This window comes from Salipiger sp. D13 (assembly GCF_003703915.1).
In the GTDB taxonomy this organism is placed as follows: Bacteria; Pseudomonadota; Alphaproteobacteria; order Rhodobacterales; family Rhodobacteraceae; genus Salipiger; species Salipiger profundus.
Window position 1 is genome coordinate 600,511 of record NZ_ML112590.1, and the last position, 327,478, is coordinate 927,988.

Below are 327,478 nucleotides of genomic sequence, written 5' to 3' on the forward strand. Positions count from 1 at the left end.
ATCCGATGGCACCGGGCTCGACCCGCGACAGGAAGGACTCGCCCGCCGGCGCGAAAGGCATGCGCGGCTCCTCGAAAGGATCGCGGGCCACCGGACGCGGTGTTTCGCCGGGCTCGATCTTGCGGACCGAGGACGCCTTGTCGGACATCCCGTGCGCGACCGAGAAGCCGCTTTCATGGCAGAAGAGCTGGTAGCATTCGTCGGGGTCCATCCCGAGATAGCGGGCATAGGACCGCACGTAGCCGGCGATGAAACCGGGCGTGTCGAAGGCCGAGGGGTCGCTGTTCTCGATGGCGGCGATATAACTCGCCTTGATGCGCAGTTCGCGCTGCACGTCCAGAAGAGATTTGCCCATCGTGGCGCGCTCGCCACGCATCACGTCGCCAAGGCGCAACGCGAAGTCGTCGAAGCCGCGCGGGCCTTCGTCGCTGACATCTTCCGGCTTACGAGAGGATTTCCGCCCGATCATGCGTCCAATCCAGTTACCGCTGTCCCAAGTTCCTGCCCACTCACGCATTCGCGATTCGCGTCACGTGTTTTATTGATACAACGTTAGCACAGAACAACTGCTTTTACAGGCATTCCACGGGGCATGAGCGTGGTTCTGCGCAGAACCGCGACGGGACGATTAAACTCTCGTCCAACGCCGCGCCGGACGGAAACGTTTCAAAGAAAACGCGGATTCACCCATCACGGGCGGCCTCGGCGGTGCCTTCAGAGCCGCCGCGAACCCTTCGCACTTGGTGCAGAAAGGCCCCCGGACAGGCTTTCCGGGGGGCCTTTCACGAACTCGGGAGACGCCGCGACGCGGCGCGTCAGGCGCTCAGTTCCTGGCGGTTGAGTGCGCAATGCGACCAGAGCGCATCGAGTGCGCGCACCAGCTTGTCCATCTCTTCGGGCCCGTGGACCGGCGACGGCGTGAAGCGCAGACGCTCGGTCCCGCGCGGCACCGTCGGGAAGTTGATCGGCTGCACGTAGATCCCGTAGCCGTCGAGCAGCATGTCCGACAGCTTCTTTGTATGGACCGGGTCACCGACGATGACCGGCACGATGTGGCTGCCGTGGTCGATGATCGGAAGGCCCATGCCCTTCAGCCGGGTCTTGAGGATCTTCGCCTGGGTCTGGTGCCTGTCACGCAGCTCCTGGTCCCGCTTGAGATGCGCGATCGAGGCCGCCGCACCCGCGGCGATGGCCGGTGGGATCGAGGTGGTGAAGATGAAGCCCGGCGCATAGGAACGGATCGCGTCGCACATCTTGGCGGTGGCCGCGATGTAGCCGCCGAAGACGCCGAAGGCCTTGCCCAGCGTGCCGTTGATGATGTCGATGCGATGCGCCAGCCGGTCGCGCTCGGCCACGCCGCCGCCGCGCGGGCCATACATGCCGACCGCATGCACCTCGTCGAGATAGGTCAGCGCGCCGAACTCGTCGGCAAGGTCGCAGATCTCCTCGATCGGGCCGAAGTCGCCGTCCATCGAGTAGACCGATTCAAAGGCGATGAGCTTGGGCGCACGCGGATCGTCGGCGGCCAGAAGCTCGCGCAGATGCGCGACGTCGTTGTGCCGGAAGATCCGCTTGGCGCCGCCGTTGCGCTTGATGCCCTCGATCATCGAGGCATGGTTCAACTCGTCGGAGTAGATGATGAGACCGGGGAACAGCTTCGGCAGCGTCGAGAGCGTCGCGTCGTTTGCGATGTAGGCCGACGAGAAGACCAGCGCCGATTCCTTGCCGTGAAGGTCGGCGAGCTCGGCCTCGAGGCGCTTGTGGTAGACCGTGGTGCCCGAGATGTTGCGCGTTCCGCCCGAGCCGGCGCCCGTGGCGTCGATGGCCTCGTGCATGGCCTCGAGCACCGCCGGGTTCTGCCCCATCCCGAGGTAGTCGTTGCCGCACCAGACGGTGATCGGCTGTTCCGAGCCATCGTCCTTGCGCCAGGTCGCATGCGGAAACTGGCCCTTCTTGCGCTCGATGTCGATGAAGGTCCGATAGCGGCCTTCGTCGTGCAGGCGGTTCAGGGCGTCGTCGAGCTTCGCGGTGTAATCCACCGGTATCTCCTTCCTTGGTCTGGCCGCGTCGTTGTCCGAGGCTGCGCGGTCTCTCTGCGGCTTTTCCGCATTCACGTTCGTGAATGGATACCGCTCACACATCTTTCTGTCCACGGTTTAGAACGATGCTAAGTGTCGCAGCCTTGATTTGCATCAAGACTTTCGGATGACAAGTCGGGTCGGGTTTCCCTTACTCGCCTTTTGTCGCCGATCGGCACATCGTCACCCGGCGGCCCCTGCCCGCCCATGGCACGCATTTCGCGATGGTCCGGATATTTGCATTTCGATACATCCCGGCTTCTTTTCGAGGATTTTCCATGACGTCCGCATTTGCCCTGTCCCTGCCCTCGACGTTTCTCATCCTCGGCACCGCGTTCGGCTACGCCGTCGCCACTGCGGGCATCAAGCTGGTTTCGCAAGGCCACCCTGACGTGGGTATCGTTCTGGGAACACTGGGTTTCCTGCTCGCCTTCCTGGCCGAGGCGCTGCTCATGCGCAAGGCCGACCTCTCGGTCGTCTACATCGCCATCCTCGTCGCCGAGACGGTGCTCGTGATGCTCTATGCCACGATGATCGGCGAGGGGCTGAGCCTGCGGCAGGCGCTTGGCGCGGGGCTGGTGCTGGCCGGTCTCGCGGTCGTGACGCTCTAGCTGTGTCCCGCTCTGGACAGTGCCGGGTGCGGTGCTAGGCTCGCGCCAAATTGACCGCATTCAGGAGCCCGCGATGTCACTCGACGCCGTCCTTTCCCGCATCGACACCGACCTTCCCGCCGCCACCGACCGTCTGATCGAGCTGCTGCGCATCCCCTCGATCTCGACCGACCCGGCCTACAAGGCAGAGTGCGAGCGCGCGGCGGACTGGCTGGTCGAGGATCTGAAATCCATCGGCGTCGACGCCGAGAAGCGCCCCACCCCCGGCCACCCGATGGTGGTGGGCCACGTCGACGGCCCCGGCCCGCACATCCTGTTCTACGGCCACTACGACGTGCAGCCGGTGGACCCGCTGAACCTCTGGGACCGCGAACCCTTCGACCCGGCGATCGAGGAGACCCCCAAGGGCAAGGTGATCCGCGGCCGCGGCGCGGCCGACGACAAGGGCCAGCTGATGACCTTCATCGAGGCCTGCCGGGCTTGGAAGGCCGAGCACGGATCGCTGCCCTGCAAGATCACCTTCTTCCTCGAGGGCGAGGAAGAGAGCGGCTCGCCGTCGCTCGTGCCGTTCATGAAGGAGAACGCCGAGGAGCTGACCTCGGAGCTGGCGCTGATCTGCGACACCGGCCTCTTCCAGTCGAAGACACCGGCGATCATGACCATGCTGCGCGGTCTGCTGGGCGAGGAAGTCACCATCACCGGCCCGAGCAAGGACCTGCATTCGGGCATGTATGGCGGTATCGCGATGAACCCGGCGCGGGTGCTGACGCGCATCCTCGGCAAGCTCTTCGACGACGACGGCCGCATCCAGGTGCCCGAACTCTACGAGGGCGTGCCGGAGCTCACCCCCGAGATCAAGGCTCAGTGGGAGGGCCTCGGCTTCGACGACAAGGCGTTCCTCGGCGACGTCGGACTGTCGATCCCGGCGGGCGAAAAGGACGTGACCCCGCTCGAGATGATCTGGGCGCGCCCCACCGCCGAGATCAACGGCATCTGGTCGGGCTACACCGGCGAGGGCTTCAAGACCGTGCTGCCCAGCGAGGCCCACGCCAAGATCAGCTTCCGGCTGGTTGGCACGCAGGACCCCGAGGCGATCCGCAAGAACTTCCGCGCGTGGCTCGAGGCGCAGGTGCCGGCGGACTGCAAGGTGACCTGGACCGACCACAGCTGCTCGCCCGCCTCGCAGATGGAGACCACCCATCCCGCCTTCGAGGCCGCGCGCAAGGCGCTGTCGGACGAATGGCCCGACCCGGCGGCCTATGCCGGCTGCGGCGGCTCGATCCCGATCGCGGGCTACTTCAAGAAGATCCTCGGCATGGACGCGATGCTCGTGGGCTGGGGCAAGGACGACGACCAGATCCACTCGCCCAACGAGAAGTATGACCTCGAGAGCTTCCACAAGGGCACCCGCAGCTGGGCCCGCATCCTCGCCGCGATGAGCGCCTGAGCCGGGTCTGACCGTCCGCCGTGGAAGCTCACGCGGGCTCCGCCCGTTCGGCGCTGAAACCGCTCCCCCAGAGCGGTTTCCGGGCGCGCCTCACTCCACAAGGGCACCCGCAGCTGGGCCCGTATCCTCGCCGCGATGAGCGCCTGAGCCGGGTCCGGCCTCGGACGCAGAGAATGACAGACCAGCAGACGCCGCCTCCCGGAAAAGAGGCGGCGTTTCGCTGTTCAACACCCCACGAAATGCAGGAAAATCCACGCGATCCGCCACAGTGAAACACCGCCCCCGACGCAAACTGCGCACGAATTCGCCACTTTTTGCCCCTACCCCTTAAAAGGTCGGTAACGGATCATCCCCACATGCGCAGGGCCGCGCCCGGGGCCGCCGGAACCGTGACGAGAGTATGAATACACGGCCCGGGGGCACGACCCATGAGAAAATATGCGTTCCGCAAGATGACGCATGATGACTTCACCGCGCGTCTGCATCGTCTGTCTGCGCAAAACGGCGCGACCCCGGCGAACAATCATGGCACCGCACAGGTCCAACACCCCTACCTGATGATGATGGCTGGCTTCATCTGGGCCTACTTCATGTTCTCGGTCGCCCGGAAACGCGACCATATCGAGATAAGCCTCCGCCAGGGGGACCTGCCCGAGCGCTACCACGACTACGTGATCTACGGGCTGGCCGCGCTTCTGGCGGTCTCGGCGGTCATGCTTGCGCTGCATCTCGTGCGCTTCCTGATCGCGCGGCGCAGGGCACGGCGCGGCACCCCGTCTGGCCGGCTGCTCGTCGGCGCAATCGCCGCCGCCGCGCTGTTCTACACGCCGGCCAGCGTCTACGAGACCGCGTTCGGGCTGCTCGACGGCAACGCCCAGGCCATGATCTTGAGTGCCTCGGAAAGCGTCTCGACCGTTCTGCCCGCAGAGCTGACAACGGCGTCGCTCGCGACCACACCCGGGAGCTACTGATCGCGACTGCGCCTCAGAACTGCCCGACGAAGCGCTCCGGCAAATGATACTGCGTGTCGATATTGGGCCGGTCGAACTGCCAGTAACCCGTATCCCCGCGCGGCTTCCAGCTTCGCTTCATGCGCCGGCGCACCCAGCCGAGGTCGAACCCCTCCTGCATCTCAAGCGATGCGAAGGCCTCGAAGACGGCCCTGTCTTCGCCTCGGGCCTCGGCGAACCAATGGCGACCGATCGCAGCGTCCTTCACCCCCACGCCCACGGCCTCGGTCACGGCGTTGCGCCGGTTCATCGCCTCGACATACTGGCCGAAGTCGCAGAATTTCAGATGGAACAGGTAAAGCGGATCCGGCGCGAAGAGCTTCGAGGCCTGCGTGAAATGCCCGCCTCGAGAGATCTTCGTGCCCAGCGAAATCACGCAGGGCTTCGAGTAATGCGGCGCGAGCCTCACGTGCCGTCGCGGCCCGAGGATCTGCGCCCCGATGGGCTCCGCTTCGAGGTCGACCCGGTGGATCACCTCAAGCCCGACCGGCGTGAGCACCCGTCGAAGCGGCTGGTCGGCAAGCCAGTCGAGCAACGAGCGCCCCTCGGCCGGGTCCAGCACCACCAGCTCGTCCACGTCGCCCACGATCACCTGCCGGTAGTAGCTGCGCAGCCCAGCCACCAGTCCGTTCAACAGCCGCCAGCGCTTCATGTCGAAATTCGGATGCGGATCGCCTGGAAGGCCGATGATGTTGCAACCCTCGGCGATGCGCGCCACCTCGGCGCCACGCCCGTGATTGACCACGTAGCAGTTTTCGCGTCCGAACAGGCCGCCGTAGTAGCGCACCCACGCTTCGAGGAAGAAGGCGTCGTCGCGCACCATCGTTACCGCCGCGGCCACCGACTGCATCCGCCCTGCCCTCCTTCGCACTGCTCGCGGCAAGCCTATCCACCCGCCCCGCAAAAGAGAATCGCCAATCGTGCGGCGCACGCCTATCGTGACCGCCAGACCACGTCGAGGCCCGCATGATCGCAGAGGATTTCCCCGAAACGGGCTGGCAGTTCGCCCTGACGGGTCATCCGGTCACGCGCTACCAGGTCTTCGGCGAACGCTGCTCGGGCACCAATTTCGTCAAGCGGCTGATCGGGCGCAACACGACGCTCAGCCCCACCGAGGATCTCGGATGGAAGCACGGCCTGCCCCACATGACCGCGATCCCGCCCGACATGGCGATCGTCTGCGTCCTGCGGCATGCCGGCGACTGGGCCCGCTCCATGCACCGCAAACCGTGGCATTGCCCGCCCGAGATGCAGCGCCTGCCGTTCTCCGAGTTCATCCGCGCCGACTGGGTGACGGTGGCCGACCGACCGCGCTACTTCCCGCAGGTGCAGGCGCTCGGCGGGGCGGGAGAGGCGCTGCAGCTCGACCGGCACCCCGTGACCGGCCTGACCTACCCCAACCTCTTCGCGCTGCGCCGCACGAAGCTCGAGGGGATTCTGGGGTTTCTCAACCGGAACTGTTCGGTGATCCTCTGCCGGCTCGAAGCGGTACAGGCCGACCCGCAAGCGTTTCTCGCGGAGTTCGAGGACCGGCTGTCGCTGCCCCCGCCGCCGCAGGGGTACCGCCCGGTGGTCAAGCAGCTCGGCGCCCGGTTCCTGCCCGCGGTCGAGCCCCGCCCCGAAACGCCGCGGCACCTCTCCGACGCCGACCTCGCCTTCCTGCGGCAGGAAGTCGACCCGACGCGCGAAGGCGCCCTCGGCTACCGCTACTGAGCCCCAGCTTGCTCAATGGTCGGCACCACCCTTCTCGACCGACCGGCGGATGCGCCGGATCCCGAGCCAGACCGCCAGCACCACCGGCAGCACCGCGAGCGCCGTCAGCATGCCCTTGCTGATCCCTACCGCCCCGGCCACCGGGTAAAGCAGGTAGCCCACCAGCGACACCGCGTAGTAGCTGATCGCCACGACCGACAGCCCCTCGACCGTGTGCTGCAGCCGCAACTGCAGGTCGGCGCGATGGTCCATGCTCTCCAGCAGGTCCTGGTTCTGCGCCGAGCGCTTCACCTCGACCCGAGTGCGCAAGAGCTCGCCCGCGCGCATCGCCCGCGCCGACATCGACTCGAGCCGCCGCTCGGTGCTCTTGACCGTACGCATTGCCGGATCGAAGCGCCGCGCCATGAACTCGCGAAACGTCTGCCGGCCCTGGAAGCGTTCCTCGCGCAGCACCGCGATGCGCTGCGTGACCAGCGCCTCGTAGGCTCCGGTCGCCGACAGCCGGAACGCCGTCTGCGCCGACAGTGTCTCGAGCTCGGACGAGACACGCAAGAGCGACTGAAGGGTGTCCTCCTCCGGCGCGTCTCCATGGGTCATCGCGGTCATCAGCCGGGTCAATTCCTCGTCGATCTCGGTCATCCGCGGCGCGATGGCCCGCGCCCGGGTGAAGCCCAGCATCGACAACGCCTTGTAGGTCTCGATCTCGCACAGCCGCTGAACGACCCGGCCGACGCGCCGCTCGCCCACCTCGGCGCCGGGAAAGGCCGCGAACCGCAGGTGCCCGCCCTGGTCGATGCGGAAGTCCCCGGCCACCACCATCGCGTCGTCGAGCACCCGGCTCACCGCCATGCTGTCGGCCACCAGCCAGCTGTTCACCAGCCGGTTCACCTCGGCGTCCTCGGCGGGGCGCTCGCAGACCCGGATCATCGCCGAGGTCACCCGGACCCCGGGGGCGTCCGCCAGCCAATCCTCGGGAAACACGTCGAAATCCGCCGGATCGTAGGGCCGCTCTCCCAACCCGTCGAGAAACACCGTGTAGGTGACGAACTCGGTGTGCTGCTCCCACTTGAGCATGTGCTGGCCGATCGCGGCCGAGAAATGCGTGGCGCCGGGCTGCGGATGCGCCGTGCCGTAGCGATCGAGCAGCGCGAGCAGGTGCTGCAGGTCACCCGAACGATCGCGCGAGGCGGCATCCTGCGCCTTCTTGATGGCAAGATAGACCGCCCGACAAGGCGCCTGCAGCGCCGGAAAGGGTCGCGCGTGCAACTCGTTGGCAAGCTGGTAGCGCAGTGGATGATCCTGGATCGGCGACATGCAGCGGGCCCCTGGAAACAGCGTAATTCCTCGCAACCTACCGCTCCCGGCCGCGAAGACAAAGAGATTTCCGATAAATCTCAGAATGTTACCGGAATGCAAAGGTATACCGTCCGCCTGCCGGACACCGTCACCGCCTCGCAGCCCCACGCCCCCCCGGCGGTCCTGCCCTGTGCAACGTCCTGTTCTTCTCCGGTTACCCAAATACCCTCGGGGGAGTCCGCGCGCCCTGCGCGGACGGGGGCAGAGCCCCCGCCACCCTTGCCGCCTTGCGCCACAGGCCCTATGACGCGCGCGACGCCCACCCAACCCGAGGACAGCCGATGATCCCCCGTTATGCCCGCCCAGAGATGACCGCGATCTGGGAGCCCGCCACCAAGTTCCGCATCTGGTACGAGATCGAGGCCCATGCCTGCGACGCGCAGGCGAAGCTGGGCGTCATCCCGCAGGAAAACGCGGATGCCGTGTGGAAGGCCAAGGATGTCGAGTTCGACGTCGCCCGCATCGACGAGATCGAGGCCGTCACCAAGCATGACGTCATCGCCTTCCTCACCCATCTGGCCGAGCATGTCGGCTCGGACGAGGCGCGCTTCGTGCACCAGGGCATGACCTCCTCGGACGTGCTCGACACCTGCCTCAACATCCAGCTGGTGCGCGCCGCCGACATCCTGCTGGCCGACATGGACAAGCTGCTCGCCGCGCTGAAGAAGCGCGCCTACGAGCACAAGGACACCGTCCGCGTCGGCCGCAGCCACGGCATCCATGCCGAGCCCACCACCATGGGCCTCACCTTCGCGCGTTTCTACGCCGAGATGGACCGCAACAAGAACCGCCTCGAAAAGGCCAAGTGGGAAGTCGCCACCGGCGCGATCTCGGGCGCGGTCGGCACCTTCGCCAACATCGACCCGGCCGTCGAGGAGCACGTCTGCGAGAAGCTGGGCCTGCGCCCCGAGCCGATCAGCACCCAGGTCATCCCGCGCGACCGTCACGCGATGTTCTTCGCGACCCTCGGCGTCATTGCCTCGAGCATCGAGAACGTCGCCATCGAGATCCGCCACATGCAGCGCACCGAGGTGCTCGAAGGCGCGGAATTCTTCTCGATGGGCCAGAAGGGCTCCTCGGCAATGCCGCACAAGAAGAACCCGGTGCTGACCGAGAACCTCACCGGCCTCGCGCGCCTCGTGCGGATGACCGTCGTGCCGGCGATGGAGAACGTCGCCCTCTGGCATGAGCGCGACATCTCGCACAGCTCCGTCGAGCGCGGCATCGGTCCCGATGCGACGGTCACGCTCGACTTCGCGCTGAACCGGCTTGCCGGCGTGGTCGACAAGATGATCATCTACCCCGAGAACATGCTGGAGAACATGAACAAGTTCCCCGGCCTCGTGATGTCGCAGCGGGTGCTTCTGGCGCTGACGCAGGCCGGCGTGAGCCGCGAGAACGCCTATGCCATGGTCCAGCGCAACGCGCTGAAGGTGTGGGAAGAACGCCTCGACTTCCGCGAGCTGCTGCTTGCCGACGAAGAGGTCGTGGCAGCGCTCGGCGTCGACGGCATCAACGAGAAGTTCGACATGGGCTACCACACCAAGCACGTCGACACGATCTTCAAGCGCGTCTTCGGCGAGGACTGAGAAACATCGCCGGGCGCCTGCGTCCTGCAGGCGCCCGGATCTCTTTTCACCGAGAGCGCGGCCGGCCTCCGCCCGCAAATCCACAGACACCCCCTGCGTGACGCTTGCTCAAATGCTCGAATTCCGGGCCTGAACGCCGCCCTCGCCGGCGCGGCGGTCGAAGTCTTTTTGCCGTGACGTAAACCTGTGCTACCGTGAAGTCATTCCAGCAAGAGGACGCAAGATGACGATCAAGATGCTACTGACCGCCGCCGCCCTCGTCGCGGCCCCTTTCACGGCCTCCGCCGCCTGCGACTGGCACAGCGAGGCCAAGGTCTCCTGCGCGGATGGCACGGTGTACGACTCGGCGACCGGCACCTGCAAGACCGTCTCGGGCTGACGCACGGCAGGACCGGAGCGACACCCCGAAAGGCGATCGGAAACGGTCGCCTTTTTTCGTGCGCGCGACGCCGTCGCAAGCCTTCGGAGAGGCTTCGTTAACCTCGGCACGGTAGCTGTCGGGACGCGAGAACGGAGCGTTTTCAAATGTCGAACCTTACCTCGGTGGCCGCCCTGCCCGGCCCTTCCTCCGCGCGCCCCGCGCTGACCCGGCGGGCCAAGGCCGCGATCATCGTGCAGTTCCTGATCAACGAGGGCGCCGACGTGCCGCTGTCGTCGCTTCCCGACGATCTGCAGGCCGAGCTGACGCAGCAGCTTGGCCGGATGCGCTACATCGACCGCGAGACGCTGAACAGCGTGGTCGAGGAATTCGCCAACGAGCTCGACTCCGTCGGGCTGTCGTTTCCCGGCGACATGGCCGGCGCGCTCAGTGCGCTCGACGGCCGCATCAGTCACCGCACCGCCGCACGCCTGCGCAAGGAGGCCGGGGTGCGCCAGACCGGCGACCCGTGGGAGCGGATCAACAAGCTCGACGAAGAGCGGCTGGAAAAGCTCGTGCTCGGTGAGGCGACCGAAGTCGCCGCGGTACTTATGTCGAAGATCGACACGGCAAACGCCGCGAAGGTTCTCGCGCGGCTGCCCGGGGATCGCGCCCGCCGCATCAGCTATGCCATATCCATGACTGCCGGCGTCAGCCCGGAAGCGGTGGACCGCATCGGCCTCGCGCTTGCAGCACAGCTTGACGCCGATCCGCCCAAGGCCTTCGAGAAGAAGCCCGACCAGCGTGTCGGCGCGATCCTGAACTACGCCGCCAGCGCCAAGCGCGACGAACTGCTCGAAGGCCTCGAAGAAACCGACCGCGACTTTGCCGAGGCGGTGCGCAAGGCGATTTTCACCTTCGCCAACATCCCCGACCGGCTCAAGGCGCTGGACGTGCCGAAGATCGCCCGCGACGTCCCCGCCGACGTGCTGACCACCGCCATCGCCGCGGCGAGTACCGAGGCCGACACCGCCGCAGCCGAATTCCTGCTCGAGAACATGTCGAAGCGGATGGCAGGGTCTCTGCGCGAGGATGCCGCCGGGCTGAGCGTCGGCACCAAGAAGGGCGAGACCGCGATGAACGCCGTGGTGACAGCGATCAGGGAACTGGTCTCGACCGGCGAGATCGAGCTCAGGAGCCCTGACGACGACGACGAGTAGACCGGACCAGACACCCCGCCCGCCTTGTGCAGGCCTGCCCCCGGGGCTATCTCTGCCCCGGCAGAACGGAGGGTGTTCCTTGGGCAGCAAAGAGGCGAAGACGCGCGGCGGGTGGTCCGACTGGCTGACCGACCGGGTCGCACGCGGGCTGATTGCGACGGCGCTCGCGCTGCCGCACCGGACGCGGGTGCGCCTGATGGGCTGGCTGCTGCGCCGCGTGGTGGGGCCGCTCGCGGGCTACCGGCAACGCGCGATGGAGAACCTCGCCCACGTCTGGCCCGACATGCCCGAGGCCGAGCGCCGCCGCATCGCCGAAGCCGCCTGCGACAACGCCGGGCGCACCATGATCGAGAATTACGACGTCGCGGGGCTGCTTGACCGGATGAAGGACGCCAAGGTCAGCGGTGCCGGACTGCCCGAGATCGAACGCGCCCGCGCCGAGGGCCGCCCAGTGCTTTTCGTGACCGGCCACTACGGCAACTTCGAGGCGCCGCGCGCGGCCCTGGTGGCGCGTGGCTGGCGGATCGGCGGGCTCTATCGCCCCATGGCCAACCCGTTCTTCAACGCCCATTACGCAGCCAACATGCACAGCTTGTCGGACCCGGTCTTCGAACAGGGGCGGCGCGGCACCATGGGGCTTCTGCGCCACATCCGCGAAGGCGGCATGGGCGTGCTGCTCTTCGACGTCTACAGCAGCGACGGCACGCCCATCGACTTTCTCGGCCAACCGGCCCCGACGCTGAGCTCGACCGCCGAGATCGCGGTCAAGACCGGCGCGCTTTTCGTGCCGTTCTTCGGGGTGCGTCAGCCCGACGGGGTGAGCTTCGAGGCGGTGTTCGAGGCACCCATCCCGCATGGCGACCCTGTCGAGATGATGCGCGAGGCGACGCGGCGGCTTGAAGCACGGATCGCCGAGGATCCCGGCCAGTGGTTCTGGCTGCACCGGCGCTGGAAGCCGAAGCGGCAGGCCAAGCGTCAGCGCAAGCGCGCCGCCGCCAATATCGGTCCGTAACCGTCTTCCTGGAGCATCACGACGACCGGATCGTCGCCGCTGATCGGCACCCGCATCTCGAGCGGCGCCTTGCCGTTCCAGACCCCGAGCACCTCCCAGCCGTGGGCGATATGGGAATAGGTCACGGTCTGGCCCGCGTTCTCGCCGTCGAGGATCTCGACCCGCTTCTGCGGCGTGTAGCGCACGAGATGCACGGTGGCTTCCGAGAACGGTCCGACCGGCTCCGCCTCGATGTGCAGCTCGTCGTCGGCGCGCGACAGCGACAGATGCGCGACCACGGGCTTCTTCTCGGCATGGCGGATGGCGTCGACCACCTTCATCGGGCGCGAGCCGACCACGTCGTAGCGCCCGTCGATGACCATCTGCGGCGTGTAGATCGACCGCCGCCCCGAGGCGCGGGCATAGCCCTTCTGCCGCTTGGTGAAGGCGGGATCGGCGAAGCTGTCGGGCCAGCCGATGTAGTCCCAGTAGTCGACATGCAGCGCCAGCGGGATAACGTCGTCATGGGTGCCGAGCTCGGCCAGCACGCTGTCGGCCGGCGGGCAGGAGGAACATCCCTGCGAGGTAAAGAGTTCTACAACGACCGGGTTGTCCTGGGCCTGGGCTGTCGTGCCCGCCATCGTGAGGCAGACCGCCGCGAACCAGTGGGTGAGTCGGCGCATGTGCAAGCTTATCCCTGTTTGTCCCCGTGCAATGGGGTAGCGAAGCGCATGTGAAATAACCAATCAAGGTTTTGCGAGAGCGGGTGACCGGTGCAAGGTGGTTTTTAGTATCCCATAGTATACAAAATGCACCGTTGCCTCTTGCACGCACGCGGCCCTTGGGGCAGAAACCGGCCAAGAGACCCCTTTTCTCCAGCCTCTGCAAGGGAGCCAGATAATGCCTATCACTGTTGGTCAGGACACATCGAAAACGCGCAAGACGCTCGAGGTGAACGGCAAGAGCTTTGCCTACTACTCGATCCCGGCGGCCGAAGCCGCGGGCCTTGGTGAATTCGGCAAGCTTCCCGCCGCACTGAAGGTCGTGCTGGAAAACATGCTGCGCTTCGAAGACGGCAAGACGGTGTCGGTCGACGACATCAAGGCGTTCTCGGACTGGGCCAAGAACGGCGGCAAGGGCGACCGCGAACTGGCCTACCGCCCGGCCCGCGTGCTGATGCAGGACTTCACCGGCGTGCCCGCCGTGGTCGACCTCGCGGCGATGCGCGACGGCATCAAGGCGCTTGGTGGCGACGCACAGAAGATCAACCCGCTGAACCCGGTCGACCTCGTGATCGACCACTCGGTGATGATCGACGAATTCGGCAACCCGCGCGCTTTCCAGATGAACGTTGACCGCGAGTACGAGCGCAACATCGAGCGCTACGAGTTCCTCAAGTGGGGTCAGGGCGCGTTCAACAACTTCCGCGTGGTTCCGCCGGGCACCGGCATCTGCCACCAGGTGAACCTCGAGTACCTCGCGCAGACGGTCTGGACCGACACCGACCAGAACGGTGACGAGGTCGCCTACCCCGATACGCTCGTCGGCACCGACAGCCACACCACCATGGTCAACGGCGCGGCCGTGCTCGGCTGGGGCGTGGGCGGCATCGAGGCCGAGGCCGCGATGCTCGGCCAGCCGATCTCGATGCTGATCCCCGAGGTCGTGGGCTTCGAGCTGACCGGCAAGATGGTCGAGGGCACCACCGGCACCGACCTCGTGCTCAAGGTCGTCGAGATGCTGCGCGCCAAGGGCGTGGTCGGCAAGTTCGTGGAATTCTACGGCGACGGCCTCGACAACCTGCCGCTGGCGGACCGCGCGACCATCGCCAACATGGCGCCGGAATACGGCGCGACCTGCGGCTTCTTCCCGATCGACGCCGAGACGCTGCGCTACCTCGAGATGACCGGCCGCGACAAGGACCGCATCGCGCTGGTCGAGGCCTACGCCAAGGAAAACGGCTTCTGGCGCGACGAGAACTACGACCCGGTCTACACCGACACGCTGTCGCTCGACATGGGCACCATCGTTCCGGCGATCTCGGGCCCCAAGCGTCCGCAGGACTACATCGCGCTCGACAAGGCCGCCTCGGCGTTCGGCGAGTACATCAAGGGCATCCGCGACGGCCAGGACGCCTCGGCCAACGCCGAAGTGCGCTGGGAAGGTGAAGGCGGCGCCCCCGAGCCCACCGACATCCCCGGTGACCAGGGCCACCACAAGCGTGGCTTCGTGCAGAGCGGCGACGACACCTACCAGCTGCACGACGGCTCGGTCGTGATCGCGTCGATCACCTCCTGCACCAACACGTCGAACCCCTACGTGATGATCGGTGCCGGTCTCGTGGCCCGCAAGGCGCGCGAGCTGGGTCTCAACCGCAAGCCTTGGGTCAAGACCTCGCTGGCGCCCGGCTCGCAGGTCGTGTCGGCCTACCTCGAGGCCGCCGGCCTTCAGGAAGACCTCGACGCGGTGGGCTTCAACCTCGTCGGCTACGGCTGCACCACCTGCATCGGCAACTCCGGCCCGCTCGCGGACGAGATCAGCAAGTGCATCAACGACAACGATCTGGTGGCAACCTCGGTGCTGTCGGGCAACCGCAACTTCGAAGGCCGCATCTCGCCGGACGTTCGTGCCAACTACCTCGCGTCGCCGCCGCTCGTCGTCGCCTACGCGCTGGCCGGTGACATGAACATCGACATCGCCAACGACCCGATCGCGCAGACGGCGGACGGCAAGGACGTCTACCTCAAGGACATCTGGCCGACCCAGCAGGAAATCGCGGAACTGGTCGAGAAGACCGTCACCCGCGAGAGCTTCCAGGAGAAGTACGCCGACGTCTTCAAGGGCGACGAGAAGTGGCAGGCGGTCGAAACCACCGACGCCGAGACCTACAGCTGGCCGGCGGCATCGACCTACGTTCAGAACCCGCCCTACTTCCAGGGCATGTCGAAGGACCCGGGCACCATCACCAACATCGAGAACGCCCGCGTTCTCGCGGTGCTGGGCGACATGATCACCACCGACCACATCTCGCCCGCGGGCTCCTTCAAGGAGAGCACCCCCGCCGGCCAGTACCTGCGCGAGCACCAGGTTCCCGTGCGCGAGTTCAACTCGTACGGCAGCCGTCGCGGCAACCACGAGGTCATGATGCGCGGCACCTTCGCCAACATCCGCATCAAGAACGAGATGCTGGACGGGGTCGAGGGCGGCTACACGCTGGATCCGAAGGGCGAGCAGGCCTCGATCTACGACGCGGCCATGGCCTACCAGGAAGAAGGCACCCCGCTGGTGGTCTTCGGTGGCGAGCTCTACGGCGCGGGTTCCTCGCGTGACTGGGCGGCGAAGGGCACGGCGCTGCTGGGCGTCAAGGCCGTGATCGCCGAGAGCTTCGAGCGCATCCACCGCTCGAACCTCGTCGGCATGGGCGTGATCCCCTTCGAGTTCACCGGTGACGACACCCGCGAGACGCTCAAGCTGACCGGCAAGGAAAGCGTGAGCATCACCGGCCTCGACGACGTGAAGCCGGGCCAGATGACGCCCTGCACCATCACCTACGAGGACGGCTCCACCAAGGACATCGAGCTCAAGTGCCGGATCGACACCGCGATCGAGCGCGAATACGTCGAGCACGGCGGCGTGCTGCACTACGTGCTGCGCAACCTCGCCGCGGCCTGATCGCCTGCACGGGCCGGCCGCCCCCGCGGGCGGCCCTCCCCGGGCAACGGACGATCCTGAAAAAAAGCGCCTGCCGGACCATCTCCGGCAGGCGCTTCGCGTTTCGTGCGGTGTCTGGCGAGGCTCAGGTGAACATCGCGCGCAGGTCGGCGGTCTGGCGCACCCCGAGCGACGCGCCATGTTCGGCCAGGAATCCGTCGGCCGCCGCGCGCCCGGCCTGCCGAAGCTGCGAGATGATCGACGGCAGCGGAACCAGCTTGGTCGCCACGGACAGCTCGGTCATCAGCGCGTCGTCCGAGACCATGTGCACCCGCAGCTTCTTCATCGCGCCGTCCTTGATCGAGCCGGCCTCGATCAGCCGCTGCACGAACTCGATGGCGCGCAGCTCGCGCAGAAGCGAGGAATTGAAGCTGATCTCGTTGATCCTGTTCTGGATTTCCGGCGGGGTGACCGGGACCGTCGGGCGCTCGATCGGATTGATGTTGACGATCAGCAGGTCGTCGGGCAGCGAATGCCGAAACAGTGGAAACAGCGCCGGGTTGCCGGTGTAGCCGCCATCCCAGAAGGCCTCGATCTCGCCGGTTTCCGGATCCTCGAGCTCGACCGACTGGAACAGGGTCGGCAGGCAGGCCGACGCGAGGATCGCCTGCGGGCAGAGCCGATCGCCCTCGAACACCCGCACCTTGCCGTCGCGCACCGAGGTGGCGCAGACAAAGAACTCGGGCCCCTCCTGCGCGCAGATCTCGCCGAAGTCGAGGCGCTCGATGATCCGCTCGAGCGGGTTCTGGTAGAGCGGCCCCCAGGCGTAAGGCGACAGCATCCGGCCAACCGCCTCGCCCGTGGCGAAGGGCAGCGAGTACTGCACCGTGCGGCTGACGATCCCCGGATCGGGCAGCCAGGCCCGCATCCAGTCGGGGATCGAGATGTCGCGCAGCCCGGCCACCTCGCGCCACAGCCACTCGAGCGAGGCCCGGGCCCCATCGCGCCCGCCGCGCACCATTCCGGCCTTGAGCGCGGCGCCGTTCAGCGCCCCGGCCGAGGTGCCGGAGATGCCGGCAATCTCGATGTCGTCTTCTTCGAGCAGCCGGTCGAGAACGCCCCAGGTAAAGGCGCCATGCGCACCGCCGCCCTGCAGGGCCAGGTTGATCCGTCGAGTCATGTCGTGCTCCCGTCTAGGTCCGCCTGGGGCAGAGAAAAGGCGGGCCTCTCAGCCCGCCTCCCATCTGGCCAGCAGGTCGGTAACCGCTATGCCATTGATCGTCATGCCTTCGAGATTGGCCTCGGTGACCGACAGCCCCGAAAGGTCGGCGTTGCTGATCGACGCGCCTTCGAGCGACAGGTTGCGCAGGGTCGCCCCCGCCAGGGTCGCGTTCTCGATCACGGCCCCGGCCATGTTCACGTCGTCGAGCCGCGCCCCGGACAGATCACTGTCGGTCACGGAGAGCCCCTTGAGGCTCGCACGGGCGAAGCGCGAGCCATCGAGCTGCATGTCCTCCATCTCGAGCTTGTCGCGCCCCGCCCCGCTTGCCTCGCTCAAAGCGCGGTCCAGCCACCGTCCACGCTGAGCGTGGTGCCGGTCATCTGCTCGGCCGCGTCCGAACACAGGAAGACCGCCGTGCCGCCGATCTGCTCTACCGTCACGAAGTCCTTCGAGGGCTGGCGGGCGAGGATCACCTGCTCGACCGCCTCTTCCTCGGTCATGTCGTATTCGCGCGCGGTGTCGGGGATCTGCGCCTCGACCAGCGGCGTCTTGACGTAGCCCGGGCAGATCGCGTTGCAGGTGATCGGCTCCTTGGCGGTCTCGAGCGCGACGACCTTGGTCATGCCGACGACCCCGTGCTTGGCGGTGACATAGGCCGACTTGTAGGGCGACGCGGTCAGCCCGTGCGCCGAGGCGATGTTGATGACCCGGCCCCAGCCGGCCTTGCGCATCATCGGCAGCGCGGCGGCGGTGCAGTGGAACGCCGAGTTCATGTTGATCGCGATGATCGCGTCCCATTTCTCGGCCGGGAACTCGTCGATCGCGGCGACGTGCTGGATGCCCGCGTTGTTCACGAGGATGTCGCAGGCTCCGGCCTTCTCGATCAGGGCGCGGCACTCACCGGCCTTGGACATGTCCGCCTGGATGTAGCGGACCTCGACGCCGAACTCGCGGCCGAGGTCTTCGGCCAGCTTGTGATCCTCGTCGTTGTCGGTGAAGGAATTGAGAACCACGGTGGCTCCCGACCGCGCCAGTTCGCGCGCGACGCCCAGACCGATGCCCGAGTTCGACCCGGTGACGATGGCGGTCTTGCCCTTGAGTGACATGATGAAATCTCCTCGCTTATGTGCGCGCAACATAGCATGCTGCACCTGCAATATAAGGGGAGATCTGGCGCGCGCAGTTCCTTCGGCAAGGCTCACGGTTTCGGGATTGGCAAAGCGGGGCCTTGCCCGCTAGAAGGCCCCGTCGGCGGTCGCCAAGCACCGCCCCCGATCCTGCCTCATGGCACCGTTCGAACAAAAAAAACGCCGGCACAAGGCCGGCGTTCAGTCATTGAGGCAGGTTTCATACAGGCAAGAAACCTATCGAGCAGTGCCCTCTTTATACGCGTTTCTTCGCCTGAGTCCAAGCTAAAAGTTTGAAAAGGCGTGAAACCACCGGTAGGCTCGGACCCCAAGAAAACAAGGGCAGACTCGGGTTGTTTCGCAAATGATGGCTGATAATTTCCGCCGCCGCACGCTGGGTGCGGCGATTTTCGCACTGGGGATTCTCGGGGCGGGAATCGCCTCGGCAGAGCCGCAGCACGGCATCGCCATGTATGGCGAGCCGGCCCTGCCCCCGGATTTCGACCATCTTCCCTATACCAACCCCGACGCGCCCGAGGGCGGCCGGCTGGTGATGGGCGAGACCGGCGGCTTCGACAGCCTCAACCCGCATATCCTCAAGGGCACGGTGCCGTGGCAGCTGCGCTTTCTGGCCTACGAGTCGCTCATGGGCCGCAGCTGGGACGAGCCCTTCACCCTCTACGGCCTGCTGGCGGAGGCGGTCGAGACCGGCCCGAACCGCGAATGGGTGGAATTCACCCTGCGCCCCGAGGCGAGGTTCTCGGACGGCAGCCCCGTCACCGTCGAGGACGTGATGTGGAGCTACGAGACGCTCGGCACCGAAGGGCACCCGCGCTATCGCGGCGCCTGGACGAAGATCGAGAAGATGGAGCAGACCGGACCGCGCAAGGTCCGCTTCACCTTCAACGTCGCCGACCGCGAGCTGGCGCTGATCATCGGGATGCGCCCGATCCTGAAAAAGGCCCAGTGGGAGGGCCGGGATTTCGGCTCGAGCGGGCTCGACGTGATCCCGATATCGAGCGCGCCCTATGTCATCGACGATTTCGAGGCCGGCCGCTATGTCTCGCTGAAGCGCAACCCGGACTACTGGGGCAAGGACCTGCCCTTCATGAAGGGACAGGCCAACCTTGACGAGATCCGGATGGAGTTCTTCGGCGACGGCACCGTGCAGTTCGAGGCGTTCAAGGCCGGAGCGCTCAACGCCATCCGCGAGAACAACGCCGAGAAGTGGCTCACGCAATACGATTTCCCGGCGGTCGAGGCCGGTGACGTCATCAAGTCCGAGATCCCCCATGGCCGGCCCACCGGCATGACCGGCTTCGTGATGAACACCCGGCGCGGCGTGTTCGCCGACTGGCGGGTCCGGGCGGCGATGATGCACGCGTTCAACTTCGAATACATCAACGAGACGATGACCGGCTCGAAGCAGCCACGCATCACCTCGTATTTCTCGAACTCCGAGCTGGGCATGCAGGCCGGTCCCGCCGAGGGCCGCGTGCGCGAGCTGCTCGAGCCCTTCGCCGACGAGCTGCTGCCGGGCGCGCTCGAGGGTTACGCCCTGCCCGAGGGCGACGGCAGCGCCCGCAACCGCGGCAACCTGCGCAAGGCCATGGCACTGCTGCAGGAGGCCGGGTGGTCCGTGCAGGACGGTGTCATGAAGAACGCCGACGGCCAGCCGCTGCGGTTCGAGATCGTGCTGAGCCAGAGCGCGGGCGAGGAGCAGTCGATCATCGACATCTTCGTGCAGGCGCTGCAACGCCTCGGCGTCGCGCCGCAGGTGACGGTGATCGACTCGGCGCAATACAACGAGCGCGTCAATACCTTCGACTACGACATGACCTTCTTCCGGCGCGGGCTGTCGCTGTCTCCGGGCAACGAGCAGCGGCTCTACTGGGGCAGCGAGGCGGCCGACCAGACGGGCTCGCGCAACCTGATGGGCATGAAGTCCGCCGCGGCGGACGCGATGATCGACGTGCTGCTCGACGCCGAGAGCCGCGAGGACTTCGTCGCGGCGTCCCGGGCGCTCGACCGGGTGCTGACCACGGGGCGTTACGTGATCCCGATCTACCAGTGGAACGTGGCGCGCATCGCCCACGTGAAAGAGCTTCACTACCCCGAGCAGGTGCCGGTCTACGGCGACTGGATCGACTGGATGCCGAACGCGTGGTGGTGGGAAGAGGAGTGACCCGGAAGACCGGGCGCTCTGGAAACCGATAACAAGACGACAAGACCAGAACAGAGAGCAGACACACCATGAAACAGGCAACCCTTCTCGCCGCGCTCGCGGTGCTTCTCGCGGCATGTGGCACGATCGACGGCGTCGGCCGGGACATTTCCAACGCATCGCGGACCGTCGAAAGCTGGTTCTGATCGCGCTCTCCGACCTTTTGGCACGTTACGCCGGCGCCGCGCCGGTCTATGCTGGGTCATCGAGGAGGAGGAGCAAAGAGCAGCGACCATGACCGAACATGCGCATTTCCTGTCGGAGGGCAGCCAGAACCGGGCGCTGGTGGTCGATGACCACCCACTGTTCTGTGACGCGTTGACCCTCACCCTGCAATCCATCGCGGATTTCGAGGAAATCCGCACCGCCGGGACGCTCGAGAAGGCGCTCGACATCACCGCGCAGGGCACGCCGCCCGATCTCGTGATCCTCGACCTCAACCTGCCCGACGTGAACGGGCTCGACGGGCTGGTGCGGCTGCGCAACGCGGCACCGCGTGCGGCGATTCTCATCGCCTCGTCGATGGCCGACAACCGGATGATCTCGCGCGCGCTCAAGGCCGGGGCGGACGGCTTCGTGCCGAAGCATTCGCAGCGCTCGGTGTTCCGCCGGGCGCTCGAAGCGGTGGCGCGGGGCGAACCCTTCGTGCCCGACGGCTACATCGACCCGCAGGCCCCGGGCGAGGACGGGCCAGACGACGCGCTGGCGCGGCTCGCCACGCTGACCAACCAGCAGGCGCGCATCCTGTCGCTGATCTGCGAGGGCAAGCTCAACAAGCAGATCGCCTATGACCTCTCGATCGCCGAAACCACGGTCAAGGCGCATGTGACCGCCATCATGCGCAAACTCGGCGTGCACAGCCGGACGCAGGCGGTGCTGATCGCGCAGGAGGCCTCCTTCGGACGGGTCTTGCCAACCGAGGGCGCTGCCCCCTAACCTGACGGACCATCGAACGGGAGACGATGTTTTGGACGGAGCACGCACAGGCTCCGCAGGGGAGGAGACGACACGGGCCGGTGCCCTGCGCGTCGCGCAGGTCTGCTGCGGCGCCCCGGACCCGATCAGCGATATCTCGGAGCAGCTCGGCCCCGGGCCGTTCGAGCTGGTCTGCCTGTTCGCCTCGCCGAAAGCCGATTTCGCAGCGCTGAACCACGCCGCGATCAAGGCCTTCGGCGGCGCGGATGTCTTCGGCTGCACCACCGCCGGCGAGATCGGCCGGGACGGCTACGAAGAGGGCCAGATCATCGCCGTGGCCTTTCCCTCGGAGCTGTTCACGGTCGACGCCATGGCCATCGACGGTCTGGATGCGCTCGACGACCGCAAGGTGATCGACCAGATCATCCAGCGCCGGATGACGCTGAACATCGACGCCCCCGACAAGGGGTCGGAATTCGCCTTCCTGATGATCGACGGGTTGTCGCTGCAGGAAGAGAACGTCGCCTCGGTGCTGGCCTCGGCGATGGGGCCGATGCCACTGTTCGGCGGCTCCACCGGCGACGGCACCGACTTCGGCTCGACCTGGCTCGCGCACAACGGGCGGATCCGGCACAACGCCGCCCTGCTTGCGCTGGTACGCAGCCGCTGCCCGGTCAAGGTATTCAGCCTCGACCACCTGCTGCCAACCGAGGTGCGCATGGTCGTGACCCGCGCCGATCCAGACCGCCGTATCGTGCACGAGATCAACGCTGAACCCGCCGCCGCCGAATACGCGCGGCTGCTGGGCAAGGACCCCAACCAGCTCGACACCTTCACCTTCGCCGCCCACCCGGTCGTCGTGCGGCTCGGCGACAGCCACCACGTGCGCTCGATCCAGAAGGTCGACGAGCAGGGCAACCTGCTGTTCTTCTCGGCGATCAACGAGGGCATGGTGCTGACGCTCGCCGAGCATCGCGATATGGCACAGCATCTCGACGAGGCGCTGGCGGGCATGTCCACGCAGTCGGCGCCCACGCAGATCCTCGGTTGCGACTGCCTCCTGCGCCGCATCGAGGCGGGCCAGTTCCAGCAGACCCGCGCGATCTCGGACATCCTGTCGAAGCACAACGTCGTCGGCTTCAACACCTACGGCGAGCAATACGGCGCGCTCCACGTCAACCAGACGCTCACCGGCGTCGCCTTCTACCCACCCGAGAGCGCCGAGTCCGGCGAAGGCGGCAGCTGATGTCACTGGTCAATCCCTCCGACAGCCTCGAGCGGCAGAATGAGAAGCTGTTGCGCATCGCCGAGGCACTGATGCGCAACGTCGAGCACGGCGCGCACAACTCGGGCGAGGCCTACGCCCAGTTCGAACGCGCGGCGCTTCTTGAAAAACGGGTTCGCGAGCGCACGCTCGAGCTCGAGCGGACGCTCAACCTGCTGCACGATTCCAACGCCCAGCTCGCGCAGGCCAACGAGGAAACCGAGGCCGCCCGCCGCAACCTCGCCGACGCGATCGAGACCGTCTCGGAGGGCTTCGCGCTCTTCGACGGCGACAGCACGCTTGTCATGTGCAACACCCGTTTCTGCCGCGACTTCCGCGACACCGCCCGCGATCTGCGCCCCGGACTGCCCTTCGCGGAGTACGTCGAGCGGATCAGCCGCTCGCGCTACCTGTCCCTGCCCGAGAGCGTCACCCCCGAGGCCTGGGCCGAGGACCGGATGCGCAAGCACAATGACCGCCGGGTGATGTTCAACGTCCGCCACGGGCAGGACCGCTGGCTTCAGGTCTCGGAACACCGCACCGCCAACGGTGGCACCGTGGTGCTGCAGACCGACGTGACCGACATCATCCGGCTCGAACGGCAGGAACGGCTGAAGCTCAAGGACAAGCAGACGCGGATGATCCGCGCAACGCTCGACCATCTCGATCAGGGCGTCTGCATCTTCGACGAGAACACCCGGCTCATCGCCTGGAACGAGAAGATCGGCACGCTGCTGAACCTGCCCGCGCGGCGCCTGCATCTCGGGGCCTCGTTTTCGGGGCTCCTTGAGCTGGTGGAACAGGCCTTCCGCTTCGGCGATACGGCGGCGCGCGAACGGTTTCGCGACTGGGCCGAACGCGACGGGCTGCGCGGGCCGATCAACTTCGAGCTGACGCGCGACGCCGCCATGGTGCTGCAGGTCTTCGGACGGGGGATGCCCGACGGCGGCTTCCTTTTCTCCTGCACCGACGTGACCGCCGAGCGCGAGGCAGCCCGACGGCTCGCCGAGGTCAACGAGATGCTCGAGCAGCGCGTCATGGAGCGCACGCTCGAGCTTGAGGATGCCCTGTCGGCAGCCGAACGCGCCAACGCCTCGAAGTCGCGCTTCGTGGCGGCGGCAAGCCACGACCTGCTGCAACCGCTGTCGGCGGCGAAGCTGTTCATCTCGTCGCTCGCCGACCGCAGCACCGATCCGCACGACCGCGCGGTGCTCGACAAGACCGAGTCCGCGCTGACCTCGGCCGAGCAGCTGATCGACGCGCTTCTCGACATCTCGAAGCTGGAATCCGATGGCCTGCGTTTCGACATCCGGCCCGTGGCGCTGCGCGAGATCTTCGGTCGCCTGCGTGACGAGATGGAGGTGCTTGCCGCCCGCAAGGGTCTGAAACTGCGCATCATCGACAGCGCGCTCACGGTCGAGACCGACCCGGCCTACCTGCGCCGCGTGGTGCAGAACCTCGTCGCCAACGCCATCCGCTACACCGCATCGGGGCGTGTCGTGGTCGGGGTGCGCAGGCGGGGTGCCACCGCGCGGGTCGAGGTCTGGGACACCGGCCCCGGCATCGCCGAAGAGGACCAGTCGGCGATCTTCGAGGAATTCCGGCGGCTCGACACACGCGCCTCTACCAACGACGGGCTCGGGCTCGGGCTGGCGATCGTCGAGCGCGCCTGTGCGCGGCTCGGCCATCCGCTCGGGCTCTGGTCCGAACCGGCGCGCGGGTCGTGTTTCATGGTGAGCCTGCCGGTGGTGGGCGGCGCGGCGCCGGCGCGGCCGGTGTCGAACGGGCCCGCGCGGCCCATCGGGCTCGCGCAGGCCGGGCTGATCGTGCTGCTGGTCGAGAACGACCCGCAACTGCGCCGCGCGATGACCGTGCTGATGGAAAGCTGGGGCGTGAGCGTGCTCGAGGCCGAGAACGCCGATACCGCGCTCGACCTGCTGCAGGATCTCGAGATCACGCCGGACGCGCTGCTGCTCGACTACCAGCTCGGCGCCGGCCTGACGGGGACGCAGCTCTTCGGAGAGATCACCCAGCGGATGGGCCGCCTGCCCTGCGCGATCGTCTCAGCGGACCGCTCGCCAGCGCTGGCCGAGGCCTGCGCGGCGCTCGACATCGAGCTGCTCAGCAAGCCGGTCGACCGGCACCGGCTGGGCCGCTTCTTCGACGCCGTGGCGCGGGGACTTCTGGCCGCCGAATGAGCGCGGCTCCGGCCCTCAGCGCGCCTTGAAGAGCGAGCCCAGAATGCCGCGCACGAGCCGCTTTCCGGTGGCGCCCGACAGCTCCTTGAGAACCGCCTGCCCCAGCGCCTCGCCGACGCTTTGCGGCGCGCTGTAGCGTATCGCGCGGCGGGGCTTTCCGACGGCCGGCTCGTAACGGCGCGCGCGGCTGTACTCGCGGGCAGGCGCCTCCTCCTGCTCGGCTTGCTCCGGCGCCTTCGCGGCGCTGTCCGCCCGCGCCCGAAGGATCTCGTAAGCCGAGTGCCGGTCGAGCGCGGTATCGTATTTCCCCGCAAGCGGCGAGCTTTCCATGACCGCTGCGCGCTCCGCCCCGGTGATCGGGCCCAGCTGCGACGACGGCGGCCGGATCAGCGTTCGCTGCACCACGCCCGGCACGCCCTTGCGCTCGAGCATCGAGGTCACCGCCTCGCCCGTGCCGACCTCGCGGATCGCGGTTTCGGTGTCGAAGGCCGGGTTCGACCGGTAGGTCTCGGCCGCCTGTCGCAGCGCCTTGCGGTCGCGGGCGGTGAAGGCCCGCAGTGCGTGCTGGATCCGGTTGCCGAGTTGCCCCAATACGTCCTCGGGCACGTCGTCGGGGTTCTGGGTGATGAAATACACGCCCACCCCCTTGGACCGGATAAGCCGCGCCACCTGCTCGACCTTGTCGACCAGCGCCTTCGGCGCGTCGTCGAAGAGCAGATGGGCCTCATCGAAGAAGAACACCAGCTTCGGCTTATCGGGGTCGCCGACCTCGGGCAGTTCCTCGAAGAGCTCCGACAAAAGCCAGAGCAGGAAGGTCGCGTAGAGCCGTGGCGCCGTCATCAGCCGGTCGGCGGCAAGGATGTTGACCTGCCCCCGGCCCTGCGCGTCGGTGCGCATGAGATCGGCAAGCTCCAACGCCGGCTCGCCGAAGAACGCCTCGCCGCCCTGGGTCTCGAGCACCAGCAGCCGCCGCTGGATCGCGCCGACCGAGGCGGTCGAGATGTTGCCGTATTCAAGGCTCAGGGTGCGGGCGTTCTCCCCGACCCAGACCAGCAGCGCGCGCAGATCCTTGAGATCGAGCAGCGGCAACCCCTGCTCGTCCGACAGGCGGAAGGCCACGTTGAGAACACCCTCCTGCGCCTCGGTCAGCTCCAACAGCCGGGCGAGCAGCAGGGGCCCCATCTCGGCGACGGTCGTGCGCACCGGGTGGCCCTGCGCGCCGAAGACATCCCAGAACACCGCCGGGAAGGCATCATAGGTGAAATCCTCGAACCCGATGCTGGCGTTGCGGCCCATGAAGGCATCGTGCAGCTTCGCCGTCTCCGAGCCGGGCCGCGCGAGCCCCGCGAGATCGCCCTTCACGTCGGCAAGGAAGACCGGCACGCCCGCCGCCGAGAACCCCTCTGCAAGGATCTGCAGCGTGACCGTCTTGCCGGTGCCGGTCGCACCGGCCACGAGACCGTGGCGGTTTGCATAATTCAGCAGCAGATATTGCTTTTCCCCGTAGGCCTCACCACCACCGCCCAAAAAGACGCCATTTTCCATCAATCGTCTCCAACACCGCGCGCAGCCGAGCATACATTCTTAACCATTTGATGCCAGTATCCTTTTTGCCCGGGGCAACATGTCCTCTCCTGCTTCGGGCAGACTTCCTCCCTGTCAGACTGGCCGCGCCCTCCTGGGTGCGGCCTTTTTCATCGGGCGCGACGAGGCATCACGACAAAGCCTGTTGACCGCTGCATGAGAGTTTCGTAGCGTTCGGCCAATGACAAAGTCGGCCGGTCCGGCAGGGAGCAAAATGAAAAGGGGCCATCTGGCCCCTTTTCTATTTTCGGGCCCCTGATCGCCGGTTTTCGCCATCACGGCGACGTCAGGGTTTTCGGCCTGACAGCGCTTGCATGGCGTGATAATCCGACCGCGAACCTTGATCAGATCTTAGGGGAGTTTCCATGACCAGATCGCTTTCCGCCCTTTGGGCCCTGCCGCTGATGGCGACGCTCGCCGCAGCGCCGGCGTTCGCCCAGGACACGGCCGACACCACGGCTGAGACCACGGACGAGAGCGCGCAGGCGGCCGGTTCGAGCATCGGCGGCGACCTCACGCTGGGCGAGGCGGACAACGGCACGGCGCAGCCGGGCAGCCGCCAGAACGAGACCTACGTCAAGGCGACCCACGGCGACTGGGATCTCCAGTGTCTCAAGGTGCCCGAGGGCGTCGAGGCCGAAGAGCCCTGCCAGATGTACCAGCTTCTCAAGGACGAGAACGGCGGCAGCGTCGCCGAGGTCAGCGTCTTCCGGCTTGCCAACGGCGGCCAGGTCGCGGCCGGCGGCACCTTCGTCGTGCCGCTCGAGACGCTGCTGACCCAGAAGCTCACCATCGCGGTCGACGGTGGCCAGGCGAAGCGCTATGACTTCTCCTTCTGCACGCAGGTCGGTTGCTACGCCCGCGTCGGCTTCACCGCCGACGACGTATCGCGCTTCAAGGCCGGCAGCGCCGCGAAGATCACCATCGTGCCGGCCCTGGCGCCGGACCAGAAGGTCGAACTGGACATGTCGCTGTCGGGCTTCACCGCCGCTTTCGAGGAAACCTCGCGGCTGAACCAGTAAGCAGCGGCCGGACGCACCGGAAGATCAAGGCCGCGGGAGAAAGCTCCCGCGGCCTTTTTTCGTGCCGTCCGTCGCGGGCGTGTGCCGATGCAGATTCCCACAGCCACGGCTCCCGCCAACGAAAAAGGGCCGCCCCGATGGGCGGCCCTTTCCGAATGTCGGTATCCCGAAGGATCAGCGCTTCGAGAACTGGAAGCTGCGGCGTGCCTTGCGGCGGCCGAACTTCTTACGCTCGACGACGCGGCTGTCGCGGGTCAGGAAGCCTGCGGCCTTCAGGGCGCCACGCAGCGAGGGATCGTAGAGCTGCAGCGCGCGGCTGATGCCGTGCTTGACCGCGCCGGCCTGGCCGGAGAGGCCACCGCCCTTGACGGTCGCCATGACGTCGAACTGGTCCTCGACACCTGCAACGGTGAACGGCTGGCGCAGGATCATCTGCAGCACCGGGCGTGCGAAGTAGGTGTTGAGCTCCTTGCCGTTCACGGTGACCTTGCCGGAGCCCGGCTTGATCCACACGCGGGCGGTCGCATCCTTGCGGCGACCGGTGGCGTAGGAGCGGCCCAGCTCGTCACGGACGGGCTCGCGCGGGGTTGCCTCGACTTCGGGGGCGGCGTCAACGCCGGCCGCGGTGCCGAGGTCTTCCAGAGAATTGATCTGTTCGGCCATGATTACACCCGGGTGTTCTTCTTGTTCAGCGTCTTGACGTCGAGCACGGCGGGCGACTGCGCCTCGTGCGGATGCTCGGCGCCGGCATAGATGCGCAGGTTGGTGAGCTGCTTGCGCGCCAGGCGGTTGCCCGGGAGCATGCGCTTGACGGCCTGGAAGACCACCCGCTCGGGGTGCGCACCCTCGAGGATCTGCTCCTTGGTGCGCGACTTGATGCCGCCCGGGTGACCGGTGTGCCAGTAGAAGTGCTCGTCGCGCTTCTTGCCGGTCAGCTGCACCTTGTCGGCGTTGATGACGATGACATGGTCGCCCATGTCCATGTGGGGGGTGAAGGTGGCCTTGTGCTTGCCACGCAGACGCATGGCGACGATCGAGGCGAGCCGACCGAGAACGACGCCTTCGGCGTCGATCACGACCCAGTTCTTCTCGATGTCTGCCGGAGTCGCAGAGAAGGTTTTCATCGTGGTTGCCCTTGAGCTTGTTCGTGATGGGGCCACGCGTGACCCCGAATTCCGATTGCGCGGTTATACGCGCAGAAAACGCACAGTCAAGCGCGCCGACCCCACATTAATCAAGCAATTTCAGTCGGTTGAAATTATGGTATCAAGATACCCCACAATTTCAGACCAGAATCTGCTCCGGCGGATTGTCGAGCAGCGCGCGCAGCCGCGCCAGCGCCGCCTCGAAGTCGGACATCGCGACCAGCCCGTTCATGCCGATGCGCACGGCGTGGGGCGCGAAGGCGTTGCGCGGCGCGAAGTCCTCGGCCGGGCGCACCTGGACACCCTGCGCCTCGGCGGCCATGCAGAACGAGGCCGCCCGCCAGCCCGCCGGAAGCCGCAGCCAGACGAAGGGCGAGTCCTCGTCCCACCCAAGGTCGAAGCCCCCCAGCGCGTTCACCGTCGCCCGCACGTAGGCGGCGTTCTGCGCCTGCACCGCCCGGACGACCTCGCGGGTCTCGGGACGGGTCAGCAGGTCCTCGGTCAGATCCGCCAGCGGTCGGGCCAGCCCGAAGAAGCCGTTCTCGGCCACCCGCCGCAGCGCCGTGCGCCGACGATGCGGCGCGATGGCGAACCCGATGCGCAGGGCCGGCGTCAGCGTCTTCGAGATCGACGAGACATACCACGACTGATCGGGCAGCATCTCTCGGTAGGTGCCGGAATGCGTATCGCCAAGAAAGGTGCTGTCGTCCTCGAGGATGTCGAAGCCGCCCTTCCGCGCCACCTCCGCGATCGCACGCCGGCGCTCGGGCGGGGTCACGATGGCGGTGGGATTGTGCAGTTGCGGCGAGGTGCAGAGAAGTTGCCCCTCGTGCCGCCGGGCGACCTCGGCCAGCGCCTCGGGCACGATCCCCTCCTCATCCATCGGAACCGCGACGATCTCGGCGCGCAGCAGTTCCGCCGCCCGCCGGAAGCCCGGATAGGCGAGTTCCTCGACCATGATCACCGGCCGCCGCCCCCGCAGCACCGCCTGCATCACCAGCGAGATCCCGCTCTGCGCCCCGTGCGAGAGCACCACGTCCTCGTGGTGCAGCGGCCCGAGCGGCACGCCCCCGAGCCACGAGACGACCGCCTGCCGCGCCGGCGCGAAGGCCGCGGCCGAGGGGTAGTCGAGCAGCGCACGGTCGGGCCGCGCCGCGACGCGCTGGAACCCCTCCTGGATCAGTCGCACCTGTCCGAGATCGGGTAGCCGCGCGGTGAACAGGCTGACCATCTCGCCACCGTCGGGGGCACCGTCCTTCTGCAGCGTGATGTAGAGCGGCGGCCTCGGCTCTCCCTGCCCCGCGACGAAGGTGCCCCGGCCGACCTCCGCCACCAGCAGTGCCTCGTCGGTCAGCAGCGTGTAGGCCCGCGCGACGGTGCCCGGGGTCATTTCCAGCCGCCAGGCAAGTTCGCGCACAGGCGGCAGCCGCGTCTCCGGCGGCAGCCTGCCCTCCGAGATGCCCTGTCGAAGCGCGGCCGAGAGCACCCGGTACTTCGGGCCGTCGTCCTGCTTCTGGAACAACTCGAATATTGTATCGGTCACAATGTTTTTCTCGACGCCCATATTGGCACAATGTATCAACTATTCACGGAACACAAGGAAATTGTATCAGCACAATAATGGAGACATCCCATGACACACACCGCACATGCCCCGCTTATCGCCTACCTCGACGCGCAGCGCCCGCTGCCGCCGATGTCGGCGCTCGCGCTGCGCACCGCGGTGGTGCTGGCGAAATGGTCCGAGCGCCGTCGCACCCGACTGGCGCTGGCGCAGCTCGACGATCACATGCTGCGGGATGTCGGACTTGAACGGCACGTCGCCTGGAAGGAGGCGCGCCGCGTGTTCTGGCGGGGCTGATCCCCGGACCTGCCGGAACCTCTTCCACTGGCGCGAGGCACCCCCTCGCGCCATTTTTTTTGCAAGCTCACAGCGCCGAGGGCCTCAGCCTTCGTAGCCGAAAAGCGCCCGCGCCTCCGCCGCGCTGTAACGACCCAGCCGCACGTCCTCGGCCACCAGTGCCGGATCGCGCCGTGCCGGGTCGCCGTAACCGCCGCCGCCCGGCGTGCGCACGTGCACGCGGTCTCCGGCGGTCAGTGAAATGTCCTGTGCCTTCGACAGGTGCTCCGGCACGAAGCTGTCTCCGCCCCGCGTGACCTCGACCTCGTTCACCGCCCCGTCGCCCCCGCCGAGCACGCCCTGCGGGCCAAAGCGGCCGTGATCCATGACGAAGCTCGCCCGTGCCTGCCCCTTCAGGATCTCGACCTCGTAGTCGAGCCCGAAACCGCCGCGATGCGCGCCCGCCCCGCCCGAGCCCTCGCGCAGGGCGTAGCGGTGGTAGAGCACCGGGAACTGCTGCTCCATGATCTCGACCGGCGGCGCCTTCGAGATCCCGATGGTCGAACAACCATTCGAGATTCCGTCACCGCCCGCGTAGCCGCCGTAACCGCCACCCGAGATCTGGTACATCACGTAGCTCTGCCCGGTCTCCGGCACCTCGCCGCCAAGCGCGAAATTCCCCGACGAGCCCGCCGGCGCCGCCGTCACCCTGTCCGGCAACGCCTCCACCAGCGCCGCAAACACCGCTTCGGCGATGCGCTGACTGACCTCGGCGGCGCAGCCCGACACCGGCCGGGGATACTGCGCATCCAGGAATGTCCCCTCGGGTCGCCGGATCGTCAGCGGCTCGAAGGCCCCGGCGCTGATCGGCACGTCGGGAAAGATGTGCCGCATGGCCAGGTAGACCGAGCTGTGCGTCGTCGCGAGCACCGAGTTCATCGGCCCCTGGCAGGGCGGGCTCGACCCCTCGAAATCGAAGATCAGCCGCTCGCCGTCGGCAGTGATCGCCAGCCGGATTTCGAGCGGTTCGTTCACCACGCCGTCGCTGTCGATGTAGGCCACCGAGCGGTAGGTGCCGGGCGCGATCTGCGCCACCTGCGCGCGCATCTGCTCGACGGCGCGCTGCCGCAGCTCGCCGATGGCCTCCCGCACGGTATCGTCGCCGTATCGGTCGAGCAGCCGCGTCAGACGCGCCTCGCCGACGTAGAGCGCCGCCGCCTGCGCCTTGACGTCGCCGATGCGCTGGTCGGCGACGCGGATGTTGGAACAGATGATCGCATAGATCTCCGGGTCCAGCTCGCCGCCCTTGAACAGCCGCACCGGCGGCAGCCGGAGCCCCTCCTGCTCCACCGCCGTTGCCGAGGCCGAAAAGCCCCCCGGCACCGCGCCGCCGGTGTCCGGCCAGTGCCCGGTGTTGGACAGCCAGCAGAAGATCTCGCCGTTGCGCCAGACCGGCATCGCGAAGCGCACGTCCATGAGATGCGTGCCGCCGAGATAAGGGTCGTTGACGATGTAGATGTCACCGGGCTTCGGCGCGACCACCCGGCCGTCGCGGATCATCTCGATCAGCGTCGCGGTGGAATACTGCATGACCCCCACGAAAACCGGCAGCCCCTGCGAGCCCTGCGCGATCAGGCTGCCGTCCTCGGCCGCGTAGATGCCGTCCGAGCGGTCGTTCGCCTCGGCGATCACCGGCGAAAAGGCCGCCCGCGAGAACGACAGGTCCATCTCGTCGCAGACCTGCTGCAACCCGGACTGGATGACGGTAAGGGTGATGGGATCGAGGCTCATCGCGATGCTCCGTCTGCACGACCGGCGACCGGCGCACAGCGCCCCCGCCTTCTTCTCTTTTCAAATACCCTCACGGGGGTGCGGGGGTGTGAAACCCCCGCTCCGGCGGCGCGACCGGGCGCGCCGCTCACGACGACGTCCCGACGGTCACCACCAGGTTTCCATCGCCGTCCTGCTCCGCGACGTCCCCGGGCTCGAGCACCAGCGTGCAATCCATCTGCTCGACGATGGCCGGCCCCTGCAGCGTCGCATCCGCCGGCAGATGATCGCGCCAGTAGACCGGGGTCTCGATCCAGTCGTCGAAGAACACCGCCCGCGTGCCGCTCCGCGCGTCGTCAAGCGTCGCCTTGCGCCCCGCGCCGTCGATCAGCGCCGCGAGGTCGATCTCCGGACGGCGCCCGATCACCGAGGTGTTGACGTTGACCAGCGCCGGGCGGATCTCTGGCAGCTTCACCTGGAAGCGCCTGAAATACGCCTCCTCGAACAGCGCCTGCAGTGCCTCGCGCGACGGCGCCGCCGAGGGCAGCGCCACGCGCAGGAGGTGGGTCTGGCCGATGAAGCGCATCTCGACCGAATGGGTGATCTTCTCCTCGGCGATCTCGACCCGCTCGCGTCCGATGGCGGCGCGGCCCTCCTCGATCTGGCGGGCGAAGAGCGCATGCACCTCGTCCATGTCGCAGGTGTCGAGCGGCTGGTTCACCGTCGCCACGTAGTCGTGCCGCAGGTCGGCGACGATGCAGCCGAGCGCATTGGTGATCCCTGGCCGCGCGGGCACCAGCACGCGCGGCACGCCGAGCTCCCGGGCGATGGCGCAGGCGTGCAGCGGCCCCGCGCCGCCAAAGGCGAAGAGCGCAAAGTCGCGCGGGTCCTCGCCCAGCGAGATCGACACCATCCGCACCGCGTCGGCCATCTTCGCCGTGGCGATGCGCAGCACCGCCGCCGCGGCCTCGGTCGCACTCAGGCCCAGCGGCGCGCCGAGCCTTTCGGCAAAGACCGCCTCGATGGTCTCCAGCGACACGCCGCCTGCCCCGGTATTGAGCCGATCCGGATTCATCCGCCCCAGCAACATGTTGGCATCCGAGATCGTCGGGCGCTCGCCGCCCTTGCCGTAGCAGATCGGCCCCGGCGTCGAGCCGGCGCTCTCGGGCCCCACCTGCAGCAGCCCCGCCGCATCGACCCGCGCGATCGAGCCGCCGCCCGCCCCCACCGTGCGCACATCGACCATCGGCACGTGGATCGGCATGGCGTATTCGATCTCGATCTCGTGGCTCACCGCGGGGTCGGCGCCGCGGATCATCGCCACGTCGGTCGAGGTGCCGCCCATGTCGTAGGTCAGCAGGTCGGGGATGCCCGCCCGCCGCCCGGTGTAGGCCGCCGCCATCACCCCCGAGGCCGGGCCCGACATCACCGTCTTGGCGGCTTCCTCGGCGACGATGCGGGCCGAGACCATGCCGCCGTTGCCGTTCATCACCAGCAGGTCGCGGTCGTAGCCGCGCTCCGACAGGCGGTCGGCCAGACGCTCGACGTAACGGCGCAGCAGCGGCTGCACGCTGGCGTTGACCGCCGCCGTCACGCCACGCTCGAACTCGCGGCTCTCCGAGATCAGCTGGTGGCCGAGCGTGATATTGCCGTTGGGCCAGAGCTCGCGGGCAATCTCGCCGGCGCGGAGCTCGTGCCCGGGGTTGGCGTAGGAATGCAGGAAGTGGATCACCAGCGCCTCGCAACCGGCGTCGACCAGTTGCCCAAGTGCGCCGCGCAGCGCCTCTTCATCGAGCGCCGTGTAGATGCCGCCATCGGCCAGCATGCGCTCGGGCACCTCGAGCCGGAGGTCGCGCGGGATGATCGGGCGGAACTGTCCGGTCATCCCGTAGGCATGCGGCCGCGTCCGACGGCCGAGCTCGAGCACGTCGCGGAACCCCATTGTCGTCACCAGCCCGGTGCGGCACAGCTGCCGCTCGAGCACCGCGTTGGTGGTAGTCGTGGTGCCGTGCACGATGAGATCGAGCGCGGCGGCATCCACCTCGGCGGCATCCAGCGCCGCCAGCACCCCGGTCGCCTGGTTGTCGAGCGTGGTCGGCACCTTGGCCAGTTTCACCGCCCGCGCGCGGCTGTCGTAATGGACGAGGTCGGTGAAGGTGCCGCCCACGTCGATGCCGGCGAAGGCGCCGGTCAGGGTCTTTTCGGTCATGCTCTCGCTCTTCGCGGGCTGGAGGTCGCGCATCACGCGCCTGTCGACAGGATCGCCGCACGCACCCGGTCGGGCGTCGCGGGCAGGTGGTGGATGCGCGCGCCGGTGGCATGCGCGATGGCGTTGAGGATCGCCGGCGCCGTCGGGATCAGGCAATGTTCGCCCAGCCCCTTGGCGCCGTAGGGCCCATGCGCGTCGCCGCTCTCGATGATCAGGCTCTCGATGGCGGGCACGTCGCCGATCGTGGGAATGAGATAGTCGTGCAGGTTCTCGGTACGGCCGGGCAGGAATTCCTCCATCAGCGCAAGCCCGATGCCCTGCGCGACGCCGCCCTCGATCTGGCCCTCGACCAGCAGCGGGTTGATGGCGCGGCCGACGTCATGCGCCGCGACGATCCGCAGGAGCTTCACCGTGCCGAGCGCCATGTCGACCTCGAGCTCGCACATCTGCGCCGCCGTGCCGAAGACGGCATAGGGGTCGCCCTGCCCGTTCTCGTCGAGCGGCGTGGTGGGCGGGTCGTAGCTCTCGACCGCTTCCAGCGCGTAGCCCTCGCCCGGGTCGAGCTCGACCCGCACCGTGGTGCCCGCGTCGCTGAGCGCGATACCACCCTCCTCGAAGGAGATCCGCGCCGCGTCCGAGACGTTGCCCAGCCGGAGGATCTGCGCCCTGAGCGCTTCTCCGCAGAGCCGCGCCGCGTTGCCCGTGATGTAGGTCTGGCGGCTGGCCGAGGTCTTGCCCGCGTCGGGCGTGATGTCGGTATCGGGCCCGACGAGCGTAATCTGCGACACCGGCACGCCGAGCGCCTCGGCGAAGATCTGGGCAATGACCGTGTTCGCGCCCTGCCCGATGTCCACCGCGCCCTGGTGCAGGCGCAGCTCGCCGTCGGGCGTGACGCCCGCGCGGATCGTCGAGGGGTTCGAGATCGACGTGTTGCCACAGCCATACCAGCCCGCAGCGATGCCGACACCGCGCCGGATTCCCATGCTTTCGGCATTGAAAGCGGCGCAGTCGGCCAGCGCCCGGGTCCAATGCGGCTCGAGCGCGTCGAAACAGGCGTCGATCCCCATGCCGGTCTCGAACACCTGCCCGGTCACCGTCGGCGCCCCGTTGGTGAGGCAGTTGCGGCGGCGGAACTCCAGCCGGTCGAGCCCGAGTGCCTCGGCGAGCATGTCATAGAGCTGCTCCTGCGCCACCGCCGATTGCGGCACGCCGAAGCCGCGAAAGGCCCCCGCCGGCGCGGTGTTGGTGTGAATACCGGCGCTGTTGGCCTCGTAGTTGGGCGTCAGGTAGGGACCGCTCGCGTGGATCGGCACGCGGTTCGCCACCGTCGGCCCCCAACTCGCGTAGGCCCCGGTGTTGAAGATCCCGTCGAAGCGCGCGCCGACGATGCGCCCCTCCGCGTCGGCCCCGATTTCCATGTGCACCTCGGAAGGGTGCCGCTTGGTCGAACTCGCGATCGACTCCGCCCGCGTGTAGGTGATGCGCACCGGACGGTTCAGGTGCCACGCCGCGAGCGCCACGTAGGGCTGCGCGGTAAGGTCGAGCTTCGAGCCGAAGCCGCCGCCGGTCGCCGTCGGCAGGATCCGCACCGCCTCGGGCGCCAGACCGAGGATCGTCGCCAGCCCGTCGCGGTTCATGTAGGGCGCCTGCGTGCAGCACTGCACCTCGATCCGGTCGCCGACGCGGCGGGCCGATGCCGCCTCGGGCTCGATGTAGCCGTGTTCGATGAAGCCGGTGGAGAAGTCGCCGGACACCACATGCGCCGCCTCCGCCAGCGCCTCGGCGGCGCTGCCACGCGCCACCCGGCCACGGCACATGACGTTGCCCGCGCGGTCGGGGTGCAGATCGCCCGCCTCCGCCGCGCCCTCGGGCGTCAGCGCGGCGGTGCGTTCCTCCCATGTGACCGGGAACGGATCCATGCCGTCGAGCGCCTCCGGCGTGCCGACCACGGCGGCGACGGCCTCGCCCTTGAAGCGGGCCTCATCCACGGCAAAGACCGGCTGGTCCTCGAAGCCCGGGATAACGCCGAAACGGTTCTCGCCCGGCACGTCCATCGCGGTAAGAACCAGCGCCAAGGCGTTCTCTTCCATGAAGGTTTCGAGATCGCCGAAGCGGAAGCCGGCGCGGTGATACGGCGAGCGGATGACCCGGACGACCAGCGCGTCGGCCGGCGCCACGTCGTCACCGAAGCGCTCGGTCCCCGCCACCTTGGGCCAGCCGTCGAGCCGTGCGACCGGCGCACCCACGCCGCCCTCGGCGAGCGGTGCGGTGTCGGAGGCGTCGAGCACCGCCGCGATGATCTTGCGGTAGCCGGTGCAGCGGCAGAGCACCCCACCGAGCGCATCCGCGACACTTTCCTCGGTCAGCTTCGCGCCCGAGCGCAGCAGCGCCACCGCCGAGACCATCATGCCCGGCGTGCAGATGCCGCATTGCGCCGCCTGGTGCCGCTGGAAGCTCTGCGCCAGCCGCTCGGCCAGCAGATCGTCGGCGACAAGGCCCGCCTGCGTCTCGACCGTGCGGCCCTGCACCTGGCCCGAGGCCATCATGCAGGCACAGACCGGCTCGCCGTCGAGCAGCACCGTGCAGGCCCCGCAGTCGCCCGCGTTGCAGCCGACCTTGACGTCGCGCGCCCCGGCGGTCTCGCGCAGCATCTCGGAGAGGCGCATGGCAGGATCGGCGGGCACGGTGATCTCGGCCCCGTTGAGCGTGAAGCCGATATGGCCCTGCGGCGCATCAAGCGACATGCGCGGTCTCCTTCTCGATGGCGGCGGCGATGGTGCGGGCGACCAGCGTGCGCACGGCGTCGCGGCGGTAGCCCGCGTCGGCCCGCACGTCGTCGATCGGCGCAAGCTCGTCGAACGCGTATTGCGTCACGATGTCAGATACTTGCGCGGCGGTCTTACCAGCGAGGCTTTGCTCCAGGCCCGAGAGCCGCCGCGCCACCGGCGAACAGGCGCCCACCGCGATGCGGACCCGGTCGAGCCCGCCGTCCCGCAGCGTGACGACGGCCGAGACCATCGCGATGGAAATGACAAGGTAGCGCCGCGCTCCGAGCTTCAGGAACGCTCCGCAACCGGCTGATTTCGGGATATGAACGGCGGCCAGCACCTCGCCGGGCGTAAGCTCCGTGCGGCGCGGTCCGGTGATGAACGCGGCCAACGGCATCCGGCGGGCGCCGGCGGCCGAGGCCAGTTCGACCTCGGCATCGAGCGCCAGCAGCGCCGGCACCCCGTCTGCCGCCGGCGAGGCGTTGCAGAGGTTTCCCGCCACCGTGCCCGCGTTCTGGATCTGCACCGAGCCGACCTCGCGCGCGGCTGCCTTGAGCCCGTCGAAGAGCGGCGGCAGCCCGGCGCGCAGCACCTCGGTCCAGGTCACGGCCCCGCCGATGCGCCAGCCGGTGTCATGCGCGGTGATGCCCTTCAGGTCCGCGACCCGCGTGAGGTCTACCATCTCCTTGGGCGGCGGCCCGTCGCGCAGCCCCGGGTAAAGGTCCGTCCCTCCACCCAGCGCGACCGCACCACCACGCCCCAGCAGCGCAAGAGCGTCGTCGAGCGATTCGGGGCGGTGCAGGGTCATCGGGTCTCTCCGGGCATGTCGCTGGGCGATTCCATATCATTCGCATACAAACGATACAGACTCAGCGTAGGAGCCTGTCGCGAAGTCTGTCAATCCGGCATATCATGCGCATGGACCCGTCCGTGGCAAATGCTGAATTTCTCACCACGCCCCGCGCCGACCCTCGTCCCGGACACATGCCCGCTTGACAGAACGCCGCCGCCCATGCGTTCGTATACAAACGAATTGACGCCACAGGCCAGCGACAGGAGCCCGCGACGTGACGGCTGAGACTCCCCCCGTAAAACGCAGTGCTGCCGAGAAGCCGGAGAAGATCCGCTGCGATGCCTGCCCGGTGATGTGCTACATCGCCGAAGGCCGCGCGGGCGCCTGCGACCGTTACGCCAACGAGGGCGGCGAACTGGTGCGCCTCGACCCTCTGACCATCCTCGAGAACAACGAGGACGTCACCGTGGTGCCCTTTCTCGACCGCGAGTGGGACGGCGACATCGTGACCGGAGACGAGGCCTTCATCACCGCGGTGGGCTCCGGCACCACCTATCCCGACTACAAGCCCGCACCCTTCATCGTCGCCTCGAAGGCCGCCGATGCCGACATGATCACCGTGGTGACCGAGGGCATCTTTTCCTACTGCGGCGCCAAGGTGAAGATCGACACCGACCGGCATCTCGGCTCGGAATGCGCCTGGGTGCGCAGCGACGGCGAGATCATCGGCCACGTCACCACCTCGGAATACGGCAGCCAGATGCTGTCGCTCGGCGGTGTGAACCACCTGACCGGCGGATCGAAGAAGGAGGGCCGCGCGACCTGCGCCGCCCTGCTGGCGCTGTGCAACAACGAGACCGTGCAGCTCAGCATCGACAGCGGAGCCGAGCTCGAGATCACCGCCGGTCAGGCGCCGGTGGTGAACGGCCAGCGCGAGGAACGCATGCGCGTCGGCTGCGGCTCGGCCACGGTGGGCATGTTCGCGGCGCAGTGGAAGGGGCTGGTCGACGAGGTGGTCGTGGTCGACGATCACATCACCGGCGTCATGTCCGAGCACCAGGCCGGCAAGGTCATCGGCTGGCCGGCGACCGGGATCAAGATCAAGGGCCGGCGCTCGACCCCGGGCCGCTACTTCCAGGTGGCCGAGCCCGGTACCGGCTGGGGCGGCACCGACCTGGACGACCCGCTCGAGATCCTCGGGCCCTGGAAGCCGAAGGAAGCCTGGCCCGGCCTGTCGCTGCTGATGGTCTCGACCACCGGCGAACACGCCGCCTACTACGAACTCGACGAGGCGCTCGAGCCGGTGCGGATGGAGATGCCCGAGCGGCTGCTGCCCTCGGTCCGCCGCATCGAGGAAAACTGCGAACCGTCGCTTGCCTCGGTGCTCTTCATGGCCGGTGCCGGCGGCAGCCTGCGCTCGGGGGTGACCGAGAACCCGGTGTCGCTGACACGCTCGGTGCAGTCGCGCCTTACCCGCGTCACCTGCGGCGGCGCGCCGGTGATGATGTGGCCCGGCGGCGGCATCACCTTCATGTCGGACGTGACGCAGATGCCGAAGAACGCCTTCGGCTATGTTCCCACGCCTGCCCTCGTCGCGCCGATCGAGTTCACCATGTCGCGCGCCGACTACGAGGCGCTCGGCGGCCACATGGATTATGTCATGCCGCTCGAGGATGCGCTGAAGGGCGTGACCGGCCGGCAGAGCGACCACAGGCTGTCCGGGCGGCGGGCCGAGACCCGCAAGCTCGGCGCCCCCTGGCCGGTCGGACGGGAGCCGGGCAAGTGAGCTACCACGAGCTCCCCATGGGGCGCATGGCGCGGGACGGCCGGATGCGCCTGACGCACGGCCCCATCGACCTCGTGATCACCGCCGAGGGCCCCGCCGAGGCCATGCGCGCCGCGCTGCGCCGCGCCCACGAGACTTTCGAAACCGTGCTGCCCGCGCTCTGCGAGGAACTGCCGCGCCTGCGCGCGGCCACCGGCCCTGCCCTGCGCGGCCCGGTGGCACGGCGCATGCAGCGCGCCACCGATCGCTTCGCCCCCGCCTTCGTCACGCCGATGGCGGCGGTTGCAGGCTCCGTCGCCGACCATGTCCTTGCCGCGATGCTTGCCCCTGGCCACGGGCTGGCGCGCGCGCATGTCAACAACGGCGGCGACATCGCGCTCTGGACCGGCGCGGCCCCGCTGCGGCTGGCGGTCTGCGAAGACCCGGTGACCCGCGCCCCCGGCGCACGCGCCGAGATCGGCCCGGATGACGGGATTGGCGGCATCGCCACCAGCGGCTGGCGCGGCCGGTCGCATTCGCTGGGCATCGCCGACGCGGTCACCGTGCTGGCGCCGGATGCGGCCACCGCCGACGCCGCCGCGACGCTCATCGCCAACGCGGTCGACCTGCCGGGCCATCCGGCGATCCGTCGCGCTCCGGCCAGCAAGCTCCTGCCCGACAGCGACCTCGGCGACCGCCCGGTCACCACGCATGTCGGGCCGCTCGGCGCCGCCGAGGCAGGAGAGGCACTGGCGCGCGGCCATGCGCTGGCGCAGGATTACATGAGCCGCGGGCTGATCCGCGCCGCCTGCCTCGCGCTGGCCGGCGAACGGGTGGCTCTCGGCCAGACGATAACGATAAAGGAGACGGCCCATGCCTGAGGTCCGCATTCGCAAGACGCTGGTCCAGGTCGAGACCATCTTTCACGAGGGTGGTCCCGCGCCCGAGGTGCCGCAGAAGCGCGCCGCCGCCATGGCGGTGATCGAGAACCCCTATGCCGGCGGCTATACCGACGACATCCAGCCCTTCATGAAGGATCTCGAGCCGCTGGGCGCAGAGATGGCGCAGATGTGCATCGACGCCCTCGGCGGTGACGCGGAGGCCGTCGAAGGCTACGGCAAGGGCGCCATCGTCGGCGTCAACGGCGAGATCGAGCACGGCGCGCTCTGGCATGTCCCCGGCGGCTACGCCATGCGCGACGCCATCGCCGCGAGCAAGGCCATCGTGCCCTCGACCAAGAAGGTCGGCGCCGCCGGCACAAGGCTCGACGTGCCGGTGACCCACACCAACGCGTCCTACGTGCGCACCCATTACGACGCGGTCGAGGTCGGCGTGCCCGACGCGCCGCGCCCGAACGAGATCGTGCTGGTGCTGGTGATGACCACCGCGGGCCGCGTCCACGCCCGCATCGGCGGTCTGACCAAGGACAAGGTCAAGGGCGAGGACGGGCTCCGGTGAAACTGCGCAGGATCATCACGCTGGTCGAGGAGACACGCCTCGAGATGGGCCAGGCGGTCACGCCGCCGGCCCGCCGGGCGCTCGCTGCGGCGGTGATCGCGAACCCCTACGCCGGGGTCTATGCCGAGGACCTCTCCGAGCTGATCGAGACCGGCGAGACGCTGGGCGCGCGCCTGGGCGAAGAGGCGCTGGCCGCGCTCGGAGGCGGCGCGGACAGGATCGAGGGCTACGGCAAGGCCGCGCTCGTCGGCGAGGCGGGCGAGCTCGAGCACGCCGCCGCCCTGCTTCACCCGAAGCTCGGCGCGCCGCTTCGCGCGGTGATCGGCGGCGGGCGGGCCCTGGTGCCCTCCTCCAAGGCCATCGGCCGCGCCGGCGAGATCCTCGACGTGCCGCTCGGCCACAAGGATGCCGCCTACGTGCGCAGCCATTTCGACGGGATGCGCCTGCGCCTGCCCGACGCGCCCCGCCCGAACGAGATCGTCGTCGCCGTGGCGCTGCAACAGACCGGCCGCCCGCTCCCCCGCGTCGGCGGGCTGACCCATGACCAGTTCGTCGGAGAGGACGGGCTGCGATGACACCGATGCACCGAACCCAAGGCGACCATCGCGGGGCGCCGCGTCACCCGGCCCGTCCCGGACCGGCCTTCGGTGCGAGGCCGCGGCGCCACTCAGGACCGACCTTCTCAGCCAGCCGCAAGGGAGCAAGACCATGACGACCTTCGTAAGAAACGCCTGGTATGTCGCCGCCTGGTCGACCGAGATCGACGACGCGCTGCGCCGGTTCACCATCCTCGGCGACAACGTGGTGATGTTCCGCAAGTCCGACGGCAGCGTCGCCGCGCTCGAGGACCGCTGCCCGCACCGACTGCTGCCGCTGTCCAAGGGCAAACGCATCGGCGACACGGTGCAATGCGGCTACCACGGGCTCACCTTCGACTGCTCCGGCGCCTGCGTGCGGGTGCCGGGCCAGACCAACCTGCCGAAATCCGCCTACGTCCAGGCCTTCCCCATCGTCGAGAAGCACGGCATCGTCTGGATCTGGATGGGCGACCCCGAGAAGGCCGACCCCGAGACGGTCTTCGACATGCCCGAGTTCACCGACCCGGCCTGGGCGGTCCATCACGGCGACGCGCTGCACCTCAAGTCGAACTATCTCAACGTGGCCGAGAACCTCGTCGACCCCGCACATGTGAGTTTCGTGCATCCCACCACGCTGGGCAACGCGGCATCCGAGAACGTGCCGGTGCACGTGAAGACCGACGGCGAGGCCATCGTCGCCTGGCGCTGGATCCGCGACGCCGAGCCCATCGGCTTCTTCAAGGCCTTCGGCGGTTTCACCGGCAACGTCGACCGCTGGCATTACTATTACCTCCACACCCCCTGCACCGCCGTGATCGATTTCGGCTCCATCGAGACCGAGAGGAAATGCGCCGAGGAAGACCGGAACCAGGGCGTGCGCATCTTCGCGCTGCACTTCATGACGCCGGTCACCGAGACCCACACCATCGACCGCTGGATGCACGTGCGCAATGCCGCCCTCGACGACCCCGAGGCGGCCGAACGCATGGACACGATGTTCCGCAAGGCCTTCGACGAGGACAAGGAGATCCTCGAGGCGGTGCAGGCCGAGGAACTGCGCCCGCAGAAACGCCGCCCCATCCGCATCGCCATCGACAAGGGCCCTCTTGTCTATCGCAAGCGGATCAACGAGCTTCTGGAACTGGAGCGCACCGAAGACCTCGCCGCCGATCCGTCGCCGGCCTTCGTCTACCACGATTGACCGGCGGAAGACCGGGTTCGGACCGCCGCCGCAAAGGCGGCTACATCAACAGGCCAGTCTTTCCGGCAAGAGGAAGACGGCACCATCAGGAGAGTGAAACGCGATGAACATGCTGAGACGCACCGTGCTCGCCACGGCCGCCGCCCTCGCGCTGGCCCCGGCCGCCGCGCTGGCGCAGGACGACACCATCAAGGTCGGCGAGATCAACCATTACAAGCGCATGGCGGCCTTCGCCGAGCCCTACAAGATGGGCATCGAGCTGGCACTGTCCGAGATCAACGCCGACGGCGGCGTGCTCGGCAAGGACCTCGAGTTCATCTTCCGCGACGACCAGGGCGACCCGGCCGAGGCGGTGAAGATCGCCGAGGAACTGATGACCCGCGAGGGCGCGGTGATGTTCACCGGCTCCATCCTCAGCCACGTCGGCCTGGCGCTTTCGAGCTTCGCCAACGAGAAGGGCTACCTCTACCTCGCCGCCGAGCCGCTGGCCGACAGCCTCGTCTGGCACTCCGGCAACCCCTGGACCTTCCGACTGCGCGCCTCGACCTGGGTGCAGGCCGCGATGCTGGCCGAGGAGGCCGCCAAGACCGACGCGGTGACCTACGCCACCATCGCGCCGAACTACGCCTACGGCCAGGACGCCGTGGCCGCCTTCAAGGAGAACCTCAAGCGGCTGAAGCCCGAGGTCGAATTCGTCGCCGAGCAATGGCCGGCGCTGTTCAACATCGACGCCGGGGCCGAGGTGCAGGCCATCGAGCGCGCCAAGCCCGACGCGATCTACAACGTCACCTTCGGTACCGACCTCGCCAAGTTCGTCCGGCAGGGAGGCGACCGCGGCTTGTTCGACGGCCGCGACGTCTACGGCCTGCTCACCGGCGAGCCGGAATACCTCGACCCGCTCGGCGAAGAGGCCCCCGAGGGCTGGTTCGTCACCGGCTTCCCCTGGTACGGCTTCGAGGACGGCACCCCCGGCAAGACCTTCGTCGACGCCTACATGGACGCCACCGGCGAGACCCCCAAGATCGGCAGCCTGGTGGGCTACATGACCGCCCAGTCCATCGCCGCCGCCATCGAGACCGCCGGCGCCACCGACACCGACGCGCTGCGCCAGGCCTTCGAGGGCCTCACCGTCGAGGACACCCCGATCGGCCCGCTCACCTACCGCGAGATCGACAACCAGTCGACGCTCGGCGCCTGGGTCGGCACCACCGCGCTCGAGGACGGCAAGGGCGTGATGGTCGACTGGGAATACAAGGACCCGGCGCCCTACATGCCCTCGGACGAGGAAGTCACGGCCATGCGCCCCGCCGAGTAAGCGACGGCACGGGTGCCGCCCGCGCGCGGCGCCCGGCCCTTCTTCTCTTTCCAAATACCCTCGGGGGTGAATTGGCGCGCCAGCGCCAAGAGGGGGCAGCGCCCCCTGCCTCCCCCGGCACGCCGCACAAAGGAAAGTCCCCCGGACCATGGCCTTCCTCTTCGCCCAGTTCCTGACGGGTCTCGCCAATGCGGCGGCCCTGTTCCTCGTCGCCTCCGGCCTGTCGCTGATCTTCGGCGTCACCCGCATCGTGAATTTCGCGCACGGCAGCTTCTACATGCTCGGTGCCTTCATCGGCGTCACGCTGATGGAGATCCTGCCCGGCCATGTCGGCTTCTGGGGCGCCATCCTGCTCACCGGGCTCGCCGTCGGCCTGATCGGCGCGCTGGTCGAGATGATCGTCCTCCGCCCCATCTACCGCGCCCCCGAGCTGTTCCAGCTCGTCGCCACCTTCGGCGTGATCCTCGTCATCCAGGATCTCGCGCTGATGATCTGGGGCGCCGAGGACCGCCTCGGCCCCCGCGCCCCCGGCCTGCGCGGCATCTGGCGCATCTTCGGCGAGCCGGTGCTGAAATACGACATCGTGCTCATCGCCATCACCCCGGTGATCCTCTTCGCGCTGTGGTATCTCATCACCCGGACCCGGCTCGGCATCCTCGTGCGCGCCGCGACCCAGGACCGCGAGATAGTCGGCGCCCTCGGCGTCAACCAGGCGTGGCTCTTCACCGGTGTCTTCGCGCTCGGCTCGGCGCTCGCCGGCCTCGGCGGCGCGATCCAGCTGCCCAAGGGCGGCGCCGACCTGCTGATGGATTTCAACATCATCGGCGCGGTCTTCGTGGTCGTGGTGATCGGCGGCATGGGCAGCCTTCCCGGCGCCTTCATCGCCTCGGTGCTGATCTCGGTGCTCAACGTCTTCGGCGTCACCTACCTGCCGCAATCGACGCTGGTGCTGATGTACGTGGTGATGGCGGTGGTGCTGATCGTCCGCCCCTACGGCCTTCTGGGCCGCGAGGAGGTGGCCGGCGAGCACGGTCAGGTCGGCGCCCCCGAGACCCCGATCCGCCCCTATGGCGCCACCGGCAGGATGCTGGTCGCGGCGCTGCTCGCCGTGCTGGCCGCGCTGCCGCTCTTCGCCGAGCAGTTCGTGCTGACGCTGACCGTCGACATGATCGTCTTCGCGCTCTTCGCCGCCTCGCTGCACTTCATCCTCGGCTCGGGCGGGCTGGTGAGCTTCGGCCACGCGGCCTTCTTCGGCGGCGGCGCCTATGCCGCGGCGCTGCTGGTCTACCACACCGACACGCCGATGGAGATCGCCTTCCTCTTCGCGCCGCTCGCCGCGGGCGTGCTGGCGCTGGCGATCGGCTGGTTCTGCATCCGGCTCACCGGCGTCTACTTCGCCATGCTGACGCTCGCCTTCTCGCAGCTGGTCTGGTCGCTCGCCTTCCAGTGGCGCGACGTGACCCGGGGCGACGACGGGCTCGTCAACATCTGGCCGGCAGACTGGCTGAACGCCCCCGCGCCCTTCTACTACTTCACCCTGGTGCTCGGCGTCGGCGGCATCGTCTTCCTGCGCCACGTCATCCATTCGCCCTTCGGCTACGCCCTGCGCGCCGGCCGTGACAGCCCACGCCAGGCCGAGGCCACGGGCATCAACGTCAAGCGCGTGCAATACGTGGCCTTCGCCCTCGCCGGCGTCATGGCAGGCCTCGCCGGCGGGCTCTTCGTCTTCTCCAAGGGCTCGGTCTTCCCGACCTCGCTCGAGATCGCCGAGAGCTTCGACGCGCTGATCGTGGTCTTCCTCGGCGGCGTCAAGACGCTGGCCGGCGGCGTTGTCGGCGCCTCCTTCATGACCGTGGTCGAGGACTGGCTCACCCGGCTCGAATACTGGCGGCTGATGCTCGGCCTCGTGATCATCGCCGTGGTGATCCTGATGCCCGAGGGCATCGTCGGCACCCTGCGCACGCTCTGGGCCAAGCTCCGCAACAGTGACGAGGAGTCGATCCGATGACCGAGATCCTGCGTGTCGAGGCCCTCAGGAAAAGCTACGACGGCTTTCTCGCCGTGAACGGCGTCAGCTTCAGCGTCGCCAAGGGCGAGCTGAAGGCGCTGATCGGGCCGAACGGGGCCGGCAAGTCGACCTGTTTCAACATGCTCATGGGGCAGCTCAGGCCGACTGCCGGGCAGGTGTTTCTCGACGGCGAGAACATCACCGGCCGCAAGCCGCGCGAGATCTGGCGCAAGGGGGTCGGCCGCACATTCCAGATCACCGGCACCTACCAGTCGATGACGGTGATCGAGAACGTGCAGATGGCGCTCATGAGCCATCACCGCAAGATCTTCTCGATCGCACCGCGCGCGTGGAAGCTCTACCGCGAAGAGGCCTTCGAGTTCCTGCGCACCGTCTCGATGGAGGACCAGGCCGACCGACCCTGCTCGATCCTCGCCTACGGCGACCTCAAGCGGCTGGAGCTCGCGATTGCGCTCTGCCACCGCCCGCGCCTGCTGCTGATGGACGAGCCCACGGCGGGCATGGCGCCCTCGGCCCGGATCGCGCTCATGCAGCTCACCGCCGACATCGTCCGCGACCAGGGCGTCTCGGTGCTGTTCACCGAGCACGACATGGACGTGGTCTTCGCTCACGCGCATCACATCATGGTGCTGAACCGCGGCGAGCTCATCGCCGACGGCGACGCCACGGCAGTGCGCAACAACCCGCAGGTCCAGGAAGTCTACCTGGGCGGCGGAACGCTCTTCAAGGAGGACGCGAATGCTTAGCGTCGAGGGCATCCACAGCTACTACGGCAAGGCCCACATCCTGTCGGATCTCACCTTCGAGGTGCGCCGCGGCGAGGTGGTGGCGCTGCTGGGCCGCAACGGTGCCGGCAAGTCGACCACGATGAAATCGGTTATGCAGCTGGTGCGGCCGCGGCAGGGCGCGGTCACCTTCCAGGGCCGCGACCTCGTGGGCGAGCCCGCCTTCCGCGTCGCCAAGTGCGGCATCGGCTACGTCCCCGAAGAGCGGCGCATCTTCACCGACCTGACCGTGCTCGAGAACCTCGAGGTCGGCCGCCAGCCCCGGCGCAAGGACGCCCCGCACTGGACCGTGGACCAGCTTTTCGAGATCTTCCCCAATCTCTCCGAGCGACGCACCAACCGCGGCAAGCACATGTCGGGCGGCGAGCAGCAGATGCTGACCATCGCCCGCACGCTGATGGGCAACCCGGCGCTGCTGCTGCTCGACGAGCCCTCCGAGGGCATCGCCCCGGTCATCGTCGAGCAGATGGCCGCCACCATCCTGAAGCTGAAGGCCGAGGGTCTCACGGTGATGATCTCCGAACAGAACCTCCACTTCGCCCGCGCCGTCGCCGACCGCGCGATCATCATCGAGGGTGGCGAGAAGAAGTTCGACGGCAGCTTCGCCGAGCTCGAGGCCCACCCCGAGATCCGCGATGCCTACCTCTCCGTCTGAGACCCCGGCAGGAGAGACCCCAGCGGCCCGCCGAACTCAATCTTCTCGTCCGAATTCCCAAGAGGAACGAAAGGCGGAGCCGCGCCCCACCCTGCCGCAAACACGGGCCCGCGCCCCGCACCCGGGGCCGCCCCGCCTCCAAACCCACCCCTTCTTCTCTTTCCAAATACCCTCGGGGGGAGCCGAAGGCAGGGGGCAGAGCCCCCTCCCGCGCGACGGCACCCACCGCGACGCCCGACCGTCAGACGTTGCCCTTGCAGCCATATGACGCTAGGGAAATGCGCCGAACAGGAGACCCGCCTTGGATGAGACCCGTAAAGCCCGCACCAGCGCCGAGCACGGCTACCTGCTCGACGAGCAGATCGGCTTCCTGCTGCGCAAGGCCTACCAGCGCAACTCGAACATCTTCGCCGAAACGGTGCCCGGAAAGCTGACACCGACGCAGTTTTCGGTGATGCACCGACTGGCCGAGGACGGGCCGATGTCGCAGAACCGGCTGGGCCGATCGGTGGCGATGGACGGGGCGACGACCAAGGGCGTGGTGGACCGGCTGATCGCGCGCGGCCTGCTGCGCACCGCGCCCGACCCCGACGACCGGCGGCGGCATCTGGTCTCGCTCACGCCTGCGGGGGTCGAGCTCATCGACGAGGCAGTCGAGGCCGCGATCCGGGTCAGCGCCGAGACGCTCGCGCCGCTGCGCGAGCGCGAGAAGGAGACGCTTCTCAAGCTGCTCAAGAAGATCGGCGGCGAGTAGCTCCGACGCGGACGCTACGATACGTGGATCATCGCCCGAAGGGGGCTTTGCAAGCCGCCGCCGCGCCATCGCCGGAGCGTTCCGCACACGCCTCGCTCGCGCCCATGTCGCCCACCGAGACCCTCCTGCACGAAGCAGGACAGTCCGTAGGTTGGGTTTGCAACCCACCACTTCGGGAGCACCACCAGGCGGCCCTTCCTTGATCCGCACCCACGTCCCGCTCTCCGAAACACTTCGAAAGACGTCGCGCCGCCCGTAGGGTGGGTTTCCCCCCACCGCCCGGCGCGGCTCAGGCGAGGAAGCCCTTCACCTCGGCGCTGTTCACCACGTGGCAATAGATCATGTTGATGATCCGCAGTTCCGCCTCGTGCAGCTCCTGCGTCGCCGCCGCGCAGCAGTCCTCTACCACCACCACGCCGAAGCTCTCGTCGGCGAGCGAACGCACCGAGGACGAGATGCACTGGTCGGTGAAGATCCCCGCCACGATCACGTCGGTGATGCCCATGTTGTGCAGCACCATCCGCAGGTTGGTGCCTGTCAGCGCCGAATCCGTCGTCTTGGTCACCACGATCTCGTCGCCCACCGGGCCGACCGCGTCGACGATCTGGCTGTCCTCGCGGTCCTTGGGCAGCAGCAGGTAGTTGAAGCCGGGCTTCTTCTGGCTCAGCGAGCGGTCGCGCCCGTCCTCCTTGAGACAGGCGATGCGGGCGTGGATCACCTCGATGCCGTTCATCCGTGCCCACTTCTGCAGGGCGGCGGTGTTCGGGATCACCGTCTCGTGCATCCGCTCGAAGAAGGGCGCCCAGCGCGCCGCCTCCGTCGGGTCGTCGGGCAACTCGAGATAGGTGTTCTGGATGTCGATCACCAGCAGCGCCGTCTTCGGCGCCTCCAGCACGATGTCCTCGGGCTCCTCGGCGGTCTCGTAGTAGAACGAGCGCCAGGCGGTCTTCCAGCTCATGCGGGCTCTCCCTCGTCGGCAGCCATCGCGCCGGACCTTGGCCCGGCGCGCGCCGCTTACATTTCCTCGATCGCCTCGAGACTTTCCGGCAGGATCTGTCCGCCGTCCACCACGATCTGCTGACCGGTGATGTAGCCGGCCTCGTCGCTGGCGAAGAACAGCGCCGCGTTGCCCAGATCCTCGACGTCTCCCAGCCGCTTCAGCGGGATCGAGGCGGCCATGGTCTTGAGGTAGTCCTCGCCGAGATCCTGCAGCCCCTCGGTGTAGATGTTGCCCGGCATCACCGCGTTGATCGTCACGCCGTAGCGCGCGAGCTCCATCGCGGCGGTCTTGAGAAAACCCAGCTGGCCGGACTTCGAGGCGCCGTAGTGCGACCAGCCCGGGAAGCCGGTGACCGGACCGGTGATCGACGAGGTCAGGATCACCCGGCCCTTGCCGGCGGCCTCGAAGATCGGGATGCAGGCCTTCACGCAGAGGAAGCTCGACTTGAGGTTCGTGGACATCACGGTGTCCCAGTCGTCGGGCGACATGTCGACCATCTTGACCTGCGGGAAGATCCCGGCGTTGGCGCACATGATGTCGACGCCGCCGAAGGTGCCGACGGTCGCCGCGACCAGCGCCTGCACCGAGTCCCAGTCGGAGACGTCGGTGAGGTGGTAGGCGGCGGTGCCGCCCTCGGCCTCGATCTCTGCGACGGCGAGCTTCGCCGCCTCCTCGCCGCGGGCGGCGATCATCACCTTGGCGCCCTGTCGCGCGAAGACCCGGGCGATGCCCTTGCCGATCCCCTTGGAGCCCCCGGTGACGATCACCGACTTGCCGGCAATGGATGTGAGCATGTGTCTACTCCCTGTCTCTGTCTTTTCAGTCTTGGTCTTTGTCTTATGCGTTGCGCGCCGCGCGGGCGCGCCTGAGGATCGTGGCCGCGATCAGCCCCACCGCCAGCAGCACGATCGAGGTGCATACCGTGAGGATGCCCACAGTTGGCACCAGCGGCGAGTAGCCCGAGACCATCTTGGCATAGAGCCATTCCGGCAGGGTGCTGTCTGCCCCCGTGGTGAAGAGCGAGAGCGGAAAGTTGCCCCAGCTCAGCAGGAAGGCGAAAAGTCCGGCAGAGACCACGCCAGGCATCAGCAGCGGGATGGTCACCTCGCGCAGCGTGTCCCAGGTCGAGGCGCCCATGTCGCGGGCGGCCTCTTCCAGCGCCGGGTCGAAGCTGTAGGCGCGGATCGAGATCACCAGCGTCGCGATCGGCGCGATCCACACCAGATGCGCGACCACGGCGGTCTTCCACGACGGGATGATGCCGACGGTGTTGAACCACATCAGCAGCGCCAGCCCGAGCACCGTCTGCGGGAAGAAGATCGGCAGCAGGATGAGCTTCTGGTAGGTCTTGCGGAAGCGCCACGAGTAGCGCGCGAAGGCCAGCGCCCCGAGAAACCCGATCACCATGCTCAGCACGGTGACGATGCCCGCCACCTTGAGCGAGATGAACAGCAGGTCGCGCACCGTGTCCGAGGCCAGCGCCTCGCCATACCAGTCGTAGGCGTAGCGGCGGATCGGGAAGGTCAGGTAGCGCGCCTTGGAGATCGACGCGAGCCCCACCGACACCAGCGGCAGGTAGAGGAAGGCGAGCACCGCGCAGCCGTAGCCGACCAGCACCCAGCCCATCAGACGGGATGTCTTCATCTCAGCGCCTCCCCATCATGCGGTCGAGGTCGGCCTTGCCGATGCCCCAGATCGCGATGCCGCCGACGATGACGATCAGCACCATCGCGAGCGCGGCCCCCAGCGGCCAGTTCTGCCCGTAGGTAAAGGCCGTCTCGACCTCTTCGGCGATGACGATCACCGCCTGCCCGCCCAGCAGCTTGGTCTCGGCGATGGCACCGGCGGCGAGCACGAAGGTCAGCAGGCAACCCACGAGGATGCCGGGCATGGCCAGCGGCAGCTCGATCTCGCGCAGGATCTGCCAGCGCGAGGCGCCGAGGTCGAAGGCGGCCTGCCGCGCGTCGTCGGGCACCATGGCGATGCCCTGCGCCAGCGGGAACAGCATGAACGGCAGGTAGACGTAGCACAGGCCGAAGACGATGATCGGCACGTTGTAGAGCAGCCCGTCGAACCCGGTGCCGGTCCACGAGCGGACGTAGCCCTCGATCAGACCGCCCTTCATCAGCGTCAGCACCCAGCCGAAGAGCCGGATGTTCTCGGACACGAAGAGCGTCATCACCACTCCGATGGTTAGCACCAGCGAGAAGCGCCCGAAGACCTTGGCCATGCCGTAGGCCAGCGGCCAGCATACCACGAAGAGGATCGCCGTCGCCGCCGCGGCCATGCCCAGCGACCAGGCGACCGTCTTCCAGTAGCCCTGCGTGATGACGGTGTAATAGGCGCTGAAATCCGGCATGTTGGCGAGGCTGAAGACCTTCGGCGGCATCGTCGAGAAAGCCGCGACCAGCAGGATCGGCGCGAGGAAGGCGAGGATCAGGAACAGCCCCAGCGGCATCGCGTAGAACAGGCCGAGCTGGCGGTCACGCCGCTGCATGGGGCACCTCCTCCTCGGCGATGAGATGGCAGGCCGAGGCCGCGCAGCCCATGGTCACCGGCGTGCCCGGCCCGCCCACGGCGTTCTCGCGCAGCACCTCGACGGTGACCGGCGCGGCGCCCTCGCGGGGGACGGTGTATTGCACCCGGCTGCCCAGCAGGTATTCCGCCTCGACCACGCCGTCGAAGGCGATGTCGGCACCCTCGCCGGGCTTCAGGAAGGTCACGCTCTCGGGCCGCACCATCAGCGTGCCGGTGCGCCCGATGTAGAGCCCCGCGGCCTCGGGCGAGAACCGCAGCCCCGGCACCTGTCCGTCCTGCATGTCGAACAGGTTCACCTCGCCCATGAACTCGGCCACGAACCGCGAGCGCGGCCGGGCGTAGATGTCGGTCGGCGCGGCGATCTGTTCGAAGTGACCCGCCTTCATGATGGCGATGCGGTCGGACATCACCATCGCCTCCTCGAGGCTGTGGGTGATGTAGATGAAGGTCTTGCCGGTGCGCTGGTGCAGGTCCTTCAGCTCTTTCTCGAGCGTCTTGCGCAGCCTGTAGTCGAGCGCCGAGAGCGGCTCGTCGAAGAACAGGATCTCGGGGTCGAAGGCCAGAGCCCGCGCAAGCGCCACGCGCTGCCGCTCGCCGCCCGAACATTCGTCGATGCGCTTGTCGTAGTAGTGCGGCGGCAGGCGCAGCAGTTCCAGCAGCTCGAGCGCGCGGGCCTTGCGCTTTGCCGGCGCGACCTTGCGCAGCTTCAGCGGGAACTCGATGTTCTGCCCCACGGTGCGGTGCGGAAACAGCGCCAGCGACTGGAACACCATGCAGGTGGGGCGCTTGTTCGCGGGCACCTCGTCGATGCGCCGGTCGCGCAACCAGATCGAGCCCTCGGTCGGCTCGTCCATCCCCACCAGCAGGCGGATCAGGGTGGTCTTGCCGCTGCCCGAGGGGCCGACGATGGCCAGGAACTCGCCGTCGCGGACGTTCAGGTTGATGCCATGCAGCGCAGTGAAATCGTTGAACCGCTTGGTGAGCGCGTTGATCCGCAGGATCGGGATATCGCTCATGGTGCCTCTTGTTCTTTGTTCTGGGAATGCCGGAGACCCCGCGCGCGAAGGTGACGCGCGCGGGGTTCAGGGGACGGAGCGCTTACGAGCGGCGCGCGGCGGTGTAGATTTCCATGAGCCGGTCGTAGTCGGCGACCACGTCGTACTCGACCGAGTTGGCCATTTCCTCTTCGAGGCTGTCCCACTGGATCGCGTCGAGCTCGTCCTCGTCCCACTGCGCGAAGACGTCCGGGTCGCCCATCTGCGCCACCGGGTTGTAGGTGCCCTCGGCGAAGCCCACGGCCTTGCAGATCTCGGGCTTCTGCACGAACTCGAGGAAGTCCTCGGCCAGCGGCGAGACCTGCGGGTTGTTGACGACCGAGGTGAGCTCGATCCAAACCACGCCGCCCTTGCCGTTGATCGGGCCGGACTTCGGCGTGATCGCCCGCACGTTGGTCAGACCGTCGAGACGCGCCGGCGACGCGGTATAGGTGCCACCGGTGAAATAGGCGTCGATCTCGCCGTTGATGAGCGCGGTGTTCATCGCCACGAGATCGTCGGTCATCAGCTTGGCGCCCGAGAAGATCTGCTTGGCCACCTCTTCGAACTTCGAGAACCCGGCCTCGTCGAGCTTCTCGAACGGGTTCAGGTCCCCGGTGATGCACATGTGCATGAGGTTCCAGTTGTCGTAGGTCAGCACGCCGTAACGCCCCGCCATCGCCGGATCGAGGAAGATCTTCCAGCCCTCGTCTTCCGCCATCTCGCGGCTGATCTTGTCGGTGTTCACCACGAAGGAGAACGGCCCGTAGCGCTGCGGCATGCCGATCAGCTCGTCCTCGGGCGAGAAGGCCAGCGGGTAGGCAGGGTTCGAGAACTCCGGCGCCATCTTCTCGAAATACGGCAGGAAGCGCTCCTTGTTGAGCGGCTTGATGAGACCCTCGGGCAGCAGCTGCCCCCGCGCCCACGGCTGGTTGAGGTTGATGAGATCCCAGACGTTGACCTCGCCCGCGCGCAGCTTGTTGATCATGTCGGGATCGGAGGTGCCGCTTTCGGCGCGCACGGTGGCGCCGGGGTTCAGATCGCGGAACGGGCCGAGCACGTCGTCGGTGTTGTAGCCTTCCCAGCACAGGATGTTCAGCTCGTTCTCGCGGGCGGCACGGGCGCCGCGCGGCAGAAGCGACGAGGCCCCGGCGGCCCCAAGACCGGCGGTGAAGGCACGGCGTGTCAGGTTCATGGAATATCCTCTCTGTTGGCGCGAACCGGTCTCGCCGGCCCGTCATGTCCGCCTTGCGGCGTTGTTCGGGAAATGCCGATTTTGTGGCATCTGACATCAGTGATTCCGGCCGATGTGGGTTCGAGCAAGCAAAAATGTTGCAAGACGAAGATTTCCAACCTAGCAAAAAGGGAAGTTGCAAAGAAAAAGGGCACGAGATGGCTGGATTGTATGACGAGGGCTTCGTCGAGCGCCTGCGGCAGGGAGTCGTGGGGCTTGCTGACCAATGGGGATTGAGCGCGGCGGCGCAGGTGCGCCTGCTGACGCTCTCGGAGAATGCCACCTTCATCGCCGAGGACCCGGCCCGCGACGCGCCGATCATCCTGCGGGTGCATCGCCCGGCCTATCACACCAAGGCCGAGATCGAATCCGAGCTGTCGTGGATCAACGCACTGCGCGAGAGCGGCGCGGTCGACACGCCGGAACCGCTGCTGGTGAAGGACGGCACGCATATCGCCTCGTTCGAGGACGGCGCCGAGACCCGCCACGTGGTCGGCTTCAGCTACATGTCAGGCCATGAGCCCGAGGCCAGCGAGGGGCTCGCGGCGGGCTTCGAGATCCTCGGCGCGATCTCGGCCCGGCTGCATTCCCACGTGCGCGACTGGACCCCGCCCGAGGGCTTCGTGCGCAAGACCTGGAACTTCCGCACCGCCTTTGGCCCGGAACCGCTCTGGGGCGACTGGCGCGCGGCGCTCGGGCTGACACCGGACCAGCAGGCGGTGCTGGAACGGCTCTGCGAGGTGCTCGAGGCCAAGCTGGACGCCTACGGCGACGGCCCCGACCGCTTCGGTCTGGTGCACGCCGACCTGCGGCTCGCGAACCTTCTGGAAGACGGCGACCGGCTCGGCGTGATCGACTTCGACGACTGCGGCTTCTCGTATTTCATCTACGATTTCGCCGCCGCGATCTCGTTCCTCGAGACCGAATCCTACATTCCCGCCCTGCAGCAGGCCTGGGTGAAGGGTTACCGCTCGGTGGCGCCGCTCGACGACGCGCATGTGGCGATGATCCCCACCTTCATCATGTTCCGCCGACTGCTGCTGACCGCCTGGATCGCCAGCCACGCCGAGACCGAAACCGCCGCCGAGGCCGGCCACGCCGCCTATACCGAGGGCACCGTCGCACTGGCCGAGGCCTATCTCGCGGAGCACGACGCATGAGCCAGGTCCGGCAGATCCTCGACATGAACGCCTTCGACATCTCGCAGGGCGGCGCCGACGGCGCGGTGGCGCGTCGGCTCGACAACCTCGGCGCGGCCTCGGTGCTGTTCTACCGCGAGCCGATCGAGATGGTCGCGGCGGAGGGCGCCTGGATGGTGGCCAAGGATGGCACCCGTTATCTCGATTTCTACAACAACGTGCCCTCGGTCGGTCATTCGCACCCGAAGGTGGTCGAGGCCGTCACCCGCCAGATCGGCACGCTCAACACCAACATGCGCTACCTCGTGCCGGTGGTCGACGACTACCTCGAGGCGCTCAAGGCAAAGTTGCCCGACCCGCTGTCGAACGTGGTGCTGACCTGCTCGGGCAGCGAGGCCAACGATCTTGCCATGCGGGTGGCGCGACGGGCGACCGGCGGCCAGGGCTTCATCGTCACCGAGACCGCCTATCACGGCAACACCTCGCTGGTGACCGAGGCCTCGCCCTCGGCCCTGAAGCGCGGCGGCCTGCCCGACTACGTCGTCTCGGTGCCCGCGCCCGGCCATGCGGCCTATGGCAGCGACATCGCCGGCGGCTTCAAGGCGGCGGTCGAGGCGGCGATGGCGGAGCTCGAGCACCGCGGCCTGAAGGTCGCGGCCTTCATGGCGGATTCGATCTTCTCGTCGGACGGCATCTTCGCCGACCCGCCGGGCTTCCTGCGCCCCGCCGTCGAGGCGGTGCAGGCGCGCGGCGGGCTCTACATCGCCGACGAGGTGCAGCCCGGCTTCGCGCGCAGCGGCACCGCCTTCTGGGGTTTCGAGCGTCACGGCATCGCGCCCGACATCGTCACCATGGGCAAGCCCATGGGCAACGGCTTCCCGATGGCCGGCATGGCGGCACGGCCCGCGCATCTCGCGGCCTTCTGCGAGGACGTCGGCTATTTCAACACCTTCGGCGGCAACCCGGTGGCCGCCGCCGCCGGGCTCGCGGTGCTCCGGGTCATCGAGGAAGAGGGCCTGCAGGAGCATGCGCGCATCGTCGGCGCGCACCTGAAAGCAGGGCTGGAAGAGGTTGCCGCGGGGGCGCCGCGGGTGGCCGAGATCCGCGGCTCCGGGCTGTTCGTCGGCGTCGACCTCTGCGAGACCGATGCCCCGGACCGTCCCGACGCGGGCTTCACGCTGCGGGTGATCGACGCCATGCGCGAAAGCGGCGTCCTGATCGGTGCGGCCGGCCGCTACGGCGCGACGCTCAAGGTGCGCCCGCCTCTCTGCCTCAGCATCGAGGAAGCAGACCGCTTCATCGCGGCCTTCGACAAGGCGGTCCGAATCTAGCAGGGCCCTGCGGGCTGGTCCGTCGGTGGAACACCGTGGGGCGGGTTTTCCAAACCCACCGCCCGCTCAGACCGACACCAGCCGCAGCTCGACCCCGGCCACCTGCAGGGCCCGCGCCAGCGGCCCCTGCGGGCGGGCGTCGCTCACAAGAACGTCGACATCGGTCCAGTCCGAGTAGCGCGCCGTCGCCATGCGGTCGAACTTGGAGTGATCCGCCAGCACCATGTGGCGGGCGCTCTGGCGCAGCATCGTGGCGTAGACGTCTCCGGCCTCCATCAGCGCGTCCGAGGGCCCCAGCGGCGAGATCGCGCTTGCGCCCGTCACCGACCAGTCGGCCGAGTAGTCCGACAGGAAGCGCACCGTCTGCGCCCCGTGCAGCGCGCCCTCGCCCGAGTGGTAGACGCCCGGCGCCATGACGATCTGGATCGTCGGATTGAACGCCAGCGCCGTCGCCACGCTGAACGAATGCGCGATGACGGTGATGTTGTTCATCTCGAAGGCGATGCGCTTGGCAAGCTGCGTGGTCGTCGCGCCGGATCCGAGCATCAGCACGCGGGCGTCCGACAGCAGCGGCACAGCCGCGCGCCCGATGGCCGCGCGCTCGTCGACCAGCGCCTTGTGGCGCTCCGACAGCACCGGCTCCATCGGCTGGCGCAGCATCGCGCCGCCGTAGGTCCGGCTGATGAGATCCTGCGCCGCCAGTTCCTCGAGATCGCGCCGGATCGTCTCCGTCGTCACCTCTAGCACCTCCGCCAGCCGGCTCACGCGCATCGTCGGCGTGACCGAGAGCTGGTCGAGGATCGCCTTGTGGCGCCTGTCCTTCTTGCGCGACATGAAGTCCCCTGCCCCGACGCCGCGGGATGCGGACGCTCCGCACGATCCAAGCAGAGCCTCCGCGCGCGTTCAAGTCCTGCCGCGGCGCGTCGGGAGCACTGGTGCGACCCGCGTCAGCCCAGCGCCTTGGCGAGCTTGTCGAGATGCGACGCGACCAGCGCCTGCGCGGCCTCGGCGGTCTCGGCCTCGGCGTAGCAGCGGCATTCGGGGGCGTTGCCCGACGGGCGCAGGTGCACGACGCGGCCGCCCTCGAAGCTCACCCGCAGGCCGTCGGTGGTGTCGAACCCGGTCTCGTCGCCGGTGCCGGTGAAGAAATGCGCCCGGGCGGCGCGATCCTCGGTGAGCCGCGCGATGAACGCCTTCGACGTCTCGGTCGGGATGCCCGCGACCCGGTCGGCGGCGGTGAAGCGCGGCGGCAGCCCGGCGGCGAGCTCGGCCAGCCCCTGCCCCGCGGCCTTCGCGGCGGCGAGCGGGGCGAGGATCGGCAGCAGGCAGTCGCGGGTCATCAGCGGCGCGAGCGGGCCCGCCGGCCCCTCGGCCGCGAAGCCAAGCAGGAAGCCGCCGTTCGCCTCGTAGCCCACGACGCGCGCCGCCGGGTCGTCCGCGAGCGCGGCCTCCATCGCGGCGATGACGAAGGGCGAGCCGATCCGCGTGAGCGTGACCGTGTCGAACTCGGGCATTTCCGAGATCAGGCTGTTCGAGGACACCGGGGTGCAGACCACCTTGGCCCCCAGCGAGCGCGCGGTCAGCGCGCCCAGCACGTCGCCCGGCACCACGCGGCCCGTCGCGTCGGCGACCATCGGACGGTCGGCGTCCCCATCGGTCGAGATCACCGCGTCGAGCCCGTGCTCCCGGCACCAGCCCGCGAGCATGCCCCGCGTCTCGGGGTCGAGCGCCTCGGTATCGACGGGAATGAAAGTCTCTGACCGGGCAAGCGCGACGGGATCGCCGCCAAGCGCCGTGACCACCTCCATCATCGTGTCCCGCGCCACCGAACTGTGCTGGTAGACGCCGATGCGCAGCCCCGCCAGCGCCCCGGGACCGAAGGCCCTGGCGTAGCGCGCGGCGTAACCTGCCGCCGCTTCGCCGCCGTCGGTCACGGCGCCGCGCGAGGCCTCGGCCGGCGCACGACCGAGATTGCCGGAGATGGCCTCCTCGTCGGCCTTGGCGATCTCGCCGCCCGGGACGTAGAACTTGAGACCGTTGCGGTCGGCAGGGATGTGGCTGCCGGTGACCATGATGGCAGCATGCCCCGCGCCCATCGACGACAGCGCCAGCGCCGGGGTCGGCACCACGCCGCAATCCACCACGTCGAGCCCCTCGGCGGCGACCGTGTCGATCACCACGGCGGCGATCTCGGGCGAGGACGGGCGCAGGTCGCGGCCCACGTGCACCGCGCCGCCATGCGGACAGGCCGCGAGGAAAGCACGCGTGTAATCCGCCACGAGCTCGGCGGTCAGCTCGGTGACGAGCCCCCGCAGGCCACTGGTTCCAAACTTCGGAGCCATCTCGAATTCCCTTCAAAAACGCCCTGTAGGCCAATTCCAGACGAGTTATTGCCCAGCGTTCGGACGATCACAACCCTGCCGCGAACGCTGCCGGTTGGCTGAGACCGGAACTGCCCACCGGCCGGTCATGTGGCGCGCCGGTCCCGCAAAGGTCCATCCCGAGGGCGCCGCTCATCCCGCTTCCGGCCCCTCGGACAGGATGACCATGACCCGCGCCTCCTTGCCCGGCGCGAGGGCCTGAAGCCCGGCAAGCGCCGCCGCCCCGCTCGGGGTCGAGGCCATGTCCGCGCCGTGCAGAAGCGCGACCGCCTGTGCCGCCGCGTCATCGGAGACGGTCAGGAAGGCATCGGCATCGCGGCGCAATGTCTCGAAGGCCAGCAGCGAGGCGTCCTTGCAGTCGAGCCGCCCCATGGTCGAGGCCGGCCCTTGCCCGGGGGTCAGACCACCCGCCCGCACGCTCTCCAGCATGCATGGCGCGGCCTCGGGTTCGACCACGACGATCTCGGGCTGCACCTCCCAGAAGCGCCGGACGTGTGCCGCCACCGCCGCCGCCAGCCCGCCGACCCCGGCCTGAAGCACCACGTGGGTCGGCCATGCGCCGCCGTCCGCGAAGCTCCGGCGGCATTCCTCGGCAAGCACGGTGTAGCCCTCCATGATCAGCGCGGGCGCCTCGATGTAGCCCGGCCAGGAGCCGTCGGCGAGATGGATCCAGCCGTTCTCCTCCGCGAGCCGCATTGCCTCGGCAATGCTGTCCTCGTAGGAGCCCGCGACGCGGATCACCTCGGCCCCGGCGGCGCGGATGCGGTCGGCGAAGCTCTCGGGCACCGAGGCCGCGAGCACGATCTTCGCACCGGCATGGAATACCCGCGCCCCGGCGGCGACCGACAGGCCGTGGTTGCCGGCGCTGGCAGTGATGAAGGTCATCTGCGCCGCAACCGCCCGCGCCTCGGGCGTCATCGGGTCGTGCCCGCCGGCGCGGTCGAGGATCATCTGCACGACGGCGAAGGCGCCGCCGAGTGCCTTGAAGCTGCCAAGCCCCATCCGCGTGCTCTCGTCCTTGATCCAGAGCCGCGCCACACCCAGCGTATCGGCAAGCGCCGCCGCGTCGCTCAGCGGGGTCGGTGCATAGGCCGGGCAATCGGCCAGCAGGGCAAGCGGACGCTCGGCGCTGGCGCGGAACCCGTCGTGTCGCTCGGCGCTGCGGCCCTCTGCGTTCGCATGAAACATGGTCGTCTGCCCCCTTCCCTGCGCCCGGCGGTACGCCGGGCCTTGTCGCCTCGCCACAACTCTGGCCTCATTGCCCGAGGAATGCACCCCCTGCCCGCCGCTTTCGCGGGCCGCCGGACGGAGACGCAGGATGCCGCTCGCAGGCCCCTTCCCGCTCATGGAATACCAGGACCGCTGCCGCCGCGTGCAAACGGCGATGGTCGAGAGCGGGCTCGCGGCGCTTCTGCTCACCTCCGAGCCCGACGTGCGCTATGTCTCGGGCTTCCTCACGCGGTTCTGGGAAAGCCCGACGCGGCCATGGTTCGTCATCCTGCCCGCCTCGGGCAAGCCCGTCGCGATCATCCCCGCCATCGGAGCGCCGCTCATGGCGCGCGGCTGGATCGAGGACATCCGGACGTGGGACGCCCCCGACTACCGCGACGACGGCGTGTCGCTGCTGACCGAGGCCTTGCGCGCGCTGGTCCCGCCGGGCGGGCGGATCGGCGTGCCCATCGGCCGCGAGTCGGTGATGCGGATGCCACTTGCCGACTGGGACCGGGTCCGCGCGAACCTTGGCGACCGGGGCTGCGAAGATGCGTCGGACCTGCTGCGCCGCCTGCAGGGGCGCAAGTCCGCCGCCGAGATCGCGCTGATCCGCGAGGCCTGCGCCATCGGCGGGCGCGCGTTCGACCGGGTGCCGGACATCCTGCGGCCGGGCGTGACGCTTTCGGAGGTGTTTCGCCGCTTCCAGATTCTGTTGCTCGAAGAAGGCGCCGACTGGGTGTCCTATCTTGCCGGTGGTGCCGGGCCCGGCGGCTACGGCGACGTGATTTCGCCCGCCGATGCGCGCCCGCTGCGGCAAGGCGACCTGCTGATGCTCGACACCGGCGCGGTGCGGCAGGGCTACTTCTGCGACTTCGACCGCAACTGGTCGCTCGGGCCGGCCTCTGCCGAGTTGCGGGAGGCGCACCGCGTGCTGCATGACGTGACCGAAGCAGCCTTCGATGTCGCCAGACCGGGCGCAACGGCGCGCGACCTGCACGCGGCGATGGCCCCGATCCTGACCGCGCGGGCCGGCGCGCCGGTGCCGGGGCGGCTGGGGCACGGGCTGGGCATGCGGCTGACCGAGCCGCCCTCGCTGATCCCCGACGACGACACCGAGCTGGTGCCCGGCATGGTTCTGACGCTCGAGCCGTCGCTGCCGCTCGGGCCCGGCCGGATGATGGTCCACGAGGAAAACATCGTCATCGGCGCAGGCGGCGCGGAGTGGCTCACCCCGCGCGCGCCGCGCGATCTGCCGGAACTTGGCTGGCGCGACTGAGACGCCCCGTTGCCCAGTCAGTCGCCGCCGGGCAGGCTCGGTGTCGCCTCGTCCGCCTCGAGCGCGGGGTCGGCGACCGTGTTGTCCTTCAGCATGACGCCCGAGAGCTTGCGCTCGAACGCTTCCTGCATGAGGTAGCCCGCGCGATAGGCCGCCTCGCGGAACGACAGGCCGCCCTCGCGGATGTTCGAGATGCAGTTGCGGTCGGCGTCGGTGCTGCCCGGCCCCGGTGCCCATGTCAGGTAGAGCCCGAGACTGTCGGCAGCGGAGAGGCCCGGGCGCTCGCCGATCAGCATGATGACACACCGTGCGCCAAGCTGCTCGGCCACCTCGTCGCCGATGGCCACGCGGCCCTGCAGCGCGACCACGGTCGGGGCCAGCGTGAGGCCCGCGCGTTCCACATGCGGCAGGAAGGCCTTGAGGAACGGTGGCGCCGACTGCTGCACTGCAAGCGCCGACAACCCGTCGGCGATGACGATGGCGACGTCGGGGGCCGTGCCCGGCGCGAGCGCGGCGAGGCGTTCGGCGTCTTCCGGCGCGAGCTTGCGTCCGAGATCGGGCCGCCGCAGGTATTCCGAGCGGTCCGAGACGCGGCTTTTCACGGTCACCGTCTCGAGCGACAGCGCCGCGAGATCGGCCTCGAGCGCGGCCATATCCAGCTCGGAATGAACGGCGGTGCGGGCGGCGGCATGGGCGGCCTGGAACTCGAGCTGACGCGCGACCGGCAGCGAGACACCGGAGCGGCCCAGCGCGATGCGGGCATTGGTGAAGCGGCGCAGGTCCTTCCACAGGTCGCGGTCGGGACGCTCGGGCGTTGCGGGCGTATCGGTCATGTCGCCTCCGGCAGGTGACGGGATTTCGAAAGGGTCCGGGGCGGCACCGGCGTGGGGGTGAACCGACCGTCATCGGGCAGGATGCCGGTGCGGTCGAGCCATGCCTCGAACTCGGGCGCGGGCCGCAGCCCCAGCACCCGGCGCGCGTAGAGCGCATCGTGGAACGAGGTCGTCTGGTAGTTCAGCATCACGTCATCCGAGCCGGGAATGCCCATGATATAGTTGATGCCGGCCGCGCCCAGCAGCGTCAGGAGCTGGTCCATGTCGTTCTGGTCCGCCTCCATGTGGTTGGTATAGCAGATGTCGCAGCCCATCGGCAGGCCGAGCAGCTTGGCGCAGAAATGGTCCTCGAGCCCGGCGCGGATCACCTGCCGCCCGTCGAACAGGTATTCCGGCCCGATGAAGCCCACCACCGTGTTGACCAGAAGCGGCTCGTAGGCGCGGGCGACGGCATAGGCCCGAGCCTCGAGGGTCTGCTGGTCGACGTCGTGATGCGCGTTCGCCGACAGGCAGGAGCCCTGCCCGGTCTCGAAATACATCACGTTGTCGCCCAGCGTGCCGCGCTTCAGGCCGCGCGTTGCGTCGAGCGCCTCCTGCAGCAGCGCAAGGTTGAAGCCGAACGAACGGTTGGTGGCCTCGGTCCCGGCGACCGACTGGAAGGTCAGGTCGACCGGCGCCCCGGCCTCGATGGCGGCGATCGAGGTGGTGACGTGGCTCAGCACGCAGGACTGCGTGGGAATGTCGTTCTCCGAGATCAGCTCGTCGAGCATGTGCAGCAGCGTCGTCACGGCGGCGGTGTTATCCGAGGCCGGGTTGATGCCGATCACCGCATCGCCCGAGCCGTACATCAGCCCGTCGAAGATCGAGGCCGCGACCCCCTTCACGTCATCGGTGGCGTGGTTCGGCTGCAGACGTGTCGACATCCGCCCCTCGAGCCCGATGGTATCGCGGAACTTGGTCACCACGCGGCACTTGCGGGCGACAAGGATGAGATCCTGCACCCGGCAGAGCTTCGAGACCGCCGCGACCATCTCGGGCGTGAAGCCGGGCGACGCGGCGGCGAGCGCGGCGCTGTCGGCGGCATCGGACACCAGCCAGTCGCGCAGGTCGCCCACGGTCATATGCGCGAAGGGCGCGAAAGCCGCGGCGTCATGAGTGTCGATGATGAGCCGCGTGACCTCGTCGGTCTCGTAGGGCACTAGCGCCTCGGTGAGGAACTGCTTCAGCGGCACGTCGGAGAGCGCGAGCTGCGCCGCGACCCGTTCGACATCGGTGGCCGCGGCGATACCCGCGAGCTCGTCGCCCGAGCGCAGCGGCGTCGCCCGCGCCATCAGCGTCTTGAGATCATCGAAGCGGAAGGTCTCTCCGCCGATCGAAGTGCGAAAACCGGACATGTGGCTCCTGTCCCTGTTCAATTTGTCTGCCGGGTCCCCCGGCACTTGTGCGACGCCGCGCCGGCACCCGCAGTCTTGCACGATCCAGGCGTGCGCGGGAGCCTTCGAAGGACATCGGCCTCGAACGGGCGCGGACAGGCATATGACGCATGCGCCGCTCCGCGCCCGGTCTGGCAGCCCCAGACTGGGCAGAACACGCCGGAAGACAAGAAATTTCGTGGATATGAACACGCAAAACGACCGAACGGTCATAATTTGCACGAAATATGTGCCGTTTTGATGCGTGAGTCGCGACTCGCGCCGCATCAGGAAGGAAATATGCCGGGCCTGCATCGAAACGAGCCGCAAAAAGATGCGCCAATTGCACATTATTGCGGCGAAAAGATGCACGGCCGGGTGAGCTTTTCTCAACTATCTGTGAAAATTCGACAATCTTCCTGATGCGCGGCGATCCGCCACAGCGCGCTTCGCGGGGCGCAGGTCTAGGTCGCTCGCCGCAACATCCGCGTCCCGGACTGCCCGCGCTCTCCCACTCCTCCTCCCGCGCCCGCAGCCTGTCGGACAAGAAAGAGGCATGCACTTGTTACGCTACAGAAATCTGCTGCTGGCCGCGGCGGGCGCCCTCACGCTCTCCGGCTGCCAGTACGACGTTCTCTCTCCCTCCGGCTGGGTCGGCGACCAGCAGCGCGACCTGCTGATCATCTCGACACTGCTCATGCTGATCGTGATCATCCCGGTGCTGATCATGGCGGTGTATTTCCCGCTGAAGTACCGCGCCGACCGCGCCGATACCTCGGACTATGACCCCGGCTTCGAGCATTCGAACAAGCTCGAGGCGGTGGTCTGGGGCGTTCCGATCCTGATCGTGATCGCGCTTGGCTGGTACACCTACGTCTACACCCATCGGCTCGACCCCTATCGCGCGCTCGACCATCTCGACGCCGGCGCGCCGGTCGAGGTGCAGGCGGTGTCGCTCGACTGGAAATGGCTGTTCATCTACCCCGAGCTGGGCGTCGCCTCGGTCAACGAGCTGGCGATCCCCGAGGGCCGCCCGGTCAACTTCAGCCTGACCTCGTCGACGGTGATGAACACCCTGTCGATCCCCGCGCTCGGCGGCATGGTCTACTCGATGGCCGGGATGGAGACCAAGCTCCACCTCATCGCCGACAGCGAGGGCACCTTCCCGGGCCGCTCGGCGCATTACTCGGGGCCGGGCTTCGCCGGGATGACCTTCGACGCGCTGGCGATGAATGACGCTGATTTCGACGCCTGGGTCGCCGCACGCCGCGAAGCCGAGCCGCTGGACAGCGACAGCTACCTCGAACTCGAGGAGCCGTCGATGAACGCGCCGGTGCAATACTACGGCTCGGTCGAGGACGGACTTTTCGACCGCATCGTCGGCCTCTGCGTCGAGGACGGCAAGGTCTGCATGGGCGAGATGATGATGCAGGACAAGATGGGCGGCGGTGGCCTCGAGGGCATCGGCAACGTCGGGGCCTACAGCCACGACCGCGCGCGCACCATCGACGGCTTCGGCAACGCGATCGACCTGCCGCCGCTGGAGGGCGACGGCGCCGAGCATGGCACCAATCACGAGACCGAGGGCCACGAGGCCCAGGACGCCCACGCACCCGAGACCCACGACGAGGCCTCGCTCACCGAGACCGATTTGCAGCACGCCCTCCCCGGCAAGCCGCAGATGGAGGCAATGACACATGGCAACTGAATCCGTTTCCCCGACCGAGACGTTCTCGCCGATCTTCGGCCGTCTCACGCTTGACTGGATTCCCTTCCAGGAACCGATCCTGATCGGGACCTTCGCCGGCGTGGCCCTTGGCGGGCTGGTGGTCTTCGCGCTGATGACCTACTTCCGGCTCTGGGGCACGCTCTGGAACAACTGGGTCGTCACCGTCGACCACAAGAAGATCGGCATCATGTACATGGTGCTGGCCTTCGTGATGATGGTCCGCGGCTTCGCCGACGCGCTGATGATGCGCGCCCAGCAGGCGATGGCCGCCGGCGGCGCCGAGGGCTACCTGCCACCGCACCACTATGACCAGGTCTTCACCGCGCACGGCGTGATCATGATCTTCTTCGTGGCGATGCCCTTCGTCACCGGCTTCATGAACTACGTGATGCCGCTGCAGATCGGCGCGCGCGACGTGGCCTTCCCGTTCCTGAACAACTTCTCGTTCTGGATGACGGTCGCAGGCGCGCTGCTGGTGAACATCTCGCTGTTCATCGGCGAGTTCGCCCGCGTCGGCTGGCTGGCCTTCCCGCCGCTGTCGGGGTCGAGCTTCAGCCACGGACCCGGCATGGACTACTACCTGTGGGCGCTGCAGATCGCGGGTGTCGGCACGACGCTCTCGGGCATCAACCTGATCGCCACCACGCTGAAGATGCGGGCCAAGGGCATGAAGCTCATGGACATGCCGATCTTCACCTGGACCGCGCTCATCACCAACGTGCTGATCGTCGCCGCCTTCCCGGTGCTGACCGCGACCCTCGCACTGCTCACGCTCGACCGTTACCTCGATTTCCGCTTCTTCACGAACGACTTCGGCGGCAACGCGATGATGTACATCAACCTGATCTGGATCTGGGGTCACCCCGAGGTCTACATCCTCATCATCCCCTGCTTCGGCATCATCTCCGAGGTCGTCTCGACGTTCTCGGGCAAGCCGATCTTCGGCTACCGCACGATGGTCTGGGCCACCGCCTGCATCATGGTGCTGAGCTTCGTGGTGTGGCTGCACCACTTCTTCACCATGGGATCGGGCGCCAACGTCAACACCTTCTTCGGCATCACCACGATGATCATCGCGGTGCCGACGGGCGTGAAGATCTTCAACTGGCTGTTCACGATGTACAAGGGCCGCGTCCGGCTCGAGGTGCCCATGTACTGGGCCATCGGCTTCCTCGTGACATTCACGATCGGCGGCATGTCGGGCGTGCTTCTGGCGGTGCCCCCGGTGGACTTCCAGCTGCACAACACGCTGTTCCTGATCGCGCACTTCCACAACGTGATCATCGGCGGCGTGGTCTTCGCGGTCTACGCGGGCGTCACCTACTGGTGGCCCAAGGCCTTCGGCTTCAGGCTCGACGACAAGTGGGGCAAGCGCGCCTTCTGGGGCTGGTTCATCGGCTTCTACGTCGCCTTCATGCCGCTCTACGCGCTCGGCCTGATGGGTGTGACCCGTCGGATGAACAGCTACCCCGATGCCGGCTGGCAGCCCTACTTCATCGTCGCCGCAATCGGCGCCGTGATCATCCTCTTCGGCATCCTGTCGACGTTCATGTCGTTCTACGTCTCCATCGTGAACCGCAAGGCGCTGGCCGTGGGCGACGACCCGTGGGATGCGCGGACGCTGGAATGGGCAACGCAGTCGCCGCCGGCGCCCTACAACTTCCCCGAGGAGATCGAGGTCGTCGGACGCGAGGCGTTCTGGCACATGAAGAAGACCGGCTTCCGCTGGTCGGGCCATTACCAGCCGATCCACATGCCCAAGGGCACCGCGACCGGCGTCGTGCTCTCGGCGGTCGCGCTGGTCTTCGGCTTCGCGATGGTCTGGTACATCTGGTGGCTGGCACTCGCGACCTTCCTCGCGATGCTCGCCATCGGGATCGGCCACACCTTCAACTACAATCGCGACTATTACATCCCCGCCGATGAGGTGACCGCGACCGAAACGAAAGGAGCCCTCGCATGAGCGTTTCCGAAGCCGACCTTCACGGCACTCGCGGCGCGGTCCACCACGCCCGTGAGGACCACGGGACCGAGCACGCCCACCATCCGAGCCCGACACCCATCGGGTTCTGGATCTACCTGATGAGCGACTGCATCATCTTCGGTGCACTCTTCGCGACCTACGCGGTGCTCGGCGGCAACTATGCCGGCGGGCCCGCCCCGGTCGACCTGTTCGAGCCCGGCTTCGTCGCGGTCGAGACCGCGCTGCTGCTGATCTCGTCGGTGACCTTCGGGCTGGCGATGCTGCGCGCCGACAAGCAGGACCGCGGCGGCGTGCTGCTGTGGCTCGGCATCACCGGGCTGTTCGGCGCCGGGTTCATCGGGATGGAGATCTACGAGTTCAACCACCTGATCCACCTCGGCGCGGGGCCGGACCGCTCGGCCTTCCTGTCGTCGTTCTTCGCGCTGGTCGGCACCCACGGCCTGCACGTCACCGGCGGCCTGATCTGGCTTGTCACGCTGATGGTGCAGATCCGGATGCACGGTCTGATCGGTGCCAACATGCAGCGTCTGACCACGCTGTCGATGTTCTGGCACTTCCTCGACCTGATCTGGATCGGCGTCTTTTCCTTCGTCTACCTCGTGAGGCTCGTCTGATGTCCGCAGACCACCACAACGCAGAACACGCAGGCCACGGCACCATGGGCCAGCTGATGACCGGCTTCGGCCTCGCGGCGCTGCTCACCATCATCCCCTTCGGCCTGGTCATGGCCGAGGTCGACATGAGCCGCACCACGCTGGTCGGCATCATCATGGGGCTCGGCGCCGTGCAGATCCTCGTGCACCTCGTCTTCTTCCTGCACGTCAACCGCAGCGGCGAGGAGGGCTGGACCCTCTCGGCCACGATCTTTTCGGTCATCATTTTGGTGATCGTTCTGGCCGGCTCGCTCTGGGTCATGCACAACATGAACGAGAACATGATGCCGAGCCACGAGATGGACCGGCAGATCGAACAGATGAAGAGCCTGCAATCGCAGCAGGGCTGACCGCCCGCTTCACGCACCACCTGCCGGGGCCCTGCGGGGCCCCGGTGTCGTTTCAGGGGAACCCTACCGATGTCACATCCCGTCCGCTGGCCCCGCCTCGCCATCGCCACCCTGCTCGCGGCCATCGGTCTCGCGGGGTTCCTGAGCCTCGGCATCTGGCAGGTGCAGCGCCTGCACTGGAAGCTCGACCTGATCGAGCGCGTCGATGCCCGCGTGACCGCCGACCCCGTGCCGGCCCCCGGCCCCGCCGACTGGCCCGAGATCACCCGCGAGGATGACGAATACACCCGCGTGCGCCTGAGCGGGGAATACCTCCACGACGAGGAGGTGCTCATCTACACCCCCTCGGATTTCGGCCCCGCCGACTGGGTGCTGACACCGCTGCACCGCGACGACGGCAGCATCGTGATGGTCAACCGCGGCGTCGTCCCGCAGCGGCAGGGCGAGCCCGCCGCCTTCGACCGCCCCGAAGGCAAGGTCAGCGTGACCGGCCTGCTGCGCCTGTCCGAGGACGAGGGGTGGCTCTTTTCCCGCGACAACAACCCCGCCGAGCAGAAATGGTATCGCCGCGACATCGGGTCGATCACCGAGACCAAGGGCTTCGAGCAGGCGGCCCCCTATTTCGTCGATGCGGAGATGACCGACGCCGAGGGTTGGCCACGCGGCGGGCAGACTGTCGTGAAATTCCGCAATGCCCATCTGAGCTACGCACTCACGTGGTTTGCGCTGGCAGCTCTCGTGGCCGCCGGCTACGGGCTGCTGCTGTGGCAGGAAGTCCGCCGGAAATGAACCGGAACCACGCCGAATAAGGCATTGGTATGTCTTATGTTTTCCGACCGAAGGATCACGCAGGATTGCGGCCCGCGGTCCCGGGGCCACCCCGCGCGGACCAGTGGCACGGATAAAAAACTTCTGTCACGGCAAAAAAACTTTGAATTGGACCTGACCCGGAGAAAGCGTCTCAGAATTGTGACACGCGTACCGATGCGCACTCACAGCCGAGGGATGCTCCGCCGCGATGCACAGCCACCCGCAGCCAACGCCAGAAGGCCGCCCCGCCTCAGACCGACAGCGACGACAGCAGCCGCGGCATCAGGTCGAGGTGACGGCGAATGATCGCGACGGCGCGGGCCTCGTCATGGGCCGCGAGCGCGTCGATCATCTCGCGATGTTCTTCCTCGATCACGTCGGTCTTGCCGATCCCCTGCTGAAGCGACAGCATCGCAACCCGCGACAGCGGCGCCTGCAGGCCGTCGAACACCTTGACCAGCACCGTGTTTCCCGCCGCCGCGACCAGCGCCTGGTGAAACAGGCGGTTGATCTCGACGCAGCCCAGAAGATCGCTCGCCGGGGTCGCCTCGTGCAGGTCGCACAGTTCGGTCAGTTCCGGCGGCAGCGGCCGGGCCTCGGCACAGATCTTCTGCGCCGCGTGAACCTCGACCATGAGCCGGACCTCGTGCAGGTCGCGCAATTCGTCGGCAGAGAGCGGCAGCACCATCGCACCGCGCCGCGGGTGCAGCTCGAGATACCCCTCGGCGGCCAGCCGGTTCAGCGCCTCGCGCACCGGCGTGCGCGACACGCCGGTCAGCTCGCAGGCCATGGCTTCTTCGATGAAACCGCCCGGCGTGAAAGCCCCCTTGAGAATGCTCGCCCGGATCCCGTCATAGGCCCGTTCGCGCGCCGACAGCACTTTTCTTTCGCGCTGATCGCCCGAACCAACGATTTTATGACCGATCATTCATCAAATCCTTACATTTTCGTTCAGATCGACCAGTCTGACCGTAAGCTGGGCTGGACAGAATCGAATCTCTCTTCTTGTATACATGACGTACACGCCGAAAGGACAAGGTTGGAATGATGGACGGATCGCAGGGCGTGGAGCCCGGTAACACCTGGCGCGTCGGCGTCGACTCCGGGGGCACCTTCACCGATGTCTGCATGTTCGACGAAGCCAGCGGGCGGATCGCCGTCTGGAAGGTTTCCTCCACCCCGGACGACCCGTCGCGCGGGATCGCCCAGGGTGTCGAGGAAGGAATGACCGAACGTGCAGGCGGCGGGTCCGATCCCGCGGCCGCCATCGCCTATCTCGGTCACGGCACCACCGTCGCGACCAATGCGCTCATCACCCATCGCGGCGCCCGCGTCGGCCTCATCACCACAGGCGGTTTCCGCGACCTGCTCGAGATCGGCCGCCAGAAGCGCCCAGACCTCTACGACCTCTTCGCCGAGAAGCCGCAGACGCTGGTCCCGCGCGAACTGCGCTTCGAACTGGCCGAGCGGATGCTGCGCACCGGCGAGATCGACACCCCGCTCGACGAGGACGCGGTGCGCGCCGCCGCCCGCGCCATGAAGGAGGCCGGCGTCGAAGCGGTCGCCATCTGCTTCCTCTATGCCTTCGTGAACCCCGTGCATGAGCAGGCCGCGCGCCGCATCGTCGAAGAGGAGATGCCCGGCGCCTTCATCTGTGCCAGCCACGAGATCGCGCCGGAGTTCCGCGAGTTCGAACGGCTCTCGACCGCGACGGTCAATGCCTACCTCGGGCCGATCATGCACCGCTACATCTCGCGGCTCACCCCGCGCCTGCAGGACCTCGGCCTGCCCGTCGCGCCGCACCTGACGCAGTCCAACGGCGGCGTCGTGCGCTTCGAGGTCGCGGCGGAAACGCCGGTCCGCGCGGTGCTGTCGGGCCCCTCGACCGGCGTGGTCGCGGCGCAGGCAATCGGTCAGGCCTCGGGCTATGACGACATCATCACCTTCGACATGGGCGGCACCTCCTCCGACGTGGCGCTGATGGCCGGCGGCGAGACCACCCAGACCAACGAGAGCATCGTGCACGGCTACCCGATCAAGGCGCCGATGCTCGACATCCACACCGTCGGCGCCGGCGGCGGCTCGATCGCGCAGATCGACAGCGGCGGCCTGCTCAAGGTCGGCCCCGAAAGCGCCGGCGCCGATCCCGGCCCGGTCTGCTACGGGCGCGGTGCGACCGAACCCACGGTCACCGATGCCAACATCGTGCTGCAGGTGCTGAACCCGGTCGAGATCCTCGACGGACGCATGAAGGTGCACCGCGATCTCGCCGTCGAGGCCATCGGCAAGATGGCGGAAAAGCTCGGCATGGAAACCATGGACGTGGCGCAGGGCATCATCTCGGTGGTGACCGCCAACATGGCCAAGGCGATCCGGGTGATCTCGGTCCAGCGCGGCCACGATCCGCGCAACTATGCGCTCATGGCCTTTGGCGGCGCGGGGCCCCTGCACGCGGTGCGGCTTGCGCAGGAACTGGGGATGTCCTCGGTCATCATCCCGCGCAACCCGGGCATCCTCTGCGCCATGGGGCTGCTGCTCACCGACCTGCGCGCCGATTTCTCGACCACGCAGCTCACCCCGCTCGAGGCGGGCAACCTCGACACCATCGCCGACGCCATGGCCAAGGTCGAGGCCGAGGCCGGCGCCTGGTTCGAGCACGAGGCCATCCCCGCCGACAAGCGGATGCTCACCCGCCGCGTCGACATGCGCTACGACGGACAGAACTACGAGCTGTCCATCGCCCTGCCCGACGGCCCCGTGACCGCCGAAACGCTCGACGCGCTCAAGCAGGGGTTCACGCAGGCGCACGAGCGCATGTACGGCTTCGCCGTGCCCGAGGAACGCATCCTCTGCGTCACCTTCCGCGCCGAGGCGATGGGGCTGGTGAAGAAGGCAGAGCTGACCGCGCGCCCGCTGGGCGAGGCCGATTCCTCGGCCGCGATCATCGGCAAGCGCGACGTCTGGTATCCCGAGACCGGCGCCTTCACCGAGACAACGCTTTACGCCCGCGACCGGCTGCTGCCCGGCAACGTCTTCGAAGGGCCCGCCATCGTCGAGCAGATGGACACCACGACGCTGATCCCGCCGGGCGTGACCGCCCGCGTGGACACCATCGACAACCTTATTCTGGAGCTTTCCCGATGACCGCCCGGACCACCACTCACGCGCTCGACCCGATCACGGTCGAGGTCATCGGCGCGGCGCTCTCTTCGATCGTCGAGGAAACCGGCGAGGCACTCGTGCGCGCCTCCTACTCGACCAACATCAAGGAGCGCCGCGACTGTTCGACGGCCCTGTTCGACCGGCAGGGCCGCACCCTCTGCCAGGCCGAACACATCCCGATCCACCTCGGCAGCTTCCTCGACTTCATCCCGATGCTGCTCAGGGATCACGACGAGAAGGACCTGCGCCCCGGCGATGTCTTCGTCGGCAACGACGCCTACCGCGGCGGCGGCACCCACCTGCCCGACATCGTGCTCGCCGAGCCGATCTTCGTCGCGGACGAACTGGTCGCCTGGACGGTGAACCTCGCTCACCACTCGGATTTCGTCGACCGCGCCCATGCCCACATCTACCAGGAAGGGCTGCGCATCCCGCCGATCCGGCTCTACAAGGCGGGCGAGTTGCAGAAGGACGTGCAGGAGCTGATCCTGCTGAACTGCCAGGTCCCGCGCGAGCGGCTGTCGGACCTGCGCGCGCAGATGGCGGCGAACCGCGTCGGCGTGCAGCGATTCCAGGAGCTTTGCGCCCGGCACGGGGTCGAGACGGTGCTGGCCTCGGGCGAGGCGCTGCTCGACTACGCCGAGCGCAAGATGCGCGCCGGGATCGCCGCCCTGCCCGACGGTTCCTGGCGCTTCGAGGATGTGTTCGACAACCTCGACTTCGACACGCCGATCCCCTTCGCGGTCACGGTCACGGTCAGCGGCGACGAGCTGGCACTCGACTTCGAGGCGCCCGAGCAGATCCGCGCGCCGATCAACATGACCCGCACCGCGCTGCTCGCCACGGTCTACTACATCGTCAAGTCGGTGATCGACCCGACCGTGCTGCCCAACGCCGGCCTTGCCCGGCCGCTGACGGTGCGCGCACCCGAGGGCTCGATCCTCAACTGCAAGCATCCTGCCGCGGTGAACGGGCGGGTGCAGACCTGCCAGCGGGTCGCCGACCTGATCCTCGGCGCGCTCGCCCAGGCGGTCCCGGAGCGGGTCTCGGCCTGCACCAACTCGGCCTGCTCGGTCGCGGTGTTCTCGGGCACCCGCCAGAGCGGCCCGGACGCCGGCACCTACTGGGTCTACCTCGAGACCATCGGCGGCGGCGGCGGAGCCCGTCCGAACGCCGACGGGCTCGACGGCATCCACGTCCACGCCACCAACACCTCGAACCTGCCGGTCGAGGCGCTCGAGGGGGAATACCCCCTGATCCTCGAGCGTTACGAGCTGGTCGACGGCTCGGGCGGCGCCGGCAGGCACCGGGGCGGCATGGGCCTGCGCCGGGTCTACCGCGCCACCGAGGAATGCATGGTGCACGTCGACGTGTCGCGCAACATGTCCCGGTCGTGGGGCCTGCAGGGCGGTGGCGAAGGCGGCAACGGCAGCTTCGCGACGAGCCCCGAGAGCGGCACCTTCGAACGCGGCTACGGCACCCTGCGGGCCGGTGAATGGCTCGAAGTCGTCACTCCCGGCGGCGGCGGCTACGGCGCGCCCGAAGAGCGCAGCGAAAGCGACCGGCCGACGTCGATCGCCGCCGAGTGAACATACCTGATCAAAAGGGCCGAAAAGAGCCCGCCACAACCGACAAGGAGACTGAAAAATGACCACCAAGATGAACCGCCGCGGCTTTCTCGCCACCTCCGGCGCGGCCGCGGGTGCGCTGACGTTCCTCGGAACCAAGGGTGCCTTCGCCCAGAATGGCGGCACCCTGCGTTTCGGCCTTTCGGCCTATCCGCCGAGCCTGGACGTCTGGGCCTCGAACGGCACCGCTGCCGGCACCATCAAGCTTCTGTGCCACCGCGGGCTGCTGAGCTACGACAAGGACGGCGTCATGCAGGGCGAACTGGCCGAGAGCTGGGACGTGGCCGACGACGGCACCTGGACCTTCAAGCTGCGTGACGCCATGTGGCACGACGGCACCCCGGTCACCGCCGAAGACGTCGCCTGGACAGTGACCGAGGCGCAGAAGCCCGACTCTGCCGCCTACCTGCAGGGTCAGCTCTCCACCATCACCTCGGTCGAGACGCCCGACGAGAAGACCGTCGTGATGAAGACCGACGAGCCGCAGGCGGTGCTGCCGGGCTGGTTCGCGCACTACAACATGTCGATCATGAAGACCGGCTCCGAGCGCGACAGCCTGATGGGCGCGGGTCCGTTCAAGCTCGTGTCGATGGATCGCGGCGTGTCGATCTCGGTCGAGGCCAACCCCGACTACTACAAGGAAGGCCTGCCCAAGGTCGCCGGCATCGACGCGATCGTCTACGCCGACGAGAACCTCCGCGTGGCGGCGCTGGAAGCCGGTGACGTCGACATCGTCGAATACGTGCCGTGGCAGGCGATGGCACAGGTCGGCGAGAACGACGACCTGCAGCTCGACACGACCTTCGGTCCGTTCATGTACCTGACCTTCAACGCCACAAAGCCGCCGTTCGACAACCCGCTCGTCCGCCGCGCCATCGGTCACGCCATCAAGCGCGAGGACATCGCCGCCGCCGCCTTCTACGAGCGCGGCGCGCCGCTCGAGCACCTGCCGATCGCCGATGCCTCGGCCTTCTACAACGCCGACCTTGCCAACTCGTGGAACTACGACCCCGAGAAGGCGCAGTCGCTGCTTGCCGAGGCTGGCTACCCGGACGGCTTCGACTGCACGATGCTGTCGACCGCGCAATACGGGATGCACCAGTCGACCGCCGAGGTCTGCCAGGCCTACCTGTCGATGATCGGGGTCAACGTCACGCTCGACCTGCCGGAATGGTCGACCCGCGTGAAGAAGGGCAACGAGGGCACCTTCGATCTGGCCGTGATGGGCACCGCCGCCGACAACAACGACCCCGACGGCCTGTCCAACGTGCTCGACGGCTCGCTGCCGCCCAGCTACGCGCGCAGCTACGGCATGGAGACCCCGAAGATCTCGGAGCTTTTCGCCAAGGGCCGTGCCAGCTTCGACACCGAGGAGCGCAAGGCGATCTACAAGGAACTCGAGCAGGTCGCCATCGAGGAAGCCCCGATCATGGGCCTGTGCTGGCGTGAACAGGGCTACGGCCTTGCCGGCAACGTCAGCGGTTTCTCCAACCTGCCCGGTCAGCTGACCTTCTACTCGGGCTTCACGCTCGAAGAAGCGATGCTCGGCTGAGCTAGGCGCAAGCAAGACCCATGTTGAGATATATCGCTTTCAGAAGCCTCGTCGCCCTGTTCCTTGTCTGGGTCGTCGTCTCGGTCGTGTTCCTGCTCCTGCACCTCATCCCCGGTGATCCGGCGGAGTTGTTGCTGAGCACCGGGAACGTCGCGGCCGATCCGGCGGCTGTCGCCGCACTGCGCGAACAGATGGGTCTGAACGATCCGATCTGGCAGCAGTATCTCGACCATATGGCCGGTGTCCTCACCGGCGATCTCGGCGCGTCGTTCCGCGACGGCGCGCCGGTGAGCGAACAGATCGCGCAGCGCCTGCCCCGCACGCTCGAGGTGATCCTCGCCGCCGCCATCATCGCGACCGGCATCGGCGTGCCCCTGGGCACCTATGCCGCCATCCGCGCCGACGGCAAGGCCGACGCCACGATCTCGTTCTTCGCCTCCGCCGCGCTCTCGACCCCGGTGTTCGTGGTCGGCTCGGTGGTGATCCTGATCTTCGCGCAGGAGCTGCAATGGCTGCCTGCCGGGGGCTTCGTGCCCTTCTCGGAAGATCCCGTCGAACACATCAAACTCTTGCTGATGCCCGCCTGCACCGTGGCGCTGACGCTGCTCGCGGTCATCACCCGCATGAGCCGCGCCTCGGTGCTCGAGGTCCTCCAGCGCGATTACGTGCGCACCGCCCGGGCCAAGGGGCTCAAGCGCACGCCGATCCTGCGGCGCCACGTGGTGCGCAACGCGCTGATCCCGGTGCTGACCGTGCTGGGCCTCGAGATGGGCACCCTGATCGGAGGCACCGTCCTGGTGGAATTCGTCTTCAACTGGCCCGGTCTGTCGGGCTACCTCGTCTCGGCCGTCGACGCGCGGGACTACCCCGAAGTGGTGGGCATCGTTATGACGATCTCGATCCTCTTCGTGTTCCTCAACCTCGTGGTCGACGTGGTGAACGCCATCCTCGATCCCCGCATTTCGCTGGTGCGCTGACATGAGCCGGTCGACACGCAAGCTGATCCTGCCCGGCGCCATCGTCGTGCTGATCGTCGCCGCCGTGGTGCTCGCCCCGGTCCTGCCGCTGCAGGACGTGCGCGCCATGGACATTCCCAACCGCTTCGCCGGCCCCTCGGGCGCCCACTGGCTCGGCCAGGACGAGTTCGGCCGCGATGTGCTCTCGCGGCTCATCTGGGGCGGTCGCGCTTCGCTCTTCATCGCGGTGGGCTCGGCCATCTTCGCCGCCATCGCGGGCACGACGCTCGGGCTGCTCGGCGGCTACTTCCGTGGCGTCGTCGAGCTGTTCACCGTGCGCGCTGCCGAGATCATCCTGTGCCTGCCGCCGCTTCTGCTGGCGCTACTGGTGGTGACCATCCTCGGCGCCGGCACGTGGCCGCTGATCCTCGCGCTCACCATCCTCTACACGCCGAATTACGCCCGCGTGGTCTATGCGGCGACGCAGCAGGTGCGCGGGCTCGACTTCGTCACCGCGCAGCGCGCCATGGGCACCCACCCTCTCAAGATCCTGGTGCGGACGATCCTGCCCAACGTGCTGCCGCCGCTGCTGGTACAGATGTCACTGGTCGTGGCTTCGGCCATGGTCATCGAGAGCGGGCTGTCGTTCCTCGGTCTCGGCGTCGTGCCGCCCACGCCGTCCTGGGGCCTGATGATCCGCGCCGCGCGCGGGGCCATGGAGGTCGCGCCGCTGCTGCTGGTCTGGCCGTCGCTGGCGCTGGCCGGGACGATCCTGACCTTCAACCTGCTCTGCGACCGGCTGCAGTCGGCGCTCGATCCGCGGGCGGTCACCGCCGGCGGCGCGCTCTGGCTGCGGCCCCGCTCGAAGGAGGCAAAGGCCTCCGCCCCCGCACCGCAGGCCGAGGCGGACGCCCCGCTGCTGCAGATCGACGACATGTCGATCGCGGTCAACGACCTCGAGCTGGTGCGCCGCGTTTCGCTGACCGTGCGCCAGGGCGAGACCGTGGCGCTCGTCGGGGAATCCGGTTCGGGCAAGACCCTCACCGGCCTTGCGATGACCGGCCTGCTGCCCGACATGCTGCGGGTCACCGGCGGCAGCGCCATGTTCCACCGCCGCGACGGCAGCGCCATCGACCTTGCCAAGCTCGACGAGGAAGGCATTCGGACGCTTCGCGGCGACGAGGTGTCGATGGTGTTCCAGGACGCCGCAGCGTCGCTCAACCCGGTGCTGCGCATCGGCGAACAGGTGGCCGAGGCGATCCAGGCGCATCACGCGCTCGACGGCACGGCCCTGCAGGCCCGCGTGGTCGACCTGCTCCGCCACGTCGGCATCCCCGACCCCGAGCGCCGCGCCCGCGCCTATCCGCACGAGTTGTCGGGCGGCCAGCGCCAGCGCGCGATGATCGCCGTTGCAGTGGCCAACAGTCCGCGGCTGCTGATCGCCGACGAGCCCACCACGGCACTCGACCCGACGATCCAGGCGCAGATCCTGCAGCTCTTCGCGCAGCTCAAGGAAGACCAGCCCGAGATGGGCCTGATCTTCGTGACCCACGACCTTGCCGTCGTCGCCGAGATCGCCGACCGCGTGACGGTGATGTACGCGGGCGAGGTCGTCGAGGAAGGCCCGGTCTCCGAGGTCTTCGAGCGCCCGCGCCACCCCTACACCGCCGCGCTGATCTCCTCGGTGCCCGAGGGCGGCGCCGAGCGGCTGACCGCGATCCCCGGCGCCGTGCCCTCGCCGCACCAGATGCCGACCGGCTGCCGCTTCGCGCCGCGCTGCGGCTTCGCGACCGACCAGTGCCGCGAGCGGGTCCCGCGCGCCGAGCATCCCGCCCCCGACCGGGTCACCCGCTGCCACCGCTGGGAGAACGTCACATGAGCGAACAGACAGACACCACGCAGCCGCTCGTCGTGGCCGACCATCTCGGCCGCAACTATCCGATGCGCCAGGGCCTGCTCGGCCGCCAGCACGACATATGGGCGGTGCGCGACGTGAGCCTGACCATTGCCAGGGGCGAGACCGTCGGCATCGTCGGCGAGTCCGGCTGCGGCAAGTCCACGCTGGGCCGCATGATGATGGGGCTCGAGTCTCCCACCACCGGGACCATGACCTTCGAGGGCCGCGACCTGACCGGCCTGTCGAGCGCCGAGCGCCGCAAGCTGTCGCAGCGGATGCAGATGGTCTTCCAGGACCCGTTCGGCTCGCTCGATCCGCGCCGCTCCATCGGTGCGCAGATCGCCGACGGCCTGCGCACGCACAACATCGTGCCCACCTCCGAGGTAAAGGCCGAGGTGGCCCGGCTGCTCGAACAGGTCGGCCTTCCCGCCTCGGCGGCGCAGCGCCGCCCGCACGAGTTCTCGGGTGGCCAGCGGCAGCGGATCGCGGTGGCCCGGGCGCTCTCGACGAAGCCCGACTTCATCGTCGCCGACGAACCGGTCTCGGCGCTCGACGTGTCGATCCAGGCGCAGGTGGTGAACCTGCTGATGGACCTGCGCCGCGACCTCGACCTCGCGATGCTGTTCATCAGCCACGACCTGCACGTGGTGCGCCACCTCTGCACCCGGATCGCAGTGATGTATCTTGGCCGCGTGGTCGAGGAAGGCCCGGCGGAAAAGGTCTTCGGCACGCCCGCGCACCCCTACACGCGGGCGTTGCTGGCGGCGACGCCCTCGCTGCACCCCAAGGACCCCGAGGACTCAAGCCGCGTGCTGCCCGGCGAACTTCCGAGCCCGGCGAACCCGCCCTCGGGCTGCCCGTTCCGCACCCGCTGCCCGATCGCCGAAGAGGCCTGCGCCAGCGCCGTGCCGCCGCTCGACCCGGTGGGCGACAACTGGCGCGCGGCCTGCATCAAGGCCGGCCCGCTCACCCGGGAGGCCGCCGCATGACCGAGGCGCCCGTCGCCATGATCACCGGCGCCAACCGTGGCATCGGCGCCGCCATCGCCGAGGCGCTGGCCACGCGCGGCTACCGGCTGTCGCTGGGCCTGCGGGACCCGTCGACGCTGCCCGACAGCCTTGCCACGCATGACCCGCTCGTGGTGCCCTACGACGCCGCGAAGCCCGAGGCCGCGCGCGCCTTCGTCGAGGCCACCGAGGCGCAGTTCGGCCGGATCGACGCGCTGGTGAACAACGCCGGCATCGCCGGGCCGCTCGAACTGATGCCGGAGGAGCCGCAGGCCGACGACGAGATGGAAGAGGTGCTCGACGCGCTTCTGTCGATCAACGTCAAGGCACCCTTCCGGCTGACCCGCGCCGCGCTGCCCGCGCTGTGCCGCTCGGGGACCGGCCGGGTCGTGGTGCTCGCCTCGCTTTCGGGGCAGCGGGTGCTGGGGCTCAACGCCGGCTACCAGATGACCAAGCACGCGGCCATCGCGCTGTCGCATGCCGCCCGCCGGGCCGGCTGGGACCACGGGGTGCGCGCCTGCGCCGTCTGCCCGGGGTTCGTCGCCACCGACCTGACGCTGCGCCACGACGAGCTGCCGCGTCACGAGATCACCCAGCCCGAAGACCTTGCCCGCCTCGTCGCCGAGGTGGTGACCCTGCCCAACACGGCAACGGTCTCGGAGCTGAACGTCAACTGGCGCTACGAACCGGGGCTGTGATGAGACCTTTCGTTGAAACCCTCGAAGGCGACCCCTCGCTTCCCGGCGAGGTCGACATCGTCGTCATCGGCGGCGGCATCGTCGGTTGCTCGGCCGCGCTTCGGGCCGCCGAGCTGGGGCACCGGGTGGCGCTCGTGGAAAAGGGCCGCATCGCCGGCGAGCAGTCGAGCCGCAACTGGGGCTGGGTGCGCCGGATGGGCCGCGACGTCGCCGAGTACCCGCTGGGCATAGAGAGCCTGCGGATCTGGGACACACTGGCCCAGCGGCTCGGCCACGAGACCGGCTTCCGCCGCTCCGGCATCGTCTACACCGCGCACACCGACGCCGAGATGGCATGGATCGAGAAAGTCGCCGCGGACGCCGACCGCTTCGGCATCGGCGCGCAGCGGCTGACCCGCGCGCAGCTGGCAGAGCGTTTCCCCGGCGCTTCCCTGCCGGCGCGCGCGGGACTTTTCACCGAGGACGACGGCCGCGCCGAGCCCTCGCTTGCGGCGCCCGCCATCGCCCGGGGTGCCCGCGTCAAGGGCGCGAAGATCCTCACCGGCTGCGCGGTGCGCAGCATCGAGACGTCGGCGGGCGCGGTCTCGGGGGTGGTCACCGAACGGGGCACGATCCGCTGCCGCTCGGTGATCCTCGCCGGCGGCGCTTGGTCGCGGCTCTTCCTCGGCAATCTGGGGATCGACCTGCCACAGCTGCGGGTGCGCGGCTCGGTGCTGCGCACGGCGCCGCTCAAGGGCGGCCCGGCGCATGCGCTCGGCAACGGCGACTTCGGCATCCGCCCGAGGCTCGACGGGGGCTACACGATCTCGCGCCGGGGCCGCGCCAGGGTGCAGATCACGCCCGACAGCTTCCGGCTGCTGACGAAATTCCTGCCCGCCCTTCGCAAGAACCGGGGCGAGCTGGCGCTGACCGTCGACCGCGGCATGTGGGACGGCCTGACTACCGCCCGCCGCTGGGCCGACGATGCCGTCACCCCCTTCGAACGCTGCCGGGTGCTCGACCCCGAGCCCCGCGAGGCCGAACTCGCGCGGACCATGCGCGCCGTCGAAGCCGCGTTCCCCGCCTTCAAGGACGCAAGGATCGCGCAGAAGTGGGGCGGCATCATCGATGTGACCCCGGACGCGGTGCCGGTCATCGGCCCCGCCGCGCAGATCCCCGGCCTCACCCTAGCCACCGGGTTCTCGGGCCACGGCTTCGGCATCGGACCGGCCGCCGGACAGCTTGCCGTGGAGCTTGCCACCGGCGCGGCGCCGCTCGTCGATCCGACCCCGTTCCGGGCCGACCGCTTCGGCACCATGCCCGCAACCGCGCAGGCCGCGGAATGACCGGGCGCGGCGAAAATTTTCTCTATCGGTCGGACAGCCGAATGAATTGGACGCACCCCGCGTCACTCCGGTTCACTCGGACCCGACCGCTCACGACTGACAAGGACCAGACCAGATGATCGAAAAGATCCGTATCGCCGAGCTGACCTCGGAAGAAGCCCGCCAGGAACTCACCTCCGAGGCCGTCGTGCTGCTGCCCATGGGCTCGCTCGAGGACCAGGGCATCCACGCGCCGATGGGTGACTACATGGCAGCCGACCTGATGGCGATGGAGATCGCCAAGACCGCCCGCGAGGACGGCGTGCCGACCTTCGTGGCCCCGGTCATTCCGTTCGGCGGCAAGGACTACTTCGAGTCGAGCCACGGCGGCATCTCGATCAGCCATGCCACGCTCTGCGGCATCCTCGACGACATGTTCGGCTGCCTCGAGCGTCACGGCATTCGCAAGCTGATGATCGTCAACGGCCACGGCGGCAACGTGCCCGCGATCACCGAGGTCGCGCTGCGCTGGCGCCAGAAGGCGGGGCTCTTCATCCCGTCGATGTATCTCTGGCAGGTGGCCTACGGCGAGCTTCCCGCGCTCATCGGCGCCGACAAGGCCAGGGCGAGCTCTGGCCACGGCGGCGATCCGCTGACCTCGGTCGGCCTGCATTTCTACCCCGACCTGATCCGGCAGGACCTCGTCAAGCCCGCCCCCACCGGCAGCACGATCAAGGGCATGGACATCGGCGGCTTCTCCTCGGTCGTCTACGACGGCGCGAAGATCCAGGCCCCCATCGAAGCGCTCGAGGCGACCGAGACCGGTGCCTACGGCTGCGATCCGACCCTGTGCTCGGCCGAGACCGGCGACGTGCTGGTCAAGCGCCTTGCCGCCATCGGTGCCGGGCTGGTGCGCGACCATGTCGCCAAGGGCCTGCACGACTAAGCCTACAACCAGAACCGGCATCGGCCGGCAAACCCCAACCAACACGGAGTATCCGACATGAATGTCAAAACCGTATTCGGCCTTGCCACGGGCCTCGCCATGCTGCTGGGCTCCACCGCCTACGCGGAAACCACCTGGAAGATGGCCACCAAGATGCCGGTGGACAGCCCCGAGGGACAGGTCTTCGAGAAGTTCGCCGAGCTGACCGAGGAATACACCGACGGCGAACTCAAGATCACCGTCTATCCCAACGAGCAGCTCGGCAAGGAGAACGCCGTTCTCGAGCAACTGCAGGCGAACATCGTGCAGATCTACGCCGAGGGCTACAGCTACATGAAGAAGTGGGAACCGGCGCTTGACTGGACCACGCCCGCCTTCGCCTTCGACGATTTCGACCACTGGGTCCGTTTCATGAACTCGGACCTCGTGAAAGGCTGGTTCGACAACGCCGCCGAAGCTTCGGGCGTGCGCCCGCTGGGCGATCCGACGCGCGTGCTGCGCGGCCCCTTCCGGGTAACCGTGTCGAACGTGCCGCTCGAGACCGCTGCGGACTACGATGGCCTCAAGCTGCGCATGCACGAGAGCAAGAGCGCCATCGAGACCTGGGACGCCATCGGCGCCGAGGTGATCACCCTGCCCTGGACCGAGGTCTACCAGTCGATCTCGAAGGGCATCGTGCAGGCCGTGAACTCGCCCATCGCGCTGGTCGAATCCATGCGCTTCAACGAGGTCGCTCCCTACATCACCCGCATGGACGAATACTGGCAGTCCGTGGGTTTCATGGTCAACGAGGATGCACTGAACGCGCTTGACGAGGAGACCCGTGCCGGGCTGCTCAAGGCCTATGACGAGGCCGGCGCAATGTCGCAGGATCTGATGTTCTCGGTTGCGGACGCAAGCATCGAACGCATGGTCGAGGATGGCGCCACCTACACCGTCATCGACACCGCGCCGCTGGTCGACACGATGCGCGCCTACTACGAGGAACAGGCCGCCGAGGGCAACCTGCCGGACGGTCTTCTCGAGACCATCGACGAGACCCGGGCCGCTTCGCAGTGACACCCGAAGACTACATGCCGGAGGGCCCGCTTCAGCGGGCCCTCAACCGGATCGACCGGTTGAACTGGACACTGGGCGGGGCCTTCCTCTGGATCTCCAACATCTGTCTTCTGGCGATGCTGGCCCTGACCACCGCGACGATCATCCTGCGCCCGCTGGGCCTTGCGGCCTACTGGATCTGGCCCTGGACCATGGTGTTCTTCATCTGGCTCAGCTTCTTCGGCTTCTTCGCGCTCTACGCGCGCCTCAAGGACGTGCGCGTCGACTTCGTGGCCGAGCGGCTCGGCCCGGCCGGCATGGTCGTGACCCGCGTCGTCTCGGATGCGGCGACCCTCGTCGTCACCGGCGTGCTGCTGATGGAGGTGCCGACCGTCATCGCGACGTCGACGGGCATCTACGACGGCGCCACGCTGCCCACCGGCGTCGAGCTGCCGCGTCTCGCGCTTTCGTTCCCGCTGTTCGTCTCGACGGCCCTCGTGGCGCTGACCGCCATCCTCGACATCGTGAAGCTGGCGGCGGGCATGCCCGAGAACGTCACCGACCATCACCCGGAGCTGTAACCCATGGCCTGGATCCTCTTCGGCACATTCATCGCACTGATCCTGATGCGCGTGCCCATCTCGATCGCCATCGGCACCGCCACGGTGCTGACCTTCCTCACCTCCGATTTCTCATCGGCGATGCAGATCATTCCCCAGCAGATGCTCGAGGGCGTGAACAAGGCCTCGCTGACCGCCGTGCCGTTCTTCATCATGGCCGGCAACCTGATGAACGCCACCGGCGTGACCGAGCGCATCTTCGCATTCGCCAATGCCCTCGTCGGCCACCTGAAAGCCGGTCTCGCGCAGGTGAACATCCTGTCGTCGATGATCTTCGCGGGCATCTCGGGCGCCGCCGTGGCGGACTGCGCGGGCCTTGGCGCCATCGAGATCAAGGCGATGCGCGAACGCGGCTACAAGTCCGACTTCGCCGCTGCCATCACCGTCGCCTCGTCGGTCATCGGGCCGCTCATCCCGCCGTCGATCGGGCTCGTGCTCTACGCTTTCCTTGCCCAGCAGTCGATCGAGCGGATGTTCCTTGCCGGGCTGGTGCCGGGCATCCTCGTCGGCCTGTCGCTGATGCTCTACGTCCGCTTCCGCGCCCAGTTCGAGGAATTCCCGACGCAGCCCCGCGCCACCCCGCGCGAGATCGCGGGCTCCGCCAAGCATGGCTTCCTCGCACTGGTCGCTCCGGCGATCATCCTCGGCTCGATCATGTTCGGCTTCGTCACCGCCACCGAGGCGGGTGTGCTGGCCTGCATCTACTGCATCATCATCGGCCTGTGGTACAAGGAGCTGACCTTCCGCGCCTTCGTCGCGGCGCTGTCGGACACCGCCATGATGACCGCGGTCATCATGATCATCATCGCCTTCTCCATCGCCATGGGCTGGCTGCTTGCGATCGACCAGACTCCGCAGAAGCTGGCGGATTTCACCTTTGCGCTGACCGAGGACAAGAACGTGTTCCTCGCGCTGCTGCTGGTGTTCATCATCCTCGTCGGCTGCGTGGTCGAGGGCGTGCCCGCCAAGCTGATCCTCGTGCCGACGCTGCTGCCGCTGATCGACGCCTACGGCATCGACCGGGTTCACTTCGGCATCATCATCCAGCTCGGCCTGCTGATGGGCATTGCGACGCCGCCCATGGGCATCGGCCTCTACATCGTCGCCGAGGTCGGCCGCGTCCGCTTCGAGAAGGTGACGATGGCCGTGCTGCCTATGCTGATACCGCTTCTCGCGGTGCTGCTCCTGCTCACCTACGTGCCCCAGACGGTCACGTTCCTGCCCGACCTCATCCTCGGGCCCCAAAACTAAGAGAACCAACATGTCCAACCTGACCTACAAGCTGAACCCGATGCCCGCGCCGATCCCGCAGGAGAAGCTCGACCGGCTCGCGAAACTCGAGACCGCGACCATCGGCCACTTCTACCACTACGGCTTTGCCGCCCCCGCGATCCAGCCTGTGCTGCCCGGCAAGGTCGTGGCGGCCACCGTCGCGACGCTGGCGATCCCCGGGCTCGACAGCACGCTGCTGCACCACTGCCTCAGCCAGTGCGGGCCGGGCTACTTCCTTGCCGTCGACCGTCTGGGCGATACGAAATACGCCTGCTGGGGTGGCGGCGTGACCCGCATGGCGGCAATGATCGGACTCGAGGGCGGCTGCGTCGACGGCCCGCACACCGACACCGCGGAGATCAAGGAGCAGGACTTCGCCATGTGGTCGCGCGGCCCCTCTCCCGTCACCACCCGGCTCTACAACACCGGCGGCGGCTTCAACGTGCCGGTCTCGATCGGCGGCGCGGCGGTGCTCCCGGGTTACGCGGTGCTTGCGGATGAGAGCGGCGTGCTCTTCATCGCCCCCGAGGATCTCGACGAGGTCATCGCCGAAGGCGAGCTGAAGACCGAGCGCGGCCAGGTGAACGAAGCCAAGATCACCGGCGGGCTGCACCTCGGCGAGATGTCCGGCGCGACCAAGATGGTCGAAGCCAAGACCAAGGGCTGACGCTCAGCGCGTCACGAACGAGGCATACTTCTCATGGCCTGCACACCAGTTCCGCGCCGCCTCGCGCGCGAGATCGAGCACCGCGCCCACCTGCTTGCGGCGGGCCCGGTTGACATGGGTGCAGGCCACCTCGAGCGCGGGGATCGGTTCGGTCGCGGGTATCTCGACCAGCCGGCCCTGCGCGATGTCCCTTTCGAGCGGCGTCAGCGCCAGCGCGGACGCGCCGTAGCCCTGACGCAGCATCTCGCAGATCGTGGCGAGCGAATTGCCGTAATGGCGGGCCGCCGGGCGCTCGCGCATCTCGTCGACGTATTGCGCCACCGGATTGAACAGCGGCGAGGTCTTCGGGTAGAGCACCAGCGGCAGCGTGCGCAGATCCTCGGGCGTCATCGGCAGATCGCGCCCGGCGATCACGTCTGGCCGCGCCACCCAGCCGACCGTGTAGCGCACTGCGAAGTCACTGTCGGGCGCGCGGTCACCGCTGGCGGTGAAGGCCGCGTCGAGCGTCCCCGAGGCGATGAAACCGCGCAGCTGCATGTCGGAGCCGGCGTAGATGTCGAGCAGCAGATCGGGGTCGGCCTCGGCCACCGCGTCGCGCAGCAGCGGCCCGAAGGTGAAGGCCGCCATGCCGGCAAGTCCGATCGACAGCCGCCGCTTCCGCTTGTCCTGCAGCCGGCCCATCATCGCCTCTCGCAGGTTCAGGAACTGGACCGCGAATTCGGCAACCTCGATGCCCTGGTCGGTCAGCGCGAAGCTTGCCGCCTCGCGGTCGATCAGCGTCTTCCCGAGATCCTTCTCGAGCGACTGGATCCGGGCCGAGACCGCCGGTTGCGTCAGCGACAGGAACTCTGCCGTCTGGCGGTAGTTTCGCAGCTGGCTCAGCCAGTAGAACGCCTCGAGCTGCTTGAAATTCATAAGAAATCCCCAATGACAGAAGACTCAAAGGAGCGAAAATGACCGTCGCCGTCTATCTCCCCCTCGAAGACAAGACCCAGTGGTGGGTGGACATGCTGGCCGATCTCCTGCCGGGCTGGACGGTCAAGGCGCTCGACGCCGTGACCGACCCGTCCGACGTGCACTACGCCGTCGTCTGGCGTCCGCGCACCGGTGACATCGCCAAGTTCCCCAATCTCAAGGCCGTGGTCTCCATCGGCGCGGGCATCGACCACGTTCTCGCCGACGAAGAGCTGCCCGGCGACGTGCCGATCATCCGCACCGTCGGCGACGACCTGACCCAGCGGATGCGCGAGTACGTGGCGCTGCACGTGCTGCGCCATCACCGCGACATGCCGCGCCAGCTCCAGGCGCAGGCCGAGGTCGACTGGCACGCCATCGTGGTGCCCGTCGCCCCCAACCGCACCATCGGTGTGATGGGTCTCGGCAACCTCGGCGCGGCCGCCGCGCAGACGCTTTCGGCGCTCGGCTTCCACACCCGTGGCTGGTCGAAATCGGAAAAGCAGATCGAGGGTGTCGAGACCTTCGCAGGCGCCGACACGATGGACGCCTTCCTCGACGGTTGCGAGATCCTCGTGAACCTGCTGCCGCTCACCGACCAGACACGCGGCATCCTGAACGCGGACCTCTTCGCCAAGCTCGCCCCGGGCGCCTGCCTCGTCAACTGCGCGCGCGGCCCGCATCTCGTCGACGAGGACCTTCTCGCGGCGCTCGAAAGCGGCCAGATCAAGCAGGCGACGCTCGACGTCTTCCACCAGGAGCCGCTGCCGGCGGACAACCCGTTCTGGACCCACCCGGCGATCACCGTGACGCCGCACGTCGCGTCGCAGATCGACGCGCAGACCGGCGGCCGGATCATCGCCGCGAACCTCAAGACTTTCGAGGAAACCGGCACCTGCGCTGACGTGGCCGACGCCAAGCGCGGCTACTGACCCCGCTGCGGCTGTTTCTGCCGCAGTGCCGAGAACCGAAAGCGCCGGGCCGGAGCCCGGCGCTTTTTCGTGTCGATAGGGTCGAAGACGCCGGCGCGAGGCCGGGTCAGGCATGCTGCCCGCCGTTCACGTCGATCGAGGCGCCGTTCACGTAGGACGCCTGTTCCGAACAGAGGAACAGCACGACGCGGGCCACCTCGTCGGGTTTGCCGAGCCGGCGCAGCGGGATCAGCGAGAGCATTTCCTCGGTGCCCGGCGACAGGATCTCGGTTTCGATCTCGCCCGGCGTCACCATGTTCACGCGCACACCGCGCGGCCCCAGTTCGGCCGCCGCCTCGCGGGTGAGCGCCTCGAGCGCCGCCTTCGAGCAGGCATAGGCCGTGCCGGCGAACGGGTGCACCCGCTTGCCGACGATCGAGCCCACGTTGACCACCGCGCCCTTGCCGGCCTCGAGCTCGGGCAGCAGGTCGCGCATCAGCGCCGCCGGCCCCACGAGGTTGACGCCAAGCACCTGGCTCCAGACCTCGTCCGAACTCTGGGCGACCCCGAGCCGTGCGCCGTCTTCGCCCTTGGGCGAGATGCCGGCGTTGTTGACGATGGCATGCAGACCGCTCTCGCCCAGCGTTTCGCGCACGCGCTCGACCAGGTCCTGCCGGGCCGAGGCGTCCGACAGGTCACCCTGGAAATGGTCGGTCGAACCGGCGTGCCAGGGGCAGCGCGCATCGAAGGCGGTGCGGGACACCGTCAGCACGCGCCAGCCCGCGGCCTGGAACACCTTGACCGTCGCATGGCCGATCCCGCGGCTCGCCCCGGTCAGGAGCAATGTCTTCTGAGTCATGTCGGTCTCCGTTTCGTGACCCCGGAGGGCCCCGGGTTCACCCGTATCAGATGTGGAACGAGATGCCGGAGGCTGCAAGTCCGCCGCCCATCGCCGACACCGTGCCGTCGGCCCGCCAGCAGGCCGCGCCGGTCATCGCCCCGCCCTCTTCGAAGGCGATGAGGTTCATCCCGCCACCGATGTGCGGCACCAGTTTCACCTCGTGGCCCTTGGCCTCGAGCGCAGCCTTGTGGTGCGCGTAATCGGGCTCGAGCTCGACATGCGCACCCTCGGTCCAGATCCGCGGAGCTTCCACCGCCTGCTGCGGGCTCATGCCGTGGTCGATCATGTTGACGATCGACTGCATGGCCGAGGGGAAGATCCGGACCGCGCCGGGAAGCCCCAGCGCGAAGCGCGGGCGGCCGTCCTTGAGCACGATCATCGGCGCCATCGAGGTCGGCACCCGCTTGCCCGGCATGATCGACAGCGCCTTCCCCGGATGCGGATCGAAGTTGTACATGTAGTTGTTGGGGATGATCCCGGTGCCGGGCACCATGAAACGCGCCCCGAACAGCCCGTTGATCGTATGCGTCGCCGAGACGATGCGCCCGTCCTCGTCGGCCACGGTGATATGCGTGGTGTTGTTGCTCTCGTAGCCCGGCGGCACCGGGGTCGCGCCGCCGACATCACGCAGGCGCGCGCGGCAGTCTTCGGCGTAGCCCTTCGAGATCAGCTTCTCGACGGGGATGTCGACGAAATCCGGATCGCCCGACGCCGCGCGCCGGTCTTCGAAGCCCACGCGGATGACCTCGGCCAGCAGGTGCAGCTTCTCGGGATTGTCGAAGCCCATGCCGGCAAGATCGTAGCCTTCGAGGATGTTGAGCATCTGCGCGACATGCACCCCCGAGGAGGCCGGCGGCGGCGGGCCGACGATGTCGTGGCCCCGGTAGCTGCCGAAGATCGCCTCGCGCTCGCGCGCGGTATAGGAGGTGAGATCTTCCATCGACACCGCGCCCGCGTCCTCGCCACCGGTCGCGAGCCGTTCGACCAGCGCCTGCCCAAGCGCACCGCCGTGCAGCGCCTCGGCACCTTCGCGGGCGATGAGCTTCAGGCTCTCGGCGTAATCCGCCTGCACCAGCCGGTGACCCGGCTTCGCCGGGCTGCCGTCCGGCAGGAAGATCGACGAGATCACCGGGTCCATCGCCATGTCCTCGGCGTGACGCTCGATGTTGGACGACAGGTATTCCGTCACCGGGAAGCCGCCCGCCGCGAGCCGGATGGCGGGTGCGATGACGTCGGCGAAGGGCAGCGCGCCGTGGGCCGCGTGCATCTTGCACCACCCTCGCAGGTTGCCCGGCACCGCCACCGCCGACGGCCCGACGAGGTTCCGGCGGCCCGCAGTTTCCATGTAGTCCGGAAGCCGGTCCGAGACGGGCGTGAACATGTCCGGTGTCGCGGCGGCCCCTGCCTGCGAGAGACAGTCATATACGGTGTGCGTGCCGTCCGGCAGCCGAAGGTGCGAGACACCGCCGCCCGCGATGCCGACCATCATCGGCTCCACCACGGTCAGGGTCAGCAGCGCGGCCACCGCCGCATCGACGGCATTGCCGCCGAAAGCGAGCATCTCGTGGCCCGCGGCGGAACCGAGCGGGTGGTTGGTCACCACCACCCCCTTCGAGCCCCGCGCGGGCGATTTGCGGCAGGTGAACGGCAGCGGCGTTTCGGACGTCATCGGAACCTCTCTGGTGGCGGAAGCATGGCCCCGGCCCGGGACTCTGGCGCCGAACACGCAACGCGCGGCGCCTTGGCGGGGCGGAAGACCCTGGGATGTGGTTTCGGGCAAAGTAGAGGCGCAAATTTCAAAGGTCACGCAAAATCTGCGTCGAAATGACTTGGAGCAGCCTCAGACAGGAGATATTGCCCTATCCGCCTGACATATCCGGGCAACATCCGACGTACGCCTCGGCGTAAAACGACACCGGGGGCACGAGAATAGAGCAGGCTGCAAGAATTTTCGCTCAAATTTTAGGCGAAAACGGGCAATTAGCCCGGATCCAGACGCCGCCAACATGAAAAATCCAAAATTTTATGACTGAACGGTCGCATTTTTACGATGACTCGGTCATTAATGTTTTCGCAGAACGAACAACCAGGGACGGGAATCATCCCCTCTCGCACGACCGGACCGCAACAGGAGACAGGACAACATGACCCTTTCGCACCCCCTCAAGAGCTTTGCCGTCGCAGCCTGCTTCGGCGCCGTGCTCGGCGCCCCCGCCATGGCGCGCGACATCAAGATCGGTCACTTCGGGGCCCCCGGCACGCCCTTCGACGAAGGCGTCCAGTATTTCGCGCAGCAGGTCGAGGAACTCTCGGGCGGCGACTACACCGTCACCAACTTCCCCTCCGGCCAGCTCGGTAACGAGGCCCAGCAGATCGGCGCGCTTCAGGGTGGCCTGCAGGAGATGCTGATCACCTCCTCGACCAACCTCATCAAGTACAACGAGCGCTTCCAGCTCATCGACCTGCCCTTCGCCTTCGAGGATGACGCCGCCACCGACAAGGTGCTGCTCGGCGAGGTCGGCAAGGAGATGCTCGCCGGTCTCGACGGTTCGGGCATGAAGGGCCTGACGTTCATCGACAACGGCTTCCGCGACCTGTCGAACTCGGAGCACCCGATCGAGACGCTGGCCGATTTCGAGGGCCTGAGCTTCCGCGTCATCGGCGCACCGGTGTTCATCAACACCTTCGAGGCACTCGGCACCAACCCCGTGCCGATGCCGTTCCCCGAGGTCTACACCGCGCTGGAAACCGGCACGGTCGACGGCCAGGACAACCCGCTGCTGACCGTACGCGACGTGAACTTCTACGAGGTGCAGGACTACCTGACCACGTCGAAGCACGCCTACTCGGCGCTGGTCATGCTGATCTCGCAGCCGTTCTGGAACAGCCTCTCCGACGAGGACAAGGCCATGCTGCAGGAAGCCGCCGACAAGACCGCCGTCGAGAACCGCAAGATCATGCGCGCGGCCGTTGCCGAGGCGAAGGAGTTCCTTGCCAGCGAAGAAGGCGGCATGACCATCTCCGAGTTCACCCCCGAGGCCCGTGCCGAGATCCGCGACGCGGTGGCACCGGTCACCGAGGAACTCGTCACCGACTCGATCCGTCCGCTCTATGACGAGATGCAGGCCGCGCTCGCCGAGGACTGATCGACCCCGGGGACCGGTGCCCGCTCCCTGCGCCGGTCCCCATCCTGTTTCTACCGAAGGTATCCCGAATGCCCGTTCTCCGCATGGCCGAAAAGCTGCTCGAAGCGATGGTGGCACTGCTGCTCTTCGCGCTCGTGGCGATGGTCTTCACCAATGTGATGCTCCGCTTCTTCATGAATTCCGGCATTGTCGTGACGGAGGAGGTGTCGCGCATCGTGCTCAGCATCCTGATCCTGAGCGGTGCCGTGCTGGCCCTGATCCAGCAGCGCCACATTGCCATGACGCTGGTCGTCGACCGGCTGCCCGAGACCGCGAAGAAGGTGGTCGTCGCCGTGACCGGCGCGGTGATGCTCTACGGCAACTGGCTGCTCGCCAAGGGTGCGTGGATGCAGGCCACGCTGAACTTCTCGTCGTCCTACCCGATCTCGGGCCTGCCGATGGCCACCATCTACGTCGCCGCCACGCTTGCGGGCGCCGCGCTCGCGCTGGTCGTGGCCGCGCGCATGGTGCTGATCCTCGCGGGCCGGATGCCCGCCGACCGTTTCTTCCAGGCCGCCTCGGCCGACATCGCCGAATGAGCCGCGCATGACTTTTGTCGTTTTCCTTACCGTCCTGATCCTCGGCATCGTGCTGGGCCTGCCCATCGCCTGGGCGCTCATCGCCTGCGGCATCGCGCTGATGCTGCACCTCGATTACTTCAACGCTCAGATCATCGCGCAGAACATGATCCTCGGGACAGACAACTTCATCCTTCTGGCGATCCCGTTCTTCATCCTCGCGGGCGAACTGATGAACAGGGGCGGCCTGTCGCGCCGCATCATCGAGGTCGCCATGGCCGCCTTCGGCCATGTCTCCGGCGGCCTGGGCTACGTCGCCATCTGCGCCTCGCTGATCATGGCCTCGCTCTCGGGCTCGGCCATCGCCGACAGCGCCGCGCTGGCCGCGATCCTGATCCCGATGATGAAGCTCGGCAACTACCCCGAGGGCTCCTCGGGTGGCCTGCTCGCCGCGGGTGGCGTCATTGCCCCGGTGATCCCACCGTCGATCGCGCTGGTGGTCTTCGGCGCCATCGCCAACGTCTCGATCTCGGGACTGTTCATGGCGGCCATCGTCCCGGGCACCCTCATGGCGCTGTCGCTGGTGCTGGCCTGGCGCTTCGTGTCGCGCGGCGGCGGCTTCCAGACGCTCGAACGCAAGAGCCGCGCCGAGGTCCTGCGGGCCCTCTGGGTCGCGCTGCCGGCGCTGGTGCTGCCCGTCGTCGTCATCGGCGGCCTGCGCATCGGCATATTCACCCCCACCGAGGCCGCGGTGATCGCCGCCGTCTACGCGATGCTGGTCGGCGCCTTCGTCTACGGGGAACTGACGCTTCGCAGCTTCTACGAGGGGCTGGTCGAGGCCGGCAAGACCTCGGCGGTGGTGATGTTCCTCATCGGCACCTCGATGGTCTCGGCATGGCTCATCACGATCGCCAACCTGCCGACGCAGGTGATCGCCTTCCTCGAGCCGTTCATGGACAGCCCGCAGATGCTCGTCGGCATGATCGTCGTGCTCACGCTGCTGCTTGGCATGGTGCTGGACTTCACGCCGCTGAGCCTGATCCTGATGCCCATCGTGATCCCGCTCGGCAAGGCGGCGGGCATCGACCTGGTCTACTTCGGTGTGGTCTTCACCATCGCGGGCGCGCTGGGGATGCTGACACCGCCGGTGGGCAACGTGCTCAACGTGGTCGCGGGGGTCGGCAAGGTGCGGCTCGACCGCATCATGGTTGGCGTGCTGCCGTTCCTCTTCGCCGAGATCGCGGTGCTGGCACTGCTGGTGATCTTCCCGCAGATCGTCACCCTGCCGCTGGAGCTGCTGCGCTAGGCGACCACCGACGCCGCATGGCCCGCACTCCCGGGCGGTCCATGCACCCCGGCGCGGCGTCTCTCCCCCGTCGCGTCACTGCGCCGTCCCGCCCACCGGGACGGCGCTTTTTTGTGTGCGGGCCGTCGTAGGGTGGGTTTTCAACCCACCGCCCACGCGCCGTCGCCGCCTACGCCACACACGAAAAAAGGGGCGGCACCGGTTCGGCACCGCCCCGTTCGGGCATTCTCTCGTGTGGTCGGGGTTCTACCCCAACGGCTCGCGCCACCCCCGCGCCCGCGACACCGCCTCCGCGAAGCGGGCCAGCCGCCCGGCGCGGTCGCACTCCCGGGGCATGATCTCGGCGCGCGCCGCGGGCGCCGGCAGGTCCGTGCCGAGCCCCAGCGCCGCAAGCTGTGCCGCGCCGAAGGCCGTGAGCTCCTCGGTTCCCGGCAGCACGATGGTCGCGCCGGTCACGTCGGCGAGGAACTGGCAGAGATAGGCCGAGCGCGTGAGCCCTCCGTCCATCGAGACGCGCTCCACCGGTCGACCCTGCCCCATCCGGGCAATGACCTCGGCGGCGCGCAGCGCCACGCCCTCGATCAGCGCCTGCGCCATGTCTGCGCGGGTGGTGGCTCCGGTCATGCCGATGAAGAGCCCGGCGGCCGAGCCGTCCCAATGCGGCGCGGCAAGCCCCGCCAGTGCCGGAACGAAGGCGAGACCCCGGTCGATGGCCGCCTCCGCCTCGAAGGCAGAAAGCGCCTCGGGCGCATCCAGCAGCCCGATCCGCAGCGCCCATTCCACCGCGGCGCCGGCGGCATGAACCCCGCCGTCGAGCGCATAGGTGGTGCGCGCACCGACCTGCCAGGCAACCGTGGGCAGGAGCCCGCTGTCGCCTGCGTCGGGCACGGTCTCGCCGCTGATCGCAAGGGCAAAGGCGCCGGTGCCGAAGGTGATCTTGGCGTCGCCGGGCGCCCGGCAGCCGTGCCCGTAGAGCGCCGCCTGCTGGTCGACCACCGCGGCGGTCACCGGCACCCCGCCGATGCTGCCGAAGTCCGACACCGTCGGCCGGATCTCGGGAAGGCAGTCCATCGGCACGCCGAAAAGCGCGCAAAGCTCCGGATCCCAGCGCCCGGTCTCGAGCGACATCAGCGACGTGCGCGAGGCCGTGGTGACATCGGTCAGGCAGCGGCCCGTCAGGGACTGGAGGAAGAATGCATCCGTCGTGCCGAGCCGAAGGCGGCCGGCCTCGTGCGCGGCGCCCACCTCGGGGCACTCCTCCAGCAGCCAGGCGAGCTTGGACGCCGAGAAATACGGATCGAGCGGCAACCCCGCCCGGCGGCGCACCTCGGCCTCGTGATCCGCCATGGCGGCCAGACGCGCCTCGGTGCGCCGGTCCTGCCAGACGATCACCGGCGACAGCGGTTCGCCGGTCTCGGCGTCCCAGGCGAGACAGCTTTCGCCCTGGTTCGAGAGCGCGATGGCCTCCACCGGTCCGGCGGCGGCAATCACCGCGCGCAGGTTCGCGAGCAGCTCGTGCGGGTCGTGCTCGACCCGGTCGGCCTTCGGGAAATGCTGGGCGTGGCGCACCGCGTGCACGATCTCGCACGCCCCGGTCTCGTCCGCGACGAGCCCCCGGGTCGAGGTGGTGCCCTGGTCGAGCGCGAGGATCCGCATGGTCTAGCCGTCCTGCTCCAGTTCGAGACGAAGATCGCCCGCCAGCGCGGCGGCGTCCAGTGCCGGCACCGCAAGACGGATCGGCTGTTCGGGGTAGCTGCGCACCGAGCGCACGGCGACTTCGCGCCCCCCGGCATCGCGAAGCACGATCCGGCCGTGGGCAGCGCCCTCGGCGCGGATGTTCATCACGAAGGCGCCCTGCCCCGAGGCAACCCGCTGCGGCACCGCGTAGCGCAGCCCGGCGCCCGGCAGAATGCGGACGCCCTCGGGTGTCGCGGCCTCGCACGCGAAATCCGCGACCAGCGCCTGCGCGGCCCGGCGGCCCTCGGCCCAGCATTGCCCGGCGGTCTCCACCGGGTGCAGCACGTTGCCGGCAACGAAGACATGCGGGTCCGAGCTGCGCCCGCTGGCGTCGATCTCGGGGCCCAGCGTGCGGCTGTCGAGCGCAAGCCCGCTGGAGCGCGCAAGCGTCGCCTCCGGCGTGAAGCGCCCGGAGAAGACGATGCCGTCGCAGGCAAGGCGCCGTTCCTGTCCCGCGCGGTCGCGCAGCACCAGCGCCTCGACACGGGCCTTGCCCTCGATCGAGAGCAGCTCCGCGCCGGTCAGCACCGGAACCCCCAGCAGCTTGCAGAGCATCATGTTGATGCGCCGGGTCTGCGGCCGGGTCCGTGTCTCGACCATCGTGACGGGTCGGATGCCGTGGCGCCGACAGGTCAGCAGCGCCGAGAGCGAGACCAGCTCGCTGCCGACGATGACCGGCCGCGCAAAGGGCGTCTTGCCCTCGAGGTAGACGAAGCTCTGCAACGCGGCGGTGTTCATCACGCCGACCGGGCGCATCCCGGGCGCCAGTCGCTGCGCCCGCGTGCGCTCGCGGTTGCCGGTGGCCACGAGGATGCGCCGCGCGGTCAGCGTCTCGGCCCCCTCGGTCGTTGCCAGTTCGAGCACACCGCCCGGACGGATCGCCGTTGCCGTGCACCGGGTGCGGATCTCGACCCCGGCGGCCTCGGCGGTCGCCACGAGCCGGCGGGCGTAAGCCGGGCCGCTCAGCACCCGGCGGAATTCGCGCATCCCGAACGGCGGGTGCCCGCAGTGGCGCGGAATGCCGCCCGCCTGCTCGAAGCGCTCCAGCACGACGACCCGCGCCACGCCCTGTTTCTTCAGCTCGACCGCTGCGGACAGCCCGGCGGGGCCGGCGCCCACGATGGCGACATCGTATTGCACGCTCATTCCGCATCCTCCGGCAGGATCGGCGCCCTCAGGCGTCCCTCCGACAGGCTCGCGATGCGCGCGAGACAGTTGAACCCCTGGCAGCGTCCCATGGCGCAACGGGTGCGTCGTCGCAGCCCGCCGAAATCGCCGGGCGGCAGCGGGCTGTCGAGCGCCGCGCGGATCTCGCGTTCGGTCACCATCTCGCAATGGCAGACGATGCCGTCATGTCCCGGGCGCTGCCAGTCACGCGGCAGATGCTCGGCGAGGGTCGGCATCTGCGGCTGCGGCGGGGTCTCGACCGGTACCGCGCTGGCCGCGTTCTGCTGCTGCCAGAGCCGGAAGACATGCCGCGCGATCCCCAGCGCGCCGGTGAGCCCGGTCGAGCGGATGCCGCCGGCGCAGTAGTAGCCAAGCTCGGCGCGGGCATGCACCCGGTATTCCTTGCGGTCGCTGGCGGGACGCAGCCCGGCATAGACCGCCGTCACCGGCATGCCCTCCAGCGCGGGAACGAGGTCGACCGCCTTGGCGATCAACGCCTCGAGTTCCGGGCGGGTGACGTCGGGACGGTCGCGTGCCTCCTGCTCCTCGGCGGTCGGTCCGACCAGGAGATTGCCGTAGATCGTGCGCGTCAGCACCACGCCCTTGGTGCGGTCGTTCGGCACCGGCAGCAGGATCGTCTTCAGGAACGCCGAAGCTGCCTTGTCGAAGACCACGAACTGGCCCTTGCGGGGGCGGATCTCGAAGCTTTCCTCGCCGGTGAACATCGCCTCGACCCGGTCACCGTAGAGACCGGCACAGTTGACCACGGTGCGCGCGGCAACGGGGCCCGCGGCGGTGTCGAGATGCCATGTGTCGCCGTCGTGACGTGCTGCTCGCAGGGCGGCGTTGAAATGGAACTCCGCCCCGAGCATCTGCGCCTGTGTCGCGTAGGCAAGCGGCGCCGACCACGGGTCGATCAGGTGCTCGCGCGGAACAAGCAGCGCCGCCCGGACGCGGTCCGACAGGTTCGGCTCGCGCGCGAGCACGGCCTCGCGCGGGATGATGGCGGTGTCGGTGACGCCATTCTCCTGCGCCTGTGCGAGCAGCGTCGGCAGGCGCGCCTCTTCGTCTTCGGTCCAGGCGGCGACCATCGCCCCGGTTTCAAGCACCGGCAGGTTCATCGCCTCGCGGATCTGCATGTATTCGTCGTAGGCTTCCTGCATGCAGGCCAGCTCGAGCGACCCCGGGGGCGCGTCGAATCCGGTGTGCAGGATCGCGCTGTTGGCCTTGGATGCGCCCGACAGGATATCGGGCGCTGCCTCGATCACCGCCACGCGCGCGCCTTCCAGCGCGAACCGCCTCGCCATGGCACAGCCGACGACGCCCGCCCCGATGACCGCGACATCCGCTACACTCGTATTACCACCCAAGAGGAGTCTCCGTTCTTCGTAATCCCGGTCAGGCACCAGCCCCCGGATTTATCCTGAACGTGCACCTTTTTGACCGAGTCCACAATATTAACCCGCCTTATTTCCACAATCCTGTTGCGAGCGGTCAGCGTTTGCGCGTTTTTTCGGCAAATCCTTGATGACAGGAGGGGGGCAGAGCCAGCGACAGGGCGGCAAGGAGCAAAGGACCGGGGGCCGTGCAGGAGCCCCGGAAGACACGATGAGGACACCTCCCCGCCCGGTCACGCGCCCATCGCGGGGCGGATCGTTCAGGCCTCGTCGGCGACGATGATCTCGACTCCGGCCGCGCGCAGGGAGGCGGCGAACTCTTCCGGCGGCTCGCGATCGGTGACAAGCCGGTCGATCTGCGACAGCTCCGCCACCTCGAACACGCCCGCCTGGTCCAGCTTGCTGTGATCGGCCAGCACGGTGACCTTGCCCGCACGGGCAACCATGGCGCGGGCCAGTTCCGTCTCGCGCAGGTCGAAGTCCATGATCTCGCCACGCGTCATGCCGCCGATGGTCAGCACCGCGTGCTGCGCCTTGAACTGCCGAAGCTGCTCGATGGCAAGCGCGCCGAGGGTCTCGCGGCCTTCGGCGGCGATCTCGCCGCCCAGCAGGTAGAGCCGGTGCTGCCCCTCGGGCCGCGCCAGAAGCCCCGCGATCTCGGGCGAATTGGTGATGACCGTCAGCCCGCGCCGGCGTGCGAGCGCCCGCGCAAAGGCAATGGTGGTCGATCCGGTGTCGACGAAGATCACCGCGCCCTCTTCGAAGAGCCCGGCGGCACAGCGTCCGATGGCGGCCTTCTCGGCGGTGCGCATCGCCATGCGCGCGTCGAAGGGCCCCTCGATCAGCCCCGTGTCGGCACCGTTCGAGGCCTTGCGCGCGCCACCGTGAAACTTGCGGATCAGCCCGGCGGCATCGAGCTCGTTCAGGTCGCGCCGGATGGTCTCGCGCGAGGTTTCGAATTGCTCGGAAAGCGCATCCACGTGCACCTCGCCCAGCTCGTCGACAAGCTGGACAATCGTTTCGCGGCGGGCGGCGGGTTTCATGCCACTTCCTTTCTGCAATCGGATAAGATCAATCCACAGGATTGACGGATCGGTCACTCGGCGCGCCCGTTCCGGCATCTTGAAGGAACTCCGCGGGGGCTGCAACGGAAATGCCCGCCGAAGCCCCTGTCGTTGACCCGGGATCACCCGGATCGGGCCCTTCGCTGCCCCTTCCCCGTGCAGACAGCTCCCTCATGCGCTTCCGGGCGCCCGGCTCAGAGGTCGATCAGCACGGATTTCGTGCGGCGGTTCGCAAGATAGGCCTCACGGCCGAGGTCCTTGCCGAGTCCACTCGCCTTCCATCCGCCGGTCGGCAGGATGTGGTCGCGGGTGCGGCCGTAGCGGTTGACCCAGACGGTGCCGGCCTCGAGCCGCCGCGTCAGACGCAGCGCGCGACTGACGTCGCTGGTGAAGAGCCCGGCGGCAAGCCCGTAGGTCTCGTGCGCGGCAAGCTGCATCGCCTCGTCCTCGGTCCGGAAGGTCTGGAAGGTGGCGACGGGGCCGAAGATCTCCTCGGTCACGGCGGGGCTGTCCTGCGTCACCCCCGAAATCAGCGTCGGCTGGTAGTAGCTGCCCGGCGTCTCGAAGGGCGCGCCGCCGCAGAGGATCTCGCCGCCCTGCGCCTTCGCGGCCTGCACGATCCCGTCGATCCGGCGCAGCTGCTTGTCCGAGATGATCGGCGAGAAACCGGCCTGATCGGCCAGCGTGTCGGTGGGCGCGTATGTGGAGAAACGCGCGCGCAACCGCTCGGCCAGCGCGTCGGCGATGCTTTCCTCGACAAGGATGCGCGACCCCGCCACGCAGAACTGCCCGGCGTTGGGCATGATCCCGGTCTCGAGGCTCTTTGCCGCGACATCGAGGTCGGCATCCGCGAAGACCACCATCGGGCTCTTGCCGCCAAGCTCGAGCGTCATCGGCTTGATGCCGGTGCGGGCGATGTTCTCCATGATCGCGCCGCCGGCCCGGGTGGAGCCGGTGAAAGAGACCTTGTCGATGCCCCGGTGCCCGGTGATCGCTGTGCCCGTGGTCGGCCCGTCGCCCAGCACCACGTTGACGAGCCCGGCAGGGATGCCCGCCTCGACCGCCAGTTCGGCGAGGCGCAGCGTCGTGTAGGGTGTCATCTCCGAGGGCTTGAGCACGATCGCGTTGCCCGCCGCAAGCGCCGGCCCGAGTTTCCAGGCCGCCATGGAGATCGGAAAGTTCCACGGCGTGATCGCGCCCACGACGCCATAGGGATGGTCCGAGATGAAGCCGAACTGCGCGTCAGAGGTCGGCACCAGCGTGCCCGCCTCCTTGTCGGCGAACTCGGCAAAGAAACGGATCTGCTCGGCGCTGACCAGAACGTCGCCGGTCCGGGCCAGTGCCGCCGGGCGCGACGAACAGATTGCTTCGAGCCGTGCCAGCTCCTCGGCGTTCTCCTCGATCAGCGCGGCCCATGCGTGCATCGCGCGCAGCCGGTCGCGCGGCGTGAGCCCGGCCCAGCCCGACGTCGCCAGCGCCTCGCGCGCAGAGCGCACGGCAGCATCGACCAGCTCGGCATCGGCGCAGGGAATGGCGCCGATCCGGGCACCCGTGGACGGCGAGATGACCTCGATGGCGTCGGGACCGGAGACATACCGCCCGCCGATGTAATGCCCCTTTGGCAGCTGGATTTCGTGGTCGGACATGAGGCACCTCCGGTTGAGCGTTGCACAAGGAACGGGCGGCCCCTCCGCCAGATGCCGACTGAACGGCCGTTCGCACGGGAACCGGCAGGCTCATGGCCCGATCCCGCGGCGCATACTGCCGGTTCGGGCGCCACTTGCAACCGCGCAGCCTGTCTGACCGATCTTTTCGGCCTTCCACCCGCCGACATGCCTGCGCGCGGGGCAGCCGGTCAGCAGAGGTGCCGCCCCAGCGCAAGGATCATCTCGACCGCGCCGGCCAGCTCGTCCTCGCGCAGATATTCCTCGGGCCGGTGTGCGCGACCGATGTCGCCCGGGCCGCAGACGATGGCGGGAACCCCCGCCTGCTGGAACAGCCCCGCCTCGGTGCCGAACGAGACCGCAGCCTGCGGCGCGTTGCCCGACAGTTCGGCAGCGAGCGTGGCCAGCGGATGCCCGGGATCGAGCGCCAGCGCAGGGTAGGACGAGAGCCATTCCACGGAAACATCCGATGCCGTCGCCACCGGATCGAGCAGCGCGCGTGGATCGGCTCCCGGGATGGCACGCGCCTCGATCCTGGCCTCGGCATGGTCGGGGATGATGTTGAGGGCCTGCCCGCCCTCGACGGTGCCGATCTGAAGCGTCGACCATGGCGGCGCGAACCGGTCGTCCTGCGGGCCGTGCACCAGCGCCTCGGCCTGCGCGGCGGCGGCGGTGAGCGCCGGCAGCAGCGCATGGATCGCGTTCACCCCCAGATCCGGACGCGAGCTGTGCCCCGCCTGCCCCTCGGCCACCAGCCTCAGCGCCGCCTTGCCCTTGTGGCCCAGCACCGGGACGAGCCCCGTCGGCTCGCCGACGATGCAGCCGAGCGGCGGGGCGCAAAGGTCGGGCAGCCGCGACAGGAGGTGCGGCACGCCGCGGCAGCCGAGCTCCTCGTCATAGGACAGCGCGATATGAACCGGCGCGGCGAGCGGCATGGCCGCAAGCTGCGGCGCCGCCGCCAGCACCGCCGCGTCGAAGCCCTTCATGTCGCAGGCGCCGCGACCGATCAGGCGGCCACCCTCTCGCCGCAGCACGAACGGATCGCCCTGCCAGCCGGGCTCCTGCGCCGGAACCACGTCGACATGCCCTGACAGCACGTAGCCCGGCAGGTTCGGATCGCCGATGGTGGCGAAGAGGTTGAAGCGGTCGCCCTCGGGGCCGGGCAGCAGCGTCACCTTCGCTCCCTGCGCCTCGAGGTAATCCCGCACCCACCCGATGAGGGGCGCGTTTCCGGTCCCCGCAACGGTGGGAAAGCCCACCAGCCGTTCCAGTAGTCCGATCGCCTCGGTCACGCGCCTGTCTCCCTCTGCACCGGATGCATGATTACGCATCGGTGCCGGGTTTCCCGGGGCAGCGCAAGAGAGCCGCCCCGCGCGGGCGCGAGGCAGCGACAGGACCGACCCGTCAGTGACTGGTGCCGCTGGGCCTCGCATGCTGGTCGAGCGGCGTCCGGGGAAAGCGGAAAAGCCCGCCTGGCGTTGCCTCGTGCCGCTGGAACCCGTGGCGGTTGTAGAACGCCTCGAGCGCCGCGCGGTCGAGCCCCTGGTCGCCGAAGGGATCGTGGCGCAGCTCGATACCGAGCCCGACCTCGTCGGCGGCCTCGACCAGCCGGCGCAGGATGGCGTGGGCGATGCCCCTGCCGCGGTAGGCCGGCGCGACCCAGATCCCGCTGAGCATGAAGCGGCGGTTCACCAGCCCGTGCTCGAGATAGGCAACGTCGTCCTCGGTGTTGCGGTAATAGGTCCGCTCTCCGGTCTCGCCTTGCGTGGCGTGCAGATCCGGAACGTGGCGCAACGCCTCAAGTACCCGGTCATACTTGCGCTCGGCCTGGCTGCGGGCCCGCTTGATGCCGCTGTCGATCTCCGAGGTCAGCTCGGGATGCCGCGCCTCGCAATAGGATCTCATCCCGTTCTGGAGCGCCAGCGCAACGAAGGCGCGCAGGTCGCTTTCCAGGCGTGCGTTCTCGGCCCTGAGGGCCTCGAGCTGCGACGGCAGAGGGTGCTGCGCATAAAGCTCGGTCTCGTCGGTGTGATGCATGGTCTCCTCCCCAGCGGCTTTACTATAGCGGAAGTTCGCGGTGTGCCCAGACCGCTGCGCCGATTTTCGCCGCTCCGCCCCGCGCCACCGGGTCGCGGCCAGCGCACGACGGCCGGACCGCAGCCCATAACTCCCGGTCATGGCTTGCCCAAGCATTGCTATTTGCCTTGCCGCGCCGTTCACCGCTTAATTCACCGCATTCGAAGCGCGCTGCCCGCGCCCGGGCGGCGAACCGGTGGAGCACCACTCACCGCATCCCGGCAGAGGCATGACCGGGCGCCGGAGGAACGCGCAGACCGCAGGAGACTTGATCGCATGTATCGTATCGGCTTCGACGTGGGCGGCACCTTCACCGACTTCACGGCGCTCGAGACCGGAAGCGGCGAGGCCATCCACTTCAAGACCTCCTCGACCCCGCACGACCCGTCCGAGGCCATCGAGACCGGTCTGCGCCACTACGTCGAAGAGCTGGGCATCGCCCCCGAGGCTTTCGAGTTCGTCGGCCATGGCACCACGGTTGCCACCAACATGGTGATCGAGCGCCGGGGCGTGCCCACGGGGCTCATCACCACGAGGGGCGCACGCGACGTGCTCGAGATCGGGCGCCAAACCCGCCCGCATCTCTACGACTACGCGGTGACCAAGCCCGATCCGCTGGTCGAGCGCTACATGGCCCTCGAGGTGACGGAGCGTCTCGACGCCGACGGCCGGGTTCTGCGGCCTCTCGACGAGGCCGAGGTGCGGGCCGCCGCCGAGACCCTGCGCGATGCCGGCGCGCAGGCGGTCGCGGTCTGCTTCCTCCATGCCTATCGCGACGGGCGGCACGAACGCCGCGCCGCCGAGATCGTCCGCGAGGTCCTGCCGGACGCCTACGTGTCGATCTCTTCCGAGGTGCTGCCGGAATTCCGCGAGTTCGAGCGGTTCTCGACCACCGTCATCAACGCCTATGTCGGCCCGCGCATGGACCGCTACCTCGAAAGGTTCCTGCAACGCCTCTCCGATCTCGACATCGCGAGCGCGCCGCGCACGATCCACTCGAACGGCGGGCTGATGTCTGTGGACACCGTGCGCAGCTTTCCCGTCCGCACCTGCCTCAGCGGACCCGCCGCCGGCGTCGTGGGCGCGGCCAAGGTGGCGGGCGTCTCGGGGCATCCGAACATCGTGACCTTCGACGTTGGCGGCACCTCGACCGACGTGTCGCTGGTCGAGCAAGGGCGCCCGGCCTTCACCACCTCGCGGCTGGTGGCCGACTACCCGGTGCGCTGCCCGATGCTCGACATCAACGTGATCGGGGCCGGCGGCGGGTCTATCGCCGCGCTCGACGACGCCGGCGCGCTCAAGGTCGGGCCGAGGTCCGCCGGCGCGCACCCTGGCCCCGTGGCCTACGGACAGGGCGGGACCGAACCCACCACGACCGATGCCAACCTCGTGCTCGGACGGCTCGCCTCCGACACGCTGCTGTCGGGCCGGATGCAGGTCGACAAGGACGCCGCGCGCGACGTCATCGCGGCACGCATTGCCGAGCCGCTCGGCCTGACCGTCGAGGAGGCCGCGCTCGGCATCCTGCGTATCGCGGTTGCCAACATGGGCCGGGCGATCCGTGCGGTGTCGACCGAAAAGGGCCATCGGCTGCAGGATTTCGCGCTTTTCGCCTATGGCGGCGCGGGGCCACTGCACGCCCCCGCCGTGGCCGTCGAGACCGGCATCAGGACGGTGCTGGTGCCCGCCCAGCCGGGCACCATGTGCGCGCGCGGCATCCTGCTGTCGGACGTGGGCTTCGATTTCGTCCGCACCGGCGTCTCGACCGCCCGGCCGGACCGCTGGGCCGGGATCGGCGCGGCGTTCGCCGAAATGCGGCGGGACGGCACCGCGTGGCTCGAGAACGAAGGCGTGCCCGAGGATCGCCGCGCCATGCAATACGTCATCGACGCCCGCTACGACGGGCAGAACCACGAGGTGCAGGTGCCGCTCGATGCGCCCGACGCAGGCTTCGATGCCTTCATGGACGGCTTCCGCGCCGCGCACCGGCAGGAATACGGCTACGACATCGCGGATCGCGCGGTCGAGATCGTGAACCTGCGGCTTTCGGTCAGCGGCGCCTCGGGTGCGGAGCCCGAGACGGGATACAGCCCGCAGGACGGCGACCCGGTGCTCGGCGCGCGTCAGGTCTATTTCGATGGCGGCTGGTACGAGACGGTGATCTACGACCGCGCGCGGCTTCCGGTCGGACCTTTCGTCGAAGGCCCCGCCATCATCCAGGAAATGTCCTCGACCACCATCGTGGAGCCCGGCCAGCGGCTGCGCGTCGACGGGTCGGGCACGATGATCATCGAGGTATGACGCCATGACCGAGACCGGCACACCCGCCCTCTCCGACCCGATCGCCATGGAGGTCTTCACCAACCGCCTGCTCGCGGTCGCCGACGAGATCGGCACCTCGATGATCCGCGCGTCGTTCTCCTCGAACATCAAGGAACGCAAGGACTGCTCGGTGGCGCTGTTCTCGGCCGACGGACGGCTGATCGCGCAGGCCAGCCACATCCCTTTGCACCTCGGCTCGCTCATGGGATCGGTCGGCGCGGTGCTGGAGGCCTACCCCGCCGAGCGCATGGCCGAAGGCGATGTCTTCATCTGCAACGACCCCTACGCGGCCGGCGGCACCCACACGCCCGACATTTCGGTGGTCACGCCGGTCTTCGCTGGCGGGCAGCTGCGCTACTTCACCGCCAACATCGGCCACCATTCGGACGTGGGCGGCACGGTGCCCGGCTCGATCCACGGCGGCGCCACCTCGATCTTCGAGGAAGGTCTGCGCCTGCCGGTGATGAAGCTATTCCGCGCCGGCGTGCTCGACGAGGACCTGCTGCGGATGATCTCGCTGAACTCGCGCTCCGCCGAGGAGCGCTGGCTCGACATCAAGGTCCAGGCGGCAGCGAACGAGCGCGGCGCCCGGCTGATGCGCGAGCTGGCCCAAACGCTGGGCGCCGACAAGGTCGACGCGCTGGTCGAGGACCTGTTCGCCTACACCGCGCAACGCCTGCGCAACCGCATCGCCGAGATGCAGGACGGCACCGCGAGCTTCCGGTCGAGCATCGAGAGCGACGGCGTCGGCCCGGTCGAGGTGCCGATCCAGGCCAATGTGACCGTGCGCGGCGACCGGCTGATCGTGGATTTCGAAGGCACCGGTCCGCAGGCTCGCGGTGGTCTGAACGTCGTGGCCTCAGCGCTCAATGCCTCGGTCTACTACGTGGTGAAGACGCTGCTCGATCCCTACCTGCTGCCGAACTCGGGCATGTTCGACGGGGTCGAGATTTCCGCCCCCGAGGGCAGCATCCTGAACCCGCGTCCGCCCGCCGCGACCGGGGCGCGCTCGATCACCTGCAACAAGGTGGTGCGCGCGCTGATCGGCGCCTTCTCGCAGCTGCTGCCCGAGGATCGCGGACAGGCCGCCGGGCAGGACATCGTGCCGGTCATGGTGTTCTCGGGCAAGCGGCGCGGGCGCGACGAGGGCTATGTCTACCTCGAATCCATCGGCGGCGGCGCGGGGGCCCGGGCGCTCGGCAACGGCATGGACGGGGTGCACGTGCATATCACCAACTCGTCGAACCTGCCGATCGAGCCGCTCGAGATCGAATACGACCTGCGGGTCGACGAATACGCGCTGGTCGATGACAGCTCCGGCGCCGGGCGCTATCGCGGGGGCATGGGGCTGGCGCGGCAGATCTCGGCCCCGAACGGCGGCGTCACATTCACCGCGCGCTCGGACGGCCACCGCGACGGCCCGCCCGGCACCAAGGGCGGCACCCCGGGCCGCCCGGCCAAGCTTCTTAAGAACGCCGGCACCGATCACGCCGAGGAGCTGAGCCCCATGGTCGCCAACCTCGCGCTCGGCCCCGGCGAGACCGTGCGGCTGGAAACCCCCGGCGGCGGCGGTTTCGGAGACCCGTCGCAACGCGATCCGGCGGCCCTGGCCCGCGACCTGCGCGACGGCCGGATCAGCCACGCCCGTGCGGTGGACCTCTACGGCGCCGAGATGGTGGCCCGGGCGCGGCCCGGCGACTGACCCTCCGGCGATGACGCGCCGCTCTCAGCCCGGAATGCCGTGCTGCTTGCTCGCGCCCGTGTGGGCAATGTCGATCTCGGCGCCCAGCGCCTCGAGTCCGCGCAGGATGCTCTCGAGCAGGCCGTTCTCGTCGCCCCGCATGCCCTCCTCGAGCGCGACGCCGGTCTCGCTCGCGTCATAAGCCCAGCGGCGCAGGATCTCGATCTTCTGCGCGGTCGTGAGCTGCGCATCCTCCAGCACCTCGGCGGGCGCGGCATAGACGGCTCCCGGGTCGGTCATTGCCCTTTGCAGGATTGCGTTGTCCTTCTGCATCCCATGTCTCCTCCTCGGTCCCGGCCGGCTGGCACCCACACCGTCCATGCGCCTGACCCTTGCGCCCCGTCGTCCTGACCTTTTCCTGTCCGGCCACAAATCAGAAGAAGCGGGCGGCAGGCGCGATCCGCGATGAGTTGCAGGCCACAGACGAAGCGCGCCGATGACCGCGACTTCACCAAGGGCGCCATACCGACACCTTTGGCGAAAAATTCCGTCGCACTGACCTGATAGCATGCCGGCGCCGGCGCGGCCTTGACCGCCGTCAACGGCGTGCAGCGCGCCCCCGGTCTACCACGGCAGCGGCGCACCGCCCTCGGTCGAACGGCGCGACGCCACCCCGGACGCGGGCGCATCCGTCGCCTGCCGCCGCGACAGGACATCTGCAAGCACGAGGTAGGACGAGGCGACATGGCTGCGCATCAGCCGGCGGGTGGCCTCGGCATCCTGCGCAAGGATGGCCTCCGTGATCGCCCGGTGTTCGGCCCGCGAGGTCGCCAGCCGGCCCGCGTCGGAATGGAAGTTCGCGGCGCGCCAGGCGAGCGTGCGCAGGCTCATCTCGTCGAGCGTCGCCGCGAGGATCGCGTTGCGCGCGCCGGTCTTGATCGCATCGTGAAAGCGCGCGTTGATCGCCCCGTAGGCGTCGGGGTCGTCGCAGGCGTGACCCTCGGCCAGGATGCTCTGAAGCTGGCGCCGCTCGATCTCGCTCATCCGGTGGGCGGCCAGTGCGGCAAGCGCGCTCTCGACCTCGCCCGAGGCCTCGAAGAGCTCGGACAGGTCCTCGGGGGCCATCTTGCGCACGACGAAGGCCCGCCGGGCGCCACGTTCGGCGAGATCGGCCTGCGCCAGCCGGTGCAGCGCCTCGCGCACCGGGGTCCGCGAGACCCCGAACTGTTCGGCCAGCGCCTGCTCGACGAGCGGCTCGCCCGGCACCATTCGCCCCGCGACGATACGGTCAAGAAGCGTCCGGAAGATGGTTTCTGCTGCACGATTGGTCACTGGTCGTCCGCCTTCGCGTTAGAGTGCACTTTACGCTTGCATATGTATACATGTCTCAACAAGCTGAATTCATAAATGCGCCGAACAATGGGGAGAGATCGGTGCAAAACGCCTCGTTTCCAGGCCGGGGCGGGCGAGATCGGGGCAAACCCGGCCGCCGCGAAAGCCACTGGGCAAGTTGAAGAAAAAGGGAGGAGACAATGCCAACAGGAGAGAGAACACATGACGGAGATCGACCACAAGAAGGTCCTGGCCGAGCGCCTGTCCGCGAGATTCGGACGCCGTGCCGTCCTCAAGGGGATTGGTGCAGGCATCCTGACCGCATCCGCCGCCGGCGGCGTGCCGAACATCGCGCGCGCGCAGCAGAGCGGTCACATCAAGATCGCCTCGATCAAGGTGATCGACACGCTGGACCCGCATTTCACCGGGTTCCTGTCCGCCATCCAGATCATCAACAACATTCATAACGGCCTGCTCAAGATCGCCTACGACGGCGAGAACGTGACCTTCGAGCCGGACCTTGCCGAAACCTGGGACCTCGAGGACGACAAGACCCACGTCTTCAAGCTGCGCGAAGGGGTGAAGTTCCACGACGGCACCGACTGTGACGCCGAGGCGGTCAAGTTCTCGCTTCTGCGCGTCAAGGAAGGCGAACCCAAGTCGCCGCACGCCTGGAAGCTGGCGCTGCTCGACGACATCGAGATCGTCGACCCGCTGACCCTCCGGCTCAAGTTCTCGCAGCCCTACGCCTTCCTGCCGGTGGCGCTGAACGGCTCCACGGGCCGCGCGGGCACCATCGTCAGCCCCACCGCCGCGCAGAAATACGGCACCGACTACGGCCGCAACCCGGTCGGCACCGGTCCGTTCAAGTTCGTCTCCTGGCGCGAGAACGACGCCATCGAGCTCGAGGCCAACACCGAGTATTTCGAGCCCGGCCTGCCGAAGCTCGAAAGGGTCACCTTCGTGCTGATGAACGAGGCATCGACCGCGCTCGCCGCGCTGATGGCCGGCCAGATCGACGGCATGACCGACTGCCCCATGCAGCTCGTGGACCAGGTCGAGGCCTTCCCGAACGCCACGCTCTACGGCGAGATCGAGGGCAACTACACCTTCGTCGGCATGAACTGCCGCCGGGCGCCCTTCGACGACATCAACCTGCGCCGCGCGGTGGCATGGGCGCTCGACCGCGACGCGATCGTGAAGCAGGCGTATTTCGGCCGGGCCCAGCAGGCCTACACGCCGATCTCGCCGCCGATGACCAAGTTCTTCGACCCCGACATCGCGAGCTCGGGCCGTGGCCAGTGGTTCGACCTCGAGAAGGCCAAGGAGTTCCGCGCCAAGGCCGCCAACCAGGGCGAGATCGAGGCCACCTACATGATGGCCGAGCGCGGCCCGGTCGGCACCCGCATCGCGCAGACCGTGGCACCGATGCTGGCGCAGATCGGCATCAAGGCCAATCTCGAGCTGATCGAGCCCGCCGCCTGGGTCAAGCGCCGCAACGCGGGCGACTTCGACTTCTACGACTTCAAGTGGGTCGCCGACCTCGACCCCGACGAGACGCTCTACCCCGAGTTCCGCTCGGACGGGGCGTGGAACTTCTGCGGCTGGCAGAACACCGAGTTCGACGACCTCTGCGCGCAGGCGCAGGTGGTGCTCGACACCGAGCCCCGCAAGGAGCTCTACTACAAGGCCGAGGATCTGCTCATGGATGAGGCACCGATCGCCATCATGGCGCACATGCCGATCTACAAGGTCTTCGCGAACAAGGTGAAGGGCTTCCAGTACATCCCCGCCGACCTCGTGAACCTGCACACCGTGAGCATCGCCTGATGCTCAAACAGGCACTGGGAAAGATCGCGCAGACGCTGGTCGTCCTGATCGTCGTCTCGGTGGCCACCTTCGGACTTCTGAAGCTGGCGCCGGGCGACCCGATCCAGATCATGCTGGGCTCGGAATACTCGCAGGAGGCCTACGAGTCGCTCACCGCCGAGCTCGGGCTCGACCGACCCTTCCTCGTCCAGTACGCGGACTGGGCGGTCAGCTTCGTGCAGGGCGACTGGGGCACCTCCTACGTCGCGCGCAACGACATCTTTACCTATGCCGTCAAGGAGGCGCTGCCCGTCACGCTGACGCTCGCCTCCTTCTCCCTGGCCTTCGCGATCCTCATCGGCGTGCCGCTCGGCGTGCTGTCGGCGGTCAAGAAGGACACCGCGTTCGACGCGGGTGCGGCGGTGCTGGCCCTGACCGGCACCGCCTTCCCGTCGTTCCTGCTCGGCATCCTGCTGATCTGGTTCTTCGCGGTGAAGCTGGGGCTGTTTCCGGTCATGGGATATGTCTCGCCATGGCAGGATTTCTGGACCGGCATATACCACATGATCCTGCCCGGACTGACGCTTTCGACCTACTTCATCGCGATGATCACCCGCCTGACCCGGGCGACGCTGATCGAGGTGATGGAGCAGCCCTACATTGCCGCCGCCCGCGCCCGCGGCGAGCCCGCCTGGCGCGTCATCTGGGTGCACGGCGTGCGCAACATCGCCATGCCGCTGGTCACCATCCTCGGGCTGCAGCTCGGCGTGCTGCTGCAGGGCACCGTGCTGACCGAAACGGTCTTCAACCTGCCCGGCATCGGCCAGATGCTCACCGCCGCCGTGCTCGGCCGGGAATACATGGTCGTGCAGGCAGGCGTGATGATGACCGCCACCCTCTTCATCGGAGTGAACCTTCTCGTGGATCTCTCCTATCCCTTCCTCGATCCGCGGCTGAGGACCAAGAAATGAGCGCAGAGACCACCGAGGCGCCCACCACGCTGCCGCCCTCCGAGCCGCCCGCGAAGCCGAAGACCGGACGCAAGTCGATCTTCCTGCGGCGGCCCTTCTTCACCATCGCGCTGATCGTCACGGCGGCCTATGTCATCGCCGCGATCTTCGCCCCCTTCGTGGCACCCTACGACCCGGTCGCGCAGGACATGAACGCCATGATGCAACCGCCCACCGGGGCGCATCCGATGGGCACCGACAGCTACGGGCAGGACATCCTGAGCCGGGTGATCTACGGCGCCCGCTACGCGCTGGTGATCGGCATCTTCTCGGTGCTGATCGGGGCCGTCGGCGGGCTGGTCATCGGCCTTGCCGCCGGGCTCTCGGGCGGCTGGCTGGAATGGGCGCTGATGCGGCTCATCGACAGCATCCTCGCCCTGCCCTCGCTGATCCTCGCGGTGGCCTTCATCGCCATCCTCGGACAGGGCGTGGACAAGGTGGTGATCGCCGTGGGCCTGTCGATGATCGGCCCCTTCTCGCGCACCGTGCGCGCCGATGTCATGCAGGTGCGCGTGCAACTCTTCGTCGAGGCCGCGCAGCTCATGTCGATCCCCTACTTCAAGGTGATCTGGCGCCACATCCTGCCGAACGTGATCTTCCCGCTCGCGGTGCAGGTGACGATCCGCATCTCCGAGGCGATCCTCGTCTCGTCCTCGCTGTCGTTCCTCGGCATCGGCGTGACACCGCCCACCCCCGACTGGGGCCTGATGATCGCCGAGGGCCGCGCCTTCGTGAGCTTCGCCGCGTGGATGTCGGCCATGCCCGGCTTCGCGCTCGCGCTGCTTCTCATCGCGCTGTCGATCGTCGGTGACGGCATCCGCGAGGAATTCGACCCCAAGCTGCGGAGGTCCGCATGAAGGACACCGTTTCCCCTCCAGTCCTGACCCTCTCCGATCTCACCGTGCATCGCGGGGCCGCGAAGATCCTCGACCGGGTGAGCCTGTCGCTCGCCCAGGGCGAGACACTGGCACTCGTCGGCGAGAGCGGCGCCGGCAAGTCAACCATCGCCACGGCAATCATGCGGCTGCTCGGCGACGCGAAGGTCGAGGGCACCGCCGAGCTCGAGGGCGCGGGCGACCTGCTCGCCCTGCCCGAGAAGCAGATGGTCAGGCTGCGCGGCCGCCGCCTGTCGATGATCTTCCAGGACGCGGGGTCGGCGCTCAACCCGGCCTATACCGTGGGGCGGCAGCTGGTCACCGTGCTGCGCCGCAACCTCGGGCTGTCGAAGGCCGAGGCGCGGACCCGCGCGGTCGAGCTCTTCACCTCGGTCGGCATCAACGATCCCGAGGGCCGGCTTTCGGCCTATCCGCACCAGCTGTCGGGGGGCATGCAGCAACGGGTGATGGTCGCCATCGCGCTGGCCGGCAACCCCGACCTGCTGCTCGCGGACGAGCCCACCTCGGCGCTCGACGTGACGATCCAGGCGCAGATCGTGCGGCTGATCCTGCAACAGACCCGTGCCCGGGGGGCCAGCTGCATCTTCGTGCTGCACGACCTCGCGCTTGCCAGCCAGGCCTGCGACCGGATCGTCGTGCTCTACGCCGGGCAGGTGGTCGAGGCCGGCCCCGCCCGCGACGTGCTCGAACGCCACCGCCACCCCTACACGCAGCAGCTCAAGTCCTGCGTGCTCGAGATCGGCACCGAGGAGCTGAACGCGCCCGAGGGCACCGTACCGCCGCACGACCAGATGCCGAAGGGCTGCCGCTTCGCCACCCGCTGCCCGCGCGCGCTGTCGCGCTGCGCCCACGAGGCGCCGCCGCTCACGCCAGCCGCGCCCGAGGCGACAAGCCCGCTTTCCCACCATTTTGCCTGCTGGAACCCCGAATGATCATGGGACAGAAACACCCCCGCCCCGAGACCTCCGGCCAGCCCGCGCCGCCGGTCTTCGAACTGATCGAGGTCGAACAGGTCTTCCCGGTGCCCAAGCCCGGCCGCGGCCTGTTCAGCCGCGACACCGTCGGACTGCGCGCGCTCGACGGCGTGCGCCTGCGCGTCCCGCAGGGCGCCTCGCTGGCGCTCGTCGGCGAAAGCGGCTCGGGCAAGTCGACGCTCCTGCGGGTTCTGCTCGGGCTCGACGCGCCCAGCGGCGGCCGCGCGCTCTACCGTGGCAAGCCGATCCGCGAGGCCCGCGCCCGGGGCACCGGCTTCGCCCGCGACGTGGCGATGGTCTACCAGGACGCGCGCGGCTCGCTCGATCCGCGCATGACCGTGGGCCAGCTCATCGCCGAGCCGCTGCGCCATTTCGGCATCGTGCCGCCGGCCGAGGAGCAGGCCCGCGTGGCCCAGCTCATCGACCGTGTGGGCCTGCCGACCGACGCCGCCGCGCGCTACCCCTCGGGGCTGTCCGGCGGGCAGGTCCGGCGGGTCGCAATCGCCCGCGCACTGGCCTCCGAACCCTCGGTGCTCGTGGCCGACGAGGCGGTCTCGGGGCTCGACGTTTCCACGCAGGCGCAGCTTCTGACGCTGCTGCGCGGGCTGCAGCGCGACATGGGGCTGACGCTGGTCTTCATCACCCACGACCTCGGCGTTGCGAGCTATCTCTGCGAGGAGATCGCCATCATGTATCTCGGCCGCATCGTCGAGACCGGCCCGACCGACGCGGTGCTCAACCAGCCGGCGCACCCCTACTCGGCCGCGCTGCGCGCCGCCGCGCCGCGCTTCTTCGAGGCCATTCCCGAGCCGCTGCCCGGCGAGATCCCCAGCCCGCTCGACCTGCCGCAGGGCTGCCGGTTCTCCACCCGCTGCCCCGCCGCCCGCGACGATTGCCGCCTGCGCGACCCGCAGCTCGGCACGCGCGGCGCCGACCGCGCCGTCGCCTGCCTGCACCCGCTCGACGCGCCTGACCTCGACGCTGCGTCATCGGCGGCGGAGATCGCCTGACGGAAAATCTGGAAGTCGGCCCGATGGACGTGCTGCATCTCGTGGCAGCACTGCACGCGCGCCTTGGCATCGCCATTCCCGAGGCGGAATACCAAGCAGATCGAAACGCCCGACAAGGCGACCGCCGACCTCGCACGGCGGCTTTCGGAGGGCTAACCCTTCAGACAAGAAACGGCGGGCCCCGCAGGACCCGCCGTCATTTTCATCCGGCACGTATCGCCGCGCGACGTTTACTTCGCGGCGGCCTTCGAGGCCGTCTTCGTGGCTGTGTCGGTCGCGACCGATGCCATGCCGGCGAATTTGCCACCGGAATCCTTCGCGACATCCGCGAAGGCTTCGGTCGCACGCTGCGCCAGCTGCATCTGGGCCTGCGCGAAGTCGCTGAACGCCTGACCGTAGTCGGTCGGGGTCGCGCGGGCGGTCGAGAGCTTGCGAACGTTGTCGAAGGTCTCGGTTGCCGAACCGGCCATGATCTCGGTGGTCTTCGCGGCCGCGTCAGCCGCAACCCCGGTCATCTGCTCGTTGATGTCGGCCATGCGCTTGAAGCCATCCTCGAGCGCCTTGTTATCCATCATGTTGGGCATCTGGCCAAAAATCTTGGTGAAATCGGTTTGCTTGGTCATCGTATTCTCCTTTCGGGCGCCGTTTCAGGCGGTCTCATCATCTGACACAGAACATGATTGCTGCAGCGCAGCATTTCAACCCCCCTTGTTTCCCGCGTGAGTCCGACGCAGCGGAGTGACCTCGTTCGTGGGCCGGTCCCTGGCCCGGGGCACACGGGGCTCGCCCCTGGGGTACGGGCCGCCGCGTGCCCGGATTTGAGGCATCGGCTACCCGGCTATCAGCCACGCCTCGACGCTTCGAAGCACGGAAGAGCCCAGCTGCATGATCCTACGCATTCACCGATCGAACAGCAGATCACTCGATTTATCCCGTCGCGCGCCAGATTTTCGCAGAGGTGCCCTTGCCCCGTAGACATTGTTGCGGATTTAGAACAAATGATCGCTGAACAAATCGTGCGAAAACAACGCTTTCAAATAAGACGGTTGCAACCTAGTGTGGAAGCCGAAGATCAGGATTCCACCCAGTGCTGCATATGTATGATTACCAGCTTGAACCTCTGGCCGAAACGGATGCGTCGCCGGTCAAGGTCGTCGTCGCCGACGACGACGCGCTTCAGCGAGCGTATATCTCTGCGATCCTGAAAAAACTAGGGTATGAAGCGCATGAAGCCGCGGATGGCAGAGATGCGCTCAGGATGATGCACGACCTGTCGGCAAAGGTGCTCGTGTGCGATCTCGACATGCCCGGCATGAACGGTCACGAGCTGGCGCGCAAGATACGCCAGACCGAAGATGATCATTACATTCATATCCTTATGGTCACCGGCCAGAATCAGCGGCACGAGCGGGAACGCGCGCTTGAGGCGGGCGTCGACGACTTCATGGCAAAGCCGCTCGATACCGCGAGCCTGACCGCCCGCATCCGCTCGGCCGGACGGCTGCTGCGCCACGAGCAGCTGCTGACCGAACGCAGCCGAGTGCTCGCCGAGGCGAAGGAGCGCATCGAGGACGATCTACGGACGGCGGCCGACGCCCAGCGCCGGCTGCTGCCTCCGGCGCATCAGCAGGTCAAAGGCTGCCGCTTCCATTCGGCCTTTACGCCGTCGAACATCCTGTCCGGCGACATGTACGGCTATTTCCAGGTCAGCGACAATCACACGGGCTTCTACGCCATCGACGTGGCCGGGCACGGCGTTCACGCGTCGCTCATGTCGGTGGCGGTGGGGCACCTGCTGACCGCCGAGCACTTCGGCGAACGTGCCTTCGACGATAGCGGCCGCCCCAATCCGGCGGCGTTGGCCGGCTCGCTCAACAGGCGCTTCTACCGTGACGACGGCACCGAGTATTTCACCATGTTCTGCGGGCTCATCGAGCACGATACCGACACGCTGCACTACTGCCAGGCGGGCTATCCGTCCCCCTACCTGCTGTCGCGGGACGGCACTGCTCGCAAGATCGGGAACGGCGGCTTTCCGGTCGGCCTGCTGTCGGGTGTGAGCTTCGAAAGCCATAGCACGCATTTCCCGAAAGACGCCTGCCTCGCGCTCTGCTCGGACGGGGCCATGGAAGCCGAGAACCGCGACGGGCTCCCCTTCGACGAGGAGCGCGTGGAAGCCGCCCTCACCGCTTCCGCCGCACGGCCCGAAGCAATTCCCGACCGCATCGTCGACGCGCTCGACCACTGGCGCGAGGGCCGCACGCTGGATGACGACCTGACCGTGCTTGTCTGTGAAAGGACCCCAGAACAATGATCAAGACCACCGTTCACGATGACCTCGGCATCTGCGTGGTGAACCCCGCCGTGGAACGGCTCACCGCCGCCAATGCCACGCAGTTCAAGGAAGAGGCGCTTGCCCTGATCGAGCAGAAGCACGACCGGCTGGTCATCGACCTCGGCGGCGTGAGCTTCGTGGATTCGTCCGGAATCGGCGCGCTCGTGGGGCTTCTGAAGCGCCTCGGCAACCGCGGCGAGGTCGTGGTCTGCAGCCTGCAGGGCAGCGTCAGCCAGATGTTCCGGATCACCCGGATGGACCGCGTCTTCAGCGCCTACCCCGATGTCGACGCGGCGATCAAGGCGCTCGAGGAGCGGGTCTGATGCCGATCGTCCTAGAGATGCAGCCAAGTCTTGACCGGATCGACCCGCTGGTTCTCTCCCTCAAGAAGGAATTCGAGAACCTGCTGTCCGAGGAGAAGCTCGGGTCGATGGAGATCGCGCTTGCCGAGGCTTTGGCCAACGCCGTGACGCATGGAACCTCCGCCGGGCAGAGCGAACCGATCCGTGTCACGGCCTCGGACAGCGCTGCCGGTGTCACCGTCGAGATCGTCGACGCGGGCAAGCAGGTGCCGCGCGAGCTCTACGAGAACGTCGCCGCGCTCGAGGATGTCGACCCCCTGGCGGAGAACGGGCGCGGGCTGCCGCTGATCCGGTTCCTGACCGACGATCTCGTGTTCGAGCACCGTGACGGCCAGAACAGGCTCCAGCTTCTATTCGCGCGCGACCCTTCGGCCTGATGCGGCGGGCCGGGCCTCATCCATGCGGCTATCCCGAAGATCCCGTCGGAGCGGCCGGAAAGACGCATTGCCAGCCGATGCCGCCGGGTGGACACCGCGCGCTCGGCCCCGGCCCCCTACTTGCTTCCATCGTCAACAGCTCCAAGCAGAGAACCACCGGACCCCAGGCATGACCCTGACAAGATCCCACCTTTTCGCATCCGTGCTTCCGGCCTTTCTGGTCCTGGCAGGCGCCCCGCAGCCCGCGATGTCGCAGGACGGGCCGCAATCCTCCGGCACCGGGCTCGATGCCCCCGTTTCCGAACTGCTGCCGCCGGCGGAAGGCACCGCACAGGAGCCGGACGGAGGGCATTTCGGTCGTAACGGTCCGCTCACCCCCCGCGAGATGGACATGGCCCGCACCGCATGGAGCTACTTCGTCGAGAGCTACCAGCCTGAAACCGGTCTCGTGAACGCGGTGGGCTCCTATCCCTCGACGACTCTGTGGGACACGGCGTCCTACATCAGCGGGCTGGTCGCGGCCTACGAGCTCGACATCATCGACAAGCGCGAGTTCGACACCCGCGCGACCAAGCTGATCGCCACGCTGCGCAACCTCGACCTGTTCCGTGGCGAGGCCCCGAACAAGGTCTACAACACCGAGACCGGCGCCAAGGTGAACTATGCCAACCAGCCCGGAGAGGTCGGCTTCTCGGTGCTCGACATGGGGCGGATGCTGGTCTGGCTGCGCATTCTCAAGGAGCGCTACCCCTATCTCGCCAACGGCGTCGACAACATCCCGCTGCGCTGGAACTACTGCAACATCGTCGAAGACGACGGCCGGCTGTTCGGCTCGATCGTGAACGGCGCCGGCGAGACCCGCTACGTGCAGGAGGGCCGTCTCGGCTACGAGGAATACGCCGCCAAGGGCTTCGCGCTCTGGGGGTTCGACGTCTCGGGCGCCTTCGACCCCGCGCCGCTCGACTACTACGAGATCTACGATGTGGAGGTGCCCTACGACGGCCGCGACCCGCGCATCTTCCACAACCAGAACTACGTGCTGACCGAGAGCTACCTGCTCGACGGCCTCGAGCTCGGCTGGGACCTGCCGCGCAACGACCCCGACGGTCCCGGCATCGCGACGCAGGGCTGGCGGGCGGAATTCGCGCACCGCATCTTTCTTGTCCAGCAGCGCCGCTTCGAGGCCACCGGCATCATCACCGCGCGCTCCGAGCATCAGGTCGAGGGCAAGCCCTACTTCGTCTACGATTCCATCTTTGCCGACGGCTACGCCTGGAACACGCTCGACCCGAGCGACGTCTACCAGCCCGACCGCGCGGCGGTGGCCTCGAAAGCGGCCATAGGCATGTGGGCGCTGTGGGACGTGCCCTACACCGACCTGCTGTTCGAGACCGTGGCCGACCTGTCCGAACCCGAGGGCGGCTTCTACGAGGGGCTCTACGAGAACGGCAACGGCTACATCCCGCTGCAGACCGCCAACAACAACGGCATCATCCTCGCGGCGCTGCTCTACAAGGTCGAGGGTCCGATCCTCGACTACCTGAACGAGAACACCAGCTTCTGGGACATGGCCTACGGCGAGACGGACATCCGCAAGAACCGCTGCCTGCCGCAGCCCATGGTCGTCGAGGCGAGCTGCGACTGCGAGGAGCTGCCGCAGCCCGAACCCGCGGTGCCGTGGAGCGAATTCAAGTACTGCCGGCCGCTGCAACGCGAAGAGGGGATCGCCGCGACCGAATGCCGGCCCGAGGTCCAGAGCTTCGCCAAACCCGAGCCGCGGGTCGTCCTGCCCAAGACCTGCCGGTCACCCTGGGGGCAATAAGCCATGAACGCACAGCCCGGATCGCGACTTCACTGGTTCGACGCGAACCGCGTCTGCGCCGCCATCGGCGTGGTGCTGATCCACGTCACGGTGGATTTTGCCGGTCGGCCCTTTCCCGACGCCACCGAGGGCGCGCGTGTCTTCCCGGTGCTGCTGCGCTCGATCGGCGAGTTCTCGGGCTCGGAGATGTTCTTCTTCTTCTCGCTGTTCCTGATGGCGATGCGGGTGGACCGGAAGCGCCCCGGCTACCGCGAGGCGATCTTCGTGCAGGCCGAACGCCTGCTGATCCCCTTCGCCTTCTGGACCGTGTTCTACGCGATCTTCCGGCTGTTGAAGGCCGATACCTTCGGCTACGCGCCGCAATATCTCGAGCAGCTCGGTGAGCTGCGCACGTGGATTGCCTACTTCCTGCTCGGCAAGGGGCAATACCACCTGCATTTCCTGCCGACGCTCTTCGCGATCTTCCTGTTCTTCCCGGTCATGCGGATCGCCATGCGCTACCCGATCCTCGGGGTAATGCTCTTCGCGACGCTCGGAGCGATGGACCACGTGCAGCGGTTCCTCTGGAGCATCGACATCGACCCGCTCACGCGTGACTACTACGTGCGGATCACCAAGGTCTGGGGCTACGTCGGCTACGGCTTTGCCGCCTTCGCCATCTACTCGCTGTGGCGCGACGGCATTCCGCGCGGCGAGTCCAAGCTGATCCGGCGCGGCGCATTCTACTTCGCCTCGATGGCCTACATCGCGACCGTGCCGTTCTTCGGCGGGGCGATCCTCACCGGCGACTGGGGCGTGCGCACGGGCTGGGACTACTACGGTCACTTGCTGATGCCGCTGTTCATCTTCTGCCTCTTCATGGGGGGGCAGTTCGGCAAGTGGTCTCCGGCGTGGTCGGACAAGGCGAAATACACCTTCGGTGTCTACCTGGTGCACCCCATCTTCATCGACCTCTTCGACGTCTTCATGTTCAGGACCGGCCTGTCCGGGCTGATCTCGCCCACGGTGCTGGTGCTGCTGCGCCTCGCCTTCGTGCTCCCGGCCTCCTTCGGCCTGTCGATGCTCTTAGAGCGCACGCGATCGCTTGCCTGGACCATCGGCCTCGGCCCGGCGCCCTGGACCTGGAGCCGGGTGGACCCGGCAAAGCAGGGATAAGGAGCCCCATGGACGACTACTTCCGCGCCTTCGAGGACCGCCGCCCGCCCGAGCCGCTGCCCTACTCGCCCCGACGCGAGATGCTCTGGCAGTTCCTTGCGACGATCGCCCTGGTGGTCGGTGCATGGTACATCGGCTGGCGCTGGCTGCATTCGCTCAACCCCGATGCGATGTGGTTCGCGATCCCGCTCGTGGTGTCCGAGACCGCCGCCTACATCGGGCTGCTGCTCTTCGTCTACAATCTCTGGAAGGACCAGCCGGTCACCGTGCCCGAGGCCCCGGCGGTCATCGAGGACGTGGATCCGAACACGCCCGATCCCGGTCGGCCGATCAACGTCGACATCCTCTTTGCCACCTACAACGAGGACCCCGAGCTCGTCCGGCTGGGCATCCGGGATTCCCGCGCGCTCGACTATCCGTACGAGATCAACGTGCAGATCCACGTGCTCGACGATGGCAAGCGCCCCGAGATGCGCGCCGTGGCCGAGGAAGAAGGCATCGGCTACATCACACGCGAGACCAACGAAGGCTTCAAGGCCGGCAACCTGCGCAACGCGATGGAGCGGACCTCAGGCGATTTCATCGTCATCTGCGACGCCGACACCCGGCCCTTCCCGACGCTACTGGCCCGCACGCTGGGATACTTCCGCGATCCCAAGATGGCCTGGGTGCAGACGCCGCAGTGGTTCTACGACCTGCCCGAGGGCGAGCGGCTGACCGACGTTCTGAGCCGCCGCATGGGACGGGTCGGGCACGGCATCGGCCGCGCGCTGGAAAAGGTGCTGGGCGAAACCCGCGTCGGTGCAGATCCGTACGTAAACGATCCGCAGATGTTCTACGACGTGATCCAGCGCCGCCGGAACCGGGCCAACGCGTCGTTCTGCTGCGGGGCCGGCTCGATCCACCGCCGCGAGGCGGTGATGGAGGCCGCACTGCGCAGCTTCGGCGAGGCGGTCGAGAAACGCGTGATCGCCGCCGAGGAAGAGATCACGCTGGAAAGCCGCGAGCGCCGCGTCGACCCTGAACTGCTCGAAGCCATCCGCACCGAGGCCGTCACCGCCGAGGTGCTGACGCCCTACCGCTTCCACGTCTCCGAGGACATCTACACCTCGATCGTGCTGCATTCCGACCGCGAGCGCGGCTGGAAGTCCTACCAGCACCCCTATGTCGAGTCGAAGATGCTCTCGCCGCAGGACTTCCTGACCTGGACCATCCAGCGCTTCAAGTACGCGGGTGGCAGCCTCGACATCATGGTCAACGACAACGCGATGTTCCGTTCGGGCCTCACGCTGCCGCAACGGCTGATGTATGGCGCGACCTTCTATTCCTACCTCGGCGCGCTGTGGAACGTGATCTTCCTGTTCGCGCCGGTGATCTACCTGTTCTCGGGCGTGGCGCCGGTGTCGGCCTACTCGAACGACTTCTTCGTGCACGTGGTGCCGTTTCTCGTCAGCCTCGAACTGGCGATGATGGTCGGCACCTGGGGCATCTCGGGCTACGCGGCCAAGGCCAGCTACCTGTCGTTCTTCCCGCTCGGCCTGCGGGCGATCTGGACCGTGCTGCGCGGCGAGAAGATCTCGTTCCCGGTCACGCCGAAGGTCCGCCAGTCGGGCAATTTCCTCAAGCTCGTCCGCCCGCAGCTGGCGGTCCTGGTGCTGACCGCTACCGGCGTGCTCTGGGGGCTCGGCGCGGTCATCGCGGGCAACACCCCCCACACGCTGACCGGGGTCGTCACCAACGGGCTCTGGGGCATCAACAACTGTGCGGCGATGGCCGGCATCATCTATGCCGCGCTCTGGCAGCCGCCTGAATCCACCGAATCCAAGGAGGAGACGCAGCGATGAGCTTCCGCACGAACCTCGTCCGCGCGCGCGGGCATATCGTGTTCCTCGTGGCACTCGTGATCGGGCTGCTGCTCGTGCTCTGGCTCGAGACACTGGGCGATCCGCCCGATCCGAACGCCCAATCCGAAGGACCCGACCTCATGCAGACCTTCGACGAGATTGAACCGCTGCCGCTTGCCGTCCGCGGCGAAAGCAGCGGGGACGACCTCGAGAGCGCCCGCATCGCCTGGACCTACTTCGAGAACAACACCATCGAGGAAACCGGGCTGGTGAACTCGGTCGACAAGTACCCCTCGACGACGATGTGGGAAACCGGCTCGTATATCGTGGCCGTGCTCTCGGCGGAGCGGCTCGGCCTGATCGACAGCGAGGCCGCCGAGGCCCGCCTGTCGAAGATGCTCGACAGTCTCCGGGAGCTGCGCCTGTTCCAGGACACCCTGCCGAACAAGGCCTACAACACCCGCACGCTCGAACTGGTGGACTATGCCAACCAGCCGTCCGAGCTGGGGCTGGGCTGGTCGGCGCTGGACGTGGCGCGCATCGTCGCGACGCTCGGGCTGATCGAACGCAACCACCCCGCGCTTGCGCCGCAGGTCGAGGCGCTGCTCGACACCTGGTCGCTCGACAGCATGGTGCAGGACGGCGAGCTTTACGGCACCAACGTCGTCGCGGGCGAGGTCCAGCTGAACCAGGAGGGCCGCGTCGGCTACGAGCAATACGCGGCCAAGGCGATGATGCTGTTCGGCTACGACGTGTATCGCGCCTACGAGGTCCGCAACGACCTGATGGTCCAGATGGTCGAAGGCCAGCCGATCCCCGTGGACACGCGGCTTCATCGCGGCACGACGCCGGCTTTCGTCGTGAGCGAGCCCTACCTCTTCGACGGGCTCGAGTTCGGCTTCGACGCCCGCTCGCATCGCTTCGCGACGGCGATCTACCGCGCGCAGGAAGCCCGCTACGAAGACACCGGCATCCTGACGGCAGTGACCGAAAGCCACCTGAGCGAGGCGCCCTACTTTTCCTATTCCAGCGTCTGGGGCGGCGGGTCGCCATGGGCCGTGATGACCTTCCAGGGCGAGCGGATCGACAGCCGTCGGACGATCGCGACCAAGGCCGCCTTCGGCTGGGATGCGCTTTTCGGCACCGAGTATACTCAGACCCTCGTGGATGCCCTGAAGGACACGGCCGACCCCGAGAAGGGATGGCCCGAGGGGATCTACGAGCAGAGCGGCGAGGTCAACGGCTCGACGACCGCCAACACCAACGCGGTGGTGCTGGCCGCCCTCGCCTTCAAGGCGGGCGGTCCGCTGATGCGGAAGGTCGAGGAATGAGATCCGCCGCGCTGCTGATACTGGCCACGCTTCCCCTGCCCTGCTTCGGGCAGCAGGCGCCCTGTGTCGGCAGCGGCTTCGACCTGCCCCTGCCCGGAGCAAGCGCGGTCGAGCGCCGGTCCGCCGACGTGCCCTCGGCGCGCTATGCCGGCATCTGGCAGGAAGGCCGCGTCGCCGGCTACGTCTACCAGCTCTCGAGCGACCTCTCCGCGATGCTGGCCCCAACGCGCAATGCCCCGGACTGGCAGATCACCGTGATGTGCGACGCCACCGAGGACCGGTGCGATCAGACCCGGGTCGGCGCCGTTCCCGACGCGGCCCTGCCGGTCGCGGACATGCTCGGACAATGCCTGCTCGGCCGGGACGTCTCCGCGCCGGCGGCACAAGGTGGCGCAATGCTCGGACTGCCGCCCGACGCCGGGGTGACCGACACGGACCGCATCGTCGACTCGAACGCGGCGCTTGCCACCGGAGCAGGCGCCGAAGGTGCGCGCGGCGGCGGTTCTGGCGTGTCGCCCGAGCGCGCGCAACAGTGTGCCGAGGCCGCAGCGATGGGAACCGCCGCCCCGGTGCAGGCGCTGCAGACGCTGCTGGCCGCAGGCGGTTTCGACCCGGGCCCTGCCGACGGCGTGATGGGCGCCCGCACACGCTCGGCCATGGTCGAGGCCCTGGGCCCGTCGGCCGACGACCTCTCGGCGCGGAACGCGTTCGCGGCGCTCAGCGGCCGGCTTTGCGGGGAGTAGCGGAACCATGCGATCGGAGATGCTCGGTCTCAGTCTCGGCGTCGCGAGCTGTTTTGCCGCATATGCGGTAGACGCGCAGGCGGCGGCGGATCCGTCGTTCGGAAGGTTGGACTTTCCGTCGACCGTGGCGCCGCTGAACGCGCAGAGCCCGGCCGGCGTGCCCGACTGGTGGCAGGCCGCACCGGGCCCCGACGCGGTCGACACGCTCGACCCCGCCGTCCCCGGCGCCGAGGAAGTGCTTGAAGACACGCCCAACAGCTTCGCCTGGTCGCGCTACCAGGTCGGCACCGTCGGCGGCTGGAGCTACAGGCTCTTCCCCGATGGCTCGGCCTTCATCCTGCCCGACGATCCGCGTGCGGTCGCCGACTACATCCTGAAATGCACCACCGGTGTCTCCTGCGATATCCTGACGGCGGAAACGGTGGTCGAAACCATTCCGGCAACCGGCGCGCCGAAACCCGAGCTTCCGGACGGGATCGACGGGCTCGGCCTCGCCCGCTATCTCGCACGCTGGGTGCTTGCCGGCACCGGAACACCGCCGCAGGCGGCGGCCCCGCCGCCCGAGCAAGACACGACCGGACCGGAGCCCGTGGAAACCACCGAAGCGCCGTCGGCATCGCCCGTGCCCCCAACCGTGCCAGCATCGACCACCACGAGCGCCGCACCAAGCGGAAACGCCACCTGCGTGCAGCCCGATCCGTTCTATCCCGACGCCTGCCGCGCTGCTGCCACGCCCCCGGCCGCAGCGGCACCGGCCTCCGCCCCCGCGCGACAACCCGTGCAGCCCTCCGCGCCCGAAGACGAACGCATGACCCTTGCCGAACGCTTCCGGCTGTCCTGTTCGGTGAGCAGCGGCGCGACGCTGCAATATGCCGACGACGAGGACCAGCACACCCGCTACGGCAAGCTCAAGGTCTCGCTCGGCTGCTACGCCCGCCTGTCCGAGAAGTTGTCGATGCAGGCAAGCGTCATCAGCTACCCGATCAAGGGCCAGCAGGCGCCTTGGGACCCGGATTTCACCTATTCCTTCACCTATAAGGTCACCGACAGGATCAGCCTGAACTACTCGAACTACTCCGCGCGTTTCTCGGGCGGCGACAGCAATTTCGTCTCCTCGATCCTCAAGGGCAGCCTGCGCGGATACTACAAGCTTCCCGACCTTCCCATCGGCGAGACGCGCAAGGCGGCCTGTTCGGTCGGGATCGGCCTGCCCGACCCGCGCGAGCATTCGCTGACGCTCGGCTGCTCGATGGGTGTGACGGACAAGCTCCGGGTCGGCCTGACCGGCTACGCCTACCCGAAGGGCGTGCAGGAACCGTGGAATCCCGACTACACCTATACCGCGAGCTACCAGGTCAATGACCGCATTCAGGTCAGCTACGCGAACTACAGCAACAACCGCCTGCCGTGGAACCGGGCCGACACGCCGGGGCCGGGCCCGCTCGGCGGCAGCGTGACCGTGTCCTACAAGCTGAAGTTCTGAGACGATGAAACGACACCGGATCGCAGCGCTCGTGACCGCCTCTACCCTGCTCCTGTCGCTGGCGCTGCCCGCGATGACCAACGCAGAGGTGCGCTTCGACAACGCCGTGGGCAGCGACACGCTCGGGCGCCCGGTCCGCTACGCGCTCTACCTGCCGCCCGGCTACGACGAGGACAGCCGGGACTACCCTATCGTCTACCTCCTGCACGGCGGCGGCACCGGCCAGCCGGCGGACTGGTTCACCCTTGCCGGGATCGACCAGCTTTTCGACCGGCTCATCACCGAGGGCGAGATCCGGCCCTTCATTGCCGTCGCCCCCGACGGGCGCCGGGACGAGAGCAACGCGGTCGCAACCTATTTCCTCGACGATGCCGACGCGGAAACCCGCTGGGAGACGATGTTCTTCGACGATTTCATCCCGGCGGTCGAGACCCGCTACCGGGCGCTCGGCGGTGGCGAGGCCCGGGCGGCGCTCGGCATCTCCATGGGCGCAGTCGCCGCGACGGTCTACCAGCTGCACGCGCCTTCGCGCTTCGCGGGGATCGCCGCGCTGAGCCCGGCGTTTCGCAGCGACACGCAGCTTCTCGGGCTGTCGCCCGACGCCTATCGCAGCCGCTACGGCGGGCTTCTCGGAGAAGGGCTCGAAGGCGACGCCCGGCTCAACGACGCGTGGGAGGCCCTGCGCCCGGAAACCCTTGTCGCGCAGACGGACGGCGCGCGCTTCCGGCGGGTGCCACGGTTCTACTTCGACATCGGCGCCGACGATCCGTTTTTCGAGGGCGCGGCAGACCTGCACCTGTCCCTGCGCGACGCCGGAATTCTGCACCGCTTCCGTGTCACCGAAGGCGGACACGACTGGCCGTTCTGGCGCGGCGCGCTGGAAGACGCCGTCCTGCACCTCGACGCCGTGCTCACCCGCGACTACGGCGAGTGATGCCGCCGCCTCAGGGGTGAACCGAGGTAAAGAAGTGACACTTCGCCACGCTGTGCCGATGTATTTGCAGATGCCAATAATTTGACACAATCGAATCACAATTCCTCTATATGTATCGGCCCGCAGACAAACAACCTCTCCGGGAATACATAGGTGAACACACACTCCTCCCGAGGCCACTTCCATGCCTCGCTCGTCGCACGCGCGTCCAGGTTCGATACGCTCACGGAAACACCGCTCGATATCAGCGACGACCCGGCCTCGGCCGAACTCACGACATTCTACGCGACCTCCGCTGCAATGAGCTATGCCGGCCCCTCTCAGACGATCACGATCGACGGGGCCGACTACGTTCTGACCTTCGGCGACGAATTCAACGGCTCGACGGTCTCTTTCTGGAACGGCTACGGCAACGGCGGCCTCTGGGCCACGTCCTTTTCGCCGCATCTCGACGATACCCGGTCGATCACCTCGAACAACGAGCTTCAGTACTACATCGACCCGGACATGAGCGGTCTGCCGAACCCGTTCACCGTCGATCAGGGCGTGCTCACGATCAACGCGTCCGAACTCGATGCCACGCAGCGCCAGCTTGCCGACGGCTACGACTACGGCTCGGGGATGCTGTCGACCGAGATGACCTTCGACGTGAGCTCGGGCTACATCGAGATCAGCGCCGACGTGCCCGACGAACAGGGCTTCTGGAGCGCGTTCTGGATGCTGCCCGCCGACGGCGACTGGTCCTCGGAGATCGACATCTTCGAGATCCTCGGTGGCACCGCCGACACGATCCATACCAATGTCTGGACCGATGGCACGCCCGATGCCGCCTATCTCACCGGGACCGATGCCGCCGATGGCTTCCACACCTACGGGCTGTTCTGGGACGCAGATTCGATCCAGTGGTTCTATGACGGCGAGCTGATCCGCGAGACCGCGAACACCATCACGGAAGAGATGTTCCTCATCATCAACCTCGCCGTCGGCGGCTGGGCCGGCGACCCCGACGGCACCACCGATTTCGGCGACGGGCTGAGCATCGACTACGTGCATGTCTACGAGCTTGAGACGGACCCGAACCGGAACCCCGCAATGCAGGGCGACACCTTCGTGCCTGCCGATCCCGACGTCGGCACGACGCAGACGGAGGTCATCAACGGCTCGCGCTGGGGCGACGTTATCGACGCGCAGGCCGGGGACGATACCGTCTACGGCGACGGCGGCGACGACATCCTGTCCGGCGGCACCGGCGCCGACCGGCTCTTCGGGCAGGCCGGCGACGACAGCCTGTCCGGCGGCGCGGGCAACGACCATCTCATCGGCGGTGCCGGCGAGGACCGGCTCGACGGCGGCGCGGGCACCGACCACATGTGGGGCGGCTCCTACGGCGCGGACGGCAGCCGGGACACCTTTGTCTTCTCGGCCGGCAGCGGCGCCGATTACGTGCACGATTTCGAGGTGGCCTTCGATCTCATCGACCTCACCTTCTACGGTGTCGACTGGAGCACGGTGCAATCCGCGCTCTCCGATCAGAGCTGGGCGACGCGGCTCGACCTCGCCGCGCTCGGCGGCTCGGCCGGCGACGCGGTCTACCTCGCCAACGTGGCGCTGGCGGACCTGACCAGCGACAACTTCCTGACGTCCGACCTCATCGCCTGACGACATGAATCCGCCGGGCCCCCTGAGAGGGCCCGGCACAGGCCGGCTGCCGGTCCGGGGGCCGGCACTGCCAGCCCGCTCGCCCCTTTCCCGGCCGCTATCGGCCGTGCCCTCCTGCCGCATCGGACACGCGAGCGCATGAGGTCCTTGCTGACTGTCGTCTCCGCATCTGGCGGAGCTTTATCTTCCTCGCCAGAAACACGGCACAGATCCGCGAAATCGCAGGGGTTGCCATCGGGTGACCGGCAGGCTGGAGGCGGCGGCCTCCTTTTTGCTCTGCACGAGTGCGACCGGCAGGCCGATCCGAACCAATGCCCCTTCCTGGCGGAACGGTGCGGATCGGGTCACGAGCGCCTCGCAGGATTTCTTGTCCGCGCCCGTGCCAGCGGCGGAATTTTCGCGTTACATCTGCCCCTCTTCACACGGCTGTTACCTGAAGGGTGTTTCAGGCGCTTGTCCGCGCAAGCGACCGACCCCCGATTTCCGTGCTCAGAGGATTCCCATGAAGACGACCGTTTCCGTTTCGGCCCTGGCGCTCTTCGCTGCCACCGGCGCCATCGCGCAAGATCTTCCGCAGGCCGAAAGCCAGTGGTTCACCGATGGCCAGAGCGCCGTTCAGGCCATGATCGACCGTCAGCCCAACACCAACACCGCCAAGAACATCATCGTTCTCGTGGCGGACGGCAACGGCGTCGGCACCAACTACATCACGCGCCTGTTCGATGGTCAGCAGAAAGGCATGCTGGGCGAAGAGAACGTGCTGCCCTACGAGACCCCCGACTGGTCGTCGGCGCTCATCAAGACCTACAACATCAACGCCCAGACCCCGGACTCGGCCCCGACGGCGGGCGCGATGAACACCGGCGTGAAGCAGCGTTTCAACCTCATCAACCTCGGCGGCGACGCGATCCACGACGACTGCTCGACCGTTGATGGCAACGAGCTGACCACCTTTGGCGAGATCGTCACCGGCATGGACAAGTCGGTCGGCTTCGTCTCGACCGCGCGCGTCACCCACGCAACGCCGGCCGCGGTCTACTCCAAGACCGCCAACCGCAACTGGGAAGACAGCGTCCCGGAAGAGTGCGACGGCATCCAGACCGACATCGCGACGCAGCTCATCGACCAGATGGAAGCGGGCATGATTGACTTCGCCATGGGCGGCGGTCGTCGTCACTTCGTGCCCGAAGGCGTCGAGACCGACGAGGGCGGCTCGGGCCGTCGCGCCGACGGCGTGAACCTGATCGACCGCGCCACCGGCCTTGGCGCCCAGTACGCCTGGAACACCGAGACCTTCAACGCGCTCACCAACGACTCCCCGGTGCTGGCGCTGTTCAACGACAGCCACATGGAATACGAGGCCGACCGCGCCGATGACGACGAGCCCTCGCTCGCCGACATGACGAAGAAGGCCATCGAGTTCCTGTCGCAGAACGAGAACGGCTACTACCTCGAGATCGAGGCCGGCCGCGTCGACCACGCCAACCACGCCGGCAACGCCGCCCGCGTCGTGCGCGACGGCGTCGCCTACGCCGAGGCCGTGGCCATGGCCGACGAGCTGACCGATGACGAGGACACGCTGATCATCGTCACCGCCGACCACGAGCACGCGCTGGCGCTCAACGGCTACTGCGGCCGCGGCTCGGACATCATGGGCCTGTGCTACGACGTCGCCCAGCGCGGCGACAAGCACTCGGACGATCTGGTGCTCGGCTCGGACGGCAAGCCCTTCACCATCGTCGGCTACCTGAACGGCGCGGGCTCGGTGCTCGTCGAGCAGGAAGACGGCACCTATGCCGCCCCGGAGGGCCGCCCCGAGATCACCCAGGATGACGCGACCGACCTCGACTACGTGCAGCAGGCACTGGTCCCCAAGTCGTCGGAAAGCCACTCGGGCGAGGACGTCGCAGTCTACGCCAAGGGGCCCTGGGCGCACCTCTTCGACAGCACGCTCGAGCAGAACGTGATCTTCCACGTGATGCATCACGCCGTCACCGCCAAGTGATCTCGCATGAATGATCAACGCAGGGGGCCCCGTTGGTGCGGGCCCCCTGCCCCGTTCGGGGCGGCGGCCCCGGACTGCTCCAGAAGACCCGGGAGACCGACATGCAGACCAGACGAACCTTCCTGATCGCAGGACTTGCCGCGCCGATGCTGGCGCGCCGCGGACGTGCGGCGGACGACACGCTTCGCCTGCGCGAGCTCTACGAGCGTCGCGGCACCGGACTGTCCGAGCTTGCCGCCAAGCTCGTCGGTCAGCGCATCTCCGTCGACGGCTTCATGGCGCCGCCGCTCAAGGCCGAAAGCCGCTTCTTCGTGCTGACCAAGATGCCGATGGCGGTCTGCCCCTTCTGCGAGTCCGAGGCCGAGTGGCCCAACGACATCCTCGCCGTCTACACCAAGCGGATCGTCGACGTCTCGCCGTTCAACGTGAAGATCACCACCACCGGCGTGCTCGAGACCGGCGCCTACCGCGACCCCGACACCGGGTTCGTCAGCATGGTCCGGCTGACCGACGCAAGCTACGGCTGACCGCAACCATGGGACTCTCGCTTTCCGTCCGTGCGCTGGAGGTGACCAGCGACCGCAACCGTCGCCTCCTCTCGGTTCCCGCACTGGAGGCGCCCGCCGGCGCGCTCATAGGCGTGCGCGGCGCATCCGGGGCCGGGAAATCCACGCTGCTCTACGCGCTGGCCGGGCTGCTCGAACGCGCCAGCGGCAGCGTGCGCTGGGGCGACACGGACCTCCTGTCGCTCGCTCCCGAGCGCCGGGCCGGCTTTCGCGCCGGGCAGATCGGCATGATCTTCCAGGATTTCCTGCTGTTCGAGGAACTCGACGCGCTCGCCAACGCCTCGGTCACGGCGCTCTTTCGCAAGCGCCCCGAGCGCGCGGCGTTGCGCACCCGCTCGGCCGAGCGGCTGTCCCGGCTGGGGCTGGACGCCGGGGCGCGCAGCGTCGCGAGCTTTTCCGGCGGCGAGCGCCAGCGGGTCGCCATAGCCCGTGCCATGGCCGCCGAGGCCCCGATCCTGCTGGCGGACGAACCCACCGCCAGCCTTGACCGCGCTGCCGCCGACCGGCTGATCGAGGACCTCGTCGCCATGACCCGCGAGACCGGCACGACGCTGGTGGCGGTCAGCCACGACATGCATCTGATCGCGCGCATGGACCGGGTCCTGACGGTGACCGACGGCGCGCTTTCCGCGGACGAGGTGCCGGCATGAGCGCGCTCTGGGCCGAGCTTCCCGTGCTGGCGCAGGACATCCTCCGGACCCTGCTTCTGCTCCTGCCCGCGCTGGTCGTGGGCCTCCTGACCCTGCGCGGCTATGCGCCCTGGCCGCTGGTGCGCGCGATCCTCTGGCGGTTCCGCTGGCCGGCGGCAATGTTCGTGCTGCTGATCGCCATTTCGGTCGGCATGGGCATCGGCCTGCTGGCACAGGAACGCGGGCTGCGGCGCGGCACCGCGCAGGCGGCCGACAAGTTCGATCTCGTGGTCGCCGCCCCTGGAAGCGAGCTGACCGCGATGTTCGCCGCCGTCTACCTGCAACCCTCGGACATGCCCCTGCTCTCGGGCGAGGTGTATGACGAGATCGCGGACCACGAGGATGTCTCGATCGCCGCCCCGCTTGCCTTCGGCGACAGCTACGGCACCGCTCCGTTGGTGGGCACAACCGCCGCGTTCCTGCGCTACCTCTCCGATGACCGCATCACGGGCCGGATGTGGCAGACCAGCGCGGAGGCGGTTATCGGCGCGCTCGTCCCGCTCGAAACCGGAGACCATTTCACCCCCGCCCATGGGGAAGGTGACGCCGCCGAGCACGACGCCCACGGCGATGCGGAACTCACCGTGGTCGGCCGGATGGCTCCAACCGGCACACCCTGGGACCGCGCCATTCTCGTGCCGGTCGAGACGGTCTGGGAGGTGCATGGGCTGGCCAATGGCCACGCACCGGAGCGCGCCGGGCAGATCGGTCCGCCGTTCGATCCGGCCTATTTCCCCGGCACGCCGGTGATCGTGACCCATTCCGAGGAGCTCTGGGCCAACTACGCCCTGCGGTCCGAGTTCACCCGCGATGCCGAGACGATGGCCTTCTTCCCCGGCACGGTGCTGTCGACCCTTTTCCGCGTGATGGGCGACGTCCGGCAGGCCATGTCGCTGATGGCCCTGGTGACGCAGGTCCTTGTCGCCGCGAGCGTGCTGCTCGGGCTGTTCATCCTGTCTCGCCTGTTCCGCCGGCAGATCGCGCTGCTGCGCGCGCTCGGGGCGCCGGCACGTTTCATCTTCGCCGTGGTCTGGTCCTTCGGCGCCACGCTGCTGCTGGCGGGCGCCGTGCTCGGGCTCGGCACCGGGCTCGGCGCCGCGGCGCTGCTTTCGCGCGTGGTCACCTCACGAACCGACATTCTCGTGAACGCCACGCTTGGCTGGACCGAAATCCACTTCCTCGCCGGTTTCGTCAGCACGACCCTGCTGCTATCGCTCATCCCAGCGGCGGTGGTCCTGCGGCAGCCCGTGGTGGCCGGGCTCCGAGCCTGAGAGGGGCTTCTGCCTGAGCGCTTCGCCACCACGGTTCCCTTTCCATGAAACCACGCCGCGATACCTTCGTTGGGACTGTGAACAGTTTGCGTCCCGTGGCTGATGCCTGCTCGATAGATGCGCTGACCTGAAGAACGGGCCGGAAGCAGGCTTGGGACCGCGAGCTTCGAAGGCCGGACGGGTCAGCCACCTCGGTAGCGGCTCGTTGTTCAGGCCAGGCGGGCTGCCGCCCGCGCAACCAGGAAGACGGAAGGACACGTCATGCCCGACATGGAACCCGCTTCACCTCCGATGATCGAGACCGGAGCCGAGGCCGCCGAGCCCTGGTGGCATCGCGCTACGGGCTACCAGATCTACCCGCGCAGCTTTGCCGACAGCAACGGCGACGGCATGGGCGATATCCCCGGCATCATCTCGAAGCTGGATCACCTCGCCGATCTCGGGATCGGCTTCATCTGGCTGTCGCCCGTCTACGCCTCTCCCATGGTCGACAACGGCTACGACATCTCGGACTACCGGGACATCGCCGACGAGTTCGGAACGCTTGAGGATATGGACCGGCTGATCGCCGAGGCGAAGGCGCGCGGCATCCGGATCGTCATGGATCTCGTGGTCAATCACTCCTCTGCGTTGCACGGATGGTTCCAGGCGGCACGTGCGTCGAGGGAAGTGCCGGAACACGCCTACTATATCTGGCGAGATCCGGCTGCGGACGGTGGCCCTCCCGATTCCACCGCCGCGGCCTTCGGCGGCTCCGCCTGGACCTACGTGCCGGAGGTGGGACAGTATTACTTCCACTATTTCAGCCCCGCGCAGCCTGACCTGAACTGGCAAAATCCGGCGCTTCGCGAAGAAGTATATGACATGATGCGCTGGTGGCTCGACCGGGGCATCGCCGGCTTTCGCATGGATGTCATCAGCCTGATCGGCAAGGATGTGGACGAACGTCTTTACGAAGAAGGCCCCTATCTCCACACGTTCCTGCAGGAGATGCACCGCGAGGTCCTTGCCGGACGCGACGTCCTGACCATCGGTGAAAGCTGGTCGGTGTCGATCGAGACCGGCCTGCTCTATTGCGGGCGCGACCGGCAGGAACTCGACATGGTGTTCGAGTTCAGCCACATCCGCGAAGGCTGGCACCCCGAGCTCGGCAAGTTCGCGCCCAAGCCCTTCGACCTTGTGGCGTTCAAGCACGCGCTCTTTTCATGGCAGGAGCTGACGCGGGAAGACGGATGGAACGCGCTGTTCCTGTCGAACCACGACCTGCCGCGACAGGTCTCGTTTTACGCCGATGACACCACTCACCGCCGTGCCGCCGCACGGACCTTGGCAACCGTTCTGCATCTGCTCAAGGGAACGCCGTTTGTCTACCAAGGCGAGGAAATCGGCATGACCAACGCTCAGTTCGAGCGTATCGACCAGTATCGGGACCTCGAGACCCTGAACCATTTCCAGGAGCAGATCGTTCAGGGCGTCCCGCCCGAGGTTTTCCTCGAAGGCGCAAACCGCAACAGCCGAGACCATTCCAGAACCCCGATGCAGTGGTCTTCCGCGCCCCATGGCGGCTTCACCTCGGGAACGCCCTGGATCGAGGTGAACCCGAACCACACGACCGTGAATGTGGAGAGCGACAAGGGCCACCCGCAGAGCGTGTTCTCACATTACCGGCGGCTGATCGCTCTGCGACGGGAAAGCGAACTTGTGGCATTCGGACGCACCGAGCAGGTGTTTCCCGAGGACCCGGATGTGCTTGCCTACGAGCGGCGGCTCGGAGACGAACGGCTTTTCGTGATCGCGAACTTCTCGGGATGCGAACAACTTCGCGATCTGCCTGCGGAGTTCACGGGTGCCGGCCACTGCATCGCGTGGTCGCACGAGCCGCGCGAAGACGTTCCGGCGGCGCTGACGCTGGCGCCATACGAAAGCTTTGCCTGGATCCTCAAGTGATCCCGTCACCGGCGCCTTTCTGCCGGTATCGACCCTCATCCTCGCGGGTTCCGGGGCACTTACCGCCCCTGCCGTTTCCGCGAGGAACAGGGCGGCTGCAAGGGCTCCGCGGAGCGCAATGAAACTCCTATAGGTTGTGCGCGTTGAGCCACCACAAATCCAAGGCGTCGCGCTGATCCGAAATGGACGATGAGCAACGTCCTGTGCCGTTGGGGGAATTCGCACGGACCACCCCATTCGCAGAGGCGTTCGGCCACCGTTGACAAGGCCGCCTTCAGACGCTGCGCCCCCGAAGGAGTGGTAACATCATGCAAGCGTGCCTGTGCCTCAATGTCGGCTCATCAAGCCTCAAGGCTGCGGCCTACCCTCCGGGCCGACAGAGCAGAACCCCTGCCTTCAGAGCGTCGCATGATGCGTCGGTCGAGGACTGTCTGAACGTCGATGGCATCGACGAAGCGATGCCGGTCGAAGGGGACGACTACGGACGAACGGCCCTGAGATTGCTGGAGATCGCCAAGACCCGGCTGAATGCCCCGGTGGCAGTGGTCCACCGAGTGGTGCATGGCGGCAATATCTCCGGCGCCCCCGTGGAGATCACGCCCGAGATCGTCGCGCGGCTGGAGGAGGTCACGCCCCTGGCACCCCTGCACCAGCCTGCGAACCTGGCACCGGTGACCGCGATCTCGGCCGAGCGCCCCGACGTCCGCCAGCTTGCGTGTTTCGACACCTCATTTCACGAAACCATCCCCGAGGTGGCCCGCAGGCTGCCGCTCCCCGAAAGCGCCGGAGGCGGACGGTTGCGGCGTTACGGGTTTCACGGGCTCTCGCATGCCTCGGCGGCGCGCCGCCTCGCTGCAGAAGGACTGCGCCGGATGGTCGTGCTGCACCTTGGAGGTGGATCATCGGTCACTGCCATAGACGAGGGCGAAAGCATCGATACGACAATGAGCGCGACGCCCCTTGCCGGCCCGATGATGACCACACGGTCCGGCTCGATCGACCCCGGGGCACTGATCTGGCTGCTGCGCGACGGTCACGATCTCGATCAGCTTGAACGCATGCTCTGGTCGGACTCCGGGCTCAAGGGAGTGTCGGGAATAAGCAATGACCTGCGCGACCTGATCGGCCACGGATCGCCCGACGCTGCCTTGGCAGTTGACATGTACTGTGCCGACCTGGTGCGCCACGTGGGTGCCATGGCAGCGCGGCTTGGCGGCATGGACGGTCTTGTCTTCACCGGAGGTGCGGGCGCCGGCCAGCCTCTGATCAGGGAACGGGTTGCCGAGGCTTTCCGTTGGTCAGGTGTCGTGGTGGACCCGCAAGCCAACCGGATCATCGACGAACAAAGCGTCAGCGACACGGGCAGCCGCATCTCCGCCTCGGAGAGCGCCGTGCCCATCTGGGTTCTGCCGGTAGACGAGGAAACCCAGATGGCAATCGAAACCGAGCATGCCAGAGAGGAAAGCCCATGACCGGACTTGAAACCACGGATGCATGGTGGCGCGCCGCCAACTATCTTTCCGCCGGACAGATCTACCTTATGGATAACCCCCTGCTGCGGCAGCCGCTTGCCCCCGAGCATGTCAAGCCGCGCCTGCTGGGGCACTGGGGGACCACGCCCGGTCTGAACTTCATTCACGCCCACCTGAACCGGCTCATCCGCGAGCGGGATCTGGAGATGCTGACGATCACCGGACCCGGTCACGGCGGCCCTGCTCCGGTTGCGAATGCCTGGCTCGAGGGCAGCTATACCGAGCGCTATCCGGATGTCGACTGGTCTGAGCGCGGTATGCAACGGCTCTTCCGGCAGTTCTCTTTTCCCGGGGGCATCCCAAGCCACGCGGCCCCCGAGACCCCCGGCTCGATGCACGAAGGGGGCGAGCTGGGCTATTCCCTCTCCCACGCCCACGGGGCCGCATTCGACAACCCGGAACTCACGGTGGCCTGCGTGATCGGTGACGGTGAGGCCGAGACCGGCGCGCTGGCGGCATCCTGGCAGTCGGTAAAGTTCGTAAATCCAGATCGTGACGGGGCCGTGCTGCCGATCCTTCATCTGAATGGATGGAAGATCGCGGGGCCGACCGTGTTGGGGCGGATGCACGATCAGGATCTGCAATCGTGGTTCGGCGCAATGGGCTATGCACCGCTCTTCGTCAGCGGTGACGATCCTGCCCGCATGCATGAAGCGATGGCTGCGGCGCTTGACGAGGCCGCCGACCGACTGGCCGAGATCAGGAAGAATGTTCCGCTCGAACCGCAATGGCCGCTCATCATCCTGCGCAGCCCCAAAGGCTGGACCGGGCCGCAAAGCGTGGGCGGCGAGCCTGTCGAGGGCACCTTCAGATCGCACCAGGTGCCGCTGAAGGGTGTGCGCGAAGATCCGGACCGGCTTCGCCAGCTCGAAGCATGGATGAAGAGCTACCGCCCCGACGAACTCTTCGACGAGGGGGCGCCGAATACGATGCTTCGGGCCGGCATCCCCGCAACGGACCGTCGCATGACGGCAAGCGCTGTCGCCGAAGGGCGCCGGACCCGTCCGCTCGACCTCCCGGAAACCGGCGCGCACGAGGTCGACGTGTCCTCGCCCGGCTCGAGCGTGGCCAGCGCCACGGGTCAGCTGGGTGGCTGGCTGCGCGAGGTTTTCCGCGACAATCCCGGTCGCTTCCGGCTCTTCGGGCCGGACGAGACGGAATCCAACAAGCTCGACGCTGTCTTCGACGAAACGGATCGACGGGCGACCGGAGAGGTGCACGAGGCCGACGAGAATGTCTCCGCCGACGGTCGTGTCCTCGAGGTGCTGAGTGAACACCTGTGCCAGGGCTGGATGGAGGGATACACCCTCAGCGGGCGCCACGGGCTGTTCACGAGCTACGAGGCGTTCATCCATATCGTGGACTCGATGTTCAACCAGCACGCAAAGTGGTTGCGCACGACCCGCCGCATCGACTGGCGGCCGGAAGTGCCGTCTTTCACCTATCTCCTGACCAGCCATGTATGGCGACAGGATCACAACGGCTTCTCGCATCAGGATCCCGGTTTCCTCGACGTCGTGTCGCAGAAGCCCGGTGACATGATCGGTATCTACCTGCCGCCCGATGCAAACACCCTGCTGGCCGTTGCGGCGCAGTCTCTTGGCAGTACCGATCGGATCAACGTGATCGTCGCCGGAAAGCAGCCGGAGCCGCAGTGGTTCGACGCTGAAGCCGCCAGCGCGCATCTCGCGCGTGGCGCAGGGCCGCTGCCCGGGCACGACGATGCCGATCCGGACGTGGTGCTGGCCTGTGCGGGCGACGTTCCGACGATGGAAGCGGCGGCCGCAGCGCAACTGATCCGCGCCCATTCCGATCTTCGTGTCAGGGTCGTCAACGTTCTCGACCTGATGGCACTGCAATCCCCCGATCGGCATGGCCATGGCCTGTCGGACGCGGACTTCACGGCGACCTTCGGCGTGGACTGCCCCGTGGTCTTCGCGTTCCACGGCTATCCTGGCCTGATCCACCGCCTGACCTACCGCCGGCCCAACCACGACAACTTCCATGTCCACGGCTTCCAGGAAGAGGGAACGACCACCACGCCTTTCGACATGACGGTAATGAACGGGCTGGACCGCTATCACCTTGCGCTCGCCGCAGACCGCTGGACCGGCGGTCATGCACGGTCTCTCGGGAAACTCTGCGAAGACGCCCTGCAAAGGCATGAGACCCACGTGCAGGAGACCGGCGAGGACCTGCCGGAGATACGGGACTGGAGATGGGCTGCCTGACCCGCCTGTCTGGTCAGCAACGACGCGGTGCGCCGCCGGCGGAAAACCGGTGCGGCACATCGCTCGCCGCGATGCCCCGGCACCATCGACGAAGGAGGAAGCACGATGTCCAGCGCAGCGACCATTCCGCAGGCCAGAGGTCCGGACCACACGGCCGCGTTTCTTTGCGAGGGCTATCACTACGCCCCTCGCCGCTTCGAACAAATGAACACGGATGCCTTCACGACCCGGATCATGCTGCGCCCGGTCACCTGCGTTCGAGGGCCCGAAGCCGTGGAGATGTTCTATGAAGCGGGCCGCATGACGCGCCGTGGGGCCATGCCCTCCACCGTTGTCGCGCTGCTTCAGGACAAGGGCAGCGTTCAGACGCTCGACGGGCATGCTCATCGCGTGCGCAAGGAAATGTTCCTCGACATGATGGATGCCATGAGGCTGGACGAAGCAAGGCGATTGTTCCGGGAGGAATGGCGTGCCGCGGTCAGCGGCTGGCAAGGACGCGAGATCGTTCTCGATGAAGAGCTCGACGTCATGATGACACGCCTGGCCATGCGCTGGTGCGGCATCGATCCTGCCACGCAGGATGTCGAGCGGCGCGCGACCGAACTCGCCACGATGTATCGGGCGGCCGGCAAGCTCGGGCCCGCATACCTGCGAGCCCGAGCGCTTCGCCGCCGTTCCGAGCGCTGGGCAAGGCATCTCGTTCGTGATGCTCGTGCCCAAGCCAAAGCATCGGGCGTGCTCGGCACGCTGGCCGGGCATCGCGACGCCGACGGTGCCCTCATGAGCGAAGAGGTTGCGGCGGTCGAGCTTCTGAACGTGTTGCGGCCCATCGTGGCAGTCGGGCGCTACGTCCTCTTCGCCGCGCACGCAATGCATCTTCACGGCGCCGGCGACGCAGGCGAAGAGGCCGACAGAGCGTTCGCCGAGGAAGTCCGGCGCCTCTACCCGTTCTTTCCGATGATCGGCGGTCGCGTCCTTGAGCCCTTCGACTGGCACGGCGCCCGGTTCGATCGCGGTGACTGGCTCCTGCTTGACCTGCACGGCACCAACCACGATCCATCTGCATGGAGCAAGCCGGAGGCCTTCCGCCCCGAGCGTCATCTGGGTTTCGTCTCTCAACCCGAGGCCATGGTGCCACAAGGGGGCGGAAGCTACCTTCAAAACCACCGGTGCCCGGGAGAATGGCTTTCGGTGGCAATACTCACCGAGGCCGTTTCCCAGCTAAGGCTTTCGGACCGAAGCGTTCCCGAGCAGGATCTGTCGCTTCCCGCGAGTGAGTTCCCCCCCGTGCCCCGCGAAGGGCTGAGGATGTCGGTAGCCCCACCCGCTCCGTCGGGGCCCGCTTGAGCGCGCCAGCCTCTTCGCGGGGACCCGGCATTCTTCTGCGGTGACGGGAACCTTCCTGCGAAAGCGGAAGTTGCGCAAACAAGCAGACTGCAACGGGAGAGTGTCCCATGAACCGTTTCGAAGACTGCAAGGCAATCGTGACCGGGGCCGGCTCGGGTATCGGGCTGGCAACCGCCAAGCGCTTCGCCGAGGAAGGGGCCGACGTCTGCCTCATCGACAGGGTCTGGTCGGAAGAGGCAGCGGAAGCGATGGACCCCGGGAAATGCCATCGGATCACCTGCGATGTCTCCGATCGCCACGCGGTGACGGAAGCTGTAGACGACGCAATCGGGCGGATGGGCGGACTCGATATCGTCGTCAACAGCGCGGGCTACCCCGTCACCGATCTCGACAACGAGATGTCCGACGCGACGTGGCGTGCACATTTCGAAGCCGATGTTCACGGCACGCACTACGTGTGCGAAGCGGCACGGCCCGCTCTTGAAAGCCAGGGCGGCGCCATCGTGAACGTGGCATCCGTGGCCGGGCTCGGCGGTGACAGCGCGATGGAAGCCTACGACGCGGCCAAGGGCGCGGCCGTGCGCCTGACCAACGCGCTGGCAATCGATCTCGCGCCGCTCGATGTGCGCGTCAACGCCGTCTGCCCGACCCTGACACGAACGGCGATGAGCAGATCGGTCGAGGAGCAGCCCGAGAAGCTCGAGGCGTTCCGTGCGGCAATTCCAATGGGCCGCATCGGCGAAGCGGAAGAGGTCGCCGCAGCAATCCTGTTCCTCGCTTCGCGGGAAGCGAGCTTCATCACCGGCGTGGCCCTCGCGGTCGACGGTGGCGTGACCGCTGGCAACGGGCAACCGCATCTGGCCTGAGCGGGGCTGCGCCCGGTTCACGTCTTCGGAACGCCTCGGAACAAGGTTCCTCCCCTCTGGTTGAGGAAACAGACAACCATCCATTGCCGTCTCCGCCATGACGGATGGCGACATCTGCAAAGGAGGATCCATGTCACAGGAAACGAAGCAGGCCGAGAAGACCGAAAAGACCGTCTTTTCCGAATTCGCCGAGCCAAGCCGCCCGGGCGGCTACGAAGGGGTTCGCCAACCCATCGAAGTCGGTGACCCGGCGTCTGTCCCGGCTGACGGCGCTCGACCAGCCGACGATGAACTGAAGCAAGCCGTCTCGAGGGCGCTGCAATCCGACGGGCGCCTCGAAGGCCAGAACATCGAAACACGGTCTTCCGCTGGCAACGTCGAACTCACCGGTCGGGTGGAACTGGAATTCCAGAGAACGCTCGCCGCTGCCATCGCAGCTGCGGTGCCCGGCACTCTGAGCGTCAAGAACCAGCTCAAGGTCGCGGAAATCTGACAGTCCAGGCGGAGGGCGTGGTCAAGCTGCCATGCCCTCCGCCCTCCGCCGTCTGCGGCTGGAAGGGATCTGCTATCCCTGCGCCACTTTTCGCAAGACGACACCCGACAGCGAGCCGAGCGTCAGGCTATCCCCTTCAACCTCGGAGTGGCCGCAGCTGAACGCTGCCTGCAGGTTCGGCTCCGAAAGCGGAAGAGATACCTGCTTCAGGCCGAAATTCAGGTAGACGAAAAGCGCCTCTCCGGCGTGTTCACGACATACGCCGATGACCCCATCAGGCATATCCGGAAGCACGCGTTCAGCTGCGATACGCAGCATCGGGACGCTGCGACGCCAGGCGAGTAGCTCGCGCGTGAAGTGCAGGACCGAGTCCGGATCATCTTCCTGCACGTCGACCGCGCTTTCCCGCTGGCTGTCCCGCGCCCGCTTCCAGGGCGTGTCTGCATCCGAGAAGCCGGCATTGAGCGTCTCCGACTTCCAAGGCAGCGGGCAACGCACACCGTCCCGGCCCTCGAAGTCGGGCCACAGCGCCCTCGCCCACGGGTCGGTGATTTCGCCCGCGCTCAGGTCCGGCTGCTCGAGCCCAAGTTCATCCCCCTGAAAAAGGATCATGCCTCCGGCCAGCGTCGCCTGAAGGAAGAGCAGCAGCTTCGCAGCCTCCTGCGAGCGCCCCTCGGCGCACGCGCTTGGCATCAGGTTGCTTACTGCACGCGGAGAGTCGTGATTGGTGAAGACGTTCAGGCTTGTCCCGGGAACGAGGTAACGCGACCGGATATCGATCAACTTGCGCCATTCGCGGACGGTGTCGGCCCGGTTGATCAGGTCGAAGTCGTAGACCGCGTGCAACCTGTCGTCGCCCACCGTGTATTTCGGTGCCAGCCGAGAACTGTCGACATCCGCAAGCTCCCCGATCAGGACCCTCTCGGGCTCGTATTCGTCCGCCACCCTCCGGAAATGGTGCAGCAACGGGAGCGCTCGCGGAACATCGCGGTCAAAGAGGTGCATCTGGCCGCCGAAGGGATTGTTCGGACCGCCTCCCAAGGAAGGGTTCTCACCCGCTATGGCAGCCGGGTTCGAGCGCAGGGCCGCGTCGAAGGAGAGGCACTGCACCGCGTCCACACGGAATCCGTCGACGCCGAGGTCGAGCCAGAAACGCATGACGTCGAGCATCGCCGCCAGCACTTCCTGATTGGCGAGGTTGAGCGCAGGCTGGCTGCGCAGGAACGGGCGATAGCAATATTGCGCACGTCTCGGTTCCCACCTCCAGGCCCGGCCGCCGAACGAACTGAGCCAATTGTTCGGAGGGCCACCGTCGGGTGCAGGATCCGCCCAGACATACCAGTCCGCCTTGTCGTTATCGCGCGAGCTGGCGCTCTCGATGAACCAGGGATGCTGATCCGAACTGTGCCCCATGACAAGATCAAGCAGGATTTTCAATCCGGCATCATGACACTTATCGATAAGGATCTTGAGATCATCAACGGTTCCGAAGATCGGATCTATATCCTTGAAATCGCTTATGTCGTAGCCGTTGTCATCCTGTGGCGAGGCATAGGGCGGCGCCAGCCAGATCCCGTCGACACCAAGCCCGGCGAGGTAGTCCAGCTTCTCGGTGATACCGTTGATGTCTCCGAGCCCATCCCCTGAAGCGTCATTGAACGAGCGGATATAGATTTCGTAGAAAACGGCACCGCGCCACCACTCCGGTGGATCCGGCGGCGCTTCGAGATGAGCAATCGCGTAGGCGAGTTGGGCGTCTCCCTCCTGTCCGGACATGCGAAGTCTCCAACTGAGAAGTGATTGTATATGCTGACCAAACAACCCTGAACTGCGCAGGGTTCCCCCTCGACACGCAGTCATCCGTTCATGGCCCCGGGAAAAGACCGGTCTCACGGTGGGTGGCCTTTCCAGCCCGCCGGGATCTTCGGGCAGCTCAGCGATGATGCCCCGCGTCTACACGAACAAAGCAGGTGGCCTTGTGGCCACCTGCTCGCCGTCTTGGTTTCAGGCCCGGTCAGCCCGGGCGCTGTTGGGGAAGGCCCCTCAGGCGGCGATGGCGATCGCCTTGGCATTGACGAACTCGCGCATCCCGAAACCACCGTGTTCGCGACCATAGCCGGAGTCCTTCACGCCACCGAAAGGCATCTCCGGCGTGGCAAGGTTGAAGTGGTTGATGAACACCATGCCGGTGTCGAAATGTGTCCGGGCCAGTTCGGTGGCACGGGCTTCGTCCTTCGAGAAGATGCCACCGCCCAGGCCGAAGCGGCTGTCGTTGGCGATACGCATTGCGTCCTCGTCGTCCTCCGCCCGGATCACCGAGGCCACCGGACCGAAGAGTTCCTCGTCATAGGCCGGCTGGCCCGGCTTCACGTCGGTCAGCACGGTCGCGGGATAGTAGTAACCCTGGCCGCCCGGCAGGCTGCCACCGCAGGCGATGCGAGCCCCCTTGTCGACGCTGTCGCGCACCTGCTGATGAAGGGTGTCCCGCAGATCTCCGCGCGCCATGGGACCAAGCCCGGTCTCCTCGTCGTTCGGATTGCCCGCAACGACCTTGGACATCGCATCGACGTAGCGCTCCACGAAGGCGTCGTAGACGGCATCGGTCACGATGAACCGCTTGGCGTTCACGCAGGTCTCGCCGTTGTTGTAGATGCGGCCTGCCACGCAGGTCTTCACCGCGAGGTCGAGGTCCGCGTCCTCGAGCACGAGGTAGGCATCGTTCGAACCGAGCTCGAGCACCGTCTTCTTGAGATGCTCGCCCGCGGTCTTCGCGATGATGCTGCCGCCCGAGGCGCTGCCGGTCATCGTGACGCCACGCACCAGCTCGTGCGCGATCAGCTTGTCCGACTGGTCGTGGTCGATGGTCATGACGGTGAAGAGATTTTTCGGAAGGCCGGCGGATTCGTAGATCTCGCGCAGCAGCAGCCCGCTACCGGTGCAGTTTGCCGCGTGCTTCAGCAGCACACCGTTGCCGGCCATCAGATTGGCGATCGAATAGCGGACGGCCTGATAGGCCGGGAAGTTCCACGGCTGGATCCCGTAGATGACGCCGACCGGCGAATAGGTGATGATGCCCTGGCGCCCGTCCTGAAGCGAGCGATGCTCGTCGGCAAGCACCTCCGGCCCCTGCTTCGCAGTCCATTCACAGATCGCGGCGCAAAGATCGACCTCGTCGCGGCTGTCACCGATCAGCTTGCCGACCTCATCCGTCATGAGCTGTGCCAGCTCCTCCTTGCGCGAGGAAAGCTGCTGCCCGATCCGGGCGATGATCTCGGCACGGCGCGTCGCGGGCGTCAGGCGCCACTCGTCAAATGCGTCATGGCAGGCCTTCAGTGCCTCGAACATCTGGTCGTCGTTCATACGTTCGTATCGGGCAAGTTCGGTCTCGGTCGCGGGATTCACGGTGGTGATCGTGCGGTCGGTCATGAGACGTCCTTTCTCACTTCAAGATGTCTTTCTCACGGCGAACGTCATCCGCCCCCGTTGCAGTTCCTGAAGTGGCGACACCTTCCCGTGAGGCGCCGGGAGATCATCGGTCCCATTACCAATGGATTTCTTGCCGTCGCGCAGACGCACCCCTTGCGGGACCTTGCGTGCCAGAGCCTCGGCACCCGTGGTCTTCTGGCCCGATATCTTCAAACACGAAAACACGCACGACGGTGTTCAGGGCAGTGAAAAAAGGGGGATACGAGCCAATTCCGAAACCATGGGACATCGGTTTTCCGGATTTGGCGGAGGCTCAGGGATTCGAACCCTGGGGACGCTCTCACGCCCAACGGTTTTCAAGACCGCCGCATTCGACCACTCTGCCAAGCCTCCGTCACGTTCCTCTAGCCGTGCTCACGCGATTCTGAAAGATGGCGTCGCGAGGAAAGCTGCCGATCCGGCCGAAGCAGGCTTTTCTTGCCAGTGACGAACCGCTAAGCTTTCGGCCACATGTCGCCGACCGGGCGGCAGGAGGCAGAGACGGGCGCCGATCCGGGGCGGGAAGATCCCGGCAGGCGCACGGAACGTCCGGCACCAACGAACCGGACGACGACAGGGCAAGGTCATCTCGACCCTGAGGGACAGGTAAGGGGCACATCATGGGCAGCAAGATTTCTCTGCGGTGGGGCACGACTGCGCGCGGCGCGGTTCTGCTGACGAGCGCGCTGGCGCTCACCGCCTGCGACGGAGCGCAGATGCCGGGCTTCCTTCAATCAAAGGACAAGACGGTCGTCGCAGACGACGGCACCGTGTCGCGCAGCGGCGGCACCGTCGAGCGCGACATCGAGGCACCCGAGGTCTTCCATGCGACAGAGGCCGGCCTCTGGGACGGGCGGCCCTCGCTGGGCGGTGTCTGGGTCGCGCACCCGGACGTGAAAGAGCCCGAACGCGTCATCATCCGCAACCAGCAGAACGGCCAGTTCGTCATCGGCGCATTGTTCCGCCGCGAACGCGAAACGCCCGGGCCCCGGCTGCAGGTGTCTTCGGATGCCGCGGCCGCGCTGGAAATGCTCGCCGGCGCGCCGACCAACCTCGACGTGATCGCGCTGCGGCGCGAGGAGGTCGAGGCAGACCCGACGACCGCCGCGAGCGCAGCGCCCGCTACCGAGGCGACCGCCATACCACGGGCCGAAGAAATCAGCGAAGGCACGCTCGATCCGGTCGCAGGCGCCGCGGCGGCCGCCATCGATGCAGCCCCCGCCCCTTCCGCGCAGGCCCCCGCGGCCGCGACTGCGCCCCCGCCGGCCGAGACCCGCCCTGCCCCGGCTGCGGCCCCGAAACCGGCCTCCTCGCTCGACAAGCCCTATATCCAGATCGGCATCTTCAGCGTCGAACAGAACGCGAAGAACACCGCCACCTCGATGCGGCAGGCGGGCATGGTGCCGACGATCCGCAAGCAGACCAGCTCGGGCAAGACCTTCTGGCGCGTGATCGTGGGCCCCGCCCAGAACGCCTCGGAACGCGCGGCGCTGCTGGAGAAGATCAAGGCGACGGGCTTCACCGACGCCTACGCCGTGACCAACTGAGACCCCTGCCCCGCCGGCCCCGGGGCGCCATGGACCAAGGAGCCCTCCGATGATCCGCACCCGTTCCCTGCGCCACCTGCTCGCGGCGGCCTCCGCCGTGGCGGTCATGGCGAGCCAGGCTGCCGCTTTTGACACCAGCGCGCGTGCCGCCTTCGTGCTCGACTACACCACCGGCACCGTGCTCATGGCGAAGAACGCCGACGAGGCGCTGCCGCCCGCGTCGATGTCGAAGCTGATGACGCTCTACATGGCGTTCGAGGCGATCCACGACGGCCGCCTCACGCTCGACGAGCGGCTGCCGGTGAGCGAGCACGCGATGTCCTACGGCGGCTCGACGATGTTTCTCAACACCACCGACCGGGTGAAGGTCGAGGACCTGCTGCGCGGCATCATCGTGCTGTCGGGCAACGACGCCTGCGCGGTGATCGCCGAGGCGCTTTCGCCGGACGGCACCGAGAAGGGCTTCGCGGAGCTGATGACCCGTCGTGCGCAGCAGCTCGGCATGACCAACTCGACCTTTGCCAACGCCAGCGGCTGGCCCGCCCCGGGGCACCGCATGTCGATGCGCGATCTGACGCTGCTGGCCTCGCACATCATCTCCGACTTCCCCGAGTTCTACGAGATCTTCGGCGAGCGGACCTTTGCCTTCGACGGCCGCGCGCCGTCGAACGTGAACAACCGCAACCCGCTGCTGCGGCTCGACATCGGCGCCGACGGCCTGAAGACCGGCCACACCTCCGAGGCCGGCTACGGTCTTGTGGGCTCGGCCAAGCAGGATGACCGGCGGGTGATCTTCGCGATCACCGGGCTCGACAGCGAACGCGGCCGCGCCGAGGAAGCGGAATCGATCGTCAACTGGGCCTTCCGCCAGTTCGCCGAGCGCACGCTGGTCGAACAGGACCGCGAGGTGGCCCGGGCCGATGTCTGGCTCGGCGCTCAGGACAGCGTCGGGCTGGTCTCGAAGGAAGACATCCGCCTGCTGGTGCCGGTCACTCCCGGCACGCGGCTCGATGCCGAGGTCGTCTACACCGGTCCGCTCAAGGCACCGATCACCGAGGGCCAGCAGCTCGCCGAGCTGATCATCCGCCCCGAGGGCCTGCCCGAGCATCGCGTGCCGCTGTTCGCCGCCAACGCGGTGGCCGGTGGCGGCTTCACCAAGCGGATGATGACCGTAAGCAAGGTGCTCTTCGACCGCCTGCAGGAGCAGCCCGCCGGGGAGGCGATGTGACCGACAGCAAGGGGCTGTTCATCAGCTTCGAGGGCATCGACGGCTCCGGAAAATCGACACAGGCGCGGCTGCTCGCAGAGCGGCTGCGCGCGAAGGGGCGCGAGGTCGTCCTGACGCGCGAGCCCGGCGGCTCGCCCGGCGCGGAGGAGATCCGCGCGCTCGTCCTGCAGGGCGACCCGGACCGCTGGTCCGCCGAGACCGAGCTTCTGCTCTTCACCGCGGCCCGCCGCGATCATCTCGAACGCACCATCGCCCCCGCGCTCGCGCGTGGCGCCACGGTGATCTGCGACCGCTTCGCCGATTCCACCCGCATGTATCAGGGCCTCTCGCGCGGCGATCTGCGGGCCGTGGTCGACCAGCTGCACGAGCTGATGATCGGCGTCGAGCCCGACCTCACCCTGCTCATCGACATGGAACCGCGCGCCGCGCTCACGCGGGCCAAGGCCCGTGCCACCGCCGAGGAGCGGTTCGAGGACTTCGGCCTCGACCTTCAGGTGCGGATGCGCGAGGGCTTCCTGTCGCTCGCCCGCGAATTCCCCGACAGGTTCCGCGTCATCGACGGTGACACGTCGCCGGAAGCGGTGGCGCAGGAGGTGGATGCCGCGCTACAAGCGCCGGCATGAGCGACAGCGAGATTCCCCAGCCGGACAAGGTCGAGGGTGCGCCGCACCCCCGCGAAACCGTGCGCCTCTTCGGGCAGGACAAGGCCGAGCAGGATTTCCTCGCGGCCTACAATGCCGGGCGGCTGCACCACGGCTGGCTGCTGACCGGGCCCAAGGGGCTGGGCAAGGCGACGCTCGCGTGGCGCATCGCGCGCTTCCTGCTGGCGACGCCCGAGCCCTCCGACGACGGGCTGTTCGGCGCGCCGCCACCGCCCGACACGCTCGAGATTTCGCCCGATCACCCGGTTGCGCACAGGGTGCAGGCGCTGTCCGATCCCGGCCTTTTCCTGCTGCGGCGGGCGTGGGACGACAAGGCCAAGCGTCACAAGACCCAGCTGACCGTCGACGAGGTGCGCCGACTGAAGAACTTCTTCAGCCTGTCCTCGGCCGAGGGCGGACGCCGGGTCGTGATCGTCGATTGCATGGACGAGCTGAACGTCAGCGCCGCCAACGCCATCCTCAAGCTGCTCGAGGAACCGCCCGCCCGCACCACGATGCTGCTGATCGCGCACCAGCCCTCACGGCTGCTGCCGACGATCCGGTCGCGCTGCCGCGAACTGCGGCTTGCCCCGCTGGATGCCGAGGACATGGCGCGCGCGCTCGGACAGGCCGGGGCCGAGGTCGCGACCGAGGACGCGCAGGCGCTCGCGGCGCTGTCCTCTGGGTCGGTGGGCGCGGCGATCCGGTTGCTCAACTTCGACGGGCTGGCGCTTTATGCGCAGATCGTCCGGCTGCTCGACACCCTGCCCCGGCTCGACCGGGCGGGTGCCATCGCGCTTGGCGAGAGCGTCGCCGGCAAGACCAACGAGCCGCGGCTCGAACTGCTGCTGACGCTGATGGACACGCTGCTCGGGCGCCTTGCCCGAACCGGCGTCATGGGCACCCCGCCGATGCCCGAGGCGGCCCCGGGCGAGGCCGCGATGCTGTCACGGCTCGCCCCCGATGCGGCAAGCGGGCGCGCCTGGGCGGAAATCGCGCAGCAGGCCGGTGACCGGGCCCGCCATGCCCGCGCCGTGAACGTCGACCCGGCGGCGCTGGTGCTCGACATGATCCTGCAGCTGCGAAAGGTCGCCTGAGGCCGCCGCCAGCCGGCATCGACCTCCGTCGCGACGACAGCCCCCTATATATAATGTGTGAGCGCTAGCGGTGCGTGCACTGGGCTGCCTGCCAAAAGGCGTGCACTGGGCTGCCTGCCAAAAGCAAAAAAGCGGCGCCTCGTGAGAGGTGCCGCTTTCATTGTTCAACACTGAACCATCCGTCTGTTCAGCCTTTAAACGATACCGCCCGCGATGAAGCGATCCGCGAGCTGAGCGTAAGCCTCGGCCATGGCACCGTCGCCGAGCGCGACCGGGGTTCCGGCGTCGCCCATCAGGCGGGTGTCGAGATCCACCGGCAGCTGCGCAAGAACCGGAAGGTTCAGCCGCTCGGCTTCCGCCGCGACGCCGCCATGCCCGAAAATATGCGCCTCGTGGCCGCAGCTCGGGCAGACGAAGGTCGACATGTTCTCGATCAGGCCCAGCACCGGCACCTTCAGCGTATCGAACGCATCGAGCGCCTTGCGGGCATCCAGAAGCGCCACGTCCTGCGGGGTCGAGACCACGATGGCGCCGGTCAGTTCGGATTTCTGGCCGAGCGACAGCTGCACGTCCCCGGTGCCCGGCGGCAGGTCGATGAGCAGCACGTCGAGCTCGCCCCACTCGACCTGCATCAGCATCTGCTGCAGCGCCCCCATCAGCATCGGCCCGCGCCAGACGACGGCCTTGTCCTCGGGCAGCATGAAGCCGATCGACATGAGCGTGATGCCATGCGCCTGCAGCGGGATGATGGTCTTGCCGTCGGGGCTGGCCGGACGTTTCGAGGTGCCGAACATGCGCGGCTGCGAGGGGCCGTGGATGTCGGCGTCGAGCAGGCCGACCTTCTTGCCGGCCCGGGCCAGCGCCACCGCGAGGTTCGACGACACCGTCGACTTGCCGACACCGCCCTTGCCCGAGCCGATGGCGATCATCGATTTCACGCCCGGCGGATTCATCCGGCCCTCCTGCGGCGTGGGGTGACCACCGACCTTCAACGAGGGCGCGGGCTTCGGTTTGGCCTCGGCCGTGGGCGCCGTGAGCGCCGCGCTGACCGAGCGGATGCCCGGAAGCGCCGAGACGGCGCGTTCCGCGGCCTGCCGCAGCGGCTCCATCTGGCGCGCGGTTTCCGGATTCGGCGCCTCGATCACGAAGCGCACGGCGCCGCCGTCGACGGTCAACGCTCGAATCATGTCGCGCGAAATCAGGTCGCCGCCGTCGGGCAGCGGAAGCCGCGCGAGCTGCGCCTTCACCGCCTCAATTGTACCGCTCATTCCTTTTCCTTTCCATTTGCGCAACCCGACGTAGGGTCACCTTGCACTCCGCGCAATGCTCGAACACATACTGCCCAATCTTTGTGCTTAACGCCTTGGTTTCGCTTGTCTATGGCCCAGCAGAACCATGCACCTTCCGCATAGCGGCTTTGAGGTCAGACGGGATTGTGCACTTGCAGCATTTACCCCAGATTGAGGTCAACAACGGAACGACATACCGAACAGGCTAGCAATCCAGATGGCTTACGCAACCGACCACACCGCAAACGTCCAGGCAGGCAACGCCGGCTTCTTCTCCGGCATCGTCGCATCGCTTCGCGAGCGCAATGCCCGCCGCCGCCTCTTCAAGGAAACGGTGAGCGAACTGTCCGGTCTCAGCAACCGCGAACTGAGCGACCTCGGGCTGAGCCGCTCGATGATCCGCCGGATCGCATGGCAGGCCGCCTACGAGGCCTGACACACGATTTCAACTCGACGGGCTCTCTCCTCCTCCCTGAGCCCCAGAGTTCCGGCGGCGGCCTCTCTCCTCCTCCCTGAGGTCGCCGCCAACAAGACAAGGGGCGCAATGCCCTGACCTTCGAAGCCCCCTCTCCTCCTCCCTGGGGCGTTTCGATAGAGCGGCGGTGCCTCTCCTCCTCCCTGGCACCGTCGCAACCCCACAACCGGGCGCAACGCCCAAGACCTTCGGAGCCCCCTCTCCTCCTCCCTGGGGCGTTTCGATAGCGCGACGGTGCCTCTCCTCCTCCCTGGCACCGTCGCAACCCTACAACCGGGCGCAACGCCCGAGACCTTCGGAGCCCCCTCTTCTCCTCCCTGGGGCGTTTCGATAGCGCGGCGGTCTCTCTCCTCCTCCCTGAGACCGTCGCACCCCTACAACGGCCGCGAGGCCGACAGTTTCTGAAGCCCATCTCCTCCTCCCTTGGGTCTTCGGAATATCGACGGCGGTGCCCTCTCCTCCTCCCTGGGCGCCGCCGTTTTTCTTTTGTCCGACAGGATCGATCTTGGGGCTCTGCCCCGCCCGCGCGGTGCCCGCGCGGACTCCCCGGGATATTTCCGGCCAGAAGATGCGCGCGCTCGCCCCCGGCCCGGCGCGCGGCGAGGCTTCCCCTTTGCGCCGCCTTTCGTTAGACGAGGCGGGACAGAGAATGCAGGCACGGGAAGCAGACCCATGGCGATGGAAAAGACCTTTGACGCGGCCGCCGCGGAGGCACGGATCTACGAGGCGTGGGAGCAGTCGGGCGCCTTCAAGGCGGGCGCGAACGCGTCGCGCGACGACACCTTCTGCATCATGATCCCGCCGCCCAACGTGACGGGCAGCCTGCACATGGGGCACGCGTTCAACAACACGCTGCAGGACATCCTGGTGCGCTGGCACCGGATGCGCGGCTTCGACACGCTCTGGCAGCCCGGGCAGGACCACGCCGGCATCGCCACGCAGATGGTGGTCGAGCGCAAGCTGGCGCAGGAACAGCAGCCTTCGCGCCGCGAGATGGGCCGCGAGGCGTTCCTTGCCAAGGTCTGGGAGTGGAAGCAGGAATCCGGCGGCACGATCATCAACCAGCTTAAGCGCCTTGGCGCCTCCTGCGACTGGTCGCGAAACGCCTTCACCATGTCCGGCGCCGAAGGGGCGCCCGCGGGCGAAGAGGGCAACTTCCACGATGCCGTCATCAAGGTCTTCGTCGACATGTACGAGAAGGGCCTGATCTACCGCGGCAAGCGGCTGGTGAACTGGGACCCGCACTTCGAGACGGCGATCTCGGATCTCGAGGTCGAGAACCTCGAGGTGCCGGGCCACATGTGGCACTTCAAGTACCCGCTGGCGGGCGGCGCCACCTACACCTACGTCGAGAAGGACGAGGACGGCACCGTGCTCTTCGAGGAGGAGCGCGACTACATCTCGATCGCCACCACCCGCCCCGAGACCATGCTGGGCGACGGCGCGGTCGCCGTGCACCCCTCCGACGCGCGCTACGCGCCGATCGTCGGCCAGCTCTGCGAGATCCCGGTGGGCCCGAAGGAGCACCGCCGCCTGATCCCGATCATCACCGACGAGTATCCCGATCCCGACTTCGGCTCGGGCGCGGTGAAGATTACCGGCGCGCATGACTTCAACGACTACCAGGTCGCGAAGCGCGGCGGCATCCCGATGTACCGCCTGATGGACACGCGCGGCGCCATGCGCGACGACGGCAAGCCCTACGCGGAGTGCGCCGAGATCGCCCAACAGGTCGCCCGCGGCGAGCTGAAGCTCGACGAGCACGAGGCCGACGGCCTGAACCTGGTTCCCGACCACCTGCGCGGTCTCGACCGTTTCGAGGCCCGCGAAGCGGTGGTGCGGGAGATCACCGAGGAAGGTCTGGCGGTGATGACCGAGGTGACCGACCCGCGGCTCGGCAAGGCCGCCGCGAAGGCGCCGGTCGCGCCCGAGGAAGGCGGCGAGGCCCGCGACGAGGCCGACAACTGGGTGCCACTGGTCGAGGCCAAGGCGATCATGCAGCCCTTCGGCGACCGCTCGAAGGTGGTGATCGAACCGATGCTCACCGACCAGTGGTTCGTCGACACCGCCAAGATCGTCGGGCCCGCGCTCGACGCGGTGCGCGACGGCCGGGTGCGGATCATGCCCGAGAGCGGCGAGAAGACCTATTTCCACTGGCTCGAGAACATCGAGCCCTGGTGCATCTCGCGCCAGCTCTGGTGGGGCCACCAGATCCCGGTCTGGCACACGCCCGGCTTCGGAGACGAGTGGCGCAGCTTCTGCGCGCCCACCGAGGAGGAGGCGCTGAAGAAGATGCACGCCTTCTTCGGCGACGACGCCGAGTTCCTCATGGTCGAGGATGCCGCTGCCGCCGAGGACATGATCGCCGACCTGTTGTCGCAGGGCACCGACTACACCGGCGTCGACCAGCGCCGCCGCGCGCAGGCGATCCCGGTCTTCCGCGACCCCGATGTGCTGGATACCTGGTTCTCGTCGGGCCTCTGGCCGATCGGGACGCTGGGCTGGCCCGAGGACACGCCGGAGCTGGCGAAGTACTTCCCCACCGACGTGCTCGTCACCGGGCAGGACATCCTGTTCTTCTGGGTCGCCCGGATGATGATGATGCAGCTTGCCGTGGTCGACGAGGTGCCGTTCCGCGACGTCTACCTGCACGGGCTGGTGCGTGACGCCAAGGGCAAGAAGATGTCGAAGTCGCTCGGCAACGTGGTCGACCCGCTCGAGATCATCGACGAGTATGGCGCCGACGCGCTGCGCTTCACCAACGCGGCCATGGCCTCGCTCGGCGGGGTGCTGAAGCTCGACATGCAGCGCATCGCCGGCTACCGCAACTTCGGCACCAAGCTCTGGAACGCCGCCCGTTTTGCCGAGATGAACGGCGCAGTGGGGCTCGGCGGCGATATCCCGCAGCCGCAGGCGACGGTGAACAAGTGGATCCTCGGCGAGACGGCCCGGGTGCGCGAGACCGTCGATGCGGCGCTTGCCGACTACCGCTTCAACGACGCGGCGCTTGGGCTCTACGCCTATGTCTGGGGGGTCGTCTGCGACTGGTATGTCGAGTTCTCGAAGCCGCTCCTGCAGGGCGAGGACGAGGCCGCGCAACGCGAAACGCAGGCCACGATGTCCTGGGTGATCGACCAGTGCCTCATCATGCTGCATCCGATCATGCCCTACATCACCGAAGAGCTCTGGGGCACGCTGGGCGACCGGTCGAAGATGCTGGTGCATGGCGACTGGCCGACCTACTCCACCGACGCGCTGCTCGACGAGGCCGCCGACGCCGAGATGCGCTGGGTGATCTCGCTGATCGAAGGCGTGCGTTCGGCACGGGCCCAGATGGGCGTTCCCGTGGGTCTCTACGTGCCGGTGCTGGTGACCGAGATCGACGCGGCCGGGCAGTCCGCCTGGGACAACAACGAGGCGCTGATCAAGCGGCTTGCACGTCTCGAGAGCCTGACGAAGGTCGACAGCTTCCCCAAGGGCTGCGTCACCGTGCCCGTGGGCGGCGCGACCTTCGGGCTGCCGCTCGCCGACATCATCGACGTCGCCGCCGAGAAGGCGCGGCTCGAGAAGAACATCGGCAAGCTCGCCAAGGAACTCGGCGGCCTGCGCGGACGCCTCAAGAACCCCAAGTTCGTCGAGAGCGCTCCCGACGAGGTCGTCGAGGAAACCCGCGCCAACCTCGCGGCCCGCGAGGAGGAGGAGGCGAAGCTGAAAGAGGCGCTGCGGCGGCTCGAAGAGATCGGCTGAGGCCGGTCCCTGCCCCTGTCATCGTCCGGGGTGGGTTGGAACGACCCACCCTACGGGCGACTGTGTTCGCCCCTTGGGCGCAGGCGCCCGCTCCCTTGATCCTTCGCAGGGCGGGTTTCAACCCACCGCCCCTGCCGTCATCAGGTGACATGCTTGGTCGGGCCGACCGCGCATGCCCTGCACATGAGAGCAGGGGCGCGCCTACGCGGCCCCACCAGTCCTCTCGTGAGGGGTCGGTCAGGCGCGCCAGAACCGCACGGTGAAGAGCGTGAAGACCGCCATGACCTCGAGCCGGCCGGTCAGCATGGCGAAGGCCAGCATCCACTTAGCGGTATCGTTGATCTCGGCGAAGTTGCCGGCGGGGCCGATCATGTCACCAAGCCCCGGACCCACGTTGGCCAGCGCCGTCGCCGCGCCGGAAAGCGAGGTGATGAAGTCGAGCCCGGTCATCCCCAGCCCCACCGACAGCACCCCGAGCGAGACGACGAAGAAGCCGAAGAAGCTCAGCACCGATGAGAGCGTGTCGTCGTCCACCGGGCGGCCTTCGAAACGCGGCGTGAAGACCCCGTGCGGGGCGCGGATCCGGCGCAACTGCACCCGGATCGACGCGAAGAGGATCTGGTAGCGGAAGATCTTCACCGAGCAGGCGGTCGAGCCGGCGCAGCCGCCGATGAGCCCGATGAAGAAGAACAGCGTCACCAGGAACGAGCCCCACCCCATGTAATCCACCGAGGCGTAGCCGGTGCCGGTGATGATCGACGTGATGTTGAACAGCCCCTCGCGCACCGCCTGCTCGGGGTCGTGCGGGAACTGGATCATCAGCGCGCCGGCGACGATCAGCAAGAGCACCGCGATCACGCCGAAGAAGCTCAGCACCTGCGTGTCGCGCCACAGAGCCCGGTAGTTGCCGTTCAGCATCTGCACGTACCGCACGAAGGGCAACGCCGCCGAGACCATGAAGAACGACGCCACGTATTCCGCCGGCCCCGAGAAAGTACCGAAGCTTGCGTCGTAGTTGGCGAAGCCGCCGGTCGACAGGGTCGTGAGAGCATGCACCACGGCGTCGAACAGGCTCATACCGCACATCAGGTACGCGGCGACGCAGGCGATGGTCAGGCCGACGTAGATCTTCGAGATGGCCGAGGCGATCTCGGTCGCGCGCGGCAGGATCTTTCCCATGGTCTCGAAGGCCTCTGAGCGGAAGACCTGCATGCCGCCCACCCGCAGCTCGGGGAGGAAGACCATGGCGACGACGATGATGCCGACCCCGCCGAGCCACTGCAGGATACCGCGCCAGAGCAGCAGCCCTCTCGGCAGCTCGTCAAGCCCGCTGAAAACCGTCGAGCCTGTGGTTGTCAGCCCCGACATGGCCTCGAAATAGGCATCGGTGAAACTGGCCTCGGTGGCACCGAACATGAAGGGCAACCCGCCGAAGATCGGCAGCGCCGCCCAGACGCCGACCGTCAGGAGGAAGGTCTGCTGCAAAGTCAGGCGCTCGGGGACCGCGTTGGCGCAGGACAGCGCAACAAGCCCGCCGGTCAGAAGCGTGACGATGCCGGTCTCGAGGAAGACATGCCACTCGCCCCGCCCTTCGGCGATATCCACGAGCATCGGCAGGAACATGGTGGCGCCGAGGGTGGCGACCAGCAGGCCGATCACATAGGCGACGGGTCGGACATCGAACATGGCGCAGCGTTGGCTTGCCGGCGGGCGGCTGTCAAGCGAGCCCGGCGTCAAAGGCCGCGCGATGGAAATCCCCTCGGACGCTGATGCTTTTGCGCCGCTCAGACAGCGAGGATGTCGCGGAAGACATGCGGGAGGATGTCGTCTCGGGTCAGCCCCATGCGCGCGAGCTGGTCGTCACTTTTCATCTCGAGCGAAATGATCTGCTGCATGCGGGCGCGCTGCAGGCCGTAGGGGTTCACCCCGAGGCCGAGGCCCGTGAAGAACAGGTCGATCTTCTGCCTCAGCGAGGATCGCCCCGTGGCGATCTGGACGTTGCACGTGCTCATCTGGAAATCTCCTGCGGTCGCCCGGTTCCGGTGTCCTCCCGGAAGAAGACTTAGGCGGCGGGGTAAAGCTTTCCTGAATCCGCCGATCACGAATTGCTGCAGCGCAGCGACATGCAAAAGAAATGCGCCGCCCAGGTGGGCGGCGCATCGTTTCCCGGCAGGCTGTGAGGGATCAGCCGACGTGGAAAAGGCTTGCGAAGAGCTTGGGGTCGAGGCTTTCGTTCGCGAATGTCGTGCCCTCCGTCAGCACTGACACCGCATCATGCGAATGCAGGCTTTCCTGGTGGCTGGCGAGCACGCGGTAGTCCCCGATCCGCGGATCCGCCTGAAGCTGGCCGGCGAAAAGCCGGGCCGCGTCCTCGACGAAGATCGGGTTGGCGGCGTTGAGTTCGGCAAAGGCCTGCTCATCCTCGCGCTTGACCATCACCTGCGTCTCGGTCGCGACGGCCTTGCGGCAGAGGTCGATCAGGTCCTCGAACCAGAGGCAGCCGTCCTCGGTCAGTTCTACCGAGACCCGCGCCACGGACCGCTGCGAATGCGGCGTGGCCAGCTGGCCGCGCTCGCGGCGGGCGTGCTCGGAAAGCTCCAGCGAGCACGGGCAGGTCGAGCTGTAGACGTAATCGAGGTGCAGGATCTTGCGGCGCACCCCGGCGGTCTCGACGAGTTCGAGCGCGATGTCGTAATACTGGTAGCCCGAGAGCCCCGAGCGCAGGCTCTGCATCATCATCGGGAACGACAGGCGCATCTGGATGCGCGCATCGAAGCTGCCAAGGTCGGTCTTGTAGTCGTCGAGCGCCGCCTCGATCACCTCGAAGGAAAAGGTCTTTTCCGCGTGGGCGTAGAAGCTGCGCATGATGCGCGACATGTTGATGCCCTTCTTGCCCGCGTCGAGGCTCACCGTGCCGGTGACCGAGGTCTCGAGCGTGAGGTCGCCGTTGTCGCGGCTGCGATACCGGATCGGCAGGCGGAAGTTCGAGATCCCGACGTGCTGGATCGCCCGGTCCTCGCCCTTGATGAGAGACGCAGGCCCGTTCTGCAGGTCGGGCAGCGTATCGCGATAAGCCTCGTCGACGCTGAAGCCGTGAGGGTAATCGCGGGACAGCTCGGGGTAGACCACACCGTCGCGCAGCGCGGCGATGGCAGGATCGAGCGCGTCGATTTCGCCATCCTGTGCGGTGTCGGCGAAACGGCGCAGGAGCGCCAGAGCCTCGGCGGCTTCCTCGCGGCTGGGTTTGCGGTCGATTTCCGGCGTGTGCACGTTCATTGCGGGCTTTCTCAAGAGGCTAGTCAGCGACAGGGCAGATGTAGTTTCCGCCACGTCGCATTTCCATTTTTTTCGATCCCCACGGAACTGCACGAGAGTGTGAACCGTTCCGTGACTGCGGCACGACCATTACGCCGCGTCCAGGGCCTGCAGAATGTCGGACACGAGGTCCTCGGTCGCTTCGATGCCGACGGACAGTCGCATCAGCCCGTCGGAAATGCCCAGACCCGCACGCTGCTCGGGGCTCAGCCGCTGGTGCGTCGTCGTCGCCGGATGGGTGGCGATCGATTTCGCATCACCGAGGTTGTTCGAGATCAGGATGATCTCGAGCGCGTTGCAGAAGCGGAACGCCGCCTCCTTTCCGCCCTCGATTTCGAACGCCACCATCGTGCCGCCTGCCCCGCCAAGCTGGCGCTGTGCCAGTTCGTGCTGCGGATGGCTCACAAGCCCCGGGTAACTCACCCGGGTTACCTTGTGATGGCCGGTCACCGCCTCGGCGATGGCCCGGGCCGAGGTCGACTGGGCGCGCACCCTCAGGTCCATGGTCTCGATGCCCTTGAGCATGATCCACGCGGTGAAGGGGCTCATCGAGCCGCCGGTGTGCTTCATGTAGGGCTCGACCGTCTTGCGGATGAACTCGCGGCTGCCGAGGATCACCCCGCCAAGCGCGCGGCCCTGGCCGTCGATGTGCTTCGTCGCGGAATAGACCACGACATCGGCCCCCTGCGCGATGGCATTCGAGTACACCGGGGTCGAGAACACGTTATCGACGATCACCGTCGCGCCGGCCGCATGGGCAAGGGTCGAGACCGCCTCGATGTCGACCATTTCGAGCGTCGGGTTCGACATGCTCTCGAAGAACACCGCCTTGGCGCCGGAAGCGAGCGCCTCCTTCCACTGGTCGAGGTCGGCACCGTCCACGAGAACGACCTCGATGCCGAAACGTGGCAGGATTTCCTCGACGATGTAGAGGCACGACCCGAAGAGCGCGCGGGCCGAGACCACCCGATCACCCGCCTTGAGCATGGAGAACAGCGCGCCGTTCACCGCCGCCATGCCGGAGGCCGTTGCAAAGGCATCCTCGGCGCCCTCGAACAGCGCGATGCGCTCTTCGAACATGGCCACCGTCGGGTTGCCGTAGCGCGCGTAGATGTATTCGTCCGGGCCCGCCCCGAGGAACCGCGCCTCGGCCTGCTCGGCGCTGTCGTAGGCAAACCCCTGGGTGAGAAAGATCGCTTCGCTGAGCTCGCCCCACTGGCTACGCTTGGTGCCGCCGTGAACCGCCTGCGTGCGTCGTCCCTTCGTCGTCATTCCTGTTCCCTCCGCGGCCCCCTGCGCCGCAATTGAAAAAAGCCCCAGCCGCGGTCAAGCGAAAGGGGCTTTCGTTCGACCTCTTTAGCGGCATGTTTAACGTGGCCCGCAATCCGGTAACAAAGCGCCACGAAAGGCGAATACGCCGCTCCTGCTCCTGCGTCAAGCGGCACTCTCGTATAGGTGGCGTGCAGGCGTGAATTTCACTTGAATGTCACACCCGGCAGCCCCGCCGCCATCGGCGCGTCACGATGGGCTGTTGTCATCCCCGGGCCGTCTGTCCCATCTTGGGACGGATTGCTCAGACGGATGGATCATGGACGGATTTCTTTTTCAGGCCTCGGTGTACCTTGCTGCCGCGGTGATCGCGGTACCGATCGCCGCCCGACTCGGGCTTGGCTCGGTGCTGGGCTACCTGCTGGCGGGGATTGTCATCGGGCCGGTGTTTCACCTTGTCTCGGCCACCGACGACCTGCGCCACTTCGCCGAGTTCGGCGTGGTGATGATGCTCTTCATCATCGGGCTCGAACTGGAACCGCGCGCGCTGTGGGACATGCGTCACCGGCTCGTGGGACTCGGCGGCTCGCAGATCGTGCTGACGATGCTGGCGGTGATGGCAGGCGCGATGCTTCTCGGGCTTGGCTGGGCGCCGGCGCTTGCCTGCGGCATGGTCTTCGCGCTGTCGTCCACCGCGATCGTGCTGCAGACCCTGAGCGAAAAGGGCCTCATGCAATCGACCGGCGGCCGGTCGGCGTTCTCGGTGCTGCTCACGCAGGACATCGCGGTCATTCCCATGCTGATCGTGCTGCCCCTGCTGGCGGTCCAGAGCACCGCCGAACTTGCCGCCGACGGCTCGATCCGCCGAACGGCGCAGGAAGAAGACGTGCACCACGGCCTGTCGCTGGTCGAGGGCCTGCCCGGCTGGGGCGTCGCGCTGGTCACGCTGGCGGCGGTCGCATTGATCATCGTCGCGGGCATCTACGGCGCGCGTCCGCTGTTCCGCCACATCAACTCTGCCCGCCTGCCCGAGATGTTCACGGCGGTCGCGCTGCTGATCGTCGTGGGCATCGCCTTCCTGATGGAGATGGTGGGCCTTTCGCCTGCCCTCGGCACCTTCCTTGCCGGCGTGGTGCTGGCAAACTCTGAATTCCGCCACCAGCTCGAGTCGGACATCGAGCCGTTCAAGGGGCTGCTGCTCGGGCTGTTCTTCATCACCGTCGGCGCCGGGATCGACATCTCGGCCTTCATGCGCGAACCCATGACGATCCTGGGCCTGGCGCTGGGGCTGATCCTGCTCAAGGGCGCGATCCTCTACGGGCTGTCGCGCATGTTCAAGCTGCGCACGCGGGGGCGCTGGCTGTTCACCTTGTCGCTGGCACAGGCAGGGGAATTCGGCTTCGTGCTGATCTCCTTCGCGCTGCAGCTCAACATCTTCACGCAGGCGCTCGGACAGCGCCTGCTGCTGGTGGTGGCGCTCTCGATGCTGATCACCCCGCTGCTTTTCATCCTCTTCGACTACGTCTCCAACCGGATCGTTGAATCGCGCGAGGCGCAACCCGAAGAGCAGATCGAGCCCGAGGGATCGATCATCATCGCCGGCATCGGCCGCTTCGGGCAGATCGTGAACCGCCTTGTCCAGAGCTCGGGCTACAAGACCGTGGTGATCGACCACGACATGAAGACCATCGAACTGATGCGGCGCTTCGGCTTCCGGGGGTTCTTCGGCGACCCCACCCGCCCCGAGCTGCTGCACGCGGCGGGAATCAAGGACGCCAAGGTGCTGGTCGCCGGGCTCGATGATCCAAAGGCCACGACGAAGCTCGTGCGCTTCGCCCGCCGGATGCGAGAGGACCTGTTCATCGTCGCCCGCGCACACGACCGCACCCATGTCTACGAACTCTACCAGGCGGGGGCCGACAAGATCGTGCGCGAGATGTTCGACAGCTCGCTGCGGGCCGGTCGCTACGTTCTGGAAGAGATCGGCATGTCGGACTACGAGGCCGCCATCGCGCAGGAGACCTTCTATCACCACGACCGGGAAACCGTGCGCGAGCTGGCGCAGCTTTGGGATCCGAACGTGCCCTCGGCCGAGAACGAGGCCTATGTGAAACGCGCCCGCGAGCTCGAGAAGGAACTCGAGACCGCGCTTTACACGGCGCTTTCCGAAAAGCGCAACGACGCCGCCTGAGGCCCCGCGCGGGCGGTGGCTTGCCACCCGAAGGCACCGCACGGCGGCCCTGACACAACGAAAAAGCGGACCCGAGGGCCCGCTTTTCCAAACAGTTCCGATGTCGCCGCGATCAGGCGGCGCGCAGGCCCAGCACTTCGTCGACCTGGCGTGCGGCCGACACCTCGTCGCCGCCGCTCACGGCGGCCACTTCGCGGGTCAGGCGCTCGAGCGCGGCTTCGTAGAGCTGACGCTCGGAGTAGCTCTGCTCGCGCTGGTCGTCGGCGCGGTGAAGGTCGCGCACGACCTCGGCGATGGCGATCAGGTCGCCGGAGTTGATCTTCTGCTCATACTCCTGCGCGCGGCGCGACCACATGGCGCGCTTCACCTTGGCCTTGCCCTTGAGCGTCTTCATCGCCTGGCTCACCACGTCGGGCGAGCTGAGCGAGCGCATCCCGACCTCGGTCGCCTTGTGGGTGGGCACCCGCAGGGTCATCTTGTCCTTCTCGAAGGAAATCACGAACAGTTCCAGCTTCATGCCGGCGACTTCCTGCTCCTCGATCGACATGATCTGGCCGACACCATGGGCAGGGTAGACCACGTAGTCGTTGGGGCGGAATTCGTTTTTCTTGGTCTTGGTCATACAACAGGGTCCTCAGCAGCCACACCGCTCACACACGGACAACAAAAGCGGACGGAGATGCGGCACATCCCGTTCGCTTCGACAACACGCGTCCTAGATCAATCATCCGGGTGCAGACAGGCCCGGCCATGTGTTTGCGGCATTCTCATTGAGCCAGATCATAGCACAAAAATGCGCCACTTCCCAGATTCTCGAGAAAAGGGAAATATCCCTTTCAAGTCAATCGCTTGAAAGGGATGGCAGGCGCTAACATCCGAAAAACGGATGCTGACGCGCGAATCAGGCCTCAGCCGCCCTCGCCCGGGGCTTCCGAGAAGTACTTGTCGAGCTTGCCCGGCTCGCCATCACGTTCCTCTGCCTCGGGCAGCGGATCCTTCTTGGTGATGATGACCGGCCACATCTCGGAGTATTTCCGGTTGAACTCGACCCATTTCTCCATGTCCGGTTCGGTATCCGGGCGGATGGCGTCGGCGGGGCATTCGGGCTCGCACACACCGCAGTCGATGCACTCGTCGGGATGAATCACCAGCGCGTTCTCGCCCTCGTAGAAACAGTCCACCGGGCATACCTCGACACAGTCGGTGTATTTGCAGGCAATGCAGTTGTCAGTGACCACATAAGTCATGGCAGTTCATCCGTGAGCGTCTTGCGTTTAGGGTTAGCTAGACCACGTTGCGGGATCATTCAAGCACATCCCGCTGCCGATCGAGCATGCGTCTGTCGCGCTTCGTCGGCCGTCCGCCCCTCTCGTAGCGCGGCACCGAGGGTGCCGGAGCGGCGTCGCTCTCCGGCGCTTTGGGCGGATCGAGATCCTCATAAAGCGCCTGCGCCTCCGGCGCCGGTCCGCGCCGTTCGCCAAGGGCGACGACGCGGATCACCCGCACCTGTCGCCCCTGCGCAAAGGTCAGAACGTCGCCCGGGGCAACGCCGTAGGCGGGCTTGGCCACCTTCAGCGTGTTCACCCGGACGCCGCCCGACACGATCTTGGCGGCAAGGCTCCGCGTCTTGAAGAAGCGGGCCTGCCACAACCACTTGTCGATCCGGAGCTTGGCCGCGCCGTCCGACACTTACGACTTGTTCTTCAGGCCCATGAGAGCCGCCGCGAAGGGGTTGTCGGGGTCGATCTTGTCTTCCTTGCGGGGACGCGACTCGTAGTTCTTGGCCTTGCCGCCGCCCTGGGGCTTCCCACCCTTGGCCTTGCGCGGTCCGCCCTTGCCCTGGGGCTTTCCGCCCTTGCCGCGCGGCGCGCCCTTCTGGCCGTCGCGCTCGCGACGGTTGCCGCCACCGCGATTGCGGTTGCCGACCCAGACGAAGGTATAGAAGACCTCGGTCTCGGGCCCGGCGAGCGCGGCGTCGGGCGCCTCGCCCGGCAGGATCTCTTCCTCGGGGGTCTCGGCGATGTTGTCGTCGACCTGTTCAGGCTGCGGGTCTTCGTTGACCGGAGCAAAACCCTCGTCGTCGATGCTCTCGGTGCCGGAGATCACGTCGGCGGGCGCGGGCTCGTCGGCGGGATCGGGCATCGCGGCGGGGGTCGTTTCCTCTTCGCGCGCGGCATCCATGACCGGCTCGCCCTCACCCGGCTCTGCGGTGGGCTCGGAGGTTTCGGTCACGACCTGGTCTGCGGTGCGCACCTTCTCGCGCTCACCCTTTTCGGCACGATAACCAAGACCCTGCATCAGATCGGCGAATTGCTCGAGCGTCATGCCGGTGATCGACAGCATGTCTGCGTTGGCCTCGAAGCCACCCCGGCTGTCCTGCGGGCGCAGGAGGTCCGCCAACCGCTCGAGCATGTCGATGCGGATCGCACGCTCGCCCGCCGGGCGATAGCCCGAGAGCGTGTAGTGCTGCATCGGCACGTCGCGCATGTTCGGCACGGTCACCAGCCCCGGCGGCGGCGCCTCGGGGAAGGTGTCGAGATCGTTGAACAGCGACCACAGCACCAGCCGCAGCCGGGTCGGCGCGGGCTTCAGAAGAAGCGGCATGAAGATCGTGTATTGACCGAACCGCAGGCCGTGCTTCCGCAGCGCGCCGCGCGCGTCCTGGTCGAGCTGCTTGACCTCGTCGGCAACGAGGCTGCGCGGCAGGATGCCCAGCGCCTCGACCATGCGGAAGGCGAAGCCACGGGCAAGCCCGGTCAGCGTCTCGTCGCGCTGCAGGTTCATCAGCGGCTCGAAGAGCGCTGCGATCTTGCGGTCGATGAAATGCTGCAGGCGGCGCTCGACCTTCTGCTGGACTTCCGGACCGGCGATATCGTCCACGAAGGCCACCACGCGCGGCTTCAGCGGATCGTCGCCCTTGGCGAGCTTGCCCACGGCCTGCTCACCCCACATCAGACCACCCTGCTCGGTGAAGTCGATCTCGGTATCCGGTGCATTGTAGAACCGGTCCGCCCGCAGGTGGAAGTGCGGCGCCAGCGCCTGCAGCGACGCCTGCTTCAGCGCCTTCGCTTCCTGCCCCGTCGCGCCCTGGTCCTGGCGGAACCGGAACCCTTCCAGCCGACCGACGAATTCGCCTTCGACGGTCACTTCACCCTTGTCGTTCACCTCGGCCAAAAGGGCCTCCTTCTGCTTCAACCGGCGAAGCAGCACTGATGTCCGCCGGTCAACAAATCTCTGCGTCAGGCGCGCGTGGAGCGCGTCGGACAATGCGTCTTCTACAGCGCGGGTCGCGTCGCGCCAATGGCTTTCGTCGTCGACCCAGCCCTTCCGCTGGGCCACATAGGTCCACGTGCGGATATAGGCCAGCCGTTTCGACAGGGTGTCAATGTCCCCGTCGGTCCGGTCGATCCGCTTCACCTGCCGTGCGAGGAAATCCGCCGGGATCGTGCCGCGCTCGTGCAGGTGCTTGAAGATAACCTGCAACAGGCCCGCATGTTCCGCATGACTTATGCCACGGAAGTCGGGAATGCGGCAGACGTCCCACAATAGCTGCACCGACCGCGGGTTCGAGGCCCGTGCCTGCACCTCGCCGTCGTCGCCGAGCGACTTCAGCGCCTTGAGGTCGTCGGCCTCGCGGGCCTTGGTGAGCCACTCGTCCTGCGGCGCCTGCTCGAGCGAGATGGCAAGCGCGTCGATCGAGCCGAAGCGCAGCTCGGGGTTGCGCCAGTTCAGTTTCCGGATCGGCGTGAAGCTGTGCGAGGTGATCGCCTCGACCCACTCGTCGGGGATCTGCCCGGCATCACCGGTCGTGCCGAAGGTGCCCGGGCGCATCCCCCGCCCCGCGCGCCCTGCGATCTGCGCCAGTTCATTCGGCTGCAGCGGCCGCATCCGGCGCCCATCGAACTTCGTGAGCGAGGAAAACGCCACGTGGTCGATGTCGAGGTTGAGCCCCATGCCGATGGCATCGGTGGCGACGAGGTAGTCGACCTCGCCGTTCTGGTAGAGCTCGACCTGCGCGTTGCGGGTGCGCGGGCTGAGCGCCCCCATGACCACGGCGGCACCGCCCTTGGTGCGGCGGATCAGCTCGGCGATGGCATAGACGTTGTCGACCGAGAAGCCGACGATGGCCGAGCGCGCGGGCATCCGGCTGATCTTCTTCGAGCCGAGATAGCCAAGCTGGCTCATGCGCTCGCGGCGGATGAACTCGACGCCCCGCACCAGCTGCGAGATCGGCCCGCGCATGGTGTCGGACCCCATGAAGAGCGTCTCGTGCAGGCCCCGCATCCGCAGCAGCCGGTCGGTGAAGACATGGCCGCGCTCGGGATCGGCGCAGAGCTGGATCTCGTCGATGGCCACGAAGTCGCAGCCCATCCCCTCGGGCATGGCCTCGACGGTGCACACCCAGTACTGGGCGCGCGGCGGAACGATCCGTTCCTCGCCGGTGATGAGCGCCACGACGGACGGGCCGCGCGCGGCCACGATCTTGTCGTATACCTCGCGCGCAAGCAGGCGCAGCGGCAGGCCGATCATGCCTGTCCTGTGGCCGAGCATCCGTTCGATGGCGTAGTGGGTCTTGCCTGTGTTGGTCGGGCCAAGAACGGCCGCGATCCGTGCGCGTTGGGGCATGGTGCCGCCCTGTTCCTTCCCTCAGATGCTCAGATCTCGGTGCCCTGCACCCGGCCGGACAGCCGTTCGAGCGCTTCGGTCACCTGTTCATCGAACGGTCTGAGTTCAAGTACCTGCGTATAGGCATCATACGCAAGCGCATCGTTCCCGAGCTGTTCGTGCACCGATCCGACGCCGCGCAGGGCCCCGAAATGCTGGGGATTGAGCGCCAGCGCGTGTTCGAGCGCATCCATCGACGGCCCGATCATCTCGGCCTGGTAGTAGGCCAGCGCCAGCGTGTGCCAGCCCTCGGCAAACTCGGGCGCGTGGTCGGTGAGCGCGGTGAGATGCTCGATCGCCGCGCCGGTATCGTTGATTTCGAGCGCGTCGCGACCACGTTTCAGCAGCAGGTCCATCGCCGCAGATCCGGACTTGGACCACTCCATGAACAGCGCCTTCTCGATGCGCTGCGCCTGCGCCTCGTTCTGCGCGGAGCCAAGCTCCTCGAGCAGGTCGCCGGCGCCATCCTGCGCAACCGCGGCGAGAGGTAAGGAAAACATGACTACGGCCGAAAGTGCCGCCACGATATATTTGCTCTTGTCTCGACGCATGCTCATAGCTTCCGAGTGTAACCCGATGATGCTGGATTGCCAGCACAGGTTTTCGTGAAGGAAGGACAACGAATGAGCGATATCGTGAATGCGGCGGTCGAGGCGCTGAACAAGAGGCTGGACGGGCAGGGATTCGACGGCGTGGCCAAGTTCGTGATCGAGGGCGAAGGCAATATCGTCATCGACGAGAACGGCGCGCACGCGGGCGACGAGCCGGCAGATGTGACGCTGACGGCGAACACCGACACCTTCCAGCAGATTCTCGAGGGCGATCTGAACCCGACGTCCGCCTTCATGTCGGGCCGGCTCGCCGTCGATGGCGACATGGGCGCGGCAATGCGTCTCGGAGGAGTTCTGTCCTGACATGATGATCGAGGCGCCCTTTCACGCGGAGCTTGCCGAAGGGCCGGCGGGCGCCCGTGCCTTCTGGATCAGCAGCACCGACAACCTGCGCCTGCGCGTGGCCCACTACCCCGGGCCCGCCGATGCCACGGGCACGGTGCTGATGTTCCCCGGCCGCACGGAATACGCCGAGAAATACGGGCGGGTCGCGGCCGACCTCGCCGATCTCGGGTTTCACACGCTGGCGATCGACTGGCGCGGCCAGGGGCTGGCCGACCGGATGCTCGAGGACCGGCGTGCCGGTCACGTGAACCTGTTCCGCGACTACCAGCACGACGTCGCGGCGATGCTCGCGGCGGCGGACCGGCTCGACCTGCCCCGCCCGCTCTACATGATCGCGCATTCGATGGGCGCCGGCATCGGCCTGCGCGCCCTGATCGAGGGGCTGCCGGTGGCCGCCGCCGGCTTCACCGGCCCGATGTGGGGCATCCGGCTCGCGGCGGCGCTGCGGCCCGCCGCTTGGGCGCTTGGCTGGAGCAGCGCGCGCTTCGGGCTGGGACACATGTATGCACCCTCGACCGGCCCCGCGAGCTACGTCGCAACCGCGCTTTTCGACGGCAACCTGCTGACCCGGGATCGCGACGGGTGGGCCTACATGCAACGGCAGGTGAACGAGATCCCCGAGCTGCAGCTCGGCGGTCCCTCGATGCGCTGGCTGCACGAGGCACTCGGCGAATGCCTCGCGCTGGCCCGCCTGCCCGCGCCGCAGGTGCCGGCGGTGACCTTCGTCGGCAGCAACGAGCGCATCGTCGACGTGCCGCGCATCGCGAGCCGCATGGCCGCCTGGCCCGGCGGTGCGCTCGAGACGATCCGCGACGGCGAGCACGAGGTGCTCATGGAAGACGCGGTGACCCGCGGCCGGATCCTCAGCCGCATGGCGAGCGTCTTCGAAGAGGCCCGCACCGATGCCGGGCGGCAGTCGATGATCGCCTGATCTGGCCCCGCGCCGCGCCGGCGCTAGCTTGCCCGGCATGAACGGACCGGTCCTGAGCTTCACCGACAGGGGCATCTACTGCCCGGCGGGCGATTTCCACATCGACCCCTGGCGCCCGGTCGACCGGGCGCTCATCACCCACGGCCATGCCGATCACGCCCGCCCCGGACACCGCGCCTATCTCGCCACCGAGGCAGCGGCGCCGGTGATCCGCCACCGGCTGGGCGACATCGCGCTCGACACCATCCGCTTCGGCGAGGAACGCCGCATCGGCGGCGCCACGGTCAGCTTTCACCCGGCAGGCCACATCCCCGGCTCGGCGCAGGTGCGGGTCGAGGTCGGCGGCGAGGTCTGGGTCGTCTCGGGCGACTACAAGACCACGCCGGACGGGCTGTGCGAGACCTTCGAGCCGGTGCGCTGCCACGCCTTCGTGACCGAATGCACCTTCGGCCTGCCGGTCTTCACCTGGCGGCCGCAGGCCGAGATCGCGCGCGAGATCAACGACTGGTGGGCGCGCTGCGCGGCCGAGGGGCGCCCCGCGATCCTCGGGGCCTATTCGCTGGGCAAGGCGCAGCGGCTGCTCGCGCTGCTCGACCCCGGGATAGGCCCGATCCTGACCCATGGCGCGGTCGAGAACACCAACGCGGTGCTGCGCGCGCAGGGCTACGCGCTGCCCGAGACCCACCACGTCACGCCCGAACTCGACCTCAAGGCGCATCCCGGCGCCATGGTCATCGCCCCGCCCTCGGCGCTCGGCAGCAAGTGGTCGCGGCGCTTCCGCAACGCCTCGACCGGCGTCGCCTCGGGGTGGATGCGGCTGCGCGGGGTGCGCCGGCGGCGCGGCGCCGACCGGGGCTTCGTGCTGTCGGACCACGCCGACTGGAGCGAACTGCACGCGGCCATCGAGGCCACCGGCGCGGAAAGGATCTTCGCGACGCATGGTTACACCGAGATCTTCGCCCGCTGGCTGAGCAGCCGGGGCTATGACGCCGAGGTCGTGCCGACCGAGTTCGGCGGTGACGAAGACGCCATCGACGCGGCGGAGGACGCCGCATGAGGGCCTTCGCCGAGCTGTTCATGGCCATCGACCAGACCACCAAGACCACGGTGAAGACCGAGGCCCTCGCCCGCTATTTCGAGACCGCCCCAGACGACGACCGGCTCTGGACCATCGCGCTGTTCTCGGGCCGCCGGCCGAAGCGCGCGGTGAACACCACCCAGCTGCGCGAATGGGCTGCCGAGCGCGCCGGGCTGCCGCTCTGGCTGGTCGAGGAAAGCTACCCGATCGTTGGCGATCTCGCCGAGACCATCGCGCTCATCCTGCCGCCGCCCACCGAGGTGGCCGAGCCGTCGCTCTCGAGCCTGCTCGAAGAGTTGCTCACCCTGCCCCGGCGCGACATCGAGGACCGCAAGGCGCGCATCCTCGCGCAGTGGGACAGGCTCGACGAGACCGGGCGGTTCCTATCCAACAAGCTGATCACCGGCGGCTTCCGCATCGGCGTGAGCCGCAAGCTGATGACCCGCGCGCTGGCCCTCGCCACCGGGCAGGACGAAGCGGCGCTGGCGCTGCGGCTGATGGGCGACTGGACGCCGCAGAGCACCACCTGGCACGACCTCGTGGAATCCCCCGACCCGCAGGAGGACGAAAGCCGTCCCTACCCGTTCTACCTTGCCTACCAGCTCGACGGCACGCCCGAGGACCTGGGGCCGCCCGACGACTGGCTGGCCGAGTGGAAATGGGACGGCATCCGCGGCCAGCTGATCCTGCGCGGCGGATCGCATCACGTCTGGTCGCGCGGCGAAGAGCTGACGACCGACCGCTTCCCCGAACTGGCCCGCGCCACGGATTTCCTTGCACCCGGCCATGTCTTCGACGGCGAGATCGTCGCCTGGGACGGCAGCCAGCCGATGCCCTTCAACACGCTGCAGCAGCGCATCGGGCGCAAGACCGTGCCGAAGAAGCTCCTGCGCGAGGCCCCGGTGGTGCTGCTTGCCTACGATTTGCTCGAAGCGGGGGGCGAAGACCTGCGCGACGCCCCCTTCTCCGAGCGCCGCGCCCGGCTCGATGCGCTGCTCGCCAATCTGCCCGACGATGCGCCGGTGCGTCGCTCGCCCAGCCTTGCCTTCGACAGCTGGGAAGCGCTTGCCGAGACCCGCGCCACAGCCCGCGAGCGCCGCGCCGAGGGCGTCATGCTGAAGCGCCTCGACGCGCCCTACCTCTCGGGGCGCAAGAAGGGCGACTGGTGGAAGTGGAAGCTCGACCCGCTGAGCGTCGACGCGGTGATGATCTACGCCCAGCAGGGCCACGGCCGGCGGGCCAACCTGTTCACCGACTTCACCTTTGCCGCCTGGAACGGCAACGAGCTCGTGCCCTTCACCAAGGCCTACTCCGGCCTGACCGACGCCGAGTTCGACCGCATCACCAACTGGGTGCGGCGCAACACGCTGCAGCGCTTCGGCCCGGTGCGGCAGGTGCGCCCCGAGCTGGTCTTCGAGATCGCCTTCGAGGGCATCCAGCCCAGCCCGCGCCACAAGTCGGGGCTGTCGCTGCGGTTTCCGCGCATGGCGCGCTGGCGCCACGACAAGCCCGCGCAGGAGGCCAATACGCTCGACGACCTGCGCGCGCTGCTCGAGGCCTACGGCTGAGGCTCAGCCGCAGGAGCCCTCAAGGCCGACCATGCCGTTGCCGACCCCGGTGACGGTCACGGTGCAGGCGGCGTCGCCCGCGGTGACGTCGATGCTCTCGCCCGTGCCGACCATCTGCGTCCGCACCCCGTTTACCGCGATGCGCGCGCCCGAGCCGTCCGAGGCAAGCCCCGAGACGAAGACCCGCAGCTGGCCATCGGCAAGCCTTGCGACCTCGCCGGCGCGGACACCGTCCTCGGGTGCCTCGGATGACGCGGCACTGTCGCCCTCGCCCTGCATCTCTTCGCTTTCCGTGCCAGCGCTGCCGCAGTCGGAACCGAGCGTCACACGTCCGTCCTCGAGCCCCATCACCGCCACGGTGCAGGTTCCGCCGCCCATGCTCACCCGCGTCGAGCCCCCGGCCCCGAGCGCCGCCATCTGCCGGTTCACCATCAGCCGCACTGCGCCGCCCTGCGGATCAAGCCGCGAGACGAACGCCCGCACGTCGCCATCGGCGAACAGCGCCGTCTCGCCGACGCCCAGCGGGTCGGTGATCGTCATGCCCTCGGCGCTGGCCCCCGCGCCGCCGCCGTTCTTCGAGGCAACCGCTGCCGCCGCGAGCTGCGCCGCCTCCTGCATCCCGCCGGAAAGATCGGCCAGAGCGCTCTGCATGGCGCGCGCCTGCGCCTCGGCCCCCGCGGCCACCTCGTCGAGCCTCGCCTGCATGTCCGAATGCATCGACTCGAGCTGGTCCTTGAGCGCCGCCGCCATCTCTGCGCCGCTGCCGGAACTTTCCGACATCGCGGACTCGAGCGCCGCGATCCGGTCGGACAGCCCGGCCAGCGCCTCCTGCTGCGCGGTGGCAGCGCTGGCCACGCTTTCCTGCGCCGGCGCCATTGCCTGCGACACCGCATCGCCGATCTTGCTGCCGTTGGTGGCGCTGCCGATGGCGATGCCGCCAAGGAACCCGAGCACGATCCCAGCGGCCCCGAACAGAATTGGTTTTTGCGACATATCCCTTCCTCCCTTGAAATCACTTTCACACGGTCGCCCCTCCCCAGAGCGCGCCACCTACAGCTTATCCGGCCCGGCCCGCAGGGCGAGCGCTTTTTGCGGAAAGCGCCCCGGCCCGATCCCAAAGTCTGCATTGCCGGGCCCGGCTCACGCGCAATTTCCACGCCCCGCCATTGCCATTTCCGCGCCGCGCCCCCTATGTCATGGGACAGATTGAAGATGAGGAGCCCATGCTGACCGCCATTTCCCTTCCCCGCCCCGTACTCGATGCAAACGCGACCGCCGGAGGCCGCGACCTGGGCGACCTGCCGGAGTGGGATCTCAGCGACCTCTACCCGTCGCAGGACGCCCCCGAACTGAAGCGCGACCTCGACTGGCTCGAAGACGCCTGCTCGCGCTTCGCACAGGACTACGAGGGCAAGCTCGACACGCTCGACGCCGCGGCGTTCCTCGAAATGGTCCAGCGCCACGAGAAGATCGAGACCGTCGGCGGGCGGCTGATGTCCTTTGCCGGGCTGCGCTACTACCAGAACACCACCGACGCGGAACGCGCCAAGTTCCTGTCGGACCTGCAGGAGAAGGTGACCAACTACACCACCCCGCTGGTCTTCTTCTCGCTCGAGCTCAACCGGATGGCCGACGACCGCTACGAGTCGCTCTTTGCCGCCAACGACGAGCTCGCGCGCTACAAGCCCGCCTTCGACCGGGTCCGCGCGATGAAGCCCTACCAGCTTTCGGATGAGCTCGAGCACTTCCTGCACGACCTCGGCGTGGTGGGCGACGCCTGGATGAAGCTCTTCGACGAGACCATCGCCGGCCTCGTGTTCACCATCGACGGCGAAGAGATGTCGATCGAATCCGCGCTCAACCAGCTGACCGAGCAGGACCGCGCCAAGCGCGAGGCCGCCGCCCGCGAGCTGGCCCGCGTGTTCACCGGCAACGTCCGCACCTTCGCCCGCGTCCACAACACGCAGGCCAAGGAAAAGGAAATCCTCGACCGCTGGCGGGGCATGCCCTCGGCGCAGATGGCGCGGCACCTGAGCAACGACGTCGAACCCGAGGTGGTGCAGGCGCTGCGCGACGCGGTGGTCGACGCCTACCCGCGCCTTTCGCACCGCTACTACGAGCTCAAGCGCAAGTGGCTCGGTCTCGACACCATGCAGGTCTGGGACCGCAACGCGCCCCTGCCGATGGAGACCGACCGGATCGTCGACTGGGACGAGGCCCGCGAGACGGTGATGAACGCCTACTCCGGCTTCGATCCGCGCATGTCCGAGATCGCCGAGCCCTTCTTCACCAAGGGCTGGATCGACGCGGGCGTGAAGCCGGGCAAGGCACCGGGCGCCTTCGCCCACCCGACCGTGACCGAGGTCCACCCCTACGTGATGCTCAACTACCTCGGCAAGCCGCGCGACGTGATGACGCTCGCCCATGAACTGGGCCACGGCGTGCACCAGGTGCTGGCCGCCGGCCAGGGCGAGATGCTGGCCTCGACGCCGCTGACACTGGCCGAGACCGCCTCGGTCTTCGGCGAGATGCTGACCTTCCGCCGCCTGCTCGACCACGCCAAGGACAAGCAGGAACGCAAGGTGCTGCTCGCCGGCAAGGTCGAGGACATGATCAACACGGTGGTGCGCCAGATCGCCTTCTACGACTTCGAGTGCAAGCTGCACGAGGCACGTCGGGGCGGAGAGCTCACGCCGGACGACATCAACGCGCTGTGGATGTCGGTGCAGGCCGAGAGCCTCGGGCCGGCATTCGAGTTCATGGAGGGCTACGAGACCTTCTGGGCCTACGTGCCGCACTTCGTGCATTCGCCCTTCTACGTCTACGCCTATGCCTTCGGCGACGGGCTGGTGAACGCGCTCTACGCGGTCTACGAGGAAAACCCCGACGGCTTCCAGGACAAGTATTTCGACATGCTCAAGGCGGGCGGCTCGAAACACCACAAGGCGCTGCTCGCCCCCTTCGGCCTCGACGCCACCGACCCGACCTTCTGGCAGAAGGGCCTGTCGATGATCGAAGGCTTCATCGACGAACTCGAGGCCATGGAGGAGTGACCTCCGGGCGTCTCACCGAGGCGGTCAGGTCCATCCTGGCCGCCCCGGCATGGACCAGCATCGCCCCTCACCCCATCCGCCTCGTGCACTGGCGGGAGGGGCCTGACCACCGCTTCGTGCCAGAGGGCTGGATCGCAGCCGTGCTGTCGGACCCGGGCCGAGTGAACCACCCGGCACACCACGCCACATCTGCCGAACTGCGGGCTCTCGAAGAGCTGCTCCTAAACAGCGGGCACGTCGCGCTGGGTTACGACTCGCCGCAGTTCGAACCGGTCTTCCGCATCTACGGCGACGCCATAGCCCGGCTGAAGGAAGAGCCGCGCGACGCGGTCGAGGCACGTCTCCGCGAATATCTCGAAACCAAGGGGGCCTCCTGGCGCTTCTGGGTTCACCCGGCAGACCTGCCGCCAGCCCCGGTCTGAGCGTGCGGATCGGCGGATCATGTCCCAGGGCGGCCACACGGCCTTGATCCAGGCACGCGCGGCCCCGACATCTGTCCGGCAGATCACCCGAGGACGAAAAGACCACGCATGCCCCCTTCTCTCCCTCCCCGGCAGGACCGGATGCGGCGCTTTCGCCACCGCATCAAGCGCATGCTCGTGCACGTCCGCCGCCGGGTGCCACCCGGGTTGCGGCTGCTGCTGGGCATCCTGCTGATCTGCGGCGGCATCCTCGGCTTCCTGCCGATCCTCGGCTTCTGGATGATCCCGCTCGGACTGGGCGTCGCGGCGCTCGACGTGGTGCCGATGTGGCGCGCCCTGCGGCGCAAGATCAGCCGGTCGGACCCGGGGGGCGACAAGAACCGCTGAGTCTCCGGCGGGTCAGGGATGGCCGCAAGGCCACCGCGCGGACGCGCGGCGCCGAAGGCGTCCTTGACGCGGCGGAGACTCGCCCCACCCTCGAACAGGCGCGCCGAGGGCAGACCTGCCCCTCGGACGCCTCTCGGCAAATCGGGCCAGCCACACAAACGGCATAGGGCTGGGGCAGGAAGGACCGCCCCGACCACCGGGCGCCAACCCGAGGCAAGGCCCCAGGCCGCCGCCGAGAGACCTGCGCGGGCGCTCCGCGCCCGCACCGCCAGATCACTTCAGCTGGGAATCCTTCGAGCCGCGCCGGTTGATGCCCCCGCGCGCCTTCTGCACGCCGTCGCGTTCCTGCTGGCAGTCGATGCAGAGCTTCACGCCCGGGATCGCCTGCCGGCGCTTCTCCGGAATGGGCTCATCGCATTCGGCGCAATGGGTCAGGCTCTCGCCCGTCGGGCCCTTGCGCGCCCGCATCCGCTGCAACTCGTCGGAAATCGACGCCTCGATCTGTTCACTCACCGCGCCGTCGCGGCTCCAGCCTCCGGCCATGGCACACCTCCTGATCGGGGAAACATAGGCACTGCGCGATCCCCTGACCAGTATATTGACTTCCGCAAAGTCATGCTACTTCACGCCATCAGGAGGACTCGTGATGATCCGCATTGTGCTTGCCCTGCTCGCCTTCGCCCTCGCCCTGCCCGTCATGGCGGCGCAGGCGTTCCGCTTCGACAGCATCGACGGCGGCAGTCTGTCGCTCGACCAGTGGCACGGGCAGCCGGTGCTGGTGGTCAACACCGCCTCGCGCTGCGGCTTCACCCCGCAGTTCGACGGTCTGCAGGCGCTCTACGATCGCTACCGCGACCGCGGACTGGTAGTGCTCACCGTCCCGTCGAACGACTTCCGGCAGGAGCTCGCCGACGAGGCCGCGGTCAAGGACTTCTGCGAGCTGAACTTCGACCTCGACATGCCGATGACGACGATCACCCGCGTCACCGGCACCGAGGCCCACCCGCTCTACCGCTGGCTCGACGCGCAGGGCTTCGCGCCAAGCTGGAACTTCAACAAGGCGCTCATCGGCCCCGATGGCAGCTTCATCGAGGGCTGGGGCGCGACCACGCGGCCGCTCTCTCAACCCATCGTCAGCCGCATCGAGGCGCTGCTCGACTGACCCGCGCAGTCACGCAGCGAGGTCAGGCCGTCTCGCGCGTCAGCGCTACGTAGATCTCGTCCTTCAGCAGGGCGCGCCGCTTGCGCATCTCGGTCAGAGCGAAATCATCCGTCGGCGCAACGTCGGTCTCCGCCCGGTGCACCTCGCGGTTGATGTCGTGATACTGCGCGGCGAGATGCGCGAAGTGCCGGTCGCGCGCCTTCAGTGCCGCGATGGTGTCGGCGTGATCCGGAAACTCCTGAAGCAGTTCGTGCGGGACGTGGGACATGCGGCCATTCCTTCGTGTTCATTGACTTTTCCGGAGTGAGAACCTCGCGGCGCCCCGCCCGGAAGAGCAATCTTGCACGGGCCGCAAGCGCCCACATTGACCGGGATCAAACCGATGCGCCAGGATCGCTCGAAGGTCAGCGCAGTGCCCGGCGCCAGCCTGCCGCCCGGGCCTCGGCTTCCGAGCAGAACCACCGCTCACCCTTGCCTTCGCTGATCCGCGTGGCTCCGTAGTTCTGTTGTCCCGGCATGTGGTAGATGCGCTCGCCGTCGCGGGCGATGTTGCCCTTGATCGTGCAGCCTGCGGGGGCATCCGCCCTGTTGACGGCCGCCCGCCCTGCCCGTGCGTCGGCGCGAAACGCCGCCGGCGACTGGACGCCTTCGCCATGCAGGCCCCGGCCCTCGACCGCCGCGCCCTTCTCGTCCAGATCGTAATCCCACGAGTAGGCGCGGTAGGCAAAGGCCATGCCCTCGCGCACCAGTGTCCGGCCGATGTCCTTGCCCGAGACGGTGCAGCGCGCCACGGACCGTCCGTAGCGGTCGGTGTCGAGCGTCTCGCAGCTGGCCTCGCGCCCCTCGTAGCGGCTGCGCACCTCGCGCGTCACCCATGCGCCGCAGCCCCACATCGGCACACCGTCGCCGCCGCACATCTGCGCGCTCTCCGGCGCGTCGATGCCGTGCAGGCGCACCCGCACACCGCCCACGTCGAGCGTGTCTCCATCGACCACGCGGACGCGACCCGACGGGTCCGCCATCGCGGTCGTGGCAGCGATCATTGCGATTGCAACAAGGGGGATGGCGGCGAGGCGACGTCTGAACATGCATCGCATGTCGCGCCGCCGCATCAGGGCCGCAAGCCCGTTCGTTAAGAAAAGTTAATTATTTCTGAATACTGCCGAAGAGCGCGCGGGATTGCCGCTCGAGAGGCGCTCGCACCCGGTGCCGGCTCAGATCTCGAGCGTGCCCAACACCCGGTTCTGCGGCAGCCGCGCCACCTCGAGGCCACCCTCGGTGCGGCGCAGGTTGTAGCCGTAGCCGCGCATGCGGAAACGCCACTCTGCCTCCGACAGCACCTTGCGGCGCTCGCTCAGCAGGAAATCACGCACGTCGTTCAGATCGTCGGTCAGCTTGGTCTCGGCAAACATCTTTCTACTCTCCATTAAGCTATGAACTGCAGACAGGCTGCGGGCGAAATGGGGCAGAACTGCGCTGCGACCGAGGATTTTTCGGGATCTGGAAACGCTGCGTTTCCCCGCTCAGGACTGGGCTTCCGGCCCACGCGGCGCGACCTTCCGCTTAAGCATCGCCTCGCGCCAGGTGATGAAGAGCACGGCCCCCATGATGACCGTGCCGCCCGCAACGACCCAGAGGTCGACGCCTTCGCCGAAAAAGAGCGCGCCCACCAGCACCGACCAGACGAGCTGCAGGAAGGTCACCGGCTGCGTAACCGTCACCGGTGCCGCCGCGAAGGCCAGCGTCATCGCGTAATGGCCGCCGGTGGCGAAGCCCGCCACCGCGACGAGGATCGCGAGATCGCCCCAGGACGGCGTCACCCAGACCGCCATCGCGAAGGGAAACAGCCCCAGCGCCACCGAGATCGACAGCAGCACGACCACCGCCGCCGCGCTCATCTCGCCCGAGATGATCTTGGCGATGAGATAGGAGACCGAGAACAGCAGCGCCGTGCCGAGCATCGCGAAATGCCCCGGATCGAGTTCGCGGAAGCCGGGCCGCAGGATCAGCAGCGCCCCCGCGAGCGCCGCGCCGATGGCCATGATCCTCCGGATCGCCAGCCGTTCTCCAAGCACGAGGGCCGCGAGGATCGTGACGTAGACGGGGGTGAGGTAGTTCATCGCCGTGACCTCGGCGATCGGGATGCGGGTCATCGCGAAGAACCAGCAAAGCACCCCGCCGGTCTGGGCCACTCCGCGCAGCACGGTCAGACCGAGCTGGCGCCGCGACAACCGCAGCGCCGCCAGCTCGCGCCACGCGGGCAGCAGGATGAGCAGACCGAAGACGTAGCGCAGAAAGGCCGACTCGGCTGCCGGCACGCGCCCGGCCAGCAGTTTCACGAGCGCGGTGACAGCCACGAAGCACAGGCCCGTCACGACCATCCAAAGGGCCCCACGCAGGGGCGACGACACGTTTTCCGCAGGGGTTGCCATGGCCGGGACTGTTAGCCTGCGAACGGCCGTGCGCAAGCCGAAAAGCGGCTCGTGGCGCGCGCCGGCGTGGCTCAGCCGAATGCCAGCCGCGCCGCGATGGCCCACATGACAAGGCCGATGAGCAGGTCGAGCACGCGCCACGCCAGCGGTTTCTCGAACAGCGGCCCGAGCGCACGGGCGCCGTAGCCCAGCGAGAAGAAGAATAAGAAGGAGGCGATCATCGCACCTGCCGCAAAGGCGGCGCGCGGCTCGTATTGCGCCGACACCGCGCCGAGCAGCACTACCGTATCGAGATAGACATGCGGATTGAGCCAGGTGAAGGCGAGGCAGGTCAGGATCGCGGCCCGGCGGCTGCCGGCCGGGTCCGCCCCGCCCGCGCGGAGCGTCTCACCTCCGCGCCACGCCGCGAACAGGCTGCGCGCGCCATACCAGATCAGGAAGGCCGCCCCGAGCCAGCGCATCGCGGTCTCGAGCCCCGGGACCGCCGTGGTCAGGGCGCCGAACCCTGTGACCCCCAGCAGGATCAGCAGCGCGTCGGACAGGGCGCAGATCAGGCAGACCGTGAAGACATGCGACCGGAGCAGCCCCTGCCGCAGCACGAATGCGTTCTGCGCACCGATCGCCACGATGAGCGAAAGCCCGAGCGCGAAGCCTCCGAGTGCTGCCTGCATGTCGTTCCCCGTCCGATTGCCCGGAGACGCTGCTAGCATCGCGCGCCGGTGGTGCCCAGCCCGCGCGTCACGGTCCGACGGTCAATCGTCCGAGCGCTCGACCTCGTGCAGACCGGCGGCGACAAGGCCGCCAAGACACGCGAGGGCGGCAAAACCGGCAAGCGCCGCAACCGGGCCGATCCAGGCCAGCGCGCCGCCGAACGCCCCGGAGACAAGCAGCAACGCGCCGATCAGCGTGTTGGCAAGCGCCGCGTAGGAAGCACGGTCGGACTCGGGCGCCATGTCGACAAGATAGGTCGACCGCCCCTGCCGCACGCCGTGGTAGGCCACCATCAGCCCGAAGAGCAGCACCGGGGTGACCCAGATCGCCCCGCCGGCCCAGCCCGTGAGCCCCGCGAGGGCGGCAAGCGCCAGCGCGGCGGCTCCAGAGAAGCCGGACAGCATCAGCACGCGGCGCGACGAGCGGTCCGCAAGCCGGCCCCAGACGTAGGAGCTTGCGAAGGAGGCCGCAGCCGAGGCCAGCACCAGCGCGCCGAGTTTCTGCAACGCCCCCTCGCCGGTGTCGAGCAGCACGATGTAGGGCGGCGCGAGCGCGGTCGCGGTCAGCGCGCCGCGGGCATAGACGAAGCGGCGGAACTGCGGGTCATCGCGGAACGGGCGCAGGTCGATCGCCGGAGCGCTGCCGTCTTCTTCGGAGGGCGCTTCCTCGAGCCTCGAGAACAGCGCGCCGGCCGCGACCCAGAGCAGCGCCGCAAGCGCGACGGCGGCGGTCAGGGCCGAGGTGTTCTCGATCAGCCCGCTCATCAGCAGCAGCGCGAACAGGATGACCCCCGCCGAGGCGACCGAGGCTGCCGTGCCGGTCACGGCGCCCCGCCGGGTCTTCTGCACGGTCTTCCCGAGAACGTCCTTGTAGCTGACCGAGGAGGCCGCCCGCGACAGCGCCAGCATGGCGAGCAGCGCGCACATCGCGATGCCGGCCGCCCAGTCCTGCAAGGTCAGCGCCACGGCGACCATGCCGGCCGCGGCCACCCCCTGCCCCAGCGAGCCGATCACCCAGGCCCACTTGCGGTGGCGCATGGCTCGCACGCGCCCCGCCAGCAGCATCTGCGGCAACAGCGCCCCGGCCTCGCGGATGGGCACCAGCAGCCCGACGAGCAGCGCCGGCGCGCCGAGCGCCTGCGCAAGCCACGCGAGCACGAGCTTGGGATTGATCAAACCATCGGCAAGCTTGGTCATCGAGAGGGACAGGACGTGGCGCAGACCGTTGCGCGCCTCTTCGGGGGGCAGATCGCCTTCTGCCTCGCTCAGCGCCGCGAAGATGCGGCCCGCGCGCGTTCCGTCCATTGCCTGTTGCCTCGCATTCCGCTGGGTCGGCGCACAAACGCAGAAGGGCGCGGATTGGTTCCACGCCCCTGCGAAAAATTTGAAATTTCAGAACAACCGTTTCCGATTGCCCTGTCCGGCGTCACTCGCTCTCGGTGGGGGCCGCGTCCGCGCCCTCGGGAACGACGTTCACTTCCTCCGCGTCCTGCTGGACGGTCGCACCTTCGTCGACCTGCTCCACCTGTCCGGTGGAACCATCGACCTGCTCGGTTGCCTCGGTGGGTTCCTGACCCTCGGCGAAGACCCAGAACAGCCACACCACGAACAGGACCGCGACGAAACCGAGCCCGGCCCACATGCCCCAGAGCGGGCCGCGGTGTTGCTTTTCCTGTTTCTTGACGTTGGTATCGGGTGCCGACATCGTTCAACCTCCTAAAACGTGACAGGGGCGCGCTTGCTGCGCGGCGTCTGGGATTCTAACACGCACGCAACGGGCGTCGTTCCGGCGCCCTGCCAGACCGAAGGACGAGAGACATGGAAGACGCAAGCCCCCAGACGATTTATCTCAAGGATTACAAACCTTTCGGCTGGCAGGTCGCGGATGTTCACCTCACCGTGACGCTGGCGCCGAACGCCACCCGCGTAAAGACCCGCATCCATTTCGAACCAAACCCGAACGCCCCCGCGCAGGACTTCTTCCTGCACGGTGAAGAGCTGACACTGATCCGCGCCGCCATCGACGGGACCGAGGTCACACCCGAGGTCACGCCGCAGGGCCTGACCTGCACGGTGCCCGACGGGCCGTTCCTGTGGGAAAGCGACGTCGAGATCGCACCGGCCGAGAACACCGCTCTCGAGGGGCTCTACATGTCGAACGGCATGTATTGCACACAGTGCGAGGCCGAGGGCTTCCGCAAGATCACCTATTATCCCGACCGGCCCGACGTCATGGCCACCTTCACCGTCCGCATCGAGGGCGACGAGAAGGTGAAGCTTTCGAACGGCAACCCGACCGACAGCGGCGAAGGCTGGGCGGAATGGCACGACCCGTGGCCGAAGCCGGCCTACCTGTTCGCGCTGGTCGCGGGGGATCTCGTGAACCACCCCGGTGAGTTCACCACGATGTCCGGCAAGGACGTCGAGCTGAACATCTGGGTGCGCCCGGGCGACGAGGGCAAATGCGCCTTCGGGATGGAGGCGCTCAAGGCCTCGATGAAATGGGACGAAGAGATCTACGGCCGGGAATACGACCTCGACATCTTCAACATCGTCGCGGTCGATGATTTCAACATGGGCGCGATGGAGAACAAGGGGCTCAACATCTTCAACAGCTCCTGCGTGCTCGCCTCTCCCGAGACCTCGACCGACGCCAACTTCGAGCGCATCGAGGCGATCATCGCGCATGAGTATTTCCACAACTGGACCGGCAACCGCATCACCTGCCGCGACTGGTTCCAGCTGTGCCTGAAAGAAGGGCTGACGGTGTTCCGCGACAGCGAGTTCACCTCCGACATGCGCTCGGCCGAGGTCAAGCGGATCTCGGACGTGATCGACCTGCGCGCCCGCCAGTTCCCTGAGGACCAGGGCCCTCTGTCGCACCCGGTGCGGCCCGAGAGCTTCCAGGAAATCAACAACTTCTACACCGCCACCGTCTACGAGAAGGGCGCCGAGGTCATCGGTATGCTCAAGCGGCTGGTGGGCGAGGACGACTACGCCAAGGCGTTGGATCTCTACTTCGACCGCCACGACGGCGATGCCGCCACCATCGAGGACTGGCTGCGCGTCTTCGAGGAGGCAACGGGCCGCGACCTGTCGCAGTTCAAGCGCTGGTATTCGCAGTCGGGCACGCCGCACCTGAGCGTCACCGAGGACTATGCCGACGGAACCTACACGCTGACCTTCGCGCAGCACACGCCGCCGACGCCCGGGCAGGCCGAGAAGGCGCCGCAGGTGCTGCCGATCGCCGTTGGCCTGCTGAATCCCAACGGTGACGAGGTGGTCGGGACCACCGTGCTCGAGATGACCGAGGCCGAGCAGAGCTTCACCTTCGAGGGCCTGTCGTCGAAGCCGGTGCCCTCGATCCTGCGCGGTTTCTCTGCGCCGGTGGTGCTCGAGCGCGATAGCGCCCCGGACGAGAAGCGCTTCCTGCTGGCGCATGACAGCGACGCCTTCAACCGCTGGGAATCGAGCCGCGACCTGGCGCGTGCCTGTCTCTACGCGATGATCACCGAGGGCGACGGCCCCGACATGGCGTGGATCGACGCGCTGGAGCAGGTCATTCGCGACGACGCACTCGACCCGGCCTTCCGGGCGCTGATGCTGGCGCTGCCGACGCAGGCGGAACTGGCGCAGATGCTGCATGCCAAGGGCGTCACGCCAGACCCCGATGCGATCTACGCCGCGACGGAAACCCTGCGCAACGCCATGGCCGAGCGCTGGTCGGCGCTGCTGCCGGAGCTGTCCGGGCAAATGCGCGTCGATGACGACTACGCCCCCGATGCCGAGCAGTCCGGCAAGCGCGCGCTCGGCAACGTGGTTCTGTCCCTGCGCACCCGGCTCGACGGCGGGGCGGCGGCACAGGCGCAGTTCGACGCCGCCGACAACATGACGCTGCAACTGGGCGCGCTCAGCTGCCTGATCTCGGCCGGCGCCGAGGACAAGGCGCTCGCGGCGTTCGAGGCGCAATGGAAGAACGACCGGCTGGTGATGGACAAGTGGTTCGCGCTGCAGGTCGCAGCGACGGCACCGGAAAACGCCGCAGCCCGCGCCGAGGCGCTGACGAAGCGGCCCGACTTCGACTGGAAGAACCCCAACCGCTTCCGCGCGGTGATGGGCTCGCTGGCGATGAACCACGCGGGTTTCCACGCGAAGGACGGGCGCGGCTACCGGCTGCTGGCGGACTGGCTCATCAAGCTGGACGAGAAGAACCCGCAGACCACGGCACGGATGTGCTCGGTCTTCCAGACCTGGAAACGTTATGACACGGACCGGCAGGCAATGATGAAGGCCGAGCTTCAGCGCATCGCGGACCGGCCGGGCCTGTCGCGCGACGTGACCGAGATGGTCACGCGCCTGCTGTCGTGAAAGACCGTCCCGGCGCGGCACGGGCCACGCCGGGACGAACGCCTGCCGGCGCTCAGCCCGGCGTGCGCCCTACCCCGCGCATCGCTTCGATCTCGAGGAAGATGCGCTTGATCTCGGACCGGACCTCGGTGATCCGGTCCTGCACCCGTTCGACCGTCTCGAACAGCTCGGCAGAGGTGACGTCGGGGCGGAACTGCACCTCCATGTTCAGCAGCACCTGGCTCGGACCGACGTGCATCGTGAGCACATGCGACACGACGGTGATGGCCTCTTCGCCAAGGGCGATCTCGCGCACCTCCTCGATCACCTCCGGGACGGCGCTTCCACCCATCACGAGCGCGCGGGTCTCGTAGACCAGAAGCGCCGCCACGATGATGCCCAGCAGCGCGGCGGTATCCTCGGCCGCGACCACGAATACCGCCGGGTCCTTGCTGCGGCGGAAGGTGCGGAAGCCCCCCTCGCCCGGCTTGCGGGATTTCCAGAGCGGCTGCTCGATGGGCTCGGGGTTCATCATGTGCATGACGCCCTCGCAGACCGACAGACCGCCGCCGATGGTGAAGAGCAGCATCGCGACCACCAGCGACCAGAAGTAGAGTTCCTTGCCGTAGCCGAAGGGATGCGTGGCATTCGCGGGCTTGCGGCTGCGCTTCATGCCGAGCAGCAAAAGCCCCTCGTTGCCGGTGTCCACCACCGAGTGAAACGCTTCGGACAGCATCGAGGCGCCGCCGGTGAAGATCGCTGCGGTGAATTTCGCCACGGCGATCACGAAATTCGCGGCAAGTGCACCGTGGACGGTGACGGCGTTGCCGCCCGCATCATGCGCCATGATCTCGATCCTGCCGCTGTTGTCGGAGGGCGGCTGGCAGTCGGCGAGCCCATCGGAACAGGACCGTCGCGCGCAGGTCGCGCACCCGGGCCGACGTTACTGCCGAAATGGCGGTTCCCCGACGACCGCAGTTGCGCCGTCGCAGCCGCGCGGACATGAAAAAAGGGGGCGCCCGCCCCCTTTTTCCCTTCCAGATGTCTGCTCGCTGGTTCTTGTCTGACTGGATGTGCGTGCCGCAGCTCAGTCGATCATCCTGTCTGCCTGCGCGGCGGTCATGCCCGAGGTCGCGATGACCGGGTTGGCCATCGCCAGCTTCGGAACGATGGCGCCGTCGATGCTGTAAGCGATGACCCCGTCCGTCGTCGGCAGCACGGGGCGCGTCGTCCCGAGATCGGCCATCAGGCTCGGCTCGTTCCACGCATCGGGACGGGCCACCGGCTTGAGCGACCGCGGCAGGCCGGCGCAATAGGGCTGCTCGCGCGTCCAGGCGATCATGTCCTCGCGCTTCTTGCGGGAATGGAACGGGCCCCAGTCGGCGGCCACACCGCGCATGTTCTGGCTGACCACCCGGTCACGGGCCACGGTCCGCGCCATGATGCGCAGGCCGCACGACAGGTTCAGACGCGGATCCTTGAGCGCCGCGCCGCTGCCCGCCTGGCAGCCGTAGAGCCGCGCGGTCGAGGGCAGGATCTGCAGCAGGCCGTACCAGAGCCCGCCGCCACCGACGGCGGTCGGGCGGTAGGTGCTCTCGTGCTTGGCGAGCGTCGACACGAGGCCGAGCCAGAACGCCTCGCGGTCCTCGCGCCCGGCACTCGGGTAGGCGGGACACCAGGTCGAGATATCCTCGGGGACGATCTCGGGAAGCCGGTTGGCGGGCCCCCGCAGCGCGGAAAGCGCCGCGAGCGACCATTTGGACCGCCCCCCGGAGGTGCCCCAGCGGGCTTCGGGGATCACGGTGCGGCGCGCCTGCGGTCGCACCGACGCGGAGACCGCCTGTGCCGAGACCGCATCCGTCGAGAGACGGGGCGGCATCGGGGCCGGATCGGACCAGGCGGCACCTGCGACCAACATGGCCGCGCAGAGGGAAAAGAGACGTGGCAGCATGTCTGCAGATTTGCCATAGCGCCCTTGCACGGACAAGCGCAGGCATCCGCGCGGCCGGCAGCGGCGGGAACTTCGCGCGTCGCGCGGCGTTAACCCATTGGGATTCAATGCGGCAGACCGGCCCCATGGGTAAGCGGATTGCCGCCGCTTCTTCTTGAGCCTGCCCATATGGTGCCCGATTTGCCCCGCAGCGTCGGGCCATGACCGTTGCCTCGAAGATCCCCGGAATGATCCCTCTCGCCCGCGCCCTGTCCGTGCGGCTCGGGCCCCTGCCCGTCAGCTTTCCCGCCTATCTGCGACGCAAGCCCCGCGACCCGGCCCCTCGTGCCGACTGTCCTCGCAGGCTTCCCGCGCCGCGCGTCGACATCCCGGTGCGCGACACCTCTCCCGATGCGGCCGAACGCGGGAAACTGCGCACCCAAGGGCGCTACCTTGCCCGGCAGGACCGCTGGGAGACACTGGCGCGCGGCCTGCGCGAAGCCGATCTGGACCGCGCGGCCACCCCGGGAGGCAGCCCCGTGGCGCGCCTGCTGGCGCAGGGCGCCTGCTCCGACGCGCTCGACAGCGCGATGGCGGCGGTGGCGCGCAACGACGCGACCACGGCCCGCGCCATCCTGTTCACGCTGCACGACGCGATCGACGGTATCGAGACCGACCCCTGGCTGGCCTGCGCGCTTGCCTATGCGCATGTCGCGGTCGCCGACGCCTGGGCCGGCCAACCGGGCGTGCCCGATCCCACCCCGATGCGCCGGGACGCGCGGGCGCAGCACCTCGAAGCGGCGCAGCGCCTCGTCGCCCGTTTCGATCCGCTCGAACTCGACTCGCCCGCGCTTGCCGCGCTGCGCTGCGATCTGCTCGAGTTGCATGCGCGCCCCGCCGGCCGGGTGGCCGACGACTACGAGGATCTCATCGACCTCGACCCCGGCTGCCCCGACCACTTGCGCGCGCTCGGCCGTGACCTGCGCCCGAGGCGCTACGGCGACTGGGCCCGTCTCGACCACGAGGCCCGCCGCACCGCCGGGCGGACCTCGGACATCTGGGGCTTCGGCGGCTACAGCTGGGTGTGGCTCGACGCGCTCGCGGGCGGCGCGGCCGGCGCCTTTGCCCGCGTCGATGCCGACCTGTTCACCGAAGGGCTGCACGACATCCTCGCGGCGCGGCCCGACCAGCACACGGCCAACCTGCTCGCGGCCTACTGCGGGCTGACCCTTTCGGGCGCAGCAGATCCACGCTCGCCCCGGGCCCGCATCGCGGGCAACTTCGGCTGGATCGTGGAGGACCACCTGCGCGAGATTCACCCCGACCTCTGGGCCTGCGCGCGCCCCATCCCCGGCCGGGTCGACCGGGCCGAGATGCTGCGCCGCGGCAGGAGCCGAGCCATCTCGGCGCTGGCCGAGCATTTTGCTCCCCAGCTCGAGCTTGGGCGCAGCCTGCGCTTCACCGAAGACGGGATCGACCTCAGCCCCTCTCCCTGTGCCTCCTGCACCCTTGCCCCCTGTGGCGCTCTGGCGTATCCCCATCGCGAAACGCGAGACGAGGATACGCCATGCTTGACCTGAGCTACGAGGCCCCCAAACCCAAGGTCATCGCCGGGGCGAAATACGACTGGGAACTGGTGATCGGGATGGAGGTCCATGCCCAGGTCGCCTCCGAGGCCAAGCTGTTCTCGGGCGCCTCCACGAAGTTCGGCGCAGAGCCCAACTCCAACGTGTCCTTCGTGGACGCGGCGATGCCCGGCATGCTGCCGGTCATCAACGAGTATTGCGTCGAACAGGCGGTGCGCACCGGGCTCGGCCTGAAGGCCGAGATCAACCTGAAGTCGGCCTTCGACCGGAAGAACTACTTCTACCCCGACCTGCCGCAGGGCTACCAGATCAGCCAGCTCTACCATCCCATCGTGGGCGAAGGCGAGGTCATCGTCGACATGGAGCCGGGCATCGCCCGCCTCGTCCGGATCGAGCGCATCCACATCGAGCAGGACGCCGGCAAGTCGATCCACGACATGGACCCGAACATGTCCTTCGTCGACCTGAACCGCACCGGTGTCGCGCTGATGGAGATCGTGTCGCGCCCCGACATCCGCGGCCCCGAGGAGGCTGCCGCCTATGTCGCGAAGCTGCGCCAGATCCTGCGCTACCTCGGCACCTGCGACGGCAACATGCAGAACGGCAACCTGCGCGCCGACGTGAACGTGTCGGTCTGCCGCCCGGGCGACTACGAGAAATACCAGGAAACGCAGGATTTCGGCCATCTCGGCACGCGCTGCGAGATCAAGAACATGAACTCGATGCGCTTCATCCAGATGGCCATCGACTACGAGGCAAAGCGCCAGATCGCCATCCTCGAAGCCGGCGGCACGGTCGATCAGGAGACCCGGCTGTACGATCCGGACAAGAACGAGACGCGCTCCATGCGGTCCAAGGAAGAGGCGCACGACTACCGCTACTTCCCCGACCCCGACCTGCTGCCGCTCGAGATCGAACAGGCCTGGGTGGACGACATCGCCGCGAACCTGCCCGAGCTGCCCGACCAGAAGAAGGCCCGCTTCGTCAAGGACTTCGGCCTGTCGGAATACGATGCGAACGTGCTGACCGCCGATCTCGCCAACGCCGCCTACTTCGAGCAGGTGGTCACCGAGGCCGGGGACGGCAAGCTTGCCGCCAACTGGGTGATCAACGAGCTCTTCGGCCGGCTGAAGAAGGAAGGCCACGAGATCACCGAGAGCCCGGTCACGCCCTCGCAGCTCGCGGGCATCGTGCGGCTGATCAAGTCCGATGCCATCTCCGGCAAGATCGCCAAGGACCTCTTCGAGATCGTCTACACCGAAGGCGGCGAGCCCGAGCAGATCGTCGAAGAGCGCGGCATGAAGCAGGTGACCGACACCGGCGCCATCGAGACGGCCGTCGACGAGATCATCGCAGCGAACCCGGCGCAGGTCGAGAAGGCGAAGCAGAACCCCAAGCTCGCGGGCTGGTTCGTGGGCCAGGTGATGAAGGCCACCGGCGGCAAGGCCAACCCGAAGGCCGTGAACGAGATCGTGTCGAAGAAGCTCGCCCAGTAACGCCCCGGCAACGACACGGGCTTCGAGAATGAGAAACGCCCGGACGCAGACCGCGTCCGGGCGTTTCTTTTGTTCTGGCAAGGAAGAGCCGGCGGGGGGCCTACCCAAGATTTTTCGTCGAAAAATCTTGGGCGCAAAAATCTTCGCAGGAAGATTTTTCGGATCCGACCGCCGGGACGGGTCAGGCCGCCCGGCGCCGCGGACGCCGGCCGCGACCGCCGCCACCGGGCTTGGCCGAGGCGTTGCCCTTGAAGCCGCCCTTGCCCGGGCCACCACGACCGCGACCACCGCCGCCACCACCGCCACGGCGACGACGGGCACCGCCGGTCTCGAAGAGCTCTGCCGGGGCCTCGCCGCTGGCGACCGGAATGTCGATCTTCATCAGCTTCTGGATCTGGCGCAGCAGGTCAGCCTCGTCCGACGCACAGAAGGCAATCGCTTCGCCCTCGCGTCCCGCCCGCGCGGTGCGGCCGATGCGGTGGACGTAGTTGTCCGCCACCTCGGGCAGATCATAGTTCACCACGTAGGCGACGCCGGGGATGTCGATGCCGCGCGCTGCCACGTCGGTGGCCACGAGCACGTTGATGTCACCGTCACGGAACGCCTTGATGGCACGGTCGCGCTGGCCCTGGCTCTTGTTGCCGTGGATCGAGGCGGCGTTGAAGCCGTCGGCCACGAGCCCCTTCATCAGCCGCTCGGCACCGTGCTTGGTGCGCGAGAAGACCAGTGTGAGCGCGTCCATGTCGCGGCGCAGCACCTCGCGCAGCTTCGACGGCTTGTCGCCCTTCTCGACGAAATGCACCGACTGGGTGATCTTGTCGGCGGCCTTGCCCGGAGGCGACACCTGTACCCGGCGCGGGTTGCTGAGGTACGCGGCGCTCAGCTCTTCCATCTGCTTGGGCATGGTGGCCGAGAACAGCATGGTCTGGCGCGGCGTGCCGAGCTTGGGGGCGATCCGACGCAGCGCGTGGATGAAGCCCATGTCGAGCATCTGGTCGGCCTCGTCCAGCACCAGCTGGCGCACGGTCGACAGGTCCACCGCGCCCCGGTCCATCAGGTCGATGAGCCGGCCCGGCGTGGCGACAAGGATGTCGACGCCGCGCGACATGAAGTTGATCTGGCGGTTGATGGACTGCCCGCCGACCACGGTGCCGACGCGGAGCTTGGTGCCGTCGGTCAGCGCCTTGAGGCTCTCGGCGATCTGGTTGACCAGTTCGCGGGTCGGCGCGAGCACCAGCGCCTTGGCGGTCTTCGGCGCCGGCTTGCCGGGCTGCGCGAGCAGCGCGTCGATCAGCGGCAGGCCGAACGCCAGCGTCTTGCCGGTGCCGGTCTGCGCGAGGCCAAGCACGTCATGGCCTTCGAGCGCCAGCGGAATCGCCTGGTTCTGGATCGGGGTGGGTTCGGAGAAGCCGGCGCGCGACAGCGCCTCGTTGAGTGCCGGCGAAAGGCCGAGCATGTCGAAATCGAACAAGAGGTATCCTTTGTGAGACCGCGCCCCGTCGGGGTGCGCGGCAAGCGTGCCAGTCGCCCATGCGGCAGCCTGGCCAGGGTGCGGCGCGGCCTCGGGCTGCACGGGCGTCTCCCGCGGCAGCTGGCCGTCGCGTCTAGAACCCTGCGTGATGGGGAACCGGAAGTGGCAACGCTGATGTGCCGGAATGGATCGGGCCCCGGTCGGGCCTGTCCTCTGACACGGCTAGCTCACGCGGCAGCGCAGCGTTACCGTGTCAGATGAGGCATCCGCCGCCGAAAGTCAAGTCTCAGCCAACGAGGCCGGGGAAACCGAAGCCGCGTTCGAGCAGCTCGCCGGCCTCGAGGCAGATATCTTCGCGCCAGGGCGCGGCGACGAGCTGCACGCCCGAGGGCATGCCGTCCACCACGCCGGACGACACCGAGATCGCCGGTAGGCCGAGCAGCGGAATGGCGATCTGCGGCAGCTGGACCTCCCACAGGTGGGCGATCATGTCGTCACCCTCGAGATCCTGGTCCTGCCGGAACGGCAGTTCCGCACAGACCGGCATCAGCACCACCGGGTAGTCGGCGAGGAAGCCGCGCCAGGCCCGGATCAGCGCCGAGCGGCGCATGAAGACCTCGCCGAAGCGTTTCACGTCGATCGAGGCGGCGCGGTCGGCGTAGTGGCGCAGCAGCGCGATGGCGCCGGCGTCGCCTTCCTCTTCCGCCGCCTTCAGCTTGTCGGCGTGGCCGTCCGAGAGCCAGAGGTCGACCTGCAGTTCGACCGCCTCGCGCAGCTCTGGCACCTCGGCGGGTTCGTCGACCTCCCAGCCGGCGGCGCGGAACATCTCCGCCGCGCGGTCGAGGTCCGCCTCGATGCGCGGGTCGGTGGCGATGCCGCCGGGGCGTTTCACCAGCGCCACGCGGCGCCGGTAGCGCGGCCCCTCGAGCGGCACCGGCGCGCTCCAGGCGTCGTCATGCGCGTAACCCGCCATGCCCTCGAGCCCCAGGCGCAGGTCGTCGACGCGGCGCGCGAGCGGCCCCGAGACCGCCATGATCTGCGGCCCGATGCCCCGGTCAGGCGACGAGTGGTTGAACATCGGCACCCGCCCGAGCGTCGGGCGCAGCCCCTGCACGCCGCAGGCATAGGCCGGGTAGCGGATCGAGCCGGCGATATCCGTGCCATGGGCGACATGGCCCATGCCGGTGGCGATGGCGGCCCCTGCCCCGCCCGACGATCCGCCCGCCGTCAGCGCCGGGTTGTGCGGATTCTTCGTCTCGCCGTAGAAGCCGTTGGTGGTGAACCAGCGGTAGGAAAACGCCGGCGTGTTGGTGCGGCCGATGACGATTGCATCCTTCTCGCGCATGTGGCGCAGGAAGGGGCTGTCCTCGGTGGCCACCACGTCCTCGTAGATCCGGCAGGAATTGGTCGAGGCATAGCCCTTCTGGTCCGAGAGCACCTTGATCGTCACCGGCACGCCTGCAAGCGCGCCCACCGGCTTGCCCGAGGCGATGCGCGCGTCGAGCGCCTCGGCCTCGGCCAGCGCGTCGGCGCTGCAGTCCTGCACGATGGCGTTGACCTGCGGGTTCACCCGGGCGACGCGCTCGAGCGTCTGTCCGATCACCTCCACGGCGCTGACCTCTCCATGGCGGATGCGTGCGGCGAGTTCACGTGCGGAGACGCTGTTGGGATCGAAGGACATGGGACAGGACTTTCGGAAGAACGGAAGGGTGGATCAGTCGGAATAGGTGGCGAGCACCCGGTCGCGGATGCCGCGCACCACGTTGGCCGGCACCGGGATCGAGGCGATATGCGGGGTGACGAAGACCTTTGGATGGGTCCAGAGCGGATGCCCCTCGGGCAACGGCTCGGTCTCGAAGACGTCGACCGAGGCACCGGACAGGTGCCCGCTGTCGATCGCCGCGACAAGCGCGTCCTCGTCGACCTGGCCACCGCGCCCGATGTGGATGAGCGCGGCGCCTTGGGGCAGTTTCGCCAGCGTCTCGGCGCCGATCATGCCCTGCGTCTGCGGCGTGAGCGGCAGCACGTTGATGAGGATGTCGCTCTGGCCGAGGAAGGCGTCGAGTCCCTCCTCGGTGTAGTGGGTGACCCCCGGCTCGGGCTCGGGAGCACGGCGCGAATAGCTCGCCACCGGGTAGCCGAGGCCGGCAAGCCCCCGCGCGATAGCCCGCCCCATGAGGCCGAAGCCCATGACGCCGATGCGCTTGTCCAGCGGCGAGAGGCCGTAGAGCTTGCGCTCCCACGCCTGCCGCCCGCGCGCCTCCATCCAGGCCGCCATCTCGCGATGGTGCCAGAGCACGTGGAAGGCGCAGAACCCGGCCATCTGCTGCGCCTGGTCGGGATCCTCGACCCGGTGGATCGGCAGATCCGCCGGGCGCGAGGGACAGGCCTGGATCGCGTCGATGCCCGCCCCGATGGAGAAGACCGCGCGCATCTCGGGATAGGGCGAAAAGGCATCATCCGCCGGCAGGAAGGTGACCATGAAGCGCACGTCTTCGGGCCGGTCGATGTCTTCGGGCGCGCGCAGTTCCAGCTCCGGCGCGAGGTCCTCGAACAGGGGGATGTATCGGTCTGCAAGCTGCAGCCGGGTGTCATGGACGACGCCGAGAATGCGGGTCATGCGGTGGCGGCCCTCTGGCTGTCCCAATCGGCCCCCGGCACGGCGGCCAGCAGCTTGCGCGTATACTCCTGCTGCGGATCGAGGAAGATGTCGTGCACCGTCCCGATCTCGACGAGCTTTCCCTTCTGCATCACCGCGATGCGGTCGCAGAGCTGGGCCGCGACGCGCAGGTCGTGGGTGATGAACAGGATCGACAGCTCCATCTTCTGCCGCAGCTCGCGCAGCAGGTCGAGCACCTGCGCCTGGATCGACACGTCGAGCGCCGAGACCGCCTCGTCGGCGATGATCAGCTCCGGGTCCATGGCGAGCGCGCGGGCGATGCCGATGCGCTGGCGCTGACCGCCCGAGAACTCGTGCGGGAAGCGGGTCGCGGCGTCGGCCCCGAGGCCGACGATCTCGAGCAGCTCGCGAGCCCGGGCCTCGGCCTCCTTGCGCGGCACGCCGCGGGTGATCGGGCCGTCGGTGATCGCGCCAATGATACGCTGGCGGGGGTTGAGCGAGGCATAGGGGTCCTGGAAGATCATCTGGACCTTGTGGCGCTGCTTGCGCAGCTCCTCGTCCGAAAGCGCGGCAAGATCGGTGCCGCCGACCAGCACCTGGCCGCCGTCGGGCGTGACGAGGCGAACCGCCGTGCGACCGAGCGTCGACTTGCCCGAGCCGCTTTCGCCCACGAGCCCGAGGACCTCGCCCCGCGCCACGGTGAGCGAGACGTCGTCCACGGCCCGCACCTCGCGCGCTTCGCGGAAGAAGCCGCCGCCGGTGCGGTAGATCTTGCGCAGGCCCTTGATCTCGAGCGCCGGCGTCTCCGACAGCACCCGCCGCTCGGGCAGCGTGCCGGTCGGGATCGCGTCGAGCAGCCGCTTGGTGTAATCGTGCTGCGGCGCCTTCAGCACCGCCTCGGCGCTGCCGCGCTCGACGACGCGCCCCTCGCGCATGACGATCACCTGGTCGGCGATCTCGGCCACGACGCCGAAGTCGTGGGTGATGAACATCACCGCCATGCCGCGCTTTTCACGCAGGTCGAGGATCAGCTTGAGGATCTGCGCCTGCGTCGTCACGTCGAGCGCCGTCGTCGGCTCGTCGGCGATCAGAAGCTTCGGCTCGAGCGCCAGCGCCATGGCGATCATCGCCCGCTGCCGCTGCCCGCCCGACAGCTGGAACGGATAGGCGCGGATGATCTTCTCGGGATCGGGAAGCTGCACCTCGCGGATGAGGTCGAGTGCCTTCTCCCGGCGTTCCGCCTGGGTGAAGCGGTCATGCGCGGCAAAGACCTCGGCGATCTGGTCGCCGATCCGCATCAGCGGGTTGAGCGCGGTCATGGGTTCCTGGAAGATCATCGCGATCTCGGCGCCGCGCAGGGCCATCTTCTCGGTCTCGGGCAGCCGCAGGACGTCGCGTGCCTCGAACATGGCGCGGCCCGCCTTGACCGTCACGCCGGGGGGCAGAAGCCCCATCAGCGCGTTGGCGGTCATCGACTTGCCGGAGCCGCTTTCGCCCACGACGCAGAGGATCTCGCCCTTCTCGATGGCCATGCTGACGTCCTCGACCGCAAAGGGCCGGTCGGCGCCTTCGGGCAGGCCGATGGTCAGGTGCTCGATGGAAAGTGTCGTGCTCATGCCTTCCCCTTTCGCGACAGGTGCGGGTTCAGCGCGTCGTTCAGGCCCTCGCCGATGAGGTTGAGCGCCAGCACGGTGATGACGATGGCGATGCCCGGGAAGAAGCTCAGCCACCAGGCCGAGCGGATCACGGTGCGCGCCGCGCCGATCATGTAGCCCCAGCTCATGGTGTTCGGGTCGCCGAGACCGAGAAAGCTCAGCGAGCTTTCCAGCAGGATCGCCGTCGCCACCATCAGCGAGGCCATGACGATGATCGGCGACACGGTGTTGGGCAGCACCTGCCGCACGAGGATGTGCGGCTTCGACAGCCCGGCCAGCGTGGCGGCATCGACGAACTCGCGCTTGCGCACCGACATGACCTCGGCCCGCACGAGACGCGCCACCGGCGGCCACGAGACGATGGCGATGGCCAGCGTGATCGAGGCCAGCGTCGGCTCGAAGATCGCCACCAGCACGATGGCCAGCGCGAAATTGGGGATGGTCTGGAAGAATTCGGTGAAGCGCATCGCGCCCTCGTCGACATAGCCGCCGTAGAAGCCCGCCAGCGCCCCGAGCGGCACGCCGATCAGCAGCGCGACCAGCGTCGAGACCAGCCCCACCAGCAGCGACACCCGCGCGCCGTAGGCAAGCTGGGCGGCCACGTCACGGCCGAGCGTGTCGGTGCCGAGCGGCAGCCCATCGGTCGAGAACGGCGCGAGGAAGGGGCGCTGCACCATCTGCCACGGATCGTGGCTGAACAGCAGCGGCGCGAAGATGGCGATCAGGATCACCGCGAGCAGCAGCACCACGCCCACCATGGCGCCAAGGTTGGATCTGAAACGTTTCCACATGTCAGGCACGCGCTCCGATACGGGGATCGACGATCCGGTAGACGATGTCGGTCACGATATTGAAGAGGATGACCATGGCCGCCGAGACGAGGAACACGCCGAGAATGGTGTTGTAGTCGCGCGCGGCGAGGCTTTCGAACATGAGCCGGCCGATGCCGGGCCAGGCGAAGACGGTCTCGGTCAGCACCGCGCCGCCGACGAGCTGGCCCGCCTGCAGACCCGCGAGCGTGACCACCGGCAGGATGGCGTTCCGCAGGATGTGGCGCCGGCGGATGACCGGCCCCGACAGGCCCTTGGCCTTGGCGGTCTTGACGAAATCGGCGGTCGAGACCTCGAGCATCGAGGCCCGGGTCATCCGCATGTAGACCGCCATGAAGAACAGCCCGAGCGTCAGCGCCGGCAGGATGAGGTGCGCGAGGATGTCGAGCACCCGCTCGAAGCCGGTGTAGTTGGCGCCCACGGTCTCGTAGCCGAAGCCGGGCAGCCAGCCGAGCCAGACCGAGAACACCAGCACCGCCATCAGCGCGGCCCAGTAGAGCGGCGTCGCGTAGAACAGCAGCGCCAGCGTCGTGAGGGCGGAATCCGACGGCTTGCCGACCCGCGCCGCGGCCGCGACCCCCAGCGCGATGCCGCAGACCAGCGAGATGCCGAAGGCGGTGAGCGTGAGGATGAGCGTCGCAGGCAGCCGTTCGGCGATCAGGTCGATCACCGGGGCGCCCTGGCGGAAGGAATAGCCGAGGTCCAGCTGCACGATGCCGCCGACATACTTGGCAAGCTGCACGTAGAGCGGCTGGTCGAGCCCGAAGCGCTCGCGCAGCTGTTCGATCATCTGCTCGTCGGCGGCACCGGCCTCTCCCGCCAGCACCACCGCCGGATCACCCGGCGCCGCGTGCAGCAGGCAGAAGTTCAGGACCGCGATGGCAAGCAGCGTCATCACGGCCTTCACCAGCCGCGACAGGATTGTCGTGAATATGGTCATGGGTCCTCGTCGGATCAGGGTTCGCAAGGCGCCGCCCACGGGGACCGGCGGCACCTTGCATCGGGCCGGCCCACGCGGGAACCGGCCCGATCAGCGGATCACTTCTCGATCCAGGCGTTGCGCGGGCCATCGTTGACGCCGATGCCGGTCGTCACGAGGTCATGCACGTTGCAGCGGTAGATGGTCGGGAAGTCGAGCTCGAGCATCCACGCCACCGGCACGTCGTCGACGATTTCCTTCTGGATCTCGTCGTAGAGCGCCTGCCGCTCGTCGGTGTCGACCAGCGTCGCCGCCTTGAACCACTTCTCGTCGAGTTCGGGATTGTCGTAGCCCTCGACGTTGTTCCAGGGGCTGCCCTTCTTGATCCGGTCGGCGGTGTAGTTCCGCGACACGCCCAGCGCCGGGTCGCCATACTGGTAGAGGTAGGTGAAGGCGATGTCGTAGTCCCACTGCGACGTCTTCTCGTTCCAGCCGGCCACGTCGGCGCTGTCGATCTCGACCTCGATGCCGACCTCGCTGAGGTTCTGGCGCACGGCCTCGGCCCAGCGCTGCCAGGTCTCGCCGTAGGGCAGCGGCAGGATGGTGACGGGCTCGCCGTCATAGCCCATTTCCTCGAGAAGCGCCTTGGCCTTCTCGGGGTCGTGATCGTACATCGTCACGTCGTCCGAGTAGAAGTTGGTCTTGGACGACACCGGGCCCGTGGCGACGGTGCCGAAGCCGTTCCAGACGACATCCTTCATGAACTCGCGGTCCATGGCGTACATGATCGCCTGGCGGAAGCGCACGTCAGAGGTCGGACCTTCGCGGTTGTTCAGCCACATCCAGGCGTGCGGGGCGAAGAATTCCCAGCCCTCGCTGGTCGAGCAAACGCCCTCCATCTCGGTCAGGCGCGGGATGTCCCAGTTCTCGACCGAGCCGCCGGGCAGCACGTCGACTTCGCCGGTCTCGAAGGCCACCGCGCGCGACGCGGCATCCGGAATCACCCGGTAATAGACCTCGTCGAGATAGGGCAGACCATCGACGTAGTAGTCCTCGTTCTTGACGAGGTGGATGTAGCTGCCCTTGACCCATTCCTCGAACTTGAACGGACCGGTGCCGATCGGCGTCGCGTTCATCTCGTTGGTGGCGTAGTCGGTGCCCTCGTAGATGTGCTGCGGGATCATCGGCATGGTCGCCGCCTCGAACACCGAGATGAACGGGCCGAAGGGTTCCTTGAGCTTGAACTCGACGGTCAGGTCGTCGAGCGCGGTGACGCTCTCGACGTAGGCGAGCGAGGCACGCAGGCGGGCGTGGGTCTCGGGCAGGAAGGTGCCGGCCGAGAACACCACGTCATCGGCGGTGAAATCCTCGCCGTCGTGCCATTTCACGCCCTCGTGCAGCTTGAAGGTATAGGTCAGCCCGTCGTCCGAGATTTCCCAGCTCTCGGCAAGTCCGGGCATCGGCTCGAGGTCGGTGTTGTAGCGCAGCAGGCCCTCGTAGATGTCGCCCGCGACAAGCTGGGTCGGGCCGTTCTGCACCATGCCGAGCATCAGCCCCGGCGGCTCGGGCTGCACGACGATGTCGAGACGCCCGCCGGCTTCCTGGGCTGCGAGCGGCGCCGCGAGCGCGGCGGCGATCAGGAACGTGGTCGCTTTGAGATGTTTCATGGTTTTCCCTGTTTTACGTTGGTCCGGAACGGATCCGGTTGCGTTTGGCCCGTCTTGATGCGGGCTTGGGTTCGGTTGCCCCTTTGCGGAGCAGGACGGCGGTCAGCCCCTGTAGTCGGGGGCCACGACGTCGAGACGGCGCAGGAAAGCGTCCCATTCCGGGTCCGGCTTGCCGGCGACTTCCTGCGAATCGTAGGCCTTGTCGTACTGCCGCGCGGTATGTTCGGCGACCTCGTCCGAAAGCACCACCGGCGTGAGCCCCATGCCCAGCGCGGCGACCTGCGCCTTGCAGGAGCGCTCGAGGTTCAGTGCCAGCTTCACCGCCTCGGCCACCGAGCGGCCAAGCAGCAGCGTGCCGTGGTTGCGCAGCAGCATGACACGCTTGTCGCCAAGGTCCGCCACGATGCGCTCGCGCTCCTCGAGGTTCAGCGCGATGCCCTCGTAGTCGTGGAACGCGATGCGGCCGTGGAACTGTGCCGACCACTGGTTGAGCGGCAGCAGCCCCTCCTTGATCGAGGACACGGCGACGCCCGCCACGGTGTGCGTGTGCAGCACGCAGACGGCGTCGTGCCGGGCCATGTGCACGGCCGAATGGATGGTGAAGCCCGCCGCGTTGACGCCGGCGCCATAGGGATCGTCGACCACCGCCCCGGTCTCGTCGACCGTGACGAGGTTCTCTGCGGTCACCTCGTCAAAGCGCAGTCCGAAGGGGTTCAGCAGGAAACGCTTCTCGCCGCCGGGCCCGTCGGGCATCCGCGCCGAGATGTGGGTGTAGATGCTGTCATCCATCCCGTTGAGCGCAATCAGCCGGTAGGCCGCTGCCAGGTCGCGCCGCAGGTTGGCGATCGTGTCGGGTGTGGCACCGTCGGGCATCGGGAATCCCTCTTTCCTCGTCGTTGTGCCCAAAGAAAGGACAATCCTGCATCTTTGGTCAAGGAAATTGTCGACAATCGTCAAAACGACAATTAGCGTGACCAAAGATTGGACGAACAGACACCCCTGATGAGACACACCCAGGACACTGACGGATTCGAACCGCTCGACCGCGAGGGGCTGGTTCAGCGCGTGGTGCGCCGGCTGAGCAAGGCCATCGTTTCCGGCCAGCTTTCGCCCGGCGAACGCCTGTCCGAATCCGTGGTCGCCCGGCAGCTCGGCGTCAGCCGCGCCCCAGTGCGCGAAGCGGCCCGGCTGCTCGAGAATTCCGGCCTTGTCACCTACCAGCCGAACCGCGGCTTCTTCGTGCGGCGCTTCACCGCGCGCGAGCTCGACGACCTCTACGAGTTCCGGCTGGTGATCGAGACCGCGGCGCTGCGGCGGCTGATGCGGCAGGGGCTCGACGGGACCGACGCCGCGCTCGAACGCCAGATCGCCGAGATGCGGCGCGTGGCCGCCGACGGCTCGGACATGCTCACGCAGGTCGAGGCCGACATGGAGTTCCACCGGCTGCTCTGCCACGGCTCCGAGAACCCGCGCTTCCTGACGGTCTTCGAACAGATCGCCACCGAAACCGAGCTGTCGATCATGCTGATCGGGCGGCTCTACGACGATGCGCACCGGCTCGCGGAAACGCATGTCCCGATCCTCGAGGCGCTGCGCGGCGGCGACGAGGCCGAGGCGGTCGAAGCCCTGCGCTTTCATATCGACGTCGCGCGCGTGCTGGTCACGCAGCAGTTCCGCGACCTGGAAGATGGACCCTCCGAATGAAATGCTACTACGCCCCCGAGACCGACCTGCATGATCCGGTCTTCCGCCTGACCCACGGCAAGATCCTCCGCAACGCTGAGCAGGCCGAGCGCGCCAAGCTGCTGAAGGCCGGGCTCGACGAGCTGGGCCTTGCCACCGAGGAGCCGGCCGAAGCGCCGCGCGAGGCGCTCGAGGCAGTGCACACCCCCGCCTTCCTCGATTTCCTCGAAACCGCGTGGGACGAATGGCAGAAACTGCCCAACTGCGGCCCCGAGGTGGTGCCGAACGTCTTCCCGCAGCGCAGCTTCGCCACCTACCCCGACAGCGTCGTGGGCCGCGCGGGCTGGCACATGGGCGACACCTCGGCGCCGATCGGTCCGAAGACATGGATCGCCGCGCGCCGTGCCGCCGATTGCGCCATTGCCGCCGCCGACGCGGTGCTGGCCGGCGACCGCGCCGCCTATGCGCTCTGCCGGCCCGCCGGGCACCATACCTCGGCCGACATGGCCGCGGGCCACTGCATGATGAACAACTCCGCCATCGCCGCCGCGCGGCTGCGCCGGCAGCACGACCGGGTGGCGACGCTCGACATCGACGTGCACCACGGCAACGGCACGCAGGCGATCTTCTACGACCGCGACGACGTGCTGACCGTTTCGATCCACGCCGACCCGAGCAGCTACTACCCGTTCTTCGTGGGCTACGCGCATGAGACCGGCGAGGGCGCGGGCGAAGGTCACAACCTCAACATCCCCCTGCCCCGCACCACCACCGACGATGCCTGGCTCGCCGCCGTGGCGCAGGGGCTCGAACGGATCGCCGCCTTCGAGCCGGGGGCGCTGCTGCTGAGCCTCGGGCTCGACGCGCACGAGAAGGACCCGCTCATGGGGATGCAGGTCAGCTGGGACGGCTTCCGCCGCGCCGGCCGGATGATCGCCGAGGCGGGCTATCCGACGGTGCTGGTGCAGGAAGGCGGCTACCTTTCCGAGGACCTGACCACCTCGCTCGTCTCCTTCATGGAAGGCTTCCGGGAGGGCACGGCATGAGCCTCTCGCCCGAGCTGACGCAGCAGATCCTCGACGCGGTCGAGGCCGGCTTCGAGGACCAGGTCGCCTTTACCGAGATCCTCGGCCGCTACCCCAGCACCCGTGGGCAGGAACACACCGCGCAGGATTTCCTGCACGATGCGCTGAAGGCGCGCGGCTACGCCATGGACCGCTGGGCCATCGAGGTCGACGAGATCGCCCACCACCCGGGCTTCTCACCGGTCGAGGTCGACTATTCCAACGCCATCAACGTTGTCGGCACCCTGCGCCCGCGCGAGGAAAAGGGCCGCAGCCTCGTGCTGAACGGTCATGTCGACGTGGTGCCCACGGGCCCGCTCGACATGTGGACCACGCCACCCTTCGAGCCTCGGCGCGACGGCGACTGGCTCTACGGTCGCGGCATCGCCGACATGAAGGCCGGCATCGCCGCCAACATCTTCGCGATCGACGCGCTGGCCCGGCTTGGCTACCGGCCCGCCGCCACCGTCTACCAGCAGTCGGTGGTCGAGGAGGAATGCACCGGCAACGGCGCGCTCGCGGCGCTTCTGCGGGGCTACAACGCCGATGCCGCGATCATCCCCGAACCCGAGGACGACATGCTCGTGCGCGCCAACACCGGCGTCATCTGGTTCCGCGTCCGGGTGCAGGGCGCCCCGGTGCACGTCCGCGAGGCCGGATCGGGCGCCAACGCCATCGAGGCCGCCTACGATCTCATCAAGGGTCTGCGCGAGCTCGAGACCGCGTGGAACGAGCGCAAGGGCGACCACCGCTATTTCGAGGACCTCGAGCACCCGATCAATTTCAACGTCGGAAAGATCGCCGGCGGCGACTGGGCCTCGTCGGTCCCGGCGTGGTGCGAGTTCGACTGCCGCATCGCGCTCTATCCCGGCATCAAGGCAGCGGACGCCGCGCGCGAGATCGAGGACCACCTGCGCCGGGTGTCGGAACGGATCCCGTTCCTTGCCAACAACCCGCCCGAGGTGATCTTCAACGGCTTCTTCGCCGAGGGCTACGTGCTCGAAGAAGGGTCCGACGCCGAGGAGACGCTCGCCCGGGCGCACATGTCGAGCTACACCAAGCCGCTCGAAAGCTTCGTGACGCCGGGCTACCTCGACGGCCGGGTCTTCGTGATCTACGGCGAAACGCCTTGCCTGGTCTACGGCCCCTACTCCGAGGCGATTCACGGCTTCGACGAGCGCGTCAGCCTGTCGTCGGTGAAGCGCGTGACCGGCACGATTGCCCTCTTTATCGCCGAATGGTGCGGTCTAGAGGAGATTTGATCAAATTTACCCCGTGACCTTGCCCCCGGCTTGATCCTACACTCACCGCCAAGACGGACTCACGAGTCCGCCCGGCACATTCCCTTACGTCACCCACGTCTTCCCGCAAGGGGACACAGCTACCGATACGGAGACAGAGATGAACCAGCGTCCGAATTCGCTTCATGCAGCGGACATCGCCTACACGATGCACCCCTACACCAACATGCGCGCGCACGAGGAAAAGGGCCCGATGATCATGGCCAAGGGCAACGGTGCCCGCGTCTATGACGTCGACGGCAAGGAATACATCGAGGCGCTGGCGGGCCTGTGGTCGGTCGCCGTGGGTTTCTCGGAAACCCGTCTGGCCGATGCCGCCTACGAGCAGCTCAAGCAGCTGCCCTACTACCACACCTTCGCGCACAAATCGCACGAGCCGTCGATCCGTCTGGCCGAGAAGCTCGTCGAGATGACCCCCGAAGGGCTGAACAAGGTGTTCTTCACCAACTCGGGCTCGGAAGCCAACGACACCGTCGTCAAGATGGTCTGGTTCCTCAACAACGGCCTCGGCCGCCCCGAGAAGAAGAAGTTCCTGTCGCGCAACAAGGCCTACCACGGCATCACCATCGCGTCGGGCTCGCTCACCGGTCTGCCGGCGAACCAGAAGGACTTCGACCTTCCGGCGATCCCGGTCACCCACCTGACCACGCCGCATTACTGGAAGTTCGCCGAAGAGGGCGAGACCGAAGAGCAGTTCACCGCACGCCTGCTGAAGGAACTTGAGGACACGATCATCGCCGAGGGCCCCGAGACCATCGGCGCCTTCATCGGCGAGCCCGTCATGGGCGCCGGCGGCGTGATGGTGCCGCCCGAGGGCTACTGGCCGGGCGTTGCCGAGATCTGCAAGAAGTATGACATCCTGCTGGTGGCCGACGAGGTCATCAACGGCTTCGGACGCACCGGCAAGCCCTTCGGCTGCGAGCGCTTCGGCTTCACCCCCGACATCCTCGTGACCTCGAAGCAGCTCACCTCGTCCTACATGCCGCTCGCGGCGATCGTGGTGAATGACAAGGTCTACGATGCCATCGCGGACAACACCGCCAAGCTCGGCACCTTCGGCCACGGCTTCACCGGCTCGGGCCACCCGGTCGCCTGCGCCGTCGGCCTCGAGAACCTGAAGATCATCGAAGAGAAGGATCTGATGGGCAACGCCGAGCGCCTCGAGCCGATGTTCCAGGAAGGTCTGCGCAAGTTCGCCGATCACCCGCTGGTGGGCGAAGTGCGCGGCGTCGGCCTCATTGCCGGCGTCGAGCTGGCGAAGAACCGCGAAACCCGCGAGGCATTCGAGCCTGCCGGCTCCATGGCGGCCAAGGTCACCGCGCTCTGCGCCGAAGAGGGCCTCATCGTCCGCAACGTCTACGAGACCGTGGCCTTCTGCCCGCCGCTGATCGTGACCGAGGAAGACATCGAGGCGATCCTCGCCCGCTTCGGCCGCGCCCTCGACCGCGCGCTCGACTGGGCCCGCGAGGAAGGCATGGTCTGAGCCACGCTCTCCTGACCTGATCGGACCGGCCCGGGTGAAAACGCCCGGGCCGGTTTTCATTTGTCCGGGCTTCGGGGCTGGCGTCCTGCGATCAGCAACTACGGCCCGCCACGCCTGAGCGTCGCGGCGGCCCTCGAGACCGCGCCGGGCCCCCGAGCCGCGTAGGGGTTAGCCCCCGCCGCGCATTACCTCACACGCCGGGCAGCGCCGCGATCCACGCTGAAATCGCCTCGCAGGCGGCGTCGAGATGATCGGCCTGCGTCCGGCCGGTCACTCTCTTGCGCGGCTTCAGGTCATGGTCGCCATCCTCGAGCCAGCACAGCGAGATCGCCTCCGACAGTGCGTAGTCCGCGACCTCGGCCTTTGTTCCGAAGGGGTCGCGCGTGCCCTGGCAAATCAGCGTTGGGCAGCGCAGTTCGTGCAGGTGCTCGGTGCGGAGCGTCTCGGGCTTTCCGGTGGGATGGAACGGGTAGCCGAGGCACAGAAGCCCCGCGACATCCCCGGACGCGAAGAGATCGTCGGCGATATGGCTCGCGACGCGCCCGCCCATGGACTTGCCGCCGATGACCAGCGGTCCCTGCCGCGACAGCGCCGCGATGGCGTCGCGGAACTCGTCCTCGAGCAACGTCACCTTCGGCGGCGGACGCTTCGGACCGCCTGCCCGCCGTGCCGCCATGTAGGCGAACTCGAAGCGGGCCACCCGCAGCCCGCGCGCCGCGAGCCCCTCGGCCATGGCGGACATGAAGGGCGTGTCCATCGCGGCCCCGGCGCCATGTGCCAGCAGCACCGTCACCCGTCCGGGTGCGTCGCCGTTCATCAAGATGTCGATCATTCGCCTCTCCCTGACGCTGACGGGTGCGGCGGACCGATGCGCCGAACCCTTTTCCGCTGACGGCGACCGGATCTTCTGCCGCCTCCGCAAAACACGAAGGGCGCCCGACGGGCGCCCTCTGGTCCGGTTGCGACTGTCCCGGGCAGGTTGCCCGTTTCGCGGCTCAGTGGGTCCAGGCGCCGCGACGGTCGACGGCGAAGTTCTCTGCGTAGCCACGGGCGCGGACGTTGGGCTTGCGCTTGTGCGGCGAGGCCACGATGGCGTCGATGCCGTGTTCCTTGGCATACTCAAGCGCCGCTTCCTTGCTCTCGAAGGTCATCCGCACCTGGCTCTGCGTGTCGGCGGAGGAGGTCCATCCCATCAGCGGGTCGATCTCGCGCGGCGCTTCGGGCGCAAACTCGAGAACCCAGTTTTTCGTTTTCGCCTGCCCCGAGGACATCGCCGTCTTGGCCGGCTGGTAAATCCGTGCGCGCATGGAATCCCTCCTGAAGATCAACCGCGTTATCCGGGATTTAGGGCGACAGGGCAAGAGATCAGCCGGCATTCGAGCGGATTTTGCCCGCCCGTCCGGAGCGGTTGGTGCAGGCAGGGCCGGTCGAGTCGCGGGTGCGGGGAGCGAGGGGTGGTCGATGCATCCGCGGCGCGGCGGGGCCAGCTGCCTGCCCCGTGAAGCTAACTCCCACATGCACCATTTCGCAATCGTCTTCTGGCCCCTGAGGCCGGCGCATGGAGCAGCGCACCGCCCCGCGGGCCACCACTGCCCGTTTCTCAGGCGCTCCCGGCCCTTTGCCGGGAGCTGATGGGGAAGCGCAGGTGTCAGGTGACCTCTTGAATCTCGGCGTCGTGACAACAACTGTTGCAGGCGCCTGCCCGAGGAATCTGCCCCATGCCATACGCCCATTCCGACAAGTCCCAGCCCGTGCTGCACGCCCCCGCGCCCGACGTGCGCGAGCGCGAGAAGCTCGAGGGCGGCAAGCGCTTCGTGATGCACACCGAGTTCAACGCGGCCGGTGACCAGCCCGCCGCCATCGCCGAGCTGTCCTCGGGGATCACCGGCGGCGAGCGCAACCAGGTGCTGCTGGGGGCGACGGGCACCGGCAAGACCTTCACCATGGCAAAGGTGATCGAGGAAACCCAGCGCCCGGCGATCATCCTCGCTCCGAACAAGACGCTGGCGGCGCAGCTCTACGGGGAGTTCAAGCACTTCTTCCCCGACAACTCGGTCGAGTATTTCGTCTCCTACTACGACTACTACCAGCCCGAGGCCTACGTGCCGCGCAGCGACACCTTCATCGAGAAGGAAAGCCAGATCAACGAGCAGATCGACCGGATGCGCCACTCGGCCACCCGCGCGCTGCTCGAACGCGACGACGTGATCATCGTGGCCTCGGTGTCCTGCATCTACGGCATCGGCTCGGTCGAAACCTACGGCGCCATGACCCAGGATCTGCACGCCGGCAAGGAATACGAGATGCGCAAGGTCATGGCCGACCTCGTGGCACAGCAGTATCGCCGCAACGACGCGGGCTTCCAGCGCGGCAGCTTCCGGGTGCGCGGCGACAGCCTCGAGATCTGGCCCGCGCACCTCGAGGACCGGGCGTGGCGGCTTTCGTTCTTCGGCGAAGAGCTCGAGAGTATCGACGAGTTCGATCCGCTCACCGGGCAGAAGACCGGCAGTTTCGACCGCATCCGCGTCTACGCGAACTCGCACTACGTGACACCGAAGCCGACGATGAATCAGGCGGTGATCAACATCAAGAAGGAGCTGCGCCAGCGGCTTGACCAGCTGGTGAGCGAGGGCAAGCTGCTCGAGGCACAGCGGCTCGAACAGCGCACCAACTTCGACATCGAGATGCTCGAGGCCACCGGCGTCTGCAACGGCATCGAGAACTACTCGCGCTACCTGACGGGCCGCGCGCCGGGCGAGCCGCCCCCCACGCTGTTCGAGTTCATTCCCGACAACGCCATCGTCTTCGCCGACGAGAGCCACGTCAGCGTGCCGCAGATCGGCGGCATGTACCGGGGCGACTACCGGCGCAAGTTCACGCTGGCCGAGCACGGCTTCCGCCTGCCCTCCTGCATGGACAACCGCCCCCTCAAGTTCGAGGAATGGGACGCGATGCGCCCGCAGTCGATCTTCGTCTCGGCGACGCCCGCCAACTGGGAACTCGAGGAGGCCGGCGGCGTCTTCACCGAACAGGTCATCCGGCCCACCGGGCTGCTCGACCCACAGGTCGAGATCCGGCCCGTGGAGATGCAGGTCGACGACCTGCTCGACGAGATCCGCAAGGTCTCGGCCGATGGCTATCGCACGCTCTGCACGGTGCTGACCAAGCGCATGGCCGAGGATCTGACCGAGTACCTGCACGAGCAGGGCATCAAGGTCCGCTACATGCACTCCGACATCGACACCATCGAGCGGATCGAGATCCTGCGCGACCTGCGGCTCGGGGCCTTCGACGTGCTGATCGGCATCAACCTGCTGCGCGAGGGTCTCGACATCCCCGAGTGCGGGCTGGTGGCCATTCTAGACGCCGACAAGGAGGGCTTCCTGCGCTCCGAGACCTCGCTGATCCAGACCATCGGGCGTGCTGCGCGGAACGCCGGGGGCCGGGTCATCATGTATGCGGACCGCATCACCGGCTCGATGGAACGCGCCATGGCCGAGACCGAGCGGCGCCGCGAGAAGCAGATCGCCTACAACGAGGCACACGGCATCACGCCCTCGACGATCAAGAAGAACGTCGAGGACATCCTCGCCGGGCTCTACCAGGGCGACGTGGACATGAACCGCGTCACCGCCACCATCGACGAGCAGCACCAGGGTTCGAACATGCAGGCGGTGCTCGAGGGGCTGCGGACCGACATGCGCAAGGCGGCTGAGAACCTCGAGTTCGAGGAAGCCGCCCGCCTGCGCGACGAGGTCAAGCGGCTCGAGGCGGTGGACCTCGCGGTGGCCGACGACCCGCTGGCACGCCAGCAGGCGGTCGAGAAGGCGTCGGAAGCGGCGGTCAAGGCCTCGGGCCGCTCCACCGCCGGCCGCCCGGGCCAGCGCGGCGGCAACGTGAAGCGACGGAAGAAGTAGGCTGCGCTGGACACGAAACCCTAGGCATCACTTGGCTTGAAGCGCAGCTTGGCAAATCGCCCTGGAAAATGCGCTTCGGCCTTGTTTCTCCAGTGGAACTCGACCAAAGCCTCCTGCCGAAGAAACCGTGCTGCATTGGCTACAACCTTTGCAGCATGTTGAGCTGAGACTCCTTGGTAAGAGATCCCTAGCTCCGGAACAAATTTGTAACCGTCATCGACCTTTTCACCTTCAACCATGTTTAGATCAAGAAGCGGCTTGGCTGCAGAAACTCCGTCAACTCGCGCAAGGACGAGTTCTACCGCAAGCCTCACCATACCGTCCCAAGTCTTAGTAATTGGCTCAGTCGACCCAATTCGTCCTGATATGAGCTTCACATGGACCAAGGGCGGAGCGTCATAAAAATCATATTCCTCTACACCACTCACGATCTCATGCGCTTCCACTATGGCCTCAGCATCAGATGCAGCCATGAAAGCATCCAATACCCTAGTGAGAACCGAGGCAGGCGTGTCAACAAAAGGCTCCGCCATTTTCTGAAGCCGCTCATAGTCGTTTTGCTCAATTTCAATGTGGGGCATCATCTTCTCCTACAAACTACCCATAAATTCATAAAAATGATATCTTCATAAATCAATAGATTATTGACGCCCCGCCAAACAAGAACCCCCTCCGCTGTTGCGAAGGGGGCCTGCGTGCCTTGCTCCGTGAGGGAAACGGATCAGCTGTCGTCTTCGGGCGGGTTCACGTCGATGGTCGGAACCTCCACTTCGGCTTCCTGCGTATCCACGTCGACATCGACGTCCGGGACCTCCACGGTCTCGGTCTCGGTGCCGGTCTCGATCGAGCCGACCTCGGCGTCGACCTCGGGCAGTTCGCCCTCTTCCACCGACACGTCCACGTCGGGAAGGCGGGTTTCGCCGCTCATGTCGAAGTCGACCATGTATGCACCGAAGCCGATGACGGCGATGGCGACAACACCAAGGGCAATTGCGGGTCCGGTTTTCATATCTCTAATCCTTTTCAACTGTTCAGCGATGTTTCTTCGATCGCTCACGATCTCGTAATCAGCCACTCAACACCGGATGATGCCCAAAAGTTCCGCACCCCATGCCGCAGCGCAGAAATTTCTCGGCGCACCAGCGTCGCACCTCCGCCCATCCCCTCGCACCGACAAGATTTTTCCGCACCGGCGGATTCCCCCACCCTGCAACCTGGCACTCCCCCTCCACGCGACGTCGGCACATTTTGCGCATGATCGAGCTTTCGCCGACCGTCTCTCATGGCTTCCCCCGGAGCGCGCGCGGCCGTCTCGCGGCAGGAGGGATCGCGGACGGCCCGGTCGTCGTGCCTTCACCGACGGCCGCGGGGAGACCGGGCAGAGCAATGGCACTGAGCTTGATCTCGAGGCCTACGACACCACAGCCTGAACCGCGATCCCCGCCCGACGCTGGCAGATCGCCGGCGTAATCAAGGGGCTGCGGATCACGGCGCGGCTGCTGCCCTGAAAGGGATCGACAGCGCCGCGTGCGGGTCTACACTTCAACCATGATCCGGCTTTCGATGATTCCCCTCTGCGCCCTCGTGCTTCTCGCGGCCTGCGCGACCCCGCAGGAGCGCTGCCTGCGCGACGCCGCCGCCCCGTGGCGCGAGGCGCTCGAGGAGCGCGCGCGCATCGCCCGGGACCTCGCACGTGGTTACACCTTCGAGACCGAGTTCGAGCGGGTCACCCGCTACCGGATCTGCCGTGCCAACAAGGACACGGTCTACCCCTGCTGGGAAACCGACATGCAGCCGGTGACGAAACGGGTTCCGGTCGATGCCGAAGCCCTGCAGGCCCGCGACGCGGAGCTGGCGCGCGCCCTGCCCGGGCTGCGCGCCACCGCCGAGCGAGACACGGCCCAGTGCCGCATCCTCTATCCCGAGACAGAAACCGCCCCCGAAGACGCGTGAGGCCGGCCTCTCGGCGGGCGTAGATCCGAAACGGCCAAGGCTCCGGCTCGGCCCAAAGCGCGGAGCGCATGCAAACACGCAGTCGAGATCCGATTTCCGGACCGCCGCCGCCCTCCTGACGCGCGCGACCCGACGCGCGGACGAGATGAGGCGGGCCAAGCGGGGCAAACGATCGGCCAGAAGCCGGAAAACGCCTGTCATATGTGCTTTACATCGGTGCGCTACCCCATGGGCGACCACTCTATCTTGCGGGGCTTGCCAGGTTAAGAACGCGAGATATAGTGATTTCAAGCTGGGGCGGGTCGTCCCGCTCTGGTGCTTGCGAACGAGCAGACAGAGCAGGGAACGAGTCATACAGATGGACGGCGACTTCAGAACACATTTCGTCAGGGAACCATCGGCGCTGAGACATCATCCGGCGCTGGTGCTGAACGCGGACTACCGGCCGCTTTCCTACTACCCGCTATCGCTGTGGCCCTGGCAGGAGGCGGTGAAAGCGGCCTTCCTCGACCGGGTCGACATAATTGCCGAATACGAGGAGGAGGTCAGGAGCCCCTCGATGACGCTGAAGATCCCCAGCGTCGTGGTGCTGAAAGATTACGTCAAACCGAGGAAGCGCGTGGCATTCACGCGCTTCAATCTTTTTCTGAGGGATGAATTCCGCTGCCAGTACTGCGGATCGAAGGGCGAGCTGACCTTCGATCACGTGGTCCCCCGCGCCGCGGGCGGCATCACCAGCTGGGAGAACGTCGTCGCCGCCTGCGCGCCGTGCAACCTGCGCAAGGGGTCGAAATCGTTGCGGCAGGCGAGCATGTCGCTGCGCAAGACGCCGCGCCAGCCCGGTGCCTCGGAGCTGATGAACACCGGCCGCAAGTTCCCGCCGAACCACCTGCACGACAGCTGGCTCGACTTCCTCTACTGGGACGCCGAGCTCGAGGCCTGACCCGGCGCGAGCCTTGCCTCGCAAGGCCCCCCGGCCTAAGCCCCGGAGCGGGCGCAGCGTCGCGCCCGGGAAAGGTGCCATGCTGCTCTACCACCTGCTCGTCTCGCTCTTCGCCGCGCTGGTGCTCGCGCGGCTCGCGCTCCGGCGCGACCGGTCCGGCCTGCGGCAGCGGCTTGCGCGCGGTCCCGCGACCGACACACCCCATATCTGGCTGCACGCGGCCTCGAACGGCGAACTGGCCTCGGCGCGGCCGGTGATCCGCGCCCTGCAGGTGGCGCGCCCGGATCTGCCCCTGATCGTCACCTGCAACTCCGAGACCGGCGTCGCGCTGGCGGAAAGCTGGGGGCTCGAGGCCCGGCTGGCGCCGCTCGACCTGCGGCGCGTGGCGCGGCGGATGCACCGGCGCTGGAACGTGCAGGCGCATATCGCGATGGAATCCGAGCTCTGGCCGCACCGGGTGCTGACCTGCCCCGGCCCGGTCTTCGTGCTGGGCGGTCGGCTGACCGAGAGCACCGCGCGCGGCTGGGGGCTCTTCGGCGGTCTGCAGGCGCGGCTGCTGCGCCGCGTGGCGCTGCTGTCGGCGCAGGACGCGGGCTCGCTCGAGCGCTACCGCGCCGCCGGGCTGCCGCCCGGGGCCGCCGGCCCCGTGGTCGATCTGAAAGCGCTCTACAGCCCTGAGACACGCCACGAGGCGGCGCTCGATGCGGCCTTCCCGCGTGAGACGACATGGCTCGCGGCCTCGACCCACGAGGGCGAGGAGGAGGTCGTGCTCGCCGCCCATCGCAGGGCGCTGGAACAGACGCCCGAGCTGCGCCTCATTCTCGCGCCGCGCCACCCGCGACGGGGCGACGAGATCGCGACGCTGATCCGCGACCATGGCCTGACCTGCGCCCGACGCAGCGCGGGCGAGGCCCCCGGCGGCGCGCAGGTCTACCTCGCCGACACGCTTGGCGAGATGGCGCTGCTCTACCCGCTGGCGGGCCGGGTGTTCATCGGCGGCACGCTGACAGATCGCGGCGGGCACACCCCCTATGAGCCGGCAGCCTATGGTGCGGCGCTTCTGCACGGCCCCGACGTCGCCAATTTCCACGCCCCCTTTGCGCGTCTCGACGACGCCGGCGCGGCGCTTCGGGTCGAGGATGCAGGGTCTCTCGCCGCCGGTTTGCTGCGGCTTGCGACCGAGACCGCACAACGCGAGACCGGCGCGGCGGCGCAGGCGCTTCTGCGCCCCGAGGCCGATGCCGCGACCCTTGTCGCCGCCATGTTGAAGCATCTCCAGCCGCGCTCTCAGAGCCATCGCAGCCCTGCGCAGGAGGGGGACGAAGCTTGATATTCCCCGGCAATTGACTAGGTAAAAGCCCAGACAGCCGGGCAAATCCGCATGATTCAATATTCTCTCAAATGTTCGAATGATCACCGCTTTGACAGCTGGTTCCAGTCCGCGAGCGCCTTCGACAAGCTGCAGTCTGCCGGCATGGTCAGCTGCGCCGTCTGCGGGGTGAGCGAGGTCGAAAAGGACCTCATGGCGCCCCGCGTAAGCGCCGGAAAGACCGAAGCGCCGAGCGCACCCGCCAAGCCCGATACCCCGCTTTCGGGCCCGGCTTCGCCGGCCGAGCAGGCGCTCAGGGAGTTGCGCGAGGCGGTCGAGAAAAACTCCGATTACGTCGGCCGCGACTTCGCCCGGGAGGCGCGCGCCATGCACAGCGGAGACGCGCCCAAGCGCTCGATCTGGGGCGAGGCGCGCGGCGAGGAGGCCCGCAAGCTTCTCGAGGACGGCGTGCCCGTCGCGCCCCTGCCCTTCCGTCCGACCCGAAAGAACAACTGATGCGCGTCCTGATCACCGGCGCAAACCGCGGCATCGGCGCGGCGCTGAGCCAGACGCTCGACGCGCGCGGCAACGAGGTCATCGGCACCGCCCGCGCGGCACAGGGCTGTGTTCCGCTCGACGTGACCCAGCCCAACCAGATCACTGCGCTGGCGCGGCAGCTGTCGGATGCGCCGCTCGACGCGCTGATCTGCAATTCCGGCGTCTTCCACGACAAGCACGAACGCCTCGACGACGGCTACCCGCCCGAGATGTGGGCGCAGGAGTTCGCGGTCAACGTGACCGGCGTCTTCCTTATGGTGCAGGCCTTCCTGCCGCACCTGCGCAAGGCACCGGCGCCCAAGGTGATGATCATCTCGTCGCAGCTCGGCAGCATGGCCCGCGCGACCGGCGGGAAATACATCTACCGTGCCTCGAAAGCGGCGGCGCTCAACCTTGGCCGCAACCTGTCGGTCGACCTCGCGCCGCAGGGCATCGCGGTAGGCATCTACCATCCCGGATGGGTGCGCACCGACATGGGCGGCAGCGATGGCGACCTCACCGCCGAAGAGGCCGCCTCGGGCCTCGCCGACCGGCTCGCGGCGCTGTCGCTCGACACCTCCGGCTGTTTCGAGACCTGGGATGGCCGCACCCATCCCGACTGAGCCCGGCGACTTCCCGGCAGCCTTCGCCCGGGCATGGGCCAGTCGCGAGGGCGCCGAGATCGCGGCGCTCTTCACCGAGGATGCGGATTTCGTCAACGTCACCGGCCTGTGGTGGACCGGGCGCGAGGCCATCGCCGCGCCGCATGACTACGCGCTCAAGAGTTTCTTCGCCGACACCGAGCTTCGCCCCGGCCGCACCGAGGTCCGGTCCATGGGCGAAGATGCGGCCGTGGTGCGCTGTCGCTTCACGCTCACGGGCCAGCGCCTGCCCCAGGGCGGAACCGCTGGGCCGCGCCAGACCATCCTGGTCTTCGTCCTGCGCCGCGACCCCGACGGCTGGCGCGCCGTGACCGCGCAGAACACCGACGTTGTTCCCGGCAAGGAAACCCACGTCAACGACGGCACGCTGCGGCCCGCCGACTATCGCGGCGGCTGAGAGCGCCGGCCACACCCGTCCGGCCTCGGCCCGCATGGCTCTTGCGCGACCCCCGCCCCCGGCGTAAACCGCGCCTGATTCAGACCACCCGCGGGGAGTCCCCATGCCCGTTCTCGTTATGAAATTCGGCGGCACCTCGGTTGCCACGACGGACCGCATCCGCCGTGCGGCCAAACGCGTGGGCGTCGAGGTGGCCAAGGGCTACGACGTGATCGTCATCGTCTCGGCCATGGCCGGCAAGACCAACGAGCTCGTGGGCTACGTCGAGGAAACCTCGCCGCTCTTCGACGCGCGTGAATACGATGCCGTCGTCAGCTCGGGCGAGAACATCACCGCCGGGCTCATGGCGCTGACGCTTCAGGAAATGGACGTGCCGGCGCGCAGCTGGCAGGGCTGGCAGGTGCCGCTGATGACCACCAGCCAGCACAGCTCGGCGCGCATCGTCGACATCCCGACCGACAACATCACCCGCAAGTTCGGCGAAGGCATGCGCGTGGCCGTGGTCGCGGGCTTCCAGGGTATCTCGCCCGAGGGCCGCATCACCACGCTCGGCCGCGGCGGCAGCGACACCACGGCCGTGGCCTTTGCCGCCGCCTTCGACGCGGAACGCTGCGACATCTACACCGACGTCGACGGCGTCTACACCACCGACCCGCGCATCTGCGACAAGGCCCGCAAGCTCGACCGCATCGCCTTCGAGGAAATGCTCGAGCTCGCCTCGCTCGGTGCCAAGGTGCTGCAGACCCGGTCGGTCGAACTCGCCATGCGCTACAACGTGAAGCTCCGGGTGCTCTCGAGCTTCGAGGAACAGTCCGACGAAGCCGGAACGCTCGTCTGCGACGAGGAGGAAATCATGGAACTGAACGTCGTTTCCGGGGTCGCCCATTCGCGCGACGAGGCCAAGATGACCCTGATCTCGGTCGCCGACCGTCCGGGCATCGCCGCCGCCATCTTCACGCCGCTCTCGGAGGCGGGCGTCAATGTCGACATGATCGTGCAGAACATCTCGGAAGAGGGCCGCACCGACATGACCTTCTCCTGCCCCACCAACCAGGTGGGCCGGGCCGAACAGGCGCTGAAGAAGGCGAAGGACTCGGGCGACATCAACTTCCACGATCTCGTGGCCGACACCGATGTCTGCAAGGTCTCGGTGGTGGGCATCGGGATGCGGTCGCACACCGGCGTCGCGGCAAAGATGTTCAAGGTGCTGTCGGACGAGGGCATCAACATCAAGGTCATCACCACCTCCGAGATCAAGATCTCGGTGCTGATCGACCGCAAGTACATGGAGCTGGCCGTGCAGGCGCTCCACGATGCCTTCGACCTCGAAAAGGCCTGACACCTCGGGGTGGGCAATCTGCCCACCCTCCCCTTCCCCGTGCCGTATTTTCGACGACGGAGAGGCCCGTGCGGGCCGGTGCGACATTCCTGAACATGCGGAATGCACACATCATTCACCCAGAGGTTGAGTTTTCTTAGCTCTTTCCCTATGGCCTTCATCTCGCCTATAGCTGGCGTGACCTCAGAGGGACTTGGCCGCTCCATGATCGACCGCTCCGAAAGTGAAAGCCGCAAGCTGCTGGTTCGGCTGCGAGATACCATGGCGGAAGAAGCCGCCGGGCAAGAGCGGCTCGACAAGATCACCCATCTGACCGCCGATTCCATGGGCACCGAGGTCTGTTCGATCTATCTCTTCCGCGACGAGGAAACGCTCGAGCTCTGCGCCACCGAGGGCCTCAAGCAGGAGGCCGTGCATCACACCCGCATGAAGCTCGGCGAGGGTCTCGTCGGCCGTGTCGCGCGGACCGGCAAGATGGTGAACACTGCCGACGCCCCGTCCGAGCGCGGCTTCCGCTACATGCCCGAGACCGGCGAAGAGGTGTTCTCGAGCTTCCTCGGCCTGCCGATCCAGCGCCTTGGCGAGAAGCTCGGCGTGCTGGTCGTGCAAACCAAGGACAAGCGCGAGTTCACGCCCGACGAGATCTACGCGCTCGAGGTGGTCGCCATGGTGCTGGCCGAGATGGCCGAGCTCGGCGCCTTCGTCGGCGAAGGCGCGGCGCTGAAGGCCCGGCACACGCAGGCGACGCTGATCCGCGGCATCACCGGTCAGGAAGGCACCGCCGAGGGCCACGTCTGGCTGCACGAGCCGCGCGTTGTCGTGACCAATCTCGTGACCGACGATCCCGAGCGCGAGCGCGACCGGCTGGAAGCCGCGGTCGAGCAGCTTCGGGTGAGCGTCGACGAGATGCTCGAAGGCGCCAGCGGCGAGCAGCTCGAGGTGCTCGAAGCCTACCGGATGTTCGCCAACTCCAAGGGCTGGCGCACCCGCATGGAAGAGGACATCGACCGGGGCCTTTCCGCCGAGGCCGCCGTCGAAAAGGAGCAATCCGTCGCCCGCGCCCGCATGGCGCAGGTCGCGGACCCCTACCTGCGCGAGCGGCTGCACGATCTCGACGACCTGTCGAACCGGCTGCTGCGCATCCTCACCGGTCAGGGCCGGGAAACCGGTGCCGAGATGCCTGCCGACCCGATCCTGATCGCCCGCAACATCGGTCCGGGCGAGCTTCTGGACTACGGACGCCGCCTCAAGGGGATCGTTCTCGAGGAAGGCTCGGTGGGCAGCCATGCCGCCGTGGTCGCCCGCGCACTGGCGATACCGCTGGTGATCCACGCCCGCCGGATCACCAACGAAGCGCTCAACGGAGATCACATCATGGTCGACGGCGACCAGGGCCTCGTGCACCTGCGGCCCGATGACAGCGTCGTCGGCGCCTTCCGCGACAAGATCGCGATGCAGGCGCAGGCCCAGGAACGCTACGCCTCGATCCGGGGCAAGCCCGCGGTGTCGCTCTGCGGCAAGCGCATCAACCTGCTGATGAACGCGGGCCTTCTGGCCGACCTGCCGTCGCTGCCCAGCTCCGGCGCCGAAGGCGTCGGTCTCTTCCGCACCGAGCTGCAGTTCCTGATCCGCAACCAGATGCCGCGCCGCACCGAGCTCGTCGAGGTCTACAAGCGGGTGATGGAGGCCGCCGGCGACAAGCCGGTGGTGTTCCGCACGCTCGACATCGGGTCGGACAAGGTGCTGCCCTACATGAAGCCCACCGACGAGCCGAACCCGGCGCTTGGCTGGCGCGCCATCCGCGTCGGCCTCGACAAGCCCGGCGTCATGCGGATGCAGCTGCAGGCGCTGCTGCGCGCCGCCGACGGGCGACCGCTCTCGGTGATGTTCCCCTTCGTCGCGCAATACGAGGAATTCAGCGCGGCGCGCGCCGAGGTGCTCAAGACCATCGCGATAGAGCGCAAGCTCGGCCACACGGTGCCCGACAAGGTGACCATCGGCACCATGCTCGAGACGCCGAGCCTCGCCTATGCCTCGAAGAAGTTCTTCGAGGACGTCGAGTTCATCTCGATCGGGGGCAACGACCTCAAGCAGTTCTTCTTCGCCGCCGATCGCGAGAACGAACGCGTGCGCCGCCGCTACGACACGCTCAACGTCAGTTTCCTGAGCTTTCTCGAGAACATCGTGCAGCGCTGCTCGGAATCGGGCACCCCGCTGAGCTTCTGCGGCGAAGACGCCGGACGGCCGATCGAGGCCGTCTGCCTTGCCGCCATCGGCCTGCACACGCTATCGATGCGGCCCGCTTCCATCGGGCCGGTGAAGAGCCTGATCATGCGCACCGATCTCGACGCGCTCTACGACGTGATCTGCGACGCCCGCGAGCGTGGCGAGCAATCGGTGCGCGCGTCGGTGATGGACTACCTGCGCTGGAACGGCTGACAGCCCGTCGCCTCCAGAGCATGCTTTCGGCAGGCGCGCGGGTGCCGCACGCGGTGGAGCAACGGCACTGGTTGTTCGGGTCCGAGGATGCTCTATTCTGCATGCCGTAGTATGCGGAAAGGACTCTCTCATGCTTCTCACCCTCCACCATGTCCAGCTTGCCATGCCCGAGGGGAAGGAAGACGACGCCATCGCATTCTACCATGGCATTCTCGGGCTGCCCGTCGTCGAAAAGCCCGATGCTTTGCGCCATCGCGGTGGCGTCTGGTTCGAGCGCGCCGGGCTGCGCGTACATCTGGGCGTGGAGAAACCGTTCTCACCGGCCCGCAAGGCGCACCCGGCTTTTCAGGTCGCAAGCCTGACCACCATGATCGCCGCGCTTGAGGCGGCCTCCTGGCCATGGCGTGAGGACATCGACCTGCCCGGCTTGCGCCGCCTCTATGTCGACGACCCGTTCAGCAAGCGGATCGAACTTCTCGAGCTCTCGCGGTCTGGGTGAACCCCGCGCAGCCCCTCCACAGGACACCCGACCTGCCGTGCAAAGGTCGCCCGACCGGGTGGAGAGAGGGCCCCGGCCGGGCGTCGTCTTGCTGCATGCGCGTCGCGCGCCCTTCTGGCAACGGACACATCCCGCACGTTTTGCGCGGGCATAGGCCTCATTCGAAACGGCGTTCGGTCCATGGCTGCCGACGGAGGCAAGCGTGGAGCCGGACGGGGCCAGGCGGCGGGCATTCCCCCGACCGCCTGTTGGTCATAGACGACCATTGGCAAAGAACAGGTTAACGCGGGGTCTGCATTTCTGCGCGAAGTGCCGCGACCAGCGTTTCGCGATCCTGCCCGGTGTCACGCGCAAGGCGCATCAGCCCGAAATGCACATGGGCCATCTGCTGGTAATAGCTGGTGTAGGCGTAGTTCGTCGCCGCCCCCGCCGCGGCGCCCAGCACCGGCACCGTCTGGGCCGCGAGCTTCTGGCCCAGCACCGTCGCGAGCTTCGGCGCAATCTTGCGAATGAGCCCGTGCACCGTGGCCCCGGTCAGCGTCAGCCGCGCCGACAGAAAGCCCATGTCCGCCCCGTCGTCGCGTTCGAGCGGCCCGGCAGCGGCGAAGACAGACAGGCATTCCTGCCGGATCTCGGTGCTGTCGGGATCGAAGCCGTGCTCGGCCGCGATCCCCTGGATGGCGCGCAGCAGCACCGTGGTCGTTACCGGGAGTTCCGCCAGCGCCGAGGGCAGACCGCCGACGCCGCCCGCCGCGCCCATCGCGGTGGCCAGCGCCGTGTTGAGCCAGCCCTTCTGGTCGGGCACCACGCCGCGCGACCCTGCCGCCGCGGCGAGCGCCGTCTCGAGCGCCCTCTGCGTCGCGATCTCGAGCCGGTCCTTCACCGGGTCCGGCAACCGTTCGAGCAGGTTCTCGGCGTGCCCGCCGACGATGTTGAGCACCTGCAGCCCGGCCCCGCCCGCGGCGCGGTAACGGCGCGCCAGTGCGGCGATCTCGGTCTGGGTGTCGATGGGGGCCAGCTCTGTTCCGGTCATCTCTCTTCCTCTCGGGTCCATGCAGGAAGAGATCGTCGTGCCGCGCGCGAAATCAAGCGCTGCGGGTGACCTCGCCCGTAACCTCGCCCCAGGCACCGGCCCTCAGCTCGAGCCCCAGAACCCGCTCCGGGTTGGTCGGAGGCGGCATCTCGACGCCCTCGAGCCGGTGGAACCCGAAGCGCTTGTAGTAGGGCTCGTCCCCCACCAGCAGCACCCGTGCCCATTCCAGCGCGCGGGCGCGTTCCAGCGTGTCGCGGATCAGCGCTGCGCCCAGCCCCTCGCCCTGCGCAGTGGGGTGCACGGCAACCGGCCCCAGCAGCAGCGCCTGCCATTGGCCGATACGCACCGGCCAGTAGCGGATCGCGCCGCCCAGGATGCCGGTCTCGTCGCGTGCGACACGGCACAGTTCGGCCACCGGCGCGATGTCCTCGCGCAGGCGGTAGGACGACAGCGCGGTGCGCCCCGGCGCGAAGCTGAGGTCGTAGAGTGCCTCGATCTCCCACCAGTCCCCCGGCTTTTCCTGTGACAGCGTGAACAGCGCCGCTTCTCCCGTGCAATCCGTGACCTCCGGGCTTATCACTTGTGGTGATACGCGCAAACACCTGAAGGGACAGCCATGTTCTATCGCCCCGAAGAGGGTCACGGCCTGCCGCACAACCCGTTCAATGCCATCGTCACGCCGCGCCCCATCGGCTGGATCTCGACGCGCGGCACCCTCGGCGACAACCTCGCGCCCTACAGCTTCTTCAACGCCGTCTCCTACGTGCCGCCACAGGTGATGTTCGCCTCGACCTCGGTCAAGGAAGACCGCGGCGACACCAAGGACACCGTGGCGCAGCTGCGCGAACACGGCGTGTTCTGCGTCAACATCGTCGAGGCGGCGATGCGCGACGCCATGAACCAGACCGGCGGGATGTGGGACGCCGGCACCGACGAGTTCGCGCTGGCCGGCATCGAAAAGGCCGAATGCGAAACCATCGATTGTCCCCGCGTCGCCGGCGCCCCTGCCGCGCTCGAGTGCAAGGTGGTCCAGATCGTGCGCCTGCCGGGCGCGGCGAATTTCGTTACCTTCGGCGAGGTCACCGGCGTGCACATGCGCGACGACTGCCTGCGTGGCGGGCGCTTCGACGTCACCACGTTCCAGCCGCTCGCCCGCATGGGCTACCGCGATTACGCGGTGGTCCGCGACGTCTTCGAGCTGAAGCGGCCCGGAGAGTGACAGGCCAGGCCGGGCGGGCTATGCTGGCCCGGCTTTCGATGGAGGAAACGATGGACCAGCCCCTTTGACGCCCTGACCTGTTCTCAGCGTATCCAAGGAGGCCCCATGCCCTTTTCACGGCCATTCGCCCTGCCCGACCCGGCCAGCATCCACCCCATCACCCTGCCCGACGGCACGCCCCACACCGGGACCGTGCATCTCGCGTCCGTGCTCGATCATCCATGCATCGAGGCCGGCGCCTGGAGCTATGCCTCGGACTTCGATCCGCCCCCGCCCGACGGCTGGACCGCGCGGCTGGCGCCTTACCTCTTTCCGTTCTCCCAGGAGGGGCTGCGCATCGGCCGGTTCTGCCAGATCGCCCACGGCGTGCGCTTCATCACCGCCTCGGCCAACCACGCCACGGCGGGGATCAGCAGCTTTCCCTTCATGGTCCACGATCCCGCGACCATGACCGATGCCCAGCCCGATCGGCGCGACACGGTGATCGGCCATGACGTCTGGCTCGGCTACGGCGCGCTGGTGTTGCCCGGCGCACGGATCGGCAACGGCGCGATCATCGGCGCAGGCGCCGTGGTACGCGGCACGGTGCCGGATTACGCCGTGGTCACGGGCAACCCGGCCACGGTCGTCCGGATGCGCTTCGACGCCGCGCAGGTCGCGCGGCTCAACGCGCTGGCGTGGTGGGACTGGCCGGCCGACCTCATCGCCCGCGCCCGCCCGGCGCTCGAGGCGGACGACCTCGACGCGCTTGCGGCCCTCGCCCCCTGAGTGACGGAACGGCCCGACCGGCGCCCCGCCCTCTGGTCTCACCAGCGGTGCCGATGGGCACCCCGACGCCAACCACCGCCAAGACGCGAAAAGGGCGCGCACCGCAAGGTGCGCGCCCCCGGGCGTCGCGGGCGAAGCCCGCGGCGCAATTCCTCGCTCCCGGCGCTCAGTGGCCGCCGAGAATGCCTGTCCGCACGTGGTAGTCCACGGCCAGCGCGTAATCCGGATCGTCGTCGGAATCGACCATCAGGTGCCCCGCCTTGGTCAGCAGCCGGTGGCAATCGCGCGACAGGTGACGCAGCTGCAGGCGCTTGCCCGCCGCCTCGTATTTCGCCGCCACGGCCTCGATCGCCTGCAGCGCCGACTGGTCGACCACCCGACTGTCGGCAAAGTCCACGATCACCGACTGCGGGTCGTTCGCCACGTCGAAGAGTTCCACGAAGCCCTCGGAGGAGCCGAAGAACAGCGGTCCCTGAATCTGGTAGACCTTCGCCCCCTCGGGGGTGACGTAGCTCTTGGCGTGGATTCGCCGCGCGTTGTTCCACGCATAGGCCAGCGCCGAGACGATCACGCCCACGACCACGGCGACCGCGAGATCCTCGTAGACCGTCACGACGGTCACCAGGATGATGACGAAGGCGTCGATCAGCGGCACCTTCCACAGGATGCGCAGCGAGTTCCACGCGAAGGTACCGATCACCACCATGAACATCACGCCCACCAGCGCCGCCAGCGGGATGAGCTCGATCAGCGGCGAGGCGAAGAGGATGAAGCTCAGCAGGAACAGCGCCGCGACGATGCCGGCGATGCGGGTGCGACCGCCGGACTTCACGTTGATCATCGACTGGCCGATCATCGCGCAGCCGCCCATGCCGCCGAAGAAGCCGGTGACGAAGTTCGCGAAGCCCTGCGCGATGCACTCCTGGCTCGCGCCACCGCGCTGGCCGGTCATCTCGCCCACGAGGTTCAGGGTCAGCAGGCTCTCGATCAGGCCGATGGCGGCGAGGATCACCGCGTAGGGCAGGATGATCCACAGCGTCTCGAGGTTCAGCGGCACCATCGGGATGTGGAACGGCGGGAAGCCGCCCTGGATCGAGGCCATGTCGCCGACCCGCGGCGTGTCGAGCCCGAGGACGATCACCAGGATGGCGGTTACACCGATGCCCGCGAGCGGCGCGGGGATGACCTTGGTGACCTTCGGCAGCAGCCAGATCACCGCCATGGTCAGCGCCACGAGCCCAAGCATGATGTAGAGCGGCATCCCCGTCAGCCATTCGCCCCCGGTGGTGCCATGGCCGGTGATCTCGGCGGTGCCGGGCTGCTTGAACTGGGTCAGCTGCGCCATGAAGATCACGATCGCGAGCCCGTTCACGAAACCCAGCATCACGGGATGCGGCACCAGCCGGATGAACTTGCCCCAGTGCATCGCGCCGGCGAACATCTGCAGGATCCCCATGAGCACGACGGTCGCGAACAGGTATTCGACCCCGTGCTGTGCGACGAGCGCGACCATGACCACCGCGAGCGCGCCCGTCGCCCCCGAGATCATTCCGGGCCGGCCGCCGAAGATTGAGGTGATGAGGCCCACGAGAAAGGCCGCATAGAGACCCACCAGCGGGTGCACACCCGCGACCAGGGCAAAGGCCACCGCCTCCGGCACCAGCGCGAGCGCCACGGTCAGGCCGGAAAGGACGTCGGTCTTGATCTGTCCCGGGGACAGCGCCGTCGTCGGCGCCACCCGAAGATCGGGCATGGTTATGCTGTCGGCGAATCTCGCCAGAAGGGCCTTGGCCATCGGTCATCCTGTTCTTTTGCGTCTGGGCAAGGCGCAAATACTTCAGGCAGGCCTGAAACGCCACCCGTTAGCGTTCACCCCGGGCAACGGCATGATGTTGCAGCCCGAAGGGCCTGCCGCTTGGGCAGACGCGATGCACGCGTGACCAGACGCCGATTCGCGCCGGTGTCGGTGATCGCGAAGCGCGGACCGCCCGCCGGTGCGGCGGCAGCACCGGTGCCGGCGTCGGGACGACGTCTTTTCATCCGCACGCGGGCGGTGCAAGCTCGCCCGTGACGCCGACAACGGCGACAACGGCGGCTATGACGGGACAGGAGCAGCGCACGATGGCAGGCACGATGATCGGGGTGATCGGCGGATCGGGCGTCTACGACCTCGACGCTCTCGAGGACAGGTGCTGGACGGCGGTCGACAGCCCCTGGGGTACGCCATCGGACGAGATCCTGACCGGCCGGCTCGACGGCGTGCCGATGGCCTTCCTGCCGCGCCACGGACGCGGCCACGTGCACGCGCCCTCCTCGGTGCCCTACCGCGCCAACATCGACGCGCTGAAGCGGCTCGGCGTGACGGATGTTCTCTCGGTCTCAGCCTGCGGCTCGTTCCGCGAAGAGATGGCGCCGGGCGATTTCGTCCTCGTCGACCAGTTCATCGACCGCACCTTCGCCCGCGACAAGAGCTTCTTCGGCACCGGCTGCGTCGCGCATGTCTCGGTCGCTCACCCCACCTGCCCCCGGCTCGGCGCCGCCTGCAGCGCCGCCGCACGCGACGCCGGCCTCACCCTGCACGAAGGCGGAACCTATCTCGCCATGGAAGGGCCGCAGTTCTCGACGCTCGCGGAATCGCGGATGTATCGCGATGTCTGGGGGGCCGACGTGATCGGCATGACCAACATGCCAGAGGCCAAGCTCGCCCGCGAGGCCGAGCTCTGCTACGCCTCGATCGCGATGGTGACCGACTACGACAGCTGGCACCCCGAGCACGGCGCGGTCGAGATCACCGACATCGTGCGCACCCTCACCGGCAACGCCGAGAAGGCCCGCGCGCTGGTCGGTCGCCTGCCCGCGCGACTGGGCGCCGACCGCGCCCCCTGCCCGCACGGATGCGATCGCGCCCTCGACCATGCCATCCTCACCGCGCCGGGGCAGCGCGACCCGGCGCTGCTCGCGAAGCTCGACGCCGTCGCCGGACGGGTGCTGGCATGAGCCTCGATCTCTGGCTCGCCTTCGTCGCGGCCTCGACCGCGCTGCTGCTGATCCCCGGCCCGACGGTGCTGCTGATCCTGTCCTACGCGCTGTCGCGCGGACGCCCTGTGGCGCTTGCCACGGCGGGCGGCGTCGCGCTGGGGGATTTCACCGCGATGACCCTGTCGCTCGCCGGGCTCGGCGCGCTGGTCATGACCTCGGCCGCGCTCTTTACCGCGCTCAAGTGGATCGGTGCTGCCTACCTCGTCTGGCTCGGCATCCGGCTCCTGCGCAGCGCCCCGAGCGATGGCCTCTCCCTGCCGAAAGCCGACACCTCGCCGCGCGGGGTCTTCGCCCATGCTGCCACGGTGACCGCGCTCAACCCCAAGAGCATCGCCTTCTTCATCGCCTTCGTGCCGCAGTTCGTCGCCCCCGACCGGCCACTGCTGCCGCAGTTCGCGCTGCTTGTCGGCACCTTCGTCACCCTTGCGGCGCTCAACGCGCTGGCCTATGCCCTCGCCGCCGACCGCCTGCGCCGCGCCATCGCCCGGCCCGCGGTCATCGCCTGGCTCACCCGGCTGGGCGGCCTCGCGCTGATCGCGATGGGGTTCTTCACCGCCACCCTGAGACGCACCGCCTGAGAGACAGACATGATCCAGCAGAAACAGGTCCGGGACTACATCCGTGCCATCGTCGACTTCCCGCACGAAGGCATCGTCTTCCGCGACGTGACCACGCTCTTCGCCGACCCGCGCGGCTTCCGCATGGCCATCGACCAGTTGCTGCACCCCTACGCGGGCCTGCGCTTCGACAAGGTCGTGGGGCTCGAGGCGCGCGGTTTCATCCTCGGCGGCGCGGTCGCGCACCAGCTCTCGGCGGGCTTCGTGCCGATCCGCAAGAAGGGCAAGCTGCCCGCCGCCACCATCGCCGAGAGCTACACGCTGGAATACGGCGAGGCGGTGGTCGAGATCCACGACGACGCCATCTCCCCCGGCGAGCGCATCCTGCTGGTTGACGACCTGCTGGCCACCGGCGGCACGGCAGAGGCGGGCATCAAGCTGGTGGAACGGCTGGGCGGCGAGATCATCGGCTGCGCCTTCATCGTCGACCTGCCCGAGCTCGGCGGCCGCAAGCGGCTTGAGGACATGGGCATGGACGTGCACGCGCTCTGTGCCTACGACGGGCACTGACGACAGAAACCGCCGCCCGCCCCCAAGGGCCCGAGGCACCGGCCCCGCTCCCAGCCCGGACCACCGCACGGGCCCTCGCCCGCAGGCACGCCCGCACCACGCGCCCGCTCACGACACAAGGGCCGGAACGCCCTCACGCCCGGCCCTTCTTCTCTTTGAAAATACCCTCGGGGAGCGCGAGGGGCTGGCCCCTCGCCGGCCCTGCCGGCGCCACGCGCCCGAAACGCAGGGCCAGCACAGCCCCGCGTCACGCCGTGCCTCAGGCCGCCTCGGTCGCCGCCTTGCGCGGCGTGCTGGCGTTGGCGTCGATGAACTCCAGCACCAGCGGGCGGATGTTGTTGCGCCAGCTCCGGCCCGCGAAGATGCCGTAGTGGCCCGCGCCCGGCTCGAGGTGGCTCGCCTTCTTCGACGCCGGCAGCCCGGTGCAGAGATCCAGCGCCGCAACGCACTGGCCCGGGGCCGAGATGTCGTCGTTCGCACCTTCGACGGTCTTCACGGCCACGTCGGTGATCTTGCCGATGTCGACCTTGTGGCCGTCGACCACGAAGTCGTTCGCCGCGATCTCGCCGTTCTTGAAGATCCGCTCCACCGTGGAAAGGTAGAACTCCGCCGGCATGTCCATCACCGCGAGATACTCGTCGTAGAAGCGGTTATGGGCGTCGTGGTCCTTGGCCTCACCACGCGTCACCCGCAGGATCTGCTCGTTGAAGGCCTTCGAGTGCCGCTCGGCGTTCATCGACATGAAGGACGTGAGCTGCAGAAGTCCCGGGTAGACCAGCCGGCCGACGCCGGGATACTTGAAGCCCACGCGCTGGATCATCGCCTCTTCCAACTGGCCCATGGTCACGCGGTTGCCGAAGTCGGTCACGTCCGTAGGCGTCGCGTCGGGGTCGATCGGCCCTCCGATCAGCGTCAGCGTGCGCGGCTGCGCCTCGGGCTCGAGCTCGGCGAGATAGGCGGTCGCCGCCAGCGTCAGCGGCGCCGGCTGGCAGACCGCGATGACGTTGGTCTCGGGCCCCATCTCGCGCATGAAGTCCATGAGGTAGAGCGTGTAGTCCTCGATATCGAACTTGCCGCAGCTGACCGGGATGTCGCGCGCGTTCTTCCAGTCGGTGACGTAGACCTCGGCATCGGGGATGAGCGAGATCACCGTCGAGCGCAGCAGCGTCGCGTAGTGGCCCGACATCGGCGCCACCAGCAGGATCTTGCGCGGCTTCTCCTCGCGTCCGACCACGTTGAAGTGGATGAGGTTGCCGAAGGACTTCTCGACCACCGTGTCGATCTGGACGAGGTGGTCCTTGCCGTCGTTGCAGGTGATGGTGCGGATGCCCCAGCTCGGCTTGACGACCATGCGCTCGAAGCTGCGCTCGGTGACTTCGCCCCAGGCGGTCATCCAGGTGATCATCGGGTTGGGGATCGCGGCGAGGGCCGGATAGGACCCCATCGCCTTTGCCGTCGCACCCAGCCACTGGTTGGTGTTGCGAAGGGTTTCCATCAGGTCGTAGGTCGCCATGTAGCGCATGAGCGAGTCTCCTGTGTCGTGGCCGGCTCGGGCAGTCTGACCCGGCGCCCCCTTCCACTGCGACCGGGACCTTACCTTTGTCAAACCAATTCGCCGCTTTACCGCAAGGCAAGCGCCTCGTTAATGTCGGTCAGGAGGAAGATAGGGGGGATTCGTGCTCATGACAACAAATGCTGGCGTCATCAGCCCGGACCGCGAGGCACTTGAGGCCAATATGGCCAAGATCGAGCAATTGTCGCAGCGCCTGCTCGACGCCCTTGCACGGCGCAAGCCAATCAACCATTCGCTGCACGGCCCCGAGCCCGGCCTCTACGCCGAGGCGATGCAGGCCTACTGGCAAGAGTGGATGAAGAACCCCACCAAGGTCTTCGAGCAGCAGGTCGGCTACTGGGGCAAGTCGCTGTCGCACTTCATGGAAGCGCAGCAGGCGCTGGCCGAGGGCAAGCTCGCCCCGCCCGAGGACACCGGCCCCAAGGATCGGCGCTTCAAGAACCCGCTGTGGGACAGCCACCCCTACTTCAACTTCATCAAGCAGCAGTATCTCATCAACGCCGAGGCGATCCGCAACGCCGTCGACGAGATCGAGGAGCTCGACCCCACCGAAAAGCGCCGCCTTCGCTACTTCGCGCAGCAGATCACCGACATGATGGCGCCGACGAATTTCTTCGCCACCAATCCCGACGCGCTGCAGAAGGCGGTCGAGACCGAGGGCGCGAGCCTCGTGAAGGGGCTCGAGAACCTCGTTGCGGATCTCGAAGCCAACAACGGCGAGCTCGTCGTGCGGCTGGCCGACGAAGAGGCCTTCACCATCGGTGAGAACATCGCAACCGCCAAGGGCGAGGTCGTCTGGCGCAACCGGATGATGGAGCTCATCCAGTATTCGCCGACCACCGAGAAGGTGCACGAGACGCCGATCGTGCTGTTTCCGCCGTGGATCAACAAGTTCTACATCCTCGACCTGAAGCAGCAGAACAGCCTCATCCGCTGGATCGTCGACCAGGGCTACACGCTCTTCGTGGTCAGCTGGGTGAACCCCGACGAGAGCTACCGCGACGTCGGGCTCGAGGACTACATCGAGGACGGCTACCTCACAGCCATGCGCCTCGTGCGCGAAATTTGCGGCGTCGAGAAGATCAACGCGGTGGGCTACTGCATCGCCGGCACCACGCTGGCGCTTACGCTCTCGCTGCTGAAGAAGCGCGGCGACAAGCAGATCAAGTCCGCGACCTTCTTCACGACGCTCACCGACTTCAGCGATCAGGGCGAGTTCACGCCCTTCCTGCAGAACGACTTCATCGACGGGATCGAGCAGGAGGTGGCCCGCAGCGGCATCCTCAAGAGCTTCATCATGTCGCGCACCTTCTCGTTCCTGCGCTCCACCGATCTCATCTACACGCCGGCGATCCGCTCCTACATGATGGGCGAGACGCCCCCGGCCTTCGACCTGCTCTACTGGAACGGCGACGGGGCCAACCTGCCCGGCCGCATGGCGATGCAGTATCTGCGCGGGCTCTGCCAGCGCAACGAGTTCTCCGAGGGCCGCTTCGAGCTGATGGGCGAGACGCTCGACCTCGCCGATGTCGATGTGCCGCTGATCTCGATCACTGCCGAGACCGATCACATCGCCGCCTGGAAGGACTGCTACCGCGGCGTGCAGAAGATGGGTGCGCGCTCGAAGACCTTCGTGCTGTCGCAGTCCGGCCATATCGCCGGCATCGTGAACCCGCCCAGCAAGAAGAAATACGGTCACTACCTGAACCCCGACCTGAAGCTCTCGGCGGACGACTGGCAGGCGCAGGCAGACTTCCACGAGGGCTCGTGGTGGCCGGCCTGGGAGGCATGGCTCAAGAAGCGGTCAGGCAAGCTGGTTCCGGCTCGCACGCCCGGCGATTCGGAGCATCCGCCGCTTTGCCCGGCGCCCGGAACTTACGTCAGCGTAAAGGCCAATCAATAAATTCAGCGAGTTGCACATTAGTGCTGCGTTGCAGAAATTTTCCTTGAAATGCTGCACTGCAGCATTCATATTGAAGTCAGCCGATGAATGCGGGGGGTGGGCCCCCGGGGCAGACAGACAGGAACTTTTGCAATGGCAACCGCGAAGACCCAAGACTTCACCACCGTCATGAAAGACATGATGGGTGCGTTCCCCGTCGACACCAAGGCGATGGACGAAGCGTTCAAGACCACCGCGACCCTGAACGAGAAGCTCTCGGCCGTGGCGCTCGAGGCCGCCGAGAAGTCGACCGAGATTTCCGCGAAGTGGACCAAGGACACGCTCGCCAAGCTCAACGACATGTCGAAGGTCAAGAAAGAGCCGGCAGACTACGCCAAGGCAATGACCGATTTCGCCTCCGCGCAGGCCGAAGTCGCCGCCGAGAACATGGCCGCCTACGCCGAGATCGCGAAGAAGGTCCAGATGGACACCGTCGAACTGATGATGGCGGCTGGCAAGGACTTCAGCGAGGACGCGACCGCGGCCATGAAGAAGGCCACCGACGACATGACCTCGGCGGCCAAGAAGGCCACCGCGAAGTAAGTCGGTAACGGCGCCCGTCCTTTCAGGGCGCTGCGATCGGAATTGCGCCCCTCTCCTCCCAACCCGGCGCAATTGGATGGGGCGGTCTCGCATTCTCGAGCCCGCCCCTTTTCATCTTCCGGCGATCGTCGGGTCCCGGCCCGGCATTTGTGCAGCCCGGCGGGAGGTGCGTGAAAGTTTTCTGAAACGGCGCACGCAGGGGTTGAATCGCTGCACTGCAGAAATGACATATTCGACCGACGCCACTGGCGTTCAACCGCCGCGAATCCCCGAAGGAGGAGATAGACGATGGCAAATTCCCAGGATTTCACCGCGACCCTCAAGGAAATGATGGGCGCCTTCCCGATGGACACCGCCGCGTTCGAGGACGCGTGGAAGACCTCCGCGGGCTACAGCGAAAAGGCGACCTCGATCGCGCTCGACGCCGCCGGCAAGACCACCGACATCTCGATGGGCTGGACGATGGAAACGCTCGGCCGCATGGGTGAGCTGGCCAAGGCGAAGCCCGCGCCGACCGACTACGCGCAGGCCATGGCCGATTTCGCCAGCGCCCAGATGACCAGCGTCAGCGACCACATGACCGCGCTGACCGACGTCGCGCGCAGCATGCAGGCCGAGACGCTCGAGCTGATGATGTCGGCTGGCAAGGAGGTCGCGGACGACGCCACCGCCAACGCCACCACCGCGGCCAAGGCAACGGAAACCGCGACCAACAAGAGCGCGTCGGCCGCGCGCAGCACCACGCGCAAGACCACGGCTGCTGCCAAGAAGACGACCGAGGCCGCCGCCAGCGCCGCCGAGGCGCCGAAGACCGACGCCAACTGAGCGCGACGAACCGTCTGACAAAAAAACGCGGCCCCGACGGGGCCGCGTTTTTCGTTTCCAGAGCTTGCGCCCCGTGCTGCGCGTCAGGGTGGGCGTCCCGCCCACCCCGCCGGGCCGCGATCAGTTGACGATGGTCGCCTCGGTGGCGGCGCGGATGTCGTCCTCGGTCACGTCGGGCGCCGTCTCGACGATCTTCAGACCGCCCTCGACAACGTCGAGCACACCGAGGTTGGTGATGATCCGGTCGACCACCCCCGTCCCGGTGAGCGGCAGCGTGCATTCCTTCAGCAGCTTGCTCTCGCCGTGCTTGTTCTGGTGATCCATCACCACGACGACCTTCTTCACGCCGGCCACGAGGTCCATCGCACCGCCCATGCCCTTCACGAGCTTGCCGGGGATCATCCAGTTGGCAAGGTCACCGTTCTCGGCCACTTCCATGGCGCCGAGGATCGCAGCGGCGATCTTGCCGCCCCGGATCATGCCGAAGGACATGGCGCTGTCGAAATAGGCCGTCTTGGGCAGCTCTGTGATGGTCTGCTTGCCGGCGTTGATCAGGTCTGGGTCCTCTTCGCCCTCGTAGGGGAACGGGCCCATGCCAAGCATGCCGTTCTCGGACTGCAGCGTGATCTCCTTGTCGCCGACGTAGTTGGCGACAAGCGTCGGGATGCCGATCCCGAGGTTCACGTACATGCCGTCTTCGAGTTCCTCCGCCGCGCGCGCGGCCATCTGATTGCGATCCCAGGGCATCAGGCTTCCTCCCGCTTGCGCGTCGTGACTTTCTCGATCCGCTTCTCGTGCTCGCCCTGAATGATGCGATGCACATAGATCCCCGGCAGGTGGATGTGATCGGGGTCGAGCTCGCCCGGTTCGACGATCTCTTCCACTTCCATCACGCAGATCTTGCCGCACATGGCGGCCGGCGGGTTGAAGTTGCGCGCGGTCTTGCGGAACACGCAGTTGCCGCTGGTGTCGGCCTTCCACGCCTTCACGATCGAGAGGTCCGCGAAGATGCCTTCCTCGAGGATGTAGTGCTCGCCGTTGAAGACCTTCACTTCCTTGCCTTCGCCGATCTGCGTGCCGTAGCCGGTCTTGGTGTAGAAGCCCGGGATGCCGCTGCCGCCGGCGCGCATGCGCTCGGCCAGCGTGCCCTGCGGGTTGAACTCGAGCTCGAGCTCGCCCGACAGGTACTGCCGCATGAACTCGGCGTTCTCGCCGACGTAGGACGACATCATCTTCTTGATCTGCTTGGTGTCGAGCAGCTTGCCGAGCCCGAACCCGTCGACGCCGCAGTTGTTCGAGGCGATGGTCAGGTCCTTCACGCCGCTGTCGACGATGGCGTCGATCAGAAGCTCTGGAATGCCGCACAGGCCGAAGCCGCCGGCGGCGATGAGCATCTCATCACGCAGCAGCCCGTCAAGCGCCTCGGCGGCGGAGCCGTAGACTTTCTTCATGGAATTCTCCCCTCCTGAAGCTATTGCCAGAGGTTGTGCCGCGCCGCAGCAGCAGAGTCAACGCGAGCGGCACCTCAGCCCGATGCCGGACCAAGGCTGCTCCGCGCGCGGCTCAGATCACGCGGACCTGCGTGCCGATGGGGCAGATCTGGAAGAGCTCGGCGATCTTCTCGTTGTAGAGACCGATGCACCCGTCGGAACTGCGACGCCCGATCTTGCGGGTGTCGTGCGTGCCATGGATGATATAGGCGGGCCAGCCCAGGTACATCGCGTGGGTGCCAAGCGGGTTGTCCGGGCCCGGCGGGATCGGTTCCCAGTCGGGAAAACGCTCGAGCTGCGACGGCGTCGGCGTCCACGACGGCCCGACCTTCTTGCGCACGATCTCGGTATATCCGCGCTTGGTCAGCTCGTCGGTCTTCGGCACCGAGGTCGGGTAGACCCGGTAATCGGTCCCGGTGGCATCCCAGTAGTGCAACGCGCGCGAGGTCGTGTCGCAGACGATGCACGCCTTGCCCAGCGTATCGAAGTGATCACGCCAGTCCTGCATGCGGAAACTGGAGATGTTGTTTCGGTGGATTGTCTGGGCCCGCGCCACGGCGGGCACGAGCGGCATCAGGAGCGTGGCACCGAGCGCGCCGAGAAGGGCGCGACGGGTAAGCTGCGACTCGGGCATGACATGACCTTTCGCTGTCAAAGGTGATGTCGCGCTACTTATCGCCGGCCCCCGCAAAGGCCAGTCACGTATCGGTGCGCACGCCCGCCCGGGCGGAAAATCGCCGCCCGCGGCGCACGCGCCACCGTCACGCGCAGGGCGTCACTCGTCGTCGGACGCCTTGGTGGTCTTCGCGGCCGGCTTCTTTGCCGCAGCCTTGCGCGTGGTGGTCTTCTTCGCGGCGGTCTTCTTCGCCGGCGCCTTCTTGGCCGTCGTCTTCTTCGCTGGCGTCTTCTTGGCAGCGGTCTTCTTGCCACCCTTCTTCGCCTGCTTCTCGGCGATCAACTCGAGCGCCTGCTCGAGCGTCACGTCCTCGGGCTCGCTGTCCTTGGGCAGGGTCGCGTTGACCTTCTCCCACTTCACGTAAGGACCATAGCGCCCCTCGTAGACCGCGATCTTGCCACCATCGGGATGGTCACCCAGCTGCTTGAGCGCCTTGGCCGCGGCGCCACGCCCCCGGCCCGGATTCGCGCGCTTCTCGGCCAGCAGTTCAACCGCGTGGTTCATGCCGATCTCGAAAACCTCCTGGAATTCCTTGAGGTTGACGTAGACCGGTTTCTCCTCGTCGGGGGCCTGGTGCATGATGTAGGGGCCGAAACGCCCGAGGTTCGACTTGATCTCGCCACCATCGGGATGCATCCCGACCACTCGCGGCAGGGTCAGCAGCGTCAGCGCCTTCTCGAGCGTCATGTCGTCGGGCGACCAACCGGGCATGTATTGCCCGCGCGCCTTGGGCAGCGACGCGCGCGGCGGCTTCTTGTTCTCGGGCGTCGGCTCGCCGCGCTGGACGTAGGGGCCGAAGCGGCCCGCCTTCAGCCAGATCTCGTCGCCGTCGTCATGGCCAAGCAGCCGCTCTTCGCCGTCGGCACCCTCGCCCGCGATGGGCCGGGTGTAGGTGCACTCGGGGTAGTTGCCGCAACCGACGAACCCGCCGGTGCGCGAGGTCTTGAGGTGCAGCCGCCCCTGCCCGCACTTCGGACAGATGCGCGGGTCGGACCCGTCCTCGCGCGGCGGGTAGAGCTGCGGCGCCAGCGCGTCGTCGAGCACGTCGAGCACCTCGGCGATGCGCAGCTCGGAAGTCTCGGCGATCGCCGCCGAGAAATCGCGCCAGAACTTGCCCAGCAGCGCCTTGTAGTCCATCTCGCCGGCCGAGACCTCGTCGAGCTCGTTCTCGAGCTCGGCGGTAAACTCGTAGCCGACATACTTGCGGAAGAAGTTCAGCAGGAAGATCGTGACGATCCGGCCCTTGTCCTCGGGGATCAGGCGGTTCTGCTCCTTGCGGACGTATTCGCGGTCCTGGATCGTGCCGATGACGCTGGCGTAGGTCGAGGGCCGGCCGATGCCGAGCTCTTCCATCTTCTTGACCAGCGTCGCCTCGGTGTAGCGCGGCGGCGGCTGGGTGTGGCTCTGGGTGGCGAGGACGGCGCCGTTTTCGGCCAGCACTGCGGCCGAAGAGGCCTGCATGCCGGCGCTGCCGCTGTCGACCACGTCGTCGCCCTTATCGCTCGCCTTGTCGAACTGCGCCTGCAGGGTCGACATGGCAAAGGCGGCGGGCTCGCCCTCCATGATCTGCGGCAGGCGCTTGTCGTCGTCGTCGGAGACGTCGTCGCGGCCCTCTTCGTAGACCTTGAGGAAGCCGTCGAAGGTGATGACCTGCCCGGTCGCCCGCAGGCCGACCTGCTGATCTTCCGAGGCGATCTCGACCGTGGTCCGCTCGAGCCTCGCGGCCTCCATCTGGCAGGCCAGCGTGCGCTTCCAGATCAGGTCGTAGAGCTTGCGCTGGTCGTCCTCGCGCAGCTTGAGGCTCGCCGCGTCCTTCGTCATGTCGGTTGGGCGGATGCACTCGTGCGCTTCCTGCGCGTTCTTCGCCTTGTTCTTGTAGATGCGCGGGCTGCCCGGCACGTATTCCTTGCCGTAGCGGTCGGCGATGGCGTCACGGCAGGCGCCGACCGCCTCGGGGGCCATGTCGATGCCGTCGGTCCGCATGTAGGTGATGTGCCCGGCCTCGTAGAGCCGCTGTGCCGCGTTCATGCAGACCCGCGCGCCCATGCCGAACTTGCGGCTCGCCTCCTGCTGGAGGGTCGAGGTCATGAAGGGCGCCGACGGATTGCGAGTCGAGGGCTTGGCTTCGACGCTGGCGATCTTGAGCTTGCGCGAGGCCACGGCCTGCACCGCGAGCTCGGCCTGCGTCGCGTTCTCGAGGTCGAACCGGTCGAGCTTCTTGCCGCCCAGCACGGTGAGCCGTGCCTCGTACTCCTGGCCGCGCGGGGTGCTGAGCAGCGCCTTGACCTGCCAGTATTCGCGGGGATCGAAGGCCTCGATCTCCATCTCGCGCTCGACGATGAGCCGCAGGCAGACCGACTGCACGCGGCCGGCCGAGCGCGCGCCGGGCAGCTTGCGCCAGAGCACCGGGCTGAGGTTGAAGCCGACAAGATAGTCGAGCGCGCGACGGGCAAGATAGGCCTCGACCAGCGGCGCGTCGATCTCGCGCGGGTTCTGCATCGCCTCGGTCACCGCGGTCTTGGTGATCGCGTTGAAGGTCACGCGGCTGACGTCGGTGTCCTTCTTGATCGAGCGGCGCTTTGTCAGCGCCTCGCGCAGGTGCCACGAAATCGCCTCTCCCTCGCGATCGGGGTCAGTGGCGAGGATCAGGGCGTTGTCGGTTTTCAGCGCCTCGGCGATGGCGGCGACATGCTTGCGCGAGTCGTTCGCGATCTCCCATTTCATGTCGAAATCATGGTCGGGATCGACCGATCCGTCCTTGGGAGGCAGGTCGCGGACGTGCCCGTAGGACGCCAGGACGGTGTAGTCGGACCCCAGATACTTGTTGATTGTCTTGGCTTTGGCCGGGGATTCGACAACGACGACAGGCATGAAGTGACCACCTTTCCTGGGAGACGTCCACGGACTTTTGCGCGGGCCGCGTATGGCGGCGCAAGATGTGGGGTGCAAGGGGGAAATGTCAATCCGACCTCCGTGTCGCAGGCGGCACGCCCCCTTTGGCACAGGGCGTTCGGGGGGGCTTTCGGGGCGCTCAGACCCGCGACAGCAACCCGCCCGGGCGCCGCTCGATGCGGCCCTCGATCTCGAGATCGGTGAGCGCGGGAGAGACGCGATCCGACGGCGCGCCGAGGTCGCGGATGAGCTGGTCCTCGGCCAGCGGCGAGGGCCCGAGCCGCGACAGGATCTCGCGGTGAAGTGCCGCCGTGTCGCGCAGGCTGCGGGTCTCGGGCGGTGCGGGCGGGATGACCGGCTGGGCGGGTGTCTCTGCGGAAGGGGGCGGCTCGAATGGAAGGGCCGGCTGCACCGCGTCGCGTGGCGCTTTTCCGTGGCCCGACAACAGCGGCCCGACGGCCTCGATCACGTCGGCGGCGTTGCGCACCAGCCGGGCGCCGTCGCGGATGAGGATGTTGCAGCCCCCTGCCCGCGCGTCGAGCGGATGGCCCGGCACCGCGAGCACCTCGCGGCCCTCGTCGAGCGCGCAGCGGGCGGTGATGAGGGAGCCCGACTTCGCCGCTGCCTCGACCACGACGGTGGCCGCCGCCATGCCCGAGACAATGCGGTTGCGAGCGGGGAAATGCCGCGCCTGCGGTTGCATTCCGAACGGCTGCTCCGAAACGATGGCGCCGCCCTCGGCGCGGATCTGCTCGGCAAGGCGGCTGTTCTCGGCCGGGTAGAGCACGTCGGCGCCGCCGGCGAGCACGGCGACGGTGCCGGTCTCGACCGCGGCGGCATGGGCGGCGGCATCGACGCCACGGGCCAGCCCCGAGGCCACGACGATGCCTTCCTCACCCAGTCCCCGTGCGAGCGCACGCGCCATCCGTGTGCCCAGCGACGAGGCGTTGCGCGCGCCCACGAGCGCCACCGTCGGGCGCATGAGCGTCGCGGGCGCCCCGGCGACCCAGAGGAACGGTGGCGGGTCTGAGATGTCGGACAAAAGCGGCGGATAGCCGGGCGCGCCCCGGAACACGAGATGTGCGCCGTGCAGCCTGGCAGCCTTCATCTCGGAGAGCGCCACGCCCTCGGGGCAGATGGCGTAATTCTCGACCCCGGCGGCGGCGGCCACGGCAGGCAGCGCGTCAAGCGCCGCCTGCGCGCTGCCATGCTCTGCCAGGAGTCGCCAGAAGGTCATCACGCCGACACGGCGCGAGCGCAAGAGACGGAGCCAGGCGAACCGATCCTCTTCCGTGGTGGGTGGGAGTGGGGGGTGAGTGGAAGATAAGCTGCTGCTGTCCTCGGTCATCCCTGTGCCCCGTCTGCTTGCAGGGAGAGTCGTAGACCACGCATTCTTAATTGCAGGTAAACCAAGCAGCGGCTCCAACGAAAAAGGCCGACCGGGCCGCCCTGAGAGGCGCAGCCAGACCGGCCCTTGCCGCGTTACGGCTCAAATCAGGTCTGGGCGCCGCCCACGGTCAGCCCGCCGATCATCACCGTCGGCTGGCCGACGCCCACCGGAACCCACTGGCCCTGCTTGCCGCAGTTGCCCATGCCGGGATCGAGCGCCATGTCGTTGCCGATCGCCCGGATGTGCTGCAGCGCCGTGGCGCCGTCACCGATCAGCGTGGCGCCCTTGACCGGCGCGCCGACCTTTCCGTTCTTCACGCGGTAGGCCTCGGTGCAGGAGAAGACGAACTTGCCGTTGGTGATGTCGACCTGTCCGCCGCCGAAGCCTGTCGCCCAGATCCCGTCCTTGAGGTCGGCCACGATGTCGCCCGGCGCCACGTCTCCGCCCAGCATGTAGGTGTTGGTCATGCGCGGCATCGGCGCATGGGCGTAGCTCTCGCGCCGCCCGTTGCCGGTGGGTTCGACACCCATCAGCCGCGCGTTCTGCCGGTCCTGCATGTAGCCCACGAGGATGCCGTCCTCGATCAGCACGTTCTTGCCCGAAGGCGTGCCCTCGTCGTCCACGGTAATCGAGCCGCGCCGGTCGGGGATGGTGCCGTCGTCGAGCACGGTCACGCCGGGCGCCGCGACGCGCCGCCCCATGAGCCCCGCGAAAGCCGACGAGCCCTTGCGGTTGAAGTCGCCCTCGAGCCCGTGGCCCACCGCCTCGTGCAGCAGGATGCCCGGCCAGCCGGGGCCCAGCACGATGTCCATGACACCCGCCGGGGCCGGCTCCGCCGAGAGGTTGACCAGCGCGATCCGGAGCGCCTCGCGCGCCTTGGCCTGCCAGTCCGCGGGCGCGATCAGCCCGTCGAGCGCGAAGCGGCCGCCACCCGAAGCGCTGCCCTGCTCGCGGATGCCGTTTTCCTCGACGATCACGCTGACGGTGACGCGCGTCATCGGGCGGATATCCGTCACCAGCGTGCCCTCGGGGCGCAGGATGGCGACCTCCTGGCAGCTCGCGGCAATGGTGGCGGTGACCTGCACCACGCGGCGGTCGAGCTCGCGGGCATAGGCGTCGATCTCGCGCAGGGTGTCGATCTTTACCGGGAAGGCCTGCCCAGCGATCGGGTCGGCATCGCTGTAGAGCTTGCGGTTGGTGCCCGCCGGCGGCGGGGCCAGCACGCCCCCGCCATCGCCCACCGCCAGCCGCGCGGTCTCGGACGCGCGCTGGATGGCCGTTTCGGAAAGCTCGGTGGCATGGGCGTAACCGGTGACCTCGCCTTTCACGGCGCGCAGGCCGAATCCCTCGGAGGCGTCGTAGCTGGCCGTCCTGATTCGGCCATCGTCCAGCACCAGCGCCTCCGCCCGTCGCCGTTCGAGAAAGAGTTCGCCGTCCTCGGCACCGTCGAGGGAAGCGCGCAGCTGTGCCAGCGCGCGATCCATGTCAAGCGCGGTTTCAAAGGGGCGAAAAGGGGCGTCGGGCATCATTTCCTCGTCTTATTTGATCCAGATCAAAAAAAGCGCGTTTTTGCCGCAAGCGACCGGCTTTATTTGGTACACGATCTGTGCTTTTTAAAGAGCGGAACAGAGGGAGGAGGACCCTCCCGGGTGCACCGCCCCGGGGCTGATCCTCCTGCGAATGAAGAAGAACGACAACCGGATCAGGTGACATATGCGTAAGATTTCGATGCTGACGGGACTGATGTCCAGTCTACTGGCCGCACCCGCCATCGCCCAGGACCTGGAAGTGGTGGGCCGGCCGCATCAGGGGGGAATCGGCTTCCAGCCCGCCGCGACAGAGCTCGCGCGCGATCTGCAGTGGCTCGACGGGATGCTGCTCATCATCATCACGGCGATCTGCGTGCTCGTCGTCGGGCTGCTGATCTACGCGTTCATCCGCTACAACCGCCGCAGCAATCCCAACCCGTCCGCCTTCACCCACAACACTCCGGTCGAGGTCGCCTGGACCGTGGGTCCGATCCTGATCCTCGTGGTGATCGGTGCGTTCTCGCTGCCGATCCTGTTCAAGCAGCAGGAAATTCCCGAGGGCGACGTCATCGTGAAGGTCACCGGCTACCAGTGGTACTGGGGGTATGAATACGTCGGCGAAGACCTCGCATACGACAGCTACATGATCGGCGCCCCGGCCACCGGCGGCGACAACCGCCTGACCCCGGCGGTCGAGGAGCAGCTGGTCGAGGCCGGCTACACCCGCGACGAATGGCTGCTCGCGACCGACACCTCCGTGGTCGTGCCCGTGGGCGCCACCGTGGTCATGCAGGTCACCGGCGCGGACGTGATCCACTCGTGGACGATCCCCGCCTTCGGCGTGAAGCAGGACGCGGTCCCGGGCCGTATCGCGGAACTGTGGTTTGAGGCGGAGCGCGAAGGCGTGTATTTCGGCCAGTGCTCGGAACTCTGCGGCATCAGCCACGCCTACATGCCGATCACCGTCAAGGTCGTCAGCCAGGAAGCCTACGACGCATGGCTTGCCGCGTCCAAGGAAGAAGGCTGGTACACCGACGTGCGCCAGTACCTGGCCAGCTCCTGATCCGGGCTCAAGGCGCGCCCCTCGACCTCGGGGCGCGCGCTCTCCCCTGCCCAAGACCTGAAAGACCGTAAGACCCGATGACCGATCTCAGCACCAACAGCACCCTCGGCAGCAGCCAGCCCGGCGAGGCACAGCTAGGCGACTATTTCGCCCTGCTGAAGCCCCGGGTGATGACGCTGGTCGTGTTCACCGCCTTCGTCGGCCTGCTGGCCGCGCCGGTGCCGGTACACCCGTTCATCGGCTTTTGCGCCATCCTGTTCATCGCCGTCGGCGGCGGGGCCTCGGGGGCGCTCAACATGTGGTGGGACGCGGACATCGACGGCGTGATGAAGCGCACCGCGAAGCGGCCCATCCCCGCCGGCCGCGTCGAGCCGGGCGAAGCGCTGGGGCTCGGGCTCGCGCTTTCGGCCTTTTCCTGCGTGTTCCTCGGCCTCGCGACCAACTGGCTTGCCGGTGGCCTGCTCGCCTTCACCATCTTTTTCTACGTGGTCATCTACACAATGTGGCTGAAGCGCTCGACGCCGCAGAACATCGTGATCGGCGGCGCCGCCGGGGCCTTCCCCCCGATGATCGGCTGGGCCGCCGCGACCGGCTCGGTGAGCGTCGAGGCCATCCTGATGTTCTCGCTCACCTTCATGTGGACACCGCCGCACTTCTGGGCGCTGGCGCTGTTCATGCGCTCGGACTACGACGACGCGGGCGTGCCGATGCTGACCGTCACGCACGGGCGCCGTTCGACCCGCGTGCACATTCTCGTCTACACCCTGCTGCTGGCCGCGCTGGCCGTGGGCACCGCCTTCACATCGGTCGGCGGCCCGGTCTACCTTGCAGTGGCGCTGGTGCTGAACGCGCTCTTCATCAAGGGCGCATGGGACATCTTCCGCCGCGACGAGGCGGCGTCGGAAACGGACAACTACAAGACCGAGAAGCGCTTCTTCAAGCTGTCGCTGCTCTACCTCTTCGCGCATTTCGGCGCGATCCTGGTCGAGGCCGGCCTGTCGCGCTTCGGTCTGGGAGGCTGGTGATGAGCATTTCCAAGCAACACGAGCTGCACAAGCGGCGGCTGGGCCGGAACGTGGGCGTGGGCCTGCTGCTGGCGGCCTTCATCGCCATCGTCTTCGGCATGACCGTGGTGAAGGTCACCAACGGCAATTTCTCCGCCGCGCTGCAGCGTGACGCGCAGGTGCAGAATGGCAATTGAGAAGCAGAACAAGACGCTCCTGATGCTCGTCGGGGTCGTGCTCTTCATGGGCGCGATGGCCTGGGCCTCGGTCCCGTTCTACAACTGGTTCTGCCGGGTGACCGGCTTCGCGGGCACCACCAACGTCGCCGAGGGCCCGGCGGGCGAGATCCTCGACCGCACCATCAAGGTCCGCTTCGACGGCTCGGTGAACCGCGACTTCCCGTGGGAATTCAAGCCCGCGCAGACCGAGATGACCCTGCGCATCGGCGAAGATGGGCTGGCCTTCTACGAGGCCTACAACCCCACCGACCGGCCGATCGCCGGCCAAGCCTCCTACAACGTCTACCCCTACGAGGCAGGAGGTTTCTTCAACAAGGTGGAGTGCTTCTGCTTCACAGAGCAGGTGCTGATGCCCGGCGAACGGGTGCAGATGCCGGTGAGCTTCTTCGTCGACCCCGAGATCGTCGACGACCGCGACGCGAAATACACCAAGCACATCACGCTCAGCTATACCTTCTACGAGATCGACCTGCCCGAGGACGTGCAGGCCGCGCTCGATGACAAGACCGCGGACGACGAAACGTCCGTCAACTGATCGCCGCACCAACGAGGGACACGAAGGACAACAAGATGGCGCACGCTAAGAACCACGACTACCATATTCTGAACCCCTCCATCTGGCCGTTCATGGCCGCGGTGGCCTCGTTCGTCATGCTCTTTGGACTGGTCCTCTGGATGCACGACAGCGGCCCCTGGATCTTCCTCGCCGGCTTCGTCGGCGTGCTCTACGTCATGTTCGGCTGGTGGTCCGACGTGATCTCCGAGAGCCGCGTCGGCGACCACACGCCTGTCGTGCAGATCGGCCTGAAGTACGGCTTCATCCTCTTCATCATGTCCGAGGCGATGTTCTTCTTCGCGTGGTTCTGGAGCTTCTTCAAGCACGCCATGTACCCGATGGGCCCGAACTCGCCCGCACAGGACGGCGTCTGGCCGCCCGCCGGGATCGAGACCTTCGACCCGTGGCACCTGCCGCTGATCAACACCATGATCCTGCTGCTCTCGGGCTGTGCCGCGACATGGGCACACCACGCGCTCGTTCATGAGAACAACCGCCAGGACATGAAGTGGGGCCTGACCATCGCCATCGTGCTCGGCGTGATCTTCTCGATCTTCCAGGCCTACGAGTACAGCCACGCGGCCTTCGGCTTTTCGGGCAACATCTACGGCGCCAACTTCTTCATGGCGACCGGCTTCCACGGCGCGCACGTGATCATCGGCACGATCTTCCTCTTCGTCTGCCTGCTGCGGCTGATGAAGGGCGATTTCACGCCCACCAAGCACGTCGGCTTCGAGGCCGCGGCCTGGTACTGGCACTTCGTCGACGTGGTCTGGCTGTTCCTCTTCGCCGCCGTCTACGTCTGGGGCGGTTGAGCCCGGCACCATTCGGGTGGGCGGATCGCCCACCCTACGCGACCAACAGAGCGGGCCCCGGGGTCCGCTCTTTTCATTTGGGCCCTGCCCCGCGGGCCGCGCCGTCATGCCGTCACCGCACGCAAAAAGGGGCAGGCCCGAAAGCCCGCCCCCTTCACTGACACCGCGCCTGTTTGCGACCTCCGACCGAAACGGCGCGACCCGGCGCAGGGTGGGTTTGCACCCCTCCCCGGCCAAGCTCTCAGACCTGGTCGACCCGCATGAGCCGCTGCGCCAGGACCTGCACCTCGTCGAGGAAGCGGCCCACCAGCTTCGGATCCGACGGCGCCGCCGAGACACCCGCCGGGATCTCGCGGGCTAGCACCGCCTCGATCGCCAGCGACACCGGAACCGAAACCAGCCGCCCCATGGCGTTGCCGCGTGCGTCGCCCCAGGCGTCCATCACCCAGGTCTTGTGCCAGACCGGCACACCGTCCTTCGCCGCCTCCAGCGAGACGCAGAGAACCACCCGGTCGGGCTCTCCCTCCTCGTAGGCGTTCTCGGCCAGAAGCTCCGCCGCAAGCTCTTCGAGCGCCGCGTCGTCCGCCGTCTCGACTGTCGCGAAGACATCCTTCCATGCCTCCGCCCAACCGTTCAGGCGCAGCGTGCCGCGCACGAAGTCCTTCACCTTCCAGCCGGGCTCGAAGCCGTATTCCGCCATGAACGGCAGGGAATCGCGGTTGGGGTAAACCTCGAAGGTCTCGGGCGGATCGAGCGGCGCATCGTAGCGCCCCAGCGCGTCCCACGGCCGCGACACCTCCAGCTCCGAGAACTGGCGGATCGACCGCGACGGCGACCGCAGCGCCTTGAGCACGCCGACCGGCGCCCAGGAGAACTTGTAGCGGAAGGCGTTGGCGTGCTTCGGCAGGCCGCCGCAGTAGCTGTGGAAGCTCAGCACGTTCTCGGGATCGAAGGCATCGGACTCGCGGTAGGCCCGCATCAGGTCATGCGCCATCAGGTGGTCGATGCCCGGGTCCAGCCCGACTTCGTTGACCAGCGAGACCCCGGCGGCCTTCGCCGCGCTGTCGAGGTCGCGCATCTCCGGCGCGATGTAGCTCGACGAGACGAAATGCGCGCCCTGCTCCACCGCCATCTCGGCCAGCGGCACGTGCCAGGTCGCCGGCAGCATGGAGACCACAACGTCGCCGGCCTCCACGACTTCCTTGAGCATCGTCGGATCGAAGACGCGGATGTTGTCCGTGAGGTCTCCGACGGCGTCGCGGGCCTTTTCCTCGGTGCGGTTCCACACCGTCACATCGTGGCCGGCCTCGATGAGCCGTCGCAGCCCCGGCACCGCCGAAAGCCCCGTTCCGCACCAGTGAATCATGTCGTCGTCTCCGGTTTGTGGTCGAGAAAGGTTTGATGTGCCCGGCCCCAGACACCCGCATCCAGCGCGTCGAGCCGCGCCAGCCACGGCAGCAGCTGCCCGGCGAAATCGCGGCTGCTCTCCAGCGGCAGCAGCGAGGGCAGGTTGTCGATCGCCATGACGTCGAGCGGCGGCGTCTCGTGAACGCGCAGCACCGGCGCCTCCCAGCTGGTGGCCCGGTCGTAGACCTTCACGGGCGAGAAGTCGCTGTCGGGATCGCAGGCGATGTCACCGATCACCCGCAGCGCGCGCGGGCCGGTGGGGGCCGAAGCCGGCACGAAGACCGGCGTGCCCGGGCGGGCGAGGATGCAGTTGAGGAAGAGCTCGTGCGCCAGCACCTCCGGGAAAGGCCCGCCGTGTGCGGTCTCGGCCATGTCCCACTGTGTCACGCGCACGTCCATCTTCTCGCAAAGATCGCTCGCGCCGGTGCCGACGCGCCCCAGCGCCCCGATGACCATGGCGCGCGGTCTGTCGGCGCCCGCCGCGCCTTCCAGCGCCGAGGCGAGGTCGCCCTCCATCTCGGCGGAATTGGGCCAGGTCGAGACCGGCGCGCAGATGCCGCCCGCCTGCTGCGCGGCCCAGGCGAAGAGCGACACCGCAGCCCCCGCGTAGCCGGCCCAGTAGCCGAAGGCGGCAACCCGGCGGCCGTCGTCGTCGACGAGGTATTCCAGATCGTAGAGCGCCCCGCCGCCCTCCGCGAAGCGCTTCAGCAGCCGTTGCCCGGCAGCCTGCCCCTTGTAGGCGTGGCCGAACATGATGTGACGGTGCACCAGCGGCGTGCCGTCCTCGGGCAATTCCTTGAGGCCGAAGATCAGCGCGTCGCGCGGCGCCTCGGGCCAGCTGGCCTCGACGGCGATCTCGGCGCCGGCCGCGCGGTAGGCGTCGATGCCGATAATGCGCGTGCGGCTGTCCTCGACCGTCACGCGCATGCCCTGCGCGATCAGCGCCGCCACGCCCTCGGGCGTGATACCGACGCGGTCCTCGTTCGGGCGCTGTTCGGCGCGCACCCAGAGATGTGTCATCGTCTCTCTCCGTCTGTTCGGCGCCACGCTAGCGCAGCCGCCCGGGCGGTGAAAGCCGAAGCCTCTAGAGATGCGTCCGGGCGTGGGCGCGGTCGGCGCTCTCGAGATGCGGCACCGCGTTGAACTGGGTCAGCGCCAGCCCGGTGGCGAGCGGCTGGAAGCGGTGCATCGAGGTGTTCTCGATCGCGATGCAGGCGTGGGCGAAGGCGCTCATCCCGAGCCCCATGGTCACCCGCATCGCCATGCCGATGAGGCCGCCCGAGGTCACCACGACGGCGCGCCCGCTGCCTTCCGAGATCTCGCGCACCACGTCGCCGACGCGGGCCTCGAAATCGGCGAAGCTCTCCGGCGCGCCCTCGAGCGCCCCCTCGTGCCACATGGTGAAGAGACGCGGCATGTGGAGGATGAACTCCTCGCGGTCACCGGGCAGCGGCACGCCGTGCTGCTCGGCGAAGAGCTGCGCCATGGTGAAATATTCAAGCTCGTTGAGCCGCGCGTCCTCGACCACCTCGAGGTCGAGCGCCATCTCCTCGGCGGTCTGACGGTGCCGGGTGAGCGTGCCGCAATAGGCTCGGGCGAAGCGGTCGCCGGTGCCGCGCAGATGCCCACCGAGCCAGCGCGCCTGCTGTCGCCCAAGGTCGCTCAGCCGGTCATAGGAGAGCTCGTCGCGCGCTGCGGAATTGGCCTGGCCGTGGCGCACAAGCGTGACATGGGACATGAAGCACCTTCCTTTCGCCAGCCTCTTACGAGGCCGCGCGCGAAATGGAAAGACGCCCCGGCCAGCCGTGTAATACCACCCTTGCAAGGCCGGGATCCGGCCACACCCGCCTGCCACGGGCGCCCGCCGCCGCGGGTCGCCAAGAGGCGGCCCGGGGCTGATCGCGTGCCGCGTCAGCGGCGCCGCAAGGTCAGGCCGCGCCGCCCTTGTCGCGGTCGATCCAGGCGCGCAGTTCCTCGGCCTCGCGGCGGGCTTCGCGCAGCCCATCCATGGCGGCAGAGAGCTCGGCCTCGGTCTGGGCGAGCTGGTTGGTGAGTTCCGCCTCGCGCTGCTGCAGGTAGGTAATCGCCTGGTCGCGGGTCTCTTCCGCTTCGTGCAGCTCCTGGCTCATGCGTTCGAGCTGGTCCACGTCGGCCTGGCTGACCCGCTTGATGCGATGCACCAGCCAGTTCGCGAACCAGCCCATGCAGAAGGCCACGAAGAGAATGATCGCCGTGGCGATCACGAATTCGGTCCTGTTCATTCTCCTGCCCCTTCTGCCCCGTTTTCGGTGCCTTGCGCGTCTTCTGCGGTGTCTGCCTGCGCGCCTTCTTCTTCGGTATCGCCTGCCTCGGCGGCTTCTTCAAGCTGTTCCAGCGTGGTCAGCTCTTCTTCGACCGGCTCGGGGCGGACCAGCTTGAACTCGATCCGGCGGTTCGCCTCGCGCCCTTCCTCGGTGTCGTTGTCGGCGATGGGCTGTTCCTCGCCGTAGCCCGTCACCCGGTAGGAGGCGGTCAGGACCATCCGGTTGCGCAGCGCGTTGAGGACCGACTGCGCCCGCTCCTGGCTGAGTTGCTGGTTCATCGACTCGCGGCCCTGGCTGTCGGTGTGGCCCTGGATCTCGAGCGGGATGTCGCCGCAGAGCTTCAGAAGCTCCGCGATGTCGTCCATCACGTCCTTGGCCGAGGCGTCGAGGTTGGCCGAGCCCGGCTCGAAGGTGATCTTGCGGTCGCCGATGATGTCGACGATCTGCGCCTCGCATTCCTCCGGCGTCGGGATACCCAGCGTCGGGTCGAGCTTCTCCTGATAGGTGACCTCGATCTCGAAATCGGCGGTCTCGCCCAGCTTGTCGGCCAGCAGCCCCGAGATCACCGCGTTGGCGTCCGAGTTGCCGGTATTGCCCGCGACACTCACGAGGTCGGGCGTCACCCGCACCACGCCGTTCGACAGCTCGCCCAGCGCCTCGAGCCCGGCGAGCACGCGCGCGGGCCAGCCCGACGGCAGCGTGTCGTCGACCCGGGCCGCGGTGTAAACGGCTTCGGATCCGAAGCGCGCCTTGGCGAAGCTGTCGGCGGTCTGGCGGCTGATTTCCGAGTTGATGCGTCCGCGCAGCTGCACCGAGCCCTCGGGCGAGAGAGTCGCGGTGAACTCGGGCGGGCCCTGCTCTTCTTCCTCGGGCGGCTCGGGCAGCACGGCCTTGAGCGCGAAGACCTCCGGAAGGCCGTTCTCGAGCTCGCCCACCACCCGGTCGAACACGGCCTGGTCGGTGCCCTCGAGTGCCAGCAGCGCCACGTCGGCGTTCGAGAAGGTGACCGAGCCGCCGCCCAGGTTCGCGACGGCCTCGATGCCCATCACCGCCGCGTCGGCCCACTCGCGCGTGGGCACGCCAAGGCCCAGACGGCAGGTCGCATCCTCGCCGACGCCGGCGTCCTGGGCCGCCGCGAGGATCCGGTCGCGCGCCGCCTTGGTGTCGGCCGAGCAGGCGTCGAACCGTGCACCGTCGTCGTCGATCAGGAAGCGCAGGGTGAACGGCGTGATGACCGGGCGCGGCGCCGACAGCTCCAGCGCCAGCTCCATCCCCTCGGGTGCGCGACGCTCGAGATCGGCGCGCAGGTCGCGGCGCTCGCGGTCGCTGTCGGTCATCGCCTTGATCTGCACGCGCCCGGCCTCGACCGAGACCTTCGAGCGCGGCAGGTCGTGCATCGAACGCTCCGCGAAGGTCAGCGCGTCGTCCCAGCCCTCGGGCTCGGGGAAATCGGACACCTCGAGCAGGTCCGAGACCTCGCCGTCCTCGCCGACGAGCCCGCGGAACCGTTCGATCAGCGCTTCGCGATCGGTGTCGGCGGGCACCAGCCCGATGACCGAGATGCCCTCGTCGTTGCGCAGGATCTCGACCGAGAAGCGGGGCGCCCGGATATCGTCGGGCTCTGCCACCAGCATCTGGTCGATCACGCGGGCCGAATCGACGACCGTGCCCGCGACGGTGACCGCCTCGAAGCGCGCGGCCTCGTCCGGGGCCTCGCCGATGAGAAAGACCTGAAGCCCGTTCACGTCGACCTCGGCCCAGTCCAGTTCCGCCATGTCCAGCGCTGTGCCGACCTCGGTGCGTGACGTGTTCTCGACCAGGCGCGATGCGAAGAACGCGGCAAGCAGGCAGAGGATCGCGGCGGCAAGAAGGGTCGCGGCGGGGATGGCGAATCTCGAAAGACGCATGAGCCCGGGAGTCCTTTATCGTTTTGGGGTCTGATACGCGGCGGGGCACCGCCACGCAATCAGGCGAGCAGCGCGGCGGCGAAAAACAGCACGGGCAGCAGCCCGGCGTCGCGGTTGGACCGGAACAGCATCAGCAGGCGGTCATGGTCGTTCACGTCGAGCCGGCGCATCTGCCAGAGCATGTGCCAGCCCATCGCCCAGGGGCCGCCGATGAGGATCACCAGTTGCAGGATCTCTCCGCGCGGGACGGCCGTCACGATGGCGAGCCCGATGAGCGACACGCAGGCCACGAGGAAGCCCGCGAGCCATTTCGGCGTCGCGCTGTCGCCGAAGAGCCGGGCGGTGGATTTCACCCCGATGAGCGCGTCGTCCTCCTTGTCCTGATGGGCGTAGATCGTGTCGTAGAACAGCGTCCACGCCATCCCCGCGAGGTAGAGTAGCACCGCCGGCCAGCCGAGCGTGCCGGAATGCGCCGTCCACGCAAGCAACGCGCCCCAGTTGAAGGCGATGCCGAGGAAGATCTGCGGCCACCAGGTGAAGCGCTTGGCAAACGGGTAGATCGCCACCGGCGCCAGCGCCAGCACGCCCAGCGCGATGGCCATCGGCGGGAAGGTCACGAGGATCAGGAAGGCTGTCAGCGACTGGATCACCGCCCAGCCCAGCGCCTGCTTCGCGCTCACCTGCCCCGAGGGAATCGGCCGCGAGGCGGTGCGCGCCACCGAGCCGTCGATGTGGCGGTCGGTGATGTCGTTCCAGGTGCAGCCCGCACCGCGCATCAGGAACGCGCCGATGCCGCAGCCGGCGAAGATCCAGAGGTCGAACCAGCCCGCGCGGCCATCGTGGACCATCGACAGCAGCAGCCCCCACCAGCACGGCAGCAGCAGCAGCCATGTCCCGATCGGTCGATCGGCACGGCTGAGCCGCAGGTAGGGCCGCGTCCAAGCGGGCGCATAATGATCGACCCAGTTGCCGCGGACCGCGTCCGACACCCGTCCGGCGGTTTCAGTCGTCTCTGCCTCTGGCGTTGTTCCGGGCTGGCTCATATGGTGCGCCTCATGACTGCGAAGGTTCGCCTGTTTGTAGAGCACCCGCTTGGGGCGGGACAACCGGTCCCTCTGACACGGGATCAGGCCCACTATCTCTTTTCCGTGATGCGGATGTCTGCCGGAGGCCGCGTTCTCCTGTTCAACGGGTCCGACGGCGAATGGCTGGCCGAGATCACCGAGGCGGGAAAGAAGGCCGGCACGGCCACATGCGAGGCGCAGACGCGCCCGCAGGCGATGCCGCCCGACCTCTGGCTGCTGTTCGCGCCGATCAAGAAGGCGCGCACCGACTTCATCGTCGAGAAGGCCGTCGAGCTCGGGGTGCGGCGCATCGTTCCGGTCCAGACCCGGTTCACCAATTCCGAGCGGATCCGGCAGGACCGGCTTCAGGCCCATGCGCTCGAGGCTGCGGAGCAATGCGGCGCGCTCTTCGTGCCCGAGGTCACCGAGCTTCACCGGCTCGACAGGCTGATCGACGACTGGCCCGGCGACCGGGGCCTGCTGTTCTGCGACGAGGCCGAGGCCGGCAGCCGCGCCGCGACGCTTGCCGGCCCCCCTGCCCCGGCAGCCGTGCTGGTGGGCCCCGAGGGCGGCTTTTCCGATGCCGAGCGCGCCCGGCTGGGCGACATGGCGCAGACCCGCGTCATCGCGCTCGGCCCCCGCATCCTGCGCGCCGACACGGCGGCGGTCGCGGCGCTGACGCTCTGGCAGGCCGAGAACGGAGACTGGGCATGATCCGGCCCGGGGCGCGGGCCGCGCTATCACAATGGCGAGAGGCGCTGATCGGCCTCGCGGTGCTCGCGCTGGGGGTCTACTGGGGTTTCTTCACCGGCGGCGGGCTGCTGCACTGGATCGGCTACGGGGTCATCGCCGTGGGCCTGCTGCTGGTCATCGCCGGCATCCAGCGCGGCCGGTTCCGCATCGGCGCGGGCGGGCCCGGCGTGGTTCAGATCGTCGAGGGGCGGATCACCTACTTCGGCCCGCTGACCGGCGGGGCCGCCGACCTCGAGGCCCTGTCGGCCCTCGTTCTCGACCCCTCCGCGAAACCGCCGCACTGGCTGCTGCGCCAGCCCGGCCAGCCGCCGCTTGCCATCCCGCTCACCGCCGAGGGTGCAGATGCGCTCTTCGATGCCTTCGCCACACTGCCCGGTCTGCACACCGAGCGGATGCTCTCTGAGATGCGCCGCGACGGCACCCGCCCGGTGACCATCTGGGAGGCGCCTTCGTGCAAATCCACACACCTCCGTCTGCATTGACAAGGATGCGCATTCCGCCCATCCCTGACCTTCAACGCGATACGGCCAAGACAATCGGAGCGCCCTCATGTCCATTCCTCAATCCGGCGGCGGGCCGATCGAGAGCCAAGCGCAACTCGCGGAATACCTCGAAGCCGGATGCAAGGCCAAGGACGACTGGCGCATCGGCACCGAGCACGAGAAATTCGGCTACCTGACCGACACCCATGAACCGCTTCCCTACGATGGCCCGCGCTCGATCCGCGCGGTACTCGAAGGGCTGCGTGACCGCTACGGCTGGGCCCCGGTGTCCGAGGGCGGCCACATCATCGGTCTGGAAAAGGACGGCGCCAACGTCTCGCTCGAACCGGGCGGCGCGCTGGAGCTGTCGGGCGCCCCGCTCGAGACCATCCACCAGACCTGCGACGAGGTGAACGAACACCTGCGCGAGGTGAAGGACATCGCCGACGAGATCGGCGTCGGTTTCATCGGGCTCGGCGCGGCACCGGAATGGATGCACGACGAGATGCCGCTGATGCCCAAGGGCCGTTACAAGCTCATGGACGCCTACATGGGGCGCGTCGGCACCACCGGCACCACCATGATGCGTCGCACCTGCACGGTTCAGGTGAACCTCGACTTCGGCTCAGAGGCCGACATGGTCAAGAAGATGCGCGTCGCGCTGGCCCTGCAGCCGGTCGCCACCGCCCTGTTTGCCAACTCGCCGTTCTTCGAGGGCCAGCCGAACGGCATGAAGAGCTACCGTTCCTACGTCTGGCGGCACCTCGACTCGGATCGCACGGGGATGCTGCCCTTCGTCTTCGAGGACGGCTTCGGCTTCGAGCGCTACGTCGACTACGCGCTCGATGTGCCGATGTATTTCGTCTACCGCGACGGCACCTACGTCGATGCGCTCGGACAATCCTTCCGCGATTTCCTCAAGGGCGAGCTTCCGGCACTGCCCGGCGAGGTTCCGACGCTGTCGGACTGGGCCGACCACCTGACCACCATCTTCCCCGAGGCACGGCTCAAGAAGTTCATCGAGATGCGCGGCGCCGACGGCGGCCCGTGGCGCCGGCTCTGCGCCCTGCCCGCCTTCTGGGTCGGGCTGACCTACGACCAGGGCGCGCTCGACGCGGCCTGGGATCTGGTAAAGGACTGGGACGCCCCCACCCGCGAGGCGCTGCGCGTCGCTGCCGCCGATCAGGCGCTCGACGCCCGTGTCGAGGGGATCCACATGCACGAGCTTGCCAGGCAGACCCTCGATATCGCCGAGGCCGGTCTCAAGGCGCGCGGCTGCACCGGCGCAGGCGGGCTGCTGCCGGACGAGACGCATTTCCTCAACGCGCTCAAGGAGAGCGTGGAGAGCGGCAAGGTTCTGGCCGACGAGCTGCTGGACCATTACCGGGGCGACTGGAACGGCGACCTGAGCCGCATCTATTCCGAATACAGCTACTGACGAGCAATCGACCGGGCCGGGCACCGCGCCCGGACCTCGCTGGCTCAGGTGGTCGCGCGACGCGAGACGTTGCGCATGAAGTACTCGTGCACCTCCTGCCTGCGCCGCGCGATTTCCTCCGGTGATGGCTCCGCGGCAGCCTGAAGCAACACCGCGTAGGCATCCAGTGGGCGACGCGCCTGCGCCTCGGCGGCCGGCCTTGCCGAACGCGGCCGCGGGGGCGCGACGCCGGGATCGCGCGGGCTGCCCCATGCGTTCTCGTGCCGCTCAGAGGGCATGAGCAGCAGCACGAGGTAGACGAGGACCCCGAGGAAGGGCACCAGCGTCACCAGCGTCCAGCCCCCGGAGCGGCCGCTGTCGTGCAGCCGTCGGATCGCGGCGGTGAAGTTGGGCACGAAGGTCACCAGCGACAGGATGGGCGACCAGTAGGCGGTGATCCCCAGCGGCGGCAGCGCCGCGTCTTCCATCGCGCGCATCACCGTCATGGCGTCGGCGAGTCCTGCAGCGATGGTGGCCGAGCCCACGACCAGCGCCGGCCACCAGTATTCCGAGCGGGTCGCCCGCCCGTTCAGGGTGACTGCATTGGAAATATAAGATTCCATGGCTGCGACGGGACTGTACATGCCTTGCTCTCCCTGAAGTTTACACTCTGTTCAGGAATGAGCTTCGCGACGCCGCGGGGCTGGAATGGGGCACAAGCGTGGAAATTCCGGGGATTGGGCGGCCTCACGCTCCCAGTCGCATTCCGGAAGAAAACGCCGAGTGGGCGCTCGAATAATTCACTGATGCGGGGAGAGTAGACCTCGGCGCCACGCACTGGGTGGGGGCTGAAACGACGCAGCGCCGAGGGAAGCCTTTAGCAGCTACCCTCTCTGTATCGCAGCGATTTCGGGCGGAAATGTGATCCGGTCAGGGAAATGCCATGGCGCAATGGCCGCTTTCTACCGACCGGGCGGCTGCGGGCGGAGCATGGCCCGGATCTGGCGGCTTGGCGGCAGTCTCGAGATGTCAGGGGGGAAGGTAGTCCTCGACGCCACGCACTGGGTGGGGGCTGAAACGACGCGGCGCCGAGGGAAGCCATATGCAGCTACCCTGTCTTTATGTCCCGGCAATCGGGCCGGATTGGGATGGCATTGCGGCGGTTTCGGGGTGATTGCCTCAGCGAGTGTCATCCGCTGCTTGGCGGCGCGGGTCTCGTCGAACGCGAAGCGAGAGCCTGTTGGCGCCGTGATCCCTTTGATAGCACACCTGAGCGCAGAGCCGGTGAATGAGGGCCCAACCGAACCCGCCCTCGGGCAGCGCCGAACGAGCGCCGCCGATGTCAATCTTGCGGGGTGCCGGGAGCGCGCCGTGCGGCATCGGATGCCCATCGTCGCCCAGATGCATTTCCGCCAGCTTGGGGGTGACGGTCATGTGCAGCCGGATCTGGCCGTCCGCCGTCCCTCGATAAGCATGTTCGACGATGTTGTTGAGCGCCTCGGCCAGGACGATCTGGACCCTGCCCTGCGCCTCGTCGGGCCAACCGAGATCCTCGAGCGGCCGCATCGCCAGAAGAAGCGCGCGACGCACCGCCCTGGGGGAGCTCTCGAGCGAGAGCTCCAGCATCTGCTGCGCGGTCTCATCGGAGCAATCCGGCATCGGTCTGGCTCCTGTTACCGATGGGCCGATCAGTCGACGCTGGCGTTTCGCGCCGCCTCGACACTTTCGTGGATGACGAAGATCGTGTCCATCCGGGTCAGCCGGAACACCCGGTCGACCGTCGGCTGCAGCGCCGCGAGATCGAGCTGCTGCCCGTCGTCCATCGCCTTCATCGCGGCGACGACAGCGCCAAGCCCGCTCGAGTCGATGAAATCGACCTGCCCGAGGTCCAGCACGACCCGCCGCGCCCGTGGCGAGACCCGCGCGCGAACGGCGTCCTTGAACTGGATGGCGACTGCGGAATCGATCCGCGCCTCCTCCACGCGGAGAATCTGCGTGTCGCCCGCTTCCGTCACGGTGAGCTGCATCTTTCAGGCCCCGATATAACCCTGCGCCACAGAGGCTAGACGACATTCCTTACCTTTTTGTATTCATATGCAAGAGAGATGGAGGAGACAGCATGACCGATGTGGTGATCACCGGCGCCGCCCGCAGCGCCATGGGGGGCTTTCAGGGGATGTTCTCGGACCTGACCGCCGCCGACCTCGGCGGGGCGGCGATCCGCGCGGCGCGGACCGAGGCCGGTGACCCCGTGGTCGACGAGCTTCTGATGGGCTGCGTCCTGCCGGCGGGCCAGGGCCAGGCGCCGGCGCGGCAGGCGGGCTTCGCCGCCGGCCTCGGCGAGGCGGTCCCGGCAACGACCCTCAACAAGATGTGCGGCTCGGGGATGAAAGCCGCGATGATGGCGTTCGACCAGCTGGCACTCGGTCATGCCGGAACGATCATCGCCGGTGGCATGGAGAGCATGACCAATGCGCCCTACCTGCTGCCCGCGATGCGAGACGGCGCCCGGATCGGCCACAAGCAGGTGATCGACCACATGTTCCTGGACGGGCTCGAAGATGCCTACGACAAGGGGCGGCTGATGGGCACCTTCGCCGAGGATTGCGCCGAGGCCTTCCAGTTCACCCGCGACGCGCAGGATCAATACGCCATCGCCTCGCTCGACAATGCCCTCGACGCCGAGCGCTCGGGCGCCTTCGCGCGCGAGATCACGCCCGTCACGGTGCACGCCCGCACCGGCGAAGAGGTCATCACCCGCGACGAGCAGCCCGCCCGCGCACGGCCCGAGAAGATCCCCCACCTCAAGCCCGCCTTCCGCAAGGACGGGACGGTGACCGCCGCGAACTCCTCGTCGATTTCCGACGGCGCGGCGGCGCTGGTAATGACGACGCTCGATGAGGTCGAGCGCAGCGGTGCCACGCCCCGCGCCCGGGTGCTCGGCCATGCAAGCCACGCGCAGGCGCCGAACCTCTTTCCCACCGCGCCGATCCCCGCCGCGCAGAAGCTGCTCGACCGCATCGGCTGGAAGAAGTCCGACGTCGATCTCTGGGAGGTCAACGAGGCCTTCGCCGTGGTGCCCATGGCCTTCATGCGCGAGATGGGGCTGCCGCGCGACATCGTGAACGTGAACGGCGGCGCCTGCGCACTCGGCCACCCGATCGGCGCCAGCGGCGCGCGGATCATCGTCACCCTGCTGAACGCCCTCGAGACGCGCGGCCTGAAGCGCGGCGTCGCGGCGATCTGCATCGGTGGCGGCGAGGGCACGGCCATCGCCATCGAGCGCATGTAGCCCCTGCCCCGCCTCGGTGCCGGCTTGCGGAGCGGGCCGGCATTTGCCACAGGGAGCGGCATGGACACCACCTATTCCCCGCCGCAGGGCGAGATTCCCGTGCTGCACCACGACCACGAGATCCTCGTGGTCGACAAGCCCGCCGGCCTGCTGTCGGTCCCCGGCAAGGGGCCCGAGCTGGCGGATTGCCTGACCGCACGGCTGGAGAAGGCCTTTCCGACCGTGCGGCTGGTGCACCGGCTCGACCGCGACACCTCGGGGGTGATGGTCTTCGGCCTGACCGCGCACGCGCAGCGCCATCTCGGCCAGCAGTTCGAGGCCCGCAAGACCAAGAAGACCTACATCGCGCGGGTCGCCGGCCGGGTCGAGGGCAAGACCGGGACGGTCGATCTGCCGCTCATCGTCGACTGGCCCAATCGCCCATTGCAGAAGGTCTGCCACGAGACCGGCAAGCCTGCGGTCACTGACTACCGGGTGTTGAAGGCGTCGGACGAGGAGAGCCGGATGCGGCTGCATCCGCTCACCGGGCGCAGCCACCAGTTGCGGGTGCACATGCTGGCGCTCGGCCACCCGATCCTCGGAGATCCGCTTTACGCCCCCGAAACCGCCGGAAATTTCCCGCGCATGATGCTGCACGCCGAAGAGCTGCGGCTCTCGCACCCCGACGGCAACAACGGGGTGAAATTCCGCTCCAAGGCACCGTTCTAAAAGCTGGACGGGCCAGACTTCCCCAGCTTCGGAATCGTGTCTGGGTCAGCCGCTCTGTCCGAGCGACCTCGCGCTCGTTTCGATGATCCGGCTGACACGCGTCACCGGCGTGAATGGCGAAACCGCCAGCGCGGCTTCTGCGCTCTGTGAGCCTGCTGTGTCGATCCGGCGCGCCCCTTCCATACGCTCGAACCGGCACGAGATCCGGTGCCCTCGCCGGGATCGGGCAGGCAACCTGAATGCCGCCTGCCCGTCCGTTGCTTACTCGGCCGCCCAGCCGCTCACGGCCTTGACCTCGAGGAAGTCGTGGATACCGAGGATGCCCGCCTCGCGTCCGTTACCCGACTGCTTCATGCCGCCGAACGGCGCACCGGGGGCGCGGCTCTTGCCGTTCATTTCGACCATACCCGAGCGCAGCTGCCGGGCCAGCCGGTGACGGCGCTCGACGTCCTGCGACTGCACGTAGTTGGTCAGCCCGTAGGGCGTGTCATTGGCGACGGCGACGGCCTCGTCCTCGGTCTCGAACTTCATGATCGACAGCACCGGCCCGAAGATCTCTTCCCGCGCGATGGTCATGTCCGGCGTCACGTCGGCAAACACCGTGGGCCGCACGTAGAAACCCTTGTTGAATCCCTCGGGACGGCCGGGGCCCCCGGCGACAAGACGCGCGCCCTCGGAGATGCCCGTCTCGATCAGGCCCTGGATCTTGTCGTATTGCACGGCGTTCACCACCGGACCGATGTGCTTGCCGTCCTCGGAGGGCGCGCCGACCTTGACCGACTTGGCCACCTCGGCGGCCTTCTCCACGACGCTGTCGTAGACCGAGGCCTCGACCATCATGCGCGAGGGCGCGTTGCAGCTCTGACCGCTGTTCTGCATCATGTGCTGCACGCCGCGCTGCACCGCCTTGTCGTCGGCATCGGCGAAGATCAGGTTCGCGCCCTTGCCGCCAAGCTCGAGGTGCACGCGCTTGAGCGTGTCCGCCGCCGCCTTCGAGATGGCGCGGCCGGCGCGGGTCGAGCCGGTGAAGCTCACCATGTCGACGTCGGGATGGCTGGAGAGCTGCGAGCCCACGCCTGCGCCGTCACCGTTCACGAGGTTGAAGACCCCCTTCGGGAAGCCGGCGGCCTCGACCATCTCGGCGAAGAGCAGCGCCGAAAGCGGGCTTTCCTCCGAGGGCTTCAGCACCATGGTGCAGCCGGCGACGGCAGCGGCGCCCACCTTGAGGGTGATCTGGTTCATCGGCCAGTTCCACGGCGTGATAAGCGCGCAGACGCCAACCGCCTCGTGGATCATGCGGGTGTCGGGGAAGGCGTCGGAGAACGGCGCCTCGAAGTCGAAGGTCTTCGCCGCGTCGATGAAGTTCTGCAGGTGGAAGGCACCCGCCCCCACCTGGTTCGCGCGTGCCAGCGCGATCGGTGCCCCCATCTCGAGCGACATCGCCTGCGCCATCTCTTCGCTGCGCGCCTTGTAGGCCTCGAGCAGCTTCTCGACCAGCGCGATGCGCTCGGCGGCGGGCGTCGCCATCCAGCCCGGCAACGCCTTCTTCGCGGCCGCCACGGCGGCGTCGGTGTCGGCCTGACCGCCAAGCGCAATGGTGGCGCAGGGCTCTTCGGTCGCCGGGTCGATCACCGCGTGGTCGCGTCCGTCGCGGGCGTCCACCCAGGCTCCGTCAATGTAGAACTGCCGCTTCTCGATCATGCTTCGTCTCCGTCATGCATAATTTGATCAAATTCCCCGGTAGGCGACACACTGTCACTGAGCTCGCGAAGCTGCAAGCGGGGTCTTTACACTGGCAGTCTGGACCGTATCTAAAACCGCAAGGCCGGTTACCGACCGAATTGCACAGGAAAGGACAGTTCAATGGCACTTCGTATCAACGACGAGATTCCGAACCTCCACGTCGTCACCGACCTCGGCGAGTACGACCTGCACGACTGGATCGGCGACAGCTGGGCGATCCTGTTCTCGCACCCCAAGGATTTCACCCCGGTCTGCACCACCGAGTTCGGCGCCGTCGCACAGCTGGCCGACGAATGGGCCAAGCGCGGCACCAAGGTGATGGGCATCTCGGTCGACGGCGTCGACGAGCACAAGAAGTGGAAGGGTGACATCGAGAGCACCGCGGGGGCCGACGCCGGCTTCCCGATCATCGCCGACGAGGATCTCGCGGTGGCCAAGGCGCTCGACATGCTGCCCGCCGATGCCTACCTGCCCGACGGCCGCACGCCCGCCGACAGCGCGACCGTGCGCTCGGTGTTCATCATCGCGCCCAACAAGAAGGTGCAGCTGATGATGACCTACCCGATGTCGGTGGGCCGCAACTTCGCCGAGGTGCTGCGCGCGCTCGACGGCCTGCAGCGCACCTACGAGCAGCCGCTCGCCGTGCCCGCCAACTGGGAGACCGGCAAGGACGTGATCGTGGCGCTGTCGCTCGACGACGCCGCCGCCAAGGAGAAATACGGCGAGCTCGACATCAAGCTGCCCTACCTGCGTTACGCCAAGGACCCGTCCTGATCGGCTCTGCAGCCGGAACGGCAAAGCCCCGGATCGCATGATCCGGGGCTTTTTTCTGGTCAGTGCCGAAGATTTTTCGGACGAAAAATCTTCACGCCGGTGTCGGGGCCCAAGATTTTTCGGACGAAAAATCTTGGGGGCTCCGTTCAGAGCGTCGGGTAGATCGGGAAGCGCTCGAGGAAGGCGGTGACTTCGCCGCGCACCTTGGCCTCGACCTCTGCATTGCCCTCTTCACCGTTGGCGGCAAGCCCGTCGACCACCTCGATGATCCAGTCGGCGATCTGGCGGAACTCGTCCTCGCCGAAGCCGCGGGTGGTGCCGGCAGGCGAGCCGAGGCGGATGCCCGAGGTCACGGTCGGCTTTTCCGGGTCGAACGGCACGCCGTTCTTGTTGCAGGTGATGTGCGCCCGGCCCAGCGCCTTCTCGGTCGCGTTGCCCTTCACGCCCTTGGGGCGCAGGTCGACGAGCACCACGTGGGTGTCGGTGCCGTGGGTCACGGTGTCGAGCCCGCCCTTGATGAGCTGGTCCGACAGCGCCTGGGCGTTCCTGATGACCTGCTGCGCGTAGGTCTTGAACGACGGCTCCAGCGCCTCGCCGAAGGCGACGGCCTTGGCCGCGATGACATGCATCAGCGGGCCGCCCTGGATACCGGGGAAGATCGCCGAGTTCACCTTCTTCGCGATGGTCTCGTCGTTGGTCAGGATCATGCCGCCGCGCGGGCCGCGCAGGGTCTTGTGGGTGGTGGTGGTCGCCACATGCGCGTGCGGGAACGGCGAGGGATGCTCGCCCGCCGCCACGAGCCCGGCAAAATGCGCCATGTCGACATGCAGCCATGCGCCGACGCTGTCGGCGATTTCGCGCATCCTGGCGAAGTCGATCTGGCGCGGGATGGCCGAGCCGCCGGCGATGATGAGCTTCGGCTTGTGCTCGTTGGCGAGCTCCTGCACCTGGTCGTAATCCAGCATGTTGTCCTGCTGGCGCACGCCGTATTGCACGGCGTTGAACCACTTGCCCGACTGGTTGGGCTTGGCACCGTGGGTCAGGTGACCACCGGCATCGAGCGACATGCCGAGAATCGTGTCGCCGGGCTGCAGCAGCGCGGTGAACACACCCTGGTTGGCCTGGCTGCCGGAGTTCGGCTGCACGTTGGCGAACTCGCAGCCGAACAGCTGCTTGGCGCGGTCGATGGCGAGGTTCTCGGCCACGTCCACCCAGTCGCAGCCACCGTAGTAGCGGCGGCCCGGGTAGCCCTCGGCGTACTTGTTGGTCATCACCGAGCCCTGCGCCTCCATCACGGCGCGGGAGACGATGTTCTCGGAGGCGATCAGTTCGATCTCGTCGCGCTGGCGACCCAGCTCGCCGGTAATGGCTGCGAAAAGCTCGGCGTCGCGCTCGGCGAGCGACTGGGTGAAGAATCCATCATCGCGGTGCGGGGCGTTCATGAGGCGGGTCTCCCGGTGTCATGGTTTGGTCACGTGCGCCTACGTAAAGGAAACCGGCGCCGCCGCAAAGGCTGCAAAGCGGCATATCGGAATTATCCCGCGGCATGTCTGGCAGCCCGGTGGAACTTGTGCTTGTTTCGGAAATACGCGGCCCTGCCCGAGGAATTGCATGTCTCTCAAGATCGCCTTCTGCGCCTCCAACGCCCCGATCGCGCAATCTGCGCTGGCCGGGCTCTCCCGGCGCTATGGGAACCACGCCGAAAAGGGCGCCGACGTGATCGTCGCGCTTGGAGGCGACGGCTTCATGCTGCACACGCTGCACCGCACGGAGGAACTGGCGGCCCCGGTCTACGGAATGAATCGCGGCACCGTCGGCTTCCTGATGAACGAGTATTCCGAGCACGCGCTCGAAGAGCGTCTGGCCGCCGCCGAGGAGGCGGTCATCAACCCGCTGTCGATGCGCGCCCACCGGGCCGACGGCAGCGACCACCGGGCGCTGGCGATCAACGAGGTGTCGCTGCTGCGTGCCGGACCGCAGGCCGCGCGGCTGGCGATCCATGTCGACGGCAAGCTGCGGATGCCCGAGCTGGTCTGCGACGGCGCCCTGCTGGCGACACCGGCAGGCTCGACCGCCTACAACTACTCGGCGCACGGGCCGATCCTGCCAATCGGTGCCGAGGTGCTGGCGCTGACCGCCGTGGCCGCCTTCCGACCGCGCCGCTGGCGGGGCGCCTTGCTGCCCAAGGCCGCCGAGGTGACCTTCGAGGTGCTCGAGGCCGAAAAGCGCCCGGTCATGGCCGAGGCCGACAGCCAGTCTGTACGCGACGTGGTGCGTGTCGACATCCGGTCCGAACCCTCGGTTGCGCACCGCGTTCTCTTCGATCCGGGCCACGGTCTCGAGGAACGGCTGATCCGCGAACAGTTCGTCTGACCGGTGGAACCGGCGGCCTTTCTCCGGCGTTCCTAGACTGAAACCCCGCGACGAGGCGGGCGACGCCGAGAAAAGGAGGCAACCCGATGAACTGGGATGTGATTCAAGGCAAATGGAAGCAGCTCAAGGGCGACACCCAGTCGTACTGGGGCAAGCTGACAGACGACGATGTGGACCGCGCTGCGGGCGACCGCGAGAAGCTGGTCGGCATCGTTCAGGAACGTTACGGCCTTGCAAAGGATGACGCAGAAAGACAGGTGGACGAGTTCGCCGCCAAGCACTCCGCCTGACGCGCAGTGCAGGCACGTGCCAAAAGGCCCCGGGTTTCCCTCCCCGGGGTCTTTTCGTGTCAGGCTTCCGCCGACGCTTCAGGTCATAGTGCTTGCGACGCGGTGCCGGATCCGGTCCAGTGGCCCATACCCACGGATCGCCGCACCTGAGGAACAACATGATCGAAGGATTCCACCACGTTGCCGTGATCTGCAGCGACTACGCGCGGAGCCGGGCCTTCTATACCGACACGCTCGGTCTCGAGGTCATCGCGGAAACATGGCGCGCCGAGCGGCAGAGCTGGAAGCTCGACCTGGCAATACCGGGCGGCGGGCAGCTCGAGCTCTTCAGCTTCCCCGAACCGCCGAGCCGACCGACCCGGCCCGAGGCGCGGGGCCTCCGCCACCTCGCCTTTTCTGTCGGTGACGTGACCGCGGCCAAGGCCCGGCTCGAGGCGGGTGGCGTTGCGGTCGAGCCGATCCGCACCGACGCGCTTACCGGCAAGCGCTTCACCTTCTTCGCCGATCCGGACGGGCTGCCGCTCGAACTATACGAAGCCTGACGCCTTGGCTTGAGGGAACTCGTATCGGACGGCCTCGTTGGTCACGGAGAAAGGATGTCTCCATGCCCCTTGTCGAAAGCGTTCTCTCCTCCCCATGGTTCCTGATCATCTGGGCCCTTCTGATGATCCCCTGCGAGATCTGGCTGCTGCGCGATCTGGCAACGAAGAACAGTCACCTGATGAGCCTGATGAAGCTGGTCTGGGCGCTGACCGTTTTCTACTCGGGTCCGCTTGGCCTGTGGGTCTACCTCTCTTGCGGCCGCAAGGAGATCTCCGACGACGGTCTCTGGCGCCGCAGCTTCCGCTCGGTCGCGCACTGCTACTCGGGCTGCGGGCTGGGCGAGATCGTCGGTCTCACGCTGGCTGTCGGCCTGCTGCGCCTCGAAACCTTCGGCACGGTCGCGATGACCTTTCTCTTCGCCTACAGTGTCGGGTTCCTGCTGACCCTGGGTCCGCTGATTCAGGACGGTGTGCCGAAACGCAAGGCCCTGAAGGACACCTTCCTTGCAGAGACGCCCTCGATCGCGGTGATGGAGATCGTTGCCATCACGGTCGATCTGACGCTCGCGGGCGACGCCGGGTTGGGCGATATCCGGTTCTGGTCGTCGCTGATCGTGTCGCTGAGTTGCGGCCTGTTCGCCGCCTATCCGGTCAACGTTCTGCTCATCCGCTTCGGCGTGAAGGAAGGCATGATGGACCCGCGCATGACGGATCATTCCGGACATGATCACGGCGGTGGCGACGACCACGACGGGCACGAGCACGAGCACGAGCATCACGCCCACCACGCTCATTGATCTGGGAAACGGAAAACGCGCCACGGGTCTCCCTGCGGCGCGTTCACTTCATGGTCTCACGGGTCAGGTTCAGGCAGGCACCTTCTTCCCGTAACCGAGACCCTGCAGCGCCTCGCGGATCTCGTCGAGGATCGCCGGATCGTCGATGGTCGCCGGCATCTTGAAGCTCTCGCCGTCGGCGATCTTGACCATGGTCGCGCGCAGGATCTTGCCCGAGCGGGTCTTGGGAAGGCGCTCGACCACGGCGCAGAGCTTGAAGGCCGCCACGGGGCCGATCTGGTCCCGCACCATCCGCACGCATTCCTTGCAGACCTCGGCATGGTCACGCTCCACGCCCGAGCTGAGGCAGATGAAGCCAACCGGCATCTGCCCTTTCAGCTCGTCCGCCACGCCGATCACCGCGCATTCCGCGACATCCGGATGCGAGGCCAGCACTTCTTCCATCGCACCGGTCGACAGGCGGTGGCCCGCCACGTTGATGACGTCGTCGGTGCGCGACATGATGTAGAGGTAGCCGTCCTCGTCCTTCATGCCGGCGTCGCCGGTCTCGTAGTAGCCGGGGAACTGCGTGAGGTAGGACTTGCGGAACCGCTCCTCGGCATTCCACAGCGTCTGCAGCGTGCCCGGGGGCAGCGGCAGCTTGATCGCGATGGCCCCGAGCTCGCCCGCCGGCATCTCGTGGCCGCCCTCGTCGAGGATGCGCACGTCGTAGCCCGGCATCGGCACCGACGGGCTGCCCAGCTTCACGGGCAGCTCCTCGATCCCGATCGGGTTGGCGGCGATGCCCCAGCCGGTTTCCGTCTGCCACCAGTGGTCGATCACCGGAACGCCGAGGTGCTTCTGCGCCCACTCGATGGTCGAGGGATCGGCGCGCTCGCCCGCGAGGAAGAGCGCCTGCAGGTCATGCAGCTTGTAGCGCTTGATCCACTCGCCGTCAGGATCGGCGCGGCGGATCGCCCGCAGCGCGGTGGGTGCCGTGAAGAAGGACTTCACCCGGTGGTTCTGGATGATCCGCCAGAACACGCCCGCGTGCGGCGTTCCGATGGGCTTGCCCTCGAAGACGATGGTCTGCGCCCCGGCGATCAGCGGACCGTAGCAGATGTAGGAGTGCCCGACGACCCAGCCCACGTCCGAGGCGGCCCAGAAGCGGTCACCGGCCTCGATGTTGTAGATGTTCTTCATCGACCATTGCAGCGCAACCAGATGCCCGGCGGTCGAACGCACCACGCCCTTGGGCTGACCGGTCGTGCCCGAGGTATAGAGGATATAGGCCGGATGGTTGCCCTCGACCGGCACGCACTCGGCGGGCTTAACGCCGTACTGGAAGCCGTGCCACGAGAAGTCGCGCCCCTCGATCAGCTTGGCGACCTCCTGCTCGCGCTGGAAGACCACGCAGAACTCGGGCTTGTGCGATGCCTGCTCGATGGCCTCGTCCAGCAGCGGCTTGTAATGCACGACACGGCCCGGCTCGAGGCCGCAACTCGAGGCGATGATCGCCTTGGGCGTGCAGTCGTCGATCCGCACCGCCAGCTCGTGCGCGGCAAAGCCGCCGAAGACCACCGAGTGCACGGCACCGATGCGCGCACAGGCGAGCATCGCCTCGAGCGCCTCGGGGATCATCGGCATGTAGATGATGACCCGGTCGCCCTTTTCCACGCCGCGCATCTTGAGCGCGCCGGCAAGGCTCGCGACCCGGTCACGCAGCTCGGAATAGGTGATGCCCTTGCTCGAATGGGTGATCGGGCTCTCGTGCATGATGGCGATCTCGTCGCCCCGGCCGGCCTCGACGTGACGGTCCACCGCGTTCCAGCAGGTGTTGACCATGCCGTCGGCGAACCATTCGTACATGTCGCCGCCCTTGTCGAAGAGCGCCTTCGACGGGGCCTCGTGCCAGTCGATCGCCTGAGCGGCCTCCATCCAGAAGCCCTCGGGGTCGGATTTCCAGGCTTCGTAAACATCGTTGTAGCCCATGGGGGTCACCTCCTCTCACCTATGGGTAACTTGCTTAGGCAAGCGCCTATGGCTGAGCAAGTATGTTACCGCATAGCAGGACATTTCACCGCAGAATTTTGCTGGAATCGAGCCGGACGGCCTGCAAACATTTGCAAAGACCGCTGGAATTTGCCGTGTTCCTGCGAAGGTTCGCACGGTTTGCAAAGTTTGCGTGAGAGGCGTTCTGCAAATCCGCGCAAGCGAGTCACGTCGCGGATCGCCAACGGTGACGCCCTGCCCTGGCCGGTGAGAGGATCGCGGGAAAACCGCGCAGATCGGTCGGGCGCCGCCCTGCCCCGGGCGGCGCCGAAAGGTCAGCCGTAGCTGGCGACCGGGGTGCCCGCGACCGCTGCCATGTTGAGCAGGCCGCGCGAGGTGATCGATGGCGTCACGATATGCGCGCGGTTGCCGAGCCCCATCAGGATCGGCCCGACCTCGAGCGCACCGGCCTTCAGGCGCAGGATGTTCCGCACCCCGCTCGCCGCATCGGCCTGCGCGAAGATCAGCACGTTCGCGGCGCCTTCCATGCGGTTCTCGGGCATCAGCCGCTCGCGCAGCTCGGGGTCGAGCGCGCTGTCCACGTGCATCTCGCCCTCGTAGATGAAGTCGCGCGGCTGGCTGTCGAGGATCTCGAGCGCGGCGCGGATGCGCGGCCCCGAGCCATCGGCCTGGTTGCCGAATTGCGAGCGCGAGCAGAGCGCGATCTTGGGCAGCAGGCCGAAGCGACGCACGTGGCGGGCCGCGCCGATCACCGTCTCGGCGATCTGCTCGGGGCTCGGCTCGGTCCAGACCTGCGTGTCCGCAAGGAACAGCGGCCCGTCCTCGAGGATCATCAGCGACAGCGCGCCCTGCGGGCGCAGCCCCTCGTTGCCCAGCACCTGCGTGATATAGTTGAGGTGCCAGCGATACTCGCCGAAGGTGCCGCAGATCATGCTGTCGGCCTCTTCGCGGTGCACCATGATCGCCGCGATGGCGGTGGTGTTGGTGCGCAGGATCGCGCGGGCGAGGTCCGGCGTCACGCCACGGCGCGCCATGAGCCTGTGGTAGGTTTCCCAGTAGTCGCGGTAGCGCGGGTCGTCCTGCGGGTTGACCACGTGGAAGTCGCGCCCCGGCCGGATCTCGAGCCCCATGCGCTCGCAGCGGGCCTCGATCACTTCGGGACGGCCGATCAGGATCGGATGCTCGGTCGTCTCCTCGAGGATCGCCTGTGCCGAGCGCAGCACGCGCTCGTCCTCGCCCTCGGAAAAGACGATGCGGCGCGACGCGGTCCGGGCGGCCTCGAACACCGGGCGCATCAGCAGCGCCGACTTGAAGACGCTCTGGTTGAGCCGCTCCTTGTAGGCCTGGATGTCATCGAGCGGGCGTTCCGCCACCCCGGAGTCCATCGCGGCCTTCGCCACGGCCGAGGACACCACCGCCGACAGGCGCGGGTCGAAGGGCTTGGGGATCAGGTAGTCGCGGCCGAAGGTCAGCTGCTCGCCGTGGTAGGCGGCGGCGGCCTCGGCACTGGTGGTCGCACGTGCCAGCGCCGCGATACCCTCGACGCAGGCCACGGCCATGTCGTCGTTGATCTCGGTGGCCCCAACGTCGAGCGCGCCGCGGAAGATGAAGGGAAAGCACAGGACGTTGTTGACCTGGTTCGGGAAATCCGACCGCCCGGTCGCAATGATCGCGTCGGGCGCGACGCTGCGGACCGCGTCGGGCATGATCTCGGGCGTGGGGTTGGCAAGCGCGAAGACGATCGGCGCATCGCTCATGCGTGCGACCTGTTCGGGCTTCAGGACCCCCGGGCCCGACAGCCCGAGGAACAGGTCGGCCCCTTCGATCACCTCGTCGAGAGTGCGCAGCTCGCTCTTCTGGGCAAAGGCGGCCTTTTGCGGGGTCATGTCCTCTTCGCGGCCCTCGTGGACGAGGCCATGAATGTCGCAGAGCCAGACGTTCTCGCGTTTCACGCCAAGCTTCAGCAGCATGTTGAGGCAGGCAATCCCGGCGGCACCGCCCCCGGTCGAGACGACCTTGATGTCCTCGAAGCTCTTGCCGGCAACGTGCAGTGCGTTGAGAGCTGCGGCGCCGACCACGATGGCGGTGCCGTGCTGATCGTCGTGGAAGACCGGGATGTTCATCCGCTCGCGGCAGATCTTCTCGACGATGAAGCAGTCGGGGGCCTTGATGTCCTCGAGATTGATGGCGCCGAAGGTGGGCTCCATCGCGCAGACGATATCGGCGAGCTTCTCGGGGTCGGGCTCGTTCAGCTCGATGTCGAAACAGTCGATGTTGGCGAACTTCTTGAAGAGGACCGCCTTGCCCTCCATCACCGGCTTCGATGCGAGCGGGCCGATGTTGCCGAGCCCCAGCACCGCGGTGCCGTTCGAAACCACGGCCACGAGGTTGCCGCGTGCGGTGTAGCGGGCAGCAGCCTTGGGATCGGCCTGTATCTCGGTGCAGGCCTCGGCGACGCCGGGCGAATAGGCGCGACTCAGGTCGCGACCGTTCGCCAGCGGCTTCGTGGCACGGATCTCGAGTTTTCCGGGCTTCGGATTTTCGTGGTAGAACAGCGCCGCCTGGCGCAGGCTTTCCTGGGCAGTGTCCGACATGACAGGCTGCGCTCCCGATAATAGTTCAACGCTGAACAATCTAGTGGGAGCGGAATAGCAGGAAGCCCCTCATGCGTAAAGACTGGGGGCGCCGGCGCAAGCCGTCAGTAGACGACGGCCCGCAACAGCTCGATGCGCTGGTCTGCTTCCTGCTGGGTCAGGTCCGGATCGAAGGGCTCGCCCGCCCGCTCGGAGAGGGCACGCAGGTCCGCTTCCTGCTCTGCGGTCATCGGCTGGCGCGGCTCCGGCGGAACGTCCAGTGCGGGGTCGAGGCGCGCGGCATTGGCGGCTGTATTCATTTCACAATATCCTTTCGTTACCGAATACGAACGCATGGTTTTCGGGCGAGTTCCATTCGGCGGGTCCTACGTTTGCGCTCACCGCCACATGGGGCCCATTTCGGCGGGTGACAACCACCCGCCCCGCTCCTATAACCCGCGCGAAATCGAGATCAGAACCCAAGGAGTTTTTCCGCGATGTCCACCCTGGTTTTCGGCCACAAATCCCCCGACACCGACAGCACCGGCAGCCCGATCGTCTGGGCATGGTACCTCAACGAGGTGAAGGGCGAGGCCGCCAAGCCCGTGCTGCTCGGCGAGCCCAACACCGAGGCCGCCTTCATGCTCGAGCACTTCGGCCTTGAGAAGCCCGAGATCATCGGTGACGTCGCCGAGGACGCGCCCGTCGTCATCGTCGACACCAACAACCCCGCCGAGCTTCCGGCGTCGATCAACAAGGCCGACATCCGCGGCATCATCGACCACCACAAGCTGGTCGGCGGTCTCGAGACCAAGGGTCCGATCGACATCACCGTGCGCCCGCTCGCCTGCACCGCGACCCTTCTCTACGACCTGATGGGCGACGACGCGGCGAAGATGCCCGACGCGATCAAGGGCGCGGCGCTGACCTGCATCCTGTCGGACACGCTGGAGTTCCGGTCGCCCACCACGACCGGGCATGACAAGGAAGTCGCGGCCAAGCTCGCCTCCGACCTCGGCATCGAGATCGGCGATCTTTCCGAGAAGATGTTCGCCGCGAAGTCCGATGTCTCGGCCTTCTCCGACGCCGAGCTGATCCGCATGGACTCGAAGGAGTATGCGGTCGACGGCACCAAGTTCCGCGTCTCCGTGCTCGAGACCACCGCGCCCGAGATCCCGCTCGGCCGCAAGGACAGCCTGATGGAGACCTTCAAGACCGTCGCCTCCGAGGACGGCGTCGACGAGGTGCTGCTGTTCATCGTCGACATCCTCAAGGAAGAGGCGACCCTCCTCGTGCCGAACGACACCGTGAAGGGCGTGGCCGAGAAGAGCTTCAACGTTTCCGTCGATGGCGACACCGTGGTGCTGCCCGGCGTGATGAGCCGCAAGAAGCAGATCATTCCGAACCTCAAGGTCTGATCCGCCAGCGCATACAGATGCGAAAGGCGCTCCCGTCCGGGGGCGCCTTTTTCGTTCGTGGGGCGCGGGCAGGTCACCGTGTCGCGGCCGCACGGCCCGCAAGGCGCTTGCGCCGGAACGCGCGCCGGGCGTAGCGATAGGCATGACACCCAAGCTCCTGACAACCCTGCGCGACTACTCAGCCGAGAGCCTCCGCGCCGACCTCTGGGCCGGCGTGACCGTGGCGATGGTGGCGCTGCCGCTCAGCCTTGCCATCGCCATCGCCTCGGGCGCGGGGCCCGAAACCGGGCTGGTGACGGCAATCGTCGCGGGCTTCCTGATCTCGGCGCTGGGGGGAAGCCGGGTGCAGATCGGCGGCCCCACGGGAGCCTTCATCGTCGTCGTGGCCGGGGTCATCGACCAGCACGGCTTTTCCGGCCTCGTCACCGCCACCTTCATGGCCGGGCTGATCCTGCTGGCCGCCGGTGCGCTGCGGGCGGGGCGGCTCATCCGCTACGTGCCCGAGCCGGTGATCAACGGGTTCACCATCGGCATCGCCGCCATCATCGCGCTGAGCCAGCTCAAGGACCTGCTGGGCATCTCGGCCCCCATGCCCGCCGACGCGCTCGAGAAACTCGCGGCACTCTGGGACGCACGGGGCGAGGTCGCCGCATGGCCGCTCGGCATCGGCATCGCCACCATTGCGCTGATCACGCTGTTCCGCCGGCTCGCCCCGGCGTGGCCCGGGCTGATCGTCGCGGTGGCGCTGACCTCGGGGGCCGTGGCGCTCTTCGACCTGCCGGTCGAGACGCTGGGGGACCGCTTCGGCACGCTGCCGCGCGGGCTGCCCATGCCCGCCCTGCCCGACCTGTCGCCCGGCACCCTGCGCGAGCTGCTGCCCTCGGCGCTGATCATCGCCTTCCTCGCCGGGGTCGAGTCGCTGCTCTCGGCGATGGTGGCCGACCGCATGACCGGCTACCGGCACCGCTCGGGCGCCGAGTTGCTGGCGCAGGGGGCGGCCAATCTCGGCTCGTCGCTGTTCGGCGGGCTGCCCGCCACCGGCGCCATCGCGCGCACCGCGACCAACATCCGCGCCGGCGGGCGCACGCCGGTGGCCGGCCTCGTGCATGCACTCACCATCCTGCTGGCGATGCTCATCGCGGCGCCGCTCGCCTCGGCGCTGGCGATGCCGGCGCTGGCAGGGCTGCTGCTCCTGACCGCCTGGAACATGAGCGAACCGCAGCACTGGCGCGCCCATGCCACACAAGGCCATCTCAGCGACCGGGGTCTGCTGGCGATGACGCTGGTGCTGACGATCTTCACGGATCTGACAATCGCCATCGGGATGGGGGTGAGCGTCGGGCTTGCCCTGCGGCTGCGGCGGCGCGAGGTGCCGCCCGCCGACTGGACCCCGCCCGACCGCTAGCGCTGGCCTTCCCCCCGGCGCTGCGCCAAGCTGCGGCCCTGAGGCCACGCGCAGGAGACCAGGACACCGATGACCGACGACACCATCCGCATCGCAAACGATGCGCTTTCCGCAACGATCGCGCCGCTCGGCGCCGAGATGCAGACCTTGCGCACCGCCGCCGGAGACGACCTGCTGTGGCACGGCGATCCGACCTGGTGGAGCGGCCGGGCGCCGATCCTCTTTCCGATCGTCGGGCGCGCGCCTGGCAACCGCATCGCCGTGGGCGACCACGAGGCCGAGATGCGCCAGCACGGCTTTGCCCGGCGCGCGACCTTTGCGATTGACGACCACGGGCCGGACCACTGCCGGCATGTCCTTCGCGATGACGCGGAGACCCGGACGCTCTATCCCTTTGCCTTCGAGCTGTCGGTCACGCATGGCCTCGAGGGCGACACGCTCGCGGTGGGAGTCGAGATCACCAACCACGACGACCGCGAGATGCCCTTCGGCTTCGGCTTCCACCCGGCCTTTGCCTGGCCCTTGCCCGGCGCGAAGGGGCTTCCGCACGAGGTGCTTCTTGCCAACGGCGCCGAGCCCGCGCTGGCGCGGCTGAGCGACGGGCTGCTGCCCCCCGACCGCCATGCCTCGCCCTTCGACGAGGGGCGGCTGGTGCTCGACCCCACGCAGTTCGAGGCCGACGCGATGATCTTTCCCGAGGGCGCCGGCGACACGCTGCGCTACGGCGTGCCGGAGGGCCCGCAGCTGTCCTTCCGCTTCGAGAACCTGCCCAACCTCGCGCTCTGGACTATTCCCGGCGCGCCCTATCTCTGCGTCGAGCCGTGGCACGGCATGGCCGCCGAAACCGGTGCCTCGCCACAGATCTCCGAACGCCCGTTCAGCCTTGCCCTCGCGCCCGGCGACAGCGTGCGTTTCGGCTATCGGGTCACGGTCGATCTCTAAGGCGCCGCCGGGCTGGCCAAGCCCGGCCCGCCCCCGTAACAACGGCGCGACCAGTCTCTCCCCCGAGGTATCCATGACGCAGATTATCGAAGCCCTGTCCGACATCTCCCACCAGTATGACGCCATGTTCGTCGACCTCTGGGGGTGCCTGCACAACGGCGTCACCGCCTATCCCGAGGCCGTCGAGGCGCTGCGGGCCTACCGCAAGCAGGGCGGCGTCGTGGTGCTGGTCACCAACTCGCCGCGCGGCCGCGCCGAGGTCTACAAGCAGTTCGAGGGGTTCGGCATTCCGGACGACTGCTTCGACAACATCGCGAGCTCGGGCGATTCCGCCCGCGCGGCGATGTTCGAGGGCGCCGTGGGCCGCAAGGTCTACTTCATCGGAACCGAGGCCGAGCTGCCGTTCTTCGAACCGATGAAGCTGATCGAGAACCCGGTCGAGGTCGAGCGCGTGGCGCTCGAGGAGGCCGAGGGCATCGTCTGCACCGGCCTCTTCGACGCAAAGGCCGACCCCGCCGAGATGCGCCCGCAATTCCTGCTCGCCAAGCAGAAGGGGCTGAAGCTGCTCTGTGCCAATCCCGACGTTGTCGTCGACCGCGGCGATCACCGCGAATGGTGCGCGGGCGCCCTCGCGGCGCTCTACTCCGAGATGGGCGGCGAGAGCCTCTACTTCGGCAAGCCGCATCCGCCCATCTATGACCTTGCCCGCCGCCGGCTGGCCGAGGTTGCCCCCGACCTGTCGGACCCGACCATTCTCGCCATCGGGGACGGCGTGCGCACCGACATCCAGGGGGCACAGGGAGAGGACATCGATTCGCTGTTCGTGACCGGTGGGCTTGCTGCCGAAGAGACCCGCACCGACCGGCAGCCGCACGAGAAGGCTCTGCTCGACTTCCTCGAAAAGGAAGGCGTGGGCGCGACCTACTCCATTGGTTTCCTGCGCTGAACCTTTTCCCGAGCGGACCCTGATCGCCACCGGGTCCCGCCGCGAACGCGCGGCGGGACACATGCCGAGTTTTGAAACTCATTTGAAATGGGTTACGCTACGTAAACGGCGTGGCCAAACGTAGCGTAACCGTTCGAGTCCCAGTCAATTTCCCGGCCACGGCCTGCATTGCAAATGCCAACCTGTTGCCAGGAGATTTTCGACATGACCGATTGGAGTATCAAGGCGCTCGAGCTTGCCAACTGCAACTGCGCGTTCGGCTGCCCGTGCCAGTTCAGCCAGCCCCCCAGTGACGGCACCTGCGAGGCCGCCGTCGCCTTCGACATCACCGAGGGGCACTACGGTGACATCGACCTGAGCGGTCTCAAGGCCGCGACGCTCTACAAGTGGCCCGGTGCCGTGCACGAGGGCAACGGCCAGATGCAGCTCATCATCGACGAATCTGCAACGCCTGCGCAGCGCGAGGCCCTCGAGAAGATCATGACCGGTGAGGACACCGAGGAGATGGCCACCATGTGGTTCGTCTTCGGCGCGATGTCCCCGAACCGTCACCCCACGCTCACCGGCACCATCGAGATGAGCTATGACGAGGAGACCGGCATCGGCTCGATCAAGGCCGCCTCGGCGTTCTCGACCGACATCAAGCCGATCCCCAACATCGTCAGCGGCGAGCCGCATCACGTACGGGTCAACCTGCCCCACGGGTTCGAGTTCAGCAGCGCCGCCTTTGCCTGCGGCTCGACCGAAACCGGCGATGCCGCGATCGAACTGCTGAAGAATTCCGCGAGCCACGCACATATCGCGCACCTGCACCTGACCGGTGCAGGCGTCGTTCACGCCTGACGGGGGCGGGAGATGACCGGGATGTCGAACCGACCGCCCGGCGCCGGACTGGCCGAGACGCTGGCCCGGCGCGACACGCTTGTCGTCGTCTTCGCGGTGGCCGTGATCGTGCTGCTCGCGGGGCTCTACACCGTCTTCGGTGTCGGCATGAGCATGACCGCGCTGGACATGACGCGCATGGCGCCTCCGGTCGGGCAGCCCCCCATGTCGATGGGCATGGCCCCGGCCTGGAGCCCCGGCTACGCGCTTCTGATCTTCCTCATGTGGTGGATCATGATGATCGCGATGATGACCCCCAGCGCCGCGCCGATGCTCCTGCTTTTCGTCGCGGTCAAGAAGGGGGGCACGGAGCGGGATCGGGCGCACCTGCTGGGGCTGACTTTCCTCGCGGGCTACCTGCTGTGCTGGGCCCTGTTCTCGGCCGGGGCCGCCGCGGCGCAATGGCTGCTGGAAGGCGCCGGGCTTGTCGATGGCGCGATGATGACGGTGAAATCCGCGGGCTTCTCGGGCCTCGTGATGATCGCCGCCGGGATTTTCCAGTTCACGCCTCTGAAGGACGCCTGCCTCGCGCATTGCCGCAGCCCCGCGCATTTCCTTGCCGCCCACAGACGCCCGGGCATGGGCGGCGCGCTCAGGATGGGGCTCGACCACGGGAGCTACTGCCTCGGGTGCTGCTGGGCGCTGATGGCGCTGCTCTTTGTCGGTGGCATCATGAACCTGTGGTGGATCGTCGGGCTGGCGCTGTTCGTGCTGGCCGAGAAGCTGCTGCCCTGGCCCCGCGCCCTGAGCCGGGGCGCGGGCATTGCGCTCGTGCTGGCCGGTCTCTGGCTGCTCGCCCCGGCGCTCGCGGGCGGGCTCTGAGCCCCCCGCCACACTGCCGCCCCCCGGTTCTTTCGTCTCGGATCCGGAAAACACCCTTGATTTTCTGCGCCCGCGAAGTAATAAAGTTACCGAAATCGCGGCATTCGTCGCGTATTTATTACGAGGCGAAAGCCATGGAGGCTGAGATGTTGGACAACTTCCCGCGCGGCACGATCTGCATCGAGGACATCGAGATGGGGATGACCCGCCACCTGCGCAAAGAGGTGACGGATCGCGACATCGAGCTTTTCGCCGAGGTCTCGACCGACCGGAACCCGGTGCATCTCGACGACGCCTACGCCCACGACACGATCTTCGAGGGCCGCATCGCGCACGGCATGCTGACGGCCGGGCTGATCTCTGCGGTGATCGGCGAGCAGCTGCCCGGCCACGGCACGATCTACCTTGGCCAGACGCTGAAGTTCCTCGCCCCGGTGCGCCCGGGTGATGTCGTCTATGCCGAGGTGAAGGTCGTCGATATCGAACACGCCAAGCGGCGGGTCACGCTGGAATGCCACTGCTCGGTCGACGGCAAGAAGGTCGTCGTCGGAGAGGCCAAGGTGCTCGCGCCGTCGCGCAAGTTCGACTGACGCCCATGGTGGGTTGAAAACCAGCCCCTTGGGTCTGCGCCGGGTGGGCGCATCGCCCAGCCTACAGCGAATCCTCGACGCGGAAGCCCTCGGGGATGGCGTCGCGGTCCTCGAGCAGAAGCTCGGCCATGACCTGCGCCACCTTGGGCGCCATGCCGAAGCCGATCTTGAAGCCGCCGTTGGCGATGTAGTGCCCCGCCCGGTCGGGCCAGGCGCCCAGCATCGGCGCGCGGCTCTTGGCGCGCGGGCGCACCCCGGCCCAGCGTTCGACCACCTCGGCCCCGTGCAGCAGCGGCAGCGCCGCCACCGCGCGCTCGACCAGCGCATCGCATTGCGCGTCGCAGGCGGCGGGGTCGTCGAACTCCCGCTCCGAGGTCGAGCCGAGCGCCACCGTACCGTCGTGATGCGGGATGATGTGCAGCCCGCCCGCGAAGATCTGCGGCACCTCTCCGGCGTCATGGCGCAGCAGCACCGACTGCCCCTTCACACCGCCGCCGACGTTGCGTCCGAAGGTCTCGGACAGTTCCGTCAGCCCCCGCCAGCCGGTCGCCCAGAGCACGCGGCCCGCGTCGGGGGCCTCGATCACGATCTCGACGCCCATGGCCCGCAAGGCCGCTTCCAGCGACGCCACCGCGCGGCGCGGTGACATGCGCGCGCTGAGCGTGTCGCGGATCAGCCAGCCGGTCTCGGTGATCGGCGCCCAGGCGCCGGCCTGCGCGACCGGAATCACCTCCCAGACCGCCGCGTCCTTCCAGAGCGCCCGTGCCGTGCCCTCGCGCGCCCGCGCCAGCTCGAGCCCGCGCGCATCGGCCACCGGCTGAAGGCGCCCGCTCCGCGCGTAATCGGGAGACACCCCGCCCGTGGCCTCGACCTCGGCCCAGAAGTCCTGCGCCATGAGCAGGCTTTCGAGCTGGAACGCCTTTTTCTCGTTCCAGTTCTCGGGAACATGCGGCGCCAGCGCACCGACGATCCCGCCGCTCGAGCCGGCACCCGGCCCGGCAGGGTCGACGACCCGCACCGATGCACCACGGCGCACACAGGCCCAGGCGATCGACAGGCCGAAGATGCCCGCACCGCGCACTGTCACGTCCACACTTGCCATTCGCGCGCCTCCCCTTCATGGTCGCGCCCGTTCTACAGCCCCAACCCGGTGACGGGAACCGGTTTCCCGACCGGGTGCGCGGGCCCCGACCACTCGACCTTCAAACGGACTCTCCGAGCGCGCCAAGGCGGCCCGTGACGTTCCAGGACAGATGCAGATGACGATTGAGCCCGACGCTCCGGATTGGCGCGAGGGCGGGGTTCCCGTGTCGCCCCGCTTCGACGACCCCTATTACTCGCTCGAGAACGGGCTGGCCGAGACGCGCCACACCTTCCTCGCCGGCAACGGCTTGCCCGACCGCTTCCGCGACGGCTTCCACGTCGCCGAGCTGGGCTTCGGCACCGGTCTCAACCTGCTCGCCACGCTGCACCTGTGGCGACAATGCGGCCAGGCGGGGCAGCTGCGCTTCACCTCATTCGAGGCGTTCCCGATGGCGGCCGCAGACATGGTCCGCGCGCAGGGCGCCTTTCCCGAGCTGGCCGGCGTGGCGGCGGAACTCGCCCCCTTCTGGCAGTCCGGCGCACAGGAGATCGTGCTGCCCGACCTGCGGTTCCGAATGATCGAGGGCGACGCCCGCAAGACCCTGCCCGCCTGGGACGGTGCCGCGCACGCCTGGTTCCTCGACGGCTTCTCGCCGGCCAAGAACCCCGAGCTCTGGGGCGAGCGGCTCATGGCCGAGGTCGCCCGGCACACGGCCCCCGGCGGCACCGCCGCCACCTACACCGCGGCAGGCCACGTGCGCCGCGCCCTCGAAGCCGCGGGCTTCGCGGTGACGCGGGCGCCCGGGTTCGGCCGCAAGAGACACATGACGATAGCGGAGCGCAGCTGATGGCGGAACAGAACACGAGATTCGGCATCTGGCTGATGGTGCTGACCACCTTCATCTTCGCGGTGCAGGACGGCATCTCGCGCCACCTCTCGGCCGAGTACAATGTCTACATGGTGGTGATGATCCGCTACTGGTTCTTCGCGGCTTTCGTCATCGCCCTCGCGGGCCGGCAGGCCGGCGGGCTCCGGGCGGCCGCGGCGACCACCCAGCCGCTGCTGCAGGCCTTCCGTGGCGTGCTGCTGGTGGGCGAGATCTGGGTGATGATCACCGCCTTCGTGCTGCTGGGCCTGACCGAGAGCCACGCCGTCTTCACCGCCTACCCGCTGCTGGTGGCGGCGCTTTCCGGCCCGATCCTCGGCGAAAAGGTCGGCTGGCGGCGCTGGACGGCCATCGGCATCGGCTTCATCGGTGTCATCATCATCCTGCAACCCTCGGGCGGGGTGTTCTCGCCCAAGGCCGCCGTGCCGCTGGCCGCAGCGCTGATGTTCGCGCTCTATGGCCTGCTCACCCGCTACGCTGCCCGTCGCGACAGCGCCGCGACCTCGTTCTTCTGGACCGGCGTTTCGGGCGCCGTCACCGCGACGCTGGTGGGCGCGTGGTTCTGGGAGCCGATGACCGGCCCCGACTGGGTCTGGATGATCCTGCTGTGCATCACCGGCGCGGCCGGGCACTTCACGCTCATCAAGTGCTACGAGGTCGCAGAGGCCTCGGCGGTGCAGCCCTTCGCCTACCTGCAGCTCGTCTTCGCCTCGACGCTCGGGATGACCGTCTTCGGCGAGACACTGCGGCCGAACGTGGCCATCGGCGCCGCGATCATCGTGGCGGCCGGCCTCTTCACGCTATGGCGGACGCGGCAGAAGGCGTGAGCAAGGGCGTGGCGGGTTGCACCCCCACCCTGCCCCGCGCGGCACCGACGCTCGATAGCGCGGGCGGCAGAGACCGTGGCATGGGCGCGGTCCCGTTCCGGGCACGCTCCTTTCGACACCGGAACGCGCAGCGCAGGTGATGCAGGCAGGGCGTGGGTTGAAAACCCACCCTACGAGGATGTCGCGCCGTTCAGCGGGATCGCGGTCGGGGCGGGTGGAGGTCAGCGCTTTTGAGCGGCACCCGCGCAAAAGAAAACCCCGCGCCAACGGCGCGGGGTTTCCCGTAAGACAGGTCGATCGCGATTACATGCGCGACGCGACGTTTTCCCAGTTCACCAGGTTGTCGAGGAAGTTCGCCAGGTAGGCCGGGCGCTTGTTGCGGAAGTCGATGTAGTAGGAGTGCTCCCACACGTCGCAACCCAGCAGCGCGGTCTGGCCGAAGCACAGCGGGTTCACGCCGTTCTCGGTCTTGGTGATCTTGAGCGAACCGTCGCTGTCCTTGACGAGCCATGCCCAGCCCGAGCCGAACTGGCCTGCGCCGGCAGCCGAGAAGTCTTCCTTGAACTTCTCGATCGAGCCGAAGCTCTCTTTCAGTGCCGCTTCAAGCTCGGACGGCATGGCGTTGTCGCCGGCGCCCATCATTTCCCAGAACTGGGTGTGGTTCCAGTGCTGCGATGCGTTGTTGAACAGGCCCGACTGCGCCACGGCGCCGGAGTCGTAGGTGCCCTTGACGATCTCTTCGAGCGACTTGTCAGCCCACTCGGTGCCGTCGATCAGCTTGTTGAGCGTGGTGACATAGGTGTTGTGGTGAATGTCGTGGTGATACTCGAGGGTCTCCTGCGACATGCCCTTCGAAGCGAGAGCGTCGTGCGCATAGGGAAGATCGGGAAGTTCGAAAGCCATAGTGGATATCCTCTTGGTCGAGAGTGAATTTGTTCATCATTCCTAGACCCGCATGGCGCGAGGTCAAGCGATGTCATGGCTTAAACGTGTGCCGAAGCAAGATGTTCCCGGTGCGCCCCCGCTCAGATGGGGTGGAATTCGACCTCGCCGCCGCCCTCGGCCGAGACGCCGAGCACCTTGAAGGCATAGTCGCCCACCGACCGGAACACGAAGACCTGCGCGGTCCCGGCATCGCGCAGCCAGTAGCCCGCCGCGACCTGCGCAAGCCGCGAGCGGCGCACGTCTCCGGGGGCGAAGGCCTCGGGCGAGACGTCCGCTGGGCAGACCTTGGCGAGCACGTCACGAAGCGCGGGGCCCGTCACCCGGAACTGGGCGCGGGCGTCCGAGACGTCGGTCGCGGCGAAATGCTGGCCGGCAAGACGCTCTTCGACCTGCGCGAGCGCCTCTGCCACCGCCTCGTAGGGTAGCAGGAACAGCAGCTCGTCGGGCGACATCCACAGAAGCGCACGATCCCCGGCCTCGGCGGACCGGCGGATGTCGGGGAAGCCGGTGCCGGTGACGGCACAGACCGCCTCGCGGAAGGCGTCGGAGAACTCTCCGCGCAGGCTGATCTGGCCCTGCGGCGGCAGCGCCTCGACGGTGCAGAAGCCTTCGCTGCGCGCGCCGGCCATGGGTGCCATGACGTCAGACATTCTGTTTCTCTCCTTCCGGATCGTAGAAGACCGGGCTGACGATGCGCGCCTCGACGGTCGTCAGCGTCTCGCTGGTGTGGTCCTGTTCCTCGGCGGTGAAGGAAATCACCTCGCCCATGCGGTCGGGACCGTGCTTCACGAGGCCCATGGCGATGCCCTTCTTCAGCGTGGGCGACCAGTAGGTCGAGGTCACGCGGCCCTGGGTGTTGCGCTGGCCATTGGCGTTGCGCCCCGGTGCGATGGCATAGGCCCCGTCGGGAAGCACCGAACCGTCGACCGTCTCGAGCCCGACGAGCTTCCAGCGGTCGTCGCGGGCCATGTCGGGCCGCTCCTGCGCGCGCTTGCCGAGGAAGTCGTCCTTCTTCTTCGAAATCGCCCAGTCGAGCCCCAGATCCTGCGGGATCACCGTGCCGTCGGTCTCGACGCCGATCATGATGAAACCCTTCTCGGCGCGCATGACGTGCAGGGCCTCGGTGCCGTAGGGGGTGATGTTCCACTCGCGCCCGGCGTCGAGCAGCTTGCCCCAGAACGCGCGGCCGCGGTTGGCGGGCACGGCGATCTCGTAGCTGAGCTCGCCCGAGAACGAGATGCGGTAGACCCGCACCGGCGTATCTGCGAGCGTACCATCGGCCCAGGCCATGAACGGCAGCGTCTCCTTCGAGACATCCATGCCGCCGAGCTTCTCGAGCAGCTTGCGCGCGTTCGGACCGACGACGGCGATCTGCGCGTATTGCTCGGTCAGGTTCGCGGTGTAGACCTTCCAGTCCCACCACTCGCACTGCAGCCAGTCCTCCATGTGGGCATGGATGTTGTCCGCCCCGCCCGAGGTCGTGTGGCACAGGAAGCTGTCCTCGGACAGGCGCACGACGACGCCGTCATCCATCAGGAAGCCGTTCTCGTTGCACATCAGGCCATAGCGGCAGCGCCCGACCTTCAGCGTCGACATCTTGTTCGTATAGAGCATGTCGAGGAAAGCGCCCGCGTCGGGGCCCTTCACGAGGATCTTGCCCAGCGTCGAGGCGTCGAGCATCCCGAGGCTCTCGCGGGTCGCGTTGATCTCGCGGTTGACCGCCTCGTGCTTGCTCTCGCCCGGGCGCGGATAGCAGTAGGGCCGCCGCCAGTGGCCGACCGGCTCCCACGCGGCGTTGTTCGCCGCGTGCCACGCGTGCATCGGGGTCTGCCGCAGCGGCTGGAAGATCTCGCCGCGCGCCTCGCCCGCGATGGCGCCGAAGCTGATCGGGGTATAGGGCGGACGGAAGGTCGTCGTGCCCACCTGCGGGATCGGCGTGCCCAGCGCGTCGGACAGGATCGCGAGGCCGTTGATGTTCGACAGCTTCCCCTGATCGGTGGCCATCCCGAGCGTGGTGTAGCGCTTGGTGTGCTCGACGCTCTCGTAGCCCTCCTGGGCGGCGAGCTGCACGTCGGACACCTTCACGTCGTTCTGGTAGTCGAGGAACGCCTTCATCTTGAGATCGGGGCGCGCGTTGCGCGGCATGATCCAGACCGGCTCGAGCGGCGTCTCGGCGGTGACCTCGGCGGCCGGCGCGGCGGTCTCGGCGAAACCGTGTCCAAGTGCCTGCGCGGCGGCCTTCCCGGCCCCGTCGGCACAGGCCAGCGTCTCGGGCAGCTTCAGGAAGCCGTTGGCGGCCCCTGCCGCGATCACGAAGGGCTTGCCGTCAGCCCCGGTCGGCGCACGGCCGGCGTCGGGGCGGAAGAAGGCGCCATCGTTGTCCCAGGACAGCTTGCCGCCGCAATGCGACCAGAGGTGCACCACCGGCGACCAGCCGCCCGACATCGCCACCGCGTCGCAGGGGATTTCCTCGAGCATGGCGCCCGTGCCGTCCTGGTTGCAGGTGGCAACCCCGGTGACGCGGGTCCTGCCCAGCACCTTCGACACCGCGCGCCCGGGCTCGACCCGGATGCCCATGTCGCGGGCCTGCTGCATCAGCGCGCCGCCGCCCATGGGCCGCGCGTCGAGGATCGCGGGCACTTCGAGACCGGCGTCCTTGAGGATCATGGCCGTGCGGTAGGCATCGTCGTTGTTGGTGACGATCACGGTCCGTGCGCCCGGCGCCACGCCGTAGTTGACCACGTAGTCGCGCACCGCCGAGGCGAGCATCACGCCCGGCACGTCGTTTCCGGCAAAGCTCAACGGGCGCTCGATGGCGCCGGTGGCCGTGACCACCTGCTTCGTGCGGATCCGCCACAGGCGGTGACGCGGGCCCTTGGCGCCCGGCCGGTGATCGGTGACGCGCTCGTAGCCCAGCACGTAGCCGTGGTCGTAGACCCCGGCGCCCATGCAGCGCAGGCGCAGGCGGACGTTGTCCATCGCCTCGAGCGCGGCCACGGTCCTTTCGATCCAGGCCTCGGGCTCCATGCCCTCGATCGTGCCGCCGTCGACCGGCGCACGGCCACCCCAGTGAGCGGTCTGTTCGAGCAGCAGCACCTGCGCCCCGGCCTCTGCCGCGACCTTCGCCGCCTGCAGGCCGGCCACGCCGCCGCCGATGACCAGCAGGTCGACATGCGCATGGAAGTGCTCGTAGCGGTCGACGTCGCGGGTCTCGGGATGCGGTGCCTTGCCGAGACCGGCGGCCTTGCGGATCACAGGCTCGTAGAGGTGCTTCCAGAACGACCGGGGCCAGAGGAAGGTCTTGTAGTAGAAGCCCGCGGGGAGGAACCGTGCGAGCCTGGCGTTGATTTCGCCGACGTCGTGCTCGAGGCTCGGCCAGTGGTTCTGGCTGTCCGCCACGAGACCGTCGAAGAGTTCGGTCGTGGTCGCACGCTGGTCGGGCTCGAAGCGCGCGCCCTGCCCCAGCTCGACGAGCGCGTTGGGCTCTTCGGCCCCCGAGGCCACAAGCCCGCGCGGGCGGTGGAACTTGTAGCTGCGGCCGAGCAGAACCTGGTCATTGGCCAGCAGCGCCGAGGCCAGCGTGTCGCCGGCATGGCCGGTGAAGCGCTTGCCGTTGAAGGTGAAGCCGATCTGCGTGTCGCGGTCGGTGAAGCGGCCACCCTTGGCCAGTCGCGTGCTCATGCCCAACCTCTTGTCTTGGTGTTGGCGGTGACGGGGGCTGTCTGGCCCCGCGCGCGCCGAGGCGCGCTTCCCCCGAGGATATTTTCAGCCAGAAGATGCATCACGCGCCCCGTGCCGCGATGCGGTCGCGAAGGTCCTGCGGCGGCTCGAGGGTCTGGGCGGAATAGGTGCCGTAGACCTCCATCGTGACGCTGTTGCGCGCCGCCAGGAACCACTTGCCGCAGCCGTAGGCATGGCGCCAGCGCTCGAACACGACACCCTTGGGGTTGTCGCGCGTGAACAGGTAGTCCTCGAGCGCGGCGTCGGCGCTGCCGGGGCCCTCGCGTTTCAGGTGGGCCTCGCCGCCCGGGGCAAGCTCGATCTCGGCGGCATCCGCGCCGCAGCAGGGACAATGCAGGGTCAGCACGAGGCGGCTCCTTGTGGCTGGGCGACCCGCGCGTCGCGGGCCGGCGTGAGGGGGGGCGCGAAGGATGCATTTGCAGCATCCCGTTCGTCGGCTGCCGACGCCGCGCTCACGGGCGGACGCAGCTGCGCAAATTTGCGGCAAACGGCGGCGGTGCCTGCGAATTTCGCCGCGGAGTGACGGCGGTTAACGGGCGATGCGCCCGACGGCCCTACCCTCGGTGAAAGGCAACGAGAAGGATGAACGAGGCCATGAGCAGGCTCCTGACACTCACACTGACCAGCCACCGCGGCCGGGCATACCCGGTCGAGCTGTTCACCCCGGACACGCCGTTCACCGACAGCGGCGCGGTCTACCTGTTCCTGCGGATGCCCGAGGGGCGTTCGCTGCAGGCACAGGTGCTCTACGTCGGCGAGACCGACGCGCTCGGCACGCAGCTGGCCGAAGACCGGCGCCCCGGCGGCCCCTGGGAGCGTGCCGTGGCGATGGGCTGCGACACGATCGGCGGGCTGGCGCTCGCCCGCCCGGAGGACCGGGCGATGATCGCGGCAGAGTTCATCCACAGCTGGCATCCGCCCTGCAACGAGTGCCACGGCGCGCTGACCGGGCTCATCGGCCTTGCCGCACCTGCCCCCGTCCTGATGAAGCGGGCGATGGTCGGCAAGTGAACCCCGGGCAGCGGGCGCGCGACTGACCTGCGCGCGCCTCAATGCGCCACCCCCGCCGCGACGCTTTCGTCGATGAAGCGGCCTTCGCGGAAGCGGTTGAGGCCGAACTCTTCGGTGAGCGGCGAATAGCCCTTGGCCATGAGCTCGGCGAAGCCCCAGCCCGAGCCGGGGATGGCCTTGAAGCCCCCCGTCCCCCATCCGCAGTTGATGAAGCAGCCGTCGAGCGGCGTCTTCGACAGGATCGGCGAGCGGTCGCCCGTCACGTCGACGATGCCGGCCCACTGCCGCAGCATCTTGAGCCGCGAGATCATCGGGAAGGTCTCGACCAGCGCACGCACGGTTTCCTCGATGTGCTGGTAGCTGCCGCGCTGGGCATAGTTGATGTAGCCGTCGGTGCCGCCGCCGATCACCATCTCGCCCTTGTCGGACTGGCTCATGTAGCCGTGCACGGTGTTGGCCATGACGACCACGTCCATGCAGGGCTTGATCGGCTCCGACACCAGCGCCTGCAGCGACACCGATTCCAGCGGCAGGCGGAAGCCTGCCTTCTCGGCCATGACGCCCGAGTGCCCCGCCACAACGATGCCCAGCTTGTCGCAGGCGATCTCGCCCAGCGTCGTGTCGACGCCGGTGACCCGGCCGCCCTCGCGGCGCACCGCGGTGACCTCGCACTGCTGGATGATGTCCATGCCCATCTCGGAGCAGGCCCGCGCGTAGCCCCAGGCCACGGCATCGTGCCGCGCGGTGCCACCGCGCGCCTGCCAGAGCGCCCCCAGCACCGGGTAGCGCGGCCCGTCGATGTTCATGATCGGGCAGAGCCGCTTGACCTCGCGCGGCGAGATCATCTCGGTGTCGATCCCCTGAAGCCGGTTGGCGTGCACCGTGCGCTGGTAGCCGCGCAGCTCGTGCTCGGTCTGCGCCAGCATCATCACGCCGCGCGGCGAGAACATCACGTTGTAGTTGAGATCCTGGCTCAGGTCTTCGTATAGCGAGCGCGCCTTCTCGTAGAGCGCCGCCGAGGGATCCTGCAGGTAGTTCGAGCGGATGATCGTGGTGTTGCGGCCGGTGTTGCCGCCGCCCAGCCAGCCCTTCTCGATGATCGCGACATTGGTGATGCCGAAGTTCTTGCCAAGGTAATAGGCCGTGGCAAGCCCGTGACCGCCAGCGCCGACGATGACGACGTCATAGCGTGATTTCGGTTTCGGCTTCCCCCAGGCACGGCCCCAGCCGGTGTGGTAGCGGAACGCCTCGCGGGCGACGGCAAAAGCGGAATAACGTTTCATCGGGCCTCGAATCCGGGACAGGCATCTGCCTCAATCTCATGGACCTGAACACGCAACGCGCCGCGACCGCAACCGTCACAATTCGGCCCGTAAACGACATGGCCATTCGGTCGCGCCCCTTTGGTCTTTTTTCCGCGGCCCCGCGCCTATACATGGGGCCAAAAGGGACGGAGACAGCATGACCCTCTTCTGGATCATCGCGGGCGCGGCGGCGCTCGTCGTGACGACGCTTCTTGTATTGGCACTGATGCGCGGCAGGCGGGAAACCGGCCCGGCCGAGGCCTACGACCTCAAGGTCTACCGCGACCAGCTCCGCGAGATCGACCGGGACGCGACGCGCGGCACGATCCCTCCGGAAGAGGCAGACAGGCTCCGGACCGAGGTGTCGCGCCGCATTCTCGCCGCCGATGCCAAGCTGCAAGGCGACGCCGCGGCCGGCACCCAGGGCAGGACCTCGTCGGGGATCATGGCCGGGTTGATCGCCCTCGTCCTCTTCGGCGGTGCCTTCGGGCTCTACCTCACGCTCGGCGCGCCCGGCTACGGCGACCTCGGGCTGCAGGACCGTATCGCCGCCGCGCGCGACATGCGCGCCAACCGCCCTTCGCAGGCCGAGGTCGAGGCACAGGTGCCCGCACAGCCGCCGACGGACGCGCCGGACGACTACCTCAGCCTCGTCGAGCGCCTGCGCACCGCCGTCACCGAGCGCCCCGACGACCTGCAGGGGCACATCCTGCTCGCCCGTTCCGAGGCCGCGCTCGGCAACTATCCCGCCGCCTACGCGGCGCAGCGCAAGCTGATCGAGCTCAAGGGCGACGCCGCCACCGCGAAGGATTACGCAGACCTTGCCGACATGCTGGTGCTGGCCGCCGGCGGATATGTCTCGCCCGAGGCCGAACGCATCATCGACGAGGTCATGGCCCGCGATCCGTCGAACGGAGTGGCCCGCTACTACGGCGGCCTGATGATGGCGCAGACCGGCCGCCCCGACGCCGGCTTCCGGATCTGGGACACGCTGCTGCGCGAAAGCGCCCCGTCCGACCTATGGGTGGCGCCGATCCGCGACCAGATCCCCGACCTCGCCCGCGCCGCCGGCGTCAACGACTATGCCCTGCCCGAGGCGCTGACGTCGCCGTCGGCCCCGCCCCTCGCGGGCCCGGACGCCGCCGACGTCGAGGCCGCCTCCGAGATGAGCGACGCCGACCGCCAGCAGATGATCCAGGGCATGGTCGAGCGCCTCGGCAACCGGCTCGCGACCGAGGGCGGCTCGCCGCAGGAATGGGCGCAGCTTCTCGGCGCGCTCGGCGTGCTGGGCGAAACCGACCGCGCCCGAGAGATCTGGACCGAGGCACAGGGCGTCTTCGAGGGCAACGCCGAGGCGCTGGCGGTGGTCCGCGGCGGCGCCGAACGCGCGGGGGTCGCGGAATGACCCCCGGCGCGCCACGCAGGCCCCTTCTTCTCTTTGAAAAATACCGCGGGGGAGTCCGCGCGCCCCGCGCGGACGGGGGCAGAGCCCCCGCCACCACGCCGGAGGCCCCGCGATGATCCATGAAAACATCACCGACTTCGCCGCAGCGCTGTCTCCCATGGCCGCGCTGGCCGGGCTCGACCTCGGCACCAAGACCATCGGCGTCGCCCTGTCGGACCGCATGCTCACCGTGGCGACGCCCACGGAAACCATCAAGCGCAAGAAGTTCACCGCCGACGCCGAGCGCCTCGTGGCCCTCCTCAAGGACCGCGAGATCGGCGGCATCGTGCTCGGCCTGCCCCGCAACATGGACGGCTCCGAGGGCCCGCGCTGCCAATCCACCCGTGCCTTTGCCCGCAACTTCTCGCGGCTCTGGGACGGGCCGATCACCTACTGGGACGAACGGCTCTCGACCGTCGCCGCCGAGCGCGCCCTGCTCGAGGCCGACACCTCGCGCGCCAAACGCGCCGAGCTGATCGACCACGTGGCCGCATCCTACATCCTGCAGGGGGCGCTCGACCGGCTGCGCCACCTGAAAGGCGCCTGACCATGACCGACGAGATCTGGAAACGCGACGAGATCGAGAGCCCCTGCATCAAGATCTGCGTCATCCATCCCGAGGCGCGGCTCTGCACCGGCTGCCTGCGCTCGATCGACGAGATCACCCAGTGGTCGCGCATGAGTGCCGAGGAGCGCCGCGCCGTGATGGCCGAACTCCCCGAGCGCGCGCCGCAGATCCGGAAGCGCCGCGGCGGACGCCAGGGTCGGCAAGCCCGCCGCCCGGACTGACGTTGCCCTGACGCACTCAGGACCGGTCCGGTTCGCTACACTGACTGCCGATGTCTTCTGCGGGCGCCGCAGGTCGCTTTCTTCCGATTGCCATGCCGCCGAAAGCATCAGATCATATGCATCATGGCGCGGCGATCTCCTCAGAAGAACGATTTGCGCAGCATGTTCGTCGCGACCACGAGGATGAAGAGCGCGAAAGCCCGGCGCAGCGTCTTCTCGTCGACCGAATGGGCCAGCTTCGCCCCCAGCGGCGCGGTGATGAGCGTCATCGAGATGGCGATCACGAAGGCGCCGAGGTTCACCGACCCCAGCGTCATCGGCGGTCGGACCTCGAGCGGTACCGGCACGAAGAGGAACGCCACGACCGACGGCAGCGCGATCAGCAGGCCGAACCCGGCAGCGGTCGCCACGGAGCGGTGGATCGGCACCGAACTCAGCGTCATCAGCGGCACGGCGAAGCTGCCGCCCCCGATCCCCATCAGCACCGACAGGAAGCCGATCAGCGAGGACAGGACCGCGCGCAGCCAGCCGGTCGGCATCGCATCGGCCAGCCGCCACGACCGCTTGCCGAAGGCGAAGTACAGCCCGATGAAGATCGCGATACAGCCGAAGAGCGCCTGCAGGAAGTCCGAGCGCAGCTGCGCGGTCGTGAGCACGCCCACCAGCGCGCCCAGCCCGATGCCCGGCGCCCAGGCTTTCAGGATCGGCCATTCCACCGCGCCCTTGCGGTGATGCGACAGCACGGAGCGGATCGAGGTCACGATGATGGTCGCAAGCGAGGTCGCAAGGCAGATCTGCATGAGCTGCGGGCTGTCGTATCCGAGGGTCTCGAAGGTGAAGAGAAAGGCAGGCACCAGCACGATGCCGCCGCCCACCCCGAGCAGTCCCGCGATCAGCCCGGCAAAGGCGCTGGTGACGACGAGCAGCCCGACGAGGGGCAGAAGCGTGGCGAGATCGAACATGCGGCATCCTCGGCTGGGTATGGTTGCCGCTTAGACCCGGACCTACCGGGGTGCAAGGCCGAGGCCTGCGCGTGTCGGCTCAGGCCGCTTCGGTGAGCCGCTCCAGCGCCGCCTCGACGACCTCCGGCCCGGCGCCGTCGCGGGTTGCCTGTTCCGACAGCACCCGGCGCCAGCCCCGGGCACCAGGCCGCCCGGCGAAGAGCCCGAGCATGTGCCGCGTGACCTGGTGCAGCCTGCCGCCATCGGACAGGTGGCGCTCGATGTAGGGCAGCATCGCCCGCGCGATATCCTCGGGGTCGGACACCGGGGCGGCGCGCCCGTAAATCCGTTCATCCGCCCCGGCAAGGATCTCCCAGGGCCGGTGATAGGCGGCGCGGCCGATCATCACGCCGTCGAGCCCCGCCGCGAGCAGGGCCTCGGCCTCGGCAAGGGTCTCGACCCCGCCGTTGAGCGACACGTGCAGATGCGGAAACGCCGCCTTCATCTGGTGTACGAGATCGTAGTCGAGCGGCGGGATGTCGCGGTTTTCCTTGGGGCTGAGGCCCTGCAGCCAGGCCTTCCGGGCGTGGATCACCACGCGCCGGCAGCCGGTGGCCGAGACCTTTTCGAGGAAGGCCGGCAGCGTGTCGCGAGGCTCCTGCTCGTCGACCCCGAGCCGGCATTTCACCGTCACCTCGATATCGACGGCCTCGCGCATGGCGGCAACGCAGTCGGCCACGAGATCGGGACTCTTCATCAGAACCGCTCCGAACGTGCCGGATTGCACACGATCCGACGGGCAGCCGCAGTTGAGGTCGATCTGGTCATAGCCGGCCTCGGCGCCCAGCCGGGCGGCCTCGGCCAGCTCCTGCGGGTCCGAGCCGCCGAGCTGCAACGCAACCGGGTGTTCCTCGGGGTTGTAGCCGAGCAGATGCACCGCCCCGCCCCGCACCAGCGCGGGTGCCGTGACCATCTCGGTAAAGAGCAACGTCTCGCGCGAGAGCAGACGATGCAGGTATCGGCAGTGCCGGTCGGTCCAATCCATCATCGGCGCAACGGACAGGCGCGAAGCTCTTGATATGTCTTGCTTTTTATATTTTTCAGCCACTTACAGGCACCTACAGTTCGTCTCGTTTCCGCTCATCATGGACCAAACCCGTCGATTTTGACACTGGATTTGGTCCCGTGGACCAAATACAATTTCGTGGACCAAATGGGGAGACCATCATGGGCTCGATCACCACACGCAAACGCAAGGATGGAAGTCACAGCTACAGGGCACGTGTACGAGTGATGCGCGAGGGCACCGTCTATCACGAGACGAAGACTTTTGACAGACGCCCAGCTGCGGCCGCCTGGATAAAGAAACGCGAGAAAGAGCTAGCAAAACCTGGTGCGCTGGAAGAGTTGAGCGTATGCGACCCTCCGCTGTCCAAAGCGATCGAGCGCTATACTGAAGAAGCCGTGAAGGACATCGGTCGCACAAAAGCCCAGGTCCTCAGGACCATCGTCACCTACCCGATCGCCGATCTGCCCTGCTCCACCGTCAAGTCGAAGGATGTCATCGAGTTCCTTCAGTCTCTGCCCGGACAACCGCAAACCGTCGGGAACTACGCGAGCCATCTCGCCTCGATATTCGCCATAGCTCGACCGATGTGGGATTTCCGACTGGATGACCGGGAGATGAGAGACGCGATCACCGTCGCGCGCCGTATGGGGATCATCTCCCGTTCCGCGCAGCGTAACCGCAGGCCCACCCTCGATGAACTCGACCGGCTGCTGGCCCATTTCATTGATCGGCGCCAGAGAACACCTCAAGCCATGCCCATGCACAAGGTGATCGTTTTCGCTCTCTTCTCGACGCGCCGACAGGCAGAGATCACCCGGCTCACCTGGGATGACTTCCAGAACGAGCACAAGCGCATCCTGGTCCGTGACATGAAGCATCCCGGCGAAAAGCTCGGAAACGATACCTGGGTCGATTTGCCCGAGGAGGCCATTCGGATCATCGACAGCATGCGCAACAGCAAAGCTGAGATCTTCCCCTACTCTCCGGACGCAATCACGGCCAACTTTACCCGCGCTTGCAAGCTGCTCGGGATCGACGATCTGCATTTCCACGATCTACGCCATGAGGGCATCTCGCGCTTGTTTGAGATGGGTTGGAACATTCCCCACGTCGCAGCTGTCAGTGGGCACAGGTCATGGGTCAGCCTCAAACGCTATACACACATCCGCGAAACCGGCGACAAGTATGCAAGCTGGCCTGGAATTCAACTCGCCATCGGCAACGAATGATCCACCGACCAGTCCTTAGCTCTCGCCCAGAACTTCGCGATTACGGTCTATGACCTAGACTCTGATCCGAATTATCGGAACTGACGCCCAACGATCCCGACAAGCTTTCTAAGCCTTCATCACAAGCCGGATTTGAGCCGTTCAAAGACCAACTTCGTCGTGCTCGGTGAGGCATTCGGAGTGGTCACGCAACACCTCAAGGACACGGCAATCGGCGGTTCGTCCACCACTGCACTCATGAACCATTCGTTCCAGCTCGGTACGGAGCGCCTCTAGTCGGCTCAACCGTTGCTCCACTTGCTTAAGCTGCCGACGCGCAATGGCATCAGCGTCGGCGCAGGATGTCCCAGGATTGTCGCTCAAATTCAGAAGTTCACGAATAGCGTCAAGCGAGAAACCCAGTTGCCGAGCGTGTCGAACAAATGACAGCCTATCTAGTTCAGCATCTCCGTAGCGGCGTTGACCGCCTTCGGTTCTGCCTGGCTCGGGCATCAACCCTATCTGCTCGTAGTAGCGGATCGTCTGGACCTTTGTCCCGGTTTTTCTCGCCATCGCTCCAATTGTCAGCATCTTACCCGACCTCATACCTACAGCCAGTGTAGCTTTGCGCCAGATCGAAGACAAGTCTGAACCGTCATTCACAGTTCAGTGAAGCTGATCCTTTCGACGTCATCTTGGCTTGAAGCTATAGCTGCTAGAGGTCGTACACGAAGCCCGAGCAAACAATCGGAATCGGGCGAAGCAGTGTGAATCTTTCCAACTTCCAGAAAATACTGTGGGCGATGGCGGCCACGGCAGCACTTCTGTACATCGGTTTGCTACTGCGGCCTGACGCTGTCTCCGAAAACGAGCGGACTGCCAACGATAGCCCGTTTTTCGCGGAATTCGAGCTGACGGATCATCGTGGCATGGTCCAAACACAGCGTGACTTTTCCGGCCGCTGGATGCTGATTTTCTTCGGATTCACAAATTGCCCGGACATTTGTCCGACAACACTCTCCGAGGTCGCCGCCGTAATGGAGGGACTGCGCGGCGAGGCAGAAAAGGTCCAGCCCATTTTCATTACAATAGACCCCGAACGTGATAGTCCGATGGTACTCTCCCAATACGTGGAGCAATTCGAAGCAGGTATAATTGGTCTGACTGGCACGGCTAACCAGATGGCTGCGATATCTGATAGCTTCCCCATATTTTTTGAAAGGAACGAGGAGGCATCCGCTCCGGGGGGCTACACAATGAGCCATACCTCGAACTTGTTCCTATTTGACCCACAGGCGGGTTACTCAACCTCGTGGCCCTACGGCACGTCCGCTGAAGAGATCCTTGCTGATCTGCAGGAAAGGATCTGACCGACATGAAACGCATTCCCGGAGACATGGCCATCGGGCTGGCCTGGACCGTCGCCACGTCCGCCTCGTTGGCGGTTCTTTTCATCGGCGAAGTGCTCGGCCAATCGCCCTGTCTGCTCTGCTGGTTTCAACGCGCCTTCATGTTTCCGCTGGCGATCATCCTCGGGCTCGGGCTGTGGTGGAGTGACCATGGCGTCGGGCGCTACGGGATCGCGCTCGCCTTAGGCGGCGCGGCCGTGGCGGTCTGGCATTTGGGCCTCTATGCGGGCCTGGTCCCCGAGCAAATTCAGCCCTGCACCGCGACCGGCCCCTCCTGCACCGACGACAACCAGCTGGTCTTCGGAATTCCGATTCCGCTGATGGCTTTGGTCGCCTTCACCGTGATTGGAGCGCTCTCCGCCCTCTCCCTGAAGGAACCGCAAGAATGAACAGACGTGCCCTGATCCTCTCCGTGCTCACCTTTGGTCTAGCAGGGTTTGGCGCAGCATCCTGGTATGTGACCCGCCCTTCTCCGGCCCCCGTGGGAGAGGCCGTCGCGCCGGAACTGTCCGATGCGCTGATCCGGTCCTACTCGCCGATCCTCGGGTCGGAAACCGCACCTGTAACGATTGTCGAATTCTTCGACCCGGCCTGCGAGGCTTGTCGGGCCTTTTATCCGGTGGTCAAGAACATCATGTCCGAACACGGCGACACCGTGCGCGTGGTGATCCGTTACACGCCATTCCATGGTGAGGCGTCAGAAGAGGCCATCCGGGTGCTCGAGGCGGCTCGCATGCAGGACGTCTTCGAACCCGTGCTCGAAGCCGTCCTGCGCGAGCAGCCGCGTTGGGCCTCTCATGGGGCGCCAGAACCGGGTCTGATCCTCGATATCGCCGCCTCCGCCGGACTGGCCGTCGAGGAGGCGCGCGACCAGTTGCTCTTTCCAGGGACGACGGCCGTTCTCAACCAAGATCGCGCGGATGTCGAAGCCATGGGCGTAAGCCAGACACCAACCTTCTTCGTGAACGGCCGCCCGCTGAACCCGTTCGGGGAGGCCGAACTGCGACGCGTTGTTGCGGCCGAAGTGGCCGCCGCGCGGAGCTGAATACATATGACGATCGGAAAGCGCTTATGAAAAGACGAACTATCATTGCAGCATTGATTCCTATCGTGATTTTTGCAGGTTTCTCAGCGCCCAGCCAAGCAGATTCCCAAGAGATTCTGGTTGATGATGTCTGGGCACGAGCGTCAATCGGCATGAGCCGACCTGGGGCCGTCTACCTCACCATCAGAAATACGGGGGGCAAGGTCGTCACGTTGGTTGGGATCGAAACCCAGATAGCAGATAGAGCGGAAGTCCACCGCACCGCAACCGACGCAAATGGCGTGTCGTCGATGGCCTACGTCGGTGACCTTTCCATTGCGCCAGGTCGCGAGGTCGAACTGAAACCGGGTGGCTTGCACATCATGCTGATGGGATTGAAAGAGCCGATGCTGGAAGGCAGCAGAATAAAGCTCGAATTAATCTTCGACGACGGCGGTCGGATTCCGGTCGCTGTAAGTGTAAGAGGTATCGCGGCCACCGGTCCTCGAAGCTGATGCGGCGACGGGCAATCTTGAGTTATTGTACTGCGGGCGTTGGGGCACTTGTTCTCGCGCTTTTCGTAGGTTGGTGGCGAGTGGACGGGCCAGGCGCACCAGAGCCCGAGGGTCCGCTTCCCCTGCCGCTGTCCGCTATGAGCTTCCGCCTAACCGACCACGAGGGCAACGAGGTCGGGCCGGAAACCCTGATCGGGCGCCCTTCAATGGTGTTCTTCGGCTTTACTTACTGCCCGGACGTCTGCCCGACCACGCTTTCGGACATCTCGGGCTGGCTGGACGACCTGGGCGACGACGCCACGGAAATGAATGTGGTCTTTATCACCGTCGATCCTGCGCGAGACACTGTCGAAACGATGGAAGAGTATGTCAGCTATTTCCATTCAGCTATCCGCGGATGGACCGGGTCCGAAGAGCAGATCGCACAAGTCGTGCGCGGTTTCCGTGCAAGTTACGAGCGCGTACCGACCGAAAGCGGCGATTACACGATGAACCACACCGCGAGTGTCTACCTGTTCGCTCGTTCGGGCCGGTTCGTCTCCATGATCGACAATCACGAACCAAGAGAATTCGCCGTGCCGAAAATTCGGCGTGCACTTGAAGAAGAAACTTAGGGGGACAACATGAAGTTTGGAATATTCGCGGCAAGTTTCACAGGCTTAGCGGCATTGTCCGCTGGGGGACTTGCATTATCCTGGGAATGGCCGAGCGATCCGGTTCCTCCGGCGCTCGCCGCAGCTAGCGCGTGGTCTCCGCCGGCGTTGCAAGTTCCCATGGTTTTGGAAGCCGCCTTTCCGACACAGGGACAGCCAGGTATCGAAAGAATTCCTGAATTCAAACCCTTGCCGCTCCTGCAGGAGATCGCGGCCAGCGACACTGCATTGCCGGAGATTGAACCCGTTCTGACGAGATGGTCGCGCGAAATCGCGCCTGGCGAAACCCTCGATGCAATCCTGGCGGAGGCCGGCCTCGCGGCAAACACCCGGGCAGAAGTCGCCCTGGCAATCGGTGCTGAATATGACCTGCGGCGCCTTCGGCCCGGACATTCCATCACCCTCATCTCGACCGCAGATGGCGCTGCGCGCTCGGTATCGCTTACCGTCGGAGACGGTGTTCGGATTGAGGCCACCTTCGGTGAAGAGCTGTCTACATCAGTCGTTTCACCTGAACCCGAAATCGTAACCCTCGCGGGTGAGGCGGTGATCGGCAGTTCACTCTTCGCCGCCCTCGAAGAGGCCGACATGCCCGCCCGGTTTGCCGTGGACCTTGCGCAAATGCTAGGCGGAACTGTGGATTTCCGTCGTGACATGTCGGGCGGCGAAAAACTGCAACTTCTTTGGAGAGAGGCCCGGCTTGGAAACGAAAGAATCGGGCAGCCTGACCTGGCATTCGCTGCTCTGGAGATCGGCGGAGCCCTCTACGAAATCGTCTGGCCGGATAGCGGAAGCGGTCAGGCGACGATCTATGTGGATGGTGAGGTCTTGCGGGTCTTTGCACAACCGGTCGAAGGTGCGCGCCTCAGTTCTGTGTTTGGACGTCGCACACACCCGGTCTATGGCAATGTTCGAATGCACACTGGAGTCGACTTCGCGGCGGCGGGTGGAACTCCGGTCCATGCGACAGCCCCCGGTCAAATCAGCTTCATCGGCTGGCGGAATGGGTACGGCCGCGTCGTCGAACTCTCTCACGGCTCGGACACCATGACGAGATACGCACATCTCAGCTCGACCCCCGACGAGCTAACTCAAGGCCAGCGCGTGGCGGCGGGGGACATGATTGGTCGCGTCGGCGCCACGGGTACGGCAACTGGGCCCAATCTTCACTACGAGGTTCTCGTCGAAGGTCGCCCAACAGATCCTCTCACCGATGAACGTCTCGCCAGTGCAACAGAGCGCCAGACGGATGACACCGCGTTGTCGCGACTTGCTGAGGCACGCGCCCTTATGGCCGCCAGCCTGGACCGCGAGATCGCCCTGCAAACAACTGAAAGCCTATGATCCATGAAACGACTGAAACATACACTTGTTCTCGCAATCTCACTGCTTCCGGCTGCCCAGGCGATCGCGGAAGTTACACCAATCGAGGTTCGCAAGACGAACGGCTGCGGTTGCTGCCTGTCGTGGATGAACCATCTCAAAGAGAACGGTTTTGCGCCCACCGGCGAGGACGTGTTTGGCGGGCTGCTTGTTCGTTTCAAGCTCGAGATGGGTGTGCCGCAGCGCATGGTCTCCTGCCATACTGGCCTAGTGGACGGTTATGTGATCGAAGGGCATGTACCGGCCTCCGACATCCGTCGTCTTCTCGATGAACGCCCTGATGCAATCGGTCTTGCGGTGCCCGGCATGCCTTACGGTTCACCGGGCATGGGCCCCGAGGAAGACCGGGAAGCCTACGATGTCTTTCTCATCCGGCAGGACGGATCGACCGAGATCTATGCGAGTTATCCAGAAGGGTGAGCAAGCTCCGAAATGGAAACGTCTCCCCCGGTAGTGCTCAGCTTTCTCGGAAGCTTTGCCACCTGTATGCTGACAGCCCTTGGGGCGGCTCCAGTCCTGTGCGGACATATTCCTTCCAGATCGATGCGCGACTCCGTTCTCTGCGTTTCAGTAGGCGTAATGCTCGCGACCCTACTAGTATCCATGACTTTTCTGGCCCTAGACGGAGCCAAAGGATTGTTCGAATATGGCGCTGCCCCTGCCGCTATAGTCTGCTTCGCCGTCTTTCTTGGCTTGAGTGAAGTAGCCCAGATAAACCAAAGGATACCCAGCGAGCGGCTAAATCCGCACTCCAAAACATCTGATGGCGCAACGCTTTGCCGTGTCTGGATCTTTATCTTCGCGATCACAGTCCATAATTTCCCCGAAGGGTTTGCATTGGGAATTGGGATTGCGGCCGATGGGATGTCGGGCGGTATACCGCTCGGTATTGGAATTGGATTGCAGAACGCGGCTGAAGGGCTAGCGGTGGCAGCCGCACTCCTCGGAGAGGGGTATTCTAAGCATCACGCTTGGTTAATCGCTGCTTTGACCGGGCTCATCGAACCGGTTGGCGGCCTTTTTGGTGCTGCCATGATTAATTCTTCGGTAGGCTATCTTCAATGGGGCGTGGCTCTCGCGGCGGGCGCAACACTCTTTGTTAGCAGCCATGAGATCATCCCTAGTAGCCACCGAAAAGGGCGCCAAAACAGAGCAGTCCTCGGCCTGGCAATTGGCTTGGTCATAATGCTTTTTCTCGACGCTAGGCTAAGGTGAGGCGATGTCTGCCGAAATGAAAACGTTAGCAATCGGCACGCTTGCCATATTCATTTCTTTCGCCGTAGATCAGATCACAAAAGCCATCGTGGTTGCCAATGCGGAAGCCCTGCGCAATGGCTTCCCGATCGTACCTGGGTTCAATCTCACGTACTTTCGTAATGACGGCGTGACCTTCGGCCTTCTCAGCGGCACACCATGGTGGGTCCTGGCGGCGCTGGCCTTTGCCGTCTGCGTCTGGTTCACGTTCATGATGTGTCAAGCTGCCAACAGAGTCGAAGCCGTCGCATACGGCGCGATCATAGGAGGCGCTTTCGGCAACGTAACGGATCGCCTGCGTTTTCAGGGGGTCACGGATTTCCTCGATTTCTATGTGAGCACCGCCCATTGGCCCGCCTTCAACATAGCCGATGTGTTTGTGGTATGTGGCGTCGGATTGCTCCTCGTTGGGCCGAAGATCCAGCAAGCACACCGGACTGGTCCATGAGGTCGCCTTTGCCTTTTTACAGAGGCTGGGTGACTTCCTTGCCGTCTCGCGCCATTGTCGCGACCGCAGCAGGAGCGATGACCGTTCTGTCGCTTCCGCCCTTCTCGATCATTCTGCTCGTGCCCGTATCCTTTTCAGTGCTGCTTCTTCTGCTGCGCGCTGGCTCCGTCGGGGCAGCCGCACTGGTCGGGTGGGCCTTTGGTCTCGGTCAGTTCGGCTTTGGCCTCTCATGGATCTCCGAGAGCTTCTATGTGGACCCCGATAAATTTGGGGCGCTGGCGATCCCGGCCGTTGCGGCACTGGCCGCCGGTCTGGCCACCTTTCCGGCCTTGGCGGCGGCGCTGTTTTCCAGCACTAAGTCCCGCTTTGCGGTCACCGGCGTAACGACCTGCCTGCTATTCGCAACCTCCTGGACGGCGGCAGAGTGGCTGCGCGGGCACGTCTTCACGGGATTTCCCTGGAACCTCACCGCCTACGCCCTTGTTGACTACCCGACACTGAGGCAGCCGGCCGCATGGATCGGCAGCTATGGGCTGGGCTTTCTTTTAGTCCTGGCCGGAACGCTGCCGGCCGCGGCCCTGGTGACGGAGAGACGGCGGCGCTGGGTCCCCGCTAGTCTGTTCGCGGCCGTGATCGCGACGACATGGACCGTAGGCCAAGGCCGACTCGGGTTAGAGCCGAGACCTGCGCCCGGAGTCGATGTGCGCATAGTTCAAGGCAACGTGCCGCAAAGGGAGAAGTGGGCGCCCGAACAGCGAGACGAAACCTTAACGCGCTATCTGGCCCTCTCGAGCGGTCCCGGCGAGGTGGATGTGCTCCTGTGGCCGGAAACCGCCTTTCCGGGCTTTCTCGATGAGGATCTGGGGGCGCGATCTCGCATTGCCGCCATCTTGCAGGACGGCGCTTTGCTTCTGACCGGCGTCCCGGACCGCACGCGAAAGGACCAAGAAACGCTCTATTTCAACACCGTCCAAGCTTACAATCAAACCGGAGACATTCTGACCGGCTATGCAAAGCACCATCTCGTTCCATTCGGCGAGTATGTCCCCTTCCGCGGCTGGCTTAAGCTCGACCGGATCACCCAAGGCCTGGGAGACTTTACGCCCGGTGCAGGACCGCGAACGCTGACCCTGCCCGGCGCTCCCCCGCTGGCCGTGGCCATCTGCTACGAGATCATCTTTCCAGGCGACGTCATCGACGATCAGCATCGGCCCGACTGGATATTCAACGCCACGAACGATGCCTGGTTCGGCACCAGTATTGGACCCGAGCAGCACCTTGCTGCGGTCCGCATGCGTGCCGTCGAAGAAGGACTTCCGATTGTGAGGGCCGCGAACACCGGCATCTCAGCGGTAATCGACGCGAAGGGCGAGCTCATTGTGAAGCTTGGCATCGAAGAGACCGGTGTCATCGATGCCGAACTTCCCGGCGCCCTCGAACCCACGCCATATGCACGGTTCGGCGACTGGATGCTCCTGGCGTTAACAGCCGTCACTTGGATCCTGTTTCTTGGCACACGGTTGTCAGGCATGCATCGGGCAAGAAATCAAAAGGCATCAGCGGAGGCAAAGTCATGTTGACGATCGCGGGTATCCTCGCAGGAGCAATTTGGGGTGGGTATCTGGCGCGTCGCCGTAAAGGAAACCGGCTGGATATCATGCAATATGCGGTCAGCTCGGGTATCGCTTTCGGCCTTCTCGCATTCATCGTGTCGCTGTTCATAATGCGTATTACTTCATAAGAGACCTCCCCTTTCTGATGCGAACTGGAACGTCAGATAAACTTACAGCCACGGGCTTTCCCTGCCATTTTCATATTGGAATTGGCTGTTTCTGGCTTGACCCAGCAGCCGATAAGCGCGTCGAACTCCGCTGTTGGGGGCTTCAAGGCAGCAGACACAGCGCGACCATTGAATACACTGCCGCGGCGGAGAGCCACATTCAGGGGGCGGTAAGGCGATGCGTTCTTCCAACTCGGTGCCAACCTTTTTCTGTTTGGGTAGCGAGGAACTCCGGCCGATTTGGCAGGCCTAGGGTTGAGAGGGCGGGATGTGCCTACTCAGGTCGGACGCATCTGGCACCAAACCAATGACAAGGAGTGAGCAGTTGTTCAACGGTCTGATCTTTTACGATCCATTCGGCTATATGATTTCGCCGATCTCATTCGCATTCATCGGCCTTGCAACATCTTTGTATCTTCGTGGCCTCAAGACAACCGCTCGCTTTGTCGGAAAGATAACGATCTGGCGTCGTGCTCTCTTCTTTGCCGGCCTTGCCATCGTCCTCGTCGCGACAAATGCGCCTCTTGCCCATTTGGGACACAGCCAATTTTCGGCACACCAGGTCGAGCATCTTTTGTTGCGCTTAGTGGGACCACTTGTCATCGCAGTGTCCCAGCCGTGGCATATCTTGAAAGCCGGGTCGAGCAGGCAATGGCGAAAAAGTCTCAGAAAGCTTGGCGGCGGGCACATTGCAAGGTTCATGACGCGCCCTGGTATTGCCACCGCTTGTCTTGTCGGATCGCTCTTCATTTGGCAGGTGCCGCAGCTATTCGCTCTCGCGCAGAAGATTGCGCTCTTAGAGATACTGGCTCATCTGTCGATGACTCTGGCGGGACTTTGGTATTTTTCAATGATGTTCGATCACCGCGACCCGCCGGAAGGAGCCCGGCGCGGGGCGCGGCTAATCTCGGGTTTCGTGGTCATCGTTTCAAACATTTTCCTGGGTTCTTTGACAACGTTCAAGGAGGTTAGCTTATATGTTCTGCGATCTTCGCCATATCATAGTGGCAGACTTGGCTCCCTGGTGGACGAGACGGTCGGCGGATACATGATTTGGATTCCCTCCTCGATGGTCTTGATTGTGGCGATCATTCTCGTGATGAATGGCTGGAACGCAGCGGAAGAGCGGCGTTGGAACTCCCGCGGCGACTTGATGCGTAATTCGAATTCTGCGGCACTGGAGTTTCCAGAAACCGCCGCAGAGTTGCGTTTGAAAGTGAATGGGCCGAACAGAGACATGGGTCGGACTCTCGCTCTGTGCGCTTTTGCGATGTTCACGATCGTAATGGCCACAGTGGTGACGATCGTCTATGCATTCTAAGCATTGCGCACCGAGTGTCTTCACAGGTCCAGGTTTTGACGGAGAGGAACCACCTGATCGGCGCAGTTCTCGGCGAGCAGACCGATCCGAAGATGCAGACGGCTCGCTACTTGACGTCTTGAAGCTCTTTGGTGAAATGCACCGGCAAACTGACGCGGACTTCCAGCCCGCCCACATCTCGGTTGGAGAGCCGTATTTGGCCACCGTGAGACTCTACAATTCTCTTCGCTATTGCCAGTCCCAACCCCAGGCCTCCGGTCTCTCGATTGCGTGAAGCATCCAGTCGATGAAACGGAAGGAATACTCGCTCCAAGTCTTTGGCCGGGATACCGGGGCCGCTGTCGGCAATGACAATTTCGGCTGCCTGGGCATCGGACCGAACATCGACAACTGCGCAAGTGCCATAACGTATCGCGTTCTCAATCAGGTTCGTCAGAGCACGCTTCAAGGCTACGGGCCTGCAAGGCAAAATAATACCGTCCGGAATCGCCGCCGTCACATCATACTCCAACTCTGCCAAATCATCGCAAATCGCTTCAACAAGGGCACCAAGGTTCGTCATGCTAGTCGATTCGCTTTCGGTTCCCTCGCGAGCGAAGGCGAGAGTGGTCTGTAGCATCTGGTCCATTTCGGCAAGCGAACTGACGATCCGCTCCCGGACATCAGATTCGTCAATTGTCTCGGCCCTCAGCCGAGCGACCGTAAGCGGCGTTCGCAGATCATGCGAGATGGCGGCAAGCATTTGTGTGCGTTGTTCGAATTGTGAACGGATACGGAGTTGCATCTCATTGAATGCTCCTATCGCCTCACGAAGTTCGTACGGTCCGGTCAGAGGCAGGGACGGCGCCTGAACGTCTTGAGAGAATGAAGTTGCCGCGTCGGCAAAGACCCGCACCGGCAAGAGCAGCCGTCTGACTGTCCAGACGGAAAGCAGAAGGACAGCGAAAAGAAAGATTCCCGTCGTTGCGACCACTTTTGGCCATCCGGGAGCCGCCGCTAGGGGTAGCATGGTTGTGAAATCAATCCGTTCACCCGTCGGTAGCGGCACCGAAACAAGGAGCGCAGTATCCTGATCATGTCCCGTAGCCATGCGCAGCAATCGCGTTTGAAGCCATTCAACGATCGTTGCGTTGACTGACAGTTCATCCCGTGGCTTGGCCTCGCCGATTTCCACTTGGATTGGCTCATCCACGGCCGTTTGTATCCGACGCTTGAGCAGTTCGCCAAGGCGGGCAGACTGCGGGTCGTCCACCACATTAACCGAAGAAGGGGTGATAGGCACCAAGGAGACTCGAAAGCTATGACTTTCGGAGGCGCGCGCGACCAACTCGCGATCATCATCAGGTACACTTAGAATGATGTCGGAAATCGCCGCGACGAGTTGTGCGATATGTTGTTGCTCGGTCTCGTTTAGGACGACCCTGCGATGTTCCTCGAAAATTATGATTGTCAGCAAATGGGTAGCGATCAGCCCGAGTATTAACACGGCAGCTGTTTGACCGACGAGACTCTTCGGCAAGAGGCGCCTCATCCCCGGACCACCTCAGCTGAAAAGATGTATCCGCCGCCCCATACGGTCTTGATGATTTCGGGATTTTGAGGGTCTAGCTCAATCTTCCGGCGCAGGCGGCTGATTCTCGTGTCTATGCTCCGGTCAACAAAGTCGGCATCTCGACCGCGGGTCAGATCGAGCAACTGTTCCCGGGTCAGCACCGTTCCCGGTCTTTCGATAAAGACTCTCAGGAGATTGAATTCAGACGTGCTCAGGGGCACGACCACATCGGAAACGGACCTTAGCCTCCTTGCGGAAAGATCAAAGATCCAACGGTCGAAACGCCACGCTGCGACGGAAGATTTGCTTTCGCCCACGGGAAGTGCTCGTGCCCGCCTTAGAACGGCGCGGATCCGTGCGATCAGTTCCCGGCCGCCAAAGGGCTTGGCCAGGTAATCGTCCGCTCCCATTTCAAGCCCGAGCACCCGGTCGAACTCCTCTCCCCTTGCGGTAAGCATGATCACGGGCACCTCGGATTTGGCGCGAAGATCCCGGCAGAGCGTCAGCCCGTCATCGCCGGGAAGCATGAGGTCGAGAACGACAAGGTCAATCTGTTGGACTTTGAGAAGACGGCGCATCTGGACGCCGTCCGCGACGCTGCTCACACTGTATCCGGCCCGAGACAAAAGTCCGGCAACCAGCTCGCGGATCTCGTGGTGGTCATCGACGACTAGAATGTGTGCCTGATGCTCTGTCATGACCTCCTGATACCCGCGACACGACGAGGCGTCCCGAAAAAAGATGTGTCAAGGTTTTACAACTGGGCAGTTCGATAACGTTCGTCAGAAAATCCTACCCTAGCGACAAAGGAGTGAAACAACCTTCTCCTAAAGGGACTGTCAGCGCGAATGGCAACCTCACCGATGTTCAGTGCGCCATTCGTCTATCAAAGCCGGTCAAGGAAACGAGAGAGAGGTCTTCCGAACGATGGACCGCAAGGAACGCACAGTACTCATCACGGCCGTGATCAACGTTCTGCTGATCTTGTTCAAGTTCTGGCTTTCGGTCGTATCCGGAAGCATTGCTTTGCGATCCAGCGCCCTGCATTCGCTGACGGACCTGGCTATCGGCCTTTTTGTCCTTGCCGGGCTGTACCTCAGCCGCCGGATCCGCGGCTCTGATCCGGTGCGGCAGGGCGTAGGCGCCTTGGAAAACCTCATAGCCCTGATCGTTTCCGGAGCGATCTTCTATGTCGGCATCGAGATCGTTATCGACGTCCTGGCCGGGACAAGCGCGGAACTTCGGAACCTGGTCCCGATCACGCTGGCCTCGCTCGTCACCGTCGCAGTGGCCTATGTGATCGCCCGCTATAAACTTTACGTTGGCCGCCAGACGGGGTCGCCGGCCCTGATCGCGAGCGGCTACCACTCTCAGGTCGACATTTATGCCTCCATCGTTGTCGTCGTTGGACTGGCCGGCTCCGCTTTGGGGTTGTCGAAACTCGATCTAGCGGCGGCGGCGATCGTTGCCGTGATGGTCTTCCTGTCGGGGTTCCAGATCGCCGCCTCGGCCATCGCGGCTCTGCGACAGCGGCGCCTCCTGGATCTGGAGGGCGAGACCGGGGTGACCGCCCCGAAGCATGTCAATCTTCGGGCGGTCGTTCCCGCCGGTGCTTTTCTCATTGCGGGGCTGTTTCTCGTTAGCGGCTTTTACACCGTGCAGCCAGGCGAGACGGCGGTCGTCCGACGGTTCGGCGCGGTCGTCGCCCGGACCGGACCCGGCCTGCACTACCGTTGGCCAGCGCCTGTCGAGCGCGTCGATGTTGTCGCCTCCGATCAGGTGCGCCGGATCGAGACACCGCCAACCCAGATGCTGACCGGCGACGAGAACCTGATTTCGGTGCGGGCAAGCGTTCATTACACGGTACAGGATCCTGCCGCCTATCTTCTCAATGTCGCGGATCCCGAGGAGTTGGTGATGGAGACGTCGATCGCCGCTTTCCGCGGCGTCGTCGCCGGCGAATCCGTGGACGCGCTGCTGACTGTCGACAAGACCGAAATCGAGCAGAAAGCGATGGCCACCGCGCAGGCCGCGCTTGACCGGAACGAAAGCGGGCTGCGCGTCTCGGGCGTACAGCTCCTCGAGAGCGCGCCTCCGCGCGAAGTCGCCGAGGCGTTCCGCGATGTTGCAAGCGCACGCGAGGATCGCAACACTTTCGTCAACGAGGCGACCGCCTACCGAAACGAAGTGTTGCCCGTGGCCCGCGGCGATGCGGATCGAATGCGTCAGTCCGCGCAGGCCTACGCAGCCGAGAGGCTCGCGCGGGCGTCCGGGGAAGCCGCGAGTTTCGTTGCGCGTCAGACCGCTTACTCGAAGGCACCAGAGATCACGCGTCAGCGACTGTATCTGGAAGCTGTCGAGCGGTCTCTGAACGGCGTTCGCAAACTGATCGTCGATCCGGCCACCACGCCGGACACAACCGATCTCTGGCTCCCGCAGCCATCCAGCCGGCGCTTGCAGCCCTGATCAATCAGAAAACACGTGGGGTACCCCAAAAATGAAAATCCTTCGCTTTCTTGGCTTCGGGGCTTTGGCGCTTGCGTTCCTGGCCGTCAGCCTGGTCTACTTTCAGGTCGATACCACCGAGGATGCCATCGTTACCCAGTTCGGCAACCCCGTGAGGATCATTAACGAACCCGGGCTTTATGCAAAGCTGCCCGATCCGGTGCAGAGCGTCGTCAAGATCAGCAATCAGTTACAGGTCTACACACTGCCACGAACCGAGTTTCTCAGCGGCGACAAAAAGAACATCGTCGCGGAAGCCTACGCGACATGGCGCGTGACCGATGCGCTCGCCTTCGTCAAGAACGTCCGCGACTTGCGCGGCGCGGACTTGCGGCTGAATGATATCGTGCGCTCCGAACTGGGTGCGGCGCTGGGGCAGGTCGAGCTGGGTCAACTCGTTACAGTAGATACCTCCAACGTCAAACTTCCCGATACCCTGGCGGCGGTGCGCGAGCGCGCCGCGGCCCGGACGGAGCCTTACGGGTTCACCGTAACGGACGTGCAGCTCAAGGAACTGACCTTCCCGCCCGCTAACCTTTCGAGCGTATTCCAGAGGATGCGGTCCGAGCGCGAAGCCATAGCGCGGCAGTTTCGCTCCGAAGGGACCGAGGAAGCAGCCCGGATCAGGGCGGAGGCCGATACGGAGAAGGCAGCGATCCTGGCTGCGGCAAGCCAGGACGCCACCGAGACGCGCGGCCGCGCCGACGCGGATGCGGTATCCATCTACGCAGGGGCGTTCGGCAAGGACAAGGAGTTCTACCAGTTTTCCCGGACACTCGAATCATACGACAAGTTCATCGACGACGGCACGACCCTCATTCTGCCGTCCGACTCTGAACTGTTGCGCTATCTCGATCCGCGCAGCGTGCTGCAACCGCCCCCCTCCACAGGTTCGAGCAATCTTGCCGATGCCGAGGCGGATACAGGCCGGATCAATGTGCCGGGGGTCCGGCCATGAGCGACGACAACCCTCTCTCGCATGACAACTCAGCGCCCAGGCCGGCTGGCAGGTGGAAGAGCCGCGCCCGACGGGTTCGGAAAGCCGCGGCGGACGCAGCCCGCGGCCTTGCCACCGGCGCCGAGTCGCCCGTCGCAGACATGCGGGTTGCGCTTGGCCACTTCCGGCCGGTCTATTTGGTCTGGGGTCTGCTCGCATCGGGTCTGGCCGTCTATCTCGCCACGGGCGTCTACTCGGTGGCACCGGGAGAAGCCGCTGTGGTCCGGCGTTTCGGCGCCGTCGTCGCACCACGTATGCAGCCGGGGCTTCACTATCGGCTGCCCTGGCCCGTCGACCGTGTGGATGTCGTCAACGTCAGCACGGTGCGCCGCGAACAGGTCGGCATCGACGCGAAGGAGGAAGATCACAGCCACCCCGAGCCCCCGTCGAAACTTCAGGCGCTGTCGGGCGACACCAATGTCGTGGATATCGAAGTGATCGCGCAGTATCAGGTTCGGGATCCGGCGGACTATCTGCTGAACATCGGCAATGCACCCTATCTTACCGTGCGCGACGCGCTTCGCGGCGCGGTGACGCAACTCGTGACCGGACTGCCCGTGGACGCGCTTCTCACCAGCGGCCGCCAGTCGCTTCAGCAGTCGATCCGCGACGAGGCCCAGCGGCGCCTCGATGCCTACGGCAGCGGGCTGGCGATCGTGGGCATCGACCTGCAGAAGGCCTTCCCGCCACAGGACGTCGCCGATGCCTTTTCGGGTGTGAACACGGCCAGAGAAGAAAAGGCCAGGATGATAAACGAAGCGCGCGGTTACGCGAACAGCCTGATCCCCGAAGCCCGTGGCGAGGCGCAGCGACTGGCGGCCGAGGCGCAGGCCTACAGGTCCGGCGTCCTGGCGTCTGCCACCGGCGCGGCCCAGGCCTTCGAGTATCTTCTGGCCGAATATCGCAGCAACTCGGTCTCCTTTGGCGAAGACGTGACCCGGTATCGCATGTTTCTTGATACCATCGAGAAGATCCTTCCCCGGGTCCGAGTCTATGCGCTTGATACAGAACGGGGAGGACGCTTCAACCTCAAGCTCTTCGGCGAGGAGTCCTCTGGCCCGATCCTTTCGCCGACTGGGCTTCGGTAGCATGGCCGGGGGCTGGAAGCAAAACTGGCAGGACGTGATCGCCAGCCTGCGCGGCCGGGCGGATTCGGAGCCGGAGGCAGAAAGCGCCTCGGAGGAACCGGGAACCCACGGTTCCGGAATCACGCGGCCATCGCTTGACGGCAACGCCGGCGCGGATCGGGAAACGACCCGCGGCACGCCCGGCGACAGCGCCAGACCCGCGCCCGAAACCCGGCCATCGCGCGGCTCTGGGATACGCCGCTGGCGGATGGGCGGACTTGTTGGGGCCATCGGCACCGTTACCGTGATGGTCTGGTACTATGCATCCGGAGATCAGGTGGCCGACAATCCGCCGGCACCGGATGTGGTCGCGACATACGACGGGGGAAGGATCACGCTGGACGACATCGCGGAGCACATGAGGATGATGTCAAGCGAGGACGCCGATGTGTTGATGCGATCGCCGAACGCCATCGTCGGCGTGGTCGAGGACCTGATCTCGGATCGGATCGTCCTGCGATGGGCCGCCGAGCGAAAGCCGCAAGGCGACGAATCGTTCCGTCATGCCGCGAAGCACATCGACGAAGAGTTGTCGCTTGCCGCATTGTCCGACCAGATCCATGAAGAACAACTCACGGTCAGCGAGAGCGACCTTCGCGCCTATTATGATGCGAACCGGGCCGCCCTTGCCGGCCAGACCTTCGAGGAAGCGCGGGAAGGCATCAGCCGGACGCTGAAGGCCCGGCGCGAACCTGACTACGTCGCGTCCTATGTCGAGCGCCTCAGGTCCAACGCCTCTATCACGAGGAACTACGACCTTCTGCGAGTGCCGTCGCCCACGGACGACGAACTGCGACGATACTACGATGAGAACCGAGACAGCTTCAAACTGACCCGGCGCGTGATTGTCGATGAACTTGCGTTTCCGATTGGCTCGTTCGGGGACGCGGCGCGCCAGAAAGCCGCCGACGCCCTCTTGCGGATTCGCGGAGGAGCGACATTCAGCGAAGCCTCTGCCGACAAAGAGGGAACCAGGATGGCGTCGGGCCGCGAGGTCGCGGAGGGCACCGAGGCGCCTGAATGGGAGACGGCCGTATTCGCGCTGGTGCCGGGCGAACTCGCCAGCGTCTTCCAAGCGGAAGACGCGTTTTATGTCGTGCGCCTCGTCGATTCCAGGCCGGCCCGGTCACGGGAGCTCTCCGAGGTACGTGCGGAGGTCGCCGAAGCCGTCGCACGGCGAAAGGAGGAGGCCTGGTTCGCGGCGAACGGCGACAAGACGCTGTTCACGATCAAGAGCGAGCGTTACAACCTCGGGCAGTTCTACGACGAGTTCCGGGAACTGCCCCGCGGGTTAAGGCTCGAATACAGTGCCCCGGACGGTATGAAGCGTCTCGCGGACGACCTGATCGACAGAATGCTCCTGGTCAGCGACACCTACGATCAGCTTCTCGATGTGAAGACGCGCCCACAGGCCGACGAATCCAGGTTGCGACTGATGGCACAAATGATGGAGCAGGAAGAGGTTGACGACCAGGTCGTGGTGAGCGACGCGGATATCCAGGACTACTATAGCCGAAACAGCGACCTGATTGCCTACCCGCCAAAAGCCAGAGTCCGTTATGTCCGCATCGGTTTGGGCAGTACCGCGGACGAAAAAGCTCGCGCGCGCGAACGGGCGGACGAAGCCTACGCGAAGCTGGTCCCCGGCTTCCTGGGCAAAGCCGAGGAATTCGCAATCGTCGCGCGAGACTACTCCGAGGATTCCGACAGTGCGGGAACGGGCGGAGAACTGAGCAGCTGGGTCGGTGAGGGTGCTGACCCGCTGTCAGAGATGTTCGATCACCCATTCCATCAGGCGGTCATGGCACTTGATCCGGGCGAGATCGGCAAGCCTTTCGAACTCGGCGACAGTCTCTACATCGTCGAGGTTCTGGAACGCACCGAAGCCCAGCCGGTATCGCTCGAAGAAGCGCGGCCATACATTGAAGACCTTTTGCGCGAAAGGAGACATGACGAACTCGCAGCGAGCCTTCAAGCCCGCCTCCTCGATGAGGCAGCCGTTACTGTCTATCCATCTGTTCTGGATAGCTATTTAGGAATGCAACCGAGATCGGCTGACCGATGATGGCACCTGAAGGTCAGCGTCCCGAACGCACATCAGAACCGTCCCGGAGGACCGCATGAACGAAGCCGCCAACCCAGGCACGGCAAAACAACTTCGCGCACTGAAGAAACGTGAAAACCGCAATATGCTCCTCATCCTCTCCGCCGTCGGCTGCCTGTTCCTGGGCGGTGCGTTCGCAGTTGCGCTTTTTGTCGTCTATGCCCCGTTCTGAACGGCTTGCGCCCCGCCGGGACATCCTCCGCCTGGCCTTGGCCGGGGCACTGTTGCCCCTGTCGGCCTGTGACGATGGCGGCTGGTACGGCAAGGATGTCACCGGCCTGTTGCCCGAGATGGCCTTTGCGATGACCCGCGCCCGAGACGGCGCGGCCGTGACCGAAGCGGACTATCGCGGGCAGGTTGTCGCAATGTTCTTCGGGTTCACCTTCTGCCCTGACATATGCCCGATGACGCTGGCAAACCTGAGCGCCGTCCTGGACAGGCTCGGGGACGATGCGGAGGCGATCACCGTGCTTTTCGTCACGGTCGATCCCCTGCGGGACACGCTCCCCGCGATGGCGGACTATGTTTCGGCCTTCACGCCACGGGCGCAGGGGCTGCGCGGAACGGACAATCAGCTCGCGCGCCTCGCGAGGCGTCTGAAGGTGACGTACAGGGTCGACAGGCCGGGTCCGGACAAGCCCGACTATGCCGTCTCTCACGGAAAATCGGTCTACATCTTCGACGCCACCGGCGCCGCACGGGTCATGTGGCCGCAATTCGACACGACCGATGCGGATATCGACGCCGCCACGCGCGATCTGAGACGTCTCCTCAGCGGCTGAGATGCTTTGCGTCCTGTTCTCGCATCATGTTTCTGACGACGATCAGCAGAGCAATCACGCTCATCATTGCCGGCGGGATCCAGATCACGATTCCGCCTATCTGCTGATCGGCAACCGCGCCGATCGAAGGAAAGTAACGGCCGCAGAAGGCGTAATACGGAAAAAGATCCCGTTCCGCGAAGGTGATGAGCGCGCCCAGAACGATCTGCGGGAACATGACGCCGATCGCCAGTGCGGCGCGAACGCCGTAGCTGACCCGCGCGACACCTGTGGGCCTGGGGTCGACCACCAGCGTCCAGAACAGGATACCGTCGACCACCATCGACCAGTTCATCACCTGATACAGGACCGGATCCAGCATCGCGCGGAAGTGCACGGGCGGTATCAGCCAGAAATAGAACAGGCCAACGAAGAGAAGCACCGCGACGGCCGGATGCTGCACCACGGACACCGTCGAGCGCAGGTATCGGTTCCCGACGATCCGTCTCAGCCAGTCCGGCCCGCCGGCCAGGATGGCGGGGCCGGCCCATCCAAGCGCGACGAGCATCGCGCCGACGTGGTGCATGGCGACGTGCTGAAGCCGGTTGGTGAAGAACATCCTCTGCGCGAGAAATTCGAACTGGGTCTGCGTCACCGTCCAGAGCAGCGCCAGACCCGCGAAGAACGCGGCTCGGCGCCAGACCGGCGGCCGGTCATCGGCCGGCATCCTGCGCAACCCTCTGAGGAACCAGTATCCCGACACGCTGATGGCAAGGTAAATGAGCCATGAGAACTCGTATGGCAGAAAGAATGGCAGGCTGGTCGGCACGAATGTGCTGCCAGCCCACAAGGCTGCGCCAAGGACGGCGATAAGCCCCGGGGCCAGGACGTCGCCGCGGCTGACGGCCGCGGCGGTTCTTCCGTCAGAGGTTTTCATCCCTCTGCCGCGCGCCGGGAAGATCCTGCCAGAAACACTTCCGGCGGTCAGTCGAACAATTCATGCAGCCAGGACTTGCGACGGTAGCCGCGCTGCTTGTGACTGCCGTGCCCGCCGTAGTCCCTGGGCATTGTGTTGTCATATCCGGGGGCGTTGCCGACCGCGAACTCGCGCGAGCTGCGCTCGACGATCTTGTCCAGTTCGCCGCGGTCCAGCCAGACCCCACGGCATTCCATGCAAAAGTCTACCTCGACTCCCTGCCGTTCCGACATGCTCAGCGGCACGTCACAGACCGGGCACCTCATTCCGCCTCTGGCGTTCATTCCGTTCTCTTTCGCTTCCTTCTGACGCCGTTCAGGCTCCCGCCCCGGCTCTTTCAGTTCAATGACCATGTGCCAACCCTACCTTTCCGGTGCCATAGACAGCCGCACCGCCGCTGTGGGGAGACGATTCTTCCCTCATCTTCCAAAACCGCAGCGCGTTGCTAACGACCAGCAACGACGCGCCGACGCCGGACGCGATGGCACCCAACATCGTAGCCGTGCCGAACGCGGTAAAGCCGCCGGACGCGTTAGTGCCCGCGAAAAAGCGCGGCTCCTTCAGCGTCGTCGAAGCCGTGCACCAGGAAACTGTGGCCTTTGCCAGAAGGCGCCGGTGGCTTAGTCCCCGCATCGACGCTGTGGCACGCTTGATCTTAATCATTGACGGACCCGAGGTCGTGGATGTGGTATCCGATGCGCCCGCCACAGTGTTGGGCGCGGCTGTCATGCTCGTCGTTGGAATTCGGCTGGCTGGACATGGAGAATCCCTCTAGGTCTCGTCTGTCCTGCACATACTTCCTCTAGTGGCTGTAGATTCAAGGGGGTTTCTGGAGTTTTCTTTCCTGAGGACTTCAATAATGGTGCTAGTTACTCCCGGAAGACCGGACGGCGAGGGAATCAAGTATCTCACCTCTGCGGCCACCCAAGAAGCAGAGATCGGGACACCTCCAAACGCAGGAACCGTGAAGCAGGCTTTCAGGTTCCATTGGCGCTGGAGACCGTGAAGGGTGAGCTCACCGTGACGCATGTGCCGCGGAGTACCGTATGCATCCGACGATGATCCATCATCGGAAGCAGGCACTGCTCGGGACCAGCTTCTGTGTCGGAGCACCACACAAGGCGTTCCGCCGCTTCCATCCATCTGAGATCATGAACAGCGATCAGGGTAAGCAGTTTGCGTCTTACGCCGAATGGACCGGGTGAAGCGGATCGGCCCCAGGATCTAGATAGAGGGCAAACGGGGGCTGCCGCCACAACATCTTAATCGATCGCCTGACACAGCTTATAAAACACTGAGGGTATAGAATTAACTCGGATGCCTTATGTCAGTCTATGGCCAGGAGCGGTGCAGTTGGAGCTATTTGTCCATCACCTACCAAGTAACACCTTCGCCGGGCTGCGATGCCGCAGTTCGCAGACAGGGAGGCGTCGCGTCTCACAATAGTCCGGAAAACTTGATTGACCTCAGCCAGAGTTGCCGTAAAGATAGACAAAATCTATAGATACTAGAGCTATAGATTCTCACGAAACATGCATCCAATCGATGCGAGCGCAGTGAACAGCGCCTTGACCTGGCAACATACCAAGCCGCGCGCAAACGAGGCAAGAGAGGCAGCCATGCAAACAAAGTACAGAAACTGTTCCCTGGTGATTATCGCCTCCGCTCTGCTTGCCAGCTGCGGGATCACAAACACGGAAGGCCAGAACGATCGATATGAAATCGGCAATATTCCAGAGAATGTTGTTGCCATGGCTGCTCCCGATCAGGATTTGTCGACGGCTCGCCTGCAAAGCGAAGACGATTGTTACTGGTATATGCATGCCGGCCCAGTGGAAACCACTCTCGTGCCGCTTCGCGCAACTGGCGGCCGCCCGATATGCGTGGTGCAGCAGCCGGTATCTTAAGCGATTTCCGGCCTTCCACGCCTCAGGTGGAAGGCCAGAGGTCACCCCGGCCTCACGAGGCTGTCTTCTGCTGAGTAAAGATAAGCTGTCGAGCCGATCTCAACATTTTCGAACAGATCGTTGATATGAGCCATCACCATTCGAACGCAGCCTGAGCTTGCCCGCCCGCCAATGCTTTCGGGATACGGCGTGCCATGAATCCGCAGATATGTATCCCTGTCGCCGACGTACAGGTAAAGAGCTCTTGAACCGAGCGCATTGGCGGGGCCGGGCTCCACGCCATCTGCATACTGAGCATTCTGGGGATCCCGTTCGATCATGTTCTGTGTCGGCCGCCAGTGGGGCCATTCGACCTTGCGCTTGATCGTGTACGTACCTGGCTCGTAGAGATCCCCCTGGGCAATGGCTACACCATAACGCATGGCGGTACCGCCTTCCTCTATGTGGTAGAGGTACCTTGCCACGGCATCGACATGGATATCTCCGGGACGCAGTTCGTCGTTCGCCAATACCCGTTGAGGAAGGAACCTGGGATGCAGCCCCCAAGGGTTCGTGGTCGCGGGATCATAGCCAAATGGGGTGACCTCTGCGTCCCAAGCGGCTTTCTGTTGTTCGCTGGGCCAGTTATTGGCAAACGAAAGCGTCGGGACCGACGACGGGAGCAGCGCTGCAGTTGTCTGGATAAAGTGTCGTCTCGTCAGCATCTCAAGTTTCCCAAATGCACAGTGAACCGGTTCGATCGCTTGTACGCGATGGATGCGGTATAAAACCTCCAGCCCCTATAGCATCAAGGGGTGTCCCGGATTTTGTTGCGGAAAGCATCCCATCCGCCAGAAGTGAATCTCCTGCAGCTCTGGTCGCGACAGAACCCGATCAGCTAGGCGAAGACTCCCAATAGATTGCAGCCGTTCGCTGATACCGACATCGATCAGAGAACAATGTGGGCGAAGCAATCGTCGCAGCAACGAAAAGGACTTGAAGCTACAGTTACTATAGCCTGTAAGAACCGACTCGGTCAAAGATAGCCCCGGCCAGTTGCCGGGCCAGGAGCAAAGAAAATGAGTGGAGCCGAGCGCCGAGACTGGACTGTCAGCGGCATGGATTGTGCCGCCTGCACGTTAAAAGTGACGAAGGCCGTCGAGCGCCTTCCGGGTGTCAGCGGCGTAAAGGTAGCGCTGATGAGTGAGCGCCTTTCGCTGGATCTGGAGCCTGCCAGTACGGACCCTGCCGAGATCGAGGCCATCGTGAAGCGCCTCGGATACGGGATTGCGCAGCGTGGCGCGTCGTCGCCGGAGAATACGCTCGACGCCCCGAAAAAGGCTCACACTCATGGCGCTGACTGCGAAGGCTACGATCACGATCACGCCGACCACGGCCATGACCACGCCAAAGGCGGTGACAAAGGGCCGTCGTCTGCAAAGGCCGATGCCGGGCATGGCAGCCCCGGTCATGTGCATGATGACCCCGCCGATCGCGGCAAGGCGTGGTATCAGACCAACAAGGGACGGCTGGTGATCTTCACGGGGGCCTTGCTTGTCCTTGCATGGGGTTTCGAGCTTCTGACCTCGGCGGACTACGGTTACTGGGCCTTTACCTTCGCCTGCGTGATCGGCGTCGCCCCGGTGGCGAAGCGCGCCTTCGAGGCCGTTCGCCTCGGGCAGCCCTTCACCATCGAAAGCCTGATGACCATCGCCGCCATCGGCGCCCTGTTCATCGGTGCAGCCGAGGAAGCGGCGCTTGTGGTGTTCCTCTTTGCCGTGGGCGAGGTGCTTGAAGGTGTGGCCGCCGGCAAGGCGCGCGACGGCATCAGGGCGCTGGCCAATCTGGTGCCCAAGACCGCACTTCTGGAAATCGACGGCAAGACCCGCGAAGTCCCGGCCGACCAGCTCGAGGTCGGCCAGCGCGTTCTGGTGCGCCCCGGGGACCGCATCCCGGCCGATGGCGAGATTGCCGAGGGCACCAGCGGTATCGACGAAAGTCCCGTGACCGGTGAAAGCGTCCCTGTTACCCGGGGGCCGGGAGAATCGGTCTTCGCGGGATCGATCAATACCGAGGCCGCGCTTCGCGTGACGGTGACGAAAACCGCAGCGGACAACACGATTGCGCGCATCATTCAGCTGGTCGAGGAGGCCGAGAACGCCCGCGCGCCGACTGAGCGGTTCATCGACCGGTTCAGCCGCTGGTACATGCCCGCCATCGTCGTGCTGGCGGCGCTGATCATCTTGATCCCGCCGCTCGCTACCGGGGCCGACTGGAACACCTGGATCTATCGCGGCCTCGCGCTGCTGCTGATCGGCTGCCCCTGCGCCCTGGTGATCTCGGTTCCGGCCTCGATCGCCTCCACCCTCTCCTCGGGCGCCCGGAAGGGCCTTCTGATGAAGGGCGGCGCGGTCATCGAGGCCGCCGCCAAGGTTTCGGCGATCGCTTTCGACAAGACCGGCACACTGACCCACGGCAAACCGAAGGTGACCGACATCGTGCCCGCGCCCGGCGTGTCTGAAAGCGACCTGCTGGCCGTCGCGGCCGGGGTCGAGACCGGATCGTCGCACCCGCTGGCCCAGGCCATCCTGCGTCGGGCAGAGGAGGCGGGGATCGAGGCCCTGCCCGCGACCGACGCACGCGCCATCGTCGGCAAGGGCGTCGAGGCACTGGTGGGCGGCGCGAAGGCCTGGGTGTCCTCGCCTCGCCACGCCGAGGAGTCCGGGGGCATCGCCGACGACCAGTCCGAGATCGCGGCGCGGCTGGAGACCGAGGGCAAGACGGTGGTCGCGGTGTTCCGCACAGGCCAGCCCCTCGGCCTCGTCGCCCTGCGCGACGAGCCGCGCAACGACGCCGCCGAGGCCATGGCCCAGTTGCGGGCGATGGACATCGCGCCGGTGATCCTGACCGGCGATAATCCCCGCACGGCCGAAGCCATCGCCGGGCAGCTCGGCATGGAATTCCACGCCAGCATGATGCCCGAGGACAAGCTGAGGCTGATCCGCGAGATGGGCGCAGCCGGCGGCGTCATGATGATTGGCGACGGCATCAACGACGCACCGGCGCTAAAGCAGGCGAACGTAGGTGTGGCGATGGGCTCGGGCACCGACGTGGCACTGGAAACCGCCGATGCGGCGATCCTGCGCGACAGGGTGGTGGACGTACCGGCCCTGATCCGGCTTGCACGGGCCGCCATGGCCAACATCCGTCAGAACGTGGCCCTGGCGCTGGGTCTTAAAGCCGTGTTCCTAGCGACGTCCGTGCTGGGGCTGACCGGGCTCTGGATCGCCATCCTGGCCGATACCGGGGCCACGGTGCTGGTCACGCTCAATGCCCTGCGACTGTTGCGCGTCAATCCGTCTGACAATCGCTAGCATTTCCACGCAGAGCATACGCCGCCTTGAAACAAGGTTTGAAGACTTGGATTGAGGTTCGGCTCGTCAGTGTAGGCTCCACAGAAAAGGACCTGAACACGAGGTGCGAGAGGATGTCGGACAGTGGAAAGGAGAAAACGTGAAATTGAGATTCGACACCTTCGATGCTTCGTCAACGCTGCTGATCATGGCAGTTTCCGAAAGGCTGGTAGCGTTATGCGTATCCGACAGTCCTCAGTCAGCCGTTGCATCCGCGACCTTGAGGATCGACTCGGAACATCATTGTTTCACCGTCATCGAAGCGGCGTGAGCCTAAACCGCGCCGGGCACCAGTTTCTACCTCGCGCACGTCAGACAATTCGCGGGCTAGATGAGAGCCTGCACGCAATTGCATTACTTGGCAGATCAGAAAACGGTCGTATAAAGATCGGTATTTATTCATCGATTGCGTCGGGCTTTCTAGCCGAACTGCTCCGCTCCTTCGGGGATCAGCACAATGACGTACAGATCCAACTGATCGATGGAAACCCTGAAGAACACCTTGCTGCCATCCGTCAGTTGGAACTCGACGTCGCTTTCCTAACCGGAACCAGAGCGTGGCAAGATTGCGATAGCGCATTTATGTGGTCAGAAGGTGTTTTCGTTGTCCTGCCTGAACGTCATGAGCTAGCCATCCGGACAGCAGTCGACTGGCGCGAGCTTAGCGGCGAGGCTTTCATGGTCAGCGAAACAGCGCCGGGCCAAGAGATCTATGACTATCTGGTGAGGAAGCTGGCAGACCTCAGTTGGCACCCTGACATACATGTGCAATCCGTAGGTCGAGATAACCTGCTGTCATTGGTTGCCATTGGGCGAGGTTTGACCGTGGTCAGCGAAGCGATGACGGCCACGAACCATCCGGGAGTGGTCTTTCGACCGATCAAGGGCGAGCGCCTTCCATTTTCTGCAATCTGGTCACCGAATAACGACAACCCTGCGTTCAGGCGTCTTCTGAGCATGGCGACGACAAAGGCAGGATCGGAGAGAAGCCCGGCGATCAGTGAGCATCTCTGTGGATTTGAGCAGAACGCCTAGCCTTCGCAAACGCTCGATCCGTCGCCATGAAGCGCTCTAACATCGGCACGATCAGCCGGACAGGATCAGCGACAGGCTGGCCTGTCTCCCGGCCAAGGACGTCTCCATAGGCGACCAGATCGCGATGAACGGACGCGGGCAATTCCACCGTCACCTTAACCGGCTTGTCATCGGGCAAGGGCCCAAGCTTCAGTTTAGACATGATCAACCTCCTGCCGGTTCGAATACCAGATCGCGGGTGACGATGATCCTGACCGGGAACCCCGGGCGGATGGTCAGTGTCGGCGCGACCTGCAACTGACGCTGGACGATCTGCTGGCCGGCCTGGTTGATTGTGTCCACCGCTCCATCGCGGATCGCCTGGATCAGGCGGTCTTCGTCATCGGTGGCGAGGTCCGCGCCGATCGCGAGCAGCGTGGACAGACCCGCCGCGCGCATCAGATCCCACCAGTGATAGTCGACGCCATCTTCGAGGCCGGCATAGCCGCTCGCATCCGCCCCCGGCAGACGTTCGAGAACAATGGATCGACCGCCGGGAAGGATCAGGCGGTTCCAGACCAGCAGCACCCGTCGCTGGCCGAACGTCACGCCGTCATCGTATTGACCGATGATGCGGGTTCCTTGTGGGATCAACAGCAGCGATCCGGTCGGGCTGTCATAGACATTCTCGGTGACTTGCGCGGTGATTTGGCCCGGGAGATCGGAGCGAATGCCGGTGATGAGCGCGGCGGGTATCACCGCTCCCGCCTGAAGGATGTACGGCGAGGCTGGCGGCTGAATGCGATCCGATGCGACGGTTTGCCGGTCCACCGGACCGTTGAGGAAAGCCGTATGCCGGCTCCCCTGAGGTTGCTCGGAGTCCCCTAGGCCCGGAAGGTTCACGCCGACCCCGGCCGTCGTCGCCCTGCCAGATGCCGTCTGGAAGAAGACACCGCTCAGACGCGCGGTTTCCTCCTCTGCCCTGCGGCGCTCCGCTTCCGGATCGACGGTCGGGCCCACAATCGGCGGAGGGGTCACGGGCACTCCGCGCTCCTGCGCATCTAGGATCGGCCGCCCGAGGTCACCGGGCAGTGCAGGTCCCAGAACCGGCCCGGTATAGTCGGACGGCAATCCTTCCAGGCCGTCCGCGGCCGGTCGATTGTCGATGGAGTAGAGTTCTCCACCTCCCGGCCCGGCTTCGCGGGTCTGGAGCGCATAGATCAGCGCCCCGGCGATGCCGAACAGGGCGACCGCTCCGACACCGGCCAGAACCTTGCGCGACAGCCTCGTCACGCCCGGCGGATCGGGGCGCAGACGCATCGGCGCTGCAGGATCTGTGTCATTCATGACGCCCCTCCCCTTCGCGCATCCCCCGCCGTCCGCGCATCCGCCTCGCGCTCCTCCATGCGCACGATCCGGACCACCTGCTGGCGGTCTCCTGCGCCCAGCCGGAGCTCGGCGGCGCCGAAGAGGCGATCCACGATCAGCACGTTCCGGTGAATGCGGCTGTTCACGATCTCGGGCTCCCCGTCCGAACCGAGCACGAAGAGCGGCGGCATTTCGCCCTGGGCGATGCCAGCCGGGAAGACGACATAGACGCGGCGGCCATCATCGAAGACGGAAACCGGGCGCCAGGGCGGACTCTCACCCCGGATCTGCAAGCCGTAACGATGATTACGGGCCGACGGCGCCGGGATGGTCGGCGCGGTCGCCACAGCCTGTCGCCCACCACGGGGCGCAGCCGGATAAGCCCAGGCAACGGAGGGCATGTAGAGCGCCTCGCGCGCACGCAACTCGATCGTATACACCCGCCTGTCAGTGCTGATCACCAGATTGGTCGAGATGTCGTCCCGCGTCGGTTTGACGAGGATGTGGACGCGGGCGGTTGATCCGGACCCGCTCTCCGTGTCGCCGATGATCCAGCGCGTGGTATCCCCTGCGGCGATCGGCCCCGCGCCGGTCAGACGCTCGCCCGGCTCGAGTGCGATGTTGGTGATCTGACCCGGCGCGGCATAGACCTGATAGAGGGCTCCTTCCGACCAGGGATAGATCTGGATCGCATTGAAATAGCCCTCGCGGCGCGGTTCGACCCGGGCGGCGGCATTGGCGTTTTCGATACGGCCGGTCGGTGTGCCTGCCGCCGCTCCGCCATGCGCCACTGTCCAGACCGGCGGCGTGTGCAGGGGCCGAGGACGTTCCTCGGCAGCCGAGGCGGGCGGAGTGGGCAGCGGCGGCACAGACTCGTCGTAACTGAATTCCGGCACCCGGTTACTGGCACACCCCGCCAGAAAGGACGAGCACAGCAGCAAGGCCACCAAGTTGGGCTTGTTGACGCTCGAAGACCTGATTGCACGAACATGCGTTTCAGTCATTGGCTCATCTCCCGCGACCAGGAGATCGCATTGACATAGATTCCGAGGGGATTGGCGCGCAGGCGCTCGGCGCTGCGCGGGGTCTGGATCACGACGGTCAGGATCGCGGTCCAGCGCTCGGTCGTGGAAAGCTGGCCGTTCTCGTAGTGACGCTCGGTCCAAGCAACGCGGAACGATCCCGGCGAGGCCCGGATGACCGAGGACACCTCGACAGCGATCTGTTGACGACCGACGCGGGTGAACGGGTCGTTGGCGCGAGCGAAGTCGTTAAGTGCGGCCGCGCCACGGTCCGTGGTGAACTCATAGGCGCGCAGCCAGTTCTGCCGCACAATGATCGGGTCGGCAGGGATGGAACGAACCTGCTCGATGAAGCGACCAAGATGGAAAGCGATCTGCGGATCGGTTGGTTCGTAATCGGCGGAGGCCGGCGCGACAGCCTGGGCCTCGCCGAGCGCGTCGACCTGAACGACCCAGGGCACGACGGTACCACGCGCAGATTGCCAGACCAGGGCGCCAGCAAATCCCGCCGCCAGGATCAGGCTGCCAAAGGCCATGTAGCGCCAGTTGCGGGCCTGAACGCGGGCGGAGCCGATACGCTCGTCCCAGACCTGCGCGGCCCTCTGATAGGGCGTCTCTGGCTGAGGTGTCTTGCCATAATGGGTGGCGGAGCGCCTGAAGAGGTTCATGAGCGATCCCTTTCGGAGAGATTGACGGAGGAGCCCGAGCCATGGCTGTCGCCCGACCGGACGGCGTGGGCGGCAGCGCGCACGCCATGGCTCACGGCCTGGTTATGGCGCATGCGCTTCGCCCAGGCTGGCGGGCCATCGGAGGCGGACGGGCCGGAAGCAGGCTCGGGCGCCGCGCCGCCGACCGTGCCCATCGAGGTGGTTCCGCCAGTCGCCGCAACACCGCCCTTGACGCCCTCGGCGTAGCTGGACTGGATCCCGCCAGCCGCGCGAGAGGACGCCTTCTTGAGCGGTGATGCCGCGGCAGCGGCCCCGGCGCGCGCCACACCAGCCATCCCCCCGGAGAGACCACCTCCGCCCATCGAGCCAAGCGTGTAGGCGCTCGAGGCAGCGCCCGCCGCGGCCGCACCGCCGCGTGCCAGAACGGCGCCACCGGAGAGCGCAGACCCGGCCCCGCGCGCTGCGAGCATGGTTGCCCCTCCGGCCCCGATCGCAGCGCCACCAACGGCAAGGCCGGTGCCTATGGCGGCCCCCGCGCTGAGTTGGGGCCCGCCGGACACCAGACCCGAGGCGATGCCGGGGCCGAAGATACCGAGGCCCAGCAGAGACAGGGCGGCCAGAACAATCGCCATGGCGTCATCGATGGTCGGCGTCACGCCGCCGAAACCTGCGGTGAACTGACCGAAGAGCGTCGAGCCAATGCCGATGATCACGGCGAGGACGAGAACCTTGATGCCGGAGGAGATGACGTTGCCCAGCACGCGCTCGGCCATAAAGGCGGTCTTGCCGAAGAGGCCGAAGGGGATCAGCACGAAGCCCGCGAGGGTCGTGAGTTTGAACTCGATCAGGGTGACGAAGAGCTGAACCGCGAGGATGAAGAAGGCGAGGATCACCAGCGCCCAGGCGAAGAACAGGCAGAGAATCTGGACGAGGTTCTCGAAGACCGCGACCCAGCCCATCAGATCGGAGATGCTTTCGAGCAGCGGTCGTCCGGCCTCTAGCCCGGTCTGGGCCACGCGGCCAGGGCGAAGAAGGTCGGCAGCGGAAAACCCGGTGCCCGAGGCCATCAGACCGAGGCCCGCGAAGCTCTCGAAGACGATCCGGGCGAGGTTGTTCCAGTTGGAGATGATATAGGCGAAGACTCCGACAAAGAGCGTCTTCTTCACCAGACGGGCGATGATGTCATCATCGGCGCCCCAGGCCCAGAACAGCGCGGCCAGCGTCACGTCGATGACGATCAGCGTCGTGGCGATGAAGGCCACCTCCCCCCCGAGCAGCCCAAACCCGCTGTCGATATAGCTGGTGAAGATGCCCAGAAAGTTGTCGATGACGCCGGTTCCGCCCATGGCTCACTGATCTCCCGGACGCTGCGGCGCTTCGGGTGCAGGCATCCGACCGAGGAACCGGTCGCGGTTCTCGGCCCATGCGGCGAGGCAGTCGGCATCGCTGGAAGCGGCCTCGCCGAGCTGCTGGCACCAGCGCAGCGTCGCGCGGAGAGGATCGGCTGGCGGCTGCAGCGCGGGCGCGGGCGCGGTGCTGGCCGGCACGGGACCTTCCTCGCGTGTCATCTCGATCACCGTGGCGGTGATCGCGATCGCCACGAACGCGATGGCCGCGATGCGGGCCAGCACCTTCCCCTCCATCGTCGCCCCTCCCGGCCTCAGTTGAACATCTGCGCATTGCCGGGCTGGTAGCCCGAGCCCGGCATCAGGAACCGCTCGCGCTGGATGCGGCCCTGTTCGGCGGCGGTGGCACGCTCGGCCTCGGTCAGCGCATTGGCGCGGCCGTTTGCCGAGATCACCGCGATCAGATCCGAGAGCTGCTGCGATTGCAGTGCGAGGAGCTGGTTGCCCGCCTGTGTGGCCTGCAGAGCACCGACCGCGTTCTGGCTCTGCCCCACAAGCGCGGACATCTCGGCGCGGTTGGCGTCGATATTGCCGACGACACCGGCCTGCACGCGCATGGCATCCTGCAGGCCACCGACGGTGTTCTCCCAACGGGACCGGGCCTCGGCGATCAGCTGCTGGTCGGTCGCCGTCAGGGAAAGGTTGCCATAGTCCTGCTGGAACATCTGGTCGATGCTCTGCACGTCGAAGGCGATGTTCTGCGCTTGGGCCAGGAGTTGCTGTGTGCGGCTGACGTTCTGCTGGATCTGCTGGAGCGCGGAATACGGCAGGTTGGCGAGATTGCGCGCCTGGTTGATCAGCATCTGCGCTTCGTTCTGGAGCTGTGCGATCTGGTTGTTGATCTGCTCCAGAGCCCGCGCCGCGGTCAGGAGGTTTTCCGCGTGGTTGGTCGGGTCGTAGACGATGAAAGGCCCCCCGCCTATGCCGAAGAGCGCGTGTGCGGGCGGCGCTGCAATAGGCGACATGGCCATGGGCATCGCCAGCGCGAGGGCGAACAGCGACGGGCCGGCGAACCGAAACGTGATCTTGCGTGTCATGGTGTGACTTCCTCTTCTTCAAGGTCGATGTCGGCGTCCTCAACAACAGCGGAGGCCGGAGAGGCCCCCTCTGCGTCGATGGCGAGATTGGTGAGGTCGGGGATCAGCTCGGCGGCCCAATCGAGGCCATGCGCCTTTAGCCAGGCGTCGAGGAAGCCGTCGTGGCCGTGCCCGGCGCAGATCTCAGCAATCAGCGCCTGATCCGATTTGGACGCCGCCGCGCAGAGTGCGAGTCCGACATCGCTGAGACCCAGCTCGAACAGCCGGTTGCCGCGCCGCGACTGACAGTAGTAGTCGCGTTTGGGCGTGGCCCGCGCGAGGATCTCGATCTGCCGGTCATTGAGGCCGAAGCGGCGATAGATGGCCGTAATCTGCGGCTCGATGGCCCGCTCGTTCGGCAGCAGGAGCCGCGTCGGGCAGCTTTCGATGATCGCCGGTGCGATGGCACTGCGGTCAATGTCGCTGAGGCTGTGCGTCGCGAAGATCACCGAAGCATTCTTCTTCCTCAGCGTCTTCAGCCATTCGCGGAGCTGCTCCGCGAAGGCATCGTCATCGAGTGCGAGCCAGCCCTCGTCGATGATGAGCAGCGTGGGGCGTCCATCGAGCCGATCACCGATCCGGTGGAACAGGTATGAGAGGACGGCGGGCGCCGCGCCGGTTCCCACCAGCCCCTCGATCTCGAAGGCCTGCACATCCGCCGATCCCAGCTGTTCGGTCTCGGCATCGAGCAACCGGCCATAGGGTCCACCCACGCAGTATGCGCGGAGCGCCTGCTTCAGCTCGTTGGACTGCAGCAGGACCGCGAGGCCGGTCATGGTCCGCTCGCCCACAGGGGCCGAGGCCAGCGAGGTCAGTGCGGTCCAGATATGTTCCTTCACATCCGGGGTGATCTGGATGTTCTCGCGCGTCAGGATGGCGACGATCCAGTCGGCCGCCCAGGCGCGCTCCGACGTCTCGTGAATGCGGGCCAGCGGCTGTAGCGAGACGGAACTCTCGTCCGCAGCGGTCAGCTCTCCGCCGAGGTCATGCCAGTCGCCGCCCATGGAAAGCGCGGCGGCGCGGATAGAACCGCCGAAGTCGAAGGCGAAGATCTGGCTGCGCGGATACCGGCGGAACTGAAGCGCCATCAGTGCCAGCAGCACGGACTTGCCCGCCCCAGTCGGGCCGACGACGAGGGTGTGACCAACATCCCCGACATGAAGAGAAAACCGGAACGGGGTGGAGCCTTCGGTCCTGGCGTAGAGCAACGGAGCGTCGTTGAAATGTTCGTCCCGCGCCTCGCCCGCCCAGACCGCCGAGAGCGGGATCATATGGGCGAGATTCAATGTGCTGATCGGTGGCTGGCGGACATTGGCATAGGCATGCCCGGGCAGACTTCCGAGCCAGGCATCGACGGCGTTGACCGTCTCGACCATGACGCTGAAATCGCGGGACTGGACGATCTTTTCGACCAGCCGCAGCTTCTCGTCGGCGCGGCGGGCATCCTCGTCCCAGACCGTGATCGTCGCGGTGACATAGGCCATGCCGGCCACATCCGCGCCGAGTTCCTGCAAGGCCATGTCCGCGTCAGCGGCCTTGTTCGCCGCATCGGTGTCGACCAGCGCGGATTGTTCGTTGGTCATCACCTCCTTGAGGATCGCGGCGATGCTCTTGCGTTTGGCAAACCACTGACGGCGTATCCGGGTCAGCAGCTTGGTTGCATCCAGCTTGTCTATGAGGATGGCCCGGGTCGACCAGCGATAGGGGAAGGCCAGCCGGTTCAGCTCGTCTAGCAGACCCGGGGTCGTGGCGCTGGGAAAACCGGTGATCGTCAGCACCCGGAGATGCTGATTGCCCAGGCGCGGCTCCAGCCCACCGGCCAGCGGCTGGTCTGGCAAGAGTACGTCGAGATAGACCGGCACCTCGGGCACGCGCACGCGGTGCCGGTTGATCGAGATCGTCGAATGCAGGTAGGTCAGCGTATCGGCGTCATCGAGCCAGTGGCAGTCCGGCATGAAACCATCGAGCAGTGCCAGCACGCGATCGGTACCGTCGATGAAGCTGCGCACCTGTTCCCAGGGGTTCACACCCGAGGTTTCGCGTCCCTCGTAGAGCCAGGATTCTGAACGTGCCGCGTCCTCCGCCGGTGGAAGCCAGAGGAGCGTCAAAAAGTAGCCGGATACGAAATGGCTCCCCTCCTCCTCGAAATCGGCCTTGCGCTCGGCATCGACCAGCGCCGATGCCGCATCCGGGAAGGTGCTCACCGGATAGGTCGCGGCCTCAGAGCGCTGTGCTTCCACAAAGATCGCCCACCCGGAACCGAGGCGACGGAAAGCGTTGTTCAGCCGTCCGGCGACCGCGACCAGTTCGGCCGCGACGGCGCTGTCCAGATCGGGCCCCCGAAACTTCGCCGTCCTCTGAAACGAGCCATCCTTGTTGAGGACCACGCCCTCCCCGACCAGCGCCACCCAGGGCAGGTAATCGGCGAGGCGCGAGGCGGTGCGGCGGTATTCTGCGAGATTCATCATGGGGGTTCACACCGAGAGATGACCGGGAATGCGCAAATGGCGGCGCGCGACCTCGACGAAAAGCGGATCGCGCCTGGCCGCCCAGACAGCAGCGATGTGGCCGACGGCCCAGATCAGGATCCCGACCAGCCAGAGCTGAAGCCCGAGGCCGACCGCACCGGCGAGCGTGCCATTCAGGATGGCGACCGAGCGTGGTGCGCCGCCGAGGAGGATCGGATCGGTCAGCGCGCGGTGAACCGGCACGCTGAACCCCGGCACCGCGTCGAGGGCCTCGAAGCTCTGCCATTCGCTACCGCTCATGGCGTTCCTCCCTCGAAACGCTCCCCCGGAGCCTTTCGTGTCCCTGCGGGCCAACGGTCGTCACCATCAGATCAGCGCCCCGCCACCGAAGCTGAAGAAGCTGAGGAAGAACGACGAGGCCGCAAAGGCGATGGAAATCCCGAATACGATCTGGATCAGCCGCCGGAAACCGCCCCCGGTATCGCCGAAGGCCAGCGTCAGACCGGTGACGATGATGATGATCACTGCCACAATCTTGGCCACTGGCCCCTCGACGGAGTCGAGAATGGATTGCAGAGGCGCCTCCCAGGGCATGGAGGACCCGGAGGCATGGGCGGCCGGGGCCATAAAGAGACTGACATAGGTGACGGCGGCGGCCGTGGCGATGTGATGGCGGATGCGCAGGGCGTGACGGATCATGCGGGATCTCCTTGTTCGTGAGTGGTGGGATCTGAAATGGCAGGTGAAATCCGGTAGTCGCCGTCGGCCCCGAGGCCCTCGACGCAGGCGAGTTCAGCAAGACGACGTTCAGAACCTCGACCGGCCAGGACGGCTACGAGGTCGATGGTCTCCGCGATCATGGGGCGGGGCACGGTAACGACGGCTTCCTGAATGAGCTGTTCGAGACGACGCAACGCGCCGATCCCGGAACCGGCATGGATGGTGCCGATCCCGCCAGGATGGCCGGTGCCCCAGGCTTTAAGCAGGTCCAGCGCCTCGGCGCCACGTACCTCACCGATCGGAATACGATCGGGGCGCAGACGCAGCGAGGACCGCACCAGATCGGACAGGCTGGCAACACCGTCCTTGGTGCGCATCGCCACGAGGTTCGGCGCGGCGCATTGCAGTTCCCGGGTGTCCTCAATGATCACGACCCGATCGGAGGTCTTGGCCACCTCGGCGAGTAGCGCATTCGTCAGCGTGGTCTTGCCGGTCGAGGTGCCCCCCGCCACCAGGATATTGGCACGGGTCGCAACTGCTTGGCGCAGGGCTTCAGCCTGCATCGAGGTCATGATCCCGGCTGTAACGTAGTCCTCAAGTGTGAACACCGCGACGGCCGGCTTGCGAATGGCGAAAGCCGGAGCGGCGACCACGGGCGGAAGCAGCCCCTCGAAACGCTCACCGGTTTCCGGCAGTTCTGCGGAAACGCGAGGGGACAGGTTATGAACTTCGACGCCGACATGGTGCGCGACCAGTCGTACGATGCGCTCACCGTCGGCTGCGCTGAGCGTCTTGCCGCTGTCGGCCAGCCCCTCGGAAAGTCGGTCGATCCAGAGCCGCCCATCGGGGTTGAGCATCACCTCGACGGTCATGGGATCGTCCAGAAACCCGGCGATCGCCGGCCCGAGCGCGGTGCGCAGCATCCGCGCGCCTCTCCGGATCACTTCTGGTCTCTGATCGGTCTTCGCCATGCCGGCCCCGTTCCCTCACGGGCGCCTCCAACAGGCCGCCCTGGATCGGGGTCGATTAAGAAAGCCGTAGATGCCTATGGCTCAACAGGTTTCCGCNTTAAGAAAGCCGTAGATGCCTATGGCTCAACAGGTTTCCGCGGGGCGTAGTAGCGTGGCGTGTAAAGACAGGAAAACGGCGGACTGATCCACAGATCCACTCCAGGAGGAAGGTGCCGAGACGACGCAAGGCGTTTCGGGAGAGTTGCATGCGGGCAAGGGAGAGACCGAACAGCACCTCAGCCTGATGCGGCGGATCCGGAAATGGATGACGTTCTACAACCGCGAAGATGAACGATGCCGATCCACAGGCCTGGCTCGGCGATGCCCTTGCCCGGCTGCCAGGCACGACAGCTTCTCGGGTGCCGGATCTGCTGCCTTGGATTGGAAGGCGTCTGAACTTCGGCGGGCGGTCTAAACCGCAGTCCACGCCGGCTTGCAATTACCCGTAAGTTTCCGTGGTTTTTGTGATGTGCGCTCCTTCAAGCAGGTCGGCGAGGATACTCGCATCGCAACGTCCCCGCCGGACACTTGCGGGCAGCTGCAAGCTAAATCGATCGGTTGCACCAGATGTTACTACTCTCGCGAAGATGTGTGTCGATTCAACTCGACCCCAACGTGACTGGTTGCAGCGGACGGCATGGCCACGAAGCCTTCTTTCTCGGCTTTCGGCACCGCCGCCTCGACTCGGATGCGCCAACAGACGAATATGGCAAAGATCGCTTGCACCGTCGCGGAGCCAATGAACAACGCGTCGGCACCGAAGAGATCCATCAAACTACCGGCAAGGATAGGACCGAAAGTCGATCCCGCGCCGTAGCTGATCAGCAGCCCGCTCGCAGCCGCAAGTAGTTTCGTCTGAGACACCCGGTCATTCACATGGGCGATGCAGATCGAGTACATGGTAATGCTGGTCGCGCCATAGAGCACCGCACAAAGAAAAAGGATGTTGTGCGCCTCGGCCACGAAAACTCCGATGGCGCTAGTTGCTGCGACTGACGTTCCACCTGCCAAGACGATCCGTCTGTCCATTAGGTCAGATAACCAACCGATAGGCCACTGACCGATTGCCGCTCCGATCATCACGGCGGCCATGAACGCGGCAATTTCCTCAGTGGACATGTCGATCATCTGTCCGAATGTCGGCCCCATGCCCCAGAAGGCGCTGCCCCAAATGCCGATCAGGAATGTACCAATCAGACCGATGGGTGAGATGGCGAACAATTCGCGTGCTGATAATCGGTCAGCGCCGATGCCGTTGGACACGCCGGTGCGTGATAGAGTCACTGGAACCAGCGATAGCGAAACAAGAATGGAAATGACGCAAAACAGAACGAACCCGCCTGGATCGGCGAGCGACAGCATCGGTTGGCTGGCAGCCCAAGCCGCGAGTGTGATCGTGCCGTAGATCGCCAGGACCCGACCGCGCCAGCGCGACTCCGTGCCGGCGTTCAGCCAGCTTTCGACAACGAGGATCATGCCCGCGAAACAAAAACCGTTGATGATCCGTAGAATGAGCCACCAGATGACGCTGATTTCGAGCGCATAGGCCAGTGCAACCGCCGAGGTCACAGAGGCAAGCGCCGCGAAGGTGCGGATGTGACCAACGGTCTCGATCAAGTGTACCGACCAGAACGACCCAACTATAAAGCCCAGAAAATATGCGGACATAACGAGGCCAATGCTGCCCGCGCTCATCCCTTCGAGACCTCCGCGCACCCCAAGAAGTGTACCCTGCAGCCCGTGGCCAAGGAAAAGCACGGTCACCGCGACCAGCAGTGGCGCAACCTGATAGATCGTCGTTCTGAAGGCGACGGGACCCGCCGCTGCAGTAGGCTGATGGCGCATAAAACTTCCGAAACCCTATAGCCGTTCTCGAACTCAGCGTTGATATGGCATCCCGTTTTCAGCGTGCAATCCCTTGAATTCGCTCTACTGCTTTTCGAATTCTCTTTGGGAAGGGAGTCTTCGTCTCACTAGAAGAAAGGAGGTCTTCGATGCGGGCTACACAAAGAATCTGTTGCACAAATCGGCTGATGGTCAGAGCCCCCCTTTCCCCGGACAGACTTATCCCACGGCTTCAGTAATGGGTATGCCGAGCGCGGTGTAGCCGTTCATAACCGTGATGCGAATCTGAGCTTCTGCGACCTCTCGGTCGAAGTCCTGTTTTGCAACGCGGACGGGTTGCCGACCTTGGCACCTCTTTTGGCCGAAGTAACGCCTGACCCTCACGACACCAAGCTCGATCTGAGCAGCGAGGTGGCTGAGGCAGTGACCCTTGGCCGGTCATGGGAAGCTGCGCCACGGCGGGTTACGATAGGGCGGACGTAGGAAAGGGCCGTTCGAACCAATGAGAGTGAGTGCGCCTACCCCCGATTGCGGCGCCAGCACTCTACGCCCCGTCATCGCACCCTTTTCACGATCTGCCCCCATCCACATCTTCCGACACCTCCTGCCGCAGCTTCGGCCCCTGCGCCAAGCGACGACCGAGAGCCGAGACAAACGCCTCGTATCGCTCCCCTGCTTTTGCCCGTGCCGCCTTGGCTGCCGGTTCCGGCAGAGCGGGTGTTGTCGCAAGCCAGAAACGGATGAACACCGCCAGGCTTTCGACGGAGATCCCGACATCGCGTTCCAGCCGGGTAATGCGCCTGTCGATCTGATCCAGGCGCCTGGCCAGAACCGCCTCGCGGCGCTCCGCGTCATCCGGGGAGAGGAAGGATGCGATCGCGGCCTCGGCCACCATCGATTGGGATCGGTCGCGCCGGGCGGCAAACTCCGCCAGCATCTGCATGACCTCGGGATCGAGGTAGACCGAGATCTTCGTCTTCTTGCGACTGGTAGTCATGATCAAAGCTCCATGCCGTCATCGGGATTGAGGGAGACCTGCCGCGCGACACCGCGCATCTGCTGCAGGATGCGGCGATTGCGGATGGCGCCATCCTCTTCATCGTCGGGTGGGTCGAATTCAAACTCGTTCTCGAGAGGTGTCTGCCTGTCGACCGGCTGAGGCTGCGCCAGCTCCGGCTGAAGACGGCGTTCCGACGCTGTCGGGTCCTCATCCTCCGATCCCGTCTCGGAGACTGGCTCGAGCTCGTCGTTCTGCTTTGGGACTGCCAGACAGCTCCAGTCATCCTTCCCGGACGCGCCGACATCCACCAGGTCGGGTGGCGGCAAGACCCGCTCGGTGAACCGCGCATCTTCGTAATACCGTGCTTTCGTCGCCCGGATCGGCGGTGTGCCGGCCACCATCACGATCTCATCGGATGGCGGAAGCTGCATTATTTCTCCGGGCGTGAGCAAGGCCCGCGCAGTTTCCGATCGGGACACCATGAGATGGCTGAGCCAGGGCGCCAGACGGTGACCGGCATAGTTCTTCATCGCCTTCATCTCGGTAGCGGTGCCGAGAGCGTCGGACACCCGCTTGGCCGTGCGCTCATCATTGGTCGCGAAGCTCACCCGGACGTGGCAATTGTCGAGGATCGAATTATTCGGGCCGTAAGCCTTCTCGATCTGGTTCAGCGACTGGGCGATAAGGAAGCTCTTCAGCCCGTAGCCCGCCATGAAGGCCAGCGCGCTCTCGAAGAAGTCGAGCCGGCCAAGAGCTGGGAACTCATCGAGCATCAGAAGCAGCCGATGCCGGTCATCCTTGCCCTGCAGGTCTTCGGTCAGGCGTCGGCCGACCTGGTTGAGGATCAGGCGGATGAGCGGCTTGGTGCGATTGATGTCAGATGGCGGCACCACGAGATACAGCGTGACAGGTCGCGCTCCCCCGACAATGTCGCCGATCCGCCAGTCGCAGCGGCGCGTGACCTGGCCGACGACAGGGTCGCGATAGAGGCCAAGGAAAGACATCGCCGTCGACAGCACACCCGAGCGTTCATTCTCGGATTTGTTGAGCAATTCGCGGGCGGCACTGGCGACCACGGGATGCGGCCCCGCCCCGCCCAGATGTGACGTCCGCATCATCGCGCGGAGTGTGGACTCCACGGGACGCCGCGGGTCGGACAGGAAGTTAGCGACACCGGCCAGCGTCTTGTCCTTCTCGGCATAGAGGACGTGCAGGATCGCCCCGACGAGCAGGCTGTGGCTGGTCTTCTCCCAGTGATTCCGCCGCTCCAGGCTCCCCTCGGGGTCGACGAGGACGTCGGCGATGTTCTGGACATCGCGAACCTCCCACTCCCCCCGGCGCACTTCCAGCAGGGGGTTGTAGGCCGAAGAGTTCGGATTGGTCGGATCGAAGAGCAAGACCCGACCGTGCCGGGCGCGGAACCCGGCGGTCAACTGCCAGTTCTCGCCCTTGATGTCATGAACGATGGCCGAGCCGGGCCAGGTGAGAAG

Annotated in this window: 298 protein-coding genes, 1 tRNA gene, 2 pseudogenes and 1 riboswitch (1 of these 302 cut by a window edge); of the genes and pseudogenes, 170 read left to right on the forward strand and 131 right to left on the reverse strand. The window is 66.8% G+C overall.

Annotated features, from left to right (window positions below; translation table 11 throughout):
- Both D6860_RS02790 and hemA read right to left on the reverse strand, forming a co-directional pair.
- Positions 1-469, reverse strand: partial view of a helix-turn-helix domain-containing protein gene (locus D6860_RS02790; RefSeq protein WP_076624131.1) — the start only. 1,166 nt of this gene lie to the left of the window's left edge; only the first 469 of its 1,635 coding nucleotides appear in the window; its start codon is at positions 467-469; the stop codon falls past the left edge of the window.
- 346 nt (positions 470-815) lie between these two features.
- A complete protein-coding gene (gene hemA / locus D6860_RS02795) occupies positions 816-2,039 on the reverse strand; it encodes a 5-aminolevulinate synthase (protein WP_076624130.1) in 1,224 nt (407 codons plus the stop codon).
- Positions 2,040-2,356: 317 nt separating this feature from the next.
- On the opposite strand from hemA, the gene D6860_RS02800 reads away from it, so the two are divergent.
- From D6860_RS02800 to D6860_RS02810, 3 genes are all read left to right on the forward strand, one after another.
- Positions 2,357-2,689 (forward strand): 5-aminolevulinate synthase, encoded by a 333-nt coding sequence (locus tag D6860_RS02800; protein WP_076624129.1) that lies wholly within the window; start codon positions 2,357-2,359, stop codon positions 2,687-2,689.
- 73 nt (positions 2,690-2,762) lie between these two features.
- The gene (locus D6860_RS02805) at positions 2,763-4,136 is read left to right on the forward strand and encodes a M20/M25/M40 family metallo-hydrolase (RefSeq protein ID WP_017467107.1); all 1,374 of its coding nucleotides are present in this window, start codon (positions 2,763-2,765) and stop codon (positions 4,134-4,136) included.
- A gap of 428 nt (positions 4,137-4,564) precedes the next feature.
- Positions 4,565-5,107: a hypothetical protein gene (locus D6860_RS02810; RefSeq protein WP_017467108.1), complete on the forward strand. Its 543-nt coding sequence runs from the start codon at positions 4,565-4,567 to the stop codon at positions 5,105-5,107.
- Positions 5,108-5,120: 13 nt separating this feature from the next.
- Here the strand turns inward: D6860_RS02810 and D6860_RS02815 are convergent, their stop codons facing one another.
- Positions 5,121-5,996 carry a glycosyltransferase family 2 protein gene (locus D6860_RS02815; protein WP_017467109.1) on the reverse strand — a complete coding sequence of 292 codons (876 nt, stop codon included), beginning with the start codon at positions 5,994-5,996 and terminating at the stop codon, positions 5,121-5,123.
- A gap of 116 nt (positions 5,997-6,112) precedes the next feature.
- On the opposite strand from D6860_RS02815, the gene D6860_RS02820 reads away from it, so the two are divergent.
- On the forward strand, positions 6,113-6,859 hold the full coding sequence (locus D6860_RS02820) for a hypothetical protein (protein ID WP_076624128.1): 747 nt from the start codon (positions 6,113-6,115) through the stop codon (positions 6,857-6,859).
- Positions 6,860-6,871: 12 nt separating this feature from the next.
- Here the strand turns inward: D6860_RS02820 and D6860_RS02825 are convergent, their stop codons facing one another.
- On the reverse strand, positions 6,872-8,173 hold the full coding sequence (locus D6860_RS02825; RefSeq protein WP_076624127.1) for a DUF3422 family protein: 1,302 nt from the start codon (positions 8,171-8,173) through the stop codon (positions 6,872-6,874).
- A 323-nt stretch (positions 8,174-8,496) separates the two neighbouring features.
- On the opposite strand from D6860_RS02825, the gene purB reads away from it, so the two are divergent.
- The 4 genes from purB to D6860_RS02845 all read left to right on the forward strand — a co-directional run bounded on the left by purB (position 8,497) and on the right by D6860_RS02845 (position 12,394).
- Positions 8,497-9,804, forward strand: a complete 1,308-nt coding sequence (gene purB / locus D6860_RS02830) for an adenylosuccinate lyase (RefSeq protein WP_076624126.1) — start codon at positions 8,497-8,499, stop codon at positions 9,802-9,804.
- 223 nt (positions 9,805-10,027) lie between these two features.
- Positions 10,028-10,183 carry a hypothetical protein gene (locus tag D6860_RS02835; protein WP_017469174.1) on the forward strand — a complete coding sequence of 52 codons (156 nt, stop codon included), beginning with the start codon at positions 10,028-10,030 and terminating at the stop codon, positions 10,181-10,183.
- A 146-nt stretch (positions 10,184-10,329) separates the two neighbouring features.
- Positions 10,330-11,382, forward strand: coding sequence for a flagellar motor switch protein FliG (locus D6860_RS02840; RefSeq protein WP_076624125.1), 1,053 nt, complete (start codon positions 10,330-10,332; stop codon positions 11,380-11,382).
- Positions 11,383-11,461: 79 nt separating this feature from the next.
- Positions 11,462-12,394 (forward strand): lysophospholipid acyltransferase family protein, encoded by a 933-nt coding sequence (locus D6860_RS02845; protein ID WP_076624124.1) that lies wholly within the window; start codon positions 11,462-11,464, stop codon positions 12,392-12,394.
- On the opposite strand, the gene D6860_RS02850 is transcribed toward D6860_RS02845, so the two are convergent.
- On the reverse strand, positions 12,358-13,056 hold the full coding sequence (locus tag D6860_RS02850) for a DUF1223 domain-containing protein (protein ID WP_017468891.1): 699 nt from the start codon (positions 13,054-13,056) through the stop codon (positions 12,358-12,360). The genes D6860_RS02845 and D6860_RS02850 overlap by 37 nt on opposite strands.
- 217 nt (positions 13,057-13,273) lie before the next feature.
- Between D6860_RS02850 and acnA the strand changes: the two genes are divergently transcribed.
- Positions 13,274-16,045 (forward strand): aconitate hydratase AcnA, encoded by a 2,772-nt coding sequence (gene acnA / locus D6860_RS02855; RefSeq protein ID WP_076624123.1) that lies wholly within the window; start codon positions 13,274-13,276, stop codon positions 16,043-16,045.
- A gap of 124 nt (positions 16,046-16,169) precedes the next feature.
- Here the strand turns inward: acnA and D6860_RS02860 are convergent, their stop codons facing one another.
- Genes D6860_RS02860 through D6860_RS02870 form a run of 3 tightly spaced genes read right to left on the reverse strand, consistent with a single transcriptional unit; the run spans position 16,170 to position 18,352 of the window.
- Positions 16,170-17,204 carry a patatin-like phospholipase family protein gene (locus tag D6860_RS02860; RefSeq protein ID WP_076624122.1) on the reverse strand — a complete coding sequence of 345 codons (1,035 nt, stop codon included), beginning with the start codon at positions 17,202-17,204 and terminating at the stop codon, positions 16,170-16,172.
- 48 nt (positions 17,205-17,252) lie between these two features.
- Positions 17,253-17,582 (reverse strand): pentapeptide repeat-containing protein, encoded by a 330-nt coding sequence (locus D6860_RS02865; RefSeq protein ID WP_083697834.1) that lies wholly within the window; start codon positions 17,580-17,582, stop codon positions 17,253-17,255.
- Positions 17,579-18,352, reverse strand: coding sequence for a 3-hydroxybutyrate dehydrogenase (locus D6860_RS02870; RefSeq protein WP_017469111.1), 774 nt, complete (start codon positions 18,350-18,352; stop codon positions 17,579-17,581). The genes D6860_RS02865 and D6860_RS02870 overlap by 4 nt, the downstream gene beginning before the upstream one ends.
- Positions 18,353-18,737: 385 nt before the next feature.
- Here D6860_RS02870 and D6860_RS02875 point away from each other — a divergent pair, with 385 nt between their 5' ends.
- The 5 genes from D6860_RS02875 to D6860_RS02895 all read left to right on the forward strand — a co-directional run bounded on the left by D6860_RS02875 (position 18,738) and on the right by D6860_RS02895 (position 24,974).
- Positions 18,738-20,558 carry an extracellular solute-binding protein gene (locus D6860_RS02875; protein ID WP_076624121.1) on the forward strand — a complete coding sequence of 607 codons (1,821 nt, stop codon included), beginning with the start codon at positions 18,738-18,740 and terminating at the stop codon, positions 20,556-20,558.
- A 68-nt stretch (positions 20,559-20,626) separates the two neighbouring features.
- Positions 20,627-20,743 carry an entericidin EcnA/B family protein gene (locus tag D6860_RS02880; protein WP_076624120.1) on the forward strand — a complete coding sequence of 39 codons (117 nt, stop codon included), beginning with the start codon at positions 20,627-20,629 and terminating at the stop codon, positions 20,741-20,743.
- Between the two features lie 88 nt (positions 20,744-20,831).
- The gene (locus tag D6860_RS02885) at positions 20,832-21,533 is read left to right on the forward strand and encodes a response regulator (protein WP_076624119.1); all 702 of its coding nucleotides are present in this window, start codon (positions 20,832-20,834) and stop codon (positions 21,531-21,533) included.
- A 31-nt stretch (positions 21,534-21,564) separates the two neighbouring features.
- Positions 21,565-22,758 carry an FIST N-terminal domain-containing protein gene (locus tag D6860_RS02890; RefSeq protein WP_017467547.1) on the forward strand — a complete coding sequence of 398 codons (1,194 nt, stop codon included), beginning with the start codon at positions 21,565-21,567 and terminating at the stop codon, positions 22,756-22,758.
- Complete coding sequence (locus tag D6860_RS02895) at positions 22,758-24,974, forward strand: hybrid sensor histidine kinase/response regulator (protein WP_076624118.1); 2,217 nt, start codon at positions 22,758-22,760, stop codon at positions 24,972-24,974. The genes D6860_RS02890 and D6860_RS02895 overlap by 1 nt, the downstream gene beginning before the upstream one ends.
- Before the next feature lie 15 nt (positions 24,975-24,989).
- Here D6860_RS02895 and D6860_RS02900 read toward each other — a convergent pair whose 3' ends face one another.
- Entirely contained in the window at positions 24,990-26,519 is a 1,530-nt protein-coding gene (locus tag D6860_RS02900) for a helicase HerA-like domain-containing protein (protein WP_076624117.1), read from the reverse strand.
- A 404-nt stretch (positions 26,520-26,923) separates the two neighbouring features.
- On the opposite strand from D6860_RS02900, the gene D6860_RS02905 reads away from it, so the two are divergent.
- On the forward strand, positions 26,924-27,580 hold the full coding sequence (locus D6860_RS02905) for an invasion associated locus B family protein (protein ID WP_076624116.1): 657 nt from the start codon (positions 26,924-26,926) through the stop codon (positions 27,578-27,580).
- 174 nt (positions 27,581-27,754) lie between these two features.
- On the opposite strand, the gene rpsI is transcribed toward D6860_RS02905, so the two are convergent.
- From rpsI to D6860_RS02920, 3 genes are all read right to left on the reverse strand, one after another.
- Complete coding sequence (gene rpsI / locus D6860_RS02910; RefSeq protein WP_017469774.1) at positions 27,755-28,243, reverse strand: 30S ribosomal protein S9; 489 nt, start codon at positions 28,241-28,243, stop codon at positions 27,755-27,757.
- A gap of 2 nt (positions 28,244-28,245) precedes the next feature.
- On the reverse strand, positions 28,246-28,704 hold the full coding sequence (rplM, locus tag D6860_RS02915; RefSeq protein ID WP_076624115.1) for a 50S ribosomal protein L13: 459 nt from the start codon (positions 28,702-28,704) through the stop codon (positions 28,246-28,248).
- A 160-nt stretch (positions 28,705-28,864) separates the two neighbouring features.
- Positions 28,865-30,289, reverse strand: coding sequence for an aminotransferase-like domain-containing protein (locus D6860_RS02920; RefSeq protein ID WP_076624114.1), 1,425 nt, complete (start codon positions 30,287-30,289; stop codon positions 28,865-28,867).
- 69 nt (positions 30,290-30,358) lie between these two features.
- Here D6860_RS02920 and D6860_RS02925 point away from each other — a divergent pair, with 69 nt between their 5' ends.
- A complete protein-coding gene (locus D6860_RS02925; RefSeq protein WP_017469982.1) occupies positions 30,359-30,586 on the forward strand; it encodes a DUF1127 domain-containing protein in 228 nt (75 codons plus the stop codon).
- An 84-nt stretch (positions 30,587-30,670) separates the two neighbouring features.
- On the opposite strand, the gene D6860_RS02930 is transcribed toward D6860_RS02925, so the two are convergent.
- The 4 genes from D6860_RS02930 to D6860_RS02945 all read right to left on the reverse strand — a co-directional run bounded on the left by D6860_RS02930 (position 30,671) and on the right by D6860_RS02945 (position 38,120).
- Positions 30,671-32,356, reverse strand: coding sequence for a hydantoinase B/oxoprolinase family protein (locus D6860_RS02930; RefSeq protein WP_076624113.1), 1,686 nt, complete (start codon positions 32,354-32,356; stop codon positions 30,671-30,673).
- Positions 32,357-32,483: 127 nt separating this feature from the next.
- The gene (locus D6860_RS02935; RefSeq protein ID WP_076625399.1) at positions 32,484-34,544 is read right to left on the reverse strand and encodes a hydantoinase/oxoprolinase family protein; all 2,061 of its coding nucleotides are present in this window, start codon (positions 34,542-34,544) and stop codon (positions 32,484-32,486) included.
- A 32-nt stretch (positions 34,545-34,576) separates the two neighbouring features.
- Positions 34,577-37,288, reverse strand: coding sequence for a molybdopterin-dependent oxidoreductase (locus tag D6860_RS02940; RefSeq protein WP_076624112.1), 2,712 nt, complete (start codon positions 37,286-37,288; stop codon positions 34,577-34,579).
- Complete coding sequence (locus tag D6860_RS02945) at positions 37,278-38,120, reverse strand: FAD binding domain-containing protein (protein WP_076624111.1); 843 nt, start codon at positions 38,118-38,120, stop codon at positions 37,278-37,280. Before D6860_RS02945 ends, D6860_RS02940 begins: the two co-directional genes overlap by 11 nt.
- Positions 38,121-38,379: 259 nt before the next feature.
- Between D6860_RS02945 and D6860_RS02950 the strand changes: the two genes are divergently transcribed.
- The 10 genes from D6860_RS02950 (at position 38,380) to D6860_RS02995 (ending at position 48,645) form a co-directional block, all read left to right on the forward strand.
- Positions 38,380-39,891, forward strand: coding sequence for a 6-hydroxynicotinate reductase (locus tag D6860_RS02950; protein ID WP_076624110.1), 1,512 nt, complete (start codon positions 38,380-38,382; stop codon positions 39,889-39,891).
- Entirely contained in the window at positions 39,888-40,751 is an 864-nt protein-coding gene (locus D6860_RS02955) for a UPF0280 family protein (RefSeq protein ID WP_076624109.1), read from the forward strand. Before D6860_RS02950 ends, D6860_RS02955 begins: the two co-directional genes overlap by 4 nt.
- Entirely contained in the window at positions 40,744-41,328 is a 585-nt protein-coding gene (locus D6860_RS02960; protein ID WP_076624108.1) for an amino acid synthesis family protein, read from the forward strand. Before D6860_RS02955 ends, D6860_RS02960 begins: the two co-directional genes overlap by 8 nt.
- Positions 41,325-41,903 carry an amino acid synthesis family protein gene (locus tag D6860_RS02965; RefSeq protein WP_076624107.1) on the forward strand — a complete coding sequence of 193 codons (579 nt, stop codon included), beginning with the start codon at positions 41,325-41,327 and terminating at the stop codon, positions 41,901-41,903. Before D6860_RS02960 ends, D6860_RS02965 begins: the two co-directional genes overlap by 4 nt.
- Positions 41,904-42,036: 133 nt before the next feature.
- On the forward strand, positions 42,037-43,107 hold the full coding sequence (locus D6860_RS02970; RefSeq protein WP_017467653.1) for an aromatic ring-hydroxylating dioxygenase subunit alpha: 1,071 nt from the start codon (positions 42,037-42,039) through the stop codon (positions 43,105-43,107).
- Positions 43,108-43,210: 103 nt separating this feature from the next.
- Complete coding sequence (locus D6860_RS02975) at positions 43,211-44,422, forward strand: ABC transporter substrate-binding protein (RefSeq protein ID WP_179949467.1); 1,212 nt, start codon at positions 43,211-43,213, stop codon at positions 44,420-44,422.
- Positions 44,423-44,570: 148 nt separating this feature from the next.
- Positions 44,571-46,430: an ABC transporter permease gene (locus D6860_RS02980; protein WP_076624106.1), complete on the forward strand. Its 1,860-nt coding sequence runs from the start codon at positions 44,571-44,573 to the stop codon at positions 46,428-46,430.
- Positions 46,427-47,197, forward strand: coding sequence for an ABC transporter ATP-binding protein (locus tag D6860_RS02985; RefSeq protein WP_076624105.1), 771 nt, complete (start codon positions 46,427-46,429; stop codon positions 47,195-47,197). Before D6860_RS02980 ends, D6860_RS02985 begins: the two co-directional genes overlap by 4 nt.
- Complete coding sequence (locus D6860_RS02990; RefSeq protein WP_076624104.1) at positions 47,190-47,891, forward strand: ABC transporter ATP-binding protein; 702 nt, start codon at positions 47,190-47,192, stop codon at positions 47,889-47,891. The genes D6860_RS02985 and D6860_RS02990 overlap by 8 nt, the downstream gene beginning before the upstream one ends.
- Positions 47,892-48,192: 301 nt before the next feature.
- Positions 48,193-48,645, forward strand: coding sequence for a MarR family winged helix-turn-helix transcriptional regulator (locus D6860_RS02995; protein ID WP_076624103.1), 453 nt, complete (start codon positions 48,193-48,195; stop codon positions 48,643-48,645).
- 289 nt (positions 48,646-48,934) lie between these two features.
- On the opposite strand, the gene D6860_RS03000 is transcribed toward D6860_RS02995, so the two are convergent.
- From D6860_RS03000 to D6860_RS03025, 6 genes are all read right to left on the reverse strand, one after another.
- A complete protein-coding gene (locus tag D6860_RS03000) occupies positions 48,935-49,603 on the reverse strand; it encodes a cysteine hydrolase family protein (protein ID WP_076624102.1) in 669 nt (222 codons plus the stop codon).
- A gap of 56 nt (positions 49,604-49,659) precedes the next feature.
- Positions 49,660-50,439 (reverse strand): 3-oxoacyl-ACP reductase FabG, encoded by a 780-nt coding sequence (gene fabG / locus D6860_RS03005; protein ID WP_076624101.1) that lies wholly within the window; start codon positions 50,437-50,439, stop codon positions 49,660-49,662.
- 43 nt (positions 50,440-50,482) lie between these two features.
- Positions 50,483-51,289 (reverse strand): ABC transporter permease, encoded by an 807-nt coding sequence (locus D6860_RS03010; protein ID WP_076624100.1) that lies wholly within the window; start codon positions 51,287-51,289, stop codon positions 50,483-50,485.
- Position 51,290: 1 nt separating this feature from the next.
- Complete coding sequence (locus tag D6860_RS03015) at positions 51,291-52,142, reverse strand: ABC transporter permease (RefSeq protein WP_076624099.1); 852 nt, start codon at positions 52,140-52,142, stop codon at positions 51,291-51,293.
- Positions 52,129-53,199: an ABC transporter ATP-binding protein gene (locus tag D6860_RS03020; protein ID WP_076624098.1), complete on the reverse strand. Its 1,071-nt coding sequence runs from the start codon at positions 53,197-53,199 to the stop codon at positions 52,129-52,131. The genes D6860_RS03015 and D6860_RS03020 overlap by 14 nt, the downstream gene beginning before the upstream one ends.
- Positions 53,200-53,281: 82 nt before the next feature.
- The gene (locus tag D6860_RS03025; RefSeq protein WP_076624097.1) at positions 53,282-54,412 is read right to left on the reverse strand and encodes an ABC transporter substrate-binding protein; all 1,131 of its coding nucleotides are present in this window, start codon (positions 54,410-54,412) and stop codon (positions 53,282-53,284) included.
- A 197-nt stretch (positions 54,413-54,609) separates the two neighbouring features.
- On the opposite strand from D6860_RS03025, the gene D6860_RS03030 reads away from it, so the two are divergent.
- Together D6860_RS03030 and D6860_RS03035 are read left to right on the forward strand one after the other, a co-directional pair.
- Complete coding sequence (locus D6860_RS03030) at positions 54,610-55,611, forward strand: phosphotransferase enzyme family protein (RefSeq protein WP_076624096.1); 1,002 nt, start codon at positions 54,610-54,612, stop codon at positions 55,609-55,611.
- Positions 55,608-56,921: an aspartate aminotransferase family protein gene (locus D6860_RS03035; RefSeq protein ID WP_076624095.1), complete on the forward strand. Its 1,314-nt coding sequence runs from the start codon at positions 55,608-55,610 to the stop codon at positions 56,919-56,921. The genes D6860_RS03030 and D6860_RS03035 overlap by 4 nt, the downstream gene beginning before the upstream one ends.
- Before the next feature lie 66 nt (positions 56,922-56,987).
- Here the strand turns inward: D6860_RS03035 and D6860_RS03040 are convergent, their stop codons facing one another.
- The 3 genes from D6860_RS03040 to D6860_RS03050 form a co-directional block, all read right to left on the reverse strand.
- The gene (locus D6860_RS03040; RefSeq protein WP_076624094.1) at positions 56,988-57,755 is read right to left on the reverse strand and encodes a DeoR/GlpR family DNA-binding transcription regulator; all 768 of its coding nucleotides are present in this window, start codon (positions 57,753-57,755) and stop codon (positions 56,988-56,990) included.
- Positions 57,756-57,868: 113 nt separating this feature from the next.
- Positions 57,869-59,263 (reverse strand): phosphomannomutase, encoded by a 1,395-nt coding sequence (locus D6860_RS03045; protein WP_076624093.1) that lies wholly within the window; start codon positions 59,261-59,263, stop codon positions 57,869-57,871.
- Positions 59,264-59,434: 171 nt separating this feature from the next.
- Positions 59,435-60,490, reverse strand: a complete 1,056-nt coding sequence (locus D6860_RS03050) for a diaminopropionate ammonia-lyase (RefSeq protein WP_083697833.1) — start codon at positions 60,488-60,490, stop codon at positions 59,435-59,437.
- Positions 60,491-60,620: 130 nt separating this feature from the next.
- Here D6860_RS03050 and D6860_RS03055 point away from each other — a divergent pair, with 130 nt between their 5' ends.
- Positions 60,621-61,790 carry a M24 family metallopeptidase gene (locus D6860_RS03055; protein ID WP_076624092.1) on the forward strand — a complete coding sequence of 390 codons (1,170 nt, stop codon included), beginning with the start codon at positions 60,621-60,623 and terminating at the stop codon, positions 61,788-61,790.
- A 17-nt stretch (positions 61,791-61,807) separates the two neighbouring features.
- Here the strand turns inward: D6860_RS03055 and eutC are convergent, their stop codons facing one another.
- The gene (gene eutC, locus D6860_RS03060; protein ID WP_076624091.1) at positions 61,808-62,623 is read right to left on the reverse strand and encodes an ethanolamine ammonia-lyase subunit EutC; all 816 of its coding nucleotides are present in this window, start codon (positions 62,621-62,623) and stop codon (positions 61,808-61,810) included.
- The gene (locus tag D6860_RS03065) at positions 62,620-64,017 is read right to left on the reverse strand and encodes an ethanolamine ammonia-lyase subunit EutB (protein WP_076624090.1); all 1,398 of its coding nucleotides are present in this window, start codon (positions 64,015-64,017) and stop codon (positions 62,620-62,622) included. The genes eutC and D6860_RS03065 overlap by 4 nt, the downstream gene beginning before the upstream one ends.
- A gap of 574 nt (positions 64,018-64,591) precedes the next feature.
- On the opposite strand from D6860_RS03065, the gene cyoA reads away from it, so the two are divergent.
- From cyoA to D6860_RS03090, 5 genes are all read left to right on the forward strand, one after another.
- Positions 64,592-65,743, forward strand: a complete 1,152-nt coding sequence (gene cyoA, locus D6860_RS03070) for a ubiquinol oxidase subunit II (RefSeq protein ID WP_083697832.1) — start codon at positions 64,592-64,594, stop codon at positions 65,741-65,743.
- Complete coding sequence (cyoB, locus tag D6860_RS03075) at positions 65,733-67,727, forward strand: cytochrome o ubiquinol oxidase subunit I (protein WP_076624089.1); 1,995 nt, start codon at positions 65,733-65,735, stop codon at positions 67,725-67,727. The genes cyoA and cyoB overlap by 11 nt, the downstream gene beginning before the upstream one ends.
- Entirely contained in the window at positions 67,724-68,362 is a 639-nt protein-coding gene (gene cyoC, locus D6860_RS03080) for a cytochrome o ubiquinol oxidase subunit III (RefSeq protein WP_017468260.1), read from the forward strand. The genes cyoB and cyoC overlap by 4 nt, the downstream gene beginning before the upstream one ends.
- Positions 68,362-68,751 (forward strand): cytochrome o ubiquinol oxidase subunit IV, encoded by a 390-nt coding sequence (gene cyoD / locus D6860_RS03085; RefSeq protein WP_017468259.1) that lies wholly within the window; start codon positions 68,362-68,364, stop codon positions 68,749-68,751. The genes cyoC and cyoD overlap by 1 nt, the downstream gene beginning before the upstream one ends.
- A 69-nt stretch (positions 68,752-68,820) precedes the next feature.
- Positions 68,821-69,540, forward strand: a complete 720-nt coding sequence (locus D6860_RS03090) for an SURF1 family protein (protein WP_017468258.1) — start codon at positions 68,821-68,823, stop codon at positions 69,538-69,540.
- Between the two features lie 271 nt (positions 69,541-69,811).
- Here the strand turns inward: D6860_RS03090 and D6860_RS03095 are convergent, their stop codons facing one another.
- A complete protein-coding gene (locus tag D6860_RS03095) occupies positions 69,812-70,489 on the reverse strand; it encodes a GntR family transcriptional regulator (protein ID WP_076624088.1) in 678 nt (225 codons plus the stop codon).
- Positions 70,490-70,605: 116 nt separating this feature from the next.
- On the opposite strand from D6860_RS03095, the gene D6860_RS03100 reads away from it, so the two are divergent.
- The 13 genes from D6860_RS03100 (at position 70,606) to D6860_RS03160 (ending at position 86,308) form a co-directional block, all read left to right on the forward strand.
- A complete protein-coding gene (locus D6860_RS03100; RefSeq protein WP_076624087.1) occupies positions 70,606-72,705 on the forward strand; it encodes a hydantoinase/oxoprolinase family protein in 2,100 nt (699 codons plus the stop codon).
- Positions 72,702-74,312, forward strand: coding sequence for a hydantoinase B/oxoprolinase family protein (locus D6860_RS03105; RefSeq protein WP_076624086.1), 1,611 nt, complete (start codon positions 72,702-72,704; stop codon positions 74,310-74,312). Before D6860_RS03100 ends, D6860_RS03105 begins: the two co-directional genes overlap by 4 nt.
- Positions 74,313-74,370: 58 nt before the next feature.
- Positions 74,371-75,903: an ABC transporter substrate-binding protein gene (locus D6860_RS03110; protein ID WP_076624085.1), complete on the forward strand. Its 1,533-nt coding sequence runs from the start codon at positions 74,371-74,373 to the stop codon at positions 75,901-75,903.
- A gap of 20 nt (positions 75,904-75,923) precedes the next feature.
- Positions 75,924-76,880: an ABC transporter permease gene (locus tag D6860_RS03115; protein WP_076624084.1), complete on the forward strand. Its 957-nt coding sequence runs from the start codon at positions 75,924-75,926 to the stop codon at positions 76,878-76,880.
- Between the two features lies 1 nt (position 76,881).
- Complete coding sequence (locus D6860_RS03120) at positions 76,882-78,738, forward strand: dipeptide/oligopeptide/nickel ABC transporter permease/ATP-binding protein (protein WP_076624083.1); 1,857 nt, start codon at positions 76,882-76,884, stop codon at positions 78,736-78,738.
- On the forward strand, positions 78,735-79,745 hold the full coding sequence (locus D6860_RS03125) for an ABC transporter ATP-binding protein (protein WP_076624082.1): 1,011 nt from the start codon (positions 78,735-78,737) through the stop codon (positions 79,743-79,745). Before D6860_RS03120 ends, D6860_RS03125 begins: the two co-directional genes overlap by 4 nt.
- The gene (locus D6860_RS03130; RefSeq protein ID WP_076624081.1) at positions 79,742-80,461 is read left to right on the forward strand and encodes an SDR family NAD(P)-dependent oxidoreductase; all 720 of its coding nucleotides are present in this window, start codon (positions 79,742-79,744) and stop codon (positions 80,459-80,461) included. Before D6860_RS03125 ends, D6860_RS03130 begins: the two co-directional genes overlap by 4 nt.
- The gene (locus tag D6860_RS03135; protein WP_076624080.1) at positions 80,461-81,786 is read left to right on the forward strand and encodes an NAD(P)/FAD-dependent oxidoreductase; all 1,326 of its coding nucleotides are present in this window, start codon (positions 80,461-80,463) and stop codon (positions 81,784-81,786) included. The genes D6860_RS03130 and D6860_RS03135 overlap by 1 nt, the downstream gene beginning before the upstream one ends.
- A gap of 115 nt (positions 81,787-81,901) precedes the next feature.
- The gene (locus D6860_RS03140; protein WP_076624079.1) at positions 81,902-82,711 is read left to right on the forward strand and encodes a creatininase family protein; all 810 of its coding nucleotides are present in this window, start codon (positions 81,902-81,904) and stop codon (positions 82,709-82,711) included.
- 57 nt (positions 82,712-82,768) lie between these two features.
- The gene (locus D6860_RS03145) at positions 82,769-83,770 is read left to right on the forward strand and encodes a TRAP transporter substrate-binding protein (protein WP_017469358.1); all 1,002 of its coding nucleotides are present in this window, start codon (positions 82,769-82,771) and stop codon (positions 83,768-83,770) included.
- Positions 83,767-84,330, forward strand: a complete 564-nt coding sequence (locus D6860_RS03150) for a TRAP transporter small permease (RefSeq protein WP_237218886.1) — start codon at positions 83,767-83,769, stop codon at positions 84,328-84,330. Before D6860_RS03145 ends, D6860_RS03150 begins: the two co-directional genes overlap by 4 nt.
- A gap of 3 nt (positions 84,331-84,333) precedes the next feature.
- Positions 84,334-85,620, forward strand: a complete 1,287-nt coding sequence (locus tag D6860_RS03155) for a TRAP transporter large permease (protein WP_076624077.1) — start codon at positions 84,334-84,336, stop codon at positions 85,618-85,620.
- 10 nt (positions 85,621-85,630) lie between these two features.
- On the forward strand, positions 85,631-86,308 hold the full coding sequence (locus tag D6860_RS03160; protein ID WP_083697831.1) for an RraA family protein: 678 nt from the start codon (positions 85,631-85,633) through the stop codon (positions 86,306-86,308).
- Between the two features lie 3 nt (positions 86,309-86,311).
- Here D6860_RS03160 and D6860_RS03165 read toward each other — a convergent pair whose 3' ends face one another.
- Positions 86,312-87,223 carry a LysR family transcriptional regulator gene (locus D6860_RS03165; RefSeq protein WP_076624076.1) on the reverse strand — a complete coding sequence of 304 codons (912 nt, stop codon included), beginning with the start codon at positions 87,221-87,223 and terminating at the stop codon, positions 86,312-86,314.
- Positions 87,224-87,261: 38 nt separating this feature from the next.
- On the opposite strand from D6860_RS03165, the gene D6860_RS03170 reads away from it, so the two are divergent.
- Complete coding sequence (locus D6860_RS03170; RefSeq protein ID WP_076624075.1) at positions 87,262-88,194, forward strand: 2-hydroxyacid dehydrogenase; 933 nt, start codon at positions 87,262-87,264, stop codon at positions 88,192-88,194.
- Between the two features lie 106 nt (positions 88,195-88,300).
- On the opposite strand, the gene D6860_RS03175 is transcribed toward D6860_RS03170, so the two are convergent.
- Both D6860_RS03175 and ggt read right to left on the reverse strand, forming a co-directional pair.
- Entirely contained in the window at positions 88,301-89,032 is a 732-nt protein-coding gene (locus tag D6860_RS03175; RefSeq protein ID WP_076624073.1) for an SDR family NAD(P)-dependent oxidoreductase, read from the reverse strand.
- Between the two features lie 46 nt (positions 89,033-89,078).
- The gene (gene ggt / locus D6860_RS03180; RefSeq protein ID WP_076624072.1) at positions 89,079-90,743 is read right to left on the reverse strand and encodes a gamma-glutamyltransferase; all 1,665 of its coding nucleotides are present in this window, start codon (positions 90,741-90,743) and stop codon (positions 89,079-89,081) included.
- A 475-nt stretch (positions 90,744-91,218) separates the two neighbouring features.
- Between ggt and D6860_RS03185 the strand changes: the two genes are divergently transcribed.
- The 3 genes from D6860_RS03185 (at position 91,219) to D6860_RS03195 (ending at position 94,083) form a co-directional block, all read left to right on the forward strand.
- Entirely contained in the window at positions 91,219-92,220 is a 1,002-nt protein-coding gene (locus tag D6860_RS03185) for a DctP family TRAP transporter solute-binding subunit (protein ID WP_017467319.1), read from the forward strand.
- A 68-nt stretch (positions 92,221-92,288) separates the two neighbouring features.
- A complete protein-coding gene (locus tag D6860_RS03190) occupies positions 92,289-92,798 on the forward strand; it encodes a TRAP transporter small permease (protein WP_017467320.1) in 510 nt (169 codons plus the stop codon).
- Positions 92,799-92,805: 7 nt separating this feature from the next.
- A complete protein-coding gene (locus D6860_RS03195; protein WP_076624070.1) occupies positions 92,806-94,083 on the forward strand; it encodes a TRAP transporter large permease in 1,278 nt (425 codons plus the stop codon).
- Between the two features lie 246 nt (positions 94,084-94,329).
- Here D6860_RS03195 and D6860_RS03200 read toward each other — a convergent pair whose 3' ends face one another.
- From D6860_RS03200 to D6860_RS03230, 7 genes are all read right to left on the reverse strand, one after another.
- Positions 94,330-95,739, reverse strand: coding sequence for an FGGY family carbohydrate kinase (locus tag D6860_RS03200; protein ID WP_076624069.1), 1,410 nt, complete (start codon positions 95,737-95,739; stop codon positions 94,330-94,332).
- Between the two features lie 3 nt (positions 95,740-95,742).
- On the reverse strand, positions 95,743-96,966 hold the full coding sequence (locus tag D6860_RS03205; RefSeq protein ID WP_076624067.1) for an NAD(P)/FAD-dependent oxidoreductase: 1,224 nt from the start codon (positions 96,964-96,966) through the stop codon (positions 95,743-95,745).
- The gene (locus D6860_RS03210) at positions 96,963-98,357 is read right to left on the reverse strand and encodes an NAD(P)/FAD-dependent oxidoreductase (RefSeq protein ID WP_076624065.1); all 1,395 of its coding nucleotides are present in this window, start codon (positions 98,355-98,357) and stop codon (positions 96,963-96,965) included. Before D6860_RS03210 ends, D6860_RS03205 begins: the two co-directional genes overlap by 4 nt.
- Positions 98,358-98,644: 287 nt before the next feature.
- Positions 98,645-99,427: a DeoR/GlpR family DNA-binding transcription regulator gene (locus D6860_RS03215; RefSeq protein ID WP_076624064.1), complete on the reverse strand. Its 783-nt coding sequence runs from the start codon at positions 99,425-99,427 to the stop codon at positions 98,645-98,647.
- Between the two features lie 215 nt (positions 99,428-99,642).
- Positions 99,643-101,094, reverse strand: coding sequence for an aldehyde dehydrogenase family protein (locus D6860_RS03220; protein WP_076624062.1), 1,452 nt, complete (start codon positions 101,092-101,094; stop codon positions 99,643-99,645).
- Positions 101,095-101,303: 209 nt separating this feature from the next.
- Positions 101,304-102,404 (reverse strand): acetylornithine deacetylase, encoded by a 1,101-nt coding sequence (gene argE, locus D6860_RS03225; protein WP_229743208.1) that lies wholly within the window; start codon positions 102,402-102,404, stop codon positions 101,304-101,306.
- A gap of 112 nt (positions 102,405-102,516) precedes the next feature.
- Entirely contained in the window at positions 102,517-103,149 is a 633-nt protein-coding gene (locus D6860_RS03230; RefSeq protein ID WP_076624059.1) for a GNAT family N-acetyltransferase, read from the reverse strand.
- Positions 103,150-103,464: 315 nt separating this feature from the next.
- Between D6860_RS03230 and D6860_RS03235 the strand changes: the two genes are divergently transcribed.
- On the forward strand, positions 103,465-105,489 hold the full coding sequence (locus D6860_RS03235) for a hydantoinase/oxoprolinase family protein (RefSeq protein WP_076624057.1): 2,025 nt from the start codon (positions 103,465-103,467) through the stop codon (positions 105,487-105,489).
- A gap of 4 nt (positions 105,490-105,493) precedes the next feature.
- Positions 105,494-107,212 (forward strand): hydantoinase B/oxoprolinase family protein, encoded by a 1,719-nt coding sequence (locus D6860_RS03240; RefSeq protein ID WP_076624055.1) that lies wholly within the window; start codon positions 105,494-105,496, stop codon positions 107,210-107,212.
- 24 nt (positions 107,213-107,236) lie between these two features.
- On the opposite strand, the gene D6860_RS03245 is transcribed toward D6860_RS03240, so the two are convergent.
- Positions 107,237-107,524 carry a hypothetical protein gene (locus D6860_RS03245; protein WP_076624054.1) on the reverse strand — a complete coding sequence of 96 codons (288 nt, stop codon included), beginning with the start codon at positions 107,522-107,524 and terminating at the stop codon, positions 107,237-107,239.
- Between the two features lie 291 nt (positions 107,525-107,815).
- On the reverse strand, positions 107,816-108,523 hold the full coding sequence (locus D6860_RS03250) for a GntR family transcriptional regulator (protein ID WP_083697830.1): 708 nt from the start codon (positions 108,521-108,523) through the stop codon (positions 107,816-107,818).
- A gap of 222 nt (positions 108,524-108,745) precedes the next feature.
- Here D6860_RS03250 and D6860_RS03255 point away from each other — a divergent pair, with 222 nt between their 5' ends.
- Genes D6860_RS03255 through D6860_RS03275 form a run of 5 tightly spaced genes read left to right on the forward strand, consistent with a single transcriptional unit; the run spans position 108,746 to position 114,222 of the window.
- Positions 108,746-110,353, forward strand: a complete 1,608-nt coding sequence (locus D6860_RS03255) for an ABC transporter substrate-binding protein (protein ID WP_076624052.1) — start codon at positions 108,746-108,748, stop codon at positions 110,351-110,353.
- Complete coding sequence (locus D6860_RS03260) at positions 110,353-111,303, forward strand: ABC transporter permease (RefSeq protein WP_076624051.1); 951 nt, start codon at positions 110,353-110,355, stop codon at positions 111,301-111,303. Before D6860_RS03255 ends, D6860_RS03260 begins: the two co-directional genes overlap by 1 nt.
- On the forward strand, positions 111,300-112,199 hold the full coding sequence (locus tag D6860_RS03265; protein ID WP_076624049.1) for an ABC transporter permease: 900 nt from the start codon (positions 111,300-111,302) through the stop codon (positions 112,197-112,199). The genes D6860_RS03260 and D6860_RS03265 overlap by 4 nt, the downstream gene beginning before the upstream one ends.
- Complete coding sequence (locus tag D6860_RS03270; protein ID WP_076624048.1) at positions 112,196-113,170, forward strand: ABC transporter ATP-binding protein; 975 nt, start codon at positions 112,196-112,198, stop codon at positions 113,168-113,170. Before D6860_RS03265 ends, D6860_RS03270 begins: the two co-directional genes overlap by 4 nt.
- Entirely contained in the window at positions 113,167-114,222 is a 1,056-nt protein-coding gene (locus D6860_RS03275; RefSeq protein WP_076624046.1) for an oligopeptide/dipeptide ABC transporter ATP-binding protein, read from the forward strand. The genes D6860_RS03270 and D6860_RS03275 overlap by 4 nt, the downstream gene beginning before the upstream one ends.
- Before the next feature lie 230 nt (positions 114,223-114,452).
- Here D6860_RS03275 and D6860_RS03280 read toward each other — a convergent pair whose 3' ends face one another.
- The gene (locus tag D6860_RS03280) at positions 114,453-114,845 is read right to left on the reverse strand and encodes a hypothetical protein (protein WP_017468251.1); all 393 of its coding nucleotides are present in this window, start codon (positions 114,843-114,845) and stop codon (positions 114,453-114,455) included.
- 473 nt (positions 114,846-115,318) lie between these two features.
- Between D6860_RS03280 and D6860_RS03285 the strand changes: the two genes are divergently transcribed.
- The 21 genes from D6860_RS03285 (at position 115,319) to D6860_RS03385 (ending at position 141,214) form a co-directional block, all read left to right on the forward strand.
- Complete coding sequence (locus D6860_RS03285) at positions 115,319-116,536, forward strand: PP2C family protein-serine/threonine phosphatase (protein WP_076624045.1); 1,218 nt, start codon at positions 115,319-115,321, stop codon at positions 116,534-116,536.
- Positions 116,533-116,880 carry an STAS domain-containing protein gene (locus D6860_RS03290; RefSeq protein WP_076624043.1) on the forward strand — a complete coding sequence of 116 codons (348 nt, stop codon included), beginning with the start codon at positions 116,533-116,535 and terminating at the stop codon, positions 116,878-116,880. Before D6860_RS03285 ends, D6860_RS03290 begins: the two co-directional genes overlap by 4 nt.
- Positions 116,880-117,296, forward strand: coding sequence for an ATP-binding protein (locus tag D6860_RS03295; RefSeq protein ID WP_076624042.1), 417 nt, complete (start codon positions 116,880-116,882; stop codon positions 117,294-117,296). Before D6860_RS03290 ends, D6860_RS03295 begins: the two co-directional genes overlap by 1 nt.
- 169 nt (positions 117,297-117,465) lie before the next feature.
- Entirely contained in the window at positions 117,466-119,118 is a 1,653-nt protein-coding gene (locus D6860_RS03300; protein WP_076624040.1) for a DUF3131 domain-containing protein, read from the forward strand.
- Positions 119,119-119,121: 3 nt separating this feature from the next.
- Positions 119,122-120,273, forward strand: a complete 1,152-nt coding sequence (locus tag D6860_RS03305) for an acyltransferase (RefSeq protein ID WP_076624038.1) — start codon at positions 119,122-119,124, stop codon at positions 120,271-120,273.
- An 8-nt stretch (positions 120,274-120,281) separates the two neighbouring features.
- The gene (locus tag D6860_RS03310; protein ID WP_076624037.1) at positions 120,282-122,117 is read left to right on the forward strand and encodes a glycosyltransferase; all 1,836 of its coding nucleotides are present in this window, start codon (positions 120,282-120,284) and stop codon (positions 122,115-122,117) included.
- Positions 122,114-123,448: a DUF3131 domain-containing protein gene (locus tag D6860_RS03315; protein WP_076624035.1), complete on the forward strand. Its 1,335-nt coding sequence runs from the start codon at positions 122,114-122,116 to the stop codon at positions 123,446-123,448. The genes D6860_RS03310 and D6860_RS03315 overlap by 4 nt, the downstream gene beginning before the upstream one ends.
- The gene (locus tag D6860_RS03320) at positions 123,445-124,191 is read left to right on the forward strand and encodes a peptidoglycan-binding domain-containing protein (RefSeq protein ID WP_076624033.1); all 747 of its coding nucleotides are present in this window, start codon (positions 123,445-123,447) and stop codon (positions 124,189-124,191) included. The genes D6860_RS03315 and D6860_RS03320 overlap by 4 nt, the downstream gene beginning before the upstream one ends.
- 7 nt (positions 124,192-124,198) lie before the next feature.
- Positions 124,199-125,674 carry a hypothetical protein gene (locus D6860_RS03325; RefSeq protein WP_076624031.1) on the forward strand — a complete coding sequence of 492 codons (1,476 nt, stop codon included), beginning with the start codon at positions 124,199-124,201 and terminating at the stop codon, positions 125,672-125,674.
- Between the two features lie 4 nt (positions 125,675-125,678).
- Positions 125,679-126,608 (forward strand): alpha/beta hydrolase, encoded by a 930-nt coding sequence (locus D6860_RS03330; RefSeq protein ID WP_076624030.1) that lies wholly within the window; start codon positions 125,679-125,681, stop codon positions 126,606-126,608.
- A gap of 153 nt (positions 126,609-126,761) precedes the next feature.
- Positions 126,762-128,267, forward strand: coding sequence for a family 16 glycosylhydrolase (locus D6860_RS03335; RefSeq protein ID WP_076624029.1), 1,506 nt, complete (start codon positions 126,762-126,764; stop codon positions 128,265-128,267).
- Positions 128,268-128,769: 502 nt separating this feature from the next.
- On the forward strand, positions 128,770-130,272 hold the full coding sequence (locus tag D6860_RS03340) for an alkaline phosphatase (RefSeq protein ID WP_076624028.1): 1,503 nt from the start codon (positions 128,770-128,772) through the stop codon (positions 130,270-130,272).
- Between the two features lie 101 nt (positions 130,273-130,373).
- Complete coding sequence (locus tag D6860_RS03345) at positions 130,374-130,799, forward strand: hypothetical protein (protein ID WP_076624026.1); 426 nt, start codon at positions 130,374-130,376, stop codon at positions 130,797-130,799.
- An 8-nt stretch (positions 130,800-130,807) separates the two neighbouring features.
- Complete coding sequence (locus tag D6860_RS03350) at positions 130,808-131,488, forward strand: ABC transporter ATP-binding protein (protein WP_076624025.1); 681 nt, start codon at positions 130,808-130,810, stop codon at positions 131,486-131,488.
- Positions 131,485-132,798 carry an FtsX-like permease family protein gene (locus D6860_RS03355; protein WP_076624023.1) on the forward strand — a complete coding sequence of 438 codons (1,314 nt, stop codon included), beginning with the start codon at positions 131,485-131,487 and terminating at the stop codon, positions 132,796-132,798. Before D6860_RS03350 ends, D6860_RS03355 begins: the two co-directional genes overlap by 4 nt.
- A 261-nt stretch (positions 132,799-133,059) precedes the next feature.
- Entirely contained in the window at positions 133,060-134,745 is a 1,686-nt protein-coding gene (locus D6860_RS03360; RefSeq protein ID WP_083697827.1) for an alpha-glucosidase, read from the forward strand.
- Between the two features lie 308 nt (positions 134,746-135,053).
- Positions 135,054-136,217: an acetate/propionate family kinase gene (locus D6860_RS03365; protein WP_076624022.1), complete on the forward strand. Its 1,164-nt coding sequence runs from the start codon at positions 135,054-135,056 to the stop codon at positions 136,215-136,217.
- Complete coding sequence (locus D6860_RS03370) at positions 136,214-138,508, forward strand: phosphoketolase family protein (RefSeq protein ID WP_076624020.1); 2,295 nt, start codon at positions 136,214-136,216, stop codon at positions 138,506-138,508. The genes D6860_RS03365 and D6860_RS03370 overlap by 4 nt, the downstream gene beginning before the upstream one ends.
- 105 nt (positions 138,509-138,613) lie before the next feature.
- Positions 138,614-139,855, forward strand: a complete 1,242-nt coding sequence (locus D6860_RS03375; protein WP_076624019.1) for a cytochrome P450 — start codon at positions 138,614-138,616, stop codon at positions 139,853-139,855.
- Positions 139,856-139,962: 107 nt separating this feature from the next.
- A complete protein-coding gene (locus D6860_RS03380; RefSeq protein ID WP_017468794.1) occupies positions 139,963-140,721 on the forward strand; it encodes a meso-2,3-butanediol dehydrogenase in 759 nt (252 codons plus the stop codon).
- Between the two features lie 130 nt (positions 140,722-140,851).
- Positions 140,852-141,214: a BON domain-containing protein gene (locus D6860_RS03385; protein WP_076624017.1), complete on the forward strand. Its 363-nt coding sequence runs from the start codon at positions 140,852-140,854 to the stop codon at positions 141,212-141,214.
- A gap of 72 nt (positions 141,215-141,286) precedes the next feature.
- Here the strand turns inward: D6860_RS03385 and D6860_RS03390 are convergent, their stop codons facing one another.
- The 3 genes from D6860_RS03390 to D6860_RS03400 all read right to left on the reverse strand — a co-directional run bounded on the left by D6860_RS03390 (position 141,287) and on the right by D6860_RS03400 (position 145,033).
- The gene (locus D6860_RS03390) at positions 141,287-142,990 is read right to left on the reverse strand and encodes an alpha-amylase family glycosyl hydrolase (RefSeq protein WP_157895878.1); all 1,704 of its coding nucleotides are present in this window, start codon (positions 142,988-142,990) and stop codon (positions 141,287-141,289) included.
- Positions 142,991-143,257: 267 nt separating this feature from the next.
- On the reverse strand, positions 143,258-144,640 hold the full coding sequence (locus tag D6860_RS03395) for an NAD-dependent succinate-semialdehyde dehydrogenase (protein ID WP_076624016.1): 1,383 nt from the start codon (positions 144,638-144,640) through the stop codon (positions 143,258-143,260).
- A 303-nt stretch (positions 144,641-144,943) separates the two neighbouring features.
- A tRNA-Ser gene (locus D6860_RS03400) sits at positions 144,944-145,033 on the reverse strand.
- Between the two features lie 266 nt (positions 145,034-145,299).
- On the opposite strand from D6860_RS03400, the gene D6860_RS03405 reads away from it, so the two are divergent.
- From D6860_RS03405 to D6860_RS03420, 4 genes are read left to right on the forward strand one after another with little or no spacing between them, the layout of a single operon-like run.
- The gene (locus D6860_RS03405; RefSeq protein ID WP_076624014.1) at positions 145,300-146,226 is read left to right on the forward strand and encodes an SPOR domain-containing protein; all 927 of its coding nucleotides are present in this window, start codon (positions 145,300-145,302) and stop codon (positions 146,224-146,226) included.
- A gap of 49 nt (positions 146,227-146,275) precedes the next feature.
- Positions 146,276-147,454, forward strand: a complete 1,179-nt coding sequence (locus D6860_RS03410; protein WP_076624013.1) for a D-alanyl-D-alanine carboxypeptidase family protein — start codon at positions 146,276-146,278, stop codon at positions 147,452-147,454.
- A complete protein-coding gene (gene tmk / locus D6860_RS03415; RefSeq protein ID WP_076624011.1) occupies positions 147,451-148,077 on the forward strand; it encodes a dTMP kinase in 627 nt (208 codons plus the stop codon). Before D6860_RS03410 ends, tmk begins: the two co-directional genes overlap by 4 nt.
- The gene (locus D6860_RS03420; protein ID WP_076624010.1) at positions 148,074-149,192 is read left to right on the forward strand and encodes a DNA polymerase III subunit delta'; all 1,119 of its coding nucleotides are present in this window, start codon (positions 148,074-148,076) and stop codon (positions 149,190-149,192) included. The genes tmk and D6860_RS03420 overlap by 4 nt, the downstream gene beginning before the upstream one ends.
- Positions 149,193-149,386: 194 nt before the next feature.
- Here the strand turns inward: D6860_RS03420 and D6860_RS03425 are convergent, their stop codons facing one another.
- Positions 149,387-150,460 carry an Mrp/NBP35 family ATP-binding protein gene (locus tag D6860_RS03425; protein ID WP_076624009.1) on the reverse strand — a complete coding sequence of 358 codons (1,074 nt, stop codon included), beginning with the start codon at positions 150,458-150,460 and terminating at the stop codon, positions 149,387-149,389.
- Between the two features lie 238 nt (positions 150,461-150,698).
- Between D6860_RS03425 and D6860_RS03430 the strand changes: the two genes are divergently transcribed.
- Together D6860_RS03430 and D6860_RS03435 are read left to right on the forward strand one after the other, a co-directional pair.
- On the forward strand, positions 150,699-150,917 hold the full coding sequence (locus tag D6860_RS03430; RefSeq protein WP_076624007.1) for a DUF1127 domain-containing protein: 219 nt from the start codon (positions 150,699-150,701) through the stop codon (positions 150,915-150,917).
- 711 nt (positions 150,918-151,628) lie between these two features.
- The gene (locus tag D6860_RS03435) at positions 151,629-154,703 is read left to right on the forward strand and encodes a valine--tRNA ligase (RefSeq protein ID WP_076624006.1); all 3,075 of its coding nucleotides are present in this window, start codon (positions 151,629-151,631) and stop codon (positions 154,701-154,703) included.
- Positions 154,704-154,940: 237 nt separating this feature from the next.
- On the opposite strand, the gene D6860_RS03440 is transcribed toward D6860_RS03435, so the two are convergent.
- The 4 genes from D6860_RS03440 to metZ all read right to left on the reverse strand — a co-directional run bounded on the left by D6860_RS03440 (position 154,941) and on the right by metZ (position 159,290).
- Entirely contained in the window at positions 154,941-156,389 is a 1,449-nt protein-coding gene (locus D6860_RS03440; protein ID WP_076624004.1) for a TrkH family potassium uptake protein, read from the reverse strand.
- A 98-nt stretch (positions 156,390-156,487) separates the two neighbouring features.
- Positions 156,488-156,715: a hypothetical protein gene (locus D6860_RS03445; protein ID WP_017468338.1), complete on the reverse strand. Its 228-nt coding sequence runs from the start codon at positions 156,713-156,715 to the stop codon at positions 156,488-156,490.
- Positions 156,716-156,887: 172 nt separating this feature from the next.
- The gene (folE2, locus tag D6860_RS03450) at positions 156,888-157,979 is read right to left on the reverse strand and encodes a GTP cyclohydrolase FolE2 (RefSeq protein WP_076624002.1); all 1,092 of its coding nucleotides are present in this window, start codon (positions 157,977-157,979) and stop codon (positions 156,888-156,890) included.
- 129 nt (positions 157,980-158,108) lie between these two features.
- A complete protein-coding gene (gene metZ / locus D6860_RS03455; RefSeq protein WP_017468285.1) occupies positions 158,109-159,290 on the reverse strand; it encodes an O-succinylhomoserine sulfhydrylase in 1,182 nt (393 codons plus the stop codon).
- Between the two features lie 63 nt (positions 159,291-159,353).
- A riboswitch (SAM riboswitch) is annotated at positions 159,354-159,431 on the reverse strand.
- Between the two features lie 175 nt (positions 159,432-159,606).
- Between metZ and D6860_RS03460 the strand changes: the two genes are divergently transcribed.
- Complete coding sequence (locus tag D6860_RS03460; protein ID WP_076624001.1) at positions 159,607-161,478, forward strand: monovalent cation:proton antiporter-2 (CPA2) family protein; 1,872 nt, start codon at positions 159,607-159,609, stop codon at positions 161,476-161,478.
- A gap of 112 nt (positions 161,479-161,590) precedes the next feature.
- Here the strand turns inward: D6860_RS03460 and D6860_RS03465 are convergent, their stop codons facing one another.
- From D6860_RS03465 to D6860_RS03485, 5 genes are all read right to left on the reverse strand, one after another.
- Entirely contained in the window at positions 161,591-162,100 is a 510-nt protein-coding gene (locus D6860_RS03465) for a CarD family transcriptional regulator (protein ID WP_017467477.1), read from the reverse strand.
- A gap of 286 nt (positions 162,101-162,386) precedes the next feature.
- Positions 162,387-162,725 (reverse strand): ferredoxin FdxA, encoded by a 339-nt coding sequence (fdxA, locus tag D6860_RS03470; RefSeq protein WP_017467476.1) that lies wholly within the window; start codon positions 162,723-162,725, stop codon positions 162,387-162,389.
- 55 nt (positions 162,726-162,780) lie between these two features.
- A complete protein-coding gene (locus D6860_RS03475) occupies positions 162,781-163,167 on the reverse strand; it encodes an RNA-binding S4 domain-containing protein (protein WP_017467475.1) in 387 nt (128 codons plus the stop codon).
- Entirely contained in the window at positions 163,168-166,104 is a 2,937-nt protein-coding gene (locus tag D6860_RS03480) for a helicase-related protein (RefSeq protein WP_076623999.1), read from the reverse strand.
- A gap of 29 nt (positions 166,105-166,133) precedes the next feature.
- On the reverse strand, positions 166,134-166,643 hold the full coding sequence (locus D6860_RS03485; protein ID WP_017467545.1) for a tetratricopeptide repeat protein: 510 nt from the start codon (positions 166,641-166,643) through the stop codon (positions 166,134-166,136).
- A gap of 123 nt (positions 166,644-166,766) precedes the next feature.
- Here D6860_RS03485 and D6860_RS03490 point away from each other — a divergent pair, with 123 nt between their 5' ends.
- From D6860_RS03490 to D6860_RS03505, 4 genes are read left to right on the forward strand one after another with little or no spacing between them, the layout of a single operon-like run.
- On the forward strand, positions 166,767-167,057 hold the full coding sequence (locus D6860_RS03490; protein WP_076623997.1) for an SCP2 sterol-binding domain-containing protein: 291 nt from the start codon (positions 166,767-166,769) through the stop codon (positions 167,055-167,057).
- Between the two features lies 1 nt (position 167,058).
- Positions 167,059-168,030, forward strand: a complete 972-nt coding sequence (locus D6860_RS03495; RefSeq protein WP_076623996.1) for an alpha/beta fold hydrolase — start codon at positions 167,059-167,061, stop codon at positions 168,028-168,030.
- A 37-nt stretch (positions 168,031-168,067) separates the two neighbouring features.
- Positions 168,068-169,087, forward strand: coding sequence for a ligase-associated DNA damage response exonuclease (locus D6860_RS03500; RefSeq protein WP_076623994.1), 1,020 nt, complete (start codon positions 168,068-168,070; stop codon positions 169,085-169,087).
- Positions 169,084-170,676 (forward strand): ATP-dependent DNA ligase, encoded by a 1,593-nt coding sequence (locus D6860_RS03505; RefSeq protein ID WP_076623992.1) that lies wholly within the window; start codon positions 169,084-169,086, stop codon positions 170,674-170,676. The genes D6860_RS03500 and D6860_RS03505 overlap by 4 nt, the downstream gene beginning before the upstream one ends.
- A gap of 3 nt (positions 170,677-170,679) precedes the next feature.
- Here D6860_RS03505 and D6860_RS03510 read toward each other — a convergent pair whose 3' ends face one another.
- A complete protein-coding gene (locus D6860_RS03510; protein WP_076623991.1) occupies positions 170,680-171,669 on the reverse strand; it encodes a hypothetical protein in 990 nt (329 codons plus the stop codon).
- A 230-nt stretch (positions 171,670-171,899) separates the two neighbouring features.
- Here D6860_RS03510 and D6860_RS03515 point away from each other — a divergent pair, with 230 nt between their 5' ends.
- From D6860_RS03515 to D6860_RS03525, 3 genes are all read left to right on the forward strand, one after another.
- Positions 171,900-173,729 carry a M3 family oligoendopeptidase gene (locus tag D6860_RS03515; protein WP_076623990.1) on the forward strand — a complete coding sequence of 610 codons (1,830 nt, stop codon included), beginning with the start codon at positions 171,900-171,902 and terminating at the stop codon, positions 173,727-173,729.
- Positions 173,726-174,151: a hypothetical protein gene (locus D6860_RS03520; RefSeq protein ID WP_076623988.1), complete on the forward strand. Its 426-nt coding sequence runs from the start codon at positions 173,726-173,728 to the stop codon at positions 174,149-174,151. Before D6860_RS03515 ends, D6860_RS03520 begins: the two co-directional genes overlap by 4 nt.
- 108 nt (positions 174,152-174,259) lie before the next feature.
- A complete protein-coding gene (locus D6860_RS03525; RefSeq protein ID WP_229743207.1) occupies positions 174,260-174,538 on the forward strand; it encodes a hypothetical protein in 279 nt (92 codons plus the stop codon).
- Between the two features lie 273 nt (positions 174,539-174,811).
- Here the strand turns inward: D6860_RS03525 and D6860_RS03535 are convergent, their stop codons facing one another.
- Positions 174,812-175,081: a DksA/TraR family C4-type zinc finger protein gene (locus D6860_RS03535; protein WP_017469763.1), complete on the reverse strand. Its 270-nt coding sequence runs from the start codon at positions 175,079-175,081 to the stop codon at positions 174,812-174,814.
- A gap of 103 nt (positions 175,082-175,184) precedes the next feature.
- Here D6860_RS03535 and D6860_RS03540 point away from each other — a divergent pair, with 103 nt between their 5' ends.
- Complete coding sequence (locus D6860_RS03540) at positions 175,185-175,700, forward strand: glutathione peroxidase (RefSeq protein WP_076623985.1); 516 nt, start codon at positions 175,185-175,187, stop codon at positions 175,698-175,700.
- A 22-nt stretch (positions 175,701-175,722) separates the two neighbouring features.
- On the opposite strand, the gene D6860_RS03545 is transcribed toward D6860_RS03540, so the two are convergent.
- The 7 genes from D6860_RS03545 to D6860_RS03575 all read right to left on the reverse strand — a co-directional run bounded on the left by D6860_RS03545 (position 175,723) and on the right by D6860_RS03575 (position 180,547).
- Positions 175,723-175,968, reverse strand: a complete 246-nt coding sequence (locus tag D6860_RS03545; protein WP_076623983.1) for a YdcH family protein — start codon at positions 175,966-175,968, stop codon at positions 175,723-175,725.
- Between the two features lie 136 nt (positions 175,969-176,104).
- Positions 176,105-176,722 carry a thermonuclease family protein gene (locus D6860_RS03550; protein WP_083697944.1) on the reverse strand — a complete coding sequence of 206 codons (618 nt, stop codon included), beginning with the start codon at positions 176,720-176,722 and terminating at the stop codon, positions 176,105-176,107.
- A gap of 192 nt (positions 176,723-176,914) precedes the next feature.
- Positions 176,915-177,112 (reverse strand): hypothetical protein, encoded by a 198-nt coding sequence (locus D6860_RS03555; protein ID WP_017468936.1) that lies wholly within the window; start codon positions 177,110-177,112, stop codon positions 176,915-176,917.
- 111 nt (positions 177,113-177,223) lie between these two features.
- Positions 177,224-178,132, reverse strand: a complete 909-nt coding sequence (locus D6860_RS03560) for a DMT family transporter (protein ID WP_076623981.1) — start codon at positions 178,130-178,132, stop codon at positions 177,224-177,226.
- A gap of 71 nt (positions 178,133-178,203) precedes the next feature.
- Positions 178,204-178,803, reverse strand: a complete 600-nt coding sequence (locus D6860_RS03565; protein ID WP_076623980.1) for a LysE/ArgO family amino acid transporter — start codon at positions 178,801-178,803, stop codon at positions 178,204-178,206.
- Between the two features lie 81 nt (positions 178,804-178,884).
- On the reverse strand, positions 178,885-180,147 hold the full coding sequence (locus D6860_RS03570; RefSeq protein WP_076623978.1) for an MFS transporter: 1,263 nt from the start codon (positions 180,145-180,147) through the stop codon (positions 178,885-178,887).
- Positions 180,148-180,268: 121 nt separating this feature from the next.
- Entirely contained in the window at positions 180,269-180,547 is a 279-nt protein-coding gene (locus D6860_RS03575) for a hypothetical protein (RefSeq protein ID WP_076623977.1), read from the reverse strand.
- A 113-nt stretch (positions 180,548-180,660) separates the two neighbouring features.
- Between D6860_RS03575 and pepN the strand changes: the two genes are divergently transcribed.
- Positions 180,661-183,210 (forward strand): aminopeptidase N, encoded by a 2,550-nt coding sequence (pepN, locus tag D6860_RS03580; protein ID WP_076623976.1) that lies wholly within the window; start codon positions 180,661-180,663, stop codon positions 183,208-183,210.
- Between the two features lie 52 nt (positions 183,211-183,262).
- Here pepN and D6860_RS03585 read toward each other — a convergent pair whose 3' ends face one another.
- Both D6860_RS03585 and D6860_RS03590 read right to left on the reverse strand, forming a co-directional pair.
- The gene (locus D6860_RS03585; protein ID WP_017467077.1) at positions 183,263-184,036 is read right to left on the reverse strand and encodes a cation diffusion facilitator family transporter; all 774 of its coding nucleotides are present in this window, start codon (positions 184,034-184,036) and stop codon (positions 183,263-183,265) included.
- 240 nt (positions 184,037-184,276) lie between these two features.
- A complete protein-coding gene (locus D6860_RS03590) occupies positions 184,277-185,068 on the reverse strand; it encodes a transglycosylase SLT domain-containing protein (RefSeq protein WP_229743206.1) in 792 nt (263 codons plus the stop codon).
- 299 nt (positions 185,069-185,367) lie between these two features.
- On the opposite strand from D6860_RS03590, the gene D6860_RS03595 reads away from it, so the two are divergent.
- Together D6860_RS03595 and gatB are read left to right on the forward strand one after the other, a co-directional pair.
- Positions 185,368-186,699, forward strand: coding sequence for a hypothetical protein (locus D6860_RS03595; RefSeq protein ID WP_229743205.1), 1,332 nt, complete (start codon positions 185,368-185,370; stop codon positions 186,697-186,699).
- On the forward strand, positions 186,687-188,201 hold the full coding sequence (gatB, locus tag D6860_RS03600) for an Asp-tRNA(Asn)/Glu-tRNA(Gln) amidotransferase subunit GatB (RefSeq protein WP_076623971.1): 1,515 nt from the start codon (positions 186,687-186,689) through the stop codon (positions 188,199-188,201). Before D6860_RS03595 ends, gatB begins: the two co-directional genes overlap by 13 nt.
- 181 nt (positions 188,202-188,382) lie before the next feature.
- Here the strand turns inward: gatB and D6860_RS03605 are convergent, their stop codons facing one another.
- The 8 genes from D6860_RS03605 to D6860_RS03640 all read right to left on the reverse strand — a co-directional run bounded on the left by D6860_RS03605 (position 188,383) and on the right by D6860_RS03640 (position 198,236).
- On the reverse strand, positions 188,383-189,672 hold the full coding sequence (locus tag D6860_RS03605; protein ID WP_076623970.1) for a DEAD/DEAH box helicase: 1,290 nt from the start codon (positions 189,670-189,672) through the stop codon (positions 188,383-188,385).
- A gap of 286 nt (positions 189,673-189,958) precedes the next feature.
- Positions 189,959-191,353, reverse strand: coding sequence for an amidase family protein (locus D6860_RS03610; RefSeq protein ID WP_076623968.1), 1,395 nt, complete (start codon positions 191,351-191,353; stop codon positions 189,959-189,961).
- Between the two features lie 33 nt (positions 191,354-191,386).
- The gene (locus D6860_RS03615; RefSeq protein WP_017468275.1) at positions 191,387-192,292 is read right to left on the reverse strand and encodes a 2-hydroxyacid dehydrogenase; all 906 of its coding nucleotides are present in this window, start codon (positions 192,290-192,292) and stop codon (positions 191,387-191,389) included.
- Positions 192,289-193,908 carry an ABC transporter ATP-binding protein gene (locus tag D6860_RS03620; protein WP_076623966.1) on the reverse strand — a complete coding sequence of 540 codons (1,620 nt, stop codon included), beginning with the start codon at positions 193,906-193,908 and terminating at the stop codon, positions 192,289-192,291. Before D6860_RS03620 ends, D6860_RS03615 begins: the two co-directional genes overlap by 4 nt.
- Positions 193,905-194,738: an ABC transporter permease gene (locus D6860_RS03625; protein ID WP_017467002.1), complete on the reverse strand. Its 834-nt coding sequence runs from the start codon at positions 194,736-194,738 to the stop codon at positions 193,905-193,907. The genes D6860_RS03620 and D6860_RS03625 overlap by 4 nt, the downstream gene beginning before the upstream one ends.
- A gap of 1 nt (position 194,739) precedes the next feature.
- Positions 194,740-195,717: an ABC transporter permease gene (locus D6860_RS03630; protein ID WP_017467003.1), complete on the reverse strand. Its 978-nt coding sequence runs from the start codon at positions 195,715-195,717 to the stop codon at positions 194,740-194,742.
- Positions 195,718-195,815: 98 nt separating this feature from the next.
- Positions 195,816-197,363: an ABC transporter substrate-binding protein gene (locus tag D6860_RS03635; RefSeq protein WP_017467004.1), complete on the reverse strand. Its 1,548-nt coding sequence runs from the start codon at positions 197,361-197,363 to the stop codon at positions 195,816-195,818.
- A 102-nt stretch (positions 197,364-197,465) separates the two neighbouring features.
- The gene (locus tag D6860_RS03640; RefSeq protein WP_017467005.1) at positions 197,466-198,236 is read right to left on the reverse strand and encodes a class II aldolase/adducin family protein; all 771 of its coding nucleotides are present in this window, start codon (positions 198,234-198,236) and stop codon (positions 197,466-197,468) included.
- Between the two features lie 129 nt (positions 198,237-198,365).
- Here D6860_RS03640 and D6860_RS03645 point away from each other — a divergent pair, with 129 nt between their 5' ends.
- From D6860_RS03645 to D6860_RS03660, 4 genes are all read left to right on the forward strand, one after another.
- Positions 198,366-199,067 (forward strand): GntR family transcriptional regulator, encoded by a 702-nt coding sequence (locus D6860_RS03645; protein ID WP_076623965.1) that lies wholly within the window; start codon positions 198,366-198,368, stop codon positions 199,065-199,067.
- The gene (locus D6860_RS03650) at positions 199,064-200,092 is read left to right on the forward strand and encodes a histone deacetylase family protein (protein ID WP_076623963.1); all 1,029 of its coding nucleotides are present in this window, start codon (positions 199,064-199,066) and stop codon (positions 200,090-200,092) included. The genes D6860_RS03645 and D6860_RS03650 overlap by 4 nt, the downstream gene beginning before the upstream one ends.
- Positions 200,089-201,372: an ArgE/DapE family deacylase gene (locus D6860_RS03655; RefSeq protein WP_076623961.1), complete on the forward strand. Its 1,284-nt coding sequence runs from the start codon at positions 200,089-200,091 to the stop codon at positions 201,370-201,372. Before D6860_RS03650 ends, D6860_RS03655 begins: the two co-directional genes overlap by 4 nt.
- A 139-nt stretch (positions 201,373-201,511) precedes the next feature.
- On the forward strand, positions 201,512-202,894 hold the full coding sequence (locus D6860_RS03660) for an aspartate aminotransferase family protein (RefSeq protein ID WP_076623960.1): 1,383 nt from the start codon (positions 201,512-201,514) through the stop codon (positions 202,892-202,894).
- Between the two features lie 190 nt (positions 202,895-203,084).
- On the opposite strand, the gene D6860_RS03665 is transcribed toward D6860_RS03660, so the two are convergent.
- Positions 203,085-203,726: an alpha/beta family hydrolase gene (locus D6860_RS03665; RefSeq protein ID WP_093411658.1), complete on the reverse strand. Its 642-nt coding sequence runs from the start codon at positions 203,724-203,726 to the stop codon at positions 203,085-203,087.
- A 163-nt stretch (positions 203,727-203,889) separates the two neighbouring features.
- Positions 203,890-204,201, reverse strand: coding sequence for an ETC complex I subunit (locus D6860_RS03670; protein WP_076623958.1), 312 nt, complete (start codon positions 204,199-204,201; stop codon positions 203,890-203,892).
- Positions 204,202-204,612: 411 nt separating this feature from the next.
- Here D6860_RS03670 and uvrB point away from each other — a divergent pair, with 411 nt between their 5' ends.
- Positions 204,613-206,811, forward strand: coding sequence for an excinuclease ABC subunit UvrB (uvrB, locus tag D6860_RS03675; RefSeq protein ID WP_017467508.1), 2,199 nt, complete (start codon positions 204,613-204,615; stop codon positions 206,809-206,811).
- A gap of 20 nt (positions 206,812-206,831) precedes the next feature.
- On the opposite strand, the gene D6860_RS03680 is transcribed toward uvrB, so the two are convergent.
- Positions 206,832-207,392, reverse strand: coding sequence for a T4SS efffector SepA family protein (locus D6860_RS03680; protein WP_128549215.1), 561 nt, complete (start codon positions 207,390-207,392; stop codon positions 206,832-206,834).
- A 140-nt stretch (positions 207,393-207,532) separates the two neighbouring features.
- Entirely contained in the window at positions 207,533-207,820 is a 288-nt protein-coding gene (locus D6860_RS03685) for a hypothetical protein (RefSeq protein ID WP_017469580.1), read from the reverse strand.
- 554 nt (positions 207,821-208,374) lie between these two features.
- On the opposite strand from D6860_RS03685, the gene D6860_RS03690 reads away from it, so the two are divergent.
- The 9 genes from D6860_RS03690 to D6860_RS03730 all read left to right on the forward strand — a co-directional run bounded on the left by D6860_RS03690 (position 208,375) and on the right by D6860_RS03730 (position 216,889).
- Positions 208,375-208,764 carry an excinuclease ABC subunit B gene (locus D6860_RS03690; RefSeq protein ID WP_308420230.1) on the forward strand — a complete coding sequence of 130 codons (390 nt, stop codon included), beginning with the start codon at positions 208,375-208,377 and terminating at the stop codon, positions 208,762-208,764.
- Between the two features lie 358 nt (positions 208,765-209,122).
- Positions 209,123-209,707 (forward strand): HNH endonuclease, encoded by a 585-nt coding sequence (locus D6860_RS03695; protein WP_076623955.1) that lies wholly within the window; start codon positions 209,123-209,125, stop codon positions 209,705-209,707.
- Between the two features lie 79 nt (positions 209,708-209,786).
- Complete coding sequence (locus tag D6860_RS03700) at positions 209,787-211,037, forward strand: 3-deoxy-D-manno-octulosonic acid transferase (protein ID WP_076623954.1); 1,251 nt, start codon at positions 209,787-209,789, stop codon at positions 211,035-211,037.
- A 51-nt stretch (positions 211,038-211,088) separates the two neighbouring features.
- Positions 211,089-211,532 carry a DUF1178 family protein gene (locus tag D6860_RS03705; RefSeq protein ID WP_076623953.1) on the forward strand — a complete coding sequence of 148 codons (444 nt, stop codon included), beginning with the start codon at positions 211,089-211,091 and terminating at the stop codon, positions 211,530-211,532.
- Complete coding sequence (locus tag D6860_RS03710; RefSeq protein WP_076623951.1) at positions 211,532-212,176, forward strand: SDR family oxidoreductase; 645 nt, start codon at positions 211,532-211,534, stop codon at positions 212,174-212,176. The genes D6860_RS03705 and D6860_RS03710 overlap by 1 nt, the downstream gene beginning before the upstream one ends.
- On the forward strand, positions 212,154-212,612 hold the full coding sequence (locus D6860_RS03715) for an SgcJ/EcaC family oxidoreductase (protein WP_076623949.1): 459 nt from the start codon (positions 212,154-212,156) through the stop codon (positions 212,610-212,612). The genes D6860_RS03710 and D6860_RS03715 overlap by 23 nt, the downstream gene beginning before the upstream one ends.
- Before the next feature lie 103 nt (positions 212,613-212,715).
- Positions 212,716-213,951 carry an aspartate kinase gene (locus D6860_RS03720; protein WP_076623948.1) on the forward strand — a complete coding sequence of 412 codons (1,236 nt, stop codon included), beginning with the start codon at positions 212,716-212,718 and terminating at the stop codon, positions 213,949-213,951.
- A gap of 204 nt (positions 213,952-214,155) precedes the next feature.
- Entirely contained in the window at positions 214,156-216,390 is a 2,235-nt protein-coding gene (gene ptsP / locus D6860_RS03725; protein ID WP_076623946.1) for a phosphoenolpyruvate--protein phosphotransferase, read from the forward strand.
- A 130-nt stretch (positions 216,391-216,520) separates the two neighbouring features.
- Positions 216,521-216,889 (forward strand): VOC family protein, encoded by a 369-nt coding sequence (locus D6860_RS03730; RefSeq protein ID WP_076623945.1) that lies wholly within the window; start codon positions 216,521-216,523, stop codon positions 216,887-216,889.
- 280 nt (positions 216,890-217,169) lie between these two features.
- Here the strand turns inward: D6860_RS03730 and D6860_RS03735 are convergent, their stop codons facing one another.
- Both D6860_RS03735 and D6860_RS03740 read right to left on the reverse strand, forming a co-directional pair.
- On the reverse strand, positions 217,170-217,922 hold the full coding sequence (locus tag D6860_RS03735) for an EcsC family protein (RefSeq protein ID WP_076623943.1): 753 nt from the start codon (positions 217,920-217,922) through the stop codon (positions 217,170-217,172).
- Positions 217,923-217,974: 52 nt separating this feature from the next.
- On the reverse strand, positions 217,975-218,460 hold the full coding sequence (locus D6860_RS03740) for a GNAT family N-acetyltransferase (protein ID WP_076625390.1): 486 nt from the start codon (positions 218,458-218,460) through the stop codon (positions 217,975-217,977).
- A 78-nt stretch (positions 218,461-218,538) separates the two neighbouring features.
- Between D6860_RS03740 and D6860_RS03745 the strand changes: the two genes are divergently transcribed.
- Both D6860_RS03745 and D6860_RS03750 read left to right on the forward strand, forming a co-directional pair.
- Entirely contained in the window at positions 218,539-219,141 is a 603-nt protein-coding gene (locus D6860_RS03745; protein WP_076623942.1) for a flavin reductase family protein, read from the forward strand.
- A 105-nt stretch (positions 219,142-219,246) separates the two neighbouring features.
- A complete protein-coding gene (locus D6860_RS03750) occupies positions 219,247-219,909 on the forward strand; it encodes a CatB-related O-acetyltransferase (RefSeq protein WP_017467833.1) in 663 nt (220 codons plus the stop codon).
- A gap of 166 nt (positions 219,910-220,075) precedes the next feature.
- Here the strand turns inward: D6860_RS03750 and D6860_RS03755 are convergent, their stop codons facing one another.
- The gene (locus D6860_RS03755; RefSeq protein ID WP_076623940.1) at positions 220,076-221,704 is read right to left on the reverse strand and encodes a SulP family inorganic anion transporter; all 1,629 of its coding nucleotides are present in this window, start codon (positions 221,702-221,704) and stop codon (positions 220,076-220,078) included.
- A gap of 326 nt (positions 221,705-222,030) precedes the next feature.
- Here D6860_RS03755 and D6860_RS03760 point away from each other — a divergent pair, with 326 nt between their 5' ends.
- The 3 genes from D6860_RS03760 to D6860_RS03770 are packed head-to-tail and all read left to right on the forward strand — an operon-like array spanning position 222,031 to position 224,075.
- Complete coding sequence (locus D6860_RS03760; protein ID WP_076623939.1) at positions 222,031-222,906, forward strand: S-methyl-5'-thioadenosine phosphorylase; 876 nt, start codon at positions 222,031-222,033, stop codon at positions 222,904-222,906.
- Positions 222,903-223,526, forward strand: a complete 624-nt coding sequence (locus D6860_RS03765; protein WP_076623937.1) for a LysE family translocator — start codon at positions 222,903-222,905, stop codon at positions 223,524-223,526. Before D6860_RS03760 ends, D6860_RS03765 begins: the two co-directional genes overlap by 4 nt.
- Positions 223,527-223,535: 9 nt before the next feature.
- The gene (locus D6860_RS03770) at positions 223,536-224,075 is read left to right on the forward strand and encodes an adenine phosphoribosyltransferase (protein ID WP_076623935.1); all 540 of its coding nucleotides are present in this window, start codon (positions 223,536-223,538) and stop codon (positions 224,073-224,075) included.
- A gap of 259 nt (positions 224,076-224,334) precedes the next feature.
- Here D6860_RS03770 and phaZ read toward each other — a convergent pair whose 3' ends face one another.
- The gene (phaZ, locus tag D6860_RS03775; RefSeq protein WP_076623933.1) at positions 224,335-225,597 is read right to left on the reverse strand and encodes a polyhydroxyalkanoate depolymerase; all 1,263 of its coding nucleotides are present in this window, start codon (positions 225,595-225,597) and stop codon (positions 224,335-224,337) included.
- A gap of 160 nt (positions 225,598-225,757) precedes the next feature.
- On the opposite strand from phaZ, the gene D6860_RS03780 reads away from it, so the two are divergent.
- The 3 genes from D6860_RS03780 to D6860_RS03790 all read left to right on the forward strand — a co-directional run bounded on the left by D6860_RS03780 (position 225,758) and on the right by D6860_RS03790 (position 228,958).
- Complete coding sequence (locus D6860_RS03780) at positions 225,758-227,551, forward strand: PHA/PHB synthase family protein (RefSeq protein ID WP_076623932.1); 1,794 nt, start codon at positions 225,758-225,760, stop codon at positions 227,549-227,551.
- Positions 227,552-227,683: 132 nt separating this feature from the next.
- Positions 227,684-228,133, forward strand: coding sequence for a phasin family protein (locus D6860_RS03785; protein ID WP_076623930.1), 450 nt, complete (start codon positions 227,684-227,686; stop codon positions 228,131-228,133).
- Positions 228,134-228,421: 288 nt separating this feature from the next.
- On the forward strand, positions 228,422-228,958 hold the full coding sequence (locus tag D6860_RS03790) for a phasin (RefSeq protein WP_076623928.1): 537 nt from the start codon (positions 228,422-228,424) through the stop codon (positions 228,956-228,958).
- Positions 228,959-229,078: 120 nt separating this feature from the next.
- Here D6860_RS03790 and D6860_RS03795 read toward each other — a convergent pair whose 3' ends face one another.
- From D6860_RS03795 to tldD, 6 genes are all read right to left on the reverse strand, one after another.
- Positions 229,079-229,705, reverse strand: a complete 627-nt coding sequence (locus D6860_RS03795; protein ID WP_017469479.1) for a 3-oxoacid CoA-transferase subunit B — start codon at positions 229,703-229,705, stop codon at positions 229,079-229,081.
- Positions 229,705-230,409, reverse strand: coding sequence for a CoA transferase subunit A (locus D6860_RS03800; RefSeq protein WP_076623926.1), 705 nt, complete (start codon positions 230,407-230,409; stop codon positions 229,705-229,707). Before D6860_RS03800 ends, D6860_RS03795 begins: the two co-directional genes overlap by 1 nt.
- A 112-nt stretch (positions 230,410-230,521) precedes the next feature.
- On the reverse strand, positions 230,522-231,082 hold the full coding sequence (locus tag D6860_RS03805) for a L,D-transpeptidase (RefSeq protein ID WP_076623925.1): 561 nt from the start codon (positions 231,080-231,082) through the stop codon (positions 230,522-230,524).
- Positions 231,083-231,223: 141 nt separating this feature from the next.
- Positions 231,224-233,995: a type I DNA topoisomerase gene (topA, locus tag D6860_RS03810; RefSeq protein ID WP_076623923.1), complete on the reverse strand. Its 2,772-nt coding sequence runs from the start codon at positions 233,993-233,995 to the stop codon at positions 231,224-231,226.
- Positions 233,996-234,155: 160 nt separating this feature from the next.
- Positions 234,156-235,364 carry a DNA-processing protein DprA gene (dprA, locus tag D6860_RS03815; RefSeq protein WP_076623922.1) on the reverse strand — a complete coding sequence of 403 codons (1,209 nt, stop codon included), beginning with the start codon at positions 235,362-235,364 and terminating at the stop codon, positions 234,156-234,158.
- A gap of 146 nt (positions 235,365-235,510) precedes the next feature.
- Positions 235,511-236,932 carry a metalloprotease TldD gene (gene tldD / locus D6860_RS03820; RefSeq protein WP_076625389.1) on the reverse strand — a complete coding sequence of 474 codons (1,422 nt, stop codon included), beginning with the start codon at positions 236,930-236,932 and terminating at the stop codon, positions 235,511-235,513.
- A 187-nt stretch (positions 236,933-237,119) separates the two neighbouring features.
- On the opposite strand from tldD, the gene coxB reads away from it, so the two are divergent.
- The 5 genes from coxB (at position 237,120) to D6860_RS03840 (ending at position 240,612) form a co-directional block, all read left to right on the forward strand.
- A complete protein-coding gene (gene coxB / locus D6860_RS03825) occupies positions 237,120-237,998 on the forward strand; it encodes a cytochrome c oxidase subunit II (RefSeq protein ID WP_017467323.1) in 879 nt (292 codons plus the stop codon).
- 77 nt (positions 237,999-238,075) lie between these two features.
- A complete protein-coding gene (cyoE, locus tag D6860_RS03830; RefSeq protein WP_076623921.1) occupies positions 238,076-239,023 on the forward strand; it encodes a heme o synthase in 948 nt (315 codons plus the stop codon).
- Complete coding sequence (locus D6860_RS25160; RefSeq protein ID WP_017467325.1) at positions 239,023-239,199, forward strand: hypothetical protein; 177 nt, start codon at positions 239,023-239,025, stop codon at positions 239,197-239,199. The genes cyoE and D6860_RS25160 overlap by 1 nt, the downstream gene beginning before the upstream one ends.
- Positions 239,189-239,776: a cytochrome c oxidase assembly protein gene (locus D6860_RS03835; protein WP_076623920.1), complete on the forward strand. Its 588-nt coding sequence runs from the start codon at positions 239,189-239,191 to the stop codon at positions 239,774-239,776. The genes D6860_RS25160 and D6860_RS03835 overlap by 11 nt, the downstream gene beginning before the upstream one ends.
- A 35-nt stretch (positions 239,777-239,811) precedes the next feature.
- Positions 239,812-240,612 carry a cytochrome c oxidase subunit 3 gene (locus D6860_RS03840; protein WP_076623918.1) on the forward strand — a complete coding sequence of 267 codons (801 nt, stop codon included), beginning with the start codon at positions 239,812-239,814 and terminating at the stop codon, positions 240,610-240,612.
- Between the two features lie 241 nt (positions 240,613-240,853).
- Here the strand turns inward: D6860_RS03840 and D6860_RS03845 are convergent, their stop codons facing one another.
- The 6 genes from D6860_RS03845 to ubiA all read right to left on the reverse strand — a co-directional run bounded on the left by D6860_RS03845 (position 240,854) and on the right by ubiA (position 247,272).
- The gene (locus D6860_RS03845; protein WP_076623917.1) at positions 240,854-241,978 is read right to left on the reverse strand and encodes a saccharopine dehydrogenase C-terminal domain-containing protein; all 1,125 of its coding nucleotides are present in this window, start codon (positions 241,976-241,978) and stop codon (positions 240,854-240,856) included.
- Positions 241,975-243,039 (reverse strand): saccharopine dehydrogenase, encoded by a 1,065-nt coding sequence (locus D6860_RS03850; RefSeq protein WP_076623915.1) that lies wholly within the window; start codon positions 243,037-243,039, stop codon positions 241,975-241,977. Before D6860_RS03850 ends, D6860_RS03845 begins: the two co-directional genes overlap by 4 nt.
- Positions 243,040-243,103: 64 nt before the next feature.
- Positions 243,104-243,757 carry a histidine phosphatase family protein gene (locus D6860_RS03855; protein ID WP_076623913.1) on the reverse strand — a complete coding sequence of 218 codons (654 nt, stop codon included), beginning with the start codon at positions 243,755-243,757 and terminating at the stop codon, positions 243,104-243,106.
- Positions 243,758-243,947: 190 nt separating this feature from the next.
- Positions 243,948-244,280 (reverse strand): hypothetical protein, encoded by a 333-nt coding sequence (locus D6860_RS03860; RefSeq protein WP_076623912.1) that lies wholly within the window; start codon positions 244,278-244,280, stop codon positions 243,948-243,950.
- On the reverse strand, positions 244,277-246,229 hold the full coding sequence (locus D6860_RS03865; RefSeq protein WP_076623910.1) for an OmpA family protein: 1,953 nt from the start codon (positions 246,227-246,229) through the stop codon (positions 244,277-244,279). The genes D6860_RS03860 and D6860_RS03865 overlap by 4 nt, the downstream gene beginning before the upstream one ends.
- A 59-nt stretch (positions 246,230-246,288) precedes the next feature.
- On the reverse strand, positions 246,289-247,272 hold the full coding sequence (gene ubiA / locus D6860_RS03870; protein WP_076623908.1) for a 4-hydroxybenzoate octaprenyltransferase: 984 nt from the start codon (positions 247,270-247,272) through the stop codon (positions 246,289-246,291).
- 12 nt (positions 247,273-247,284) lie between these two features.
- On the opposite strand from ubiA, the gene D6860_RS03875 reads away from it, so the two are divergent.
- From D6860_RS03875 to D6860_RS03885, 3 genes are all read left to right on the forward strand, one after another.
- Positions 247,285-248,007: a 16S rRNA (uracil(1498)-N(3))-methyltransferase gene (locus tag D6860_RS03875; protein WP_076625388.1), complete on the forward strand. Its 723-nt coding sequence runs from the start codon at positions 247,285-247,287 to the stop codon at positions 248,005-248,007.
- Positions 248,004-248,528 (forward strand): hypothetical protein, encoded by a 525-nt coding sequence (locus D6860_RS03880; protein WP_017470211.1) that lies wholly within the window; start codon positions 248,004-248,006, stop codon positions 248,526-248,528. The genes D6860_RS03875 and D6860_RS03880 overlap by 4 nt, the downstream gene beginning before the upstream one ends.
- 67 nt (positions 248,529-248,595) lie before the next feature.
- On the forward strand, positions 248,596-249,966 hold the full coding sequence (locus D6860_RS03885) for a glutamate--cysteine ligase (protein ID WP_076623907.1): 1,371 nt from the start codon (positions 248,596-248,598) through the stop codon (positions 249,964-249,966).
- 44 nt (positions 249,967-250,010) lie between these two features.
- On the opposite strand, the gene D6860_RS03890 is transcribed toward D6860_RS03885, so the two are convergent.
- From D6860_RS03890 to D6860_RS03900, 3 genes are all read right to left on the reverse strand, one after another.
- On the reverse strand, positions 250,011-250,589 hold the full coding sequence (locus tag D6860_RS03890) for a DUF805 domain-containing protein (RefSeq protein ID WP_076623906.1): 579 nt from the start codon (positions 250,587-250,589) through the stop codon (positions 250,011-250,013).
- Positions 250,590-251,124: 535 nt separating this feature from the next.
- Positions 251,125-251,604, reverse strand: coding sequence for an ATP-binding protein (locus tag D6860_RS03895; RefSeq protein ID WP_083697823.1), 480 nt, complete (start codon positions 251,602-251,604; stop codon positions 251,125-251,127).
- A gap of 29 nt (positions 251,605-251,633) precedes the next feature.
- Positions 251,634-251,972, reverse strand: coding sequence for an STAS domain-containing protein (locus D6860_RS03900; protein ID WP_076623905.1), 339 nt, complete (start codon positions 251,970-251,972; stop codon positions 251,634-251,636).
- A 92-nt stretch (positions 251,973-252,064) separates the two neighbouring features.
- Between D6860_RS03900 and D6860_RS03905 the strand changes: the two genes are divergently transcribed.
- Positions 252,065-253,237 carry a thiolase family protein gene (locus D6860_RS03905; RefSeq protein ID WP_076623903.1) on the forward strand — a complete coding sequence of 391 codons (1,173 nt, stop codon included), beginning with the start codon at positions 252,065-252,067 and terminating at the stop codon, positions 253,235-253,237.
- Positions 253,238-253,297: 60 nt separating this feature from the next.
- Positions 253,298-253,945, forward strand: a complete 648-nt coding sequence (locus tag D6860_RS03910) for an RluA family pseudouridine synthase (RefSeq protein WP_076623902.1) — start codon at positions 253,298-253,300, stop codon at positions 253,943-253,945.
- Positions 253,946-254,206: 261 nt separating this feature from the next.
- On the opposite strand, the gene D6860_RS03915 is transcribed toward D6860_RS03910, so the two are convergent.
- Positions 254,207-255,646, reverse strand: coding sequence for an aldehyde dehydrogenase family protein (locus D6860_RS03915; protein ID WP_076623900.1), 1,440 nt, complete (start codon positions 255,644-255,646; stop codon positions 254,207-254,209).
- A gap of 162 nt (positions 255,647-255,808) precedes the next feature.
- Between D6860_RS03915 and D6860_RS03920 the strand changes: the two genes are divergently transcribed.
- Positions 255,809-256,462, forward strand: a complete 654-nt coding sequence (locus tag D6860_RS03920) for a peroxiredoxin (RefSeq protein ID WP_076623898.1) — start codon at positions 255,809-255,811, stop codon at positions 256,460-256,462.
- Positions 256,463-256,608: 146 nt separating this feature from the next.
- On the opposite strand, the gene glyA is transcribed toward D6860_RS03920, so the two are convergent.
- Positions 256,609-257,904 (reverse strand): serine hydroxymethyltransferase, encoded by a 1,296-nt coding sequence (gene glyA / locus D6860_RS03925; RefSeq protein WP_017468042.1) that lies wholly within the window; start codon positions 257,902-257,904, stop codon positions 256,609-256,611.
- A gap of 169 nt (positions 257,905-258,073) precedes the next feature.
- Here glyA and D6860_RS03930 point away from each other — a divergent pair, with 169 nt between their 5' ends.
- The 4 genes from D6860_RS03930 to D6860_RS03945 all read left to right on the forward strand — a co-directional run bounded on the left by D6860_RS03930 (position 258,074) and on the right by D6860_RS03945 (position 260,464).
- Positions 258,074-258,835 (forward strand): NAD kinase, encoded by a 762-nt coding sequence (locus D6860_RS03930; RefSeq protein ID WP_076623896.1) that lies wholly within the window; start codon positions 258,074-258,076, stop codon positions 258,833-258,835.
- A gap of 86 nt (positions 258,836-258,921) precedes the next feature.
- Positions 258,922-259,125: a CsbD family protein gene (locus tag D6860_RS03935; RefSeq protein WP_017468240.1), complete on the forward strand. Its 204-nt coding sequence runs from the start codon at positions 258,922-258,924 to the stop codon at positions 259,123-259,125.
- Positions 259,126-259,283: 158 nt separating this feature from the next.
- The gene (locus D6860_RS03940) at positions 259,284-259,667 is read left to right on the forward strand and encodes an SMU1112c/YaeR family gloxylase I-like metalloprotein (RefSeq protein ID WP_017468241.1); all 384 of its coding nucleotides are present in this window, start codon (positions 259,284-259,286) and stop codon (positions 259,665-259,667) included.
- 62 nt (positions 259,668-259,729) lie between these two features.
- Positions 259,730-260,464 carry a DUF4396 domain-containing protein gene (locus D6860_RS03945; protein ID WP_017468242.1) on the forward strand — a complete coding sequence of 245 codons (735 nt, stop codon included), beginning with the start codon at positions 259,730-259,732 and terminating at the stop codon, positions 260,462-260,464.
- A gap of 69 nt (positions 260,465-260,533) precedes the next feature.
- On the opposite strand, the gene D6860_RS03950 is transcribed toward D6860_RS03945, so the two are convergent.
- The 3 genes from D6860_RS03950 to D6860_RS03960 all read right to left on the reverse strand — a co-directional run bounded on the left by D6860_RS03950 (position 260,534) and on the right by D6860_RS03960 (position 265,349).
- A complete protein-coding gene (locus D6860_RS03950; RefSeq protein ID WP_076623894.1) occupies positions 260,534-262,435 on the reverse strand; it encodes a propionyl-CoA synthetase in 1,902 nt (633 codons plus the stop codon).
- Positions 262,436-262,770: 335 nt separating this feature from the next.
- Positions 262,771-265,050 (reverse strand): NADP-dependent malic enzyme, encoded by a 2,280-nt coding sequence (locus tag D6860_RS03955; RefSeq protein WP_076623893.1) that lies wholly within the window; start codon positions 265,048-265,050, stop codon positions 262,771-262,773.
- Positions 265,051-265,154: 104 nt separating this feature from the next.
- The gene (locus D6860_RS03960) at positions 265,155-265,349 is read right to left on the reverse strand and encodes a DUF3072 domain-containing protein (protein ID WP_017468872.1); all 195 of its coding nucleotides are present in this window, start codon (positions 265,347-265,349) and stop codon (positions 265,155-265,157) included.
- A 177-nt stretch (positions 265,350-265,526) separates the two neighbouring features.
- Between D6860_RS03960 and D6860_RS03965 the strand changes: the two genes are divergently transcribed.
- From D6860_RS03965 to D6860_RS03995, 7 genes are all read left to right on the forward strand, one after another.
- Positions 265,527-266,447: a manganese-dependent inorganic pyrophosphatase gene (locus D6860_RS03965; protein WP_076623890.1), complete on the forward strand. Its 921-nt coding sequence runs from the start codon at positions 265,527-265,529 to the stop codon at positions 266,445-266,447.
- Between the two features lie 142 nt (positions 266,448-266,589).
- Entirely contained in the window at positions 266,590-267,852 is a 1,263-nt protein-coding gene (locus tag D6860_RS03970) for a SulP family inorganic anion transporter (protein WP_076623889.1), read from the forward strand.
- A gap of 69 nt (positions 267,853-267,921) precedes the next feature.
- On the forward strand, positions 267,922-268,794 hold the full coding sequence (locus D6860_RS03975) for an aldose 1-epimerase family protein (protein ID WP_076623886.1): 873 nt from the start codon (positions 267,922-267,924) through the stop codon (positions 268,792-268,794).
- A gap of 73 nt (positions 268,795-268,867) precedes the next feature.
- Positions 268,868-269,740, forward strand: a complete 873-nt coding sequence (locus D6860_RS03980) for a TIGR01459 family HAD-type hydrolase (RefSeq protein ID WP_076623884.1) — start codon at positions 268,868-268,870, stop codon at positions 269,738-269,740.
- A gap of 204 nt (positions 269,741-269,944) precedes the next feature.
- The gene (locus D6860_RS03985; protein WP_076623881.1) at positions 269,945-270,583 is read left to right on the forward strand and encodes a DUF1326 domain-containing protein; all 639 of its coding nucleotides are present in this window, start codon (positions 269,945-269,947) and stop codon (positions 270,581-270,583) included.
- Between the two features lie 21 nt (positions 270,584-270,604).
- Positions 270,605-271,444, forward strand: coding sequence for a DUF2182 domain-containing protein (locus D6860_RS03990; protein ID WP_076623879.1), 840 nt, complete (start codon positions 270,605-270,607; stop codon positions 271,442-271,444).
- A gap of 146 nt (positions 271,445-271,590) precedes the next feature.
- Positions 271,591-272,034: a MaoC family dehydratase gene (locus D6860_RS03995; protein ID WP_076625386.1), complete on the forward strand. Its 444-nt coding sequence runs from the start codon at positions 271,591-271,593 to the stop codon at positions 272,032-272,034.
- 61 nt (positions 272,035-272,095) lie between these two features.
- Here D6860_RS03995 and D6860_RS04000 read toward each other — a convergent pair whose 3' ends face one another.
- The gene (locus D6860_RS04000; RefSeq protein WP_076623877.1) at positions 272,096-273,136 is read right to left on the reverse strand and encodes an NAD(P)/FAD-dependent oxidoreductase; all 1,041 of its coding nucleotides are present in this window, start codon (positions 273,134-273,136) and stop codon (positions 272,096-272,098) included.
- Between the two features lie 157 nt (positions 273,137-273,293).
- Between D6860_RS04000 and mnmD the strand changes: the two genes are divergently transcribed.
- Both mnmD and D6860_RS04010 read left to right on the forward strand, forming a co-directional pair.
- Positions 273,294-273,965, forward strand: a complete 672-nt coding sequence (gene mnmD / locus D6860_RS04005) for a tRNA (5-methylaminomethyl-2-thiouridine)(34)-methyltransferase MnmC2 (protein WP_076625385.1) — start codon at positions 273,294-273,296, stop codon at positions 273,963-273,965.
- Positions 273,965-274,831, forward strand: coding sequence for a DMT family transporter (locus D6860_RS04010; RefSeq protein ID WP_076623876.1), 867 nt, complete (start codon positions 273,965-273,967; stop codon positions 274,829-274,831). The genes mnmD and D6860_RS04010 overlap by 1 nt, the downstream gene beginning before the upstream one ends.
- Positions 274,832-275,134: 303 nt before the next feature.
- On the opposite strand, the gene D6860_RS04015 is transcribed toward D6860_RS04010, so the two are convergent.
- From D6860_RS04015 to D6860_RS04030, 4 genes are all read right to left on the reverse strand, one after another.
- Positions 275,135-275,734: a superoxide dismutase gene (locus D6860_RS04015; protein ID WP_017469632.1), complete on the reverse strand. Its 600-nt coding sequence runs from the start codon at positions 275,732-275,734 to the stop codon at positions 275,135-275,137.
- A gap of 122 nt (positions 275,735-275,856) precedes the next feature.
- Complete coding sequence (locus tag D6860_RS04020; RefSeq protein ID WP_076623873.1) at positions 275,857-276,426, reverse strand: sarcosine oxidase subunit gamma; 570 nt, start codon at positions 276,424-276,426, stop codon at positions 275,857-275,859.
- Positions 276,419-279,457, reverse strand: coding sequence for a sarcosine oxidase subunit alpha family protein (locus tag D6860_RS04025; RefSeq protein WP_076623871.1), 3,039 nt, complete (start codon positions 279,455-279,457; stop codon positions 276,419-276,421). Before D6860_RS04025 ends, D6860_RS04020 begins: the two co-directional genes overlap by 8 nt.
- Before the next feature lie 100 nt (positions 279,458-279,557).
- Positions 279,558-279,863 (reverse strand): sarcosine oxidase subunit delta, encoded by a 306-nt coding sequence (locus D6860_RS04030; RefSeq protein ID WP_076623868.1) that lies wholly within the window; start codon positions 279,861-279,863, stop codon positions 279,558-279,560.
- A gap of 248 nt (positions 279,864-280,111) precedes the next feature.
- Here D6860_RS04030 and D6860_RS04035 point away from each other — a divergent pair, with 248 nt between their 5' ends.
- Positions 280,112-280,528 carry a GIY-YIG nuclease family protein gene (locus D6860_RS04035; protein WP_076625384.1) on the forward strand — a complete coding sequence of 139 codons (417 nt, stop codon included), beginning with the start codon at positions 280,112-280,114 and terminating at the stop codon, positions 280,526-280,528.
- Between the two features lie 38 nt (positions 280,529-280,566).
- Here D6860_RS04035 and D6860_RS04040 read toward each other — a convergent pair whose 3' ends face one another.
- Positions 280,567-281,811 carry a sarcosine oxidase subunit beta family protein gene (locus D6860_RS04040; protein ID WP_076623866.1) on the reverse strand — a complete coding sequence of 415 codons (1,245 nt, stop codon included), beginning with the start codon at positions 281,809-281,811 and terminating at the stop codon, positions 280,567-280,569.
- A gap of 178 nt (positions 281,812-281,989) precedes the next feature.
- On the opposite strand from D6860_RS04040, the gene ccmI reads away from it, so the two are divergent.
- The 3 genes from ccmI to D6860_RS04055 all read left to right on the forward strand — a co-directional run bounded on the left by ccmI (position 281,990) and on the right by D6860_RS04055 (position 284,065).
- Positions 281,990-283,237 carry a c-type cytochrome biogenesis protein CcmI gene (ccmI, locus tag D6860_RS04045; protein WP_076623864.1) on the forward strand — a complete coding sequence of 416 codons (1,248 nt, stop codon included), beginning with the start codon at positions 281,990-281,992 and terminating at the stop codon, positions 283,235-283,237.
- A gap of 112 nt (positions 283,238-283,349) precedes the next feature.
- Positions 283,350-283,823 carry a Holliday junction resolvase RuvX gene (gene ruvX, locus D6860_RS04050; RefSeq protein ID WP_017470107.1) on the forward strand — a complete coding sequence of 158 codons (474 nt, stop codon included), beginning with the start codon at positions 283,350-283,352 and terminating at the stop codon, positions 283,821-283,823.
- A 2-nt stretch (positions 283,824-283,825) separates the two neighbouring features.
- On the forward strand, positions 283,826-284,065 hold the full coding sequence (locus D6860_RS04055) for a DUF1289 domain-containing protein (RefSeq protein ID WP_076623862.1): 240 nt from the start codon (positions 283,826-283,828) through the stop codon (positions 284,063-284,065).
- 140 nt (positions 284,066-284,205) lie between these two features.
- Here D6860_RS04055 and D6860_RS04060 read toward each other — a convergent pair whose 3' ends face one another.
- Positions 284,206-285,027 carry a sulfite exporter TauE/SafE family protein gene (locus tag D6860_RS04060; protein WP_017468343.1) on the reverse strand — a complete coding sequence of 274 codons (822 nt, stop codon included), beginning with the start codon at positions 285,025-285,027 and terminating at the stop codon, positions 284,206-284,208.
- Positions 285,028-285,106: 79 nt separating this feature from the next.
- Positions 285,107-286,114 (reverse strand): tRNA dihydrouridine(20/20a) synthase DusA, encoded by a 1,008-nt coding sequence (gene dusA, locus D6860_RS04065; RefSeq protein WP_076623861.1) that lies wholly within the window; start codon positions 286,112-286,114, stop codon positions 285,107-285,109.
- 119 nt (positions 286,115-286,233) lie between these two features.
- Between dusA and D6860_RS04070 the strand changes: the two genes are divergently transcribed.
- Positions 286,234-287,304, forward strand: a complete 1,071-nt coding sequence (locus tag D6860_RS04070; RefSeq protein ID WP_076623859.1) for a site-specific integrase — start codon at positions 286,234-286,236, stop codon at positions 287,302-287,304.
- 141 nt (positions 287,305-287,445) lie between these two features.
- Here the strand turns inward: D6860_RS04070 and D6860_RS04075 are convergent, their stop codons facing one another.
- Positions 287,446-287,874: a MerR family transcriptional regulator gene (locus D6860_RS04075; RefSeq protein ID WP_076625383.1), complete on the reverse strand. Its 429-nt coding sequence runs from the start codon at positions 287,872-287,874 to the stop codon at positions 287,446-287,448.
- A gap of 212 nt (positions 287,875-288,086) precedes the next feature.
- Between D6860_RS04075 and D6860_RS04080 the strand changes: the two genes are divergently transcribed.
- The 12 genes from D6860_RS04080 (at position 288,087) to D6860_RS04130 (ending at position 297,070) form a co-directional block, all read left to right on the forward strand.
- Positions 288,087-288,653 (forward strand): SCO family protein, encoded by a 567-nt coding sequence (locus D6860_RS04080; protein ID WP_076623858.1) that lies wholly within the window; start codon positions 288,087-288,089, stop codon positions 288,651-288,653.
- A gap of 5 nt (positions 288,654-288,658) precedes the next feature.
- Positions 288,659-289,081 carry a disulfide bond formation protein B gene (locus D6860_RS04085; protein WP_076623856.1) on the forward strand — a complete coding sequence of 141 codons (423 nt, stop codon included), beginning with the start codon at positions 288,659-288,661 and terminating at the stop codon, positions 289,079-289,081.
- Positions 289,078-289,737, forward strand: a complete 660-nt coding sequence (locus tag D6860_RS04090; protein ID WP_076623854.1) for a DsbA family protein — start codon at positions 289,078-289,080, stop codon at positions 289,735-289,737. Before D6860_RS04085 ends, D6860_RS04090 begins: the two co-directional genes overlap by 4 nt.
- A gap of 26 nt (positions 289,738-289,763) precedes the next feature.
- Positions 289,764-290,231: a copper chaperone PCu(A)C gene (locus D6860_RS04095; RefSeq protein ID WP_076623852.1), complete on the forward strand. Its 468-nt coding sequence runs from the start codon at positions 289,764-289,766 to the stop codon at positions 290,229-290,231.
- A complete protein-coding gene (locus tag D6860_RS04100; RefSeq protein ID WP_076623851.1) occupies positions 290,231-290,845 on the forward strand; it encodes an SCO family protein in 615 nt (204 codons plus the stop codon). Before D6860_RS04095 ends, D6860_RS04100 begins: the two co-directional genes overlap by 1 nt.
- A 159-nt stretch (positions 290,846-291,004) precedes the next feature.
- Entirely contained in the window at positions 291,005-292,228 is a 1,224-nt protein-coding gene (locus D6860_RS04105) for a M23 family metallopeptidase (protein WP_229743215.1), read from the forward strand.
- Between the two features lie 3 nt (positions 292,229-292,231).
- The gene (locus tag D6860_RS04110; RefSeq protein ID WP_076623848.1) at positions 292,232-292,687 is read left to right on the forward strand and encodes a DUF411 domain-containing protein; all 456 of its coding nucleotides are present in this window, start codon (positions 292,232-292,234) and stop codon (positions 292,685-292,687) included.
- Between the two features lie 12 nt (positions 292,688-292,699).
- Complete coding sequence (locus D6860_RS04115) at positions 292,700-293,482, forward strand: ZIP family metal transporter (RefSeq protein ID WP_076623847.1); 783 nt, start codon at positions 292,700-292,702, stop codon at positions 293,480-293,482.
- Between the two features lie 4 nt (positions 293,483-293,486).
- Entirely contained in the window at positions 293,487-293,969 is a 483-nt protein-coding gene (gene lspA, locus D6860_RS04120; RefSeq protein ID WP_229743203.1) for a signal peptidase II, read from the forward strand.
- Positions 293,966-295,549 (forward strand): apolipoprotein N-acyltransferase, encoded by a 1,584-nt coding sequence (gene lnt, locus D6860_RS04125; protein ID WP_076623845.1) that lies wholly within the window; start codon positions 293,966-293,968, stop codon positions 295,547-295,549. Before lspA ends, lnt begins: the two co-directional genes overlap by 4 nt.
- Complete coding sequence (locus D6860_RS25165) at positions 295,543-295,710, forward strand: hypothetical protein (protein WP_093411676.1); 168 nt, start codon at positions 295,543-295,545, stop codon at positions 295,708-295,710. Before lnt ends, D6860_RS25165 begins: the two co-directional genes overlap by 7 nt.
- A gap of 364 nt (positions 295,711-296,074) precedes the next feature.
- Positions 296,075-297,070: a cytochrome c oxidase assembly protein gene (locus tag D6860_RS04130; RefSeq protein ID WP_229743201.1), complete on the forward strand. Its 996-nt coding sequence runs from the start codon at positions 296,075-296,077 to the stop codon at positions 297,068-297,070.
- Between the two features lie 106 nt (positions 297,071-297,176).
- Here the strand turns inward: D6860_RS04130 and D6860_RS04135 are convergent, their stop codons facing one another.
- On the reverse strand, positions 297,177-298,589 hold the full coding sequence (locus D6860_RS04135; RefSeq protein WP_160451346.1) for an ATP-binding protein: 1,413 nt from the start codon (positions 298,587-298,589) through the stop codon (positions 297,177-297,179).
- 8 nt (positions 298,590-298,597) lie between these two features.
- A complete protein-coding gene (locus D6860_RS04140; protein WP_076623841.1) occupies positions 298,598-299,320 on the reverse strand; it encodes a response regulator in 723 nt (240 codons plus the stop codon).
- A gap of 229 nt (positions 299,321-299,549) precedes the next feature.
- Here D6860_RS04140 and hflK (D6860_RS04145) point away from each other — a divergent pair, with 229 nt between their 5' ends.
- Genes hflK (D6860_RS04145) through D6860_RS04165 form a run of 6 tightly spaced genes read left to right on the forward strand, consistent with a single transcriptional unit; the run spans position 299,550 to position 306,137 of the window.
- On the forward strand, positions 299,550-301,088 hold the full coding sequence (hflK, locus tag D6860_RS04145; protein ID WP_076623840.1) for an FtsH protease activity modulator HflK: 1,539 nt from the start codon (positions 299,550-299,552) through the stop codon (positions 301,086-301,088).
- A 31-nt stretch (positions 301,089-301,119) separates the two neighbouring features.
- Positions 301,120-302,085 (forward strand): protease modulator HflC, encoded by a 966-nt coding sequence (hflC, locus tag D6860_RS04150; RefSeq protein ID WP_076623839.1) that lies wholly within the window; start codon positions 301,120-301,122, stop codon positions 302,083-302,085.
- A complete protein-coding gene (gene hflK, locus D6860_RS04155; RefSeq protein ID WP_083697821.1) occupies positions 302,082-303,212 on the forward strand; it encodes an FtsH protease activity modulator HflK in 1,131 nt (376 codons plus the stop codon). Before hflC ends, hflK (D6860_RS04155) begins: the two co-directional genes overlap by 4 nt.
- Before the next feature lies 1 nt (position 303,213).
- Positions 303,214-305,316, forward strand: coding sequence for a peptidylprolyl isomerase (locus D6860_RS04160; RefSeq protein ID WP_076623838.1), 2,103 nt, complete (start codon positions 303,214-303,216; stop codon positions 305,314-305,316).
- Between the two features lie 55 nt (positions 305,317-305,371).
- Positions 305,372-305,527 carry a hypothetical protein gene (locus D6860_RS25170; RefSeq protein ID WP_157895877.1) on the forward strand — a complete coding sequence of 52 codons (156 nt, stop codon included), beginning with the start codon at positions 305,372-305,374 and terminating at the stop codon, positions 305,525-305,527.
- Between the two features lie 52 nt (positions 305,528-305,579).
- Positions 305,580-306,137: an SCO family protein gene (locus D6860_RS04165; protein ID WP_164845629.1), complete on the forward strand. Its 558-nt coding sequence runs from the start codon at positions 305,580-305,582 to the stop codon at positions 306,135-306,137.
- Here the strand turns inward: D6860_RS04165 and D6860_RS04170 are convergent.
- From D6860_RS04170 to D6860_RS25960, 3 genes are read right to left on the reverse strand one after another with little or no spacing between them, the layout of a single operon-like run.
- Positions 306,127-307,053 carry a cytochrome c oxidase assembly protein gene (locus D6860_RS04170; protein WP_083697820.1) on the reverse strand — a complete coding sequence of 309 codons (927 nt, stop codon included), beginning with the start codon at positions 307,051-307,053 and terminating at the stop codon, positions 306,127-306,129. The genes D6860_RS04165 and D6860_RS04170 overlap by 11 nt on opposite strands.
- Positions 307,054-307,100: 47 nt before the next feature.
- Positions 307,101-307,445: a TFIIB-type zinc ribbon-containing protein gene (locus D6860_RS04175; RefSeq protein ID WP_308420229.1), complete on the reverse strand. Its 345-nt coding sequence runs from the start codon at positions 307,443-307,445 to the stop codon at positions 307,101-307,103.
- A complete protein-coding gene (locus tag D6860_RS25960; RefSeq protein WP_083697819.1) occupies positions 307,435-307,755 on the reverse strand; it encodes a hypothetical protein in 321 nt (106 codons plus the stop codon). The genes D6860_RS04175 and D6860_RS25960 overlap by 11 nt, the downstream gene beginning before the upstream one ends.
- A gap of 956 nt (positions 307,756-308,711) precedes the next feature.
- Between D6860_RS25960 and D6860_RS04185 the strand changes: the two genes are divergently transcribed.
- Complete coding sequence (locus tag D6860_RS04185) at positions 308,712-308,999, forward strand: hypothetical protein (protein ID WP_076623833.1); 288 nt, start codon at positions 308,712-308,714, stop codon at positions 308,997-308,999.
- A gap of 41 nt (positions 309,000-309,040) precedes the next feature.
- On the opposite strand, the gene D6860_RS04190 is transcribed toward D6860_RS04185, so the two are convergent.
- Complete coding sequence (locus tag D6860_RS04190; RefSeq protein ID WP_076623832.1) at positions 309,041-309,703, reverse strand: L,D-transpeptidase; 663 nt, start codon at positions 309,701-309,703, stop codon at positions 309,041-309,043.
- 354 nt (positions 309,704-310,057) lie between these two features.
- On the opposite strand from D6860_RS04190, the gene D6860_RS04195 reads away from it, so the two are divergent.
- A complete protein-coding gene (locus tag D6860_RS04195) occupies positions 310,058-312,352 on the forward strand; it encodes a heavy metal translocating P-type ATPase (protein ID WP_076623831.1) in 2,295 nt (764 codons plus the stop codon).
- Positions 312,353-312,475: 123 nt separating this feature from the next.
- The gene (locus tag D6860_RS04200; protein WP_076623830.1) at positions 312,476-313,426 is read left to right on the forward strand and encodes a LysR family transcriptional regulator; all 951 of its coding nucleotides are present in this window, start codon (positions 312,476-312,478) and stop codon (positions 313,424-313,426) included.
- Here D6860_RS04200 and D6860_RS04205 read toward each other — a convergent pair.
- The 11 genes from D6860_RS04205 to trbB form a co-directional block, all read right to left on the reverse strand.
- The gene (locus D6860_RS04205) at positions 313,389-313,628 is read right to left on the reverse strand and encodes a DUF2274 domain-containing protein (protein ID WP_076623829.1); all 240 of its coding nucleotides are present in this window, start codon (positions 313,626-313,628) and stop codon (positions 313,389-313,391) included. The two genes, D6860_RS04200 and D6860_RS04205, sit on opposite strands and share 38 nt — an antisense overlap.
- A 2-nt stretch (positions 313,629-313,630) precedes the next feature.
- Positions 313,631-314,752, reverse strand: coding sequence for a TraB/TrbI/VirB10 family type IV secretion system protein (locus D6860_RS04210; protein ID WP_076623828.1), 1,122 nt, complete (start codon positions 314,750-314,752; stop codon positions 313,631-313,633).
- A complete protein-coding gene (gene trbG, locus D6860_RS04215; protein ID WP_076623827.1) occupies positions 314,749-315,777 on the reverse strand; it encodes a P-type conjugative transfer protein TrbG in 1,029 nt (342 codons plus the stop codon). The genes D6860_RS04210 and trbG overlap by 4 nt, the downstream gene beginning before the upstream one ends.
- Complete coding sequence (trbF, locus tag D6860_RS04220; RefSeq protein ID WP_076623826.1) at positions 315,774-316,463, reverse strand: conjugal transfer protein TrbF; 690 nt, start codon at positions 316,461-316,463, stop codon at positions 315,774-315,776. The genes trbG and trbF overlap by 4 nt, the downstream gene beginning before the upstream one ends.
- The gene (gene trbL, locus D6860_RS04225) at positions 316,460-317,809 is read right to left on the reverse strand and encodes a P-type conjugative transfer protein TrbL (protein WP_076623825.1); all 1,350 of its coding nucleotides are present in this window, start codon (positions 317,807-317,809) and stop codon (positions 316,460-316,462) included. Before trbL ends, trbF begins: the two co-directional genes overlap by 4 nt.
- 3 nt (positions 317,810-317,812) lie before the next feature.
- A complete protein-coding gene (trbK-alt, locus tag D6860_RS04230; protein WP_076623824.1) occupies positions 317,813-318,106 on the reverse strand; it encodes a putative entry exclusion protein TrbK-alt in 294 nt (97 codons plus the stop codon).
- Positions 318,107-318,123: 17 nt separating this feature from the next.
- Positions 318,124-318,906 (reverse strand): P-type conjugative transfer protein TrbJ, encoded by a 783-nt coding sequence (gene trbJ / locus D6860_RS04235; RefSeq protein WP_076623823.1) that lies wholly within the window; start codon positions 318,904-318,906, stop codon positions 318,124-318,126.
- A complete protein-coding gene (gene trbE, locus D6860_RS04240) occupies positions 318,903-321,413 on the reverse strand; it encodes a conjugal transfer protein TrbE (RefSeq protein ID WP_076623822.1) in 2,511 nt (836 codons plus the stop codon). Before trbE ends, trbJ begins: the two co-directional genes overlap by 4 nt.
- A gap of 6 nt (positions 321,414-321,419) precedes the next feature.
- Positions 321,420-321,713 (reverse strand): VirB3 family type IV secretion system protein, encoded by a 294-nt coding sequence (locus D6860_RS04245; RefSeq protein WP_076623821.1) that lies wholly within the window; start codon positions 321,711-321,713, stop codon positions 321,420-321,422.
- A gap of 66 nt (positions 321,714-321,779) precedes the next feature.
- Positions 321,780-322,112 carry a TrbC/VirB2 family type IV secretion system protein gene (locus D6860_RS04250; RefSeq protein ID WP_076623820.1) on the reverse strand — a complete coding sequence of 111 codons (333 nt, stop codon included), beginning with the start codon at positions 322,110-322,112 and terminating at the stop codon, positions 321,780-321,782.
- Entirely contained in the window at positions 322,109-323,104 is a 996-nt protein-coding gene (gene trbB, locus D6860_RS04255) for a P-type conjugative transfer ATPase TrbB (protein ID WP_076623819.1), read from the reverse strand. Before trbB ends, D6860_RS04250 begins: the two co-directional genes overlap by 4 nt.
- Before the next feature lie 317 nt (positions 323,105-323,421).
- On the opposite strand from trbB, the pseudogene D6860_RS04260 reads away from it, so the two are divergent.
- Positions 323,422-323,558 (forward strand): annotated as a pseudogene (locus D6860_RS04260) (transposase domain-containing protein); the annotation flags it as partial.
- A gap of 158 nt (positions 323,559-323,716) precedes the next feature.
- Here D6860_RS04260 and D6860_RS04265 read toward each other — a convergent pair.
- The 4 genes and pseudogenes from D6860_RS04265 to traG all read right to left on the reverse strand — a co-directional run.
- Positions 323,717-324,988 carry an MFS transporter gene (locus D6860_RS04265; RefSeq protein ID WP_076623818.1) on the reverse strand — a complete coding sequence of 424 codons (1,272 nt, stop codon included), beginning with the start codon at positions 324,986-324,988 and terminating at the stop codon, positions 323,717-323,719.
- Between the two features lie 219 nt (positions 324,989-325,207).
- Positions 325,208-325,318: pseudogene (locus D6860_RS04270) on the reverse strand (IS5/IS1182 family transposase); the annotation flags it as partial.
- A 238-nt stretch (positions 325,319-325,556) separates the two neighbouring features.
- Positions 325,557-325,985: a CopG family transcriptional regulator gene (locus D6860_RS04275; protein WP_076623817.1), complete on the reverse strand. Its 429-nt coding sequence runs from the start codon at positions 325,983-325,985 to the stop codon at positions 325,557-325,559.
- 2 nt (positions 325,986-325,987) lie between these two features.
- The coding region (gene traG / locus D6860_RS04280) for an IncP-type conjugal transfer protein TraG (protein ID WP_128549216.1) at positions 325,988-327,478 on the reverse strand (1,491 nt) is incomplete at its 5' end.

Excerpts from the sequence above, each read along its gene's own strand:
- D6860_RS04265 (WP_076623818.1), bottom strand. The coding sequence starts at position 324,988 with ATGCGCCATCAGCCTACTGCAGCGGCGGGTCCCGTCGCCTTCAGAACG.
- D6860_RS04190 (WP_076623832.1), bottom strand. The coding sequence starts at position 309,703 with ATGCTGACGAGACGACACTTTATCCAGACAACTGCAGCGCTGCTCCCG.
- D6860_RS03230 (WP_076624059.1), bottom strand. The coding sequence starts at position 103,149 with ATGCATCACACCGACGAGACCGAGCTTTATGCGCAGCACCCTCTGCCG.
- D6860_RS03155 (WP_076624077.1), top strand. The coding sequence starts at position 84,334 with ATGGCCTGGATCCTCTTCGGCACATTCATCGCACTGATCCTGATGCGC.
- D6860_RS04055 (WP_076623862.1), top strand. The coding sequence starts at position 283,826 with ATGACCGACGAGATCTGGAAACGCGACGAGATCGAGAGCCCCTGCATC.
- D6860_RS03705 (WP_076623953.1), top strand. The coding sequence starts at position 211,089 with ATGATTCAATATTCTCTCAAATGTTCGAATGATCACCGCTTTGACAGC.
- D6860_RS04250 (WP_076623820.1), bottom strand. The coding sequence starts at position 322,112 with ATGATCCGTCACGCCCTGCGCATCCGCCATCACATCGCCACGGCCGCC.
- D6860_RS03840 (WP_076623918.1), top strand. The coding sequence starts at position 239,812 with ATGGCGCACGCTAAGAACCACGACTACCATATTCTGAACCCCTCCATC.
- D6860_RS02800 (WP_076624129.1), top strand. The coding sequence starts at position 2,357 with ATGACGTCCGCATTTGCCCTGTCCCTGCCCTCGACGTTTCTCATCCTC.
- D6860_RS03355 (WP_076624023.1), top strand. The coding sequence starts at position 131,485 with ATGAGCGCGCTCTGGGCCGAGCTTCCCGTGCTGGCGCAGGACATCCTC.
- D6860_RS03805 (WP_076623925.1), bottom strand. The coding sequence starts at position 231,082 with ATGCCCGAGTCGCAGCTTACCCGTCGCGCCCTTCTCGGCGCGCTCGGT.
- D6860_RS03285 (WP_076624045.1), top strand. The coding sequence starts at position 115,319 with ATGTATGATTACCAGCTTGAACCTCTGGCCGAAACGGATGCGTCGCCG.
- D6860_RS03895 (WP_083697823.1), bottom strand. The coding sequence starts at position 251,604 with ATGCCGGATTGCTCCGATGAGACCGCGCAGCAGATGCTGGAGCTCTCG.
- D6860_RS03690 (WP_308420230.1), top strand. The coding sequence starts at position 208,375 with ATGATTCCCCTCTGCGCCCTCGTGCTTCTCGCGGCCTGCGCGACCCCG.
- D6860_RS02905 (WP_076624116.1), top strand. The coding sequence starts at position 26,924 with ATGACCAGATCGCTTTCCGCCCTTTGGGCCCTGCCGCTGATGGCGACG.
- D6860_RS03175 (WP_076624073.1), bottom strand. The coding sequence starts at position 89,032 with ATGACTCAGAAGACATTGCTCCTGACCGGGGCGAGCCGCGGGATCGGC.
- D6860_RS02805 (WP_017467107.1), top strand. The coding sequence starts at position 2,763 with ATGTCACTCGACGCCGTCCTTTCCCGCATCGACACCGACCTTCCCGCC.
- D6860_RS03915 (WP_076623900.1), bottom strand. The coding sequence starts at position 255,646 with ATGATCGAGAAGCGGCAGTTCTACATTGACGGAGCCTGGGTGGACGCC.
- D6860_RS02975 (WP_179949467.1), top strand. The coding sequence starts at position 43,211 with ATGAACATGCTGAGACGCACCGTGCTCGCCACGGCCGCCGCCCTCGCG.
- D6860_RS03845 (WP_076623917.1), bottom strand. The coding sequence starts at position 241,978 with ATGATTCACTGGTGCGGAACGGGGCTTTCGGCGGTGCCGGGGCTGCGA.
- D6860_RS03655 (WP_076623961.1), top strand. The coding sequence starts at position 200,089 with ATGAGCCTCTCGCCCGAGCTGACGCAGCAGATCCTCGACGCGGTCGAG.
- fdxA (WP_017467476.1), bottom strand. The coding sequence starts at position 162,725 with ATGACTTATGTGGTCACTGACAACTGCATTGCCTGCAAATACACCGAC.
- D6860_RS03200 (WP_076624069.1), bottom strand. The coding sequence starts at position 95,739 with ATGCGGATCCTCGCGCTCGACCAGGGCACCACCTCGACCCGGGGGCTC.
- D6860_RS03015 (WP_076624099.1), bottom strand. The coding sequence starts at position 52,142 with ATGCAGCGGCGTGACCGCCAGCTCGGCCTGTTCTACGCGATGCCGCTG.
- D6860_RS03575 (WP_076623977.1), bottom strand. The coding sequence starts at position 180,547 with ATGTCGGCACCCGATACCAACGTCAAGAAACAGGAAAAGCAACACCGC.
- D6860_RS03955 (WP_076623893.1), bottom strand. The coding sequence starts at position 265,050 with ATGTCGGACACTGCCCAGGAAAGCCTGCGCCAGGCGGCGCTGTTCTAC.
- D6860_RS03045 (WP_076624093.1), bottom strand. The coding sequence starts at position 59,263 with ATGGCTCCGAAGTTTGGAACCAGTGGCCTGCGGGGGCTCGTCACCGAG.
- D6860_RS03970 (WP_076623889.1), top strand. The coding sequence starts at position 266,590 with ATGACACCCAAGCTCCTGACAACCCTGCGCGACTACTCAGCCGAGAGC.
- D6860_RS03685 (WP_017469580.1), bottom strand. The coding sequence starts at position 207,820 with ATGAAAACCGGACCCGCAATTGCCCTTGGTGTTGTCGCCATCGCCGTC.
- D6860_RS03490 (WP_076623997.1), top strand. The coding sequence starts at position 166,767 with ATGAGCGATATCGTGAATGCGGCGGTCGAGGCGCTGAACAAGAGGCTG.
- D6860_RS03215 (WP_076624064.1), bottom strand. The coding sequence starts at position 99,427 with ATGAAACCCGCCGCCCGCCGCGAAACGATTGTCCAGCTTGTCGACGAG.
- D6860_RS02970 (WP_017467653.1), top strand. The coding sequence starts at position 42,037 with ATGACGACCTTCGTAAGAAACGCCTGGTATGTCGCCGCCTGGTCGACC.
- ubiA (WP_076623908.1), bottom strand. The coding sequence starts at position 247,272 with ATGAGCCAGCCCGGAACAACGCCAGAGGCAGAGACGACTGAAACCGCC.
- D6860_RS03930 (WP_076623896.1), top strand. The coding sequence starts at position 258,074 with ATGTCTCTCAAGATCGCCTTCTGCGCCTCCAACGCCCCGATCGCGCAA.
- D6860_RS03130 (WP_076624081.1), top strand. The coding sequence starts at position 79,742 with ATGACCGAGGCGCCCGTCGCCATGATCACCGGCGCCAACCGTGGCATC.
- D6860_RS04095 (WP_076623852.1), top strand. The coding sequence starts at position 289,764 with ATGAAAAGACGAACTATCATTGCAGCATTGATTCCTATCGTGATTTTT.
- D6860_RS03590 (WP_229743206.1), bottom strand. The coding sequence starts at position 185,068 with ATGCCGCCCCGTCTCTCGACGGATGCGGTCTCGGCACAGGCGGTCTCC.
- D6860_RS04160 (WP_076623838.1), top strand. The coding sequence starts at position 303,214 with ATGGCCGGGGGCTGGAAGCAAAACTGGCAGGACGTGATCGCCAGCCTG.
- uvrB (WP_017467508.1), top strand. The coding sequence starts at position 204,613 with ATGCCATACGCCCATTCCGACAAGTCCCAGCCCGTGCTGCACGCCCCC.
- D6860_RS03295 (WP_076624042.1), top strand. The coding sequence starts at position 116,880 with ATGCCGATCGTCCTAGAGATGCAGCCAAGTCTTGACCGGATCGACCCG.
- D6860_RS03615 (WP_017468275.1), bottom strand. The coding sequence starts at position 192,292 with ATGACCCGCATTCTCGGCGTCGTCCATGACACCCGGCTGCAGCTTGCA.
- D6860_RS02925 (WP_017469982.1), top strand. The coding sequence starts at position 30,359 with ATGACACACACCGCACATGCCCCGCTTATCGCCTACCTCGACGCGCAG.
- D6860_RS02930 (WP_076624113.1), bottom strand. The coding sequence starts at position 32,356 with ATGAGCCTCGATCCCATCACCCTTACCGTCATCCAGTCCGGGTTGCAG.
- D6860_RS03595 (WP_229743205.1), top strand. The coding sequence starts at position 185,368 with ATGATCCCTCTCGCCCGCGCCCTGTCCGTGCGGCTCGGGCCCCTGCCC.
- D6860_RS03265 (WP_076624049.1), top strand. The coding sequence starts at position 111,300 with ATGAGCGCAGAGACCACCGAGGCGCCCACCACGCTGCCGCCCTCCGAG.
- D6860_RS03980 (WP_076623884.1), top strand. The coding sequence starts at position 268,868 with ATGACGCAGATTATCGAAGCCCTGTCCGACATCTCCCACCAGTATGAC.
- D6860_RS02860 (WP_076624122.1), bottom strand. The coding sequence starts at position 17,204 with ATGACTCGACGGATCAACCTGGCCCTGCAGGGCGGCGGTGCGCATGGC.
- D6860_RS02935 (WP_076625399.1), bottom strand. The coding sequence starts at position 34,544 with ATGACCGAAAAGACCCTGACCGGCGCCTTCGCCGGCATCGACGTGGGC.
- pepN (WP_076623976.1), top strand. The coding sequence starts at position 180,661 with ATGGAAGACGCAAGCCCCCAGACGATTTATCTCAAGGATTACAAACCT.
- cyoA (WP_083697832.1), top strand. The coding sequence starts at position 64,592 with ATGCACTTGTTACGCTACAGAAATCTGCTGCTGGCCGCGGCGGGCGCC.
- D6860_RS03160 (WP_083697831.1), top strand. The coding sequence starts at position 85,631 with ATGTCCAACCTGACCTACAAGCTGAACCCGATGCCCGCGCCGATCCCG.
- D6860_RS03290 (WP_076624043.1), top strand. The coding sequence starts at position 116,533 with ATGATCAAGACCACCGTTCACGATGACCTCGGCATCTGCGTGGTGAAC.
- ccmI (WP_076623864.1), top strand. The coding sequence starts at position 281,990 with ATGACCCTCTTCTGGATCATCGCGGGCGCGGCGGCGCTCGTCGTGACG.
- D6860_RS03000 (WP_076624102.1), bottom strand. The coding sequence starts at position 49,603 with ATGAGCTGGAAGACCGCCTGGCGCTCGTTCTACTACGAGACCGCCGAG.
- D6860_RS03750 (WP_017467833.1), top strand. The coding sequence starts at position 219,247 with ATGCCCTTTTCACGGCCATTCGCCCTGCCCGACCCGGCCAGCATCCAC.
- D6860_RS04170 (WP_083697820.1), bottom strand. The coding sequence starts at position 307,053 with ATGAAAACCTCTGACGGAAGAACCGCCGCGGCCGTCAGCCGCGGCGAC.
- D6860_RS03745 (WP_076623942.1), top strand. The coding sequence starts at position 218,539 with ATGTTCTATCGCCCCGAAGAGGGTCACGGCCTGCCGCACAACCCGTTC.
- D6860_RS03610 (WP_076623968.1), bottom strand. The coding sequence starts at position 191,353 with ATGTCCTTCGATCCCAACAGCGTCTCCGCACGTGAACTCGCCGCACGC.
- D6860_RS02940 (WP_076624112.1), bottom strand. The coding sequence starts at position 37,288 with ATGTCGCTTGATGCGCCGCAGGGCCATATCGGCTTCACGCTCAACGGG.
- hflC (WP_076623839.1), top strand. The coding sequence starts at position 301,120 with ATGAAAATCCTTCGCTTTCTTGGCTTCGGGGCTTTGGCGCTTGCGTTC.
- D6860_RS03465 (WP_017467477.1), bottom strand. The coding sequence starts at position 162,100 with ATGACCAAGACCAAGAAAAACGAATTCCGCCCCAACGACTACGTGGTC.
- D6860_RS03700 (WP_076623954.1), top strand. The coding sequence starts at position 209,787 with ATGCTGCTCTACCACCTGCTCGTCTCGCTCTTCGCCGCGCTGGTGCTC.
- D6860_RS03435 (WP_076624006.1), top strand. The coding sequence starts at position 151,629 with ATGGCGATGGAAAAGACCTTTGACGCGGCCGCCGCGGAGGCACGGATC.
- trbE (WP_076623822.1), bottom strand. The coding sequence starts at position 321,413 with ATGATGAATCTCGCAGAATACCGCCGCACCGCCTCGCGCCTCGCCGAT.
- D6860_RS03585 (WP_017467077.1), bottom strand. The coding sequence starts at position 184,036 with ATGGCGCATGATGCGGGCGGCAACGCCGTCACCGTCCACGGTGCACTT.
- D6860_RS03395 (WP_076624016.1), bottom strand. The coding sequence starts at position 144,640 with ATGACCGACCGCACGATCACCACCGTGAATCCCGCGACCGAGACCGAA.
- D6860_RS04000 (WP_076623877.1), bottom strand. The coding sequence starts at position 273,136 with ATGGCAAGTGTGGACGTGACAGTGCGCGGTGCGGGCATCTTCGGCCTG.
- D6860_RS03515 (WP_076623990.1), top strand. The coding sequence starts at position 171,900 with ATGCTGACCGCCATTTCCCTTCCCCGCCCCGTACTCGATGCAAACGCG.
- D6860_RS03375 (WP_076624019.1), top strand. The coding sequence starts at position 138,614 with ATGTCCAGCGCAGCGACCATTCCGCAGGCCAGAGGTCCGGACCACACG.
- D6860_RS02880 (WP_076624120.1), top strand. The coding sequence starts at position 20,627 with ATGAAACAGGCAACCCTTCTCGCCGCGCTCGCGGTGCTTCTCGCGGCA.
- mnmD (WP_076625385.1), top strand. The coding sequence starts at position 273,294 with ATGACGATTGAGCCCGACGCTCCGGATTGGCGCGAGGGCGGGGTTCCC.
- trbB (WP_076623819.1), bottom strand. The coding sequence starts at position 323,104 with ATGGCGAAGACCGATCAGAGACCAGAAGTGATCCGGAGAGGCGCGCGG.
- dprA (WP_076623922.1), bottom strand. The coding sequence starts at position 235,364 with ATGACCGAGGACAGCAGCAGCTTATCTTCCACTCACCCCCCACTCCCA.
- cyoD (WP_017468259.1), top strand. The coding sequence starts at position 68,362 with ATGTCCGCAGACCACCACAACGCAGAACACGCAGGCCACGGCACCATG.
- rpsI (WP_017469774.1), bottom strand. The coding sequence starts at position 28,243 with ATGGCCGAACAGATCAATTCTCTGGAAGACCTCGGCACCGCGGCCGGC.
- rplM (WP_076624115.1), bottom strand. The coding sequence starts at position 28,704 with ATGAAAACCTTCTCTGCGACTCCGGCAGACATCGAGAAGAACTGGGTC.
- D6860_RS03325 (WP_076624031.1), top strand. The coding sequence starts at position 124,199 with ATGCGATCGGAGATGCTCGGTCTCAGTCTCGGCGTCGCGAGCTGTTTT.
- D6860_RS04085 (WP_076623856.1), top strand. The coding sequence starts at position 288,659 with ATGAAACGCATTCCCGGAGACATGGCCATCGGGCTGGCCTGGACCGTC.
- D6860_RS03995 (WP_076625386.1), top strand. The coding sequence starts at position 271,591 with ATGTTGGACAACTTCCCGCGCGGCACGATCTGCATCGAGGACATCGAG.
- D6860_RS03165 (WP_076624076.1), bottom strand. The coding sequence starts at position 87,223 with ATGAATTTCAAGCAGCTCGAGGCGTTCTACTGGCTGAGCCAGCTGCGA.
- D6860_RS03920 (WP_076623898.1), top strand. The coding sequence starts at position 255,809 with ATGGCACTTCGTATCAACGACGAGATTCCGAACCTCCACGTCGTCACC.
- D6860_RS03485 (WP_017467545.1), bottom strand. The coding sequence starts at position 166,643 with ATGTTTTCCTTACCTCTCGCCGCGGTTGCGCAGGATGGCGCCGGCGAC.
- D6860_RS03510 (WP_076623991.1), bottom strand. The coding sequence starts at position 171,669 with ATGTCGCAAAAACCAATTCTGTTCGGGGCCGCTGGGATCGTGCTCGGG.
- D6860_RS04015 (WP_017469632.1), bottom strand. The coding sequence starts at position 275,734 with ATGGCTTTCGAACTTCCCGATCTTCCCTATGCGCACGACGCTCTCGCT.
- D6860_RS03880 (WP_017470211.1), top strand. The coding sequence starts at position 248,004 with ATGATCCGGCCCGGGGCGCGGGCCGCGCTATCACAATGGCGAGAGGCG.
- D6860_RS03960 (WP_017468872.1), bottom strand. The coding sequence starts at position 265,349 with ATGAATACAGCCGCCAATGCCGCGCGCCTCGACCCCGCACTGGACGTT.
- D6860_RS03795 (WP_017469479.1), bottom strand. The coding sequence starts at position 229,705 with ATGCCCTGGGATCGCAATCAGATGGCCGCGCGCGCGGCGGAGGAACTC.
- D6860_RS03625 (WP_017467002.1), bottom strand. The coding sequence starts at position 194,738 with ATGTGGAAACGTTTCAGATCCAACCTTGGCGCCATGGTGGGCGTGGTG.
- eutC (WP_076624091.1), bottom strand. The coding sequence starts at position 62,623 with ATGACCGATACGCCCGCAACGCCCGAGCGTCCCGACCGCGACCTGTGG.
- D6860_RS03865 (WP_076623910.1), bottom strand. The coding sequence starts at position 246,229 with ATGCGTCTTTCGAGATTCGCCATCCCCGCCGCGACCCTTCTTGCCGCC.
- D6860_RS02820 (WP_076624128.1), top strand. The coding sequence starts at position 6,113 with ATGATCGCAGAGGATTTCCCCGAAACGGGCTGGCAGTTCGCCCTGACG.
- D6860_RS25160 (WP_017467325.1), top strand. The coding sequence starts at position 239,023 with ATGAGCATTTCCAAGCAACACGAGCTGCACAAGCGGCGGCTGGGCCGG.
- trbL (WP_076623825.1), bottom strand. The coding sequence starts at position 317,809 with ATGGGCGGAACCGGCGTCATCGACAACTTTCTGGGCATCTTCACCAGC.
- fabG (WP_076624101.1), bottom strand. The coding sequence starts at position 50,439 with ATGCTCACATCCATTGCCGGCAAGTCGGTGATCGTCACCGGGGGCTCC.
- D6860_RS03300 (WP_076624040.1), top strand. The coding sequence starts at position 117,466 with ATGACCCTGACAAGATCCCACCTTTTCGCATCCGTGCTTCCGGCCTTT.
- D6860_RS03695 (WP_076623955.1), top strand. The coding sequence starts at position 209,123 with ATGGACGGCGACTTCAGAACACATTTCGTCAGGGAACCATCGGCGCTG.
- D6860_RS03720 (WP_076623948.1), top strand. The coding sequence starts at position 212,716 with ATGCCCGTTCTCGTTATGAAATTCGGCGGCACCTCGGTTGCCACGACG.
- D6860_RS03420 (WP_076624010.1), top strand. The coding sequence starts at position 148,074 with ATGAGCGACAGCGAGATTCCCCAGCCGGACAAGGTCGAGGGTGCGCCG.
- trbJ (WP_076623823.1), bottom strand. The coding sequence starts at position 318,906 with ATGACACGCAAGATCACGTTTCGGTTCGCCGGCCCGTCGCTGTTCGCC.
- D6860_RS03505 (WP_076623992.1), top strand. The coding sequence starts at position 169,084 with ATGAGGGCCTTCGCCGAGCTGTTCATGGCCATCGACCAGACCACCAAG.
- D6860_RS02985 (WP_076624105.1), top strand. The coding sequence starts at position 46,427 with ATGACCGAGATCCTGCGTGTCGAGGCCCTCAGGAAAAGCTACGACGGC.
- D6860_RS03255 (WP_076624052.1), top strand. The coding sequence starts at position 108,746 with ATGACGGAGATCGACCACAAGAAGGTCCTGGCCGAGCGCCTGTCCGCG.
- coxB (WP_017467323.1), top strand. The coding sequence starts at position 237,120 with ATGCGTAAGATTTCGATGCTGACGGGACTGATGTCCAGTCTACTGGCC.
- D6860_RS03670 (WP_076623958.1), bottom strand. The coding sequence starts at position 204,201 with ATGCGCGCACGGATTTACCAGCCGGCCAAGACGGCGATGTCCTCGGGG.
- D6860_RS03205 (WP_076624067.1), bottom strand. The coding sequence starts at position 96,966 with ATGAGCGTGCAATACGATGTCGCCATCGTGGGCGCCGGCCCCGCCGGG.
- D6860_RS03620 (WP_076623966.1), bottom strand. The coding sequence starts at position 193,908 with ATGAGCACGACACTTTCCATCGAGCACCTGACCATCGGCCTGCCCGAA.
- folE2 (WP_076624002.1), bottom strand. The coding sequence starts at position 157,979 with ATGAACGTGCACACGCCGGAAATCGACCGCAAACCCAGCCGCGAGGAA.
- D6860_RS04090 (WP_076623854.1), top strand. The coding sequence starts at position 289,078 with ATGAACAGACGTGCCCTGATCCTCTCCGTGCTCACCTTTGGTCTAGCA.
- D6860_RS03170 (WP_076624075.1), top strand. The coding sequence starts at position 87,262 with ATGACCGTCGCCGTCTATCTCCCCCTCGAAGACAAGACCCAGTGGTGG.
- D6860_RS03545 (WP_076623983.1), bottom strand. The coding sequence starts at position 175,968 with ATGTCCCACGTCCCGCACGAACTGCTTCAGGAGTTTCCGGATCACGCC.
- D6860_RS03140 (WP_076624079.1), top strand. The coding sequence starts at position 81,902 with ATGATCGAAAAGATCCGTATCGCCGAGCTGACCTCGGAAGAAGCCCGC.
- D6860_RS04185 (WP_076623833.1), top strand. The coding sequence starts at position 308,712 with ATGCAAACAAAGTACAGAAACTGTTCCCTGGTGATTATCGCCTCCGCT.
- D6860_RS02835 (WP_017469174.1), top strand. The coding sequence starts at position 10,028 with ATGACGATCAAGATGCTACTGACCGCCGCCGCCCTCGTCGCGGCCCCT.
- D6860_RS03380 (WP_017468794.1), top strand. The coding sequence starts at position 139,963 with ATGAACCGTTTCGAAGACTGCAAGGCAATCGTGACCGGGGCCGGCTCG.
- D6860_RS03935 (WP_017468240.1), top strand. The coding sequence starts at position 258,922 with ATGAACTGGGATGTGATTCAAGGCAAATGGAAGCAGCTCAAGGGCGAC.
- D6860_RS03945 (WP_017468242.1), top strand. The coding sequence starts at position 259,730 with ATGCCCCTTGTCGAAAGCGTTCTCTCCTCCCCATGGTTCCTGATCATC.
- D6860_RS03790 (WP_076623928.1), top strand. The coding sequence starts at position 228,422 with ATGGCAAATTCCCAGGATTTCACCGCGACCCTCAAGGAAATGATGGGC.
- D6860_RS04040 (WP_076623866.1), bottom strand. The coding sequence starts at position 281,811 with ATGAAACGTTATTCCGCTTTTGCCGTCGCCCGCGAGGCGTTCCGCTAC.
- D6860_RS03195 (WP_076624070.1), top strand. The coding sequence starts at position 92,806 with ATGACTTTTGTCGTTTTCCTTACCGTCCTGATCCTCGGCATCGTGCTG.
- D6860_RS03760 (WP_076623939.1), top strand. The coding sequence starts at position 222,031 with ATGGCAGGCACGATGATCGGGGTGATCGGCGGATCGGGCGTCTACGAC.
- D6860_RS25170 (WP_157895877.1), top strand. The coding sequence starts at position 305,372 with ATGAACGAAGCCGCCAACCCAGGCACGGCAAAACAACTTCGCGCACTG.
- D6860_RS03835 (WP_076623920.1), top strand. The coding sequence starts at position 239,189 with ATGGCAATTGAGAAGCAGAACAAGACGCTCCTGATGCTCGTCGGGGTC.
- D6860_RS04195 (WP_076623831.1), top strand. The coding sequence starts at position 310,058 with ATGAGTGGAGCCGAGCGCCGAGACTGGACTGTCAGCGGCATGGATTGT.
- D6860_RS04035 (WP_076625384.1), top strand. The coding sequence starts at position 280,112 with ATGAGCAGGCTCCTGACACTCACACTGACCAGCCACCGCGGCCGGGCA.
- D6860_RS03565 (WP_076623980.1), bottom strand. The coding sequence starts at position 178,803 with ATGCAGGCAGCACTCGGAGGCTTCGCGCTCGGGCTTTCGCTCATCGTG.
- D6860_RS03860 (WP_076623912.1), bottom strand. The coding sequence starts at position 244,280 with ATGAACAGGACCGAATTCGTGATCGCCACGGCGATCATTCTCTTCGTG.
- cyoB (WP_076624089.1), top strand. The coding sequence starts at position 65,733 with ATGGCAACTGAATCCGTTTCCCCGACCGAGACGTTCTCGCCGATCTTC.
- D6860_RS03735 (WP_076623943.1), bottom strand. The coding sequence starts at position 217,922 with ATGACCGGAACAGAGCTGGCCCCCATCGACACCCAGACCGAGATCGCC.
- D6860_RS02875 (WP_076624121.1), top strand. The coding sequence starts at position 18,738 with ATGATGGCTGATAATTTCCGCCGCCGCACGCTGGGTGCGGCGATTTTC.
- D6860_RS03975 (WP_076623886.1), top strand. The coding sequence starts at position 267,922 with ATGACCGACGACACCATCCGCATCGCAAACGATGCGCTTTCCGCAACG.
- D6860_RS03220 (WP_076624062.1), bottom strand. The coding sequence starts at position 101,094 with ATGTCCGACCACGAAATCCAGCTGCCAAAGGGGCATTACATCGGCGGG.
- trbK-alt (WP_076623824.1), bottom strand. The coding sequence starts at position 318,106 with ATGGAGGGGAAGGTGCTGGCCCGCATCGCGGCCATCGCGTTCGTGGCG.
- D6860_RS03535 (WP_017469763.1), bottom strand. The coding sequence starts at position 175,081 with ATGGCCGGAGGCTGGAGCCGCGACGGCGCGGTGAGTGAACAGATCGAG.
- D6860_RS03110 (WP_076624085.1), top strand. The coding sequence starts at position 74,371 with ATGACCACCAAGATGAACCGCCGCGGCTTTCTCGCCACCTCCGGCGCG.
- D6860_RS03305 (WP_076624038.1), top strand. The coding sequence starts at position 119,122 with ATGAACGCACAGCCCGGATCGCGACTTCACTGGTTCGACGCGAACCGC.
- D6860_RS04245 (WP_076623821.1), bottom strand. The coding sequence starts at position 321,713 with ATGAGCGGTAGCGAATGGCAGAGCTTCGAGGCCCTCGACGCGGTGCCG.
- D6860_RS03270 (WP_076624048.1), top strand. The coding sequence starts at position 112,196 with ATGAAGGACACCGTTTCCCCTCCAGTCCTGACCCTCTCCGATCTCACC.
- D6860_RS02980 (WP_076624106.1), top strand. The coding sequence starts at position 44,571 with ATGGCCTTCCTCTTCGCCCAGTTCCTGACGGGTCTCGCCAATGCGGCG.
- D6860_RS03345 (WP_076624026.1), top strand. The coding sequence starts at position 130,374 with ATGCAGACCAGACGAACCTTCCTGATCGCAGGACTTGCCGCGCCGATG.
- D6860_RS03965 (WP_076623890.1), top strand. The coding sequence starts at position 265,527 with ATGTCCACCCTGGTTTTCGGCCACAAATCCCCCGACACCGACAGCACC.
- D6860_RS03570 (WP_076623978.1), bottom strand. The coding sequence starts at position 180,147 with ATGGACGGAACGCGCGCGGGCCGCATCTTCGCGGCGCTGAGCGAGGCA.
- D6860_RS04100 (WP_076623851.1), top strand. The coding sequence starts at position 290,231 with ATGCGGCGACGGGCAATCTTGAGTTATTGTACTGCGGGCGTTGGGGCA.
- D6860_RS02895 (WP_076624118.1), top strand. The coding sequence starts at position 22,758 with ATGTCACTGGTCAATCCCTCCGACAGCCTCGAGCGGCAGAATGAGAAG.
- D6860_RS03715 (WP_076623949.1), top strand. The coding sequence starts at position 212,154 with ATGGCCGCACCCATCCCGACTGAGCCCGGCGACTTCCCGGCAGCCTTC.
- D6860_RS03040 (WP_076624094.1), bottom strand. The coding sequence starts at position 57,755 with ATGTCGCGCAAGAAGGACAGGCGCCACAAGGCGATCCTCGACCAGCTC.
- D6860_RS03755 (WP_076623940.1), bottom strand. The coding sequence starts at position 221,704 with ATGGCCAAGGCCCTTCTGGCGAGATTCGCCGACAGCATAACCATGCCC.
- D6860_RS04210 (WP_076623828.1), bottom strand. The coding sequence starts at position 314,752 with ATGAATGACACAGATCCTGCAGCGCCGATGCGTCTGCGCCCCGATCCG.
- D6860_RS03315 (WP_076624035.1), top strand. The coding sequence starts at position 122,114 with ATGAGCTTCCGCACGAACCTCGTCCGCGCGCGCGGGCATATCGTGTTC.
- D6860_RS03850 (WP_076623915.1), bottom strand. The coding sequence starts at position 243,039 with ATGACACATCTCTGGGTGCGCGCCGAACAGCGCCCGAACGAGGACCGC.
- D6860_RS03680 (WP_128549215.1), bottom strand. The coding sequence starts at position 207,392 with ATGCCCCACATTGAAATTGAGCAAAACGACTATGAGCGGCTTCAGAAA.
- metZ (WP_017468285.1), bottom strand. The coding sequence starts at position 159,290 with ATGACGACGAAGGGACGACGCACGCAGGCGGTTCACGGCGGCACCAAG.
- purB (WP_076624126.1), top strand. The coding sequence starts at position 8,497 with ATGATCCCCCGTTATGCCCGCCCAGAGATGACCGCGATCTGGGAGCCC.
- D6860_RS03910 (WP_076623902.1), top strand. The coding sequence starts at position 253,298 with ATGGACACCACCTATTCCCCGCCGCAGGGCGAGATTCCCGTGCTGCAC.
- cyoC (WP_017468260.1), top strand. The coding sequence starts at position 67,724 with ATGAGCGTTTCCGAAGCCGACCTTCACGGCACTCGCGGCGCGGTCCAC.
- lnt (WP_076623845.1), top strand. The coding sequence starts at position 293,966 with ATGAGGTCGCCTTTGCCTTTTTACAGAGGCTGGGTGACTTCCTTGCCG.
- D6860_RS03105 (WP_076624086.1), top strand. The coding sequence starts at position 72,702 with ATGACCGCCCGGACCACCACTCACGCGCTCGACCCGATCACGGTCGAG.
- D6860_RS03440 (WP_076624004.1), bottom strand. The coding sequence starts at position 156,389 with ATGTTCGATGTCCGACCCGTCGCCTATGTGATCGGCCTGCTGGTCGCC.
- D6860_RS03010 (WP_076624100.1), bottom strand. The coding sequence starts at position 51,289 with ATGAAGACATCCCGTCTGATGGGCTGGGTGCTGGTCGGCTACGGCTGC.
- D6860_RS03900 (WP_076623905.1), bottom strand. The coding sequence starts at position 251,972 with ATGCAGCTCACCGTGACGGAAGCGGGCGACACGCAGATTCTCCGCGTG.
- D6860_RS03280 (WP_017468251.1), bottom strand. The coding sequence starts at position 114,845 with ATGACCAAGCAAACCGATTTCACCAAGATTTTTGGCCAGATGCCCAAC.
- D6860_RS03770 (WP_076623935.1), top strand. The coding sequence starts at position 223,536 with ATGATCCAGCAGAAACAGGTCCGGGACTACATCCGTGCCATCGTCGAC.
- D6860_RS03480 (WP_076623999.1), bottom strand. The coding sequence starts at position 166,104 with ATGCCCCAACGCGCACGGATCGCGGCCGTTCTTGGCCCGACCAACACA.
- D6860_RS02900 (WP_076624117.1), bottom strand. The coding sequence starts at position 26,519 with ATGGAAAATGGCGTCTTTTTGGGCGGTGGTGGTGAGGCCTACGGGGAA.
- D6860_RS03445 (WP_017468338.1), bottom strand. The coding sequence starts at position 156,715 with ATGAGCACGTGCAACGTCCAGATCGCCACGGGGCGATCCTCGCTGAGG.
- D6860_RS03190 (WP_017467320.1), top strand. The coding sequence starts at position 92,289 with ATGCCCGTTCTCCGCATGGCCGAAAAGCTGCTCGAAGCGATGGTGGCA.
- D6860_RS03030 (WP_076624096.1), top strand. The coding sequence starts at position 54,610 with ATGGCTGGATTGTATGACGAGGGCTTCGTCGAGCGCCTGCGGCAGGGA.
- D6860_RS04010 (WP_076623876.1), top strand. The coding sequence starts at position 273,965 with ATGGCGGAACAGAACACGAGATTCGGCATCTGGCTGATGGTGCTGACC.
- D6860_RS25165 (WP_093411676.1), top strand. The coding sequence starts at position 295,543 with ATGTTGACGATCGCGGGTATCCTCGCAGGAGCAATTTGGGGTGGGTAT.
- D6860_RS04080 (WP_076623858.1), top strand. The coding sequence starts at position 288,087 with ATGGCGGCCACGGCAGCACTTCTGTACATCGGTTTGCTACTGCGGCCT.
- D6860_RS03780 (WP_076623932.1), top strand. The coding sequence starts at position 225,758 with ATGACAACAAATGCTGGCGTCATCAGCCCGGACCGCGAGGCACTTGAG.
- D6860_RS04175 (WP_308420229.1), bottom strand. The coding sequence starts at position 307,445 with ATGGTCATTGAACTGAAAGAGCCGGGGCGGGAGCCTGAACGGCGTCAG.
- trbF (WP_076623826.1), bottom strand. The coding sequence starts at position 316,463 with ATGAACCTCTTCAGGCGCTCCGCCACCCATTATGGCAAGACACCTCAG.
- cyoE (WP_076623921.1), top strand. The coding sequence starts at position 238,076 with ATGACCGATCTCAGCACCAACAGCACCCTCGGCAGCAGCCAGCCCGGC.
- D6860_RS03135 (WP_076624080.1), top strand. The coding sequence starts at position 80,461 with ATGAGACCTTTCGTTGAAACCCTCGAAGGCGACCCCTCGCTTCCCGGC.
- D6860_RS03340 (WP_076624028.1), top strand. The coding sequence starts at position 128,770 with ATGAAGACGACCGTTTCCGTTTCGGCCCTGGCGCTCTTCGCTGCCACC.
- D6860_RS04140 (WP_076623841.1), bottom strand. The coding sequence starts at position 299,320 with ATGACAGAGCATCAGGCACACATTCTAGTCGTCGATGACCACCACGAG.
- D6860_RS03635 (WP_017467004.1), bottom strand. The coding sequence starts at position 197,363 with ATGAAACATCTCAAAGCGACCACGTTCCTGATCGCCGCCGCGCTCGCG.
- phaZ (WP_076623933.1), bottom strand. The coding sequence starts at position 225,597 with ATGCGCTACATGGCGACCTACGACCTGATGGAAACCCTTCGCAACACC.
- D6860_RS03065 (WP_076624090.1), bottom strand. The coding sequence starts at position 64,017 with ATGTCCGGTTTTCGCACTTCGATCGGCGGAGAGACCTTCCGCTTCGAT.
- D6860_RS03100 (WP_076624087.1), top strand. The coding sequence starts at position 70,606 with ATGATGGACGGATCGCAGGGCGTGGAGCCCGGTAACACCTGGCGCGTC.
- D6860_RS03385 (WP_076624017.1), top strand. The coding sequence starts at position 140,852 with ATGTCACAGGAAACGAAGCAGGCCGAGAAGACCGAAAAGACCGTCTTT.
- D6860_RS03905 (WP_076623903.1), top strand. The coding sequence starts at position 252,065 with ATGACCGATGTGGTGATCACCGGCGCCGCCCGCAGCGCCATGGGGGGC.
- acnA (WP_076624123.1), top strand. The coding sequence starts at position 13,274 with ATGCCTATCACTGTTGGTCAGGACACATCGAAAACGCGCAAGACGCTC.
- ptsP (WP_076623946.1), top strand. The coding sequence starts at position 214,156 with ATGATCGACCGCTCCGAAAGTGAAAGCCGCAAGCTGCTGGTTCGGCTG.
- D6860_RS03555 (WP_017468936.1), bottom strand. The coding sequence starts at position 177,112 with ATGTTTGCCGAGACCAAGCTGACCGACGATCTGAACGACGTGCGTGAT.
- D6860_RS03145 (WP_017469358.1), top strand. The coding sequence starts at position 82,769 with ATGAATGTCAAAACCGTATTCGGCCTTGCCACGGGCCTCGCCATGCTG.
- D6860_RS03640 (WP_017467005.1), bottom strand. The coding sequence starts at position 198,236 with ATGCCCGACGGTGCCACACCCGACACGATCGCCAACCTGCGGCGCGAC.
- D6860_RS02850 (WP_017468891.1), bottom strand. The coding sequence starts at position 13,056 with ATGCGCCGACTCACCCACTGGTTCGCGGCGGTCTGCCTCACGATGGCG.
- trbG (WP_076623827.1), bottom strand. The coding sequence starts at position 315,777 with ATGACTGAAACGCATGTTCGTGCAATCAGGTCTTCGAGCGTCAACAAG.
- D6860_RS03235 (WP_076624057.1), top strand. The coding sequence starts at position 103,465 with ATGTATCGTATCGGCTTCGACGTGGGCGGCACCTTCACCGACTTCACG.
- D6860_RS04115 (WP_076623847.1), top strand. The coding sequence starts at position 292,700 with ATGGAAACGTCTCCCCCGGTAGTGCTCAGCTTTCTCGGAAGCTTTGCC.
- D6860_RS03035 (WP_076624095.1), top strand. The coding sequence starts at position 55,608 with ATGAGCCAGGTCCGGCAGATCCTCGACATGAACGCCTTCGACATCTCG.
- D6860_RS03260 (WP_076624051.1), top strand. The coding sequence starts at position 110,353 with ATGCTCAAACAGGCACTGGGAAAGATCGCGCAGACGCTGGTCGTCCTG.
- hflK (WP_083697821.1), top strand. The coding sequence starts at position 302,082 with ATGAGCGACGACAACCCTCTCTCGCATGACAACTCAGCGCCCAGGCCG.
- D6860_RS03785 (WP_076623930.1), top strand. The coding sequence starts at position 227,684 with ATGGCAACCGCGAAGACCCAAGACTTCACCACCGTCATGAAAGACATG.
- D6860_RS03990 (WP_076623879.1), top strand. The coding sequence starts at position 270,605 with ATGTCGAACCGACCGCCCGGCGCCGGACTGGCCGAGACGCTGGCCCGG.
- D6860_RS04075 (WP_076625383.1), bottom strand. The coding sequence starts at position 287,874 with ATGCTGACAATTGGAGCGATGGCGAGAAAAACCGGGACAAAGGTCCAG.
- D6860_RS25960 (WP_083697819.1), bottom strand. The coding sequence starts at position 307,755 with ATGATTAAGATCAAGCGTGCCACAGCGTCGATGCGGGGACTAAGCCAC.
- D6860_RS04060 (WP_017468343.1), bottom strand. The coding sequence starts at position 285,027 with ATGTTCGATCTCGCCACGCTTCTGCCCCTCGTCGGGCTGCTCGTCGTC.
- D6860_RS03950 (WP_076623894.1), bottom strand. The coding sequence starts at position 262,435 with ATGGGCTACAACGATGTTTACGAAGCCTGGAAATCCGACCCCGAGGGC.
- D6860_RS03310 (WP_076624037.1), top strand. The coding sequence starts at position 120,282 with ATGGACGACTACTTCCGCGCCTTCGAGGACCGCCGCCCGCCCGAGCCG.
- D6860_RS04025 (WP_076623871.1), bottom strand. The coding sequence starts at position 279,457 with ATGAGCACGCGACTGGCCAAGGGTGGCCGCTTCACCGACCGCGACACG.
- topA (WP_076623923.1), bottom strand. The coding sequence starts at position 233,995 with ATGCCTGTCGTCGTTGTCGAATCCCCGGCCAAAGCCAAGACAATCAAC.
- D6860_RS02815 (WP_017467109.1), bottom strand. The coding sequence starts at position 5,996 with ATGCAGTCGGTGGCCGCGGCGGTAACGATGGTGCGCGACGACGCCTTC.
- D6860_RS02885 (WP_076624119.1), top strand. The coding sequence starts at position 20,832 with ATGACCGAACATGCGCATTTCCTGTCGGAGGGCAGCCAGAACCGGGCG.
- tldD (WP_076625389.1), bottom strand. The coding sequence starts at position 236,932 with ATGCCCGACGCCCCTTTTCGCCCCTTTGAAACCGCGCTTGACATGGAT.
- D6860_RS03765 (WP_076623937.1), top strand. The coding sequence starts at position 222,903 with ATGAGCCTCGATCTCTGGCTCGCCTTCGTCGCGGCCTCGACCGCGCTG.
- D6860_RS02990 (WP_076624104.1), top strand. The coding sequence starts at position 47,190 with ATGCTTAGCGTCGAGGGCATCCACAGCTACTACGGCAAGGCCCACATC.
- D6860_RS03275 (WP_076624046.1), top strand. The coding sequence starts at position 113,167 with ATGATCATGGGACAGAAACACCCCCGCCCCGAGACCTCCGGCCAGCCC.
- D6860_RS03410 (WP_076624013.1), top strand. The coding sequence starts at position 146,276 with ATGATCCGCACCCGTTCCCTGCGCCACCTGCTCGCGGCGGCCTCCGCC.
- D6860_RS04105 (WP_229743215.1), top strand. The coding sequence starts at position 291,005 with ATGGTTTTGGAAGCCGCCTTTCCGACACAGGGACAGCCAGGTATCGAA.
- D6860_RS03050 (WP_083697833.1), bottom strand. The coding sequence starts at position 60,490 with ATGTTTCATGCGAACGCAGAGGGCCGCAGCGCCGAGCGACACGACGGG.
- glyA (WP_017468042.1), bottom strand. The coding sequence starts at position 257,904 with ATGAACGCCCCGCACCGCGATGATGGATTCTTCACCCAGTCGCTCGCC.
- D6860_RS02870 (WP_017469111.1), bottom strand. The coding sequence starts at position 18,352 with ATGTCACTCAAGGGCAAGACCGCCATCGTCACCGGGTCGAACTCGGGC.
- D6860_RS03875 (WP_076625388.1), top strand. The coding sequence starts at position 247,285 with ATGACTGCGAAGGTTCGCCTGTTTGTAGAGCACCCGCTTGGGGCGGGA.
- D6860_RS03350 (WP_076624025.1), top strand. The coding sequence starts at position 130,808 with ATGGGACTCTCGCTTTCCGTCCGTGCGCTGGAGGTGACCAGCGACCGC.
- D6860_RS03240 (WP_076624055.1), top strand. The coding sequence starts at position 105,494 with ATGACCGAGACCGGCACACCCGCCCTCTCCGACCCGATCGCCATGGAG.
- D6860_RS03330 (WP_076624030.1), top strand. The coding sequence starts at position 125,679 with ATGAAACGACACCGGATCGCAGCGCTCGTGACCGCCTCTACCCTGCTC.
- D6860_RS03020 (WP_076624098.1), bottom strand. The coding sequence starts at position 53,199 with ATGAGCGATATCCCGATCCTGCGGATCAACGCGCTCACCAAGCGGTTC.
- ggt (WP_076624072.1), bottom strand. The coding sequence starts at position 90,743 with ATGACGTCCGAAACGCCGCTGCCGTTCACCTGCCGCAAATCGCCCGCG.
- D6860_RS04275 (WP_076623817.1), bottom strand. The coding sequence starts at position 325,985 with ATGACTACCAGTCGCAAGAAGACGAAGATCTCGGTCTACCTCGATCCC.
- D6860_RS03115 (WP_076624084.1), top strand. The coding sequence starts at position 75,924 with ATGTTGAGATATATCGCTTTCAGAAGCCTCGTCGCCCTGTTCCTTGTC.
- D6860_RS03890 (WP_076623906.1), bottom strand. The coding sequence starts at position 250,589 with ATGTACAGTCCCGTCGCAGCCATGGAATCTTATATTTCCAATGCAGTC.
- D6860_RS03560 (WP_076623981.1), bottom strand. The coding sequence starts at position 178,132 with ATGGCAACCCCTGCGGAAAACGTGTCGTCGCCCCTGCGTGGGGCCCTT.
- D6860_RS03550 (WP_083697944.1), bottom strand. The coding sequence starts at position 176,722 with ATGGCGGACCCGTCGGGTCGCGTCCGCGTGGTCGATGGAGACACGCTC.
- D6860_RS03855 (WP_076623913.1), bottom strand. The coding sequence starts at position 243,757 with ATGTCCCATGTCACGCTTGTGCGCCACGGCCAGGCCAATTCCGCAGCG.
- gatB (WP_076623971.1), top strand. The coding sequence starts at position 186,687 with ATGCTTGACCTGAGCTACGAGGCCCCCAAACCCAAGGTCATCGCCGGG.
- D6860_RS03660 (WP_076623960.1), top strand. The coding sequence starts at position 201,512 with ATGAACCAGCGTCCGAATTCGCTTCATGCAGCGGACATCGCCTACACG.
- D6860_RS03025 (WP_076624097.1), bottom strand. The coding sequence starts at position 54,412 with ATGAACCTGACACGCCGTGCCTTCACCGCCGGTCTTGGGGCCGCCGGG.
- D6860_RS03370 (WP_076624020.1), top strand. The coding sequence starts at position 136,214 with ATGACCGGACTTGAAACCACGGATGCATGGTGGCGCGCCGCCAACTAT.
- D6860_RS03730 (WP_076623945.1), top strand. The coding sequence starts at position 216,521 with ATGCTTCTCACCCTCCACCATGTCCAGCTTGCCATGCCCGAGGGGAAG.
- D6860_RS02810 (WP_017467108.1), top strand. The coding sequence starts at position 4,565 with ATGAGAAAATATGCGTTCCGCAAGATGACGCATGATGACTTCACCGCG.
- D6860_RS03495 (WP_076623996.1), top strand. The coding sequence starts at position 167,059 with ATGATGATCGAGGCGCCCTTTCACGCGGAGCTTGCCGAAGGGCCGGCG.
- D6860_RS03405 (WP_076624014.1), top strand. The coding sequence starts at position 145,300 with ATGGGCAGCAAGATTTCTCTGCGGTGGGGCACGACTGCGCGCGGCGCG.
- D6860_RS03320 (WP_076624033.1), top strand. The coding sequence starts at position 123,445 with ATGAGATCCGCCGCGCTGCTGATACTGGCCACGCTTCCCCTGCCCTGC.
- D6860_RS03095 (WP_076624088.1), bottom strand. The coding sequence starts at position 70,489 with ATGATCGGTCATAAAATCGTTGGTTCGGGCGATCAGCGCGAAAGAAAA.
- D6860_RS03055 (WP_076624092.1), top strand. The coding sequence starts at position 60,621 with ATGCCGCTCGCAGGCCCCTTCCCGCTCATGGAATACCAGGACCGCTGC.
- D6860_RS03500 (WP_076623994.1), top strand. The coding sequence starts at position 168,068 with ATGAACGGACCGGTCCTGAGCTTCACCGACAGGGGCATCTACTGCCCG.
- D6860_RS04070 (WP_076623859.1), top strand. The coding sequence starts at position 286,234 with ATGGGCTCGATCACCACACGCAAACGCAAGGATGGAAGTCACAGCTAC.
- D6860_RS03430 (WP_076624007.1), top strand. The coding sequence starts at position 150,699 with ATGGCTTACGCAACCGACCACACCGCAAACGTCCAGGCAGGCAACGCC.
- D6860_RS03525 (WP_229743207.1), top strand. The coding sequence starts at position 174,260 with ATGCCCCCTTCTCTCCCTCCCCGGCAGGACCGGATGCGGCGCTTTCGC.
- hflK (WP_076623840.1), top strand. The coding sequence starts at position 299,550 with ATGGACCGCAAGGAACGCACAGTACTCATCACGGCCGTGATCAACGTT.
- D6860_RS04110 (WP_076623848.1), top strand. The coding sequence starts at position 292,232 with ATGAAACGACTGAAACATACACTTGTTCTCGCAATCTCACTGCTTCCG.
- ruvX (WP_017470107.1), top strand. The coding sequence starts at position 283,350 with ATGATCCATGAAAACATCACCGACTTCGCCGCAGCGCTGTCTCCCATG.
- D6860_RS02840 (WP_076624125.1), top strand. The coding sequence starts at position 10,330 with ATGTCGAACCTTACCTCGGTGGCCGCCCTGCCCGGCCCTTCCTCCGCG.
- D6860_RS03800 (WP_076623926.1), bottom strand. The coding sequence starts at position 230,409 with ATGAAGAAAGTCTACGGCTCCGCCGCCGAGGCGCTTGACGGGCTGCTG.
- D6860_RS03650 (WP_076623963.1), top strand. The coding sequence starts at position 199,064 with ATGAAATGCTACTACGCCCCCGAGACCGACCTGCATGATCCGGTCTTC.
- D6860_RS03425 (WP_076624009.1), bottom strand. The coding sequence starts at position 150,460 with ATGAGCGGTACAATTGAGGCGGTGAAGGCGCAGCTCGCGCGGCTTCCG.
- lspA (WP_229743203.1), top strand. The coding sequence starts at position 293,487 with ATGTCTGCCGAAATGAAAACGTTAGCAATCGGCACGCTTGCCATATTC.
- D6860_RS03885 (WP_076623907.1), top strand. The coding sequence starts at position 248,596 with ATGTCCATTCCTCAATCCGGCGGCGGGCCGATCGAGAGCCAAGCGCAA.
- D6860_RS03360 (WP_083697827.1), top strand. The coding sequence starts at position 133,060 with ATGCCCGACATGGAACCCGCTTCACCTCCGATGATCGAGACCGGAGCC.
- D6860_RS02825 (WP_076624127.1), bottom strand. The coding sequence starts at position 8,173 with ATGTCGCCGATCCAGGATCATCCACTGCGCTACCAGCTTGCCAACGAG.
- D6860_RS02920 (WP_076624114.1), bottom strand. The coding sequence starts at position 30,289 with ATGGGCGTCGAGAAAAACATTGTGACCGATACAATATTCGAGTTGTTC.
- D6860_RS02960 (WP_076624108.1), top strand. The coding sequence starts at position 40,744 with ATGCCTGAGGTCCGCATTCGCAAGACGCTGGTCCAGGTCGAGACCATC.
- D6860_RS02945 (WP_076624111.1), bottom strand. The coding sequence starts at position 38,120 with ATGACCCTGCACCGCCCCGAATCGCTCGACGACGCTCTTGCGCTGCTG.
- D6860_RS03245 (WP_076624054.1), bottom strand. The coding sequence starts at position 107,524 with ATGCAGAAGGACAACGCAATCCTGCAAAGGGCAATGACCGACCCGGGA.
- D6860_RS03540 (WP_076623985.1), top strand. The coding sequence starts at position 175,185 with ATGATCCGCATTGTGCTTGCCCTGCTCGCCTTCGCCCTCGCCCTGCCC.
- D6860_RS03460 (WP_076624001.1), top strand. The coding sequence starts at position 159,607 with ATGGACGGATTTCTTTTTCAGGCCTCGGTGTACCTTGCTGCCGCGGTG.
- D6860_RS04205 (WP_076623829.1), bottom strand. The coding sequence starts at position 313,628 with ATGTCTAAACTGAAGCTTGGGCCCTTGCCCGATGACAAGCCGGTTAAG.
- D6860_RS03390 (WP_157895878.1), bottom strand. The coding sequence starts at position 142,990 with ATGTCCGGACAGGAGGGAGACGCCCAACTCGCCTACGCGATTGCTCAT.
- D6860_RS03185 (WP_017467319.1), top strand. The coding sequence starts at position 91,219 with ATGACCCTTTCGCACCCCCTCAAGAGCTTTGCCGTCGCAGCCTGCTTC.
- D6860_RS03665 (WP_093411658.1), bottom strand. The coding sequence starts at position 203,726 with ATGATCGACATCTTGATGAACGGCGACGCACCCGGACGGGTGACGGTG.
- D6860_RS03940 (WP_017468241.1), top strand. The coding sequence starts at position 259,284 with ATGATCGAAGGATTCCACCACGTTGCCGTGATCTGCAGCGACTACGCG.
- D6860_RS03645 (WP_076623965.1), top strand. The coding sequence starts at position 198,366 with ATGAGACACACCCAGGACACTGACGGATTCGAACCGCTCGACCGCGAG.
- D6860_RS04020 (WP_076623873.1), bottom strand. The coding sequence starts at position 276,426 with ATGTCTGACGTCATGGCACCCATGGCCGGCGCGCGCAGCGAAGGCTTC.
- D6860_RS03120 (WP_076624083.1), top strand. The coding sequence starts at position 76,882 with ATGAGCCGGTCGACACGCAAGCTGATCCTGCCCGGCGCCATCGTCGTG.
- D6860_RS03090 (WP_017468258.1), top strand. The coding sequence starts at position 68,821 with ATGTCACATCCCGTCCGCTGGCCCCGCCTCGCCATCGCCACCCTGCTC.
- D6860_RS03710 (WP_076623951.1), top strand. The coding sequence starts at position 211,532 with ATGCGCGTCCTGATCACCGGCGCAAACCGCGGCATCGGCGCGGCGCTG.
- D6860_RS03985 (WP_076623881.1), top strand. The coding sequence starts at position 269,945 with ATGACCGATTGGAGTATCAAGGCGCTCGAGCTTGCCAACTGCAACTGC.
- D6860_RS03125 (WP_076624082.1), top strand. The coding sequence starts at position 78,735 with ATGAGCGAACAGACAGACACCACGCAGCCGCTCGTCGTGGCCGACCAT.
- D6860_RS03630 (WP_017467003.1), bottom strand. The coding sequence starts at position 195,717 with ATGACCATATTCACGACAATCCTGTCGCGGCTGGTGAAGGCCGTGATG.
- D6860_RS03365 (WP_076624022.1), top strand. The coding sequence starts at position 135,054 with ATGCAAGCGTGCCTGTGCCTCAATGTCGGCTCATCAAGCCTCAAGGCT.